330 protein-coding genes, 1 other RNA gene and 5 pseudogenes (2 of these 336 only partly in view) are annotated in these 461,373 nt (G+C 56.3%); 156 read left to right on the top strand and 180 right to left on the bottom strand.

The genetic code is table 11. The annotated features are described in order from the left end of the window. The 7 genes from AC5S27_RS19215 to AC5S27_RS19185 all read left to right on the top strand — a co-directional run. On the top strand, positions 1-1,436 hold the final stretch of the coding sequence (locus AC5S27_RS19215; RefSeq protein ID WP_493936175.1) for a chitobiase/beta-hexosaminidase C-terminal domain-containing protein. The gene continues 3,043 nt to the left of window position 1, outside the view; the window shows 1,436 of its 4,479 coding nt (coding positions 3,044-4,479); its start codon lies off the left edge, out of view; its stop codon occupies positions 1,434-1,436. Between the two features lie 110 nt (positions 1,437-1,546). Further along, on the top strand, positions 1,547-2,350 hold the full coding sequence (locus AC5S27_RS19210; RefSeq protein WP_493936174.1) for a 4'-phosphopantetheinyl transferase family protein: 804 nt from the start codon (positions 1,547-1,549) through the stop codon (positions 2,348-2,350). A 291-nt stretch (positions 2,351-2,641) separates the two neighbouring features. Next, the gene (locus AC5S27_RS19205) at positions 2,642-4,015 is read left to right on the top strand and encodes an O-antigen ligase family protein (RefSeq protein ID WP_493936173.1); all 1,374 of its coding nucleotides are present in this window, start codon (positions 2,642-2,644) and stop codon (positions 4,013-4,015) included. A gap of 148 nt (positions 4,016-4,163) precedes the next feature. Beyond that, entirely contained in the window at positions 4,164-4,403 is a 240-nt protein-coding gene (locus AC5S27_RS19200) for an acyl carrier protein (RefSeq protein ID WP_493936172.1), read from the top strand. A gap of 245 nt (positions 4,404-4,648) precedes the next feature. After that, the gene (locus AC5S27_RS19195) at positions 4,649-6,592 is read left to right on the top strand and encodes an HAD-IIIC family phosphatase (protein WP_493936171.1); all 1,944 of its coding nucleotides are present in this window, start codon (positions 4,649-4,651) and stop codon (positions 6,590-6,592) included. Continuing rightward, entirely contained in the window at positions 6,589-7,785 is a 1,197-nt protein-coding gene (locus AC5S27_RS19190; protein WP_493936170.1) for an SGNH/GDSL hydrolase family protein, read from the top strand. The genes AC5S27_RS19195 and AC5S27_RS19190 overlap by 4 nt, the downstream gene beginning before the upstream one ends. Then, complete coding sequence (locus AC5S27_RS19185) at positions 7,782-9,236, top strand: MBOAT family O-acyltransferase (protein ID WP_493936169.1); 1,455 nt, start codon at positions 7,782-7,784, stop codon at positions 9,234-9,236. The genes AC5S27_RS19190 and AC5S27_RS19185 overlap by 4 nt, the downstream gene beginning before the upstream one ends. 33 nt (positions 9,237-9,269) lie before the next feature. Here the strand turns inward: AC5S27_RS19185 and AC5S27_RS19180 are convergent, their stop codons facing one another. The 4 genes from AC5S27_RS19180 to AC5S27_RS19165 form a co-directional block, all read right to left on the bottom strand. Then, a complete protein-coding gene (locus tag AC5S27_RS19180; protein WP_493936168.1) occupies positions 9,270-11,759 on the bottom strand; it encodes a carbohydrate binding domain-containing protein in 2,490 nt (829 codons plus the stop codon). Further along, positions 11,710-12,966: a glycosyltransferase family 4 protein gene (locus AC5S27_RS19175; RefSeq protein WP_493936167.1), complete on the bottom strand. Its 1,257-nt coding sequence runs from the start codon at positions 12,964-12,966 to the stop codon at positions 11,710-11,712. Before AC5S27_RS19175 ends, AC5S27_RS19180 begins: the two co-directional genes overlap by 50 nt. An 8-nt stretch (positions 12,967-12,974) precedes the next feature. Further along, positions 12,975-14,267 carry a glycosyltransferase family 4 protein gene (locus AC5S27_RS19170; protein ID WP_493936166.1) on the bottom strand — a complete coding sequence of 431 codons (1,293 nt, stop codon included), beginning with the start codon at positions 14,265-14,267 and terminating at the stop codon, positions 12,975-12,977. A 292-nt stretch (positions 14,268-14,559) separates the two neighbouring features. Further along, a complete protein-coding gene (locus AC5S27_RS19165) occupies positions 14,560-16,869 on the bottom strand; it encodes a S9 family peptidase (protein WP_493936165.1) in 2,310 nt (769 codons plus the stop codon). A 752-nt stretch (positions 16,870-17,621) separates the two neighbouring features. Here AC5S27_RS19165 and AC5S27_RS19160 point away from each other — a divergent pair. Together AC5S27_RS19160 and AC5S27_RS19155 are read left to right on the top strand one after the other, a co-directional pair. Beyond that, positions 17,622-22,385 (top strand): chitobiase/beta-hexosaminidase C-terminal domain-containing protein, encoded by a 4,764-nt coding sequence (locus AC5S27_RS19160; protein WP_493936164.1) that lies wholly within the window; start codon positions 17,622-17,624, stop codon positions 22,383-22,385. A gap of 264 nt (positions 22,386-22,649) precedes the next feature. Beyond that, the gene (locus AC5S27_RS19155) at positions 22,650-23,468 is read left to right on the top strand and encodes a 2OG-Fe(II) oxygenase (RefSeq protein WP_493936163.1); all 819 of its coding nucleotides are present in this window, start codon (positions 22,650-22,652) and stop codon (positions 23,466-23,468) included. A gap of 233 nt (positions 23,469-23,701) precedes the next feature. Here AC5S27_RS19155 and AC5S27_RS19150 read toward each other — a convergent pair whose 3' ends face one another. From AC5S27_RS19150 to AC5S27_RS19110, 9 genes are all read right to left on the bottom strand, one after another. Next, a complete protein-coding gene (locus tag AC5S27_RS19150; protein ID WP_493936162.1) occupies positions 23,702-24,700 on the bottom strand; it encodes a hypothetical protein in 999 nt (332 codons plus the stop codon). Positions 24,701-24,751: 51 nt separating this feature from the next. Further along, entirely contained in the window at positions 24,752-25,966 is a 1,215-nt protein-coding gene (locus tag AC5S27_RS19145) for an acyltransferase family protein (RefSeq protein WP_493936161.1), read from the bottom strand. Positions 25,967-26,158: 192 nt separating this feature from the next. Further along, complete coding sequence (locus AC5S27_RS19140) at positions 26,159-30,223, bottom strand: condensation domain-containing protein (protein ID WP_493936160.1); 4,065 nt, start codon at positions 30,221-30,223, stop codon at positions 26,159-26,161. Between the two features lie 36 nt (positions 30,224-30,259). After that, entirely contained in the window at positions 30,260-38,746 is an 8,487-nt protein-coding gene (locus AC5S27_RS19135; RefSeq protein ID WP_493936159.1) for an amino acid adenylation domain-containing protein, read from the bottom strand. A gap of 122 nt (positions 38,747-38,868) precedes the next feature. Further along, positions 38,869-41,100 (bottom strand): GumC family protein, encoded by a 2,232-nt coding sequence (locus AC5S27_RS19130; RefSeq protein ID WP_493936158.1) that lies wholly within the window; start codon positions 41,098-41,100, stop codon positions 38,869-38,871. Between the two features lie 122 nt (positions 41,101-41,222). Beyond that, positions 41,223-42,284, bottom strand: coding sequence for a polysaccharide biosynthesis/export family protein (locus tag AC5S27_RS19125; protein ID WP_493936157.1), 1,062 nt, complete (start codon positions 42,282-42,284; stop codon positions 41,223-41,225). A 185-nt stretch (positions 42,285-42,469) separates the two neighbouring features. Then, the gene (locus AC5S27_RS19120; RefSeq protein WP_493936156.1) at positions 42,470-43,669 is read right to left on the bottom strand and encodes a glycosyltransferase family 2 protein; all 1,200 of its coding nucleotides are present in this window, start codon (positions 43,667-43,669) and stop codon (positions 42,470-42,472) included. Between the two features lie 60 nt (positions 43,670-43,729). Then, positions 43,730-45,031, bottom strand: coding sequence for a WecB/TagA/CpsF family glycosyltransferase (locus AC5S27_RS19115; protein WP_493936155.1), 1,302 nt, complete (start codon positions 45,029-45,031; stop codon positions 43,730-43,732). Positions 45,032-45,170: 139 nt separating this feature from the next. Then, the gene (locus tag AC5S27_RS19110) at positions 45,171-45,431 is read right to left on the bottom strand and encodes a helix-turn-helix domain-containing protein (protein WP_493936154.1); all 261 of its coding nucleotides are present in this window, start codon (positions 45,429-45,431) and stop codon (positions 45,171-45,173) included. Positions 45,432-46,228: 797 nt separating this feature from the next. On the opposite strand from AC5S27_RS19110, the gene AC5S27_RS19105 reads away from it, so the two are divergent. Genes AC5S27_RS19105 through AC5S27_RS19095 form a run of 3 tightly spaced genes read left to right on the top strand, consistent with a single transcriptional unit; the run spans position 46,229 to position 49,778 of the window. Next, positions 46,229-47,674, top strand: a complete 1,446-nt coding sequence (locus AC5S27_RS19105) for a sigma-54 interaction domain-containing protein (protein ID WP_493936153.1) — start codon at positions 46,229-46,231, stop codon at positions 47,672-47,674. Between the two features lie 50 nt (positions 47,675-47,724). Next, complete coding sequence (locus AC5S27_RS19100) at positions 47,725-48,276, top strand: serine O-acetyltransferase (protein WP_493936152.1); 552 nt, start codon at positions 47,725-47,727, stop codon at positions 48,274-48,276. A 47-nt stretch (positions 48,277-48,323) separates the two neighbouring features. Further along, a complete protein-coding gene (locus AC5S27_RS19095) occupies positions 48,324-49,778 on the top strand; it encodes an alpha/beta hydrolase family protein (RefSeq protein WP_493936151.1) in 1,455 nt (484 codons plus the stop codon). Positions 49,779-49,787: 9 nt separating this feature from the next. Here AC5S27_RS19095 and AC5S27_RS19090 read toward each other — a convergent pair whose 3' ends face one another. Together AC5S27_RS19090 and AC5S27_RS19085 are read right to left on the bottom strand one after the other, a co-directional pair. Beyond that, positions 49,788-53,045 carry a non-ribosomal peptide synthetase gene (locus tag AC5S27_RS19090; RefSeq protein ID WP_493936150.1) on the bottom strand — a complete coding sequence of 1,086 codons (3,258 nt, stop codon included), beginning with the start codon at positions 53,043-53,045 and terminating at the stop codon, positions 49,788-49,790. Positions 53,046-53,323: 278 nt separating this feature from the next. Continuing rightward, positions 53,324-54,739, bottom strand: a complete 1,416-nt coding sequence (locus tag AC5S27_RS19085; RefSeq protein WP_493936149.1) for an oligosaccharide flippase family protein — start codon at positions 54,737-54,739, stop codon at positions 53,324-53,326. A gap of 290 nt (positions 54,740-55,029) precedes the next feature. Between AC5S27_RS19085 and AC5S27_RS19080 the strand changes: the two genes are divergently transcribed. Both AC5S27_RS19080 and AC5S27_RS19075 read left to right on the top strand, forming a co-directional pair. Beyond that, positions 55,030-56,493 carry an alpha/beta hydrolase family protein gene (locus AC5S27_RS19080; protein ID WP_493936148.1) on the top strand — a complete coding sequence of 488 codons (1,464 nt, stop codon included), beginning with the start codon at positions 55,030-55,032 and terminating at the stop codon, positions 56,491-56,493. 371 nt (positions 56,494-56,864) lie between these two features. Further along, positions 56,865-57,806, top strand: a complete 942-nt coding sequence (locus AC5S27_RS19075; RefSeq protein ID WP_493936147.1) for a hypothetical protein — start codon at positions 56,865-56,867, stop codon at positions 57,804-57,806. Positions 57,807-57,999: 193 nt separating this feature from the next. On the opposite strand, the gene AC5S27_RS19070 is transcribed toward AC5S27_RS19075, so the two are convergent. The 4 genes from AC5S27_RS19070 to AC5S27_RS19055 all read right to left on the bottom strand — a co-directional run bounded on the left by AC5S27_RS19070 (position 58,000) and on the right by AC5S27_RS19055 (position 64,228). Further along, positions 58,000-59,229 (bottom strand): ATP-grasp domain-containing protein, encoded by a 1,230-nt coding sequence (locus tag AC5S27_RS19070; protein WP_493936146.1) that lies wholly within the window; start codon positions 59,227-59,229, stop codon positions 58,000-58,002. Between the two features lie 242 nt (positions 59,230-59,471). Continuing rightward, positions 59,472-61,412: an ABC transporter ATP-binding protein gene (locus AC5S27_RS19065; RefSeq protein WP_493936145.1), complete on the bottom strand. Its 1,941-nt coding sequence runs from the start codon at positions 61,410-61,412 to the stop codon at positions 59,472-59,474. Positions 61,413-61,726: 314 nt separating this feature from the next. Further along, positions 61,727-62,710, bottom strand: a complete 984-nt coding sequence (locus tag AC5S27_RS19060; protein WP_493936144.1) for a cupin-like domain-containing protein — start codon at positions 62,708-62,710, stop codon at positions 61,727-61,729. A 330-nt stretch (positions 62,711-63,040) separates the two neighbouring features. After that, positions 63,041-64,228: a WecB/TagA/CpsF family glycosyltransferase gene (locus AC5S27_RS19055; protein WP_493936143.1), complete on the bottom strand. Its 1,188-nt coding sequence runs from the start codon at positions 64,226-64,228 to the stop codon at positions 63,041-63,043. 564 nt (positions 64,229-64,792) lie between these two features. Between AC5S27_RS19055 and AC5S27_RS19050 the strand changes: the two genes are divergently transcribed. The 5 genes from AC5S27_RS19050 (at position 64,793) to AC5S27_RS19030 (ending at position 71,665) form a co-directional block, all read left to right on the top strand. After that, positions 64,793-66,043, top strand: coding sequence for a glycosyltransferase family 4 protein (locus AC5S27_RS19050; RefSeq protein ID WP_493936142.1), 1,251 nt, complete (start codon positions 64,793-64,795; stop codon positions 66,041-66,043). A gap of 205 nt (positions 66,044-66,248) precedes the next feature. Beyond that, positions 66,249-66,878 carry an acyltransferase gene (locus AC5S27_RS19045; protein WP_493936141.1) on the top strand — a complete coding sequence of 210 codons (630 nt, stop codon included), beginning with the start codon at positions 66,249-66,251 and terminating at the stop codon, positions 66,876-66,878. Further along, on the top strand, positions 66,875-67,924 hold the full coding sequence (locus AC5S27_RS19040) for a glycosyltransferase family 2 protein (protein WP_493936140.1): 1,050 nt from the start codon (positions 66,875-66,877) through the stop codon (positions 67,922-67,924). The genes AC5S27_RS19045 and AC5S27_RS19040 overlap by 4 nt, the downstream gene beginning before the upstream one ends. Before the next feature lie 297 nt (positions 67,925-68,221). Continuing rightward, positions 68,222-68,800 carry an NUDIX domain-containing protein gene (locus AC5S27_RS19035; protein WP_493936139.1) on the top strand — a complete coding sequence of 193 codons (579 nt, stop codon included), beginning with the start codon at positions 68,222-68,224 and terminating at the stop codon, positions 68,798-68,800. A gap of 333 nt (positions 68,801-69,133) precedes the next feature. Beyond that, a complete protein-coding gene (locus tag AC5S27_RS19030) occupies positions 69,134-71,665 on the top strand; it encodes a glycoside hydrolase family 31 protein (protein ID WP_493936138.1) in 2,532 nt (843 codons plus the stop codon). Between the two features lie 115 nt (positions 71,666-71,780). On the opposite strand, the gene AC5S27_RS19025 is transcribed toward AC5S27_RS19030, so the two are convergent. Continuing rightward, a complete protein-coding gene (locus AC5S27_RS19025; RefSeq protein ID WP_493936137.1) occupies positions 71,781-73,226 on the bottom strand; it encodes an outer membrane beta-barrel protein in 1,446 nt (481 codons plus the stop codon). A 167-nt stretch (positions 73,227-73,393) separates the two neighbouring features. Here AC5S27_RS19025 and zwf point away from each other — a divergent pair, with 167 nt between their 5' ends. Continuing rightward, positions 73,394-74,779, top strand: coding sequence for a glucose-6-phosphate dehydrogenase (gene zwf, locus AC5S27_RS19020; protein ID WP_493936136.1), 1,386 nt, complete (start codon positions 73,394-73,396; stop codon positions 74,777-74,779). Positions 74,780-74,871: 92 nt separating this feature from the next. On the opposite strand, the gene AC5S27_RS19015 is transcribed toward zwf, so the two are convergent. From AC5S27_RS19015 to AC5S27_RS18985, 7 genes are all read right to left on the bottom strand, one after another. Continuing rightward, on the bottom strand, positions 74,872-75,750 hold the full coding sequence (locus AC5S27_RS19015) for an HNH endonuclease (protein ID WP_493936135.1): 879 nt from the start codon (positions 75,748-75,750) through the stop codon (positions 74,872-74,874). A gap of 6 nt (positions 75,751-75,756) precedes the next feature. Then, the gene (locus tag AC5S27_RS19010) at positions 75,757-77,253 is read right to left on the bottom strand and encodes an AAA family ATPase (protein WP_493936134.1); all 1,497 of its coding nucleotides are present in this window, start codon (positions 77,251-77,253) and stop codon (positions 75,757-75,759) included. Between the two features lie 660 nt (positions 77,254-77,913). Beyond that, a complete protein-coding gene (locus AC5S27_RS19005) occupies positions 77,914-79,284 on the bottom strand; it encodes a DUF1501 domain-containing protein (protein WP_493936133.1) in 1,371 nt (456 codons plus the stop codon). A gap of 102 nt (positions 79,285-79,386) precedes the next feature. Next, complete coding sequence (locus AC5S27_RS19000; RefSeq protein ID WP_493936132.1) at positions 79,387-81,210, bottom strand: DUF1800 domain-containing protein; 1,824 nt, start codon at positions 81,208-81,210, stop codon at positions 79,387-79,389. A gap of 524 nt (positions 81,211-81,734) precedes the next feature. Continuing rightward, positions 81,735-82,160 (bottom strand): cupin domain-containing protein, encoded by a 426-nt coding sequence (locus AC5S27_RS18995; RefSeq protein ID WP_493936131.1) that lies wholly within the window; start codon positions 82,158-82,160, stop codon positions 81,735-81,737. A gap of 37 nt (positions 82,161-82,197) precedes the next feature. Then, the gene (locus AC5S27_RS18990) at positions 82,198-83,445 is read right to left on the bottom strand and encodes a serine hydrolase domain-containing protein (protein ID WP_493936130.1); all 1,248 of its coding nucleotides are present in this window, start codon (positions 83,443-83,445) and stop codon (positions 82,198-82,200) included. A 174-nt stretch (positions 83,446-83,619) separates the two neighbouring features. Continuing rightward, complete coding sequence (locus AC5S27_RS18985) at positions 83,620-84,672, bottom strand: glycoside hydrolase family 43 protein (RefSeq protein WP_493936129.1); 1,053 nt, start codon at positions 84,670-84,672, stop codon at positions 83,620-83,622. Between the two features lie 312 nt (positions 84,673-84,984). Between AC5S27_RS18985 and AC5S27_RS18980 the strand changes: the two genes are divergently transcribed. The 3 genes from AC5S27_RS18980 to AC5S27_RS18970 all read left to right on the top strand — a co-directional run bounded on the left by AC5S27_RS18980 (position 84,985) and on the right by AC5S27_RS18970 (position 95,737). After that, positions 84,985-89,247, top strand: coding sequence for a choice-of-anchor D domain-containing protein (locus AC5S27_RS18980; protein WP_493936128.1), 4,263 nt, complete (start codon positions 84,985-84,987; stop codon positions 89,245-89,247). 120 nt (positions 89,248-89,367) lie between these two features. Continuing rightward, positions 89,368-92,382: a DUF7948 domain-containing protein gene (locus AC5S27_RS18975; RefSeq protein WP_493936127.1), complete on the top strand. Its 3,015-nt coding sequence runs from the start codon at positions 89,368-89,370 to the stop codon at positions 92,380-92,382. A gap of 40 nt (positions 92,383-92,422) precedes the next feature. After that, positions 92,423-95,737 carry a DUF7948 domain-containing protein gene (locus tag AC5S27_RS18970; protein WP_493936126.1) on the top strand — a complete coding sequence of 1,105 codons (3,315 nt, stop codon included), beginning with the start codon at positions 92,423-92,425 and terminating at the stop codon, positions 95,735-95,737. On the opposite strand, the gene AC5S27_RS18965 is transcribed toward AC5S27_RS18970, so the two are convergent. The 4 genes from AC5S27_RS18965 to AC5S27_RS18950 form a co-directional block, all read right to left on the bottom strand. Next, entirely contained in the window at positions 95,734-97,596 is a 1,863-nt protein-coding gene (locus tag AC5S27_RS18965; RefSeq protein ID WP_493936125.1) for a glycoside hydrolase family 35 protein, read from the bottom strand. The genes AC5S27_RS18970 and AC5S27_RS18965 overlap by 4 nt on opposite strands. Beyond that, a complete protein-coding gene (locus AC5S27_RS18960) occupies positions 97,596-99,296 on the bottom strand; it encodes an MFS transporter (protein ID WP_493936124.1) in 1,701 nt (566 codons plus the stop codon). The genes AC5S27_RS18965 and AC5S27_RS18960 overlap by 1 nt, the downstream gene beginning before the upstream one ends. Positions 99,297-99,356: 60 nt before the next feature. Continuing rightward, entirely contained in the window at positions 99,357-100,898 is a 1,542-nt protein-coding gene (locus tag AC5S27_RS18955) for a GDSL-type esterase/lipase family protein (protein ID WP_493936123.1), read from the bottom strand. Between the two features lie 73 nt (positions 100,899-100,971). Continuing rightward, complete coding sequence (locus AC5S27_RS18950; RefSeq protein WP_493936122.1) at positions 100,972-102,087, bottom strand: SIS domain-containing protein; 1,116 nt, start codon at positions 102,085-102,087, stop codon at positions 100,972-100,974. A 177-nt stretch (positions 102,088-102,264) separates the two neighbouring features. Here AC5S27_RS18950 and AC5S27_RS18945 point away from each other — a divergent pair, with 177 nt between their 5' ends. After that, positions 102,265-103,050 (top strand): DeoR/GlpR family DNA-binding transcription regulator, encoded by a 786-nt coding sequence (locus tag AC5S27_RS18945; RefSeq protein WP_493936121.1) that lies wholly within the window; start codon positions 102,265-102,267, stop codon positions 103,048-103,050. 498 nt (positions 103,051-103,548) lie between these two features. On the opposite strand, the gene AC5S27_RS18940 is transcribed toward AC5S27_RS18945, so the two are convergent. Further along, positions 103,549-106,263 (bottom strand): glycoside hydrolase family 3 C-terminal domain-containing protein, encoded by a 2,715-nt coding sequence (locus AC5S27_RS18940; protein WP_493936120.1) that lies wholly within the window; start codon positions 106,261-106,263, stop codon positions 103,549-103,551. Positions 106,264-106,319: 56 nt separating this feature from the next. Beyond that, positions 106,320-107,084, bottom strand: a complete 765-nt coding sequence (locus tag AC5S27_RS18935) for a copper homeostasis protein CutC (RefSeq protein ID WP_493936119.1) — start codon at positions 107,082-107,084, stop codon at positions 106,320-106,322. A gap of 244 nt (positions 107,085-107,328) precedes the next feature. Between AC5S27_RS18935 and AC5S27_RS18930 the strand changes: the two genes are divergently transcribed. The 3 genes from AC5S27_RS18930 to AC5S27_RS18920 are packed head-to-tail and all read left to right on the top strand — an operon-like array spanning position 107,329 to position 112,407. After that, a complete protein-coding gene (locus AC5S27_RS18930; RefSeq protein ID WP_493936118.1) occupies positions 107,329-108,396 on the top strand; it encodes a glycosyl hydrolase family 18 protein in 1,068 nt (355 codons plus the stop codon). Between the two features lie 37 nt (positions 108,397-108,433). Beyond that, positions 108,434-109,804 carry an alpha-L-fucosidase gene (locus AC5S27_RS18925; RefSeq protein WP_493936117.1) on the top strand — a complete coding sequence of 457 codons (1,371 nt, stop codon included), beginning with the start codon at positions 108,434-108,436 and terminating at the stop codon, positions 109,802-109,804. A 32-nt stretch (positions 109,805-109,836) separates the two neighbouring features. After that, positions 109,837-112,407, top strand: a complete 2,571-nt coding sequence (locus tag AC5S27_RS18920) for a glycoside hydrolase family 95 protein (RefSeq protein ID WP_493936116.1) — start codon at positions 109,837-109,839, stop codon at positions 112,405-112,407. On the opposite strand, the gene AC5S27_RS18915 is transcribed toward AC5S27_RS18920, so the two are convergent. The 6 genes from AC5S27_RS18915 to AC5S27_RS18890 form a co-directional block, all read right to left on the bottom strand. After that, the gene (locus AC5S27_RS18915) at positions 112,408-114,615 is read right to left on the bottom strand and encodes a formylglycine-generating enzyme family protein (RefSeq protein ID WP_493936115.1); all 2,208 of its coding nucleotides are present in this window, start codon (positions 114,613-114,615) and stop codon (positions 112,408-112,410) included. A gap of 38 nt (positions 114,616-114,653) precedes the next feature. Next, complete coding sequence (gene rbsK, locus AC5S27_RS18910) at positions 114,654-115,580, bottom strand: ribokinase (RefSeq protein WP_493936114.1); 927 nt, start codon at positions 115,578-115,580, stop codon at positions 114,654-114,656. A gap of 17 nt (positions 115,581-115,597) precedes the next feature. Beyond that, positions 115,598-116,587, bottom strand: coding sequence for a GRP family sugar transporter (locus AC5S27_RS18905; protein ID WP_493936113.1), 990 nt, complete (start codon positions 116,585-116,587; stop codon positions 115,598-115,600). Between the two features lie 149 nt (positions 116,588-116,736). Next, the gene (locus AC5S27_RS18900; RefSeq protein ID WP_493936112.1) at positions 116,737-117,300 is read right to left on the bottom strand and encodes a YceI family protein; all 564 of its coding nucleotides are present in this window, start codon (positions 117,298-117,300) and stop codon (positions 116,737-116,739) included. Positions 117,301-117,618: 318 nt separating this feature from the next. After that, on the bottom strand, positions 117,619-118,347 hold the full coding sequence (locus AC5S27_RS18895) for a sensor histidine kinase (RefSeq protein ID WP_493936111.1): 729 nt from the start codon (positions 118,345-118,347) through the stop codon (positions 117,619-117,621). 418 nt (positions 118,348-118,765) lie between these two features. After that, the gene (locus AC5S27_RS18890; RefSeq protein WP_493936110.1) at positions 118,766-119,368 is read right to left on the bottom strand and encodes a response regulator; all 603 of its coding nucleotides are present in this window, start codon (positions 119,366-119,368) and stop codon (positions 118,766-118,768) included. A 974-nt stretch (positions 119,369-120,342) separates the two neighbouring features. Here AC5S27_RS18890 and AC5S27_RS18885 point away from each other — a divergent pair. Continuing rightward, entirely contained in the window at positions 120,343-122,829 is a 2,487-nt protein-coding gene (locus AC5S27_RS18885) for a ligand-binding sensor domain-containing protein (protein ID WP_493936109.1), read from the top strand. Between the two features lie 33 nt (positions 122,830-122,862). Here AC5S27_RS18885 and AC5S27_RS18880 read toward each other — a convergent pair whose 3' ends face one another. The 4 genes from AC5S27_RS18880 to AC5S27_RS18865 all read right to left on the bottom strand — a co-directional run bounded on the left by AC5S27_RS18880 (position 122,863) and on the right by AC5S27_RS18865 (position 125,497). Next, the gene (locus tag AC5S27_RS18880) at positions 122,863-123,921 is read right to left on the bottom strand and encodes an NAD(P)/FAD-dependent oxidoreductase (RefSeq protein ID WP_493936108.1); all 1,059 of its coding nucleotides are present in this window, start codon (positions 123,919-123,921) and stop codon (positions 122,863-122,865) included. A gap of 34 nt (positions 123,922-123,955) precedes the next feature. Beyond that, complete coding sequence (locus AC5S27_RS18875) at positions 123,956-124,540, bottom strand: Crp/Fnr family transcriptional regulator (RefSeq protein ID WP_493936107.1); 585 nt, start codon at positions 124,538-124,540, stop codon at positions 123,956-123,958. 110 nt (positions 124,541-124,650) lie between these two features. Continuing rightward, the gene (locus AC5S27_RS18870) at positions 124,651-125,112 is read right to left on the bottom strand and encodes a DUF6130 family protein (RefSeq protein WP_493936106.1); all 462 of its coding nucleotides are present in this window, start codon (positions 125,110-125,112) and stop codon (positions 124,651-124,653) included. Positions 125,113-125,191: 79 nt separating this feature from the next. Beyond that, entirely contained in the window at positions 125,192-125,497 is a 306-nt protein-coding gene (locus AC5S27_RS18865) for a XapX domain-containing protein (RefSeq protein ID WP_493936105.1), read from the bottom strand. A gap of 643 nt (positions 125,498-126,140) precedes the next feature. On the opposite strand from AC5S27_RS18865, the gene AC5S27_RS18860 reads away from it, so the two are divergent. Together AC5S27_RS18860 and AC5S27_RS18855 are read left to right on the top strand one after the other, a co-directional pair. Continuing rightward, on the top strand, positions 126,141-126,656 hold the full coding sequence (locus tag AC5S27_RS18860) for a pyridoxamine 5'-phosphate oxidase family protein (RefSeq protein WP_493936104.1): 516 nt from the start codon (positions 126,141-126,143) through the stop codon (positions 126,654-126,656). Positions 126,657-126,703: 47 nt separating this feature from the next. Beyond that, positions 126,704-127,171 (top strand): nuclear transport factor 2 family protein, encoded by a 468-nt coding sequence (locus AC5S27_RS18855; protein WP_493937336.1) that lies wholly within the window; start codon positions 126,704-126,706, stop codon positions 127,169-127,171. Between the two features lie 29 nt (positions 127,172-127,200). Here AC5S27_RS18855 and AC5S27_RS18850 read toward each other — a convergent pair whose 3' ends face one another. Next, on the bottom strand, positions 127,201-128,955 hold the full coding sequence (locus AC5S27_RS18850; RefSeq protein ID WP_493936103.1) for an MOSC domain-containing protein: 1,755 nt from the start codon (positions 128,953-128,955) through the stop codon (positions 127,201-127,203). Between the two features lie 314 nt (positions 128,956-129,269). Between AC5S27_RS18850 and AC5S27_RS18845 the strand changes: the two genes are divergently transcribed. The 3 genes from AC5S27_RS18845 (at position 129,270) to AC5S27_RS18835 (ending at position 131,216) form a co-directional block, all read left to right on the top strand. After that, the gene (locus tag AC5S27_RS18845; RefSeq protein WP_493936102.1) at positions 129,270-129,758 is read left to right on the top strand and encodes a twin-arginine translocation signal domain-containing protein; all 489 of its coding nucleotides are present in this window, start codon (positions 129,270-129,272) and stop codon (positions 129,756-129,758) included. Positions 129,759-129,779: 21 nt separating this feature from the next. Further along, a complete protein-coding gene (locus AC5S27_RS18840) occupies positions 129,780-130,082 on the top strand; it encodes a cysteine hydrolase family protein (protein ID WP_493936101.1) in 303 nt (100 codons plus the stop codon). Between the two features lie 480 nt (positions 130,083-130,562). Then, complete coding sequence (locus AC5S27_RS18835) at positions 130,563-131,216, top strand: alpha/beta hydrolase (protein ID WP_493936100.1); 654 nt, start codon at positions 130,563-130,565, stop codon at positions 131,214-131,216. A gap of 147 nt (positions 131,217-131,363) precedes the next feature. On the opposite strand, the gene AC5S27_RS18830 is transcribed toward AC5S27_RS18835, so the two are convergent. From AC5S27_RS18830 to AC5S27_RS18800, 7 genes are all read right to left on the bottom strand, one after another. Beyond that, positions 131,364-131,726, bottom strand: a complete 363-nt coding sequence (locus AC5S27_RS18830; protein ID WP_493937335.1) for a cytochrome P460 family protein — start codon at positions 131,724-131,726, stop codon at positions 131,364-131,366. Positions 131,727-131,863: 137 nt separating this feature from the next. After that, a complete protein-coding gene (locus AC5S27_RS18825) occupies positions 131,864-132,820 on the bottom strand; it encodes a heme-binding domain-containing protein (RefSeq protein WP_493936099.1) in 957 nt (318 codons plus the stop codon). 51 nt (positions 132,821-132,871) lie between these two features. Beyond that, positions 132,872-133,609 (bottom strand): HoxN/HupN/NixA family nickel/cobalt transporter, encoded by a 738-nt coding sequence (locus AC5S27_RS18820; RefSeq protein ID WP_493936098.1) that lies wholly within the window; start codon positions 133,607-133,609, stop codon positions 132,872-132,874. A gap of 447 nt (positions 133,610-134,056) precedes the next feature. After that, a complete protein-coding gene (locus AC5S27_RS18815) occupies positions 134,057-134,398 on the bottom strand; it encodes a hypothetical protein (protein WP_493936097.1) in 342 nt (113 codons plus the stop codon). Continuing rightward, complete coding sequence (locus AC5S27_RS18810) at positions 134,395-135,039, bottom strand: nitrile hydratase subunit alpha (RefSeq protein WP_493936096.1); 645 nt, start codon at positions 135,037-135,039, stop codon at positions 134,395-134,397. Before AC5S27_RS18810 ends, AC5S27_RS18815 begins: the two co-directional genes overlap by 4 nt. Further along, positions 135,020-135,382 carry an SH3-like domain-containing protein gene (locus tag AC5S27_RS18805; protein ID WP_493936095.1) on the bottom strand — a complete coding sequence of 121 codons (363 nt, stop codon included), beginning with the start codon at positions 135,380-135,382 and terminating at the stop codon, positions 135,020-135,022. The genes AC5S27_RS18810 and AC5S27_RS18805 overlap by 20 nt, the downstream gene beginning before the upstream one ends. A gap of 181 nt (positions 135,383-135,563) precedes the next feature. Continuing rightward, a complete protein-coding gene (locus tag AC5S27_RS18800; RefSeq protein WP_493936094.1) occupies positions 135,564-136,253 on the bottom strand; it encodes an RNA polymerase sigma factor in 690 nt (229 codons plus the stop codon). 763 nt (positions 136,254-137,016) lie between these two features. Between AC5S27_RS18800 and AC5S27_RS18795 the strand changes: the two genes are divergently transcribed. Beyond that, complete coding sequence (locus AC5S27_RS18795) at positions 137,017-137,790, top strand: MBL fold metallo-hydrolase (protein ID WP_493936093.1); 774 nt, start codon at positions 137,017-137,019, stop codon at positions 137,788-137,790. Between the two features lie 568 nt (positions 137,791-138,358). Here AC5S27_RS18795 and AC5S27_RS18790 read toward each other — a convergent pair. Beyond that, positions 138,359-139,789 (bottom strand): NapC/NirT family cytochrome c, encoded by a 1,431-nt coding sequence (locus AC5S27_RS18790; protein ID WP_493936092.1) that lies wholly within the window; start codon positions 139,787-139,789, stop codon positions 138,359-138,361. Positions 139,790-140,059: 270 nt separating this feature from the next. On the opposite strand from AC5S27_RS18790, the gene AC5S27_RS18785 reads away from it, so the two are divergent. From AC5S27_RS18785 to AC5S27_RS18730, 12 genes are all read left to right on the top strand, one after another. Then, a complete protein-coding gene (locus AC5S27_RS18785) occupies positions 140,060-141,244 on the top strand; it encodes a hydrogenase small subunit (protein ID WP_493936091.1) in 1,185 nt (394 codons plus the stop codon). Beyond that, on the top strand, positions 141,241-142,197 hold the full coding sequence (gene hybA, locus AC5S27_RS18780; RefSeq protein ID WP_493936090.1) for a hydrogenase 2 operon protein HybA: 957 nt from the start codon (positions 141,241-141,243) through the stop codon (positions 142,195-142,197). Before AC5S27_RS18785 ends, hybA begins: the two co-directional genes overlap by 4 nt. A gap of 77 nt (positions 142,198-142,274) precedes the next feature. Next, the gene (gene nrfD, locus AC5S27_RS18775; protein ID WP_493936089.1) at positions 142,275-143,531 is read left to right on the top strand and encodes an NrfD/PsrC family molybdoenzyme membrane anchor subunit; all 1,257 of its coding nucleotides are present in this window, start codon (positions 142,275-142,277) and stop codon (positions 143,529-143,531) included. After that, a complete protein-coding gene (locus tag AC5S27_RS18770) occupies positions 143,531-145,225 on the top strand; it encodes a nickel-dependent hydrogenase large subunit (RefSeq protein ID WP_493936088.1) in 1,695 nt (564 codons plus the stop codon). Before nrfD ends, AC5S27_RS18770 begins: the two co-directional genes overlap by 1 nt. Continuing rightward, a complete protein-coding gene (locus tag AC5S27_RS18765; protein WP_493936087.1) occupies positions 145,222-145,770 on the top strand; it encodes a hydrogenase maturation protease in 549 nt (182 codons plus the stop codon). The genes AC5S27_RS18770 and AC5S27_RS18765 overlap by 4 nt, the downstream gene beginning before the upstream one ends. Positions 145,771-145,784: 14 nt before the next feature. Then, positions 145,785-146,189, top strand: coding sequence for a hydrogenase maturation nickel metallochaperone HypA (gene hypA / locus AC5S27_RS18760; protein WP_493936086.1), 405 nt, complete (start codon positions 145,785-145,787; stop codon positions 146,187-146,189). Beyond that, the gene (gene hypB / locus AC5S27_RS18755) at positions 146,144-146,833 is read left to right on the top strand and encodes a hydrogenase nickel incorporation protein HypB (protein ID WP_493936085.1); all 690 of its coding nucleotides are present in this window, start codon (positions 146,144-146,146) and stop codon (positions 146,831-146,833) included. Before hypA ends, hypB begins: the two co-directional genes overlap by 46 nt. Further along, positions 146,834-149,080, top strand: a complete 2,247-nt coding sequence (gene hypF / locus AC5S27_RS18750; RefSeq protein WP_493936084.1) for a carbamoyltransferase HypF — start codon at positions 146,834-146,836, stop codon at positions 149,078-149,080. It begins immediately after the preceding gene. Between the two features lie 11 nt (positions 149,081-149,091). Further along, positions 149,092-149,361, top strand: a complete 270-nt coding sequence (locus AC5S27_RS18745; RefSeq protein WP_493936083.1) for a HypC/HybG/HupF family hydrogenase formation chaperone — start codon at positions 149,092-149,094, stop codon at positions 149,359-149,361. Next, positions 149,358-150,488: a hydrogenase formation protein HypD gene (gene hypD / locus AC5S27_RS18740; protein ID WP_493936082.1), complete on the top strand. Its 1,131-nt coding sequence runs from the start codon at positions 149,358-149,360 to the stop codon at positions 150,486-150,488. Before AC5S27_RS18745 ends, hypD begins: the two co-directional genes overlap by 4 nt. Then, positions 150,448-151,488 (top strand): hydrogenase expression/formation protein HypE, encoded by a 1,041-nt coding sequence (gene hypE, locus AC5S27_RS18735; protein WP_493936081.1) that lies wholly within the window; start codon positions 150,448-150,450, stop codon positions 151,486-151,488. The genes hypD and hypE overlap by 41 nt, the downstream gene beginning before the upstream one ends. Before the next feature lie 267 nt (positions 151,489-151,755). Beyond that, complete coding sequence (locus tag AC5S27_RS18730) at positions 151,756-152,838, top strand: HoxN/HupN/NixA family nickel/cobalt transporter (protein WP_493936080.1); 1,083 nt, start codon at positions 151,756-151,758, stop codon at positions 152,836-152,838. Between the two features lie 281 nt (positions 152,839-153,119). On the opposite strand, the gene AC5S27_RS18725 is transcribed toward AC5S27_RS18730, so the two are convergent. Further along, positions 153,120-153,359, bottom strand: coding sequence for a hypothetical protein (locus tag AC5S27_RS18725; RefSeq protein WP_493936079.1), 240 nt, complete (start codon positions 153,357-153,359; stop codon positions 153,120-153,122). 663 nt (positions 153,360-154,022) lie between these two features. Between AC5S27_RS18725 and AC5S27_RS18720 the strand changes: the two genes are divergently transcribed. Both AC5S27_RS18720 and AC5S27_RS18715 read left to right on the top strand, forming a co-directional pair. Further along, positions 154,023-155,033 carry a class I fructose-bisphosphate aldolase gene (locus AC5S27_RS18720; protein WP_493936078.1) on the top strand — a complete coding sequence of 337 codons (1,011 nt, stop codon included), beginning with the start codon at positions 154,023-154,025 and terminating at the stop codon, positions 155,031-155,033. Between the two features lie 491 nt (positions 155,034-155,524). After that, complete coding sequence (locus AC5S27_RS18715) at positions 155,525-156,274, top strand: HAD-IIB family hydrolase (protein WP_493936077.1); 750 nt, start codon at positions 155,525-155,527, stop codon at positions 156,272-156,274. 446 nt (positions 156,275-156,720) lie between these two features. Here AC5S27_RS18715 and AC5S27_RS18710 read toward each other — a convergent pair whose 3' ends face one another. From AC5S27_RS18710 to AC5S27_RS18700, 3 genes are all read right to left on the bottom strand, one after another. Next, positions 156,721-157,350 carry a DUF3417 domain-containing protein gene (locus AC5S27_RS18710; protein ID WP_493936076.1) on the bottom strand — a complete coding sequence of 210 codons (630 nt, stop codon included), beginning with the start codon at positions 157,348-157,350 and terminating at the stop codon, positions 156,721-156,723. Positions 157,351-157,458: 108 nt separating this feature from the next. Further along, positions 157,459-158,328 carry an ADP-polyphosphate phosphotransferase gene (locus AC5S27_RS18705; RefSeq protein WP_493936075.1) on the bottom strand — a complete coding sequence of 290 codons (870 nt, stop codon included), beginning with the start codon at positions 158,326-158,328 and terminating at the stop codon, positions 157,459-157,461. Further along, positions 158,318-158,662, bottom strand: a complete 345-nt coding sequence (locus AC5S27_RS18700; RefSeq protein WP_493936074.1) for a hypothetical protein — start codon at positions 158,660-158,662, stop codon at positions 158,318-158,320. The genes AC5S27_RS18705 and AC5S27_RS18700 overlap by 11 nt, the downstream gene beginning before the upstream one ends. A gap of 454 nt (positions 158,663-159,116) precedes the next feature. Here AC5S27_RS18700 and AC5S27_RS18695 point away from each other — a divergent pair, with 454 nt between their 5' ends. The 4 genes from AC5S27_RS18695 (at position 159,117) to AC5S27_RS18680 (ending at position 164,203) form a co-directional block, all read left to right on the top strand. Beyond that, positions 159,117-159,335 carry a general stress protein gene (locus AC5S27_RS18695; protein ID WP_493937334.1) on the top strand — a complete coding sequence of 73 codons (219 nt, stop codon included), beginning with the start codon at positions 159,117-159,119 and terminating at the stop codon, positions 159,333-159,335. A 156-nt stretch (positions 159,336-159,491) separates the two neighbouring features. After that, positions 159,492-160,250 carry a PRC-barrel domain-containing protein gene (locus tag AC5S27_RS18690; RefSeq protein ID WP_493936073.1) on the top strand — a complete coding sequence of 253 codons (759 nt, stop codon included), beginning with the start codon at positions 159,492-159,494 and terminating at the stop codon, positions 160,248-160,250. Between the two features lie 542 nt (positions 160,251-160,792). Then, complete coding sequence (locus AC5S27_RS18685; RefSeq protein ID WP_493936072.1) at positions 160,793-163,165, top strand: HAD-IC family P-type ATPase; 2,373 nt, start codon at positions 160,793-160,795, stop codon at positions 163,163-163,165. Between the two features lie 60 nt (positions 163,166-163,225). Beyond that, a complete protein-coding gene (locus AC5S27_RS18680) occupies positions 163,226-164,203 on the top strand; it encodes an NAD(P)-dependent oxidoreductase (RefSeq protein ID WP_493936071.1) in 978 nt (325 codons plus the stop codon). Positions 164,204-164,263: 60 nt separating this feature from the next. Here AC5S27_RS18680 and AC5S27_RS18675 read toward each other — a convergent pair whose 3' ends face one another. The 4 genes from AC5S27_RS18675 to AC5S27_RS18660 all read right to left on the bottom strand — a co-directional run bounded on the left by AC5S27_RS18675 (position 164,264) and on the right by AC5S27_RS18660 (position 167,486). Next, positions 164,264-164,866 (bottom strand): thiol-disulfide oxidoreductase DCC family protein, encoded by a 603-nt coding sequence (locus AC5S27_RS18675; RefSeq protein ID WP_493936070.1) that lies wholly within the window; start codon positions 164,864-164,866, stop codon positions 164,264-164,266. After that, positions 164,820-165,170: a thioredoxin family protein gene (locus tag AC5S27_RS18670; RefSeq protein WP_493936069.1), complete on the bottom strand. Its 351-nt coding sequence runs from the start codon at positions 165,168-165,170 to the stop codon at positions 164,820-164,822. Before AC5S27_RS18670 ends, AC5S27_RS18675 begins: the two co-directional genes overlap by 47 nt. A gap of 87 nt (positions 165,171-165,257) precedes the next feature. Continuing rightward, positions 165,258-165,992, bottom strand: coding sequence for a hypothetical protein (locus tag AC5S27_RS18665; RefSeq protein WP_493936068.1), 735 nt, complete (start codon positions 165,990-165,992; stop codon positions 165,258-165,260). Positions 165,993-166,103: 111 nt separating this feature from the next. Further along, a complete protein-coding gene (locus tag AC5S27_RS18660; RefSeq protein WP_493936067.1) occupies positions 166,104-167,486 on the bottom strand; it encodes an NAD-dependent succinate-semialdehyde dehydrogenase in 1,383 nt (460 codons plus the stop codon). A gap of 1,391 nt (positions 167,487-168,877) precedes the next feature. Between AC5S27_RS18660 and AC5S27_RS18655 the strand changes: the two genes are divergently transcribed. Continuing rightward, positions 168,878-169,870, top strand: a complete 993-nt coding sequence (locus AC5S27_RS18655) for a zinc-dependent alcohol dehydrogenase family protein (protein ID WP_493936066.1) — start codon at positions 168,878-168,880, stop codon at positions 169,868-169,870. 599 nt (positions 169,871-170,469) lie between these two features. Here AC5S27_RS18655 and AC5S27_RS18650 read toward each other — a convergent pair. The 3 genes from AC5S27_RS18650 to AC5S27_RS18640 are packed head-to-tail and all read right to left on the bottom strand — an operon-like array spanning position 170,470 to position 174,353. Next, complete coding sequence (locus tag AC5S27_RS18650; RefSeq protein WP_493937333.1) at positions 170,470-170,928, bottom strand: erythromycin esterase family protein; 459 nt, start codon at positions 170,926-170,928, stop codon at positions 170,470-170,472. Between the two features lie 24 nt (positions 170,929-170,952). Continuing rightward, positions 170,953-171,921, bottom strand: a complete 969-nt coding sequence (locus AC5S27_RS18645) for a glycoside hydrolase family 130 protein (RefSeq protein WP_493936065.1) — start codon at positions 171,919-171,921, stop codon at positions 170,953-170,955. 56 nt (positions 171,922-171,977) lie between these two features. Further along, the gene (locus AC5S27_RS18640) at positions 171,978-174,353 is read right to left on the bottom strand and encodes a glycosyltransferase family 4 protein (protein WP_493936064.1); all 2,376 of its coding nucleotides are present in this window, start codon (positions 174,351-174,353) and stop codon (positions 171,978-171,980) included. A 1,160-nt stretch (positions 174,354-175,513) separates the two neighbouring features. Here AC5S27_RS18640 and AC5S27_RS18635 point away from each other — a divergent pair. Genes AC5S27_RS18635 through AC5S27_RS18625 form a run of 3 tightly spaced genes read left to right on the top strand, consistent with a single transcriptional unit; the run spans position 175,514 to position 178,477 of the window. Then, entirely contained in the window at positions 175,514-176,500 is a 987-nt protein-coding gene (locus tag AC5S27_RS18635; RefSeq protein WP_493936063.1) for a type I phosphomannose isomerase catalytic subunit, read from the top strand. Between the two features lie 58 nt (positions 176,501-176,558). Further along, the gene (locus AC5S27_RS18630; protein WP_493936062.1) at positions 176,559-177,341 is read left to right on the top strand and encodes an HAD-IIB family hydrolase; all 783 of its coding nucleotides are present in this window, start codon (positions 176,559-176,561) and stop codon (positions 177,339-177,341) included. Continuing rightward, a complete protein-coding gene (locus tag AC5S27_RS18625) occupies positions 177,338-178,477 on the top strand; it encodes a glycoside hydrolase family 130 protein (protein ID WP_493936061.1) in 1,140 nt (379 codons plus the stop codon). Before AC5S27_RS18630 ends, AC5S27_RS18625 begins: the two co-directional genes overlap by 4 nt. A gap of 90 nt (positions 178,478-178,567) precedes the next feature. Here the strand turns inward: AC5S27_RS18625 and AC5S27_RS18620 are convergent, their stop codons facing one another. Next, positions 178,568-179,005, bottom strand: a complete 438-nt coding sequence (locus AC5S27_RS18620) for a universal stress protein (protein ID WP_493936060.1) — start codon at positions 179,003-179,005, stop codon at positions 178,568-178,570. 935 nt (positions 179,006-179,940) lie between these two features. On the opposite strand from AC5S27_RS18620, the gene AC5S27_RS18615 reads away from it, so the two are divergent. The 3 genes from AC5S27_RS18615 to tpiA all read left to right on the top strand — a co-directional run bounded on the left by AC5S27_RS18615 (position 179,941) and on the right by tpiA (position 184,030). Beyond that, positions 179,941-180,588 (top strand): HAD family hydrolase, encoded by a 648-nt coding sequence (locus tag AC5S27_RS18615; protein ID WP_493936059.1) that lies wholly within the window; start codon positions 179,941-179,943, stop codon positions 180,586-180,588. 82 nt (positions 180,589-180,670) lie between these two features. Beyond that, positions 180,671-183,118, top strand: coding sequence for a phosphoketolase family protein (locus AC5S27_RS18610; RefSeq protein WP_493936058.1), 2,448 nt, complete (start codon positions 180,671-180,673; stop codon positions 183,116-183,118). Positions 183,119-183,235: 117 nt separating this feature from the next. Continuing rightward, complete coding sequence (gene tpiA / locus AC5S27_RS18605; RefSeq protein WP_493936057.1) at positions 183,236-184,030, top strand: triose-phosphate isomerase; 795 nt, start codon at positions 183,236-183,238, stop codon at positions 184,028-184,030. Positions 184,031-184,240: 210 nt separating this feature from the next. On the opposite strand, the gene AC5S27_RS18600 is transcribed toward tpiA, so the two are convergent. From AC5S27_RS18600 to AC5S27_RS18580, 5 genes are all read right to left on the bottom strand, one after another. Next, positions 184,241-184,363 carry a hypothetical protein gene (locus tag AC5S27_RS18600; protein WP_493936056.1) on the bottom strand — a complete coding sequence of 41 codons (123 nt, stop codon included), beginning with the start codon at positions 184,361-184,363 and terminating at the stop codon, positions 184,241-184,243. A 28-nt stretch (positions 184,364-184,391) separates the two neighbouring features. Further along, positions 184,392-184,634 (bottom strand): hypothetical protein, encoded by a 243-nt coding sequence (locus AC5S27_RS18595; RefSeq protein WP_493936055.1) that lies wholly within the window; start codon positions 184,632-184,634, stop codon positions 184,392-184,394. An 855-nt stretch (positions 184,635-185,489) separates the two neighbouring features. After that, positions 185,490-188,156: a hypothetical protein gene (locus tag AC5S27_RS18590; RefSeq protein WP_493936054.1), complete on the bottom strand. Its 2,667-nt coding sequence runs from the start codon at positions 188,154-188,156 to the stop codon at positions 185,490-185,492. Between the two features lie 265 nt (positions 188,157-188,421). Then, positions 188,422-190,155, bottom strand: coding sequence for a hypothetical protein (locus AC5S27_RS18585; protein WP_493936053.1), 1,734 nt, complete (start codon positions 190,153-190,155; stop codon positions 188,422-188,424). Beyond that, positions 190,152-190,511 carry a hypothetical protein gene (locus tag AC5S27_RS18580; protein WP_493936052.1) on the bottom strand — a complete coding sequence of 120 codons (360 nt, stop codon included), beginning with the start codon at positions 190,509-190,511 and terminating at the stop codon, positions 190,152-190,154. Before AC5S27_RS18580 ends, AC5S27_RS18585 begins: the two co-directional genes overlap by 4 nt. 636 nt (positions 190,512-191,147) lie before the next feature. Between AC5S27_RS18580 and AC5S27_RS18575 the strand changes: the two genes are divergently transcribed. Next, on the top strand, positions 191,148-192,656 hold the full coding sequence (locus AC5S27_RS18575) for a clostripain-related cysteine peptidase (RefSeq protein ID WP_493936051.1): 1,509 nt from the start codon (positions 191,148-191,150) through the stop codon (positions 192,654-192,656). 25 nt (positions 192,657-192,681) lie between these two features. Here the strand turns inward: AC5S27_RS18575 and AC5S27_RS18570 are convergent, their stop codons facing one another. Next, positions 192,682-196,443, bottom strand: a complete 3,762-nt coding sequence (locus tag AC5S27_RS18570) for a CHAT domain-containing protein (RefSeq protein WP_493936050.1) — start codon at positions 196,441-196,443, stop codon at positions 192,682-192,684. Between the two features lie 11 nt (positions 196,444-196,454). Next, positions 196,455-197,123: an RNA polymerase sigma factor gene (locus AC5S27_RS18565; RefSeq protein ID WP_493936049.1), complete on the bottom strand. Its 669-nt coding sequence runs from the start codon at positions 197,121-197,123 to the stop codon at positions 196,455-196,457. A 331-nt stretch (positions 197,124-197,454) separates the two neighbouring features. Here AC5S27_RS18565 and AC5S27_RS18560 point away from each other — a divergent pair, with 331 nt between their 5' ends. Further along, complete coding sequence (locus AC5S27_RS18560; RefSeq protein WP_493936048.1) at positions 197,455-198,840, top strand: hypothetical protein; 1,386 nt, start codon at positions 197,455-197,457, stop codon at positions 198,838-198,840. A gap of 46 nt (positions 198,841-198,886) precedes the next feature. Further along, positions 198,887-200,512 carry a S53 family peptidase gene (locus AC5S27_RS18555; protein WP_493936047.1) on the top strand — a complete coding sequence of 542 codons (1,626 nt, stop codon included), beginning with the start codon at positions 198,887-198,889 and terminating at the stop codon, positions 200,510-200,512. Between the two features lie 43 nt (positions 200,513-200,555). Here AC5S27_RS18555 and AC5S27_RS18550 read toward each other — a convergent pair whose 3' ends face one another. After that, a complete protein-coding gene (locus AC5S27_RS18550) occupies positions 200,556-204,809 on the bottom strand; it encodes a hypothetical protein (protein WP_493936046.1) in 4,254 nt (1,417 codons plus the stop codon). An 822-nt stretch (positions 204,810-205,631) separates the two neighbouring features. Next, complete coding sequence (locus tag AC5S27_RS18545; RefSeq protein WP_493936045.1) at positions 205,632-206,003, bottom strand: HlyD family secretion protein; 372 nt, start codon at positions 206,001-206,003, stop codon at positions 205,632-205,634. Between the two features lie 599 nt (positions 206,004-206,602). On the opposite strand from AC5S27_RS18545, the gene tnpA reads away from it, so the two are divergent. The 3 genes from tnpA (at position 206,603) to tnpC (ending at position 208,957) form a co-directional block, all read left to right on the top strand. After that, positions 206,603-206,932 carry an IS66 family insertion sequence element accessory protein TnpA gene (gene tnpA / locus AC5S27_RS18540; RefSeq protein WP_493936044.1) on the top strand — a complete coding sequence of 110 codons (330 nt, stop codon included), beginning with the start codon at positions 206,603-206,605 and terminating at the stop codon, positions 206,930-206,932. Next, positions 206,929-207,333 carry an IS66 family insertion sequence element accessory protein TnpB gene (gene tnpB, locus AC5S27_RS18535; RefSeq protein ID WP_493936043.1) on the top strand — a complete coding sequence of 135 codons (405 nt, stop codon included), beginning with the start codon at positions 206,929-206,931 and terminating at the stop codon, positions 207,331-207,333. The genes tnpA and tnpB overlap by 4 nt, the downstream gene beginning before the upstream one ends. A 253-nt stretch (positions 207,334-207,586) precedes the next feature. Beyond that, positions 207,587-208,957 carry an IS66 family transposase gene (gene tnpC / locus AC5S27_RS18530; protein ID WP_493936042.1) on the top strand — a complete coding sequence of 457 codons (1,371 nt, stop codon included), beginning with the start codon at positions 207,587-207,589 and terminating at the stop codon, positions 208,955-208,957. Between the two features lie 855 nt (positions 208,958-209,812). Here the strand turns inward: tnpC and AC5S27_RS18525 are convergent. The 8 genes from AC5S27_RS18525 to AC5S27_RS18490 form a co-directional block, all read right to left on the bottom strand. Then, the gene (locus tag AC5S27_RS18525) at positions 209,813-212,596 is read right to left on the bottom strand and encodes a GH36-type glycosyl hydrolase domain-containing protein (RefSeq protein ID WP_493936041.1); all 2,784 of its coding nucleotides are present in this window, start codon (positions 212,594-212,596) and stop codon (positions 209,813-209,815) included. Positions 212,597-212,693: 97 nt separating this feature from the next. After that, positions 212,694-215,060 carry a GH92 family glycosyl hydrolase gene (locus tag AC5S27_RS18520; RefSeq protein WP_493936040.1) on the bottom strand — a complete coding sequence of 789 codons (2,367 nt, stop codon included), beginning with the start codon at positions 215,058-215,060 and terminating at the stop codon, positions 212,694-212,696. A gap of 8 nt (positions 215,061-215,068) precedes the next feature. Continuing rightward, positions 215,069-216,295: a Gfo/Idh/MocA family oxidoreductase gene (locus AC5S27_RS18515; RefSeq protein ID WP_493936039.1), complete on the bottom strand. Its 1,227-nt coding sequence runs from the start codon at positions 216,293-216,295 to the stop codon at positions 215,069-215,071. Next, a complete protein-coding gene (locus AC5S27_RS18510) occupies positions 216,292-217,254 on the bottom strand; it encodes a carbon-nitrogen hydrolase family protein (protein WP_493936038.1) in 963 nt (320 codons plus the stop codon). The genes AC5S27_RS18515 and AC5S27_RS18510 overlap by 4 nt, the downstream gene beginning before the upstream one ends. Before the next feature lie 87 nt (positions 217,255-217,341). Then, a complete protein-coding gene (locus AC5S27_RS18505; RefSeq protein WP_493936037.1) occupies positions 217,342-218,394 on the bottom strand; it encodes a dihydrodipicolinate synthase family protein in 1,053 nt (350 codons plus the stop codon). After that, a complete protein-coding gene (locus tag AC5S27_RS18500) occupies positions 218,394-219,419 on the bottom strand; it encodes an NAD-dependent epimerase/dehydratase family protein (RefSeq protein WP_493936036.1) in 1,026 nt (341 codons plus the stop codon). Before AC5S27_RS18500 ends, AC5S27_RS18505 begins: the two co-directional genes overlap by 1 nt. 192 nt (positions 219,420-219,611) lie before the next feature. Continuing rightward, positions 219,612-221,417, bottom strand: a complete 1,806-nt coding sequence (locus AC5S27_RS18495; protein ID WP_493936035.1) for a glycoside hydrolase family 9 protein — start codon at positions 221,415-221,417, stop codon at positions 219,612-219,614. 79 nt (positions 221,418-221,496) lie between these two features. Next, complete coding sequence (locus AC5S27_RS18490; RefSeq protein ID WP_493936034.1) at positions 221,497-222,291, bottom strand: IclR family transcriptional regulator; 795 nt, start codon at positions 222,289-222,291, stop codon at positions 221,497-221,499. Positions 222,292-222,555: 264 nt separating this feature from the next. Between AC5S27_RS18490 and AC5S27_RS18485 the strand changes: the two genes are divergently transcribed. The 24 genes from AC5S27_RS18485 (at position 222,556) to AC5S27_RS18370 (ending at position 253,311) form a co-directional block, all read left to right on the top strand. Beyond that, positions 222,556-225,792 carry a TonB-dependent receptor gene (locus AC5S27_RS18485; protein ID WP_493936033.1) on the top strand — a complete coding sequence of 1,079 codons (3,237 nt, stop codon included), beginning with the start codon at positions 222,556-222,558 and terminating at the stop codon, positions 225,790-225,792. Positions 225,793-225,988: 196 nt separating this feature from the next. Continuing rightward, positions 225,989-228,694, top strand: coding sequence for a hypothetical protein (locus AC5S27_RS18480; protein WP_493936032.1), 2,706 nt, complete (start codon positions 225,989-225,991; stop codon positions 228,692-228,694). Positions 228,695-228,698: 4 nt separating this feature from the next. Then, positions 228,699-229,793, top strand: a complete 1,095-nt coding sequence (locus AC5S27_RS18475; protein WP_493936031.1) for a Gfo/Idh/MocA family protein — start codon at positions 228,699-228,701, stop codon at positions 229,791-229,793. 41 nt (positions 229,794-229,834) lie between these two features. After that, entirely contained in the window at positions 229,835-231,241 is a 1,407-nt protein-coding gene (locus AC5S27_RS18470; RefSeq protein WP_493936030.1) for an MFS transporter, read from the top strand. A 29-nt stretch (positions 231,242-231,270) separates the two neighbouring features. Further along, a complete protein-coding gene (locus AC5S27_RS18465) occupies positions 231,271-232,032 on the top strand; it encodes a glucosamine-6-phosphate deaminase (RefSeq protein WP_493936029.1) in 762 nt (253 codons plus the stop codon). Continuing rightward, positions 232,004-233,173 (top strand): N-acetylglucosamine-6-phosphate deacetylase, encoded by a 1,170-nt coding sequence (locus tag AC5S27_RS18460; RefSeq protein WP_493936028.1) that lies wholly within the window; start codon positions 232,004-232,006, stop codon positions 233,171-233,173. The genes AC5S27_RS18465 and AC5S27_RS18460 overlap by 29 nt, the downstream gene beginning before the upstream one ends. Next, positions 233,170-234,081, top strand: coding sequence for an ROK family protein (locus tag AC5S27_RS18455; RefSeq protein ID WP_493936027.1), 912 nt, complete (start codon positions 233,170-233,172; stop codon positions 234,079-234,081). The genes AC5S27_RS18460 and AC5S27_RS18455 overlap by 4 nt, the downstream gene beginning before the upstream one ends. Before the next feature lie 53 nt (positions 234,082-234,134). Next, the gene (locus AC5S27_RS18450) at positions 234,135-235,196 is read left to right on the top strand and encodes an SIS domain-containing protein (protein ID WP_493936026.1); all 1,062 of its coding nucleotides are present in this window, start codon (positions 234,135-234,137) and stop codon (positions 235,194-235,196) included. Beyond that, a complete protein-coding gene (locus AC5S27_RS18445; RefSeq protein WP_493936025.1) occupies positions 235,193-235,657 on the top strand; it encodes an EamA family transporter in 465 nt (154 codons plus the stop codon). Before AC5S27_RS18450 ends, AC5S27_RS18445 begins: the two co-directional genes overlap by 4 nt. A 14-nt stretch (positions 235,658-235,671) precedes the next feature. Beyond that, complete coding sequence (locus tag AC5S27_RS18440; RefSeq protein WP_493936024.1) at positions 235,672-236,088, top strand: EamA family transporter; 417 nt, start codon at positions 235,672-235,674, stop codon at positions 236,086-236,088. A gap of 465 nt (positions 236,089-236,553) precedes the next feature. Further along, a complete protein-coding gene (locus AC5S27_RS18435; protein ID WP_493936023.1) occupies positions 236,554-237,168 on the top strand; it encodes a hypothetical protein in 615 nt (204 codons plus the stop codon). A gap of 2,171 nt (positions 237,169-239,339) precedes the next feature. Then, entirely contained in the window at positions 239,340-239,981 is a 642-nt protein-coding gene (locus AC5S27_RS18430) for a hypothetical protein (RefSeq protein ID WP_493936022.1), read from the top strand. Between the two features lie 239 nt (positions 239,982-240,220). After that, positions 240,221-241,570: a tyrosine-type recombinase/integrase gene (locus tag AC5S27_RS18425; protein WP_493936021.1), complete on the top strand. Its 1,350-nt coding sequence runs from the start codon at positions 240,221-240,223 to the stop codon at positions 241,568-241,570. A gap of 239 nt (positions 241,571-241,809) precedes the next feature. Beyond that, complete coding sequence (locus AC5S27_RS18420) at positions 241,810-242,538, top strand: tyrosine-type recombinase/integrase (RefSeq protein ID WP_493936020.1); 729 nt, start codon at positions 241,810-241,812, stop codon at positions 242,536-242,538. 853 nt (positions 242,539-243,391) lie between these two features. Next, positions 243,392-245,053 (top strand): outer membrane beta-barrel protein, encoded by a 1,662-nt coding sequence (locus AC5S27_RS18415; RefSeq protein WP_493936019.1) that lies wholly within the window; start codon positions 243,392-243,394, stop codon positions 245,051-245,053. 608 nt (positions 245,054-245,661) lie between these two features. Next, positions 245,662-245,874 carry a hypothetical protein gene (locus AC5S27_RS18410; RefSeq protein ID WP_493936018.1) on the top strand — a complete coding sequence of 71 codons (213 nt, stop codon included), beginning with the start codon at positions 245,662-245,664 and terminating at the stop codon, positions 245,872-245,874. A gap of 147 nt (positions 245,875-246,021) precedes the next feature. After that, complete coding sequence (locus tag AC5S27_RS18405; protein ID WP_493936017.1) at positions 246,022-246,426, top strand: helix-turn-helix domain-containing protein; 405 nt, start codon at positions 246,022-246,024, stop codon at positions 246,424-246,426. Positions 246,427-246,744: 318 nt separating this feature from the next. Further along, positions 246,745-246,999, top strand: a complete 255-nt coding sequence (locus tag AC5S27_RS18400) for a PqqD family protein (protein WP_493936016.1) — start codon at positions 246,745-246,747, stop codon at positions 246,997-246,999. A 14-nt stretch (positions 247,000-247,013) separates the two neighbouring features. Then, positions 247,014-248,357, top strand: a complete 1,344-nt coding sequence (locus tag AC5S27_RS18395; protein ID WP_493936015.1) for a phosphotransferase — start codon at positions 247,014-247,016, stop codon at positions 248,355-248,357. Further along, on the top strand, positions 248,354-250,390 hold the full coding sequence (locus AC5S27_RS18390) for a prolyl oligopeptidase family serine peptidase (RefSeq protein WP_493936014.1): 2,037 nt from the start codon (positions 248,354-248,356) through the stop codon (positions 250,388-250,390). Before AC5S27_RS18395 ends, AC5S27_RS18390 begins: the two co-directional genes overlap by 4 nt. Beyond that, a complete protein-coding gene (locus tag AC5S27_RS18385) occupies positions 250,371-250,748 on the top strand; it encodes a lasso peptide biosynthesis B2 protein (RefSeq protein ID WP_493936013.1) in 378 nt (125 codons plus the stop codon). Before AC5S27_RS18390 ends, AC5S27_RS18385 begins: the two co-directional genes overlap by 20 nt. Further along, positions 250,699-252,651 (top strand): asparagine synthetase B family protein, encoded by a 1,953-nt coding sequence (locus AC5S27_RS18380; protein WP_493936012.1) that lies wholly within the window; start codon positions 250,699-250,701, stop codon positions 252,649-252,651. Before AC5S27_RS18385 ends, AC5S27_RS18380 begins: the two co-directional genes overlap by 50 nt. A 77-nt stretch (positions 252,652-252,728) precedes the next feature. Continuing rightward, positions 252,729-252,887, top strand: a complete 159-nt coding sequence (locus AC5S27_RS18375) for a hypothetical protein (RefSeq protein WP_493936011.1) — start codon at positions 252,729-252,731, stop codon at positions 252,885-252,887. 265 nt (positions 252,888-253,152) lie between these two features. Next, a complete protein-coding gene (locus tag AC5S27_RS18370) occupies positions 253,153-253,311 on the top strand; it encodes a hypothetical protein (protein ID WP_493936010.1) in 159 nt (52 codons plus the stop codon). Positions 253,312-253,379: 68 nt separating this feature from the next. Here the strand turns inward: AC5S27_RS18370 and AC5S27_RS18365 are convergent, their stop codons facing one another. Continuing rightward, entirely contained in the window at positions 253,380-255,704 is a 2,325-nt protein-coding gene (locus AC5S27_RS18365; RefSeq protein WP_493936009.1) for a prolyl oligopeptidase family serine peptidase, read from the bottom strand. Between the two features lie 174 nt (positions 255,705-255,878). After that, positions 255,879-258,926: a TonB-dependent receptor gene (locus AC5S27_RS18360; RefSeq protein ID WP_493936008.1), complete on the bottom strand. Its 3,048-nt coding sequence runs from the start codon at positions 258,924-258,926 to the stop codon at positions 255,879-255,881. Positions 258,927-260,067: 1,141 nt separating this feature from the next. On the opposite strand from AC5S27_RS18360, the gene AC5S27_RS18355 reads away from it, so the two are divergent. Further along, positions 260,068-260,505 carry a hypothetical protein gene (locus AC5S27_RS18355; RefSeq protein WP_493936007.1) on the top strand — a complete coding sequence of 146 codons (438 nt, stop codon included), beginning with the start codon at positions 260,068-260,070 and terminating at the stop codon, positions 260,503-260,505. Further along, on the top strand, positions 260,505-261,437 hold the full coding sequence (locus AC5S27_RS18350; protein WP_493936006.1) for a hypothetical protein: 933 nt from the start codon (positions 260,505-260,507) through the stop codon (positions 261,435-261,437). The genes AC5S27_RS18355 and AC5S27_RS18350 overlap by 1 nt, the downstream gene beginning before the upstream one ends. 111 nt (positions 261,438-261,548) lie before the next feature. Here the strand turns inward: AC5S27_RS18350 and AC5S27_RS18345 are convergent, their stop codons facing one another. The 3 genes from AC5S27_RS18345 to AC5S27_RS18335 are packed head-to-tail and all read right to left on the bottom strand — an operon-like array spanning position 261,549 to position 264,015. Further along, complete coding sequence (locus AC5S27_RS18345; protein WP_493936005.1) at positions 261,549-261,932, bottom strand: response regulator transcription factor; 384 nt, start codon at positions 261,930-261,932, stop codon at positions 261,549-261,551. 38 nt (positions 261,933-261,970) lie between these two features. Next, positions 261,971-263,233, bottom strand: coding sequence for an anti-sigma factor (locus tag AC5S27_RS18340; RefSeq protein WP_493936004.1), 1,263 nt, complete (start codon positions 263,231-263,233; stop codon positions 261,971-261,973). Between the two features lie 41 nt (positions 263,234-263,274). Beyond that, positions 263,275-264,015, bottom strand: coding sequence for an RNA polymerase sigma factor (locus AC5S27_RS18335; RefSeq protein WP_493936003.1), 741 nt, complete (start codon positions 264,013-264,015; stop codon positions 263,275-263,277). A gap of 258 nt (positions 264,016-264,273) precedes the next feature. Between AC5S27_RS18335 and AC5S27_RS18330 the strand changes: the two genes are divergently transcribed. The 10 genes and pseudogenes from AC5S27_RS18330 (at position 264,274) to AC5S27_RS18285 (ending at position 282,296) form a co-directional block, all read left to right on the top strand. Then, the gene (locus AC5S27_RS18330; protein ID WP_493936002.1) at positions 264,274-264,489 is read left to right on the top strand and encodes a helix-turn-helix domain-containing protein; all 216 of its coding nucleotides are present in this window, start codon (positions 264,274-264,276) and stop codon (positions 264,487-264,489) included. Between the two features lie 113 nt (positions 264,490-264,602). After that, a complete protein-coding gene (locus AC5S27_RS18325; RefSeq protein WP_493936001.1) occupies positions 264,603-264,884 on the top strand; it encodes a helix-turn-helix domain-containing protein in 282 nt (93 codons plus the stop codon). A 1,483-nt stretch (positions 264,885-266,367) separates the two neighbouring features. Further along, positions 266,368-266,544 (top strand): AAA family ATPase, encoded by a 177-nt coding sequence (locus tag AC5S27_RS18320; RefSeq protein ID WP_493936000.1) that lies wholly within the window; start codon positions 266,368-266,370, stop codon positions 266,542-266,544. Then, entirely contained in the window at positions 266,541-268,715 is a 2,175-nt protein-coding gene (locus AC5S27_RS18315; RefSeq protein WP_493937332.1) for an ATP-dependent DNA helicase, read from the top strand. The genes AC5S27_RS18320 and AC5S27_RS18315 overlap by 4 nt, the downstream gene beginning before the upstream one ends. Positions 268,716-269,732: 1,017 nt before the next feature. Continuing rightward, positions 269,733-273,332 (top strand): RHS repeat domain-containing protein, encoded by a 3,600-nt coding sequence (locus tag AC5S27_RS18310; protein WP_493935999.1) that lies wholly within the window; start codon positions 269,733-269,735, stop codon positions 273,330-273,332. Beyond that, complete coding sequence (locus AC5S27_RS18305; protein ID WP_493935998.1) at positions 273,325-280,032, top strand: FG-GAP-like repeat-containing protein; 6,708 nt, start codon at positions 273,325-273,327, stop codon at positions 280,030-280,032. The genes AC5S27_RS18310 and AC5S27_RS18305 overlap by 8 nt, the downstream gene beginning before the upstream one ends. Positions 280,033-280,047: 15 nt before the next feature. Further along, a complete protein-coding gene (locus AC5S27_RS18300; RefSeq protein ID WP_493935997.1) occupies positions 280,048-280,503 on the top strand; it encodes a hypothetical protein in 456 nt (151 codons plus the stop codon). A gap of 272 nt (positions 280,504-280,775) precedes the next feature. After that, positions 280,776-281,147 (top strand): annotated as a pseudogene (locus AC5S27_RS18295) (RHS repeat-associated core domain-containing protein); the annotation flags it as partial. Positions 281,148-281,188: 41 nt separating this feature from the next. After that, positions 281,189-281,539 (top strand): hypothetical protein, encoded by a 351-nt coding sequence (locus tag AC5S27_RS18290; protein WP_493935996.1) that lies wholly within the window; start codon positions 281,189-281,191, stop codon positions 281,537-281,539. Next, on the top strand, positions 281,496-282,296 hold the full coding sequence (locus AC5S27_RS18285) for a hypothetical protein (protein WP_493935995.1): 801 nt from the start codon (positions 281,496-281,498) through the stop codon (positions 282,294-282,296). The genes AC5S27_RS18290 and AC5S27_RS18285 overlap by 44 nt, the downstream gene beginning before the upstream one ends. Positions 282,297-282,894: 598 nt before the next feature. Here the strand turns inward: AC5S27_RS18285 and AC5S27_RS18280 are convergent. Further along, positions 282,895-283,494: a hypothetical protein gene (locus AC5S27_RS18280; RefSeq protein WP_493935994.1), complete on the bottom strand. Its 600-nt coding sequence runs from the start codon at positions 283,492-283,494 to the stop codon at positions 282,895-282,897. A 211-nt stretch (positions 283,495-283,705) separates the two neighbouring features. Further along, a pseudogene (locus AC5S27_RS18275) lies at positions 283,706-284,910 on the bottom strand (IS3 family transposase). A gap of 931 nt (positions 284,911-285,841) precedes the next feature. On the opposite strand from AC5S27_RS18275, the gene AC5S27_RS18270 reads away from it, so the two are divergent. The 4 genes from AC5S27_RS18270 (at position 285,842) to AC5S27_RS18255 (ending at position 290,198) form a co-directional block, all read left to right on the top strand. Next, positions 285,842-286,783, top strand: a complete 942-nt coding sequence (locus AC5S27_RS18270) for a rhodanese-like domain-containing protein (RefSeq protein ID WP_493935993.1) — start codon at positions 285,842-285,844, stop codon at positions 286,781-286,783. A 25-nt stretch (positions 286,784-286,808) separates the two neighbouring features. Further along, complete coding sequence (locus AC5S27_RS18265) at positions 286,809-288,389, top strand: glycosyltransferase family 4 protein (RefSeq protein ID WP_493935992.1); 1,581 nt, start codon at positions 286,809-286,811, stop codon at positions 288,387-288,389. 139 nt (positions 288,390-288,528) lie between these two features. After that, positions 288,529-288,909, top strand: coding sequence for a thioredoxin family protein (locus AC5S27_RS18260; RefSeq protein ID WP_493935991.1), 381 nt, complete (start codon positions 288,529-288,531; stop codon positions 288,907-288,909). Between the two features lie 74 nt (positions 288,910-288,983). After that, complete coding sequence (locus tag AC5S27_RS18255) at positions 288,984-290,198, top strand: carboxypeptidase-like regulatory domain-containing protein (RefSeq protein WP_493935990.1); 1,215 nt, start codon at positions 288,984-288,986, stop codon at positions 290,196-290,198. Between the two features lie 289 nt (positions 290,199-290,487). On the opposite strand, the gene AC5S27_RS18250 is transcribed toward AC5S27_RS18255, so the two are convergent. Then, positions 290,488-292,050 carry a VWA domain-containing protein gene (locus AC5S27_RS18250; protein ID WP_493935989.1) on the bottom strand — a complete coding sequence of 521 codons (1,563 nt, stop codon included), beginning with the start codon at positions 292,048-292,050 and terminating at the stop codon, positions 290,488-290,490. A 363-nt stretch (positions 292,051-292,413) separates the two neighbouring features. Between AC5S27_RS18250 and AC5S27_RS18245 the strand changes: the two are divergent. Then, positions 292,414-292,767: pseudogene (locus tag AC5S27_RS18245) on the top strand (IS3 family transposase); the annotation flags it as partial. A gap of 434 nt (positions 292,768-293,201) precedes the next feature. Beyond that, a pseudogene (locus AC5S27_RS18240) lies at positions 293,202-293,408 on the top strand (DUF1738 domain-containing protein); the annotation flags it as partial. 14 nt (positions 293,409-293,422) lie between these two features. On the opposite strand, the gene AC5S27_RS18235 reads toward AC5S27_RS18240, so the two are convergent. After that, complete coding sequence (locus AC5S27_RS18235; RefSeq protein ID WP_493932671.1) at positions 293,423-295,531, bottom strand: recombinase family protein; 2,109 nt, start codon at positions 295,529-295,531, stop codon at positions 293,423-293,425. Beyond that, entirely contained in the window at positions 295,500-295,724 is a 225-nt protein-coding gene (locus AC5S27_RS18230; protein ID WP_493932670.1) for a hypothetical protein, read from the bottom strand. Before AC5S27_RS18230 ends, AC5S27_RS18235 begins: the two co-directional genes overlap by 32 nt. A gap of 279 nt (positions 295,725-296,003) precedes the next feature. Between AC5S27_RS18230 and AC5S27_RS18225 the strand changes: the two are divergent. The 7 genes and pseudogenes from AC5S27_RS18225 to AC5S27_RS18195 form a co-directional block, all read left to right on the top strand. After that, positions 296,004-296,759, top strand: a pseudogene (locus AC5S27_RS18225) (zincin-like metallopeptidase domain-containing protein); the annotation flags it as partial. After that, positions 296,759-297,175: a DUF6908 domain-containing protein gene (locus AC5S27_RS18220; protein WP_493935988.1), complete on the top strand. Its 417-nt coding sequence runs from the start codon at positions 296,759-296,761 to the stop codon at positions 297,173-297,175. The pseudogene AC5S27_RS18225 and the gene AC5S27_RS18220, both read left to right, overlap by 1 nt. A gap of 82 nt (positions 297,176-297,257) precedes the next feature. Continuing rightward, on the top strand, positions 297,258-298,031 hold the full coding sequence (locus AC5S27_RS18215) for a ParB/RepB/Spo0J family partition protein (protein ID WP_493935987.1): 774 nt from the start codon (positions 297,258-297,260) through the stop codon (positions 298,029-298,031). A 100-nt stretch (positions 298,032-298,131) separates the two neighbouring features. Further along, positions 298,132-299,127, top strand: coding sequence for a tyrosine-type recombinase/integrase (locus AC5S27_RS18210; RefSeq protein WP_493933133.1), 996 nt, complete (start codon positions 298,132-298,134; stop codon positions 299,125-299,127). Further along, a complete protein-coding gene (locus AC5S27_RS18205) occupies positions 299,124-301,541 on the top strand; it encodes a tyrosine-type recombinase/integrase (RefSeq protein WP_493933132.1) in 2,418 nt (805 codons plus the stop codon). Before AC5S27_RS18210 ends, AC5S27_RS18205 begins: the two co-directional genes overlap by 4 nt. A 252-nt stretch (positions 301,542-301,793) precedes the next feature. Further along, a complete protein-coding gene (locus tag AC5S27_RS18200) occupies positions 301,794-302,120 on the top strand; it encodes a PadR family transcriptional regulator (RefSeq protein ID WP_493933131.1) in 327 nt (108 codons plus the stop codon). 56 nt (positions 302,121-302,176) lie between these two features. Continuing rightward, a complete protein-coding gene (locus AC5S27_RS18195) occupies positions 302,177-304,795 on the top strand; it encodes an ABC transporter permease (protein ID WP_493933130.1) in 2,619 nt (872 codons plus the stop codon). Between the two features lie 345 nt (positions 304,796-305,140). Here AC5S27_RS18195 and AC5S27_RS18190 read toward each other — a convergent pair whose 3' ends face one another. Further along, positions 305,141-305,566, bottom strand: coding sequence for a hypothetical protein (locus tag AC5S27_RS18190; RefSeq protein ID WP_493935986.1), 426 nt, complete (start codon positions 305,564-305,566; stop codon positions 305,141-305,143). Between the two features lie 27 nt (positions 305,567-305,593). On the opposite strand from AC5S27_RS18190, the gene AC5S27_RS18185 reads away from it, so the two are divergent. Both AC5S27_RS18185 and AC5S27_RS18180 read left to right on the top strand, forming a co-directional pair. Then, a complete protein-coding gene (locus AC5S27_RS18185) occupies positions 305,594-306,100 on the top strand; it encodes a hypothetical protein (protein WP_493935985.1) in 507 nt (168 codons plus the stop codon). Positions 306,101-306,181: 81 nt separating this feature from the next. Further along, positions 306,182-307,300, top strand: coding sequence for an ATP-dependent DNA ligase (locus tag AC5S27_RS18180; protein WP_493935984.1), 1,119 nt, complete (start codon positions 306,182-306,184; stop codon positions 307,298-307,300). Positions 307,301-307,559: 259 nt separating this feature from the next. Here the strand turns inward: AC5S27_RS18180 and AC5S27_RS18175 are convergent, their stop codons facing one another. Further along, positions 307,560-310,226 carry an ABC transporter permease gene (locus tag AC5S27_RS18175; RefSeq protein WP_493935983.1) on the bottom strand — a complete coding sequence of 889 codons (2,667 nt, stop codon included), beginning with the start codon at positions 310,224-310,226 and terminating at the stop codon, positions 307,560-307,562. Next, a complete protein-coding gene (locus AC5S27_RS18170) occupies positions 310,223-310,570 on the bottom strand; it encodes a PadR family transcriptional regulator (RefSeq protein ID WP_493935982.1) in 348 nt (115 codons plus the stop codon). Before AC5S27_RS18170 ends, AC5S27_RS18175 begins: the two co-directional genes overlap by 4 nt. Positions 310,571-310,804: 234 nt before the next feature. On the opposite strand from AC5S27_RS18170, the gene AC5S27_RS18165 reads away from it, so the two are divergent. Continuing rightward, positions 310,805-312,133, top strand: coding sequence for an IS1182 family transposase (locus AC5S27_RS18165; RefSeq protein ID WP_493935981.1), 1,329 nt, complete (start codon positions 310,805-310,807; stop codon positions 312,131-312,133). A gap of 363 nt (positions 312,134-312,496) precedes the next feature. On the opposite strand, the gene AC5S27_RS18160 is transcribed toward AC5S27_RS18165, so the two are convergent. From AC5S27_RS18160 to AC5S27_RS18140, 5 genes are read right to left on the bottom strand one after another with little or no spacing between them, the layout of a single operon-like run. Beyond that, positions 312,497-313,021: a ubiquitination-like system serine protease family protein gene (locus AC5S27_RS18160; RefSeq protein ID WP_493935980.1), complete on the bottom strand. Its 525-nt coding sequence runs from the start codon at positions 313,019-313,021 to the stop codon at positions 312,497-312,499. Next, positions 312,996-314,522 carry a hypothetical protein gene (locus tag AC5S27_RS18155; RefSeq protein ID WP_493935979.1) on the bottom strand — a complete coding sequence of 509 codons (1,527 nt, stop codon included), beginning with the start codon at positions 314,520-314,522 and terminating at the stop codon, positions 312,996-312,998. The genes AC5S27_RS18160 and AC5S27_RS18155 overlap by 26 nt, the downstream gene beginning before the upstream one ends. Next, positions 314,519-315,844, bottom strand: coding sequence for a ThiF family adenylyltransferase (locus AC5S27_RS18150; protein ID WP_493935978.1), 1,326 nt, complete (start codon positions 315,842-315,844; stop codon positions 314,519-314,521). Before AC5S27_RS18150 ends, AC5S27_RS18155 begins: the two co-directional genes overlap by 4 nt. Further along, positions 315,841-316,224, bottom strand: coding sequence for an E2/UBC family protein (locus AC5S27_RS18145; RefSeq protein ID WP_493935977.1), 384 nt, complete (start codon positions 316,222-316,224; stop codon positions 315,841-315,843). Before AC5S27_RS18145 ends, AC5S27_RS18150 begins: the two co-directional genes overlap by 4 nt. Then, a complete protein-coding gene (locus tag AC5S27_RS18140; protein ID WP_493935976.1) occupies positions 316,221-316,901 on the bottom strand; it encodes a multiubiquitin domain-containing protein in 681 nt (226 codons plus the stop codon). Before AC5S27_RS18140 ends, AC5S27_RS18145 begins: the two co-directional genes overlap by 4 nt. Positions 316,902-317,240: 339 nt before the next feature. Between AC5S27_RS18140 and AC5S27_RS18135 the strand changes: the two genes are divergently transcribed. The 4 genes from AC5S27_RS18135 (at position 317,241) to AC5S27_RS18120 (ending at position 319,718) form a co-directional block, all read left to right on the top strand. Next, on the top strand, positions 317,241-317,456 hold the full coding sequence (locus tag AC5S27_RS18135; protein ID WP_493935975.1) for a hypothetical protein: 216 nt from the start codon (positions 317,241-317,243) through the stop codon (positions 317,454-317,456). Then, a complete protein-coding gene (locus AC5S27_RS18130) occupies positions 317,443-318,540 on the top strand; it encodes a HigA family addiction module antitoxin (protein WP_493935974.1) in 1,098 nt (365 codons plus the stop codon). Before AC5S27_RS18135 ends, AC5S27_RS18130 begins: the two co-directional genes overlap by 14 nt. Before the next feature lie 639 nt (positions 318,541-319,179). Beyond that, on the top strand, positions 319,180-319,506 hold the full coding sequence (locus tag AC5S27_RS18125; RefSeq protein ID WP_493935973.1) for a hypothetical protein: 327 nt from the start codon (positions 319,180-319,182) through the stop codon (positions 319,504-319,506). Then, positions 319,503-319,718 carry a HipA N-terminal domain-containing protein gene (locus AC5S27_RS18120; protein WP_493935972.1) on the top strand — a complete coding sequence of 72 codons (216 nt, stop codon included), beginning with the start codon at positions 319,503-319,505 and terminating at the stop codon, positions 319,716-319,718. The genes AC5S27_RS18125 and AC5S27_RS18120 overlap by 4 nt, the downstream gene beginning before the upstream one ends. Before the next feature lie 263 nt (positions 319,719-319,981). Here the strand turns inward: AC5S27_RS18120 and AC5S27_RS18115 are convergent, their stop codons facing one another. After that, positions 319,982-320,182, bottom strand: coding sequence for a hypothetical protein (locus tag AC5S27_RS18115; RefSeq protein WP_493935971.1), 201 nt, complete (start codon positions 320,180-320,182; stop codon positions 319,982-319,984). Positions 320,183-320,805: 623 nt separating this feature from the next. On the opposite strand from AC5S27_RS18115, the gene AC5S27_RS18110 reads away from it, so the two are divergent. The 4 genes from AC5S27_RS18110 to AC5S27_RS18095 all read left to right on the top strand — a co-directional run bounded on the left by AC5S27_RS18110 (position 320,806) and on the right by AC5S27_RS18095 (position 330,566). Beyond that, positions 320,806-326,460, top strand: coding sequence for an RHS repeat-associated core domain-containing protein (locus AC5S27_RS18110; RefSeq protein WP_493935970.1), 5,655 nt, complete (start codon positions 320,806-320,808; stop codon positions 326,458-326,460). Continuing rightward, positions 326,420-326,977 (top strand): hypothetical protein, encoded by a 558-nt coding sequence (locus AC5S27_RS18105; RefSeq protein ID WP_493935969.1) that lies wholly within the window; start codon positions 326,420-326,422, stop codon positions 326,975-326,977. Before AC5S27_RS18110 ends, AC5S27_RS18105 begins: the two co-directional genes overlap by 41 nt. A 172-nt stretch (positions 326,978-327,149) precedes the next feature. After that, positions 327,150-327,503 (top strand): WD40 repeat domain-containing protein, encoded by a 354-nt coding sequence (locus AC5S27_RS18100; protein ID WP_493935968.1) that lies wholly within the window; start codon positions 327,150-327,152, stop codon positions 327,501-327,503. Between the two features lie 516 nt (positions 327,504-328,019). Beyond that, entirely contained in the window at positions 328,020-330,566 is a 2,547-nt protein-coding gene (locus AC5S27_RS18095; protein WP_493935967.1) for a metallophosphoesterase family protein, read from the top strand. Between the two features lie 620 nt (positions 330,567-331,186). Here AC5S27_RS18095 and AC5S27_RS18090 read toward each other — a convergent pair. After that, complete coding sequence (locus AC5S27_RS18090; protein WP_493935966.1) at positions 331,187-331,822, bottom strand: site-specific integrase; 636 nt, start codon at positions 331,820-331,822, stop codon at positions 331,187-331,189. Between the two features lie 263 nt (positions 331,823-332,085). Here AC5S27_RS18090 and AC5S27_RS18085 point away from each other — a divergent pair, with 263 nt between their 5' ends. Continuing rightward, positions 332,086-332,598 (top strand): hypothetical protein, encoded by a 513-nt coding sequence (locus AC5S27_RS18085; RefSeq protein ID WP_493935965.1) that lies wholly within the window; start codon positions 332,086-332,088, stop codon positions 332,596-332,598. A 193-nt stretch (positions 332,599-332,791) separates the two neighbouring features. Here the strand turns inward: AC5S27_RS18085 and AC5S27_RS18080 are convergent, their stop codons facing one another. Beyond that, positions 332,792-333,184: a hypothetical protein gene (locus tag AC5S27_RS18080; protein WP_493935964.1), complete on the bottom strand. Its 393-nt coding sequence runs from the start codon at positions 333,182-333,184 to the stop codon at positions 332,792-332,794. A 22-nt stretch (positions 333,185-333,206) separates the two neighbouring features. Next, positions 333,207-334,130, bottom strand: a complete 924-nt coding sequence (locus tag AC5S27_RS18075) for a hypothetical protein (RefSeq protein ID WP_493935963.1) — start codon at positions 334,128-334,130, stop codon at positions 333,207-333,209. A gap of 103 nt (positions 334,131-334,233) precedes the next feature. Between AC5S27_RS18075 and AC5S27_RS18070 the strand changes: the two genes are divergently transcribed. Together AC5S27_RS18070 and AC5S27_RS18065 are read left to right on the top strand one after the other, a co-directional pair. Beyond that, complete coding sequence (locus AC5S27_RS18070; protein ID WP_493937331.1) at positions 334,234-334,845, top strand: ECF-type sigma factor; 612 nt, start codon at positions 334,234-334,236, stop codon at positions 334,843-334,845. A 4-nt stretch (positions 334,846-334,849) separates the two neighbouring features. Next, positions 334,850-337,462: a protein kinase domain-containing protein gene (locus tag AC5S27_RS18065; protein WP_493935962.1), complete on the top strand. Its 2,613-nt coding sequence runs from the start codon at positions 334,850-334,852 to the stop codon at positions 337,460-337,462. 794 nt (positions 337,463-338,256) lie between these two features. Here the strand turns inward: AC5S27_RS18065 and AC5S27_RS18060 are convergent. The 4 genes from AC5S27_RS18060 to AC5S27_RS18045 form a co-directional block, all read right to left on the bottom strand. Then, positions 338,257-339,090, bottom strand: coding sequence for a hypothetical protein (locus tag AC5S27_RS18060; protein WP_493935961.1), 834 nt, complete (start codon positions 339,088-339,090; stop codon positions 338,257-338,259). A 217-nt stretch (positions 339,091-339,307) separates the two neighbouring features. Further along, positions 339,308-340,258: a hypothetical protein gene (locus tag AC5S27_RS18055; protein WP_493935960.1), complete on the bottom strand. Its 951-nt coding sequence runs from the start codon at positions 340,256-340,258 to the stop codon at positions 339,308-339,310. Between the two features lie 24 nt (positions 340,259-340,282). Continuing rightward, complete coding sequence (locus AC5S27_RS18050; RefSeq protein WP_493935959.1) at positions 340,283-343,414, bottom strand: CHAT domain-containing protein; 3,132 nt, start codon at positions 343,412-343,414, stop codon at positions 340,283-340,285. A gap of 392 nt (positions 343,415-343,806) precedes the next feature. Further along, positions 343,807-344,472 carry an RNA polymerase sigma factor gene (locus AC5S27_RS18045; RefSeq protein WP_493935958.1) on the bottom strand — a complete coding sequence of 222 codons (666 nt, stop codon included), beginning with the start codon at positions 344,470-344,472 and terminating at the stop codon, positions 343,807-343,809. A 475-nt stretch (positions 344,473-344,947) separates the two neighbouring features. Here AC5S27_RS18045 and AC5S27_RS18040 point away from each other — a divergent pair, with 475 nt between their 5' ends. The 4 genes from AC5S27_RS18040 (at position 344,948) to AC5S27_RS18025 (ending at position 355,999) form a co-directional block, all read left to right on the top strand. Then, positions 344,948-346,753 (top strand): hypothetical protein, encoded by a 1,806-nt coding sequence (locus tag AC5S27_RS18040; RefSeq protein ID WP_493935957.1) that lies wholly within the window; start codon positions 344,948-344,950, stop codon positions 346,751-346,753. 120 nt (positions 346,754-346,873) lie between these two features. Further along, complete coding sequence (locus AC5S27_RS18035) at positions 346,874-348,883, top strand: M6 family metalloprotease domain-containing protein (protein WP_493935956.1); 2,010 nt, start codon at positions 346,874-346,876, stop codon at positions 348,881-348,883. Between the two features lie 799 nt (positions 348,884-349,682). Beyond that, positions 349,683-355,055: an RHS repeat-associated core domain-containing protein gene (locus tag AC5S27_RS18030; protein ID WP_493935955.1), complete on the top strand. Its 5,373-nt coding sequence runs from the start codon at positions 349,683-349,685 to the stop codon at positions 355,053-355,055. Positions 355,056-355,753: 698 nt separating this feature from the next. Beyond that, positions 355,754-355,999 carry a hypothetical protein gene (locus tag AC5S27_RS18025; RefSeq protein ID WP_493937330.1) on the top strand — a complete coding sequence of 82 codons (246 nt, stop codon included), beginning with the start codon at positions 355,754-355,756 and terminating at the stop codon, positions 355,997-355,999. Between the two features lie 1,076 nt (positions 356,000-357,075). On the opposite strand, the gene AC5S27_RS18020 is transcribed toward AC5S27_RS18025, so the two are convergent. After that, positions 357,076-357,210: a hypothetical protein gene (locus AC5S27_RS18020; protein ID WP_493935954.1), complete on the bottom strand. Its 135-nt coding sequence runs from the start codon at positions 357,208-357,210 to the stop codon at positions 357,076-357,078. 486 nt (positions 357,211-357,696) lie between these two features. Between AC5S27_RS18020 and AC5S27_RS18015 the strand changes: the two genes are divergently transcribed. The 3 genes from AC5S27_RS18015 (at position 357,697) to AC5S27_RS18005 (ending at position 362,349) form a co-directional block, all read left to right on the top strand. Next, entirely contained in the window at positions 357,697-359,067 is a 1,371-nt protein-coding gene (locus AC5S27_RS18015; protein ID WP_493935953.1) for a phosphotransferase family protein, read from the top strand. A gap of 1,256 nt (positions 359,068-360,323) precedes the next feature. Further along, on the top strand, positions 360,324-361,061 hold the full coding sequence (locus AC5S27_RS18010; protein ID WP_493935952.1) for a hypothetical protein: 738 nt from the start codon (positions 360,324-360,326) through the stop codon (positions 361,059-361,061). A gap of 718 nt (positions 361,062-361,779) precedes the next feature. After that, entirely contained in the window at positions 361,780-362,349 is a 570-nt protein-coding gene (locus tag AC5S27_RS18005) for a helix-turn-helix domain-containing protein (RefSeq protein WP_493935951.1), read from the top strand. 75 nt (positions 362,350-362,424) lie between these two features. Here the strand turns inward: AC5S27_RS18005 and AC5S27_RS18000 are convergent, their stop codons facing one another. The 8 genes from AC5S27_RS18000 to AC5S27_RS17965 form a co-directional block, all read right to left on the bottom strand. Continuing rightward, on the bottom strand, positions 362,425-362,985 hold the full coding sequence (locus AC5S27_RS18000; RefSeq protein ID WP_493935950.1) for a hypothetical protein: 561 nt from the start codon (positions 362,983-362,985) through the stop codon (positions 362,425-362,427). Next, positions 362,982-363,764, bottom strand: coding sequence for a hypothetical protein (locus AC5S27_RS17995; RefSeq protein ID WP_493935949.1), 783 nt, complete (start codon positions 363,762-363,764; stop codon positions 362,982-362,984). The genes AC5S27_RS18000 and AC5S27_RS17995 overlap by 4 nt, the downstream gene beginning before the upstream one ends. 596 nt (positions 363,765-364,360) lie before the next feature. Beyond that, complete coding sequence (locus tag AC5S27_RS17990) at positions 364,361-365,008, bottom strand: siphovirus Gp157 family protein (protein WP_493935948.1); 648 nt, start codon at positions 365,006-365,008, stop codon at positions 364,361-364,363. Further along, positions 365,008-365,466 carry a ribonuclease H family protein gene (locus tag AC5S27_RS17985; RefSeq protein ID WP_493935947.1) on the bottom strand — a complete coding sequence of 153 codons (459 nt, stop codon included), beginning with the start codon at positions 365,464-365,466 and terminating at the stop codon, positions 365,008-365,010. The genes AC5S27_RS17990 and AC5S27_RS17985 overlap by 1 nt, the downstream gene beginning before the upstream one ends. A gap of 109 nt (positions 365,467-365,575) precedes the next feature. Next, on the bottom strand, positions 365,576-366,790 hold the full coding sequence (locus AC5S27_RS17980) for a vWA domain-containing protein (RefSeq protein WP_493935946.1): 1,215 nt from the start codon (positions 366,788-366,790) through the stop codon (positions 365,576-365,578). Beyond that, positions 366,787-367,722 carry a hypothetical protein gene (locus AC5S27_RS17975; RefSeq protein WP_493935945.1) on the bottom strand — a complete coding sequence of 312 codons (936 nt, stop codon included), beginning with the start codon at positions 367,720-367,722 and terminating at the stop codon, positions 366,787-366,789. Before AC5S27_RS17975 ends, AC5S27_RS17980 begins: the two co-directional genes overlap by 4 nt. After that, positions 367,719-368,729 carry an AAA family ATPase gene (locus tag AC5S27_RS17970; RefSeq protein WP_493935944.1) on the bottom strand — a complete coding sequence of 337 codons (1,011 nt, stop codon included), beginning with the start codon at positions 368,727-368,729 and terminating at the stop codon, positions 367,719-367,721. Before AC5S27_RS17970 ends, AC5S27_RS17975 begins: the two co-directional genes overlap by 4 nt. A gap of 71 nt (positions 368,730-368,800) precedes the next feature. Then, on the bottom strand, positions 368,801-369,229 hold the full coding sequence (locus AC5S27_RS17965; protein ID WP_493935943.1) for a hypothetical protein: 429 nt from the start codon (positions 369,227-369,229) through the stop codon (positions 368,801-368,803). A 128-nt stretch (positions 369,230-369,357) separates the two neighbouring features. Between AC5S27_RS17965 and AC5S27_RS17960 the strand changes: the two genes are divergently transcribed. Then, positions 369,358-369,462: a Y-family DNA polymerase gene (locus AC5S27_RS17960; protein WP_493935942.1), complete on the top strand. Its 105-nt coding sequence runs from the start codon at positions 369,358-369,360 to the stop codon at positions 369,460-369,462. A 243-nt stretch (positions 369,463-369,705) separates the two neighbouring features. Next, entirely contained in the window at positions 369,706-369,822 is a 117-nt protein-coding gene (locus AC5S27_RS17955) for a hypothetical protein (RefSeq protein WP_493935941.1), read from the top strand. A 255-nt stretch (positions 369,823-370,077) separates the two neighbouring features. On the opposite strand, the gene darG is transcribed toward AC5S27_RS17955, so the two are convergent. The 7 genes from darG to AC5S27_RS17920 all read right to left on the bottom strand — a co-directional run bounded on the left by darG (position 370,078) and on the right by AC5S27_RS17920 (position 375,552). Further along, a complete protein-coding gene (gene darG / locus AC5S27_RS17950; RefSeq protein WP_493935940.1) occupies positions 370,078-371,151 on the bottom strand; it encodes a type II toxin-antitoxin system antitoxin DNA ADP-ribosyl glycohydrolase DarG in 1,074 nt (357 codons plus the stop codon). Next, on the bottom strand, positions 371,151-371,783 hold the full coding sequence (gene darT, locus AC5S27_RS17945; RefSeq protein ID WP_493935939.1) for a type II toxin-antitoxin system toxin DNA ADP-ribosyl transferase DarT: 633 nt from the start codon (positions 371,781-371,783) through the stop codon (positions 371,151-371,153). The genes darG and darT overlap by 1 nt, the downstream gene beginning before the upstream one ends. Before the next feature lie 250 nt (positions 371,784-372,033). Next, positions 372,034-372,564: a PRTRC system protein E gene (locus tag AC5S27_RS17940; protein WP_493935938.1), complete on the bottom strand. Its 531-nt coding sequence runs from the start codon at positions 372,562-372,564 to the stop codon at positions 372,034-372,036. Between the two features lie 41 nt (positions 372,565-372,605). After that, a complete protein-coding gene (locus AC5S27_RS17935) occupies positions 372,606-373,433 on the bottom strand; it encodes a PRTRC system ThiF family protein (protein ID WP_493935937.1) in 828 nt (275 codons plus the stop codon). Between the two features lies 1 nt (position 373,434). After that, the gene (locus AC5S27_RS17930) at positions 373,435-374,139 is read right to left on the bottom strand and encodes a PRTRC system protein B (protein WP_493935936.1); all 705 of its coding nucleotides are present in this window, start codon (positions 374,137-374,139) and stop codon (positions 373,435-373,437) included. Further along, positions 374,090-375,232 (bottom strand): hypothetical protein, encoded by a 1,143-nt coding sequence (locus AC5S27_RS17925; RefSeq protein WP_493935935.1) that lies wholly within the window; start codon positions 375,230-375,232, stop codon positions 374,090-374,092. Before AC5S27_RS17925 ends, AC5S27_RS17930 begins: the two co-directional genes overlap by 50 nt. A 107-nt stretch (positions 375,233-375,339) precedes the next feature. Further along, positions 375,340-375,552, bottom strand: coding sequence for a PRTRC system protein C (locus AC5S27_RS17920; RefSeq protein WP_493935934.1), 213 nt, complete (start codon positions 375,550-375,552; stop codon positions 375,340-375,342). 292 nt (positions 375,553-375,844) lie between these two features. Here AC5S27_RS17920 and AC5S27_RS17915 point away from each other — a divergent pair, with 292 nt between their 5' ends. Continuing rightward, positions 375,845-377,029 (top strand): hypothetical protein, encoded by a 1,185-nt coding sequence (locus AC5S27_RS17915; protein ID WP_493935933.1) that lies wholly within the window; start codon positions 375,845-375,847, stop codon positions 377,027-377,029. A 20-nt stretch (positions 377,030-377,049) separates the two neighbouring features. On the opposite strand, the gene AC5S27_RS17910 is transcribed toward AC5S27_RS17915, so the two are convergent. The 4 genes from AC5S27_RS17910 to AC5S27_RS17895 all read right to left on the bottom strand — a co-directional run bounded on the left by AC5S27_RS17910 (position 377,050) and on the right by AC5S27_RS17895 (position 381,658). Further along, positions 377,050-378,006: a hypothetical protein gene (locus AC5S27_RS17910; RefSeq protein WP_493935932.1), complete on the bottom strand. Its 957-nt coding sequence runs from the start codon at positions 378,004-378,006 to the stop codon at positions 377,050-377,052. Between the two features lie 211 nt (positions 378,007-378,217). Further along, positions 378,218-378,739 carry a hypothetical protein gene (locus tag AC5S27_RS17905; RefSeq protein ID WP_493935931.1) on the bottom strand — a complete coding sequence of 174 codons (522 nt, stop codon included), beginning with the start codon at positions 378,737-378,739 and terminating at the stop codon, positions 378,218-378,220. 150 nt (positions 378,740-378,889) lie between these two features. Further along, entirely contained in the window at positions 378,890-379,213 is a 324-nt protein-coding gene (locus tag AC5S27_RS17900; RefSeq protein ID WP_493935930.1) for a helix-turn-helix domain-containing protein, read from the bottom strand. 138 nt (positions 379,214-379,351) lie between these two features. Continuing rightward, the gene (locus tag AC5S27_RS17895; RefSeq protein WP_493935929.1) at positions 379,352-381,658 is read right to left on the bottom strand and encodes a helicase-related protein; all 2,307 of its coding nucleotides are present in this window, start codon (positions 381,656-381,658) and stop codon (positions 379,352-379,354) included. Positions 381,659-382,103: 445 nt separating this feature from the next. On the opposite strand from AC5S27_RS17895, the gene AC5S27_RS17890 reads away from it, so the two are divergent. Both AC5S27_RS17890 and AC5S27_RS17885 read left to right on the top strand, forming a co-directional pair. Continuing rightward, entirely contained in the window at positions 382,104-382,949 is an 846-nt protein-coding gene (locus tag AC5S27_RS17890) for a hypothetical protein (RefSeq protein WP_493935928.1), read from the top strand. A 2-nt stretch (positions 382,950-382,951) separates the two neighbouring features. Further along, entirely contained in the window at positions 382,952-383,875 is a 924-nt protein-coding gene (locus AC5S27_RS17885) for a DUF1848 domain-containing protein (RefSeq protein WP_493935927.1), read from the top strand. A gap of 208 nt (positions 383,876-384,083) precedes the next feature. Here AC5S27_RS17885 and AC5S27_RS17880 read toward each other — a convergent pair whose 3' ends face one another. From AC5S27_RS17880 to AC5S27_RS17870, 3 genes are all read right to left on the bottom strand, one after another. After that, positions 384,084-384,764, bottom strand: coding sequence for a hypothetical protein (locus AC5S27_RS17880; RefSeq protein ID WP_493935926.1), 681 nt, complete (start codon positions 384,762-384,764; stop codon positions 384,084-384,086). Continuing rightward, on the bottom strand, positions 384,730-385,803 hold the full coding sequence (locus tag AC5S27_RS17875) for a DUF6094 domain-containing protein (RefSeq protein WP_493935925.1): 1,074 nt from the start codon (positions 385,801-385,803) through the stop codon (positions 384,730-384,732). The genes AC5S27_RS17880 and AC5S27_RS17875 overlap by 35 nt, the downstream gene beginning before the upstream one ends. Positions 385,804-385,936: 133 nt before the next feature. Continuing rightward, a complete protein-coding gene (locus AC5S27_RS17870) occupies positions 385,937-386,869 on the bottom strand; it encodes an alpha/beta hydrolase (protein WP_493935924.1) in 933 nt (310 codons plus the stop codon). Positions 386,870-387,016: 147 nt separating this feature from the next. On the opposite strand from AC5S27_RS17870, the gene AC5S27_RS17865 reads away from it, so the two are divergent. Beyond that, the gene (locus AC5S27_RS17865; RefSeq protein ID WP_493935923.1) at positions 387,017-387,976 is read left to right on the top strand and encodes a tyrosine-type recombinase/integrase; all 960 of its coding nucleotides are present in this window, start codon (positions 387,017-387,019) and stop codon (positions 387,974-387,976) included. Positions 387,977-388,113: 137 nt separating this feature from the next. Here the strand turns inward: AC5S27_RS17865 and AC5S27_RS17860 are convergent, their stop codons facing one another. Further along, complete coding sequence (locus AC5S27_RS17860; RefSeq protein ID WP_493935922.1) at positions 388,114-388,902, bottom strand: hypothetical protein; 789 nt, start codon at positions 388,900-388,902, stop codon at positions 388,114-388,116. Positions 388,903-389,017: 115 nt separating this feature from the next. Next, positions 389,018-389,713: a DUF1349 domain-containing protein gene (locus AC5S27_RS17855; RefSeq protein WP_493935921.1), complete on the bottom strand. Its 696-nt coding sequence runs from the start codon at positions 389,711-389,713 to the stop codon at positions 389,018-389,020. Between the two features lie 341 nt (positions 389,714-390,054). On the opposite strand from AC5S27_RS17855, the gene AC5S27_RS17850 reads away from it, so the two are divergent. Beyond that, positions 390,055-390,384 (top strand): PadR family transcriptional regulator, encoded by a 330-nt coding sequence (locus AC5S27_RS17850; RefSeq protein ID WP_493935920.1) that lies wholly within the window; start codon positions 390,055-390,057, stop codon positions 390,382-390,384. A 1-nt stretch (position 390,385) separates the two neighbouring features. After that, the gene (locus AC5S27_RS17845; protein WP_493935919.1) at positions 390,386-393,052 is read left to right on the top strand and encodes an ABC transporter permease; all 2,667 of its coding nucleotides are present in this window, start codon (positions 390,386-390,388) and stop codon (positions 393,050-393,052) included. Between the two features lie 343 nt (positions 393,053-393,395). On the opposite strand, the gene AC5S27_RS17840 is transcribed toward AC5S27_RS17845, so the two are convergent. The 27 genes from AC5S27_RS17840 to AC5S27_RS17710 form a co-directional block, all read right to left on the bottom strand. Next, on the bottom strand, positions 393,396-394,301 hold the full coding sequence (locus tag AC5S27_RS17840; RefSeq protein ID WP_493935918.1) for a Rad52/Rad22 family DNA repair protein: 906 nt from the start codon (positions 394,299-394,301) through the stop codon (positions 393,396-393,398). A gap of 172 nt (positions 394,302-394,473) precedes the next feature. Then, entirely contained in the window at positions 394,474-395,811 is a 1,338-nt protein-coding gene (gene ltrA / locus AC5S27_RS17835) for a group II intron reverse transcriptase/maturase (protein ID WP_493935917.1), read from the bottom strand. Between the two features lie 558 nt (positions 395,812-396,369). Beyond that, positions 396,370-396,843 carry a single-stranded DNA-binding protein gene (locus AC5S27_RS17830; protein ID WP_493935916.1) on the bottom strand — a complete coding sequence of 158 codons (474 nt, stop codon included), beginning with the start codon at positions 396,841-396,843 and terminating at the stop codon, positions 396,370-396,372. A 23-nt stretch (positions 396,844-396,866) separates the two neighbouring features. Further along, positions 396,867-397,118 (bottom strand): hypothetical protein, encoded by a 252-nt coding sequence (locus tag AC5S27_RS17825; RefSeq protein ID WP_493935915.1) that lies wholly within the window; start codon positions 397,116-397,118, stop codon positions 396,867-396,869. Continuing rightward, the gene (locus AC5S27_RS17820; RefSeq protein WP_493935914.1) at positions 397,115-397,765 is read right to left on the bottom strand and encodes a hypothetical protein; all 651 of its coding nucleotides are present in this window, start codon (positions 397,763-397,765) and stop codon (positions 397,115-397,117) included. Before AC5S27_RS17820 ends, AC5S27_RS17825 begins: the two co-directional genes overlap by 4 nt. Positions 397,766-397,775: 10 nt before the next feature. Next, entirely contained in the window at positions 397,776-398,741 is a 966-nt protein-coding gene (locus tag AC5S27_RS17815) for a TOTE conflict system archaeo-eukaryotic primase domain-containing protein (protein WP_493935913.1), read from the bottom strand. Between the two features lie 362 nt (positions 398,742-399,103). Then, entirely contained in the window at positions 399,104-399,475 is a 372-nt protein-coding gene (locus AC5S27_RS17810) for a hypothetical protein (RefSeq protein ID WP_493935912.1), read from the bottom strand. A gap of 419 nt (positions 399,476-399,894) precedes the next feature. Beyond that, positions 399,895-400,980, bottom strand: coding sequence for an alpha/beta fold hydrolase (locus AC5S27_RS17805; RefSeq protein ID WP_493935911.1), 1,086 nt, complete (start codon positions 400,978-400,980; stop codon positions 399,895-399,897). A 248-nt stretch (positions 400,981-401,228) separates the two neighbouring features. Further along, the gene (locus AC5S27_RS17800) at positions 401,229-402,359 is read right to left on the bottom strand and encodes an FAD-dependent oxidoreductase (RefSeq protein WP_493935910.1); all 1,131 of its coding nucleotides are present in this window, start codon (positions 402,357-402,359) and stop codon (positions 401,229-401,231) included. A 573-nt stretch (positions 402,360-402,932) separates the two neighbouring features. Continuing rightward, positions 402,933-403,712, bottom strand: coding sequence for a replication-relaxation family protein (locus AC5S27_RS17795; protein ID WP_493935909.1), 780 nt, complete (start codon positions 403,710-403,712; stop codon positions 402,933-402,935). Continuing rightward, a complete protein-coding gene (locus AC5S27_RS17790) occupies positions 403,709-404,245 on the bottom strand; it encodes a hypothetical protein (RefSeq protein WP_493935908.1) in 537 nt (178 codons plus the stop codon). The genes AC5S27_RS17795 and AC5S27_RS17790 overlap by 4 nt, the downstream gene beginning before the upstream one ends. Further along, the gene (locus tag AC5S27_RS17785) at positions 404,230-404,901 is read right to left on the bottom strand and encodes a hypothetical protein (RefSeq protein ID WP_493935907.1); all 672 of its coding nucleotides are present in this window, start codon (positions 404,899-404,901) and stop codon (positions 404,230-404,232) included. Before AC5S27_RS17785 ends, AC5S27_RS17790 begins: the two co-directional genes overlap by 16 nt. A gap of 10 nt (positions 404,902-404,911) precedes the next feature. Then, entirely contained in the window at positions 404,912-405,649 is a 738-nt protein-coding gene (locus AC5S27_RS17780; protein ID WP_493935906.1) for a hypothetical protein, read from the bottom strand. 8 nt (positions 405,650-405,657) lie between these two features. Further along, positions 405,658-407,451, bottom strand: a complete 1,794-nt coding sequence (locus AC5S27_RS17775) for a type IV secretory system conjugative DNA transfer family protein (RefSeq protein ID WP_493935905.1) — start codon at positions 407,449-407,451, stop codon at positions 405,658-405,660. Next, positions 407,448-407,684 (bottom strand): hypothetical protein, encoded by a 237-nt coding sequence (locus AC5S27_RS17770; protein ID WP_493935904.1) that lies wholly within the window; start codon positions 407,682-407,684, stop codon positions 407,448-407,450. The genes AC5S27_RS17775 and AC5S27_RS17770 overlap by 4 nt, the downstream gene beginning before the upstream one ends. A gap of 2 nt (positions 407,685-407,686) precedes the next feature. Continuing rightward, positions 407,687-408,532 (bottom strand): TrbG/VirB9 family P-type conjugative transfer protein, encoded by an 846-nt coding sequence (locus AC5S27_RS17765; RefSeq protein ID WP_493935903.1) that lies wholly within the window; start codon positions 408,530-408,532, stop codon positions 407,687-407,689. 81 nt (positions 408,533-408,613) lie between these two features. After that, positions 408,614-411,205, bottom strand: coding sequence for a hypothetical protein (locus tag AC5S27_RS17760; RefSeq protein WP_493935902.1), 2,592 nt, complete (start codon positions 411,203-411,205; stop codon positions 408,614-408,616). A 249-nt stretch (positions 411,206-411,454) separates the two neighbouring features. Next, positions 411,455-411,754, bottom strand: a complete 300-nt coding sequence (locus tag AC5S27_RS17755) for a hypothetical protein (protein WP_493935901.1) — start codon at positions 411,752-411,754, stop codon at positions 411,455-411,457. Continuing rightward, positions 411,751-412,494 carry a VirB8 family type IV secretion system protein gene (locus AC5S27_RS17750; protein ID WP_493935900.1) on the bottom strand — a complete coding sequence of 248 codons (744 nt, stop codon included), beginning with the start codon at positions 412,492-412,494 and terminating at the stop codon, positions 411,751-411,753. Before AC5S27_RS17750 ends, AC5S27_RS17755 begins: the two co-directional genes overlap by 4 nt. A gap of 9 nt (positions 412,495-412,503) precedes the next feature. Then, a complete protein-coding gene (locus AC5S27_RS17745) occupies positions 412,504-413,925 on the bottom strand; it encodes a hypothetical protein (protein ID WP_493935899.1) in 1,422 nt (473 codons plus the stop codon). A 5-nt stretch (positions 413,926-413,930) separates the two neighbouring features. Further along, on the bottom strand, positions 413,931-414,836 hold the full coding sequence (locus tag AC5S27_RS17740; protein WP_493935898.1) for a hypothetical protein: 906 nt from the start codon (positions 414,834-414,836) through the stop codon (positions 413,931-413,933). 10 nt (positions 414,837-414,846) lie between these two features. After that, entirely contained in the window at positions 414,847-415,698 is an 852-nt protein-coding gene (locus tag AC5S27_RS17735) for a hypothetical protein (RefSeq protein WP_493935897.1), read from the bottom strand. Next, the gene (locus tag AC5S27_RS17730) at positions 415,695-418,343 is read right to left on the bottom strand and encodes a TraG/VirB4 family ATPase (protein ID WP_493935896.1); all 2,649 of its coding nucleotides are present in this window, start codon (positions 418,341-418,343) and stop codon (positions 415,695-415,697) included. Before AC5S27_RS17730 ends, AC5S27_RS17735 begins: the two co-directional genes overlap by 4 nt. Positions 418,344-418,535: 192 nt before the next feature. Then, complete coding sequence (locus tag AC5S27_RS17725) at positions 418,536-418,880, bottom strand: hypothetical protein (RefSeq protein WP_493935895.1); 345 nt, start codon at positions 418,878-418,880, stop codon at positions 418,536-418,538. A gap of 4 nt (positions 418,881-418,884) precedes the next feature. Further along, the gene (locus AC5S27_RS17720) at positions 418,885-419,340 is read right to left on the bottom strand and encodes a hypothetical protein (protein ID WP_493935894.1); all 456 of its coding nucleotides are present in this window, start codon (positions 419,338-419,340) and stop codon (positions 418,885-418,887) included. Between the two features lie 9 nt (positions 419,341-419,349). Next, complete coding sequence (locus AC5S27_RS17715; RefSeq protein ID WP_493935893.1) at positions 419,350-420,012, bottom strand: hypothetical protein; 663 nt, start codon at positions 420,010-420,012, stop codon at positions 419,350-419,352. A 15-nt stretch (positions 420,013-420,027) separates the two neighbouring features. After that, positions 420,028-420,462 (bottom strand): hypothetical protein, encoded by a 435-nt coding sequence (locus tag AC5S27_RS17710; RefSeq protein WP_493935892.1) that lies wholly within the window; start codon positions 420,460-420,462, stop codon positions 420,028-420,030. 182 nt (positions 420,463-420,644) lie between these two features. On the opposite strand from AC5S27_RS17710, the gene AC5S27_RS17705 reads away from it, so the two are divergent. Further along, a complete protein-coding gene (locus AC5S27_RS17705; protein WP_493935891.1) occupies positions 420,645-421,151 on the top strand; it encodes a hypothetical protein in 507 nt (168 codons plus the stop codon). Here AC5S27_RS17705 and AC5S27_RS17700 read toward each other — a convergent pair. The 16 genes from AC5S27_RS17700 to AC5S27_RS17625 all read right to left on the bottom strand — a co-directional run bounded on the left by AC5S27_RS17700 (position 421,113) and on the right by AC5S27_RS17625 (position 435,244). Further along, entirely contained in the window at positions 421,113-421,352 is a 240-nt protein-coding gene (locus tag AC5S27_RS17700; RefSeq protein WP_493935890.1) for a hypothetical protein, read from the bottom strand. The two genes, AC5S27_RS17705 and AC5S27_RS17700, sit on opposite strands and share 39 nt — an antisense overlap. A 259-nt stretch (positions 421,353-421,611) precedes the next feature. Continuing rightward, positions 421,612-422,082: a hypothetical protein gene (locus tag AC5S27_RS17695; protein ID WP_493935889.1), complete on the bottom strand. Its 471-nt coding sequence runs from the start codon at positions 422,080-422,082 to the stop codon at positions 421,612-421,614. Positions 422,083-422,120: 38 nt separating this feature from the next. Beyond that, complete coding sequence (locus AC5S27_RS17690) at positions 422,121-422,858, bottom strand: hypothetical protein (protein WP_493935888.1); 738 nt, start codon at positions 422,856-422,858, stop codon at positions 422,121-422,123. Between the two features lie 79 nt (positions 422,859-422,937). Next, on the bottom strand, positions 422,938-423,681 hold the full coding sequence (locus AC5S27_RS17685; protein ID WP_493935887.1) for a hypothetical protein: 744 nt from the start codon (positions 423,679-423,681) through the stop codon (positions 422,938-422,940). A 1,299-nt stretch (positions 423,682-424,980) separates the two neighbouring features. After that, entirely contained in the window at positions 424,981-426,234 is a 1,254-nt protein-coding gene (locus tag AC5S27_RS17680) for a TrbI/VirB10 family protein (protein ID WP_493935886.1), read from the bottom strand. Positions 426,235-426,251: 17 nt separating this feature from the next. Beyond that, positions 426,252-427,208, bottom strand: a complete 957-nt coding sequence (locus AC5S27_RS17675; RefSeq protein ID WP_493935885.1) for a hypothetical protein — start codon at positions 427,206-427,208, stop codon at positions 426,252-426,254. Then, the gene (locus AC5S27_RS17670) at positions 427,205-427,687 is read right to left on the bottom strand and encodes a lytic transglycosylase domain-containing protein (protein ID WP_493935884.1); all 483 of its coding nucleotides are present in this window, start codon (positions 427,685-427,687) and stop codon (positions 427,205-427,207) included. Before AC5S27_RS17670 ends, AC5S27_RS17675 begins: the two co-directional genes overlap by 4 nt. After that, a complete protein-coding gene (locus AC5S27_RS17665) occupies positions 427,684-428,604 on the bottom strand; it encodes an AAA family ATPase (RefSeq protein WP_493935883.1) in 921 nt (306 codons plus the stop codon). The genes AC5S27_RS17670 and AC5S27_RS17665 overlap by 4 nt, the downstream gene beginning before the upstream one ends. A gap of 322 nt (positions 428,605-428,926) precedes the next feature. Then, positions 428,927-429,202 (bottom strand): hypothetical protein, encoded by a 276-nt coding sequence (locus tag AC5S27_RS17660; protein WP_493935882.1) that lies wholly within the window; start codon positions 429,200-429,202, stop codon positions 428,927-428,929. 153 nt (positions 429,203-429,355) lie between these two features. After that, on the bottom strand, positions 429,356-430,711 hold the full coding sequence (locus tag AC5S27_RS17655; protein WP_493935881.1) for a tyrosine-type recombinase/integrase: 1,356 nt from the start codon (positions 430,709-430,711) through the stop codon (positions 429,356-429,358). Positions 430,712-430,854: 143 nt separating this feature from the next. Then, positions 430,855-431,203: a transfer-messenger RNA gene (gene ssrA / locus AC5S27_RS17650) on the bottom strand. 82 nt (positions 431,204-431,285) lie between these two features. Continuing rightward, complete coding sequence (locus tag AC5S27_RS17645; protein ID WP_493935880.1) at positions 431,286-431,741, bottom strand: cupin domain-containing protein; 456 nt, start codon at positions 431,739-431,741, stop codon at positions 431,286-431,288. A gap of 75 nt (positions 431,742-431,816) precedes the next feature. Further along, positions 431,817-432,269 carry a PCYCGC motif-containing (lipo)protein gene (locus tag AC5S27_RS17640; protein WP_493935879.1) on the bottom strand — a complete coding sequence of 151 codons (453 nt, stop codon included), beginning with the start codon at positions 432,267-432,269 and terminating at the stop codon, positions 431,817-431,819. A 602-nt stretch (positions 432,270-432,871) separates the two neighbouring features. After that, positions 432,872-433,150 (bottom strand): 4a-hydroxytetrahydrobiopterin dehydratase, encoded by a 279-nt coding sequence (locus tag AC5S27_RS17635; protein ID WP_493935878.1) that lies wholly within the window; start codon positions 433,148-433,150, stop codon positions 432,872-432,874. A gap of 69 nt (positions 433,151-433,219) precedes the next feature. Next, complete coding sequence (locus AC5S27_RS17630; RefSeq protein ID WP_493935877.1) at positions 433,220-434,326, bottom strand: HD domain-containing phosphohydrolase; 1,107 nt, start codon at positions 434,324-434,326, stop codon at positions 433,220-433,222. Between the two features lie 207 nt (positions 434,327-434,533). Beyond that, positions 434,534-435,244, bottom strand: coding sequence for a DapH/DapD/GlmU-related protein (locus AC5S27_RS17625; RefSeq protein WP_493935876.1), 711 nt, complete (start codon positions 435,242-435,244; stop codon positions 434,534-434,536). A 118-nt stretch (positions 435,245-435,362) separates the two neighbouring features. Here AC5S27_RS17625 and AC5S27_RS17620 point away from each other — a divergent pair, with 118 nt between their 5' ends. Further along, complete coding sequence (locus AC5S27_RS17620) at positions 435,363-436,643, top strand: amidohydrolase family protein (protein WP_493935875.1); 1,281 nt, start codon at positions 435,363-435,365, stop codon at positions 436,641-436,643. Between the two features lie 49 nt (positions 436,644-436,692). On the opposite strand, the gene AC5S27_RS17615 is transcribed toward AC5S27_RS17620, so the two are convergent. Both AC5S27_RS17615 and AC5S27_RS17610 read right to left on the bottom strand, forming a co-directional pair. Further along, positions 436,693-438,174, bottom strand: a complete 1,482-nt coding sequence (locus AC5S27_RS17615) for a M16 family metallopeptidase (RefSeq protein ID WP_493935874.1) — start codon at positions 438,172-438,174, stop codon at positions 436,693-436,695. Continuing rightward, entirely contained in the window at positions 438,171-439,718 is a 1,548-nt protein-coding gene (locus tag AC5S27_RS17610) for a M16 family metallopeptidase (RefSeq protein WP_493935873.1), read from the bottom strand. Before AC5S27_RS17610 ends, AC5S27_RS17615 begins: the two co-directional genes overlap by 4 nt. Positions 439,719-439,934: 216 nt before the next feature. Here AC5S27_RS17610 and AC5S27_RS17605 point away from each other — a divergent pair, with 216 nt between their 5' ends. The 3 genes from AC5S27_RS17605 to AC5S27_RS17595 all read left to right on the top strand — a co-directional run bounded on the left by AC5S27_RS17605 (position 439,935) and on the right by AC5S27_RS17595 (position 444,240). After that, positions 439,935-442,391 carry a 3-hydroxyacyl-CoA dehydrogenase/enoyl-CoA hydratase family protein gene (locus tag AC5S27_RS17605; protein WP_493935872.1) on the top strand — a complete coding sequence of 819 codons (2,457 nt, stop codon included), beginning with the start codon at positions 439,935-439,937 and terminating at the stop codon, positions 442,389-442,391. A gap of 134 nt (positions 442,392-442,525) precedes the next feature. Next, positions 442,526-443,005 (top strand): hypothetical protein, encoded by a 480-nt coding sequence (locus AC5S27_RS17600; protein ID WP_493935871.1) that lies wholly within the window; start codon positions 442,526-442,528, stop codon positions 443,003-443,005. A gap of 50 nt (positions 443,006-443,055) precedes the next feature. Next, positions 443,056-444,240, top strand: a complete 1,185-nt coding sequence (locus AC5S27_RS17595) for a thiolase family protein (RefSeq protein WP_493935870.1) — start codon at positions 443,056-443,058, stop codon at positions 444,238-444,240. Between the two features lie 230 nt (positions 444,241-444,470). Here the strand turns inward: AC5S27_RS17595 and rpsT are convergent, their stop codons facing one another. Continuing rightward, the gene (gene rpsT, locus AC5S27_RS17590) at positions 444,471-444,803 is read right to left on the bottom strand and encodes a 30S ribosomal protein S20 (RefSeq protein WP_493935869.1); all 333 of its coding nucleotides are present in this window, start codon (positions 444,801-444,803) and stop codon (positions 444,471-444,473) included. Positions 444,804-445,225: 422 nt separating this feature from the next. Further along, positions 445,226-449,191 (bottom strand): choice-of-anchor D domain-containing protein, encoded by a 3,966-nt coding sequence (locus AC5S27_RS17585; RefSeq protein ID WP_493935868.1) that lies wholly within the window; start codon positions 449,189-449,191, stop codon positions 445,226-445,228. Positions 449,192-449,754: 563 nt separating this feature from the next. Between AC5S27_RS17585 and AC5S27_RS17580 the strand changes: the two genes are divergently transcribed. From AC5S27_RS17580 to AC5S27_RS17570, 3 genes are all read left to right on the top strand, one after another. After that, a complete protein-coding gene (locus AC5S27_RS17580) occupies positions 449,755-450,729 on the top strand; it encodes a PhoH family protein (protein WP_493935867.1) in 975 nt (324 codons plus the stop codon). Between the two features lie 308 nt (positions 450,730-451,037). Next, on the top strand, positions 451,038-451,559 hold the full coding sequence (locus tag AC5S27_RS17575) for a hypothetical protein (RefSeq protein ID WP_493935866.1): 522 nt from the start codon (positions 451,038-451,040) through the stop codon (positions 451,557-451,559). A 245-nt stretch (positions 451,560-451,804) separates the two neighbouring features. After that, positions 451,805-452,875 carry a TlpA family protein disulfide reductase gene (locus tag AC5S27_RS17570; RefSeq protein WP_493935865.1) on the top strand — a complete coding sequence of 357 codons (1,071 nt, stop codon included), beginning with the start codon at positions 451,805-451,807 and terminating at the stop codon, positions 452,873-452,875. 378 nt (positions 452,876-453,253) lie between these two features. Here AC5S27_RS17570 and AC5S27_RS17565 read toward each other — a convergent pair whose 3' ends face one another. Continuing rightward, complete coding sequence (locus AC5S27_RS17565; protein WP_493935864.1) at positions 453,254-453,550, bottom strand: hypothetical protein; 297 nt, start codon at positions 453,548-453,550, stop codon at positions 453,254-453,256. Positions 453,551-453,714: 164 nt separating this feature from the next. On the opposite strand from AC5S27_RS17565, the gene AC5S27_RS17560 reads away from it, so the two are divergent. The 5 genes from AC5S27_RS17560 to AC5S27_RS17540 all read left to right on the top strand — a co-directional run. Beyond that, positions 453,715-456,348, top strand: coding sequence for a glycoside hydrolase family 9 protein (locus AC5S27_RS17560; RefSeq protein ID WP_493935863.1), 2,634 nt, complete (start codon positions 453,715-453,717; stop codon positions 456,346-456,348). A gap of 232 nt (positions 456,349-456,580) precedes the next feature. Beyond that, positions 456,581-458,299, top strand: a complete 1,719-nt coding sequence (locus AC5S27_RS17555; protein ID WP_493935862.1) for a HEAT repeat domain-containing protein — start codon at positions 456,581-456,583, stop codon at positions 458,297-458,299. A 196-nt stretch (positions 458,300-458,495) separates the two neighbouring features. Then, entirely contained in the window at positions 458,496-459,104 is a 609-nt protein-coding gene (gene ybeY, locus AC5S27_RS17550) for an rRNA maturation RNase YbeY (protein ID WP_493935861.1), read from the top strand. Next, positions 459,101-460,459 (top strand): hemolysin family protein, encoded by a 1,359-nt coding sequence (locus AC5S27_RS17545; RefSeq protein ID WP_493935860.1) that lies wholly within the window; start codon positions 459,101-459,103, stop codon positions 460,457-460,459. Before ybeY ends, AC5S27_RS17545 begins: the two co-directional genes overlap by 4 nt. 119 nt (positions 460,460-460,578) lie before the next feature. Then, positions 460,579-461,373 carry the 5' portion of a GTPase Era gene (locus AC5S27_RS17540; RefSeq protein WP_493935859.1) on the top strand. The gene runs 387 nt beyond the window's last position, so only the first 795 of its 1,182 coding nucleotides appear in the window; it begins with the start codon at positions 460,579-460,581; its stop codon lies off the right edge, out of view.

Genomic DNA, 461,373 nt, shown 5'->3' with positions numbered 1-461,373 from the left:
AGGCAATCGCGGTTGCTCCGACCTACTCATCCAGCCCGGTGGTCACGGCAACGTACACCATCGCACCCTACGTGGCTACGCCTGTCCTCAGCATTCCCGGCGGCACCTACAACATGCCTCAGACCGTTGCTGTCTCCACTGCAACGCCTGGCGCAACCATCTACTACACCACGGACACTTCGACGCCTAACACGTCTTCGCCGAAGTACACCGGGCCGGTGACCATCAGTGCGGTCAACTATCTCCAGACGATTGCAGTTGCCAATGGCTACACGCAGAGCTTTGCCGCTACGGGGAACTACGTGATGACCGTCGGTACGCCGACCATCACCATCTCCGGCAATACGGTGACGCTTTCTACCGTGACCCCGGGAGCAAGCATCTTCTACACCACCAATGGATCCACGCCAAGCACCTCTTCCACCACTTACACCGGACCGTTCACGATCAGCGGCACGGTAACCATCAAGACCATGGGCGCGCTGCGTAACTGGGTTAACAGCGCAGTCAGCTCCAGCACCGTAACAGCCTCGGCCTCCACCACCCCAACGGTGGCAACCCCTGTGCTCTCGGTCGCTGGCGGTTCGTACTCTTCGGCGCAGACGGTCTCGATCACCGATGCAACTGCGGGAGCGAAGATCTACTACACCACGGACGGAACTGTCCCGACCACTGCTTCCGCGGTCTACAGTGGCCCCGTCACGGTGAGCGCATCGGAAACCCTCGCGGCCATCGCGGTCGCGGCGGGATACAACAACAGCGCAGTCACTGGTGCTGTTTACACCATCACATCGTCACCTTCCTCGAGTTACGCCATTAACGCGGCAAGCGGATTCACCGCAGGCCAACTGGCTCTCAATGGATCAGCAAAGCTCTCCGGCAACGCCTTGCAGATCACCGACGGCGGTAAGGGAGAGGCCGGCACAGCCTGGTATCCGACGCCGGTTTCGATTAACGGCTTTACAACGGACTTCGACTTCCAGTTGCCGACGTCAGCCGCGGACGGATTCACCTTTACCATCCAGAATGCTCCCAAGGGGCAATATGCTCTGGGTGGCAACACATCCGGCCTGGGGTACCAGTTCGTCACCAAGAGTGTTGCGGTCGCTTTCAACCTGTACCAATCCGGAGTGTCCGATGCCCAGTCGATCGGTGTCTACACTGGGGGTGTAAGCCCTCAGGGCAGCGCGATTGATCTATCTGGCACGGGTATCAATCTGCACAGTGGAGATACCTTCCACGTTACTATCACGTATCAGGGTGCCTCCATGAGCGTGAAGATTACGGATAAGGTGACAGGTGCCACGGTGACGAAATCCTTCTCGGTCAATCTTCCGAGCAACGTTGGGGGCAGCACCGCTTACGTAGGCTTCACGGGCAGCACCGGCGGCTCGACGGCGATCCAGAACATCCTGGACTGGACGCTCAGCAACTAAACCATCAACGCACTGCAAGAGGGCGGGCGGCGATTCTTTAGATCGCCGCCCGCCTCTTTTTGTCTGGAAGAGGATACATCCGGCCCATTGCTGCTAGATTCCTTCTTAAGATGGTTGCAGCGTTCAAAGACATCGACTGGAATTGCATCCACATCTGGCGGGTAGCCCTTGGCGTCCCCGTAGGAGAAGCTCAACTGAGCGCGTGGACAGCGCTTCTTTCCACGGAGGAACGAGCAAGGGCCAACGCCTTCCATCGTGAAGAGCTTCGTGAGGATTACGTTGTCTGTCATGCGGCTTTGCGGTCGGTGCTGGGCCAATGCGTTGGAATTTTGCCCCAGGATATCCGATTCCGGTCTGTATTACCGCAAATGCATCGCGGTGCTGCGGGCGGTGCAGCGACGGGCAAACCAGCTCTCGATCTCGCTTCCGCCAAAGCGTCTGAAGCTCGAGACCTCCGTTTCAACCTCAGCCATACCAGAGGAGCGGCCTTGATTGCCGTCGCGCAGGGAAGAGAAGTGGGCATCGATATCGAGTGGCAGCGGCCGATGGAGGATATGGAAGGGATGGCGCGGACGGTCATGTCGGACGAGGAGTATCTCCAGTGGCTAGCGCTGCCCGGCAAAGATCAGGCAATCGCTTTTTACCGCCTCTGGACCCGCAAAGAGTCCTATTTGAAAGCCATTGGACTTGGCCTGTTTCGTGACCTGCATGACATCACCGTCCCGGTTTCTGCTGATTTTCTTAATCCTTCCGGGGACGGCATTCCGGTGCGGGACAGCGCAGGGGCTGGAGTCTGGAGGGTAGCGGATATCCCCGCCGAGAGTTCTCACGCAGCCTCGATCTGCTGCGAAGGAGGTCCGCTGCCGGCGCTGTCGGTGCAGGATTGGCAAGTGACTGAGGCGCCGGCCCAGTAAAACCAATCCGGCATGATCGGGTGTGATGACCAGTTTGAGGGATATGCAGGGGCCTGTCTGGGAGTGCCTAATGCAGATATGGGAACCGGCGTGTCCGGTCTGCTTCTGCCTGTCTAAACCTGCCGAAGATCGAACCACTTTATGCTAAGGTGAGGCAGAGAGCAGGCTGTGCTGCTGCAAGAATGGAAGCACTGCGGCGGTCTAGCCACGCACAAGTATCTGAACTATGCGAGCGCAGGCAATAATTTGTGAACAAACGGCGGGCGCGGCTCATTTTGGAGGTGACAGGCTTTGGCGTATTTATTCATCATTCCCGGTCTGATCTCCCTCTATTACGTAATGACAGGACAGCAGAGCAAGGCGTTCCTCAACGTCTACCTGCCGTGTACTTTCCTGCTGCCGTATTACTACCACTTTCGCATTCCGCATCTGCCGCCACTCTCCGCTGGCGATGCCGCGCTCCTGCCTCTGGGCCTTTCGCTGCTTATCAGGCCGGTCAACAAGTGGCGTTTCAAGCGCATGGATCTGTGGGTCGTCATATTCGTCCTCAGCTACGGCATCAGCGAAGTCACCAAGGACTACGTGCCCAAAGACGGCATGATTCAGTGGATGCAGGTCGGCTTCACGGAAATGTTCCTCGGCTACATCGTCGGGCGGCAGATTATCGAACCGAACCTGCGTGTGGAAACAATCAAACGAATCATCTTCCTGTTCATGGCCCAGACGCTCTTTGCTCTCTATGAGTTCCGCATGGGCCAGAACCTGTGGCTCAACTGGGGTAGAAGCATCTTCGGTCTGACCGACGTAGGCTGGTTTGTCCAGTTGCGTGGCGGCTGGGCGCGTATTGCAACCTGCTTCTCCGGCGCTATCGGAGCCGGCATTGCATTCATGGTCGCTTTTGCGCTGAACTACTACCTGATCCAGATATATAAGCGGGACAAGAAGGTGCTGGGACCAAAGATGTCCTGGCTGCAGAAGTATCGTTTGCCCATGTTTCTCTTGCTGGGATTCGTGTACATGACCGGGTCGCGCATGCCGATGGCGTGCACCGCCCTGGTGTTCATCATCCTGCAGATTCCGCGATTCAAGAACATCAGGACGGGAGCGACCATCGTCGTGTTGGTGGCCGGAATCCTGGTCGGCTCCGTCTATGCATACTTTCAAAAGTACACAGCGGCTCCCGAAAATGACCAGATGGATGAAGCCCAAACAAGCGCTATCTATCGCAAGGACCTGCTGATCAACTATGCCCCCATCCTCGAAGCCGGTGGCTTCCTCGGCTGGGGATCACTGAATCCGCCGCTCGTCATGGGCCAGAGCTCGATCGACAATGGATACATGCTGGTCCAGTTGGCACAAGGCAACCTCGGGCTTTGGGATTTCAAGCTGATCCTCTTCGATTCCGTTCTTAGCCTCGTCATATTTGCCTTCACCTTCAAGCACAAGGAGAGCCAGTTCCTGGCCTTCAGTCTGCTCGGAGCGATCATTGGGATATTCGTGTCTCTAACGACAGTCGGCATGGGCGAGCAGATGACGCAGGTGATCTTTCTGCTGCTTGGCTGGTCCGTGTCCCTGCAGGATACGAGTGTCCTGAATCTGGGCACAGCCGCGCCCGCAGTAGCGTACCCGGAGGCGAAGTTCCGCTTCAAGCGGGTGATCGCATAGTACTTAGCCGGCGAATGTTAACCCACGATGAAGCGGTGTTTACGAGCCTCCAAGGGCGCACAATAAAGGTGTCCTCGCGGAACGCATGAGCTACAATTTATTGCAGACAGCAGGACACAATCTTGTACCAAACGAGGAGAGTTCTTTCATGGATGATGCACAGATCTACGTCCGGCTGACCGAGATTTTCGAAGATGTTTTTGATGAAGACGACATCGAAATCACCCCCGAGCTAACCGCCAAGGACGTAGACGGCTGGGACAGCCTCACGCACATTCGGTTGATGCTCACCGTAGAGAAAGCGTTCAAGATCAAGTTCTCCACGTCGGAAGTTGGCAAGATGGAGAACGTCGGCGACCTGGTGAAGCTCATCAAGGCGCGCGTTTAGCATCTCTTCCTATCTGTTCTGATGCTCCAAGCTGAGTGCCTCACTGATGGCTGAGTTACAACTTCCGTGGGCCGCGAGGGCGGTCAATTTCAGGGTCAATGACACGGATTGGGCATTGCCGGTTTGACCCTCACGCGATGAACTAATCACAGAGGTAACTTCGCGTGTTTGTCGCAGCCCGGGTACCTCGCAAGCTCCAGCAATCGACATCACGATAGCTCACCAGCAGGGATGGACTCTCAACCATGAATGCACTGTACTCAGAATTGCAATGGCTTCCACGCACCCAGCCTGATTTTTCAGAACGCGTGAAGGCGTTGAACAGCGCCACCGGATCCATCGGCCGCGAAGTCCAGGCGCTCGCTTCCTACGGGCTCGATCTGAACCAGCTCACCAAGCTGGCTAAGGTCATCGGCAAAGCAAAGGCAGAAGGCAAAGGGCTTGAACCACTCGTTCCCTTTAAACTAGCCGTGCTCGCCAACTCCACCATCGACATGATGGTCCCCGCGCTCGTCGCCAGCGCCGCCCGCCGCGGCGTAGCTCTTGAAGTGATCCAGCCCTCCTACGATCAGGTCGCGCAGGAAGCCCTTACGCCAGACTCCAAGGTCAACAGCTCCAAGCCCGACGCGGTCCTTCTCGCAATCGACTTTCGCGCCCTGCCGCTGAAGCTTTCGCTCGGCGACCCCGAAGCCGCTTCAGCCTCCATCCAGGGAGCCTTCGGCTACCTGCAGGCGCTCCGCAACGGCATCAAGTCCAACTCAAGCGCCGTTTGTATCTTCCAGACCTTCGCACCACCCGTCGAACCGCTCTTCGGCAGCCTCGACCGCGCCTTGCCTGGCACCCTGCGCAGCCTCATCGACGGCGTCAATCGCGAACTTGCCGAGTTCGTCATCGGCTCCGGCGACGTACTGCTCGACGTAGCCGGCCTCGCCGAAACCGTCGGCCTCGCCAACTGGCATGACACCAAGCTCTGGAACATGGCCAAGTTCCCCTTTTCCGACGAACTCATCCCCCTTTACGCCGACCACGTCGCGCGCAAAGTCGCGGCGATTCGCGGCAAGGCAGGCAAGGCCCTCATCCTCGACCTCGACAACACAGTATGGGGCGGCGTCATCGGTGACGACGGCCTTGAAGGCATCAAGATCGCCCAAGGCGACGCCACCGGCGAAGCCCACCTCGCCGTCCAGCGCATGGCCCTCAACCTCCGCGACCGCGGCATCGTCCTCGCCGTTTCATCCAAGAACACCGACGAAGTCGCCCGTACCCCCTTTGAACAGCACCCGGAAATGTTGCTCAAGCTTGACCACATTGCTGTCTTCCAAGCCAACTGGAACGACAAAGCCACCAACATCCAGGCCATCGCCGAAGAGCTCAACCTTGGCCTCGACGCCATGGTCTTCCTCGACGACAACCCGGCAGAGCGCGGTCTTGTCCGCAAGCTGCTCCCGCAGGTCCAGGTTCCCGAGTTGCCCGAAGATCCCGCCTACTACGTCCGCACCCTGGCAGCCGGTGGATACTTCGAAGCAGTCACCTTCGCGACGGAAGATCTGAAGCGCGCCGGCTTCTACCAGGACAACGCCAAGCGCGCCAACCTGCAGAAGCAGGTCGGCGGTGTCGATGCCTATCTCGCGTCGCTGGACATGACCATCACCTTCCAGCCTTTCGACGCAACGGGCCGCGCGCGCATCGTGCAGCTGATCAACAAGTCCAACCAGTACAACCTCACCACGCGCCGCTACACTGATCCTGAAGTCCTTCAGGCCGAAAACGATCCGGAAGTCTTCACCCTCCAGGTCCGCCTCGCCGACATCTTCGGTGACAACGGCATGATCAGCGTCATCATCGTCCGCCCAGCGGAAGCCGGAGTCTGGGACATCGACACCTGGCTGATGAGCTGCCGCGTTCTCGGCCGCAAGGTCGAGCACATGGTCTTGCGCGAGATCCTCCAGCACGCCCGCGCCGCCGGTATTCATAAGATCACCGGCACCTATAAGCCATCCGAAAAAAACAAGCTCGTGATCGAGCATTACGCCAAACTAGGCTTCACCAAGACCTTTGACGATGGCTCTGGCCTTACCAAATGGGAACTCCTCGTCGAAGGCGCCAACCAGGATAGCGCCCCGATGAAGGTAGTCTCCCAGGGCTTCGATACCGTCGTAATCCCGGAAACGGAGAGCTCGCTCGTATGAGCTCACCGGCTGGCGATTCAGAACCAAAGAAGAAGCTGCCGGGCCGGGACTGGGTCCTGCTCCCGGCAGTCGGTCTGCTGACCATTGCGGTCATCGCCGGTGCAACGGAGCTGGCCGCGCGCTGGGCTTTCCCGGTTTCGTCGCAAGGGCTGCTTGATTGCTTCCCGAAAGACAACCCAACCGGCGACCTGCCGGTTCATCCCAACTGCACGTGCTCCGAGCGCATCGCCGAGAGCAAGTACACCGTTGAGTACAAGTTCAACAGTCTTGGCAACCGCGAGAATCACGAACTCGAACCCAAGAAGCCCGGCACCTACCGTATCGTACTCATCGGTTCCTCGATGACCATGGGCCTCTTTGTTCCGAAGGAGAGAACTTTCGCCGCGCTCCTTCCCGAGCAGCTTTCGCAGGCGACAGGCCGCAAGATTGAGGTCTACAACGAAGCGCCCGGCGGCAAGTTCCGCGGTGGCACCTATCCCACCCGCGACTCCGTAGCCCAGTTCGACAAGGTCCTCGCCGCACAGCCAGACATGATCCTCTGGGTCATCACTCCCTGGGACGCAGTGAACGCCGGCTTCAACGCCGCCGCAGCTCCAGCCGCGCCCACAGGCCCCGCTCCTCAGCGGACTCTGGCCGATCGCCTCAACTACCGATGGGAGCTCACCCGCAGTTCCATCGTTCTCAAACATCTGCTACTCGCCAACGACAGCCAGGACGAGTACGTCCGCTCTTACCTGCGCAACGAAGATTTCGCCGGCTTCCTCCGTGCCGCTCCCGGCCCCAAGTGGGATGCTGAGTTGAAGGCCTTCGACGACGACGTGACCCAGATCCAAGCCAAGGCTCAAGCCGCCGGCGTGCCCTTTGTCGCTGTCCTCGTCCCCAATCGGGCGCAGGCCGCCATGATCTCTGAAGGCAAGTGGCCCGAGGGCTACGACCCCTACAAGCTCGACCACGCCCTGCGTGATGTAGTCGTCCGCAACGGCGGCACTTACCTCGACATCCTGCCCGACTACAGCACCATCCCCAGCCCCGAGCAGAACTACTTCCCCGTCGACGGCCATCCAGACTCGGACGGCCACGCCGTCATTGCCAAGCTATTGACCCGCGAGCTGTCAGCCAAATTCAAGAGCGGCGCAATACCCTCCGCCAAGCCCGATCCAACAGCCGAAGAAAGCAAGGTGCAGAAGCCATGAATCTCGACTCCGCATCTTTTCAATTCGTCCTCTTCGGCTTGATCACCGCCATCGTTTCAAACTTCAGTCGTTCCCGCATCTGGCGTTCCATCGTGCTGATGGCTGCCACGCTGTTCTTTCTCGCGGCATTGTCCCAACAGCCGCTGGTCTTCGTCCCGCTGGCAATCTTTCTACTGCTAGGTTACGTCTGCCTCGCGCTCCTCGAACGCGGCATGCCCAAGCTCGCCGTGTGGAGCGTGCTCGCAGTCATCTTCGTCTACGTATGGCTGAAGAAGTACACCTTCCTGCCCGATGGCATCTTCCTCCATTTCCCCTACTTCACGCTCGGCCTCTCGTACATCTTCTTCCGCGTCCTTCACCTGCTCATCGAAGCCGGAGAACCCGCCGAAGAAGGCCAGTCCAAGCAACACATCGGCATCGGCGCCTACCTGCTCTACACGCTCAACTTCACTACGCTCGTCTCCGGCCCCATCCAGCGCTATGACGAATTCGCCCGCGACCAGTTCGCCGTCGATCCCATCCCGCTCGACCCCGGCGTCGTGGGCCTGCAGCTCGAACGCATCGTTCGCGGCTTCTTCAAGGTCAACGTTCTTGCCATGCTGCTGCACACCGCGCAGGAGAATGCTCTCGAACAACTAGCCCAGCCGCTGCCTCTGCCGCTGCGAATCTTTGCGGCCTTCCGCGTCATCGTCGCGTACCCATTCTTTCTCTACGCCAACTTCTCCGGCTATATCGACATTGTCATCGCCCTTGCCCGCCTCATGCGCGTGCGCCTGCCGGAAAACTTCGACCGCCCATTCTCTGCTTCGTCCTTCCTCGACTTCTGGAACCGCTGGCACATCACGCTTTCCATGTGGCTGAAGACCTACGTCTACAACCCGCTGCTCATGTTCCTGATGCGCCGCGTGGAGTCACCCGCACTACAGCCTTTTCTCGGCGTCATCTGCTTCTTCGTGACCTTCTTCCTGATCGGCATCTGGCACGGACGCACCTCGGAATATGCGGTCTTCGGCGTCCTGCAGGGCGGCGGCGTAGCCATCAACAAGCTCTGGCAGGTCTGGCTAGGCCAATACCTCGGCCGCAAGAAGTACAAAGAGCTGGCCAAGGACCCCATCTACATCGCCTTTGGCCGCGGCCTCACTTTCACCTGGTTTGCCTTCACCATGTTCTGGTTCTGGGCCAACTGGGTGCAGATTGACAGCTTCTTCGGTTCGCTCAACTTCGCCAGCTCTGTTGTAGTCTGGGCAGGCGTCTGGGTGGTAGCAACCGCAGTCCTCGCGGCATGGGAATCACTCCGAGCACGCCTCTTGTCCATCCAGACCGAAGACGGCCCAATCCTTACCAGCCGCTACGCCCGCGTCGTTTACGCCTCGGCACTGGGGCTGGTCGCTTTCATCATCGTAGTCATGCTCAGCGCACCCGCCCCGGGCATCGTCTACAAGGCGTTCTAGCATTCTTGAACCACTGAGTCGGTGCCGCGCCTGTTAAGGCTTCGCTGCATCCCAGGTCAGCACCGTCATTGAAAAAGGCGGCAGCGAATAAGGCGCCGCCGGATCAAAGCCGGAGAGCGTCTCGCGGGCGATCGAAACCTTCTGCGAGTCTTCGTTGCTGTCTGTAATTTTGTCCGAACTCAGCCTGCTCTGCTGAACCGTCCCATGCGGAGCAGAAGGACCTGCAAGCGAGATCGAAAGAGCCTTATCCCGGCTCAGGTTGAAGATCACAAAGCTATGATGTGCCCCGTCTTCAAATGCAAAGGTTTGCAACAGGTGCGCGCCCTTCAGCTTGATTTTCGTCTCGTTCAAAACGGCATTGTTGGTCTCCACCTGATCCCACGTAGGATTCGTCCCGGTTATCGTAGTCTCGACCATCTTCCCAAGAATGGCCTCATTCGCCATCTGCTCTGCAAGGAATGTAGGCCGCACACGGTTCGTCTGCCCACCCATGTCGACAACCGTCCCCCAAAGTTTCATCAGCCGCTTCGAGCCCGCGCCATCGAAGCCGTTCTCATACTCCGGTAGGCAAAACAACGCCTGCGCATTGACGCCGTTGTCACGCATCATCAGCAGCATGTGCTCAGCAACTGAAAGCCCCGCACCGACAGAAGGTAGCGTTGCATCGAGGTCAGCCTGTGTAGCCTTTCCGCCAAGCGCGCCAAGATTCACTTCGTACACCGCCAGCTTCATGCCATACTTCGCAGCCAGCTTTTCATTCTGAGTGACGAGCCCGTTCGGCAGACTGTCGCGATACTCGCCCTCAGCAAACATCGGCCCAAAAATCACTTCGTTCGAACTTCCGTCATTAAAGGAGTCAAAGGTATAAGGTGCAATGTCGATCGAGTCAGCCTTGGGCTTGAGCGTAAGCCCCTGTTCGGTCCACCACGGCACCGCGTACCAGCCATCCATGATCAGGTCGTACTTGCCCGCCTCATAAAGCGGCGAAGCCTTCGCAGCCGAAAAAATGTCGTTCACACGCGTTGCGTAAGCCTTCGCCTCTGGAATGCCCTCGCCTGGAAAAGACCCCCAGTTCCACGTCTCGTTGCCCAACTCCAGGTGGATCGTAGAGAAGACCTTGGTCCACGGCGTCGCTTGGCCGAGCGCCACACGTTTCGCGCCATAGGGAGTGGCCGCCGCGCCGCCCAGATACTGCATCAGGTTACGCATCTCCGCCGGAGTCATTCCCACCGGCAGATTGAACCACGGTTCGGCTCCCACCGTCTGGCAGAGTACCAGGAACTCATGCAGCCCAATGGGGATATCCATCTGCTCTTTGTTGCCTTCGCTGTATCCAGCGCGCTGCCGGGCAAACGGGGGAGCGAGCAGGTTGTCGATCGTGCTGCCAAAGGTCGTGCCGTTGTCCATGTAGCGCAGGATGCCCGGCTTCAGCTCGCGCAGCCGGCTCACAACAGCGTTGCGGAACGCCGTCGGATTATCCGGCGCGGCCGCCTCCGTCAGGGAAACATCGTCCAGCAGGATAGAAGCCGAGTTGACCGCGATGACCACATGCACCGGTCCGACATAGGTGCCATTCTCCTTCGCCGTGAAGGTGAACTGATAATCCTTCCAGTCGCGCGTTAACGCCACATGATGGGTCAGGTAAGTCATGTTCCCGTAGCGCTGCGCGAGCCGCGTGACCGAGGCCGTCAGCTCCCGCGTCCCGCCAATCCCTTTGGCCCGGAAACTCAGCGTGAACGACCCGTTCAGCTGCACAAAGGAACGTCCATCCCAGGTATCAAACGCGGTGCCGACCGATGCTGTCTGGTAAGGTCGCGCAGCGTCCAGCAACAGTGCCTGCTTCCCTGGAGAATTCGGCGAGATGTCGTGAAACTCGGTGTCAACGTGAGCGTCCTTCGACGTCTCAACATTCCAGCCCGAAGCGGCATTGCCCGGATGCTTCATCCGCACAATGTAGTAGTCGCCCACCGCCGGATGAACCCCAAGACGGCCAAAGTTCACCCAGATACCTTTGTGCTCAGGACCCGAAGCCACCGAACTGCCAGCAATGGTTCCGGATTGCCCCTTCGCCGCTCCCCAGAAAAACTCGAACGTCCCGCCCTTGGCAAAGTCCTGCGGCCACCAGCTCCACTCATCGGAGTCAGCGCAGGAGTCGCCTTTGACAAACTTGCACTCCAGCACCGTCTGCCAGATTTCGCCTTCGAACCCAGGGTTGCGAAACGTCAGATCGCGCAGCATCTGACCTGAGTCATAGTAAGACTGGCCGCTCATGTTCATGCCAAGCCGCCGTACATTGCTACGGATAATCTTGCTGCCGATATGGATGACGGTCGGACCTGTGCCAGCAGGCGACGCGATCTTTGGAGGCGGAGCCGACTGGCATCCCGCTGTTCCGGCAAGGAACGGAATCATCAGGAGGGCAGAGAACAGGCGCCGCAGGCGCGAGCTTCCGCCGACGGACAGGAACGGGAAATCAGACGCGGCGAGCATCCATCGCCTGCCGGTAGATATCGAGAATGGCATCGATCTTCTGGTTCCAGTCAAAGTATTGCTCCACCCTCACCCGCCCAGCCGAGCCTAGCTGCGCTCGCAGAGCCGGATCGGCAATCAACTTCTCCATCGCCGCAATAAAGCCATCGGTGATGACCTTGGGATTAGACGGATCGACCAGGATTCCGCAGGTTTCGTTCAGGTAATCCGCCGGACCACCCCACTCAGTGGCAACCACGGGGACGCCACAGGCCATGGCTTCGAGCACCACCGCACCGCCGCACTCGTAAATGCTGGGTAGAAGCAGCGCAGTCGCACCATGCAACAGAGCAGCACACTCCGGCTGCGGACGCCAGCCAAGCCAGTGAACGCGGTCAGCGATCCCCAGGCTCTCCGCCAGTCCAGCCCAGGCAGCCCGCATCGCGCCGTCTCCAATGACCTCAAGCTGCGCGTTCGGAGTCGCCGCCAGGGCATGCAGCACAAAATCTAGCCGCTTCCAATCCACCAGCCGTCCAATGAACAAGAAACGTGCCGGATAGCTGGGAGCAATGGGTGCATTGGGCAGCTTCCATATCCCGAGATCAACCCCGTTCTCCGGTATCTCAATCACCTTGCCCTCAGCACAATCCGGCAAAGCCTCGCGAGTGCGAGGATTAGCAACCAGTAGAATCGCCGCATTCTTCTTGCCGGCAACAATACGATTCACGAGATTGGCGCTGCTCCGGCCAAGTGCGACAGTGACGCGAGTAAACAGTGATTCAGCCCCGCGAAAAGCTGCCGGATAGTCCATACCGCCATTCATCGGCCCAATCACCACCGGCACGCTCAGCCCGGAGATAAACGACGGCGCCTTGGGCGAGACCGGAATCGGCTGGTGAACGATGTTGATCTGCTTCTCGCGGATAAGCTTCTTCACCATGCTCGTCTGGATAAGCTGGTTGATCAGCACCATCAGCGTGCCAAAGGTAGCTTCAGCAACGCGGCGCGGCAGCGGCTTGCTCATCTGCCAGATGAGCTTGTGATACCACTTGTCCGGGATGTACTGGATGCGGTCCTGATCGGCCGGGAAGAGCGCTTCGAGCTCCGGCCGGGTACGCCCGTGGATAATCAACCACGCTTCAACACCCCGGGCCCGCAGCCGCGAAAAGTAGTGTAGCGGAAGCGAAGCCTCTCCACCGAACCGGAAAGAAGCATTTTCAGCAACAATGCAAATGCGAAGCGGTGCTTGGGATTTAGACATGGGCGCGATCAGATATGGGAGACTTCGACGACCAGATTGTCCGCGCCTTCAATGGAATCGGCTTCAGGCTCGTCAGCTGCGGCCGCGGCAACGCTGGGCAGCCCAGGATCGATCTTGCGGCCCAATACTCGCTCCATCACAGCACGCATCGAGATAGCCCAGGCATCCCAGTTCAACCGCTGCTCATACTCATCACGGCTTGAGACGACCAGCGCCTTATACCGTTCAGGATCAGATATCACTTCAATCACCTGGTCAGCATAAGCGCTTCCCGGAGCATCGTACGGCAGCAGATAACCATTCACGCCTGGAGTAATGGATCCGCCCAAACCGCCTGTATCGGAAGCAAGAACCGGTAACCCAAAAGCGCTGGCCTCGCTGATCACAATCGGAGTTGCATCAGCGCGAGTCGGCAGCAGCATAAAATGTGCATCCAGAAAAAGCTGCTCGATCTGCCTGCGCTGCTCAGGGTCATGCTTGCTCAGGAAAGGGATCACGCGGAAGTTAGGATGCTCGAAACCCGCAGGCGGCGTGCAGCCGAGGATCGTCACCTGCGCATCAATGCCGCGCTTGAGCAGACTGATGAGGCACTCATAGGCGATCGCTCCGCCTTTGCGTATCCAGTCCACGCCCACCAAAATGAGCTTGATCTGACCGTTCAAATTGCGATTCAGCGCTGCGCTGCGAGTCGGCGGATCGTTCAGGTTCGCTCCAAAACTTACCTTGCATGTCGTAGCCGGCGATGCTCCGTAGTCTTTACATGCGCTTTCAACAGCCCACTCGGAGGGGTAAACTGCCGCTTGCGAACGCAGGATCGCCGCGGCTTCGATCAGTTCGCCTTCCCGCATGCCGTACTCGGAGACAGAGGTGAATTCAGGGTAGTAGTCGACAATCTGTGCCCAAGTGATGTCCGAGTAATAAACCAGCGGCAGATCGGTCTTCATCTGTGCGATCTCGACCGAAGCCACCGGTGCAAACAAAATATCGCATGGCTGCTCCTCGATCCGACGTTCAAAGAAACGAGCCAACCGGTGCGCAAGCACGCGATTCTTGTCCGTAGCCAGGATCTTACCCGTAATGCGCTGCCAGTAGCGGTTCACGCGAGCGGTATTGTCGACGACGAACTTCGTGCCCTTCGTGTCATCCGGACCGAGGTAGATCACCTCGCCTACATGCGCTTCAAGCGCACGAGACATGAAGTAAAAGATACCGGACCACGAGCGGATGTCTCGGGCGTCGAAGCGATGCACAAAGCCGATTCTCAGTCTTTGCGTAGCCTTCGGCGGCAATGAATCCGACATAGATTCCGTTCCTCGTTCCATGGGCGGGGTAGCTCTTCCCAGTTTCGATGCACTCCAGTGTTTCAGAGGCAGTATTGACGTCCAATCTTCAGCGACGGCTATGGGATACCTTACGTTGAAAGTATCACGCTTCAGCGTAACCTCCGCACTGAGAAAACAGCTGTACCGCGAAAGTTGCACAGGACTGTAAGCATGCAACTTCGCAACATGCACTTGGCCGAGCCAATTACCTCCAAATGCAGGTCTCTATGGGAAAGCATCACCCTGCAGACCACAAAGAGCTCCCCCAAACTTATAGATTCTTTATGAAAAATTCTGTCATGCGCGTAAACAGAACCTGCCGCGAACCGGGATCGTCTGGAACGTGGCCTCGATCCGGAAAGAGCAGCACATCCGCGGATTTACCCGCATCCAGCAGGTGATCCTGCAACGTGAACAGATTCTCCATTGGAACGAACTCATCTTCCGTTCCCTGCGCCACCAACAGTGAACCCTTGAAGAACTTAGGGGTATCGTTCTCCAGAGCCGTGGAAGCATCCCATCCATCCGCGTGGGCAACAGGGTCATCGAGATAGCGCTCGGCGAAGACAGCATCGTAAAAGTGCCAGTCGATGATCGGAGCTCCGGCAAAGGCGGCTTTATAAGCTACCGGCCGGTCGAGTATGGCATGTACCGCGAGAAATCCTCCGTATCCCCAGCCGCATACTCCAAGCCTGCTTTGATCTACGTAAGGCAATGTCGCCAGATAGAGCAGCCCGTCGCGTTGGTCAGCCATCTCCTGGCCGCCCAGCCGCAAGTGAATCGGCTCTTCAAAAGCATGCCCCCGGCCGGCCGTAGCTTGATTGTCCATGGCGAAGACGATGTATCCCTTCTGCGCCATTAACTGCATCCAAAGGCCGGTTGCGCCCCCCCATGCGTCGCGTACCAGCTGCTCTCCCGGTCCACCGGCCATGTAAACAATCACTGGATACTTCTTGCTCGCATCAAAGGCAGGAGGCTTGATCACGAAAGCATGCACGTCAGCGCCCAGATGCATCTTGAGCGTAAGGAACTCGACCGGCTGCAGAGGCGGCAAGGCCGCGGCGTCCGATGGTTTGTCGTTCCCCGGAGCCGTCTGCGCCAAACTCTGCAATGTCTGCCTCGGCGGAGCGGAGTGCGTGGAGTAGGTGTCCAGGAACGTCGCTGCATTCGGCGCCATGCTCACGTCATGCGTACCGGGCTGCTGGGTAATGCGGGTCATGCCGCTGCCATCCAGTCCAACCTTATACAGATGCCGCTCCAGCGGGCTTTTTTCTGTGCCAGTGAAGTAGACCAGTCCCTTTGCTTCATCGATCCCGTGGACGCGGCTTACTTCCCAATCCCCCTTGGTAAGCTGCGCAAGCTCTTTGCCCTCAGTCGAGTAGAGGTAGAGATGACGAAATCCGGACCTCTCGCTGGACCACAGAAACCGCTTCCCATCTGCCAGGAAAACGGGTCCATCGGAGAGATTGATCCAGTACTGATCGGTTTCGGACAGCACCAGAGAGAATTTGCCGGTAACCGTGTCAGCGAGAAAAAGATCAAGCTTCTGCTGCCGGCGGTTCAGGCGCTCGAGACTGAGGTGACGGCTATCCGGTGCCCACCCGAACCTCGGAACGTACAGGTCTTTGGTCGGTCCAAAGTGGACCTCAACCGGCAAACTTCCGGCTTTGACGCGTCGTGCGAAGACGCGGACAATCGGCAGCGCCCCTCCGGCCTTGGGATACACGATCTCCCGCGTTTCCCCGCTGCTTGAGTGAAATGCATGCTTCGCGACAGCGCGATCGTCAATCTCCAGATAGGCAATGCTGGCTGAATCCGGTGACCAGGCGTAGCCGCGATCCAGGTGCAGAGAATTGCGGTAGGGCCAATCCAGTTCGCCCTCCAATACATCCGGCCTACCGGAAGCAGCAAACGTGCGCACCGGGCCGCCCGTCACGCTGACCAGGCACAGTTTATGTCCGCGCACGAAGCTCACCGTCTTGCCATCGGGCGACAAAGCAGCATCCGTGATCAAGGCATCGCCCTTCACGAGAATGCGGGAATTGCCGGAGGCAAAGTCGATCCAGGCAATGGACTGTGCCCCGGCAAGCAACATTGCCGCGTTTCCAGGTGCCCATGCAAAGTCCCGTAAAAGATAGGGATTACCGTCCGCTGCATCGTCATCCGCAAGCTTGGGACCGGTCGGAGGAGCGGCCCCGCTCAGAGCCGACGTGATCCGTTCTGCCGAGAGCAGGAGCATCGCCTTCCCGGATTGGGCTGGATTCGCCAGCTTTTCCGATTCGGGAGGATAGGTCCAGATTTCCTGCTGCAGCGCCGGATTGAACGCCCGCGCTTCCGGACGGTGCAGCTTCATCCATGCCACTCGCTGGCCATCCGGGCTCCAGTGCATGGGATCGGCGAGGTGAACCACGTCCAGTGGAGTGTCCGGCTCCTGGCTGATGCGCTCGATGGTCAAGCCGGTCGCCGACTGAACGGGCCTTCTTGGGCCGCGGTTATCGGTAGCGCTTTGGGCGTCCAGAATCTGCACGACCAGGCATGCAGAGAGCCCGGTGGCAAGGAGTGTGAGGTTGAAACGGGTCATGCCACCAATCCTGATGTTTCCGGTTACTGATCTAGAACTTGCGGTAAAGGACAACCCTGTGCGCGGCAGTCGCGGCGCAAAGTCCGTCTCGATGCGGTTTCCAGTAATACTAACGAGGATAAATGGGTCCTTCGAGTCCACACAAACCGCTCACCCGCACGAGTTGCGTCCCTATGAGTTCGGAAGACTTTTCCATAGCCTCTTACTGGAGATGTTCGCGTGGACCACATACCCGATTTTGACGACTCAAATCCTCTCCCATTATTTCGTCGAAAGCGAGATCGAGCTAGCTGACCTTGCTTGAGCAGCCTGCCGATTTGGATATACAAGACATGAGAGTAACCAAAATAGTTACTAAATTTTGATTACTTGCTCCTCGTGTAATCAAATAATTCGCTTTTTGTTCTCCTAGAGGGAATGGCTCTTCCGGTATCCCGACAAGAAGCAAAGCACAGACGAAACTGTTCTGTAAAATGATCTAAATATATTAGATGCAACAGTTTAAGATCGCTCATGGCATCCTGACAGGCATTGTTCGCGGAATTTTATATGCAATGCAATCCCACGAATTGGTCAAAATAAAGCAAAAAAGTACCCAATATAGAAGAAACTACGGTAATCTATTTTTCCGTTACTCAAATTTGCCTTGGTTTCGGTTCCCGGCGCTAACAGCGACATGGGTGCAGGTGTGACCGGTGGCTGAGAAGTTCAATAGGACTCTCCGCCCGAATCTGATACAGGAGTTTGTTCTCATGAATTTTGTGTCCAATGGAACCGGAATGCGCGCTCTTCTGCTGACCATTCTCGTCCTTCTGACCGTCGGCGGTCCCTCCATATTGCAGGGCCAGACTGCAACCAATATCCAGGTTTCAAGTACCGTGCTTCAGCCGTCGGTACACCGCCTCGGCGTCAACCTTGGTGATAACGTCTATTGGGATTCGGGCCAGCTCATGAAGAACCTGGTCTTTGAGAATCCCGGCTTCGAGGGGCTGCGCTACCGCGTGATCTTCCGCTGCACAGCCGTAACCGCAAACACCTGCATGGACGACAACCAGTACAACGCGCAGCCTGCCGGGTACTGGAATGGCGCCAGCTATCTCGTGCTCTCCGGCAACGCCGCCGGTACCACTGGCACCATCCTCTCGAACACCGCCGCCAGCACCTGCAAGAGCTGCGGTCCGACGCTCACCTTTGACAAGAATGTGAACCTCGCAGTCGGTGACTATTTCTCCGCGGTAAATTATTTCCCCGGCACAGGCGATGCCGGCTGGGCCGACGACACCAGCGGCGGCGGTACCATCACCACCGAAACCACCGACATTTCGCCCAACAGCCCTGGCCAGCAGGCCATCCTGCTGAGCGCCAGCGCCACCGGGCAATACGCCAAGGTCACCCAGGGCTTCGACACCTGGTCCGGCCTCAGCTTCATCCAGCTGAACGGAACTTTCGCCATCACCTTCCGCGCCAAGGGCGTCGGCGGCAATAACAGCCTGAACATCTCCGCACTACGCCTGCAGCCCGGCGTACCCAACTGGTTCAATCAGACCATCACGCTCACCAACGCCTGGCAGGACTACACACTCACCTTCACCGCGAATGAAACCGGTGCCGGCGTCGGCCCCATCCAGCTCAACTTCCTGGCTCAGGGCTCAAGCGTGGAACTGGACGACGTAAGCCTCCAGCAGACCAATTCAGATCCGACGAACACCACCGCCTTCCGCGACGACGTCGTCAACGCGCTGAAGCAGTTGAATCCCGGCACCATCCGCATGATGGCCGCAGGCGCCGCGCTCGGCTCTGACCTGCCCAACCAGTTGCAGGTTCCGTTCGCTCGCTATCGCATGGGCTTCAATGCCGACGGCACCTCTTACCCGAACATTGCGTACGGCATTCACGAATTCCTGCAACTCTGCCAGGCAGTCGGTGCCGATCCCTGGATCACGATTCCCACGGCTACCACGCCAGCTGAAATGACCGAGTTCATCCAATATCTGACCGGCACCGGCTCTGACGCCTGGAGCACGTTGCGCATCAACCGCGGCCAGACTCAACCATGGACATCCGTCTTCAACAAGATTCATCTCGAACTCGGCAATGAAACATGGAACGGCTCCTTCAAAGGAGAATCCATGAACTATCCTGCCTATCCGCAATGGGCCAATCAGGTCTTCGGCGCTGCGCGTCAGACCCCAGGGTTTCAGGCCAGCAGCTTCGATCTCGTGCTGAGCGGACTCGCAGCCACCCCCGGCTACAACGCACCCATGCTTACCTACAGTACGCAGCATGATTCCTTCGATGTGGCGCCGTATCTACTCTTCAGCGCCAACGACGAATCGCAGGCGCTGCAGTTCGGTGCGATGTTTGCGGAACCCGAAATCTTCGACTCCGCCGGAGGTGAGATCTACAAGAACATGGCAGTCGGTGCCGCAGCCCCTTCGGCAACCTCGTCCAGTACCGCCGTCAGCGTCTACGAAACCAATCTCGGAACAATGATCGGCAACATCACGAAGCCGGAGCTCGACAACCTGACGCCTTCGATCGGCGCAGGTATCGCGCACACCGATCACATGCTGCAGATGATGCGCATCGGAATGCAGTACCAGAATGCTTTCTCGCTTCCGCAGTATGAGTACCGCCGCAGCGACGGCAGCCTCACGCGCCTTTGGGGACTTGTCGTTGACATGGGCACGACAAACCGCCGCCGTCCCCAGTTCTGGACGCAATCGATGGCCAACGGCGTCATCGGTGGCAGCATGCTGCAGACCGTGCATTCCGGCGCCAATCCAACCTGGAATCAGCCCCTCAGCAGCGACGGCGTCGTGCTGAACGGAGCGCACTCCCTGCAATCCTTTGCCTTCGTAAATAACGGCGTGGTATCCGTGATTGTCTTCAATCTCAGCCAGACCACGCCTCTGGCCGTTACCTTCTCCGGTCCTAATGCACCCAGCGGAAACGTACAGATGACGCAGATCACATCTGCCAACATCACCGACAACAACGAGTTCTCAAACGTTGTTCTGCCGACGACGCAGACACTGAGCGGTTTCAATCCCGCAACAGGTCTGTCGTTGCCGCCGTTCTCCATGACCGTGCTCACCATGACATCAAGCACTGTCCAGGCTCCCAGCTTCTCAGTGGTTGGTGGCACCTATGCGGCACCGCAGACCGTGACCATCTCGGACACGACGTCCGGCGCAACCATCTACTACACCACCGACGGCTCAACGCCAACCACATCTTCGCACGTCTACTCTGCGCCCCTGTTCGTCAGCAGCAATGAGACCATTCAGGCGATTGCAATTGCTTCAGGCCTCGCGCCCAGCCCGGTCAGCAGCGCCACCTACGTGATGTCGTTCCCAGCTGCGGCAACGCCCACCTTCTCCGTAGCTGCCGGTCAATATGCCACGTCCCAGACGGTCGCGATCGCCGATGCTACCCCAGGCGCAACCATCTACTACACCACCAACGGTTCCGCGCCAACCACCAGTTCCACAAAGTACACCGGCCCCATCACGGTCAGTGCAACCGAGACAGTCAACGCTATCGCGGCAGCGACCTACTACCTCAACAGCGCAGTCGGTTCCGCTGCCTACACGATCATGACCCCGGCAGCCACACCAACCTTCTCAGTGCCTGCAGGAACCTATACGACAGCACAAACGGTCGCACTGGCATCTGGCACTCCCGGAGCCACCATCTACTACACAACCAACGGCGCAACACCAACCGTCTATTCCAACAAGTACACGGCTGCGATCAAACTCTCCGTCTCGCAAACCGTGAAGGCCTTTGCAACCGCGGCCAACTACAACAACAGCGCTATGGCATCGGCCAACTACACGATTAACGCAGCAACGGGTACTCCGGGGTTCTCGGTCCCGTCCGGTACTTACTCCAGCGCACAGACCGTCACACTCACCGACCAGACCGGCGGAGCGATCTTCTACTACACGACGGACGGCAGCACGCCAACCACCAGTTCCACCAAGTACACCGCTCCAATCAAAGTGAGCACTTCCGAGACCATCAAAGCAATTGCCACGGCTACAGGGTATGCAACCAGCGCAGTCGGATCGGCGAGTTACACCATCACCGCATCCAAGGTCGCGGCCACGCCTGCCTTCTCAATCGCAGCGGGCACCTACTCCGTCGCGCAGACCGTATCCATCACGGATGCGACGAGCGGTGCAACGATCTATTACACAACGAACGGCACCACGCCCACGACCAACTCCACGAAGTACACGGCTCCAATCAAAGTGCTCGCAACCGAGACCATTAAGGCCATCGCTGTTGCTACCAACTACACCAACAGCGCAGTTGCGTCGGCAGCTTACACGATCAGCGCGTCCAAGGTTGCGGCCACGCCTGTATTCTCAATCGCAGCCGGCACTTACACATCCACTCAAACCGTGTCCATCACGGATGCCACGAGCGGTGCAACGATCTACTACACAACGAACGGCGCCACACCGACCACCAGCTCAACCAAGTACGCCGCAGCGATCAAGGTAAGCGCGACGGAGACCATCAAGGCCATCGCAGTTGCCACCAAGTACACCAACAGCACTGTCGCTTCGGCAACCTACACCATCAAACCTGTTACAGGCAGCACCGAGGTTGCAACCCCAACCTTCTCCGTACCTGCAGGGACGTATTCCGAGAAGCAGACCGTGGCTCTGGAAGATGCCACTTCAGGCGCAACCATCTACTACACAACCAATGGCACTACCCCAACCACCAGCTCCACGAAATACACGACAGCAATCACGGTCAGCGCGACAGAAACTCTCCACGCCATCGCAGCCTTATCCAGCAATGACGTCAGTGCTGTAGCAACGGCTGCTTATACAATCACTCCCCCTTCAACAAGCGGAACAGGCAACTTCTCCGCCGGCGAAATGGTCCTCTACGGCTCCGCTAAGTTGAAAGGCAAGACAATTCAACTCACCGACGGCGGAGCTGCGGAAATTGCCACTGCCTGGTACTCCAAGGAAGTAGGCGTAGCCAGCTTCACCGCTGACTTCACCTTCCAGGCTCCCTCGTCCACAGCTGACGGATTTACCTTTACCCTGCAGAACGATCCCAAGGGAACCTGGGCCAGCGGAGGCAACGGTGCCGCTTTGGGCTATGCCGGCATCAAGAAAAGCGTGGCGATCAAATTCGATCTGTACAACGGTTCGACATCAAAAGAGGTTTCGGCCACCGGAATGTTGCTAAACGGCGCAAGCCCGGCGACACAGTGGATCGATATGTCCAAATCGATCTCCCTGCACACCGGTCACATCATGCACGCTGTTCTGGTGTATGACGGCACAACCCTCAAGCAGACCGTAACCGACACAACAACCAAGGCGGTGTTTACCCAGAGCTACACGGTAAATATCCCGTCAATTCTGGGCAGCACTTCCGGGTACATCGGCTTCACGGCCAGCACGGGTGGCAAGACTGCGGTACAGAATCTTCTGACTCTGTCCTACTCCGGACTGACAGCAGCACAGAAGAAGAAAAAGTGAACCAGAGGCGGTTACTCTTGTTCGCTGGAAGGGCCATCATCGTGGGGATGATGGCCTTTCCGGCGTCTGGACTCAACAGGATCCGGGACGCCGATTGCATGTTTGGAACAAGTCGAATCGTCGCTTCAATCCCGGAAATCCAGTGCCGGTGATGCGAAAGTGGGATGTACCCATTTGTTCGACGGTACTATAAATTGACAGTAGAGCACCCACATCGCCAGCTCCTTCGGTGATCTGCCTGCTTACAGCAAAAGGAGAATTGCAATGGACGTTCTGTACAGCGAAGAGTTCACCAAAAAGCTTGAGACCCTGGCAAAGGACAACGCGGAGAAGTACGCGAACGCCAAGCCGTTCCCGTACATCTACTTCGATGATTTCCTTCCGGTTGAAGCTGCGGAAGCCGCGCTGCGCGAATTTCCTCAGCCTAAGCAGCTGACCTGGACGGAATTCGATCGTCCCAACGAGCGCAAGCTGGCCTTCGATGCAGTTGAAAAGCTCCCCGGCACCATTCGTGACGTGCTTCATTTCCTCAACAGCCGTCCGATCGTCCAGTTTCTTGAAGTTCTTACTGGCATCGAGGGTGTCATTCCCGACCCCTACTTCGTCGGCGGTGGTCTGCATCAGATCAAGCCCGGCGGCAATCTCGAAGTGCATGCAGATTTCAATCTGCACACCAAGCTCAACCTGGATCGCCGCATCAACATGCTCATCTACCTCAACAAGGATTGGGATGAGTCGTACGGCGGCCACTTCGAACTCTGGAATAAAGAAATGACCGGTGCCGAAGCGAAGATCCTTCCGCTGTTCAACCGCTGCGCCATCTTCAGCACGACCAGCACTTCGTACCACGGCCACCCAACCCCGCTCTCCTGCCCGCCCGATCGTACCCGCAAATCGATGGCCACCTACTACTACTCCAACGGCCGTCCCGAGGAAGAAAAGGGGGAAGTGCACTCGACCCTCTTCAAGCACCGCCCTGGCGCAGTCTACGAGAAGGAAAAGACCTCCATTTCCGCCAAGGACGTAGTTGTTGCCGTTACCCCGCCGATCATCATTAAGGCTCTCAAAGGCCTCCGCAAGTAGCGCAATCCCTCGAGACTGTCTTGAGGGGTACGCAAATCAGAAGTTCTTCTAAGTAGGCCGGGGTTTATCCCCGGCTCAAATCAGGCAAATCAAGGAGGCTTCAGCCTCTGCGGTTTGCCTTTTCTTGCGTCGTCACACAGCAAAAATATGCAGAACAGCAAATAGCCAAGAGCGCTTCAGCTCTTGGCTATTGGCTGTGCTGCCTAAGATTTTGATCGTCCCGTCCGAACGGCTTACGTGCGGAAGACCGAGTAATACCCCAGCCGCTTCAGCACATCCTTCACGCGCTGTTCGCGATAGTAGGTCGTAGGCATCAGCTCTTCAAAAGGCAGGATGGGCCCAGGCGACGTGCGGTCTTTGTCCATGTCCAGCATCCCTTTCTGCTTCGCTTCTGAAAGCCACCACTTTGCCTCACCACCCGCATGGAAGCACTTGATCGCCGAGAAGTCCTCAACGCGCAGAATGTGAATGCCCGGGAGACCCATCTTGCGCAGCATGCGCTTCGGCTGATTGCGATGCCAGCAGTGCCAAAGCGCCGGGTCCAGATAACCTCCGCCAATTCGCATAGCCAGTGCAGCCCACACGATGGCTTCGATATGCATGACGCGGGGAACGGTACGCACATTCAGCCTTCCCAGCAACCATTCCAGCCACTCCAGATCGACCGGCGCCCGCCATCCGCCAACACCTATATCCACATGGTGCGCAAAGCGAATGCCTTGCTCCATCGCCGATCGCACCGTTCCTGGTGGCACCAGGCAACTCGGCTTCTGCCACATCAGCAATACACCGGTCTCAGGAGTCGGCTCGAAGTTGAATCGGTTCGGAAAGTAGAGATCCGGGTCCAGCAGAACCATCTCTTCCTTGCCGTTGCCCTCACCCTCGGTCAGCAGCACAGGGTCGGTAATCTTGCGCCAGCATGGATGCCCATGACGGAAAAATCGCAGGTTCGGATACGGTCCAAAAATCGCCGCCTCGCGATCGGCTAGTTCGTCTTCAGAATAGACAGACCAGAGATGCTTACCCGGCGTCTGGCGCAAGGTCATCTCTTCGATCAGCTTGTCCTTGTCCGAGGCCGAATCCGTAATGAGATGCAGGTGAATCTGTTCAATGCTGTTGCGGAACAGGCTCTCCAGGGAAAAACGGGCGTAGCCCATCGACACAGGCGAGATCACCATGAATACCCGGCGCGGGGTCTTACTGGTTGTCGTGCTTGCTGCGGCGGTACTCATGGAAGTTGCGTCCTCGGCGTACGTGTGCATGCGGTTAAGAAAGGGAAGCGGCTACAATTTTGCTGCAGCATACGCTTCTCCCTCAGGTTGTTGTTTCGACTCATGCGACGAATGTTTCAGAGTGTCCAACGTCTCTGACGTGTCACTTGTCCTGGGAGCGGACTGCGCTTCCCGGCTCGTTGTCGCCAGTCCTTCATGTTTGAGCTGCGAACTGCGCAGCAGGAAATGCTTTTCAACCAGATGCCATGAAAGCGCGCCAGCGATTAGCGTCAGCGGCGCAGCCTCAGCAAACAGCACCCATGGCGAAATTCCCTGGTGCGCCCGCACAGCGCGTTGCACCAGCAGCTGCTGAATCGGAAACGCATAGAGATACGTTCCGTAGGAAAAATCGCCAAAGCGCCCAAGGTTCAACGGATGCAGAAATGGCAGGTAAGCCAGCCCCATCAGCAGATAAGCGCCGCAGGTCGGCATGGTGACAACCAGCCCGTTCGGAATGAAGTTGGAAACTACCAGGATCACTGCGGCCGCAGCCAGGTACGGGGCCTTCAGAAGCTTCTGCCCGCCATAAATCTGGAAGATCGTCCCCGCCAGATAGAAAGGAAGCACGGTAACCCAGAATGGCGGATATCCGAAGATCTGCCCCAGAATCGCTCCGCTCGGGTTCCATCCTTTGATGACCATGTACAGGTGCAAGCCGATCACAAGGGCGAAGAGCACAACGACCACCACGCGTCGCCGCAGCAAACCGACGAGGCCCAGCGAGAGCACGCCGAGATAGCACCAGAACTCATACGGCACCGACCACAGCGAACCATTCAACGCAAACGGCCCAGGATTGTGAACGAAAACGGGAGAACTCTCAAAGATCTGCAACCGCAGCGTATTGAACAGAAAACTCTGCAGCGAGACCGGAACATACGTCCCAGGTTCAGCGGCAATTGGCACTACTGCCAGAGCCATCACGACGGCCGCCACAGCGAAGCCCGGATAGATCCGGCCAATGCGCCGCTTGAGGAACTTGCCCACCTTGGGCGAGCGTTGCCAGCTTTGTGTAATCAGGAATCCGCTGATGACGAAGAAGGCCCAAACGCTGATATTGCCGAAAGTGATCTGCTGATGTGTCAGCACCGACAGCGGCTCAGTCATGTTCGAGCCGCGCGTAAGCGGAAAGCTGTGTGAGAAGATCACCAGGACAGCAAAGATCAGGCGCAGCGAATCAAAGTTATTCGCGTGGCTTGGCTGCTTTGTGACCTTTTCCAGAGACATCTGCATATACTCCATCTTGCGGGGACCGGTACCGATTAGCAACTACCCATTGGTTGCAAGCCCTGTACCTAAAGTACGCATCCGGCTAGCGATTGCGCACTTTTGTGCCAATTTCGGCCATCCCACACGCTCACGGAAATGCATCGAGCAACAGCGCTCGTCTTCAGAAATGAGTCAGCCATCATTACTTGGTTATTGCTCCCTGGAATAGGCCTCCGCAAGGCCTTCGCGCAGGAATCCACCCACAGTCTGAAGATGCGGGTCGAGGAACATCGATTCATGGTTGCCAGTCGCCCAAAGAACCTTCACTCCGCCCTTGACGATTGCATCCCATCCACAGTGTTCCTTGGCTCCAGGAATGTACGGAGCTTCCTTAGCGCGAATCAAAGTCATCGATCCGTTGTACGGCTCAATTCCGCGATATTCTTTCAGCGAGTTCAGCGTAGTCAGACTCACGTTATGCATGAAGTGCGGCAGGGAAAGACCAAACTTGCGGCAGAACCACTCAGCGATCGCCCAGTTCTTCAGATAAATGCGATTCCGCACTGAGGCGAACTTGTTGCTGAACACGGTGGCAACGTAGCGCGCCTTCTGCGGACCACTCAACTTCGCCCATTGCCTCTTATGAAAGCGCAGCTTGCGATCCAGCCGCGCGCTCAAACTCATCTCCGGAGTACCCGCCTGCTCACGCGCCAGCTCAGCCGCATAGCCCGGCCGCCATGAATCGAACAACACCAGGTATCCAACTTTTTCCCCCGAAGCGACAATCTGTCGCGCCGTCTCAACCGCCAGCGGACCCGCCGCGCACCAACCGCCGATGTAATAGGGTCCGGTCGGCTGCACCGAACGCATAGCATCCAGATACGTGGCTGCGCGCTGCTCCACCGTCATGTCGGTTGCGTCCGTATCCAACTCGCGCAACCCGTAGAAGGGATAGTCGTTGCCCATTACCGCGGGGATACCCTGATACAGCAGATACGAGTGAATCATGAAGAACGGGGGACGCGTCCCCTCCGTCTGCACCGGTACCAGAGACGAGTAATAAGCGCGTCCGCGAACGATATCTGCCAGTTGCTCGACCGTCGGCGCATTGAAGATAGTTGTGATCGGCAGCGATGTGCCCAGTACCTTGTTGATGCGTGCGAACAGCCGCACGATCATGAGCGAATACCCGCCAAGCTGAAAGAACCGGGTCCGGATGCCAATGGGGCGAATCCCAAGCACCTCTTCCCATATGGCAACCAGGCTCAATTCAAGCTCATCCCGCGGCGCCACGTATTCGTCCGAGGGGGACTCATCCGGCTTTGCCTGTCCCGGAGCAGGAAGCAGTGCCAGATCGGCTGAGCCGTCGGGCCGTCGCGGAATGCCATCCACTACGATCAGTTCCGCCGCCCCGATATGCCCCGGAGCAACTGACTGGAACTGGGTCCGGATAGCACGTAACGAATCGGCCTTCTTCGCTGCATTCGTGGCTCCAAACGCGGTCACGTAAGCAACCAGCGTGTTGACACCCTCGACAGGCAAAATTGCCGCAACCACATCGGCCACCGCAGGATTCTGCCAGAGAACTTCTTCCAACTCACCCAGCCGCAAGCGATACCCGTGCAGCCGAACCAGCCGGGTCATCAGGTCAAGAATCTGCAAACCGCTGTCTGTGCTTGTTTTGCCAGCAATGCTGGAGGACTGCGTCGAAGTAATGCGGCCCAGATATCCGGTCCTTGTCACATGCGAAGGGCTGGCACCCAGCACCGCAAGTTCTCCCGAAACACCCTCCGGCGCAGCCTGATTGTTGTCATCCAAGATCACAAGCCATTGCCCGGAGACAGAAACGAAACCTGCCAGACCTTCCGCCGTCACCTTCGCCAGAGCGACAGGTCCGCCAGTCTGCGCCGAGGAAACCAGCGACCAGAGTCGAAGAGGAATGGCTGCCATACGTCGCAAATGTGCAGGACCCAGCAAACCACAACGCACCACCACGTTCAACCGGCGGTCGCCGGCCCAGCGATTGTGAATCGCCTCAAGCACACCAGCCGCAGAAGTAAAGACAAACGAAACCTGGTGCTTTTCAAGCAGTGACTGAAGATTCTGCGGTTCCGACTTCTCAACATACAGCAGAGTGGCGCCAGCAACCATGGGAAGCATCAAGTCGACCCAGGCATCTGTCGCAGAGTCAGCTGTGGAGATGAGAACCGTGTCCCCCACGCGCAGATCGAGGGCGGAAGCTGTTCCCAAAAGCTGCTGCAGCGTCGCTGCATGCGTTGCCGGGACCAGCGCAGGTTGCCCATCGGGAGTATCACTGATGCCAAGCCACGCGATCGCGGAAGGCAGTGGCCCCGCTCCATCGGCTGGGATTACCGCTACGCCGTCCTCAAGCAGGCTGGCAAATGTGGCAATGTTCGGATTACCAGTCGCGAAAGTCGTCCCCGAGAAAGCCAGGAAAGGCTGATGCAGCGCCAGCAGACGATTCCACTCTGCAGCGCTCGTCGAGGCTGGAACCGGAATAGCAACTGCACCCAGCGAAAGCAACGCCCACGCCGCCGCAGCGCTGTCGCCGGCCGACTCCAGGCGTAGCATGACCGCATGCCCTGTCGAAACACCCAGGCCACGCAGTGCTGACGCCATCTTCCGGCTCCGCGTTTGCAACTCAGCCCAGGTGAAGCGCTGACCGCTCTCAACAATCGCAACCGCTGCGCCCAGTGTCTCAGCGTGATGATCGAGGCATTCCACCAGAGAAATCGCCGGCTCGGCACTCGCTTCAGAAAGTGCAGCAATCGAGTTCTCGGCACCCTGTGCCACCTTGTCCTGCTGCGAAACAAGCGGAAACTTCGACACCGTCAGCGTGTCGTTATCCATCACCGCTTCCAGCACACGGACGTACATCGCGATCAGTCCCTGGATTCGCTCCGGTCGGAACAGGACTGTGTTGTACTCCATCTGGAGCCGCGGACCTTCCGCCCGCTCCACGATGCTGACCAGCAAGTCAAAGTTCACCCCACCGGAAACAGATGGCCGCGGCGTTACCTTCAGCCCGCGAATCTCCTGCGGCTGCATGAACGCCTTCTGATAAACGAAATACACCTGCAGAAACTGCGAAGTCGCACCAGCTTGATCGAGCTGAAACTCTTCCATCAGCCGCGAAAAGGGCAGGTCTTGGTGTGTATACGACTCCGTGCTCCACTCGCTCACGCGCCGCACCAACTCGCGATAGCTCGGATCGCCGTTGACATCCGCCAGAATCACCTGCGGATTGGCAAACCGCCCAACAACGTTCTCCATGCCCGGCTGTGTGCGGTTCGCAATCGTAGAACCGAGCAGAAACTCACTTTGATTGGCGTAGCGGGAAATCAACCCTTCGAAAGCCGCCAGCAATACCTGGTGCATCGTCGCATTGTGAGCGCGGCAATAAGCCTTAAGACGCGCCGTCAGCGCATCCGGCAAAAGCGTCGACTCAATATGTCCCGGATAACTCTTCTTCTGCTGTCGCGGTGCGTCCGTAGGCAGATCGACCGCCGGCATCTCGCGCCGGATATGCGTCCGCCAGAAGCTCAGTGCAGCCTTGGCCGCATCGCTCTCTAGCCAGTTCTGCTGCCACACGGTGAAGTCCGCAAACTGAAACGGCAGCTCAGGAAGCTGAGGCTCGCGGTGCTGCGAAAATGCCGCATAGAAATCAGTGAAGTCACGAATCAGGATTCCGTTCGACCATCCATCGCAAACAATGTGATGCATCGTGAACGCAAGAAAATGTAGTTGATCCGTTACATGGATCAGCCGGACAAAGAAAGCGGGCCCTGTCGCGAGGCTGGCTCGCGCATGGCTGTGTTCTTCGATCGCTGCATCGGCACCAGCAGCACGCTCCGCTTCCGGCAAGCCGCGCAGATCGGTTACGGTAAAGCTGTAGCGTGCCTCTTCCGAAATCACCTGACACAGACGGTCATCCACCATGCGAAACGTAGTTCGCAGGGCCTCGTGCCGCTCGACAATAGCACGGATCGACCGCTCAACAATCACATCGTTGAGCGATCCTTCGAGACGAGCAGCGATGGCCATGTTCGAGGCCGTCGATGCGCCATCCAACTGGTCAAGGGTCCAGTAGCGGATCTGTTCCAGGCTCGCAGGAAAGACGTAAACGCCTTCCTCCTGCGTGATCTCCTGCTGAGACGGGTCTGTCAATATTCCACCACCGCTCGCAGCCTGATTCTTCGGATCCATAACTTCTACCGGCACATGCGTAACTTCACACGCAGAGGGTCGATTCATACTACTCCAAGGGCAACCACGACTTACGACTGAAAGTTACTTCAACGTTGTTTGCGGCCTGCGATGCAAGGAGCGTGGGATCGCCTGAATTGCCCCAACATTGTTCTGTGCCACCGGACCGGTGTTATCTAAGTCAAGTTGTTCACAGATCGCCGCAACGGTTCTGAATTGAAACACGTGGCGTGCAGTCAGCTTAAGTCCTGCTTGGTTCGCCAAGGTAATTATCCTAAAGATTAGCAGCGAATCGCCACCTAATTCGAAAATTGTGTCATCGATGCTTACCTCTTTCACCCCAAGGACCCTCGACCAGATTCCAGCCAAAGTCTCCTGCATCGGCGTTCGAGGATAGACGATCGAACGAGCCCGCATCAACTGCTCCGGAACTGGTGCAGGCAACGCGCGCCGGTCCACCTTTCCGTTGATTGTCCGGGGCAGGCTCTCCAGCAGCATAATCGCCGCCGGCTGCATGTAATCCGGCAACTGTTCCTGCAAATGCTTACGCAGCTGCGGCACCAGCTGCCCGGCCAGCGCCGCAACATCTCCCGGAACCGCCGGAATCACATAAGCCGCCAGCCGTTTATCGCCCGGCGCGTCGTAAGCCGAAACCCAATCCGTCCGCACCGCCACCACCGCGGCTCGCACTAGCGGCGACCGCTCCAGTGCATTCTCAATCTCCGCCAGTTCAATCCGGTAGCCGCGGATCTTTACCTGCGTATCAGCCCGGCCCAGGAACTCCACCGTTCCATCCGCATTCTCCGACCGGAACCGTGCCAGATCACCCGTACGATACAAACGCTCCGTCCGGCCCGTTTCAAACGTATGCTCAACAAACTTCTCCGCCGTAAGCTCCGGAGTGTTCAGGTAACCCAGCGCCACGCCATCGCCGGCAGCATACAACTCACCCGTCACTCCCGCCGGAACAGCCTTTCTGTTCGCATCGAGAATGTAAACCCGCGTGTTCGTAATCGGCTTGCCGATCGGCACTGTTCCACTCGCCAGGCTTTCCAGCGTGATGGGATGGCAGCAGGTGAACGTCGTGTTCTCCGTAGGCCCGTAGCCGTTGATCAGCTTGATGTGCGGCAACTCCTCGCAGACCTTCCGCGTATGCGCCACCGACAACACGTCGCCACCCGCCAGCAACTGGCGCAGCGGCCGAATCACGTCGATATGTTCAGTCACGATCAGATGGAACAATGCAGCAGTCAGCCACACCGTAGTGACGCCGTTCGCAGCGATCAACTTACCGATCTCTTCAGGGGTAATGCGGTCCGCAGGCCCAAGCACCAGCTTGGCGCCATTCAACAGCGCACCCCAGATTTCAAAGGTCGCGGCATCGAAGGAAATCGGAGCCAGCTGCAGGAACACCTCATCCGCCTTGAAGCTCGCGAACGTGCTGTTTCGCACCAGCCGCAGCACCGCGCGATGCGGCGCCAGCACACCCTTCGGGTTCCCCGTCGACCCCGACGTATACATCACGTACGCCAGCTGGTCAGGGTTGTGCGGCTCCGAATTTGTGTTATCGAGATTACGCGGAGACTCCAGAGCAATCACCGGCCAATCCTGATCCAGAATCACCAGGTTCGTATTCAGCGCCGGCAACTCAGCAGCAATCGCCCGCTGCGTCAGCAGTACCTTGGCCGCCGAGTCTTCAATCAGGAACGAAAGCCGCGAAGCAGGATAGCTCGGATCGACAGGTACATACGCCGCATCGACCTTCAGAATCGCCAGCAGACTCACAATCACTTCCAGCGATCTGCTCAGCGAAACCGCAACCCGATCCCCCTTGCCTACGCCGGACTTCCGCAGGAAACGCGCCAGCTGGTTCGCCTTCTCATTCAACTCGAAGTAGCTGAGTGCATCATTCCCGCCCACCAGCGCAATCGCATCCGGCGTAAGCTCCACCTGCCGCTCAAACACCGCCTGGATCGGCAGATCGCGCTCATACGCAGCGTCCGTCGCGTTCCACGTAACCAGAATCTCCTGCAACTGCGTCGCAGTCAGCAGCGAAACATCATTTGCAGGCTGTTCCGCATTGGCTACGAAAGCCTCGAGGATCGCGTTCAGATGCCCAAACCACCGCGTGATCGTTGCCTCTTCAAACAGGCCCGTGTTGTAGTCCACATCCAGCCACAGCTCAGTGCCGCGATCGATGAAGTTGAAGAAGAGATCCATGTTCACATGCGTCTTCGGGTTTGCACTCAGATCTACATTCAATCCTTCAAACTTGAGCCCCGCACCCACCTGCTCCACATTGAACTGAATCTCCACGAGCTGCAGCCGCGAAGGATCGCTCGGAATCTTCAACGCCCGCAGCAGCGTGCCATACGTATAGCTCTGATGATCCTGCGCATCCAGCAGCGTTTTGCGCGTCTGCTTCGAGAACTGCGCGAACGATTGCTTCGGATCAAGATGGCTGCGGATCGGCAGGAAGTTCACGCCATGTCCAACCAACGTGCCACCATTGTCCAACTGAGCCTGACCTGCAACAGGAATGCCAATCACCACATCTTCCTGCTGTGCCAGCTTGTGAATCAAGAGCGAGAAGCCAGAAAGCAGCGTTGCGAAAAGTGTTGAGCCTTGCTTTGCACCGGCCTTGCGTACAGCTTTTAGCACTTCAGCAGGGAACACAAATCGCTTCGTAGCTCCCGCGTTCTCACGCAACTGCGGCCGCGCATGATCGGTAGGAATCTGCAACGCCGTCGGCAGCGTCTTGAACTGATCCAGCCAGAACTTCTCCGTCTCCGCGCGGTCCGCCGAAGCAAGCTCCTTATGCTGCGCATCCGCATACTCGCTGAACGTCAGCACAGCAGGCAGCGTGGCGTTCACACCCTTGACCGCAGCGCTGTACAACTCGCTCAACTCGCTGAACAGCACATTCGTAGACCAGCCATCGAAGATAATGTGATGTGCCGTAAGCACCAGCACGTTCTCCTGATCCGAAAGCTTGATCAACCGCACACGAAACAGCGGTCCAGCAACCAGATCGAAGGGAGTAGACGCCTCGGTATGCAAAATCTCCGCATGCTGGGCCTTCTTGTCAGCATCAGCAAGCGCACTCAAATCATCCAGGCCAAGGTTGACTTCGCCCACAGCGGCAACATGCACCGTATCGCCATCGGCATCAATCGTGGATCGCAAAGCCTCATGCCGCACCACCAGCTTCTCCAGGCTCTTCGTCAACGCATCCACATTGAGCGAGCCCTTCATCACCAGCGAAGTCGATTCGTTGAAAGCGCAGTTCGCCTCATCGCCAAGCTGCGTACCAAGGAAAATCTCGCGCTGCTGCTCCGTGATAGGAAAGTCCTTCGCCACCGGCACTTCTTCAACAATCGGAGTATCCGCAACAGCAGCCGCGGCCGCAGTTGTAGACCCCTCAATCGTTGTCTTTCCCGATGGCAGCACCTGTCCATCGCGCATCCGCTCCAGCCCCTTGCGGAAGGCCGCGCGAACCTCATTCAAATCAGCATCCGTATGCGCCGTCGTGATGAAGCAAGGGAAGCCTTCCTGGATATGAATACCCTGCTCGCGCAGATGGAAATGCAGCATGCGCGCCAGCTTCGGATCGCCCGGAACAGGGAAGTAGAACCACGAAGAAAACGTCTCAAGCTGCGAAGGATACGAGAACTCCTCCAGCATCGCATTGATATCCGCCACCAGCGCAGAAGTCTTCGCAGCAACACTGGTCTGCAATTCCGGCCCGGAAGCCTTCAGATGCCGCAGACTCGCGCGCACAGCAGCCATCGACAGCGGATGCCGCATGAACGTGCCCGCATAGAACGTCACCCCCACCTGCGGGAACGAATCATCGCCATACTTCCATGCGCCACCATCCAAAGCATCCATGAATGCAGGGATACCAGCCAGGATCCCCATCGGCATACCGCCCGCGACCACCTTGCCATACGTAGCAAGATCGGCCTTGATGCCATACACAGCCTGCATCCCACCAATGTGGGTACGGAAGCCCGTCACAACTTCATCGAAGATCAGAGCCGAACCGGACTTCTCCGTAATCGCACGAACCTCGCGCAGAAACTCAACCGGTCGCAGCTCAGGATGACGGCTCTGCACCGGCTCAACCAGCACAGCAGCAATCTCATCCGCGCGGCTGCGAATAATCTCCAGCGTCTCCGGCGACCCATACTCAAGCACCAGCGTGTTGGCCACACTCTCACGCGGAATACCCGGCGCCACAGGCATCGAACGCTGATTGCCAACCGACTTTGCCAGCACTTCATCGAAGCTGCCGTGATAGTCGCCCGAGAAGTACACGACAAGATTACGGCCAGTCACGGTACGAGCCAGGCGCATCGCACCCATCACCGCTTCAGAACCCGTATTGCAGAAGGTCACGCGGTCCATGCCGGTGAACTCCTTCACCAACTCCGAGCACTCGCCGACCAGGTCTGTCTGCGGCCCAATCGGGAAGCCAAGCTCAAGCTGCTCGCGCAACGCATCCAGAATGAAGTCGGGCGAGTGACCATACAGAATAGCCCCGTATCCATTGAGGATATCGATGTATCGGTTGCCATCCTTGTCCCAAAGATAAGCACCCTTGGCACGCTCCACCACGATGGGATACACAAGCTCTTTCAACTGTGCATTGAAACCCGAGACCACGCGCCCATCGGCATAGACCGCGCGATGTTCCTGCGTAAAGCTCTTCGACTTTCCTGTCTTCTCGTTGTAAGTCTTGATGAAGCTTTGCAGGTACTTCTCCTGCACCGGATTCAACCCGCCAGTGTCACCGCGTTGCAGTGGCTTGAACGGCGTAAACGCAGCCTTGGCTGGTTTCGCTTCAACAGTCGCAGCAATCGCAGGCTGAGCCGCTTTCGGAGCAGCCTGCGGAGGCATAGCCACCGCCTGCACCGGCGCAGAGGCAGCGGCGGCTATGGGTGCAGGCGCTGCCACCCCAGCCTGTCCCTGCAGGATCGCAAACTGTTGCTGGAAAAGGCCATTCAAAGCCTGCATCTGCATCGCAAACAGGCCTTCATACGATCCCGCAGCTACCGGTGCGGAAGGCGCAAACGCTGCCATCGCGGCCGGCTGGGCAAATGCCACAGGAGCTGAGGCCGTAACAGGCAGAGCGGCTGCCGCAACGGGAGCAGCCGCCGAAGCAGACTGGAGATTCGGCGCAACCGTAGCCTTCAAGTGCGCAGCCAAAGTATCCAGCGTCGGATACTCTTCCATGATCTGCCGGAAGGTCAGCTTGACCTTGTACTTGCTCTGAATTCCCTGCGTCAACTGCGTAAGAAAGAGCGAGTCGAAACCAAGCTCCAGGAAAGAAGCATCCGCTTCAGCATCGGCCAGGTCAGTGCCGGAAAGATCGGTGATCAGCGCCTTCAAGTCATTCAACATCAAGTCTTCATTGGAAGCAGCGGGCATGGAAATATCCTCAACAAACACGGGGGAAGTAGCTGTCGGCAAAGGCGACAGCAGTTGCAAAGGAACCGAAGAAATCGTAGGAGCAGAAACAGAAGCAGTCGCGAGAGTTGGGGCAGGCTCAACCCAGTAGCGCTTGCGATCGAAAGCATACGTCGGTAGCAGCACACGCTTGCGCCGCGCACCAGCATGGAACTTCTGCCAGTCCGGCAGCGCTCCCGCCACCCACAACCGGCCTAGCGCGGAAAGAATAGCCTTATCAGCAGGCACATCGTCCTTGATCGCACCCTGAGATGCGATCACAACAGGCGCGCCAGCTCCTGCGGCAACATTCTGCCGCATCAGTTGCACCAGCGTCTCCGAAGGCCCAACCTCGAGCAGAACTGTTTGCGCAGCTTCCGCTACGGTGCGAACAGCATCGCCAAACCGCACAGTACGGCGAAGATGATTCACCCAGTACTCAGGCGTCGCAACCTCATCCGTCGAAACCCACTGCCCCGTAAGAGAAGAGGCATAGGGAACTGTGGGTGTGTTGAATGTGATCCTGGCCACCTGCGCAGCGAACTCGTCCAGCATCGGATCCAGCATGCGGCTATGAAACGCATGCGAAGTCACCAGCCTGCGATACGCAATCTTGCCCGCATCCAGCCGCGCGACAAAGCCATCAATCGCAGCATCCGTGCCGGAAACAACACACAGCTTAGGGCCATTCACCGCAGCAATATCAAGCTCAAATTCACTCGAAGCAATAAGCGCAGTAACAGCATCCTCACCCGTACGTACCGCCAGCATCGACCCGCGCGGCAGAGCCTGCATCAGCCGCGACCGCGCCGCCAACAGTGTCAGAGCATCCTCAAGCGAAAGCACACCAGACAAGCACGCAGCAACATACTCGCCCACACTGTGCCCAACCATCGCCGCAGGAGCAATCCCCCAGGAAATCCAAAGCTGTGCCAGCGCATACTCAAAAGCAAAGATCGCGGGCTGCGCATACAGCGTCTGATTCAATATCTCCGAGTGCTCCGGTGTCATCTCTACCGGATAAACAAGCTCACGTAGGCTCTTTCCCAGGAGCGGAAACAGCAAAGCATCACAGGCATCGAAATGCTGCCGGAATACAGCCTCAGTCTCATACAGCGCGCGCCCCATACCAACCGTCTGCACACCTTGCCCAGGAAAGCAGAACACCACACGCGCACTCTCAAACGGAGCATCGCTCTGCAACAACCCAGCACCAGTAAACTCAGTCAGCTTGGCCGCTTCATCAGCGCTGCCAACAACGACCGCGCGTCGCAGCTTATGAGCGCTGCGTCCGATTTGCAGCGTATACGCCGCATCGGCCAATACACCGTCACTCGCCTCAGCAAAATGTTGCTCAAGCGCGGAACCAATATTGCCAAGCGAAGTAGGAGTCTTCGCCGACCAAACCAATAATTGATGCGCACGTCCAGCATCAGACTCCGGCACGGCAGGCGCCTCTTCCACAATCACATGCGCATTCGTCCCGCCCACGCCAAAAGCGCTAACACCAGCACGCAGCGGCGAACCATGCCCATCCCACACGCGTGTCTCGCGGTCAACAAAGAACGGGCTGCCCTCAAGCTTCAAATGAGGATTCGGCTTCTCAAAATGTAGCAAGCCGGGAATCGTCCGATGTTCAAGCTGCAGCACCGCTTTGATCAGCCCCGTAGCTCCAGCAGCCACATCCAGATGCCCAACATTGCCCTTCGCCGTGCCCATCGAGCAGAAGTGCTCCGCCTTCGTCGTCGTGCGGAAAGCCTTTGTCAGCGCCGCCACTTCAATCGGATCGCCCAGCGGCGTACCGGTTCCATGCGCTTCCAGATAGCTGATCGAGTCCGCAGAAACCCCAGCCATCTTCTGCGCACGCGCAATCACCTGCGCCTGGCCTTCCACGCTCGGCGCAGTATAGCCCGCCTTCATCGAACCATCGTTATTCACCGCAACGCCGCGAATCACAGCCAGCACCTGGTCGCCATCCGCAATCGCATCGTCCAGCCGCTTCAGCAGCACAACGCCAGCGCCATGCCCGAACACCGTACCGCTAGCCTGCTCATCGAAAGGCCGGCAATGGCCATCCAGCGAAGCCAGCCCACCTTCCTGCGCAATGTATCCGCGATGTAGCGGAAAGGTAACGGAAACCGCCCCCGCCAGCGCCATATCGCAACCCTGCGTCAGCAGACTCTGGCAAGCCTGGGCCACAGCCACCAGCGCCGTCGAACACGCCGACTGCACCGACATGCTCGGTCCATGCAGATTCAATTTGTAGGAAATGCGCGTGGGCAGGAAGTCCTTGTCGTTACCCATCATCGCGGAGTAGTTACCGACCTGATAGTTGCCCGTGAACTGCTCGACAAAGCTGCGTTGGTCCGCCAGATTGCGCATGAAATACGTGTTCATGCTGCAGCCCGCAAACACTCCTACCGACTCGCGCGTATGCGCCGGATCGTATCCCGCCCGCTCCAGCACTTCCCACGCACACTCCAGCAGGATGCGATGTTGCGGGTCCATCTGCGCAGCTTCCTTGGGATACACCCCAAAGAACTCCGCGTCAAACAGGTCAGGATTGTTCAACAGCGGCCGCGCCGCTACATACCCTTCATTGCTGGCTGCGATCAGTTGCTCACTCGGCTCAAGCTGATCCCGATCGAAGAAAGTGATCGATTCAACACCGTCGCAAAGATTCTTCCAAAACGCCTCGATCGAATCGGCGCCAGGGAACCTTCCCGTCATGCCGATAATTGCCACCGCTGAGGAAGCCGGTTTTGTCTCGTTCTGCGTCTGGATCGGATGATCTGCAGTCTCAATCGCTGGCTCAGCATCCACCTCGCCACGCAGCAACCGTGCCTGCGCACGAATCGTGGTGTATTCAAAGACTGACGCAATCGCCAACTCGCGGCCGAAGATCGCATTCACCTTCTTCAGCAGCACCGTCGCCAGCAGGGAAGTCCCGCCAACCTCAAAAAAATTGTCGTCAATACTGATTTGCGGCAGGCCGAGAAGCTGTTTCCAGATTCCACCGATAGCCGACTCAAAATCCACGCGCTCGCCGCCGGCAGCATCGTTCGTGCCGGAGATCCGGGCTTCATTGCGATTCGGGTTGGAGTAGCCGTCGCGTTCCATCGAAATCCTGTTCTCTACTAAGCCGTACCCCCAACATAGAACACGAACGAGATGTTCGCTATTCTACGTTTGGGGGAGACGACTACATCGCATGCCAGGGAACGCGGGTGTTCCGACTCGGATCAGATATCTCGGGCGTACATCACATCTTCTTCATCGGCAGGCGTTTTGTCCTTCTCGAAAGGCACCGAGGCAGCCGCGCCCGGTCGCGCGTTCTTGCGTCCCGGCTTCCACCACTCCTGCAGATTCACCCGGTCGGTACGCAGTTCGAACTCGCGCAGATCATGCTTGAGCGCCTCTTCTGCGCGTGCCGGATGTACTTTGTTGACGATCGCGGCCGCACCAGCGACACCCAGTCGCTCCAGCAGACGCGCTGCGCGGGTCAGCCACGCCTTCTTGGTCTTGCCGGCTTCGGCAACCAGCACGGTTACGTCGGCCATGCGAGCCAGATATTCCGTCTCAGCCGATAGCAGTAGCGGTGCCGCATCGATCAGCACAATGTCATATCCAGCAGAAACCGTCTTGAAGCTGTCGAAGACAAAGCTGTTCAACGGCGCAATCCGCGCAGGCAGGTTGTTTCGTCCCGGCTTGACCGTCTGCAACTCCGTGGATGTAGGCGCCGGAGCAGGTACGCCCCCATCACCAAAGGTGACTGGACGCCGCTGCAGCCCCGTCCCTGTCGACACAAAGGCGACCGGATCGTTGTTGCCGGAGGGATCAATCACCAGCGTCTTGCGGCCCAGCTTGGCCAGCATGCTTCCCAGGTTCTCAATGATTGAAGTTGTTCCCGCGCCAGTATTCACGCCGGTAATCACAAACGTTCGCGCACCCGCCAGCCTCGCCGCATGATCCACGCCCGCCGCCAGCCGCAGCGCGCATTCATCAAAGACAATCTGCGTGACTTCGCGATCATCAAACAGCATGCCGATCGGTGCAAAGCCTAGCACTGCCTCGACATCCGTGCCGGTGTAAATGTGCGGATCCAGCAGATCCATAATGATCGCCGTAATCACGCCGGCAATCAGCGCCAGCGGGAAAATCGCAATCAGCAGCGCCACAATCTTGCTCTTCTCCGGCCCAAGCGGTGTCATCGCTGGAGAGAAGATATGCACCGATCCCGGCGAACTGCTTTCGAGTTCCAGATTGCTGATGCGGTCGTCAATCGCCGAATACCGTGCCTGCAACCGTTCCAGATCGGCCTGGATCGCTTCAGCCCGTTGGATCCGCGGAGCCGCATCGTTGGCCTTGGTCGTGCCGCGCATCATGTCAGCCTGTAGCCGCGATTCCACCATCGAAGCTGAGTTCAGAGCCGTCCGTGCCTTCTGCTCCAGCCGGTCAGCTGCAGTCTTGCGCAGCCGGTTCTGCATGTCCGTAAGCTCTTTTTCAATCTGTCCCAGCTGCTCTTCGGTCTGCTTGCGTGCCGGGTTCAGCGGCGTCATTCCGGCAAGCTGATCCAGGAGCGTTGCCCGCTTCTGGCTCAGGTTCGTCTTGAGAGCCATCAAGCCCGGATCACCGGCAACCACTTCGTCCGCTTCTGCATTGAGTGCAGAAGTCGGCGCATTCGGATCACTGGTCTTCAACGAGTTCAACCGGGCTTCAGCCTGAATCCGCTGTTCGCGCGCCGCCAGCAGGTCGCTCTGGAGCTTTGCATTCTCTGAATCGACCAGGTTGGAACCCTTCGCGTCAAACGCCGCAACCCCCAGCCCCTTCGAAATCTTGTTCTGCTCGGCAAGCAGCCCGTCCCGCTCCGTCTCGACCTTCGTCCGCTCATCGCGCAGCGTCTGCAGGCGTTCATCGCGCCCATAGAACTCTTCGCTCTTGGCCTTCTCGATGTAGACCGACGTCACCGTATTGACGATCTCCGCAAGGTGTTCCGGGCGGGGTCCGTCCAACGCAATGGCAACCTGATAAGTCGTACCGATGCGCGAAATGTCCAGCGACTGTTGCAGCCGCTGCACAGCCGACTGCTCCGTTTCACCCGGGTACGCCCACAGGCCCGGAGGCAGCTTCTTCAGCGCCGCCGCCATGATGTCGTACCGGTTGATCGCATGCACGGTCTGCGCCATATACGTGTCGTAAGGCCGCTGCAATTCCTGATCTTCCACCAGCGTCTTCGGCGTCGTCGGCGATACGTAGATCGTGCTCACTGCCACGTAGTTCGGCTTATGCTTGGCAATCACCGCCAGGCCCACGCCAAGCACCAGCAGACCCACCACCAGCGATGCAACAGGGTGCAGGCGGAGGCTCTTCTTCACGTTGATCCGGATAGGGCTCACCTTGGAAGCCGGACGCAGCGGATATTGCGCCGAATTCGGTGTCTGCGGTTCCGCGTTGCTGCTCGGTGTCATATGCATGCGTCGTGATCCTCGGGGGTGTCTGGAGATCGGTTCTTACGTTGGCCGGCATCCCACCGGTTCAGCAGCTTGCGGAGATCTCCAATTCCGCATCGCTTAAAAAGGAAAGCAGTGCGCCAGGATCAGCCAGCGCCCACCAAGGCCGCCAGGCTGACCATCGTAGCCACCGGGCTGATCCGCTGCAGAATCCACGTCGCCTTGTAAAGCCCTGATTTCGGCACAATGATCACATCGCCCGAGTGCAGCGGATACTCCGTCTGGCCCTTCAGCGTCATGATGTCCTTGTACTTGACCTTGTATGTCTTGTTGGTCGAAGGCTGCAGAATCTGGATCTCCGGATTGAAACCGCCACCCTCACCGCAGCACCCAGCCTCGGAAAGAATCGACGTCAGCGTCGAATCCCGCGTCAGAGCAATCGTGCCCGGCTTGCCTACTTCGCCCAGCACCGACACAAACGATTCCTTCGGCTGCGGGATATAAACCAGGTCATTACGCTTCAGCCGCAGATTGCTCAGCCGGTTGCCATTCATCAGCAACTTGCGCAGGTCCACATTGATCGCCTCGCTGTCGCCGCGATAGATGGTACAGGATTCAGGAATACTCGACCCGATATTGGCGCTCGAAACGCCTTCCTTCACAACTGGGACAATCAGCCCGGCGCGTCCAATCGCGTCCAGCAGCGTCGGCGTCTCATCGAACAGGATCTGTCCGGGATGCTGCACATAGCCCAGCACCTGCACCCGGTTCGAGCTGTATTTGTCCACCCGCACCGTCACGGTCAGATCGTTGTAATACGGAGCAAGCGCATCCACAATTGCCTTTTGCGCCGCGGAACGGCTCAGGTCAGCCACATGGATTCCGCCGGCAAGCGGCAGCGTGATACGTCCGTCCGGGCCGATAACTTGTTTACCGGCAGCCGTCAGTTCCGGCCGCCCGGGAAAATCAAGGCTGATCTCGTCGCCCGCCCCAAGCTCATATTCAGCATTCGCCGCAGGCTCAAAGTTTTTCAAAGCCTCTTCCGAGCGAATCGTCAGTTTCGGATCATCAGATGTATGCGGTGTCGCGGTCTCTGGCGCAGCCGGGTCAGGCGTCGCCTGCGCCGCCAGCGAAGCAGAGCCGAACACAACGAGGCTCAACGCCATCGCGCCACAAGCCAGAGATACGGGTGAGAATCGGTACTTCATTGCAACCCTCCGAAGGAGATACCCAGATAGATCCAGATCAACGCTGTTCAAAAGTGGTCCGATACAAGAGATTGTTACTTCTCAATCGGGCGTTGTCTTTACTGACGCGCTACGGGTAGAACAAGTAGCGCCGGGTCTGCCTTCTAACTCGTTAGTATCCGCGAAGACAGTGTTAGCCTCAATCCCTACAAGGTGTTATCTCGCTCCGTACGAACCCATTCCGCCTTCGAACTGGCCCCGCGAATCACCCCGGGAATCATCCATAGCTTCCGCAAAATATAGAGCGGAGACAACGCAAGCAGCTGCAATGACTTCAGGAAATCAGGTCCCACCCACGCCGCCGTGAGCACATGAGCGACCACCACCGCAAGCGCAACACCGGCGTACCAGCGCAGCCAGACCAACGGCAGACACACCGCGACCACAAGCGCGAAAACCCCATAGGCCAGCGGCAACCCGGTCAGATCGCAGAGTGGTTCACAAATCGCAAACCGGCCACCCAGCATCTTGCCCAGCATCGGTAGCGCCAGGTTCCGCGCCGTACCCATGCGGCCGCCTTCCCACCGCGAACGCTGCACCGACTCGCCCGCCCGAGACTCAGGGAAATAGGCCGAAATCACCGCATCATTCAGATACCGCACCCGCTCCCCGGCCATCACCAGGTGCAGGTGGTACTCCAGATCTTCCACCACAGAAAACGCGTCATACGGAACCGCCGTCAGCACCGGACCCCAGATCGCAAACCCGTTCCCCAGAATCCCCGCCGAAAGCCCCAGCCGGTCCCGGCCCCGCGGCCGGACAACATTGAACCCGCGAAAAGCCAGTGCCGCCAACTGCGTGCTGGAGCGTTCCGTGGTGCTCTCCATCTCATATCGGCACTGAACCACCCGGGCACCAGCAGAAAACGCAGCCTGAACCTCAGCCACCGTATTCGGCGTCACCGTCGAGTCCGCATCCACCACCATGACCGCGTCGGCACCCTCTGCCAGAGCCTTCTCGAACCCATACCGCAGTGCGAACCCTTTGCCCTTGGCAGCCAGATCGTTGTAAACAATCGCCTCGCCGCCAGCTTCAGCCGCCCGAGCCGCCGTCCCGTCAGAACAGTTGTGCGCGATCACCATGATCCTCGTGTCGCCACCAGCCCCACTGGCCGCCACCGCAGTCCGCAAACTCGCGACTGCCTTACCGACCAGCAGCTCCTCATTATGCGCCGGCATAACAATAGCCAGATTCAACCCCGCCGTAGCGGCAGTCCTGGCCTTCACACGTCCGCCGGGAAGCCAGTTCGCCAGCGTGACCATCGTCAGTTCCAGCACCAGGGGCAGAGTCGCGGCCAGCAGCACCGCGCCCAGCAATGTCAAGAGTAGGTGAGTCAGAGATGCCAAAGCCGGTCGTTACCTCATATGAGTGGTACCGGTTGCGTGCTCCACGACCCAGGAGACAACTTAACTGCCCGCGCTCGCCGCGAAGGCATCTGGTACCAGGGCCGGGTCTTCGGTTTCCTCCGCCGAGATGATCCGCCGGCAAACATCCTGCAGCAGCTCGATGCGGACGTCTACGTACGCCGTCTCTTGCCCGGTGGATTCCCAGGTCGGAGCAAAACTGGCCAGTTGGCGCTGTTCCGCCTTGGCCGTACGGTAGAGAGCGTCGCTTACCATCGTAGTCGTCATGAAATAGTTATGCAATTGCCCAGTTCGCAGAACCCGCCCTAAATGTCGAGGCAGCTCCGCCAGCCACAATTGCTCCCGCCGCATCCGCATCCGGCTCTCCAGGTAGATCAATGACCCCAGCGACTCCGGACCCATATACCCCGTCTGCGACATGTCCAGCACAATATTCATGCCTTCCCTGTGTGCATCCCGGCTGCAGGCATTGAACTCCGCCAGCGCCGCCCCGGTCAGGTCTCCAATCATCGAGATCAGCTTGGTGTTGCCCACCTGCTGCACCACGATGCTCGATTCGACTCTCTTCGATCGCTTCGGCTGCACGGCAGTCGCGGCAATGTAGCCCGGCAGATGCCGGATCAGGCACACTGCATCATGGAAATAACGCACCGCCAGCCGTTTCGGCTCCTGCACCATCCGGTGCATCCACTCCAATCCGCTGCTTTGCATCCACCGCGGCGCACGCGACAGCGAACCGGCAAGCATATCCAGCGACCCGCCCACACCAATACAGACCGGCACTTTCAGCCGCTCCCGGTGCATCGCAATCCACCGTTCCTGCTTGGGATTTCCAAACGCCACCAGTAGGATCTCCGGCCGGGCCTCTTCAATCCGGCGCAGAATTTCTTCATGGTTCATCCGTTCCAGCGGCTGCGGTGGGGGCGAATACCGGCCCACAATCCGCAGTTCCGGGTAGCGCTGGCGCAGCACCTTGGCCGCCCGCTGCGAGCAAACCTCGCTCGCTCCCAGCAGAAATACACCGTACCCGCGGCGCGCCGAAACATCCGCCAGCCGCTCCACCAGGTCAATCCCGCTTACCCGTTCTTTCAGCGGCGTACCGATCAGCCGGGACATCCAGACAATCGGCATCCCATCCGGAACAACCATTTCACAGGAGCACAAAATCTCCCGCAGCTCCTCGTCCTGCATAGCATTCTTCAGAAAGTCGACATTCGCCGTCGCCACCTGATGAAAGCCACCCTCGCGAATCTGTTCTTCGATGAGAGCAACCGTCTCATCCATCGTTACGTTGTGGAACGGTACACCAAGGACTGCAACAGTCGTACAAGTAGCATTCACCATGTCTTACTCCATCGCGCGGTAAGAACTTCACTTCACTAGCGACACCCCTTCGCTGCAGGAGAGCTATCAGCTCTCCCCTCAGTTCGAGTCGTCGAGATCCCTTGAGTTCCCGGCGATTTCTTCGCTCGGGACCCTGGACCTACTGGTGAAGCGCGAGATGACCGTCTGTGAAGGCGACTTCATCATTAATCTGCATCTTGTAGAACAACCAGTCCGGATCGCTCTGCAGGATCTCGGCAAGATGCACGCGTATATCGCCGGTGGGCTCGCGGAAGCCGTTCATGATGCGGCTCAACGAGGCTTCGTGGATGCCAAGCATGCGCGCCAGGCGGTTTTGACGGATGCCCGTCGTGTACATCCGCAGCTTCAGATTGGGGTAGATGTCTCGATTCAAGGTCACGGTCTCTCTCACTCGTAATAGGCTTTGCAGCATTCTGCGGGGGCAGAGAGGCTGTTACTGACCACGTTGGTATGCAATCCAAGCGCCAAACCCTGCACCAGCCCATTGACAACATATTGTTGATATCGGAACCGCGGAACTTTCCCAAAAAACTTCCATACTTCCCGAACTACGAAAAGATGTGCTGCGTGGCAAGGAAACTAGTTAAAACTTAGGTAAGTTCAATTAGAAAAGTTAAGTCACATTCGCCTAATTTTAGGTAACTTAATAAGTAGGAAAGATACGCATACAGGTAATCTATTTAGGCCGTTTAAAATAGTTACTTACGTAATTTCTGTGCGCGTCTCCCCGTGTCCTTCCTCCGATCGTGCCGGTCGCTCAAGAGTCCAGACCAAGTGCGCCGCTCCCCCGAGGACGGGAATGCACTGGCTCGCTCGCCGGAAAAAAACAACACCATGCACAGGAAACCTCGCAGCTTTCGAGGCTGTCCACTGTTGAGCGACCCGCAGATTCAAGACGCGATCCCGCCCCAAGCCCGCCGCGATTTGGATTGCCTAACCATTCTCAGTCCACGTATACTCCAAGCAATCTGCCGACCCACTTGCACTCGAACACCTGAGGGGAAGAGTGTCGGTGGCGGTTCTCGCTTCAGGGGCTTGAAACAATTTGTTTCCCGCGCGGACAAGGGATCCGCGAAACTGCCGGATAGTCCGGGCATCAGGGAATCGTCCGCCAGTCAGGCGAAGCCTCGCCTCAGTATCAGTGTTGTGTTGGGCATACGGAGAGGTCACGGATTCATGGGCGGGCACATCGTTCTGGTTGTACAGAACTCGCAAATGCACGAACAGCTGGTCCAGAGTCTGGCCGCTGATGGATATTGCGCCCTCTGTTTCCTCTCCGCCGAAGAGGCAATCGCCTACCTGCGTGAACCCTTTTGCCCTGCCGGCGTCGTCGTTTTCAATGTGTTGATGCGCCGCCAGAGCGACTATGCCGCCATCGCCGAACTCGGCGGTCTCCGTCCTGAACTGCAAATGCTGTTCGCAGCTCAGGAACGCAGTCCCTTGCCGGAAGCTCTCCAGCGGGCTGGCCGCACCGTTCGCGTCCTCGACAAGCCCCTCAACCACCCTGACTCCGTAGCCATCCTGCGCAAAGTCATCAAGTCATCCGCCTGGGCGGCCCTGCAATCCGCGGCCGAGACCACCGCCGAGCAGACCGGCACCGTCCTCCCTTACTCAGAGGAGTTTCTCCGCCGCGTCGGCATGGCCGAGGTTCCGGTCCTGCTCAGCGGCGAAACCGGCGTCGGCAAGGAAGTCATGGCCCGCCGCCTCCGCGCCTACTCCCGCCGTGCAGACAAGCCGTTCCTCAAGCTCAACTGCGCCGCCCTCCCGCCTGAACTCGCCGAAAGCGAACTCTTCGGTTCCACCAAAGGCGCATTCACAGGAGCCACAGCCGACCGTCAGGGCCGCTTCGAAACCGCCCAGGGCGGCACCATCCTGCTCGACGAAATCGGCGACATGGACCTCCGCCTCCAGACCAAGCTCCTCCAGGTCCTCCAGGACGGCGAAATCCAGCCCCTCGGCAGCAACCGCACCATCCGCGTCGATGTCCGTGTCATGGCCGCCACCCACCGCGACCTCACCCGCGCCATCCAGGAAGGAACCTTCCGCGAGGACCTCTACTACCGCCTCAACGTAGTCAAAATTGTCATCCCACCCCTGCGCGAACGTCGCGACGAGATCCTGCCCCTGGCCGAAACTCTCCTCGCGCGTCATCTTGCCCAGGGCCAGAAAGCCCCCGCCATTCGCGACGACCTCAAGCAGTTCCTGCTCGACTATCAGTGGCCCGGCAACGTCCGCGAGCTCGAAAACGTCATGCGCCGCTTCCTCGTCTACCAGGACGCAGCCCTGATCATGCAGGAACTCCGCGACTCCGCCAACGAAATGCGCCAGGGCCCCGCGCTGGCCAATCTCGCAAACTTCCCTGAGACCCCAGGTTTGGGCTCACCAGGCTCCCGCGAAGCAGAAAAGCCCGAGGATCTTCGGCTACCCGACAGACTCGACCGTCTCGCCGAAGCCTCCCGCATCGCTGAAACAGAGCTGCTCTTGAACGCCCTCGAAGCCAACCGCTGGAACCGCCGCCAGGCCGCTGCATCCCTGCAAATTGAGTACAAAGCCTTCCTGTACAAGTTGCAGAAGTACGGCATCGTCGAGTCTAAGGTCAAACGGCGCGATATGAGCGCCTGATTTCCGATAAAATCCGGTTGGCCGCATACAGCCACACCAAGGGAGCAAGCGTGTTCGACAACCTCCGCGAAGACTGGCGCACCTACGACCGCGAATGGCAGCGCCAGGGCCTCTGGGTCATGGTCGTCTACCGCTTCGGCAACTGGCGTTATGGCATCCGCAACCGCATCATCCGCCTGCCCTTTTCCATCCTCTACAAGTTCCTCAAGCTGCTCTCTGAAATCCTCACCGGCATTGATCTTCCATGCGAAGCCAAGCTCGGCCGCCGCTTTCGTATCGACCACTTCGGCGGCATCGTCATCAGCGGAGACGCCACCTTCGGCGACGACTGCGTCATCCGCAACGGTGTAACCGTAGGTCTGCGCCATACCGGCCAGCGCGGCGCACCCGTCATCGGCGACCGCGCCGACATTGGTGCCGGAGCCAAAGTCCTCGGCGCCATCCGCATCGGCGACGACGTCGCCATCGGAGCCAACGCCGTCGTCATTACAGATGTGCCTTCCAATTCCATCGCCGTCGGCGTCCCCGCCAAGGTCCGCCCCCGCAAGCCCCAAACCCCCGCTGCCAGTTCAGACTTGGAAAGTCCGCGCACTGCGGTGTAGTCTTAGAACTGAATTCCCCCAAATTCAAATCGTTCCAAGCAGGAGTCATGCGCCCGTTTGAAATCCTGAGCTGCCTTCTCGAGATCGCAGCAATGTCCGTCATGCTCTTCGCGCCCGCCCGTCTTCGCGCATTACGCATCGTCTGCTTTTTTCTGGCAATCGCCCTGCTCACACAGGTCTTCTACGAAGGCCCGCACTGGCAGCTCAATCCCCTTTATCTCGCTGGATTTCTGCTGATTGTCTATGCCATCGCTGGCGCCCACTGGCGCCGTTGGGCCTTCCTGACCATAGGAATCGGCTGCTACCTTCTCGTCGCAACGTCAATCGTCTTCTGCTGGCTCCTCCCCATGTTCCACCTGCCTCGGCCCACTGGCCAGTTTGCCGTAGGCACCCGCATCTTCCACCTCGTTGACACAGCCCGCAAGGAAGACAACGGCCCCTCGCCCAGCGGCAACAGGGAACTGATGGTTCAGGCCTGGTACCCGGCAAATCCCTCATACTTCGCCCGCAAAGCTGTCTATCAGCGCCGCAAGGAAGTCACCGATCGCGCAGCCTATCGCTCCGTCCTAAAGACCAACTCCTATGAAGACGCTCCCGTCCACCCCGCCGGCCCCTATCCGGTGCTTATCTACAATCCAGGCTGGAACGGCGAACGTTCCGAAGGTACCTACCAGACCGAAGAGATGGCCAGCCACGGCTTCATCGTTGTCGCCATCGACCACACCTTCTTCGGCGGCCTCGTTGAGTTCCCTGACGGCCGCGTCACCGACTCCCGCAATGCCCCCAACATAGGCAACTTCGAACACACCAGCGTGGAAGAGCAATGGGCTCTCGGCGGCAAGTACGTCCACATCGAAGCCGACGACGACACCTTCGTCCTCAACCAGCTCGAAGCCATGAACAAGGACCCCAACAGCCCGCTCTACCAGCAAATGGATATGTCCCGTGTCGGCGTGATGGGCTTCTCCATCGGAGGCGCAGCCTCAGCTCAGTTCGCGCTCCAGGACCCCCGCGTCAAAGCCATCCTCAACCTCGACGGCTGGGAGTTCGGCGACATGCGCGACCATACCCTCGCCAAGCCCATGATGGTCATCTACGAAGACAAGAAAGGCGTCCTTCCCGAACAGCCCAGGGACGCGGCTGACACCCCCGAGCGTAAGAACTGGCAGTTCTCCATCGAGGACTACGACCACGTCACCAGCAGCATGAAGCAGCACGGCGGCTACTTGCTCTTCATCGCCGGCACCCACCACATCGACTTCACCGACCGCTCGCTCTTCTCGCCCATCGAGGCCTGGACGCCACGCGGTACGGTAGCCCCCCGCCGCGTTCACAGCATCGTGAACGCCTACGCGCTCGCCTTCTTTTCACATGTATTGAAGGGAACTCACGAGCCGTTGCTCGAAGCCGCCCCCGGCAATCCAGGCACAGGCAACACCGGCTCATTCAAGGAGGTCGAGTACCAGCACTTTGACGGCGGCGTTCCTGTCACCCTGCCCTGAGGAAGACGCTTAATTCTGAAACATTGCGCTTTCAGACGTTTGCAACTCATTCTGCAAACGGCGCGCTAGGCTCGAAATGTGAGGCTTCTTGAACATCGACACGTGATCGCCCGGCACAAAGTCTACCTTAACCCCGCCCTCGGCAACCGTCTGCCACCCCAGCGTCTCGTCCGCTTCGGCAAAGTTCGGCACATCCTTCGCGCGATACAGGTTCAACCGGCCAGGATACGTGCGCCCATACGAATCATCGGTAGCGATCATATTCGCGTACACACTATTGAAGGCGGCTTCAGATAAGGAGAGCCCAAACCGCTTCTGCAGCCACATCATACTGCGATAGTTAGCCGTGTAATACGATTCCACCGCAAGATCCCAGTTCCGCTCTGCCGCTTCAAAAAGGTAAGTGAACTTCTCTGCCCACGGAAGGCTTCCGAGACGTCCAACGTGATACAGGAACTTCGTCCAACTCCGCTTCAGCCAGAACTTGAATCCTTGCGGAAGCTTGAACCCGGGCCGCTCCGCATCAAAAAGAGCCACCATCCCGACCTCACGGCCAGATTCGCGCAACTGCCGCGCAATCTCGACAGTCAAAGTTCCCGCCGCACACCAGCCAGCCAGGTATACCGGGCCATCCGGGCACACTTCCGTAATTTCCTTCGAGAACTGTCGCGCCCGCTCATCCACCGACATCGGCTCGCGCTCATTGGCCATCTCGCGGACACCGTAAATCGGCCGATCCTCTTCCACAATGTCCAGCATTGCGCCATACAGCAGATAAGACTGCACCACAAAGATCGGCGCAGAACGCCCCACCGGCCGGATCGGCACAATCACGGAGGGCTTGATCCCATGCTGAATCACCCTTGCCAGTTCTCGCACCGTCGGCGCGTCAAACAGCAGCGTAATCGGCAACCGGACTTTCAACTCCCGGTCAATCCGCGAGAAGAGCCGCACCGTGAGCAGCGAATAACCCCCATAGCGGAAGAAACTGTCCGTGACGCCGATCGCCGGGTTCCGCAACACCTCCCGGAAAATGCTCAGCAGTTTAGCCTCGAGCTCGTCCGAGGCTGCCGCCGACTGTGGCGTCTCTTGCGCCACCTGCCCCGGCACTGACTCAGGCACAGGCAGAGCCCGCCTGTCGACTTTGCCGCTCGCCGAAAGCGGAAATGCCTCCAGCGTCACCACCATCGAAGGCAGCATGTACTCCGGCAGCGTTTTCGCCGCATAATCCCGCAGCTCAGCCGCCCCCGGCAACTGCCCCGCCGCAATCACGTAAGCCACCAGCCGCGGCTCACCCGGAATATCTTCGCGCAGCACCGCCACCGCATCGTGAATCGCCGGATGCGACCGCAGCGTTGACTCAATCTCGCCCAGCTCGATCCGGAATCCGCGCAGCTTCACCTGGTGGTCCAGCCGGCCATAGAACTCAAACTGGTTTCCCCGTGTCAACCGCACAAGATCGCCGGTGCAAAAAAGCGTCGCGTCAGGATCAGGCCCCACCCGATCCCTCACAAACCGCTTCGAAGTCAGCTCCGGCCGTACCACGTATCCGGGGCTAACCCCTATTCCGCCAATGTACAACTCGCCCGGAACTCCCGGCGGCACAGGCTTTCCACCCTTGTCCATGACGTAGAAAGTGGTGCTCGGCATCGGCGGTCCGACCGGCACAATTCCGTCTTCCAACTCGATCTTCAGCACTGCCGAGTAAATCGTCGTCTCGGTCGGGCCATAGCAATTCCAAAGTTCGCCACCCAGTCGGATCAACTCATTGCACAACTCGCGCGGAATCGCCTCACCGCCCGATATCATCTTCAGCCCGCGCTTCCCCCGCCAGCCGGAAGTCACCAGCATCCGCCAGGTCGCAGGCGTCGCCTGCAGGCAGGTGATGTCGTGCTCCTGGAGCAGGTCTGCCAGCCGGAACGGGTCTACCGAGTCACTGCGGCTCGCCAGCACCAGGGTTCCGCCAGTACAGATCGGCAGGAACATATCCATCGTTGCAATGTCGAACGAAATGGGTGCCACAGCCAGCGTCCGGTCAGTCTCAGTCGCGCCTGGCTTCTTCGCCATGGAGCAGATCAGATTCCGTAACGACTTGTGCCGGATGCTCACGCCCTTCGGCTTGCCCGTCGTTCCCGAGGTGTAAATCGTATACGCCAGGTCATCCGGCTGGATCGCTTTCATCTGCGCAACAAGCCCGGCGTCTTTCGTCCGGCGGCTATCCAGTTGCAACTGATCCACCCGCAGAACCCGCAAAGTGGATGCTTCCGGTGTCTCGAGCAGCGAAGACTCCAGCAATCCGGCAATCTTGCTGTCCGAAAGCAGCGCCACCGGCGCACACTCTTCCAGAATTCCCAACAGCCTTTGGCTCGGATTGTGCGGATCCAGCGGAACGTAATACGCGCCAGCCTTCAGCACCGCCAGCAGGGACATCGGCAGATCAACCGACCGCTCCATACAGACCGCCACAGCCCGGTTCGGTCCCGCACCAGCCGCAATCAGTTGCAGTGCCAGTTCCGTGCTCCGCTCACACAGCTCGCGGTACGAATATTTCCGCCCACCGCACGCAACCGCCGTGATTTCCGACCGGCGGCCGGCCTGCACCGCAAACAGCCCCGGCACCGTGGCGGCCCCAGGAAACTCAGTCTCTGTCTGGTTGAGTGCCGCATAGAACGTGCGTGCTTCTTCCTCGCTCCACAGCGGCAAATGCGTCACCGGAATGTCAGGATTCGCCACCGCGCCATTTGCCAGCGAAACCAGATATGCCAGCCATTTCTTCAGGGTCAAAGCCTGCCAGAGCCCGATCGGGCTCGTCAGCTTCAAGTGAAGTCCGATCTCCGTTACTTCAAGATGCAGACCGCACGCCATGACAGGAGCCGCGTCCGCACCGTCAGCCCGGAATTCATACTGCACCGACTGGTCAGTAACCTGAGTACCTCTGGTTCGGCTCGCCGCCTGCTTCACAACTTCCCGAAACGAGCTGTCGCCTTCCAGATTGAACTGAACGAATTCTCCAGGGCCGACCCAGATTGCCACCACATCCTGCCGTGTCAACCGGCTCAGCAGGCACGCAAACGAGGTCAGCAGCAGATCCGCAACCGTGGTTCCAAGCCCCTCAGCCGCGGATGTCAAAACACGAATCTCTTCCAACGGAACGGAGCGGGCCGCGTCCTGGTTCGGCGCTGGTACAAGTGTCAGACCTGCTCCCTCATCCGGCAAAAACCGGATCAGCGGCACATCTGCACTTCGCTTCTGAAATTGGAGAGGCAACGAATCTAGTCCTTGAAGTCGTAGTAGTCAGAAAAACAAACTGTGACATAAGAATTCGGGAAGTCTCTATGCTTTGCAAGCACAAACTCGCGACTTACATCATTCTTACCAAATTCCAGGAGCGAATTACACTCCACGCTGCCTTTTCTTCTCGAACGGGATCGAGGAGCATTGTCTTGAGAGAATCGCATTCATTCCTCTGTTCGATGCGAATCCAGTGCTCTGAGTTTGCTGCCGTATCTTCTCCATGGCGAAATGAGCTACAAAATCGTCCGTGATCAAGGATGCAGACCGGGGAAGGGAAGCCCCAGTCCGAACAAGTGCCGAATACCCATGCCTGCCGCTAGTGTCACCACGAAGAAAGCTGTCATGTACGCATCTTGGCGCAGCATTCCCAAACCCTGGCGCTGCGAAGCATACACATTCACGAAGTACATCGGCAGATCGCTGATCGCCACCGCAGCCACCGCCCCCGCCAACCCAAACTGCATGTACCCGATCGGCAGCAGGGTAAACAGAGCAATGCAGTACAGCAGATAGCCAAATGCGTTGTAATGCGCCTTCTGCAAGGAAAAAATCGCCGGCGTAATCGTGTTGTAAAGCAGCGTGTGCCACAACCCCAGACCAAAGATTGCAATCATCCAGGCCGCATCGTGATAGATCGGCCGGTACACGTGAAGGATGAACAGATCACCCAAACAGATCGTGCCGGTAAGCAGCACAGCGCCCGCCGCCAGCACCATCATGCGGTACTTCAAAATCACCAGCCGAAACTCAGGCCGGGGATGATGCGCAAACTTCGCAATGAAGGGAAAACCCACCTTCGAAGAAAACATCTGGATGATCTGCCGCGGCAAATCGGAAAGCGAAAAGGCAATCCCATAGATACCCAGAATCGTCAGAGCTGTGGCTTGCGGCAGAAGTTTCGGCAGCATCAGCCGGTCAGACTGATTCGCAAGATAAGTCAGAATCGTCCCAATCAGGATCCAGCGTCCAAAGCTGATGAGCGACTGAATGGACTTCTTTTCCAGGACAAACCGCGGTTTGATCCCCTCTGGAATCAGCCAGTAGGTGCAGGCAGTCCGTACCAGCTCGGAAACGATTCGCCCTATAGCGAGAGCCCATACCGTTGGCGAGTAGCGCGCCCACAGGAACGTCACCCCGAACAGCACCACCTGCGAGATCAACTCCATCAGCGAAGACCGGCCTACGCCAAGATTGCGCGAAAGCACCAGCAGCTTCGGCGAACTGAATCCGCCAATGACGCATCCAAATCCCACGACCGGCAACAGCCAGATCAAAGATGGTTGCCCATAAAAATGCGCCACCGGCCACGCCAGCACCACCGTCACCAGCCAGACAGCTATCCCGCGCAACACCTGGATCGTCCACGCCGTGTTGATGAAGACCTCTTCATCCCCACGCGGATTCGCAATGACGCTGTCTTCGAGACCGATATGTGTAAACAAGGTAAGACCCACAATCACCGTCGTGATCAGGGTCATCAAGCCAAACATGCCCGGCGCGTAGTAGCGGGTCAGCACAATGCTGCTGCCCATGCGGATCGCCAGAGCTAGACCATAAAACGCAACGACGTAATACGTACCCTTGAGCGCGCGTGACTCCAGCGACTTGAACTGCGCTTCGTCGCGGCTCTCTTCAGTAAGTTCGTCGACTTCTAAATCAACACTCATAGGATGAATTCGCTATCATGGCCTTGCCGTGAGGGGACAAAGATATCCCCGGCTATGCTGTACAAAAGTGAACAAACATTGGCGAATGTATCGGCAAAAGCTTGCGGCGCGATACTCCGAACCGCCAGGGGGATAGCAGTTCAACCCAAGTATAGCCTGTGGTCTCTTCGCCAAAACCCTTCGCTGCCTCGGAAGTTGTACACCCTTCCCGCTTAGTCGTAAGCCCGTCCCATATAGATCTTTCCATGTGCTACGCTCAACTCAAATCAGACAAAGAAGCAGAGGCTCACATGCGCACCCTCGAAGGTCTCATCGTTGTACTTAGTATCCCGGCACTCGCGTGGACCCTCTTCGCACGCCGCGCCTGGCCTCTCTGGCTGCGCCTCATCACGCTCCTCGCCGTCCTGCTCGTTCCCATCCACCTCTGGCTGGAGCGGCCCCACTGGCAGATGGGCCCCATCTATCTCGCCCTCGCCATCATCACGCTCATCCTGGTCTTCCAAAGTGCAAATCGCCGCACCCCCCGGCGCGCCTCCATCCTCCTCGGCATCTTCGCCACGCTCTCCATCGCAGCCGGACTCGCCATCTGCTACACCCTCCCCATGTTCCACCTGCCCAAAACCACCGGCCCCTACCCCGTAGCCACCCGCACCCTCTACTTCATCGACCCCAGCCGCAAAGAGATGCATCCCCACACTCCCCCCGGCCAGCGCGAAGTGGTCGTCCAGATCTGGTACCCCGCCGCGTCAGCAGAAGGCCCACGCGCCTTCTACCGCCAGCTCAAAGAGTGCGAACCCCGCTCCCGCTACCAGTCGATCCTCAAAACCGCCAACATCCAGGACGGCCCCTTCGCCGCCGGTACATTCCCCGTCATCCTCTTCAACCCCGCCTGGCGCGGCTTTAAAAACCGAAGCACCTTCATCATGCAGGAGCTGGCCAGCCAGGGCTTCGTCGTCATCGGCATCGGCCATCCATGGAACGCCTCCATCCTCCAGCTCCATGACGGCTCAATCGCGGACGGCCGCAACCAGCCCGACCTCGGCGACTTCAAGTCCCAGCCGCTCCTGAGTTTCGAGGAACGCATGGCCCTTGCCAACAGCGAAATCCGCATCCAGACCGACGACGACAAGTTCCTTCTCGATCAACTGGAGCCGTTAAACCACTCCCCGAGCAGCCCGTTCTACCAGCACCTCGATCTCACCCACGTCGGCACCTTCGGCCACTCCATCGGCGGCTCGACCTCCGCCGAGCTCGCCAAGGAAGACCCCCGCGTCCTCTCCGCCGCCATTCTCGACGGCGTACTCGACGGCCCCGTCGGCGAATCCGGCCTGCCCAAACCCCTCTTCCGCCTCAAAGCCAACCTCCAGGGCCTGCCTCCCGGCAGCGAAAACTCCCCGGATCCAGGCATCCGCATCCGCTTCCAGATGGGCAAAGTCGGCGAAGCCAACCTCCTCCATTCCTGGGAAACCTACGGCGGCTACAATGTCATCATCGACGGCATCGGCCACGAAAACTTCGACGACAAGGGCTTCTTCACGCCCTTCAGCCGCCTCTCCGGCGTAGGCCCATTGGCCGTCCCACGCGCCGCCGAAATCATCAACGCCTACCTCGTCGCCTTCTTCAAGCAAACCCTGAAAAACGAGCCTCAGCCACTCCTCTCCAACCCCCAGCAACCCTACCCCGAAGCCATCAAGTTCCAAACCTGGCTCGCCCACCCAGTCACAACCCAGCCAGCCCAACCGCCAACCAAGTAGCCTTATGTCTGAAGCTGGCTGACAGGCCGTCTTTGAGGTAGGCCGGGGATTTATCCCCGGCATAAAGCGAGCAAAATCAGCTGGGCTTTAGCCCCTGAGGTACGCATTTCGCTCCGATCTGAGTCCTGTACTACTTTCGCTGGCGGCGAAGATGCCATGTTGTTAAGAACTACATGCGGGGTCACCACCAAGTAACCAAAGAACTACACACTTTTGGTGCAGATTTCCTCCCACCTTCGTCCCTCGAAACGGCAATTTTTTCATTCACATGCGTGCTAGCCTGATTAAGAAGCAAAGACAACAGAAACCATTTGTCCATCGTCTTAGCACTGCGATAGATTGCACTTATCCCCAATGCCTTGGGAGGATGTATGAACGCCACAGCCGTAGCCGAAGAAACTAAAAAATCCAGCACCGTCGCCGCGTCCACAGGGAAGAAGCCTGTGACCACTCCTATCTTCGACGCGACCAACCCCGGCTGGAAAAAAGACTTCGATGAACTGCCCTTCGAGTTCAAGCACTGCTTCACCGAAGATCACCCGATGTTCGAGTTCCCGCGCATCCGCCAGATTCTCGATCATCCGGAGCTCAAGCACCACGCCTACTACGATCACGGCGAAATCATCATCGGCCAGCGCTGGAAAGAACTCCCCGAGCGCAAGCTCACCTCCCACGAGGTCTACGACAACATCCTCGAGTCCCGCGGCTGGATGATGCTCCGCCACCTCGAAAAGGATCCCGAGTACAACGAGCTCCTCGAGCAGTGCCTCAAGGAAATCAAGCACCTCACCGGACGCGAAATCGACCAGGACAAAAAGAGCCAGGAAGCCATCATCTTCTTCACCTCGCCCAACCGCACCACCGCGTATCACATCGATCGCGAGTGCAACCTGCTCATGCAGGTCCGCGGTCAAAAAGAGATGAACATCTTCGATCGCAACGACCGCGACGTCACCCCGGAAACCGAGCTCGAACTTTTCTGGTCCAAAGACAACAACGCAGGCATGTACAAGCCTGAATTCCAAGACCGCGCCTTCGTTTACCAGATGCGCCCCGGCACCGGTGTCCACATCCCGGTCAACTCCCCACACTGGCTCCGCACGCCGAACAACATCTCCACCTCCTTCAGCGTCAGCTACCAGTACAAGGACACCCGCCGCAAGCACGTCTACCAGGCCAACTACTACCTGCGCAAAATGGGCATCAACCCCACGCCTCCAGGCAAGTCAGCCCTGCTCGACAACACCAAGCGCGCCGCAGTCTCAGCAGGCTTCGCCGGCAAGAACCTCATCAAGAAACTAAAAGGCAAGTAAGCCAAAGTAAGCTCCAAACAAAAGGGCATCGCGAACTTCGCGATGCCCTAAGCTTTTGCTCTTTTGTTTGTCATTCCCGAAGGGAATGCGCTTCTGCCGTTGCTCTTGCTTTTCTTTATGTCATTGCCAAAGGGAATCCGCTTCCAGACTTCTATTCCCTATTCCCTATTCCCTATTCCCTATTCCCTATCCCCTAGAACCTAACCTCATCCATCCGCTTCATCACCCGGAAGTGATGGTAGACCCGGCTAAGCCACTGCCGCTCCGGCCATGGCTTCCGCATCAACTCCAGCACCAAATCCGGCTCTTCCCACGGAACATCATGATACCCTCGCCGCAGATAAACGCTCGCCGGATTCCACGTAAAAGTCTGCGGAAAGAAAGCCACAGTATCGCCCTGGATACACGCATCCTCCGCCGGCAACACAACAGCCTCGCCCTTCAGCTGCGCACTGATAAGCCCAGCCAGATCTCCCTGCCCGGCAACCATCAGATGCCCCAGCTGCGTGCATCGCGGATTCAGCTCAATCAGGTAAGCCGCACCCGTCGCATCCTCAAGCATGAAGTCCAGTCCATGGAACCCGCTCAGCTTCAAATCTTTCGCCAGCAACCGCGCCGCCCGCTCAATCTCTGCATTGCGCACGATCCGCACCACCGTCGCCGCGCCCGTCGCACCCTGCGCCGAAAGCACCTCCACGGTCACACTGCCCAGCACTTCGCCTTCCCAGCACGCAAACATCGTATTCGCCGGCCGCCCAGCCACAAATTGTTGTGCCGTAACGCTAGGAGTCTCCCGCTTCCGCCACGACCACAGCGCCAGCGGATCGCGATTCACCAGGAACCGCTTCCACGCAACTCCCGCGGTCATCGGCTGCGATAGCTTGCGAAACGCAGCCGCCGCCTCCGCCTTCGACCGGGCAATCGCCACACCCGAACCGCCCCACGTCCCGTCGAGCTTCAGCACCGAAGGTTCGTTCTCGGCAAGGAAGTTCAGATCGGCCTCGGCACCAATCGTCCGTGTCATCGGCACACGGATCCCCAGCCTTGCCGCCTTCTGTAAGAAAGCCCCACGGCTGCGAATCGTCGCATAGGCTTCACTCCCACCCAGCGACTTCTCAATCAACGGCCGCAACTCCGGCACCCGCGCATGCAACTCGTGCAGTTGCCAAACCACCCCGTCATCTCCAGGCACAATCAGGTCCGGCCGCGCCTCGGCAATAGCCTTCCGTAGCGACCCAACCGAGTCCAGCCCTTGGTAGGAATAGGTCGCCGCCACACCATGCATAAAGCGCAGCGGATGCCCCGGCGGGCACAGCGCAGATACTCGGCAACCATGGCGAATCAGCGCCATCGACAAGCGCGCCGAAAGCGGCCACCACATCGTCGCACACACCAGCACCATCGGTTGTGATCGTTCGTTCAATGGACCCACATTTCCGTTGATGCGATTTTGGGTAGCCGGTAAATCATACTAAATCCTGACCATGGCTCTTCACATCGCATCCACGGTCCGGTTCCACCGCAACAGATCTCGAAAGAGGCAGGTCCCGTTATCTCAGGAAATTGGCATCACTCTTGAGTGTGGAGGCAACAAAGTACAGCAGGAGAAGATTGGCTCGCCAGCACGAAAAGCGAAGCCTCTCCAAATCGAGAGTCGTCGCGCGGCTACTGCAGCCCGCGCAACGCCTTCGAAAGGCTCAACCGGGGCCCAGCGCCGTTCGCTACCGCCGCCTCTTCTTCTATCTGTTCGCCTTCACCCGGCGCCAGGAAAAGATTGCTCTCAAACGCATGTTGCCGCGTGTACAGGTCGTAGTAACGGCCGCGCTCAGCCAGCAGCGCAGAGTGCGTGCCCCGCTCACGGATCAGCCCATCTTCAATTACGAGAATCTGATCCGCCCGGCGAATCGTCGACAGCCGATGTGCGATCACAAAAGTAGTGCGCCCCGCCATCAGGTAAGACAAGCCCTCTTGGATCAACGCCTCCGATTCCGAATCCAGACTCGAAGTCGCCTCATCCAGAATCAAAATCTTCGGATCAGCGAGAATGGCGCGAGCAATCGAAATCCTCTGCCGCTGCCCGCCAGAGAGCTTCACGCCGCGCTCGCCGACAATCGCGTCATATCCCTCAGGGAACCGCTGCGCGAACTCATCCACCCGCGCAATCCGGCTGGCTTCAATCACTTCCTCGCGCGTAGCATCCGGACGCGCAAAGGCCACGTTGTCATGAATCGTGCCATCGAACAGGAAAGACTCCTGAAGCACCAGCCCTAAGTGGCTGCGATAACTTCCCAGCGCCACCGTAGTTAGATCCACCCCATCCACCCGTATCATCCCCGAGTTAGGATTGTGGAACGCACTGACCAGGCTGATAATCGTCGACTTACCCGACCCCGAGGGCCCCACCAGAGCCGTCACTGTTCCCTGCGGCGCCGAGAACGAAATATTGCTCAATACCGGCTTGCCCGCCTCATATTCAAAACCAACATTATCGAAAACGATGTTGCCCCGCAGCGTATCCTGCTTGAGCTCTACCGTGCGCCGTGGATCGTCATCTTCCTCGGCCTCGATCAAAACCTCGCGCGTACGATCCACACCCGCAATCGCTTCTGATATCTGTGTTCCCAGCGATACTAACTGGAACGCCGGCGCCACAAGATACAGCAGGAAGATGTTATAGGTCACATAGTTGCCCAGGCTTAACCTGCCGCCCAGCATCTGTCGCGCGCCCAGATACATCACCATCGCCCCAACGACACCCGCCACCGCAGTCGTCGATAGGCTCATCACCGAAGTCGCTGTAATCGACTTCATATAGCTCTTAAGCAACCCGCGCACGCTCACCGCAAACTGCGAAGACTCGCGCTCTTCAGCGCGATACCCCTTCACCACCCGCGCCCCCGCCAGCGATTCCGTGAGCCGCCCCGTGATCTCCGCCACCCGCACCGACCTGTCGTGGTAGATCCCTCGCTGTAGCGCAAACACTCGCCGCAACCCCAGCGAAAACAGTGCAATAATGGCAAACGCGAGCAGAGTCATCTTGGGGCTGATCCGCATCAGGATAAAGAACGAGAACATCGCCGTCAGCACGCTGCCAACGAAGTCCATCAGCCCCGTCCCGATCAGGTTACGAACCCCCTCGACATCCGACATAATGCGCGAAACCAGCGTCCCCGTGCGGTTTGCATCGTAGTACTTGATCGGCAGCCGGGCTATCCGCGCCTGCACCTTGATGCGCAGCTCGGTAATCAGCACCCACGCCGACTTCGACATCAACTGCGTCAGAGCAAACGAAGATCCCGCCTGCATCAGCACCGCCACCAGCACCGCCCCTACCAGCGGAAGCAGCAGATACGCATGCCTCTTGCCGACAACATCGTCAATCAGAAACTTGGTCGAAACAGGAAGCGCCAGCGCCACCACGCGATTCACAATCAGCAGCAGCAGGCCAAGCAGAAGAATCCAGCGCCGCGGATAGACTAGCGTCCATACCTCGGGCCATACATTCGCAAACTGCTTGCGCTTGCTCTTCTTCGGAGGATCAACAACAGGAGTCTTCGCAGAAGCACCCAGCGGAGCATCCTTCGAACCTGCTACGTTGGTGGCCATCAGCTACTCTCTCCCCGTATCGAAAACTGGATCGCAGTTCAACGCGAGAAGACTTTCACGTCGACAAGGAAGTGAAAGGCCAGATGCCGTAAGCCGCACCCCGATTGACCGTGCCGCAAACTCAGCATTCACGTCGAGATTCTCCTCTGTTTCGCTAAACAAATTGTACAGGAGCCCATTTTCATTGCAGTCGAACGGAGAGGTAGGCAGCGGTGGCACTAAAGTTGGATTGCTCATCAGCACACTGCCACCACAATCCCGCTTCGATGCAGCCAGGTTATCTAACTAGACAGTCGATGTGCGAAAACCCGATGTTATGAGCGTCGAGCTGCCGGCGTGAACGGCGAAAGATATCCCAGCTTGCGCACCAGGCTTGCGTTCGGAAAGGTCTTCTGCAGGCCTTCAACCATGCTCATCACCATCCCGGCAGCCTTGAGATACAGCCGCTTCACAAGCATCGCAGGTCGCACCTTGCCATTCGGCGTATCGCACGAAAGATCCACAAAGCCATCCCAGTTCGTCGAGTGCATCATGTTCGTGCAAACCGAAACCGAAGTCGTCACCACCCGCGCCGAATGCCACCACCGCGAAGGCACAAACATTGACTCGCCTGGCTTGATGATCACGCGATACTGCGTAGCCTTCGGAAAGTCAGGGAAGCGATTCAAATCCACATGGTCCAGATCGTCAATCTGCGAAGTCCCCGCCGAGTGTGCATGCGGATACACATACGGAGTATCCTCCGGAGAAAACAAGACAAACTCCTTATCCCCGTAAATCTCCGTAATCATTGCATGCGCGTTGTCCGAGTCATAGTGCATCAGCGGAAACTTACCGCCCACCCCGCCGATCAATAACTTGAGATAGCCATCTGGCCGCCGGAATCGTTTCGGCATCAGCGGACTGCAATATCTCCGCGGAAAGGCATAGGTATTTTCAGGCGCAAGGTCAGAAAGCAGCGCAGGCATGTGCTGATGAATGATCACCTTATGCAGATACGGCCCTGGCTTCTCCGCAGTCGATGCAAGGACTCCGTCCATTACCTCAGCCATCTGGCTTTTCACGCCATAGGTCACTTCAACATTCTGATCGCCGTACTTGTTTTTGAAGTACTCAGGAGTCCAGCTCTGCAGCGCTCCCCAACCCGGCGCAGCGTCCACAATCACTACCGGCCTGTTCGTCTCCACATAATCGGTCAGGAACTTCTCATACGGTAGATCGCGCGCGTGGATCTTCGGTACGGGGACAATGGTCGAAGCTTTCGCTGTTGGTACGGGTGCTTCTTGAACTGCGCTCATCCCTGTTCTCCTTGCTTCTGCTCGGCGCCCGCTACCTCGTTCATGACGGACAGCAGTGGCCTTGAACCAGTCTTCAATTGATATTCGCCAGGACTGGAATAGGCTTAGACCCTCCGCAGACGCTACGGCGTGAACCGCCTTCGCGATCGCTCCCGGACGGTTTTTCACCGCCAGAATACACCAATCCTTGTTCCTCAGAGTCGCCTTTCACGGCTGGATTGCAAATCCCTCGAAAGGGGCATGGGTCTCCCGGTAGCTTTCCCTGGCACATAGCTTTCCTGTCTTCCTCCGCCGATAGGCAGTGGGATTCCGTCACGTATGCTGTCTTGCTTATCCCTTGATCTTTGTAGGGAAGCCGGTTTCCTTGCCCACCAGCGTCGCAAACGTCTGCGCTCGCTGCGCCTTCTTGTCCCGCGCAAAGCGTTCCCGCTCCAGCTTGAACTCGTCGAACAGCGGCTCCAGGCACCATGCCGAAAACAACAGCTTCATCCGCGCCGGCACACTCGCCAGTGTCAGCGAAAGCCCCATCGAAAGCATCCGTTGCCGCGCCATCAGCAGCGCGCCCAAACCCTCAGGGCTGGCATACTTCAGCTCATCCAGATGCAGCACCAGCAACTGTCCGCCGGCAATGCAGTTCTCGACCGTGCGGTTCAAAACACCCGCAAACTCAGCTTCCAGGTTCCCCTGAACATGCAGGTGAACCATGCCCGGGTCGCTCATCCGGCTCGTAGAAGATTCACCACTGGAAGGCCGCTGCAACTGCGTAGCCATCAGAGCGATCGGCAGCTTCACTGACAGGCCGGTGAAGTTCCGCCAGTACCGCGGCACCAGGCGCTTCGGCTCCTGCATGCAGCGTCCAAACCACTCCAGGCCACTCTTCTGCATCCACTTAGGAGCCCGCTTCACATCCCCGATCAACATATCCATGCTGCCGCCAATGCCGATCGAAACCGGCACGCCCAGCCGCTTGGCATGCATGCGAATCCACTTTTCCTGCTTCGGATTGCCAAACGCAACCATCAGAATGTCCGGCTTCGCGAGCTTGATCCGCTCCAGCGTATCGCCGTGATCCATGCGCTCCAGGTCCGCCAGCACCGGGGCGTGATGCCCGACAATGTTGACGCCCGGATACATCTTTTCCAACTTCGCCTTGGCCCGTTCCGCCACACCGGGCTTGCCGCCCAGCAGATAAATCCTGTAACCCTTGCGTGAAGAAAGCTCCGCAAGCTGCGGCACCAGGTCGGCGCCGGAAACCCGCTCCTTCAAAGGAGCACCCAGCATCTTCGAAATCCAAACCAGCGGCATACCGTCCGGCAACACGAGACTGCAACCGGCAATAATCCGGTGCAGATGGACGTCATGCAGAGAATTGAGCCAGAAATCCAGATTCGCCGTCGCCACCTGATGCGCGCCGCCCGAAAGAATCAAACTCTCGATCTGGTCGATCGCCTCACTCGCCGTCACATTCGCCAAGGGCAAACCCATTACCGCTACGGAGGTCTTCAATGTCATGCTCATGCTGTTCTGCCTCTTCCCAAAGAACTGGTTCGTAAACTCATACCCGGCCTATCGGCCTTTCTGAGTTTTTCTTAAGCCTCGCCGACCGTGTCCTGGCACCGTCTTATCAATCCTTAAGAATTTCACTGCCACTTCAGTCGACTTGCTGGCTGGTCCGGCCCTTCGCTGTCTGGTACAGCCCCGGAGTCCCATCGACTTTCTCAAGGTATCGGCCTTTCCCCGCTGGAACAATGGCGAATTAGTGGGCAAGACCCCCCCCTCCGGGTGGCCATTCAGTACTTCAAATCTGTGAAGAAAGTAACCATTCAGGGTTACTGAAACCGCCAAAATCGCGCGTTTGGGCACTCTCCGCATCGGATACCGGCCTCCCAGGCGCTTGTGATCTCGGACAGCGCCCCCACAAACCCACCCAATCAGTAGACTTACCGGCCAAATCGTGACAGCGGCACCATGTGGTTACCAGGTAACCGCATCTGCGCCCATCCCGCCTCCCTATGCGGTCTCTCCAAACCCCGGATCGGACCGGACGGTTCCCGTATACTTGGCCCGTATACTGAGTCCACCGTGCAAAACTCCTCCCCAACCCCAGTCCTGCGCGTCGGATACCTGCTGAGCCGGTACCCCGGCATCTCCCACACCTTCTTTCTGAAGGAAGTCCTGGGCATGCGTCAGCGCGGCCTCATCATCGAAACCGCATCCATCAATCCGCCCGACCGCCCCATCGCCGGTCTGCCCCAGGTCGAGGCCGCCGAAGCAGCAAAAACCTTCTACATCAAGTCCGGCGGCAAAGCGGCAATGGCCCTCAGGATCCTCGCCATCGCCCTCAAAAATCCAGCTGTCGCCGTCCGCGGCCTCAGCGCCGCCCTCCGACTCGGCAAGTCTGACCTCGCCGCCCGCGCCTTTGCCCTCTTCTACTTCGCCGAAGCCCTGCTCGTCGGCGATTGGCTCCGCCGCAACAACCTGCCCCACCTGCACGTCCACTTCGGCGGACCCGTCGCCACCGTAGGCATGCTCACCTCCCAGGCCTGGCGGATCCCCTGGTCCGTCACCCTCCATGGCCCCGACGAATTCTTCGACCAGGAAGCCTTCTACCTCCGCCAGAAGATCGAATCCGCCAGCTTCATCGTCTGCATCAGCGACTTCTGCCGCAGCCAGGTCCTCCGCATCGCCCCACATCTCCCCGCCAGCCGCCTTGAAGTCGTCCGCCTCGGCGTAGACTGCGAAGCCCTGCAACCCACCAACCCCAGCACCGCAGCCGGCCCATTGAAACTCGCCTGCACCGGCCGCATGGTCGCCGCCAAAGGCCACCGCATCCTACTCGAAGCCCTCGCCCCCATCGCCACCGCAGGCATCCCGTTCACCTGCACCCTCATCGGCGACGGCCCCGAGCGCCAAGCCCTCGAATCCCTCGCCGCCGAACTCGGAATCGCACAGAACCTCCGCTTCCTGGGCGCCATGGCCCACCAGCCCACCCTCGCCGAAGTCGCCAAAGCCGACGTCTTCATCCTCGCCAGCTTCGCCGAAGGCCTCCCCGTCGCCCTCATGGAAGCCATGGCCCTCGGCGTCCCCTGCATCAGCACCACCATCGCCGCCATCCCCGAACTCATCCGCGACCACCAGAACGGACTCCTCGTCCCGCCCGCCAACCCCCAGGCACTCCAGGCAGCCATCACCCTACTCGCCACGGACCAACCCTTGCGCCTTCGCCTCGGCAGGGAAGCCCGCATCACCGCCGCCGCCGAATACAACCTAGCCACCAACCTCGATACATTAGCCGCTCGCTTTCAAGCGCGACTCGCGCCGACACCCCGGTAATGAATTTCAACTCATGCATCTACCGCCAACGAGCCATAGACTCCCGCCGCAAAGTTTGTCATCTTGGAAAAGATGGCCGGTTCGCCCGACGAATCTCTCATGAGCGTCTGCGATTCCCGCCAATGCAACCCGCGCTCGTAATACGATGGCAGGGTACAACTTGCCCTCGCCGCAGCGGTCTTACATCGCATCAAAGAAAGCAAGCATGCCGTCTGGACTTCTCAAATCCGCGCTGGTCACCCCGCTTGCTCTCTTTCAGCGGACCTTCGCCCCAATCCTCCGCTCCTGGCGCCGCCTCAGTTCTTTCGCCGCGCTCAGCGCCCGCCTCAACCAGCCGCTTCCCATCAGCACCGTCGTCCTTGGCCGAGCCCAGGTCTACGGCACCGGTAACATCCGCTGCGGCCAGGGCCTGCTCATCTATCCCAACCAATACATGGAAACCGAGGGCAGCGGCGAAATCACTCTCGGTGACGGCGTAGTTCTGTCGACCGGTGTTCACCTCGTCGCCTACGCCGGTATCCACATCGGCCAGGGCACCATGATCGGCGAATACACCAGCATCCGTGACGCCAATCACACCCGCGAAGAAGGCACCACCCTCCGCAAATCCGGCCACATCGCCAAACCTATCGTCATCGGGAAAGAAGTCTGGATCGGCCGCGGCGTCACCGTCCTCAGCGGCGTCACCATCGGTGACAACGCCACCGTAGGCGCCAACGCCGTGGTCACCCGCGATGTCCCCGCCGGAGCCACAGTCGCCGGCGTCCCAGCCATCCCAATCCAGCGCAAAACCGTAGAAGCCGCAGAACCGGCAGTCCCGGAGTTGCAAGCATGAGCACCACCCCCACCGCCTCTCCCGCCCGCTGCAACCTCTCCGTAGTCATCATCGGCCGCAACGAGGGCGAACGCCTGGAGCGCTGCATCCTCTCCGCCCAGGCCATCAACCTCTGGCCAGCCTCCGAGATCCTCTACGTAGACTCCGGCTCCACAGACGGCAGCCTCGAACTAGCCGCAAGCCTCGGAGCCACAGTTCTCCCGCTCCCGCCCGGCCCCTTCACCGCCGCCCGCGCCCGCAACTTCGGCTGGCGCCACGCCACCGGCGAAATGATCCTCTTCCTCGACGGCGACACCATCCTCAACGCCGATTTCCCCTTCGCCGCCCTTGAGAAACTCCGCGAAGACCAGAGCTATGCCGCAGCCTGGGGCCATCGCCGCGAAATCTCCCCCTGCCGCTCCAACTACATCCGCATCCTCGACCTCGACTGGGTCTACCCACCCGGTGAAACCCCATTCTTCGGCGGAGACGTTCTCATCCGCCGCGCCGTCCTCGAGCAAGTCAACGGCTTCGACGAAACTCTTATCGCCGGCGAAGAGCCCGAGATGTGCCGCCGCATCCGCAGCCATGGCTGGCGCATCCAGCACATCGACGTGCCCATGACCCTCCACGACCTCGCCATCACCCGCTTCTCGCAATACTGGCGCCGCTCCCAGCGAGCCGGCTTCGCCTACGCCGCCGTCTCCACCCGCTTCCGCGGCACCGCCGAACCCTTCTGGGCAGACGAAGTCAGCCGCAACCAGCAGCGCGGCATCTTCTGGATCGCCTCACCCATCCTCTGCTTCATCCTGTCAGTACTTCTCGTCAGCCCCTGGCCTATCGTCCTCTGGATCTTGTTACTCGTCGCCATGGCCGCTCGCACCGCATACTCCTATCGCTGGAAACCCGCCAACTGGCAGACGCTGTTCCTCTACGGCCTCCACTCCCACCTCCAGCAAATCCCCATCTACCTCGGCCAACTCCAGTTCAAACGCAACAGCAACAAAGCCCTCATGGAATACAAGGACATAACCCCAGTCCAACCCACCACCCCAGAAAAGCCCTGACCTAATCTCAGGCCTGCATGCCATCGAGCCTGTCAGCCGTTGCCTTTGCCGTTGTAGTTGCCGTTGTCTTTTTGGTTTGTCATTCCCGAAGGGAATCTGCTTCTAGGTAGTTGCCGTTGTAGTTGCCGTTGCCTTTTTGGTTTGTCATTCCCGAAGGGAATCTGCTTCTAGGTAGTTGCCGTTGCAGTTACCTTTGCTTTTCTTTCTGTCATTCCCCTAGGGGAATCTGCTCCTAAGCCTTTGCTTTTCACACTCACACTCACACTCACACTCACACTCACACTCGCGACGGAATCCATGAGCCAGCCCGAATCCCCCGAACCCATCGACCCCAAAATCGACAGCATCACCACCCTCGCCACCCGCGAAGTCTACCGAAACCCCTGGCTCTCCATGCGCGAAGACCAGATCCTCCGCTCCAACGGCAAGCCCGGCATCTACAGCGTCATCGACAAAGACGACTGCGCCATCATCATCCCCATCGAAGGCGAAACCGTCTACTTAGTCGAGCAATTCCGCTACACAATCCAGCAGCGCGCCCTCGAGCTCCCGCAGGGCGGCTGGGAAATGAGCAACGTAGACCCCGAAGAACTGGCCCGCGGCGAGCTCAAAGAAGAACTAGGCCTCCACGCCGAACACATGACCTACCTCGGCACCCTCTGGATCGCCTACGGCTTCGCCAACCAGAAGCAGCACGTCTTTCTCGCCACCGGCCTCACCCCCACCGAAACCGAGCCCGACCCCGAAGAGCACGACCTGGTCATGCGCACCGCCACCATCCCCGAGTTCGAAGAAATGATGCTGACCGGCGTCATCCGCGACAACTGCACCCTCTCCGCCTGGGCCCTCTACCAACTCTGGAAATCCCGCCAATAACGCAAACTCTTCTCATCACCCCCAAAAGTGATATGCGCGAACACCCGCACTCACCTTAGTAGTCGTTGCGCTCGCCGTTGCAGTTGCCGGTGCTCTTGCCCTTGCCGTTGCCCTTGCCCTTGCCGTTGTCGTTGTCCTTGCCGTTGTCGTTGCCCTTGCCGTTGCTGTTGCCCTTGCCGTTGCCCTTCCCGTTGCCGTTGCCGTTGCCCTTGCCCTTTTGTTTGTCATTCCCGCAGGGAATCTGCTTCTAAGCCTTTGCCTTTGCTTTTCACACTCACACTCACACTCACACTCACACTCCGATGTATCATGGCCTGTCACCGTGAGGCCCGCATGAAACTCCTCCTCAGCACCCTCGCCGCAGCTCTGCTCGTCGTCACAGCCCAGGCCCAAACCGCCCAGCCACGCCTGTCCCTCGAATCCGTAACGGAAGCCAAACCCCTCCCCAACGGCATCCAGCTCCAATCCGGCCCAGCCACCATCCAGATCGTAGCCATGCGCCAGGACGTCGTCCGTATCCGCATCGCCCCCACCAGCACCCTCCCCGAAGACGCCTCCTGGGCCGTCCTCCCCGCCTCCCGCACCGCCACCGTCCCCGTGCAGGCTGCGCAGGACGGCACAAGCTTCAAGACCACCGCCCTCCAGGTCAAAGTCGAGCGCAACCCCCTCCGCATCCTCGTCCAGGACCTCGCCGGCAACCCTATCGTCAGTGACGCCCTCAGCAGCCCCACCGAGTTCGCCAACGGCGGCTTCACCGTCCACAAACAAATGCCCGGCGACGAGCAGTTCTACGGCCTCGGCGACAAGCTAGGCACCTTCAACCGCCGCAACCAGGCCTACACCGACTGGAACACCGACATCGGTCCCCAGGAAGCTTTCGACCCTCTCTACAAAAGCATCCCGTTCTTCCTCGGCACCACCGGCGGCCTCACCTACGGCCTCTTTCTCGATAACACCTGGCGCAGCTGGTTCGACTTCGGCAAGCAGTCCCGCGACAACTTCTCCTTCGGCTCCGACGGCGGCCCGCTCGACTACTACGTCATCTACGGCCCCACTCCGAAACAAGTCGTGGAAGGCTACGCCTACCTCACCGGCACCCCGCCGCTTCCGCCTATTTGGGCGCTAGGCTTCCAGCAATCCCGCTACAGCTACTACCCTGAGTCCGACCTGCGTCGCGTAGCCACCCGCCTCCGCACCGACAAGATCCCCTCCGACGTCGTCTACCTCGACATCGACTACCAGTACCGCAATCGCCCCTTCACCGTCGATCCCACAGCCTTCCCGGATTTCCCCAAACTCATCACCGACCTGAAAGCGCAGCATCTCCACCTGGTCACCATCACCGACCTGCACATAGCCCATCAACCAAAGAACTACGCTCCGTATGAAAGCGGCCACGCCGGTGACAACTTCGTCAAAGCCGCCGATGGCAAGGAATTCGTAGGCGTAGTCTGGCCCGGTCCCGCCGTCTTCCCCGACTACACCCGCGCCCAGACCCGCGACTGGTGGGGCACTCTCTACAAGGAATTCGCCACCGAAGGCGTCTCCGGCTTCTGGAACGACATGAACGAGCCCTCCGTCTTCGGCGGCCCCGGCTCCACCATGCCTCTCGACAACATCCACCGCATCGAGGGCGCGTCCGCCGAAGGCTTCGCCGACCGTACCGCCACCCACGCCGAAATCCACAACATCTTCGGCATGGAAAACGAGCGCGCCACCTACGAGGGCCTCCTCAAAATCCTGCCCAACGAGCGCCCCTTCGTCCTAACCCGCGCGACGTATGCAGGAGGCCAGCGCTACGGCTTCACCTGGACCGGCGACAACTCATCCACCTACAACCACCTGCGCCTCTCCACCCAGCAGCTCATCAACCTCGGCCTCAGCGGTATCTCCATGGTCGGAGACGACATCGGCGGATTCAACGGCTCAGCCAACGCCGACCTGCTCACCCGTTGGATCGAGGTCGGCGCCTTCAACCCCATGTATCGCGACCACTCCACCTACGGCTCGCTCCCCCAGGAAGTCTGGGTGCACGGCCCCGAGCAGGAAGCCATCCGCCGCCGCTACATCGAAACCCGCTATCGCCTCATGCCCTACATCTACACCCTCGCCGAAGAAGCCTCCCGCACCGGCCACCCGCTCATGCGCCCCATCTTCTTCGAATTCCCTGAGGTCCTTTCCCCTAACGGCCCCGGCTTCGGCGGCGAAGGCACGGAGTTCCTCCTCGGCCGCAGCATCCTCGTAGCCCCGCCACCCTTCGCGGAAATGCCCGAAGACTACGCTGTCAGCTATCCACCCGGCGACTGGTACGACTTCTGGACCGGCAAAAAGATGCCCCCGCAGGCCTCTCCTCCAGACATCGTCACCGTCTCCAACGCCATAGAAAAGGGCAAGACAGTAGCCCAGGCCAACGAGCCCCAGCCCTACAAAATTCACCCCGATATCCAGACCCTCGCCGTCTACATCCGCGGCGGCAGCATCATACCCATGCAGCCCCTGGTCCAGAGCACCAGCGAAACCCCCAGCGGCCCACTTACCCTCCGCGTTTACCCGGGAAAAGATTGCCAGGGGAATCTCTACCTGGACGACGGCCACACCTTCGCCTACAAGCAAGGCCAATACCTCCGCCAGTCCTTCACCTGCACCACGGAAGGGAAGTCGACCACCCTCCACTTCGCCCCGCGCGAAGGCTCCTACAAACCCTGGTGGACCCAGATCGAAGTAATCCTCTATAACTGGCCATCATCCAAAGCCACCGCCACACTAGGCAGCTCATCATTGAAAACCACCTACGACCCCCAATCCCAAACCCTCCACATAACCATCCCCGATCAGTCCACCGAGGCAGACCTCCGAATCAAATAAACGATGTCATCCCGAACAAAGCGACCAAAGGCAGCGCAGTCGAAGGACCTGCTGCTGCCTTTGCTTTTGTACTTGCTTTTCTCTCTGTCATTCCCTCGGGGGAATCTGCTGTCACCTAGAAGTGATAAGTAACATCCCCCGCTACCACAAACTGCGTCGACTTCGTCCCAAGGTCATAAGCCTTCACATCATACGAATGCTCCAGACGGACCTCCGGCCGGAACAGCACAGTTGACCCGATCCAATGACCATAGCTGATCAGGTGCTCCGAATACTTCGTCTGATACCCCGTCCTCTGCCCGCGAACGTCATTCACAAACTCATTCCGGAACGAAAAGTAGTTCTTCGTATTCCGCTCGTACTCGAGGTAATTCACCACCGCAAACTCCGGCGCAAAACACCGCTGCATCCCCGCATGACAATAAGCCCCATTCGCCCCCGTCTCCGTCGGCACAGGATTCGCCACATTCCCTGCAATATTCGGCACCTTCCGCTCGTACATGTACCAGGTCTCCGTATCCGTATGCCAACGCGCATTGATCTTGTGGTACCAGGTCTCGTAAAAGCTCTGCAGATTGTTGTAAGCGTAGTCGCCCTTGTTCAACGAATTCACACACGTATACAGCGCATCCCCGCCCTTCGACCACGTGTAGTCCAAACAGGCCGTACCCGTCGGCGTAGCATCCTTCGTCCAAAGCGCCACATCGTTGCCATCCGAAATCCCCAACTGCATCAGCCAGTGATCGGTCAGCTTCACCGAAGCCACAACCCCCGTCTGCGTATAAGGATCGATCGTGTAAAGAATCGAGTGCGAGTAAGTGTAGTTATTCGGCGCCAGCTGCGCCTCAATATCCGGCAGCGAGATATACCGCCCCACCCGCACATTCATCCCCTTCGCCACCTTGGGAAAGTAAAGGTCCAGGTAGTACATCACCGGGTCATACCCATACTCATGATTTCGCGCCAGCAACTGCTGCGAAAAAATGCCCTTCGAAGTCGTATACCGGTAGTCCTGCCCATACAACTGCGCAAACCGGAACCCCCAGTCAATATGCGAAGTCTGCACCGTATCCGGCAGCCGCTCAATATACAAAACCTCCTGGTCCGGAATCACCCGGTTCGGATTGTAGTAATAAGCCGCCGGCGAGTTAGCCCCATCCCCCTTGTTCGAACTCGAAACGTCAAACCCGCCATTCAGCCACCCATAAATCTTCACCCGCCCGCGATTCCCATTGATCGCCTGCATCAGCGGATACGTCTGCGTATCCGGAGCCCCAATCACCGGCGTCCCGCCCACACTATAGTCACTGCTCGGAAACGGCGGCGAGTCCAGCGGCCCCTCATACCCACGCCGCTTCGGAGCCTCTCCGGCAGCCTGCGTCGGCCGCCAGTCCTCCCGGTAAGCATCCGCAAGCCGCGCAAAGAAAGGCTTCGAAGCCTCCGCCCCGGAACCATCCCCCGCCACACCAGCCGCACCACTTGCTTCCTGCCCTGAAACAACCGATGAACCACCAAAAATGCCAATACCAGCAATGAGAGAAAGAAATAGGATTTTGAACATGCCTCAGCAAGCCACCTCCGTGTGCGGCTTCCTATAGATTTCAGCTTGGAGCATAAGGAATCGATAGGCATCGCATATGGAATTAGTAAAGACTCCCCCGCCACCCCAACAGGCGATAATGAATCAGAAGTCAAGCAAGCGCGGGCCACCGCCCCGGAGCACACTCAATGGCTGCAGTCCGTTCCGACGCATTCGTCTTCCTCGGCGCCACCGGCGACCTAGCCTTCAAGCAGATCTTCCCAGCCCTCCAGGGCCTCATTCGCGACGAAGGCTTCAATCTCCCCATCATCGGCGTCGCCAAAGCCGGATGGAACCTCGACCAGCTCAAAGACCGCGCCAAAGAAAGCCTCGAACAGCACGGCGGCATCGACCAGCCCGCATTCGAAAAGCTCCTCAGCCTCCTCCAATACGTCGACGGCGACTACAACGACCCCGGCACCTTCACCGAACTCAAGCGCGTCCTCGGCCCCGCCCAGCGCCCGCTCCACTACCTCGCCATCCCCCCCAGCCTCTTCGCCACCGTCGCCCAGAACCTCGCCACCTCCGGCTGCGCCCACAACGCCCGCGTCGTCGTCGAAAAACCCTTCGGCCGAGACCTCGCCTCCGCCAAAGCCCTCGGCGAAACACTCCACGAATTCTTCCCCGAAGAAAACATCTTCCGCATCGACCACTACCTCGGCAAAGAGCCCGTCCAGAACATCCTCTATACCCGCTTCGCCAACCCCATCTTCGAGCCCATCTGGAACCGCAACTACATCCGCAGCATCCAGATCACCATGGCCGAAAGCTTCGGCGTCGAAGACCGCGGCAAGTTCTACGACGAAGTCGGCGCGCTCCTCGACGTAGTCCAAAATCACATGATGCAGGTCGTCGCCAACCTCACCATGGACCCGCCCACAGGCGAAGACCACGACGCCCTCCGCGACCGCAAATCCGAGCTCCTCCGCGCCGTCAAACCCCTCACACCCGACAGCGTCGTCCGCGGCCAGTACGACGGCTACCGCAAAGTCCCCGGCGTCGCCCCCGGCTCACCCGTCGAAACCTTCGTTGCCATCAAGCTCGAAATCGACAGCTGGCGCTGGGCCGGCGTCCCCATCTACGTCCGCGCCGGCAAACTCCTCCCCGTTACCTGCACCGAGGCATTAGTCGAGTTCAAACGCCCACCCAAGGAAACCTTCGGCGAACGCGTCCCCTGCTCCTCCGCCCACATGCGCATCCGCGTCAGCCCAGACATGACCATCGGCCTCGGCGTCCGCGTCAAAACCCCCGGCGAACGCATGGTCGGCCGCGACATCGAACTCGAAATGCACCGCGAATCCTCCGCCGACATGCCCCCCTACGAACGCCTCCTCGGCGACGCCAGCCGCGGCAACAGCGAACAATTCGCCCGCCAGGACCTCATCGAAGCCCAGTGGCGCATCGTAGAACCCATCCTAGGCAACGTAACCCCCTTCTACACCTACACCCCCCACACCTGGGGACCACTGGAAGCAGACCGCCTAATAGGCAACGACGGCCCCTGGGTAAACCCCCAACTGCTGTCTGTGGAGTAGGTCGCCAAAAGCTCCCACGTCGCGCTCCATGCAAGCTAAAAGCCGGCGTGCGGTAGTCTTCTACCAACTGAGAGACAGCGAAGCAAAAAAGGTCAGTTAACTCTCGATATCCAATCTTCTAATTGAGGAGCTTTTGCGAGTTCACCCATTATGACCGCTTGCCAATGACTAGAACCATAAACGTCAGACCTCTCTGTAGCTCTGAGCGCCAGGAATGTTCTTACGTTCGTACCACCAGCACGAAGATAGGTCTTGCAGTCTGAAAGGATCTCTGCAATCTCATCGTTTGATAAAGCTGTATAACGAGGAATTAGTCTTAAATGATCAAAATGTGCTTCAATTAAGGTCCACGCTGCCTTGCTAAAGTATGGAGGCCTCAAAATCGAAAATACTGCTCCGACCCCTGTTGTGACGGCAGTTGTTTTGAGTCGGACCTTGAGGAATGCTTCGGCGGGTAGAGGGTCGGAATAGGCATGGATGAATAATCGTCTACCATTTTGGTCTAACCATCCGTCTCCCTTTGTTGAATTACACGTCGAGCAGCATGGCACCAAATTTAAGGGATGTACAGCGAATTCAGGAAACAAAGACGCAGGTAAGTAATGGTCATAAGTTGCAATCAGACTCGTCCCACAAAGCGGACAATATTTTAAGACGCGAATTCCTTGCGCCTCCACGATCGCGGCCTTTAGCTTGCGGACGCCCTTGGTGTTACTGTCGTAGCAAGTTCTCAGAGAATCTCCGATTGCTCTCATCGGAATTGACGCCTTTAAGCCTTCTAGACAATTTTCATCAATTGCTTTGTGAAAGCCTCGATATCTAGCTGCGATCTTGACCTCAGAGTCAACTAAGATAGCCTTGTGATCGATTGTTATGCCCTGCGTCGCAGACACGGCGCGCTTAGCATCGCGTATGGCGATGAAGTAAGTGATGTAATCTGGCGGAACACTAATAATCTGCAGATTTTTCATATATTGTTACCTGTCGGCACGTTCGTGCTGACCTATCAAGAAGGCTTGCGCGCTAAGACTCAACTCTCTCTCAAAACGCGACACGGTTTCCTCAATTGGCTCTACACTTGCGAGACGACTCAAGGTTCGTCGGTAAAGGGTCGCGACGTCATTTGTCTCGAAGACGTGGCGTGTCAATTCGGCTATGCTCTCGCCAAAGCTTTCTAGGGTCAGCGGTTCAGCAATTGTCAAATTGGCGGTCCGCTTGAACACAATTACGCGTTTCGCTGGAATTTCTTGGATGACAATAGGCGAGTGTGTAGCAATTATCGCAAAAGACTCGTATTCGGTAAGCACAGCAGTTAATACGTTGAATAAAGCCGCAACAGCGTTCGGATGCAGGTGAGTCTCAGGCTCGTCAAATAGTACCAATGAATTCGGTTCAAGCCACGCAAGTAGTGAAGTAACAAAATGCACGAGAATGGATTGACCTGAACTCAAGAGAGATAATGGATTATCCTCAGTATTCGGATCGTTGAGTTCTTCTTCCAAACCCGCAGCAATTACAGCGTCATCGTCCCCTAGGATTTCAGTCATGTAGCGCATCCACGAAGTGTTCCGATGAGCATCGCGGATGCGCTTCTGATTTTCCCGGTACTTTGCTACAAGCGACCTTCTGGATAGGCCGCCTCCGTCCGTCCTGATCCCACAGTAGACATAGCTGGCGGCTACAGATTTTGGACGTACGAATCTGTCGAAAGCGCTGTAGGACACTGCTAAAACCCTAGTAAAAAGGGGCTTAAGACCTTCAAATCGCTCATTTCTTTTTCGCTGGCTTTCGCTGGAAGTTCGGGCTACTTGGCAGAGGTCTGTTGCCAAGTTCGCAAGGTATTGCGTCTTGCCGACCGCGTTTCTTCCGATTATGCCAACCACCCTTCCGGGAAGTTCATCTTTCGGGTCAAACGGGATTGCGGTCTCAATGACTGAATCAGCACCTGCGATCTCAGCCGCATAGGTAAACTCAAAATCTTCATGAATTGGCTCCCCTAAAACAAGAGCCTGTCCAAAGCGCCTCGCTCTTTGAGCAGCGTTGAAGCGCATCATGGAATTTCTAAACGCGCTAGAGGGCTCGAATGGAGCTGCAATGCCAGGTTGCCACGCGATATCCCTCAACCCTTCAAGAAAGGCGGCGCATTTTTCTCTGGATAATGTCTTGTGTAGAAGTTGATAGTACGCTTCCTCCTGACCGAGCGAAATATAGCTGTCACCAAGGGAATGAAAAACGTTTGGGAGGACAGTCCGACCGAGAGGTTCAAACGAGGTGTTTTTTGTCTCCGGAGATTGCAGGATTTTGACCGTACCGATTTCTGTGCGTATCCCTAAGACGTCATAATAGCTGACATGGAAATAGCATTTTGTTCCAAAATCGTCCCACTCATCGGTGGTAAGAACAAAGATGTCTTCTTTGGCGTGGGTGACAGACTTTCCGTAAATTCTGACAGCAAACTGTATAAACGGTTCCATGTCTCTTTATTTGTCCCGTAGGTTCTATGCTGCATGCAAATGAATTAAGTCCGTGGAGGTTCTGTGAACTTAATATAACTCATAATCAGGCGGGTGGGCCACATCTGAAATGAACAACAGAGGGTGCCCTATGTCTCGCTCTTGAGACATGGGCTTCGCGCCCTCCGCAGATGTTCTAGCCCGGCAGCGCATACAAACCTAATCTTGATCCCACTAATCGATGGCGGATGGAGACCACAGACCGTCCCGCAAAAGCCATCTATATAGATATGGGCTTCAGCCCCTGCCAGGCCAGCCCACCCGCAAACCCTCCCTAAAGACCCGAACAGCCGTCCCGCTGTCAACCCCACCCGCCCGCAAATCCCGCGAAAACCCGCGCCAACAGCGGCGAAAATCGTTCTCTCCAACTTGCGTTGAATTAACCCCAAAAAGCGCATAATGAAATCACCATCAAAACCGCCAAACGCAATAATGCACACCTTAAGTGCACAAAACGCACCAAAACGCGCACATCAACCACCCCACAACCCCAACAAAAGAAACACGATGCAAGCCAAAATCGACGAAAATACCGCCCCCCCCCTCTAACCCCAAAAAGAAAAACCGCGCCCGGAAAATCCAGGCGCGGCAAGAGAGTAGCTAGACTTACAGCAAGACGCCCTACCCCAAAAATCCAAGATTAGAAGTACTGAACTTCGAGATATTCGAGAAGATTCCAGGCACCGCCGAAGCCGGCACCCCAAACCACTGCGCAAGCGTGGCTCCATACTGAGCAATAGCCGTAGTAGGAATAAACGTCCCACGATTATTCGCATCGATAGAAGTCCCCACCGCCAGATCCGGGAACTGCCCATAAATCTTCCCACCCTTGACGTCCCCGCCAAGAATAAAGTGATGGTTCCCCCAGGCATGGTCACTCCCATCCGTCCCACTGGCAGTAAGCGTCCGCCCAAATTCAGAGATAGTAAAAGTAGTAACCTCCTGGTTCAACCCCAGCTCCTGGATCGCCTCATAAAAAGCCGCCACCGCCTGATCCAGCTGCGTAAGCAAAGCAGCCTGAGTAGCCTTCTGCCCCCCATGCGTATCAAACCCAGCCAACTGGCAAAAGAAAATCTGCCGTGTCAAACCAAGCTCACTCCGCACAGACATCACATTCGCCACAGTCTTCAACTGCGCCGCAAGAGCATTGCTCGAAGGAAACGCAGTAGTGATGTTCGAGCTCTGCAGCAGCGAGCTAAGCGTATTCGCATACTGAGCACCACGAGTCAGAATCCCATTGCTGGCCTGCACCAGCTGCAAGCCATTATCAAAGCTGAGCAACTGCTGCATGCCAGTGGCAGTCGAAGGCGCATACATCACACCAGTCACCTCAGCAATGCCAGTAGCGGTAGTCCCGGTCGGCGGAGGCACAGTAGCCGGAGCAGTGTGCACACCATTGCAGAAGAGTCCGCAGTTCGTCATAGCGCTCACCGGGGGAAAAGTAGCCGAGCTGTTCTTCGACTGCATATAGTCCGCGATGCGTCCGCCCCAACCACTCGAAGCAATCGAGTTAGGAATAGCAGTCTGCCACTGCGTGGTCTGGTCGGTATGCGAGAAAAGTGCACTCGGCAATGCCGAAGGGTTGTTGCCCTGGTAGATGCTACGGTTGGTCGGAGCGACGAGATTGCCGACGTTGGCAAGCACAGCAGCTTTGCCAGAGTTGTAGAGGCCACGGATGTTCGGCAGGCTGGCATGGAAGCCATACGAGTCGCTGCCATTCATCACCTCCAGCAGGGAAGACTGCGACAGCGCCAGCCCCTGACGAACCTTGGAATACTGCGCAAAGTTCTGCTGCGCCGTTGCGATCGGAATGATCGTATTGTGACCATCGTTGCCGCCCTGCAGGTAAATGCAGACCAAAGCCTGATAGCCGGAAGTCGTGGCGGCGAGCGCGTTCATCTCGCCCAGTTTTGCGAACATGCTGCCCGCGCCAAGCACAGCGGCAGATTTTACGGAACTACGTAGAAAGTCACGTCGGGAACGGATATGCATGACAGAAATCTCCTCAGAAATCGTGGTGAGTCAAATTTGGGTTTCAGTCGAAACCAGGCAGCAAAACAGCGCAGGTATCAGCTCAGGATTCAGCGCCGGCAATCAATGCCAGACGTTGTAGTAACCCGAAGTCAGAATCAGGTAAGCGCCCTTCTGCACCTTGCGCAGATTGCCACCTTCATTCACGTTCTGGACCGCGGTGGTGATGATGCTTTTCATCTCCGCAGGCATCGTGCCGTGGGTCAGAGCCAGATCCAACGCATCCACCAGCTGACTCGGATAAGCGCCAAGGTAGACATACGGAGTCAGGTCGACCATTGTCCCGTTGCCCGCATGCTGGACGGGATTCGAATATGCGCCAAACAGACCCTGGACCAGGTTCGCTCTCAAAACTGCGGCGTTTGGTGTATTGATCTCGAACTCGCCACCGGTCAAATTCGTTCCCGGCACAGCACCATCCCAGTCGTAGTAGTTGAAGACGTCCTGTGAGGAGAAGATTGGCTCGCCGATCGTGCTCAGATACCACTGGTAGTTGTTGGTATCGTCGATCGTCCCCTGGAAGGCGCGGTACATTCCGGCGAGGAAGAGTGCGGGCTCCTGCAGATGGCCGTCCGTGGCCGACTGTGCGGTGTTTTCATCGTTGGCGCGTGCTTCCGTATCCAGCAGGATTGCCTTGATGACCGCCTTCATGTCGCCGCGAACGCCGCTGCCGTTGTTATTGAACTTTGCCGCCACGCGAGAGATGTAGGCGGGAGAGGGATTGCTCTTGACCAGGTGGGTGATCAGCATGCGTGACACAAACGGTCCAACATTGCTGTGCGAAAAAATGTTGTTGAGCGCTCCGGTCAGGTCCGCCTGCGGCGTCTGGCCGGCGGGCAGAACGAATCCATTCAACAGGGTCTTCGAACCGGTGTCATGCTGTGCAGGGTAGGGAACCATGGGCGCGACGTAAGACGCGGGCGTGTTGCCCGGCCATTTTACGGGGGCGTTTCCGGCTGGCTTGTATGTCCAGCCCGTGAAGGCTCGCGCAAACTCGGTTACGGTGAACTGAGAATAATTGGGAACAGGCTGGCCGCCGCTCAGAACAGTCGAACCATCCTGATTCAGCTTATTCACGCCGATGGTGAAGAGCTGCATCAACTCGCGAGCGTAGTTTTCGTTGGCAAGGCTTCCCGTTGCCGGGTCGGCCTTGGCATTGTTGGCCATGTTGAGGTATTGGCCCATCTGCGGACTCATCGTGACGTCGGTCATGATGGTCTTGTAGTTGCTGAACGAGTCCGCCAGCAGCATGTCCTGGTAGGGAATCATGTTGGCATTGACCAGCTGCACTAAGGACGTGACCCAGATCTGGCTCAGCGCAAAGCCCACACGCTGGCGAAGCTGGTCGGGCTGCATGACCGCGTCCGTCATGAAGTGCGTGGCCATTCCACCGTACGCTGTCTTAACGACCGTGTAGGTAGATGTCTGCGGCAGGGCAAACTGCTGGTCGATCCACGCCGACATGCCAAGCGTCTGGACTGCGAGTGCATCCGAGGGTGAAGGCCCAAAGGCTGCCTGCTCCAGGAACCGCCGCGCTGCTTCCGGTGTGCACTTCGGGTTGTCAATGCCAATCTTGACGGAGAAGGCCTTGGAGGGTGTGCTGCCGTTGAGCACGTAGAGCGAGGTGGCTCCAGCCTTCGAGCAGACGCCGGTGATTTTCAGTGAAGTTGCACTGACGTACGTGGTCGGGACATTGGCGCCACACAGGTTGACGACCGAAGTCGTCGTGAAGTTGGTGCCTGTCACCGTGGTTGAGAAGACGCCCAGAGGAATGTGAGCCGCAGTTCCAGCAGCGGTTATCGTCGGAACGAGAGTAGCTGCCTGGACCAGGCCAGCCGAAGACACAACAAGCCCTACAAGAAGGGAAGGAAGAAGACGGAAGCGCATAACGCAGTACTCCTATTGCGGGGGGGAATTGAAAACTCGCGCATAAAGAGAACCGAGGAGAAAATGCAGTCGTTCAAAAGAAGCGGTGACGGAGCTGCTACCTTTCACTGAGGGAACCGTGAAGGTAACTAAATTAGTGGGTACTTTGGAATACAGTAGTAACCATACTGCCGATCGACCGATGTTGCAACCGTTATTTCGTTTAGTTAAGGCGAACCAAGTCGACGAGCGAAGTACTACAGATGGGCTTAGATTAGCACAACGTTCCTTTGTCACAAGGGCCCGTACCTTCGCCATTTGTACGCAAATTCTTCGCTTTCAGGGGCCTTGAACGTTCTGATTTGATCTCTAAATCTCCTGAATTCAGTAGATATGTGTGATTTCGTAGATTGATTTAAATATTTGCATTTCGCCTTCATTCCAGAACAAATGTTTCAGGAATGATATTCCGGATGTCCTCAATCCCGTTTGCGAGCACCGGAATGAGCCCCCGCGTCATTGGGATGCGGACAGGAAACATCAAGCTATGGGTGAATCAGATCCAACTCCGGCAGCAGTACCACGCTTTCCTGCTCGTTCGGATCGGTCCGCGAGATCACGGCGACCACGGGATCGGTGGTGCTTGGGTTGTAGGGCAGATGCGGCATGTCTGCGGGGATGTAGAAGAAATCGCCAGGCTTCACGATGGTGTGATGTTCGAGCTGCTCGCCATGCCAGACGCCGGACTCGCCGCTGAGCGCGTAGATTGCCGTTTCATGCGTCGCGTGCTTATGGGCCTTCGCTCGTCCACCGGGAGGAATCGTTACGAGCTGCATATGAATGCCGTGTGCCCCGACCGTTTCGGCCGAGATGGCGACGTTGTACTGCAGGCCTTGTTTGCCGATGTAGCTTTCACCGGCCTGCAACAGCCTGCAGGATCCGACTGCGGTTCGATTTTCAAGAGCGCTCATGCAGCCGTCTCCTTACCGACCAGTTCCTTCGCGATGCCTATTGTGCATCTTCGACTGAGGCCTCGCCAATCTGCATCACCACGGATCGAACCGCCGCACCCGAGCCATCCGACATCTGCACCAGCTCAATCCGAATCAGGTCATGGGCAGGGTCGATCCAACCTTCGGTGCCAAAGGCTCCGCCGTGGCCGAATGTCCCCGGCGAATGCAGCAGCAGGGTACCCTCCGCCTGATTCACGATCTCAAACGTCAGCCCGTAGCCGGTCCCGCCCAGCCAGCCGGAAGGCTTGACATCCGGGGTGAACACGCGCGTCATCGTTTGAATCGCCTGCCGCGAAAGATAGCGGTGCCCGTCGAGTGTACCGCCGTTCAGCAGCATCTGATAGAAGCGAAAAAGGTCGTCCACGGTGGAGTAGAGACCGAACTCCGGCGCGGGATACACAGCGCCTTTGCGATAGAGGGTGGGATCACCAGCGAGGATTTCAGCACCGGAACGGACAAGCTTTCCGTCGACGTGCTTGTAGACGAGGGCGATGCGGCTGATCTTGTCAGCGGGGGGAAAGTAGAAGGAGTCTTTCATGCCCAGCGGCTTGAGCAGGCGGGAGGTGACAAAGTCCACGTAGCTCTCACCTGACACCACTTCGACGATGCGGCCAAGCGTGGCGATACCCAGATTGCTGTACCGCCAGCGCGAGCCTGGTTCGAAGCGCAGCCGCTCGTGGCCGTAGAACTCAACGGCCTTTGCCAACGGAACCCGAAGCGTATGCTCGTTCTCGGTCAACGCACCGTCTGGATCTCCCGGCAGGCCGGTGGTGTGATCCATCAACTGCCATACGGTGGGCGGGTTGTGCGGACTGTGTGTGATCACGGTGCCGTCGGCCAGCTTCTCTTCGACGAGGATGCCCTTAAACTCGGGCAGGTAGTCTTCGATGGGCTTCCTGAGGTCGAGGCGGCCTTCTTCGACCAGCATCATGGCGGCGACGCCGGTGAAGTTCTTGGTCATGGACATGATTTGAAAGATGCTGTCCTTGGCCATGGGGCGCTTGTCTTCGACATTCGCCCAGCCTGCGGCTCCCTCTGAAACGACCTTACCATGGCGTGCGACGAGCCATGTGGCTCCGGGGACTTTTTGCTGGTCGACCAATTCCTTGAGGCGGGGTCCGATCGTGGCGAGGCGTTCGGCGTCCATTCCGCCGGTTGGCTGTTGCGAGGTAGCGATGCAGGGAAACGTTATCAAAGCACAACTGAGGGCGGCCTTCAGCAAGGCCTCTTGCGAACGCATCATGTGGGTCGACTCTCCGGTGAAGTGCTGGGATGAAAGCGCGGACACACAACAGCATAATCTGGCGGAGCAGCCTGGGGCGATGGCGACGGAGAGATTCGTTGCGAGTCGAGGTCATTCGACGGGAACAACCGGCGGGTATTGCGCAGAATCTGCTGCAGATTCGGGCCTATTCATTCACTTCGACGGTTTGGGGATGGCTGCCTCGGTGGAGAGCGGCTTGCCGAAATTCGGGGTGCCGTCCGGGTTCCAGGTGAACTTCTGCATGCGCGGGGAGCGATGATCGCCGCAGCCTTGCCCGCTTTCCGGATTGGCGTGATAGATGATCCAGTCTTCCTTGCCATCCGGCGACTTGAAGAAGCCGTTGTGACCGGGGCCGAAGACCTTGGCTTCGCGATCCTGCTGGAAGAAGGGATGATCGTACTTGGACCATGCTGCCGGGTCGAGCAGTTTGGCGCCGGATTTGGTGCGGACCACGCCGAGTTCGTAGTAATCGGTCCAGCACGCTGAGCCGGAGTAGACGAGGAAGATGTCAGCGCCATGCTGCAGGATCTCCGGGCCTTCGTTGACGTTGACATGGGGCATGGCGGGGCGGTCGAGGAGGTCGCCGACGTGCTCCCACGGGTACTTCGGGTAGGAGAGCAGGACGCGCGGGGAATCGATGGTGTAGGGGTTCTTGAGGCGGGCGATGTAGATGCGCTGCTCGCCGTCGGAGTCGCCTTCCCATGCGGACCAGACGAGATATTTCTGGCCTTTGTCTTCAAAGGCTGTGGCGTCGATGGCCCACTTGTCGGTCGAGTCGGCGACCTTGCCGCGGAAAGTCCATGCGCCGGTGAGCGGATCGTCGGATGCGTTTTCGATGGCGTAGATGCGGTGATTTTCGTTCACGCCGTCGTCGGCGGCGAAGTAGATATACCACTTACCGTCAAAGCGGTGCAGCTCGGGGGCCCAGAGCTCCTTCGAGTAGGGGCCGGTTGCGGGCGGAGTCCAGACGATCTTCTTCTCGGCGTGGGCCAGGTCGGTGATGTCGGCGGTCTTCCACAGGGTGAGGTTGGCACCGGTTGAGTTCATGTAGTAGTAGAAGCCCTTGTACCCGATGACCCAGGGGTCCGGCCCGGATGCGAGCAGCGGGTTATGGAAGGTCTCGGTGCCCGTTGCTGTCGTCTGGCTGAGGGCGGGCCGGGGCGCGATGATAGCTGCAAAAAGCAGGGTGGCGGCGAGAATCTTCAAGCGAGTTTCCCCTTTACGGCGTCGCCGAGGCTGGCTCCAGGCGGCTTTCAACATCCTATCGCCCGCGTCTGGCGCGGTAATGGTTTTGCCTGCGACCAGGCACGTTACCAGGAATGTTTCTGGCGGTTGAGGCGAAATTCCGCTGGTTTGCGCAGTATAGGCAGGACATTCCGAAATACCGAACCGGCCGCGCACGATTTGCCAGGATGATGCCTGAGCGGAGACCGGCTACGAAGAAAGGTTTTTTCTGACGCCATGGGTTTACTGCGTACTGCTTCCGTCTCCGTTGTTGCCGGTGCAATTGCGATTTGCATGAGTCTTGGCTGTTCTTTCGTGAGTGCGCAGGGGGTGGAACAGGCTACTGTCTCCGGCTATCCGGCGCCAGCGATTCGTATTGTCGAGCGGATTGACGATGCGCGTCTGGTGACGCTTAAGGGGAATACGCATCCGATGGCGCGCGCGGCCAATGATGCTGGGCGGCTGAGCCCGGATGCGCCGATGGGGGATCTGGTGCTGGTGTTGCGCCGTTCACCGGAGCAGCAGGCGGCGTTCGACGCTCTTGTTGCAGGGCAGTACGATCCGAAGTCTTCGAACTACCATCGCTGGCTCACGCCGGATGAGGTTGGGGAGCAGTTTGGGCCGGCGCAGTCGGATGTGGAGGCGATCTCGAACTGGCTGCGCGACCGCGGGTTCGCTATTGATGAGGTGAGCAAAGACCGGCTGTCAATTCGCTTTAGCGGAGTCGCCGGGCAGGTGGAGAGTGCGTTTCATACGCAGATGCACAAACTTGCGGTTAAGACGAAGGGGCAGTTGATCGAACATCATATTGGCAACATGGCCGATCCGCAGATTCCGGCTGCGCTAGCTCCGGTGGTGGTGGGTGTGAAGGCGCTGCATGACTTCTTTCCCAAGCCGCTGCACCGGCTGGGCGGGCAGGTTACGCGCAATGGCGAGACGGGCGAGTGGCGGCGCACTTCGGCGTTGAATGCTCCTGGTTTGGCGGCGCTTGCCCCGCCGGTAACGCGGCCGAAGCCGCAGTTTGGGACGCAGGATGGCTACGGTAATCCGGTCGAGGATGTAGCTCCGTATGACTTTGCCACGATCTATAACGTGCTGCCGCTCTGGAATGCGAGTACGCCGATTGATGGTACGGGGCAGACCATCGCTATCGCGGGTACGAGCAACATCAACCTGGCGGATGTGGCTGCTTTTCGCAGTGCCTTCGGGTTGCCGGCGAAAGTGCCGTCGGTGGTAATCACGAACAACGATCCGGGGGCATGTCCGAGCTTTGCTGCGAGCTGCGCCGGCGACCTGGTTGAGAACACGCTGGATGTGGAGTGGGCGGGTGCGGTGGCCAAGGGCGCATCGATCGTGCTGGTGACGTCTAGCGCGCCGACGCCGACTACGGATGCGCTCTATCTTTCGGAAAGCTACATTGTGCAGAACAAAACCGCGCCGGTGATGAACGTCAGTTACGGCGAGTGCGAACTGGTGCTGGGAACGGGTGGAAACACTCTTTACAAGAATCTCTGGCAGACGGCGGCTTCTGAAGGGATTGCTGTGTTTGTGGCTTCTGGCGACTCTGGTTCGCCGAGCTGCGATCAGGGCTTCGATGCGGTGGATGGCGTGCCGTACCTGGCGCTCTTTGGTGTGTCGGTGAGCGGTATTACTTCGACGCCTTATAACACTTCGGTTGGCGGTACGGACTTCAACTGGGGATCAACGCCGGCGCCTTATTGGAGCAGCGCGAACAATGCGACGACCAAGGCGAGCGCTGCTGGATACATTCCTGAGGTGCCCTGGAACTCTTCGTGCGTAAATCCGCTGGTACTGCCGGTATTGCAGAGCGATGCGGCCTTTCTTGGTATTTCAGGAGTTGTGGATGCCGAGTCGGCGTGCAACTTTGTCGGCGCGAATGCGGCTTCGATCTACACGAACTACGGTGTGGACCTTTCTGGATTGGTGGACACGATCGGTGGTGGCGGCGGAGCTAGCAACTGCGCGACTAACGCAGGAGATGGCAATCCGGCTAACTGCCAGGGCGGCTATGCCAAGCCGAGTTGGCAGGCGAGCGTACTGGGCATTCCCAAGGACGGTGTGCGCGATGTGCCGGACGTGAGCTTCTTTGCTTCGAATGGATTCCTGGGCACGTCGTACCTGATCTGCGTTTCGGCGAGTGGCTCGCCTTGCACGTATTCCGCGACGACGGAGCCGGTGGCGCAGGAGGTTGGCGGTACTTCGGTTGGATCGCCTGCGATGGCTGGCGTGATGGCGCTGATCAATCAGAAGATTGGCACAGCACAAGGGAATCCCAATGCCAATCTCTATGCGCTGGCGGCGCGCGAGAGCTATTCCGCTTGCAGTGCGGAAACGGTGAAGACGGGCAATACCGGCTGCGTCTTCAACGACATTGATAAGGGCACGAATGCGATGGCGTGCCTCAACCCGGCGATCCAACAGACATTCAATTGCGTGGTGACGAATCCGCAGGATGAGGCTGGCATTCTCTCTGGACACAACGCGGGTGTGGGCTATGATCTTACGACCGGGCTGGGGTCGTTGAATGTTGCGAATCTCGCGAACAACTGGCCTACGTCAGCCAATGTCGCTGTTGCCACTTTCTCTCCGACCAGTCTGAGCTTCGCGGCGACTACCGTGAACGTGGCCAGCGCGTCGCAGGCCATCACGCTCAAGAACACGGGCAAGGCTGCACTGGCGGTGAGCGGCATCACCATCGCGGGTGCGAATGCGAGTTCGTTTACGCAGACCAACAACTGCGGAACGAGTTTAGCGGCGGCTGCTTCTTGCACGATCACTGTCACGTTCAAGCCGACGGCAGCTGGCTCACTCACGGCTAGCGTGAGTGTGGCCGACAACGCGTACGGCTCGCCGCAGACCGTCGCATTGAGCGGTACAGGCGTAGCCGCGGCACCGGTGGCAGTGCTCTCGGCGAATTCAATTTCGTTTGGCAGCACTGCAGTAGGAGCGACGAATACTGCGCCGGTCATTACCCTAAGCAATACGGGATCGGGTCCGCTGACGATCTCGAGCATCGGCCTTACGGGCGCCAACGCGTCGTCCTTTACGCAGACCAACACATGCGCAGCGAGTCTTGCAGCAGGAGCCAATTGCTCGATCACGATCGTCTTCAAGCCTATCGTGGCGGGGAGTCTTTCCGCTTCGCTCTCAGTGGCGGACAATGCCAGTGGTTCGCCTCAGGCGCTGGCGTTGACGGGCACGGCAACGGGCGGCAGTACGAAGCCTACAGTGGCGCTTTCGCCTACGAGCCTTACGTTTCCTGCAACGGCTGTGGGGACAACCTCCGCAGCCCAGGTGATTACATTTACCAACACCGGCACGGTTGCGGCCTCAGTGAACTCATTCACCTTTATGGGGACGAATGCAACTTCATTTGTCCTCACGACGAAGACCTGCACCACTTCCTTACCCGCGGGCGCGAACTGCACTCTATCAGTCGCATTCAAACCTGCTGTTGCAGGAGCGCAGACAGCGACTTTCCTTGCCACGGACAACGCCGTCGGTTCACCGCAAACGGTAACACTCAGCGGCAGCACGGCGACGACTGCGCCAACAGTGACCGTTTCTCCTGCGAGCCTGGCATTTGCCTCGACTGCTGTCGGTACAACTTCTTCTGCGCAGGTCGTGACGCTGAAGAATACCGGCACAGTAGCCGCCACAATCACAGGCTTCACGTATTCCGGCACGAACGCAAGTTCATTCGTGACATCGGCACAGACCTGCACCACAACACTTGCTGCTGGCGCCAGTTGCACGGTGTCCGTCGCCTTCAAACCGGCAGCTTCGGGTAATTTGACTGCTACGCTTTCGGCTGCGGATAATGCAGCGAATTCGCCGCAGACAGTGGCGCTGACGGGAACAGCAACCGCCAGCTCCGCCAAGCCGACCGTATCGCTATCCCCTGCGAGCCTGACCTTTCCGGCGACCGCAATCGGAGCCACCTCAGCGGCGCAGGTGATCACGTTCACGAACACGGGGACAGTCGCTGCCTCGGTCAATTCGTTCACCTTCTCCGGCACGAACGCGGCTGCTTTCTCCATTAGTTCGAAGACCTGCACTATCTCGTTGGCCGCAGGTGCAAGCTGCACACTTTCCGTCGTGTTCAAGCCGACTGTTGCAGGAGCCCAGACGGCGTCTTTTCTGGCCACTGACAATGCCGCAGGTTCACCACAAACGATACCTCTCAGTGGAACCACCACGTCAGGAGCCACCACACCGGGTGTGACTTTGTCTCCTTCAACGCTGACATTTCCAGCGACTGCCGTTGGAAGCACCTCAGCGGCACAGATCATAACCTTCAGCAACAAGGGAAGTACGAACGTAAGCGTGAGCTACTTCTCCTTCACGGGGGCCAATGCGAGCTCCTTCGTGATCACGACGAAGACATGCACAATCACGCTGGCCGCCAACACGAGCTGTACCTTGTCTCTTGCCTTGAAGCCAGCCGCGACAGGCGCGCTGACGGCGAATTTTCAAGCAACAGATAACGCCGCCGGATCGCCACAGGTCATGTCTGTGACCGGGACGGGGAAGTAGCCGATGCGCAGTGCAATGGGGAGCGGGATGATGGGAAGGTCAGTTGAATTCATTGGCAGCTGCGGGTTCGCAAATGCGCGATCGCTCGGTCCAGGCAAACGGATAGCTGCAGGTCTGCTGGTGGTCGCATTGACTGCACTAGGTGTGCATGCTCAGAGCACTTCGAGCGCCGCTCGAGCGTCCATTGCTCTTAACTACGGGAAGCTGCCCCTGCGCTTTGAAGCCAACCAGGGACAGACCGATGCGCAGGTGAAGTTCCTCTCGCGCGGCCGTGGCTACGGGCTTTACTTGACTTCGCAGGAAACCGTACTGGCTCTCCGCAAGCGGGCGGGGACGGATGTCATCCGGATGCAGTTGAAGGGCAGCAATCCCGTTACTGTCCCTGTCGGTCAGGAGATATTGCCGGGCACTTCGAATTATCTTCTGGGCAATGATCCGGCAGACTGGCACACGGGGGTCCAGAGCTATGCCAAAGTGCGTTACAAGAGCGTCTATCCCGGCGTGGATCTTGTCTATTACGGCAATCAGCAGCAGCTGGAGTATGACTTTGTAGTTGCTGCGGGTGCAGATCCGGCCCGTATCCAATGGCGATTTGACGGTGCGCGCAGCGTAGCGGTGGAGAGCAACGGCAACCTGGTGATCTCAGCTGCGGATGGCAGCATTGCCTTTCACAAGCCTGAGGTCTATCAACTGGACCACGGTCATCGACAGCATGTGCGTGGGCAGTTCAAGTTATTGGCCGATGGTACGACGGGTTTTGCGCTCGGCAAGTATGACCGTAACAGGGCTCTCATCATCGATCCCACACTTGTGTATTCAACGTATCTAGGCGGCAGCAACTCGGACACGATCTCGGGTATTGCGGTCGACTCCTCGGGCAATGCTTATTTGACAGGCTCGACAGTATCGACCGACTTTCCGGCAACGCCGGGTGTGGTGCAAGCGACAGACAAGGATCTGCGTTCGAGCGCTTTTATCACGAAGCTGAATGCTTCGGGCACAGCGCTGATTTACTCGACCTTCCTGGGCGGATCGGGTGGTCCATCGGGCGGCGAAACAGCCGCTGCAATCGCTGTTGATTCCGCGGGCAATGCCTATGTCACCGGAACAACGTACTCATCGGATTTTCCAACCACAGCGAGCGCCTACCAGAAGACGAATAAGGCGTTCGTCAAGAGTGGATCGACGGGGTTTGTTTCGAAACTGAATCCGGCGGGAACGGCTCTCGTCTACTCGACATTTCTGGGTGGCTCTACGAGCGATCTGGCAACATCTCTGGCGCTCGATTCAGCGGGGGATATTTATGTTGCCGGCAACACGATCTCAACTGACTTTCCAGTTACTTCAGGCGTTTTGCAGACGACCAACAAGTCTGCTCCACACGGCGATCTGACAGCCTTTGTCAGTAAGCTGAATCCGGCTGGATCTGCATTGCTGTATTCGACCTATCTTGGCGGATCACAAGACTTTGTTGCGGCTGGCACAGTGCTGGTGGCGGTCGACGCTGCGGGAGATGCCTATGTCGCAGGTTCATCCTCCGGGACGGATTTTCCAGTGACCGCTGGCGCTTATCAGACGACCAACAAAGGTGTGACTGGCGGAGGATCGAACCTCACCCTTTCGGAGCTTAACCCAACGGCAACGAAGCTGATTTACTCCACGTATCTGGGCGGAAGCGGAGCCGGATATCGCGGCGATGTGGCGAACGGGATGGTTGTCGATAGCGCCGGCAACGTTTATCTGACGGGGACAACATACGAATCCAACTTCCCGGTGACCACGGGCGCATTGATCACAACAAATCAGGAAGCACCCAGCGGGTATTCAACGGGCTTTGTCACCAAGATGAATCCGACCGGCACGGGGCTGGTGTATTCGACTTATCTCGGCGGCAGCGGTGGCCCCGGCGGCGATCGCGCCTACGGGCTTGCCGTTGATAGTACAGGCGATGCCTACGTCTCAGGCTCAACGGCAGCAGGCAATTTCCCGGTGACAAGCAATGCGTATCAGTCCACGAACCTTGCTTCCTTCAATAACGGCGCGGTCGTCTTTCTGTCGGAACTGAATGCAGCGGGCAAGGCGCTCATTTACTCGACCTACTTTGGAGGCGCGTATTCGTTCTCCGATACGGCTTACGGCATCGCACTGGGAAGTGGTGGTGCGGTGTATTTCGCTGGAACCACAAGCGCCAAGGATTTTCCCATAACGCCGGGTGCATACAAGACGGCATTCAACTCACAGAACTTTACGACGGGGTTTGTTGCAAAGCTGGGGACGACGCCAACCACGCTTGCGACTGGTACGACGCTCACCTCCAGCATCAATCCTGCAACGCCGGGAGTGAACTTAACTTTTTCCGCATCAGTCGTTCCCTCAACAGGGACTGGCGTGCCCACAGGGAATGTCGTTTTCAGCATCGATCAAAAGGCGGTAGCGACTGTGGCTTTGAACAGCAAAGGCTATGCCAACTACACGACGACGACCCCACTGGCGCTGGGGCAGCACGCAATCCTGGCGACTTATGCGGGAAGCACGACGTATTCGGCCAGTGGTGGCAATATCACGGAGAACATTGTCGCTGCCATTCCTGCGATTAGGCCGGCGAGCGGTATCTATCCAGCGGCGCAACTGGTGACGATTACCGATCCGACGCCGGGTGCGGTGCTGTACTACACGACGGACGGCACGGTGCCGACGACGAGTTCGACGAAGTACACGGCACCAATCGTAGTGAGCGTGTCGACGTCGATACGCGCTGTGGCGGTTGTCAATGGCGCGTCGAACAGTGTTCCGGCGACGGCGACATATCAGCTGTTGACGGCACCGTATGTGCTCGCTGTGCCGGCGTCTGCTGTCAGCACCCCCAAAGCTACGTTGAATGGTCTGGTGAACGGCTATGGGTATGCCGGGAGTTACTACTTTCAATACGGCACGAGCGCGACGGCGCTGACGAGCAGCACTGCGAAGACGGCACTTAGCTCCTCGGGGCTTGGCAGCAAGCTGGTTTTCGCGCCGGTCTACGTAAGCGCAACGCTGACCAATCTGGCAAGCAAGACGACTTACTACTACCAGGTGGTAGTGACTACGCCTGGCGGTACAAGCTCTGGCGCGGTGTTGAGCTTTACGACGAATTAGCAAACCGATGATGCGGCTGTTGGCAGCACAGGAGAGCAGGATGTTGACACGGGTTGAGTTATTGCAGGTGCGTTGGAATTTGCGAGTCTTGGTGGTTTCCGGAGCAATGGTGCTGGCATGCGTTGCGGGCAAGGCTTCCGCGCCCGTCGCTGAATCCAATGCTGCGGCTTCTAGTTCAGTTGGGCGGGCTAAGGTCGTGCAGGATTATCGCAACTTGCCTCTTAGTTTCGAGGCGAATCAGGGGCAGGCGGATGCGCGGGCGAAGTTCTTTGCGCGGGGAAGTGGCTATGGGCTCTATCTCACGGGGCATGAGGCTGTCCTGGCACTACGCAAGGCGATTCCGGTACGCGGCCCAGCAGCGCCGAAGCAACGATTGAGCCCATTGGGCATTGCTATGACACAATCGACAGCGACGACAGCGCACCATACTGAGGGTGCAGTGGAGGCCTCGATACATCCGACTTCGACACCGCAAGAGTATGCAGTTGATGTGATTCGCATGCAGTTGGCAGGTGCGAGTTTGACTGCTGTACCTGTGGGCGAAAACCAGTTGCCTGGGACAGTCAACTACTTCCTTGGAAAAGATCCGACGAAGTGGCACAGCGCAGTTCCAACGTATCGCAAGGTGCGCTACTCCGGCGTCTACCCCGGCGTGGATCTTGTGTATTACGGTAACCAACAGCAGCTTGAATATGACTTCGTTGTCGCGCCGGGGGCGAGCCCATCGCCAATCCGGCTGCACTTTGCGGGAGCGAAGAAGTTGACGGTTAGCCCGGAGGGTGATCTGGCGATCGAATCCGCGAATGGCACGATCGTCTTTCGCAGGCCGGTGGTGTATCAAGGGGTTGAAGACGAGCGAAAGCTGGTTGCGGGTTCGTTCCATCTGATGCCAGACAACTCCGTCGGATTTACATTGGGCCGGTACGATCACAGCAAGGCTCTCGTCATTGACCCCATACTGGCTTACTCAACGTTCTTTGGTGGAACCAACACTGACTTTGTTGTTGCGGTCACCGCCGATGCTGCAGGAAACGCATACGTCACGGGGCTTACAGCTTCCTCTGACTTTCCGCTCACAGCTGGGGCATTTCAGGCGATTGACTATGCGACGCCTACAAGTGGAGTGAGCACTGCATTCATCTCGAAGCTGAACGCATCGGGAACGGCGCTTCTCTACTCCACATTCATCGGAGGCGCGGGCGTTCCGGAGACACTTCACAACCAAGGCGACTATGGCAAGGCGATCGCCGTCGATGCTGCGGGCAATGCCTACATCACGGGATATACGTATTCGTCGAATTTTCCGGTGACAAGCGGCGCGTTTCAGGTTACAAACAAGGCCGCCGCAGGCAATCTGGCGACTGGCTTTGTAACCAAGCTGAACCCATCGGGGACAGCGCTCGTGTACTCAACGTATCTGGGTGGAAGTGTGCTTGACCAGCTCACCAGCATAGCTTTGGACGCCAGCGGCAATGCATATATCGCCGGAGTTACTGCTTCCACGGACTATCCGGTGACGAGCGGAGTTGTTCAGACTGCAAACAAGTCAGCTGTTACGAATGGATTCAACTACGTGGTCACGAAAGTGAATCCAAGCGGATCCGGACTGGTTTATTCGACCTATCTTGGTGGCTCTAATGACAACGCGAGCGGCGATGGATCGATCTACTGGACCAATCCAATCGTGGTGGATAAATCGGGAAATGCCTACGTGGCGGGCTTTACTACATCCGGAAATTTTCCGGTGACCGCGGGCGCGTATCAGACGACAAACAAGAGTGGTGGGTACTCAGCAACGGTTTCTAAACTCAATCCGACGGCGACTGCACTGCTCTACTCCACGTATCTTGGCGGTACGTCAGGGGGCGGTGGGACGACGATTCCGGAGGGGCTTGCCGTGGACAACGCGGGAAATGCCTACGTTGCCGGCTACACGTCCGAAACTGATTTTCCCGTTACTACAGGCGCATTCCAGACGAAGAACAAGGCTTATACAAATACGACTTACTCAGCGGACGTGAACCAGAACGGGTTTATCACGAAGCTCAATCCGACGGGAACAGCTTTGGTGTACTCGACATATCTGGGCGGCACGACCGGTCCCTGGGGCGGAGACCAGATTTATGATCTGGCATTGGATAGCGCTGGCGATGCCTATGTCACCGGGTCTGCCATGTCCGCAGATTTCCCTGTGACCGCGAACGCATATCAGTCGAAGAACAACGGCGCGACGCACTGCTGTGACTACACGACATACACCTCGAACGCCTTTCTGACGGAGATGAATCCGACGGGTACTGGCTTGATTTACTCAACTTACCTCGGCGGTGGGGGTACGCAGAATATCAATGGACCGGGTGGCTTTGGCGATACTGCTTACGGGCTGGGTCTGGGCGCAAATGGCAATGTGTATATCGTGGGATTTACGACGTCGCCTACTTTCCCAGTGACGGCCGGGGCATTCAACACGACCTACAAGACTCAGGAGAATCCTGGCTTCATCGCGAATTTCGATCTTGGCACTACGCCCGCAACCAAGGACACGCTGACAACGCTTGCGGCGAGCGCCAATAAGGTTGTGCCTGGAACATCGGTGACATTTACAGCCACTGTTGCACCTGCTTCCGGCACGGGAACTCCTACGGGTAACGTCGTCTTCAGCATCGATGAAGCTACCGTGGCGACGGTCGCGCTGAGCGCGGGGAAGGCAACTTATACCACCGCCAGTTTGGTTGCGGGAGCACACTATGTACTGGCGACGTACACCGGCAGTACGACGTATGACGCCAGCGGCGATGGCTTGAACGAGGAAGTGATTCCGATCACGCCGGTGATCAAGCCGGCGACGGGAACCTATACATCGCAGCAGACTGTTACGCTGACCGATGCAACGCCGGGAGCGGTTTTGTATTACACATTGGACGGCACGACGCCGAGTGTGTTTGCGACGCAATACACAGCGCCGATCATCGTGAATACGACGAAGACAGTGAAGGCGATTGCAGTCTCGCGGCATGATGCTGATAGCGCCGTCGTAACTGCGACCTATTCGTTGATTGGCGCGCCGTCAGTTCTCGCTGGTCCAGCGACGGCGATAGGCGCGGGTGGAGCGACTCTCAACGCGTTTGTAAATACGAGCGGAGTCGCCGGCACCTATTACTTCCAATACGGGATCAACAGCGCAGCTCTTACGTCGAGCACAACAAAGGCGAATCTCGCTGCTTCATCTACACGAGTGCAGCCAACGGTTGCGATCACTGGACTCGCTTCGAAGACAACCTACTATTTTCGAATTGTGGTGACCACTGTTGGCGGAACTGTGACTGGCGATGTGCTTAGCTTCACCACCAACTAGGGTTTCTGGACAGCAGGCCAGATCGGGTCTTTCATGCCGCTGAGTGATGGCCGTGCGAGGTCGGTATAGTCGAAGACTACGATCTCGTTGCGGCCTGGCTTCAGCCATGCTGCTGGCAGGTACAGCGAGTACTGCGGGCCGATATCCCAGACACGGCCGAGATTGTGTCCGTTGACCCAGACGAAGCCTTTGCTAAGCTTGCGAGTATCGAGAAAAGTATCGCCAACACTGGTCAAAGTGAACGAGCCGCGATGGAAGGCTGGGCCTTTCATGCTGCTCGGTTGCCAGTGCGCGATGAAGTCTGGCGAGGTCATGGGCAGATTGTAGACTTCCCAACCAGTGAGCTTCTTGTCGCCGAGGCTGACCGAGTCAGTAATTCCGGCGCGGCCGTCCTGCAGGTGCGGCCCAAAGTTCACTCGGCCGGTGTTCTCGACCAGGATGTCGAGTGTTGGGTTGCCAGCAGGGACGGTCAGTTGCAGCGGTGGCTCAGTGAGGCGATGGTCTCGCGTCGCGACAAGCTTCTGGTTGATGTAGACAGCTGCATAGTCGCGGAGTTCATCGATTTTCAACTCGCCGGATTGCGGGCCTGTGACTTCGGTGCGATAGAGGATGTAGCCGTAAGCCTGGCCGAATGCTTCCATCGGCTTTGGTACTTCAGACGCGATGGCTTCAGGCAGGTTGCCCCAGAGCGAGGCCGACTCGTCTAGCGAGAACTCGGGCACTGCAATGAACGGTGTGGGCTCGGGCAGCGGTGGCGGAGTGATGCCGGTGTGCTTCTGGATCACGTCGCGCAGCAAGTAGAACTTCTTCGTCGGGCGGCCTGATTCATCGAGGGCTGCGTCGTAATCGTAGCTGGTGGTCTGCGGAGCGTAGTGGCCTTTCGGGCCGTCCTGGAAATTCGCGCCATTCATGAAGCCGAAGCTGGTGCCGCCGTGAAACATGTAGAGGTTGAAGGAGTAGCCCTGCTCGAGCATCCAGTCGATCTCTTTGGCCTGTTGCTCAGCGTCAGTGTGCACGTGCTGCTTGTCGCCGTACGCGTCAAACCAGCCGTCCCAATACTCGCCGGTCATGCGTGGGCCGGCGAAGCCTGCGCCTGCGGGACGAAACTTCAGCAGCTTGGCGAACTCGCCTTTGGCCTCACCGGGACCGAAGTTGATGACGGCGAGGATGCCGGGAAGCACATCGTTCTTGAGTTGGTCTGCGCCGTCTGAGGTGTAAAAGAGCGCGCCGCCAGCTGGGCCAAAGCCTGCGCGAATGAGCGACTGGTGGATGTCTTCCATGTAAACGCGGTCACTGCCGAAGGAGCCGTATTCATTCTCGATCTGCACGGCGATGATGGGGCCGCCGTTCTTTACTTGCAATGGCGCGAGCTCTTGGCCGACGCGCGCGATGTAGCGGTCAGCCGCGGCTAGGAACTTAGGGTCTTGCGTACGCACCTTGACGCTTGTATCGGCGAAGAGCCACGCGGGATAGCCGCCTGCTTCCCACTCCGCGCAGACGTATGGGCCGGGGCGCACGATGACGTTCAAACCCTCCTTTTGCGCTTCACGGACGAACTCTGCGATATCGAGCTGGCCACTGAAGTCGAAGATACCGGGCTTTGGTTCATGCAGGTTCCAGAAGATGTAGGTTTCGACGGTGTTGAGGCCCATGGCGCGGGCCTTCTTCAGGCGATCACGCCAGTAAGCGCGAGGCACGCGCGCGTAGTGGATGGTGCCGGAGAGAATCTGGTAGGGCTTGCCATCGCGGATGAAGTGTTCGCCGTCAATCGTAATGGGATGTGACTCAGCAAGTGCAGCCATCACAAAGCCAGATATGAGTATTGCGGCAAAAATAGGTGCAAGGATGCGGGTCTTCATCAGGCTGCACCTTTCTCGAAGTAGATCTCGATCTCTTCAAGCGATTTGCCCTTTGTTTCCGGCACGAGGAACAAAGCGGTAAGGAAATAGAGAATGGTGCATCCAGCCCAGAAGAAGAACATTGCGAAGTATCCGTAGTGACCTACGACCGGAAGGAAGACTCCGGCGATGCCCGTCGAGATGCCCTGGTTCAACAGCAGCGCGATGCCCATGCCGAGAGCGCGGATGCGTGTGGGCATAAGTTCCGAAAGCATGAGCCAGACGACCACTCCAGGGCCGCATGCGTATGAAGAGATGAAGATAGCCAGACATGCGGTGATGAGCCATCCTGTGGTCTCAGTGGGGACAGGACCGTATTGCGCGCGTTTTAGAACGATAGTTCCGGTTGCAGTTGCAGAGGACGCCTTCGCGGGCTTCTCGAAGTTGATCTTCAGCGTCGGGTCGGTGTCATTACTCAGAATAGTAGCGACCTTATCGCCTTCGCCGGCGTCATAGAGCACGGTCAACACCATCGGGCGTCCGTTGACTGCCGGACCGAATGTTGCGGCGTTCACGGGTAGAGCAATGGCTTGATGACCGTCACCGGCGTGCTGCTGCACAATGCTTAGAACGTCATTGCGCTGCGCTTCAACGTTGTAGAAGATGATGCCCGCTGCCAAGCAGGCGAGGACGATGCCGCCTGTTCCGAGGTTAAGCAGGAACTTGCGCCCGCGACGGTCAACGAGAGCCACTCCCACGACCGTCATGATGCAATTCAGAAATTTCACGACAAGATCGCCCTGCGTAGCATGGCCGGGATTCATGCCCGCCTGTTTGAGGATGATGACCAGATAGCCGAGGACGGAGTTGATGCCGGTCGTCTGATTGAGCGAAAGGATCACACAGGCAAGAAGGAAGGGAATGACATACTTGCGCCGCAAGAGCGAACCAGATGCGGCATTGGTCTTGTTCTGCTGCGTGAGGACCTGCATCTCACGCATTTCGCTCTCTGCTTCATCTTCTGAGACAGCACGGCGCAACGCAGTCATGGCTCGGTCAGTCTTGCCTTTCCGTAGCAGCCAGCGTGGCGATTCACTGAGGAAGAAGGAGCCGAGGAAAAAGATGAGCCCTGGATAGATGACGGAGAGAAACATGCCGCGCCAGGCGTGATTCTGCGCGGCACGAATCAGGTCAGCATTGCCCATGGCTGCCGCGATCGATGCTTCTGCCTGGCGCGTGTAGAAAAAGCCAGTCAACGCGGCGATCACGATGCCGAAGGTGAGCATGAACTGGAAGATGGCAGTGCCCGCGCCACGGCGTTTGGAGCTGAGGCATTCAGCGAGATAGAGCGGCACGACGACCGCAATCACGCCTCCGCTCATGCCTTGCAACAGGCGTCCGATGAGGAGAGAGTAGAAGTCCTGCGACGCGACGATGAGGCCGACACTCGAAACGAACATCAGTCCGCTGACGATCATCATGGTCTTGCGGCCAAACCAGTCTGCAAAGACTCCGGCGACAAGTGATGAAGCCATGCCGCCGCCAAGGACTGCGGCAACCAGGATCGAGGTCTGTTCGATGGAGAGGCTGATGGTCTTGTCAAGATAGAGCAGGGCCGCGGTAATGATGCCAACGTCAATGCCGTAGAGGAGGCCGCCCATGCCTGCGATGAAGAGCAGATACCTGCCGTAGAGAATGGTGTTGCGCGGAGTGCTGGGCATTCGGGTGATCCTCCAAGGGAATAATGGCTGAAGCACAGAGTGTAGCTGACTTTACCGGAACTACTGGATTGACTGGCGAATCCCGGCTTCAATCAGGGCTTTGGCCCAGATCGCGTAGCCTTCGTCGGTGGGATGAGTGCCGTCGTTCATGAGTGCGGTGGGAAGCGTTCCGTCGGGAGTGAGGAACCTATTGCCGATGTCGAGGAAGGTTGTGTTGGCTGCGCCTTCGAGAGCTTTCGACAGAAGCATGTTGACGCGTGTGATGCGAGGGCGGAAGTAGTTGTCTGCGCCGAAGCCACGCGGGAAGATGCCCATGACGAGGATGCGGCTTTCGGGGCTTCTGCGGTGCACTTCGTGATGGATGGCGAGGATGGCCTGGACGATCTCTTCGGGGGTGTTGCTGCGGGCATTCTGCGTGGGTGTTAGGTTGTTGGTGCCGATGTTGATGACGACTGTTTTTGGATGAAGGCCTTCGAATTCGCCTTGATTCAAGCGCCATAGAACGTTCTGCGTGCGGTCCCAGCCATAGCCCATGTTCAGTACGCGCAGGCCGCCGAAGGCTGTCTGCCAGGACTTCGGGCCGTTGACGTGCGGGCCTTTGGGCTCGCCTCCCCAGAAGTGGGTGATGGAGTCGCCGATGAGGACGATTTGGGGATCGATCTTGTGCTGCACATCGAGGATTTCCTGGTGGCGTTTGTACCAGTCGTAGGAATCCATCTCGAGGCGCGGCACGGGGATGAGCGCTGAGTTGATGTCACGCATCGAGGCGAGATGAGCGCGCGAGGGATCGTTCATCAGCTTCACCAGCGTTGGCTCAATGGCTTCGGCCATGAGGCGCTGGCCTATGGTGTCCGGGTGCAGCGGCTTGGGGTGCCAGGAGAGGCGCGGGTCGTAGTAGATGGCTTCGTTGAGCTTGCCGGCATTTGGACCGTCGTGCTGGAAGAAGATGCTGCCGATGTCAAGATAGGTTACGCGCGAGTCTGCCGTGCCTGAGGATGGGCCGTATTTTGCTGCCAGGTAGACGTTGATCTCGTTGTTCTCTTCGACGACCTTGTCGAGAACTCCGCTGGGCAGGATGCCGAGCAGGAGGATCTTCGTGTCGGGCAGTTTGGCATTGAGCTTTTCGATGACGGCATCGATGCCGGCCTTGGTGTCGTCAGCGGACTCGATTTTGAAGCCAGTGTTGTTCGTGCCGATAAGGACTACGGCGGCGTAGGGATGGATCCCGTCGACTTCGCCATGGTCGAGCCGCCAGAGGACATTCTCTGTAGCGTCCCCGCTGTAGCCAAGGTTGAGGGCTTTGCGCGGTGCGTAGAACTGCTGCCAGATGGGCTGGAAGTTCTCGTCGGGCGGATCGGCTTTCTCGTAGTTCTGCGTGATGGAGTCGCCGACCATGATGAGGCCGATGTCGGGGTTGCTCTTGATCTCGGCGAGGATGGCCGCGTGGCGCTTCGCCCACCAGTCTTCCTTCAGGCGGTCGGTGGGAATGATGGCAGGATTGGCGTGCACTGGTGCCGGTGATTGACTGGCTGCGTGGTGCGGAAATATTGCGGCAAAGGCGAGGAATGCCGTTGCGGCCAGTAGCGGCTTGCAGAAATGCATGAGGGCGTCTCCCACAACAGCTTACTCAACTTGTGCGGCGAACTGGCAAACCAAACTTGCAAATCAGACTTGCTTACTGCTCGATGACGGCCTTGTTCAGGTTGCGCGGGCTGTCAACGTCGACGCCGTGTTCGAGGGCCATGAAGTAGGAGAAGAGCTGGAGCGGGACGACTTCGAGGATGGGGAAGAGGTGTTCGGAGATGGGATGCACGTAGACGCAGTCGGTGACGAGCGAGGCTACTTCGGTGTCGCCGGTGTTAGCGAGGGCGATGACGGTTGCTCCCTGGGCCTTGAGGTCGGCCAGGAGCTGCACGGTCTTTTCGTAGCGGATGCGGGAGGCTTCGACGGCGGAGTCGACAGTGGCAATGATGACGACGGGGACGCGATCGCTGACCAGGGCGTTGGGGCCGTGCTTCAGTTCGCCGGAGGGGTAGCCCTCGGCGTGGACGTAGGAGGCCTCCTTGAGCTTGAGCGCGCCTTCGCGGGCGATGGGGTAGTGGACGCCGCGGCCTAGGAAGAGGAAGGTTGAGGCGTTGCGGTGTTTCTTTGCGAGCGCGGCGATTTCGGTTTCCCACGTGGCGAGCTGGGCTTCGAGATAGCCGGGCAGAGCGGCGAGTTCGGCAAGATGCGTTGCTACGACTTCGGCGGTGAGGGAGCCGGTGCGGCGGCCTTCGTAGAGGGCGAGCAGGTAGAGAACGGTGAGCTGGCAGGTGAAGCTCTTGGTGGCGGGGATGGCGAACTCTTTGCCGGCGCCGATGGGCAGCGAGACGGTGGCTTCGCGGGCCATCGACGAGGCTGCGGCATTGGTGATGGCGAGGGTCTTCTGGCCGCGGGCATTGGCTTCGCGCAGGGCGGCGAGGGTGTCGGAGGTTTCGCCGGACTGGGAGATGACGATGACGGAAGGGTGGCGCGACTCTTCGCTGCCGCGGCAGCTGTATTCGCTGGCGTATTCGACGTCGACGGCTAGGCCGCTGAGGTCCTCGAAGGTGACTTCGGCGGCGAGTCCGGCGTGGCGGCTGGAGCCGCTGGCGGCGATCAGGACTTCTCCCGCGGGGCTGGACCAGGCTTCGAGCGGTGCCCAGGTTTCGGCCTTCAGGGTTGCGCCTTCGACGTACATGGCCAGCGTTCGGCGGACCGCCTCAGGCTGTTCGAATATCTCGCGCAACATTGCATGGGGAAAAGTACGCATCCCGGTTCCGTCCTCCGAAGGTCTGTCTGAAGCTGATCGTCTGTGTCGCAATGAATCAGCTTGTGATTATAGTAAGCCAAATCGATCAGGGTTTTGATTGTTATTGCTGTGGGAACGGTACGAGTTTCCTTGAAAATCATTCGCGATAATCGGGATGCGGCGGTTAGAATCCAGCGTATGTCGTCTCAATTGAACGATCGTGCTGAGAAGATTATGAAGTTTCTGCTCCGGACCGGGACGGCCTCGATTGAGGAGATCCTGGGGGAGGTGGGGTCCTCTGCGCCGAGTATCCGGCGGGATCTGGTGTACCTGGAGGGGCGCGGGCTGATCCGGCGGACGCATGGCGGGGCTACTTTGGTGGAGCCGCTGCTGTATGAGCCGTTCCGCTATGACCGGTCGTTCCAGGCGCGGGAGCAGCGGTTTGCGGACGAGAAGCGGCGGATTGGGCTGGCTGCCGCGGAGCTGGTGCTGGAGCACGAGACGATCGGGCTGACGGCTGGGACGACGACTACGCTGGTTGGCCGGAGCCTGCGGCATCGGCAGGATCTGCAGGTGGTGACGAATGCGATCAACATTGGCATGGAGCTTTGCAACCAGTCGGGGATTCGGACTTCGCTGACTGGCGGCGTGGTTTCGTGGGCCTGGTCGTTTTCGCTGACGGGGAACTCGGCGCTGGCGTTTTTGAATGACGTTTATATGGACAAGGTGTTTGTCAGCGTGATCGGGTTCGATGTGGAGCGCGGGGCGACTACGCTGGAGTCGGATGAGGCGCTGGTATTTCGCAAGATGCTGAAGCAGGCGAAGAAGGTGATTGTGGTGGCGGATTCGAGCAAGCTGGGGGTGGTTAGCCCGGCGTTCATCTGCCCGATCACGGATGTTCAGATGCTGATTACTGACTCTGGTGCTTCGGATGAGGTGGTTGCTTCGTTTGCTAGCCGCGGGGTTCAGGTGGTTCGGGTTTGACCGCTCGCTGACGAAATTCTGGCTAAATTCGCGTTGGGAGGGGGGTACCCCTCGTTTTCTTGTTAAATGTTTGATTGCAAATGCGTTATTGGTTGTTTTTGTGCGCTTAAGAGGCGCTTTTGTGCACTTAAGCGTCCGCGGTTGAGCGCCCAGAAGACTGATCGTGCGACGGAATACATCTGTTGGATTCGTTAGTTCCATTATGCCAGAAACCGCATTCATTATGTGCAATTGTCGGGGGCGAAAATTTTGCTGTTGGGTAGACAATCATCATCCAGTGATTTCCGGCGCTGCGTGGCCGCCGTGTCGATATGGAGCGGGCCTTCAGCCCTTCGCGGTCGAAGGGCTTATTGCACCTGGGGCGTTGCCCCAGGCTGGTATGACGCGGGCCTTTGGCCCTGAAAGCTTTGTGGCTGAGCAGGCTGGATTTTCAGTGCCTGAGCTGGCTGGCTGTTCAGTGCCTGACCTGGCTGTTCAGTGGCTGAGCAAAGTGGCTGTTCAGTGGCTGAGGTGGCTGTTCAGTGCCTGAGCTGGCTGGATATGAGGAACGGGAGTTCCCTTGCTGGCAACCGTACGGCTTAGGTCGGGTTGTGAACCACCGATCTTGCATCGGAAACCGCCTGTGAGGGGAATTCGATTGCCATTGCTGTCAATCATTTGGCGTTCATCGGAATTTATAGTGAACTCGATTTCTTTCGATTGTCCGGGTTCCAGTCTGATTCGCTGAATGCCATGAAGGGTCAATATTGGCGCTCCTGACTCGCTCAATACTGTAGACGGGGACGGCACGACATAAAGCTGGGCGACTTCCTCTGCTGCGATCTTGCCGGTGTTTGCGACGGTGGCCCGAACTAAGAACTTCCGGCCATCCTTGTGGATGATCTCCATCCTGGTTTCCGAGTATTTGAACTGGGTGTAGCTTAGGCCGAAGCCGAAGGGGTACTCTACCGGGCCGGTGAAGTAGCGGTAGGTGCGGTGGGCCATGGAGTAGTCGGTGAAGGCGGGCAGGTCTTTGGCTGACTTGTAGATGGTGACGGGGAGCCGGCCTGAGGGGACTGCCTGGCCGGTGAGCAGGTTGGCGAGGGCGTGGCCGCCTTCTTCGCCGGGGTACCAGAGCTGCAGGAGGGCGATGGGCGATTGGATGGTCGAGGTGACGTCGCTGGTGGCTACAGGGCTGCCGGAGGTGAGGCCGAGGATGATGGGCTTACCGAGTTTGCCGAGGGCGGTGAGCAGGTTGCGCTGTGGCTCGGGCAGGTTGAGGTCAACGCGGTCGCCGCCGTCGAAGCCGGGGACTTTAATCTGGAGGGCTTCGCCTTCTAAATCTGGAGACAGGCCGACGAGGGCGAGTATGACATCGGCGTTGCGGGCGGCTTCGAGGCTTTCGGCGAGCTGGGCTTCTGCGGGTGCTTCCCAGTTGAGGTGGATCCCTTGATCTTCGCCGGTGTGGCGGAGTTCGAGGCGGATGGCGTGGGGCGCGGTGTCGGGCCAGTTGAGGGTAACGTTGTCGGGATGGTGGCCTTTGCCGCCGTCGTCTTCGAGGGCGATCTTGTCGTCGAGCCAGAGGCGGTAGGCGTCGTGGCCTTTGCAGTCAAAGCAGCGGTCGATGGAGATTTGCAGCTTGTAGGCGCCGGATGCTGGCGGGGTTAGCGTGCCGGTCCAGCGGACGGAGTAGGTCGCTACGGAGGCCGAGGTTACGGAGTCTTCCAGGGGCGAGATGTGGTCGAAGTCGAAGTCGATCTGCGCGTCGGGGCGGGTGAGGGCCGGGGTGCCGGAAAGATCGGCGTTGGGGAAGTATTCGCCCTTCAGGCTGCCGTTTGCAAACGCGGTTGAGGGGATGGGGACGGTTACTCCCTGGGCGAGTGTTGCTCCCTGGGCATAGGTGATCTCGGTTCCTTTGGGCAATGCATCGCGGAGGCCGTCGAGCAGGGTTTGCGGATGGCGGGCGGTGCCATGATAGTTGGCCTCGATGACCGATAGCAGGGCGGCGGTGGGGCCGATGACGGCGATGCGTTTGGTGCCGGGGTCGAGCGGGAGGACCGGTTTGCCGTTGGGCAGACTGTCATTGCGGAGGAGGACGGCGGATTCTTCGGCGGCGCGGAGAGCCAGCTTGCGGTGGGCTTCGGTATCGACTTCGGTGGGGGCGATGCTGTTGTAGGGGGAGCAGCTTGCGGGTTGCAGCATGCCCAGGCGCAGGCGGGCGAGCAGCAGGCGGTGCAGGGAACGGTCGATGTCGGCGGTGGTGACGAGGCCCTGGGCGAGGGCTTCGTTCAGATGTTTGTAGGTATCGCCGCAGCTGAGATCGGTTCCGGCTTTGAGTGAGACGGCGGCTCCGTGGGCCTGATCTGCGGTGTAGTGCAGGTAGTCTGTCACCTCTCCGATGGCTCCGCAGTCGGAGACGATGTAGCCGCTGAATCCCCATTGATCGCGGACGCGACCATTCAGGAATGCTGTGTTGGCACAGGACGGGATGCCGTTGATGGCGTTGTAGGAACACATCATGGAGGCGGCGTGGGCTTCGGTTGGGCCGTTGCCGGTGAGCTGGTGGAAGGCTGCTAGGTAGGTGTCGGCGAGGTCGTGCTCGTTGACGATGGAGTTGAAGCCGTCTCGGAGGGACTCTGGGCCGCTGTGGACGGCGAAGTGCTTGGGGGTTCCGTCGGCTTTGCGGTAAAAGCTGTCCTTACCTTGAATGCCATTTACGAAGGCGGTCCCGAGCTGGCCGGTGAGGTAGGGGTCTTCCCCGTAGGTTTCCTGGCCTCGTCCCCAGCGCGGGTCGCGGAAGATGTTGATGTTGGGGGACCAGAGGGTGAGGCCGGCGTAGCGGGCGGAGTCGGTGGATTGATGAGGGTTGAACTTGGCGCGGGCTTCGGTGGAGACGACATCGCCGACTTGCTGGAGGAGTGCCGGGTCGAAGGTGGCGGCGAGGCCAATGGCCTGCGGAAAGACGGTGGCGTAGCCGTTGCGGGCGATGCCGTGGAGGCCTTCGTTCCACCAGTTGTAGGCGGGGATGTTGAGGCGGGGGATGGCTGCGGCTACGTCCTGGAGCTGGGAGATACGCTCGGCCGGGGTCATCTGCTGGATGAGGGCGTCGATCTTTTGACTCAGCTGCTCGGGGGTGAGGTCGGCGGCGCAGCGTTCCTGCGCTTGCACAGCAGAGCTTTGAAGGAATGCGCCGGCCAAGAGGCTTGCAGTGAGAAGGAAAGCGGCGCGTTTCATGGCAGGGCCTCCAGTTGATTTCAGGATGGGTACACTTCAGAGCCGGGGCACGCTGGCTATGAGAGTTGGGCGACCGCGTCTTCATGCAGGATTCGCATGGCTTGTTGCACGTCTTCGAGGAGGACTTCGCCGACGGGTGCGGCTATTTCGCGATGCTCGAGGTGTGAGGGCAGAATGATCGCTGGGTCTGTTGCCTGATCCTTGCGGATGAGCGAGCCGTGGAAGTACGAAAGGCCGGTGTTATGGACGAGTTGCCGCAGGTTGCCGATGGTGACGCCGCCGCCGGCCATGAGGGTGATGCGCCCGGCGGCCTGTTTTTGGAGGGCTGAAAGCTGTTCCGCGCCCTCGGTGACGCTTGGTTTGCCGCCGGAGGTGAGGATGCAGTCGGCGCCGGTGCGGATGATGTCTTCGAGGGCTTCAGGGAGGCTGGCGGATTCATCGAACGCGCGGTGGAAGGTGAACTTGAGGGGGCGAGCGAGTTCGACGATTTCGCGGGTTCTAGGGACATCGACGCGGTGGTCGGGAAGGAGCGCACCAAAGACAATTCCGCTGGCTCCGGCGGCTTTGGCTTGGAGGGTCTGCGTGCGGATGAGGGCAAATTCTTCGTCGGTGTAGACGAAGTCGCCCGCGCGGGGGCGGATGAGGACATGCACCGGGATGGTGAGGGCCTGCGCGGCTGCCGCGGTGATTGCGGGGTCGGGGGTGGTGCCGCCGACGGCGAGTTCGGTGCAGAGCTCGATGCGATCGGCTCCGCCGACTTGGGCGATTTTGGCGGATTCGAGGCTTTCAGCGCATAACTCGAAATGTAACGGCATTTGCATGAGGGGGAGAGCCTTGGGATTCTGGGGTTTCGGGAGTGGTCTGCGGCCGATCTGGTGATTTGGGTCGCGGGGAATGTTCCGAGCGAGGAATTTTTGTCCGTGAGAAAACTATTTCATACCTGATATGTTCGTGGAAACGCTGAACTTCGAAAGCTCTGCTGATCATATGCAATGCAAACGATCATGCCAATGGTTTAGCTTTAATTTTCAACTGCTTTTGTCATGTGCGATTTCCGGGGGAGAGATGAAGAGACTTGTCTGGCTGGGTGGGGCGCTGTTGGTTCTTTTGGCTGGGGTGGGCAGGAGCCTGGCGGAGACGCCGGTTGCGCTGTTCTACCTGGGGGAGAATCCGGATTCGATCCGGTCGTACCAGGCGCATTCGGCGAAGATCGGGCTGCTGGTGCCTACGTGGTACGAGGTGAATGAGGATGGGCTGGTTTCGGGCGGGCCGAATCCGATGGTACTGGAGTCGGCGCACAAGCAGAAGCTGCCAGTGATGCCGCTGATTGCTCTCTTTAACAAGAAGAGCTTTCATGAGCTGGCGGGCAACCAGCATGCTCAGGATGAGATGAATGAGGCGCTGGTGCGCGAGTGCAGGCTGCATGGATATACGGGGTTTCAGTTTGACTTCGAGAATATTGTCTGGACGGATCGCGACGCGTTGACGGCGCTGGTGAAGAAGTCGGCGGAGGCGATGCATAAGGCGGGACTGCAGCTGACGATTGCGACGGTGCCGAATGCGCCGGGGTATGTCGAGGGCAAGGGCGGGTTTGGCAGGTGGATCTTTACGGATTGGCGCGGGGCTTACGACATTGCCGAGATTGCCAAGTATGTCGATCTTGTTTGCCTGATGACGTATGACCAGAACACGCGTTGGACGTTGCCGGGGCCGGTGGCTGGGTGGGGTTGGACTATGGAGAACCTTGACTATGCGCTGAAGGTGGTGCCGAAGGAGAAGCTGTCGCTGGGAATTCCGCTGTACGGGTATCACTGGTATACGCGGGCGCCGATTGTGGACAAGGCTACGGGTGAGGAGAAGCCTAATCCTTCAGCGGACTACATCAATGCGCTGGATGCTGTGCAGTTGGCAGATGCGTATCGCGGTGGGAAGGTGGAGTGGGATGCTGAGGATCATACTGCTTACTTTTTCTTCTATCGGGAGCAGATGCGGGAGTGGATTTTCTTTACGGATCAGCGGACGTTTCGCGATCGGTACGAGCTCGTGGAGAAGCGTGGGCTGCAGGGGTTCTGTTCGTGGGTGCTGGGGGCGGAGGATCCGGAGATATGGAAGCTGTTGCCGGATCGTAAGTAGCGTTTAGCTGGATTGAAGTTACAGGAGAGATGAGCTTATGATGCGTGATTTCAAGCGGCGGCTGAAGGTGGTTGGGACTTTGTTTTTCATGCTGAGCTTTGCGTGCTTTGCGAGTGCGCAGAGCTTTCCGGATGTGAAGCCGGCTGCGTATCAGACGGCGTGGCAGGATCTTGAGTTTGGCGTGATTATTCACTTCTCTACGAATACTTTTCTGGATCGTGAGTGGGGCGATGGAACTGCTGATCCGAAGGTGTTCAATCCTACTGCGTTCGATCCGGAGCAGTGGATGAAGGCTGTTCGTGATTCCGGAGCAAAGTATGTGGTGCTGGTGGCTAAGCATCATGATGGGTTCTGCCTATGGCCTACGGAGCAGACGGACTACAGCATCAAGAAGAGTCCCTGGAAGGATGGCAAGGGCGATGTTGTGGGCGAGGTGGCGAAGGCTGCTCGCAAGTATGGGCTGAAGTTTGGCGTGTATCTGTCGCCGTGGGACCGGCATGAGCCTAAGTATGCGGATTCGGCTGCTTATGACAAGTATTATCTTGCCGAGTTAGAGGAGTTAGTTACACGGTACGGGGATCTTACGGAGTTTTGGCTGGATGGGGCGGGCAGTGCGGGGCACGTGTATGACTTTCCCAAGATCATGGAGACGCTGCGGACGTACCAGCCGAACACCGTTGTGTTTGCCGATACGGGGCTGTTTGAGTATGGGGATGCGCGGTGGGTGGGGACTGAGTCGGGGCGTGTGGGGTATGAGAACTGGAATGTGATTGACCGGCATGGATATCTGCGATGGCGGCCGGTGGAGGCAGATACTCCGCTGCGGGATCTGCATTGGTTCTGGCATCCGAACGATGAGAAGTCGCTGAAGAGTATGGATGAGTTGATGACGATGTATGAGCAGACGGTGGGGAGGGGTGCGCAGTTGATGCTGGGGCTGGCCCCGGATAATCGCGGGCTGCTGCCGGACTCCGATGTGGCGCGGTTGAAGGAGTTTGGGGATGCTGTGCGCAAGCGCTATGGGACGAACCTGGTGCGGACGCATACGTTCGAGCCTGCGGAGCTGGAGGCTGCGATGGATGACAATCCGGATACCTTCTGGACTGCTCCAGTGGGTTCGCATCATGCGATTCTTGAGGCTACATTTGTGAAGCCGATCACGTTCGATCATGCGGTGACGATGGAGTGGTTGAATGATGGGCAGAAGGTGCAGAAGTATGCGATTGAGGCTTTGACTGGTGGCAAGTGGACAACAATTGCCAAGGGTGAGGCGATCGGTCATAAGAAGATCGATGCTTTCGCGCCGGTGACGGCCAGCCGGGTGCGGCTGAATATCTTATCGAGCACTTCCGAGGCGTCGATCAAGGAGTTTCAGTTGTATTCGACGGGTGTGGGCAAGGCTGAGTAATACGGTTAAGACACTGAGGAGCAGCAATGTTGATGGGTAGCAGTCGCCGTGGTTTTCTTCGTACTTTGAGCGCGCTGATCAGTGGCGCGCCGCTGTTTTCTCGCTTTGGCTTTGCTGCTTGGGCGCCGGATTCGAAGAGGCCGGGGCAGGGAACAGAAGGACAGACTCCCGATACTACGCTCTGGTACAAGGAGCCTTCGGAGCAGTGGACGGATGCTTTGCCGGTGGGCAATGGGCGGCTGGGCGGGATGGTGTTTGGCGGGGTGGCTTCGGAGCGCATTGCTTTGAATTACGACACGCTTTGGTCGGGGGCTCCGCAGGACTGGAATAACCCTGCCGCCAAAGATCATCTTGCTGTGGTGCGATCGCTGGTGATCGGCAAGCAGGATTATCACGGTGGGGACGCAGAGTGCCGCAAGATGCAGGGACCATTCAACCAGGCGTATGAGCCGCTGGGCGATCTGCTGCTGGACTTCGATCATGGGGATGCTTTTGCGGAGTACTCGCGTTCGCTGGATCTGGATCGCGCGACCAGTGTGACTGCGTTCAACGCTGGTGGCACACATGTGACGCGTGAGGTGTTTGTTTCCGCGCCGGCGCAGGTGTTGGTGGTGCATGTGACGGCAAGCAAGCGCGGTGCATTGCATGGCAGGCTGCGCTTGAAGAGTCTCATGCATTCCAGTGCAAAGGCAGAGGGAGCGAGCATTGTGCTTTCGGGCAAGGCTCCGTCTCACTCCACGCCGAATTATATCGAGGATAAGAATCCGATCCTCTACAGTGATGTGCCGGGTGAGGGGATGCACTTTGCTGCGGTGCTGAAGGCATCATCGCGCGACGGAAAGATCACGGCGCAAGTGGATGGTTCGCTCAAGGTCGATGGTGCGTCGGAGATTGTTCTGCTGCTGGGTGCGGCGACTGGGTATAAGCAGTTTGACCAGATGCCGGATACTCCGCTTGCGGAGGTGATTGCAGCTGCGAAGAAACCGGTGTCTGCTGCTTCCGCACGGCCCTATCGACAGCTGGTGAGTGAACATCTGGAGGACCATCGCAAGTTGTTTCGGCGCGTCACGCTTGACCTTGGTGGCCATGAGGCTGCTGTGGCGCCCACCGATGAGCGGCTGGATGGCTTTGATGAAAAGCCGGATATGTCACTGCTGGCGCTTTACTTCAACTACGGCCGCTACCTGCTGATCACGAGTTCGAGGCCGGGCTGCCAGCCTGCGAATCTGCAGGGCATCTGGAGTGCGGAGATGCGGCCGCCGTGGAGTTCGAATTGGACTGCGAATATCAATGTGCAGATGAACTACTGGCCGGTGGAGAGTTGCAATCTTACCGAGTGCAGTGAGCCGCTGATGACGATGGTGCGCGATGTGAGCGTGAATGGGCGCAAGACGGCGAAGGTCAACTATGGGATCGATGGCTGGTGTTCCCACCACAATATCGATCTATGGCGGCAGTCTGCGCCGGTGGGACAGGGGTGGGGCGATCCGACGTGGGCGAACTTTGCGATGAGTGGGCCATGGCTCTGTCAGCATCTTTGGGAGCACTATCTCTTTACCGGCGACAAAGCGTTCCTCAAGAACGAAGCATACCCAGTGATCAAGGGGTCGGCCGAGTTCTGCTTGAACTGGCTTACCGACGATGGCAAGGGTGGGCTTACGACATGTCCATCGGTGTCGACGGAGAACTTGTTTCTTGCGCCGGATGGAAAGAGCGCACAGGTGAGTCCGGGATGCACGATGGATGTCGCTCTGATTCATGAGGTCTTCACCAATTGCGCGGAAGGCGCCAAGATTCTCGGGGTGGATGAGGACTTTACGGCGAAGCTGGCTGCTGCTCTACCAAAGTTGCCCAAGTACCAGGTGGGCAAGTGGGGGCAGTTACAGGAATGGTTTGTGGACTTCGATGAAGACCAGCCTGGGCAGCGGCATATGTCGCATCTTTATCCGATCTATCCGGGTGGTGAGATCACGCCTCTTTCGATGCCGGACTTTGCTGCTGCGGCGCGTAAGTCACTGGAACGCAGGCTGGCCAATGGCGGCGCTTACACGGGTTGGAGCCGCGCGTGGGCAATTGGGCTTTGGGCGCGGCTTGCGGATGGTGCGCAGGCCTATGATTCGCTGCGCTTATTGATGCTGCATAGCACAGGGCCGAATCTGTTTAACACGCATCCTTCGGGAGAATCGATGGATGAGGCTTTGGCGGGGAGCAAAGGCGCGAAGCCGGGAAAGACACAGAAGAAGCGGCCCTCCTCTATCTTTCAGATTGATGGCAACTTCGGAGCGACTGCCGCGATTGCGGAGATGCTGTTGCAGAGTCATGATGGTGCGATCGCTCTGATGCCGGCGTGGCCGGAGCAGTGGAAGACCGGGTCCGTGCGCGGGCTGCGTGCGCGCGGTGGTGTTGAGGTGGATGTCACGTGGTCTGAGGGGAAGCGCGTTGCGGCTCGGCTCACTGGCGTGAGTCCGGGTGAGCACCTTGTTCGACCGCCGAAGGGCTTTCGCTTTGTTGCTTCAGACGCGGTGAAGACGCAGGCAGATGGCTCGGTGCAGATCGTGTTGCAGCAGGGAAGCAGCGTAACGTTGGAAGCGGTGTCAGCCTAGCTATTCAGCGTCTTTGACGCAGCGGAAGCCGAGTGTTGCTGAGCGGTCATACGATGGAGCCATCAGCAACAGCTTGCTGTGAACATCGTTCCGGATGGCTTGTGGGAAGTACCAGATGGAGCCTTGCGGGTGGTAGTAGCTTCCACCGCGCAGGATGGCTCCGCGCGTATGTTCATCGACGTATTCGTCTGTCCATTGCCATACGTTGCCGGCCATGTCCATGATGCCGTACGGGCTTGCGCCGGTTGGATGTGCATCGACATCATCGGGTCCGCGCAGAGTGCGGCCCGTTTCGAGTGCGGGCATGGTGGTGGAGTCGAGTACGTTTCCCCAGGGGTAGAGGCGGTTTTCTGTTCCCTGGGCGGCGAACTGCCATTCCCACTCGTGAGGAAGTCGCTTACCGGCCCAGGCTGCGTAGGCAATTGCGTCTTCGCGTGAGACCCAGGTGACTGGCTTCTTGTCCCAGCCCTTTGGATAGGTGCCGTTGGTCCAGTCCTTGAGGAAGTTCAGATCGTCTTTGGGATGATAGTGCGTTGCATCGAGGAACTGCTTGAACTGGGCGTTAGTGACGGGATACTTATCCATGTAGAAGGGTTTGATCTGCATGCTGTGTTCATGGAAGCGGCGGGGAGTTGCCTCCCATGGATACTGCACGTCGGTACCGGTGTCATCGGAGCCTTCCACTTCCGAGCCGCTTAGCCGGAAGACATAGTTTCCGCCGGGTATCTTGACCATGCCTTCGACATCGCCTTTTGCCGGAGTGGTAGCGGGGATTTCGACGATCTGCTGAGTGAGAACGTGCCATTCGGCGGAGTAGCTGTCGAGCGGATTGGCAGTCATGGTCTTCATGGTTGCCATGAGCTTACGCATCTCTGCGCTGGGCTCGCCTTGCGTGGCGAGGACCATGCCGAAGCCGTGTGCTTCAGTGGTGAACGAGAGCACGGCGAAGTCGCCTTCGTGCTGGGGTGTGAGCTCTTCGCCGTGATAGAGATCGAAGTAGCGCATGCCGGGCTTGTAGGGGGCACTCAGGGTGCGTCCGGTGATGGGATACTCGTTGCGGTTGACGATGGTCCAGATATTCTGTTCACCGAGCGGCCAGCGGCTGGAGTAGATGCCATAGACGTGCATCGGATAGAGCGGCTCCCATTGCGGGCTGGCGAAGAAGGGTGCGACGGCGCGCTCCATGGTGGCCACGCGGCGGGTGGCTTCGGCATCGCGCTCGGTGATGCCGTTCCAGATGCCCCAGACGTTCTCCCAGCTCTCCCAGCCTTCGCCGTTGAAAAAGGCGTATTGCAGATCGTCGGTCTTGCTGCGGTTCCAGCGGCCCTGGATATTGACCTGATGACGCGGCTCAAGCCAGCGGTAGCGATCGACGGTAGGTGTGAATTGAAACTTGTACTGGCCCCAGGTGAGGACGTTCCAGGCGAGGGCTTCATCCGACGGGCTACTCTCGGGCTCGAAGGCGAGTGGATGCCCGATCTTGTCGGCGGCGAGTGAGAAGGCCAGTGGCACTCCGTCCTGTGTGTCGCCGTTCACGCCGTCCGCGCCTAGTTCCTTCATCAGATCCGCTGTGGCTTGCGGCCAGTCTTTGCCGGGTGAGTGCGTGCCCTGATCCCACATCATGATGGGGAAGAGTACGCGCACTCCGCGGCGATGGAAGTCGGCGATCATGCGCTTCACGCCTTCTTTACCGCCGGGCATGGAAAGAACCATCTCCTGCTGGTTGCGATTGTCGATGCCCATGTTGGGGTAAGTTGCCCAGATGAGCACGGCATCGATGCCGCCGTAGCGCTTTTCGAGATCGTCGAGGTAGCGATCGACGGTGTACTTGTTGGCAACGGGATCGTAGAAGTAGCGGTCATGCACCATCATCTGCGGCTGGATGAATGCGGACTGCGCCCACTTCAGCGCGGGCATGTCATACCGCGAGCCATCGTAGCCGACGCGGATGCGGCGCTCGGTTCGCCAGTCTTCAATCGCTTTGAGCCATTCTGCATGCGTCTGCAGTGTGCAGTGAGGATAGATGTCGGGAGGAAAGTGCAGGGTGAGGCACGAGGGCGGAGGGATCTGCTGTTCGGCGGACTCAAAATAAAAATCCTGCGGCAGTGCGTGGAAGTCCTGCGCGGACAGCGTTGCGGTGAGAGCTGCTGTGAGCGTTACCGCGCCTATCAGGCACGCCGATAGCTTCCGAAGTTTGTGAGCATTCATCGTATCCGCATCCTCGCTGAATGTATGCGCTGTTGATTCTATTGTGCCAGCAGATCCTCGACTTCTGCCATGGTTGCAAGGGATGGCTGGGCGCCGCTGCGTGTAACGGAGACCGCTGCGGCTGCGGAGGCGAAGCGGGCGCTTTCCTGCTCGCTCTTGCCCATCATGAGCGCAGTTGCGAAGGCGCCGTTGAAGGCATCGCCTGCGGCTGTGCTATCAACTGCCTTGACCGGGAAGGGAGCGATGATTTGGCCTGCCTGGTTAGGTTTTGCCAGATAAGACCCGCGCGCGCCGAGCTTGAGCACTACGCCCTGGATGCCCTGGTCGAAAAGCTGTTGCGCGATGATGGCGGGTTCGCGATTTTTAGACGATGCAGAGGCTCCGCAGTAGAAGGCTGCTTCGGTTTCGTTGGGAGTGAACCATGTGACTTTGCGCAGGAGGTCCGGGGGAAGTTCGCGTGCGGGGGCTGGATCGAGGATGAGCGGGACATTTTCGCGTTTGCAGATGTTGGCGAGATGCTCGATGGTGTCGAGAGGTGTTTCTAATTGTGTGAGGACTACTCCTGCGGCGCGAATGCGTTCGATGTTGGCATCGAGGTCCTGAGGGGTGAGAAGGGCGTTTGCGCCTGGGGTGATGACGATGCAGTTTTCACCTTTCGCATTGACCAGGATCACGGCGACGCCGGAGCTGCTTTCGCTGGTGATCACGCTGGCAATGTCCACACCGCTTTGTTCAAGATTGGTGCGGAGTTGCTGGCCGAACACATCGTTGCCTACGCGGCCGATCATCTGCACGGGGTAGCCTAGTTTCCCGACGGCCACGGCCTGGTTTGCGCCTTTGCCGCCGGGGTGAATCTGGAAGTCCTTGCCGGTGATGGTTTCGCCTTCGACGGGGATGCGTTCGGTGTTCATGACGAGGTCGATGTTGATGCTGCCTACGACGACGATTGGCTTGTGGTCAGCCATGGATTCTCCTTGCCTGGTTAGAAGACGGGCGCGAGTGCGATGGTGGTGAGTCCGAGAAGGAAAAGGATGAACATCCAAACGAGGAAGTTCTTCGATAGCCGGGGCGCTGCTGCGAACTCACGCCAGATGAAGACGCCCCAGGCTGCGGAGATCATGGTGGCTCCCTGACCGATGGAGTAGGAGACTGCAGGTCCGACGACGTGTGCGCGGGAGGCGACGAAGTTGAAGACTGCTCCGGTGCACCAGATGGCTCCGCCGAGTATGCCCCAGATGTGCCACGAGGGTTTAGCTCGCCAATAGCCGGTCATGGCTACTGGTCCGCCGCCGACCAGCGGGCGTCGCATCAGGACGAAGTTGAAGGGGATGGCGCAGGCTGCTACGCCGAGTGCGAAGAAGAACGTGATGGCGTATGGGCCGGGTGCGTCGGGGCTCGACATGGCTCGCGAGACGAATGGGTAGAAGCTGCCCATCAACAGACCGGCGATGAGGCTGATGATGACGCCGCGCGTGCTAAGTGATGTCTGCTGCTTTTCGCGAAGCCGGTAGGCAAGTGCGTCGAAGACGATGGCGGCTACGACGAGTGCGATGCCGCCGAAGAGCATGATCGGGTTGCCGCTGGGCGAGAGGATGTAGCTGCTGATGGCTCCGACGACGAGCGCGAGTCCGATGCCTACGGGGAAGGCTACGGCGAGTCCGGCGATGTCGATGGCGGCGACGAGCAGCAGGTTGGCTGCGTTGAAGATGATGCCGCCGAGGATTGCGAAGGTGATCTGCGTTGCGTTGGCGTGGGCGATGTCTGCGAGGAACGGACGGCCGGTTGCGCCGAGGCTACCGAGCGTCAGGCCCCAGAGCAGAGAGCCTGCGACGAGGCCGATGACGTAGTCCCAGTAGAAGAGCTGGAACTTGAAGCCGGGGCACATCTTGATGGTGTTGGCCCATGATCCCCAGCAGAGCATGCTGGTGAACATGAAAGCGAGAGCAACCGCGTAAGTATCTGGCTGAAACATGACGTTTCGCACCTCTCGATGGCTGTTGACCGAGAGATGAATTTATCACACCCGATGTGCGGCGCGCGGCGGCTGCGGGGACGTGGTCCCGGGATGCATTGAAACAGGTGGGCAGTCCGGGGACTCATTCCGTTGGGCCATTCGCCAACTCAAGCCGGGGTACGAATGAACTGCACGTCGAGAGTGATGGTCACTTCATCTCCTACGAGAATGCCGCCGCTCTCCAGCACTGCGTTCCAGACCAGACCGAAGTCTTTACGACTGATCTTTGTGATGGCGGACACAGCCACGCGGGTATTGCCCCATGGGTCTTTCTCGGGTGGGGTTGGCCCTTCGACATCGAACTGGACGCTGCGCGTGACGTCGCGAATGGTGAGGTTGCCCTCAACAGCGAGCTCGCCTGCGCGAATGATTTTGATGCTCGTGGACTGAAACTTCAGGGAAGGAAACTTCTCGACATCAAAGAAGTCTGGGCTTTTCAAATGGGTATCTCGCCCTGCATCGCGTGTTTCGATGGAACTCGCGTCGATAGTCGCCTCAATGTGGGCCTTTGCGAGATCGCTGTCATCCAGGGTCAGTGAGCCGGTCACCTTGGCAAACTGCCCCTTCACGTTTGAAATCGCCATGTGTCTCACCTTGAATTCGGCGACTGTGTGCGATGGGTCAATCGTCCATGTTGAGATGCCGGGCTGCGAGATTGCGGGTGTGCTCATGATGACTTCCTCTCTCGGGTGGTGTTTGTGCTTAATCTTTGTTTGCATTGCCGAATGCGGGCTCTCTGTCGCTATCGATGACGCAGTGCACCTGACTACCAATCTTTGTGTGTGGCGCACGCTGCCGCACGGACCAGAGACGTGATGGAAGCGTGACCGTGCATCACTGGTTCGAGCTTCACCTTATGCGGGTGAGGATTGTGCCGCAATCATGTTCTTCCATGAGTCGTTGCGCGATGGCAACAGGTTGTCCCCGTGTCAACAGTCAGGTACTCAACAGCCTTTAAATGACCGGCGTCGTGCGGGACGAAGAGCGCGTTACTCAGTGCCGCCCTTTCGCGACCGGAGGCGCTGCCAGAGGAAGATCAGCCATTGAGGGAAAAGGGGCGCGAACCTGGTGAAGATGATACTGCCGGGGACAGTGAGCGTTAGCTCAACAGAAGAGCTTGAAGGTGTGCCAACGCTCAGCGTTGCGCCGAAGCGTTGCACTCGTCTCTGCATTCTGTGCAAATCAAAGGGGCTAGTCATCTCCGCGCCACCGCTGATTGACCGGGGCATCTGCCCGCTTGATTTGACCCGCATGCAGAAGTCCGCGCCGTAGATCAAGCTGATTTCGAGGCGATTCGCGTCTGTGCGCCTGTAGAAGCTGCTGATGATTTCATAGCCGAGGAGATAGACTTCGTCGCGCACCATGGGTTGCATATCTTTACTCGTTCCAGTGGTGGTCACGACAAAATCGAGGGAGCGATGGGTTAGACACTCCTCGGCGGCGCGCTGAAATCCCGAGGCGAGATCGTTTCCATCGTAGGCAGCTTTGCGCAATGAATTGAGCGCAGCCTGGCCTTCGACGGCGGCGTTGCCCAGCCAATACGACAGCCGCCCCATCGCCGAACGGATGCGGGTCAGATCGGAGGGGGGCTCGAGTGCGTCATCCGCGATGAGTTTGCTGGCTTCAACGGTTTGCAGGAGGGAATCGTTCAGGTCGATGGCAAGGTTTGCACGTTCTGAGAGCCGCTTATGAAAGAGAGCCGTCAGCTCTTCTTCCATGCGTCTGACCCGGTACCGGTAGGCCAGGTAGGCAATGAGGAAGGCGCTACCAACAGAAAGGGCACAGACCCAAACCGAACTACTCCATGGAAAGGGTACGCCATCAAGACAGGCAGCCTCGAGTTCGCTTCCGGGCGGGTATCGAGAGAGGAGAGAGGTTGGAGGGTCAGGCTGAGCTGTATGTGTGATGATGATGCAAATTGCTTCTGATACACCTGCCCCTGGTCCCGTCATTTCACTCCGTTCTCGGGCCAAGTTCTATATATCGTCCGGCGATGACTACGGTCCCAGGCCGGGTGGCATTGAAGCACAGGTGAGCTACCCCCGCGGCATCTCTACTTTAGCGCGGCCTGTTCCTTGCAGAAACGTAGAAAACTACAGTCTGCGAGCTATAGTTTTCTATAGGTAGACGGTGAATTCAGATATGAAGAATTCCGCGGCGCAATGCGATTGTGACTGCGTGGGTGCGATCGTTGGCCTGTAATTTTTCGACGAGATTCTTGATGTGGAAATTTACAGTTGTTTCTGAAATTGTAAGTTCGTCGGCGATCTGTTTGTTACGGTGGCCATCGCGGATGAGTCGAAGGACTTCGAGTTCTCTATTGGTAAGAGTATTGTCTCCTAGGTGTTCGGCTAAACGCTGGGCTACCTCGGGTGGGATGTGCCGGCCGCCCTCGTGTACTGATCGAATCACTTCGATTAAGTCGTCCTTTGGCATGCTTTTCAGGACGTAGGCCGCGGCACCAGCTTTAAGCGACGACTGGATTTCACCATCACCATCGGAGGTCGTAAGCATGATCACACGGGCCTGGGGAAAATCCCCTCGTATGGCAATCAACGCGTCAATGCCATTTCGTCCGGGCAGGCGGAGATCCATGAGCGTAATGTCTGGCAGATGGGTGTTAAACTGCTCGATAGCTTCCTGGGCATTGGTAGCCTGCGCAACCAGAAGCATATCTTTCCTGGAGCCAATAATCGTCGCCAATCCCTCGCGAAACACGGGGTGGTCTTCGACAATCATGATGCGAATTTTGTGGCCAGATGCCAAAGAAACCCCGCACTGTTTGTGGATTATTGTAGTCAGGCGGCGTGCTTCCGCGCACTCAAAAACTTCGACTCTACATTTCTAGAATTGGAGCGCCCCTGGAACCCTGCGACCGAGTCTGAGGTCTGATTTTGATGAGAGTTGCAAGAAGGCCCGAAGGAGCGAGAGGGATACATCTGTTCCGCCGCGCTGTGCCAACCTGGGTTCTGGTTTCAATCATGGTGCTGCTCGGATCTGGAATGCCGGCGAGAGGCCAGTCCGATGACAGTCATGGCTCCTCGAGCATTTCTGCGCGAACGAATCGGGTTGGGGTGCCGTTCAAGACTGAGGAAGTCCCTATGCAGATGACCGACGGTTCGGACATCCGGTTCCGCCAGATTCAAGCTGTGAATGGCTTGTCTCAGGTCCGGGCGGGCGCAACCGTGCAAGACCGATCGGGATTTCTTTGGTTCGGGACGCAGTATGGATTGAACCGGTTCGATGGATACCGGTTCAAGATCTTTCGACATGAGCCGGGGCAGCCCAACAGTCTGGGAGGCGTTTATGTCCGAAGTCTCTTCGTGGACCATACTGGAGCACTCTGGGTTGGCTGCGATCAGTCCATCGACCGATTTGACCCCGTTACGGAGACATTCAAGCACTTCCGTATCGGTCTGCAAGGAACGAACGAGAATGATGGTCCAGCCCTCCACATCAGTGAAGACCAGTACGGAAAGTTGTGGCTGTCGACCGCCAAGGGACTTTTCAAACTGGATCCACTCGACGGGCGTACGGCTCGATATACACATGATCCAAACGACCCTACGAGCCTTAGTGGCAATGACACTACCTTCTCGGACGAAGACCGCCACGGAACCTTCTGGGTTGCGACTGACGGCGGACTGGATGCGTTCGATAGAAAAACGGGGAAGGTGACACTTCACATTTCTCTGGGCGGAAACATTGTTTCCATGTTTCATGAAGACGGATCTGGCTTGTTCTGGTTCATTAATACTTCACCAAAATGCCAATTGGGTGTACTTGATCGCAAAGATAGAAGGCTCGTTTGCTATTTCATCTATGAAGGAGCGCATCGGGTAACAACGATTGCGGGAATCTACACGATCCTCGAATCACGGGACGGTACCGTTTGGCTGGGAACGGAGGGCGGTGGTCTGCTCAAGTATGACCGTGAGCATAAAAGCCTCGTACGCTATAAGCATGACCGCGAAGATAACGAGAGCCTGGGTGCTGACAGCATTACCCACTTATTTGAAGATAGTGAAGGCAATATATGGGTAGATTTGCATGAGACTACCCCCTACTTCTTTTCTGAAAGACCGCTGCCGTTCGAAAATTTCAGTAGCAAGCGGGGGAGCTTGAAGGGTTCTCTCGTGACCTCGATTTATGAAGATAGAAACAAAATACTTTGGATTGGGTCGACTGGGGGACTGAACCGTATAGATCGCATGCGACACACGAACATCGTTGCCCCCGGTGTGGGCGTTAAGGGTGAAGTGCTCTCGTTTCTCGAGGATCGGTCGGGGAACCTTGTGGCCGGAACCTTTCGTCAAGGATTACAGCGATTGAATCCCTTAACCGGAGAAGCAGAGCCCTATGTTTCGGGCCGTGGCAATGCATCCATGCAAGGTGGAAATCCAATTATGCGAATCGCGTTCGATCACCTTGGCACTCTCTGGGCGGCAACGTGGGGAGGCCTTGGGCGTTTCGATTCGACGAGCGGAACTTTCACCTTCTACAAGCCTGATCCGCACGATACGGTTGCCTATTCTGATATCAAAGAAGCCTCTGACGGCAAGCTATGGCTGGGAGGGGAATCGGGGCTTCAACGTTTCGACCCAAAGACAGGCCAGTTTTCGATTTACTCGTATAATCCGGACGACCCTCATTCTGTGAGTGACCATCGTGTCACGTCGGTGTTCTTCGATCATGTGGGCCGCATGTGGCTTGGGACGCAGAATGGCTTCGACAGATTTGATCCCAACACGGGGACCGCCAAGGTTTACTACGAAAAAGATGGACTGGCTGGTAATGTGGTGAGTTGTATCCTCGAGGATGAGCGCGGCACCCTTTGGATGGGAACCAATAACGGGTTATCCAACTTCGATCCTCAAACTGAGAAATTCAAGAATTACTCTGTTGCGGACGGACTTCCCGGGCCTGATTTAACAGGCTGGTCTACGTGCTTCAAGAGTCCGCAGGGTGAGATGTTCTTTGGTGGCTTCAGCGGAGCTACTGCGTTCTATCCCAGTAAACTCACTGGTAGTTCCTTCGTGCCAAAGACAGTGCTGACCGACTTTCGATTGGCAGGGAACCCGGTGCCGATCGGGCATGGGTCGCCACTTCATCAATCCATTACCTATACGAACTCAATTACTCTCACGCACCAGCAAAATATCTTCGCAATAGAATTTTCTGCGCTCAGCAATTTCAATGCAATGACGAATCGCTATCGCTACCGCCTAGAGGGATTGGAGACTGACTGGCACGAGGTTGGAAGCGATCAGCGAGTTGCTACTTACACGACGCTACCGAAAGGCAAGTACACCTTTCGTGTCGAGGGTGCGACGAGTGCGGGCGCCTGGGACGAACCTGGTGCATCACTGGAGATAGAGATCCTGCCGCCGTGGTGGGGTACATGGTGGTTTACAGTGAGCTACATTGTGTTGATCCTGCTGCTGATTGTCTCTGTGTACCTGTACCGGTTACGCCAGACTTCGCTCGAATTCAATGTGCGTCTGCGGGAACGGGTGAATGAGCGCACGCGACTGGCTCGCGAACTCCACGACACTCTTCTACAAACGATTCAATCCAGCAAAATGGTCGCCGACGATGCCTTGAGTGAGGAGATAAGCCCCACCGCCATGCGGGTGACGCTGAAGAATTTGTCGAAATGGCTTGGACAGGCAACTGAAGAAGGGCGGGCGGCGCTGGATTCTCTTCGACATGGCGCGAGTGAAGACCATGATCTCCTGGATGTGCTTCGCAGAGCTGCTCAGGAGTTTGAGAAGCGCAGTTCAACTCAGGTTGAAGTCGTGGTGGTGGGAACGATCCAGGCAATGAAGTCGCCTTTGTTTGAAGAGGTATGCCGCATAGCCTGTGAGGCAATTCGCAATGCGTGCTTCCATTCGGAGGGCAGCCGGGTGAGCGTCGAAATACGATATGGAAAAGACCTTACTTTACGTGTGAGCGATGACGGTAAAGGTATACCTCAGGAGATTGTCGAGAAGGGCAGGCAGGGACACTTCGGGCTACAAGGGATGCGAGAAAGGGCCACGAGGATTGGCGGTCAATTCAAGTTGACCACATCCGCGTCGGGGACTCAGATCACGCTTCAGGTTCCCGGCGCACTCATCTTTGAGGGAGCAAGGTCCGGTTCTCATGACGTCCTGGCGAGACTTCGTGCATTCTGGAATCGAGTGCTACGTTCCAGCTGAGGAAACCCTATCCGCGTTGAGTCGATTCATCGTTCAGATATCAGCGAGCGCCTTATGAACGAAGCTCACGGAGATTGCTCCTTCGCCCACTGCGGATGCAACGCGCTTTACGCTCCCAGCCCTGACGTCGCCCACTGCAAAGACGCCGGGCAAGCTGGTTTCGAGTAGCTGAGGTGCGCGCATCAGTGGCCAGCGTGGACATCGACTGTCCGGCTTGGCGAGCTCCAGGTCGTGCCCAGTGATGATAAATCCTTTTTCATCAAGCGCGATGCGGCCCTGGAGCCATTCGGTGTTCGGTGAGGCTCCGGTCATGATAAACACATGCCTGATTGGCGCTGAAGTTATGAGCTGAGTCTTTTTGTTGATCCAACGCACGTTTTCGAGATGATTCCCGCCCTCCAGGCTCACCAATTCCGTGTCACAGAGAAGTTCAATTGCGGGGTTTGCTGCGATGCGCTGAATCAGATAGCGAGACATGGTGCCGGACAGGTCGCTCGATCGCACCAGCATGTACACTTTGCTTGCGCTCTCGCAGAGGAACACCGCAGCCTGACCAGCAGAGTTGCCGCCGCCTACGACAACAACTTCTTCGCCTTCGCAAAGCTGCGACTCGATGTACGTTGCCCCGTAGAAGATTCCGTGGCCATCGAACTGTTCTCGAAGATTGACGGAGGGCTTGTTGTATCGCACTCCGGTTGCAATCACAATGGTCCTGGCGTACAGGACGCTGTCATCTTCCATGACGAGTTCGTAGGGACGGCGTTGGCAGCGCAACTGAACGATGGCTCTGGCAACGGCGATCTTTGCGCCAAATTTTTGTGCCTGCGCGACGGCGCTTGAGGCTAGCTCCTGTCCTGAGATGCCGGTGGGAAAGCCGAGGTAGTTTTCAATGCGGGAACTTGCGCCTGCCTGGCCCCCTGGCACATGGCTCTCGATCACGAGAGGCTCCAGCCCTTCGGATGCAGCGTAGACGGCTGTAGCGAGGCCGGCTGGGCCCGCACCCACGATGACGATATCCCGAAGAAGACTGGGGTCGATGTTGTCGTTCAGGCCGAGGCAATTCGCCAACTCGAGAACCGTTGGGTTACGCATTACGGCCTGGTCATTGCAGATGACGATCGGGATCTCATCGAGATTGATCGCGAAACGATCCAGGAGGGCTTGAGAGATCGTATCGATGTCCAGATCGACAAACGTGTGTGGATGGCCCTGCCTTCCCAGGAACTCGCAATCGCACCGTATCTGTGGAGTGTCGCGATCCGATGATGATGACGTTGCCAAGTTGTTTCATGACCAGCATGAGTCTGCGGAGCAGGAAGGCCCGCATGAGGATTTCGCCGAGTTGTGCGTCGCGGGCAGCGAGGGCGCGCAGATTCTCGGGCGAGATCTCAAGCACATCGCCGGCGTGCTTCACGCGCGCGAGCACGACAGCTCTCTGTCCGCCAATCATGCCGGCCTCGCCTGTAAACATCCGAGGAGATAGGACCGTAACCAGTCGATCGCCGTCCGGCTCGGTCTGCAGTATTTCGACGCTGGCTGACAGCAGGATGAAAAGAGGGATCGCGAGATCGCCGGGGCGATACAGGGCGTCCCCGGCTTCCACGGTTCGGAGCTGCGCGAATTGTTTCGCACGATTCAACTCCGCCTCGGTCAGGAGCGGATATGTCTCAGTTTCCGGGTTCAGACGGCTAAGGTTTGGCGAAGATAACATGTCGGTCTACCCGGAGAGGATTGTGTGTGGGCTGCAGAGCTATGAGTTCAACACCGATGCCTCCGGGGCCTCCAGTTAGCGGTAAGTGGCAATCCTGGAATGAACGATGTTCATTTTGTGGGTGCCGCTGGATGATCGACATCCGGCACGATGAACTTGACCGTTTGACTGGTGATGACTTTGTGAGTAGGGTCGGCGAGTTCAATGAGCACGCTGTGTGGACCAGCCACGAGGCCAACGAGAATGATGGTTTCGCCACTGGCATCAACAAAATGCCATGGTGCGTCATCAACAGTGATATGGATGTGACCGATCCGAGGGGATACGGTCAGGGCGCCTTTGCCGAAGACAGGAACCACCCGCAAGTTCTCAGTCCTGTACTGGATGAAGACGCGGCCTTGAGCGAGCGGCTCAGGGAGGGGCGGATCGACGATGAGGCGAGCTGGAGGCTCGTTCTCGATGGCGAGCAGCGGTGAAGGGCCGCGAATGTCCTTTGCGCTCTGGGCTGATGCAACGATGGCGAGCATGGAGGCAAAGCTGATCGTGGCCAGGATCATGGGTGGTGCGTGCATGGTGACTCCTTTCTTCTCGTTGCACAGAACTTCCCTTGAGCGTCGATGTTATTTTGACTCCCCGCCGGTTTCCGCCGGTTCATCTTACTCGGTGGGCAGGCTCAGAGTGCTCTTGCATTGCTTGTGTTCGCGAAGGGCTGTCCACCTTGGCCGCTACCAGACCCGATTGTTCTGCGCAGGCGCCTGACGGTCCCCCGCATAAGTGGGCTGTGGTTGCAGGTTTGCCCCGGCTATTGAGAATTGAGTTAGTTGCCGAATATCCGATCGTCATGGCGAGAACCAGAAGCGCACCCGGAATAACGGGCGGGCTCGGAACGGGAATGTCAAAGTAGCGACAGCCCACTCCGACGACCAGACTGACGATGATGCCGATGAAGAGCTTCATAGATTCACTCCCAGAAAGTCCAGCCACCGAACGAGAGGTACAGTTGCGCTCGCATGGGTGTGTTCTTGGCTGCTGCAGATTCGCTGATTTTGACTGCTCACATCTGGCGCCACTCTAGCGGTGGTGAAGGCGGAGAGCAATCATGTGATTCCATTAGTTGTGACTGAACCTGCTGAGAAACTGAGGGACGCTTCCTGTATGCTGCGCAAATCGATGCAAGATCTGGGATGCAGGAAGCTGATACAACTCAAAGAAAGGTGTGATGGGCATATCGAGCAATAGCGGCTATTGTGGTTGGTTAGGGAAAGTCTGTCATGTGCCGCAGAGTTTCTCGATAAGCCCATCCTTACAAACGGGATCTTTCGGACGCAGAAATGCATCAGTTGGATATGGGCCGTTCGTCCCGGAGACTCGCGGTGAGGAGATTGCTTCACGCACTGAAGAGTGATTCGGGCGCGGAGTCTGGCCGGTCCCGGCGGCGAAGCAGTGATCCTGACTGGCCCGTCAGCAACATTGGCAAGAATGAGGCGTTATGAGCTTTGGGTCTCTTGTATTCACACCGCTGGTGAAAAAGTTGCAGGAACGGTACGGAAGCCGGCAGCAGTATGAACGCATGAGCCGGTCCAGCGCTTCGCGTGACCGGTTGACGGAATTCGAGATCGACTTCCTGGGCGAGCGCGACAGCTTCTACTGGGCGACGATCGGTTCTACGGGGTGGCCTTATGTTCAGCACCGCGGCGGTCCTAGGGGCTTTCTGAAGGTCATTGACGATCACACCCTTGCACTCGCGGATTTTCGCGGGAACAAGCAATTTATCAGTACCGGGAATCTGCTCAGTGACAACCGCATTGCCATGATTCTTATTGATTATCCTCGCCAGGCACGGTTGAAAATACTTGGGCGAGTTGACGTGCTGGAGGGTGACAAAGCCGAGCCCTGGCTGCCCCGTGTTCGAATGCCGGGATACAAGGCCGTCATTGAGAGAGTTTTCTTGATCCATGTTGAGGCCTATGACTGGAACTGCCCGCAACACATTACGCCTCGCTATACGGCAGAGGAAATTCGTGAAGCCATGCAGGCAACGGAAGACCACGTACGTGCTTTGGAACTTGAAAATGCGGAGCTCCGCAAGGAGATCCAACAACTACGCGGAAAGTAACGATGCCGGGCAACGCATCAAGCCTATCGAAGAAGGGGATTACAGCGATGACACCACGACCACCAGTACCTCCATTCACTCTAGAATCGGCAATCCAAAAGGTTCGTCTGGCTGAAGACGCTTGGAACACTCGCGACCCTGCGAAGATTTGCCTCGCCTACACACTGGAATCACGCTGGCGCAATCGTGCTGAGTTTGTGAATGGCCGGGAGCAGATTATCGCTTTCCTCACTCGCAAATGGATCCGAGAGCTGGACTATCGACTGATTAAGGAACTATGGGCTTTCCATGAGAATCGGATCGCGGTGCGATTCGCCTATGAGTATCACGATGATTCCGGGAATTGGTTTCGGGCGTATGGAAACGAGAATTGGGAGTTTGATGAAGAGGGGTACATGTATGCCAGGTACGCAAGCATCAATGAACTACCTATCGTTGAAGCTGATCGTAAGTTTCATTGGCCGTTAGGCAGGCGGCCTGACGGTCATCCGGAATTGAGTGCGCTCGGCCTTTAGCTCTGGATTGCTTCTGATGATGGACGTAGTCAGAGATCTAATTGGATGTCTGACAAAGGGGCGGAACAACAGATCAGGATGTTGTCCGCGGAGGGACGGTCGAGAGGTTCCGGCGCGTAGCTTATTCTTCCGTCGATCAGGCCAGACTCGCATGTGTGACAGACGCCCACTCTGCACGACCATCGCACGGGGACATCACAGGCCTCCGCCAGTTCGAGCAGGCTGCTCCATCGAGAATCCCACGGCACAGTCAGACCGCTGCGGGTGAAGGAGACACTTGGTCCTTTGCCCAAGGGTGCAGCGGGGAGGTGCGGTGCCTTTTGCGGTGAGGCGGCAATTCCCGGCGTGATCGAAGTTTCAGAGCCGAAGGCTTCTGAGCGAATACGTGAGTTCGGGATGCCCCATGCTGTTAGGCCCTGGACCATTTCCTTGAGGAATGCCGGAGGTCCACAAACGTAGAAAGTGGCGTTCTGCGGAACGCTGAGCTGCCGCAAAACGTCGACATTCAGACGACCGGAAATATCGAAGTTCTCCCCCTGTCGATCCTGCATTCCGGGCTTGCTGTACGCAATGTGCGAACGACTTTGGGGAAGACGGTTGAGCAGGCCTTCTACTTCAGCGGCGAAGGGATGTTCAAGGCTATTGCGCGTTCCGTAGAACCACCAGACCTCCCGAGTTTGTTTTGCAGCATCATCTGCGAGGGAGTGAAGCATAGAGAGTACGGGCGTCACTCCGATGCCCGCGCTTAGCAGCACTACCGGATCGCTACCAGCGCCAAGGGTGAAGCTGCCCCGTGGTGCGCTGACCTGCAACACATCGCCAATTTGAACATCATCGTGGAAGTAGCGGCTGCCTGGGCCCAAGGCTCTCTTCACGCTAACGCGATAGGTTCCCTCGGACTGGGGACCGGAGATCGAATAACTTCGCACCAGTGGGCTTGAGGTTCCTTGTGGTCTAGTCTTTAAGACAAGGAATTGGCCGGGCAAGGGGGCGGGCAGTGCAGAGTGATCGATCGCCTCCAGGACGAGTGAACGCACATCCACGCTCTCATCGGCCACTGCTTTCACAAGCGCTGGCCGAAAGCCGCTCCAAGCGGGTGGTGGCGCTGGAGACGGAGTGAGCCCGGCATTGCCATCATTTCCGTCGGCGGCTAATAGTGCTTGAAGGGAGCCTTGCCAGCCTGGACTTAGCGCAGGAATTTGCAGGGCACGTTTGAGTTGGTCTCGAGGATGGCCGGGAAGATACAGCAGCGCGTCCACCTCGGCAACTGAGATGCGCTCCGGCCCTTCCGCTTCCTTTGTAATTTCATCTCCCGCACCGATCTCGCCCTCCTCGATCACCCGAAAGTAGAAGCCCGGCCTCCGGTGCGAAACGAGCAGAGAAGGCATCTGCGGATGATTCATCCGTATGCCCACCCGATAGCATGTGACTCTTGGCTGCGTAACCTCGAAGAGGGCGCTGCCAATGCGATAGCGGTCTCCAATGCAGACTTCATTGTCCGCCAGGCCGTCCACTGTCAAATTTTCGCCGAAGCAGCCGTATTCCAAATCATTTCGCTTGAGAAGATTCTCCCAATATCGATAGGAGTCGAGTTGGTACACCATGACCGCTCGATACACGCCTCCGTGCCCTGCGAGATCCCCTTGACCATCCCCATCGATATTGAGTTTGCGCACGCGCAGCCGGCCGGTGACAGGAGACTTCCAGATAGCGGTGCGGACGATTCTGCCTTCCCACTCCACGTCTCTTGGCAGGCCTACGTTGACGGAGACAAGTGAACTCATATGAGCAACCCTCCTCATATTCGATTAGATTCAGCAGCGTAGAAATGATTGCGGATCGTATCGCCGGCCAGTCTACATCATCCTGGCTATGACCGGTCTTCGTGGGCATTCATCTTGCATGCTTTCTGCCCACGTACTGCGTCTTCGATACGACACTACATCCAGTTATAGGTATCTTGGCGGATATATGGAGCTAATGGAAGTACATGATAGGCGAGTCACTCAGGCCGGGATAGGATCACGTTGTTGATGTGATACATGGATCGATAAACCGCGCCTTGTGTGACATGGGCGCGAGGATCGGATGGAGTGATATGGAAAGCCACGACTTAGTTCGTACTTCTCGCAGACGATTTCTCACGGCTGCAAGCGCGTCTGCGGCAACCGCTTTATTCGCTGCTGATATGACTGCGAAGGCATCGGAGAAAGTGAAGATGGAAACCGAGCCGCAAGAGGCAACTTCCTCTTTCAAGGTCGATAAAGCAGATACCGCTGTGGTGGTCATTGACCCACAGAATGACGTGTTGAGTGAAAAAGGCCTTGCGTGGCCGCTGCTGCATGAAAGCCTCAAGGAGATCAACACCATTGAAAATATTGAGCACATCTTCAAGGCTGCGAAGGGATTTGGATTTGAAGTCTTCATCTCTCCGCATTATTTCTTTCCCGAAGACAAGGGCTGGAAATTCAACGGACCGCTCGAAGCAGACGAAGCTAACTCAGGGCTGTTCGGTCGCAAGGGAAGGCTGAGTCTGGACGGACTCAAGGGCTCTGGCGCGGACTGGCTGGAACGTTTCAAGCCCTAAATCGAGGATGGAAAAACGATCGTGGCTTCACCGCATCGCGTGTGGGGTCCTGAGACAAATGACCTTGTGTTGCAATTGCGTAAGCGAAGGATTAGCAAGGTAATTCTTGGCGGTATGCTGGCAAACATGTGCGTTGAATCTCATCTGCGTGAGCTGCTGGAGCAGGGTTTCGAAGTAGCCGTGGTGAAAGATGCGACCGCAGCACCAAAGCATCCAGTGTGGGGATACGGCTATACTGCGGCACTTATCAACTACGCCTATCTTGCCCATGCAGTAGCGACGACCGCTGACACAGTCAAGGCGATGGATCGGGGCTACCTCTAGAAGAACGCGAGATGCCTGTCTGGTGGTTTCGAATCGTCGACGGAGTCTCCGGACGCTTGGGTAGACGTATGGATCGCCATCGGTGCCACCTGCATTCCGCGAATGACCGGAAGTCCTGTGTGACAACTTCGGGAGGAGATACGCCAATATGACACTGCTCCGTTATCTTACGACTGCGTTTGTCGACTTTTTCGGCATTACGAAGCCTTCTGCGAGAGATCGGGATCAGGCTACACGCTATATTGCTTTTTTACTCATCTCTGTATTGGTTTTGGCCGCGGCAATTATGCTTATCATTCTCCGTTTCAACCACGGCTGAGATATCTTCCGTGACTCGCAAGCAAATGAACGTAAAACGAGCCTGGGGATCGTAACAGAAGTCTCTCGTGTACATGTGACCCATGGCAGGATAAGTTCACCCTCGCGGCTCGAGTGACATAACTCGAAATGTGAACTGCAGGTTGTCGAAGGAGGTACCACGTGATTGTCGACCCACACCGCAATCAACTGGTCTCAAGGCTTGGTGTGCCGTTATCTAAAGCTGAAGGTGTGATCATCCTCCTGCACGGACGCCATGGCTCGACGGAAGATCTATTCTCAGTTGGTGAGGCACTGGGAGGCCCGAACTTTTCTTATCTGGCTCCCAATGCGGCTGATCATTCCTGGTATCCGTACTCTTTTCTCGCTCCGTTGGAGCAGAACGAACCCTATCTTTCTTCAGCGATCAGGAAGATTGAGGCAACAACCCAACTTGCCCTGGCTGCAGGAATTCCATCCTCACAGATTGCGATCGTCGGCTTCTCCCAGGGTGCATGCCTGGCTACTGAATTCGTTGCTAGAAATCCACGCAGGTACGCAGGACTCGTTGCATTTTCTGGTGGTCTTATTGGGCCTCCCAACGCCGCGTTGATTCATCCTGGCTGCTTATCAGGGACGCCAGCATTCTTTGGTTGGGGTGAGCCAGATCCACATGTCCCATGGCAGAGAGTGCAGCGTTCAGCAGACGTTCTGGCGCTTATGGGAGCCGATGTGGATGTGCGCCGCTATCCGGGGATAGGTCACACCATAAGCGCCGCCGAGATTGAAGCAGCGCGTGAACATACTGGGTTTCTTCTTGCGCAACGTCAGAGATAATGTCTTGTCTCATGTCAGGTTGAACTTGCTGACGAAGCTGCCAGTTGGGATGCTCCTCGCTCCACCTCATTATTCACGATAGAGCGATCTATCGAACTGCTGAAGTTGTCAGGGATTCAAGTGATGGCTATGCGTTTGCTCGCACCATCAAGGCATGGGAGACATCCTTTGCGATAAGAGAAACGCGCTCCGGTCATTCGGTGCTGGAAGTTCGGATGAGGCTGTTGGCGTTGCTGATTGTCCTTCAAAGCGTTCATAGCTATACGACGTACTGGCGGCTACGCCTCGGACCTCGACAAATTCGACTGATATCACTGATCCGGGTATCTTCGCACCAAACCATCGCGGATCCTCTTTTTGTCTCCACGTGACGAAAGAAATGACGGACCCTGGAGGATATATGGGTGGAGCATCCCTTCTTGCGTTCGCAATCGCTACTTCGTTTCCGTAGAGTGTCGACATGCTGCCCGCCCGCGGATCGACCCATGAGGTGATTACGTGTTCATTCATGGGCTGCCATGGAAAGTGCCCTTTGGGCGCCGCCTCGGTATCGGTCCTAGCAATCGTTCGAGGATTCTGATGTGTACAACCGAAGACGGTCATCGCGATCAGAATGGAGGCTGCGTGGATCGCTCTCATGATGAACCTCATTCGGGCCGGGCAATTGGGATCGTGTACACATAGTCGGTGTTGCGAAGCGGCGTATGGCAGTCGACGCACTCATGTGTGAACCCGGCGTCCTTCCCATAAGGCTTGAGCTCTTCGCCGACCCATTCAGCAAAGCCCCAATTCTTTGTCGACGCGTATTTGTGGCTGTCGCGGATCATAAACGCTATGTGATCAAGTCTGCCGGCGTGGGCAATTCCGTTGGCGTCAAATTGTTTGTTCCATGCGAGCTTGACCAGGATGGTCCCGTCCGGCCATGGTTTGATGTGATTGGTTGCAATAGCTTCGATCGCCACAGGGTTCCCAAGCACCTGCCGGATGGTGTTGTTGTCTGGCCTGTCGGTACTGCTGATTGCTTTCCAATCTCTGTACTCAGGTCGAAAGTGAATGCCATTCAAAGCAGGAAGCACTGGTCCCGTCCGGATGATTCGCTTTGCTCCCAAGGGATGGCCGCCGTCCTCCGTAACCTCCACCGTTGGGTTCACAGTTGTGCGCAGGGCAGTTGACTGCAGGAAGTCGCGAAGGATAGTCAGTTGGGCGTCCGTGATAGCTGCTTGTGGGTGGAGAGCCTTGTATGTGCTTCGCGGCATTGCTCCCAACTGAATCTGATTGAGAGCGTGGATAAGGATGCCCTGCTGAGCAGCGATTGGCAGGGAACCCACCTCTGAAAAGTTGAGATGTTTCCTTGCTCGCTTCACATCCTCTGCCACCAGCCATTGTGCTGGGACAATTTTGTCAAACCAGGCAAGCCTGGTTTCGTTGGAATGACAGTCATAACAGCCTTGGCGGAGGATTTGCCGGATCTCTGGAGGAGCCTGGATCTCCGAGCGAACGCCTGGACTGGTCAAGGGCGTCCGAATGAATTGAATTGCAGTAGTCAACAGGAGTCCAACGACTGCCGCTCGAATTACCACGTTTCGAATATTCAATGGTCGCATCGTTGGATTCCCCGCACTGAAACTTAACTTCATCTAAACGCGCGGTCTCTACTAGGCTTCTTCGCGTGACGCAGTGCCGACATTTGATTCCATTGATGGGCTAAGACGCACAGGACCCTCTTTACCGGTAGTTAGATCGAAACGAGACCAGATGCGGATGGCCAGCACGGTCGCGAATAATGCGAGGCCCACCGGCAGTGCAACTTTGCCTAAATCCACTCCAGATAATTCCGCACCACCTAGGCCGAAGGCGAAAATCACCACGAGAAATCCGAGGAGGCGCGAAGCTGCTGCAGCACGTTTTCGCCCCAGTGTGGCGAGGTGCTGCATTCGTGCAGCCATGAGTCCATCGATACCGTCGACCAACACCATGCCGGCGGAGAACACTGCCCCGAGCACCCAAGCATTGGTCTGCCCAGCAAGAATCAAAGCGGAGAGTTGTGAGGACGTTTCGAATCCCGCGGCAAGCAACATGCCGAGGAGTAGGGGCTGGGCAACAATCGGTCTTGATGGTTGCGCCGCTGCTGTTTGCGGCTGTACCAGGCGAAAGAGATTGATGGCTCCAATCAGGATCAGCACCCAGGGGCCGGCGAATGCAAAGCGTGCAGCAATGAGGTGACCGACCCCTACCGCCAGCAGTACTACGACCAAGCCATGCCCGAGTGCAAAGAAGACTCCGTTGGTTGCGCGCGGACGGATTCGGGTCAGCCCGTCGATGGCAGCAAGGTGATCGGGGTCGGTTCCATGTCTCATGCCTAAGGCAAGGCCGACAATCAAGAGTGCGCTCAAAGCATGGCTCCTGCAGAGAGTTCGACCGCGAGGGCACAATGGGACGTGCGAAAGGGATAGAACTCATGTTTGGTGAACTCCGAAGGGAGCGGGAGGAGCGAACCTGCATCCAGGCTTTGAGAAGCCCACTCGAGAATGGCTTCGTACTGAGAAGTATCTCGAATATTTCCCAACCAGATGGTTCGATCGCCGCTCGAAATATTCATTACATTCGATAAATCGCACGGCCCGAGGCATCCGCTGATCGTCAGCTGGATATTCTTGAGTAACCCCCGCCGTCGCCACTCTGACTTTAGCCAGTCGACAGGTACATCGGGCTTGCCCTTGTTCACGTCACCGCAGCAACAGCCTCGGCACATGACCACGTGCCCCAGCACCATCCTCTTTGTGGTAAGCCCATGGTCGATGTTCATTTGTAGATGCCTTTCGCGGTCTGTGAGGCTGTTCTCATTTGCATTCTGTAGTGTCGGCGTATCGAGCTGCTACTTCGTCCATCTTCAGGGCCAATTCTTCGGGCGTCAGGATGCCCTTTTGGAAGAGGATGTTTGCAAATGTGACGGCCCATCGCTCGTAGTACGTGAGCTTATTGATGATCTCGCTCCCGAGCGCTTCAATGCCGCGACGCTTCTCCTCAGTGTTGATGATCTTGTGGAAGTCAAGCACGTCTGCGAGAGCGTGGCAGCGTTTCTCCCAAGGCTCGAGCACATGTTCCACGCGAACGATGGGACCTGCATCAAGTCCGCCCAATTCCGTAGGTAGCTGTTGGATCAGATCAGCGGTCTGTGTCATTGTGTCTTCTCCGTTTCTGCCGGGCCTCCAACTTTAATGACGCCGATCATCGCGTCCCGGGTAACAAGAGCAGCGAGTTGCTCTTCTGTAAAATCCTCAGTGTTGGCAGGGCGCTGAGGAAGCACAAGATACCGGAGGAATGCAGTCGAGTCGCTTACCCGGATCTCTACATCTTCCGGGATGAAGGTGCCAAACTCGGCGAGAACCGATCGCGGCTCCTTTACGGCGCGTGCTCGATAGGGTTTCAGCTTGTACCAGTCCGGAGGCAAGCCTAAGACTGGTCTCGGGTAGCACGAACATAAAGTGCAGACGACCAAATTGTGCACGTGATCTGTGTTCTCAAGCACAATGAGACCTGTGTCGTCATAGAACGAAATGCCTAACTCCTCGCACGCCTTTCGTCCGTCCGCGAGCAACCGAGACCGGAAATCCTCATCTACCCATGCGCGTGCTACCAGCTTGGCGCCGAGGGCCGGTGTACGTGAATCTAAAACTTCGATCTGCCGTCGAATTTCGCCTGGACCGATCAGCTTCTTCTCAATCAGTAATTCCCGGAGCGCTATTTCCATCTGTTCGTAATAGCCAGGAACTACTTCACCGAGATCCGGCGCAGGCGTGTGGTCATGCGTATGAAGGCTCATCTTCATTTCTCCTTTCCAGCCAGGTCTCGAAAACTTCAATGCGCAACCCATCTTTCGGCGAACCTTCGTAGTTCGGCCACAGTTCTTTCATTCCGATGGAAAGGCGGTAGTAGTGGCGCTTGTTGCCTGCATTTCTGCCGAAGCCCTCTTCTTCGTTGTTCAGCGCTTTGGGCTCGATCACGCTCTCAACAGTCCCATTCATGCCGCGGATGTAGTTCGGTACGCGAAAATGGCCAATGGGAGAGCGACGCAGGATTCTCACTTTGTCGCCTGCAGCAAATAGGGGATATTCTCCGCCTGCCTGCACCACGCCCATCAAAATTGTTGACTCTTTTTCAGTCATCGACTCATCTCCTGGTTGATATCAAGCGAATGCGACGTTGTGTTCGGTCCATCTCAAGCTTTCATCCTGTTAAGCCATGGATTTAAGCGGTTGAACGCTGACTGCCATGGAACATTGGGCGAGGAAACTTAACAACCCGAATCTAGTGACAGAAGTGAGTCTGGTCTATCACGTGTTTCCATTAAGCACTCTCAACTCTTCCGATTCTTTGAACACGCAGATTGGAAGGAGCCGCAGTATGGTTGTTGGAATGTATCCGCATTGTCTTGATCAGGGACCCTCGGACTTTGTCTCTAGCCCTCAACAGTCGCGACTTGGCTGCAGGTACGGAAATGCCCAGTTGTGTTGCAAGCTCCCTTAACGATAAGTCGCGTGCCAGCTGGAGTTCGAGTGGTAGACGCAAAGTTGCCGATAACCGCTTCACTGCGCGATGCAGTTGAAGATCTCTTTCAGCACGATGCATACAGTGCTCAGGATCGGGAGCGTGATCTGGTACTTGTAAGTTCGCATAGGAGTCTGATTCGCAATCCTGGTCAATCGACACTTCGAGTCGATTGCTGGACTTGCGTCGCATCATCAGAGCAGAGTTGATAGCAATCCGGGTAAGCCAGGTCGAGAACTTTGATCTGCCGTCAAATCCGCTGAGATGGATGAGTGCCTTCATCGCGGCGTCCTGAAGCACATCCTCCGCGTCCTCCCGGTTACCGGTGATTCGCATTATTGTGCGAAAGACATTCCGTGCGTGGAGGCTATAGAGCTCTGCATACGCTGCGCTGTCTCCGTTCTTTGCCAGCAAGATCAGCACCTGCTCTGCTTGAAGAGCAGCCGGCATACTGTCTCCATCCACTTCATGACTGTTCGCAATGATCATAGCCTTTACTCCTGCCAGTGATTTCGACCGCACTACTCGGTATTGCCTGTCTGTTGACTACGCTGTATGCTCGCTCGTCCGTACTTGCCGCTGGAGTTATGAGCCGCAGCGAGCCGTCGCCCGCCATTCGCACACCCACGCAACAGGTAGGCTTGCAGCAGAAAAAGCATTATGCTCAGGAGGTCCACCATCGCGCATCCTTCCATTTCCAGAGTGCTTATGGGTGCGATCACCCAGTAAGAGTGTGGCCTGTCTGTCTGATACCAGACAGAGCTCGGTGATTAGAGCTACGCAAGACCGGTAGCTCTTTAACGCGGTCCGAAAGAAGAGAACTTCATCCTGACTCTGTCTGCCTGGGTTCGCAGCCAAGCTTTGAACGTCACAGTATCCAGCCTCTGGTGTGATTGCAATCACGTGTTTCTTTTACGAGTGCCGGAGCAAGAAGCTGAAAGATGTCAGTTATAGGAGCTATTTGTTCTGTGAGGTACTTATCGTGCGGTAGACCGCCGCAACTTGATGTTGCTCACGGCGCGTATGCCCGCGAGGCCGGCGGACGGGAGATCTCTTTGCAGATCGAAAGCGGCAGAGCAACTGTGAAAACGCTTGTGCTCTGTTCATGTGCTAATGGAAGAGTGTGATAGTAAACAGCCCGTGATGTTCTTAGTGTAGGGAAGAGTCAGCGCTCGAGGGTGCTCTACGGTTTCGCCAGTGGAACCGTTTGGCATCTTGTGCTGATCTCTATCTTCTTAAGGTGGTTTCAAACATGACGCTAGACCAAGTCACACTAACGCTGATTGATGGGCCGACTCTCCTGATCGAGATAGGTGGTTTGCGTCTTCTAACTGATCCCACTTTCGATCCACCACAGGTGTATACCACTGGGGGGCCCAAGCGACAAAAGTTCAATGCTCCCGCGATCGGTGCGGATGCTCTTCTGCCGATTCACGCGGTCCTCTTGAGCCATGATCACCATGGCGACAATCTTGACGTGGCAGGTCGGGCTTTCCTTCCCAGGGTCGCAACTGTGATCTCAACCAAGGGAGCGGAGGAACGGCTCGCAGCTAACACGCTGGGACTTGAGCCGTGGTCGAGCACGACGCTACCCCTTGCCGATGGTCGGATCCTGACGATCACCGCAACGCCGGCGAGGCACGGTCCGGCTGGCTTTGAGCGAGTCAATGGCGAAGTGATTGGGTTCATCCTTTCCATCGATGGCGGAGGATGCGTCTACTTATCCGGTGACACTGTGTGGTATTCCGGCGTTGCAGAGATCGCGCGCAGATTCCAAGTGAAACTGGCGGTGCTATTTGCTGGCGCCGCTCAGCCCAGGGGGCCGTTCAACGTTTCGATGAACACCAATGATGCCATCGAAGCAGCGGTAGCGATGCCAGACGCCAGGATCACGGCGGTGCACAATCTGGGTTGGAGTCATTACAAGCAAAGTCAGGCGGATCTCGTCACAGCGTTTGGCGCAGTCGGGTTGGAGGAGAGATTCCAGCAACTCGCACCCGGTATCCCTGTCACTTTTGAGATTTAGCGATTGAGGCGATGCATCGATTGCTGGGGGAAGATGCTAAACAACTCGTTGATCCGATTTGTGCAGCTTTGCTGAACAGTGTCGAGGTCTTCGTGTGCCGCCACTGTCAAATCTCCGCTTGTCGAGAAGTCACGGATCCGAGTTGGAAAGTCCAGAGGGACCGGGCGTGATTCTGCGGGATTTGTTTGCCGAACAAAAGGATCGCGCAGGGAGCTAAGCGGAGATGAGTCGCTTGAGCAACTTCAGCAAGAAGTTGCTCCAGCTGGTCATCGACGCACAGACCCGTTGCCATGACGAACCTTTTTCAATAAGTTCCTAGGAGGTTCATTGACGCAAGGGAAGCCTGCGTCTGTACTCTCACGTACGGCTAATGATCCAGGTTGGGCTGGCGCGGAATAAAAGTCGTGTTGCTGCCGTAGGCTACACCCCACAGGTTCGACTCGATCTTTTGACATGTTGTAAGACGTCACTTCCTGAACCGCCGCCAGAAGGCTTTGCGGGAAGTGTTCAGGTATCCAATCTCAAGCTGAGTCTGGAGCGGCACCCTCATGGGTTGTCCCGAATTCACCTAGTGCATCCCCAGATCGGTCAACAATTTGGGATGTGTTTCGTTCGACACGATCAGGTTGTGGCATATCGAACAGTCGTTCGTGATCGTCACGCCCGACTTGCTGGTGTGATTTCCATCGTGGCAACGGAAGCACCCTGCGGAGTCGGTGTGGCCGATGTTGTTCTGATGCGTTCCCCAGCGAATGTGCATCGACGGGAAGACATTGTGCGCGTAGATTTCCGCGAGAGTATTGGCAGAAGTTTCGACCTGTGAACGCTGAGTATCCCAAACCGCCGGATACTGTGATCGATAGAACGTGATCAGACCGGAGGAAATGTGGGCCTTTGCTTCATCCTCTGAGTCGTACTTCGCGTTCAGCAGGGCAAGACCTTCTTTGTGCAGGAAGGGCAAAGACGCATTGGGACTGCCATGGGCCATGCTTTTGTCCAACGCACCTTCCGCCGTATTGAAGGAGTGGGCAGCGCGGTTGTGACAGCCAATACAATCCATGACGCGAGTCTGCCCGTCAGTGGGAACGGATGATCCGTTTGCTATGAAGTCCGTTGTGGAGCCATCGGTGTTGGTCTTCCTAACCCACGGAATATTCTGGTCGGTAGCGTCGGTGGCGATGTATTCGATCTTGCCCAAATGTGCGCCATGGATGCCGCTCAGATGGCCCAGGCCGTCCTCACCGCCGATGTGCAGCACCGTCACGCTGGAGCTTTGCGTATTGGCGGAGTCGTTGGCAAAAGACCGTGTAACAAGGAGCTTATCCCCCATCTCCACCCGCGGATTATGGCAGTTCATGCAGGTGACGCGCGCGACCGGTACCTTGTGGTCTGCCATGATCGGCTTGGGATAGTGGTTGGTCAGAACCATAACAAGTTGTGTGACTCCATTGACTTTGGCATGGACGTAGCCAGCCGCTCCCGGCGCAACATGACACTCTGTGCAGGCTACACCTGAGTGCGATGAAACATGGTAGGCCGCGTTCTCAGGAGCCATCACATGGCATGTAGCACCGCAGAAGGAGACCGTGTCCATGTATGCGACGCCGCGATAACAGCCGATACCGACGATGACGAAGTTGATGAAGGTTGCAACGATGACATAATCAAGCCCGTGCCGGAAGACAGGATCACGAATGCTGACTTCCGGGAAGAAGGACGGCACCTGATCGGTTGAGAGGAGATAGGTTCGGCGGACGAGAATGCCGATCAGGATGAGCACAAGGCCGAGAACGAAGACGCCCGGCAGAAGCAGATCGAAGAGGATGCCGAGATAGGGATTCGACGAGCCGCCGTGACCAAAGACGCTGATGACCCAGAAGCCGACCAGCACCATCCCCGACGCCGTTGTAATTGCACCGCCAAGCAGACTCAGCCAGTTGTTGCCGTAAAAGAAGAATGGACGAAGCCAATTCTCGCGGAACGAATTCGCATTCGGCATGGGAGCCTCGCTTATTTCTACAGTGTCCGTAATTAAGCGATCGGATCCTGTCGCACTGAGGACGCCCCACCGGTACAAATTCCTCGGCTAACGCGCTGCGCTTCAACCCTCGAATCATGGCTTAGGCCGAAGTTCAAGACTGTGCAGTATCGCTCATAAGATTCGCTCTCGCCCTGAAGATATCGCTAAGGAGTAATGAGCTATAGTGCACAGTCGCGCAGGGGATTGTTCGGATTAACCTAAGGCACTGGCTACGGACAAGGCGGCAGTATGCTCGGAACACCCATCCCGTCCGCGACACAACTTGAGTCGATTGACGAACGGCTGCGGCAGTGTGGCATCAGCCGCCGGTCGTTTCTGGTGTTCTGCACCAGCCTGATGGTTGCTGCGCCCTACGGCCTGGCGTTGACCGATAGACCGAGTCCTGAGGCAGTTGCCGCGGTGTTGGGGAAGGTGGTTCGCCCACCAATTATCTGGCTTCACTTTCAAGACTGCACAGGCTGCACCGAATCGCTCCTACAGAGTTCGCACCCTGGGTTTGCCGATCTTATCCTCAACGTGATCTCTCTTGAATACCATGAGACGCTGATGGCTGGCTCTGGTTTGCAGGCACGGCAGGCGCTGGATGAGGCCGTACAGCGATACTCAGGGAAATACATTCTGGTTGTCGAAGGGTCAATCCCGACAAAGGGCCAAGGTATCTACATGAAGCTCGCTGGTCGGCCTGCGCTGGATGTTCTTGCGGACATCGGTGGCAAAGCTGCTGCGATCATCGCGATCGGCTCCTGTGCCTCGTGGGGCGGCATACCTTCCGCAGACCCGGATCCTACCGGAGCGGTAGGTGTAGCCGATCTGCTGCCAGACCACTCGATCATCAACATTCCGGGATGTCCTCCGAACCCCTACACGATGCTGGGCGTGGTGCTCCAGTATGCAGCGGATGGGACCTTTCCCGAAACCGATGAACAACGCCGGCCCAAGTTCGCGTTTGATCGCGAAATTCACGAGCATTGCCCTCGCCGAGCGCACTTCGACGCGGGCAACTTCGTGAAGGTCTATGGCGACGCGGGACATCGCGAAGGCTGGTGCCTCTACGAAATGGGCTGCAAGGGCCCAGACACTCATGCGGGTTGTTCGACTCGCCACTTCAATGAGATTCCCGATGTGTGGCCGATTGGCATCGGCGCACCGTGTATCGGCTGCACGGAGAAAGCGGTGGCGTTCAAGGTTCCTATGTTCCAGGTGGTGCAGATCCACACCACCGCAGCTCCCCCGACGAGTTATGCGCCCATCACGACTACACGAGGAACGATCAGTCCATTGGCCACAGGCTTGGTCGGCCTGGGAGTCGGCGTGCTGGCAACTGGCGGCTACGTCGCCTCCCGGCAGTTCTCAAAGAAACAAGACGATGAGAGCGCACCGGGCTCCAACTCAGATAGAGGGACAGGCGAATGAACATCCTAACGGCCCCACTCACTCGACGGCAGGCGTTCAAGGCTATGCTTGGCCTGAGCGGCACCGTGGCTAGCGCTGTCTTACCGATGCCTGCAGATGCCTCGACTGAAGAGCATCCAGCGCATCCCGTCGCGCCTTCCGATGCCGTCGCAATGCTCTACGACAGCACCATCTGCACCGGGTGCAAAGCCTGTATGCCCGCGTGTAATGAGGCCAACGGCCTGCCTGCCGATACACTTCTTTCGGGCGGCATCTGGGACATGCCGACTGGCCTCAACGCGAAGACCAAGAACATCATTGAGCTCTATCGGGATCCGAAGTCGGACGAGTTCGCGTTCGTCAAGAAACAGTGCATGCACTGCCTCGACCCGGCCTGCGTCAGCGGGTGCCCGTTTGGTTCACTGAAGAAGGTAGGTCTTGGCGCAGTGACATGGAACAGCTCGTTGTGCATCGGCTGCCGCTACTGTGAGGTCGCGTGCCCGTTTGAAGTTCCGCAGTTTCAGTGGGAAGCGTGGAATCCAAAGATCGTGAAATGCGAGTTCTGCTACGACCAGCGGCTGAAAGAAAATCTCGAGCCGGCCTGCACGGCGGCCTGCCCGACAGGTGCGGTGATCTTCGGCAAGCGGGACGCGCTACTGGATCAGGCGAAGGGACGCATCGCCGCGGCGCCGGATAAGTATTACGAGAATCGCGTCTACGGCGAGCATGAGGCCGGCGGAACGCAGGTGCTCTATCTTTCGAGCGTCTCGTTTCAAAAGATAGGCCTTCCTAAGCTTGGCTCAACCTCACTCGGACATTACGCCACGAAGGTGACCTCGATCATCTACAAATGGCTCGGCGGCCCGATCCTGATGGCAGGAGTTCTGGGCTTCGCGATTCGACGCAATTGGAATCGGCATGAGTTGGAGAGGCTGCAACACGAAAAGGAGACGGGGTTTCCCGACCAGCTATGACCAGCCCACCTTTGACAGTCAATTCTGTAACCTCGGACAATCGAGGCACAACCCTCATCAATCATTGGCAGGCTGGCGTGCCAGTTACAACAGGGCCAGTGCTGACACCGCTGCTGGCGTTCCTGATTGGGTTGGCAGCATTCGGCTTCGTGCTGGCCGGCATTCGATTGGTCTCGCCGCTGGGGCCATTCTCCGCGATGAACTCGGTGTATGCATGGGGGATATGGAAGACGTTCAATGTGATGACCCTGACTGCGCTTGGTTCCGGTCCACTTGCGCTTGGGATGGCGGCTTGGGTGTTCAACCGGCAGAAGTTGCATGTCGTGATGCGCACCGCTCTGGTCTCAGGGTTCCTTTTCTATGCGACCGGCCTCATTGCGCTGGGTTTCGATGTTGGGCGGCCGTGGAACTTCTATAGCGCTGCAATGCCGTGGCGCTGGAACAGCGAATCAGCGATGCTTGAAATTTCCATCTGTATGCCGCTCTACTGCGCTGTCTTTCTAACCTTCGAAATCTTGCCCCTCTTCCTTGAGCGCCTCTACTACACGGGCAATGAGAAGGCCCGTGCGTTTCTGCGTCACGTCTCGCCAAGCATCCGCAAGGTGTATCCCTTTGTAATCGTCGGCGCGTACGTAATCCCGCTCATGCATCAGTCTTCGTTGGGGGGCTTACTGCTGCTAGCGGGAGATAAGATCGATCCGCTGTGGCAGTCACCTGCAATGCCATGGCTGTATCTAGTAGCCGCTGCCCTATGCGGCTTTTCCTTCACCATCTTGCTACTGCTGATCGCCTGCCTGCGCTACGCGCGCAAGCTTGACCGTGGCGTGCTATCGGAGCTTGCGAATTTGCTCTCCGGCGTATGTATTCTCTTCCTGGCGATCCGGGCCACTGACCTGATATGGCGAGGTCAACTGCATTCCGCGTTTGCCTTTAACAAGATGAGCCTGCTCTTCCTGCTGGAGACCTCGCTGATACTCACTCCGGCCATTACTCTGCGATTCCGGCGAGTTCGTGAAACGCCGCGCGCTTTGCTGAATATGTCCGCGCTGGCCTGCCTGGGAGGCATGTTGTACCGCTTCATCCCCACTTCGATCGCTTATGCGCCGATGCGCAGCACAAGCTATTTTCCGTCGGTGCCCGAGTTGGTGATGGCTGTTGGTTATATCTCTCTGGGTATCGTGGCATTCGTGCTCGCGATCAACTACTTCGCCGTATTGCCCGGCGAGGCCAGCACCTGGGATCATGCCTTTCGCCCATTTGGCTGGAAGCGCCGTGCGACCTCGCCGGCAGCGATGTTGCGGACAGTAACAACAGTGCTAGAAAAAGGAGTTTGATGGCTCGTATCTCAATTGATCCCGTTACCCGCATCGAAGGCCATTTGCGCATCGATGTCGAGGTTAACAGCGGCGTCGTGAACAAGGCCTGGGCCAGCTGCACGATGTGGCGAGGCCTCGAAACCATCCTGAGGGGGCGCGACGCCCGTGAGGGCTGGGTCTTTGCCCAACGCTTCTGCGGTGTCTGCACCACAGTGCACGCGGTAGCTTCGGTGAGGGCGGTCGAGGATGCTCTCTCACTTGAAATTCCGCCGAACGCTCAGTACATTCGAAATCTCATCCTTATCGGCCATGCGCTGCACGACAACATCGTGCACTTCTATCACTTGTCCGCGCTGGACTTCGTGGACATCCTGCAGATTCCGAAGGCCGATCCCGCCAAGGCGGCGTCGATCGCCGAAGGGTACAGCTCATGGACAGGCAACTCGCGGCAGGAGCTTGCCGCGGTCCAGACGAAGGTCAAGGGACTCGTCGCAAGCGGACAGTTGGGCATCTTTTCGCATGGGTACTGGGGCCATCCCGCGATGAAGCTCAGTCCAGAGGTGAACCTCATTCTGTTTTCGCACTATCTGCAGGCGTTGGATTTCCAACGCAAGTCCTGCCAGATCGTTGCGATTCTCGGCGGCAAGACACCGCACATCCAGAACCTTGCTGTAGGCGGGGTGATGAACGCGATCAACCTGAACAGCTTGGCAACCATGAACATGGACCGGCTCGGCATGTTGAAGGAGATCCTCGAAGACCTGATCCCCTTCGTGCAACAGGTCTTTCTAGCCGATACATGCCTTCTGGCAGCCTACTATCCGGAGTACCTGCACCTTGGACGAGGAGTCGCCAACTATCTCGCCGTGCCCGATCTTCCGCTCGATGCGAAGGCTAGTAAGTTCGATCTTCCCGGGGGCGTAATCATGAACGGCAATCTGGCCTCTGTCCGGCAGATCGTCAACTGGCAGGACCCAGAGTTCCGCAAAGCCGTGACGGAGGACAACACCCACGCCTGGTATCAGGGAAGTCAATTCACTCCGTACAAAGGTCAGCAGATCCCCGACTACACCGACTTCAACGCAGATGCCAAGTACACGTGGGTCAAGGCGCCGCGCTACAACGGCAGCCCCATGCAAACGGGCCCGCTTGCGACCGTCCTGGTGGGCTATGCCTCGGGCCACGCAAAGACGCGCAAGTGGACGGACACCGCCTTTAACCGCATCGCCGCAGTCAACGGACTGAAGGTGACGCCCGACGATCTGCAGTCGACGATGGGCCGTTATCTTGGGCGCGCCATACGGTCGTCTATTCTGTCCGACCTAGCACTGGACCATCTCCAGCTGCTGACGACCAACATACTGAACGGCGACGACACCACGTACAATGCGCCCCAGTTCCCTAACGGCGAGATCATGGGCATGGGCATGCATGAAGCTCCGCGCGGTTCGCTCTCGCACTGGGTGGTCATCGAGAAAGGGTCTTTCACCAACTACCAGGCGGTCGTACCGACGACCTGGAACGCCAGCCCGCGTGATGAAAAGGGTGTGCCCGGACCCTATGAGAGTTCGCTGATTGGAACACCCGTCGTCGAAGCGGAGAAGCCGCTGGAGGTGCTTCGTACCGTTCATTCCTTCGATCCGTGCATGGCATGTTCCTGCCATACGCTGGACGCCAATGGAAAGCAGATTGCTCAAGTGAAGGTCCAATGAACCTCACATCCATAATCGGACTGGGCAACGTCTTCCTCGGCGACGATGGGTTTGGCCCCCTTGCGATCGAGACCTTCCGTTGCGCGTATGAATGCCCGGCGAGCGTTGAAGTCCTCGATCTGGGCACACCGGGGCTGGATCTCGCACCCTACCTTTACGACAAGCAACTCGTCATCGTCGTCGATACGGTCCATTCCGATACAGACAGGGGAACGCTCTCGATCTTCCATGAGGAAAACTTTCTTTCGCAAAGAGCGAAGCTGCGCATTACCGGCCACGATCCAGGCCTGTGGGACTCGCTTGCGCACCTCCGATTAGCTGGTCATGCTCCGTCGGAACTTATCATCCTTGGCGTGAATCCCGAGTCCTGCGAATTCGCCGCGCCAATCAGCAAAGAAGTGTGGAGCACCGCTTCACGCGCTGCCGCAATGATTGCGCAGTCGTTGATGGGACGTGGCATCGGTTGCGTCCTTCGGGAGTTTCCCGTGGAACCCAACTTTTGGTGGCTGCACGCGGGACAGTCTGAATATTCCGCCGTGGTATGAGGTGTTCCAACCAAATGCATGAAATCTCCATCGCCGAGAACATTGTCCAAATCGCTGAAGTGAAGGCTCGTGAACAAAACGCGCGATCTATCCAGGTCATCAAGCTGCGCCTCGGCACGTTTACGACGATCGTTCCCGAGGCACTGCAGTTCGCGTTTGAAATCTGCCGTCAAGGAACGCTGGCTCGAGACGCCCAACTCGATATTGAGATGGTGCGAATGGTCGTGCGTTGCGCGGTCTGCGAAGCATCGACCCAACCCATGCGTGGAGTATGCCTTATCTGCGAGCAGTGCGGCTTCCCGCTCGAGATCGTTTCGGGCGAAGAGCTTCAGATCGAGTACATCGAAGTGGATTCAAACAAGGAGGAATCAGTATGGAGTCAGTGCCAGAACGAATTTCAGTTCAGACCGGTGTGCTGAACGCAAATCAACAAACTGCAGCCGCAAACCGCGAAGTATTCGCCGCTCAAGGACTGTTGGTAATGAACCTGATGTCCGCGCCCGGTGCGGGTAAGACGACACTGCTCGAGGCAACCATCAAATCGCTTCGCGGGCAGTTTCGAGTCGCGGTAATCGAGGGCGATCTACAGACCGACCTTGATGCCCAACGGATACAGGCCCTTGGAGTGCGTGCGCACCAGATCACCACGGGAACGGTATGCCATCTGGATGCACGCATGGTCGCACGCGCGCTCGATGCATTCCCCGTCAACGACCTTGATCTGCTGGTCATTGAGAATGTTGGCAACCTCATATGCCCTGCCTCGTTCGACCTGGGCGAGGGTCTGCGCGTTGTAGTTTGCAGCGTCGCGGAGGGATCGGAAAAGCCCAAGAAATATCCGGTCATGTTCAACAAAGCGCAAGTGGTCCTGATCAACAAAATCGATCTCGCGGAAGCCTCCGGCGCGGACTTGAGAGAGCTCACAAAGAATGTACGAGAGGTGAACCCACAGGCAATGATCTTTGCACTTTCTTCGAAGACGGGCGAGGGGATGGAAGCCTGGACGAACTGGCTTAAGCAAGCGGTTGAAGTTCGCGCCCTCGCGGCGATGGCGAGTGCATAAGTGACTTCAGTCATATCACCCCAAACCGAACGCCTTCGCATCGCCCTTCAAGGCGCTGTTCAAGGTGTTGGATTTCGTCCGACGGTCTATCGCCTTGCGGAAAGACTGAGGCTTAGCGGATGGGTAAGAAACACCAACGCTGGCATGGAGATTGAGATCGAGGGTGAGCCGGAGCGACTGAGTGAGTTTCTGCTCCAACTCCGGGCGGCAACGCCTTCGGCCGCTGTGGTCGCTTCGGAAGAGACACTTCGAGTCGCTCCCAACGGAAGCTCCGGCTTTGAGATTCTTCCAAGCGTTGAGGAGGATTCCGCGGGCAGCCCAAAACTCGCCGCAATTCTCCCGGACATCGCAACCTGCTCTCAGTGTTGGGCCGAAGTACTTGATCCAGAGAATCGCAGATTCGGTTATGCCTTCACGAACTGCACACAATGCGGACCACGCTACACGATAGTGATGGACATACCGTACGACAGGCCCAACACCACGATGCGGACGTTCCTGCAGTGTCTGTCGTGTCGCCGCGAATACGGTTCTGTGCACGACCGCCGATTCCATGCGCAACCGAATGCGTGTGCTACCTGCGGTCCGCGACTTTGGTTATCTCCGGCCGGGTCCGGGTCCTCGAATTTCTTTGCGGATATCGCAGACGCACTCGCGCAAGGCAAGATTATCGCGATGAAAGGCATCGGCGGATTTCAGTTGCTGGTCGATGCGCGTAATTCGGCTGCGGTGGTTCGCCTCCGCGAGCGCAAACAGCGTGATCACAAACCGTTTGCCATGCTGATGCCGTCCATGGAAAGTATTCGCCTCTACTCTGAGGTCACTGCAGAAGAAGAGAGCCTACTCCGTTCTGTAGCAGCCCCGATTGTCCTGCTTCAACCCAAGGGACCTACCGATCTCGCGCCTGAGGTGGCACAGCATTCTTCCCGTATTGGCGTCATGCTACCGTGTTCGCCCATGCACCATTTGCTGATGGCGCATCATCCATTTCCCCTTGTCGCTACGAGCGGAAATTTCGCCGGAGAGCCGATTGCAATCGACAACGACGAAGCCCTCGCTCGTTTGCAGGACGTGGCCGATATCTTCGTTCTGCACGACCGGCCCATCGCTCGCGCCTGTGACGACTCCGTCGTAAGACTGGTTGATCGCCCTCATCTATTGCGCCGAGCTCGCGGGTACGCGCCGCTCCCAGTGGTGGTTCCCCACGAACTGCGTCCCGTGCTGGCCGTAGGAGGGCATCTCAAGAGCACCGTGGCAATCGGATTCGGTAGGCAGGTCTGGCTCAGTCAACACATCGGCGACCTCGATTCGCCTGAGGCGCGCGAAGCCTTCGAGCGAACCATCGACGATCTCTGCAAGCTCTATCGTTTTCGGCCTGAAGTGATTGTCAGCGACGCTCACCCGGATTACGCTTCGACCCAGTGGGCTAAGCGGTACGCAAGCATGGCCGGCGTGCCGCTCGTGCAGGTTCAGCATCATCACGCCCATGTCGCCTCTTGCGCTGCCGAAAATGGTCTGAGCGTACCTTATCTCGGCGTAGCATGGGACGGCGCGGGCGCTGGGCTGGATGGAACGATATGGGGAGGCGAGTTCTTCGTCTCGGATCAGAATGGATTCGAGCGCGTGGCCTCACTTCGGCCATTCGCGCTACCTGGAGGGGAAGCCGCTATGCTCGATTGCTCGCGGCCAGCAGTGGGACTTCTGTGGAAGGCACTTGGTTCCACCATGGCTCGCCAATCAATCCTGCCCCAATTTGCGGCAATGCTGGAGCACGAGATCAATGCCCCGGAGTCTTCAAGCGTTGGAAGACTCTTCGATGCGGTGGCATTTCTCACCGGTGCCGCCGAGCGAAATCTTTTCGAAGGACACGCCGCCATGTGTCTTGAGAATGCGATTGGACAGATCCAAACGGACGAGGCCTATGGGATCTGTGTTGCGAATGGAGTGGGCGATTGGTCCTCACTCGTGCAGGACATCCAGTCGGATCGAGTGAACGGTGTCGCTCTTGGACTCATATCCGCGAAGTTCCACAATGCTCTCGCCGACTGGATTGTTGCCGTTGCACGCATCACGAAGATTCGTAATGTCGTGCTAAGCGGAGGCGTCTTCCAGAACGCCTATCTCACACGCCGCTCTCGGCGGCTACTTGAGGCGGATGGGTTCGACGTATTTACGCACCGTCTCGTCCCGGCCAATGACGGCGGCCTGGCCCTGGGGCAGGCTGTGCTTGCAGGAACGATCCACTAAGGAGAAGCACCATGTGTCTGGCTGTGCCTGGAAAGATCGTTACGATACTCGTCGAAGAGCATCTGGGCCTGCGTCGAGGTAAGGTCGACTTCGGAGGCATCCGCAAAGAAGTTTGCCTCGATTACACCCCTGACGCGCGAGTGGGCGATTACGTAATGGTCCATGTCGGATTTGCACTGTCCATCGTGAACGAAGAGGAGGCGCAGCGGGTCTTCGATGCGCTCCGAGAACTCGATCTGCTTGAGGATTTGCAGATGCAGGAGGCCGGGCAAAGCCGATGAAATTCCTCGATGAATATCGCGACTACGATAGCGTTCAGCGCATGGTGCATGAGATTCGCCGCGCCACGACCCGGCCATGGACCATCATGGAGGTCTGCGGCGGTCAGACACACACCATCGTGAAGAGCGGCTTACAAGAGCTGCTTCCGCCACTCCTCAGTCTCGTACATGGCCCCGGCTGTCCTGTCTGCGTGACCCCTGTTGCGATGATCGACCGGGCCGTTGCTACCGCGCTCCTGCCACGTGTAATTCTCTGCTCGTTTGGTGATATGCTGCGCGTACCAGGTTCGACGCAAAGCCTGCTCGACGCCAAGTCCCTCGGCGCCGATGTGCGCATCGTGTATTCGCCTCTCGACGCGCTGCAACTCGCTCGCTCCAATCCGGCTCGCGAAGTCGTGTTCTTTGCCGTTGGCTTCGAAACCACTGCGCCGGCGAATGCCATGGCCGTTTGGCAGGCCGCGCGCGAGGGGGTTTCCAACTTCTCGATGCTGGTCTCGCATGTGTTGGTGCCACCGGCAATGGAGGCTGTGCTTGCGGCGCCTCAATGCCGGGTCCAGGCTTTCCTCGCGGCGGGGCACGCCTGCATGGTCACCGGATACCAAGAATATTTTTCGATCAGCCAAAAATATCGAGTTCCGATTGTTGTAACAGGCTTTGAGCCGCTGGATCTTCTCGAAGGCGTGCTGATGCTCGTTTCACAGCTGGAAGCCGGAAGCGCAGACGTAGGGAACCAGTACACGCGCGCAGTGCAAAAGGAAGGCAACCGATGGGCGCAGGCACGCGTCGCCGAAGTGTTCGAGGTCACGCATCGCGCGTGGCGAGGTATAGGTGAAATTCCCGCAAGCGGACTGCGTCTGCGCGATCCCTATCGCGGCATGGATGCCGAAGCGAGATTTGGAATCCATCTTGAGGATGCGTCCGAGCCCTCTGAGTGCATCGCCGGGCTTGTCCTGCAGGGTCTGCGACGACCTTACGATTGTCCCGCCTTTGCCATTCGCTGTACGCCAGAAGCTCCGCTCGGTGCGCCCATGGTCTCGTCCGAAGGCGCGTGCGCCGCCTACTTTCACTTCGGAAGGAGAAAGCACGATGTCGATTCTCTCGTGTCCCTTGCCCCGACCGGCCACTGAGCGGATTCTGCTCGCTCACGGCGGTGGCGGGCGGCTTACCCATCAACTCATTGAGGAAGTATTCCTTCCGGCTTTCTCAAACCCCGCTCTCAATGGCCGCCACGATGGTGCTCTGCTTGCAATCAGCGGAGCCAGGCTTGCGATGACCACCGACAGCTATGTCGTGCAGCCACTCTGCTTTCCTGGTGGAACGATCGGCGACCTCGCCGTCAATGGCACCGTGAATGATCTCGCGATGTGTGGTGCCCGGGCCATCGCACTCAGTGCCGGATTCATCCTCGAAGAGGGTCTTGCTATGCAAACCCTTCGCCTCGTCGTCAACTCCATGCGCGATGCGGCACTGGCTGCCAACGTGCCTATCGTAACCGGCGACACGAAAGTGGTGGACAGAGGCAAAGGCGACGGGATCTTCATCAACACGACCGGCATCGGCGTGGTCGTCACACCCAACTCAATCGGTCCGGAACTTGTTCGCACAGGCGATGCTGTACTGGTGAGTGGAGATCTTGGCGCTCATGGAATCGCGATCCTGTCCGTGCGCGAGGGTCTCGAGTTTGAAGGCCCAGTCAGCAGCGACACAGCTTCTTTATGGCCCGCCGTTGAGGCGCTTCTCGAAGCCGGTATAGAGATCCATTGCCTGCGCGATTTGACCCGAGGAGGCTTGTCGTCCGCCCTCAATGAGATCGCCTCGGTTACAGGCCTTCGCATCACCATAGAGGAAGCGCGCATCCCAGTCTCGGATACTGTTCGCGGTGCTTGCGAACTGCTCGGTCTCGATCCACTGTATGTAGCCAACGAAGGCCGATTTGCAGTCTTTGTGGCTGATGAAGATGCGGCTCGGGCGCTGACGATTTTGCAAGCGCAAGCTGTCTCGGCGGGTGCGTCGCGCGTCGGAACTGTTTACGATCATCGCTCCGGTATCGTCACCCTGCGCAGTCGGATCGGTGGTAACCGCGTGCTCGACATGATGTCCGGGGAACAGCTTCCGAGAATCTGCTGACAGCGGCTCTTTAGAACTCGTAATGCATCCACGGACTAACGATGTTCACATACGTATTGGCCCGCACCGAGCCAAGATAAGCCAAGTTGATTGAAAGGAAAGTCATGCTCCGTTCGATGTAAGAAGAAAAGATCAACTGCTCAATGGAAACGCCTCAAGACCTGACATGCTTGATCCCACCCCGAGTCCAGCGCGCCATGCCAGAAATGGGACGGCGGCTCAAGCGATGACGACCATGGACCCAAGGAAGCCCAATGGAATCGATCGTTGCGGACTCTGCTCAACGATGAGCCGGGCAGTATCAAAGCACAGGTGATTGTCATTGATGGTACCTTGGCGGTGTTCAACGTGGCGGCCTGGTGCTGGGCGCTCACCGTCTCTCACCGTTTTCCCGTCCTTTTGGGCACCGCCCTTCCTGCCTACATCTTTGGACTTCGCCATGCAGTGGATGCCGATCATATTGCGGCGATCGACAATGTCACACGGAAACTGATGCACGAGGGTAAGCGCCCTGTGGCCGTGGGATTCATGTTCCCGCTCGGGCATCCCACAGTCGTCGCGGTCGGCTCCAGCGTAATTGCCGCAACGGCACTTGCATTGCACTTTCGCATAAATGCAGCCGAGGAAATCGGAGGAATAATCGGCACACTGGTGTCCACTTTTTTCCTCATCGTAATTGCGATCGTGAATTTCATTGTCCTTCGTTCGATTTATCAGGCCTTTGTGCGTGTTCGACGCGGAGAACCGTACGTCGAAGAGGACTTCGATCTGCTGATGAGCAGCCGCGGCTTTCTTTCCCGCCTCTTTAGGCCTATTTTCAGCATGATCCGGCGCAGCTGGCACACGTATCCGCTCGGTATTTTGTTCAGTCCTCGCTTTGATACAGCCACAGAAATTGGTCTGCTTGGCATCTTCGCGGTAGAAGCGTCTAAGAGACTATCGTTGTTGACGATCACGGTCTTTCCTGCGCTCTTTGCCGCTGGAATATCCCTGATCGATACGACCGATAGTCTACTCATGTTGGGTGCTTACAGATGGGCATTTGTGAAACCTATTCGCAAGCTTTACTACAACATGACTATCAGATTCGTCTCGATTATAGTCGCATTGATTGTGGGTGGAATCGAGGCACTTGGCTTGTTCGCGAATCAGTTCCATCTAACGGGAACTTTTTGGATTATGGTGGGCAAACTCAACAACGATTTCGGTTTGTTGGGCTACGACGTCATCGGTCTTTTCGCATTTACTTGGCTCGTCTTGGCTGGTGTTTACAGATGCCGTGGTTTTGACCGTCTTGAACTCAGTTCCGAGGTACCTGGTCCGGCAAAGTGGCTGCCTTGTATTAGCTAAGGGGATAAAGTGCAAGCGGTGGTTGCCCCGTGAATTCAAACCTGATCGAGGACTGCACGAGTCACAGTCGCTTCTTTTATCCATAATCGTGTGGGTTACGGGCATTTGTAAAAAAGACCTCATGCAGTGCTGAGGTCGAGTGGTTGCGATGTATCAAACGGAAACATTCTGTCCCCATTCCGCATACCACGCTGTTCTACCCGGTAAGGCTCACGCAGGTGAGAGTTTGCAGAGGACAACTTGCGCAAGACTTCTTCATCGTCTCCTTTGACTCAAAGAGGCTAATGCCGGTTTGCTTGTGCGGCCCGGACTACCTCATCTTCCTCTTCTGCCTTATCGTCTTCCTCTTCTTCGGCAGCCTCATTTTCTTCGGCTTCATCGAGAGCATCCTCCGCACCTCTATCCCGGTAGATTTGCTTGATCTGGTCTTCTTTCAGAATATGAGGGATGGAAATGTTCTCTCCACTCTCGCGATGGGTAATCAACATGGTCCCAACGTTTCGCATCGTTTCATCGATCATGTTACCTCCAAAATGTCATGCTTTTAGGTGGTGCAGCACGCATTGCAGCAACGGCAAGGCTTAAGGTGTGTCTTGTAGCGAAGAAAAGCAAGGCTAAGTGTGGGCATTGAAGAGTGATATTGCTGTACCGGATTGCACATCCAGCCAGTTGGCTTCTTGCGATCCGCTCCAGTTCAATTGAATTTGCGGGAGTCCTATTGACCAGTATTCAGCACGCCCGCGTGGAACACTCAACTCGTAATAGATTCGAGAGAAGCTACCTTAGGTAGGGACGGGATGCAATGTTACTCAGTTTCGCTTGGGGGAAGCGTCTCGGCGCCAATCCTTGCTGTTGGACCGAAGCGGAAATTCGGTGAATTGAGATTCAGAAGCTAATACAGAGTCGGAGAGTCACACCCTGCCGTTCACTCCGTCCCGCTCTTATTGCTCACAACGGTCTGTAGTAGTTAGCTTCGTCTGACTACGTCCATGTAGGACTAGGCAGATCTGGGCACAGCCCAATTTTCAGAGGCCCATATCACAATCCACGTGGTCTGGCAGTCGCTGGCTAATCCAGATGAATAGTGGTCATACCGAGGGTGCCGTCGCGACGACGGCGCCCTAGATATCCAGAACCGAACAAGCACACGACCAGGAAAAGAGTTGGCTTGAATGAATTTGCAAATGCTGAAAGATACCGCGAGGCTGCTCTTCGTCGATGGTAAAGGGCTGCTTGCGATGGATGAGAGCAACGTTACCTGTAACAAGCGATTTGCAGCACTCAGCATTGCGCAAACTGTCGAAGCTCGGAGAGCCTACCGTGAATTGATTGTGACCACTCCAGGACTCGGTGAGTCAATAGGCGGTGCAATTCTCTATGACGAAACGATTCGGCAGAAGAAGAGCGACGGAACCCCGTTTATCAAAGTCCTCATCGAGGCAGGCATTACGCCTGGTATCAAAGTAGACACAGGAGCCAAGGATCTTGCGGGCCATCCGTGTGAAAAGGTCACGGAAGGCCTGGACGGACTGCGCGACCGCCTTGAGGAATATTTTCAAATGGGTGCACGCTTTGCCAAGTGGCGCGCGGTGATTGCCATCGGTGATGGGGTTCCGAGTTGGGGATGCGTTGAAGCCAATGCACACGCTCTGGCTCGCTTCGCGGCTCTATGTCAGGACGCGGGCCTTGTTCCTGTCGTTGAGCCTGAGGTCATCATGGATGGCGACCATACGTTGGAGCAGTGCGGGGAAATCACAGACGAAGTGTTGCGCACCGTCTTCAGCGAACTCTTCGCGCAAAGGGTAGTTCTTGAAGGGATGATATTGAAGCCTAATATGGTGCTTCCCGGACTAGCCTGCACGACTGAGCCATCGTTAGAGGAGGTGGCCGACGCAACGGTGAATTGCTTTCTGCGAGCGGTCCCTGCGGCGGTGCCGGCAATTGCATTCCTTTCTGGCGGTCAGCCTGCGGAATTGGCCTCAGCCCGTCTGAACACGATGAACGTGACGTTCAAGTCGCGAATGCCGTGGGCACTGGCATTTTCGTTTGCGCGCGCCATACAGCAGCCCGCCTTGGAGATTTGGAAAGGTTGCGAGAGCAACGTCGTGGCGGCCCAGCAAGTCTTGGTCGATCGAGCCCGCTGCAATCAGGCTGCGCGTCGTGGCGAATACTCCCAGCAGATGGAGGCGAAATGACTGGAAGTAAGCACAACCATGAAGGAAATCAGAGCGCCAAGGGTGAGCCAGATCCGGGTCCATACTGGAGACGGATGCATCGTGACTGGCGTTTCTGGGCTGGCGCTGCCCTTATGGCTGTCGCGCTCACAATCTATGTCTTGAGTGATGATCTCGCGATGGTACCGGGCGGTCATCGGCAGCCGGCGATGCCTGCTAGCGCTCCGAATTGAGTTCAGCCGCAGGTGCCGTACAGTTGTCCTGATAACCAGGTAGTACAACCGGTGCTATGAGGTGGCAATCTGCCAAACTATTTCCGCAATGGTGAGATGGCTCACGAAGCTATGGACAAAACACCGCAGGGCCCCTTCCGCCTCGACCCAAGCAAACACTATCGATTATGGCGGAGGCTGCCGTCGTATCGGATAGTGTCCGAGACAAATCTGACAGGAATCGCGATCCCTCGACCACGCGGCCAACGTTAGTGCGGGGGATCTCAGATTGGGAGATAAATGAAGAAGCTTATCGTGTTTGATCTGGACGGCACACTTGCGCCAAGCAAATCGTCTCTGGCTCCGACGACCGCCTGTCTGCTGCGCGACCTCCTGGAGATTATCCAAGTTGCAGTAATCTCTGGGGGTGCATGGACGCAGTTTGAAAAGCAGCTACTCACCGATCTACCGTACGACAGCCGTCTCGCGAATTTGTGCCTGCTTCCAACCTGCGGAACGAAATTCTTTCAATACAAAGACAAGTGGGTGGAGCTCTATTCTGAGGACCTCACGCTGGAGCAAAAGAAGAAGATCATCGACGCTCTGAAGAATGCGGCGGCCGAAGCCGGCTATCACGCCGACAATGTTTGGGGAAGCGTGATTGAGGACCGCGGAAGCCAGGTGACGTTCTCCGCGCTGGGCCAGCAGGCGCCTTTGGCGGAAAAGGTAAAGTGGGATCCGGATTTTACCAAGCGTAAGAGAATTACAGCGATCCTGGCGACTCTGATCCCGGAGTTTTCCGTTCGCATGGGTGGAGCAACATCAATTGATGTAACCAAGCCTGGAATTGACAAAGCGTATGGGATAGGCAAACTGCGGGACATTCTTCACGTCTCGTTGAAAGAGATGGTCTATATCGGCGACGCGTTATTCCCTGGCGGAAACGACTACCCGGCGGAACAAGTCGGAGTGGTGTCGATCCCGGTGAAAGGGCCTGACGACACAAACGTTGTCATTACAACGATGCTTGCTCTTCTTGGCAGCAAATGAGCCGTCGAGAAATCGGTTTGGAAGTCGTAGAGGTAGGCCATGCAATTGTGCAGACTTACCTTGCGACACCAATAAGTTGAACTCAAGGAACCCAAGCAGTGCTCTGAAACGAAGCCAGGATTAGGATGGATCGGGCTTCGACGTGGTCATACAACGAAATCTTGGAACTACTGCTAGCCTGACAATACCGCGAGAAAGAGGATTGTTAACTTCATTAATCCGAAAAGGGCATCCTCTGACAGCGTGCACCTGATCCAACTCTCTGGGGCGAGAATGTGTTCTGTTGCGGATTTAGGGCGTTGTAATAGACAGGGAAGGTATCGCCCTGCACCCTGGTTTGATGCGATATGAAGATGTCATAGTAGGTTCTTGCATGGGCATAGTAGGTAAACGAGATGATCGAAGTCTTACAAGAAGTTGTGCTTCGCAAGCTCCATAGTTTCCTTCTAGCGGGCGCGTAGTTGCAGGCTACAATTCTGGCCGGGGAGTTGAATCTGCAACCGTAACCACTCGCTATTCGGTTGTCGCAGTGGCCGGATCGGCAACTGCCCCGGATCATTCACTGGATAAAGTGCCTGCTGCCGGCCCTCAGAATCGAAGTCCTGACGAAAATATCCCTGTCCGTAAAGCAAGCCGACTCCAACGACCGGAACACCTAGTTCGCTCGCTGCCTTCCACTGATCGCCGGCTACGTTACCAAGTCCACCAGAATAGATGGGCAAGGCTTCACTCAGCATGGACTCCATACTGAAGTAGGCGACGGTGGTAAGCGCGTTGACCGGATGCTTGTGGTGGAACCACGCGTCTGCCCGATACGAGTCTCGATTCTGCTGAAGTAGACTGTCGAGCGTCTGGCGGAACTCCGGCGTACCCAAGGCATCCTTGATTCTTTCGCGAGAGACGGTGCGCAGGATAACCCAAGGATTCTCCGTGGTTGCCCAAAGGTCTTTGTCGAGCGCCTCCCATAGCTGGTCCGCAGCATGGTTCCAGGACCAGTGAAGGTTGAGCGCCAGTTCAACCAGTTCGTCGATTCCATCAACCTTCGACCAATCGGAAGGCGCCGTTGGATTGTCCACAACTTGTTCCTCTGTCTGCGTAAACAAGAGCTGGAAATCACTATGCTCCGCATCATCCCGGCTACCCTCAGACCTTCGGTTGTTAATGTCGACCCAGCATTCGCTGCGTCACTTGGCAAGCATCCGGCGGACGGATTCCAATTCCGCCTGGTGCTGTTCGGTATTTGCGGGATAGTGCATGCTGAGTCCACGCAGCGCGTCAAGAACAATTTGAGAGACGATCAACCGGGCGTCTTCCTTTTCGTCGGCTGGGACAACATACCACGGGGCGTGATGCGTGCTGGTTGCGCCAATGCACTCCTCGTAAGCCTTCGTGTAGTCTTTCCAAAACGCCCGCTTGTGAATGTCTGCAACACTTAGCTTCCAATTCTTTTTTGGATCGTCAATGCGCGCCAGAAACCGCTGGCGCTGCTCATCCTTCGACATGTGAAGGAACACCTTGACGATGCGAGTGCTGTTTCTATCGAGGTGCCTCTCAAAGTCCACAATGGACCGATATCGATCCACCCATCTCGCCTTGCCGTCCTGCAACTGCTTCGAGAGCCCCTCTTTGCGAAGTTCGTCCGGATGCACGCGGAGGACGAGTACTTCTTCGTAATAAGAGCGATTGAAGATGCCGATGCGGCCGCGCTCGGGAAGACGGCATGTGGTACGCCAGAGGAAATCGTGCTCCAACTCTTCTGCGCTTGGCTGCTTGAAGCTGAAGACTTCGCATCCCTGTGGATTGATCCCCGACATGACGTGCCTGATCGAGCCATCCTTACCGGCGCCGTCCATGCCCTGAAAGATGATAAGAAGTGCGTGACGATTGGATGCATAATGGAGGGTCTGCAGAGCGCTTAGATCCTTTGTGTGTTCTGCGAGCACCTTTTGGTACTGCGCCTTGGATTTGGTCAGCGCCGGTCCAGAGGTTGGCCACTCGCTTAAATCGAGTTTCTTTCCCGATGGCGCGCGGTAGATTTTCGAGTCAATCTTCATGAGTCAACACGCCAGGACTGGTAAGTCTTTGCATCGGCATCGGTGCGGCTGGAGTGAAAGTACGAGTCGCGGTGCCCAGGACAAACTGCCCAATGTACTCGGCGACCCACACATCTGAGCTGACGCCTTGCGGAGAGAGATTCCTGAGCACGAGACGATCGATCGTCAACTCGCCGATGGTCAGTTTGCCGATTCGACCCTTTCGCACGGAAAGTCTGCCGATCGCCAGAGCACCGATCGCCAAAGCTCCGAGGGCTGTAACGCCAATCGCCAATGCACCTACGGCCAGAGATCTCATTACGGAACCTTTCGATTTTTCCGGCAGGGTAGCCATGCGGACGTTCTCCTTTTCCGATGAGGCGTGCATTGCATTTAGCTTTGAACCGGCTCGCTTCCAGAGCGTTTGTTATGCAGACAATGCAGACTCTCCACGACTCAGGCGCTCGGATGCCGAAACATCCAAAAGCCTGGATCCACGCGGATTTCTTCAAGAGCCAGTGTGAAGCAATTGGGCGTTGAGTAATGGCCTGAATTGACCGCTGCGGCCCAAAGCCGGCTCAGCCAGGCTAGGGCTTGCAACGCGCCCGACTGTCTTCATCCAGAGAGGGAGAGAGGGCGCCTCCACCCAATACGTGAATGGTCATTCGGGACCATACGCCTCCCGGTGCCTCTGCGTACGCTCGTCCGAGTACAGTCAGACTGGCGTCGGAAGTCTCAGTCTGCCCTAACTGGCATTGAAACGCACTTTTCGGGATGCGCAGAGATGGCACACGTGAGTTCCCCAGTGGATAACGGCTCTATGTGGTCTTTTCACTTGCTCGATCATCCCAAGGAAGGTAGCCGCAATTTATGACACTCATGAGAAGGCAGAGCAAGCTGTCAAGGAACTGCAGGAGACGGGCGTCGATATGAAGAGTTTGTTGATTCTCGGAACGGATACACATACCGAAGAACATGTAGTCGTCTACAACACTGCCGGTGACCGCATGTTGTCATGGGACAGCTGAAGCGGTAGAGAAGGCCAAGGACATCATCGCAAGCACGAAACATAGTCATTACGCGGTGTATGGACAAGCGGTACTCGTCTAAATCTCGGCCCACAGTGCTTTTAGCGCAGGATTTCACCGATAGCTCAACAAGGTAGTGAACAAAAGGGAGACGCGATGTTAATCAAAGTAAAGACACTCAAAGGTTACTCACTCAGGAGTCTCGATGGCGACATAGGGTCGGCCCGCGAGTTCTTCTTCGACGATCGGTATTGGACAATTCGATATCTTGTCGCAAATACGTCGAGCTGGCTTACTGGTAGGTCCGTCCTGATCTCGCCCTACTCACTGACCGAGGTAAACCAGGACGTCCAGGAAGTGTCTGTTTTATTAACCAAGAAGCAGATCGAAGACAGTCCGTCCATCGACTCAGACGAGCCAGTCTCGCGTCAGTATGAGGGTACATATAACGGTTACTATGGCTATCCCAACTACTGGGGAGGGCCATATGCGTGGGGAAGTTATCCATATCTTGAGCGGGATCGGAGCAGGTGGGGTTCGTCCATCCTCGACGATATAGGAGGGGATCCTGATCTTCGCAGCACCAATGAAGTAACCGGCTACAATCTTCTTGCAACCGACGGCGAGATCGGCCATATCGATGACTTCATCCTCGATGACGAAACCTGGACGATTCGTTACCTGATCGTGGCGACAAGGAACTGGTGGCCTGGAAGGAAAGTTCTGATTTCACCAAAGTGGATCCAGAACGTGAGTTGGGAGGAGCGGGAAGTTGCGATCGACCTGTCTCGCGAGGCCATCAAGGCTGCTCCTGAATACACAGACGAGTCTCTCATCACGCGAGACTACGAGAGGTCACTTTACGGATACTACGATCGTGAAGGGTACTGGGTGGACGAATACGCTGCTGTGTGATCGAAACTAAGCAGTCTGCAAGAGTTGCTCGGTGTTCAATTTGCGCTTAGAAATGCAAAGTCCTGCTGAGTGCGAAGTTTAGGCTTCTGCACTCAGCGAGGACCATCAAGGCATTCTCAAGGCTTCGGCAACGAGGCATACGTTTGTGTTGAAAGACCGCAGCTATCTTGATCGATAGATTGTCAACCCGAGGGCAAATTGGGCACTAGCGCTAGACCCTGATATAGGACTATCCCATCGGAAGGCGAAGAAGTGAATCTGCACCAACAATTGAACCGGCAATGCCTCCAGCCTTCCACCCTGCATCCCGGGTTGGACCACAAATCATCTCTTCGGAGTTTGGATCTCACCGTCGAAACGTTCGATGTCTGGTGGCAAAGGGTCTTTGCACAGCATGCGGTCCTTGCAGCGCAAGCTTCTGCTCTAATACGGGCACATCGGCGTGTCAGCGAATCCAATCGATCTCATGCTGACGAGCTGAATTGATCAGAAGCGCGCCGAAGTGGTTATATCAGCCAGGTTAGCGGCTCAGGAGGCAGGCTTTGAGCTCGAGTAGTGGTGCCTCACCTGTATCGGGATCGCCGAAAGAACAAACGACTCACGACGTTCCCTCGCAAGGACTATCAAGCGATGAGGCACGATCTCGTCTTGAAAAAGATGGCCCCAACGCCATGCCGGATACGTCGGCACATCCATTGCGTGACGTTTTCGAGAAATTCTGGGCACCCGTGCCATGGTTGCTTGAAGGATCCATTGTTCTTGAGATTGTCCTGCATAAGTATTACGAAGCTGGCGTCATAGCAGCGCTTCTCCTATTCAACGCCGCTCTCGCTCACTTTCAGGAAAGCCGAGCCCAGGCCACATTGGGTGCTCTCAAATCCCGTCTTGCGCTCACCTCTTCAGTGCAGAGAGATGGGAAATGGATGACCGTGCCGGCAGCGGAGCTGGTATGCGGCGACCTGGTGAAACTGACCCTTGGCGGCGTGGTAGCGGCGGACGTGCGTCTGATCAGTGGATCGGTCGAACTCGACCAGTCTATGCTCACGGGCGAATCCCTCCCGATCGAGGCTGGACCAGAGGTGAACACGTACGCGGGAGCTCTGGTCAGGCGTGGCGAGGCAACGGCTGTCGTGACGGCAACGGGCATCCGTACTAAATTTGGCCGCACAGCGGAACTTGTCCGGACCGCATATGTAGTGAGCACACAACAGAAGGCCGTGCTTAAGATTGTTCGTAACCTCGCCATTTTCAACAGTGCAGTGATTCCCGCGATGGGCGCTTATGCATACACCCATAGTCTGACCTGGAGCGAGATCGTGCCACTCTTGCTGACGTCGGTTCTTGCAGCGATCCCGGTAGCGTTGCCGGCAACATTCACGCTTGCAGCTGCAATTGGCGTTCGTGCCCTCGCCAAGCAAGGAGTGCTGCCGACACGACTCTCTGCCGTCGACGAGGCGGCATCGATCGACGTGTTGTGCGCCGATAAGACTGGAACACTAACCCTGAATCAGCTCTCGATAACAAGCGTTGATCCCTTGCCTGGATTCGACGAAACGCATGTTCTGGGAATGGCAGCGCTGGCGAGCTCCGTAGGTGGTGACGACCCGGTTGATGGAGCCATTCAACTTGCCGCCTCAACGAAGATAGCCACAGGATTGCCTAAACTGACCGGTTTTGTTCCGTTCGATCCGGTTAAGAAAACATCGGAAGCAACCGCGACGGATCCGCAGGGCAATTCCGAGCGGATTATCAAGGGTGCATTCACAGCCGTCGTCGCTCTCACTGCTCCTTCTCCCGCTGCGGCAGTCATTGTAGACGAACTGGAAAAGAAAGGCTTTCGCGTTCTGGCAGTTGCCGCGGGGCTGGCTGCTTCCCCGCGGATTGTCGGATTGATTGCCCTAAGCGATCCGCCGCGGACAGATTCAATCTCTCTTGTCTCCGAGTTGAATGGTCTAGGCGTACGCACCGTCATGGTGACTGGCGATGCGGCGGCCACTGCCGCGATCGTGGCTCGTACAATCGGATTGAAGGGCAAGATTTGGCCTGGTGGTAACTTGCCAGAAGGCATAAGACCGGAGGATTACTCGGTCTTTGCAGGGGTGCTTCCAGAAGGGAAATATAACCTCGTCAAGGCCTTCCAGAAGAGCGGGCATACAGTCGGAATGTGTGGCGATGGCGCCAACGATGCACCAGCCCTTCGACAGGCTCAGATTGGCATTGCGGTATCGACAGCAACTGATGTTGCTAAATCGGCTGCCGGTGTCGTGTTGACTGAAGCTGGACTGAGCGGTATTGTGTCGGCTGTCAAAGAGGGTAGGATCACATTTCAGCGCATCCTTACTTACACACTTAACTCTGTGATGAAAAAGATTCTGCAGGTTCTTCTCTTAGCGGTCGGCCTCGTCATGACCGGGAATGCAGTCCTTACCCCGATGCTGATGGTCATCGTGATGATCACTGGGGACTTCCTTGCCATGTCGCTGGCCACAGATAGAGTGAGACCATCCAAGACACCGAACTCCTGGCAAATCGGCAGAATTTCGGCCGCAGGAGTTGTACTTGGAGTCTGCTTCCTTGCGTTCTCCACTGCCATTCTGGCTGTTGGCAAATTTCAGGTGCATCTCGACATCGCTACGCTGCAAACTCTTTCGGTGGTCGGAATCGTCTTTGGCAGTCAGGCGACAACATACGTCATTCGTGGGCGCCAACATCTCTGGGGATTGCGGCCGAGCGTCTGGCTCGTTTTATCTTCCATCGCTGACGTTCTCATCATCTCGATTCTTGCTACGTTTGGAATCGCCATGGCTCCGTTGCCCATCGCGGTTATCGCTGCCGAGTTTGGCGTCGCTTTTGTTTTCGGTGCAATCCTGGACATAGTGAAGATTCCAGTGTTTGCTCGCCTTCGTATTTCCTGAACGACCACTTTGCATAATGCATCTACCGGCACCCTGTATGTAAGGCTGAAGGGACAACAAGTGAAGATTGCATTTGTTCATACCGGGAATTTCTTTGCCTCACAGCTTCTTCAAAGATTCCGCACTGAGTTGGCGCACCATGAGGTGGTCGATTGGATCGCCAGCCGGAGCGCTCAGGATTTCGATTTCGAAGTACTTCTCGCTGCGGGCGCAATCGATCGTGAGTTGCTTATCGTGCAGCCAAATCTGAAGCTCATTCAAACTGTCAGCGACGGATATGAGGAGGTTGACGTCGATGCCGCCAGCAAACTCGGCATCTGGGTCTCGTATGCCCCAGCGGACCTCACGGGAAATGCTACTTCAGTTGCGGAGTTCGCGGTCTTACTGCTGCTCGGCGCCGCGAGGCATCTCAAGGAAACCCTGATATCTCTGCAAAGGGGCACGAATATGCGGCCACCTACACTCAATCTTGCACTGAGCGGAAAAACGGTATGCATAGTTGGCCTAGGGACCATCGGACGACAGCTCGTAGATCGCCTGCGTCCTTTTGGCGTGAAGATGGTGGCTACAGATGAATACCCGGAGGCCGCGCCCGCGGATGTCACTGCCTATCCTGCCAATCAGCTCAACAGAGCAGTCGCCGATGCTGATTTTGTTGTCATTTGCGTTCGAGCAAGTAAGGAGAACGAGAACCTGGTCAATGCAGCGGTACTTGGTGCGATGAAGCGCGGCAGCATACTGGTGAACATTGCCCGCGGCATGCTGATCGATGAGGCCGCACTTGTCGATGCAGTCGCGTTTGGAAAGATTTCAGCGGCTGGGCTTGACGTTTTGAAGAATGAACCTCCAGATCGCAAGGATCCTTTGCTCCAGCTTCCCCAGGTGCTGGTCACTCCTCATATTGCGGGGCTAACGGATCTGATGCTGGACGGAACGGTGAACTACGTCGGTCGCGTCATCGAAGAGTTCGCCGCTGGCAAGAAACCCAAGTCGATCCTCAACTCGCCTGAAAGGCTTCGGTATCTGTTGCGCGATTGAAGGCCATGAAATTAGACGTGCACTGCAAGAGCCTGTCGACTTGACGCGGCATCGATCGATTCAAATTTGCTTTGCTGGTTGGACACGCACTCGGGCTGGCAGAGAAGTGAAATGGCGAATCGGGTTGTGATTCTTGCTAGATGGTGGCGCGATCAATCTGACTAACCACCTGAACGGACGTAACCATAGACTCGGCGTGCCGCAACTCTCGCAGCCAAGCACGGGACGCACGTCAGCGAGGATCGTGTAAGCCAGGTTAAGCATGGCCTGAAACGGACGAACACCGCAGACGCTGATTGCGAAGGACCAAGCGAACCATCTGGTCCCAGGTAGACTGCGCAGGACCTCAGCAACTGCTTCCCCTCCGAGTTTCATTGACCCATCCGGCATCAGCAGATGAATTGTCTCGTAGGCATCCCAAATATTCAGGTCTGGATTGAGAGACCGCAGCTTTTCGGGATCTTGGCCGATAGGCCGTACGATTATGCTGGCGATGACGGAAGTGGCTTGCGCCTGGTTCTTCACCCAATCCGCGATACTTCGACAAACCCCGCATTCGTCGTTAAATAGCAGGATGGGGCGTTGTGCTCTTTTATTGGCATAATTCGGACTAATTTTATGAATCAAATGGGTTCCTGACCAAAGCCAATAGGTTCGAGACATTCGGACTAGGACCTTCATCCCTGCCGACAATTTCGCCGTTCAAAAACATAATCAGGGTAGGCGTTCCCTGGATTTCGTACAGATTGGCGAGTTCGAGGTCTACCGCTACGTTGACCCTGAATATCTTTTCCGAGGGCGCTACGATCTGCGCTACCTGCTGAAGATCCGCCTCGATCACGGCGCAGTGCGCGCACCCGTAGGACATAAACTCAACTACGATTGGTCCTGCACCTTTCAGAACCAGGCTGTCAAATGCACTGGCGGTGACGGTTTGTATCCTGTCGATGGACCTCTGACTTGGCATCCCATCCTCGTCGTTCTTAGAGCACATTCTCTGCCCTGGTTCGCGAAAGCCCAGCCGACCACTGGCATATGCTGATAGCTCATTCAGTTAGTCGACATTTTCCCTGCGCAGACCGCCCCAATCGGTCCTCAGAGGGATCTTGGCAGGGGCACCGAGGTGTCTCTTGGCAATCTCCTCGATTTGCGGTTCCGTAAGAGCGGAGAGATCAGCAGTCTCGACAGCGACTATCCGCTGAAATGTCTCATGATGATGCGTCTTCAGATACTCGCTCAGAAAGTTCACTGCGCTACTCTTCCCCGTGGCGTGGCCAATCAGGATGATCGCTTCGGCATGAATAATATCCTTAGCTATCTCCTCGTAGTAAGAGTCCTCCTCAGGAACATGATCGCCCTTGTAATGGGCTTCTTTGCGGTGGATCAAGTGGTGCTGGAATCCAAATGGATCATACGGCTTGACAGTTAGTTCATCTTCTGGCCGGCTTCCGCCAAAGTCGTGATAGATGTGCGCTGCATGATGATCGATGACGACGACCATCCGCCCGACCAGATGTGCTTTTGCAGGTTTGCCAAGTGCCTCAGCCTCTTTGAGGAACTTCCGCAGATGGGAGACCTCTTCTACGTCGAGACCGTGGGTGCTGGGTTTCTTAAAGAAACCGCTTTGCGAATTAACGATGAAGACAAACCCGTCGTTTCCGTGGGGCTGGACTTCGCCAATCTGTCCAATGAGGTCAACTACAGCACTCCAGCTTAGATTGCGCGGTAGTTTACCCCCAACGAGACTTTCAAGAAGTTCTTGGTGGTCGTGTCGAATAGGATCGTTCATCTTTTGAGCCTTCCACATGCGGATTGAATACTCTGTGCCAGTTTGCTCATGGAGTCCGAAGACTGATCACACAAACACCCGAGCTGACTGAAGTGGAACGAAGCGCGCTCATTACGCCGGTGCGTTGATCGGTACGACGCAAACCAGCTTCTTGTTCACGAACTCCTGTATGCCGAGACTGGAAAGTTCACGTCCGTAACCGGAGTTCTTGATCCCTCCGAACGGCAGTTCCGGCGCGGTCCAGGTCGGGTGGTTGACGAAGACCATTCCAGTGTCCAGCCGGCTGGCCACGCTTTTGCCTCGCTCTATGTCAGCGGTGAATACGGAGCCTCCCAGACCATACTTTGAATCGTTGGCAAGAGCGATCGCTTCCTCCTCATTGGCAACGCGGAAGAAAAGCGCCACTGGGCCAAAGAATTCCTCGATATAGGCTGGTGTTCCCTTCTGAATGTCCGTGAGGATGGACGGTTGCATAAATGCTCCAGGTCGGTCGACTCTGCGTCCACCCATGATGAGCCGTGCTCCCGCCGAGACTGAGCGGCTTACCTGATCGAGAAGGTTAACGAGCGCAGACTCCGAGCAGAGGGGACCAAGCGTGGTTAAGGCGTCCATGGGATCGCCCGGGGTGAGGGTTTCCAATGCAGCCCGAAACTTGGCGATGAACTCGTCGGCTACCTCATCCACTACGATGAATCGTTTCGCCGCCACGCAGCATTGGCCGGTGTTGTTCATCCGGCCCCACACCGCCCATTCCACAGTTTTATCAAGTGCGGCGTCTTCCAAAACGATGAAAGCATCACTGCCGCCAAGCTCCATAGTAGACTTCTTCAGGTTCTTGCCAGCCTGAGCCGCGACTATCGAACCAGCGCGCTCACTTCCGGTAAGCGCCACTCCTTTAATTCTCGGATCGTCGATTAGACTCTCCGCCTGATCGTTCGATAGGAAGAGATTTGTGTAGGCCCCATCGGGAGCGCCGGCTTCTTTGAAGAGGGCTACAAACTCAAGTGCGCACTGCGGAACAGAGGGCGCATGCTTCACAATTACTACGTTACCGGCCATCAGATTCGGAGCAACAAAGCGCGCCAATTGATAGTACGGAAAATTCCACGGCTCAATACCAAAGAGTACTCCGATGGGGCTGCTCTCGATGGCTGCTTCCCCTGAGAGTGGAGCGAGTTGTTGCGGTGCAAGAAAACCTTCAGCATTCTGAGCATAGTAGTCGATAATATCCGCGCTGAGGGTGACTTCGCCCCGGCTCTCCGCGATGAGCTTGCCCATTTCCTCGGTGATAAGTTTTGCGAACCTCTCAGTCTGGGAGCGCAAGATCAGAGCCGCCTTCGATAGAACAGCAGCTCGTTCGACGAATGTTGTTGTTTGCCAATCCGTAAAGCAGACTTGCGCTTGAGTGACCGCCGCCTCTACTTCTTCGCTTGTGTGTTCTGCAAACTGCTTGGTTCTCTGTCCGCTATAGGGGTTAACGCTTTCATACGCCATAGGTGATCTCCACTGAAATATCTGTTGGACTAACTTGGCACCTCGGATCAAAGAGGCGTCTCTGCCAGGTAAAGCTCTGCGGTCTCACAGCTTCATGCGTCCGATCCTGATCGGGACCGGGATCCTCTGATCTCTGATTGGATTTAATTTCAATCGCCCGCTGTCTGTTGAAATGGCTCGATGTGTCGCCAATTCCTGCGTTCTTCCGCGGGGAGATCCTGCGGCTCAGCTTCGTGTTCCGAATCACTACCCGGACTCTTGGTAGGATCGCTCTCCTCCGGGATGGACGTGCGGTTATCTTTGAATGTGTCGTTGTGAACTACACCTCCAAGATTCAAGCCCCAAACCTCGACCCGGTGGCTGTAGGGGTAGGCTGACATTCTGGCTAGCACGAGAAGTAGATCGCTGGAGGAAACCCGACGATCGACAGCCTCGTCATACAAGGGATCCTCCGGGACGATATGAGCTGGCCCGATGTTCAGAACTCGCGCAAGCGGCCATTGCCTAAGCACATCTTCGTCAGCGCCGCGAAGTATCAATACTCCGAGGTTTTCACTAAGCACTGCGAGGTGCATGGGAGGGAATCGCAAGTCAAAGATTTCGGAACGAGTGCTCACCCTTTCAACACAAAATCCGGAAGTGGACAGTAGGAGATTCCGGCTGGAATCTGTGTCCGCACATTCCTCAACTAGAAGTAGTCTGGTTCTCAATACTGGGTTCGGAGCAACCGTCATTGGCCGCCTGTGAGTTATCAGCGTATGGTCACCATTTAATTCTTTGACTTGCTGTGGCATCTGAGTGAACCTCTCGAAATTACCCGACACTGGCCTATATTGATCCTCAAGGACTAGGGAGGGATGTGTCCTTTAGACCGGTCACAACTTGCACATCGAAGTTGTCCAACAGTTTGCTGAAAGGGTCGCTGGCCCCCATCCCATGCGTTTCGACTATCCGTACGCCTGATAGAAGCCACGCAATCGGTCTTCCTGACTCTCTTTGTTGTGCCCTTTTGCGCACCTGATTGAGACCGTCGTCGCTTGGTACGCCGTAAGCCTGATGGATTGTGGTTTCCTTTGACAGACGAGCCCACAAGGTCGAAGCCAACCCGCCGAATGACGCTATGACAAACTCGCTCAGCACAAGTTGAAGAAGAAGTGGTGCTAAATCCCAGGACGTACAAGAAACCGTTCGTGCCCGATTGCTCAGCGGTGGGCGGGAACAGATGTAAGACTTTCAGTTGAGGTGGACACCTTGACCGCGTGTTAAAGGCCAAACCATTCAGTCGCCCACTGCACGATGCCAACAATCGCAGAGTTCCGTGGAATGTCGGCGCGGCCTTTCACACTTCAAGGGCACGGCGTCCATCAAATCGAAGGAACAGATAAGCACTTATGAGAGCTGCGATTTTCAATCCCGCAACAAGAAGCGCAGGTTCCCATTTAAGAATTGAGGATGTGCCTCGCCCGCAAGTGGCTTCGGGCTACGTTCTTTTGCGTGTGCTCGCATGCGGCGTTTGCCGTACAGACTTGCACATCGTCGAGGGCGATCTTCCAGTGCTCCACCAACCCCTGATCCCCGGTCATCAGATCGTCGGAGAGGTGATTGAGGGAGCCAGCGCGAGTTTGCCGTTGGGGACTCGAGTGGGTGTTTCGTGGATGGGTGGCACAGACGGCGACTGCTTTTTCTGTCTACATGGCATGGAAAACCTCTGTGACCATCCGACGTTCACTGGATATTCCGTCGACGGAGGGTATGCTGAATTTGCGCTCACACGAGAAGACTTCACCTATCCACTTCCGCCCGAGCTCGATGCAACCCATGTAGCGCCACTGCTCTGCGCGGGCATTATCGGGTTTCGCAGCTTGCGGGTTGCCGGGGTCGCGCCTGGAGACCGCGTAGGCCTCTTCGGCTTTGGAAGCTCCGCCACGCTGTCGATTCCGGTGCTTCAATCCTGGGGCTGCGAGGTATATGTCGTGACCCGGGGCGAAGCTCACCGTGCCAGCGCTGTAAGACTCGGCGCAACCTGGGTCGGCGACGAAGACGCCAGACCGCCGGTGGCGCTTGATCGCGCAATCACATTCGCCCCAAGCGGCAAGGTGGTAGTCGATGCTCTGTCGAGCCTTCGCAAAGGCGGTGTAGTCGCGATCAATGCCATCCATCTGGACCAAATGCCGGCCTTCAACTATGACAAGTTGCTTTGGGGCGAACGGCAGATACGAAGCGTCGCGAACATGACGCGAGACGACGCACGCGATTTCCTTGCGCTTGCGCACAAGCTGAACATTCAACCGCGCGTCTCGGTATTCCGTCTGGATCAGGCCAACGAGGCACTCGTGGCCGTGAAGGATGAGACCGAGAATGGATCGGCTGTTATTGTTCCTTGAGTTAGTTGGAATCGGAGATGTTCGAAGCTTGATTGCCGACAGCTGCATAGAAGAAGACGGAAGCAAAGTGACGATGGGTAATATTCTTCCGGTCCAGGAGCTGAGCATTCAGTTCCCAACGGCATCCTGACCTAGCGTTGCTGTTTCATAGACAGATTCGAAGGCAGCTTCCGCCCGTCCAGATTGCAAAGCAAGTTCCGCTACCTGTCTTCTATCGACGATTGCTTGATCACGATATTGAGTGTCGCTGGAAGAATTAGCGGGCTGTATCTATGCGATTGCGGAAAGATAGTATTGGACAGCACCGTTCAGATGAGGCAGCTCGTCACGCCTTCTCGATGGAAGATCGAGGTCTACCGGCACCTTCTTGAACAGAACGGGTGAGGCGAGAGGTTTGCCGAGCGCGGCTTTTGGATTAGTCTTGGCGATAGAAGCGGGAAATCCCTAGCTGGGATGCTGGCCCGATGCCTGCAGACTGCAAAACACTCCGAAACATATGGACAACAACCTTGTCCTCGCTCTTTCAGGCTGGATACGGCTGTTATTTCCTTTCGGCTTTAGAGTCATATGCCAGATGGGAACGTTTCAGCAGGCTCCCCCTAGGCATTTTCGGCGATACCATCCATTGGTTTCACAGCGTAGCTTTCATCAGAGTGAACGACCGCATCGAACTGATCCGAGAGAGATGCCTGAAAGTAGTGGCCCGCGAGCTCCGATTCCGGACGGTAGATCACTCCTATCGCCCGTTCGCGCATTGGGACGTGCAATGCATTTGAAACCGGCGAACCTTTCTCCAGATTGAGTGTGAAGGCTGGAATACCGGTGTCGTGCAGTAGGTGCTCGTAGCTATCCTTACGCGCCGGCTGTACGCAAATCCGTTCTGTTCGGCCGTCCCATTCGAATGCGGCCGTCACTGTTCCAGAGTAGGTTGTAAAGCCTATACTTCGACGATCATCTCCATATTTCTGCCGAACGAGCTGTCCAATATTCCATTCGCCTGCCTGCCCCATGGCTGTGGCCCGGGCATCTCCAACGTGCGAAGTATGAGCCCAGACAATGAGTTTTGCGGATGGCTGCCTCGATTAAGTGCCGGTTTCATTTGCCAAACTGGAGTCTGCCTCCAGCCATTCCAGCAAGGCGCTAATACTGCCGGTTGCCAGAGCCATACAGGAGTCTGCGGCCCCGTAATAGAGATGAATGGTATCGCCATCCGCTGCGATCGTCTGTCCGCAAGGGAAGACGACATCGCTTACATCTCCGCCTCGTTCGTACGGCGCTTCCGGGCCGAACATCCAACAGTTTCCGCGCTGCAGGCAAAGTTCGGGCTTGTTCAGATCAAAGAGCGCCAGACCTAATCGATAGATGCTCCCGGATGCGGTATTGCGTACCCCGTGGTAGATGGTCAGCCAGCCCTTGGCCGTCTCGATCGGTGGGGAGCAAAGGCCAATCTTGTTCGCATCCCACCACCCACCGCGTCTTGCCTCAAGCATGATTTTGTGATTGCCCCAATGATGCAGATCGGGCGAATAAGAGACCCACATGTGAGCGCCCAGAGTTGTGACCGGCCGATGAATGAGAGCCCAGCGATTGCCGATCCTTTTTGGGAGAAGAGCTGCGTCCTTATCTTCCGGTTGCATGATGACGCCGAAACGTTCAAAGTTCTTAAAATCGGCGGTCATGGCGAGAGAGACTCCTGGCCCGCCTCGCGAAAAGGAAGTATAGGCCACCGCGTATTTTTCGAGTTCAGGAACATACGTGATGCGGGGATCTTCAATTCCCCAGATCTCCTCTGGAAACTCGCTTGGACTGGCCATCAGTGTTGGCTTCGAATCGATGATCCAACCGTCGATTCCGTTAGCCGAGCGGGCAGCGCACAGGTGAGACATGCCAGTGCAGTCCTCCACCCGACACAGCAAGAGTGTCTCTCCATTCTGGAGCAAAGTCGCGCCTGCATTGAAGACGCTGTTTATTGGATAAGGCCAATCCTCTCGCGTCAGAATGGGATTGCCATCATGACGTCTGAAAAGCGGCGTTTTTGAACATCCATCCAAACCGCATGGAGAGGTTGACTGATGACCAGACGTGGTAACGTTTGATTGGGCTGAAGTCAATGTGCGGCGCTCATTTCATGTTTGCAGTTGAATTCGTTTGCTGATGGGGCCGCCTGCAATTCAAGCAACGCCATCAGGAATGAGAGCGTTGATTCCGCCCCCTGATTTTCATTCACGCGATCGGGGTGAAGTCCGTCTCTGCAGCCGCCTGTCGTCGCATCGTAAAGCGGGGTGTGCAGATCATTTTTTCCAAGAAACCACCCGAAAACGCGATGGGCTTCTCTGAACCACTGTTCGTCTCCTGTGAGGCGTTGTGCCTCAAGGCATGCAGAGATTGTTGCGCACGCTTCTACCGGCTGTTGATCGAAACGTGCTTTGTCTTCTCCCTGCACATAGAAACCTCTTGAGCCAATGGGGACAAAGACATTGCAATCTTCGCGTATCTGCTCGGATACGAGCCAACGCAATGACTGTATGCCGGCCTGCATCATGCTTCGATTGTCACTGTGCCATCCGGCAAGGATCAGAGCTTGAGGCAATCTGGCATTGGAATACGAGAGGCTCTTCTCAAACCAATGCCACTCTTCGGAACGACTGCGCGCGTAGATATCGAGGAGGCGGTTTGCAAGCGTGTTTCGCGCCCCTTGAACAACTCTGTCCCCTGGAAACCAGTCCAGGTAGGCTTGCATGCCCAAGACGCTGAAAGCCCATGCTCTCGGACTAGTGAAGCCGAGCGTTGAAGGAAGCGCAGCCTCGAAGAGACGTCCGGCGGCTCCGCGCAATCCCGCATTTTGCGATTTGCCGAGGACTGTTCCCAGCGACCAGAGCGCCCGCCCGTGGCTGTCTTCCGATCCGACATCTTCCAGCCATTGGCGATCATATCCCAAGAAGTTTCGGAATCTTCCCGACTCCGTGTGGAACGCAAGCCATAGAAACGAGAGATAACGTTGAGACAGACTCGTATACTTCCTGGTATCTCCGTTTGTCAGGCTATCCTCGAGAAGCGTGGACACAATCAGTGCACGCGCATTGTCATCGGTTGTGTAGCCCTCACGGCAGTTGGGTATCGTAAAAATCGCGTGCTGGAAGATTCCAGTGTCGTCTGTCATGGCGAATAGATGTGCCGGGCTTAGTACGGGCAAGCCCGTCGTCAAGGTCTGCTCCGGATCTCCTTGTCTGGCAGGCTTTGGCTGCAACATACGTTCCTGCCGTGCGCGTTGAAAGCTTGCCATATACGCCCGTGCTGTATTGGGCCAAGTTGTTCCCCGGGAGTACTGGTAAGCACGCTTCCGCATTGCGTGACGCTCGACTTCACTATCGAGTAAGCGAAGGACGGCGTCCGAGATTGCACCGGGATCTTCAAATGGGACGAGTACGCCTCGGCCATCCGCGAGCAACTCCTTGGCATGCCAATAGGGAGTGGATACTATAGCTTTGCCGGCACCCAAGGCAATGGCAAGCGTGCCAGAAACGACCTGAGCCTCGTGCCGATAGGGCGTGATGTAGATGTCCGCAGCACCGACGTGCTGGAGAAGTTCCTCTGCGGGAACAAAACGATTAGAGAGAATGAGATTGGATGCGACCCCTAATTCTTCTGCGAGTGCGCACAACGCTTCTCGATAGCGCTCGCCTTCCCGCTTGCGGAGATGAGGATGAGTGGCTCCGGAGACGATATAAACGACTTCCGGATGAACTGCAAGAATGGATGGTAGTGCGCGTATTACATTCTCAATGCCTTTGTTCGGAGATAACAGGCCGAACGTCAGAAGAACCGATTTGCCCTCTACGCCGAAAGTGTCTTTGAAGAAGTTCGGGTCCGTGAATGACAGATCCGGGACACCGTGCGGAATCACATCGATCTTCGAGGCAGGAACAGCATACACATCTCGCAGCATCTCTGCTGCTTGCTCACTCATGACGATCATGCGATCTGACAAAGTTGCGATCTCTTTGAGGACGGTGCGTTGATCGACGTCCGGTTCGCTTAGTACCGTATGCAGCGTAGTGACCAAGGGCATCTTCAGCTTGCGCAGAAGAGAAAGTATGTGGCCGCCTGCCACCCCACCGTAAATGCCGTACTCATGCTGCAGACATACCAGGTCGTTGCTATTGAAATTGAGAAAGTCGGCAGCCCGCTGATAGGATGTGAGGTCATCCTGAGCAAGTTCAAGCCGAACTTGCTCGGGATAATCGTAAGAGGCATCGGGATCGTTTACGGGAATTGCAAAGAGTCGTTCGGAGCCATATTCGGCGCCGATTGCGGTGCATAAGTCCGTTGTGAATGTTGCTATACCGCACTGCCGCGGCAGGTAATTACCCACGAACGCAATGCGCGTCGGCAGAGGCAGAGAAGCAGGTTTTGAGGGAACAGTCTGACGACAAGCGGGAATCGAACTGCTCAATGCTGTCTCGACTTCGTTGACTTTGTTCAATGACATTATTTCCCGCTTTCTCACGTGGTAAATGAACCGTATTACCCTTGCCAAGTCTGCTTGGAACTCGAGTGACAAAAGAGGCCAGACCTACATCCGATTTGTTGGATCGCTCTGGCTAGCCTCGGTACAATGCTCATTTCGCTAACAGTTCCTGTTTAATACGGCCTTGGATGATTGATTCTCAGGCGCAATACAGGCCAGCAGATGGTTCCGGGCTTAAGACTGCAACATGTCGACATTGGTACGCTTTCGCATCAGTACTTTCGTACGGGTCGCAACTGCTGCGGATCCCTTACTTTTATTTACCCGGCGTTGGTGGCGTTCGGCGCAGCTAAATCGGGGTTTAAGAAAGTCTCGATCAACTTCAGGCCAGTGACGGAAAAACGACTTACTATCCTAGCGATGTCACCTTCCTATCGACGTCCTCAACACCCCGTCGGAGACTACATTTTGAGCCCGACCAAATCGCATTCCGGATGATGGCACTGGCAAATCGTCCCTGCGTTCTTCTTTGGGTCGGAACATGCTTCACTGCAATACTTTCTGCCACTTGCTGCTTTGCAATTGCAGCCCGAATGTTCACACTTGTGAGTCTGTGTCATAAGAGATCCTCTGGTTCCGACGTACCGTCTGAGAGATATCGATTCATCAAGTGGCTCTTCAGTTTGAAAAGCCAGGTTCCTGTTGCCCCGGACATGTCGGTGATAGCCGAGTTCCCGCGTAGAGTCATCCAGCGAACTGCCTGCAAGAAGCAGGAGCCGTCCGCTTGAATCGATTTCCTACCAAAAGCGCAGAAGAAAGCCTTCGCGCATCGCATCGAGTGTTGATTTGGGCACATGCTTGAGGCCAGACTAGAACCAGTCTCTTACATCGACAAATTTGTATTGGCGCTGCTGTGATTGGCATTCAACGCAATTCGTCTGAACTATCACTAAACCGTATGTCCGTTCAACTACTGGTCTCAATTGACCGTACCGCCCGGCATCATGTCTTCGATAGTCCAGGTAGTAGCCATCTTTGCGAATGACCACGGACGCTGGATGACGTGCGGTCGAGGGATTCATCTGTGCTACGACCGTTGAGAGCACATTACTTGTCGTTGCAAGCCTTGATCCGCGTAGCATTTGCCGCCAGCAATGAGAGCCAGGTGTCGAATCTTGTCCGAATTAGCTTTGTACCCCATGCGCTTCGAGCCAATCTTCCAGTATCGGCTGTGGGGTGGGAGGCGGCTGTCCAATCTGCTCTCCGGGCCGATGCCTGAAGGCCCTGTCGGTGAGGCCTGGATTCTTAGCGACCGCGACGAACATCAAAGCCGCGTTGCCAATGGACCTCTGAAAGGTCGAACTCTCAGTGAACTGATGGAACACTCTTACGAAGGACTGATGGGGAAGCGGCCCACACGGTCCCAGCGCTTCCCCGTTCTACTCAAATTTCTTGATGCAAGCATGATGCTTTCCGTACAAGTGCACCCTGGCGATAACCATCCAGAACTCATTCCGGCTGGCGAAACCTCAAAGACCGAGGCGTGGGTCGTGATTGAGGCCCAGAAGGGTAGCCGAATCTACGCAGGTCTGCAACCCGGAACAACTGAAACCAACCTCCGTCATGCAATCACTACAGGGGCTATTGTGGACCGGCTCGTGGGTTTAGATGCAAAGCCCGGTGAGGCCATCTTCATTCCTGCGGGAAAGGTTCACACACTCGGTGGAGGAGTAGTCGTGTTTGAAGTTCAACAAAACAGCGACGTAACATACCGCCTATACGATTGGGGTCACGTTGACGCGAAGACAGGTCAGTTGCGGCCACTCCAGGTCGATCAGGCATTGGCGTGCATAGACTTCAAGGGAAGCACTGGCTGCGAAGTGGCGCCAATCTTAGAAACCAATACGCCAGTGGAACGTGAAAGACTCTTTGATTGCGACCAGTTTCGGCTATGGCGTTTACGCGGAACCGTGCCGTTTCTGGTCGGCGCCCCGGGAGAACCCCGAGTAATTGTTTGTCTAAGTGGCTCCGGTCAACTTGATAACAACGCCCTTCATCTTGTTGGAAAAGGCGACGTCTGGATATTGCCTGCAGAGATCGGGGTATGCACATTCCGGCCCGCAGTGGAAGTGACATTACTGGAAATCGCCATCCCAGAATAACGACTGTTTGTCGACAGCCACATACCCTGGTACATCTAAGAAACACAAAATTGGACGGATGATGAAGAAACTCATTGTTTTCGATTTGGACGGGACATTGGCGGCAAGGAAATCGCCCCTCGATGCTGAGATGGCTCCACTTCCGCGCGATCTGCGCGAAGTCACCGAAGTAGCCATCATTTCAGGAGGGAACTGGCTTCAGTTCGAACGACAGGTTCTCTCGCGTCTTCCAGGATCTCCACTCTTGCCGAGTCTGTCCATTCTTCCTACGTGCGGAACCCAATTCTTTCAGTACAAAGAAAAGTGGATAAAGCTCTATGCTGAGGACTTCACTCCAGATGAAAAGCAGAGGATCATCAACTCTCTCACCAAAGCGGTCGCAACAGCGGCTTTCAAAGTCGAAAAGACCTGGGGAGAAACCATTGAAGATCGCGCAAGCCAGATAACCGATTCCGCCTTGGGCCAACAGGCTCCTTTGGATAAGAAAGTGAAGTGGGATGCGGACTTTACGAAACGGAAGAAAATCAAGACGGTCCTTGACGCCCTTATCCCACAGTTTTCGGTTCGTCTCGGTGGGGCCACATCGATCGACGTATGCGGGCACGGGACAGACAAGGCGTACGGCATTAAGAAGCTGCGCGATCTCCTTGGCTTTTCGTTGCAGGCAATGATCTATGTCGGCGGCGCCCTCTTTGTGGGAGGAGGCGACTACCCTGCGAAACAAGTTGGCATGATCTCAACCCCAGCTCGCAATCCTGATGAGACCAAAAGAGTCATCGAAACAGTCATCGCTTGTCTGGGCCCAGAGCAGCAAGTGCGATCCTTTCAGGTGGACCGATGAGCGTCGGCTTCGCGAGCAACCTGAAATTACACCGCCTGGCGATGTTGATGGAGCCGGAGCCGGGTAATCCATATGAAGTTGAAGGCATTCTGAATCCGGCCGCAGTTCGCGGACCGGACGGGAAGCTGTACCTCTTTCCGCGGCTGGTCGCAAAGAATAACTATTCGCGCATCGGCATAGCCCGCGTGATTTTCAATCATGACGGGGACCCCGAAGGCGCCGAACGGCTGGGCATCGCACTAGAGCCGCAGGCCGATTATGAGCTTCGGCCAAATGGTGGCGGAGGATGCGAAGATCCGCGCGTTACCTATGTAGAACCTCTTCAGCGTTACATCATGACCTATACCGCATTCTCTACAAATGGTCCGAGAATCGCAATGGCAGAGTCCGAAGATCTCTTTCATTGGAAGCGCCTGGGTCTCGCAACCTACACACATTGGCATGGCATCGAACTAGACAATATCGATGACAAGGATGCGAGCTTCTTCCCCGTCGCCATACCCAACAGTTCTGGCAGGCTGGAGTTGGGTTTGCTGCATCGCCCGTTGTTTCCCGGCACTCGACCGGAGGAAACCTGTCTCCATACTGCGGTTCGTAAATTGGACCTTGACCAGGAGAGCATTTGGATCTCCTATTGCCCGAAGACCTTTGAAAGCCGCGATCCGGACCACCTTGGCCGGTTCACTTCTCAACACCGATTGGCGACGCCTGTCTCCCCATGGGAGCGTCTGAAAATCGGCGCGGGAACACCGCCCGTACTAACCAGGCACGGCTGGCTTATCGTTTATCACGGAGTGAGCGAGGCAAGCGTGGGCGGGAAGTCAGGCACGGGCGGTGCCAAGCACCCCCTACGCTACTCCGCCGGAGTGATGGTCCTTTCAGAGCATGATCCACGTATCATCCGATATCGATCGAAAGAGCCTGTACTTACTCCAACGCTGCCACAGGAAAAGGAAGGAACTGTCGCTAATGTTGTCTTTCCAACCGGCATCGACAGACGCGATGACATAGGAAGACCGGATCGCTTCGATATCTACTACGGCATGGCCGATAACCGAATCGGCGTCGCGCGACTTGACTTGCTCGATCTGCTGCCGGTAGGAGTGGCTGCCGATCCACCCGAAGCCAGAGTGTGAACCGTGTCTCTGCTTAGCAATAAGCAGGTTAAATCAGCAATACCGGAGCTTACTCTTGGAAGACATCTGGATTACCCACGCGGCCATCTGTCACTCATGCGTTGGCAAACGAACAATTTCTACAGAGCATGTCGCCTGTCGAGCGACGGATTGAGCCACGCTTCCCAACAACAGATTCTTGATGCCCTTGCTTGCCTGTGAACCAACTGCAATCAAGTCGGCCTCCCAACTCTCTGCGGCAGCGAGTATGCCGTCCAGGACGTCACCAACCTTGACCGCTGTGTGGACCTTGAATCCGGCGGCACGCAACTCGTCTGCCGCACTTTCAACCAATGCGCAAGCGGGTACCTTCTGATCTTCCAACTCCGGAGCGTAGCCCTGCGCCATCTCTGGAGGAGCCACGGGCTCAACCGGTTGCAGCACATGGAGCACCAGCACTTCTGCATTCTCTGTCCGAAACTGGGAGATCATAGATCCAATCAAGTGCTTTGAGAACTTCGACTCGTCAATTCCTATCAGAATTTTCATCTTCCATTCTTTCTTGACCCACAAACCTAGGGCCGTTAGATTTTCGACGTTTTGGCACATAGTTCGCGCCCCCATGAGCACTATCTCTGGGTCGCAACGCTTTTTGCATAAGAGACATTTGCAAGAGCAAAGAAAGCACCCCGCAGTGATGCTATAGACAGTCTCCTCTCACCATCAAAACGATGCGGCCCTATTTTAGAAATATCCGTCGAATTCAAACGATCGAACGTCTAAGCTACTACTTCCCAAGTTCAGGCAGTTTGGGCTTGGACAATTCCTCCCCGGGATACGATAGTGGGTTTCGCCCGTCCGGAATGGATATAAAAAACGGAGTCGGCTGGACTACCTTGAGTGAAAAGGAAATGCTTCGCTTTAAATCTGATTAGCTTTCGCCCGATTCCCTGGCTCGCCAAATACTCTTTAGCATCAAACGTTACATACTTCATTCCATCCATAGGGACGGCCTTTATGGAAAGGCAGCCTTATCGCTCGGGGAACGGCGAGACTGTCGCGTGCTGTTGACCTTCGCTATCATCGTCTGAATGCGCTAATTCGCATACACTAGACTACGTTTGCAGCACTTGGCCTCCTGGGTCTGAGCAATTCTGCACCTTCCGTCATCACCGATCTCTCCTCAACAGAGAGCCAAATCGGTGTAATAAGAATCGCACTGATCACGAATGACATGCATGATTCTTGGTCCGGCAGAGCTTTTGTAGACGTTGTCTGTTAACGCATCCGACGCTGCTAAAAGGGTAATGACCAGGACCCCTCTCAATGTGCTCTGAGCACAACTGCTCAGACCACCGATTCAATCCAAGTCGACACTGAGTCGAAGCGTCCCACCAACGGCGTGAGACTCTTCTTCACGCTCAAGACATTGGTCCAAGTCAGCATTTGTGGCCAATGGTGAGTCCAGTTGTGTCGGAGCTTCAATGAAACGAGCACTACCGATTTCCGCGCTGTTTATCGATATCGGCGGGGTCCTGCTCACCAATGGGTGGGACCACCTGGCCCGTAAACGCGCGGCCCGACACTTCAATCTCATCTGGGCAGAGATGGATCAGCGTCATCGCCTGGTTTTCGAGACTCACGAGGAAGGAAAACTAACGATTGAGGAATATCTCGGGTGGGTAGTCTTTTACGAAAAGCGACCATTCACGAGAAGCCAGTTCCGCAACTTCATGTTTGATCAATCAAGGCCATACCCAAAGATGGTCCAACTTATCACGCAACTCAAGCGGCAGCTTGGATTGAAGGTCGTTGTAATCAGCAATGGATCACGCGCTGTCAATGCCTATCGTGTACGCAAGTTCAAGCTCGATCAGTTGGCCGATATTTTTATCTCCTCATGCTTCGTTGGGATGCGCAAGCCGGACGTGGAGATCTTTCGCCTGGCACTGGATCTCGCCCAGACGCCAACAAAGCAAGTTGCCTATATCGACAACACACCCATGTTCGTCCAAATTGCGGAAAGCTTGGGCATGCGAGGCGTTCTACACACAGACTATAACTCCACTTATGCGAAGCTCCTTTCACTCAGCTTAACAACTGATTCGTCTGGCCAGCTTGAGAGCCTCTAAACAGCCTTTTTCGTTTACCCGACGATGAACGATCGCCGCGTCAAATCGCTTGAACTTTAGCCGAAGTTAGGAGAATGCAACTATGTCATCCGAACTGCTCATTCCGGAGATACTCCACGAAACGCCCGCATTGTTGAGCAAAGAAGAGTCCATCAAGACAACGGACACGCTCAATCCTGAACTGCTTCGCAAGATGAATGCTTACTGGCGCGCGGCAAATTATGTGTCAGTTGGCCAAATCTACCTTTACGAAAATCCGCTGCTGAGAGAACCGCTGACCCTCGTGCATGTGAAGCCGCTAGTGGTGTCGCACTGGGGTACGACTCCTGGACAGAACTTCATCTATGTTCATCTGAATCGGGCCATCAAGAAGTACGACCTAAACATGTTTTATGTCGCCGGCCCTGGCCACGGTGGTCCGGCGATTGTGGGGAATGTCTATCTTGAAGGGACTTGGAGCGAAGTGTATCCAAATGTGACCCAGGATGAGGCCGGCCTCAAGTTGCTGTTTAAGCAGTTTTCCTTCCCCGGCGGCATATCGAGCCACGTCGCGCCAACGACACCTGGTTCGATTCATGAGGGCGGCGAACTGGGTTATTCCCTAAGCCACGCCTTTGGAGCAGCTTTCGACAACCCCGATTTAATCGTCGCTTGCGTCATCGGCGACGGAGAGGCGGAGACCGGATCGCTCGCCACGGCGTGGCAGTCGAACAAGTTTCTCAATCCCGTCACGGATGGAGCTGTATTGCCGATCCTGCACTTGAACGGCTATAAGATCAGCAATCCAACCGTACTTTCCCGGATCGAACATGAGGAACTGGAACAGTTCTTCCGCGGCTGCGGCTGGACTCCCTACTTCGTCGAAGGCGACGACCCAGAGACTATGCATCAACTCATGGCCGCCACGATCGACCAGGCTGTTGAGGACATCCAACGCTTCCAGAAAAATGCGCGGAGTAATAACGACACCACTCGGCCCCGATGGCCGATGATCGTCCTCAAATCGCCCAAGGGATGGACAGGTCCAAAGTTTGTCGATGGACTACAAATCGAGGGAACATTTCGCGCACATCAGGTTCCGCTGCTGGTGGATGGAGATCATCCCGACCACGTCAAATTACTTGAGAACTGGATGAAGAGCTACAAGGCCGAGGAGTTATTTGATGAGAACGGTCGGCTCAATGCGGAACTTGCCGAGTTGGCACCGAAAGGTGATCGGCGCATGAGCGCGAATCCGCATGCCAATGGCGGACTTCTGCTCCATGATTTGCGTATGCCAGACTTCCACCAGCACGCTGTCACGGTGACTTCGCCAGGAGCGATTCAGATCGAAGACACCCTGGTGTTGGGGAATTTCCTGCGCGACGTGGCGAAACTCAATGAGGACAAGCGAAATTTTCGTCTCTTTGGACCCGACGAGACCATTTCGAATCTATTGCAAGCGGTCTTCGAAGTCACCAACCGCCAGTGGGATGGGCGTGAGTTCAGCAACGACGAGTTCCTCGCGCCACAGGGTCAGGTGCTTGACTCGATGCTGAGTGAGAACCAGTGCGAAGGATGGTTGGAGGGGTATCTGCTGACGGGACGCCACGGTCTCTTCAACAGCTACGAAGCCTTCATTCGCATCGTCGATTCGATGTTCAGCCAGCATGCCAAATGGCTCAAGGTCTGCAGAGAGTTGCCGTGGCGTCGAGATATCTCCTCGCTGAATTATCTGCTCGCCTCACACGTTTGGCAGCAGGACCACAACGGCTTCACCCACCAGGATCCCGGCTTCCTCGACCATGTCATCAATAAGAAGGCCGATATCGTGCGGTGTTATCTTCCGGCTGACGCAAATTGCCTTCTCTCCGTCGTCGACCACTGCCTGCGCAGCCGCAACTACGTCAATGTCGTCGTCGCTGGAAAGCATGCTATGCCTCAATGGCTGACCATGGATGAGGCTGTCATTCACTGCACCGAGGGGATCGGCATCTGGCAATGGGCCAGCAACGACCAGCAGACCGAGCCGGACGTTGTGATGGCCTGCTGCGGCGACACACCCACCCTGGAGATTCTCGCCGCCGTTTCCATCCTGCGTGAGCATTTGCCCGATTTGAAGATCCGCGTCATCAACGTCGTCGATCTAATGAAGCTGCAACCCTGCACCGAACACCCCCACGGCCTCACCGATCTGGACTACGAGTCACTCTTCACCAAGGACAAGCACATCATCTTTGGTTTTCATGGCTATCCCTGGCTCATCCACCGGTTGACATATGCCCGACAGAACCGAAACCTCCATGTCCGCGGCTACAAGGAGGAAGGCACGATCACCACGCCTTTCGACATGCGCGTCCAGAACGACCTCGACCGCTTCCATCTGGTACAGGACGTGGTCGATCGCGTTCCTAATCTAGGTTCTAAGGGTGATTACCTGAAACAAAACATGCGAGACAAGCTGATCGAGCACAAGCACTACATCGACGCTCACGGCCAGGACATGCCGGAGATTCGCAACTGGAAGTGGAGCGGCACAAAGCGACCGTAATTGATATCGCCCAAACCGCTCCATCCAGCTCGGTCCATGCGTCCCTGTTCTACCGGGCGACTACTTTCCGAGTACGTGAAACGAACGCACAACTAAGGTCCACACTGAGGACACGCAATGATTGACGAAATCAAGAAGATAACCATCGTTGGTAACTGGAAGATGCACACCACCGCCACAGCTGCACGAGACTTGGCCGAGGGAATCGTCGATGGATTGATCGATGAAAAAGGCGTCTCCATCATTCTCTGCCCGCCTTTTCCGTATCTTGCCGTCGTGGGAGAGGTACTCAAGGAAACCCGCATCGCACTCGGTGCGCAAAACATGTATCCCCAAATGGACGGCGCCTTCACAGGCGAGGTCAGCCCAACGATGCTCCTCGATGTCGGCTGCAAATACGTGATTCTGGGTCACAGCGAAAGGCGCCACAAACTGGGTGAATCCAATGAGTTCATCAATGACAAAGTGAAGGTCGCCCTGGCTGCTGGACTCGACGTTATCCTTTGCGTCGGTGAGACACAGGAGCAGCGAAAGGCCAACCAGACTGAAGCGCTGCTCGACCGGCAACTCAGCTTGGGATTGGCCAATGTCGAGCCTGATACCTTGAGCCGTATCAGCATAGCCTATGAACCCGTATGGGCGATCGGCAATCCAAGTCATCACGCCACTCCACAGCAAGCCGAGGAGGCGCATGCCGTTCTCAGGGCACGATTCGGACGGATATTCGGCAAGGATGCCGCGAAACAAGTCTCGATCCAATACGGAGGTAGCGTGGTGCCGGGCGATGCCGCTGCACTGCTCAGCCGGCCGGGTATCGACGGTGCCCTTATCGGCGGTGCCAGCCTTGTCGTCAATGACTTCCTGGAAATCGTACGCTCTGCGATTGCTGAAACGGAAGCGCAACCTGCCTGAAAGTGGCTGTTCCTGCTGTGGGCCAAATTCGCTATTCGGCTGTCGGTTGTTTCGTGCAGGGGCGGGTCAGCTTTGTAGCTGGCCGGCCGGCAGGTTTCGTATTCTGCTTCACAACGGTCTAATTGACCGTTCCATCAAAGTGTTGAGAACTCGCCTAACGCAGGGTGCCAGCGTACTGGCGGGCCAGGGAGATGCCGACGGATGCCCGAATCAGACAATGTGTTCCGCGGGTAGGGCGATGCGCCGAAGCTCAACATTACCGTCCTTCTCGACGCCTACTTCCAGCAACTGGTTGGTAAGTTCGCCGTTCTTCGCAAGCTCGTCAAGAATCATCGCAAAAGCTGACGTTGGAGATTGAGATTCAGACTGAAGCGAACTGTTTCATCGCTTCGGCAACATCCGGCAATTCGATTTTGCCGTTGCCGGATTCCCGTTCGCGAACGATTTTCTGTGCAGCTTCCCAATCTCGTACGTCGAGCGCACGGCGGATCATTTTGCCGTCGAGAGTGCCTTCGACGGAGAGCGGACAGCCGCAAGTGCGGTAGCTCCGGCCCTTCTTGGAGTGTTTGCAGTTCTTCAGGTGGCGACGAAAAATAGTGAGCATGACTCACCGTAAAATGAGTCACACACGCAGTGCACAAGCTGCTTTCTCTCGGGCTTCAAATATATGATTCTAAAGGATATAAAGTGGTGGAGGCGGCGGGAGTCGAACCCGCGTTAGCGCCTTTATTTTCTGCAACCTGCACATTCTAAATAGGTAATAGAAAGGCCACAATTGCCTCAAATGCCGTTTCTTTGGCGCAATCCTGGCGCAGACTGTGCCAGATAGTTTTGTCGAAATCTCCAATGGGAGATTTCGATGTCGATAGCTGGGGGATAGGATTACAAGAATGTAAACCCATCTGTAGACCTCAATGAAGCATCCGCTGCACGGGCACCTAACAATCTGACAAATTGATCTACCAAACAGGGGTGTAGGCGACGTACAGTAGGCAGCAGCGTAATCTTTTTCTCTGTCGTTTCTGAGTATGGGCCGATGCTCGACACCGTCAAGTTGCCGCCTCAGCCTTTGGGGGGCGGGATTGGTATTACAAATGGACCTAAACTGTTGACGCAAAGCAATGCCGAATTTCCTTCTTTCCAACCAGAACATACGACTTGGCCTGAGGCCACCATTTCTTGAACCTATCACTGCCAAAGTCTTGATTGGAACTGGAGAGTTGCTTCTAAACCGGCAGAACTAACGGCGGATCTTCCCGGTCAGCCCACTTAATACAATGGAATTTCGAAGACTGCAATTTCTCTGATTTAAGAACGAATATGAATATGACCGTAACCTTGAATCTCAATGAATATCGTACGATTTATTGTCTAGCCTCCAAAGCTCGGTCCTTGCTCAGTCTCTGTTTGCAATTCACTTGGAGTGGAGATGTTCTCAGAGTCCATTGCAGCTGATGTGTCATGCCACGTTATTGCTGACGGTTTTTTCTTCGATTTTCAATAGCTTCCGCAATTCTCTGAATTCTTCCTCACTTACGATCCCTGTAAAGCGCTGAGCATATTGCTTAGCCAGTTCAGGCTTGCCATCCATATAAAAGCTCTCGGTTGCGAGGTAGAACGCCCGCTCATAGAGAATACCGTCAAGATTAATTGCAGCATCGGCAAGGGCACCCCCTTTGAGAGTGGCGTGCCGGGCGTAGCCCTGCGCTTCGCGAAACTTGGTGAGTAGGAGGAACGACTCCGAAAGATCACAGAAGAGTCCGCAGCGTGGAAGGAAGTCTTCACATATCTGCATCCATCTGATGGCCTCGTGGAGGCGTCGGATCGCTAGCTCCTCACGCGGGTTTCCAGGGTCGAGAGGTTTCTTCGCGAGCTTAGTGGGCCGATTGTGCTCATCATAGATTCGGTCTGAGCCTAGATCTTGGATAACCCTTCGTACCTCTACGTGTCCGATGGAGCGGAGCGTTTCTCCCAGCAAGTACTTGGCCATGCGCGAATCATGCACTGAGTTGGTCTTCTGCCAAAGGTTTTCCAGCTCTTTAACGAGCTTTTCTGCGTCGTCGACGAGCAGACGGGCTCGATTGGGAGGCAAGGTTCCCCAATCTTCGCTGGTGTACTGCGCAAAAGCACCGAGCCGCGCGACGCGGGCTGCCAACTCAATGGGCTTGACCAGCTTCACCTCGTTTGGGGTGCCGATAACCCTCAAACGCGCACGAGAACCAAGATCGGGGACTAGGTCACCGAGGAACTCTGTCAACATCAAAACGCTTTGCGAGTAGAAGCCCATCTGACGGTAAACCACTGCTTCGTTGAAAGCGGCTTGCTGCCAGAGGTGAGATCGTTTGTCTGCTCCGGGCCACTCTTGGAGCTGTCGAAAGCAGCTGACTGCGGCATCCAGGTCGTCCGGCCTCCCAGCCAATGCGTGAGCCAAACCTTCGGAGAGAAGGGCTCCTTGTCGTATTTCGTCCGTGATTCCGAAGGTTTCTGCTGCGGAGGCTTGGTAGGGTGCTACGTTCTTAGCTCGTGGAGATGTCGGTTGGGGGGGGGGCGGGCCTAGCTTCGCCTCTACCTTATGACTAGCAGTTTTCTGCTGGGAATGGCCTGATGACACGTCTTTGGTGGTGAGAGGCTTGTAGGAGGCCAACGCGCCACTACCTCCGACCGAGATTCCAGGTGCTTTGGGACCAGATCGATATGCAGGTGGGATGGACGACCTGAAGAACTCCAGATTACGAGCTGCGCTGCTAAGCGCCGAGATTCGGGTGACGGCCGCGCCTCCACCGCCTGGGCAGGCGCAAGCAAACTCGGCGAATAGTTGAGAACCTTGACGAAGCGCTGCGATCCCGTTCACTTCGTCATTGGTCATTTCGGGATATCGCATCCTGACCAGAAACTTAAAAGCTGCACGTTCGGCCGCAAGCTGTACACAATCGATCCCTGCCTGGATGTTGCTGGAGGTGGTAATCGAGACAGTTCGAACATCCGTTCCGCGAGCGGCAATATGCACTGAGATGGTCTGTCCCAGACTGTCCTCCGTTTCGCTGCCCGAAGGCGTGACGTTCCCATCCGTTCCTAATTGCGAATTGGATGTAATCGCGCCGGTCTCGACGGAGCCTGAAATCGTAGGTGAACCAGCCGTGATCCAACGCCCGATGGCCATTAAGAAACGCAGCAGAGCGCCGGCATCGATTCCGCCCGCTGCTTTCAACTGAAGGTCCTTAAGGGCATCGTCCAGTCGTACCTCGTGATAATCTAGCTCCGCGCGCAGATTCTTCATCGCCGGACAGAGCTTCATGTCGTACAGCACGCTCTCACCCGGAGACTGGCCCTCATCAGTCTGGATCATGAAGTCGGTGATCACAGCAGGCTCGAAGTTGGCTGGGGGTGTAGGTCGCAGCAAGAGCAGCTTCGGTTGCCACACATCCCGATCCAGTTCGTCTCCTAGACGAGCGATAGCGTCTAATAGCCCGTCTGTTGCCCTATCCCCATCAGTTGAGCCGTTCACCTGCGTCAATGGTTGCAGATGCCACACCGTCTTTCCGAGGAAGCGGATCCGTCGGGTCTTACGCCAAAGCCAGCGCATGAATCTCACGCCTACGATTGCTGCGAAAAGGAAAACGAGTGTCAAGATTATCTGACGAAGCCAGTCTGGCGTGCTTAGCCAGACTTCTAAGATAAGCGCGGCGACCTTTCGGACCCAATCCGGGAAGTGCTCCCAAGGCTCGTTGGGCCAGGGGGTCTTCGCTCGCTCAATGATTTGCGTGGCTCTACTCCGCTGTCGATCCGAGGCATTGGAGTGAACCCAGGCAGAAGCTGCTTTGACGGCGCCTGTGGCATCGCCGTCCAGCAATTCGTTGTCGGCAGTATTGAGCTTGTTGTCGACAGAGGTTGCGGCCCAGTTCTTCAGGCACTTTCTGGATGTCTGGTTTTCGGGATCGGTTTTTAGAGCAGACTCACATTCAGCCTTAGCTGCATCGAGTTCGCCTAACCCGAGGAGATAAGCCCCATATTTTGCCTGCTTCTCCGACTGAGCTCTTGCGTCAGCCGCTGTCTTTTCGGCTGGGCTGCGCGCCGATGGGTGTGAACCTGAAGTGGGCGCAGGTGCAGGCGATTGGCGTGGTTGCATAATATGTGGTGTGTCGGCTGTTTGGTGAGCAACTACTCCGACGAGGATGGCTGCCAAGAGCGGGAAAGAACGTAGAGAAGGCATTGTGCTTACACCCCGAAAGTTAGTCTGACCTATGTTACCGGTAACTGGCGCAAAGTAATTGATTCTGAAATCGCGTTCCTATCACACCGACATTATGATTGTGTGGCTCAACGCCACCAGGAAAAGGAGGGTTACCTGGTGGCGCGGATTACAGCTAAATCGGACAGGTTGAGCCTTCTGTTCATTTACCGAATAAATCGTAGCTAACCCCAAACTGCACACCAACAAAGGGGTGCACAATGAGGTCGCTGCGATTTGAATAACTCACCGCGATTGGAAACCTGACATTTGTGCCTGTGCCGAAGCCAAGGCGAATTTGCCCGACATTGATCGGTCCGCGTGTGGCATAGACCTGCGACGCTGCTGTTGGTAGTCCGTTGAAGGTGATGGTGGAAGGCGGACCGTTGAGGATCGATGGGCTGGTCTGGTCTTGGTAGTAATAGGCTCCCACAAGACTCAGGTCGCCCACCTTGGAGAGCATTTCTGTCAGTGCTGCGTTCTGAGTTTTGTAAGTTGATATGTGCCAAACTCGCGTGATCTCTGCTCCAACCTGAACATCGCGTAGCCGGCTGGCCGATGGGATGGTGATCGACGGATCGTCGCTGTTAATATCAGCACCGCCGCTGGCGCTGATCGTCCAGGAAGGCGTCGCTGAGGTCGATGCGGCAGACACATCTTTGGAATCGGTACCAGCCGACGCATCGCTACACGATGCTGATACGGCTTCATCTAGGCTGGCTTTCGGACTTACAGCTTTTAAAGCTTTCGCCGCCGCAGTCTTCACCTGCGTATTGCAGCTTGTGGAGGACTGCCAGGAAAAGTTAAACTTTGCACTGTGATAACTAGGCTTGCTCGTTGGAGTGGTGAAGTCATACTCCACACCGAGTAATGGCGTGGAGGATTTTGCTATCACGCTCTCGACAGCGATCGCTGTTTGGTAAGCGCTCACAGTATTCAGTGAGGCTTGAACACTAGTCCCCAAGTTGCAAGATGGGTCCTTCTCCATTTCAACGCTTAGCTCGCCATAGCTTTGGCGTATGAAGGCCTCAAGGTTGCTTTGATCTCCACTTCTGGCTGTCTGTTGGAAGATTTCGATCGCTTTCGGGCGGACCTTGTCTGGCCAATTCTTGTATGCATCACATTGAGCCAATCTGCCCATCAATTTGCCGAGTGAATCCGCAAGAGTTTTTGCAGCATTCCGGAGATCTTTGTTTACAGCGTCCTGGTCTTTCTTGGGATACAGGAATGCATATTTGGCCGTGATACCTCCGAAGCTCAACGTATTGGAAGCACTATTTAGTGTTATCGGCACTGCAGTTCCCGTGCTCATCGCCACTCCAGAAACGGTCGAGCTAGGAGTGGTTGTATTTGTCGTCACCGAAAAAGTTGCCGGAATGAAAACCTTCAACCATGTGGGCGACCAGCATCCTTGCGTCTTGATCGTCGATGTACAGAAGTCGAAGACACCATCATTACTTAATAGTTCCACTAGGTCACCAGGGGCAAATTGCAATGTGAGTGCGGAACCGTTACTAGTGGCAGACACTCCTCCCACATCCTGAATGATGGAAGTGCTTCCGGCCGGCTTCGAAACGGAACTTGTCGAGCCAGAGCTGCCAGACGGAGTGCTTTGCTGCTTTGAGCTGGCGAGGTTTTCAATCAATGCTTTCAGTACACTCGTACGAGAAATAGACGGCAGCGTGCTTGCAAAACACGTTAGATGTTTTGCGGGTTTGAGGAAAGAATCGGCGGCTTGCTCCGGCGTCTCACCGGACATGAGATCCCCAAACATCTGTTTGGCGAGAGGCGCGCAGTCGGCATAGGGTACCTCCGAAGTGTCCTGTGCTTGCGTTGAGTGTGCGCACACGCTCGCGAGAGTGCACAGGAGAAATGGGATGAAAGTAAGATTCTTCATGCCGTCACCTCCAGAGTGAAGACGACCGCCAGGGTCGCAGGATCGTCGAAGGCATCGATGTAGGTTCCAGCAGGTAGGGCTGTGCCATCCGACAAAGTTTCGTCATTCCCCGTTAGTAATCTCGGCGATGGAGGCGCGGGAATCATGTTTGCAACGGCGACGACTGCCCAGTCGCCAACCGTGTCGAGAGGAACGGTGAAACTCTGGCCATGAGCTGCGATGGTTGTGGTCAGGTCATTCGCAGTCGGCGGCTGCGCCGAGGCAGATACTGCGAGGATGCGTACGACTCCTGCCGTGTTCCCGGCCAGGACGCATTTCAATGGGTTGGGGCTTTGTTTTAGTGATAATTGTGCCATTTTGTGATTTCCTCCTTTTTGAAAGTGAGCCCTTCGGGAAGGCTCAAATGCCAGTTGAGATGGAACGTGCAGACCCGATTCATCCGGAGCAACACTCGCACACCGTAGTTATGCGCAAAAAGCGCCGCTAAAAGCGCGCTGCTACTAAACCGGTAGGCACCCGTCCTAGTGGGTAGACGCTACGCTCATGTGCGCAAAGATCAAGGCAAGTGTTTGTTGCGAACCTATTCATGTCGTTCCTTCGCGATCGTTTGTGGATAAGACGTGTGTGATCGTGCATTTTTCGCGCTCAATTACCCACACGAGAACTAGCAAGAATTCCCTTCGCGGGCGAGAATCTTGCTACGCGGGAAGGTGCGACCAATTCGAATAGAGCGAAGCCCAGGATTGATACGATGCGGGCCGGCTGTGCTCATTGCTGTTTAATAAAGATTGTGTCTTGACACTGGCCTGAGGCCCAGTGCTATCTTAAGGCTCCCCCGAGATTCATACCCTTTTGCAGCATCGATTCACCTCTTCTGAACCCTACCCATCTGTGTGTCTGCAAGGCGCATATCTGTACGGTGAAGAACTCAGAAGGGATTGCCGTCAGTATGTCGTCATCAACAGCAACAAGTTTAATTTTGTGAGGAAACTATGGCTTTTCCCTGGAAACTGCTGGTGTACATCGCCGCCGATGCCTCGCTCTATGACGACGCTCAGGTAAGTCTTCGCGAGATAACGGCTGCGAGTCTGTTTAGCGACGTGAAAACGATCGTTCAGGTGGACGGTCCGGACGACAACATCTCTTCTCGCTACGAGTGTGCGCAGGGAGTGAAGAAACTTATCTGGGAAGCTCCGGATGATTACACTCCGGATCGGAGTCAGCGTCTTGCCGATTTCTTAAAGGATGTCGCACCGCCGATGGATCAACATCGGCTCTTTCTCGTGTTGTGGGGGCATGGGGCTGGCCTCGATCATGTGTATTACTACGAGCATCCGACGCAGGCCGAGAAGGAGTTAGTTCAGTCTGCTGCAGCAGTGGCGCCGGCTCAGCCAGAAGATAATTCCGACTACGAGGCAGCCGATGTCCTGAACGTGGGCAATGCGGATCGTTACGTGAATGACACCTCGCTGGCAGGGGTACTGGACGAGTTTAGTAAGTCGATTGGAAAAAAGATTGACCTGCTCGGTTTTGACGCTTGCCTAATGGCGATGGTGGAGGTGTGGCATCAGATACGAAACTCTACGGCACTTGTGGTGGGGTCGGATGAAGAGCTTCCCAAGGGAAGCTGGCCTTATGCGACGATTCTTAGCGACCTGGCAAAATTTCCGGGGATGGATCACCACACGCTGGCCACAGTGGTGGTGAGCCGATTTATCGAAAAGTACTCGGAGACGCATCATCGGACGCGCGTTTCTCTGGCAGCCTTTGACCTATCTGCCACGAAGGCCCTCGCGGACGCGGTTAAATCGCTGGTGACAGTCCTCAAACCTTTAGTTGCAGACGGGCCGCTACGGCGGAAGATTCTACGCGCGCGCGATAGCTCGCGAACGCCGGATGAGTATACGTACATCGACCTCGGCAGCTTCTCTTATGAACTTGTCAATTCGTTTGACGACAACCCCGACGTTGCCCCCGCGGCTCAAAAAGTCTTAGATGTGCTGGTGAGCGATCCTTACGTGATTTATCACCGGGACTCTGGTGAGAGCGAAGCGCTGAACTCGTATGGCGTGGCAATCTATTTCCCTCAGGTGCTTTCGCCGACAAGCAAGCAGGCGAATGCTCACATAAGAAGTTTGGCGAAGAAGGTAGCTCAAGAGAAGCGGGCGCCGGGACAGAGGGTCAGTCTTCGCGTCCAGCATTTCCCGCAGCCGGGCGAGGTGCAAGCGAGGACCATGGATCCTCTGGGAGATGGCAAGAAATTTTACCCCGTCTCGAGGAAGTTTTATCCGAGCGGAAGTAAGTTCTATCCAAGCGGTGCCAAATTCTATCCGAGCGGGAGGAAGGTGGTGGAGGTGCGAGATCAAAATTTTTTGGTGGATGGAGATGATAATCCGATCGTTGGGTATGAGATTCTCTGGGATCACTACGCGGAGATGCAGTTCAGCCAGGTAACTGGGTGGTCCGCTCTAATCTCTGAGATCATCAAGCTGGGCTACTGACCCGTGCAATAGAGCGCTGGGCAGCTTACGCGCCGAAATGCGCGAAGGCTGCCCAGAAATAGGGGTGAGAGGTTGCAGGATTGAGGCGGATTGTTTCTTGAGCCGAACGTAGCGCCGAGGCTACGGACTGGCCTCTTTGGATGCCGGCGTACATGGCCTGCATCATCTCGGAGGTGGCGCGGGAGTCGACCTGCCACTTGCTGGCAACCACGTGGGGAACGCCGGCGCGGAGGAAGATGCGAACGAGATTCGCAGGGTCGGCGATGCCGTCTTCGGCGAGCGCTGTATCGCAGCCGGAGAGGACGACGAGGCGGAGCTTTCGAAGATCCTGATTGGCGAGTTGGGTCGCGTCGAGGAGCGCGGGTTTGTCGCGGGAACCGCCGGCGAGGAGGAGGCCAGTCTGAGGACCCTTCCAAGAAGCGTGACCGGCGAAGTGCAGCACGTGGGCGCCGGGCAGCAGTCTCTGGACTTCCGGAAGGGTGGCGTCAAGACCGGTGAGGATGTAGTGGTGATCGAAGCCGCCGGCGATTCTGCGAGCTTCGTTTTCGGCGTCGGGAAGGGGCGACAGTGATGCGTCGCCTTCGAAGCCCTGGAGGGGGTTGCCGACAGCGAGAACGGTGGTGTCGGTCTGGAGGTCGCCGAGGCGAAGGCGAGTGCTGTAGGCGATACCCGGCGAGTCGACAATGGTGAAGCTTTCATTGAGGTACTGGCCGTTCGGGGCCTTGAAGACCTGGAAAGGGATGGGGCCGAGCGATTCGTCGGACTCCACAATCAGGGTCTTAACGGCAATAAGGCGGGGCTGGAAGGGAGCTATCGTCCATTGGTAGAGCTGTCGCGCTTCGTGGTCGAGCAATGCCTGGTCTGAGCGGGGGTCGGAGCAGAGGCGGGCGAAGCGATCAACAGTGGAGCGGAAGGTCTCGGCGGGAATGTCGACCCATTCCAGGCGTACTCCCTGGTTGTCGAGGAGCCAGACGGCGAGCCCCCCGGGAAAGCAAATCCAGCTCAGAATGGCGCTACCGGGCGGGGGCTTGTATGCACTGGAGGCGAGAGATGCCGGCTGGATCGGGGGCTTCAAACCGCTGAAGGGAAAGGGGTGAGCGGTAGACCGGGTGGTGGGCCGGGCGATAGAGCAGGCAATGCTCGATTCGGCCAGGTCTTGCGCCTGCTTTGCTTTGGGGGTGCGCAAGGGGGCGGCGCGATACCACTCCTGGAACGCGAAGGACTTGGCGCTGTCGTTCTGAATGCGAGCGTAGATCTCCAACAGACCGCGATAGGGACTGCTGTTTTCGCGGTGCCAGAGGAGACGATCGGGATCGGAGGAGAGCGATCCGCTATTATCCTCGATGATCTCGACGGCCCGAAGCAATTCGGCTTCAGCAAGAGCGGGTTGATTTGTACGAAGATGGAGCTCTCCTACGGCGCGGTAGTAGGGAAGACTGGAGTATTGGCTGTGCAGGCCGCATAGGCCGCTAGCAGCATTGGCGAGGCGTTCGGCGGCAGCGGTGAATTTTTGTTCGCGGACCTCGAGAGATGCACGCTCGACTTCAAGCATGGCTACGGCGGTGGGAGAGGACTCAGGGGAATGCCGCTGGATTTCGCCCGCCTGCTGATATTGATCGTAGGCCAGCTGCTCGTCACCGGCCATCTCTGCGGCTTGGGCGAGATAGTGATGGGCTGCGAATGCTGCGGTCAAATCGGAAGCCTGGTCGTGGAGAATGACGGATTCCTTGCCCGCCGCTTCGGCAAGATACCAGAAGCCGCCGGTTTCGGCATCGAGGACCATGTCGGCGTAGAAATTAGCTCCGTAGATGGCGGGGCTAGCGCCTTTCCAGTAGAGGTCGAGGTCGGATCGGAAGAGGTTCCAGGAGTCACTAGAGGCGACCCAAGGAGCGGTGACGCCGTCGAGAAAGTAGAGGGTCTCCAAGTGTAGGGTGTCGTAATTGGCCTCATTTGCGATGGTGGCAGCACGACGTGCGGAGGAGGATGCTTGTCCCGGATCGCGGAGCGACCCGAGGCAAGTAGATTGCTCGAGCATCAGATTGGCTTCGATCCATCGATAGCCGCCATGGTGAGCTTGCTGGAGGGTCTCCTGTGATGCGGTGAGGCAATTATCGGCATGCTCGGTGCGGTTGAGGCCTACGATGTATTGAAATCTGGCCATGGATTCGCCTGCCTGATTGCCATCGCGCTCAAAGCTCTCGCGGGCGAGGATACTGTGTTGCTGAAGAGTATCGACTTCGCCGAGTGCGTTTGCTGTGGAGGCGGCGGCGAGCTCCTGAACGGCCCGTCTCCAGTGAGGGCCGGCGGAGTAGGTCATCATGTCCGAGAGCCAGTTGTCGCCGTGGTACTTGGAGAGGACCTTTCCAAGTGTTTCGAGGGCGAGTCTGGCGTCGAGTTCTTTCGGGCTATGAGCAGGCGAGGAGCGGGATGGATCAAATGCTTTCAACCACTGTTGCAGGGCCAGTTCGAGATAGGCTTCATCCAGGGAATCGTTCCAGGGTTGCACGGCTCCGCGCATGCGCGTCTCAAGTATGGGAAGAGCACGAGCCGGATCGCTCTCGGGACGAACCGCAGAGCGATCATGCTGCTGGAGCTGCCTAGCTACGGCGTCGCGGCGTGCGCGACCGTCAGCGAGCCAGACTTTGCTGGTCTCGACACTGAGAAACTTGTCCCAGTCGGCGAGAGATTCATGATAGAGGTACAGGCGCTCCTCGGCGACGGCGCGGTTATAGAGCGCCGTAGGGTCGTTCGGCGAGACTGAGAGGGCTTGGCCTAGCAGGTCGATGGTATGGGCGAAGTCGCGGCCGCTACCAAGAGCCTCGGCGCGCATAAAGTATGCGGTTGCCAGATCAGTGAGCAGATCGGGGGATTTGGGGTCGCTTTCACGGGCGCGGTTCAACGCTTCGAGGGCTGACTCGTACTTGCCGTCGAGCATGTCGGCTTGTGCGGAAAGCTGGAGCCAGTGGGGATCACTTCCTTGCTCCTTAAGTTTTCGGGCTATCTGCTCTTCGGCTTCCAGAAGGGCTATGGGTTTGTCGAGGTTCGATGCCGATTGACCTCGTGCGACGCGGATGGGGCCGTATTCAGCGCCGTGCAGGCGGAGATCGAAGATGCGGTGCTCGGAATAGGCTTCGGCTAAGAGAGCTGAGGGCGAGGGCGGCTTGAAGAGGTGCAGAGCGAGCCAGCCAGCGGCCAGGAGGATGACGGCGGCGGCAGAATAAAATGCCAGCGGTTGGCGGAAGAAAAGTTTGCGCAGCGGCTTTGGAGCCGCTTCTGTAACGGGTATTATTTTGTCCTGGGAAGCAAGGGAAGCCTGAAGTTTGGCCACCGTCTGTCTCTGCCACGGAACGCTGTGAATTGGGAGCGACTGGAGCAGTGCTTCTTCTTCTTCAGTGGCTTCTATGGCGAGGATTTCTGAGTACTGCTTCAGGATGGCGCCGCAATGGGCGCAGCGGCCTGCGTGTGCAAGCAGGCGCGTGTGTGTGGCCGTATCCTCGGAGAGCCCGCAAACGACGGAGGCCAGCTCGGCTCTTTCCGGGCAGTCCGGGGAGGGTTGAGCCGTGTGATGTTGTTGGTCAGACTGCATGCGGAGTCCTTCAAGGACGTCTTGCATATCACTATGCCTTCGCACCTTCTGTTTGCACTCCTGACATGTTTTCGCGTGAAGTGCGGCTTCGCCGCTGTCGTTGCCGGAAATTCCGTTGAGGCCAGTGGAGACGACAGAAGATTGCTCAAGGAGCATGTCGATCTCGGTGGGGTTGAGATGTCGATCCAATGGGCGTGCCAAGGTACTGCTCCTTATGAAAACGACTTTATGGGGCTGAATCCCTTTTCATCGCGGCTGGAAATCTGCGCCTGCCCGGCATCTGGGCTTTTGAGCCGATCGCGGACGAGATGGCTAAGACGCAGGATCGCACTTTCCACGCCTTTGACAGCCATATTGATCTGAGGCAGCTCCGAAATCTCGCGGGCACTGAGACCTTGCTGATAGTAGAGCCAGAAGAGGATGCGATCTCGTTCCTTCGTGGGGCCATCCGTGCAGGTATTGAGGCATTCTTCGAGCTCACCTAGCAGAACCGCGCGCTCGATCGCTTCCACGCCACCCTCGTGACTGCTTTCGGACTCTGCCTCGAGGGTCTCATGGGCCTGGAGGACTGCACCGGAGCCGTGTTTGGCCGCCTGCCTGGATTTGAAGTAGTCATGGGTAACGTTGGCCGCGATGGTCTTGATATAGGCTTCCACCGCTTCGGGATTGTTGAGCGCGAATTGATAGAGTAGGCGGCACTTGCCATCGCATAGCTTCAGATAAGTGTCCTGGATGAGATCGGCTGCGATCTCATGCGGGACATGGCCCCAGTTGCGGGCGGCGCGCATGACAGAGAGGCTGATGGGGCGTTGAAAACGGGCAACAAACTGCTGCCAGGCGTCGGCGCGATTGGACTCGACGCACGCCCTGATCAGTGCCAATAACTCTGCTGTAGCCTCAGAACTCAACTGGACCTCGGAACAGATGTCAGCATTCTATCGGAAAGTTTTGCGAATGGCTTTATCGATTCGAAATGCAGAGATCGCTGATTGCATTGCTAGGCGCGGGCTGCCGGGCTGACTCTGACTAATGGAGCGTGTGGAGTTCTGAAGGCAGCGGAGAACTGCCAGTTACGATGCTATTTCTTGGCGTCATGGCGCAGATACTTTCGAACGAGGTATTTGTTTCCGGATCTCGTGTTATAGAAGAGCTGGTTTTCTAAGGGCGCTCAGGCTGAGAGCCCGGGCCAGTGATTTCGAGGTGCGAGAGCATATGGGCCTGTTGATTCGTTGTGCTTATGACTTGCGCATGTTGGTTGTGGCCGCCGGCGTGGCATTGTGGCTGGCCGAGATGCCCGCGTTGATCGCCAACGCGCAGGTTGTTCCGCCGGTTACTCACCCTTCAAGAGTTCTGGCTGGGTCTTCGTCGGGATCGGCGACTGTGCCGGCTGTCGGGGGGCCTCCTAAGCCCGCTGTCCCTTTGGCGCCTTCTCTACAGTTGGTCTATCCGCCCTCGGATATCGTGGTGAACGGCAGACCAGATAGCGCGCAGACGACGCTGACTCTCCGATTATCCGATGCGAACACAACCATTTCAGGCGTGCAAATCGTCGGAGGATTATTGAAGGGCAGGGGTTCAGATATACTGCCGGCGCAGGCCTTTGAGATTTGTATCGTCTCGCCGGGATCCGGTTCGCCAAAGAGTTCGCAGGCGACGGCGATCATCCGGTGGAAAGATGGCGAGCGGCAGGCGGGAACGTATTCGGGAACCTTCCTGATTGGCACCAATGACGTATCCGCCGCAGTGCCGGTGACAATGAATGTCTCGTATAGGCCCCGGTGCGCATGGTGGATTGGAACGATCGCGATTGCGATTGGCGCGGGGATTTCCTGGTTTTGCGTGGTGTGGGTTGTCCGCATGCGGACGAAAGCGGAGAACGAGGTCTTGGTTGCAAGGCTGGCCGAGACCCTTCAGAATCTCAGAGCGATGGTGGAGAAAAACGTGCTGGTGACGGGCGTTGCTTGTCCGGAGACGCTCGATCACATTGATCGGCTTCTTCGAGAGGGGCTGCGGCGATTGCTGACCGATGCAGAGTTATCGGCACAGGCGGGCATTACGGTTCCAGCCAGTGGAGTTACGGTTTTGGATGAGATTGCAGGTTTGAGCGGAGTGATCCAGATAGGCTTCCAGGAGCTGATGACAGACTGGAACATAACCGCGCCGGCTAATTGGGCCCCGCTGCTGCCCTTGTTCGAAAAGATGGATGGTTTGGGAGGTAGAAGCGCGACCATGTCCGACCTTACGGCAGAGGTTCAGGCGATTCTGGCGGCGGTGCCGCAAGCGACCGCGAGCCCTGAAATGGCAATGACAGAAAACGTGTCGCCGCGGCAAAGGGTTTTACGGTTGCCCTCGGAGCGGGCCGTCGTGCATCGCGTGGCTGCTTCGACATACGTCCTGGATATTCTCTCGCTGTTGACCGTCGTTGTGGTCGGAATGTATAGCCTGATCTGGAGTAACCCTGGATTCGGGTCGGCTGGAGACTATATTCTTGCTTTCCTATGGGGCATTGGTTTGAAGCTCGGTTCCGATGTGGCTAAGCTCAACCCCTCCGATGTGCGTACTGCATTTGCCACGAAAATTCCCACGGCTGTTCCTTGATAGATAACCTGCGCGGCTCTGGCGATGGGCCGCCTGTGAGGCATTTATGAGTTCTTTTGTATTGCTTGCTGGCAGTGGCCGTGCGCCGCTTCCGGGTTCGCGTCCAGCCGGACAGCCTGATCCTTCTTTACCTGCGAGCGTGACAGTGCGTGTACGTTCGGCAGGAGATCTGGCGAAGCTTGAGCACGACGCTTATCTGGAAAGTTGCAAGCCTCTGGCGGAGCGCCAGTATTTGACACACGAGGAGCTTGGCGCAAAGTATGGGGCGCTCGCGGACGACCTCGACATGATCGAAGAGCTGGCGCAGAAAAATAACCTGCTTGTCTATGGTCGGCATGCTGCTTCCAGGACGATGATGCTTCGGGGAGCGCTGGGTGATATTCTCCGCACGTTCCCGGCGTATCTGCAGATGTACCACCATGAATCGGGAACATATCGAGGCCGCTCCGGCGAGATTGCCGTACCAGCGGCGCTCAGTCAGATTGTGACGGGCGTATTCGGGTTGGACACCCGACCGAAAGATCGTGCCCCATTCCATCAGAAGAACTTTGCGGCTATTGGGGACGGGCCGCAGGCTGGTGTGATGCCCTCCGCATATGCGCTGAGGTATAACTTTCCGACTACTCACAACGGAACTCCGCTGGACGGCACGGGGCAAACGATTGGGATTATCGAGTTGGGCGGCGGTTTTCGCACAAACGACCTGGATATCTACTTCCGAGAGGCTGGGGTTGCCACGCCGAGCGTCGTTTCTGTATTGGTTGGAGACGCAGTGAACAATCAGACGGTCTCAAGCAGCGATAGCGAAGTGATGCTGGATATCGAGGTAGCGGGGTCGATCGCTCCCAAGGCTCGAATTGCCGTGTATTTTGCGCATGGTAATGATAAAGGATTTATTGACGCGTTCAATGCCGCGATCTATGACACGGAGCGGAAACCCAGCGTGATTTCGGTAAGTTGGATGACGGCGGAAGATTACGTCGATGGCACTGCACTCGACGCCTACCATGAGCTATTTGCAGCGGCAGCGAGACTGGGTATCACGGTATGCGCCGCTACGGGAGACCGCGGGGTTGGGTGCAGTGCATCGGGCCTGAGGTCCAAGATGATCCATGTCGGACATCCCGCGTCGGATAGCTTGGTTCTGGCCTGTGGCGGGACTCAGATAGGCGCCGATGGGACAGACGTTACATGGAATGATGGGAAGCCTTACGACCCAGAGTTGAGTGGGGGGCCTGGAGTGGCATCAAATGGGGGGATCAGCGCCTACTTCGGGACTCCAGGTTATCAGCAGGGCCTAGTGATGCCGGCCTCTCTTGCGACGAATTGGCCCCGCCCGGGCGACATGAGCGGGCGGGGAATTCCTGACCTGGCGATGAGCGCGGTCAACTACAAGGTTCGATGGGATGGCACCGAGAAACCAGTGGGCGGGACGAGTGCGGTGGCTCCAATGATGTCGGGGCTGGTGGCTTTGCTGAATCAGGCAAAACAGAAGAATGTGGGACTATTGCAGCCATTTCTCTATGCCAATAGCGTTCAGCTATTCACAGACGTGACCGTGGGTGATAACGGGATCAAAGATTGTTTGATCGGCTATCAGGCCGGTGCTGGGTGGGATGCTTGCACGGGGCTTGGTGTGCCCGATGGGCAGAAGATTCTGGACGCTCTTTGAGCGGTTTGTGTTTTCAGACTAGTCGGCTTGGTCATTGCAGCTGCTATTTGAAGAGATCGAGGCCAGGCTCGAGGATGCGAAAGAGGCTGCCGCCGACTTCCGGGAATTGATAGGCGAGCCAAGTGAGTACAGGGACGCTTCCAAAAGTAATGATGCGCAAGTAGAAATCGAATCCCAGCTCATTGGCGTTGGTATCGGTGATACGGCTGAGAATGGGGTTACGGTGCATCTGTGCGAATACCCAGAGGACGCCTCCGCCAATGAGAATCAGGAGCGCGGTGAATGCTTCGTCTATCCATTGCCGAGGCTGGAATGGATAGGAGTTCCAGGCAATAATGGTGAGGACAAAGACGGCGCTGACGAAGATCAGCAGCCTACGCAAGTTGACCAGCACTGCCCTGATCAAGGAGACGTAGCGTATGGCGAGGAACTCTTCGGCGACGCGGATGTAAGCCGGTTCTTCGGCGACGGTGGAGGTGTGGAGCTGGAGGGGCGTACGTGGGTGTTTGGATTCAGTTTCTTCCGGAGCGACGGCGCTAGCTCTTATAGGGAGCTCGTTCAGCTCATTGCCTTCGACCACCCCGATGCGTTTTTCCTCCCAGTAGGGAATGAGGACACCGCTGAGGAGGATTTCGCAGGCCTTGGCGTAGCACTCTTCGATATTGTGCATGAGGTACAGGGCGCACTGAGGATCGTTGATATCCACGCGTCGGCCTTCGTAGGCAGGCAAGATCATTCTGACGGCTTGAGCGGTTGTGTCAGGCAGAGCTTCGGATGCAGAAGCCGGCGCGGAGACGGGCGCAAGGGCGGGGCCAGCGCCGATCGAGGGAATCTGACCAGAGTAGATGAGCAGTACCTGACGGATGATTTCATTGAGGCTGACGAAGGTTGCGAGCAGATCGCTGAAAGCGAAGCCAGGTCGCGGTTGGAAGTTCGTCTGAAGCTCGGTGTCGTGGATCATCTGGCGGAGGGACTCGGTGGAGCGGGCCATGTCCTGCCATTGTTCGACGAGGCCGCCTTGGCGCATCATGTTCATCCAGCCGACGCCTTTGAGACGGGTAAACGCGTAGCGCAGTGGAAGCTGTTCGAGCAACTCAAGGACACCGCGGCGAAGCGAGCTCCAGATGAGGATGATTCGTAGCCAGCCTGAGAGGCCGATCATCATGAGCGGGAAGGCGAGGAGACAAACCAGGAATTCAAAAGGCGTGGGCCACCCGCCGGTTTGCCAAAGGAAGCGGTCGACGCCGGAGAATTTGAGGCCAAAGATGAGCACCAGAAATATGGCACTGTAGAGACTGGCGAGTAGAAGGAATGGCGACCATTTGCGATTGGGCCAGAGACGCGCAAGGACCTGATGAGTGATGAGAAGAGAGGTGATATTGGATTGGAGACAGCTATCCGCGGGTCCTTGGCAGCTGGTGATCTGATTGTCGCTGACGTAGAGCCGCCAGGAGAACTGGCCGGTAAGTTCGCCGGGGAGAACCGGGCGGTTCAGTGTTGAGAATCTGAGCCGCAGACATTGGCAGATAGCCCAGACGTACCAGCTGAAGAGGATGAGGAGGACTGGCAAGAGCGGGGAGACACCGCTTCCGGGATAGAGGCAGCGATAACTGAAAAATGGTCCTACGAAACTGTGCTGTTGGTTGATGGTTTCTGCGCTGCAGGTGTAGATCCAGATGGCCGGAATGACTAGGAGAGCAAGCGCACTCACGGTATTGAAGAGGAGAGCAGCGTTCTTTACCAGCCAAAGACGCGGGAGCTCAACCCCTTTTGCTGCGCATTGCTTTTCCTTCGTCACGTTCTGGATACCGAGATAGGTATGGATCTTGCATACGGTAACGATGAGCGAGGCGAGGGCGGCTAAGACTGTGCACAGGCAGCAAGTGAGCGTTGGCCAGTTGGGATGAATGACTCGGAAGCTGGGGATAGCCGGGTAAGCGGTGACGAACGCCATGCAGAAGAGCATGACGGTTCCGATGAAGATGTACATTGCGCGGCGATGACGTTTGTCTCCTTCAGCGATGGCCAAGTCGCGTGTCCACGGCGACCAGTACCTGGGGAAGTAGATGGCACAGGCATGGGTGCAGGAGAGGAGGGTGATGAGAATGCAGAGGACCCACCAGCTGAGTGCGGGAGCACGGTATGGACGCTTGGAGTAGTGTTGATCGTCGAAATCAACGAGCCATCCCAGGCGGATTCCGAGGCCTTGCCTCGGCTCGGAGGCGGCCGATTGCCCGGTGCAAGGCAAGAACGATTGCGACATTTTAGATGAGGCGTCGATCCATGGAAGGATTCCGCTGGAATCGCTGGCGCAATTCGAAAGCAGACCCAGTGGGTAATAGCCGTCAGTACCGACCACGGTGGCCCAGAGCGGTGTATGCAGAGTCTGATCTTGAAGGAAGAGGCTGCGATAGTTCGCGAGGGCAATTGCACCGCTCTTCTGCGGATCCCAGAACGTGTAGCTGGCTGCGTTGTAGTAGGCCTCGGCTGGGGAGTCGGTGAATGCCCTGAAGACGCGAGAGTCGTTGTTTGAAGGTGTGGGGTTGAGAAGACTATACGCGCTCACCGTAAGTGTGCCGATGTAGGGCTGGTTTTCGGTTTCTCGATCGAAGAGCCAGTCTCCGCCGACTGTGACGAGGCGTGCCTCGGGAACAGCTCGATGCAGGAATTGAGCGAGGTAGATACGATCGAGAACGTTTGTTGCATTTATGAAGATGAACTGTGTGCGACGGCGGATCAGGTAGCGGCTAATAGACATCAGTTGCGCCTCCTGGGAGAGAGGCGTATGTTCCGGGGAGAACTGAGGAATGCTGTCGCTTGCGCCGGGATCGCGGAGATTGAGGTGCAGGAACGGAGTTGGCGCGGGCTTGTCTTTTTCCGATGTGCCGCCGGATTCAGAGGAACGGTCATGAGCATTGCGGAGCAGCGATATTTCGCGCGGGAAGCGGATGACGAAGGGTTTGAGGTTTGAATGTGCCTGCGGCAGAGGGCAATTCAAGGCTTGTTTAACTTGGCCTGAATCCTTCGGGGTGGGGGTACTCTGATCCCCGAAGACGGTCGAGTCCTCGTTAAGAATCGCGACGCGATCCAGCCGATATCCAGAGCAAGCCAGTGCCGCGAGCAGAGTGTCGGATTGAAAAGCGGCGTTGTCCCCAAAAGAGTGATAGGAGACGTAGGGTGGGGGAGGAGTGTTGGCCAAAGGGCTTGAGGGAGTGTGATAGGTCAGGATGTTGGCTGCCAGTTCAGTCTGAGTGCTGCCTGCGATATCGACTGACCTCCCGTGGAGTACGCTCTTCGAATTGTCGCGGTCTGCTTGGATACTCCTCCAGAGGGATTCGGCGGAGCCGGAGTTATTGGGACCGATGATCGACACGGTCTGACTCTTGAATGAAAATAATAATTTCGCTTGGAATTCATTTTCGAGATCTTTCTCATACTGCAGGGCATTCTGCAGCTGAGCTCCGTTGACTCCCAGAGTCGGAGTTTCTGCCACTAGAAACAGGTAGATCGTGGAGGGGATCGCGCTGTGGAGCTCGGTGTCAGCGTCAAGATCCGGTACGCGTTTGAATAGGATCAAGCCCGGTTGGCGGTTGACGGACGGCTCCTCCTTCGCTTCGTCCTGATCCTCAGATTCTTTGCGATGGAGGCCGGTTGCCGGAATTTTCCAAGGGAGCCAGTAGTAGCTGGGAACATACCTATTGTCGCCAGCGGCGTGGGTGAGAGCGTCGATCTCGCGATCGAAATCGAGAGCGAGATGGGTGTGTACGGGGTCGGAGACGATGGCGATTATCGCGTGGATGGGTGCCTCGGAAGCGCCAAGATGTCCGGCCTGGCCAGGTTTCTCAGGGTTCGTCGAGCCTGGCGGAGGAGGGTTCGTTGAGGTAGTATCGGCAGCGCCAGGTGTTGCATTCAAGAGGACGGCTGGAATTCCCCAGCGAGCCATGGCTTTCTGGGTTGTCGTTCTAGCTTCGGCAGAGGGGCACTTTGCGGTCTCTTGCTTTGCCTGGGCCTGCGTTGTCCAGTTGATATTGCCATCTATGGATTGCATGGAGAACGAAAGGTTGTCGGCGCTTTCATTCGTGCTGCTTTCCGGGGCTGGAAGGCCCCGCATCGGTTCCCAGTACTTGCACGAGGCCAGCCACGGGCCCTCTCCGGAGTCGCCAACGGAGTTTGCTGGGAGGATACTCTTCGCCATGGCGAGATCAGGGCTGGAACGTGGAGTGAAAGTTGCAAGCGGTCGGGAGAGCAGGCCTGCGGCGACAATGGCTCCGGCAGTAAACCCCTTAGTCCGGTTCATGTTGGCTTCCTTTCTGTCAATAATGCTGGAACGCAGCTTCCCCGATCGATTGAAATGGTGACCTTGATATCAATGAGGAAAGCTGGTAAACGGGAAACAATGGACCTGTCCTGCCAAAGGCACTTGCTTTCTATAACGAGAATTGGCGAGCGGACCCTTCAGCCAAACCAAAAACCTGAGGGATCTAGTAATTCAGGCCTAAATTTCACTGCGCCAACAAGCCAGGAATTAATTTCCAAGCGGACGTGAGAGATGATCAACTACGCGGTCTTCTCTTGACAGATCAGATCTTATGATTGGCTCAATTGTGGAGGCGGCGGAATTATACGGTAAACCTAAATAGACTAAATGCTCTATTTTCAACTATTTACTGGTGGAGGCGGCGGGAGTCGAACCCGACATCAATGTTGAAAACAATCAACTTGCTGATTCTGATAATGTCAGCATTGCAAGGAATGCCGCAATTTTCAAATCTTCCGTACAAATCGCGTACAAAGATTTCCCAGAACTCCAGAACTTCCAAGGCTCTCTCCTGCGCTCGCCAACACGCCGAAGTACTATTTTACAGTTATACATCGATCAGATGAAGATCGGGATCAGCCCCAATTACTTCCAACGAGAGAACACGCAGACACTGTCCACGGATGAGTGCGGCATAGGATTATCGAGTAAGCGAGATCTGATCGAGACTTGAACTCACAAATAACGATAATTTCTTACGGATGCGCTTCGCCGTACGGCACGGAAATGGTGGCATATCGCGGCGGTTGGCAAGGCAGGGTTTTCTCCTGGTGCAATCGTCTGTCGTCAATCCAGGTGAACTTAAGGCTCGACGGACTCGCCAGGTCGCAGTTTATCGAGGTCCCGTTGATTGGGGTTGAACCGTATCCGCACTGGGAGCCGCTGCACGATTTTGACGTAGTTGCCGGTTGCATTTTCGGGCGGAAATAGGCTCGATCTATCTCCGGTCGCGGCCGGCATATTTTCGATCTGGCCTTCAAAAGAGTCGCCGAGCGAATCCACGTCGATTGTCACACGTTGGCCGACGTGCATTTTTTTCAATTGTGTCTCCTTGAAGTTCGCGGTAGTCCAGACATTGTCGATCTGAACCACGACGATAAGCTGTTGCCCTTGCGAGATTCTGGCCCCTACTTCCCCACTGCGCTGATTCACGATCCCGTCGACCGGGGCCACGATGTGGCAGTAGCTCAGGTTGAGCAGGGCCGTATCGAGCTGGGCTTTCGCCGAATCAACGTTCGGTGCTGAGAACGAGAAAGCATCAGCAGGTGGGAAAGCATCTCAGCTTTCCTTTTGGATGACTCGGGCTCGTAGACTCGCATGGCCTTCTCCACAAGTCGCGACCTCTGCCAACGAGCACACGAGTCCCAACGCAGTCCAAGGACCAGACCACCGAGGCAGAGAGTTTTTCGATGTTGGGTTTGGATATGAGCTTCTTGGGATATTTCCGTCCAAGGGTAAAGATCCACGTGCCGTCTTACGACTCGTTCTAGCTGAGTGAGCCAAATGTCGTCGGAACGACTTTGTCTATCGAGAACAGCGCGCAGCTTCGCTTAGTCATCCAAACTGGGATCACAAGAGAAGAGATTTGATGAGAGCCGTTCTGTCCACGACCAGGTTTTCAGAAGCGGCTGGGGGTCAGATCATCAATGAATCACTGACCGGATCTATGAGGTTTCGGCGAAGTTCGGCGAAGAACGGGCGAGTTGCCTATTTCGTGAGCGGTATGTAAACCGCATCTTGCTTTGCATTCAGGATTGCATCATGGTTATGGCATGCGAGCTGGACAGGATGAAGCAGGAGCGAAGTGGCGGGAGTTGGTATCGGAGCAGAGCAGCAGTGGCAAGAGCGTGGCAGCGTTCTGTGGTGAACGCGGTCTGCGTGCTTGGCAGTTCTATGAGTGGAAGAAGCGATTGCGTGATTCTGATGCGCCGGCGTTTGTAGAGGTCGCAGTGTCGCCGGTCCCAGAGGCTGCGCCGCAACTGCCACAACCAGGGAGTGCGATTGAGGTCAGGCTGCGGGGTGGCCACAGCGTTGTTGTTGAGCGCGGCTTCGATGCGAACCATTTGCGTGCCTTGCTGTTGGTATTGGAGAGCGAGCCATGATCGGGCTGCCGAGTCTGCGGTCGCTTGATGGATCGCAGGCAACGCGGATCTGGCTGGCCGCTGAAGCGACCGATATGCGATGTGGGTTTGATCGGCTTGCGGAGCGTGTGAAGGCAGTCATCAGTCAGGATCCGCTCAGCGGTCATCTGTTCGTATTTCGCTCGCGTCGTGGCGAGAGGCTGAAGATTCTCATGTGGGATCGCGATGGCTACGTGCTCTGGTACAAGCGGCTCGAGGCCGGCCTGTTCAAACTGCCGCGCATGAAGGAAGGAGCCTGCTCGGTAGAGTTGCGTGCCAGCGAGTTGGCGATGATCCTCGATGGAATCGACATGACGAAGCTGAAGCGCGTGCCGCGCTATGAGCGAACCAGAGAAAACAACAGAGAGACGATCGCGTCCTGAGTTATCCGCAGAAAATTATGGCATAACTTAATCGTGCTCTCTGTGGCGCTATCGAACTTACCTGAAGATAACGATGCGCTGAAGGCCCTGGTGGCCGCGCTGCTGCGTGAACGGGACGCGGAAAAGCAGCGCGCCAACGATCTGCACATCGAGAACCTTCGCCTGCAGGTGGAGCTGGATCGCTACAAGAAGCAGTACTACGGGCCCGCGCGCGGATCAACTCCAGAGCGCCGACGGTCTTGCGCAGTTGCTGTTGAACTTCGCCGGGGAAGTGGATCGCAAGCCGGTCAACCCCGAAGATGTTCCAGCACATTCCGAACCGCAGGAGCAACTGCGGCGAGTGAAGCGGCGCAAGGGCCGGCGGCACCTTGCCAACTTCGAAAATCTTCCTGTCACCAAACACGTGTACGAGTTGAGCGCGGAGCAGCGCGCCTGCCCTTGCTGCGGAGTTGAACGCAAGGAGATCGGCGCCGAAGAGAGCTGGCAGGTGGAGTATCTTCCCGGCCACTTCGAGCGCCTCCATCATGTGCGCAAGAAGTATGCCTGCCCATCGTGCGAGATCAACGGCGACAGCCCGCAGATGGAGACCGCAGTCAAGCCGGATGCGGCCATCGAGAAGGGCATGGCCGCCCCCGATCTGCTGGCCTTCATCGTCACCAGCAAGTTCTCTGATTACCTTCCGCTGTACAGGTTGGAAGACATCTTCGCGCGCCAGGGCTTCGAGATCTCGCGCGCTACGCAATCGGTCTGGTGCGGCGATGTAGCCGATCTGGTCGAGCCGTTGTATGAGTTGATGGCTGAGCGGGTTCGCGCTTCGCACGTGGTCGCTACCGACGATACCATCATGCCGATGCTCGGCAGCGGCAAGACATCCAATGCGCGCATCTGGGTGTATGTGGGTGACGATGCTCATCCCTACAACCTCTTCCACTTCACGTTGAGCCGCGGCCGCGACGGACCGAAGTATTTCCTCAAGGATTACAGACAGGTGCTTCTGGCAGATGCCTATGGCGGATACAACGGCGTAGTGGCCGGCAATCAGATCACCCGCGCAGGATGTTGGGCGCACTGGCGGCGCAAAGTGATCGAAGCGGAGAAGGCTGCGCCTGAGATCGCGCGTCAGGCCATCGAGATGGTGCGCGCGCTATACGCTGTCGAGAAGCAGGCTGCGGATCTGTCTGCTGAAAACAGGCTCGAGGTGCGCCAGAAGCAGTCGAAGCCGCTGTTAGCCGAGATTCGCGAGAAGATGCTCGCATGGAAAGAGCAGTTGTTGCCCAAGCATCCCATGGCCGAAGCGATCAACTACGCCCTCAGCCTATGGCAGGAACTCTCCGTGTTCTCGTCCGATGGCGCCGTGCCCATCGACAACAACATCAGCGAGCGCGAAATCAAACGCGTCGTACTCAACCGCAAGAACTCCCTCTTCGTGGGCAACGCGCGCGGCGGAAGAACAGCTGCCATCCTGGCCAGCCTGACAAGCACCTGCCGCCGCCATAATATCGACCCGCAGCTTTACCTCACCCAATTGCTCGTCAACTTACCTGCCATGCCCATTAGCCAACTCACCACGTGGCTCCCTGATCAATGGAAAATGCATCGGGCAACCCTGCACTCTGACCAGTAAACAGCGGCACTTCACAAACCTGTGCTTCAGCCAGCGCTCACCCTATTTCTTGCCGAATGCTCTGCTACTTCGCCGAGTTTTTCGACGAATTGCGCGCCATAGAGGCTCCAAATCGTCCCTTCGGCTCCCCTCTACTCCGTTGAAAACATGTGCTTTCCACGCCTGATGAGTGCTCTGTTAACCGAAGGGTTGTAGGTTCGAGTCCTACCTGAGGAGACAATAAATCAATACGTTACAGCCACCTCCTCCCTGTCAAGGGCGGAGTAAAACCAGGCCAGTAGGGCAGGATGATACTTCTCTGCGAGTTAATGGGCTTGTTGGATCACATACTCTCCATAGGCCTCGCTTTGCGGCTTCACCGTTTGATAGTCAAACGCCTTTCGGATGGGGCCGAACTGAGCGCAGTGTGGGTCCAGTTGAGACCGTCACAAAAGGGCAGGCCCTTGCAGGTCTCTTCGATGACTTCTGAACCGTTGGTCTGCACACGCCGAGTTCCGAGAATGTCGCTGAATTGGAATGCCCTCGATAGCGCCAATGAGTGCCAGGATTTGCACTTGCTTCGTCACCAATTTCTCAGATGTTCTCGTCTGTGGCATTTCCAGGTCTTGTCCGGGGTCTTCGGCCAGAAAGGTTTACTTCTTGACAATGCGAGTGGTTGCCCGCACATTCGTGAGGCAGTATCGGACTATCGACTCCCATTATTCCTTCTCAGCCATACCGTTCAGCCGAACCTGAATCCCGCAGACCTAGGTTGATTATTTAGGCCTGAACCAAGCGGCAAGTCTATTCTGGCTGTTGCCGTGCACAAGTCGACAAGTAGCCCATTGCGCCTATTGACTTGGCAGCTTTTCAAAGTTAGGTCATACTCCACTCCAATTCTCGAAATGCTGTACTCTCACCACTGAAGCGGATTCGCCCCCCGTTGGAGGTCTGGTTTGCTCGCACACCGTTGACGGTGATGAGTTTAAGCCGAGCGAGCTCTTGATCTGGAAGTTCAATTTCAATCTCCCAACGCCCTGGCGTGGTCGGTGCGTACCAGCCGGAATATCCGTTCGAGTCCTTCTTGAATCCCAGGAGTGGCGAGTTGAACTCGTATGTATTAAGAGGAATAGCAGGCTTGAAACGTATGCCCTGGCGGAGAAACTCGGTGCCCAGCAGTTTTGCTGCTGTATAGAGCGGCCACGCATGCGCGTGCATGTTCAACACCGGGAAATCCGGACCGGTGCCGCCAGGATACTTCGAGAAGACGGAGTGATACGCATCCGGGCCGCTCCAGATCCCAAACCACATATCGGGGTACGTTTCGGCATGGTGCGCGAGTGTGTTCTTCAACCATTCATCCCACGCCATTTCTCCATTGATTTGTGAGAGTGCCCAGATCAGCGTGCCGTTAATAGCGGCGAAGATACCGGCATTGGTCCCCGTGCCTGGCTCATCTTTCATGGTGGGGTCGGGCTGGCTCTGCAGGATCGCTCCAATGGGAGAGGGCTTCCGCGTTAGCTCGTCGATGGTTGTGACGAATGAGGTGATCTTCTCCGGTGATACGCAGCCGCCGATCAGAGCCCAAGGTTGTGGCTCCAGCCACATCTGCTTTTCTCCCATCCACCCGGACTCTTCGCTCAGCCACGCACGCCGGTACCATCGCTCGTACCACTGCTGCTGGACTGCATGACGTTGCGCCGCAGCCTGTACGCGGACCTTAGTAGCGAATTCAGCGCGCTCGCTGCCGTCGAGCATGGTTGCAAAGTAATCGAAGACATAGGCTGCCATGGCAGCGTTCAAAACGCTTTCCCCCTCACTAAGCACTTTCTGTTGTTGCTCCGGAGTGAGGTGCGTGTACACGATGCTGTCGTTCCAGTCGCCATTGAACAGTCTCAGTAGACCGTGCTTTCCAACGCCGATCTTGGTTATGAGATGAACGAAAGAGCGTTGGAGAAGATCGAGAACTGTGGGGTAGCCGGGTTGCAAATTCTGTCGCGGATAAGGCGGTATACGTTCGTGAAGGAAATCGCGGTCCCGCGTCGCAAGAACATACTCGCTGGCCACCCAGAGGAGCCAGAGGTGCAGGTCGCTCGGCTTGTAGACGCACGGAGCGGGCACGCCAGCGCCCACGATGCCATAGGGTACGGTGCCGTCTGGCTGGATTTCCTTGAGCGTGTAGCGCAGGACGCCGCGAACAAGGTGGGGATCGGTGAAGATCAGTGGCAGAACATGTTGCAGCGGATCGCGTGCCGCGCATTGCAGTCCAGCCAGATACTGGTATCCCGCGCCTTGGGAAAGAATGTGCTCGCGAAAGAAGCTGTCGTAGGTAAAGCCGCTGCGGAGGTAGTAGCTGCTCCATTGAGCCTCGCGCTCAATCCATGGATGCGCTTCGGCACGAAACATTGGTGCTGTGCTCGCCTTCCATTGAGCACTGCTTCGCGACCAGAGCGTTGCGGGCTCGGCAGCGTACTCGGCAACAAGAGCATCAACGGAGAAGCCATCGGGCAGATAGCCATAGAGAAAATAGAGAGTGTGGCTCTCGCCCGGCTGGAGAATAAGCCGGCGCTCCAGCAAGAAGGCACTCTCCGGCCCGTGCGCACTGAGGTCGTTATCGAGTGGCGCAGCAATGCCTTGAGGGTACGCAACGCTGCCGCGAAAGAACTGTGGGCCATCAGTCGCGTACGCGTCGGCCGGGGCATCAAGCGAAACCAGGAATGTTGCTGGAGGACAAAGGTCCTCCATGCTGGTGCCTTGTGGCAGAGGAGGAGTAGGTCCGCTGAAAAATCCAGTCGGCTTGTCCTTGAGCGAAGCCTGTGTCTGCTGCCATGCCTGCTCTTCCTCTGGTGCGCGTCCGAGGAATGTTTGTTTCTCCAGCAGCCCTCTGCCGTGGCTGATTTTTTCAAAACGATGCGAGAATTGGCCGGAGAGATCGCGGCGTCGTTCAACCGCGTTAGGTGAGCCAGCGAGCGCGGCGGATTCCATGAGTGCGCGGTAGGAGAACTGATGGTTGTTGCATCCCCAATACTCCACCCAGCGTGGTCTTACAGTATTCTTCGACCGGTTCGTGATGGTAACTTGCGAAACTAGTACGGGGTCATCTCCATATGGAGCAAAGATGACCTGATCCACTGAATACGAGCCGACGGTAACTTGCTTCCGAAGATAACCCATGCCGAAGACCCGCTCGAATTCTTTGGTCGCGCCGCTGTATTGCGTGCTCAGCACAAGGCCCTCGTCAGCAAGAAAGCCGATGCCCCCGCCATAACAGTCCTTCTCCGGGTGATAGTCGTTGAGAAACTTGGGGCTGCCCTCGTCCTGGCGAACCTGCACATGACCATAGTTGGAGGCGATGGCAACAAGCCGGTCATTTCCAATCTGGTGCATATGGTCGGTGGGGTACCGCCATGTCTTATCGACAGGCTGCACGGCACGCGGATCCGTAAGCTGATCGCAGGTGTAGCGATAGGAAGGCAGCCCATGTGGATCACGCTCCCAAAAGCCAAAATTTCCTGAGCCGTAGGTGTCAATTGGAGTCTGCACCGGAGAGGGATTCTTGCTGTCAGTGCCCGAAGAGGACAGCGCTTCTGCAATCGCTCCTGGAGTCAGGCTGCTTGCCATCCCCAGTGCCGCTAACTCAAGGAAGGTGCGTCGTCTCATCGTGGTCAGTACTCTTTCAATTTTGTGTAGCGCTTTCTTCGCATCGCAGGCGGAGTGCAGGAGTGACGAGTTGAGTGGTCAATGCGGGTTGCCACGCTTACTTCGGGCCGGTTAGTGAAGGCGGCGAATCTTCCGGCGCCGATCCCCATTGTTTGTTGGGCGCGGAGCCGAGCTCTAAATGCAACGTGCCGCCAGAGGTGATATCGCTGAAGCCAATCCAATTGCGAGTAAGCTGGCGTTCGTTGAGAAGCGTGCGTTGAATGTATGGATTGGCATCCGGGGCATCGGTAGTGGTGATAGTGAAGTTTGCGCTCGGATATGGCTTACTTAGGTGAATCACAATCTTCTTGAAAGACGGGCTTACAAGTTCGTATGCCAGGCTCGCCGGATCAACGCTGTAGATGCCCATCATCGTCATGACTGCCCACGATGACATGGCGCCTCCATCATCGTTTCCGGGTATGCCGTCGGGAGCATCGAAGTAATTTTCGCGGAGCACTCTGCGGACCACGTGCTGCGTTTGCCAGGGCTGCCCGGAGAAGTGAAAGACGAAGGGAGCGTGCATATCGTTTTCGTTGTAGGGGTTGTAGTATTGCGCGTACCAGCCGGGCTCCGGATATTGAAAGAACTCTGTCATGCGTGCGTTGAACTGGTCCTTACCAACGGCGTTCACCAGCCAATGCAGGTCGGCAGGCGCGAAGGACTGGTAGTGCCAGCCTGTGCCCTCGACAAAGCCGTGGCCATCGAGAGCTGGATTGAAGTCAGGTGCCCAGGAGCCATCGGCATTGCGCGGCCTGAAGAATCGGTCGTCAGGGTTGAACAGGTTCCGATGGTAGAGAGCGCGGTCGTACATCTGCTTCGCTTCCGCGGCCTTGCCGAGCGATTGCGCGAGACGATAGAGTGCGGCGCAGGCGAGGGAATGCTCCTGTGTCCTTGCGACCGAACCGTAGGTAACCTTGTCGGCGGGAAGATAGTGCAGCTTGTTCAACCAATCGATGCCCTCTTCACCGAGATACGGTTTTCCAGGGGGAGGCGCTTCCGTGACGTCTTTCAACATGCCTTCCCAGGCCTTGTCGATGTCGAAGCCATGGAGTCCGTCGAGCCATGCTGTCGCGATGACAATGGAGAGCGGGCTGCCCACCATGTCATTGGTGTAGAGATTGATTTGCGGCCAACGGTCGATCCAGCCGCCGTGCTCGTACATCAACACAATCGACTGCGCCATGTCCTGCATACGTTGCGGCTCAATCATGGCAAGCAGCGGCATCTCACTGCGGTAGATATCCCAGCCGGAGAAGTTGGTATAGATGTGATGGCCATTGGGCTGTGTGTGAGTCGCGCCGTCGAAGCCACGATAGCGTCCGTCGGCGTCGTCGAAGAGCGATGGCATGAGCATGCTGTGGTAGAGCGCGGTGTAAAACACGCGTTGATTTTGAGCTGAGCCGCCGGATACTTCGATGAGCCCCAACTCCTTGTTCCACGCATCTTCTGCTTCCTGGTGAATGGCATCGAAATCCTGACCCGCTGCTTCGGCTTCTAGGTTGTGGGCTGCGCCTTTGACATCCACATAGGAAATTCCGATCGATGCTGTGATCACTTGCTCGTGCGGCTCAGAGGCCCAACTTGCGTACGCTCCGGTTGTTCCCTCGTGGCTGCTCTGTGCTGCGGCGCGCTCACCAGACGCGACCTTTCCTTCGCCTCCATACTGATCTCCCGTCCACACTCCGAAGGAGTTGAACGGACGGCTGAACTTCATCACAAAATAGACCTTGTAGGTCTGCTTCTTGCTGCAGAAGCCGTGGTCTTCGACGATGCCTTCGATGCGACGATCTCCAACCACTCGAATTTCAGCCGAGGCGGTTTCATTGAGCGTGTGGCTGATAGGAACGAGGATATTTGCGCTCTTGCCGGCGGGGAAAGTGAAGCGTGCAGAGCCAGTGCGCTCGGTGGAGGTCAGTTCGGCGTTGATTCCCCATTGCAGCAATTGCACCTGGTAGTAGCCGGGAGAGGCTTGCTCTCTCTTATGCGAATACGGGGACTGATAATCGGCGGCCTGCGTAACGACAAGCCCAGTCGTCGCGGTAAAGAAGACGTCTCCTTCATTGGCGCATCCCGCACCGCTCATGTGGGTCATGCTGAAACCTTTGATCCACTTGTGAATGTATTCATAGCCAAAGCCGTGATCTTCGGTATCGGGGCTGAGCTGCACCATGCCGAAGGGTCTTGCGGCACCGGGGAAGAGATCGATGCCATCGTCGGGATCGCCACCTGTGCCGACGAATGGATTGACCTTGGCGGCGTAGTTCACTGCCTGTGTTTTCTGTGCGCTTCCCTGGATAGCGAAGAACGCACAGATCAGCGTGAAGAGAAGTGAGATTAGCGCAAGCGAAATGGTTCGCCTTCGCGCCTTCTCATATGAGGGGCGGTCGTGATGCGTTGCCATCGTTCCAATACATCCGTACATGGCGCTCCTCAGGGTTGAATGAACAACGCTTCTTTCATCGGCGGCTCATCGCCGATTTCGTCGAGCCGGACCGGGCGCTTTTCGCGAGCTGACTGGATGGCCGCGAATGCAACCTGTGTGGCGAGAACAGCGGCATTCACACCGCAGACTTCGGGACCGTTGTCGAGGATCTGGGTGACAAAGCGTTCCAGCGCATGGGCGTGGCCTTTATCCGGCTCAGCGGTGAATTGCAGAAGCGGATCATTGGCTCTTGCAGCTTCTTCGCAGGCGGCGCGCTTCTTGGCCAGCCAGCCTGAGATGCCGCCCTCCATGCCGATGTGGGGGTGACGATCCTGAATCATGGGGTAAGTGATCGAAGCAGGCGCCCCGGTGATTCCGGCTGTGCGCACTTCCAGCATGTGATCGACTGCGAGATAGCCGCCGTTACCCATGAATTCATAGAGTTCTTTGCAGTAGCCCATGGTTCCGTTGCTGCCGATCACGATGGTGGCCAATGCGCCGCTGCGATAGCGCACGATGACTGCGAGGTTTAACATGCCGGTTTCTACTGCCGTCACTTCCACCGGATCGTCGGCAAGAAACCAGTTGCAGACATCGGTGAAGTGAGTCATCTCGAAGAGCATCGGGCCGTGCGGCGCCTGGGTTTTGTCGAAGACCCAGCCTTTCCAGCTGTGCCAGTCATCGTTGATCCGCACTGAGACGGAAGGCACACCTTCATCGGGTAGAGAAGGCAACATTTCGCCCTCCCGCCGCCAACGCCAGGGGCTGGGTTGGGGATGGGTAATGTGTTCGCGAAAGATTCGCTGGGCATCCACCATGGCGGGACTGGCGCGACGATTATGACCAACACAGAAGGGAATGCCGGACGCATTAACGACTGCCTGGATCTCCCGCATCTCTTTCAGCGTTGTGGCGAGTGGCTTTTCTACGTACACAGGCTTGCCGGCGCTGGCTGCGAGTGCGATCACCGAAAGACGCAGCTTTTCCGTGGTGGCGAGGCAGATCATGTCGACTTCTGGATCTGCGATGGCGCCCTCGAAATCCTTGCGTGTGTGCAGGGCGCCAAACACGTCGCGGCACTCGGCCAACACGGCTTGACTCGTGTCGACACAGGTGTGCAGAGTCATGCGTGCGGATCGAACAATGTTGGGGATATGCTGCGCGCGCGCTACGGAGCCGCAGCCGATGACGGCTACACGCAGAGGTTTGTTGCGATCCGGGGGTGCAGCGTTCACGATCTGCACCCCTTCAGCGATGCCTGGGGAGTTCCTGTTGCTTCATTAGAGGAAGCAACCAGACCGGCGAGGTAGTCGCGCCTGGAAACCAGTTCGAACTCGCTCATGATCTCGGCAACGGAGAGATCTGCCGATCGCGATTCCAGCAGGAAGACGCAGTTGGATTGGTCAAAGCGCAGCCGCACTTTTTTCCCGTAGTGTTGCTGCACATCGCGCAGCTTGTCCTGGTTGAAGTCAGGGAACAGGGTTACGGCGTTGAAGTTGATGGTGGCCTGCTGCAGCGGCGTGTCAAAGCCGGCGCGCAGCGTCTCCGACCGGTAGCCCCCGGCGGCGAGTTGCTTTCCATCGCGATCGAGGATGCGGCTCCACGGCGAGTATGCGAAGACACATGGAACACCGTAGGTGAGCGCGCTGGCGTCGAGCAGGCTTCCCCCTGGCGTCATGCTGGGAAGGATGAAGAGATCCACGCCCGCTTCCGCCTGCGGAGTAAACACCTGATGCGGGAAATAGACGTCGATGCAGATGCCTCCTCCGATGCGAAGGCCCTCCCAGAGTATGGGTGACGTGGCTCCAGGTGCGACGCCCGCGAGTTGTTCGCCGCAGGCCGGGACACGCTTCTGATAGAAGCCGAGTTCCGCGCCATCTCTGCCCAACACGTAGAAGCGGTTTGCGAGAGCGCCTGCTTCGTGCACCAGCAGCGGCAGCACGAGCGAGATGCCGGCCTCGATGGCTGCATCGCGCAACAACTTCGTCTCCGCGGGCCAATCCTCGAGTGCGTAATGTTCCAGTGGAGCGCCGGCTTCTGCGTGGTGAAGCAGGTTGATCGTCTCTGGCAGCACCGCCAGGTCGGCGCCTTGATCTGCCGCTGCCTTGACCCAGTGGGCCGCATCGAGCAGCACCGCTTGCAGGTCCGGATATCGATCCTTGAGAGCGATGGTCGCGATGTTTTTCTCGTTCATATCACCTGCGAGCCTGGACCAGGTCAATCCAACATGGAATAGCTTGAATTTGGCACTACCCTGCAGCCTTGTATTCGAAACGATCCGCTACGACAGCCAGCGGTCGAGATGTTCGGCCACGAACTGATCGTCGTTGAGCAAAGGATACGCCGCATAGACGCGATTGATCTCTTCCAGTTGCCCGGGGGACAGCACCTCATCGGGGTCGAGACACCAGCGGCCGGCCAGCAGTCCCTGCCTCCGCAACACTTCGTGAATGCCCGGGATGCAGCCGTGAAATTCGTGAATGGCGTCGAAGATCGCGGCATTGGCATCTGTCACTTCGGCACCGCGGGCTAGTACGGTGGCTGTGCCGGCGCCACTCTGCTTGGCTTCCTGAACGGACTGAAGCAGCTCGATGGCGCGCCTGGTCCATACCGCCCATTGACCAAGCAGGCCTCCGACGAAGTGCGCGGTTCTGTCGCCGAAACGAAACTCGGTCAGAAGATCGGCGACGATGTTGTCGTCGTTGCCGGTATAGAGAGCGATCTCCGAGCCGCGGCCGCTGTGCGCGACGGCGCGCAGCACTTCCATGGTCTGGTACCGGTCAAACGAGGCTACCTTAATGGCTACTACGGATTCGATCTCGACAAACTTTTTCCAGAATTCGGCGTTCAATGGCCTGCCGCCCACAGCCGGTTGCAGGTAGAAGCCGATCACTGGGAGAATTTCGCCGACTTCGCGGCAATGCTCGATCAGAACTTCGTTTGATGCGTCGGAGAGTGCCGCCAGGCTGAGGAGTCCTCCGTCATAGCCCAGCCGCCGCAGCGTGGCCGCCTCGGCGCAGGCAACCGCAGTCTCTCCGCAGACGCCACCGATTTTAGCTAAGGTCTTGCCCGATCGTTTTTCGAAAGCACGAACTTCTTCCAGCGCCAGCTCCAGCACGGGCTCGAAGAGGCCCACCTGGGGATCGCGAATCGAGAACTGGGTGGTGTGCACACCGACGGCGACGCCTCCGCTGCCGGCGTCGCAATAGTAGCGTGTCAAAGCCCGTTGACGGCGTTCATCCAGCTTGCGGTCTTCGGTCAGGGCCAATGGATGCGCGGGGATGACGAGACCTTGCTGAAGCAATGCGCGGAATTGCTGAGTGGCGTCACCCATCAGAACCTTCCATCGGTGATCTGGAATTTTGTAGCTTTGTCGAGGCTTGCCCCGCCTGCTTCGATCCAGTGCGCGACTAATTCCATCAACTCCGCGGCGGAGAAGGATGGATAGCCCAGTGCAGCATGGCAGGCACTGGCGTTATTGAGGAGTGCAATTCCCTTCGATTCACCCTTAATCTGTAACTCGCTCCCGAAACGCGTGGCAAAGAACTGTGCCGCACGCAGTACCTGAATCGTCTCCGGACCGGTGACATTGAGAATCCGTGCCGGTGAGGAGCAAAGCTCCAGCGCCCGCAGCGCATAAGAGTTGGCATCGCCCTGCCACAGCACATTCACCGCGGGAACTGAGATATCGACCGGCTTGCCTTCGTAAACCTGCCGGGCTATGTCGACCAGCACACCGTAGCGAAGGTCGATTGCATAGTTGAGCCGGTAGAGCAGACAGGGCGTGTTGAATTTCTTGGAGTAAAACTCGAAGACTCTTTCGCGACCCAGGCAGGACTGCGCATATTCGCCGATTGGGCTGGTCGCATCCGACTCAACGCAACCGCCTTGCTCTGGCGAAACGAACGGGTACACGTTGCCGGTGGAGAAGGCGACAATGCGAGACTCGCGGTAATGCCGTGCCACATTTGCGGGCACCAGGGTGTTCATCGCCCAGGTCAGATCCGGGTCGCCAGCGGAACCGAACTTGCGGCCAGCGAGAAAGTAGACGTTTTCGACCTGAGGAAGAGCGCTGACTGCATCGGGTTCGAGGAGGTCGCAGGAGAGTGTCTCTACGCCCGCCTCCTCCAGTTCGCGCCGCGCTTCAGGCGAGCTGAACCGGGAGACGGCTAGAACGCGCGATTTGCGCCCGGCCCCCTCCAGCGCCAGCCGAAGCCGCTGCGCCAAGGTCGGCCCCATCTTGCCTCCGGCACCGAGAATGACGGTGTCACCCTGAAGCTGGCGCGCAAAGGCGATGTCGGCTTCGCTTGGTTGAACTAAGAGTCGATTAAGTTGCTGCTCGGAGTCGATTCGGATCATGGCTTGAGAAGAAACTGTGTTGACCGGGGTTGAAATCGGTGGATACATCTGCTGACGGAGGCAAATTCGGTCTTAAGTTTCGGAATGCGAACACGTGGTTTGAATGACGGACCAAGCATATGCCGCCAGCCTGTCGCTGTCAAGCTGCGATCGAGCTGCGAACGAGCTGCGAACGAGATCCGCCCTCGGGGCTCAGGTTCTTAGCCAGCAAGCTGCCTGCGCGGCGTGCAGGTAGGGCACGCTCCAATACTCGAGCGTGTTCCATTCGATCGCAGTGGACTCTTCTAGATATGGAGAGTCATCGGGGCGCCCGATGAAGCCGACGAACATCGCCTCGGGGAGCTGCGGAATGCGATAGGAGTATCCCACCGGCTGCCGGTAGCCGATGCCGGAAAAAAGCGAGCGGTTGAGCGTATTGTGGCCCAGGCACCAGTGTAGGAGGCGTTCCGCGGCTGCGCGCCACGTTGGCTGGTTGAAGAGCGATGCAGCCTGGGCCAGCAGATGAGCATGGCTCATGAGCACGGAACTGGTGCCGTGCGCGATTCCCTGGGAGTTGAATGGATGGATAAAGGTTCGCACGCCGCAAGCGTTCCCGGCATCGCGAAATACCTGCCGGTCCTGATGAGGCGGATCGAAGTAGACCCCGTAGGGCGTGAGGCCAAACGGATTACCGGCGCTGTCAGCGAGGATGTACTTGTCGATATACGCGAATACCGCCCGCTGAGCCAGGGCTGCCACAGACGCATCGGCGAACAACGAACGCAGCTCCCAGAAACGGAGAAGGGCCAGCGCTGGGTCCGCGGCAAACGCGATTGAACGATACGCATCGCTGTTGTCGGCCTCAGTGAAGTAGCCTGAGAGGCCCTCTGGCACGTTAGCCTGTCGACGCAGCAATTCTTGTGCGTTCGCTATGATCCTATTCTGGTCGATGGTTTCATCTCCCGCGGCCAGCAACTCCAGGTTGCCGCGCAGTTCCGCTGCCACGAAAAGAGTTCGTCGGGGATACTGCTGACGCTGTGCGAAAGAAGCAGCTAGGCGGGCCAGCCGCAGACACGTATCGGATTGCGGGGCCGGCAGATGTTTCGAAGCCCGGGCCTGCACGTGAACAAACGCCCATTGGACGAGTGGATTGAATGTCGTCCGAACCTTGCGCTCATCGCCCGAATTGGGAACGTTGTCCGTCCAGCGATTGTCGCTGGCATCGCCATAGCAGCCAGGATGATTTTCGAACCACCAGTCGTTTTCATACGCGAGATTACTGCCGGCGGGCGCCGAGCCGCCTGCCACATCCTCATAGACCTGGCCATCGGATGTGATCATGCGATGGAAGAAGCGGTTGCCCCACGCAACTTCCTCAAGCAGGGAATCAGCTAGAACACCTCCACGGTCCAGGTCCTCCCCCACCGACTCGCGCACCGTCAGCAGTGCTTCTACGTGATAGAGCGTAAACGCTAGCCATTTGCGAAAGTCTCCAGCGTCATGCCAGCCTCCGGTGGCTGGCCATGTTGACCCGTCGCGATCAAGAACCCCATCGTCGAGGTGGCAGGCATCATGCACGCCAAAGATGGCACAGCCGCATCGCTGGGCGCGCAGAAAGGTTAGATAGCCGGAGATAATGCGGTCGTATACCCGCTCGTGGATGGCGAACGGAACTGAAACCTGCCCGTCGGTTTCGATCTGATAACTTCCCGGGCAGTCGAATTCGCTGAAATCTGCCTGCCACATTGGCCCCCAGCATGTAGGGGCCTTTTTCAACTCGCCCCGATACAGGACGGGCGTTCCGCTGTCTGCTGTGAGCTTGCCGCGCAGAAGGTCGTAAGGCGCAGGGAACCGCTCTGAGAACCCGTTTTCGGCAGCCACGTCGCGCTTCATGCGCAGGCAGTTCTGACGGATAAAAAAAGGAATCGCGTCAGGAAGGCCTTCATCCACTCCAGCCAGCAGGGTGAGAAGCTTGGGGCTGGATGGCAGGTATCCAAGGTGGCTTATGCTCAATTGCATCACGATCTACTATGCACCACTGTTTACCCAGCCCGTCAATGTGCCTGTCGATTTGCCGGTCAGCCCGGACAGCGTACGTTCAGGGCCACGACACCATGCCACGTGCCATCCCGGTATGGCCCAATTGCAACGAAGCCTTGCGGGCTGCGTCCTTGACTTGAGCGGCTATCGCCGTCTCCTGCTCCGGCGTGATCTCCGAAAGTGGAAGCGTAATGCTGATCGCGGCTGACGGAGACTCGTCCTGGCCATAGACGCCTGCTGCCACTACCCAGTAGCCGGGAAGAAGCTCCTCAACATTACGTGCGTAGCGCACTTTCTTGACCTGCGCAATCTCCTGCTTCATGCGGGTAGCCGAAGTGATGGTGCTGCTTGTGTACTTCTCCGTGCACTTGGACATGATGCGGTCCACTTCATCCGAGGGCATGTCTGCGAGGAAGATCTTGCCCGAAGCGGTGGCGTTCAGCGGCCGCCTCAGCCCGACGTCGGCAAATGAATCGGGAGCGCCGGCATAGCCGACCGAGTGAATGAACAGCACGTAGTCCTCATCCAAAACGCCAAGCTGCACTGTGCCTGGAAACTGACGCGCGAGTTCGCGCATGGGAAAGAACGCTGCACGGTAGAGGCTTGAGTGACGAAGGTAGCCGGACCCTATCCAAAGGGCATGGCTGCTAAGCATATAACGGCGCGTCACCGGTTCCTGAGTGATCAGGTTGGCCTCGATCAAAGTGGTGCAGAGACGATGAGCGGAAGCTTTAGGCACATCAAGGCGCGCTGCGAGTTCAGTAAAGGACAGCTCAAACGGTTCATCCGCAAGAAGCTCCAGCACCTTGAGGCAACGCAGCGTAGAACTCATCGCAGTGGATGCCTTTTTCATATTGAAACCCTCTCATGTGGGGGCTTGACAGTGCAATGCGGTTTCAGGTAGCTTTGTCCGCAATGCAAAAAAGAATTCCGCAATGCAGAACTGAGATACCACGGAAACGCTAAAAAGGCCAAACCAGTCACACAAAATTTGAGGAGGATAAGAGACATGCGGACAGAGACACCCCCCCTGAAATTCAAATTTTCCGCCGTTCTGACGCTGAGCATTTTCATACTGGCAATCTGTTCGCAGTCAGTTCGACTGATAGCGCAAACAGTGACCGCCACGATCAATGGCACAATCACCGATCCAGCAGGCAACGTGGTTGCAAACGCTGACGTGAAGGCCACCGACCTGGATCGAGGGACGGTCTGGCCGGTAAAAACGAACGCTCAGGGTTATTACAACCTGAGTCATCTGCCCGTCGGGCGATATGAGGTGCGCGTAAGCGCAGCCGGCTTCAGTACTGCGGTTGAAACACCGATTGAGCTTCAGCTCAACCAGGTTTCGGCGGTCAATATCAAGCTGGCAGTTGGCCAGAATACTGAAACCGTCGAGGTGTCCAGCGAAGGGCCGCTGCTGCAGACGGATACGACCGATGTCGGGACGGTGATCGACGCGCGCACCAATGTGGGCCTTCCGTTGGCCAGCCGTAACTACGTGCAGCTGACACTGTTAACGCCGGGCGCGGTGACGGTACAACCCGCGGGATTTCAGAACGGTAAAAACTCCGGCGAAACCGCGCGCCCCGAAATCAACGGAAACCGGTTCACCGCCAACAACTACCTTCTCGATGGCATGGACAACAACCAGGCCTCTAGCAATTTTCTTGGGTTCTCGCCACAGCCGGACGCCATTCAGGAGTTCCGGGTCATCACCCAGAATGCACCAGCCGATTTTGGCAACTACATGGGCGGTATTATCAGCGCTGCCATCAAGGGCGGCACGAATGGTTATCATGGCACTGCCTTCGAATTCTTCCGGAATGATATTCTTAACGCGAACCAGTGGCAGAACAAGCTGAATCCGAATAACGTAACTCCTCGTCAAAAGCTGCGCTGGAACGAGTTTGGCGGCACCATTGGCGGTCCAATCATTCGCGACAAGCTCTTCTTCTTTGCTGACTACGAGGCCGAGCGCTTCGACTTCCCGAAGACAACGAACACTGTTTCGGTATTTACCGCAAAGGAGCGTCAAGGCGATGTCTCCGAGCTGGTCGCGGCGGGTAAGGCAATCGTCGACCCACTGACCGGCCAGCCCTTCCCGGACAACATCATTCCGCAGGACCGCCTGAGTCCAGCGGCTCTTGCGATCCTCAACTCGAAGTACTACCCTACCCCAATCAATAACCTGCTCCAGTCGAACGCGAATTACACGACTGCAACCAAGACGGACGACGACCAAGGCGACGGTCGTCTGGATTATGCTCCCAGCGAGAAAGACCATTTCATGGGCCGCTTCTCGTATGCAAATATCACCAACCCAACCATCAACTCCCTCGACCTGCTCTATAACCCGTACAACCTCTTTCTGGGATGGAACTTTGTCACCGGCTACACGCGCAATTTGTCGTCCAATACGTTGAACGAGGCGCGCCTCGGTGTGAATTATGACAAAATTGGTCAGAACCAGATTTCGTCAAACTTCGCCGGGAATGCGGGCGATTTGTTCCACATCGGCGGTCTGACGTCGAGCATCCTGCCTGCGCTCGGTTTCAGTGGCGGCTTCGTGTCGAATTTCGGCAACAAGGACAGCGTCACTAACTATTACGACACCTCCATTCAGTACGCAGATGTACTGAGCTGGATTCATGGAAGGCACAGCACCCGGTTCGGCTTCCAGGGCTGGCGCATCCGCACCAATGGATTGTTCAACAGCAACAACGGCGAGGCAGGTAGCTTTGGCTTCAGTTCGATTTATTCGGGTAGCCCCGAGTCGAACTTCCTGCTCGGTCTGCCCACTTCGGTCGGGGTCGGTAGCAATGGCTCGGACTGGGGGCAAAGGAACAACATCTTCGCCGGCTTCGTCCAGGATGACTGGAAGCTGACGAGGATATTGACCGTCAACCTTGGACTACGCTACGAAACGCACACACCCTTCGTCGAAGCGCACGACAGGCAGACCAACTGGGATCCGCAGACCGGCATCCTGGAGTTACCAGGGCAGGACGGCAACAGCCGCGCGCTCTACGACTCCTATAACGGCTACGGCAACTACCAGCCGCGCGTCGGCCTGGCCTGGCAGGTAATGCCGAAGACGGTGGTTCGTGCTTCTTACGGATTATCGTCGTTCATGGAGGGCACTGGATTGGGACTGCGCCTGCCCGGCAACCCTCCGCGAGCGGTCTCCGCCAACGCGACGTATCAAACCCTTTCGTATCCGACCACGACGTTTGATCAGGGCTTTACGCCTATCGCCGTGCCAGCCGGTTGCACGATCGACGGATTGAAGACCGCCGACCCCCTTTGCTACAAAGGTGCCATTCTGTACTCGTGGGATAAGAATGTACAGCCGGCGCACTCCAACCAGTGGAGTTTATTCGTACAACAGGAACTCTCGCCCTCGGCCACCTTCCAGGTCGGTTATGTAGGACAGTCAACCACGCACTTGACCAACGCACAGCTGCTGACGCAAAAAGTCTGGCAATCGCCGGGTGTGGTCAGTCCGACGCCGTACTTCTCGCAGAATCCTGCGGTTCTGAACCAGCTGGCATACATCTTCGGCACCTTCGCGGAGGCACATCAGAACTACAACGCATTGCAGACTCAATTGCAGGGCCGCCTAAATCACGGGATGTCGTACCAACTCAGCTACACGTGGTCGCGCTGCATGACCAACTCCCAGGGATTCTTTGGCGAGGGAGGCCAGTCTTCCGGTCCCAGCGCCTGGTGGCAGAACTCCTACAACCCGGCAGGCGAGAACGGAGCCTGCTACTACAACGTCAAGGGCGTATTCACCGGCTACATGATCTATGATCTGCCCTTTGGCCGTGGCCGGCAGTTTGGCGGCAACATCAACAAAGTTGCCGATGCAGTAGTGGGCGGTTGGAAGTTGAGCGTGATCCCGACCTTCCGCGGTGGCTTCCCGTTGACGCTTAGCTCCAACGACGACCACTCGGGCACCAACTCCTTCCAGAACCGGCCGGATTGTGTAGCTCCACCGCGTGTACTGCACAAACAAACTATTGGGAGCGGTCTCTATGGCTACCGGTGGTTTGATCCGAAATCGTACGCTGAACCCAAAGCCGGCTACTTCGGAAGCTGCAGTGTGAGCTCGGTCTACGGGCCCGGAGAGCAGAACATCGATGCCAGTGTTACCAAAATCTTCAAGGTAACTGAGCGGCAGAACGTCGAGTTCCGCACCGAGTTCATCAATGCGTTTAACCATACGATCCTGGATGCACCGAGCAATGGTGGTATCAACACGCTGAACCCGGATGCAGGCACGATTGGTCAGATTAACCACTCGGAAGGCGCGCGCAACATCCAGTTCGCTCTGAAATACAACTTCTAACTCTCACTAATGCTAACTAACGGGAACAACCTGTTGTATGTGAGCCATTACGGCGCCGGATTTCAGATGGCAGTATTCGCTGAAGTCCGGCGCTGTATCTCTTCCAGAAGTACCTTACTGTAACTTTCGGACAGGCATAGACTCTTCTCAGCCTGCCTACTCCGCATCGGCAAGCCCGCAGAACTTCGGACAGACCATGAAGAACAGCGATCTCATCGCTTACCTCAAGCCGATTGCCTCGCAGTTGAGTCCATCGGACTCCGTTGAGCTGATTGACGTGATCGGACGGGTAAGTGGCATCCAGTGCAGCGCGGATTGCCTTACGCTACACGTTGAACTGGAAGCAGGACTATATCGGGGCAGCTTCGCCACGTTGCCCGGATCGTTTGACATGTCCTCCGCGATGATCGAGATGGTACAGGTTCCGGATGGAAAGCGGGTGTCGGTGGGCCCGTGGGATCTCGATCATATCCGCAATGTCATGGCGGTCCCCATGATGTGCGTGTACGTGAATGGACGCCTCAAAGGTGGCCTCTGGTTCTCCATGCCCGGCCCGAACGAAATCGCAGCGCAGCTTCTCACCGCCGATTTTGGTTTCGAGGCACAAAGCGGCAGGAACGAGTTGGTGCTGGAGTTCATCGAGCGCGACCGCCAGCGCATGGACTTGGGCAGGCTCGCTTACTTCGAGCTTCGCCACGATGATCGAAAGGCCATTATGCTTGAGCCGGCCTCGAGCTCACGGCCTCGTATATTCCTCAATTCGCAGGATGCAACGCAGGTTCGCGAACGCTGGCAGGGAACTGAGGAGTTTGAATTGCTGCGGCGTCAGCTCGCGACAGAGGATTTGGTCTTTCTGACCGACAATAGCCAGGGTACTCTCGAGCTGGCCAGCCTGTTCTTCCTGCTTACGGGTGACCGGGAGATCGGCGCTCGTGCCCGGGACAGGATTGTCGAGCTTGCCCATGCGCCTAGCTGGAGCGGCCGCCCCGATCCCCTGCTCATGGGCGGAGACAATGACCGCGTAATTGGGTTGCGTCTCTATCAGACTGCACTAGGGTGGGAGTACCTCCAGCCATTGCTGAGTGATGAAGATCGACGTGCCATCCTGGCAAAGGCCGAAGAATACATCGGAAAAATTTATGACTTCACGCTGCTGCAGCGTGGCTATATGGGCTGCCCCGCGGTTGATCCGCATTCACTCGGAGCATGGAACGGAGCCGCAATCGCATGCATGGCCTTCTATGACGAATTGCAGATCGCGCGCCGAGCTCTCCCGTTTTTTCACGGCCTGTTCTGTGAAAGCCTGACCCTGTTTCCCGATAGCGGCAAGGCCGCATGGGCTACCTACTTTCCCTTCCACCTGGTTCTTTACCTTGCAGCCGCACACACGTTTGGCGGCCAGCGTCCGGAACTGGATACAAGCGTCTTCCTCGATCACCTCGGAGAAGCGCTGCTGGCTTGTTTCGACGCTCCAAACAGTCAGGAGCTGCAACGAGGCCTGCGCACCCGCGAGCATCGCTTTCTTACTGCGTTCCTTAGCCACTTCCATCCCACGCCGGGCATTGAAGACATCTACAGGTCTTTCGCGGAGAGAGAAAGGCGCGCAACCGGTCACGTGGCCCTCGGCATCTTCGATCTGCTGTACGCACCGCAGGTCGCTGGCTCGATCGCGCAAGGCACGGACCGTCCGCTCTTCGCGCGGGATGTGGGCGACATCATCGCTACGGTTCACGGCGAACATACGCTTGCCGTGTCCATCAGCGGAGGTCCTAAGGCGGGAAGGCGCGCCGTCTTTCACCTAATGCCGCACAACCGCGAGTTCGCGCCATCCATGGGTGCACTTGCTGTGGCCATGGATGGCATACCGGTGCTGTGCAATATCGACATGGGCACTTACGGTCTCAACAGCGCATTGACCAACACGATGTGCTTTGAGGACGGCGGTGCACTCACCAACGGCCAGTACCTGAATGGTGCGGTTGCTCCTGAAAACTGCGGCATTATTCGACGGTGTTTGATTGACGAACGCTTCTTATTCGTCCACGTTATTATCACGCATGCGCTCGATCCTCGGCTCAAGGTGCAGAAGGCAGACAGGGTTTTCATCCTCGATCGAAAGACCGGCGTTATGCTGCTCTCCGACGCATTCTCGGGTTCGCGAGCTATACGATTTGCCACCCATCTGCATTGTTCCGGTTCGATTACGGATCTTGGAGATGGAGCGTACCGGTTGACGGGCGGCCAGGCAAATCTGATCGCCGGTATCAAGGGTGGCGGCAAGGGACTGGATGATGCGGAGCGCGGAGAGATATTCGTGCAGGTGATGGGTCAGTCTTCTTCCGCTCGCGTCGTAGTTGAGGAGCCCACATGGGTTCCTGGATATATCTACGGACTGAACAACACTGGAGCGGAAGAGATAAGCGAAGGCCGGTTTCCACGCTACCGGCGTTGGCGTCTGGAAGAAAACGAGCCAGTAGAACGTGGGGCATTCCTTGTTGCACTGACCATGAAGCGCGGCGAGGTCAGCCTCTCGGACAGTGCGGTTCGACTCCCTGCGGGAGGCGCTGTTCGCTTCGGTTATGGGACATTAGCGGCGCTCGGTGTGCAATGTGAATGCGAATGCCTCATGTGGGACGACCACGACCAGCGCATCACTGCGATGGGGCTCCGAAGGTTGCGGCACGGCGAAGACGAGATAAGCTTCAGTGGGCCGGTCGACGTGACCTACATCGTCGACACTGGAGCAGGACAGCTCTATACGCAGCTCGACATCACGCCTTCCGCGGCATCTGGCTTCAGGCTTGATCCTTGGTCAGCCGTCGGCGACGAGAGCTGGAAGACACATAACGCATACCAGGCACGATTCTCAAGATTGACAACAACTACAAAAATCAAAGGGTGAAAGTATGAGTTCAGACAAGGCCATTGAGGTGGCGATCCTTGGCAGCGGACGAATGGGACAGCACGTGCTTCAGCATCTCACTGCCAGCCCTCTGGTCCGCGGCATTACGGCCTACGACCCGGTCGCTGAGAAGTTGCAGGAGCTTCAACATATCTATCCAGTGAAGGCAGCCGCTGCGCTTGATGATGTGCTTGGCGATCCTGCGATCAAGCTGGTGTTTATCACGGCTTCCAACGATGTACATCGGGAGTTGACGATTGCAGCTCTAGAAGCCGGCAAAGCAGTGATGTGTGAGAAGCCCATGGCCACCTCGCTCGAAGACGCAACGGCGATGGTGGAAGCAGCCGAACGTACCCACGGCTTTCTGCAGGTGGGTTTTGAACTGCGTTATTCGCACCTGTACACCACAGTGAAAGACTGGATTGACCGTGGCCTGCTAGGGCGCGTGCTGAATACACAATGCACGTATATTTCAAGTGCCTGGGGACGCAACGATCTCTGGCGAGTTGCCAGCAAAACAAGCGGTGGGATGTTCGGTGAGAAGCTTAGCCATTATGTCGACCTGGTGCGGTGGTGGATCGGCGACTCGGTCGAAGAGGTATACGCAAACTCCGCGCCCAACATCATTCCCTATTACGAAGTGCATGATAACTACCATTGCTCGTACCGCTTCAAGGGTGGGGCTGTCAGCCAACTCACCTTCATGATGGGTCCGGCCGCCAGCTTTAAGGGCGACCCATTGCAGAATGCGGTGTCGCAGCAATCCGGCGATGGACACGCGCTACGCTACATGATCTACGGCGAGAAGGGTGCGGCTGAGACAGATGTGTTTCCGCGCACCGTCAAGCGATGGGAGTTCGGCGAAGACGACTATGGCCAGACGAGTGCATGGGTAGAGAATGGCACCTGGAAACCCGATCGCGATTTTGCGTACTTTCACAACACGCACGAGCAGGCTCTGGATATTGTTCGGCGGGTTGCAGAAGGCGAGCCGCCCAGCATCGATCCACGCGACGCTCTCGAAACAACCCGGCTCTGCTTTGCAGCCGAACTCTCAGCGACAGAACGGCGGCCGGTACGTCTGGATGAGTTGCGATAGCGATGCCATGATTTCGTTTGCAGAAAACGGAGAAGAAGACGATGCCAACCTCTGACAGCATGGACCACACAGCGCCGCCTGAGACCGCTCTGGGTGCCCCAGACGAGCTGGCAGCGCTGGGCCGGTTCTATGCCGACCGTAAGCTGATGTGGGGCAACGTGGGATGGATCACGTTTGGCCATTTTGGTACGGCGCTTGCGATGACCATCGTGGAGCCGCTGATGAATCTGCGTCTCAAATCGGTCGGGGTCAGCGAGTCAACCATCGGCCTGATTACCTCTGCCAACCTATGGGCAGTCAGTTTTCTCGTCATGTATTTTTCCTGGAAGAGCGACCATTGCACCAGCCGCCTGGGCCGTCGCACTCCGTTTGTTCTCATCTCACTGCCGTTCATCGCAATTGCGCTTGTGCTCTTTCCGATGTTCAGTGAAAAGTGGCTGCTCGTCGGGTTGATGCTGCTCTATTTCTTCTTCAACGACATGAAGGCCTCCACCTACCCTCTGCTGGCCATCGACTGCGTGTCAAAAGAGGTGCTGGCGCGCGTCTCCGGCATCATTGCCATCATGATCAGTGTGGCAGGCTTTCTCTCTTCCCGCCTGGGCTCCAAAATGGCAGATGCGAGTCCTACAGGGGTATTCTTCGCTGCTGCTATTGTGATGACAGCCATGACGCTGATCGCCCTCTGGCGCATCAAAGAGCCTCCGATTCATCATCCAGCGGTAGGTCGCTTCAACCTGCTGGCGCCCATCAAAGTTGCCTGCCGAGACCGGCGCATTCTGATATTGATTGTTGCCGTTGCTCTGCTCAATGCCTTTCCCATCATCTTCAAGACGTGGGTCTGGTTTTATGCGCGTTCCAAGCTTGGCCTCAGCATCGGTGATACGGGCATTGCCATCTCCTGGGGTATGCTGCTGCAGGTCGCCGTGTCCTACCCCGCGGGCTGGCTCATCGATCGCTTTGGCAGCTACATCGCTCTGTCGATCGAGTGGGCGTTGATGCTTGTTCTGGCCATCTGGTCCGCGCATGTCACCAACCTTCACGGCCTGATCGTTCTCACCTCGCTCTACTTTGTCTTCATGCCGCTGCAGGTGGCTGGGGACGCCATCCTATGGAAGACGATGGACAAAGCCGATACCGGTTCTTACACCTCTACAGTCTCGCTGGTGCGTAATTTCTGCACCGGTACCGTGGTGGCTATCTCCGGTTTTCTGATCCGGTGGTCGGGTAGCTACATCGTGGCCTTCTGGTTCGGGTTTGGCTTAAGTTCCATCGCGCTTATCGTGTTCTTCATTTATCGCCACATCATGCGTAAGGGGCACACCACATTTATTCCAGCCGCAGAAGTTGCGGAGTCCACAAACAGCGAAGGCCACGCGTCTCTCGTTGAACCTTCCGGCTACAAACCCCAGGCAGACGGCATGCACAAACCCCTAATCGCAGCAACATAAAGAGCTGATCTCTATCGATGGGAGAAATCATGAAAGTCCATGTCGCTGAGTCTCGCATGGAACTCGGCCACACTGCCGCAAGCCACATCGCTGGCGCACTCCGCGCTCGGCTGGGCGAGCAAGAGGGTGTTCGCATGATCCTGGCTGCCGCGCCCAGCCAGTCCGAAATGCTTGCTGCCCTCATTCAGGAGCCGGAGATCGACTGGACCCGCGTTACGGCCTTCCACATGGATGAGTACATCGGTCTTCCGGAAGATGCACCGCAGCGATTTGCCAACTGGCTGCGTCAGGCATTCGCAGATCATGTCCCCCTTGCCCGTTTCGAACCGATCAATCCGGGCGACTCCCCGCAGGAGACTTGTGACGAATATGCGAAGCTTCTCGCAGAAGCGCCCATCGACTTCGTGCTGCTGGGCATAGGCACCAATGGACATCTCGCCTTCAATGATCCGCCGGCGAACCTCGAAGATCCTGACGCAGTAAAAATTGTCACGCTCGACCGCATGTGCCGCGAGCAGCAGGTGCTCGACGGTTGCTTTGCCACATTGGAGCATGTCCCTCGCCAGGCAATTACCCTTACCGTGCCAACGCTGCTTGCCGGTTATGCGCTGTTTTGCAGTGTGCCGGGCCAACTCAAAAGCACTGCCGTGCAAGCCATGTTCGAGTCGCCAGTAAGTGGCGAATGCCCCGCAACAGCACTCCGAACTCACCCGCGCTGCAATCTCTACCTCGACCGTGATTCCAGCTCAGAGAGCCGACACCATGTCCACCTCGACCATCACAGGCCGTGATCCGCAAACAGGACGCTCCTCCTCTGTACTGGTGGAGGATGGCGCAATCGTGCGCGTCGATGCGTCCCATGAGGACACGGATCTTTTTCTCTCGGCAGGGTTGATTGACCTGCAGGTGAACGGCTGTTGCGGCTTCGATATCAACGCAGAGCACCTCACTCGGGACACCATTGTTGGCCTCGTCAATGCCATGCTGGCACGTGGCGTGACATGTTTCGCACCCACCATCATCACCGCGTCCGAGGAAAGAATCTGCAGCGCTCTTCAGATCATTGCTGAGGCTCGCAGAAGCGACACCAGGATAGGCTCCTGCATTCCCTTCGTGCATGTGGAAGGGCCGCATATCTCTCCACTCGATGGCTATCGCGGCGCGCACCCGATGGAGTGGGTCCGTCCCCCATCGATCGAGGAGTTTGATCGCTGGCAACACGCTTCCGGTGGCATCGTCGGGCTCGTTACTCTTTCTCCGCACTGGAATGAATCGCCTGCATACATCGCAGCGCTGTGCGAACGCGGTGTGCATGTGTCCATCGGCCATACCCACGCTACGCCAGAACAGATTTGCCTGGCAGTGGAAGCAGGCGCACGATTGTCGACTCACCTGGGTAATGCAATCGCAACGGAGATCGCCCGCCATCGCAACCCCATCTGGGCTCAGTTGGGAGAAGATCGCCTCACCGCCACATTCATCGCGGACGGCCATCATCTTCCTGCCGATATGTTGCGGTCGATGGTGCGCGCAAAAGGTGCGGAGCGATCTGTGCTGGTTTCCGATTCAGTCGCGCTCGCCGGAATGCCGCCGGGTATTTACACCACTCCGGTGGGTGGCTGCGTCGAAATGCACGCGAGTGGCAAACTTTGTGTCTTCGGCTCCGAACTCCTCGCGGGTTCCACGGCTTCGCTTCCGCAGTGCGTCAGTCATCTGGTCAACGCAGCTGGTGTCCCGTTACATCAGGCGCTTGCCATGGCAACATCGAATCCCGGTCGATTTGCCAGTGGCCGAGGCCAACTCGTCCCAGGATCGCGCGCAGACCTCATACGGTTTCGTTGGGAGAAGGAAATGTTGATTGAAGACGTGTGGCAGGCGGGCGAAAGGATCGACCTACAAAAACGCGCACTGGCAAAGGACCTGTTTTCATGAGGCAGATCGGCGCGGTCGACATCGGCGGAACCAAAATTGCCGCGGGCATTGTGCGCGAAGACGGAGTTACGCTTCATCGCATCGAATGTCCAACAGAAGCTGAACTGGGCTTCCCGAACGCAATCGCTCGCATCGAAAGTATGCTCCGTCAGCTAGTTGCCCGATGCGGAAAGATCGACGGCATCGGAGTTGCTTGCCCTGGGCCGCTCGATCCCATAGCAGGTATTATCGGCAACGTCGGCACACTGCCGGGTTGGGAGAACGGCCATCTCGCCGAAGAGATCGTCGCGCGATTCGGTCTCTCCGTCGCGGTTGAAAATGATGCGGATGCCGCTGCCTTGGCCGAATATTCATGGGGAGGGATGCGGCCCACTGGCACGCTCATCTACGTCACCGTGAGCACTGGCATCGGCGGCGGCATCGTGCAATCGGGTCAGTTATATCGCGGTGTGCACGGAGCCCATCCAGAACTGGGCCATCAGCTCATCGATCCCTCCGGCCCCCTTTGCTACTGCGGTCTTTCGGGTTGCTGGGAGAGCCTTGCCAGCGGCACTGCCATGAGCGCGCGGTTTCAAACAGTTGCTGCAGAATGCGGACTTCTAAGTGCCGAGGAAATCTGCGAAAGAGCACGGCAGGGCGATCTTGTTGCGAGGCAGACGGTCAGGCGAACTGCTCACTACCTTGCATCGGGGTTAGCCAACCTCGTCACCCTCTTTGCTCCGGAATCCATTCGTCTGGGCGGAGGGGTGATGCGGAGCAGCGATCTCTTCCTCGAAGAGGTTCGATCTCAGGTGCTGCGCATGTGCACGCAAGTGCCCGCTGAACTTACTGCAATCACTACGTCGTGCCTCGGGTCCGACACAGGCCTGCTTGGAGCAGCGCAGTCCTGGCTGCTTCGAAATCCATGAGAGGATGTTTTCTCGCAATCGCAGACCAGCCATCGCAGAACAAGGAGGCAAAAGTGACTGAGTTAGAAAAGAACATACAGGCCCAACCCGAGTCGCTCGCTCATGCATTGCGTTATCAGTGCGAGGACGGAGCTGCGGCTATGCAGCAGGCTGCGGCCCTGCTCGGGTCCGCGAAGAAAGTCGTCATTGCGGCAATGGGTGCCTCGCTGTTTGCTTCGATTCCATTGCAGTATTTCCTGTCCTCTCTCGGAGTAGATGCCGTTGCCATTGAAGCCGGAGAGTTGCTGCATTACCTCCAAGGCTCATGGAAAAATGCGGTCGTACTGATGGTCTCCCGCTCCGGCGAGTCCATTGAAATTACCAGGCTCCTAGCGATCATGAAGGGCAAAGTCCCCATCATTGGCGTGACGAACGAGCCTCTGAGTCAACTGTCCCGCTCTGCGGACGTGAGCCTAATCTTATCGAGTCTCCCCGATCAGATCGTCGCAATCCAGACCTATACGGGGACTGTTCTCGCTCTCCATTTATTAGGGAGTGCCGTTGCCGGCACACTTGATACGTCCAGAGACGAGGTGCGGCAGATTCTACCCGCCTTCACCTCTCATGTGGAGGGAAATGTCGCCGCGATTGAGCAATGGGACACGTTCCTACATCTCGATTCCAATATTTATCTCCTAGGTCGCGGACCATCCGTCGCATCCACGCTGGAAGGCGCGCTGCTCTTCCACGAGGTAGCCAAAGCGCCTGCCGTCGCGATGCCGATCGCGTCGTTCCGGCATGGTCCCGTCGAAGTCGTCGACCGTCACTTCAGCGGATTCGTCTTCGCACCGGCGGACAACACGAGAGAACTTAACCTTGCTATGGCTGAAGACCTGGTGCGCTTCGGCGGACAGGTCCGGCTGATCGGTCCATCCCCATCCGCATCGCAAAGCCTCACCGTCTGCGAGACACCCGCCCTTCCGGCAACCCTCGCTCCCTTGTTTGAAATCGTTCCCCTGCAAGTGGCAGCACTGCGCCTGGCGATCCTGCGCGGAATCGAACCAGGCAGCTTTCGTTACGCTCCGCAGGTTGCAGTCGATGAAGCCAACTTCACCCGAAAGGAGAAGTCGCAATGAACGAAAACCCACAACAGGAAACTCCAGGGCCGTTGCAGCGGATGCGCAGCGCACGCTGGTTCTGGTACGCGATGATCTGCGTCATCTGCTGGGGTGGATGGGCGCTGCTCTCCAAACTCGGCTCGCGGGAAATTCCGCCAGACACCATGCAATTCCTTTTCACGGTGGGGACTTTGCCAATCGGTGTAGCTCTCCTCATTGCGCGCCGCGGCCGGCTTGAGAAGAGTGCCCGTGGCATCACATACGGCGTTCTGAACGGGGTGCTTTCAGGAGTGGGCGGACTGGCTCTCTTTGCCGCGTACCACACCAACGGCAATACAACTCTGATCACCGCCACGTCGGCACTTTATCCCATGATCACGGTCGTGCTCGCCGTCGCCATCCTGCGTGAGAACTTTCGCCCCATTCAAGCCCTGGGCCTCGTTTTCGCCGCCGCTGCCATCGTCATCTTCTCGCTTTAGGAGATCTAGCTCAGATGCATATTCCTCCGTGGCTCTTGTACTCCATCCTGACCCTTATTGCCTGGGGAGTCGTCGGTCTCCTGCAAAAGCTCTCCACCAACTACATCTCCGCGGAATCCTCCCTGATCTGGCTCGTCGTCGGATTTCTGATCCTTGAGCCATTCTTCTATCGCGGACCCGCGATCTTTCACTACTCGACGATCAACCTGATCTACGCCTTGCTCAGCGGACTCCTCAATGCCGTAGGCGCTTGGGCTCTCTTTGCATCGCTCAAGAGTGGAGGCAAGGCCTCCATCGTTGCGCCTCTCACAGCGCTCTATCCCGTGGTGGTCATTGCGCTGGTACCGGTGCTTCTCCATGAATCCGTGCCTCCTCTGCAGTGGGCTGGGGTCGGTTGTGCCTTGATCGCCGTCATATTGCTCTCCGCGTAAAGTAATAGGGCCTTGTCCTATCCACGGAACTCCGCCCATGTCGAAGGGAAGTTCATGTCGCGCTGTCGCAATTCTGATCGAGAAAATCATCTTCCGTTTCAGTTAGTCACCTGCTATTGCAAAGTTTGGTGTGCATTGAAAGACGGATGTGAGTAATGCCATACCCGGACTTCCACATCGCAGCCCGGGCGAAGGGCCGTATCGCACCATGTCTAGAAGCTGCGCTATGTAGACAACGGCACGAAAGAGGTCGATTCGCTGCATCATCGCAGCCGCAACTAATAGACCGCAGTTCGACTATCCAAGTATGGCTAGTTGTTTCGAAGTAGTAGTACCTGATCCACTGAGCGAATCTGCAGCAGCGATGAAATCGTCAATTGCCGTCTGACGGTTCGCATACGGCTGGCATCATACCAAGCTTCGCAGAGGGAAGCACATTTTCATGCAACGCATGATGCATTGACGATGCAGCCTAATCGTCAGAACTGGCTGCTGCAGCTTAAGAAGCACTCCCGCTTCTTCCGCCTAATCACCGCCGTCTTCGGCACCGTAAGCGGCGTGGGTAGCCACATCGACGATGAGAAACAACTCAAGCTCAAGACCAGCTATCTTTGCTTGACTGCAATGTGGCTTGTTCGTTCCTTTGTCCTGATGCCGTTGACGCTGGTGTGGTATCTCCATCAAGTGCCCACCGCACAGCCGGCGCTGCTTTCGCTGGGCATATCGACCATTGGCTCTGGCACCTTTTCGCAGATCACGCGTATTCTGCTGGTGATGGTCGTCACTTCAGCGACCATCACCTTCGTCACGTACTATCTCGCTTACAAAAACCCGAAGGACTTCAGCCTTTCCCATGCTTACGCACTTCTGTTGCTGGCTCTAATGGTGATAGGGTCGGGTGAGGAGGCACGTGAGATGCGGCGCGAGCCACTCGTCATCGGGCGGCACATATATTCAAACGGAATGCGCGTAAGCGAGGTCACGACCGCGAAAGGAAATGTATATCTTGACCGAACCGTGTGGATCGACCAGGAAATCTGCAATCATTGGGCCAAAGGCGAAGCAATGTATCGCGGGTAGCGTGGATCATGCCATACGCTCACCGGCTATTGCTCGTTGAACAAGTTACTGGCTGGCAGGGATAGCGCATCGGTGGGGAGCTTCCTCGACATGCTTGATTTCTACGGGCCGGATATTTCCTATCGGAAGTACGTGCCGCCGCTGACGGGGACTCCGGAGGGAATCAATGCGCTCGGAGACTACCTTTATGAATAGGCTAATCCGCCGCGGGATTCCGCTAAAGACACGCAACTGATCGTTTGCAAATGAATGCGCGGTCTCATCAAAACAGATTGAGTGCGTTATTCAAACACTGATCGTCCTACCCAAAATCTGATCAAAGATCGACGGGATTGAGGGGTGAAGCAACTGCGACGGCTTGACCGAGTAGTTGCGCCCGATTGCGATGAAAGAGTAAACGTGGCATACCCAAATATGGGTGAGGTTGAAGGGCCAAACGTGTTTCACCCGATTGCAAGTAGCCACAAAGTATTTCCCCATCATGTCGAACTGCGAAAACGGGCCGGCTCCATCCCTCTTTCGCCACAGCGCCATTTTTCGGTGGACTGACACTCTGGTCATCCAGTGCGATCATTGAGCCACCGCCGATCAGAGGGTCCAATCCATGAAAGCGCGAATTCGCCGTGAGCGTATGAGATTTGATTGCTGAACTGACAGCATGGAAGCTTTGTGGATAGCAGGGTCGGCCATTCTCCCCTGTCTTCAAGCCATTTGTTCCATTGATTCGCAGGTTCCGGTGCGGGCATAGGATCCAATGAAAGGAGAAGCTCTTTTGCCATTCGGACGCTCATCACGGTTGTGAGCGAAAAACGATCTCGGGTCGGAGTCCAACAATCGAGCAACCGCAGGACATCTGAAAAGTGCAATGATAGAACTGCAGCGGTTGCCAGAAGCACGGCGGTTCGCGGCACTCCACTCCCATCTTGCTGGTAGCGACGCAGCATTATTGCACTTAAACTAACACCCAAATGCTCTCTAAGAATTGGTGCAAGTTCGGTTAGCCGAGCGTCTGTTATTGCGAAACGCTCTTTCTTGCTTGTGAGAAGGGAAGCGAACGAATTGTGTTCCCACGGAAGCAGCAACGGGGCGTTAGATCTCGGTATCCGATGTCCGATTTGTCTACGTACCGGTACAGGTAGACCGCTGACAAACCACGCGACGCGACCGATTATTCGAGCTTCGCTGGTATATAGGAACTTTAGCGGGACGTCGACTCTTTGTGCACCGGTGATCAACATCAGTCTCCCTTTGTCCAAGACACCGCGACAGCATGAGTACCCGGTCCGGTGCTGGAATAAGTAGTGTCGGTCAGGATCAGGCTTAGCCCGTTCATCTCTACCGATTGAGGAAACGGCAATGATGGCGCCGGGCGGAATCCTCGGAAGTGCCAATTCATCGCTGGTCTCGACCTGCGCATATACTAGCCGTTGATGTCTCCAATTGGGGCCTCGAATTGCGCGTATCGGAACTCCTCGCCGCCAAGAGTTGACAAGGTCATACGCGAAAGAATTTCTTTCAAAAGCTCTTGTGTATCCTAAAATTGCGGGAAGGTCTACAAGCCGATCGTGGTAATAGGGGTAAGTTTCAATCAGCCCGGTCTGTTTCCATTAAGCAGAAAATCCAGAGCCCTCATTCCCTCGAGACTGTACCTAACACCTTAAATGCGCTGCTGATCGTGAGGTCCAGGGAGCGCGAAATCGCGTGAAGTTGTCGAGGAGAAGGGGTATACCCGAACTGGCTAATGTTGGATATGAGGTCATGACTGAGCCCGTGCGGCACTGATTTGTGATCTTGCGTTTTCCACTACCCGAACGGGACAACATCAGCAAGTGCGACAGCACCTCTGCTTTCCGTTCGGCAGATACGGGTTCGTAAACTGTCATGGCTGCCTCGCAAAAGTTTTAATGATGTAAACCTACAATTGAATTCTGCTCGAGGTGGCGGTCGGCCATTTACGTTGATTCGGCGACCAAGTTCCCGTTCGATGAAGCCAAATTGCACGACTATGGCGGGTTGTACCGTCGCGACACCGCTGCCCAGAGAGGCGCCGACACTCGACTCGGTGAGCCCGGCAGCGCTCATCAATCCTTGAATCTCTTAAAGAGCCGTTTTGTCCACGACCAGGTTTTCAGAAGCGGTTGGGGTCAGATCATCAATGAATAACTGACCGGATGTATGAGGTCTCGGCGAACTTCGGCGAAGAACAGACCGGGAACCTATTTCTTGCCGAATGCTTTGCTACTTCGCCGAATATTTCGCCGAATTGCACGCCACTGAGGCTCCAAATCGTCCCTTCGGCTCCACTCTTCTCCGTTGAAAACATAAGCTTTCCACGCCTGGTGAGTGCTCTGTTAACCGAAGGGTCCTGCATTATCTCGGAGCTTGAGTTCTCATTCGTCACACTCCTTTCCAAATCGCAAGGTTTGCCCTTCGGGCTTGCCCCCTGGTACCTGATCGGCTTTCCACTGTCGGTCAGGAACCAGATTGCAGCAATAACACTCGGGCGTCCAATACTTCATAATGATCAGGTGATAAATAAGTTTGATCGCGTTCATGTCGAAGACCCATATCTACTCAGTTGGGGAGAATATGTTGCGGTCAATTTATTCTGTACGGATGGCCTAGGCTCTATTGTTCCCGCGATGCACAACCAATCTCCAAACTTGCTGGCGTTCTCTTCGGAACTGTGTGTGCGAGCAATACCGGTCGTGGCTGACCCGATTTACGAAAGAAAACCCGGCTACAGTGCCCGTCGAACTTCTGTGAACCCGAAGCTCAGAAACGATGAAGGCGTGGCGTATGAACCCGATTAGCAGGGGCGAGAATGGACCGACATTGCTTCAAGCGGCGCAGCCCCCACCTATCTCGCTGCCGCAATAATTCCTTTCCATCTCAAAGGGATTTCTCATTTCATTTCCGTTCTACTAAATAGAGAGTGATGTGCTTCCAGAAGACTTCTTTATCTCCGCGTTTACAGCCGTCACTTTCCATCGGCGATTACGAGGAAGCGCATATTACATCGAATGCGGCGTGCCCTGGCTAAGGAGAATACATGCCCAACCCCGTCCGAGGCACCTACGCCCGAAGAGCTGTTCGCACGATTTCGGTTCCAGCTCTCCCAACACCTCTCGATCAGGCATCCATGGCCGAGGCCGCACTGGAGCCCATATGCAGTGCTCGTCGGATGTTCGTTGGCCAGAAAGCAATCGCCCGGCATAGTTCCACGGCAATGGTGAAGGAGCGTGAAGCATTCCTTTCGTACATGAAGGCTCGCATTTCACATACGGTTCTCAAGTATTATGCGTCGGTCCTGTGCTACATCGTTTGCCATGTGCAGCCCGCCGATCCAGACTTTGTGGGCAATGACGATATCGCCCAAGGCGCAATTGAATGGACGAACGAATATCCGTCAGCATCGGAACAGCAAGCCGAGCGAAGACGAAAAGTCTTCCGTGGTCGAGCAAGATGCTTTTATAGATTTTTGGGAGTGTACGCTCCTTCGCGCATTCCTCGTGCCTACGAGCGACCTCTTGCTGACTTCGCTCGTGCATCGACAGCAGCAGGCTATCGCCTGACGACAAGAAGTTTCAATGAAACCCACACACGGAAATTCCTCACGTGGGTCGCTGTCCGCCGCGAAAATCTTTCGGAGGTTGTCTTGGCTGACGTTGACGACTTCCTCTTCGAGATCAGAGAACAAAGAAAATCCCATCGAACGATAGTGTCTTACTGCCAAGCGTTAAGAGCGTTCTTCCGTTTCGCCGAGAGAAACGGTTTGAGTCAGCAGGCATTGAGCGAGACGATCAAGTCGCCAGTCGAATATAGCCGTCAGAAAGTGTTGAACTGCCCTCCCTGGAATCAGGTCCGCAAGCTCGTCAAATCGCTTGACGGCATTACGCCAGAATTCTGCCGCGCAAAAGCAATTGTTCTGCTTGCCTCAGTGTACGGATTGCGATGTTCAGAGATCGCAAATTTAACGCTGGATGATTTCGATTGGTTTAACGAAGTGCTCACAGTTCGACGAGCGAAACGGGGCCGCGTGCAACAGTTCCCACTTCAGTATGAAGTTGGCGAAGCGATCATTCGCTATCTGCGGGAGGTGCGGGGTCACTCGCCGTACCGAACTGTGTTCTTGTCGCTCAATCGCTCACGTCGGCCTATAAGGAACTTCAGTCAGACCCTTGCCGCAACCATCAGGGAAAGAGGCGTACTCGATACGCCTTGCGGACTTCATGGACTCCGTCACGCGTGCGCCACCGAACTACTAAGAACTGGGACTTCTCTTCAAGGTATTGCTGACCTGTTGGGTCATCGAAACCTGCGGTCAGTAAGCATTTATGCGCATTGTGATATTCATGCACTGCGACGAGTGGCTGATTTTCCGCTAACGGATATTCTATGAGACTATCTGACGCCGTTGCACATTACGTGGTTCGCCGACGCTCGGAGGGTTTGCTATTTGTCCACAACGCATCGGTCCTGAAACTCCTTTGTAACCATTGTGGAGACATCAACCTGACAGAAGTTTCCGCAGATCAAATCACGAGCTACATTCATTCACAAAAGATTTCCCCTGTAACGCGTTCTACCAGATATTGCGTGGTGAACGGGTTCTTGACCTTTTGTCGAGTACGCGGATTAATGAATCTCATCCAGGTTCAAGAGCCGATGCGGAGGAGAGGTTATCGAGTGCCAATTGTCTATAGCCAAGGGCAGATTCGCTATCTGCTAACCGGCGCTATGAACATCACGACGAAAGCAAATTGTCTGGGCGACGAGATGGACGGTTCAACGTTCAGGATGATCCTGCTGGTACTTTACGCCACTGGCGCGACGGTAGAAGAAGTCGTCCGTCTCCGTCGATTAAATGTCGATCTGAAGCAAAAATCTATAGAGTTCAAAGGGGCACCCCGACAGGAATATCGAAGATTACCAATCGGACGGGATTTTTCACGCGAGCTTGGCCAATACATACGTACTCAATGCAAGGACTCCGACGATACGCTACTGTTCCGCTTCAAGAGTGGGCGCGAGATCACACGAAAGAACCTTTGGAACAGGTTCGGTCGCTTGTGCCGGATGGTCGGGATTCCTGTATCAAATGATGGCCACGTCCCCCGACTGCATGACCTCCGCGCCACGTTCGCCGTGCATCGTCTCACCCGCGCAATCCGCTCAAGAGAGAATCTGAACAGACTCATTCCGGCGCTCTCGACCTATTTGGGATCATCCGTGCTCACGAGAGCCGAGCACTTTTTGTCGTTTGTTCCGGAGCGATTCAGCACCGATCTTGAGAAGTTGAGTTCGACGAAGTCTCATACGCACTGGCGGGATAAGCCCGAACTACTGAACTATCTTGGTTCGCTGTAAGCGGCAGGTAGTCGTGTCCTCTTTATCTCTCTTTTGTGGAGCGATTGACAACTCTAGCTCCATTGAGTAGCCTACGCTCACCTTCCAGGAGAAACCTATGCGTCGTCTCATGCAAGTTCTAATACTGGCATTCGTAGTGGCTCTGATGTCGAGTATTTCGGCTGATGCCTACTTCGCTACCTGTACCGGCAGCACACCTTGCAATGCCTGCAAGAACTGCAAATACTGCAAACACTGTGCCAAAGACGGCGGGACTTGTGGCATCTGTAAGCGGCAACGGTAAAGGCCGCACCGGGAAGCCGAGTAGCTACCAGCCATTGGTCGGCGATTTCTCCCACTTGTTACGGACCACATTATGACCGAAAAAGACTCAATTGCTTTAGTACCGCTCACGTCCACCGAGATCAGGATGCTGCGGAGTCTGTTACTCACAACGCCGAGTGAAGTCGGGAACATCACTGAGGAAGAAAAGGAGCGAATCGTTCTAAAACTCCACGCCGCTCTTGAGGAAGTGACGCCGTTAATGATCGGCACCAACCGAGTTCAATAGATTCTGATGAACTTACGGCCTCGATGCGAATGTATCCGACTAACAAATGAAGCCCTGGCGGGTGAAGCCGTTGAATGGTAGTGGCGAGAATTGTTCGAGCCTCTCGCAGACTAGAAGGCCGACAATCAACCCGATCTGTTGTTTTGGCAAGCTGGAACACTCGGCAACTAAGACCCAGGGACTCAATACCAACCGACCTAGGCGTATTTCTATCCGGCTATCAGCCGCGCTGCTCTGCGGTTTGTTCTAGGGGCTACGCAGGTCCTTAACCCGAAACTTATCCATCAGGCTCATATTCAATTCATGCGCAACAACGGCGGTCAGACCGTGGCAAGTTCATCGCCAACGATTGCTGTCTCGGGAGCATTTACTGGCGGAGGTAATTCTGCCGGAAATGGCGGACAGAGCCGAAACTTGATTCAGCTTCAGGACAATCTCTCGTCTGTGACTACCAAGGCATCCATTCAGTTGGGAGGCCAGCTTCGAGTCCTTCACGAATCGTCGCTCTCTGAGCCGGACTTCAATGGCGTATTCCAATTTTCCTCACTGGATGCGTATCGCATTACCCAAACCGAGCTTTCGCAAGGGATGAGTCCAGATCAAGTTCGTGCTCATGGTGGGGGTGCCAGCCAGTTTAGTCTGGGATCGGGGAATGCGGGGGCAAGCGTTACCTTGCTGGACTACGCGCTCTATGGTCAAGCCGATTGGAGTGCCAGGCAGAATCTGACTCTAGGCTTCGGAGTCCGTTTCGAGTCTGAAGACCACATCCACGATGACGCGAACGTTGCTCCACGGCTGTCGATTGCCTGGTCTCCCGGTCGCGCGGCAACGACGAAGACTGTCATTCGCGCCGGCTACGGCTGGTTCTACTCGCGATTTGCGGCCAATTACGTTCTGCAAACGATCCGCCAGAATGGGACCAATCAGCAGCAGTATGTCGTCCCGTTACCAGACTTCTACCCCACGGTCCCTTCACCACAAATGCTCGGGGCGGAGCTCCCCCCAACCGTGTATCGGATCGGCCCGAGTCTTCGAGCGCCCTCTTTGCAGCAGACTACCGTGAGCATTGATCGCCAGTTCGGACGATCGTCCACTCTATCCCTCAGCTACGTGAACACTCGCGGCATTCACCAGCTCCTTAGCCGCAATATCAATGCACCGCTCCCTGGAACTTACAATCCGAATGATCCCAGTAGCGGAATACGTCCGTTGGGCAACGCCGTCAGTATTTACGAATATGATTCGGAAGGAGTCTTTCGGCAGAATCAACTCATCTTGAACTTTAGAAGCAGGCTTGGCTCGAAGATCAACTTCTTCGGGTACTACTCTCTGAATGACGCCAGAGCGGATACCGCCGGTGCAGGGAGTTTTCCGTCAAACCAGTACGATGTTGCACTCGACTTCGGCCGAGCCTCTTATGATATCCGGCATCGTATTGTGGTGGGCGGAGTTGTGAACCTGCCTATGGGCATTCAACTGAGTCCTCTCGTAACCGCGTCCTCTGGAGCGCCTTTCAACATAGTGGTGGGCGAGGATCTGAATGGAGACGGTCAGTTCAATGACCGACCTGCGTTTGCGACATACCTGAGCCGTCCAAGCGTGATCAGAACGCCCCTTGGCGTATTCGACCAACTACCGATGGCCGGCCAAACGATTATTCCAATCAATTATGGACACGGTCCGAGCCAATTCATGGCCAACCTCCGCCTCACAAAGTCGTTCGGTTTCGACTTAGGATGGATTGGTAAGGCTAGCCAACGCAGCGAATCAATGCAAGAAGGTAAGAAATCGAATCTGCCGTACCATCTCTACCTTGATTTCTCAGCGCGCAACATCTTTAACCATGTCAACCTTGCTAACCCCGTCAGCATACTTGGATCGTCGCTGTTCGGTAAGTCCAACGCTACTTCGGGGCCACAATCGGCGAACCGACTTGTCAACTTGCAGGTGCGTGTCACCTTTTGAGGTCGCCCCACCTTTTCGGCAAATGATTTGTTGTGATCGACCGCCCGTGAGGCTTACAGCTATTCCTTAGTATTCCGCAAGTGCGTTGCCCTGCGATTAGAAAGTTAGGCAAACCACGGGTTGCGTGACACACCTATTTGCGGTCGTGACCTGGTCACAGAATCCCTACCGGTGAAAGCTAGAATTTTGTCGTAATCACCAGCCCCGGCGCCCGGAGCAAAACCTTGTCTGGAGAGTCGTGCCTGTGTCGTTCGCGTTGTAATCGTCTAGCGGCCATGATTGTTGCCTTCTTTCGGAAAATGAAGGCGAAGCGGATTGCAAAGTGGACTTTCAGGATTAGCGGGGAGAACCCGGTCAGTCTTTGCGTTTCCTTTACGCAACAGGCTGAACAGTTGATGATCACCATCAGAGCGGCACAGACACATCAAATTTCGGCTTCAATAGAACCCTCCGTTTTTAATAGGCAATAATCCTCCCCGGTTTAGTGACCCTACAGTCCGGCATTGATCCCATAGGTATAGGAGGAACGTTTGTCCGATAGTTTGCTAGCTCCATTGGGTCTATTGAGTTGTTGCCGGGACCGCGCTCGAGCCTGAGAAGCTTTCTGTTTGGTTGCCCTGAATTCGTCGAGCGTCCATTCGGTGGCCAGCGATACGCATAATCCGGCCCCCCGTCGCCTAGCGGTTGTACATCTCTGGGGAATGGGTGTAGCTTCTCCGCCTTCCGCCGTAGCCATTATCGAAGAGATTGACGCGATCAACGTCTTCACGAAGATCAAGCCTTCGCACATCCACGAGTTAGAGAAGCTACTCACTCGATGAGTAAAGGACTACCCCTCAATAGACTTTATCGGCAGGCTCTCAACTACTTCCTCATTGAACATCCTTTGGGAGGAAAGACTCGTGAGGAGCCGACCTGTTGGCAGCCTGACGGCGATCGAAAGGGAAGTCATCGCGGAGATTCGGACCATGAGATCGTCGTCTGGCAGCGACCTCATCACAACTCTCCTCAAGAATCCAGCTACGCTTGTCCATCACTTCATCCTTGCTTCACACGGCAATGTAGGTCTTCGGTTGAGCACAATTGCAGCTGAAGTTGCGGTCGAGATGCGGACGCTGGAGCGAGCATTCTTCACTCAATACAAGATGACGATGACGCAATTTCAAGTGCAGACTCGCCTTGAGTTTGCAAAGTGGCTGCTGGACGTATTTCCTCCGACGAAGATCAGCGCCATTGCCGCGACTCTGGGCTACGAACGTGTCCAGGATTTCAACCGATTTTTCAAGAAGCACATACATCGCTCGCCCGTGGAGTGGGCTCGAAGCGAACGCACGAGTATTGCTGGAACCGGCGGGGCTGACCCTGGCAAGTGAAGGCTACTGTCTTGGCGCCTAGATTTGGCAGGTTTCAGTCCGTATATTCACAAATCGCTTTGTCGCTTCATGCGAATCAGTTTCGATTGCAACTCGAATTGTCCGGTGTAAGACTCCTCACACAGTTGGATTTGCAGTGCCTGCTTTGAAATGGAATGTTCGCTCCGATGCTCTTTTTCAGCGGTCCATTCAGCAATCCTGCAATCCCCCATTTCGCTCATGTCTTCGGCCTGTTGTTCACATCACGATTTGAGCTCATGGCCCAGAGTGGCGTCTCCATGGGAGGAGCCCTTGCACATCGCGTTGGAGGTGAATCGAATGGTTACACTTCGTTCAAGTTTGAGGTCTCTTGTAGATCACGATGGTGCAGTAATTCTAGATATCGAACGGGACTCAATGCTGACGCTCAATTCCACTGGCAGCTACGTTCTTGAGCGACTGCAGCACGGCAAGCAACTGGATGAAATCATTCGCGACCTTGCGACTGAAACTGGCACCGATCTTGTGACAGTCGATCGGGATGTACACGTCTTTTTCGAGGAACTACAAGCAAGACGCCTCTTTACCGCATGAACAAGGATGTTCCCATGTCAATTCACGACTCTCCCGCGGAATATAGCGAATATCGACTGGTTCTGGTGCGGGCGAACTCGCGCAGGACATGGGCTGAACTCTGTGGTACCGTCGTAGCTCTGCCAAGGGTCGCAATCCAACGCTCGACCCGAGTGGCGGAACAGGCCCAACGCGTTATTGAAGGCAACTGGTGTACCAGCGCGATTATTTTGGACATCTTGCCAGGGGGCAAGGATCAGGCGTCATGTGCTATTGCTGAAGTCCCAAACGATCAATTTCCACAAGGTCTGATCTCAGTCGGAATTGACGAGCTTCCTGCAACGGAGATAACAGCCGAAGAGCGCGGAATCATCGAAGAGATTCTCGCGGGGAACCGAGGTAGCCGCGGGCCATTCTCGCGCGCAGGTTGGATAGAAGAAGCCAAAGCGTGGCTTCGTGCGGAGGTGGGCCCGAGCCTCGTTCTGTCTGGGGAAGTCCGCCAGTACAACGCGACGGGCACATTTGCGTTGGTTCGATTTGGGACTCGGTCCGGCCAAGCCTATTGGTTGAAGGGCACAGGAGTACCCAATGCCCATGAGTTTCAAGTCACCAGAAAGCTCGCTGAGTTGTGCCCGGATTTCCTCCCCATCCAGATAGCGGAGCGAGTGGACTGGAATGCATGGCTCATGGAAGATGCCGGACAGCCTGCGAAAACATTAAAAGCACCCCAACTCAGGCGGGCTGTTGTTTCAATGGCATCACTCCAGAAATCGACCGTCGGAAGTTGCCATGAATTTCTTGCTGCGGGAGCAGCAGATCAGAGCGTTGGTATCCTTCGCGGCAGCCTGGTCGAGGTCATCGAGTATCTCGACCAGGTCATGGTAAAGCAGACGTCGACTAGAGTTCCAAGGCTCGAGCGCCGGCGTCTGTTGGAGATTTCAGCCATTCTTGAGGATGCCTGCTTTCGGATGGAAGATCTTCGCATCCCGGATGCGTTAATTCACAACGACCTCAACTCTGGGAATATTCTCTTCAGCGAAAGCGGCTGTGTCTTCACGGATTGGTGCGAGAGTTGCGTCGGCAATCCATTTTTTGCCTTTCAGCAACTGTGTCTGCTTCAAACGTCTGGGGCCGCCAACTGGAGTCCGGAGTTGCGGACACTCTACACGAAGAGTTGGCTGAAACTACTTGATTTGTCCCAAATCGATGCGGCATTTCGATTGTCTCCACTCTTGGCTATCTTTTCTCATCTTTATGGCCGTGGCACATGGATGCACTCTCCCGGGCGAAGTAATGCTCAGTTCGAGGCCTATGCACGCAGCCTTGCCCGCCACATGGATCGCGCCGCACAGGATCCCTTGCTAATGGAGGCATTATGAACCAGAGAATGCCCCTTCATCCTCCCATTGAAGACACGATTCATGGCGTAACCGTAAGCGATCCATATCGCTGGCTCGAAGACCGAGATTTGCCGGAGACGCGAACTTGGATTGAAGACCAAAGAAAACGCTGCGATGACTATTTCTCAAAATGTGTCAGTCTTGACTCACTGCGAAACCGCGTCGAAGTGTTCTTAAACGTCGAGGTCATCGATCAACCTGCGCGGGCCGGAGGCCGTTACTTCTATCGTCGTCGGGGCAAGGATCAAGAGCAGGCCTGCATCTATGTGGAAGAAATCGAGACGAACCAGAAACAGTCGCTGGTTGATCCATCTTGTGAAGGACCATTCGCATCGGTTGGAATTCACCGAGTCTCCGATGACGGGTCTCTGGTCGCGTTCGAGTTCAAGCGAGGCGGAGGCGATGCGAAAGAGATTCGTATTGTCGACGTGTCCACTGGGCGCATTCTGCCGGATCGAATTGATCATGGCTACGCACGGGGATTCGCTTTCGCATCACGCAACGAAGGTTTCTATTTTTGTCACGAATCGACTTCGGGTGCCGAGGATCATCGCATCCAATTCCAAAGCTTCGATGGACGCATAGAAAGCCGGACCATCTTCAGAAGGACTCGCACCCAAAGAAGCCGGCTTGTTCTGACGGCCGACACGATCCGCCTCGGCGCGATGTGGACCTATGAACGGGAGCAGGAATTTGTCTGCGACTTCTATGTCGCGCCGCGTGACCGCGACGAAGATTGGCAGCAGGTGTTCGCCGCCAAGACTCTGCCGCATACCCCAATGCTCTATGACGGCCGCATCTTCGTACTCTCCTTCGAGGGGGCAGCGAACGGCAAGATTGTCGAGCTAACTCCGGACGGGCGTGAAGCAAACCTCGTAATTCCGGAATGCGATTTGATGATTCAGCAACTTGCGTTCGCGTCGCTAAGGCTCTTTGTTGTTTATTTGAGGAAAGGGAGTTCGTCGATCGAAAGCTGCGCCCTTGATGGCGGCGATTCTTGCAGTCTCGGTACATCGGGAGGGGGAACAATTCAGCTGCTACCCCAACTTGGATCGTCGGAGAGTAGCGTCTTTTACACCCATCAGACCTATACGCAGCGACCCTCAATTTACGAATACACGCCCGGAATCAGGACGGCTCACCTTTTGAGCCAGGCGGGCCCCTCGGTCGATTCCAGCGTCTTCCAAATTCAATCGCACTCGTTTATCGCCGAAGACGGAACAAAGATCCCCATGACGCTCATCATCAACAGCACAGCAGCAAACTTGCGACCGCAGCAGGCCATCATGACCAGCTATGGGGGATTCGGCATTGCTATGACACCTCAGTTTTCTGTTCTGGTGACGATCCTCTTGGAGCTTGGCGCGGTCTTTGCTGTTCCTCATGTTCGGGGAGGCGGAGACTTCGGTTGCGCGTGGCATGATGCTGGCCGCGGCCGGAGGCGTCAAACAGCCATTGACGATTTCGTTCGAGCGGCAGAGTGGCTATGCGCGGAGGGAGTCACCTCTACAAAACAACTTGGTATATTTGGCGGATCGAACTCCGGCCTACTGGTTGGAGCGGCAATGATACAGAGACCGGATCTCTTCGGCGCTGTGCTCTCTATCGCACCGCTGTTGGACATGGTGCGCTATGAGCACTTCGACCAGGCGGACAGATGGAGAACGGAGTTTGGCACTGTGGAAGACGTCCAGGATTTCCATGCGCTTCATGCCTACTCTCCCTACCACCATGTGCAGTGCGCCGTGGATTATCCAGCAACGCTCTTTGTCTCAGGCGACCAAGACGATCGTTGCAATCCCGCCCATGTAAGAAAGATGGCCGCACGGCTTCAAGAACGGGAGGCACAGCGTAATGCGATCGTAGTCGACTATAGCGCAGAGCGGGGGCACTCGCCGGTTCTTCCCCTAACAGTGCGCATCGATGCCCTTGCACGAAGGCTTGCATTTCTCTGCCAAGAGCTTGGCATTGAGGTTCCTCTGGAGGCACGCGATGAGCCGACTGATTTGTAAGAGCTACCTGCTGTTGCTCTGGACTGAGTGCTTCATGGTGTTCCGAAGCCTGCGCGCTTTGCATGCGCAAGTTCGAAGACGGAGAGTGGAAGCGCCAAAGCCGGGCCTGCTTCACAAGACGGACGAACTCTGCCTCGCGATGGATCTGGCCTGTGTGTTCTACCCAAAGCAAGTACTTTGCCTGCAACGTACTGCCGCTACAACGCTGTTGTTACGAGGGCATGGCATTCGAGCCGAAATGGTGATTGGCGCTCAGTTGCTTCCATTCCAGTCTCACGCATGGGTCGAGGTTGATGGGATTATCGTGAATGACAAACCCTACATTCGGGATATCTACCAGGAGCTTGAACGCTGCTAATCCAGGAGCCCTTAGAATGAGCATCCTTTTTGGAATATGCCAGCCCGAAGGTCACCTTGTCGAAGAACGCGATTTGATGGAACTCTCGCAGGGAACGGCCAGGTTCGCCCCAGATGGAACCTTCGTTCGCGCGGAGGGGAGGATCGGAATGGGCATTCAGCCATACCATACCCACCTGCGATCCAGACTAGAATCGCAGCCGACTGTCGATGCACACAGCAACATGCTCACTTTCGATGGAAGGATCGACAACTACTCTGAACTCTGCGCACTCCTGGAGCTTCCCAAAGACGTGATTGCGGACTCAGAGATCGTGCTCGCTGCATTCGAGCGCTGGGGGGAGGAATGCTTTTCGCGGATTGTTGGCGATTGGGCTCTGGCGCTCTGGTCAAGACTGGATCGAACCCTCTATCTCGCGCGCGACCACGCAGGCACACGAACTCTCTATTTTGATCTCCGCGGAGACTCGATCCTTTGGTCTACCTACCTCGAAACGCATTTCGTAAAAGACAAATCGCGCGACTTGAATAGGGACTTCGTGTCCTGTTTTCTTGCCTCGCAACCAATCGGTGACCTCACTCCACACCAGGGAATCAGCGCCGTCACGCCCGCGCACTACCTCGCCTGGCGTGACGGGAGGTTTGTTCGAAATGCACATTGGCAATGGGTCGCAAAAGACAAGATACGATACCGGTCCAACGTCGAGTATCAGGAACACTTTCTAACTCTGTTCCGGCAGTCCGTGAACCGACGCACGGGAAAGGGCGCTCCCATTCTCGCAGAACTAAGCGGCGGCATGGACTCGTCTTCCATCGTCTGCATTTCCGATCATATGCGCAAAGAACAAGGAGCGGGGCCAAGCGAGCTTCTCGATACTGTCTCTTACTATGATGAGAGCGACCCAGCTTGGGATGAAGCTCCTTATTTCACTTGCGTAGAACGAGTGCGTCAAAAGCCCGGAATCCATCTTCCTCTCCCTCTGTTGAGTAATGAACTCCTCCCAGCTCCAGTCCCAGATCTGCTCCCCGGCGCAGAACTCGCGGCTTGGGAAAACGAGCAACGCTTTCACCAGAAAACCCAATCGGATGGCTTTCGAGTCACACTCTCGGGGCTTGGAGGAGACGAATTACTCGGCGGCGTTCCAACCGCACTTCCGGAGCTTGCGGATTATTTCGTCCAAGGTCACTTGCGACTCTTTGCGAAGAGAGCAGTTCCTTGGTGCATGCACCTCCGCAGGCCGCTACTCCATGTGAGTGTCGCGACGATCAAATTCCTCTTAGACCAGTATTCGAAACCCCGCATCCCGCAGAGGGGATTGCCGCCGTGGGCCACCGACAATATGCGTCGACTTATTCAGAAATCAGTTGATCGTTCGATCGATGGACACCAATCCTTAGGTCTGGCGCCGAGCGCGATCTCGAATGGACGGACATGGTGGGCAACAATCGAAACTCTGCCACATCTCCATCCCGGAAATATCAAAAGACTCGAATATCGCTATCCATACCTTGACCGGGATCTGGTCGATTTTCTTTTGCGTGTACCGCGCGAACAACTCATTCAACCGGGACGGCGACGATCACTGATGCGAAGTGCATTGCGGGGAATCACGCCTCCAGAAATACTCGAACGCCGGCGCAAGGGAGCACGCCACAGAGCAGTGTTCGTCCCGCTGAGAAGCGGCGCCGCAAGAATCGGGAGACTGTTGAAACATTCGAGAGCCGTGGCTCTCGGGCTCATTGAGCCCACCAACCTTGAGGACATCGTACTTCAAGCCATCCATACCAACGATCCGATATGGATCCATGCAGTGACGAGGCTGGTGCTCTTTGAACTTTGGTGCGAAGGCACGTCTTCAAACGGCACTGCGCAAAGGCTCAGTTCTTCAGAATTTGTCGCTTGATTGCGACGGTCGAGATCCGTTCCTACGAGATCAGCGCTGGCTCAGAAGAGCGGAAATTTGAAACGAGGTGAACCCAAATGAAAACAACTGCAAAGCACACGATGCCGTACGTCAAGCCGGAAGTACTCAGTGCTTCCAACGCCAAGTCGATCATCCGAAACCCCGAGGCCATCAAGCGAGGTCACAGTTTCGATGGGACCTTGGCAACCAGTCCCGCCTATGGGGCCGACGAGTAGAAATCACCAGTCGGACTGAAACCGGGGGGCGTGAGGTGCACCTCACGCCCCCCGAAACCAAACTGGATTCAAAATCAGGTGACCGGCCGAGGAAACCTCTGCCGACATTGTAGTCCTGATTGCATTTTGATCTTCCACCGCTGAATCGCTGAATACTAGGCCAATCTGACCAGGATCTGTTGCGTGACTCGCAACGAACGCAATCCGCTGACACGAGATTCCTTACCACTCGGATTAGCGGAAATTTGAACCGAGGTGAACCAAAATGAAGACAACCGCAAGAAATACCATGCCGTACACCAAACCGGAGGTACTAAGCACCTTGAGCGCCAAGTCTGCCATCCAGCATGTGGAAGCGACGAAGATGGGTCACAGCAACGACGGCACTCAGGCCACCAGCCCAGCCTACCAAGCGGACGAGTAGCACTGGTCCTGTTCTGTAAGGGGTGAACCCGTGGGCCAGATGTGCACGTCATGCCCACGGGTTACAAACTACTTGTCGTTGGACATTTCACTGCGCATATTCTGCCATCGAACATATTGGGCACGCTTATCCCCAGCGGTGTCCTCCATGCCCTGTAACCAAAAGCGAAACCAGTCGACCGCAGTCTGCTGAGATGCCAGGCGATCGAAAGGTTTCTGAAGAACATGCTGGCCTGCGGGAATGTAGATCATGTCAACCGGCTTGTGCTGCTGCCTCAGCGAGGCATAGATCTCCCATTCTGCAAGCACCGAGCTCGGGCCGATGGCCTGGATCTGGAGTGGCGTAATGACCTTGTCCAGGTGAAAGCTTGGCGCTCGTTCGAGCCAGGTAGACAGGCCATCCCCGATAGGTTGGGCACCGAGAATCTTCTCATACTCCTTTGCGAGCGAAGGGCGTCCCTCACTGAACAGTCGATAGGTGAGGTAGCTCGTATCCATGCCGTCCGCGATAGCGGCCGCCCTGAAGAGCCTGGGATCTGAAATCAATGCCTGTTCGACGTGCCAGCATGTGCGACTGAAACCAACGACTCCAACTCGATTGGGATCGACAAGGCCATTTGCGCTAAGTTTGGCGATTGCAGCCTGCCATCCGGCAAGCTCGTCATAGGGCTCCTGCCGTGTGCTGAAGTGATCCGAGCGGCCGGTAGTTTGCAGCACCATGATGCCCGAAGAGGACAGGGACCTCGCCGCCATAGCTGTCGGGTAGAGGCCGTCCGAGATGAAAGCGAAATCGAGATAGCCATGAGTCTGTATGACCAATGGATAGGATTTGCCTTCCCGATAGTCGGGAGGCGTGATGAGGATACCCGTCCACGTATAGCCGTTCTTATCCTGCCAGTGATAAAGGGCCGCTTCCCCAAGCTTGACGTTCTTAAGTTGAAAGTTGGGATTCCAGAGCTGTTTCTCTCTGCCAGAGTCTCCATCGATTGCCCAAAGCGTCGGCGGAGTATTCAAATCCTGTTTGACTACGAGATCGATCTTCTCGTCAAGCCTTCCAATTCTCCCCTCGACGCCGATTGGCTTCCCCGTATATGGATCTCCGGGCTCCACCTCTACGAGCTTCCAGCGGCCATTTTCATAACGATATCGCTCCGTCTGTCCCCACTTCCCGTGCCACGCAAAGGAAAGGAGGACTTCGCTGTCATCCACACCGAAGCGAGCATCCTTCAGTCGTAGCGGTTTCGGATTGTCGGCAGGGATAACGGCGCTCGCGTCACGCGTGAACGCAATGCACCGCGCTTTGAGGGAGGGAATGTCCACTGACGCCAGCGCGCAGGTGTGTTTGCGCCTCGTTTGCTCCTCCGAATCCACTCCATCGAGAGGAAGAGCCACGTTCCCAAGCAGAACCCGGTTACCGTCTTTGGACCAAATGGCGGTCGTCAGGTCCTCTTCGGCCAGTGAGTCGGCGTTGGGTCCGTCGATCAGAGTCCGTATGGCGCCCGTCCGCGTGTCGACCAATTGATACTCTCGAAGCCGAAACCAATAGGTTGGAGAGGTCAGCGAGGCGTCTCGGGGGTTGATCCTCCAGGACTCAAAGCCGGGCATCGGATCATAGGCCGACCAGGAACTCTTCGCACTCGTGACTGGCAGTAAGCGGACGACCCATCGGCCATCGGGGGAGAGTGAGAGCACATCAATCGAGTGCTCGACATCGGCAACGGGTTCACTGCCGCTTGGGTCTGCCAGCTTGTGAAATTGGCCACCACTGCCAACCCAGATGTCTGGCAAAAAACGTGCACTTCCCATTCCGTGCCCCTCTTCGGGAAAGGAGAGAATATCCTCAAGCCCCATACCTGTCACTGCACCGGCATCGGCATTCACTGCGTCTCGACGGTCCCAGGGAACCCTAGGTACGGCATCGCTGGTTCTGTTCGCGCTATAGGCGATTTGATTTCCAACAAAGTCGAACTGCCGAACACCGTAACCTTCGGGCGTCAGTGCCTTGACCTCCCGATGCTCAATGTCCACTTTGAAGAGTCGCTTCTCCGCAAGAGAATCCTGGCCGAGGAAGTAGAGGCTCTTGGAGTCTGGGGTCCAGCGGATATCGGTGATCATGGGAGCGTTGGGCACTGCCGCCTGGATGCCTGGAACAGCGGAAATCCTGGCAATTGCTTGTGGAGCCGGTACCGAAGTCCTGTCCGAAGGATCGCGAACGAAGTGCCGGACTCCTTCTCGGTCGATCAGCCAAAGCGTTGACTCAATCTGATTCGATTCGACAATTCCTCGGGAGGTAACCAGATAAAAATATCTTCCATTCGGCGAGCGTTCCGCTTTGCTGTTGGGTACGAGGCCGGATGGCTCGCTAAAGCTGACCATCGAAATCGAGTCACTCACTGTGAATGCGCGTTGCTCAGCGATACTTGAAGGGCCGATCAAGAATGCTGTGAGCACCAAGGGAGTGCACAGCAATGCCGTCTGGGGCCAAGACCTCAGCATCATGAATACACCTCTAACGAAGATCGAGTGATAAGGGATTGTGGAGGATACGTTCCATCGCAGACGCGCCGACTAGAACAACACCTTCAGAGCAAGCTGAAGAGAACGCGGACCGCCTTGTTCGTAGAGCGCATTTTGATTCTTCAAACCTATGTTGAGGGTGTTGTAGGCCTGCCCGAAACGCGTAGACCCGAAATTCAGGGTGTTGTAGATGGCTCCAAAATCCGGGCGGTTCAGGACGTTGAATGCCTCGGCGCGGAATTGAATCTTCACTCGATCCGAAGGGTCAAACTGCCGCCGTACCGCTAAGTCAATTTCGTTTGCGCCGAATCCTCTGAGGAAGTTCCGGGGAGCGTCACCTATTGCCCCAGTTACGTTCTGAAAGGCATTGAAGTTGATCTTCCTTCCACCCGGAATTTCATCTCGCGAACCGTAGACATATAAAGGCTGTCCTGCGACGAGATTTGGACGGGCATACTGCTGCGTTCCGTTCGAAGCGACGTAAGCACCCCCGTAGACGTCTACCGGCGCAGCGCTTCGCGCGAATGCCCGCAAATCCGCTGCCCAACCCTCTGTGACTTCCCGCGCTAATCGCCCGCCGGCGCGAGGGGGAAGGCTGTATGTGACCGCCGCTTGAAAGTTGCGTCGTACGTCGAAATCGGAATCGCCTTTCAGAAGCGGCTGATAGCTGATGAAGCTTGATGAAAGGTTGTCAATGCTGTGAGACCAGGTCATCGACACCAGCACCTGAAGTCCATGGATCACTCGTTGTTGAAACTGCGCCTGCAGGGAGTTGTAGTTCGACCATGATCCATTCTGAATCACGTAGAGACCATTGCCGAGCGAGAAGGCTGCGTTAATGGACGCTGGATTCTGATAGGTGCCTTCCATCAGTCTGCGGCCCGCGGACGCGACATAGCCAACAGTGAAAGACCGCGCTGTACCTAGAGCCTGTTCCAAAGATAGATTCCATTGGATGGTGTAGGGCAGCTTCAGGTTTGGTTCGTAGCCTACCGCCGTCTGATTGAAGGGCGCCTCCGTCGAGGCAGCAGGGAGTTGATAGACTGCAGGCGCCAATGGAATACTGAGGCCGGAATAGTATTCGGTCGAAGCGAACCCCAGTTGCGTAAAGCCAATTGCTCCGAGGGTGTTGCCAGTATCGAAGAACTGACCGACCCCGGCCCTTAGGACAGTCTCTCGACCATCCCGGGCATTTAGTTGGGAAGCGATCCCAAGGCGCGGAGCGAAGCCGGCATAGTAGGTATTCCATTCCGGCGTTCCTTCTGGTGCAAGCTGTGCCGTCGCGATATTTGTTATCTGGTCGAGTACTGGCGGGATACGGCCATTCCCGTTGGCAGGGGGCGGATTTACATCCCAGCGCAAACCGAGCGACAGAGTATTCCGCCGATTCAGCTTCAAGTCATCCTGTACAAACGTTGAGAAGTTTGTGAAGATCGGCTCGTCTGGAACGGCTCCGCTGGTGGATACGGCGGAGAAGTCCGCACTGTTCGACTGCAGTCCCTGTTCTTCAAAATAGAGGAGAGTTGCCGAGAGCCTGTTGAATTTTTCAATCAGTTCGGATCGTCTGTAATCGACACCAATCTTGATGGAATGTCGTCCAAGTGAGAACTGCTGGGTATCGATGATGTTGGTTTGAGTTTGCCCTATCTCCTGCGCCACCAAATCAATCCCAGGGTCCGACCCAAAGAATAGAAATCCGGCAAATTGTGAGTCCTTTGGGGCACCCGGAAGAAAGGTGGCTTGCGTAGACGCCTTAGCGCCACCGAACGAATCGATCGTATCCCGCTCACTGAGCGAGTACCACGTGTAATTGAATCTGAGATCGTTGACCAGTTGAGGACTGAAAGTTCGAGTGAGACCGGAAGTGACACTGCGCGTGACAAACGATTGCGGAATAACCTGAGCGAGATCGTCGGCTGAACGGCTGTCATTGGACGAACTTGAGTCGCTGTAACGGCCAAAGACGTGAGTCTTGTTATTGAACGTGTGATCGAACCGGATACTACTAGTATTGAGTCCCGAGGGCACAGAATAAGCAGCGGTAAAATATGCGAGCCCAGGCGCTCCAGACACCTCCGCGCCGTTCGCAATTGGGAAGGCACTAACTACCGATTCCAATCCCGATGCTGTCGATTGCCGGAGAGCGGAATCCGGAACCTCGCTTGTCGTCGCGGGTGTGGGTATGCTCAGGCGGAGACCTTCATAGGAGTAGAAGAAGAAGGTTCGCTTTCTCCCATAGTAAAGATGGGGAAGGTAGAGTGGGCCTCCCAGAGTTCCACCGAAGTCGTTCTGTCTTTCTGCAGTCTTAGCTGTCGTTGGCGTCGTGTGGTCGTTGAACCAGTTGTTCGCATCGAGTACATCGTTGCGGAAGTAATTGAAGAGGCTTCCGTGCAGCATATCGGTCCCAGAACGGGTCTCAAGTGAAATTTGTCCCCCTGGAGTTCTTCCGTACTCGGCAGAATAAGTAGAAGTGTTGATTCTGAATTCCTGGAGCGCATCGACGCTGGCCATGCTTTGCGTTGTACCAAGCGCAGTTTGCGCTGGAAGCAGGCCAGCCGCACCGGCCGTATAGGAACCGTTGCTTCCAGTACCAACATTGGCGCTCACGCCATCAACGGTGTAGTAGTTCCCCTCTGTCCGCTGGCCGTTCACGCTGAACTCACCGCTGTTACCGGAGGAAGATCCGTAGGGAATCGGAGTCTGGACTACTCCGGGCGCTAGCGAGATGAGACTTTGCAGGCTGCGACCGTTCAGGGGCATATTCTCGACAAACTGGCGATCGATTACAGTACTGACGGAGGCATCGGTCGTATTGATGGAGGATGCACCGGCATCCACAGTTACCGATTCCGATGCTGCCCCAAGCGGCAGCGTAAAGTTCAGAGCCAGGGCGCTCTGAACATTCAGGACGATGTCCGGTTTGATCAGCGTTTTGAAGCCGATCTTCGACACCTGGACGGTGTATTGACCGGGGGGTAGAATCGCAACCGAGTAGATTCCAGTTCCATTTGTTTTGCTCGCGTAGTGTACTCCGGTCGCCTCGTTCAGTATCTCGATATCAGCGTCTATGATGACCTTGCCTGAAGGGTCAAGGACCACTCCGCTTATCGTGGCATTTGTAGATTGCGCGCTGATCGATGTCAGACCGCAGAATATTAGCAACAGCAGGGAAAGCGTGTGAAGATTTTTCAATGGGAGACTCCTCAAGCGAGCTGAAGGAATGTTTGTTCATTCTGCTAACGGAAGTCGGCGCATCATATGTGTCACCGATTCGCGAGAAATCGCAGATGTTGGTCTGGTGAGATGTAATGCGACCTAAGGGGCTACTTCAGCGGCCATGGTTGGAGGCCGTTTTCCGTCCAGCCTGGGGAGCAACACCGTACCTTCGCTAGACTCAGATCTACCAAGACGAGATATACGGACTCAGAAGGAAACGCGCTCATCACTGAGCCCGGAACTTATCATCTTTCTACCTTGTGGTCGCCCCCAAAGTTAAAAGCGAAGACCAGCGGAGCAGAAGCCTTGGCTGTTGGTTCGGTACACATTTGGAGAACGCTACTGTCGCCGTTGCACTCGCATGCCGCTCAGGTGTCCTTTTTGCGCAGATGATCTATGCGCTCGCCATGGCGGGCACGCGTTGCAGCATAGGTGATGAGTCGTTCCTGTTTACGATGGGCTACGTATCCTGGTGGGACGTGTCTCCCGGGCCATATTCCTGCACCTGTCCGTATTGGCTCGTACTGGGAGACAGTTGTACGTCAACGGGCAGTCGAAATACTCGCTTTCACAAAGAGGATCTGGATTTCCATCGAATGGGACGATATCTGGTTACCTTATCATTCGCGAAAAATTCGGCCTCCTCATGGCTGAACCGCCAGATTAGCAATTCCCAAATCCTTCCTACCACTTCTACATGTGAAAGCACGCGTGGGTCTTGGGAGCCTACGATAAGCCAAGATGGAATCTGCCTCAGGAACCAATTCTTTGCCGAAACAATAATCTGTCATGGTCAAGCGCCACCCCACATAATCTTAAGTAGGTAAATCTGCATGCCTAGATGTGCGGCAGGACGGTAAGAATGGTCATTCAGTGGTGCCTGAAGGGGATATCGGAGCGGCCCTCGTTTCGTGAGAGTGACGCCGTTGATCTGCTCAATACCGGAATCAAGAGCAACTGGCTCTTTAACAACCCTACGGTGCAGGTATCTCAAGCGTTTTCGATAGTTCAGAGCTTGCTCAGCATGAAGGCGCTGATCACGCATGTGAACAACTATGCTGCCGTTCGGAAGACTAGTCCCTACATTTCTCTGTCGGCAGGAGTGGTTATGCCGGACACCGCCTTGGGAACGAGAAAATACCCGGCGTGGCGTAGTGCGGTCGATTTCGCAACCGATTTCGGCAAGGTGCCTGGATATGTGTTCCGCGTCTGGACAGTAGTTGCTCCAAAGCCTTGTCCGGAAGTGATGAACCTTTCCGATGAGATTCGCAGCCTCAATCTCTTCGGTTCAGCGTGGAAGTATCAGCATCAAGGCGAGATCGCGGCCAAGCTTGTCATTCCGCCAGGGCAGATTGAATATGTCGTAAAGGTTGGAGCAAACGGAAAGCCCACGGGATTTCGTCAAAACAACACCGCCTTCGTAAGACCTGAAACCATTTCAAATCTTCTGGTGGAGATCTGATGCCTAGGCTGCTCGGTACCGAAGAATGGAATAGCGAAAACTTACGCGGCAAGATTGCTTATCTGCTTGATTCGATGAGCGGAGTGGACGAGCTTGCACAGACGTTCGCTCCCGCTGACTTCAGACAGACCTCCGATCAGCCGACAGTCCAAATGCGTCAGGCAGAACTTCGTGACGTCCGGCTGGAGCAGTTCACCGAAGCATTGGGTCTGTTGTTGGCTTCCGACAGGGTGAAAGAAGCACGGATGCTGCTGGCCGACCCAGGTTGGGTTTTGAGCGGTTATGCGATAGGGAACAGACACTCTGGTTTTGGGTATGTCGAGACAAACGTCACCCAATTCGTACGCTTATCCCTCTTTGCCGCTTTGGCGCGTGAAGGGACGATGCACGGCGAAGGAAAAAGCCTCTCCTATTCAACCAGCGGTGGCGACCTCAGGCTATATTGGGGCGAGCAGCCCGAGCGTGAATTCATCGCAGTCCTACCGACGCTGTTTTCAATAGCTTTGGCAAGCAAGAGCGATAGGTATACGCTTGATTTTCTTGCAGACTTGGTTTTCAGATCCCTGGAGAACAATCAAGCCGCCGATCTGTTGGAAAGACCGGAATTTCGGCTGTTCGGGATTTATGAGAGAAGACCATTCGATAGTGTTTCTGTCAGGGAGCGGGCGGATGCATCCCGCGTATTTTCTACGTTCGACGGATACCTGGCCTTTCACGAATTGGAACGAAAGTACTTGCAGCGGGTATATCAGATGCGCAATGACACTTACCACTGGACCCGGCTGAGTGCGGCCGGCGACCTCGTGGATTGGGTTCTGCTCGTAACAGAAGTTGGCTCTCTCAGAAACGGATTCAATATCCCGTTCTCCGAGGAATCGCAAGTTCAACCTGAAATCCGCTTCTGCCGGGACCTGGCCGCGGAGTTGGCCTGAACTACTGTATTCTGCCCTGATGCGACCGATCTTGGTCGGCTCTATTTCAATCGAAATCGCATCTGCGTCCGGCGCGTCGACAATTCATCAGCTACGATTCTGTGTTTCTGCTTAACCCTTAAAGTGAACATCAAGACGCGCAATAAATTTGGAAAACGGATCTTCCCTTACCATGAAATCGTTCGCACCCGCAGCCAATGATGCCGCCTGATACAACGGCCCTTGCATTGTTGTGTACATCAATATAAGAGACTTGATTCCCTCCGAGCGGAGTCGCCGGACCAGATCAGCTCCTTTACCTGTCCGGAGATGGGCATTGGTCTCGGATCGGAGATTGAATTCGACAACAATTGCATCGAAGTAAAAGCTTCTAAGCATCAATAGCGCCGATTCGAAGGTATGAGCCGATTCGGCATGGTAGCCAAAACTATCGAGAGTCTTCTGCATCTCTATGCAAATTGTCACTTCGTCGTCAACGAGGAGTATGGATTTCATGTTCACACCGGATCTGAGATTGTGGGTGAACCACCGTCTCAAGGATGGTTGGGGTCGATTCGGAGAGAGGTGAAAAGCAACGGCTTACCGCTCGGCTTGGTGCTGCCGCCCTCGGGCTCGACGGTGACGAATACGGCATCGATTTGCGATATTGTTTTCGCATTATTGAATTTCAGAACCCAGCGCTTCTGGTTGGCGTCATCCAGGTAGAGAAGGCCAAGACTGACGGCATGCTGCTGATCGACGCCTCGGCCCCACGCCTGAAAGCTACTGGTTTGCTTCGCGCCGCGCTGCTGGTCGAGATCATACCCGTAGAAGACCAGCGACTTGTCCTTGGTGTAAAACACGCGCCCGAAGGGCTTCTGCGTGTCTCCGGACTTGGCGACGTCATAGATCTCGGCCATATATACGTTGCGCGCGCCGATGAGGTTTCGAATATCCCGATCATGCTCCAGCAAATCCTGATCGCGGGCGATTTCCTTGTCCTTTTCGGCAAGAGATGCCCGAAGACCTTCGACCTGCCTGTTGGCGGCAAGGGCCTGTTCGGTATCGAGCGAAGTTCTGCCGCCGGTCTGGTTCAGTTTCGCTTTTAAGCTTTGCGCGTTCGCCTGCGCTGCGACCAGTTGCTGGCTTAAGTCCGCTCGGTCTAGCTGAGTCTGTTTGAGAGCCTCAGTGGTCTTCGCTAATTCGTCTTCCAGTTGCGACTGCTGCGCTTTCAGGCTGGCAAGCTCCGACTGATCCAGCCGGGATTCCGCTCGCAGACGAGCAAACTCCTCTTCGTCCGGATGCGTCTCCTTTTTCGGCGCTGGAAGAGATGACGAAACTGGCGGCTCAAGACGAGTTGGAGCTTTTGGAACTGGTGAGACCGCAGTCACATCTGACACTTCCCCTTTGCGGCTTTGGAGGATACCGATCTGGTAGGCGGCTGTACTACACGTGGCGAGAATCAGGGCGGCGATTGCGAGAAGTCGGGGCTGCCTCCAGGGAATGGACTTCGGTTCCGGTTTCGGCTTTTCCTCGGCAGGCGACGGCTCATGGCGGAGCGCGTCCATCAGCTTTGCCTCCGCCTGCTCGATGGACCAGAGCCCTCGCGGGCCACCGACTCCCTTTGCGGATCCCGTTTCCGCCGCCAATTCTGGAATCGTTTCGGAAATTACTCGTTCATATTCGCGCTTTGCTTCCCGGCACGGCTGGCACTGAATCAGGTGAGCATTGAGTCGCGCCCATTCCTCCGGCGAAAGTTCTCCGGTTGTTGAGAGGGCGCAGAGTTCCAGGAACTCTTCGTGGGAATCGGGTGGCAATATCCAAGCTCCGTAGCTTGAGCCATTGTGAACTATCTCACTCACTTTGATCGCAGATTTTCAGGGAGCACGAACTTGCGCAGCCGATCGAGACCCCGATAGTAGTGGTTCCTGACGTTGACGAGGGATCGTCCGGTGCGCTGGGCGATCTCGTTGAGAGCGTATCCCTCGAAGAAGTACAGCTGTATCGTTTCTCTTTGCTCCGCCGAGAGACGGGCGTTGAATTTCTCCGTCAAAGCTTTTCCCAGAATGCCTTCGATCGATTGCTCATGGAATGACAGCTCGTTGCCGGGATCAGCCAGACGGTGCGCAGCTTCCTCCAACTCCTGGTTACTGTAGAAGTTTCGCGAATTGAGGTACCGCCGCCGGTCGAAGGCGCAATGGTAGGCCACATGAAAAATCCAGGAGCGTGCGGCTCCGGGCACGACCTCGTACGTGCCAGCTTTGTGGAAGATGTGAAGAAAGACCTCCTGGACCAGGTCATCTGCTTCCGATTCGTTTCGTAGGATCCTATATGCGATGTTGCGCACAGCTCTGGCATGGCGCCGGAACAGGGAGGCTAGGGCCTCTTTATCTCCTTCGCGGACCTGTTCTAAGAGCGTTCCGTCGGAACTGGCGGAAAGGGGGCTGACATCACGGAAAGCGCCTTCGCGTTGATCGACTTGGAGCGGAGACTCCTTGAGGAAATCCGACATGACTTCCTGCGCAGAAATGCCCACTCCGCGCACCTCCGATGTGCCAGTCAACGCGTCCGGGAAATAGGTGGCAGCTTCGGAACTCATGATTCAATCTCGGAAGATTCCACAAAACGGGTCTGAGGTTTGTCTGTTGCAGTCTTCATCTCGACCGTCAGGCAATTCTTGCGAGCGACCAATCGAATTCTCGAGGGCATCGATGTGCCAACTATAGTTGCCTATTTAGAATATACACAACTATAGTTGCTATTTCAAGGCCGTCAGCGTTGGCACGATTGCTGTGTGGCCAAGCCAGTTGGTGTCAACGCTACGAGAAGATCAGAAACGCCAAGAGAAATCTTCGGAATGGCGACTACGGAGTTGCGGCTGCAGAAAAGAGAGTCTCAAGCAACAGTGGCGTCCAATGTTGGTTGCGACGAGTACTATCTGCGCAATATCGAGCAAGGCAAGGAAAACCTCTCGTTCGACATTATGTATGCGATTGTTGACTACTTCCAAATGCTCCCTTTGAGCAGATTCTGGCTTTTTGCCGAGGCCCTAGCTCGGGGAGAGCGTCAATGACGCCATTTCGAATTTGATAGTGGGGATCTATCGAATTTTGGAACTGTCCTCTTGCTCCAACTGACAACTATAGTTGCTAGTACGATTTGCATATCGTGAATCACGATGGCTGAGTGGCTAAGCCTATCGGTGCAGACTTAAAACGAAAGTCGAGGACGCCGAATGATGTCTTTGGTCGTGCTGTCACCGAAATGCGAACGTCAAACGGCCTTTCGCAGACAGCTTTTGCTGCTTCTCTTGGATACAGCACTTACTATTTGGGCAGAATAGAGCGCGGTCAAGCAAACATTACATGCGATGTAATGGCGGCGATCAGCGGATATTTCAGAATGACAATAGGCCAGTTCTGGACGTACGCAGAAGGACTCCCTAAAAGCCAAATTTCTAAGAAGTGAAAGTCCGAGGAAACTTTTCAAGCCGATCACTTGAAACTCCCAAAGCTCGATACAGCAAAAGTGAGCAAACCCAAAATCGCGTCGGGCAGTAAGGCCACGGTTTCACCCTGGGATGATAGGACGAATGGCGCCCATTCAGGCCTTATTGACTGACTAGAAGATCGGGTGATTTGATGATGCAGCTATAATTTGGCCTTCTGTCTCCCACTTGCCTTTTGGGCGGCCCAGCGCCGCTTAACAGCCTCCGCAATTCTTGCCCGACCTTCGGGTGAAAGATTCCTCTTCTTGGTCGGCTTCGACGGCGACGGAGCCGATAGGTCCTTCTTTGGTCTGCCTGGGCCGACCTTGGGCTGAATCGCGGAAATCTCGGAAGCTGCGAGCAGAGAACGCGCCTGCTGCAACCGGGCAATCTCCGCATCAATTTGGGAAAGAATACTGTTAAGGCGCATAGACTGCCATTATAAATCGAATACTATCAAGGCGTCCTTCCTGGTCTGGATCGGCCAATGGCGAACGGACTCCAGACTCTCGTCGAGCCATTCTCCGCATTGCACCACCATTGAACGGCCTGGTTATTGTCCGGATGATCGTCTCTCCAGGCTCCTCCCATCCCCTGCGGATTGATGTGGTCTGGGACAACGTCGCTATAGTCTGTGAACTCTGCACCGCAGAGAGCGCAATTCCAGTTCTGCGATGCGATCTTGCGGTTGAGTAGTTTCCGCATCTCCCCATTGGATCGGAGTTCCCTGTACCCTCGCGGGCAATGTGGAATCTCGATCCAGCGTACACCCAGTTGCCGGAGCGTTGAGATTTTCTGGACGACCTCTCTTCCGCAGCAGGAACGAGAGCGATGAACTCGGCGTACCTAATTCCGACGAAGCCTCATGGGCTTTCCCCTGATGATTCTTAAAGCACTTAGAGTTAACAAAGGCATTCGGAGAATTGCTGCGGAGCGCTCATTCCGATGCTCGAAATCAGACTTTGCAATTGAGCTTGAATGTGGCGCTAGAGGTAACACTTAGGGAGAGCTTAAAGATAGGATATTGAAGAACAGATCACAGCGGGGCCGAGGCTGCTCAAATCGCGACGGCCAAGAGATTGCGGAATCCTTCGGGAATGAGGCCGCTACGGTTGTTGTGCAGGCGAGAGAACGCGCTCAAAGCCAAGTCCAAAACCGCGAATCCCAGGCCGAAGAGGCCAGCAGGGCGAGAGAAGCCGTCGCGCACGCTAGGAGCAGCAACTTTGAGCGCGAGGCTGTTGTCGACGAGCGGGCGCTCATGCGCGATGCGTTACGGCGCGGCATGGGAGAGACGGCCTATGCCCATATTCGCGTGGAGTTCGGCTCCCGCCAAGAGCGCGGCGACCTCCTCAGAATTGAAGCCAGAAGCACAAAACAGGGCGCAGCTTCAGCACCCCCGAAACCATCGCGAATGAACGGGCGAACATCGCGCATGTCATGCGTGGTCAACAGATTCATGACCCAATGATGACGGAAGTTCACGCGGCGGCCCAGGCCTCGCGCAAGTCCTTCCTCAACTCCGCGCAACGGACGGTCATTCAGGAGGTGCTTACATCTACCGATCGTATCCACTGCCTGCAGGGTCTTGCCGGGACCGGCAAGACCACCGCGCTTTCGAGCATCCGTGAAGGAGCCGAATAGAGCGGCTATGCTGTCGAAGGATTCGCCCCACATCGCGGGCAGCGGCCGAGCTCCGCGAAGCCGGAATCGGCGCATCCACCCTCCAGAGCTTCCTAGACCGAGGTAGCCAGGGCCAGGGCAAGGATCAGACTTCGGGCGATCCTGCCAGCCGACATCTCTATCTGCTCGATGAATCGAGCCTCGCCAGCACGAAGCAGATGCGGGCTTTCCTCGACAAGATCCAGCCGCAGGATCGTGTGCTCGTAATCGGAGATACACGGCAGCATCAAGGCGTCGATGCCGGCCGGCCGTTTGAGCAGATGCAGGACGCGAGGATGCGGACCTCGCAGCTCGACCAGATTATGCGCCAGAAAGACCCAGATTTACTGAATGCCGTGCAGCAACTCGCGGCGGGAAAGACAGTCGAAGGCGTCAGAATGCTAGGTGAGCGAGGGCGGATCACCGAGGTTAAGGATTGCAACGAACGCATCGCGGCTATCGCGAGAGATTACGTCGCGAGACCCGAGAACACTATCATCGTCTCGCCCGACAACCGCAGCCGGCAGGCAATCAACCAAGCCGTCCGCAAGGAGCTGCACGCTACCGGCGCACTGGCAGACGACGACCCCGAGTTCCGCACCCTGACCCACCGCTCCGATATGACCGGCGCGGATCGGGAATGGGCTGGCCGTTACCAACCCGGCTACATCCTGAAGTACACGACCGGAAGCAAGCTCCACGGCATCGAGCGGGAGAGTTTGGCGAGAGTGGTCTCCACAAATGGGCGCGACAACACCCTCACGGTGGAACGGGAGGACGGTCAAACCGTAACCTATGACCCCAAGCGGCTCAAAGGCGCGAACGTCTACCAGGAGGTCACGCGAGAGTTTGCCACTGGCGACCGCATCCAGTTCACCGCACCGGACAAGCAACTTGAAGTCAGCAACCGGGATCTCGCCACCATCGTAAAGCTGGAAGATGGACAGATCACCGTACAGATGGATACGAAGGGCGGGAGGTTCGTCACCTTCGACCCTGCGAAGATGAGGAGCTTCGATCACGGCTATGCCGTGACTTCGCACAGCTCACAAGGGCTCACCGAGGGTCGCGTGATCGCAAATATTGATACCGATTCATCCCCCTCGCTCATCAACACGCGGCTCGCGTATGTGGCGATCTCTCGTGCTTCCGACGATGCAAGGATTTATACAAACGATGCCGAGGCGCTTGGGACGCGCCTTGCCACCGAGATCAGCAAGACCGCCGCGGTTGACTTTCGCCAGCCGAAGGCGGAGGGTCAACGTGCCAACCCAGAGCCCACCGTCTACCAATACGTCAATCCCGACCATCGCCTCGCCGCCGTCGCTCTGGCTTACGCCGAGCGTCCCGACAGCACAATCGTGGTCGCTCCGGCCCCGGCTGAACGTCACGAGCTGAACCGGCTCATCCGCTCCGACCTCCAGGCGCGAGGGCGAATTGCCCCTGACGGCAAATCCTTCGTTGTCCATGTCGAACAACCCTTGAGCAATTCCAAGATCGCGGCTCAATACCCGCCAGGCGACCTCATTCAGTACCGGCATGGAAGCCCGACCATCGACGGAATCCCGCACAACAGCATCGGGACAGTGGTTTCGGTCGACGCCAGGACCAACAGCTTGACCGTACAGACCCCAAGCGGAGACGAGGCCACATACAACCCACAACTTACGAAGACCATGACTGCAGAGAGCACCGTCTACCGCCAGGAGCAACGTGAGATCGCGCCATGCGATCGAATCCAGTTCACTGAGGCAGACTCGACGCGAGGTATTCGCAAGGGCGAACTGGGTACTGTGATGGCGATTGGCGACGCGAACGACATCGACGTGACGCTTGATAAAGGAACAATTGTTCAGCTCAACGCGGAGCAAGCTCGTCACATCGAACATCGCTACGCGGTCGAGAGCATTAGGCCGGGGGCACCGGAGCGAGTTCTATTCACTCAGGAGGCAGCTGTCAACGAGCGCGAGGCGGCCTCACTTTCGCGCCAGGGGAGGGAACTGAATCTGTATATGTCTGATGGTTCAGTCTCCAACATCCAAGGACAACAGAACCAAGTCGCACTTCCTCAACAGCAGCAAATCGAAATCCCAGCGAACGTGATCGCACCCGAGCTGGTCCAAACCGAGATTCGCCGAAGCCTCGGACGGTAACAGAAGGCCGTGATTCCAGTGATTTAACGAACGTGCAGTTTGCGTGCCGGCTGAAGTTAGGGACAACAGCGATCACCGGTCAAAGCGACCGAGTTCTGGCCGACTTGATGATGGTCATGGGGATGCCGGAGCTTGTGCGCTCGATCAATAGGCCTGAGTTCGTGGCTTAGGGTCACGTGCAAGCGGATCGCCGGAGTTATGGCAAGGGTAGTTTACATCGAAGCAGGAAGTCCCTAGGAGAAGGACTACTGTGAAAACTTCAACTCGAATCTGCGCGACGAGATCCTTAATGGAGAAATCTTTTCGTCGATTGAGGAGATCAAGGTGCTGGCAATAGCTTCGCGTTCACTCCAACACCGCGAGACTACACGTCTCGCCAGGACACAGTCCGCCCGCGCCCTCCGTCTCACTTCGCCACCGATGCCGACCATTTGAGCCTAGAGATAGACGCGCCACATCAACAATCTCGCCGATATAAACGATCAGACAGAGCGCCTTTCGTACATGTCTTAGTTAAGCTTTCACAATAGTTTATTACTTAATAAATACGACTATATTTGTTTGCGAAATGGTGACCTGCATGATACTTTCGTCCTATTCCTTCGCTGGAAAACTTGTGACATCGTTCAAACGAGTCAATGTAAATAGACCTTACCAATCACTCGGCCGGTTCGATTTTATAGCGCTGCAATGATCAAAGGTTTCGACATTAGAATCAGAAATCGCCTATGGCGACTTCTAACGCCGCTCCGAGGAATCTGATCGATGATTGTTTTTAAAACGCCGTTCCGACGGAGGACTTGTCGGAAAACGCTCCATATTGTACTTGCAATCTTGCTCTTCTTGGCAACTGTCAACTCCTGGGGACAAATCACGAATGTCACTAACGATCAGGCAACCCCTACGCCGGGAGCAGGGCACGACTACATTGGAACGTTGAGTGACATTGTGAATCCGAGCAATGGATCTCTAAGCCTCAGGATTCAGGTACCGACCCCTCCGGGAAGAGGGTTGAACTTGCCCTTCCACTTCTCCTATAACTCAGGTGGCATCTTCCAAATGGTTCCGCAGCTGGGTTTCAACACCAACGCCCCAGGCGGAGGCGGGACCACGGTGACCGAGTATTACGGACTCGTTTCGCTTATATCAAATATGGATTTGCGTTTCCTAGAGCAAGGCGGTTGGGCTTACGGGCTCCCTCAATTAAGCGGCGAGCAGACTCAGGTGCCGGGCAATAGCCCTACCCACCCCTCTGCCACTTGCCCAATTACGACTGGTTTTATCTTTACGGATTCATCCGGGTCGAGGCATTCGATGGGGCTAGCACTCCCCAATTTTTCTACCTGCACGACAACGGGTGTAGCTCCCGGTTATTCTATGTCCCCTTCATTCACGGGGCAGGACGGTAGCTATTCTGCGTCGGTTTCTGGTGCGTCAACTACTGGACTCAATGATGTTCAGAGCCTTCCGTTTACAGTCAATGACCATGACGGAACTTTATTTCACTTCCCATTTCTTGTCGGTTTACCGGGATGCCGAGATTATTGCAACATCCCTGATTACATTGAAGACCGGAATGGCAACAAAATAACAATAGCGCAGGGCACAACTGCCAATCCGACCGCAACGTTTCCTGTAAATGTCAACGATACGGCGGGTCGTGCTTTACTTACTATTCCCAGCTTTGGCGCTGCAAGTGGCGACTCAATTACGATTTCGGGCGCAAGTGCGCCATATATCGTGACTTGGGAAACGGTTCCTTATAGCCTTAACGTTCCGTTGACCGCCATGACAGTGAATTCAAGCTCCTGCAGTGGTGAATCCCTAACAGGGAGCGCTTCTGGATCTTTGCAAGTCGTAAAAAGCATAAAGTTGCCGAACGGTGAGTTTTATCAATTTGAATACGATTCCACCTATGGGTTGTTGAATAAGATCATTTATCCCACAGGCGCGTATGTCCAATACGACTGGGCACCGAGTACTCAACCTTCAGATACGGTATCTTATGCGCAGGGCGGTGTATGGCCTGCGAGCCTTCTTAGTCTCAGTGACTGTGCCGCCACATATGAGGCACCAGCTATCAGCCACAGGTACGTTAGCTTTGATGGCGAAAATGTTGCGCAGCAACAGGACTTTGTGTATTCAACCACTTTTCCAACGGGTTCTACAGGCTGGAGCGCCAAGCAGACCACAGTAACAACGACAGACAAACTTCGATCTGGGAGTCCGAGTTTCCAAACTGTTTATAACTACAGCCCAATTTCCGTGCCCCCTCCGCCGGACATCATCACTGATGCTGCAAGTCAGGTTCCACTTGAGCAAACTACGCTCAACTACGACTTCAATGGCAACTTGTTGACGACTGTAACAAAATCCTGGACTGGATACCCTACTAATCCCATCGTATCCGAACAGGATATAACTCTTGCGGGAGGGCAAACGTCACGTAATGTCTTCAGCTATGACAATGCCTATAACGTTGTCGAATTGGACGAATACGACTATGGCCAGTCGATACCCACGCGGAGAACAGTTTCTAGCTATCAAACATTTCCTGCCAGTCCCCTGGGGTCCTGGATAACTGACCGTCCTTGTAAGACGGTTATTTATGCCGGGAACACTACGGCGACCCGGATAGCGGAGACAGATTCCATTTATGATGGCGGAACAGCGGTGTGCGGCACGGCTGGGACTGGTGCTACAGCGAGTGTGCCTAGTCTTCCGAGCAACACTCATGATGAGAACAATTTCGGTCCGAGCGCAACGACATCCCGTGGAAACGTAACGAAAATTACCAAGTGGGCGAATGTTGGTACGTCGCCAGCGACCACTTATACCTATGACGAGACTGGCCAAGTCTTATCGATTACAGACCCCTGCGGTAATACGACATGTCCAGATATTGCAGGTGCAAATCACACAACAACTTTTTGCTACCTGGACAGCTGCGCACTAGTTGCGCAGACTGGCAACGCGAATGTGTTTGCTACCAAGATCACGAAACCTACTGTTAACGGCATCACGGCGGTGACCTACGCTTCTCACAACCTTGCGGACGGTCAACTGGCCTCTTCAACAGATGAGAACTCGCAGACAACCTACTACTCCTACGACGAGCCTCTCAAGCGACTGAATAAGATACTGGGACCGCCCGATCCTAGCAATGGTAATCACAGCCTAACTACATCAATGCTGTATAACGATTCGTCTGCCCAGGCAACCCCCTATGACCCAACAGTCACCACTACTACCGTCTTTAACGCCAGCGGGACCAGCGAAGTCCATGTTTCTGTGCATGATCCAATAGGCCATTTGATTCAGACTCAACTGGCGTCTGACCCATATGGAACGGATTGTGTAGACACTGTTTACGATGGAATGGGGATGGTACGTACAGTCTCAAACCCAAGCAGAACCTGCTCTTCATCGACAGACGTTGTCACAACCTATGGCTACGATGCTCTTAACCGTAAAACGAGCCAAATCAACTCAGACAATACGAGCACCCAAAAGTGGATTTACAACGGCAACACGGTCACCTTCACCGACGAGAATGGAAATCAGTGGCGGAGGACCACAGATGCGCTAGGACGGCTGACGAATGTTCTGGAGCCTAGCAGCACATCACAGAGCCCCACAATGTCGAGCGTCTATGCATATGATGCATTGGGTAATTTGCTCTCGGTAAACCAGTGCGGTGGCACCTGCCCATCCACTAAGACAGTCACAAGGAGTTTCACGTACGACAGCCTATCCAGACTGACTCAATCCTACAATCCCGAGACAGGATGGATATGCTTCGGAAGTACTGGGGGCGCTACGCCGAACGGCAGCAACTGTGCCAGTGGATACGATGCGAATGGAAATCTGGCATACAAAACCGACGCTCGGAAGGTCGTGGTGAATTACTCCTATGATGCCTTGAATCGTCTATTGCGTAAATCCTATGCCAACGATGCGAGCAGTACGCCATCCTCGTGTTACCAATACGATGCCTCTACTCTCGCAGGTTCCAATGCGAATTTGATCGGACGACTCACAAATCATTGGACTCAAAGTGCTTCTGCTGGAACTTGTACTGTCGCGCCGCCCGCCACGGGGCTTTGGACGCGTCGTTCAATCCTCGCCTATGACGTAGGAGGGCGTGTCTTGAAAGAGCAGCAGTGCACGCCGTCAAACTGCACAAACGGTACACCCTATGCGCCGGCATATACATACGATTTAGCAGGCGCTCTGCTTAGCTCAACGGACGGCGTAACTCAAACGCAGACCGCGGGCACAGTACTCACATTTGCAAACTGCTTTGATGCGGCGGGCCATCTACAGACATTGACAAGCAATTGGGTAGACGGTACCCATCCTCAGTCGTTGTTTTCGGCGCAAGGTACACAAGCCACTCCTTGCCCAGGCACATCTTCGCCAACCGTATCGTCTGCCCCGTATACATCCTTTGGCGGACTAGCAAATGCCGTACTCGGCAACGGGCTTACCTTGAACCGAACCTTTGACAATAGATTGAGGATCATTGGAGAGACGGATACCGGAAGCACGGTCACCTCCCCCACTAACGGTTCCGCTACAGTGTCGATCACAGGAATCGAGCAGAGCCATGAATAGAGATTCGGGCTTTGTGTCAATTTGCTGTGTTTCCCCTGAAGCGCGGAACATTTGTTCGAACCAAGGCAGAGGAAATGTAATACGTTCTTTGGAGTATCAGAGCAACAAGCTCCGCAGCGAAACCGATTATGGACGTGGGCTAGGGAACGAGATGATCTGCTCTAGAAGGACACCCGGAAAAACTTCACGATTCGCGACTCGAGCGAGCGTTTTGTCTGTAATGCTTTTTATCTTGTTAGCAGGAGCAAGTTCCGTCGTATATGCTCTTCCGGTGCCGACGCTCACCTTGGCTACATCAGCAACGCCCTCTACTTTTGGCGGATTCGTAACCCTCACAGCAACCATCTCGAGCGGGCCTACGGGTGTAGTGACATTCTACGACCGAGGAGTATCGATTGGTGCGGGGACAATTAGTGGAACAACGGCGAATCTGACGACAAGCACGCTGGCAGTAGGAATCCACACCATCACGGCCCGTTGGCCCGGTAACGCGAATTACAATGCCGTCACCTCCAGAGCCATAGCTCAGTCGGTGAACAATACGGGCCAGACTACGACGCTATCGATTTCGCAGAGCACTGTTACAGTGGGGAGCGCCGTAACCTTGACTGCAACGGCGAAGAATGGAAGTACAGCGATTCCTTCCGGACTGATCAAGTTCTGTGACGCATCGGCTCCTATTTGCGAAGATATGGCTGTGCTGGGCACAGCCCAGTTGACCAGTGCGGGAACGGCGGCGATGGGATTGCGCCTTGGGGTAGGCACACATAAGGTCTATGCAGTGTTTACCGGTAGTACGGCGTTTCCGACCAGCACATCAAGCGCACAGACACTCGTCGTGAGCAGTAGCGGTGGGATCTATGCCAGCAGTTCTGCACTCGCGGCGAGTGGGAACGCAAGCGGCTATACCCTGAGTGGCACGGTGGGTGGACTAGGACCTACCGCCCCGTCCGGCACGGTGACGATTCTTGATTTAAGCAACGGCAATGTTCAGCTTGGATCGGCAACACTTGGGACACGAGGCTATGGCTTACAAGGTCCCGTCCTCTATGGAGACGACAACTCACTTTGCTATGACACCAATTGTATTGCGATCGCTTCCGACGTCGATGGCGATGGCATTCCTGATGTAGTGTACACAAACTATGGCAGTAATATCGTGTCGGTTTCGGTAGGCAATGGGGACGGAACATTCGAAGCCCCTGTAAGTTATGCAACGGGCACTTCTCCGGGATTCATCACAGTTGGGGATTTCAACGGGGACGGCGTTCCCGACCTGGCAGTCAGCAACAGTGGCAGCAATACTATCGGAGTGTTCCTTGGCGAAGGTGATGGAACCTTTCAGCCACAGGTAAGTTATTCGACTGGGAGCGCTCCAGAGGGCGTTGCAATCGGAGACTTCAATGGAGATGGCATAGCTGACATATTGGCTGTCACTGGGAATAGCAACACGATCTCAGTGTTCATAGGCAATGGGGACGGAACCTTTCAGTCGCAACTGACGACTTCTACAGTCGTACACTCCCCTTCGGCAGTTGCGGTTGCAGACTTCAATGGCGACGGCAAACTCGATGCGGCGCTAACCATCGACACGGGAAGCTCATCCACAAGCTTGATAGAGGTGTTTTTTGGTAATGGCAACGGCACATTTCAGACGCCGACAACGTACTCTCAGGCAGGATCACAGTCAATTGCAGTTGCGGATTTCAATATGGACGGTATCCCAGATCTCGTGTACTCCCAGCACGGAGGCAACACTGTCTCGGTGATGCTGGGTAATGGAGATGGCACGTTTGGAGCGGCCGCCCCTTATGCGGTCGCTTCAAACGTCGGTTCAGTGGCGATTGGAGACTTCAACCTGGATGGTGTCCCGGATATCGTAGCTTCGAGCCCAGTAGCTACCGCGCTGCTGCTAGGTAACGGGGATGGCACATTCCAGTCTCAAGTTACCTACGCTCCTACGGGGGGTGGAGTCGCCGTTGCTGATCTAAATGGAGATGGCCTCCCGGATGTGGTGTCGGTTAACGATCATTTATCCGTGCTGCTCGATGCACATATCGCCCAGTTTAGTGCTAGTAGCATCTCTTTTACTGGGGCTGCTGGAGTGCATAATGTGATTGCTAGCTATTCCGGAAGCAGTCTTTACACTGCCAGCGCTTCGAGCGCAGTGGGACTGACTTCGAGTAATACCACACCAACGCTAAGCGTGGTCAGTTCAAGCTCACCATCAGTCTACGGCGGATCAGTAACCTTCACGGCCACTATTTCGAGCGGACCCACAGGTGCTGTAACCTTCTACGACACGGGAATCTTGATAGGCTCTGGCACGATCAGTGGTACCACGGCTACGTTCACCACGAGCACATTAGCCGCAGGCACCCATAACATCACCTCAACCTGGGCGGGGAATTCTACCTACAGCCCGGTCACCTCCAACGCTATCAGTCAGGTTGTCAACCTGGCTACACCGACCTTGATTTTTACGCCAATCGCAACCCAAAATCTTGGGGTCGCGCCCTTCAACGTCAGTGCCAGTTCGGCCTCAACAGGGGCGATCACATACAGCGTAATCTCTGGACCCGCATCGGTCTCCGGTTCGACAGTCACCATTAGCAGCGTCGGAACGGTAGTATTGGGCGCGTCTCAGGCGGCAACTGCAAATTACAATGCTGCTACTACTTCAATTAGCTTTACCGTGATCAACCCAACACCGTCTTTGAGCTTTGCCTCCATTGCAACCCAAACGTTCGGTGTCGCTCCATTCAGCGTCAGTGCTAGTTCGACCTCAACAGGAGCGATCACTTACAGCGTAACCTCAGGCCCTGCGACAATATCCGGCTCCGTTGTTACTATCAACGGCGCCGGAACGGTAGTTTTGGGCGCATCCCAGGCGGCGGATTCACATTACGGTGCGGCTACCGCTTCAACCACTTTCACCGTTAGCCCGGCCACTCCTACCATAAGCTTGGCAACATCCGGTGCGCAGACTACTTACGGCGGATCAGTAACCTTCACTGCAACGATCTCCAATGGGCTCACGGGTACCATAGCGTTCTACGACGCAGGCATATCGATTGGGTCCGGCACGATCAGTGGTACGACTGCAACCTATACAACAAGCTCGTTGGCAAAAGGTACACATAGCATCACAGCGGGCTGGGCTGGAAACGCAAACTACAACTCCGCCACCTCCAGCGTGGTCGCCGAATCAATCAATGCAACAAGTGTTATTGGCATCATCAATACCGTTGCTGGCAATGGTACCAGTGGTTATTCCGGCGACGCTGGGTCAGCAGTCAGCGCAGAGATAACATCCCTGGGTGTGGCTGTCGATACAACTGGCAATATCTATATGGCGGATGCGAACACAAATCGTATACGAATGGTGACGGCCTCGACAGGTAACATCTCCACAGTGGCTGGCGATGGCACTCAGGGTTACTCTGGCGACGGTGGGTTTGCCACTGCCGCACAATTGAATTACCCCACCAATGTGGCTGTCGACAGTGCGGGCAATCTATATATCGCGGACTACGGTAATAGCCGCATTCGTAAGGTTACGGTTGCCACAGGCATCATTACGACGGTGGCGGGTAATGGTACATTCGGCTATTCCGGTGATAATGGCTTGGCAACAAGTGCTGGGTTGTGGAGTCCTGTCGGTGTAACAGTAGACGCTGCCAATAACCTCTTCATCGCTGATCAGGGCAATAGCCGCGTTCGTAAGGTGACGGCCTCCACGGGCAATATAAGCACTGTCGCCGGTAATGGTAACAGTGGCTTTTCTAGCGATGGCGGATTGGCAACCAACGCTACAATCACTACCCCCTCCGGCGTGGCAGTGGATGCCGCTGGAAACTTGTACATTGCGGACTATACCACTTTTCGCATTCGCAAGGTAGCGGCTTTGACGGGCGATATAAGCACAGTGGCTGGTAATGGCACTCAAGGATATTCCGGAGACGGCGGTCTGGCCACCAATGCGGAGATAAAAAACCCGTGGGGGGTGGCTGTCGATAGCGCCGGGAACCTATTTATCGCGGATGAATACAATTTCAGTGTCCGCAAGGTGACAGCCTTAACAAGCAAAATCTCTACAGTGGCCGGTAACGGTACCTGTGGCTATACCGGCGACGGTGGACCTGCTACCAGTGCAGAATTGTGTGGCGCCACCGGTGTCGCCGTAGACGCATCTGGTAATTTCTATGTTGCGGATGAGGCACGAATTCGCGAAGTGTCCACGTTTGCGACGCCTACAGTCGCCTGGCAAACTCCATTGGCCATTACCTATGGCTCTGCGCTAAGTGCAACCCAGCTAAATGCCGTATCCAATGTGCCCGGCACGTTTGCTTACTCTCCTGCATTGGGCACAGTTCTAGCAGCGGGACAATACACTCTGTGGGCAACTTTTACCCCTACGGACACAAGTGATTACAACTCTGTTGAAGCCATGGTCACACTCACCGTTAACCAAGCTACGCCAGTTATCAACTGGCCGGCTCCAGCGAATATCGCCAAAGGTACAGCGCTGAGTGCAACACAGCTTGACGCAACCTCCTCTGTGGCAGGCACCTTCGCGTATACGCCTCCCCTTGGCACAGTACTGACTGAAGGGCCACAGACACTTTCGGTTACTTTCACGCCTTCTACCGCGATCGCAACGAACTACACCAGCGCAACCGCGACTACGTATCTCACGGTAACCCAAGACACAGGCACTTGGGATACGGGTACCGTTGCGTTGACGGTAAATGGCGTTCTTACAGCCACCGCTAACTATGGGCAAAACTCCACCCCGAGTTCCATTGCTGAGGGGCTCGCGGCGAATGTGCAAACCGGTTCGCCAGTCAAGGTTACTGCTGTCGATGATTCTGTATATCTTGAAGCAATCCAGGCCGGTGGAGCGACCAACTACGTTTACAATCTCCAGACGTCGACATACGACTCAGCGCACTTTAGTCAGCCATCCTTCATGTACCCGGCGGTAAGCGGCACATTGGATGGTGGCGCGAGCGACACTACCACAGGGAGTACCGTCTACAAGTACACGGCTGGCTATGACGGTGTTGGAAACCTGACGAGTTACGGCGATGGGACGGCGGGAGCTGTGGTTATGGGTACATGGGGCTATAGCTACGATTACCTCAACCGTCTGACCAGCGCGACTGATAATCAGCCCAACAATCCTAGTAAAAACTACTGCTGGGGCTACGACGCTTTTGGCAATCGGACCATTCAAGCAGGTTCGTCAGCTCCATTTACGTCAGGCTCACCAAACTGCACGCCTGCCTCGGGGGCCACATTCACCAGCAACTGGGCCAGCTACAGCACTGCCAACAACAATCGGATTGCGAGTACCAGTCAGGCGGTCGGAGGAGTCACTTATGATCCGGCGGGCAACGTGGTTGACGATGGCGTGAATCAGTATCTCTTTGATGGGGATGGGCGTATCTGTGCAGTTGCCAGCGCTCCTATTGCCGGCATCACAACAATGACCGGTTACATCTACGACGCCGACGGTACTCGTGTTGCCAAAGGTAGCATCAGTACGTGGAGTTGTGATCCTACAATCAGTGGATTCAAGGTAGCCAACGACTACATTCTCGGACCCTCTGGGGAACAGGTCACAGAGATGGGTACGAACGCCAACAACACCATGGCCTGGAAGCACACCAATGTCTTTGCTGCCGGCAAACTCATTGCTACCTATGATAGCGATGGGCTGCACTTCTATCTCAACGACCCTCTAGGGACACGCCGTGCTCAGACTGACTTCGCCGGAGTGCTAGAGCAAACCTGCTCCAGTTTGCCGTACGGAGATGGCCTCGCCTGCACAGGATCAACTGAATATCCAACCGAACACCACTTCACCGGCAAAGAAAGAGACACTGAATCAGGCAACGACTACTTCGGGGCCAGATACTACGGCTCTTCGATGGGACGATTCATGTCGCCAGATTGGGCGGCGATTCCGTGGGCCGTTCCATATGCAGATCTCACTAATCCTCAAAGCTTAAATCTGTATGTGTACGGAGCTGATAATCCTCTGAGGTTCAGAGACTTGGACGGCCACATGCATCAGGAGTGTGCCCCGGATACTCCGTATCATGGCCCTGACGGGTATGGAGTAACGGCCGGAGCATGCTCTAGTGTTCCAGATTTCTGGGATGGTCAATGGTGGGGAAACCATGCCAAGCATGCATGGCACAACACCCAGCAGGCTTGGAATAACACAGTCAAGTTCGCCCATAGCCCGAGAGGCCAACTCCTCCAAAAATCGCTTAAGCATTTGTCAATAGGCGGATTTAAAGCTGGGGCTGCGGTTGGAAGTCTAACGCTCGCCCCTGAGACAGGTGGAGCATCTTTAGCATTAACGGCATATGCCACTGTTGGCGCAACCGGCGATCTTACAGCCGGTATATCAGAGCTTCTTGGTTCGATATCCAGTAGCGATGAGGATCTAGAGAATATTTCCAACGCAGGCGATGCGGTTACAGCCGTGACAACACTGTCAGGCGCAACAACTTTGGTTGTGACCGGAGGGAATGTTGATATGGCCTCCCATGCTGCTTCAATCGAAGATATAGTAGTCACTGCGGGTACAGCCGGGTTCACTGGAGAAGCGCCGCACGTTGGTGATTGGCTAGGTCTCGGCGATGACACAAACGATTTGAGCAGCCCCAGCGAGACTCCGCATTAGAGAGTCGCCTGCCCAATGCATGATTGGCAGAAAGGTGGAGAAGTGAAGTCGAAGCACGTGCCTTTGATTATTGCGATTGCAACGCTAGCCGTCCTTGATCTAGCTGGGTTCATTACGATGGTTGCGAATCCCGATCTGACCGCGAGGGTTATCCCTGCACTCGTTGGTGTGCAGATTCTCGGATTCATTGCGATTGCGGCCATCGTCGTGACAAGCAGTAGGGAAAACGTCTCGGCGGGAGCGGGCAGAGAATCTGGAGGAGCAGGGAGGCAATGGGTACCATGGTTATTCGGTTTTTTGGCACTAATGAGCTTTCTGAGGGTCGGTCTTTCTATCCTCTACATAGCAGGCGAGGCGTGGCATAGGTATTCGTGGGTCGCCCCGACTGCCGGGGCTGCAATGGGATGTTTTTTCCTCTGGCTGGCTGTTGTAGCAAGCCGTTCGCCCTCGAAGCGCGGATCGAAAGAATGAACTGGCGGCCCGAATCCTGGGTTGTGACGCTGCACCATCCGGCAGTGGGCTTCGTTCCGTGCCCCGGCCAGCATCTCAAAGTACGCGCTGCTTGCGGCATAGGGAGGAGATAACACGGTAGCTCTCGATTGCGCTTGGATATGCCGTTGAGTGGCATAGTCAATAGTTGATGGAAGTGTGTATCCGCAGGCGAAAATCTCTCCGCATCGAGCGCGGTTTTTGACCGGCAAAGAAAGAGATGCCGAATCAGCAAATGACTACTTCGGGCTAGATATTATGCGAGTAGAGTAGGGCGGTTCTTATCACCGGATTGGTCACCAGTACCTCATTCAATTCCTTTTGCAATACTGACTAACCCCCAGAGCCTAAACCAATATAGCTACGATAGAAACAATCCAATGAGCTTAGTAGATCCGGACGGGCATTCTCCACATTGGTGGCAGCGGACGCGAAATTGGATCGACGGTAAGGGTTTTAAAACCGATGCAGAGCTATCGCCAGCAACGGTGACTGTCGAAGTAGTGCCCGTGCCGAAATCTCAGGTTCTTCAGCAGCAGATAGGTACTCTCACTGCCTTGATTTCTGTTCAAGAGGTGGAAGAAATGATGGCGGGGGGGGGGAAGACCTTTCAACCCAGGAGTTAATCGTAGAAGAGCAAGCACAAGTTCGAGCGGCGACAGCTCTGATGATAGAAGCCGAAGAAGAAGAGGCTGCTGCACTCGCGGCGCATAATAGGGGCGTAGATGATGCTGCAGGTGTTTATCTCAACAAAGTAGGAAAGCTTGAAGCTCATCACATAGATCCTAAGTATCTAGGAGGAAATCCCAAGGGACAGACAGTAGATATCGACGCCGCGTATCACAGCAGATTACGAATGAATTCCGAAATCAACATCCCTACGGCACTGGGCCTGTCTCTCCGGAAAAATTGGAACAGATCAAGCAAAATGTTTATACCAAGTACCCACTTCCACCAGAGAAGAAGTGACAACTATGCAAGCTCCTATTCAAACAAAAGTTATGTCCGATCTCAGTAAGACATTGGGATCTCGAATAAGGCGGATAAACCATCGAGATGTTAATGTAACTTTGCGCGGCGGGACAGGTTACGACGGAACATTCACTGAAGAGATACGCTGTACGCTTGGCGCGCTTCAAACTGAGATTAAGTTCAATGGTGAGATTGTCGCTTCAAAGATTAAGATTGATGTAGAAGCAGGAGTGTGGTCGATCAATCGGAGCGACAAAATTATGTCCACCCGAATGATGCAGTCTGGAATTACTGCCGTGAGAGATTTGCCTTTATTCGTTCTAGAGCCGATTCGGGAGAAAGCTATCTCGATTTGGAACTCTGTAAACTTTCATAAATTGCTCAGTTCACTAAGCTTGGCTCAAGAGGAGAGCTTGCATTTTTATCGAAACGCGGTAGTTCTATATGCTAAAGCGGATGATGTCGATCGAGTTATTGTCCGGCTCAAAGCCCTTGCTGGGTTTTTGAGTCAAATGACTACCGATCATAGGCGACCTACAAATATGGTTAAATTGCCTAAGGCTTTTGAATATTTGGCTGATTTGGCCCAGGCTTGGGCAATAAGCGACGATGAAGATAGAAGCGCGAAAATGGATGGCTCAACCTTGAAGGATCTAAGAGCGCTCGTCGACAGAGTAATGCCTAGGATATCCGAGATAAACTTATATCTCTCTCATTACGCTGGCAGCGGAGCAGAGGCGCTTGAAGCGTTAGCTGAGGCGGCTTGCGAGGCCAAACTATATCTGGATAGGGACAAGCAATAAAGTCGTATTGCGAGATATATTCCTGATGAGATGAAGGTAGGAAAGTACGCGGTAGATCCTTGAGCAGAATTCGGAGATCAGGCGGTGAAGTCGGCCAGAAAAGACAGCTTGTCACGGACCAAGATGTAAGTCTTTATGGAGCGCGGCGGTCAGATGCCTCTTGCCAACTTCGGCCACTTACTTATGTAAGCAAGTCTGATAACAGAACTTCTGTAATGTGGATTTGGAAGAGCAGATAAGAGCGACTCGGTCCCTGCCCTCGAGATCCGAAGGCAGAAACACCCCTAGCTGGTTTAGAGAGCTACTCGGCCAGCCACAGTTCTCTTCTTTGCGGAGCCATGACCAGGCTTTTTCGATCGCTTTGGCGAAACGACCACGATTGATCCGTCGGCATTTTTCCTGAGTAAATGCAATGACACGGCTTTCGCCACAACATCCCTCGGACCGATCTCAGATGGTAGCCGACCAGCATGCGTCTCCCAAAACGAGGCAACGTTCGACAATAGGCTTTTGTACGAATCAAAACGCTTCGTGCCCAGTGTTTCGAAGATGGAAGTCGTTGTAAGCATGTTCACTTCTCCATTATGACGCAAATCTCTCATGAACGCGCACCTCTCTTTTTCGACGCTGACACCTTTTTGGCTTTCGATGTAGACACCCTCTTCGCCTTCGATTTGGGACCCTTCTTGGCTGCCACCAGAGCTTTTTTCATAGCCGAGATCACATCGGCCGCGGTCATTTTATTCTTTTCGGATGTAAATGCATGCATATGAACGTCATCCACCCACGCGGCATCTAGTGACCGGAGAAGTGAGGACATTTCGGACGCCGGGCGGAGCCCTTTTCGTGTGCGAACAATCAGAACACTGGATCCATCGGCGGCTTTCGTAAAGGGCTTGAAACGATGGATCGCGATCAGGATGTTCTGCTGCTCTCGAAGTTTCCGTGTTGCGCGCTCAAATGCTTCCAGATCATCGGTTTCTCGTGCGGCCAGGGCGTTGATTTCTTTCCGCTCTTCGTCTGTCAGATCGCCCTTCCGCTTCCAAACACTCAACAAGTTCGGCTGACGCTCCAATATGACAGCGCGTGAGGCAGCCAGCAGGTCTTGACCTTCGGTTGGCTTTGCTTCCCGCATAACCTCGAGCCACCAAGGATCGTCATGACGCGAAAACGCCTCGAGGAGCGAGCGGGCTTTCACGCCGTCAGACGATTCATTAAGGATCGACTCCAGTTCTGTCAGAAACGATCGAGATGCGGACGTTCCTAGTGCGTTCACAGATGCAAATCGAAATGCGGCTCCAATTTGAGCCGACTTATGGTGCCGTGTCAGCACCTGGTTGCTTCGAGCGCGAGAGAGGCAAAAACTCTCAAGCGCGTGCCATGCCCGATGCTTTGCACCAGTGAGATTGTTAGTGTAGCGCAGCGTTTGAGTTAGTTATCTCGCCGCAGTCGGGGGTGTGGAAAAGTGGGAAGAGTTCTTTGCTTTCCACTTTTCCATACCCCTGGGATGTTTCTGTCAGCCAGGCTTCCGGCGCGGGCGGTCTGTAACCCAACGAGGAGTGTGGCCTGACGGTGTTGTAGTGGACGCGCCATCGTTCGGCCAGCACGCGTATTTACTTCATAGAGTAGAAGATCTCGCCGTTCAGGAATTCGTCTCTGAGTTTCGAGTTGAAGCTCTCGCAGTAGCCGTTCTCCCACGGTGAGCCTGGTTCGATGTATAGTGTTTTAGCTCCAGTGGCAGCCAGCCATTTGCGCAGATCTCTGGCCACGAACTCAGGGCCATTGTCTGAACGAAGGTGCTCGGGAACTCCCTTCAAGACCATCACATCGGCCAGAGCCGCGATCACCCGGGCGCTCGACCAGCTCCGTTCGCATCGGATCATCAGGCACTCCCGACTGTGTTCATCGATTAGATTTAGCATCCGCACGGTGCGTCCATCGTGTGTTTTGGCGCTGACGAAATCGTAACTCCATACATGGCGCGCACGCTCCGGCGGGAGGCGTACGCACGACCCATCGTTAAGCCACAACCGCCCTTTTGGCTTCTGCTTCTTCGGTACCTTCAGCCCTTCGCGACGCCAGATCCTCTCCACCCTATCCTTGCCTACTCGCCATCCGTCTCGCTGAAGCAGCGCCGTGATGCGGCGGTACCCATAGCGGCCATACTGGCTGGCCAGCACGATGATGGCCTGGGTGAGTCGATCTTCGTCTCCCCGCTGTGTCGGCCGATAACGCTTTGTGCCGCGTGGTTGCTTCACCAGTTGGCACGCCCGCCGCTCGCTCATGCCTTGTTCCTGCGCATGATTAACTGCACAACGTCGTCGCTCAGGGCTTAGAACTTTCCCGAGGCGATGTCCTTCAACACCAGCTTGTCCAGGCTTAGCTTGGCGACCAGCCGCTTCAGCTTCGCGTTTTCCTGCTCCAGCTCCTTCAGACGCCGAGCCTGATCCACCTGCAGACCGCCGAACTCCTTGCGCCAGCGATAGTAGGTCTGCTCGGTGATCAACGCCTCTTTGCTGGCCTGCGCCGTCGTCTTCCCATTCGCCACCGCCACTTCAATCTGCCGCAGCAAACTCACAACCTGATCAGCCGTATGCTTCTTTCCTCGTGCCATGAATGGCTCCTCTCATACCAGTTTGTCTCATTGACTCTGGTACAAAAGCAGCCGGGCATTCCACCTTCGTCACCCTTGACCCATACGCGTATACCGATGTCCTCGGCATCTTGCTTGACGCCACTTGATCCTATTACTTCTTCAGCGCGATATCGGAAGAATCAATGACCGGCTGGATGCTTTACAGATCCCGGCTGCGCAGGCAGCTAGTACCCCTACTTCCGACGCTCCCAGGGACAGATCACCCTAACGCTTCACAGAAGTGACTTGGAAGCGAAAGACCACAATCGAGTGAGTTTTCACGTGCCATCCTTCTTGAGAGAAGTAGAAAGCACACGGGATCATTTTTTGGTAGATGGTAGAGTCATATGAGCTTAGAGACGAGGAACGCCGCCAACTACAGTAAGCGCGAGAGACGTTAAGAGCTATTTAATAGTTAATAAATACTACAGGATTCAACAGTAATATTCCTTAGAAAGGTCTTGACAATGACCTCAAACAGAGAATATGAATACGAGGCAGCTAACTCTCGGAGGTTGCAATGCCAATAGACAAGCGATTACTAGCCATGCGTGCGTTGAATATTGCTTTGGTGGGTTATGGCCTTAGCTTAGCGTTTCCTTCTAATGTCGATGGCCAATGCTACAAGTGCTCAAATGCGGGAACTTGCGTGACATACACCGGCGGTTCAGGATCGACGGGCACATCATGCCAAAACCTAAGCGGCCCTACTGGCCCTTATTGCCACATCACCGGCGATAGCTGCTAGGCTGTAGCCCAATAGGCACGAAGAGTGGCACTTGCAAATGCTTGATTACGCTCCAAAGAGCGTAATCAAGCATATCCACAGACCTGTCCACACACAACACCCCCATAGGATTCGATCCGAATGACATTCCGCGTACACCGATTCCTGCGGGAGGTAGCGTTTGTGGGCATTCCCGCTTTGATGCTGTTTTCATTTCAACGCTTTAGTTATGACATGCTCCATCCTTCGAAGCACCATATGCAGATTGGAACAAACGCGAAAACGTTCCGACTCCCACCTTTTACTGCGCAGCACACTTATGTCCTATTTGTTGATCCTCAAGAAGAGTATTCGCAAAAGAATCTTGCTTTTCACCAACGATTAGCAGCCCTGGCAACTCAAAAAGGTATTCCACTCTGGGTAGTTGTGCCAAACAAAGCGGCAGTAGTTTGGTACAAGTCGCGGCTCGCACTTCCTAGTTCACACTTTGTTGTACAAAATTTAAATAGATTGGATATTGTAGGAACTCCCGTTCTGATCTTGGTAGACAGTCACGGCATTGTCGAAGGATTTTGGGAGGGATTGCTCACAGACATCTATCAGAGTGCCATGCTTGTTCGGGCCGAGTCCGCGAATCATATCATCTCAACTCCTACATTGAAATCTGGAATGTCTATTCCCGCCGCCAACGTGCCAGAGCTTCACATCAAGCTAGGTTCTAAATTGATTGAAACAGTATCGAAAGGTAGTGCCGTGCTAAGTGCGGTAGACGGATCGGAGGATCTTAAGGAAGAATTTGAAAAGAAAGAAGGATCAACTCGAGTTGTGACTGATGACGAGCTTTCCAAAAAGGTTCGCGAAGGTCAACTGGTAGATGTGAGGGATACTGCTGAGTTCAGGCAGATATCGCGAGAGGGTGCTGTCGGTATCCCCCTAAATCAACTCCAAGTGCGTGGGCCAGTTGAGCTCGACAACAAGAAGCCAATACTCGTGGACTGCTCCAAAATAACGATACCCGTCTGTGACATGGCTGGGTACACGTTGATGGTCCAGGGCTTTGACTCCGTCGGTCTCGTAGATCGAGGTGCAAGCGCTGCTAGCTGCAAAATCAAACCCACTGATTGACCGTTGTACACCCGACCCGAGGACTATGTATTTACTAAGTTTGTTTGAAAGTCAAATCTCAGGCTCATCTTTTTCCTCTGCCGATCGCAATGGTGCAACAATTGCAGAGGGCGCTCTAATCAACTCTGCGCTCAGATATGGTGTGGCTAAGGGCCTATATGTATTGAGTGCATCCTCCTTGAGCAAACCGACTATGGGTTCGGAGGCGCCTGCGCCCTTCCCAACGCCACATAATCACACGAAATATGTTTCCTATGCATCATTGGCTAACGACTCTTCAGAGGCAAAGTCAGAGAAAGTAGCATTTGTCGGGATTCGTGATTTTCCATATCTAGCACATGCTCGCAGACGCTTTCATGTTCCCCTCCCAATATGCACGCTCATTCACGCCGTGCCGTTTGAGGACATGTTGAGTATCTATTTGGCCCTAGTAACATTCGCGGAGCCGTACGACTCAATCGTGGTTTCGAGCAAGGCAGGCGAATTTGCCGTTCGAGAGGCACTTAGCCAAGTTCACGCTGTTATGCAGGATCGAACAGGACGCGAACTGCCGAATACAGTGGACAATCTGATTCATACCCTGCCCCTTGCTGTCCAGGAAGAAGCCTGTAATCCGTTTTCCGTTGAAGCAGCGCGACAACTGATAGGTTTGGATGAGCAACAACAGGTCGTTCTATATCTTGGTAGACTTTCATCTACCTACAAGGCAGATTTGGAACCACTAATACTGAGCTTTGCGGAGGTGTGTCACACACATCCTCGCGCAACGATAGTTATTGCTGGAAATGAAGTAGAGCCGGGGTATGCTGGCAGGCTCGAGTTTCTCGCTATGAACTATGGGATCCGGGACAAGGTAAAAGTCATAACAAACTTTTCGCCTCTCTTGAAGACGGCTCTCTATGCTGCGGCTGATGTCTTTGTTTCACCTGTGGATAATATTCAAGAGACATTTGGCTTGTCGCTAATAGAAGCCATGGCTGCAGGACTTCCGGTCGTTGCCTCAAACTGGAGTGGATACCGGGATATTGTTCTTGAGGGAGTGACTGGCTTCTTGGTTGATACCTGGATGGACACGCAGGATCTGGAAGATGCATATGGAGCGGATGTAACAAGCAGACTATTGCTGATGGAAAAGGAGTTCGCGTCACGGACTATACCAGATGTAGCTCAAATGACTCGCTGTCTGAACACACTGCTAGCTTCTGAAGACTTGAGGCGCACGCTTGGCCAGGCGGGCCGCCAACGCGTGAGAGATCATTTCACGTGGTCTTCGGTGATGGAAAAGTATCGCGTGCTGTGGGACCACCAACTGGCTATATCCAGACAGACAGCAGGCACTCCTAAGAGACCAACATTGGATTTTAAGGCTGTTTTTCAGCAGTATCCGAAAGCTAGAGCACCACTCTCCAGTCTTTACGCAAGGTATTCTGCAGCGACGTTAACGGCACTAAAAACAAATACTTTCAATGAGAGCTTAGCCCCAGAGATCGAAAATGCTGAAATGGAAGTGCCGCAGAACATAGGAGAGCTTCTCAGGTGTGCTCCTGATGATCGTGCTCTGGTGCTTCGACTTCTTAAAAAAGGAGCCCTGCAGATCATAGGGTGACGGGCGCATCTAATTGCCAGATCTTGTTAAATCGACGACCAATGCTAAAACGCATGCGCAAGTGGGTATTTTCATACTACTCATCGCTCTCTGTGGGGGCTTGTACGTGTATAGACAGAGAAGTTTGCTAAGGGTAGACATGAGCCATTATTCCCTAGCAAGGCTTACTCCCGCATACGACTGGTCACAGCATCGAGCGACAGTACTTATCCTCGTGCGGGAAGGTTGCCACTATTGCGAGGCAAGCAAACCTTTTTATACTCGACTTCTACAACTGGAAGCCGAAGGAAACACTCAAGCGCATGTAGTATTTGTAGCTACCAACATCTCGCGTGCTGTTGTGCCCGATATAGCAACAAATGATCGAATGTACGAAGGCGACTTATCAGCGTTTGGGGTGGACGGCACGCCGACAATATTAATAGTCAACAATGATAGCGAGATCAGTTCAGCACTTGTTGGAATGCTGTCGGATCACCGTCAGGACGCGGTAATTGATTTTCTTCGCAGGATCAAATAAAGCCGCTGTGTGAAGGCGGCAGGAGAGCACATTTGAGCCGCCTTATAGACGAGGTTCAAAGGAGGACAACAAGATTGAGAAATAGTGACAAGCGGATTCTACCTGAATTCACAAGGGTAAGCATACTTCTGGTCTGCCTATTGGCCTATCCGATCTGCTGTCGGAAACTGGTCGCCCAGACAACTTCGGCAATCACCGGTAGGGTATTTGGTCATGTTTTTTGTACAGATACCAACACGCCTGCCAAATTTGCAACAGTCACGCTGCAGCCAATTCCAAATGTATCTCACGGAAACGCAGCTTCTCAAGGCAATGAATCGTCAAGGGAGGTGTCGAGAGCAGTTACTACTGGGATCGATGGAGCCTTTACTGTGGATGGTGTCAAACCAGGTATTTATTATGTACTCGCTGAGTTACCAGGATACACTTACCCGACATCCCAGTTCACCGAAGAGGAGCTTGCCCATCCAACGGAAGATATCCTTGACAAACTGAATAAGGAACTTCCTAGAGTAAAAATCGACGGGGCACAGCCGGTTCGGGCGGAAGTACAACTTCAGCGGGGTGCTGCTGTCAGCGGGGTTGTGCGATATGACGACGGAAGTCCGGGGGTCGGCATTTCCATCATGCTGCTCCACAGGCAAAAAGACGAGAGTTGGGGGGCTGATACTCGAGGCATGACGCAACGACTTTTATATGAGGCGAAGACAGACGATGAGGGACGCTTCAGAATTTCGGGTCTGCCAGCAGGTGAAGTAGTGGTCGGCGTAACCATGCGACTAGTGGACATGGATATCGAGCCCAGGAGTTTTCTGGGTCCTCCGCTCTCTGTGAGGACTTCACATGAGCAGACTGTAAATGTATTCTCGGGTGACGTGTTTCGCGCAAAAGACGCTAAACCAATCAAAATGACGACCGGTACTGAGATGACTGACAGAGACATCGTAATCCCGCTGGCTAAACTGCACAGTCTGTCTGGAACGGTAGTTTCAGTTGGTGATGGACATGCGCTTAATGGAGGTAACATAGATCTTCTCTATTCTGACGATCAGACTAGGTCGCATACGGCGAAGATAGAACGTGACGGTTCTTTTCATTTTGCGTTAGTTCCAGAAGGAGATTATTCGTTATCTGTGCGAGATGCTGGCGATGGAGAATATGGTTCAAGAGGGCAATGGAATTTGCTTCAAGCGTACTCCACGGAATCGCAACCTATCAGTATTCGCGGTGATACCAGCGATGTAGTTGTGTTGGCAAAGGCCAAAACTCGTACAGCAGTGTCACACTGACAAGCCTAGGAGCTTGTTGAAAACGTCGGACGTCACACGCATTGAGTAAGCGTGCAAAGGGGAGCTTCGAACGCTTACGTTCGGCGGCGCTGTTTCGATCCCAACGTGCCATCATCGGTGTAGCCGTATGATAAGTGGAATCGCCTCACAAGGCTGAGGCCCCATTGATGGGTTCTTTGCTTTTGAGCAAGCCTTTCGGTTATGGTTTATCGTTTTCTGTCTGTCGAGGAATGACAGGGGGGACGAAGGAGGGCAAGGGCGCTTGTAAGCCAGGGTGGAAGTCGCGGGTTCATCCTCCGGGAGAAATTTTCGGGGTAGGGATAGGGGGCGCGATCACCGAGAGAGCGTCTATGGCTTGGCGGTTCAGATCCGTGGCGCCTATGCTGCCGCCGTCTTCAGCCTGGGCGGCGATGCGGATGGACCGGGCGTTGTAGGGAAGGCGGAGGGTAATGGAGGTTCTCAGGTTCAGGTGGGCTAATGCTACCTGCTCCTGCGTGGTAACCGAAAAAGCGATGCCCTGAAGTTTGGAGGTGAGGATCTGGTGGGTTGAGGAAAAGCTGGCCGCGATGAAGATAAGATTGGCGTTGCTTTTACCGTCTTCGGTGGATTCCCAGTGAATGTTTTTGGATTGGACGATGAGGGTGACGTTGACGGTGCGTGACTCGGTATGGCGGACGATGCTGTCGACTTTAATGGCCAGCCCGGTGTAGGGAATGGAGGACTGGACCGCTTGAGAGACGTTTAGAATGGTTTGTTTTTCCGCGTCAATCGGGTGGCTCTTGTCCGGGGCGTAGTAGCCCGCTTTGGTGATCACCTGCAGGTTCGGGTTGCGGAGGGTGACGCGGATGCGACGGAACTTACCGTCCGCGTCGGTGGGTGAGCCGGACTCACTTGGCTGATAGGTGAGGGTGTAGTATTGGCCGCCCATGCGCTGCGATTGACGGATCAGTTCGTCGACATCGTTCTCGTTGTAAAAGAGCTTGCCGCCGGTTTCATTGACGAAGTCCCCGAAGTTGATATCGCCCCCGAAGGGATCAAGGCCTGTGGTGGTGTCCGAGCTTTTGGATCCTGGTAAGGCGTTTAACTCCTGGACCCTCAGGCCAGGGAAGATGAGAAAGAGGCTGATGCGGGCATCGACGAGCATGTTGGTGGTCTCGTGCGCGAACCGCTCAAGTTTGTCGACGGAGTAGATGTTCCGCCACGCTAAAACGGTGCCGGGGCCTCCGCGGCCGATCCAGATGATGTTTTTGCGGCCGGTGATGCCGTTGTTTTGGAGTGCGATCTGCTGGAGGGCCTGGATGGACTGGAAGAAGCGCTCATCTTTGAAAGCTGCGACGTTTTTGTAGGGAATGGCGGTGGGGACATGCTTCAAAGCGAAAAGGAGATCGTTGCGGCTGCGCGTGTATCCCTGGATGAGTTCCAAAGAGTGATTGCCGAGAAGCATTAACTCCGCAGGGGCGGACAGGTGCGAGGGTTGGTTTTCCAAGTACTTTTGCACCTGGTCGCATAGGAACGCGAAGTCTTCCAGGCTAGAGTTGAGCTGGTCGAGGATGAAGATGGTGGTGGCGCTGCCATCCGGAGTGTCATCCGAGGAGCGCTTATCGGCAGCGTGGGATTCTGGCGCTTCAAAGGAGAAAATGCGCTGCGGGCGCTTGTCTTCGGTGATGGAGAAATCATCTTTGGTGAGGCCGGAAGTAACTACATGCCCCTTCTTGTCGACTACTGTGACATCGAGAAAGACGAGAGTGGTCGTGGATTGAAGGGTGAGTATGGCTGTGTTCTGCTGAGGCTGACTTGGGGAAACACAAAGAAGAACTACAAGGAATAAGAGTGTGGCGTCGCGTAAAGGCATAGCTAGCCTCGGAATTACCTTAAGCTTCAATCCGAATTGCACCACATCCTGACTTAATCGGCGCAATATCAACCGTCCAGTTGCATTGGAAAGAAGCCCTGATACCAGCAACCCTGGTTTGCAAGCTGTGTTAGGCATACCGACCTCGGACATTAGACTACATGGGGAAACTTCGATAAAGGGAATTATACGTACCTTTGTTAGAATTTAACCATTCACTGCAGAACCGCCAAATCACTTTTTGAGCTTTGGGACAAACTCACCACTTCCGCGTTGCTCCCGAGTTGATCGGTCCCGGTATTTCTGAGCCAGTTGAAGTGTTAGTCTTTCGGCAAAACCCAACTTGATAAGGGGGAGTTGCTGATGAAAAAGAAGCGATTCAGTGTGGAGCAGATGATCGGGGTATTGAAGCAAGCGCAGGTAGGCGTTCCAGTCGCCGAGGTGATCCGGAAGGCGGGGATCGCGACATGGGCCGTCGGTAGAGCACCTGGTGCGTTGCTACCGGGTAAGCGAGCGGCGAGCGTGCCGGGTTCTTTGCATGACTCGCGGCACGTACCGCTACCGCAGCTACTGCGATCCACGGACTGAGTTGCGGATGCGATCCGCGAAATTGCTCAGGCGAGGGTGCGCTATGGATGTCGCAAGATCCGCGTACTTTTGAACCGCGAAGGCTGGGAAGTGGGCAAGCATCTGGTATACCGGTTGTACAAGGAAGAAGATGAAGCCTGCGGCGAGGCGCAAGGCCGTGCGACAGAACTGGCTGGGGTAAGGGAAAACCCCTTGCCCCAGCTCCAGCCAACGCCGGCAAAGAACCACCGGCTTCGTCTTCCGACTCCCCAATCCTGCGGGGACACCCCGCAACGCCCCCAAACATAAGTGCGCTAACGCGCATAAGCACGGTAGACAAGCCTGCTAAGGGGCCAGCCCCGTCGCGCGCCACAAGGGGATCCCCAATCTTCCGCGCTGCGCTTGTGCAGACCTCCGCTTCGCTTCGCCCTTTCCGTTCCGGCTGCGCCTCCTCTCCAAGGGTGGGGAGACCCCTCCCCTTGCACCTTGCTACCCCCGCCTTCGCCAGGTGGCGTTCGGCATATGGATGCCGCGATTCCATTGCGGCAAAGACAAAAGCCAGAACCAAGGAGAGCAAAACCACCATGAAGAACACTCTTAACGCTAACGTCGCCACCCTTCCCACCGAACCCAAGCCGCAGACCAGCAAAGAAGTCATCGCCGCCAACGTAAAGCTACTCATCGAGCAGCTTGAGGCAGGACACTCGGAAGGACTCACCGCCTACCTCACCGCAATGGGTAAATTCCATAACTATTCGTTCGGGAACATTCTCGAAATCGCCCGACAGAAAGCAGTGACATAGTGCTACACCTCGCTGGAGTCAATAAACATAGGGGTTTGGGCGTTGCTGGTTACGCGCGATGGAGATCGGCGGCCCGTGTGGATGAGACGGACGGCTCTATGGACGGCTGGCAGCGTGAGGTGAGCGCGTTCGATCGTCCACGGGGCGAACTTGACGATTTGTTTTGCCGGTAAGATCTTTCGTTCGATCAATTGGCGAACCGACGCCTGACTGATACCCAGTGCGACGGCGGCTTGCTGCATCGTGATCCAGAGGCGCTGTTCCGGCGGCGGACATGCCGGAAATCCCTTGGTATGTCGAACGTGCTGCACACGCTTCTCCGTCCAAGTGTTAGCGTGACCCGTTCGATAACCCAACCGATTCAGGATAGACACGATGGCGCGGTCGTCGCAGACAAGAGCGAGTTCACGAATCAACTCCGTTACTTCTTCCGAGTTGACGTTGTTATGGTCGCCAGTCCTGTTCTTGCGCACCGTCAGTTGCGTGTGGGTACCGCCAGCCCAGTGCAGCTTGAGATGGACGGCGGGAGGCTCATCGGTGGTATCGGCGACGACTTCCTCAAGCACCGTTCTGAGGACGCGCTTCTTCAACGCCATCGGCGAGCTGGGATGGTCCCACAAGCGTTCGAGATCGTCGCCGAGCGTGAGCAACTGTTCCCGCTGTTCCGGGGTGAGTTGAAGTGCCGATGCGGTCGCGTCTTCCAGGCGGCGCTCCAGATCGTCGGCATGAGTCAGTGCGTTGTTCCATCGCTTCTCCAACTCTGCTGCGACGAGACGGTTCTCCGGCTCTGTTGCCTGGTACTGCCGTTCGATACGGCTAGCTTCATAGCGTGCCTTCTGGAGTGCGAGTTCGAGCGAGCGCCGCTTCTCATCGGTTCGGTTCTGGGTCTGTTCGAGCGCATCGAGCGCGGCCTGCACGCCGAGAGGGCGCAGGGCTTCGAGCACCTCGGCTGCGATCTCCCGGTCGACTCGCCAACCAGCGAAGGTGATGCAACTGCGCTTCAACTTATGGGCGCGGTCTCCGCTGCACTCGTAGCGCGGCAGCGGCCCGTCCCGCTTGCTGGAGGTATAGAAGACCTGAAGCGCGCGGCCACAGCGTGCGCATCGCAGCAGTCCCGCCAGCAGTGCGGGCCCGTTGCGCGCCGCGCCGCTCAGTCCTCCCATGCGGGCGTTCCATCCTGCGTTGGAGCGAATCTGTTGCTGGTTGCGCATAAACTCTTCCCACGTTATATACCCTTCATGGTGGTCCGGGATGACGACCTCCCACTGGTCCTGCGGTCGAGCGTGACCGCGTGTCTTGCGGGCGCGGCCCTCGACGATGGAGGTGCGCGTATGCTTCCTGCCCCAGACGAAGACGCCTGCATAGGCCGGGTTCTTGAGGATGCCGCAGAGGCTGGAGTAGATGGGTTCGATCCAGACCGTCTTGCGGTTGCCGGACTCACGCGAGAGAACGGGAAGGGGAAGCTTTTCATCGCGGTACCAGAGCAGCACCTGACGCACGCTGCCCAGCTCATGGAACTTGCGAAAGATACCGGCGATGGCCTCCTGCACCTGGCGGTCGGGCGTCTTCTCTATCCCTTCCTCTTCGGTGCGGACGTAGCCCAAAGGCACTTGCGTCATCACCATGCCGCGCCGCACCTTCTGACGATGCGCCTCCATCGCCCTCTGGCGCAGCAGACTGATCTCGAACTCGCTCATGGTGCCCTTGAGACCGAGCAGAAGCCGGTCGTTGAGCAGACTGGGATCGTAGACGCCGTCGTGGTCGATGACGAGTGTCCCGGCCATCGCGCAGAGATCGATCAGGTGATGCCAGTCGCGGTTGTTCCTTGCCAGACGCGAGGCCTCCAAAGCGAAGACGGCGCCGACCCTGCCGGAGCAAACGGACTCAAGCAATCTGCCGAAGCCGGGACGTTCGACCGAACCCGTTCCAGTGCGGCCCTGGTCTTCGTCGATCACGACGACACGCTGAAAGCCCAGTGTCTGCGCACGTTCGCGAAGGTCGTACTGGCGACGCTGCCCTTCAAGACGTGTCCGGACTTGTTGCATGGAGGACTGCCGTACATAGACGCAGGCCTCCCGATCAATGTGAATGGCTTGAATCTTCTCGCTCATCGCTCTCCTGTTCTGCGGGGGTTACGCCGCTCATGGTTCGGAGCAGCATCTGGCTGAGCAACTCGCGACAGCGCACCTGCGCTGTCTGCGGGAGCTGCTGGGGCTTGGTCTTGTCCCAGGGAAGAGATCCCTGGCGTGGTGGGCTCACCGAATGCACCTCCTGGCGAAGATGCTTCTGAAGGTAGCGAGTCATCGGGGCAGCCGTCTTCTGGCTGGGTGTCGATCAGAGAGCGCAGGGCAAGAAGCGCGGAGAGCGCTATCACTGGTCGTTCGACCACCGCCATGCCGCGGCAATGCTCTTCATCGAGCATCCATGCGGGAACGACAAGCTGATCGCCGCTGGGAAGAAGCAACTGAAGCTGGTTCCGAGGCTGCCCGGAAAACGAAACGCGCCGAACTAGCGTTACCGTCCGCCCAAACTGAGGATGATGCGCATAGTGAATCGTCAGAGAAACATGGGCAGTGTGTGAGTGCTTCGCAAATGCCAGCCGCATCGAGAGTAGCCGGGATGTATGCGTGGAACCAGCTTGGCCGCAGGGTGAAGAAGGGACAGAAGGGCATCCGCATTCTAGCCCCCTTGATGGGCACCAAACGCAAGAAGGATTCGGAAACCGAGAAGGACACACCCTACCAGTATCAGCCCGTGTTAGTCGGATTCCGCGCCGTATACGTGTTCGACGTGAGCCAGACCGAAGGGGCAGAGCTTCCCGACCTGAAAGAGCGCGTCAAGGGCGACGTTGGCGAGTACCGCGAACGCATGATCGACTTCATCCTCGCCCAGGGGATCGAGCTTGAATTCAAGGAGAGCATCGCCCCCGCTTTAGGCGTGAGCTACGGAGGAAAGATCGCTATCCTTCCCGGCCAGTCCGCAGCAGAAGAATTTTCAACTTTGGTCCATGAGGCGAGCCACGAACTTTTGCACAAATGCTCTCGCCGCACCGCTACCACCAAGACGGTACGGGAGACAGAAGCCGAGGCAATCGCCTTCGTTGTCTCGCAGACCATCGGACTAGACGCAGGACACGCCAGCGTCGACTATATCCATCTTTACCACGGAAACGCGGCACTTCTAGCCGAGAGCTTGGAAGTCATTCAACGCACATCGGCCCTAATTCTCTCGGCAATCGAGACCCCGGCAGTCGAGCAGGAATCGACCAACGAGACGCGAGCCGAGCAGCCCACCACCTCAGAGGACGCCAACGATGCAGCACTTGCGGAGGTGGCGTAATGCAGACCCTCCTCGAAATCCTCAAGAAAGCTGGAGGCTGGAATCCCAGCCTCTATCTCAAGATCGAGAACGCGCCGTATATGGCGCTCGTGATCGAAGCGACCAGCGAATCAGGCCCCAGCGGACTTCCTGCAATTTCCGTAGCCCACTACGGCGAACAAAACGGCGACCTGATGCGCGACCCGGAGATGTGTTTCGAGCTTGGCACTGCGGACGGGCCGCACCTTGACCCGTTCTATTTTCGAAACGATTACATAGGCGTAGAGCAGTGGAGCCGCACCATCGAGCGCGGCCACAACATTCGCCTATCCCGTTTACACGAGCAACACAAGCAATTCGCCAAGGAGTGGGACAACAACCTGCGTTTGCAGGGCTTCGGCGGAGCCTTCGAGCGGCAGCAGACCCCACGCGCCTAAACCCTTGTCCGCAGCGGAGCGGACACAGGGCATCGTGTCCGCTCCCTACCCAAAGTTCTCAACCCGCCCAAGGAGGGCAATCATGCAAAACAGCAGCGCATTCCAATTTCTCGCTCTCGACACCATCCACGAGTCCGCCACCAACCCCCGCAGGACGTTTGAAGAATCGAAGCTTCATGAGCTTGCCGAAAGCATCCGGCAGCACGGCCTCATCCAGCCCATCACCGTGCGCCCGAACTCGGAAGGCTTCGAAATCGTAGCCGGAGCCAGACGTTTCCGCGCCGCGCAACTGGCAGAGCTTTTTGCCATCCCCGCCCGCATCGTCGAACTTACCGATGCACAATCCCTTGAATGGGCGCTGGTTGAAAATTCTCAACGCGTCGACGTTCATCCTTATGAAGAGGCGCAGGGATTCCAGCAGTTGCTAAACATTCCCGGCTATGACGTAGCAGCCTTGGTTGAAAAATCTGGCAAGAGCGCAAGCCACATCTATGCCCGTCTCTCACTCTTGCAACTCATCCCCGAAGTAGCCGAGGCGTTCACCCAGGAGCGCATCACCGCCAGCCACGCTAACCTAATCGCCCGTATCCCGCAGGAGTCGCAAGCCGAAGCCTTCGAGCAGTGCTGGCGCAAGGATTGGAAGGACGACGAAGCCCACTTGCTACCCGCCAAGTTCCTCTCCGCTTGGATACAGAGCAACCTTTATCTCTCGCTGGCCGATGCGCCGTTCGACCGCGAAGACCCTACCCTCAACCCCGCCGCCGGAGCTTGCAGCACCTGCCCCCGCCGCAGCGGATACAACACCGCACTTTTTGCAGACGTGATTTCTGACCAGTGTAAGTTATGTGGAATCTGAGCAACCGCAAGTATTTTCTGCCGGATCGTTGCCGCCGCGCATCCTGACACCCTTCGCACCGCCGTATCTGTTCTTATTTGATCTCCAGAAGGAGGTCTACTTGCCATTTGAGTTCGTTGTCCATCCTATCCGTTGGGACCGTTGCCCGCTGGTTGCGGCGGACCCTCATGCCAGCTCGTGGCTCACGTTGCAGTCGCATCGAGGCCTGGCTCTCAACACACTGGACGCCTACTCACGGGCTTTGGAGCGGTATCTAGCTTTTCTGAAGGTACGTTGCGTCGCATCCATCTCTGCAACCCGTGGCGATTTGGGTCTTTATCTCGCTGCGTTGCACGGTGGCGAGAGCAAGTTGTCCAACGCTACGGTTCAGCAGTTATTAACAGTAGTTCGCCTGTTCCATGCCTATCTGATGGAGGAAGGAGTACGTCCGAACAACCCCGCGGCGCAGACGGGCAGTGGACGTGGCATGGTTGCTCGGCATCATAAGCTTCCCTGGATACCGAACGAAGAGGACTGGCATTCGATTCTTGCTTCAGCACGTCAGGAGTCGATTCGTAACAGGACCATGTTGGCGTTTGCCTATGATGCAGGGCTGCGTCGCGAAGAACTCTGCAGCCTTGAGAGCAGCGACATTGACCCGGCTCGGCGCATGCTCAGGATTCGCGCGGAGAGCACCAAGGGACATCGCGAGCGCGTTCTTCCGTACTCCGCTTCAAGTGGCGAGCTGCTTTTGCGGTATCTCGAACACCGCCGAGCGTTGGGCAAGAAGCGTGGTCCGCTCTTTCTGTCTGAGTCTCGCCGTAACTACGCCAGGCCGATTTCGATATGGAGCTGGTCGAAGATCGTCCTGCAGCTTGCACGCAGGGCTGGCATTGAGCGATTCTCGACGCACACTCTTCGCCACCTCTGTTTGACCGACCTTGCCCGCGCCGGTTGGGACATTCATGAGATCGCCAGTTTCGCCGGCCATCGCAGCGTGCAGACCACATTGCTCTATATCCATCTCAGTGGCCGCGACCTATCTCTGAAGCTCGCGGCAAGCATGGCGCAGATCCATGCCCGTCGCGCACAGATGCTGTCGGAGGTGGGCCAGTGAAGCAGAAGAGAGTACGAAGAGATGGCAAGCCATGGCATAACAACATCGGCCTATGGTACGAGACATTGACGACTGCAGAACGGAAGCAACTCGTCCAGAAGTGCGCGCGAGCGCAGTGGGGACCGGAAAAGGAGAAGCCGAAGAAGGCCGACGACGGCCCGTGGGTTTGGCCGCTTGATCTGGACCGATACGATCGCTCCAGCACGCTAACCGCCGACGAAGAGGACGTGCTGACTCGCTACGCAGAAGCCTATCGCTTCTATCGGTATGGGCGAACGATGGATTTCGGACCGTCGCTCAAGAGACTGGTGCAGCCATTGAACGATGCTCTGGACTACACCGGCATCATCCCCAACCAGCGTAAGTACGTATTGCTGTTTTTTCTTCGAGAGATGGCGGAGCGCAAGCTGTCCTTTTGGGGATGGAGCTCCGAGGAATGGATCGACTCCATAGACCGACGGCAAGCGGGACGTCAGCACATCCTGGCGATTGCCTACCTGATCTGTGGATTCTCCGACCTGCACCGCCTCAAGAGCGACCACCTCGTCTATTCGTGTCTCGCCCGCAAGGTGTTTGGCCGCGAGTACATGAAGACCGTGGCGGAACGTGTGCAGGCGTTGCTCCTGGAGTGGGGATATGCGAAGGCTGGCACACGCAACAACGTCATGCGAACTGCTTTTGAGGCTTTGCTGTTCATCCGCTCGCCCCACCTCGGCCAACTGACGGTCGAACATCTTGAGGCTACCATTGCGCGTCGACCGCGCCGGATCGGAAGCTGGTGTATTGTTGCCTTTTCGCGCGTGTTGGCCAGCATGGGTACGATACCCGAGGCGATGGAGATTAAGCGCCCGGTCTTGGACAAGAAGTCTTCCCCCGCACTTACCACTGGTGTGCCCGCGGAGTGGGTCCGGCTTTGTCGCATCTGGTTTGACCGCTCCGTGGATGCGAAGCGTTCCAGAACAAAGAGCTATTACTTTCTGCTCAACGTCGGGCGGTGGCTCGGTCAGACGCATCCAACAGTCCTGTCACCCGCCGACTGGACCCGCGATCTTGCCGCCGAGTTCATCTCCGTTGTCTGCCAGTGGCATGGCGGCGATTGGTGCAGCGTCGATCCGGTGCATGTCAAGAGCCGCGGTAAGATGCTGGCGCCAGGCACCCGGGCGGATCGCATCTGCTCGCTTCGCATTCTCTTTCGCGATCTACAGGAGTGGGAACTTATTCCGCGTAGGTTCGATCCCATGCGGCATCTGACCGCCCCGAAGAGTCTGACCGCACTGATCGGCCCCAACCCCCGCGTGATCGCCGACGATGTCTGGGCCAAGCTCGTATGGGCCGGTCTAAATCTCGTAGCAGAAGATCTTCCGTATAAAGGTCCCTCGCGGCGTAGTCGGCCGCGTCCGACCAGCTATCCAATTCAGATGTGCGGAGCGCTCGCAGTCATCTGGCTCTTCGCTGGCCTTCGCAACAACGAGATCCTCCGTCTGCGGGTAGGCTGCATACGCTGGCAGCGGGACGATGCCACGGTGCCAGGCACAGGCGAACTCCTTCCCGCCGATGCCGTCTGTTTGCTTGATGTCCCGGTCAACAAAACCGGAAAGTCGTTCACCAAGCCGGTTGACCACCTTGTTGGTGAGGCCATTTCCGCATGGGAGAAGGTGCGTCCCCAAGGCACAAAACTACCGGATTGGAAGACTGGCGAGGTCGTCGCCTTCCTCTTCTTGATTCGGAACACGGCCATAGGCAAGACATACATAAACAGGACCCTCATCCCGCTGCTCTGCAAAAAGGCTGGCGTTCCGCTCGCCGACGTTCGCGGCAACATCACCACGCATCGTGCGCGCTCGACCATCGCTTCACAACTCTTCAACGCGAAAGAGCCCATGACGCTCTTCGAGTTGCAGGAATGGCTTGGCCATGCCAGCCCATCCGCAACCCAGCACTATGCTAAGATCACTCCGCTCAAGTTGGCCAAGTCGTATGCCGACGCCGGCTACTTTGCCCGCAACCTTCGCGCCATCGAAGTCCTGATCGACCAGGACGCGGTTCGCGCTGGCGTGACCTTAAGTGAGCCGTGGAAGTTCTATGATCTCGGACACGGCTACTGCACCTACGATTTCTTTGAACAGTGTCCACATCGCATGGCCTGTGCGAAGTGCGATTTCTACATGCCGAAGGACTCTACCGCCGCTTTGTTGCTGGAAGGCAAAGAACACTTGCTGCGTTTGCTGCAGGAAATCCCGCTCGGTGAGGCAGAACAGGCCGCCGTCGAGGACGGCATTTCCGCCTACGAAAAGCTGCTGCTCAAACTAGCGGATGTACCAACACCTGCTGGCCCGACACGGCGGATCTCTACGGGCCTCGTGCAAATTACAACCGTAAGGCCGACGTTAAATGTCGCGGTCCTACAAGATTGAGAACGTCTCGATAGTAAAGATCTGAAGTAGTATGACGACTCTCCGTGGGACGATTCGGGAAGGGTAGGCGTATCACGTCGAAGAACTGGTCATGGAAATCCACCCTGCATACTCAGAATACGCAAATTACCCTTCATTGAGCTGGCCTCATCAAGATGAGAAGCAGGCTTCCGAGTAAAGTTACGGCGCGTATTGACACCCCTATACAACTAGGCGTATCGTTCATCAGATTGAGCGGTGCAGGTGTATCGAATGGCTAAGAACGATCTGCAGGGCACGATGGATCTACTGGTATTGAAGACTCTTGCGCAGATGAGAGAACTGCATGGGTATGGGATTGTGTTGCATATTCAGCGGGCTTCTGCGGAGCTGCTGCAGGTTGAAGAGGGTTCTCTTTACCCGGCGCTGCATCGAATGGAGCAGAGTGGGTGGATCAGCTCCGAGTGGGCAATGACGGAGACGAATCGCAAGGCGAAGTTCTACAAGCTTACGGCTCAGGGGCGTAAGCAGTTGCTTGCGGCGGAGGAGAGCTTTGAGTACCTAGTGAAGGGAATTCGCGCGATTCAGTCTTATGCATGAGTCGTTTGTGCGTTTTTATTTAAGAGCATGTTGGTTTGAGGTGCTGAATGTCTCTGATGCGCCGTATTCAAAATCTCTTCCGTCGTGACGCCGTCGAGAGTGAGATCAATGCCGAAATCCTCGCGCATCTTGAGCTGCGCATTGAGGATAACGTGACGCGTGGGATGACGCTTGCGGAAGCGCGCCGCGATGCGATGCTGCGGTTTGGCAACACGACTCTTATCAAGGAACGGACGCATCGTTCGGACGCTGCGGTCACGATTGAAAGCGTCTGGGCGGACGCGCGATACGCCGTGCGAAAGTTGCGCAACTCGCCTACTTACAGCATTACGGCGGTATTGACGATTGGACTTGCAATTGGAGCGAACACGGCGGTGTTTACCTTAGTGCATGCGACTCTTCTGCGACAGTTGCCCTTCGATGAGCCGGCCCGCGTATTCGACCTGGATAACTTCTATAGAGATGGGCTAGCGCCCGACATGAGTTCCAAGAATTATGAGAGTGCTTTCAACGCGCAGGCTGCGAGCTTTAAGACGATTGAGGCGGCTTCGATGTACTCCTCAGGCGGTGTCAACTTCAGCTATGAATCTAATGGTTCACAACGGCTGCAAGCCTCGGAGACGAGCGCGCGTTTCTTCGATGTGCTTGGGGTTAAATCTTGGCTTGGCCGTGCGTTTCAGGCGAGCGACGACGTTCCGGGAAACGACGCGGTAGCGGTGATCAGCGACCGACTCTGGCACAGCAAATTCCACGGTGAGACTTCTGCGTTAGGTAAGACGATCACGCTGAATGGGCAGACGTTCAAAGTGATTGGCGTGATGCCGAAGACGATGGATTTTCCCTCTAATACTGATGTCTGGACGCCAACGATATTTGACGAGAATACCTTTTTGCGCGAGGGCGGGGCATACATGACGTGGGTGATTGTACGGATGCGCGATGGCGTGACGCCAGAACAGATGCGCGCAGAATTCACGGCTCGTGCTCAGAATCGCAATGGTAATCAGAAAATGGCGGAAGATCAGATACCAGTGCTTAGTCCTATTGCAGGCAAGCTAACCAAATCTATCCGGAGTTCACTTCTTTTGCTAAGCGGGGCCGTGACGTTGGTGCTGCTGATCGCGTGCGCAAACATCGCTGGACTTACTCTGGTACGCACTGCTCAGCGCAGGGCGGAGTTTGCTTTGAGGGCTGCGTTAGGTGCTGCGCGAGGGCGGTTGGTGCGACAACAGTTGATCGAGTCGGTGACCCTTGCGTTGGCGGGGGCTGCGATTGGAATTCTATTTGCGAAGTTGGCGTTACAGTTGCTTTACGTGTTCAAGCCTGCAGCATTGGAGAACTTTCCGCGGCCAGCGATTGATACCGGAGTACTGATCTTTACAGGCTTGATCGCGGCACTGACGGGCCTTGCGTTCGGCATGATTCCCGCCTGGCAGGCGAGTCATGAAGACCCGGCAACGGCGTTGAAGGCCGGGGTCTGGCGAGTGTCTAAGTCGGGCGCGCGGCTGAGGAAGATTTTGGTTGCCGGGGAAATCGCGACGGCCTTTGTACTGCTCATTGGAGCGGGGCTGATGATGAGAACGATAGTGAATCTGAATCGGGTTCCGCTGGGTTATGAGACGCGCAGTGTTTTGAGCTTTTCGATATCCTTGCATGGCGCGCCATACGCGGTGGAGAAGACAACGCCCGCGTTGGCACAGTTCTATACGAATGCTCTTGGACGCTTAGGTCAATTACCTGGAGTGAAGTCCGCTGCCGCGGTCAGTACGCTTCCGCTGGATACACGGGCTGATATGGAGTTCCCTGTTCAACCGGACGGTACCAAAACTGGGCGGCAAACAGCAGCCCCGCGTATTATCAGCAGCGGATACTTCAGAACGATCGGGACGCCATTGATTGAGGGCCGCGACTTCAATGAGCGTGACACGAAGACGAGTAATGCGGTTGTGATTGTCACCCGTGATCTGGCGGAGAAATTATGGCCGAATCAGAATCCGCTGGGACATACGATTCACTGCGCATTCTTTTGTGAACAGAACCCGACAGTGATCGGGGTGGTTGGCGAGAGTCGACGGTTTGGTCCGCGAAGTGAAGCGTTAGCGCAGTTTTACGTTCCCTACACTCAACGCGATTGGACTTATATGACCTTTGTGCTGAGTAGTGAGGAAAGGGCGAGTATCCTGGCTCCGTTGGTGCGAAGTGTTGTGGCGGCTATTGATCCTTCGCAACCGATCTATGACATGAAGACGATGAAGGAACGGCTGGATGATAACCAGTCGCTGGTGCGGTTTGAGATGTTTGCGCTAGGGTTCTTTGCAATGCTTGCAGGGTGCCTGGCATTCGTTGGACTGTATGGGGTCATTGCTTACACGGTGACTCAGCGAACGCATGAGATCGGATTGCGGATTGCGCTGGGGGCGCAACGTAGGCGCATCCTATTGGCAGTCCTTCGCGAGGGCGAGGTGATGGCTGTGAGTGGAGCTGCAATTGGCTTGATCGCTTCTCAGGTGCTTACGAAGCTGATAACGGCGACTCTTTATGGGGTTACGGCGCATGACCGGGGGACTCTGGCGTTAGCCGTGTTGCTGTTCCTTGGGATTGCGTTCCTGGCGAGTTTCATTCCGGCGCGACGTGCGGCGTCGGTTGATCCTATGGTGGCTTTGCGGGCGGAGTGAACGGCAGTGGCAGAGTAAGGGCGATAGTAGGGTGCTCGTCTCAGGTAGCGATCTTGTCTTGATACGTAAGTGCTGATACCTCCCTATTGGTGGTGGTGTTTGAAATGTCGTGACGGGCGATACGACTATTAGGGTGATTTATGGGGACCTCACGACAACATTCGTGAATGAACTCCGCAATATGATGTTCCGGGCAGATTGTAGTCGGCTCGGAAGTCATTCCGCCAACAGATGATCTCTGGGTGGCGACGAAGGTCATGCGAAACGGGAGTTCCATTAAGTTCCATTTCGTCTCCCCCAGGATGCGCGGCGGCAACGATCCGGCGGAAAATACTTGCCAGTTGCTCAGATTCCACATAATGCCTTGACGGAAAATGCTTTCAAACCAAGATCGCGGAGCATATCGACCGTCAGATCGCAGCCCGTCCCGACCTCATCCAGATCGAGAACGGATGGAGAAACGCCAAAGAGCAGCGGCCCGGAGCCGTCCAGCGCAATCAGTTCCGCGAGATAGAAACGATCATCGAAAACCCCGATGCCGAGCCAGTCTCGCCATGCGCCGCCGCGAGGACTGCAATCATCGTCTACGGCAAACGCATCGGCACCACGACCACGGTATGCACGGACGACAACTGCCCGGTACACGACCCACAAGCGGCGGCAGCACAGGCCGCCAATCCCGCCCCCACCATCGCACCCGCCCCCGAAGCTGAATCGGAAGAAGAGGCCGAGGAGCGTCAACGCAACTACGAACAGCAGCGGAAGGAGCACGAGGAAGAGCAGGAGCGCAGAGCCGAGGTGCGCAGGCAGGAAGAAGAGCAGAGACAGCAGGAGTATGAGGCCGAACGCGCCCGCAAAGAGGAACTCAAAAAGACGCGTATCGCCACTTTTGAGCGCATTGTCGAGAACGCCCCGGCCACTTTCACCGCCGCTCAACTTCGGGTACTTCTACGCGGCATCGTCAACCTTGACCCGTACACGTTCACCGACGACCTGGCCGAGCAAATCACGGGGGAAAACGAGAACGAGCAGCGCACCGCCGAGGAGGTTCTGCTTTCCGCTATCGATGGCCTCGAAGACTCGAAGCTTACCGGCTTCGCCCTGCGTCTCGCGCTTATTGGACACATAGATACCCCGCGCGAAGGCGAGTTCGACTTTCTTGCAGAGGCCGAGGCTGTCTTTGCACCCCTACAACCAAAGAACGCGGCCAGCAAAATGCCCAAGGTGAAGACGCCGACGCCGATCAAAACGACCTCCAAACCCGCTCCTAAGAAGACCGCAGCAAAGAAGAAAACCGCAGCCTAACCCGCAGCGGGAGCCAGGCCAGCGGCTCCCGCTCTCTTTCCGACAATAGCGATAAGCACCAACCAAAAGGAGAACACTGTTATGAGCACTCTCGCCGTATCCCCATCGACCGCCGCCATCTCTCTCTATTTCCGCGAAGGAAGTTCCGATAAGGTCTACCACGCGCAGATCGCCCCCGAAAGCAATGACCTCTACTCCGTCAACTTTCAGTATGGCCGCCGAGGTTCCACTTTGCAGACAGGAACCAAGACCGCCGCTCCGGTCGCTCTCGCTCAGGCCCGGAAGATCTTCGACAAACTCTTGGCCGAGAAAAGGGCCAAAGGGTACACCGAAGGGGAGAGTGGAGTTCCATACTCAGGCGGCGAGATGGCAAATCGCCGCTTCGAGTACACTCCGCAACTGCTCAACTCCATCGACGAAGCCGTCACGCTCGAATACATCCGCGACCCGGATTGGGTTATGCAGGAGAAGATGGACGGCATTCGCCTGATCGTCGTACGTCGCGGCAATAGCATCACGGCGGGAAACCGCAACGGCCTTACTGTGGCGGTCTCCGCATCCATTGTCGAAGCCGTCCTTGCTCTCGACCACGATTGCGTCCTTGATGGCGAAGCTATCGGCGATGTTTACTGGCCCTTCGATCTACTCAGTTTCGATGGGAACGACATCACCGACCGTTCCCTCACCTACCGCCTCGACGTCCTCACCGCCATGCTCAGGGCCAAGCCAAGTCGTCAAAGTCGCCGCGTTCGCACCGCCTTTTCTGAACTCGACAAACATGCCTTGTTGAACACAATTCGAGCCGAAGGCGGCGAGGGTGTCGTCTTCAAGAATGCCCACGCCCGTTATACACCGGGACGGCCCGCCTCAGGTGGCTATGCTCTGAAGCACAAATTCAAGGCAAGCGCGAGTTGCGCCGTCCTCTCCCATAACTCCGGAAAACGCAGCGTCCAGATCGCTGTATCGAACGACGCCGTGAACGCCTTGCCCCTTCAACGTTTCATCGAGATCGGGAATGTCGCCATCCCGGGGAGCGCTCCGATGCCCTCTATCGATACCATGATCGAGATTGAATATTTGTACGCCTATCGTGGCGGAGCGCTTTTCCAACCCGTCTACAAAGGCGCTCGCCCGGACAAGCACCATCCCGATGCCTACGCCTCGCTGAAGTTCAAACCGGAGAATGCAGAAGGGGAATGACTCAACTGCCGATTGAACAACCCTTGCCATCACAGGGCACCGGCGACAAACCGGTGCCGCTATCTGCCGCCTTCGCGTAGGCGGGAAATCTCTCGAAGGGCGGCGGGGCCAGTTCCGAGACTGTTACGAAACTCTATGTGCGGACCCGCTTCGCCGCCGTCGTGACTTCCGGAGTTTCGACAGTCCACCCGGAACACGAACAAATAGATTCTCGACGAGCGATTCGGCATGATATCGTCAGCTGGCCATCGGTCCTGCTTCACTCTTCGCGCATGAGTTTGGACGGATCGACGGAGAGCGCGCGCCGGGCCGGGATGGCTGAGGCTGCAATGCCGAGCAATGCCATGGTCAGCACAGTACCGCCTACCACCAAGGGATCGCGAGGATTTGCCTGATACATAATCTGTCCCAGCAAGTGGTTCGCGAAGAGTGCTGCCAAAAGACCGACGGCAGATCCTGCGCAGAGCACAAACATGGGCCGCCCAACGGCAGCACTCATCACATCCATCTTGCGCGCGCCCAGGGCCACGCGGATGCCGAGTTCTTTCATGCGCTTGCTTACGCTGTAGGCAGCCATGCCGAAGATGCCTGTCACTGCCAGCATCGCCGCCAGAAGCCCCATTGCGCCCAGGGCCGTAGTGGCTGCACGCGCCGGCAACAGCTCGCTGTCGAGCGAATCGACCCAGCTTTGTGCATTGATAGGCACATTGGGAGCAATGCTGCTCAATGTGCGCTGAAGCGCCGCCGTCATTTCGTTGGGAGCGCGTTGCGACCGCACGACGAAGACCGCATCGCCCGAGCCGGATTGAGAATACGGCTGGTAGACGACTGGCTGCGGTGACTCTTCCAGGTCGTGGTACTTACCGTCTTCCACCACTCCGACAACCTCAGTGAGGTGGGCAGACACAATGAAATGTTGTCCAACGGCGGGGATGCTGCCCCACATCTTCTGTGCGAAGGTCCGATTCACGACAGCGACAAAGGGCGTGTTCAGGGTATCGGACCAGGAGACATCGCGGCCGCTCAGCAGGCGGGTATTGGCACTCTCAAAGTAGCCGGGCGACATTTGAAACACGTACGGCGCTAGCGCGGCGTTGTTGAGTTTGAAATCGGTCACTCCTGGGCGGAAAGCTGGAATTCCATGCATACCGCCGGTGAAGGGCGTGCGGCTTACGATCCCGACGGAGACCACGCCGGGAACGCTCCGTGCGGCGTCGACAATTGCTTTCTGTTTCTCGAGCACCAGATCGTCTGTCAATTCCATCTGACTAAGGTCAATATCAACGAGCAGCGCACCTTGCGGCTTGAAACCGAGCGGAACGTGCAGTGCCCGTACCATGCCGCGGACCGCCACAAGCGACGATGTTACAAGCAGCGTGCAGATGGCGATCTGCACACCCAATAGGAGATCGCGTAAGGCGAATCGGCCGAGACGCATTGTGTCCGACGGGCCGTTCTTCAAGCTTTGTAATGGACTGCTTTGCCATGCCTGCCGCGCGGGAAGCAGCCCGAACAGAAGCGCACTGACAAGTGTGAAGGCAAACCCGGCGAGGTACACACGGGGGTCCATACTTGCGACCAGACGGCTCTCGACCAGCGGATGCCAGTGGTTCAATGCGCCCAGCAGCAGACAGGCGCTACCGAGCCCGGCTGCTCCGCCCATGAGCGAAACCAGGACTGCTTCAGTGAGCAGTTGCCGAGTCAGACGCCCGCGGCTCGAACCCAGCGCTACACGGAGAGCCAGTTCGCGACTGCGATCCGCAGTGCGTGAGGCAAACAAACTCGACAGATTGGCGCAGGCAGCTGCCAGCACGAGCAAAGCAAGCGCTGTAACGCTCCAGAGAAATCCGCGAATGACGTCGCCTTCATCGCCAATGAGTCCGGGATGGATCAATCGCAGTGGTTGTCCGTCGTCGGTATCGGGATACTCCTTTGCTAGTTGAGCAACAATGGTGTTGAGATTATCCGTGGCTTCCCGCGGCGTTACTCCGGGCTTCAGCCGGCCAATGACGGTCAAGCTAACGGATGATCGGTTTTGCAGGGAGTCCCCACCCTCCACCTGCTGCTCGTTGATCATCGGCATCCAATAATCGGGCCACACAAAGCGCTCAGTGCCGTGGAACTGCGGGGGAGCCACACCGATAACCGTAAATGGATGCTTGTTCAAATCCACGGTTACGCCGACGATGCCAGGATCCGCATGAAATGCGTTTCTCCACAGCGTATCGCTCAACACCAAATACGGTATTGAATCCGGGCCGCGCTCTTCAGCGACGTGGAAGAATCGTCCTCTCTCAGGCTGCACGCCCAAGAGATCGAAATAGTTGCCGGTGACCAGATCGCCGGAGATACTCATCGCTGTGTTTTGCCAATTCAGCTTCACGTGAGAATAGGCGTTGACTCCAACCATGGCGCTAAAGGTGGTATTGCGCCTCTGGAAGTCTTCAAACGCAGGATAGGATGTCGTCAGCAGCCTACCGGTCATCCACTCTCTATGGCGAATTTGATACAGGCTTTTCGGGTCGTCGACTTCAAGCGGGTGCAGCAGGATCGCATTGAGCACCGCGAATACAACGACATTTGCGCCGATTCCCAGCATCAGGGTCAGGACAGCGACGACAGTGAACGCGGGCGACTTACGCAGCACGCGGAATGCATAACGAACGTCCAGCAACAGGGTCTCCACCAAGGGCAAGCCTTTTTCGGCGTGATAGCTTTCGCGGACTGTTTCGACTGCTCCGAACTTCAGGCGGGCGAGGCGGCGGGCTTCTTTTGGAGTCATACCGATGCGGATGTTGTCGTCCGTCTGGGCCGCAATGTGTGACTCGATTTCCTCCCTCAACCGGTCGTCTCCGGACTGTTCATTGTTGCCGAACATGGTCATGACGCCCAGCAGACGCGCGCAGAACCGACGCAAGGCTGTCATACCAAATCCTCCGCTTTCACTTCAAAGAAGTGCGCAATGATTGCCGTCGTTTGTTCCCACTCGCGTTTTTCAGCTTCCAGCAGTTTGCGTCCCGCACGGGTCAGCCGGTAAAAGCGAGCGCGGCGATTGTTTTCCGAGGCACCCCAGTCCGACGCGATCGCGCCCTCCTGCTCCAGCCTCAGCACGAGAGGGTAGAGCGTACCCTGATTGACCGAAAGCAAGGTCCCGCTGATTTGCTCGATGCGCCGGGCGATGCCATACCCGTGCAGCGGTCCCAACACATCGAGCGTCTTTAGCACCATAAGCGCCAATGTCCCCTGCTGGACATCTTTCTTTTGCTTCATACGTATTTCTCCCGTTTCATGTTCACTGGGATACCAACAGGAGGATTACATATTTCCATTGGGAAAGCAACAGGTGAGTGTTGGCGGACTCGCTGGCCGGTGATCTCGATGAACGCACTATCGCCAATACGCGATTCTAGGTTGTTAGAAAAAGTATTCGTGGCTGTGCGATCAGTGATTCTTGTACCGGGATCGATGAGAAGATTGTCTTGCCAAGCGGAGGTATCTCTTCTTATGGGTTACATCGAGGGCGAGGGACGAAATCAGGGAACGCTGTTTCCCGTGGTACTGGATGACTTAGTTCCAGCCGATCATGTGTGCCGCGTGATTGACGCGTTCGTCGAAAAACTTGTGATGTCGGAGCTTGGCTTCGAGCGCGCCCAGGCCGCTGAAACGGGACGGCCTGGCTACGATCCGCGCGATTTGTTGAAGCTGTATCTGTATGGCTATCTGAGCCAGATCCGCTCGTCGCGCCGCTTGGAAGCTGAATGCCGCCGAAATGTCGAGTTGATGTGGCTTCTAGAACGCTTGTATCCAGACCATAAGAGTATCGCTGAGTTCCGTCGGATGCACCGCGATGCAGTTACGGCAGCGGGCGCCGAACTTGTCCGCTTTGCACGCAGCTGCGGACTTATCCGTGGTGAGTGGATTGCCATTGATGGCTCAAAATTTCGCGCTGTGGCCAGCATCGACAGCGCGCGCGAACGGCTCGCTTTACAACGCTATCTAGACAGCATAGATAAGGCAGACGACGAGCAACAGACAAAAATCGATCCATCTGCTGTGCAGGCTGCGCTAGAAAAGCTGAAGCAACATCCGGAACCTGAAGCTGGCTTCATGTTGATGCGTCAGAACACCCTACCGGCGTACAACGTGCAAACTGCCGTCGACACGGAACATGCGTTGATCGTGGCGCACGCTGTGGTACTTGATGCAGCTGATAGCCGTTGCCTGCAACCAATGGCCGAAGCTGCAAAGAGGGCACTCGGAGTTGATAACTTTCAAATCGTGGCAGACGCCGGTTACTCCAACGGTGAACAAGCCGCACAGTGTGAAGCAGCCGGCATGCTGCCGCATGTTCCCGTTATGCGCACTGTGAACAACCAGGGCGACGGCACTCTGTTCGGGCGCGAGGATTTTCGCTACGAACCCGATACCAATACCTATATTTGCCCTGGAGACAAGACGCTCCGACGAAAGAAGATCCATCGAAAAGAGCGCTACATAGTCTATGAGGCTGCGGCCAGTGACTGCGGTACATGTTCTTTGAAACCGCGCTGCACGCAGGCTCAGAAGCGCAGCGTATCTCGACACCTGTACGAAGACGCGCTAAATAGAATGCAAGAGCGAGTCACGCCTGCAGTAATGAGGCTACGTCGATGTACTGTCGAGCATCCCTTCGCAACCATCAAGTACCGCATCTTTGGCCATCCGCGTCTGCTGATGCGCGGGTTGTCAGGCGCACGGGTCGAAATCGGCCTGGCAACGATGGCATACAACATCAAGCGCATGACGAACGTGCTCGGCGCAATCAAATTAACGGAAGCACTTCATCAAGCCTGATGAAGCGCGTAGACGGAACGCACAATCTGAAATCATGAACGAGTCAACAAGAGGAGTCGCGTCCTTCTACGATCTGCGGAACGGAGTTTCGTAACGACCTCGTTCCGAGGCTGTTACGAAACTCCTGATCGGGCGAAATTCTCGCTGGCGCAGCATTCCAATTGATCGGGGGCCGAAGCCAAGAGAGGAAATTGAACGACCCCGGGTAAATCGACGTTGCGATGGCAACTTTTTGGTTGCGAACCACGAACGTCAAACTGGATGTGTGACTTGGCCTGTTATCGCCAATCCACAGGGGAGAATAAGCCGCTCACACGACATGTGAGTGACCGTAACCGATTCCGCGCTGTGTTCATTTGCGGACTATTTCGCCAGTTTGAACTGACCCTCGAGCTCATCAGACCCTTCGAGCAACAAGTGGCTCTTTAACGCAAGATGCCGGCACGCTCGATTGACGTTCCACGGGATCTCGTCTAGCTGTTCCGCAAGGTCGGTGAAGTGTTGCCACTTCTGAGTGCAGCGCGAAAGGACTCGTTCACGAAGCTGAGCTTCTTCTTCGACAATGACGTTGCGATCGTCATCCTCCCAATCGCACCAGACGATCGAATGATTCCAGATGATGAAGTGGCTGAAACACCCTGTATCTCTCCACACCGAAGGAAACACTGAGATTTGATTGCGCCGTTTGTAATGCCGCCATGCTTTGTCGGTGCGAGGATCAAGATTGATCGTAAGAATATCGCCACAGCCGTCGGGGCATGCCATGACAATGGACCGAGGAACTCCTCTGTCTACGAGGACAACATCACCAGGATGCTCAAGGAGAGCATCTGCGGCGTGTCGATGGGTTACAGAACCTCTGTCACGAACTCGCTTTGCTCTTCTCAATTTCCCTCTTGGCAATTTGCTGGATGATTTTGGCGCCCAATTCCAAGGCGACGACGCGACGCCCTTTGTCAGCCCCACCTTTGGACAACGGTGGAAACTTACACCAACGCCATAGTGCGATAACCAGTGCTATTGGATATTCATACTCATGACTCTGCTCGTAGATGCCGAACGCCCGAATCCGTTGCAGGCAGCCGAACATCCATGAATCGGGATCGGGAGCTGAGTCGATACTGGGACTTCGTAAGATCGCATCCAGGTCATAGAACGGTTTTATTTCAGCTTCCCATTCGTTCTGTTCGAACTCATCCTTACCATCGTTTCCACGATATGCGAATATCAGGGCAACTTCCAGAATAGCAACGTCGAAGCAGAGCGGCGCACCCTGGCCCGGGGTGGTATCACCTTTCACGGCTCCCAAGTCAATGAGAATGGCGTCGTCTCCTCGGACTCGCACATTCTCTCCATGTAAGTCGCCGTGGATGGTTGCAGCACGATATTCAAACTTGTGATTCGAAAGTTCCTTCCACAATGCCTTGAAATCAAGACCTAGTTGTTGGATTCGCTCCGTCTCGAAGTACTCGTCCTGAATTGAAGAGAGCGCTAGGACACCAAGACGCTCCGCTGCCTCCACCAAAGACCCATTCACCATCGGGCATTGGCGGGCTCGATCCCGCCATCGGTGAAGTGTGCGGTTGAAGAGGTTAGAAATTGCTGCTTCTGCCCGTCCAGCTCGGGCCGCATTGAGCATAGACTCCGATTTATCTACAAAGTCAGCTACATATATTGCTCTCTTGAACCCTTCTACATACACCTCGAGGTTTGGTCGCAGCTCAAAAGGTACGAAGGGGGACACCGCCCTCATCGCCCCAACTTCTTTAGACATATCGGATCTACTACCGGCTTTCAGAAGGCGAGGTTGGGTCCAGTGAGCAATTGAAGTTTCCGTTTCCAAGCGCTTCTCGTGAGCCATGAAAACGCGCGAACCAGACAATCCGTCAGGAACCTTACGAAGCTTGAGTTCTTCTGCCTTAGGGAAGGCGCGTCTAACCAGACGCAAGTCTTCGGACGTGAGTTTTTCGAAATTTCCATCCTGATCGATAGGAAACCCCTTCCAGCGCTCTTTGGAGGGAGCTTCAAGAATGTTGTCGAAATTCGTATCCCTCAAGTCCGGCAGAAACAGAACGTCGTTGTCCCATGGATACTTCGTATCGATCTTGTGCAAATGCTCTTCGAGAATGCTCGTTCTGTCTCCACCGAGTACAAGCACGCGAATCGCGTGATCGATAAACTTCGGGATAAGGTCGTAGCTCAATGAATCTCCGTCAGCCACACCACCTGTGTGGTCAATAACTACGATGTGCGTGATGCCCAGCAAGCGATCCTCGATCTTCTCTCGCTCGGGATTCTCTTCGATTGAAAAACCACGCCGTTCCAATCGATACCGAATGCCGGTCTGTGGAGAGCGGCCATACCAGAGGATTGTCTTGACCGGGGTCATTTAGGACTCCGCTGAACAAGGGTGAGCTCACGAGAATCACCAGTTCCCACGACGCCGGCTGGTCCACAGACAGTGCAATCCACTTCGGATCTGGCGGAGAGAAGTCGAACTGTTCCGCTCAGCGCGTCATAGGATTGCCATCTGGCTCGCACGGGAATGTCCGTGAATGCACCAAGGAACATCGTGACCGCCATAGACACCATCGCACTGTTGATGGAAATGACTGCAGGCTGAGAAACTCCCCCTTCGTTGAAGTAGGGGTCAGCGGCCCGCTGCTCCGGAGTCATCAGTTCCTCACGGATTCTTTTCGGGTCAAGCGCGTTACTACAGGTCAGGCAGGGAAGCCCCGGTCCAAGCATCTGGGTGCGTCCAGTTATCGCTCCCACAACGCCGTCCCGCGCATTGATCGAGACCCCAATATCGAATGCGGGGATCAGGTACTGATAGGAAAACTCCGACAGATGAGCGCGGCTGACGTGAGAATCCGTACAAATAAATATCGCGTTCACACTCTGCAATAGCTCGATGCCCGCAGGATCCATGGCAGATCCTTTGTAGGGAGTTACCTCGGCATCCGGGTTGATCTGCCGGATCAACGCCTTGGCTATTTCTACCTTGTCTTGTTCAACCGACGCATCGCTCGTTCCCACTACGCGATTGAGGTTCGTTTCTTCTAGCAAATCCGGATCCAGCAGAATGAATTGGCCCACACCTAGATGACCCAGCTGTTGGGCGGCAACCGATCCTGTTCCTCCAAGTCCCACGATAGCGATCGATAGTTTTCGCAGTACCGCCTGTCCCTCTTCTCCGAAGGCGCGAATTTGGCGATCATAGCGATTGGAAGTTCCCAACGAATCGGGTGAATCTTGAACCTTCGAGACCTTCGCTCCCACCGACCGGATGCCTACCCGTTCCCCTGTTCCAAAGCGACGGGCGACGGGAACGCCGTCGCACAACACGATGGAGAAACTGTGTCCTTCCGGGTTGCGCTCCTTTAGGAAGTCCGACAGCCCACGTTCTGTCTGATCATCGACCTTGGAGAAGTCGGGAAAGCCCGAAGGGTGGGTATGAACAAAGGCCAGCGAACGACCGGTTGCCCGGGCACGACGTGTCACGGCGACAAGGAACTGCGGAGCGAACGTGATCTCAGTGGCGCTCGAGTCAAGGATGTCCTGCGGTCCCGCGATCTCTACCTCATGGACGAGGTAGCTCTCGGCCAGGACGTTCCGGTTCAAATAGAGGATGGCCCCCCGTTCGACATCTGCACGGAGTGCGTCAACGAGCAGGCGCAACGCTGATTCAGCGATAACGACTTCCTTCATTGCAAGGCCTCAAACCGTGTCCGAATCACCTTTACATAGGTCGAGAGAGTGCAGGACGGATTCCAAGCGGTGTTGACATGCCAGGAAAACCAAAGAGTCTGTGCGTCGGTTTGCCCGGGCATCGTCTGACCTATGGTCGCGTTCTTTGGCATAGCTCCGCCGCGTAGACGCAGAGCCATATCTGCCCAAAAGCAGTCCGGCGCTGCATATGGATAACCGTTCGGCACCACGAAACGGATTTCGGTCGAAGATTGAGACCAGCCCTCGGGCAGCGGAAAATTGGGAACGCGTACCAAGTGCATACCGCCGCCCACCGGCGTGAGCGTCGCTCCGCTGAAAGTAGCGCTGATCTCCGCGAATTGTTCTTCGACAGTCTTCATGCGCGTCCGAAGGTGGCAGGAGGGACGATTGCGAAGTGTGCGGGCATCTTACGACCCTTCAACTTAACAACAGTTGTAGGGCGAATGACCTCGTCGGGTGCAGCCCCGTCGCCCTCAAGGACCAAAGAATCTGCCGCATTCCAGTTCGGGACCTTCGCGGTGATTTGCGCTCCGGTGATCTCCGCAAGCTCAGTGAAATAAGGTTTCCCGCTTACAAAGTATTCGTAGACCGTGGGCTCGATGTGGCGTTCATGTGAACGCAAATGTTCCACGCCCCGGCCTTTCAATTCAAACAAGTCTCCGACTGAGAGCTTCTCGTTGGACCCCTCATCACGAATCCATACTAAGTCGTCATCCGCGGGGACGTTCGCAAGACGCCGTATTTCGCTAACCCCGATCGCGGGCGCTGCCCAAAAGAGGGAGTGCTCGTTGACGGTGAGTTCGAAAATCTCGCCGCCAGGACCGGCAAAAAACTCCGCCTTGCCGCCAGTGAGGTCGAGGACGGCGTCCGATCCAACAACGACCGTTCCATGCGTCGATCGTTGAATCAAAACGAAGTCGTCGGCGGGTTCAAATCCCGCATCAGCGAGTATTTTGTCAGCGCTTGGGGACGAATCATTCGTCTCTTCCTGCTTCCCGTTGATCAGATAAGAAAACTTCTTTTCGGCCTCACTCATGGGTCACCTCCGGATGACTATGCTTCGTAACTGCCGTCTTAAGATCGAGCAGGGCACCCTCCGGTGATCCGCTGCGCGCCCCTACATCATCTTGACCGCCGGGGTCCTATCCAGCCAAGCCATGTTTCTATTAACCCCAAGGGTGCATGAAAAGTACTCCTATTGTCAATAGCTTTGATTTACCCTTGGGGTTAATCTTTTTCGGGGGCGAGGAGAATGCTGATCCGGTTCAGCTCTGACGCATTAGCGAAGGTGTGCAACAGCAGTGAGCTTCTTCGCCGCCGTTGGGGGGTTGCAAAAGGGCTCCTGCTGGAGAAGCGACTCTCACAGATCGGAGCAATGCCCAATTTGCATTTGGTTACGGCGATCCCGGGGATTCTAGAGACTCCAGTTCGACTCACCAAGAAAGGCGAGCTCGTCGCAGCCGTAGTTTTGCCCTTACGACTCCTCTTCCGGGTCGATCATGATCCACTACCCCTGCACGAGAACGGAGACGCACGATGTACGGATATTCACGACCTCACCCTGATGGAGGTTCTAGATGGAAGCGATTAATGTGAGCACCACCTTTTCTCCGAATTACGCCGTTCATCCCGGACAGACCCTGACTGACGTTCTGACCGATCGGGGTATCACACAGGCTGAACTCGCAACTCGCATCGGCAGACCCCTGAAAACGATCAATGAAATTGTCAAAGGGAAGGCGTCCATCACTCCTGAAACCGCTCTTCAGCTGGACCGGGCGTTGAATGTGGATGCAAGAGTTTGGAACGCGTTAGAAGCCCAATATCAATTACTCCTTGCCGAGAAGCGAGAGGCATCCCGCCTACTTTCGTATACCGACTGGATCAAACGCCTTCCGCTCGCCGAGATGCGAAAACGTGGCATTCTTCCGCACGGGCAGGAGAATATAGATTCGGTCAAATCCGCTCTTCGCTTCTTTGGTGTTGATTCGCCTGAAAGCCTGGCCCATTCATCGACCGTTGCCGCATTCAGGAAGTCTCCAACCTTCGACGCCGATGATTTTGCCCTTCACGCCTGGCTAAGACTTGGAGAACTCGCTGGTCAAGCCTTGAAATGTGATTCCTTCGATAAGATTCGATTCCGAAACTCACTCTCTGAAATGAGAAAGCTTTCGACGGAGGACGATCTAAAGCTAGTAAAAAATCGTCTTGTCGATATGTGTAGCTCTGTAGGAGTAGCAGTTGTATTTGTGACTCCCTTTCAACAAACTCCAGTCAGTGGAGCTGCGCGTTGGCTAAATCCCGAAAAGGCATTGATCCAGCTCACTTGCCGTCACAAAACCGATGACCACGTGTGGTTTACGTTTTTTCACGAAGCCGCCCACATCCTACTGCACGGCAAGAAGGAAGGGTTTCTGGATGATACCGTCGTAGACCACGAATTGCCCGAGCGTGAGGCGAATAGTTTCGCTGCAAACACCTTGATCCCAATCGCCTCGATGAACGAGTTTGTGCGCCAAAAACCAATCACAAAGACTTTAATACTTGGGTTCGCTTCCGAGATGGGAGTCTCGCCTGGAATTGTCGTTGGTCAATTGCAGGCGAGAAAAAGGCTGCCAATGGTCACGACTCTCAACACACTAAAGCGAAGAGGGTATGATCTCACCGATATCTGAGCCACATCTTTGGAATTGGAACCTGGCCTGTGTCTGTTTAACGAATGCATTATCGCCAATGTGCTTTTCGAGTTCATGTCGGGGCTGGAAACACGCTTTGATCTATTCGCCTCAATTGACAGTTCAACAAGATCTATAGGAAACACTAGCCGAATTCTCGGTATCGATATCCGGCAAAGTGAACGTCGGTATTGGTGATGCTCTTGAGTTTCTATCTATGATCCGTCCTGAAATATCGGCAATGGGTCGATGAATGCCCGTGCCCGGAAAAAACGTTCGTCGGGCATTAGCCCTCCGTCGCGCCCACAAGTGGCAGATCCGAAAAGCGACCTCTCCACAGCGCCAACTCGTACTCGGGCAGAGTTTGGCCCAAGGCAAACTATAGGGGCGGCTCATCGCGCAGCGTGCAAAGAAAGTCTCCCATCTTGAGCGATAACTTCCTCTCTTGCCGAAAAAAGCCTTGTCGACGCAGACCAAGTATGCAGGCAGGCTGCGTCAACCTGGGCTTCCAAAGTAGGTTCTGAGAGCACCAAACATCAAGCCGGTGCCGGCGTTTCGTGCCTCTCGAAGCTTGCGAACTTGACTAAAAGGCAATAGATTACCCCTAGTCTAGTAACAGGGCCGTTAAAGGGTATCTTAATGTCCATTGTCCTGAAAACGCCGCTGGAGGTGTTGCAAGGCATCGCGGAGCGCTTCAAGGCCACGCGTCTTGCCATGAACCTGATACGGGAAGAACTTGCGTCCCGGTCGGGTGTGGCCGGGAGTTCCCTAAAGCGGTTTGAGCGCGAAGGGTTCATCGCGCTGGACTCGCTTCTCAAGATAGCTCTTGTGCTTGATTACCTTGACGATTTCGAGAAGATTCCGGCGGGCAATTCACGGGTTCTTGGGGCTCAATCGCTCGATGACATTCTCACCAGGCCCACGCCGCGCCGCAGGGCGACGAGTAGGAAGAACCGCGGCCGATGACGTATGACCCCACAGAATTGCTGACCGTTTCTCTCGACGCGTTGAACAATCGCCGCAAAGTCGGTCGCCTTGCGAATCGAGACCGGCAAATCCTTTTCGAATATGATCCCGACTTTCTCGCATCCGGCATCCAGATTTCACCGATCAAGCTACCCCGTCGCCCTGGCGTCCAGATAGCCGACACCGCGATCTTTGACGGACTGTTCTCTTAGCGGCCAATCAGCTCGGCGTAACCCCGGAATGCAGAGACACTTGTCACCGCTCCGCAGTTCAAAACTTCGAGCTGGCGATTGCATTAGCCGTAGTTATTTTCGGTCTCACGGATCGGCAACGCCCAATCCTCCACGTCATCGCCCGCGGCTAGCAGCGGGCCGGTGGGCTAATCCGTGTGCGTCAATCTCAAATTCTTTCTACTTCACCTTGCTGAACATTCCTTGACCCAACAGATCGAGATTGAACGGAAGACGACTAATTGTCAGTAGCTAATTTCAGCCGATCCCTGCAGGATAGTCTGATACCCCGAAGGCGTCACCGGCATCAGAGATGAGCGCGGCATAGCCGTAGGATGGATCACCACGAGCGTGCTGTCGGTCGCGCCAGAGGCCCGAGCAAGATGGCCTTCGGAGTCAAGGGCTTCGTCGGGACCGGCCGGCTGTCCGCCGACAGGGGTTCCCAAAGTCGGATGGAATAAGCTTCGATTGTAGACCTGACCCCGAAAGTCAGTAAGGTGACGCGTCCGCCGCACCTCAATTCAAACGGGCGGCGTTCGCCTTTCACTGTAGGCAACCCATCCCGTCGGGCGCGCGATCGCCGGCGTGGAGTTGGGCAGTATCGCTCTGTCGTCATGCGCCAAGGTAGACCTGCGATAACTTATCCTGAATCGTACCGTGGTTATATCACTGTTGGTAGGCATGCTCTTTTGCTCGATCGCCTAGTTGAAAGTCGGGTCCGTTTGGTCCTATTCGGGATGATACTTAGCCGATGATCGAGATTGAACCGAAGCATCCAGTCAAGGACCGAGTCGAAGGTGGATTGATTGAAAGAGGAAAAGAAGACCATAGTGCCCTGGTGCTTATATATCAACGTAACCGGCGCATTCTAGGGCGAATATTCTTCCTGACTGTTCATAGTTAATAGTTTATAAACACGTCATTTGTTCTTTGAGAACGACAAGCCGCAATGATATTTTGAAGGAGCTTTCAACGATATTGAATCTGCCGAGACCTGAACGCTAACCGCGGATGACCACATTTGCTGTTTGGCGCAACGCGTCAATCGGAATGGAGACCCCGAACACAAATGCGCTTGCGCCATTTAGTCTTTCTTGCACTCTTTACATTGTCCTCCCTTTCAGTTTCACTTTTCGCCCAAGACAGCGTCCCGGCAGTCGTCACGCTTAACAATCTCAGCGGCGAACTGCCCTACTCTTCACAGATCGGCACAGATGTTGAGCACGTAGATCTCGCTCACGGGAATCTCATTGTCAACATCCCCTTTGTGAATGTGCCCGGAAGGGGAATGCCGTTCAGGTATGGAATAAGGTACGACGCTGCGTATTGGGTTATCGAGAATCAGAACGGTGGTGCGCCAGCTTACTGGAATCCGGAGATGAGGAACTGGCTCACGACGTCTACCCTAGGGTGGACGTCAACCCAGCCATATCTAACGTACTCGATGGGCAAGATGAAGTGCTACAGCGGGGCTTCTTTCCCGCATCAGGGAGGTGGAGGAACCAACCCCGTTGTGTATGTCCAAGGTTCGCGTACCGACAGTGTAATGTTCGTGGACGAGCAAGGAACTAAACACACATTGCTGGTCAACGGCCAATCGAATGGGGAATGTACAAACGGGTCTTACTCGTTCAACAATGTTGAAGGTCCTTCGCTAGGCAACGACGGATATTGGGGTTATCCCGGCACGGTTATCGCCCCTGACGGGCGCACATACCAGTCAGGGGGAACATCTGGGGGTATATCCTATCCTGCTGCGGGCTCGCTGACGGGTGCGTACTTTATAGATATGGCGAAGGTTACAGACACTCGTGGGAATTCCGAAATTGTTGCACCTGGGAATGTCGACACCGTTGGCCGCACTCCAATAACCCAAACAACGACTAGCAACCAAATTGTCTATACGGTCAATGATTCAAACGGGAATGCTCAGACCTACACTGTCAATCTTGGATCTTCCGCGATTAGCACAAATTTTGCGGTCACAACTCAATCCGTAGCCGAATACAGCAAAACCCGAACTACCGTCTCGTCTGTCGACCTGCCGAATGGGCAGAACTATAGTTTTACATATGATTCCTATGGAGACATCACCAAGATCAATCTACCAACAGGTGGATACGTATCATATGTCTGGAATAACATCAATGGGACTGGCATTCCATTTCGAGCTGTAACTAGTCGTACGGTCAACGACGGCGTAACCTCTAGTACTTGGGGTATCAGCTATACCTGGTCAGCTGATCAGACAATCGAGACGGTCACATTGACTAGTCCATCTGATGCGCAAGGTGTGATACATAAGACTGCATATACATACACTTTCCAAAGCAGCGCAACGCCCGTTCTAACGGCTGTGACATACGACCAGAAATCAGACGGTTCGTACATTCGTGGCTATCAGATGACGTACGATACCGCAGCCACGTTTTCTGAGTTTGGATCAGTTCACCAACTGTACTCACAAAATCAACTCAAGAGTATTGTGACAACAATGGATGCGGGAGCGAACGGCTCTGGGGGAACCGTCAGCAAAAAGGAATTTGATTACGACACCTTCAGCTTCGAGCGCTACGACATGGATTGTACTGATGACACTGCGGAGCAGAATTGCGAGTTAAATGCGACGAACGGCAACCTCCCGCCTCCTGAATACGATTCGTTGTCTCGTGGAAATGTCACCGCTGTCCGAGAGTACGCGGCTGGCTCTGGAGCACCTGGGACTTTGGTCCGGCAGACAATACGCAAGTACTTGCAAGATTACACTTCCGGCTACGGTAAGAGCGCGACGGGCGTAACTCTCACTCACCACGTTCAATACACCGGAAACAATCTTGTTAACCGCGCAATAGACGAGACCATATATGACGGCTCCGCAATCTGTTCAGGCACGGGAGGAATCAACGCCACCACTGGCGCTTATACGCCACCACCCGCTTGTACTGCGGTCAAACTAGCGGAGAAAACGATTCAGTATGATAATCAAAGTCCGTCGTCTTACGGGTATCACGGAGAAGAGACCCGGTATTCACGTTGGCTGAACTCGACAAGCTCCTTTTTGTCGACCAACTATACCCATGATTCGTTCGGCAATCTCACTTCCATCACGGACCCGCTCTCGCATACGACAACGATTGGGTACGCTGATAATTTCGCTGGCGTCGGCACTTGCTCAATCTCTGCAAGCAGTAGTGTTTATCCCACATCAGTCCAGGATGCAGCAGGTTTCACGAGATCACTAACGTATTATGGCTGCACTGGTAAGATTTCGGCAGATCAAGACCCTAACGACATAGCAGCGTCTCGCGCGGGAACGACATACACTTACGATGAAATGGGCCGAACTCTTGTCAAGGTTGAAAAAGATGGTGGGAGAACTTCTTCTTCATACGGCGATTCGTATCCAACAACCATATCTACTTCAAAGCAGATTAACTCATCCTTGAACGAGACCACTCTGATCCAGAATGATGGTCTTGGGCGTAAGGTAAGTTCCTCGATCACATCGGACACCGAAGGAACGATCACAACGCAGACAGCCTACGACGCTTTGGGCCGCGTTTATCAGACATCAAACCCATATCGTTCGACTTCTGACTCTACTTATGGCGTTACTACAAATTACTACGACGCACTGAACCGTCCAACGTCAACAAAGAATCCTCTCGGAGTTTCAAAGACCTGGAGCTACACTGGAAATTCTGTGACGCTCACAGACGAATCAGGAAATCAATGGAATAAGGTTTCTGACGCCTTGGGACGACTCGTATATGTGTACGAGCCGAACGGTACATCGACGACTCCCACGATGGAGACGGACTATACTTACGATCCATTGGATAACCTTACTGGGGTTACTCAATGGGGCGGCCCCTATGGAACTTCGAGATCAGTCTCCCGGTCATTCGCGTATGACAGCCTGTCGCGTCTGCTAACCTCTACGAATCCCGAGGCAGGTACGATCTCCTATGGGTATGATTCTGACAGCAATTTAATTAGCCGAACTGAGCCTGCAATCAATGCTACATCTGGAACTCAAAAAATCCAATATTGCTACGATACTCTACATCGACTCACATTGCGCTATGTTTATTCCGGTGCGGCTGGGTGCTCGAACCCATCTTCTATCGAGAAGAGCGAATTCGCATACGACGGCAGCCTCCTCTCCGGCTCAGTAGTTTCTGGTATCACATTTGCGAATCCTATCAAGCAACGGAGTGACGCTCAGCACTATGTGAACAATGTTTTGATATCGGAGGACGTTCCATACAACTACGATGCAATGGGCCGGCTCCAAGCGACGCAAGAAGTCCCCTATGTTCCGTCAGGCTCGCAGTACACCGTCAACCATACCTTCAATTATGTTGACGACCCGGTGACGGAAAGCAATAGCGCCACAGGCATTGTGCTCACATATAACTACGACAGCGTCGCCCGTTTACGAGGGGTTTCGAGCAGCCTCGCGTCTTGGAACTTGAGTACAAATCCCCCAGCTGTCTTGCTCTACCCGACCTCTCTTTACAACGTAAGCAGTTACGGTCCTGCGGGCGTGGTACAAGCGACGTATGCCGGGGACCCCAACAATACTGGGTTCTTCAACCTCTATCGCTATTACGACAGCATGATGCGCGTCGTAGACAATGAACTTTATCCGAACAACGACGGATTTGGGACTGGTACAGTTGTCATCGCGGGCGGAAGTGCAACCGATACTGGTTCAGTGAAGATCGCCGCAGGGGGTGTAACCGCCTCAGCTAGCTACTCAGTTGGCACCTCAGCGCCCACTGTCGCAAATTCCCTAGCATCTTATTTCAATCATGCTTCCGGTTCGGCTGTTACTGCCTCTGTTGCAAGCGGGGTCTACAGTGCGACGAACGCTTCCGGTCAGGTTGTATGTCAGAATGGAACAGTTCCGAGCACTACGACGCCGTGCTCAGTGGTGATCTTGCGAGCGATCGTTGTGGGCCAATATGGCAATGTAGCTCTAAGCCTACCGGCGGGCAGTGGCTCTTCGTTCACAGCCACGCCATCGAACTCTACCCTGATAGGTGGGGTAGGCACGCCGCAAGGTAATTCTCAAGCGTACGTCTACACGTTGGCATACGCCCACAATGGCAATATCACGACTGCCTACGATGCCTATAACGGATCGTGGACCTACGGATACGACACACTCAACAGGCTGACCTCAGCCAACCACAACAGCTACGAAGGCATCGGTACGGTCACGCCTAACGGCACATTTAACTATCAGTGTTGGGGATATGACCCTTTCGGTAACCGGACCAATGAACTGGAAAGCAATAGCGCGTGCCCGAGTTCGCTGACGAACCCAACATCGACACATTGGATGACCTACAACACCAATAATCAGATTTCTGGTTCCGATACGGGTGGCCTGACTTATGACGTTGGAGGAAACGTCGTGCAGGATGCGACCAATCGATATGTCTATGACCTTGAAGGTCGGCTATGCGCTGTGCAGAACCTCCTCACGACCTCCGCGACGCAATACGTGTACGGCGCGGATGGGCAGAGAGTTGCTAAAGGAACCATTGCCACTTGGCCAACAAGCGGCAGTCGTTGTGCACTACCTACTTCTGCGAACGGTTTTACCCTCACCTCCACTTATCTGCGCACTTCAGATGGAGCCGAGGACACAGAACTCTTGGCAGCTACAAGCGGCGCCCCATCAGGAAGCTGGCACCAGAACGTCTATTCGGGCGGAAGTCTGCTGGCTACCTATGGTGGACAAAACGGCCAAGCGCCGGCTCTATACTTCAACATCAATGATTGGCTCGGAACCAAACGTGTTGAACTCAATACAGCTGGCCAAGCAACCGCGTACTGGAAAAGCGATCCTTTCGGTGCGTATCTGAATCAGACAGGGTCGGGAATAGACGCCACTGAGAACCACTTTATTGGAAAAGAGCGTGATGCGGAATCAGGTAACGATTACTTCGGCGCTCGCTATTACTCATCCACAATGGGAAGGTGGATGTCGCCAGACTGGAGTGTGAAGGAAGACCCTATTCCATATGCGCAAATGGATAATCCACAAAGCTTGAATCTTTACGGTTATGTGGGTAACAACCCTTTGGCCAAGGGAGACCAAGACGGGCATTGCTGGCCAGTTTGTGACTTAGTCAATCTTGTGACTACGCTCACGACGAATTATTTAGCGTCACATCCGCAGGTGGTCGCTAAACTTCAAGCGATTATCGACAAGCCAAGTCCAAGTCTACATATATCTAAAGAAGATATATTGATGAACGCTCCTGCCGTAATTCGCGCAGAAGGAACGCAGATTGCAGTTGAAGCAGCAGACGAAGAAGAAGATGATGAAGATGGGCTGATGGCCGGTGATGCTGCGCAATATGGCGCCATGAGTGTAAGCGCACCGACCGCAGAAAATAGTGAGCCAAGTAATGAAACAGATAGTACCACTAGTAGCACCGGGTACATCGGTAATAACATAGTTCAAGGGTCAGGTAGGGTGAATAGCGACCTCCCCGGCGGTAAGGCCGAAGCGCTAAAGACCTTCAATCAGCAAACGGCTGGACAAGCGACTCATGTTGACCCAAAAACAGGGCAAACAGTAGCTGCGGACGGAACACGGCTTCGCACCGCCGCTGATGGAAGCGGTCGGATAGAAAGGCCAGCAAGTGTCACAGGAGACCAACATGAAACAGTGCATTTTAAGACGCCCAACCAACCTGAGTGAAGTGGATCTTAATCGCCTCCAAAGCGATGCAATAGTGGCAGCATACACAGGAGGTTTGCCTCCTAGGGGTAGGCACTTACATGGGGGAGGAGTGGATTTATTCTTCGACCATTCAGAACTCTCTATCGATGTAAAGATCGTTCAAGAAGGCGCGAAGGAGGAGGCATTCTATGTCGACTTCGGTAGGACATTGGGCCAGGAATACTGGCGCAAGGAGATTGTTGAACGAAACGGTATGCCAGTTATCGATAACATCGACCTATATTCTTCTTGGGCAGCAATTGGCCTTACTGATCTAGTGAATGGGCCTCGATGGGTCAATTTGTATGTAGGCCGGGATGTCTCGGACGACATCACTGAGAACGATTTCTTTGTTAAGGGCATTGAACTTATTTCTCGGAGTGACGAAAAACAGCGAGTGGCATTCATCGTATCAGAGGATTTTCCTAGTGACATCACTGTGCTTACTCCTGGTGATGAATATGCGTCTGAATTAGGAAGGTTACGTCCGATCTAAACAATTTACTGGCAAGTCCAGGTGCTGCTCTATGATGGATCAGGGAAGGTAAGTTAGGATGCGACTAACAGCTATGTATGCGACCGACCGGCTACCCTGGAATTTCACCATGAATCAGACCTAGACTTCCATGGTCGCCTAACCGCACGATAGGGGAGTCCTCCGCGCAGTATTGTCAGTAGCTTGGAGCCCTGATGGAAGGCGGGTGCTATCGGGTTCCGAAGACCGAACAATACGGATTTGCAATGTCGGAGAGAGCGGTGCGCTGATGACACTAATAGGACACGACAGCGTATTAAGAACCGTAGCGTGGGGTACAGACGGCGAATACATATTAGCCGGTTCCGACGATGGAACAGTGAAAGTCTGGCGGTCGGACAATGGGGAGATCGTATCTTCAGTTTGCTGTGAATATCCCGTTCTGAGCTGTAGCTGTAATATGCGGAAGATCGCTGTTGGGGACTATGGTAGTAAGGTGCGAATACTACAATGGATTGACAGAGCAGCGATTTCAGAATCGCGGTAGGCGACTGAAAGCGACACCAGCGAAGTAGGGCGAGGATAGTTGATAGCTCAGATTATGTAGCTTATATAGTTGGCTTTTATACATACGGCTAGAAAGGGAGGAGGATGCCGGGGGCTGACTAAGTTGCGTGAGAAGCCAAAGAGTAACGAAGACTGGACACAAATGTTCGGCGAAAGGTTTTTGTAGAGTCGAACATCGAATGCTCCTGCTTTGTCCATTCCATCTTGGGGATGGAACGCCTATCTAGACGGACCGTATTTCGAGGACATTTTCCTTTAGAAATCAAACAAAACCTTTCAAAGGTGATGGATCCTTGAGCCAGCAAGAGATTCGTTGCCCGAGGGGCGCGTCCCGATAGTATGTAGGATCATTTGACAATTGGCGAACCAACAGGTCAAGGCTCCGTCACAGCGCATAGTGACAGATAAAACCGAAATTACTTGTATGAAAAGCCTTGACCGGAGTGATATGCTCGACCTTTAAAATAAGTGCATGCCAAGAAGGTGGTTTTCGCGGATGGCGAAGCGTGTTTTTCTCTGTCTAACTGATTTGCACTACTCAGATGATCAAGTGAATTTCACCGATGACCCCAAAGAGCTTGGCAAGCCCTTCGGGGGTGCCTTTCGTGCAGACACTCTCCAAAGGCTCAACGCTATTCTCGAACATGGCTTCGAGCCTAATGAACTAGACTTTATTGCTGTCGTCGGGGATATTACAACTCACGGCCAGGAGGTCGGTCTTTCCCAATTTTGCAAGGAAGCGGTTCCGTTGCTGGAGCCTCTCGTTCCCGAGAATGCCATTTGTATTGTCCCTGGAAATCACGACGTCATGTGGGCTCTTGATCCCAGTCAGCCTGGCTATTTCCAGCTGAAATTTCAGCACTTCGTAGAAATGGTGAATGAGGCAAACGCCACTACTTGTCTCTTTCCGAAAGGGGAAGTAAAGCCCGATTCACATTCAAAGGTTGTGTTCCAGCGTCCGAAGCATGGACCTCTGTACATTAACGATGACGAGTCCAAGCAGATCCTGGTCCTGAATATTAACTCTGCGTCTAGATGTGGTGAATTACATAAGGAAATGCATGAAGCTTTTGTTCAGTGGAGTGGTAAAGCAATCGACCTGGGGCCAAAAGCTACCACGACCGCGGCAGACAAATCCAAGGCGATCTCCAAATACTTCCTGAGAGATATTGCACAATTCACGCAAGACCAGTTGGAGCCACTGCAAGACATTCTCAAGCGACAGAAGAAACATCTTGGAGACAAATGGAATTCATATTTGAAGGTCGCGCTTGTACACCATCACGTTGTTCATTTCCCAGGTCAAGAAACTGAGCACAAAGGCTATGAGTTCATGCTTGATTCATCACTATTGCTCGAATTCCTCACCGGCTTTGACTTTGACCTTATTCTTACGGGACATAAACATCATGCTTATGAAATGGTCCACCATTTTAGAGACAAAGAAATATTCATTGTCGGCGGTTCGACGATGGGTGGTCATCAAAGCGCAGGTTCATTTCGCGGAATTCGCCTGATTGAATTTGACAATACTCAATCTTCGAAGCGACTAAAGATCAAGAACGTGACGCATGACCTTAGTACGGCTGATGTTCGAGAGGCCATCAAGAGGATAACGCCAATACCACTTGAAATTAACCTAAGTCCGGCAGATGCCCTCAAGCGGTCTGTGCAGCGTGAAGGATTTAGTTATCGGAATATTGTGGCGACCACCAAGATTACTGATGAGGGTGACGCGATTCGCACCGTGCAGTGCGACGCATTACTAATCAGCAGACAATGTGAACGGGCTGTCGGCCACGTCGTTGTTCTTCCACTGACATCCGGCTATATCGATCACTTTAGAGCTTCCTCACCGGACTTAGACATTGATGTTGAGGACGAAGGTGCGACCTCGGTACGAGCCAAATCCGCGACAAAGCGATTGAGCTTTCGACCGAAGTTAAGCTTAGGCTGTCCAATCAACTATCAGTTTGAGTGGACAGCAGTAAATGCTTTTGCTTTGGATAAGACACAGTTTAAGCGGATGTATCCAAAGGACACAGCACTGCAAAACACGGAATTTACTCACTTTCAACCGAAGGATCCTGCAGAAACCATGATCTTAATGGTTCAGTTTCCTTCCGGCTTTGCATACCGAGAAATTCCTCACATCCGCGTCGCCAAACCTGATCCTACAGTTGAGGATAGTAGGCTATGGCAACTCGATGAAGATACTACGGAGGCTTTGAAAGCGGCTCATGCGATGACCGTAATCCCGTCGATCAATACCATTGAACTTAGGGTCGCGACGCCTGATCCGAATCTTAGTTATGGAATCGAATGGAAATTGCCGGAAGGCCCCGTGAGAAGAGACTCGGGGAGAATTCCCAGATTGATTAGATCCCTTGAGCCTAAGAGCCCACTGTCTCCGACGATCTTATATAGGACACTTTCTGGCGTTCGTCGCATATTGCTCAAAGGTTGGGCGGGGGAATTTGATATGAATTTGATGGTGTTTGGTTTCTCTCAATACCCTGGAATGCTCAAAAGTATTTCGGCCGGCCGGTTTACTCAGCTGGTCGATGGAGCCGAACCTAAGTCAATGGATGAAATTCCTACTGATGTAACCATTCCGTACGGTCTGGGAATTGCGGGAAGGGCTTTCAAGGCTAATAGGCCACAGTTTCATGTCTCTCCTGAAATCGCCTTGGATGGATCTGGTTTAGATAGCCCCAGTTTTTATCTCAGATTTCCCGGTTCACTTGACCACAAGAAACTCATTTGCATTCCTCTCCACTTGCCTGTACAACAGCGAGAATTCCAAAAAGAATCGAACGTATATGCCACTTCTGAGCCATATGGCATTCTGAATATTGGGAGCGAAAATGAGGAGTTTCCACTGTCTCCAGAGTTGGTGTCGGAAGATAGAACAGAAGCTGAATTGAAGATGCTGCAGCACAGTTTGAATGTAGCGATGGCCGAGGTACTTTTTGACATTCGCAGCACTGTGCAAAAGATGAGGAAAAGCGGTGCAAAAACAGGACTTAAACCCGGTGATTGACCTTCAAGAAGGTTCTCGGCAATCTAAAAGCGGGATGTGAAGGTGATCTAATGATGATGTGCGGCCGATAAGGTCGGGAAAAGGATTTTGCACATGGGTATCGTACGAAAGCTTGGTAACGGATACTACGAAATTGAGTTCACAAGTAGAACCGTTGATCCTGAGGTTGTTGATCGCGTTGAACAAGCGTTCGATGAGACGGCAGAAGTTCCAGAGGCCCAGATTAGAGTCAACCAACTGCGCCCCGACGCAGCCGCCGTCCACAAGGCTGGCAGATTCGCCTCCCTCAGGACCGCAGCACCCATTTAATTATTGGTCGTGCCGGTGAACCCGCCCTCATTCCTGACAATCTAGATCAGTTATGCCTTCCGCGCTTAATGCGTACCAGGATATGACTATGCGGCGTTGCCTCAGTCCTACTTGCATGGTCTACTGATGTCGGACGTGCAAATAACGTACATAGAAGGTCGAAAATGAGCCCGAACGGCCAAAGTCTTACTTAAATCAAAATCCTGTGAGGCGCTTTTTTGCAATCAATTCCGCTGATCTTCGGCAGGTGGCCCTGAAAAGGCAGGCGTCGGCGGTTCGATCCCGTCTCTGGCCACCACATTACAAAGTACTTAGCGGTAAACCAAAGTCTTACAATTCAGCCGCGCGAACCATTTGCGAACATACTCACGAAGCATTCGCAAAAACGGTTTCGCTTGGTTACAACAGCTTCCACATTTCACGCGCCGTGTTGCCGGTACGGGCGATATGTTGCGGTCCAGCTTCGCGTAGCGTTCCGTCATTTTGATGTTTGAGTGGCCGAGGAGCTTGGCAAGTTCGTACAGATCGCCGCCGTTCATCATGTACCAGGATGCGAAGGTATGACGCAGATCATGAAAGCGAAAGTTCCGGATCTTCGCTCTTTCAAGCAAATCCTCGAAACTCGCTTCCAGCCTTCGCCGGACACCTGATGCTCCCTGCCGAGGCGGGAACACCTGATCATCGGACGAGCCTTCCGCATAAGAACGCAGCTCGTCAGCAAGCTCGGGGAGCATCGGGACGTAACGCATCTTGCCGCCCTTCAGCTTTGCCCGCACCGCTATCAGGCCTTCCCCATACATCACATCCGACCAATGCAGCCCAAAAACCTCTGAGGCCCGCATGCCCGTTGTGAGAGCGATCAAAACGATCAATCGCATACGCTGTATGGTCCGGTTCAAATCCGTGGTGCCCTTCCTGTACCTCTTGTCATCGAGAGCCAGCTTCAATCGCCGGAGCTCACGGTCGGAGAGATAGCGATCGCGGGCATCGTCTGGCCGTCGAACCTCAATCTGATCGGCGGGATTACGTTCAATACCGTCGCCCCAAAATCCCCAAAACGGCCCACGGGCTTAGGGGGCATCGTCACCGGCGTAACACTACTTAACACAGACTCTAACTTCTCTGACACTCACGAGGTCGGCAAATCCTGAGCAAAAGGAGAGGGCAGTAGGGAAAAGAGGACAGGGCGGGTAGTAGAATCCGGTCATCGGTGGCGACGATGGACCCCTTCATTCAGGAATGTATCGAACAGCAAGCCTTGGAACAGGACTATTGGCTGATTGGGGCCGAGGACGACCGGCTGTGGTTTTCGATCGACGACACAGACGATGTCGCAAGCCGCGAATATCTGGAGTGGTGTGATACCGAGGCGATGACGCCTGACTTCACCGCCGGATCCATGGACCCTCGCTACATCGGCGATATCGCAAAAGGATGGAAGTCGGGTTCCATGATGCTGATCCGGCTCACAACCCTCGGACGGAACTACCGGCCCCTGACAGGTGACGAATATCGGGAGCGCGAGAGAATGGTGTTTGATCCAAAGACACCGGAAGAGCTCGAAGATGCTGATGCGATCATCAGCGAACTGATGACAGGAACAGAGACGCCAAGGTCAAAGGAAGCCAAGGAACGCCACAGGCAACAGATCGAGCGAGAGATGAGCGACCTCAGCCATCTTCGACGGGTGGAATTATGGGACCCCTACAAAAGCCCGCAGTAAGTTCTTGGCGCGAACTATGTGCGAACAACGAGGACGCAAAACCAGCCGCAATCATCCCAATGAAGCCGTACCTTCAACGGCATAACCCCTTATTTGCAATCTCACGGGAGATTCACTTGCGGATCGCATTCAATGATTGTTTGCCGCTTTCGAGATTTCATCGACACTGCAATTGAGGCTTTGCTGTCTGATCTTATTCATCCTTCGCAATCGGACCGACCGGAGCGATGGTAGCCGCTGCTTTTTCGAATCCTTTCCGCTCAACGGGATTCGCGCAGAAGTTCACCTTACCTTTGGCAGAGATCGCCGTTCTCACCCGTGACACTACCAAGTTGTACTGTGTTCGTTCATTGAAGGAACCATTGGCCGCCTTATCGAGGAACTTCTTAATGTGCTCTTTCTGAGCATCGCTCAAAGGCCAATCGCTGCACGCATTGGAGGCGATCGAAACATAAGCAACTTGCCTTATAGCGAACATTCGGTCTTCGTACGCCCAAGAGTCTTCCTTCTGGGCCTGCTCTGTTTTTTGTCCTTGCAGCAGGGTAGAAGCCAGCAAAATGACGGAATACAGAATTGCCGATCTCATCGTGCTCTCCTCTCTTTTTCGATTACTGTTTATGGAACAGGTCCTTCAGGCGGATGGATTTTCCTGACTGGGGGTTCTTGCCTGCTGCAATGGATTGGGCATCGAGCACTGCCAGCTGGAGAGTATCCGGACCGCTGACAGCTCTATTCGTGAGACTGATATGGCCTCCCCCTACGAGTGCGATGACTGTTGCCTTCGTGGCCAAGGCGCGAGCGGAGATGCTGATGCGGGTCGATTTCAGATCGACATCTACATTCTGGATGTCCAACTCCAGTTGGAAGATGGTATCCCTGCGATCAGCCTTTACCTTGTTCACATAAATTTCGGCCTGGTCCGCTGGGACGGGAAGAGTAACGAGCTCAAGATCTTGGAAACGAATAGTGGCTCCGAGCAGCGCCTGAGAACCGCACCCGAGCCTGATAAGGGAATCTGAAACTCCGTTGTGCTGGATGAAATCCAGTTGAAATGCACCGCTTGGGTTGCTCATGGTCTTTGGAATGGACATTCCGAAGTCATGGTTGACCATGTCATACTCTGCCAATACTGGACCTTTCACCCGTTCTGTTAATGGCAAGCGCGGCAGGCCACCGAGTATTTCCGCTGCGTGAGACCGGTAGAACTCACTGATCTTTGGATACTCAAATTCGTTCTGCATCGATTGCTTCAGCGCTACGATCGCTCTGCCGTTTGTATTTGGATCATCGGATACGCAGTTATTCAGTATGGCGAAGGAGGTCATAAAAGACCTATTCTCAAGGACTTCCGGATGCTCTCGGACAGCCTCCAACAACAGTTGAGCGTTCGGATCCTGGAGCCTCTGAAATGACGCCGCGTCAAGTGTTTTGAAAGGGGGCCCACTTTGCGCTTCGCAGCGAATGGTCAAACCTGTCCAGAAAGCGATAACCCCAAGTGCAAGCCCCAGGTGTTGACGAAGAATCAGTCGCATAGACGCCTTTCTTTGCTTTCCTCTATTGATTTCGTTCCGTACCCAAGTTGTGAACTTGATAGAATTGGGCCATCCCAATGCTGCCTTGAGCCGACACTTGTTAATGCGTGAAAGCGAGAAAAAGTCCGTCACAGCTTTTGCAATCGAACAGTCCGTCGTTCGATCGCGACGTCACGAGGGATCGGCAACAGCCGACACGCGGGCTGTCGATGACCTTTTCAGCCTGGTTTACGAGGAGCTGCTTCGTCTTGCCTCTGCGTTGCGGCGTAGGGACGCCGATGCCACGGTAGGCACAGGAACTTTGGCACACGAAGCATTTCTCAAGCTCAGAAAATCTCCACATTTAGCGTCTCTTCCACCAAACGAGTTTGTGGCTGTTGCGTCCAGAGCCATGCGTCAAGTGCTGGTAGATGCTGCACGGAAGCGGCAGGCCGAAATTCGTGGGGGTCCTGACAAGATAGCGGTTCCGTTGGAGGAATTCATAGGAGCCAGAATGCCACGCTATGTTGAGGTGCTGGCTATTCACAAGACCCTTACCGAACTTGAGCGACTGAATGCTCGTCAGGCGAAGATCGTCCAGCACAAGTTTTTTCTCGGAATGAGCATTTCTGAGGTTGCCGAAAGCCTGAATCTTTCGGAGGCGTCAGTTGAGCGCGACTGGAGAGTTGCTAAGGCGTGGCTTACCGTCGCACTCGGTCGAGATGCAGGAGCCTAGCCCGATGGATGCCGCAAGATGGGAGCGACTTCAGGCACTATTTGACGCGGCTCTTAATTTGCCCGCGTCCGAGCAAGTGATCTTTCTTCAGCAAGCCTGCGGGGAGGATGTAGCCCTCTTCGATGACGCTATAGCGATGCTTGCCGCTGCATCGTGTGGCGAGTCCCTTCTCGATATGGATATTCGACAGATTGCCAGTGAAATTGTGGTGCCGATCAATGGCTTGCTCTCCGCCGTAGAGATTGGTCCCTACCGCTTGAAGGAGTTGCTCGGCGAAGGCGGGATGGGGGTGGTCTGGCTGGCTGAGCGCATCGATGCAGGCAATGAAGTCGCCATCAAATTTCTGCTTCATGCGCAGCTATCACCAGCCCGCCGCGAACGCTTTGCATCCGAGGTGCGGACTCTCGCCAGGCTGAATCACCCTTTTATTGCTCGGATGTACGACGCAGGCAGCCTCCCGGATGGTACGCCATGGCTCGTCATGGAGTATGTGAAGGGCAGTTCGCTCACTTCATACTGTCGCAAACCCGGTCGCTCGCTTGATCAAATACTTCAGCTCTTTCATGGTATCTGCGAAGCCGTGCAGCATGCCCACAGCCAACTGGTCGTGCATCGTGATCTCAAACCTTCGAACATCCTCATTAGAGAGGACGGCACACCTAAGTTGCTCGACTTCGGCATCGCCCGCGAACTGCAACAATTGGGCGACAGCGCATTTCTGGAACCTACAGCCCCGGGCTTGAGATTCATGTCTCCCGGCTATGCTGCGCCAGAGTGGAAAAATGATGGCATCGTAGCGGCTTCAAACGACGTTTACTCTCTCGGCGTAATCCTTTACGAAATGCTGACGGGTACAGCGTTAGCGGACGAGAACAGCAACTCACAACAGAAGAGCCCACAGCGGCCCTCTTCAGCCTTTCGGCGTGCTGCACTCAAAGGCAAAGTCGGCTTTGGGCTCCGCCGTTCCGTAGGCAAAGATGTATGTGACGATCTGGATGTGCTTGCCCTCAAGGCCATGCATCATGATCCGGGGCAGAGATATCCATCGGTCGAAGCATTGATTCGGGACCTCGATCACTTTGCTGACGGAGAGCCCATCGAAGCCCGTCCCGAAAAGACTCTCTACGTTTTTAATAAATTCATTCACCGTAACCAAGTGGCTGTGCTCGCGGCGTTGTTCACCTTTGCACTGATCTTGTTTCTATCTATGTTTTTTACCTGGCGGCTAGTACAGGCTCGAAACGCCGCGCTCGTCCAAGCCGCTCGCACACAACGTATCCAACGGTTTATGTTGAACCTGTTTGAGGGTGACGATAAGGAGGCTGGCCCAGGTCAGGACTTGCGTGTCGTTACCCTGCTCGACCGGGGCGTACCAGCAGCCCAAAGCTTAAGTAGTGAACCTCAAGTACAGGCGGAGCTGTATCAGACGCTCGGCTTGATGTACATGCAGCTCGGAAAACTAGAACAAGCCGACTCCATGATTCAGTCTGCGATGAAATTGCGAAGCACGGACTCGGCAGCGGACAAAACAGCATTAGTGGAGACGATGATTGCCCAAGGGCTGCTGCGTTCGGAGCAAGGCAAGTCCGATGATGCTGAACACCTGATCCAAGACGCTATCACCTTGCTAGGTACGAGTTCGGCACGAGATACGGCAGTGCAGGCAAAGGCACTAACGGCACTCGGCAAGGTCCTAACGGGTCAGGGCAAGTATGCGGCTGCCATCAATGCCCTCGATCAGGCTGTCGCGCTTGAATCGCCGCAGGACTCCACGTCCGGGCTTTCGGATACACTGAGCCAACTCGCTGATGCTCATCTGTATCTTGGCCACTACACTCTATCAGCGAGCCTCGACGACCGTACGCTAACATACGACCGAAGTATCTATTCGGGCAATCATCCACGAATTGCCGAAGATTTACACAATCTCAGTCAAGCTGAGGAGCTATGGGGCAAATATGCCGAAGCAGAAAAGCATGAGCGACAGGCCCTGCAGATCAACGAAGCCTGGTACGGAAGTGACAATCCTAAGACTGCAGTTACCGAAGTCGCCCTTGCAAGCACGCTGATCTATCGAAATAACTATGTAGATGCGGAAGATTTGCTAAGAAGAGCGTTGAAAACTCAGGAAAATGTCTATGGCAGCATGAGTCCCCATGTAGCTTACGTCCTGAATTCGTTGGCGGGAATCGAGAACCACAAGAAACACTTCAGGATTGCTGAGGACGATTTTCGCAGGATGGCCGGTATCTACCGTAATGCCTACGGAGATGCAGATTACCGTGTCGCGATCGCGCTATCAAATCTTTCCGGCGTCTACGTAAACGAGAACCGCCTTCTAGAGGCTGAACACCTCTACGAAGACGTGATTCAGCGCCTAAGCAAAGCGCTCTCGGCTGACAACATCAATACAGCCATTGCTGAGGTCAAGCTTGGCCGGGTCCTTATGGCTGAACATCGTTACCATGAGGCCGAGTCGCATACCGAAGCTGGATACCAGATCCTTCTCAAACAGCAAGCTCCCTCATCCGGTTTTGTAAAGGGCGCACGTCATGACTTGGCAACGATCTATTCTGTGTTGGGGCAATCGCAAAAAGCGCAGGCATTTCAGCAGTAGCTCTGCCACGCGTTAGGTTTCGGGTAAGAAACGGATGTGTTTGCCTTAATCGGATCAGGGACGGCACGAACCATACGCGAACATCAAAGGCCAGAAAACACCCGAAATGATCCTAGACGATCTTAAACAGCTACCCAGATAACCGCTTTTGTTGCAGTGACTTTCGATGATTCCAAACCGCTTATGCAATCCGGTAGGTGGCCCTGAAAAGGCTGGCGTCGCGCTCAAACCTGGTTCTGTCGTGAGGGTGTTGGCGAGGGTGCTGAATACGGAATCGGGGTCTTTATGGGTGCTTTTGAGTGCTTTCCGTAGCCATCGGCGCACATGGTTTCAACAACTTACGAGTGTTGGGAATTTTGACACGGTATAGGCTTGAAATGTTTCATGCGGATAAGTTAATACTTTTCAATAATTTAGAGAATGAAGGGGATAGCGAGGGGTGCTGACGGGGGTGTCGACTGCTGAATTTGGAATGGTCAGATTCGAGCGTGCCGTCGATAGAAAGCAGCCCTTATTTCCGGTTTTGTCGCTTATGAGTCGTCGAAAGTAACGACTGCAAGCAACTCACCCTCTGTGGATGATGCACATGAATGTGTGATCTCTGTGGCAATTTGGGGCAAGTTGCCCAAGGTAGCTCTCATGGTTTGCTGTTATTGAGGAAGTCTTCCTTTGGTGATGAACCGGGGAAACTCCACAAGGGCGTTCTCTACTACTAGTCGCCTATCAAACGCGAAGCTCCTGTACCTTGGGCCGAGAAGTGCCGGTGCCTGCATCCGATCAGGTTATTTACCAGGCTAGGCTCCGATGATCATGGTGCCTGCTGCACAGTTATGGAGATTGGCGAAAACACAAGTGGTCCCTGGGATGCCGATCTCGGATTTGTCGATATTCGGATCATCCCCTGGATCGATCCCGACTGGCCAGCGTCCGCCGACTCCACTTGGGTCTGCGACACAGGCTGGGAAGTCAATCGTGGGAATGGTCTTGCCCTGGAAATCAAACATGTCCATCATGCTTGCATAGACAGCTCTTACATGTTTAATTTCGTGTTCAATTTCAGCGCAACTGATCGTGCAGTCAGGCGGCATATCGCAGGAAGCAGTCAAGCAGGTGCGGAAAGATAGGTGGGGGTGAGGGAGAGAACCGGAAACGATAGTGACCGGCGTCTGGGAGTCGTCTTTAACTGAAACGGTTGCAAATTCCCAAGAGCCGGAGTAGACGAGCGCGAGGGCGGCAGGCCACTCCTTGATGGAAGGAATTTGTGTCTGGGTCGGGTCTATTGTGATGTAAGCGCCAGTGACGAGAGCGGCTGGGCTGATGGATGATGGCAGCGGCAGAGAAATGGTGCGAAGTCCTGCAGGCGGTGTTTGTTTCCGCTGTATATTTTTAAATATCATTCCCTGCTTGGCGGCTACCATGGGGCTTACTAGGTCCTGGATCGATTTAGCGGGGGTGTATTTACCGATATCAACGCTGTAAGTCTGGTCCTTTTTTAGGGGCAGGCGTGGCAGTCCGGTGGGCAGCGAGAGGCCGAGGTCGTAGGTGTGTTCCTTAAAGTCAGTCGTGACCGCTAGAAGCTTGCCATTCTCGTAACAGAAGGCCCATGCTCCGGGGAAGATCAGGTACAAGCTCTTTGGATCCGGGACGGTAATATGTTTCCTGGTTTGTTTTCCGTATGCGGGCATGGCGAGTGAAGCCAACGCAACGGTTGAAGCGGTTCCAAGGCTCTGAAGGACTTGGCGACGAGAAAGATCCGGCATGTTGTTCTCCGTGACAGCAAGGTGAGTTGACAGCGTTTAAGTCAGAGGGAAAAGGGATGCCGATCCGGTACGGATCAGGGAGACGCTAAAGTCTAACGATCATGGTGCCAGATGCGCAGTTATGGAGGTTTGCGAGCTTCTTGCAATGTCTCTCCATACCGATCTCTGACTCGTGAATGTTTGTATCATTACCACGATCGATCGTGACTGGCCAATCTGTTCCGACGGTACAGGGTGGGAAGTCGATTGTCGGAATCATCTTGCCATTGAAATCAAACATGTCCATCATTTGGCCATGGACATGTTTAACGTGAGCGATGTCATTGTTGGCCTTTGCGCAATCGATAGTGCATTCGAGAGGCAAATTGCATTGGGCGGTTACGCAGGTACGAAAGGTGTAATGGGAAACGGGGAGAGAACCGGAAATCACACTGACGATCGGCTGAGTGCTGTCAGAACTCTTGATCGAAGCGGATCGCCATGGACCAGAGTAGACGAGGGCGAGCGCGGCTGGCCACTGCTGGGGATTAGGAATCTCTGTTTGAGTGGGGTCGATGTTGACAATCGCGCCATGAATGAGCGCGGCTGGGCTAATGGACGAGGGCAACGGAAGGGAGACGATACGGAGGCCAACTGGCGGCTTTGCTTTACGCTGGATGCTTTTGAATATCATTCCCTGCTTAGCGATCACCATGGGGTTGATAAGATCCGGAAATGAAGTGGCGGCCGAGTAGCCGGCAACGTCGACGGTGTAGGTCTGACCCTTTTCGATGGGCATGCGCGGTTGGCCAGAGGGTAGTGAGAGGCCGAGGTCATAGGTGTGTTCTTGAAAGTCAGGCGTGACTGCAAAAAGCCTGCCATTCTCATAGAAGAAGGCCCAGGCTCCCGGGAAAATGAGGTATAGACTCTTTGGATCGGGAACGGCGAGTCGTTTCTTGGCTTGTTTTCCGTTGGCGGGCATGGCGAGTGAGGCTGCGACAGCAACTGAGGCGGTGCCAAGGGTCTGAAGTACTTGGCGGCGAGAGATTGAGGGCATGGCGTTCTCCTGATCGAGTTGCTGTCAGGACTGCATGACGGTGAATCCTGACCAGTAATACGGATGTTGGAAGGCAGCGTTAGTGCTGAGTTTCGTCTCTGCATTCAATAACGCAATGTCAACTGAATTTCCTTTGAGCAGTTCATCGTAAAATTCGAGCATCAGGATTCGCGTTGCCTGGGAGTCAACCTGCCAATGACTGGCAACGACATTTTCTACTCCGGCTCTGAGGAAAACCTCAGGCATTTCGGAGATGAGTGAGCCAGAGTGTGATTCTGAGCCGAGAGTGGAGCAGGCGGCCAGTACGACGAGCTTACAAGCGCGCAGGCTTGACGGCGTGAAAGCTGTCGAAGAGAGTTCATCGGAGGAGGAAGAGCCCAAAACGAGATGAATCGAATCTTGCTGGCGAATTGCATGACCGCTGAAGTGGAATATCTCGGCAGAACCGAGGGCACGCAGGATTCGACCCAGGCTGGGGTGCATCTCGTTAATTAATTCCGCGTGCGTAAACCTGGCCGTAACTTCACGAGACTCGTCATAGGCTCCGGGAATTGAATCCACGCCACCAGCGGAAGCGCCAACGACAAGTATGGGGCTTGATGCAGTGAGAGCGACCGGTTGATTCTGGCGCCTCATGGTCCAGAACCCAGGCAATAGTGTGATGGCGGCTTGTTTCCCGAGATAGGTTCCGTCGGGGAGAATCAACGCGTTGAAGGGGAGTGTTTCGAGACGGCCATCCGCTTCAATCCTCAACTCTTTCGTCGGCCTGATATCGGAAAACAAGATCGAATAGAGTGCCCTGCCCGCCACGTTAATATCGGTGATTTGCGAACGAGGATCCGCGCAGAGTTGAGCAAAGGTGTGCACCAATTGGTCAACGGCGTCTGCAGTCGCAGGGGGCGAATATACCCGCAGCATGCTTCCGTTTGCATCCAGCACGAAGACAGCGTAGTGATCGATGAGACGGGCAAAGACGAAGGTCAATGTGTTTTTAGGATATTGGCGGGCTATAGGGTAATTCACGAGGATAGACTTGGAAGATTCTGCTGCAACGGGTTGCTCTGCTGCGGCGCGATAGACCTCCCAGGCCGAGAAGGCATCCTTTTCGCGATGGTTGTGCAGCAGGGAATCGACCAGCAGATCGTACGCGAGTGCCGCTCGCGTCTGCCATGCTTGGCGATCCTTGAGATTGGTAAGGCCGCCCAGCACCTGATTGGCGCAGTCCACGGCTTTGCGAGCGCTGGTCATCGCTCTTGCGTTGTGGCCGGCAGTACGTTCCAGCAGAGCTCGCTGGCTCCAATAGTTCAACTGAAGAACGATACTCTGCGCCGAACCAATGACTGGTGACGCATGATCGAGCGCTGATAGTGCGAGGTTGTCGTGGCCTTCGCGTGCGAGCAACTTTGCTCGATCAGCAGTCCAATCGGCGCGATATTGGCGGGAGGCTTCGGTATCGCCGAGGCTTGTGAGGATGGTATCGGCTGCGGAAAATGAGTGTTTCGCATCCTCGATGCGAGAGCCTTCCAGTTGGCGCTGACCGAGCAATTCCAATGCGTAGGCGTCGATTTGAAGGTTACCCGTGGCATGGGCCATGGAGGAGCCGGATGCGGCCAGATCTATCGAGATACTGTTGAGTCCTAGCGCAATGGCGCCGTCGGTTAGATCGGAGACAAACTGGTACTGACGCATGGAGGAGCATCCAAAGTCGAGACAGAACTGGAGTCCGGCTACATCGACATTCCAGCCTTGTTCCGGCAGGCCCTGCTGCGTGAAGTAGGCTGCAAGGAAGCCCTGAGCGCGTGCGTGAAGACTTGGAAAGGCGGAGGCCGAGGAGTTGGCAAGCGCACCTTCGAGAGCCATTTGGACTGGCAATACGGAGCCCGCCATCTCGTGGCATGATGCTTCTTCCATCAGCATCATGATTCTTAAATAGGAATAGCGTGCCGAGGATTGAGATGAGATCGCTGGGGGAATCGCTATCAGGCAATCCTGTGCGCGCCCTGCGCGTTGCAGGGCATAGACACGTTCAAAGCTGGCACGCGTCAGGCCGGCGTGGTTGCTTGTCTCGGAGTAAAGCCGCATTGCGTCGACAGCGAAGGCAAGTGCCCGATCGGATTGTCCGGACTGGTTGGCGCGCACTGAGGAGGCAAGTAGAGAGTCGGCCTTTGCCATGGCTGGTGTTCGAACTGTACACATCCAATCAGATACCCAGGAATCGTGATGTGCTTCACCATCTAGAGCGAGTTGTTTGTAGCGGGAACAGTTGGCAGGATCTGATGGGTTGAATCCCTCATCGAAGAGTCGATTGAGAGCGTTTTCATAAGAGCCAGCGGTTGCGGCGGGACCGTTCCAGACGAACGCCGAGGAGGCAGCGGGCAAAAATTCGGTGTGGCTGGCAGCCGGAAAGCGGTTTAGGCCATTGTGCCGTTGCAGGGCCGCAATCTCTGCGCGGATAGCCTGTTGCCAGTCTGCCTGCTTTTCACTCTCGAGGGCTTGTTGCAGATCACGGATCGCCTGGTCGTGCAGCCCCATGCGCTTCCAGCAAAGGGCACGATTGAATAGCGCTACTGAGTCCGGGTGGTGCAGTTCATCAAGATAGCGGCTGAAGGCTTCTGCCGCGTAGCCGTAGTTAGTGGTGTCGTGGGTTTGATCGCCAAGTTCGAAGTAGGCAGAGCCAAGGTCAAACTGGATGCCGGGTAACACGGGATTGCGCGCATAGGCCACTTGAAAGTTGGCGAGAGCGCCGGTGGGGTCTGCTTGCAAAATCAGACCGCGACCAGCGATCTGATGCCAGAAAGGGCTGTCGGGTGTTTTTTGCAGACCTCTGTCGGCAGCCAGTTTCAGTTCGAGCAACTCGGGCCATTCGGAGGACGTCGCGCGGCCGCGGACCGGCGAATACATCGCGACCGACGCGCCACCTGGGATGCGCAGTTCAGTCAGGCGACGTGCGTCATAGGCGCGAGCGACGAGTGTGTCCACCGAGGGCCCGGTACGAATCCAGATGCCGAGAGCAAGTGCTGCAACCAGCAATGCGGCTACGGAGTAGGCGGGCCACGAGAACCACCAACCAATTGGCCATAGGCGTCGCGGAGTGTCGAGTGATCTGGTGGTCGCTGCTGAGGCTGCAACCTGGCTCGCAGCAAGACGGTGAGCCATCTCCATCTGCCAAGCTGGTGTAGCGCTGGATAAACTGGTAGCTTCGGCAACGATCTCGTTATCAGATACCGTGTCCACGGCCAGCTTCATAAAGGCTGCGCAACGTTCGCAGTGGGAGGCATGCGTCATGAGTCCGTCAAGTTGCTGCTCAGAACACAGGCCAGTCGCGAATTCAATCCAGAGATCTTCTCCTGGACAAGCCTCTGGGTGATGGATTGATTGTGATTGAGCAAACATCAATGTGTGAGCCTCAGCCATTTTTGAACATTCGGTGCATTGTTCAAGGTGGATGGCAATTTTGTCGCGCGCTTCAAGCTGTTCGCGGGTCAAGATGGTCGCGTCGCTCCGCCAAAGCTCCAAGCCCTCTAAATCGACGTGGCCGTTGTTCTGGCTCATCTTACTTCTCCTACCGGGAAGGGCGGCGAAAGTCCTTCGTCTCGTCCCTCATTTGTGGCGCTACGAGAGTTTATCTGACGGCGAACAGCTTGAGTCAGCCGGAGCAGGGAACTCTCAACGCCTTTGGCAGATAGTTGAATTCCTGGAATTTGAGAGATGTCCTTTGCAGTGAATCCCTGCTGGTAGTACAGCCAGAATATGGCTCGGTCGCGCTCGTTATTGGAGATTTTTTCGAGGTGGGAAGATATCTCGCTCATCAATACCGAACTGAGCAAATCTGCTTTAGGGGCAGGAACCCCGGAGAGGTCGTCGTCAATGCGGCTGGGAACTTCTCGCGACCGCTTTTCTGCTGTTCTTCCGCGATAGTAGTCCATGGCGACCGACGCTGCCACCACCTTCACAAATCCGAAGATCGAGTCTTCGTGACGATACTCAAAGCTCCGTAGCGCCTTACAGTTTTCTTTGCAAAGCCGTAGATAGGTGTCCTGCACGAGATCATCGGCCAACGGCCGGTCTAACTCGCCGTATCGCCGTATGATCCGCACGATGACCGAGGCAATCAGGGGCTGGAACATCTGTACGAAGTCGGTCCAAGCCTCTTCCGTGCCTGAGTCCAGACAGGCACTGATTACCGCTGCCGCACTTGCTTTGGCTGGGGTCAAGGAAGGCCTCAAGGTGGTCAGGTTACGCAATTATAGTGCAGCGCCTAAGACTCCCCACTCGAAGTTGTCTCATAAAAAAGATCTCTAGCGCAATGCCCCGGATGAGCCTGCAATCAAAGCGGGTCTCGGATCCCTTTTTGAAGCCGCAAGTGCATAAATGAGGCAGCTTCTTAAGTCTGCCGCATTGCAATATAGCTGCTTTTGTCTCGTTCTACGGCTGCAGAAGCGGCCCAAACTCGACTTTGCCGTAGAGTTGCGCAAATTCATTTTGAGAGCGGTGAAGGAAAAGTCCAAGCCCTGACGTTCTCGTGAGTAGCCGCCGGGATAGCTTCCTGAAACAAGCGAGAAGATCGGCGGTCTGGCTGCCACATCGGCCCGAATCGGTCTGCGGGGCTTCCAAGCCGTCATCGCAGGCGAATTTGGTTTGAGGGAGGCGGCCAAGATATTCAGAAAACTTGCTCAGGGGGAAATCACGATGACACAGGCGCAAAACTTGAAGCATTCTTTTCTACCCACTTCCTTTCCGCGCCGGGCTGTAAGGCGGATAGTCGGCTTCAAGCAGCCATCAGGGAAGCATTTTGTGAAACAGGGGCAACTCCGATTCGCTGCCGCTGTATGCATTTTCAACGTGGCCTTCAGTCTGGCTGGACAGGTGGTCAAGAAGCCCAAGGCGGTTGGTCTCACGGGGAATGCCATCCCAACCACCGACGTGAAGGTTGCCGTTGACCAGCCGTACACGACCACTTTCGCCAGCCAAGCAAAGCTCGATGCCAAATCGCCCCAGTTCTCTGAGGACGGTTTTCTATCCGACGCAGGAAAGGATGCAAGTCACGCCGCACAGGCGTCCGCGGAATGTGTGCTTGCACAGACTCTCATCACAAAATATGCCGCAGCTCCCGGCTTCTCTGCGGATCAGGTACAAAAACTTTGCGACTATGAGGCGGACGGCAAACCAACTCGATATGAAGATCTAGAGAGTCAGGCTGCGCCTTCTTCCACGCCTAAGTCTTTGCCTACAGTGGACTATGCGATCATCCACATGGTGCGCTGGGATCCACCCGTCACTGGAAGCACCACCCCGAAGTCGTCCGACGCATGGCTGCTCTTCAATCGGCAGAAAGGGAAGACACCTGGAGCAATTGTCCCTTGGAAAAGTAAAGGTGTTACTTCCATTTCTTCAGCGACCCATCTTCTTGGAAGCAACAACGTCGCGTTCCTCGCAATTCATCTTGGTATCGATAACTCATGCGGTATCTCGTACGACATCAAGGCGACACATACCACTCCGCTCAACCACCAAGACTTTACCAATTTGATTCAGACGGCAATAACCATTCTGCAGCCGAAAGGTTCTGGAGCAGCAGCTGCTGCCAGCAAGGAGGCGGGGCAGGTAGCGATTCAACCGGTCCCACCGGTTGAATCGCTACCTCCTGCGTTGGGTGTCTGGGGTGGAACAGTGCTCCTCAAACAGCCCAATCTGCCGGCCTCTATTACATTTACTCCCAACCTGAACGGGACCGTCCGGGTTTTTACCTCGAATGATTTGAGCGCCTCCAAGAATATGGACGCTTCAATTGCTGCAACATGCGCGGCGGTTCCCAAGCAGGCGAATGCATCACTCGATATAGAAAACCCGAGTCCTGGCCATGCAGTTCGCAATGCTCACGCAACGTATTTGGACTCATCTGCCCCTCCTGCATTGGCCCTGGCTTCTTATTCTCCAATTGCCGAGCCTATGCAGGCCCCGCAGGCTGCTGCCAATCCTGCAAAAGAAGCTGCGGTCGCTCCAACTGGCACTGGGGGAGCCGCCAATTCGTTGTCAGGATCTTCGCTTACCATCGCTAACGAAGGCGTGCATTATTGGGACTTCAGCATAGCCATGCCTGTTACAAGCTACAAAGGCCTCAAATATGATTCCACGAACAATCTGATCGTGCCCAAGAGTACAACCTCGGTTGTCCCCTACGCTCTGTTCGATGTTTACCCGTGGGGTGTTGATCTGGCAGGTTATAGCGGTTCGAATTTCGCTATCTCGTTGCCTAAGGTGGCCATGGGGGTGCCGATTGGCAATCAGCCTCTACAAAAACCGTTCTTTGGAACAGGGTTTATGGGAACGGTCAAATCATTTCGGTTTCAACCCATGGTGGGCCTGCATGTGCAGCGAGAACAGCGCCTCAACTCGCCTCACTCTAGCGCGACACATCCGGAGTGGCACGCCAAACTTCAAGTCATGATCGGCTTCAGCATTAGCGACGCTAAGAAGGTGCTGGGATTGAAGTAGTCGCACAACGGTTCGTGTCGTCTTGCACCATCTCATCCGCGCTTTTTGCGCAATCGGCGCACAAAGCATTTGGCTACTGACATTTGGATGCGCGAGTGCCGCGCCTCCGGGAGAAATCGAATGAAGAATCAAACGGCTTTCACTTGCCTGTTCTCCAAGCTTCCAGCCAGTGCAATCCAGGGCCATGCATGTCAGAGAGCCACGCGGTTGCGTGTGTTTTGCGGGTTGATGGTCATCGCGCTCTTGATTAACCAAAGAGCGAGCAAGGCGCAGATTCCTCCTCCATCTCAAAGCGGCCGCACGCTTCCGGACGCCTACTATGAGCGGCTTAAGAGTGAGCCCAATGCATTTTCATTTGGGCAGTCCTATCTTGGCTTGGTCCAGAAGATTCAGTCAAACCGATCAAGGCTGCTCAACTCACCCTCCGGTGGGTTTGCGCTCGCGGCCGCGAATATGCAGGGAGGTATTCTCGTGGCTGGCGTCAAGATGATTCCTGTGGCCCTAGCGCTCTTCCCCGATAAAGGCGGCCCACCTTATGACAAGAGTGTTCTAGAAAAGGAGTTCTTTGATGGACCGTCTGCCACACCTACTCTCAGCGAATTCTATAGCGCCATGTCATACCAGAACCTCACAGTGAAAGGAATGGTGTTGGATTGGGAAGGGCTTCCACAGAGTTCTGACTACTACGCTGGCAAACCATTCAAAGACGCATTTGGACAGGATCAGCCGTGTCTTGGGTTGTGCTCCAATGCGAAGGTTGGGGAACTGATTCGCGATCTTCTTGACAGAAACTCGGCCGTCGATTGGCGTCCGTTCGACAATGATGGTCCCGACAAGCGGCCGGATTCCGGCGATGACGATGGGTATGTGGATTTCATTGCGATCGTGCACGCAGGAATCGGCGGAGAGTGTACGAATGTTCCCGGCAATACGGCTATATGGTCGCATCGAGGCAGGCTTGACAGCCTGGGCGGCGCATATACAACGCGCACGCCTTCGGCAAAGGCCGGATTTGGCAATCTGAAGATTGATGACTACGTTATTGTCCCCGCTCTTGCATGTGATGGCGTTACGCCAAACTCCATCGGTGTGGTGGCTCATGAATTTGGCCACGCATTCGGGCTCCCCGACCTTTACGATGTGGACGGAAAGACTGTCGGAGGTGTAGGCGATTGGGATCTGATGGCAACGGGGGCGTGGGGAGGAGACGATATTAGCCCCGAACTGCCAACGTATATGTCTGCGTGGTCGAAGAGCTTTCTCGGCTGGGTTGCTCCGCTACCAGTGTCCTCGGATATTCCGGACATCAGTCTCGATCCTATCGAGACAACCCCTATGGCCTATCAGCTACCTGGAGTTGGCAATCAGTACTTTTTGCTCTCAAACATCCAGAAGACTGGGAATGATGCCAAGCTCCCGGCGAGCGGTCTTTTGATAGAAGCGATCAACCCCGGAGTACTTTCCCTTGGGTTGGCAAACAATCGTGTCAATGTGATTCCCGGCAGTCTTGGAGTGAGAGTGGTCGAGGGGGATGGGGGGGCAGGGCTTGAATCGGCCTCACCACAAGATCGTCAGGATGCCGGTGACGTCTTCCTTGGAAACTCTGGGCATGTCAATTTGGATTCGGCTTCCAGCCCTCCCAGTCCAGGAAACTTTGCGCTTTGCGGAATACACCAAGAGGGTAACCGCATTCATGCTCAACTGCTTCTATCGTCGAAAACTTGTTCGGGAGCGGTTAGTGCGACTCCAACTCCACCCAGTCTCCTTCCGCCAGGTACGGCGCCCTCGCCACTCGCATCGAATGTCTCGGCCTTGAAGACCAAGCCGGACGACTACACACACCAAAAAGTCAAACTTGCCGGTGTGCTTGAAAATTTCGGCGACAATTACTTCACGGACACGAAGTTGATGCTAACGGACCAGACGGGCCGATCAATTCCAGTTCGGCTCCCGCTGGCATTGGAACTACCACCTGGCCAAGCCGGCCAGAAACCAGTGAAACAACCGCCGGTGGCATCGTCCTATCTCGGCAAATCCGTCGTTCTAACCGGATCGCTGGACACAATTGAAGAAATGGGAACGGGGCATACGCTTATTTTCCGAGCTACGGAGATTCAGCCACAAAAGTAGACTCCTGACCAGCCTTGAATTGCCAAAGTTTGGAGTTCAGAAAGGGAGTACACCGGTTACTCCCTTCATTCAAAGTAGTTCGACGAATGTTCCCAATCATTCACCGTCAGGATTGTCTTAACACAAGCACAGTGTCAGAATCCATTTCAGTCCGTAATTAGGTTGCGATTTCGTTGAGTCCTCTGGGAGCATCGCCACCGCCCTAACCATTGCAAGGTGGACGTTGCATTCAGGGGGCCGAGGGTGCTGGCGAGGGTGCTAAAGGCGAAATCCCAGTCTTTTTGGGTGCTTTTGAGTGCTTTCCGTAGCCATCGGCGCACATGGTTTCAACAACTTACGACTGTTGGAAATTTTGACACGATTAGTGTCAATTATTTGCGCCTTTTAAGCTATTCATTAGAAGGCATTTAAAAGAGCAGGGGAGGGGCTAACCCGCAACTCAACCCACAAATTTTACTGCCTAAACGGCGTTCTCAGGCTTACACGCCCTGGGCGACCTGTGACCTCGATCTATCAAAGGTAGAGCGGTGAAGCTGGAATTCGCCCATTTCCAGAAACACGGCGAGTCGCTAGGGTCTAGCGATCCGATCCCTTGTCGCTGATCTCTCAACCGAGCTCCGCTCTAGCGAATCCGCTGAGGGTGTTTCATAAATCGACTATTAGCCTCTAGATACGTCCAACGGCCATCGGGATTCGGGAGCGGCAAATGGGCATCAGCTTTGTTAAATTTGTGACCGCAAACATTGTCAAAAAGGATTTTGGGCCCGGGGTGCGATATAAAGAGCAGGGAGCCCACTAAATGTTTGAATTTGGTTTTAAAACCCTGTTCCTCCATACCGAAAAACACAGCGTTAGTATTGAATCAGCTTTAAATATCCGCGTCATAGGATGCGGGCTCAACCGGAACATGAGTCGCGCAGTAGGCTACCCTTCAATTAATCGTCAAGGCCCCAAAACTGCCTCTCCTCAATATGGAGATGTCAACCGCATTAAAGCCTCAGGGCCAAGCAAATCTGCATCAGCACAGATCACCATGTCAACCATTGTGTTGACCATTGTTCTGTCTATGGTTTTAGGCCAAAAATCAATTGCACAAACAATCAACCCCGAATATGCGATCGGCACGTCCCCTTACCAGACTTATCACGGCGGCGATATTGATTCTGTCAGCACTTACAACGGCGGCCTAAGCCTCAAGATCCCATTGATGTCTTATCCACAACGCGGCACTCACTTGAAGTTGGACTTTGCGGCCCAATACAATGGGAAACCTTTTACTTTCCAGATACTATGTATACCAGGATTCACGCCTTGTCATTACCTGATGATGCCTCAAGTATTACCTAACGTATCAGGATTTAGCATTGTTGATACGCAACATCTTTATGCTTATCCCAAGACATACCAAGAATGTCCCGCCGGAGATACAAGCCCCACTGACGGCAGTTGCCTCAATCAATATCTCTACTATCCGGAACAAGTAGTTTCGGCAGACGGTTCTGTACATTACGGAGCAGTTCTCGGTACAGACACCTCATTGCCAGCAGGCACCTCTCAGGAAACGCTTGATGGGACCGCGATTCGCTATAATGGCGGACCTACTTCCAGTTCAAGCGGGACTTCAACATGCCCTTCTTTCGGCGGATGTACTCTTACTGACTCGCAAGGAACTACGTATTTTAGCTCAGGGACGGTCCTGCGCGAAGACGTGGACGGAAATACTATCAGCGCAACGGGCCGTAGTTCGTATTTGGCATCAGGAACGATTACCGACACCATGGGCCGATCGGTTCAAGCGCCTCCCGGGATAACTACAACCGACACAAGCGGATGTACGGGGCCTTTACCCATTAGTTCTGTAAAGACGTGGACTGTTCCTGGCGCCGAAGGAACCGACGTAACGTATACCTTTTGCTATGCCACCATACCGATAAGATTTCCCACCGTCGGAACTTGCGCGACTGCCTCACCTGCCGACTCAGGCGCACCCTACGGCTCACCAGCGAACACGCCAATGTTGCAAAGCATCATCCTTCCGAATGGTTCAACATGGACATTCGAATACGATGCTCGTGCTTCAGGTGACCCTTCGACAATCAACTTCGGCGAGCTAACCAAAGTCACATTCCCGACTGGTGGCTCGATATCGTACCAGTATGCTCTGAGACAGCGTGTTAGCAGCAACGACTTTTGTTCTGCTTGGGTGACATCCAGAAGTGTTGACGCTAACGATGGTACAGGGCCACACACATGGACCTATAACTACGCCGGAGTCATCAGCGGAGTTTCAGGAACCGTCGTAACGGACCCGGCTCAAAATGTTGAACAGTATATCTATGGTATCGCTGCGCCATCGGTGACAGAACAAAAATCATTTCAATACACTTCTACGGGCCTTGTTTTGAAGAAAGATGTCAAAACATCGTATATGACACAGGCAGGCATAAGTGATGGTCAGCCGCCCTTTATTGGAATATTCCCCACGACTGTAATTACTACTCTAGATGGAAGTAAGACAACACAACAGACCATGGCCTATTGCTGTAGCGTGACGGTATCCAGTATCGGCTATGGAGGAATTACGCAGCCCAACTCATTCAATTACAATTATGGAATTCAATACGATCTTAAGGACTATGATTATGGGTCGGGAGCGCCAGGGTCTCTGTTGAGAGAACAGAAGACAGCGTATCTGTGGCAAACAAACAGTAATTATCTCACCGCGAATATCCTCTCTACGCCATCTTCTACCAAAACGCTTAACGCGGCAGGAACTACGGTTGCTGAGACAGACTACACTTACGATCAAGCTAGCTATCTAACGGCGTCGGGCGTCAGCACGCAACACGTCACACCCCCAAACCTAATATTTGGTCACGCAACAACGACAACGAATATGCTTCTCGGTGGAACCAGTCCCCAATGGCACACTAATTGGTATGATACTGGCGTAACCTATCAGCAGATCGATCCTAAAGGATACACGACAACGTATACATATGGATCGACCTATGCAGGTGCTTTGCCGACCTCCGTTACGAATGCTAGTGGCCAGACAACTACGATTGTCTATGATTTTAATACCGGTCAAAAATCTAGCATCACAGACGCCAATAGCCAAACGACCTCATATGACTATAGCGATCCGCTAGGGCGGCTAAAAAAGATCACCTATCCAGACCTGTATCCAGGCACCACCATTCATGGAGAGACAGATATCCAGTACAACGATACAGGGAGTATCGGTACCACTGTAACGCAAAAGATATCGCCGACGCTTAATAAACAAATTCAGTCGTTTGTGGATGGCTTGGGTAGACTATCTGGCACGACGTTGTTGACAGATACGAGTGGCGTAACAAAAACAAATATTAGCTATGACGCGCTCGGACGAAAGTATCAACAATGGAACCCCTACCGTACGACATCAGATAGCACTTATGGAGTAACGACGTACGGTTACGATAATCTAGGCAGAATGGTGAGCAGGGTTGATCCAGACGGTACCAGCACTCAAACGTGGACATTCAGCGGTAATATGACCACTGTCAGTGATGAAAGTGGCAATCAGTGGTCAAAGACTGTTGATGGCTTAGGCCGCACCCAGACTGTGCTAGAGCCGAACGGTACTTCAACCACGCCGTCGCTGCAAACCGACTACCTATACGACACCCTAGGCAATTTAACTAAAGTCACTCAGTGGGGAGGCGCGAGCGGGTCAGCCGGGGCACGAATTCGGTCCTTCACCTATGACAGCCTATCAAGACTCATTACCGCAAGTAGCCCAGAGGCAGGGGCAACCTGTTACGGGACGTGGAGTGGTGCCAATTGCATAAACGGATATGATCTTAATAGTAATCTGACAGCTAGGACAGATGCGAGGGGAATTACTACAAGCTACACATACGACGCATTGAATCGGTTGACGCAGAAATCATATAGCGATGGAGTAACGCCGCCCGCACTTTTCGGTTATGACGCTGAGAGTATTACCATGGGGACAACAGGGTTCAGTACCAGCAATGTGATTGGGCGCCCTAGCTGGACTTGTATCTTGAATTTGGCGGGTAACGCTTGCCTGAGCATGACGGCATTTAGTTATGATGCGCTGGGCCGCACAACCCAGTTGTGGCAGATGGTAGATCCATCGGTCTCACCAAGTGGAGTTGCGCGCAAAGTCGCATATTCTTACGATCTCGCAGGAAATATCACGAGCAGCACGAACGGATTGACGGCTGCTGCCAATGCTCTGAGTTTTAATTATTCGTATTCGGGGGCGGGCCGGTTACAGCAGGCAGCCGTTACTACTCAGCCCCCGACATGGAGCGCACTTACTTATCCGCCAATTCTGATGCAAGCATCGTCTACTAGCCCAGCTTCTTATGATCCTGCAGGGAGGCTGGTGAATGCAAAATTCGGTTTACCGGCATCTTTGGCCACAGCCGCCGTCACCGTAGCAAGCCAGTACGACAATCGTGGCCGAATAGTTTCAGAGAGTGCAGGTTCTCTCTATAGCTATACAGTTCCGGTTGGCGGTTATTCATTGAATGGAAATTTGCTTCTATATTCGGACACAGTTACTGGGTCATGGAACTTTCAATATGACACTTTGAATCGTTTGATATCGGCGCGAGCATCGAGCGGCGCTTTCTCGGGCGAGACCGGTTGTTGGACTTACGATGCCTTTGGGAATCGGACGCTCGAAGCTTTTTCAACAACCACCACTACACCATGCACTGCCGGCGCGAACGATAATGCACAACGAACTAGCGCGACATATACAACCCATAACAACAACAGAATTGATGCGTTTACATACGATGCGTCCGGAAACGTTACATACGATGGCCAGAATGGATATGCTTACGACCCGGAAGGGCGTTTATGTGCGGTAAGCTACAATCTCACTGGTACTACTGCATTTGTCCAATATTTTTACAATGCTTCTGGAGAACGTGTCGCCAAAGGATCAGTAAGCGGGCTTACCTGTTCGCAGCCGCTTATTTCAAACGGGTTCGCGCTTAATCGGCAATATCTGCTGGGTAAGCAGAGTGAAGTAATCACTGAATTAGACGGCTCTGGCGCTCCTGTGCATACGAATATAAGGCTCGGCGGAACCATCGCTACATATGATTTTACGAACGGGGGTTTACATTTTGCACTGGCAGATCCACTCGGCACGAAACGCGTACAGGTATCTGGGACCGGGGTGGCAGAGATCGGCTGTGCGAGTCTACCCTTTGGCAACAATCTAGGCAACACACGCATAACGGACTGCTCTCCTATAGGATCAAGCGCTGCCTTGGATGCGACTGAGCATCATTTTACCGGCAAAGAACGTGACCAGGAATCAGGGAATGATTATTTTGGAGCGAGATACTATGCTTCGAGCATGGGACGCTTCATGTCACCTGACCCACTTTTGGCTAGTGGACATCCAGGTAATCCTCAAACGTGGAACAGGTATGCTTACGCCGGAAATAACCCATTGAGAAACATTGATCCAACGGGACTTTATTTCTTAAAAAATACCTGCACTCCCTCGGACGCGGCTTGCAATGCTGCATTTGCAGACACTCAGAAGAACGTTCGCGCCATGTTTGCGGCCACAAAGACCGCTTACGATAAAGCGATCGCCAGCGGCGATAGCAAGGCAGCTGGCGCGCTTAAGCGGACATTGGACGGCCTAGGAGCGGAGGGTGAGAAAAACGCACGAGGTCAGACTGTCAATATCAGCGCAGATACCAAATTGAGTACTCCGGGTGACACTAATTTTGAGAAAGGTTCAACTACGACGATTAACATCAGACTCAATCCAACAGGTGAGAATGAGTCCGGTCAGGCAGATGCGGCGCATGAGGGTGTTCACGCTGGCGAGATTACCCCAGGGAGGTTTACCTTACAGCAGGCTTACGCGCAGGAGCACGATGCTTATGAAACAGAGTCTTTTTTTGCCCAGTCAATTGGTTACAGCGACAATAAAACGCCAGCTGACTACACGCCAGGGCCGGATGGGGTCTATGATTTGAGCAAGTTTAATTGGCTATGGAGATCGAATTGGGCGGATCTTGATGCCGCAACGATCGATTCATTAAGAACTAAAGGAGTAAATGCTGCAGCTAAAGACGGAGCGAAAGCAGATTGTGCCGGACAGGAAGGGGGATGCAAATAGTGAAAAGGATGCGGTTAATGATATTGGTAGTCTTGATTGTTGCTCTGCCAGGATTCGTTCAAGCTAAACGCGGACCGAAACAGGTATCGTTATGCACTGTCCAAACGGACCCTAATCGCCTGCTAGGTCAAAGAATTGAATTCCACGGTGAGATTGTCTTCGGTCTCGAAAGAGGCTTCATCACAAGCGGCGATTGTCGTTTTAATTTTGCGTTTGGTGATGATTATCAAGCATTGGGACATCGATACCATCCCACTTTAGACGATCAGTGGGCTCTTATGAGAAGGTCTCTCAAAACTGTCAATAAGTGTGCCGTCAGTTCTAGATTTGTAAAGGCTACAATCCAGGGAACTGTAGATAGGGTCCCGGCTACAGGACTAACTCCACAAAATGAAATGCCCACCCAAATAGTCATTCAGTCTGTTTCAAACGTCGAACCGATTGAGATTAAGTGCGACCCGACTAATCCGTAGCATTCGAAACTTACGAAGCATGAGGGGAATCATGTGCGACAGGAGACGGAAACCTGTTTATTGAATCCGGTCTTCTTACGTCCGAGAAGGTTTTAATCCTCCCCTCTTCAGGGTCGTGGCTCTAAGAATTGTCCTATCCCTCCGGCCGCCCAGCATTTCATGCTCCTTGAGGCCCTGAGGAACGGTGTGCCGGAGGAGCGAGTCACCGCTGCGTAAAAATTGGATGTGGCAGCCATTCGTAGCAAGACAAGAATGCTGGACGGCATTTGCCCCGAGGTCGTTGAACTCCTCCGCGATCGGAACCTCAGCGCGGTCTTATTTTCGGTCTTTCGTCGAATGAAATCCATCATTCAGATAGCGACAGTGGAACTGATGGTGCTCCGAAATGACTACTCTGTTCCCTTCGCCAAAATCCGCCTGGCCCTGACCCCGCTGGATCTTTTGATTGCCAGCACAAGTGGACGCAGGTGATGGCCGATTCCGAGGCTGCACAAGCAATATTGCAACTGGACACGCAGACGTTAGTTAAAAACCTGAAGTCGGTCGAAGAATCATACGAAACAGACATCCTTGTCCTCACGGGCGCGTGCCGTACCTAGGAAGATTTGTGAATAACGACGGAGCTTCACGCTATCGTAGCCATCATCATCGCGGCACCTTAGACACGGTTGAATCGCTACTCGCAGAGATAAGCCCTCCCAAGATTCAGCAGGCAAGCTCGCAGACGGGCCTAAGTATGTGAATATCGAACCCACAGCCCAGCCCACAAATGCTGCGTTCTTGCGCGTTTTCCGTGTGTTTAGGCAGTCCCCACGGTGTTGTAAGTCGTTGAAAAACCTAACGTGAGCCGATTGACACGGTGGAGGTCAGGAGTTCGAGTCTCCTCGTGCCCACCATATTTCTCAATAACTTACAGCAGTTGATTCGGACGATTTGGTAGCATTTGGTAGCAAATCTCCAAAACCTTGTTCGCAAATTCCTCCCTTCTTGATCATCGCGTAGACCGATCCGGCCATCGTCTTCACGCTTTCCGGTAACTCCTGCATGTACTCGTTGGCGGTGGTATCAGCCTTCGCATGCCGGAGGTGCGCTTGGATGTCCTTCACTGACCCCATGCTCTGAGCTTGTGTTGCCATGGTGCGGCGACAGGTGGGGTCGGGTCTCCTTGGGTCCGGTTCTTCAGAGTGTGCACCGAGCCCGACCCTTTCATGTCCTAATACCAGTCTCTTTAAATCGTTGGCGCTAAAACAGCCTGTCCTCCCGCCGAGTATGGCCGTCGCTGAAAGCCTGCACTGCACAGGAAGGAATGGCCGCTAATCCAGCCTTTTTGGAGGTCTTGGGTGCGTTTGCGATCTCATTCATCTTAGCAGGCTCGACACCCTAATGCCGGTAAACGGAACCGCTGCGTCTTGTGGCCTACTCCCGTATCCGAATATCCGGTTTGCCCTCTTATAATACCGATATATCTATGAAAATAATAAACTTAGAAGCTTATGCACTGATCGAGAATTCACCCTTCGCTGCCAGCGTTGCCTGCCCCTCCTTCGCTACGCCACGGCCGTTGCAGCCTCTTGGGCGATCGGCTGCGCAACGCGCAACCCGTTCTCTTGCGCCTTGAAGCGGACCTCCTTCAACTTAGCCATGGTTTCTGTGGCATCAAATCCCCAGTCGAGCGACTTCATCTCAGGCTAAAGTCCGCTCGCGGGTTTCTGGGGAACTATTGCCGCGTTAGGGAAGAGCACTTTGAAGCCAGCGCGAATGCACGGTCATGACGCCGCATGTGATCTTGACGCGGACTAAGAGCTGAAGGTAGAAGCGACACAATTGTCGCATCCTGCGAACAGCTTTTTCTTGTCATACGATCTGCCGGATGACAGACTGCCATCAAGCCGTCCTGGACGGCACTACCCAAAGCTTTGGGCTTCACTGGCACTCTCCAATCGGGCCCCAGTCAGTATAGCGAGGGTGCGAAGACTGATGAGCTGAGTTGCGGTCCCCGTTATCAGAGCCTTGACTAGCTTCTCGGCACTTGAGAACCGCGACTGTTGCATTGCCTTGGTCAACGACACAAGCCTGGGTCCATCTCGCCTGAAAGCGGACGCCGAAGTCTCTAGAGCGGCCGCGCGTCGATGCTGGGGAACTCGCATATTCAGATGTGGAGGTGCCAGTTGGACACGATTAAAAGTCCGCTTTGTGACAGATATCGCTTGGTTCTTCTCTCTTCCTCTACAAAGCACGTCTTTACCGAGAAGATCCGGTGCTCATTTTGCCTGCCACGTCTCTCGATTCCTCGTTGGACGAGGGCTGCTGAGCAGGTCCAGAAGGCAATCGAGAGCACATGGGGCATCAAGGGGCTTATTCTCGACTTTGTTGGAGAAGAACCCGGAAGCGATGGGGTTGTCATCGTGGCACTCCGTGAGGGAGTCCACGAGAATCGGCCGCCCACATCCCGCTCGTGGGTCGACCTTTGCGATATTCCCACAGATGAACTGAACAGATCCGAACGCGACGCAATCGAGACTCTATTAGTGGACGGGCAAACCGGTCGAGGGCCCTTCTCGCGATTCGGGTGGATTGAGGAAGTGTACAGCTGGATCGGCAATGACCTCCGTAGGAACCGGGCACCGCTGACGTCGGAAATACTTCAGTTGAACGCAGGTCCAAACCATGCGCTGATCCGCTTCGGCAAGAAGGAGGCACCCCTTACTTGGCTTAAGGCTGTTGCCGAACCGTCTGATCACGAGTACCACATCACGACAGTCCTGGCATCCATTGCGCCAGAGTATTTGCCGAAAGTCGTAGCTTCTCGTGAGGATTGGAAAGCTTGGTGCATGGAAGATGCCGGGGGGCCGTTAGAGGAAACGTTGGACGTTGACTTGTGCATTCAAGTAGTTCGTCGTTTGGCCGAACTCCAGATCGGCTGCATCCACCATGCGAACGCGCTCCTGGCCTCGGGCTGCCGCGATTTGCGGCCTACGCTTATTCGTGGCCAAATCCCGCAGATGATGAAGTCCGCTCAGGAGGCGATGGAGAGTCAGAGTTCAAGATTCGCGCCGCAGCTTGGGCCGGGCCAACTCGGACGATTGAGCATGCGGCTCGAAGAGGCCTGCATAGAACTGGTGGAGCTGAACATCCCAACTACGCTGATGCATGGCGATTTCCGCCTGGACAACATTCTTGTCGGCAGGCAGGCATGCGTCTTCACCGATTGGGCCCAAGCGTCGATTGGCAACCCGTTCGTAACATTTGAGTGCTTGCGCGAACAAATCGCGCAAGACCCGAAGACTTATCCTTGGCTATCAAGGTTGGTAGAAGCATATCGGGCAAGTTGGCTGCCGATCCTGTCGCGAGCTCAAATCAATCGCGCTCTCACTCTGGCACCTACTGTTGCAGCAGCAATTGATCTCTTTCTTCAGTACGAAAGGTTTCATCAAGATCGCGCTCACGAATTCCAGATGTACAGCAACCTTCGAGCTATGGCCAGAAAATTGGACCGGGCCATCGCGGTGCTTGACCTGAATCAAAGCCGTTGCGCGTAGGCGAACCGGTTGAAGTGGAATCAGCGGTGGTTGTGTCTTCGCACAAATCGGGAGCCGATAACAGATGCCGTCGTCCTTGCAGGACCAAGCCACGGGATTGATTTCACGGCCGGCGAAAAATCTCTCTCAATCTTCTGAAGAATCGCCAACGCTCTGCTCGCATCTCTTGGAGTTTCGGTGCTCTCCAACCTTGCCGCTCGTCTCTACTGCGGCGAAGACAAATCAAATCACGTGTACACTCCGCGCAACGGAAAATGTGAAGATATTTTGGGTCGGCAAGATCAAGTGTGCCCGGGTCTTCGACAAAGATACGGAGCGTTTCCCGATCCAGGCATCCAGTCCGTTCAGGATTCGGAAAGTGCTCTAGGACATACTCCTGTAAGTTATCGAACAGGTCGTCATCGTTCTCGTCATCGTTCTTACGACGTGATTCTTTACTCACTGCAATCCTCTTGATAGTTATGGGAGCGCGATCGATTTTAATACGGCTTGAATTAAAGTCCAAGGGCCTTGCGAATGCGTTCCATCTCCCGCTCGCACGCCTTGCGCGTAGCTTCTGTAGACTTCGCGAGCTCTTGAGCTACATCCTTCCATCGGCTGCGAGAGCCATAGCGCAAGAGCATCGCAATTCGCGTTTCCCGCTGCGTTTCACGTAGGAGCCTTTCGAGATCGATCTCGGCCTCGACGGCTGAGGAAGTGGTCTCTTCCGTTGGGTTCAAGCACTCAAGTTGAGCGGTGGATCCACGATAGCTAAGTCTGGAGCTCCTGCGGAGCCGGCGTCTCACCTCGTTTCGATAGAGGCGCGCAAGGATCGCTTGAGTCTCTTCGATCCCGATAGGGCTCATATCCGCAAGCGACTCCACAGTCTGCTGGATCGCAAGCTCCATGATCTCTGAAGCCAACCTTTCATCCCCAAGTCGAGCCCGCGCAATTCCTCGAGCCCTTTCGAGTTCAAGCCCTACAGCGGCGCGCACGACCGGCAGTATCCACCGCCCATTCGGCGTGAGTCCGATGACCCAGCACAGGTCTGAGGGGGAAGGTGACATCATAAGTCAACTCACTCAAGAGTTATGAAGCAGACCGCTGCATTTCACGGCCGCCTCCTTATAACTAGAAGTTATCGGAGCGCGTCTTCAATTTCCACATTTTTCTATGTCTTTTCCACTTGAAGTGTCCGCTTTTCCACAATTCCAAGGCTATATATGTGAGGACGTCAAAAACCTGTCTGCGATTGACTATTGCTAATCGAGGCTCGTATGGCCACTACCTGCCAGTCTTTGGGAATCGTTCAGCGGTGGGGCAAGGAGGCGTTGGCACTTGCCGCCCAGGCCAAGGTTCTCTCAGGCAACAAATTAGAACAACTCGTAGTCCGCCTTCAGCGCCACACGGGGCGCCCTCGCGAACAATGCTGGCGCTTCGTGATTCAGCATGGGCTCAAAGGTCGAGTAGACCATCGCCGTTGGACGGATGAGGAAGTTGAGTTTGTTCGGGAAGAGCTCGTGAAGAGATCCGTAGACGAGATTGCGAAGAAGCTCGATCGAACGCCAAAATCTATCCGCAGCATGCTCCAACGAAACGGACTCTGCCTGCGGGACATCCGCTGCGACGCTTTCTCGATTGACAGCCTGGCAAACGCGCTGCGTGTGCGCAAATCGGAGATCCACTACTGGATTGACCAAGGATGGCTGCAGGCGACGGTAATTACGAAAGGCAAGCGTCCCACGTACATAATCACGCCAGAATCGCTGAAGCAAGCCTACAGCCAGCATCTACCTGATCTGCTGAGGCGTGGGCTTCCAAATCAGTCGCTATTTGAGGCGTATGTCATGTATGCATACTCGCCGAAACACACCGTAGGGGAACAACTCCTAGATGTCCGGCGGGACAAAAAGGAGAGAGCAGCGTTTGCATCGTCACGGAACGGCGATACGCCAATTGAGGGAGAGGATGTTGATGATGAAACTGAAGAAGGGTATCGCGTCAGTCTGGGCTGACGTATTGGTTTCCAATAGGGATGGTAGTCCGTGTCCTCATTGTGGACTGAAGTCCAGATCCGATTTGTTTTCTTTCATAGAACTAGTGGGGAGAGTTCTATGCGGATGTGTGCTTCTGTTTGCTCTCGTTACAGGCTACCTCCTCGCGGCCCAGTGGATCGAAAACGCCGAGCACGGCTTCTTCCATCACTTTCCTTGGCATGAGCCCTTCGATTACTGGACGTTGTAGCCCCGTAAGGAGCGGAATGTATTCATCGTCGGTGGAATGGCGCACATCGCCCGCATTCGGTTGATAGCTGCCAGCATGAGAGGCCAATGGCGTTTGGCCGCATGTAGATATTCGGTGTCAGCTTTGGAGAATTGGGTGTCATTGCGAAGTTTGAACATTTGCGCGGTCAGGCGCCCTTATCCTCGGACTTTTGATACATGACTTGGGTAACTCGGTGTGACTTTCATGGCCTCAAACTGAAACATGAACATTTGCATCCAATAACTCGTCTGTGACTCAATCTGTTGTCATGTCTTGTCCGGAGGATTACAGGTGAAAGGAATCGGCGCCAAACTTCGATCGATCCGGCAGAGATGGGATCTCACTCTCCGGGAAGTGGAGGAGAGGAGTGCGCGGTTAGCTAAGGATTGGGATAACCCCTCATATCGGATATCCGCAAGCTGGTTGGACCGGGTCGAACGTGAGGACCGGCACCTTTCGGCAGCGAAAATGATCGTACTGGCTGTCGTCTACAGCATCTCCCCAAGCGAATTGCTTGGGCTTTGCTCTGCAGAGAGCCGCCATCCTGCCAGATTCGACGGTCTTTCAGGCCCAAATGCAACACTCCTCCTGACGGGCGGTCCGTTTGAAAGACAGGCGAGGACCTGGCTGCCTGACAGTGTGGCAGATGGACCGATTCCCGACGAGACGACTCTGCTCTCTCCAGAGGAGCATGTTCCCAGCCACTACCGCCGGGGCGTTATTGGCCGGCTCGATAAGACGATGGAGCCGATGATTCCGGGAGGCTCGATTGTTCTCATCAACATTCAGCGGCGCGCCATTGCTCACCGCCGAGAATGGACCAATGAATTTGATCGTCCGATCTATTTCCTGATGACGCGCGCCGGCTACGTCTGCGGATGGTGCGAGCTAGACAAAGACGGAGAGTGGCTGACGCTAGCTCCTCATCCACTTTCGTACGTCACGGCAACTCGCTGGAGATACAAGAAGGAAGTGGATGTGATCGGCCGAGTGGCAGTTGTCCTCCTCAGATTGGAGAAGTCGAACCCGACACAGTAAGGCGGCAATAAAGATATTTCTGGCGGCTGTCACATATTCTCGGGTCGGTAAGGATGTCATTTCTGCTCAAGGCGACTAAAGAGCACTTTGCAATCTGGCCAGCATGGGGAGACCGTCATGCTCGTATAGCGCCAGAACCTGCCGCGTCATCAGATAGTAGGCGGCTGTTGCTCGCTGTGCGTACATGGCGAAGACGCTGTCGAGTTTGCCAGTTTCAGCCGCAGCTTTCAGTCTTTCCACATGCCACGCAATCTCCCGAGCGCTTAGCCGCAACTGCTCTGTGGTGACAACCGCTTCTGGATACCTTTGTTGGACATAAAATGCGAGGTCGATTAGTACCATGCAATTGGCCTCGATAGCCTTAAGACCCTCCATACCGCCGACTAGCTTCCAGATTTCTGAAGGCTCAAGAACTGCGCTCGATTCATCTCTCCTCTGTTGCCCGGATTCATCGATGATGTCGAGTGCTACTTCCGCTACACGGCTTCGATCAACAGGCACCAATCGTTTCAAAATGCTCTCCCAATCATCTTGAGAAGACGTCGGGGCGCGTCGAAAGTAATACAGTGCAATTGCCGGAAGGCACACCAAAAAGACTCCGACCGCGACAAGAAACCAGGTAGCGCGGTCGATCACGAGCTTCTCCTGGCTCGAACCTTGGCGAGGTCTAGACTCAATCGGGATTGCAGATCCGTCAACCGCAGTCGCAGGCTATCTGGAAGCGGTCTTGGGTCGGGTGCCTTAAGTGAAAGCATCACAATCCAATAGACGACACACACTAGATATAAGGACATCCGAAAGTGCGAAAGATTTGTGTACAAATGCGTATCGCGCCCCACACCGAAATAACTATGCCCCGCTTCGATCAAAACGTCAAGAATTGAATACACGCCGAACCCTTGGGAAATTCTCGCTACGTGGCTTTTCCATGGGAGTCCGGATCTCACAGAAATGACGATCATCCCAACGAACAGTTCACTCATGCAAGTGGAGAAAAAGAAACTTCCCTTGATCACCACAACTTGCATCCATAAGCGTGCATGTGGAGTCGCAAGCCAAGTCAACCCCACTGCGACAGCGATACTGGCTCCCACCAGCCAGACGAACGATCTGCACAAATCGGGTGCCCACTTTCCGAGTGGGCGAAAGGTGAGCGAGTACATCTCGTAAACCACTGCTAGCTGCATGCAGACGTCGAATACTGCGAGAGACCAATAGGAATAGAAGTAGTCCCCTTTCGTGCCATCACTTTCAACCAAATAGAGGATTGCGGTCCTGCCGACATTGGCAAGAATGAACGCTGTGAAGAAGGGGACAGTCCTGTATCGACCGCGAATCAACAGCACGCCGAGAAGTATCAGGTGTACTCCAAGGCCGGCCGCCCAGAACAGAAGATCCAGACCAGTCAAATGCATCCACATCCCTCCGTGAGAGCGGCCGATTGGCGCCGTCATGCTCTGGATTCTACGCCAGATGCAGAATGGTCAAAATCAAACCAACAACGTCAGGTTCGATAGGTTCGGGGTCGGTCCCGGTCACTCCACTAGGCGCGGGGGGTGCGGGTGTAGTCGGGGTTGGGGGAGGGGGCGAGGTGAGGCCAGTGCCAGAGGCGAATGCGCGCCCAACTGGAGCGAACGGTAAGACCAAGAGCAGGGCTAACGTCAGTTTACGGACAGAGTGCTTGTTCATGGAGTAGTCCCCTTTTCCAGCGCAGATTTGCGCTGGGCGGAGACTAGGGATTGTGAAGAGCTATTCCGACGTATTCCTGGTCGCGATTGCTTATGCGAAATTGCGGGTCATAGTGGAGTCGCTGTAGGCCCGCAAGTAGCCTCCTGGGTTCTTCGTGCTACGCTTTCATGCCGTCAAGTACGCTTATAGGGAGTATTCCGATGAGCAACAAAAACCGCCGTTTTGCGGTCAATTGGTGCGAAGACCGGAGAATGTTACCCTTGGCACGCATGCGGGGCGTGGAGGTCGGAGTGTTGGCGGAGCCCGCCTTCATAAGCGGCGTTCAGGCTACTCTGAGATGGGAGCCGCGGCGAACTTCCGCCCCTGGGATATGTTCGTTCCGCATCGCAGCCGCTTTGATTGCGTCCGCGTTTGGTCGCAGTTCTTGAACAGATGACTCCAAAGCTTTCGCGAGCTCGTCTGGCAAGATCGAGACCACCGTCTCCCAAACAACTCCGTCAATCCGCGCATCGATCCGGCAGTAGCACTTCGGCAACGCGGCCTCGTCCGTGATGCGCACGGAATCCTGACCGTTCTTTTGCGCACGTAGCGTGAATTGGTATCCTTCGATCTTCTTGAGGTCCCGGCTCAGCAGGTAGTAGAGCACCATGTTTTTGGTTCGCTCCACCTTGCCGGCTGCGGCCCGCGCTCGGTCAGCGAGGCGTGCGGCCTCGCTCCGGCAATACTGCTCTCTTGCTTCCATGATGCGCACGAAGCGGCCGATCCGATCGACCTTGTCGCGGTGTGCCTCACAGAATTGCTGGAACCGGGCGACCAGATCTTCCGCAGCTTGACCTTCTGACTCAACCTGTCCTTCGATCTCTTCGAGGAGTCCGTCGAGTTCCACGTCGATTTCAAACAGCGAGCTTGTTTCCGCAATAGATGCCATCAGTGTTTCTCCTTCTGAATGTTCTGAATTCTTCGCCGGCATTATGCAGCTGCCTTCTGTTGAACGCAGAGAGAGCGGGCGGCTTCATACGCAAGTCTGTCGGCACGGCTCTGGTAGCGATGCCCACTATGCCCTCTGATCCAAATCCATCGGATAGGAAGATTCGCGTTCAGCTCGATCAGTTCCGTCCACAACTCGCGGTTCTGCAGCTGAGTTCCGCGCCGATTTCGCCAGCCCTGGCGCTGCCAGTGAGAGACAAATGTGCGCATTCCATAGATCAGGTATTCGGAGTCTGAGTGAAGCTCTATCCGCTCTCGACCTTCCACCGACCGAAGCGCCTGAACCGCCGCGACAAGTTCCATCTCGGAGATAGTCGTCCAGGGATGTGCGCCCGACAGTTCCCAACGTTTCTTTCCCTGGATTACGACGACGCCCCATCCACCAGGGCCCGGATTGCCGATCGCGGAACCGTCCGTGAAAATGCGATAAGTCTGATCCACAGAGAGCCTCCTTCCCTAGAACTATTTGGGGCGTTCATCGAATGAGTGGAGTTAGATCGAGATTTGCGTTTGCCCATGCGGAAGCACCGCAAGTTCGCGGTCCTTCGGATTAGGCAGCCTTCATAGGAATGACCGCGCCGAAGGGGGCCTTCTGGCTTCCGGTCGAAGCCCACAGGACGGGATAGGCGGGAGCGGAATCCGGAAACGATCCATACAAGTCCGTCAGAAAAACGAGGGTTTGGGGCTGAATCCCATGCTCGTCGAGCCAATCAAAGCATGGGGCAAATTCCGTGCCGCCGCCTCCCACTGGGTTAATGTGGACAGGTTGGCCGGCCTCGTATGTCTCAACCTTCTGCACCTCTGAATCGAAGTAGAGAACATGGACACGCTCCGGCCGCTGACCGGCGAGAATCGAACGCACCTCCGCCTCGAAGAGACTCAGTTGCCGCGCGTTCACCGAACCCGAACAGTCGACGGCGATCGCGATCTCCCCAACGCCCTCGCGTATCACTCCTGGCAGGTAGACCCCCGCCCAGACATGGCGGCGGTTGGGACGCATCCAGCTATAGTCAGCCGGTGTTGTTTCCGACCAGAGCCGGCGCAACAACTCCCGCCAGTCGACCGATGCCTCGGCCGCTCCTTCCAGGGTCCGGCTGAGACCCGCAGGAACCTTGCCCGCCTGCCGGGCAACCGTCGTGGCCTGGTTGACCGCGACGTCCCACTCCCTTGCCTGTTCTTCGATGGTTGGGGTTTCCTCGCCCGACGCCGGTGCATCGAGGACTTGGCCAATTCCGCCTTCGGTAGTCGGAGCGGAAGGCCCGTTTGACTCGCCGCCTGGGAAGTTCTCGTTCTTAGATTCCTCGCCTCGGGGTTCGTCCTCTCCATCCTCTTTGCCGGAGTCCTGCGCTGTTTCTGATTCCGATTCGAGGAGGTTGTAGATCTGCTCCGCGCTCATCCCGCGGAAACGTTCGTCGATGAGCACGCCGTCGGGCAGCGAGAGTCCGGCGTCAACGAGCAAGGGATTGATAGCAAAGTCGCAGGCTACATTCCATCGTTTCGGGTCGCGGCCGGAGCGGCGCACATGATGGTGCAGGGCCGGGTGCATGACCTCATGAGCCAGAGTTCCGGCCAGAGTCGCGGCGTTGAGGGTTTCAACAAATTCAGGGTTATAGAAGAGCGACACTCCATCGGTGGCCATCGTCCCAATCGACAGGCACTCGCGCCCCTTAAGGCGAAAAAGGAGTGAGCCGAAAAATGGATGATCCAGGATCAGAGAGGTGCGCGCCTTCTGAATACGCAGCGAAGTTGGCGTCTCGTGTCTCATGCCGCAGCAGGCGCCTCCATGTAAGCAGACATATGGGCGAAGATGTCGTTGGCGCTCGGGGACTCAGCGGGTTCTGCCGCCTCGCGGCTGCGCAATAGGCCATCCATTTCGGCCACGATGTTGGCAGCGTCGGCGGCCGTGGTGACGCGCAGCAGGTTATGCTTCTTGAGATCCTGAGCGGAGAAGTTGCAAAGCCGCTCTTTGACCTGATCCGCAAAGCGGTTAAGGTCGGTGTCGCCATTGACGTTAAGCCTCGGCAGGATCTCCACTAGGTCCAGAACATTCGTGACCAAGGAACCGTGGAAGCGAGACTCCGGCTCGTTCAGCCGGTCGACCATGTGGGCGACTACTTCGCGTAGCCGCTTCCATAGGTCTTCCGTTCCGCGCATCAGCGATTCCCGGACATTGGCATCGATCTCGCGCGAGACCCTTGCCTGCTCTTCGGCCGACATCTGGACGCGAAAGTCTGCGCCAGACGGGATGGGCAACACTTCGAGCTTGACGCCGAACTTCGTCCTCAGCTTGTCCGGGGCTGGGTAATCTTCCTCCCGGAAGAGTCCATTCAACTCCGGCCTGACCTGTTCGATGTACTGCGGATAGACTCGGAGAAAGCTCTCGACCCCCTGCTCGAAGCTAGCTTCGAAATCACGCATGCGCGCCATGAGATCGAAGTAGAAGTTTGCCGGCAGGAGACGAAACCCTTCGTCGGACCACGGTAAGGTGATCTTGTAGAAGTGCTGCCGGATCTGGCCGGCGAGCGTGCGCAGTTCATCCAGCTTGTCGGCACCGCGCAGCAGTTGCTTGTTGTAGCGGCCCGCGCCCTGGTGGGCGCCGTGTTGATAAGCGACATCGCGGCTGACCTTGCGGTCGTGTTTGATGGCTGTCCAGATGCTGATGTGGACGGCGGCGAGCATTGCCTTTTCTGTAATCATTGAATGACCTCCCGGTACTCCACTCCGAAGCGCACAAACTCCGGCGTATGGGTTATGGCGGTGTCCCGTGCCGCCGCGTCGCGCATGGCCATCACCCGCATCTCCGTTGGCATCCGGTCGAGGTAAGCGATTCCTCTCCCTACCGAGGTGTCGCTCAAGGCCCTCCCCAGGGCGGTAGCAATGGCGATTTGCGCGGAAGGCTCCGTGGGAAGCGGCGCCGTCGTGGGGTTCAAAAGGATTTCGTCGATCGAAGGCAATTGGCGAAACAGGCGGATGAAAGCGACAAGTTCCGATGCCGCTGCCGGCCCCACCGTTCCATCCAGGAGCTGCGCTTCAAACTCGCTGGCCCCCGAGAGAAACTGCGTCTTCTGACGACGGGCGATACCGCAAAGCACCTGTGACGCCATCTCCCAGGAACGCGGAGTGGGCCAGGCGTTGGCGTCCGAGGTCGTGTCGGCCGTGTGCAGAAGGTCCGGCTTGAAGCGGAGGAAAGCAATGATCTCAGGACGGACCTGAGCCTTCACCGCCCACCGGCACCAGTCGTCAAGATCCGGTTCAAGGTCCAGATGCACGAACCGGTTGCGAAGCGGTCGTGGCATCGCGAAGTGGACTCCACGCTCCGATGCCGGATTGCCGGCTGCGATGACAACCCAGCCATCGGGCAGCACATACTCACCGAGCTTGCGATCAAGCACCAGCTGATAGCACCCCGCCTGGGTCATCTGCGGCGCAGAGGTAAGTTCATCGAGAAAGAGAATGCCTTTGCCTGTGGTGGGAAGGAACTTGGGCGGCACCCATTCCGTTTGACCTTCGCAAATCCGGGGCAGCCCCCGGAGATCAACCGGGTCAAGCTGTACGGCTCGCACGTCGAGAAAGTCGTAGTCGAGGTCGTTAGCGACCTGGGAGACGATCTGGGACTTACCGACACCGCATGCACCCCAGATGTGCAGGGGCACACGTTCACCAATGAGCGCATGAAGCGCCTCATAGAGTTTCGATGGTTTCATGGGATTTCCTTTGCATATCGAGGTAGGAGAATGATCCTGGAAGCTTCTCTGATGCGGGTGCCGGAGCTGGGTTACGGTCGCGAAAAGTAGCCATATACGCAGCGCGCTCCGCCACGCGAGCAGTCGTGGGTGTCATAGAGGACGCCGTCGATCACCGCGGTGAGGTGCCGCGATACCTTGACGATGAGCGGGCCTGGCGGAAGTTCTGACCCACGTAAATGAACCCGGCATCCGGAGCCAATTGACATCGTTGAGGTCCACCGCCATCCGAGCGATTCGAGATAGAGTTGGTAGGACTGGCGAAACACGCCAGTCCTACTGCTAGACAGCTTCGTTTTGCGTTTGCCTGCGCGTTCCGCTTGGGCCAGCTGGTTAAGGGCGTCATAGACTTCCTGGTACATCTTTCCCGACGCAATCGCAATCGAGCGGGTCACACAATCTCGGGTCATACCTATGTAGCCCGCAGCCGCACGGCCGCCATCATGGAAAATGAATTCCATAGCCCAGTGCCTCCGTGTTTCAGTTTTGGAGTCGAAGGTCTGGCAGAACGTCATGAAGCCGAACTCATAAGGCTTGACGGCAAGAACATCGGCAACGGACCGTGACGACGGCCTTCCATGGATGCAGGATGAGCGGGTGGAAGATAATCCATACGGATATGGAGGCGTTCTATGCCCCAGTTAAGCAGCGGAATAACCCGCAGCTCCACGGCAAGCCAATTGTCGTGGCATAGCAAGGAAACCGGTCGGTTGCCTGTTGGCCGGATTCCAGGAGTTGGCGAGGATACGGAGGGCAAGCTTGGACCACGTTCGATCCGAGATATCCGCGCTCTCAGTCTCGAAGAGCTGAGCACACACTTCAGACGCTGAAGACAACGCCTCTACGAGTTGGCGCGGGGAATTGACGAGAACCCACTGTACCCAACCGGTCGACGCAGTCCGTTTCCGCCGAGGATACACTCGAGCAGGATGTATTCTTGACCGAGACCGAACTGATGATCCGGCGACTTGCCGAAAAGGCCTGGATGGCATCCCGCGAGGAATCGAGAGTCACCCGCACAGTGGTTTTGATGCTGAAGACAGCCCAGTTTTAAGTCCTCACGCGAAGTCAAATACCGCGCTCGCCGCCCACCTCCTGCGAAGAGCTTACTCAGATCGCTTTCTCTTCACGGGAAAAAATAACCATGGACCCCAAGCAGAAGTTTCGCCTCGTGGGAGCCGGCCTGGGCAACTTCCACGATTCGATTGAAGACACGGAATGGTCGCTCTTTTGGTGATTCCATTTGCGGCGTAACTGACTCTGGCGAACCGATAGGCCACTGTTATACGCGATGCCCCGCGCCTCGTCTTTAGCTGCTCATGGGCAGGGCCAATTGGTCGATGGCCAGACCGATGAATCGATCATTGAACAAACGAATCTTTCGTTCAGCTGCAGCTTGTCCCGCCGGCCACTCACGCAAACCAGCGCGAATCCCAGCTATAGTCGGTTCCCGGTTCTCTTTCTCGATCAACCAGTCAACCGTTGCAAGTAGTTCCATACCCAACGGCGATTCGAATCCGTCAATGCGCTTCGCAGTGAGGTCCAGAACCTTCCGGAGAGATTGAGATGATTCTTGCTGGAGATAGAGATCCACATGGCGACGATGACCTTCGTCGAACCAGATTGTATCCGAGGGGCCCGCGTCACCGATCCGCTTGTCGCAGTGCAGATAGGTTCCGTCAAGCGCATCGAGCATGTGCCGTAGGCGATCTGAGAAGGGACCATACTTGTCAGCTTTGAATTGGAAATTGAGCGGGTCGTCGATCCCGAGCGAATGGATCGTCCGCTCAAGAAACCATCCCAGTTTCTGCACCTCAAGATTGGTGCACTCAATTCCGAGGACCCAATAACGTCGGATCATCTCCGCCATGAGCGCTCTCGCCGGAGTCAGCTGTTCCACACCGGTCCGCTTCGCGACATTCTGATATTTCGCGGTCGGTTCGAAGACAAGGATGTCCACCCCTTCGAGGGCGCCAAGGATGCGTTCCACCTCAGGTCGCACCTCGCTCCAATCGAGCCCCCCATTTCCCGCTCCGAGCGGCGGTAGGGCAATGGAACGGATCTGATGTTCCTGGACGAACTTGCGAAGATCTCCCAGCCCTTCGATGATCCACTCCAGCTTGGACGGTTGCCGCCAGTGCTTCTTCGTGGGGAAGTTGATAATCCAGCGCGGTCCGGAAAAGGTCCGGTTCTCCGTCACGAACATCTTGCCGACCTTGACTTCCTTCTGTTTGCAGGCATCCTCATAGGCACGGAAGTTTGCGGGGAATGCCTCTTTGAACATCAGAGCGATTCCTTTGCCCATCACGCCAACCGTATTCACGGTGTTTACCAGCGCCTCGGCAGGAGCGTCGAGAAGATTCCCTTGGGTGAATTTCATCATCAGAAATACCAATTCCTCTGCACACTCGATTGTACGTCGAGGTTCCGTTTTGCAAGCTCGGCCTTTACGTCCGCATCGACAGCTGCATTACAGCTACAGATCCCGAGAAGGGCTTCAAGCGGAACGTGCTTCCAGATGAGAGCCTCCGCCTGGTATCGCTCCTTCTTGGCTGGATCGTCCGGATTGTGCTGGAAATCCCTTCGGTTCAAAAGGGCCCAATCTATTTCGCCCAAGTCACCCAGGTCGGTGTAGTAATTTGCCATCGCGGGATACGCGTGTTGGTCAGTAAACACGAACGGAGTTTGAAGTTCCGCTATCCTGACCAGCGAAGAGACTAGGATCAGGATCTCCTCATTCGGTAAATGCGGGACACTATACCCCGTGTGAATGTTGTACATCATGATCGAAAACGGAGTGAAATAAAATGGGACATAGTCGCTCAGTGTACCTCCGGGGCCAACGCGCACCTTCCGGTGATTTCGCTTCCCAATGAGATCGACATTTCCAATGTTGCGATAATCTGGGTCGAATATCTCGCCATTGCTTGCATGCAGACCATGATCTAGAATCCACGGAAGATTGTCCCGGTGAACGATCCGGAAAATGAGCGCTTTTTCGGGATTGAGTGTCATCGACATTGCATTGAGGGTTCACGAATCCCCGGGCACTCGCCAATTGAATTGTGAACTCAGAAAGCTATTCAGATGCCAGAAAACGCTTGGCTAAGTATCCGGTCACGGTTACGACGATGAGTCCTTTTCATTCTATCGGATCGTCTTGGCGGCGTTGTTCTGTTTCGGCCCTGCCAGACCGAGGCTTCTCTGGCTAGAAGGCAACTGGTGTGATTTCGCTGCCGAAGAGCACTATGGCTTCTGATCGATCCTAAGCCGCCTCGTCCAATTCGGTGTCCTCTCCATTCGCATCGTATTCTTCAAGCGCTCCAAGAAAATGCTCCTCGTCATCCGTTTCGGCTGGAGCCAAAGAAGGGGCAGGGGCGATCGTATCAAAGAGGCTGGCAGTCTTCGGAGGTTCGGCCTTCACCGGCTGTGCGGGTTTCGAGGTCTCGACGACACCAACTTCCGGCTTGGAAGATTCTTTCTTTCCAAGAACCTTGGACTTCGAACGAGCCTCAGCCTGCGCGGTCTTCGCAGCCGCATCCATCTCTGCCTTCGCCCTGTCGAGGGTGTTCTTCAATTGCAGGTGAGCGGAGACGAAACCGACGATGGTCCCCGGCAGATCCCGGTCCAGTTGTTCGGCTGTTCCTGTCACGGTCAACGGCGTGGTGAGTGCGGCGTTTTCGCCATCCTTGAGCTTCTGCGGGATAACGTTCACGCGAATCTCGTCTTCTTCGATATGGGTGACTGTCAGCAGAACTGCACGCTGACGGAGGTACGGAGCAAGCTCTTTGAACATTGGTATTTCTCCTGGTGGGATGGAATCGAATCTAAGTTGGGTCAGGCGCGGCTGGCCTGCGGGCGAACACTCCCATTCCGTGAACGCCTTCTTGTCTTCGACCAAAGCTGTGGATCGACGGGCAGCGCGCACATATGCCCTGTCTTCGCATTGAAAAAGGCGCCGTGATGGGCTAACTTGCCGTAGCGAAAAAGCTGGGCCAGCATGGCAAGAGCGCTCGAAGCGAGAGTCTGATTGATGAACGGCTCCTGACGATCCAGAGCCTCGACAGCAGAACAACTGGGCAAAGGATCTTCGCCCGCGTCAGCGTCAACGATCTCCGGGTAGAGTTCGCTAACCGTGCGGAGACGGTTCGCCTTCCTGCGATTGCGAGCATTGAGCGGCTGGCCAAGAACATACTGTCCGCTGGCTGCATTGTTCCCTAGATCGAGCCAATAGAAGGTCTGGCTCAAACTTCGCGAGAAGGAATCTTCAATGGCTCTTCGCGCGCTGCGTGAATCGACGCAACCAATGACCAGATCGGGGCACCTGTCATGACCTCGCTCCAGAGAGCCCGAGTGAAAGTGATTTGGGATCGCCAACCAACTGGTGCCCCAGAACAAGTTGATGCGGTTGATTAGGACGGTGGCCTTATTCTGGCCGATGTCGGAGGATGAGAAGGGTTGCCGAACACAGTTTGTTTCGGAAACGGTGTCGGCGTCCATCATGGCAAGCTCGATGCCGTACCGATGGCCCCAGACACGCATCGCCTGGTCCAGGTATGGAAGCCCCATGACGATGGCGCTGCCCGTGCCACCCGCGCCGATGACCAGGACACGGACAGCGCGTCGGCTGAGCAGGTCTGGTGGGAGTGTGTGTTCGATCCGCATACTACCCCCTTTCCCCACGCACGAATTGCCCCAGCGTCTGGGGCAACTGGATCAGAGTCTGCACCGGGAATTTTGCGCGTTTATCAAGGCCGCTCCAAAGCCCCTCAAACCCTCCTTCATGGCGGGTCAAGCGACCGACATTGGCGTGTGTGAAAGCGCTCTCGTAAAAGCCGCGCTCCCAATCGGGGATGCTTTTCACGGATGCAGCATCGGGATGACGCATCGTGCCAAGGCAAACACGCCCATCGTCCGAAAGATTCCAGAACGGAGCTACAGCTAGTTTCGTCGCTTCGCACGGTCGCTTGTTTTCGATGAGTGCCCGAATCTTGAGTTCGCTGCCATCGACGCGCCACACCAGAGGCGGTTGGGGGAAGATCCGTCCGTTCAGCTCCGCGGCCTTCCCCTCAGAGTTCTGGTAGAACATCTGCCGGCAGCAGGAAGGCGTCCACCACACAATCATGCGTTCGCTCTTGGCGAGAACATGCTCCGGCAATACTTCGGCCGTAGAGCCGCCATAAAGCGAATGCACCAAAGACTCGACAAAGGCGACGGTGAGAGGCTGGGCCGGTTCGAGCGTGGGTGGGGCATTCTCGTGGAGCCCCACCCGGTGCCGGGTCACGAAGCTACGCTGACGATCGCTGTAGACCAGTAGCGCATCACGCAGCTCGAAGCGCCGATTCTCTCCGATTGAGACCTGTATCTCCATCGCATTTCTCCCACTCTTGAATCGCCTCCACCAGTTGGAAGAGCTCATGGTTCAGGGCGACGAACCGCCCGACCGCGCGGACCGCAAACCTGACCTCTTCCGGATTCTGCGGGGTGAAGATCACACCCAAGGTCGGCTCCGAGCTTCCCTCCAGCATGTACTGGCTCTCCTCATCGAAGCAGGCGACGATGGCATCATGTTCCTTGAAGGCCACCACCAGACACGGCAGCGGAATGCTGTCGTAGCCACCGTCTTCGCGAAAGACTGGGTCCGTGCTTATCGGAATCCGCGAGAGCATCTGAATCTTCCTCACGCGCTCAATCCAGCATCCGTACCGTCCATCCCTATGCTTGGAAAGGAGGCCGCGCGCTTCCGTAATAGAGGTTCGATAATCCCGCTTGAGTGTCTTTTGAAGGCACTTAGGCAACGCCTTCTCGACCTCGGGAAACTCGTATTGGTTGAGATTCTCTCCGTCGTCCTGGGCGTATTCCCTCATGCGTTCTTCATACTGCAAAGCGTCGTCGTGGTTATAGATCCGCATGACGCGATAGAGCGCGTAGGTCAAGGTCCAGTAGAAGGCCGCACCCAGTCCCTCAGCTTCCTCCTCCAGCGCATCGAGCGCAGGTCCGATCTTCAGGTATCCGGCGCCGTTACACTCAACAGTCAAGGCCAGCCGGCCATCACCAAGGAAGGCGTCGTTGCCATCCCCATCGGCGACGTCGCTCACCGTGAGATGGTACTCGACGTTGCGCTTGAGAAGGTTCCATCGCTCTTTCCCGATGCTGTCCATGATTGCGCGTTGAGCGAAGACTTGAGCGTTCTCCCCGCACTTATGCCATGCCTCAGGCTCTACCAACCCTTCCCGCACCAGCGTGGCACAGAGTTCGTAGGCGAGTTCCGCGTGGAATTCGTGACTGTAGGCCGTGGCAACACTGTCAAGTGCCGGCAGCGCCTGATGGAAAGGTGGCGCGAGCGTCCTTATCCCAGCGGAGGCAACAACTCTGTCGGCGCCGGCAGGGGATAGCTGTCGGCTGCGGCGGATCGATCCATTGCCGCGGCCACACATTGGGAGAGTTGGAGCGATTCTTTGCATTGGAGGTGCCTCGCGAGCATCTGACTGGTCTCCGCGGGTGGTGTCGCCGCCTTCGCCGCAAGCAGTGCCAAGAGCTCGGCTGTAGTCATCTCAGTCCGATACATCGGTCAACCCTTCGAGCCGATCGCCCGGCTGAAGGTATAGCGCAGCACCGAGCCTGTCGCTTCCGGACCGGATATGGACGCGGTGGCGATCTCCGGGTAATTGGGCGTAAGCAAGTCGCGGACCTGTTCGACAGTCAAATCCGGACCGGGATCGGGAATGCGCACTCCGTTGTAATGGAATTCGCGCAGGAGTGGTTCAGCCTTGAGATTGCTCATATTCATGCTCCCTGTGTTGGTTAAGTGATTTGACTTGAATTGCAGGGGTTTGCTGGGCTGCGATCCTATCGTCGTTGCAGATTCGCTATGTGGCATTATCCCGGAAATGCTCCCAGGCACTGGCCGTTTCAAGATGCCTATCGGGTCGTACTTGCCAACGGGATTGACGCCCAAAGCCGGACAAAATTGAAGCCTGCCAGACCTGGAAAAAGCCCAAAGGTAATTAGATCACCGTATTAACGATCTATCATTTTCACTATCCTCCGAGTTGTGCAGTTGAGAGGAGAATGTGATGAAAATACAGGAAGAACTTGGGGAGTGGGCGGTCGCAGATGTTCTGTACGAATCGTCCTTGAAACACTATGGCGTTCCGGTCGAGCTGCGTCTGTTCGACCCGCAGTTCTCGGAGAATCTGAACGAGGAGTGGCTGGCGCAGGTCGCCGAGAGATACGGCATCACGCTAGTCGAGATCAAGGCTTGGGTCGCGAACGGGCTCCTAAAGAAGTGGTCCGGGCCGCACGGGGCGACCAACTTCACACTCTATAGCGAAAAGCAGGCACAGGTCATCAAGGGCCTGTTCTCCAATTCGCGCTATAGCAAAGAAGAAGTCGCCCATATTGCGGATGAGTGGAACTCATATCTCGAAATGGTTCATGAAGAACCGGCCTACGATGAAATGGAAACCAGCGATTACCTGCACTTCCAGCGCCGTGCAAATGAAATGGTCGAAGTGTTTCGAAGGAAAGCCGAGTACAGTGATCCCGAAGGTAGCCCTCTCGGCGAGGAGAGATTGGCAAAAGTAGTCGATGATCAGCGCGAGAAGCTCGCGCAGTGGGAACGGATTAGGGATTTCATTCACGGTCGTGCCGAGGCGGAGTTGCCGGATGGTTTGCAGAAGACGTGGAAAAAGATTCTGTTCCGCTTGCGCTTCGTTGATGAGTTCATCCGTATGCAGAGCGCGCAGCGCATGGTGGTGCAGCTGGAGCAGGGATACAGCCCAGAGGTTGAGTTCGATGGCTGGAGTCAACGTGGCAGCGAGGTTACGCTGACTCACCTTGACTGGCGCTCGACCTTGGTGCAGTGGCGCCGCAGCCGCATCGAGGGTAACCGGTTCCCTCTCCGAACTCCGGATTTCAACCTGAGCGAGCGCGGGCTAGAGCTGCTCGGCAAGCTCTCGCCCGCGGAATACGAAGCGCTATTCGCCCGGTACCGCCTGAGCGATCTGTTTGGCGAACTGGAGCGGATGGGAGACGATCTCTGGGAACCGGGACTTCCTACCGGCAGCGTGGGATGCCCGCAGTGCGGCACGAGCTTTGTGCGGAAAGTCCCCTCTAAGGTCTACTGCACCGATGCCTGCCGTGCTCGCGCCAAGAGCCAGAGGTACCGGGACCGGGATCCCGAGCGCGCCCGTCTGAATCAGGCCCGCTACTGGAGCGCCCATAAAGACGACTTGTCGGGTGCTGGCCTCGAACAATGAACCGTGGTCGGTTTTGAGATTTAAAACAGGTAAAAGTGCTCGCTCTGCTGCGCAGATCCGTAGCGGACTGTCTGGAGAAGAAAATCAAGGATCGCGTCGCGTTTCGATTGGCTCCACGTTTCGAAAAGCGCGGGGGCCACAACGAAGTTCTCGGCGTGAAGCACGAGCAGGCGAGAGATCAAATATTTCTGGTATTCGCCAGTCGAGCGAAGGATATCGGCGATGTATTCGCGCACGGGCTCTGCATCCGCATCGGTAAAGCTGAAGATCGCGACGGTCTCTTCACGTGAGATAGGGAGGATGTTGAGCGCAATCCGGGGCGGTTCGTCCTGGTAGCGGCGCGTATCGAGATCGAAGAAGACGCTGGACGCGATGGCCGGCACCTGGGGAGCAAGCCGGACAGTCTCGTGGGTCAGGATCTTGAAATCGCGATCCAGAAGCGCTTCATCGAGCCAAGCTTTATACACGAAGGTGGAGTGAGCGGTCATCATGTGTTCGACGGCCATCATTCCGGCGAGCTCCGGCTCGTTCCCTTTGTCGATGCCGGCTTCGATGCGCTGTTGGTACACGGACTGGGTACGGACTGAGGCTTCCATTAACTGATGCAGTTCCCTCGCTACGGCCCGGTAGGCATAGAGAAAGAGCTGTTCGCTATCGGCGGGGTCGAAGGGCCGGGTATCAATCGGCAGAAAGAGAGCTGAGTCGTGCTCCGAACAGAACCCCTCGAAGGTGGTTGCAAGGTTTCGGCCGATATCGCTCCAGATCAAATCAAATCGATCCGCGTTGCGCCAATTAGGACTGAGCGACTTAACGTGGCCGTTTCGATGGAGCAAATCCATCACCGTCGCGTTCTGCACTGAGTGTGCGCGGATAGCGATTTTCGTGCAGGTATAAGATGGCTCCAGGCATCGGTTTACGCGCACTCCGAACGACGAGAACAGCATCTTCTTTCCGAAATTCGGATCAATCGGAGCCATGATTCATTGTAGGTCTATGACGCATAAATGCGATTTCTCCGGCGGCGTTGGCGAACGCCAATGCATTCACACAAGCTGGATATGTAACCCTGGGTCGCCTTTGCAATTCGAATCCTGTGGCCTGTCGGAGGTGGGGGAGCGAAACTGCGCTATGAGACCTAGCCGTATACGGGAGCATTTCGGAAGTGGTCGGCTGGATATCGAGGATGCTTCAGAACAACGAGCCCTGAATAGGCGTCACAAGATCCTGATCTGCTGGTTGAACAACAATTTGAGGCTCCACATTAAGCTCATCCACCGAGCTGTATTTACTTTCCAATTGCCTGAGCAGCGCAAGATCGGTTGCCTGTTGGACTTCCGCCAGGCGCAGTTCATACCGCGCAAGGTAGTTGCGGTTGACGATTTCTCGCTGGATTGCCCGCTCGACATCGGAAAACGTGTATTCCGGATCTCCGTAACAGGGGAATCGCAGTGTGTGTTTCAGGAACCGCACCTGAGCGTCAAGAGATGAAAACCACTCTTCGTAGAATTGCGAGCGACAGTAATGAGCAATGTGCCCGAAGCACATGGAGAGGCGGTTGCAGAAGCTCTTGGTGAAGAGTGCCGACGCCCACTCCGATTCGATAAAGCGCAGCAAGGCATTTCCGAACTCCGCCTTGTCCGCCGCGGTTGAAAACTTCGTCGCGGTGAAGTCCGATGGGAGAAATGTCCCTTTGGGCATGGTGATCTCCACGCAAAGAAAAAGGGCCAGCCGCAGCCGACCCTCTTCCTTGCCTTGGTTGAGGCCGTAACGGCCTCGCTGAAACATTCTCCCAGCGAATACGCTATCACTCGTATATGTTGCTGACCAGCGATTCCAGGGGAATTAGAGGGGCTGTCGCAGTCATGCTGCCACTTCGCCCATCTCTTTGAGCTTGCGATAGACCGTGGTTCTGCCGATTCCCAGCAGCCTGGCCGCTTCGAGAGGCTTGCGATTTGACCTCTCGTAGGCGGCCGCGATAATCGCCCGCTCCATCACAGCCATCGTCGGGAATGCTCCTGCCTCCGAGATCCTGCTGAAAAGAATAGGAGCCTTCTCTTCTGCGCTCGGTCGTTGCAGTCGTTCTGTCGCTGCAGAAATCAGCCTGTGAGCCTCTTCGAGCTTCTGAAGGCATTGCGGATCCTGCCGAATCACCACCTTCTCCACTACACGCTCAACAATCCTCACGATCGGCTCAGGCAGAACTGTCCCGCAACGCCGGCAACTGACTCGATCGCTCCATTGGACGAGTTCGCAACTTTGGCAGCGAACCTTATCCCGTTCCTCGCTCATGATGTCACCTCTCAAGTTGAATGCATGGCCGCCTCAATCGAAGAGGCTGAGTTGCACGTTGATTTCTGTGGCGGTCGGCCAAAGCGCGTTCTTCTTCCGCTTCTTTGGTGGCGTGTTCGTGTCCAATAGGTGGATGCCGAATGGTGCCGGAGCGGGTTCTGTTTCGATCAGACCTGGCAGGTCGTGCGCAGGGGAAGATACCTCTGTAGGCACAGGCTCCTCAGCGGACGGGCGCGGCAGCACCTTGTCGCGTTCGTGGCCGAGATCGCGCCACACGGCATCGGCGGATTCTCCGACCCCGGCCTTCTCCACCAGTTCGCGCGCCATCGCGCTCATCAGGTCTTCGTCGGTGTCAAGAGCTTGCAGCCCCTCGCCCGAGAACTTGCCTTCCATCATCAACGCGACCAGCATTTTCTTGCCCATCAGACGGAGGCACGTTTCCTGCATGGTGCCGGAGTAAGTGACGAACTTCACCCGCACCGGGAACCTCTGCCCGATGCGCCACGACCTTCGACTCGCCTGACGCAAGGTATGCAGCGAGTACCCGGTTTCGTAGAAGTAGAGCGTTGGAAAGGCCAGCAGGTCCAACCCCGTCTCGACAAGCTTGGGATGGCAGATCACCACCTCAACGCCGGCCTTCAACTGCCGGTCGTACCAATCCTCTCGTTTATCGGTGGCAACAGAAGAACGGAGGACGGCGACGCGAATGCCCTCCTGTCTCAGCACAGCCTCCAATCGCGATGTGACGTCCTTCTCGCCTGTATAAGTGGCATAGACCTGGCAGCGCCGCCCCTGCCTCAGTTCCTCTTTGACGTCGGCGATCAGCGCGCGCTCCTTTGCGTAGAGAGCCTCCCGCGTGAGGTTCTCCGGTTCAGTCACCAGGAACTTCACATACTCCTTCGTTTGCGGATCGAAGGCTCGCGCCCAAATCTCATCGAAGTCATAGGGATGATCCGGATAGAGCAGGAGCGTGTTGAGCAGGATGCTCATCAGGCTCTTGTTGCCGCGATGAGCTTTCATCGCGGAGCGAATATCCTCCTCAAGCTGTTCGTAAGCCTGCTGGAGGGCGTCGTCCATATCGACCGAAATGACACTCTCGTCGTATCGCGGCAGATTGTCCGAGATGTCCTCAAGCGATAGAAACGCCGTGGTGGTCATCAGAAACTTGCCGAAGAGCATCGGCGAGGCTCCGGGCTTGCGGAGGACCCGGACCGTCTTCTTGGTCGTCCTCGAACAGGCGTTGTCTGCCTCCTCCACCTTCTCGATGGTTTCGAGGACGCCGTACTGCTCCTGGAAGTCCCGCCGGCCTTGCCCTCCGTATGCGAAGCCCTCGCGCACCATCGCGTGCGGCTCCATGCGGTAGAAGATGTTGAATAGATCGTCGGCGTAACCGCCCATCAGGGTTCCGGTGAGCGCGATCAGTCTCTTGGCTGCGCGTCCAAGCACGCCCAGCCCATTGCCTTGCGCCGTGTCGCCGGCCAGTTGGTGCAACTCATCGGCAATGGCGAAATCAAACCACCCGCGCATGTAGCGGCCGATGTACTCGATTGGCGCCATCCGTTGAATGCGCGTGCGGTCAGCCTGCCACAGTGCGGAGAAGCGAGTCGTGCCGCCGCGGGGTCCGGCCAGCGCCTCCGAGAGCTTCAGCTTGTCGGTGAAGTCGAGCGCGGTCAGCTTCTGCATCTCCGAATCGAGAATGGCAACGCCGGAGTCGGGATTCACGACGCCACCCAGATTCGGCCCTGACTTTGCCTTGAGATAGACGTGCTCCCAGAAGTAACCGAGCTTGCCTTTGTCCTTGCCCGTGATAAAGAACGTCGGACCGGGAAAGCGCTTCCGCCATTCCTCGGGGCCCATTAGTCGCAAATCCGGCAGACTCATACGCTTGCCCTCGTACACCGTCTTGCCTTTGCTCAGCTTCACCTCGCAAATGCCGTGAGGCTTGCCGGGGTCGCCGCCATTTCGCATGTCCTCGATGAGGAACGCGCGGGCGCGCGGGATCGTCAGCAAGACTTCTCTGGCCCACTTGTGCGTGATATGCGATGGACACATGACCAGGGTCGTACTGGGTCGTCCCTCCGCCAGCACATGGATTGTGCCCAGCGCCATATAGGTCTTGCCCGCGCCGCATTCGGCGACGATGCGCGCTGCCTTTGCCCTGCGCAGATACTTGACAGTCCCAGTAATGGCAAGCCCCTGAGCGGGGAGCGCCTTGCGCAGAAGGGACGCTACTGCCGGAGCAATGGGGTCTTTGGTGCTCTGCAGGGGAGGATAGGTTTCGAGAATGCGCGAGCCCAGTTCAGCTGCGTGGGCGCGCAGGTAATCGAACGAGGATTCCATGCGGACACCTCACAAGGGAACACTTTGGGAGAACTCAGTCGATACTTTGGAAAGGAGATGGGAGGTGCAGGTGAAAATCCATGAACAGGAAGCAAATTGCCATCGGTTCGACAACACAGCAGGAACTCAGACACACAGAGCGACAGAACTCTTCAATGAACGTCGCGGTCTGCCGGCATTCTTCTGATCAGGATTTCTTGTGCAGTGCAAAATTGTGCGGACTGAACCACGGTCGAACGCTGAAATTGAGCTTGTGCCCACAACCGAAGAGCTGGTCTTGCCTTCTTTTTCCGCTGCCAACTGCCGAATAGGCGGGTTGCGATCACAGATTGCATGCCAATCATCAGGGGGCTACAATGAAGGTTTCCACCGAGGCAATTACGGTGAGCTGTATACACGCGCTACCGCGCACGTGTGTCTTCGGCTTGGCGAGGAAAGGTGCAACATGCAGGTATTTGAATTGGTAAAGAGCGTGCTTGACGAGAATTATTCCAAGATTCAAGGGACGCCGCAAGAGCGAGATGCCCGAATCTGCAAGCGGATTAACGAGCTGATGAAAGGGTATTCAGCACTTGCTAGCGAGAACGAAGTGACCTACGACAAACCATCAGTACGATTTGCATATATCTACAAATACGTAACTTCCCATTCCAACCTTGTGTACCAAAGGATCCGGGGCAATAAAGCGCTCAGAAGCTCATTTCAGGGTTCCCAAGTTGTTATTAGCTGTATCGGAGGAGGCCCCGGAAGCGACCTCGTGGGGATTCTTAAGTTCATGTCAGTTTTCTCAACCGAAGACGACGAGACGCCGAAACTCCGCTGCTTCATCCTCGATGGGGAAAACGCGTGGGCCGACGCTTGGAGTGACGTCGATGATAAACTGGACGCCGACTTCAAGATCTCGACGTACTTTATCCCTATGGATGTGACAAAGGAATCGGATTGGTCCCAGCAGTCGAAGTATCTGAATGCGGACCTATTTACCATGATCTACTTCGCATCCGAGATCTATACAAGGCGAAATGAATGTGTCCCATTCTTCAAGAACCTCTTCGCACAGATGAAGCCTGGGGCCCTCCTCTTATACATAGATAACAATGCTACCTGCTTTACAGATTGGTTTGACTCGCTGGTTAATGCAGGCGGTTTGGAGGTATTGCAGTCCGAGGAGGAAATTGTGAAGATGACGACAGACGAGGAGAAGACAGCGCTCGGAGAATACTTGAACAAATTCCCACCTGTGAAGCTTGAAGCCAACATCGCATTTCGAGTCTGCAGAAAGCCGTATTAGTTGTGATCATCTCCGCCAGCTACAAAACGGATATCCCAGCGTTCTATGGCAAATGGTTTATGAACCGGTTGCGCGCGGGGTATTGCTTGATGAGGAACCCCTATAACCGCAACTCGGTGGGCCGAATCTCGCTGCTCAGAGATGACGTCGACGGGTTCGTTTTCTGGACGAAGAATGCAGGCCCTTTCCTGGAGGCATTAGAAGAGGTGCATCGGCGGAGCTTCCCATTTGTCGTTCAATACACGATTAACGCCTACCCAAGAACGCTGGAATTCTCTGTGACGGACGCAACTAGGGCATTGAAGCACGCCGCCTTGATTGCCTCAAGATACGGGACGAAGAGCCTAGTCTGGCGCTACGACCCAATCGTCTTCTCCTCCGAAACTCCGCCGGAGAGGCATGTTGAAGCGTTTGACTGGCTGGCCAGCCGCCCTGAGGGAGTTACGGATGAGGTGGTGATTTCCTTCGCTCAGGTGTATGAGAAGACCAAAAGGAACATGGATTGGGCGAGCCGGGAATTCAACTTTACCTGGACCGATCCTGACGACCAAACGAAGCGAGGTCTCATGGGGGAACTGCTTAAGATCGCGCGTATCCGCAAGCTGAAGATGACGTTGTGCTCCCAGCCCTACCTAATTTTGCCTGGCGTGGAGGAATCCCATTGCGTAGACGCAAGGCGCCTGTCTGCCCTTGCCGGCCACGATATTCTCGCAAATTTGAAGGGGCCCAGGAAGGAATGCGGCTGTTTTGAGTCGAAGGACATCGGCGATTACGACACCTGCCCCCATGGGTGCGTTTATTGCTACGCGGTGCAAAATCGGAACGTGGCACAGAGGCGGTACCAGCAACATGACCCGAATGGCGAACTCTTGTTCGGCTCCGACTTACCCGCCAAAATGGATAGCGGTCAGCAATCTCTTTTCTGACGGGGCGGGTGGCCCGTATCTCAGGGATCTCGCTCAGCCGCGATTTGAGGGTTGGGATGAACCCCTCCAAGCCACGGATCACTTCCGGCAAACGTCGTTGTCGCCGGGAGGAATTCTCGACTGACGCGTGATCGAAGCATCGCTCAAGGAGCGGCTCTGAGTCTGTCTTCGGCGAAATTCAAATCTCTTGAAATTAAGGAACGGTCTATCAGGAAACTGGCAGACCAGAGCTGATCATTTCGTTTGTCGAAGGGACCGGAAACAGGGACGCAGACAGGGCGAATCGAGGCCAAACGATCGGTCCATTCCTCTCCGGGAAACTCAGAACGCTGGCGCGCAGGCCTTCCCCGATCCATTCAAGCACTTCCTCGGTCGCTGCGGAGATCAGAACAGGCTGGCAGCCGATGCCGTCGATATCCTCGATCCTCTTCTTTTCCTCGAAGATCCCAAGGATGTGGTCTGCCCATCCTGGATCGGCAGGCAGCCCAAGGAAGCTCACCAGCGTGGCCCACGCTTGCTCGCGCCGGTATCGCAACATGATCGTCTGTCCCGCGCTCCCATTGGTGTGGAGGTACTGGGACACCGCCAGCAGATGGCGCACAGGATGCTTCCGGCCCGGCAAAGTCACTGCGCCTTTATAGCAGGAGGCATGTTCGCCGAGGGTCACGTCCTTTGTTGTGCCGTCGGGGAAGGTCAGACTGAAGGCGGCCTTCTCGTGAACTGCCGCCGTGATCGCGCCCACATCCGAGTCGTTCCCGAAGACGCTCAAAAGATGCGCCTGCCGATCTTCCCCGATATAGCGATCGACCCGCAAGCGAATTCGGGTAGATGCCTTTTCCGTGAAGCGCACGTACTCAAGCAGCCCGAACCGCAGGTGTGCATTCTCCATCGGCTTCGTCCTCCTTCTTCGCCGGTGTCTCTGTGAGCTTCAGCGTCCTCCCATCGGCGTAGACCAGGTACAACTCATTGGCCCACCGCTCTCGATGGTGGATGATCTCGGCGTCCCCATCCTGTTCTACAAACGTCGTCACATGCTTAACCGAGCGCCAGCGGGCAATGTGCCGGTCGTCTCCCTGGCCGAAGACGCCATTAAGTAGCCCCGCAGTACAGAGAAGCCCGACATGGCCGCCATGCAGGGGCGTGATGGGCCGACCAGTCGCAACGTCCTGATGCGGCATCAGCAGCGGCGCGACCTGTTTCCATGCCGCCGATTGCGGCAACAGGTCTTCCAGCAGGTCGTAGGGAAGGCCGCGATAGCTCAACTCCGCCGCGCCAGACGGAGGGACGGGATACAAAGGACACGCGCCCGGCTGCAACTCGGGAAGCCCCAGGAAGCTGCCATACAAGCCAAGGCTCAAAAGCTGCCGCTTGTTGTTTTCAACGGCCGCTCCTCTGACATCGCGCCGTACGCCAAGCACAGCGATCTGCCGGTACTGGACCGAATCTGGATCGGTCATGCGAAAGACGGCTAGCCTTGCGAAATGGGAACTCAGCAAGGCGGAACAGTCGTGCAATCGTTCGAACGGAATCACCAGGACCAGAACGCCTTCCATCGCCAGCCAGCGGTAGGTATGTTCCAGGAACACGGCCTCCATGCGGCGATTGGCGATCGAACCAATCTCGGAGTCATACGGCGGATTCAGATACAGCAGCGAAAAGGATTCGGGCCGCGCAATAGCGTCAAAGGCATTGCCTTGGATGGTCTCAATGCCGTTGGCGCCGGCAACCCGCGCCCGTTCGGCATCGAGTTCGACGCCATAGCGTCGAACCTGCGCGTCGCTCGTAACGAGATGGAGCGCAGTTCCTTTTCCAACGCAAGGGTCGATCACTGAAGCTGGCCCAGCGAAGGAGAGAAGAGAGCGAAGCTTCACTCCCTCGGCATCCGGTAACGGGTAGTACCCCATTTTCAGGCGCGCGACATTCCTCATTGTTTCACCTCACCTCTTGGAATGGAACTCTCACAAATGACCTCATGACCGAGCTTCAGGTTTCCGATTTGGATGAGCGCGTTGGCCTGATATCGCCAGTCCAACATCTCACAAGTACTATCCGGCCTGCGCGTTAGCGCGGTCGGGCCGGGAAGAGGAACTCTATCGCTGCTGGAAACCGCTGTTGCCACGCAGCCTCTTCGTGTTTCGCCCCGGGAGCTTCGACGAACTTGATCGCGGTACTGCTGTCGGAGCTTCTGAAGTTCTCGGCGAGCAACTCGGCGTTGTGGGCGAAGGTTCGGTTGAAGGCCTCGGGGTCATACCCGGCTCTGCGCAACATGTCGGGAAAGTTGCCGGTTTCGTTGGTGCCAACGCCGATGTAGAGGCGGAGTGGGGTAAAGGAGAGGTGCTCGGTCTCCCGCACGAAGGCGCCGTTGCCGACGTGCAGCGATGGGCTCTCGATGAGGCCGATGCCGAAGATGTTGGGCAACTTGAGCAGAGCGTTGAGGGCCGCGATGCCGCCATAGGAGGAGCCGCCGATGCCGGTGTTGGCGCGCCCCGTCTTTACGCGAAATTCCGCGGCGATGTGCGGCATCACCTCGCGCAGCAGGAAGCCTGGGAACTTCGTCCCCTGGGGCTCGAAGAGGGTGGGGGAGCTCGGGTCGGCCATGGGCAGCAGCTCATTGGCGCGGCGGCCGTCGTCTCCGGGTGAGTCGATACCTACGACGATGAGCGGCTGGACCTTGCCCTCGCCGATGAGTGTTGTGAGCGCTTCGTCGATCTGCCACTCGGAATGGTACGGATTGGTGCAGACGTCGAAGAGTTTTTCGCCGTCGAGCATGTAGAGGACAGGGTAGGTTAGCTGCGCGCTGGCGGGTTCCGCGTAGCCCGGGGGTAGCCATACGCGCAAGGTATGCGGACCGGGGAAAATGGCGCTGTCGATCTTTTCTACACGAAGGTCGCCGAGCACGGTCGGCTTGCAGGCGGGCTGCTGGGCTTCAAGACTACCACTCATCAGCAGCACGAAGGCGAACAACAACGACCGAAACGTATGGTAACTTGGCATTCCCCATTATGCCTGTGCCTTATGGGGCGGACAACAGAACCTTGGTTTAGCTCAAATCGCCTGTGCGCTCGTCCAGCCTAGTTGTGTGGACTCCTGGAGCAGGCGCATAAATTGTTGGGCATGTCTGCGGCATAGGAGGCCGCGTGTATGCCCACAAGGACCAAGAAGCACGTTGTGCGGAAGATCGTCCTGCGCCTGCCGGATCTCGACCATGCGAAAACCTCTGTATTGAACAGCTTGAGTTCCCCGCGTTCGAGGCGAAACTACAAATTCGCAATGGAGCAGTTCATCACTTGGTACTGTTCCGAGCCAAGGCTTGCCCTTAATCGAACGGTCGTTCTCCGCTTCCGTCTCCACCTTGAATCGCTCGGACTAGCCGCAGGTACGATCAACCAAAGGCTCGCGGCGGTCAGGAGGCTCGCCTACGAGGCTGCAGACTCGGGTTTGCTGAGTCCGGAACTTGCTGCTGGCATCAGGCGAGTTAAAGGCGTAAAGCAACTGGGCTGCCGGGCGGGCAACTGGCTGAACCGCGAGCAAGCTCGGTTACTACTTGAGAAATCAAACGGAGAAGGCTTACGCAGTATCCGAGACGTCGCTATGATATCGATCCTGCTCGGTTGCGGTCTGCGCCGAGCCGAGCTGTCGGCCTTGCGAAGGGAAGATATTCAGATCCGACAAGGCCACTGGGCTATCGTTGACCTTATCGGCAAGGGCAATCACGTCAGGACCGTACCCATGCCAATCTGGGTGAAGGAAGCCGTGGACAGGTGGCTGATCGCTGCATCAGTCGCGACGGGTCGCGTGTTCAGGGCAGTCAGTCGTCAAGGAACCGCCTGGGGAACCGGCATTTCCGAGAACGTCGTCTGGTATGTGGTCCGGAACTGTGCCCGGCGCCTGGAGCTCGACCACCTCGCACCTCATGATCTTCGGCGCACCTGTGCAAAGCTGTGCCATGTGAATGGCGGCGAACTGGAGCAAATACAGTTCCTTCTGGGCCACGCCTCCGTCCTGACAACCGAGCGTTACCTCGGTTGTAAGCAAAACTTGGAAGAGCCCGTAAACGACCGCTTTGGCTGCCTGTTCTCCGGAGATGTCGATTCGCGATAAGGCCTGTCTTCGCTATTCATGAACGCCTAGGTGGATTGCTTCCGATAGCCGACTTTCAACGACGAACCTGGGGCAAGACACCTTAGCCAGTTCTAAAATCGTAGCATCGTTGTGGCGTAGTCTTCTGGTATTTGCCTCTACTTGAGAGAGAAGTTTCTGAGTGTAGTTCGGCCCTCTCCCGTTGCGACCTCGGTCCCTAGCTCAGCTGTTGCGAGGAAGTCTGTCGACTTTGCGAGGCCGTGATCGACCAGCGCGTGCATCAATGCAGCCAGGTCGAGGCTTCCTTTGGTGCGCGGCTCCAGGTCTATAAGGCAGAGCGTGTTCCAATGTTTCTCCGGTCGTTCCTTGGGTGTTTCAAAAATCGCGTCGTACATGCGACCACCGATTTTCAAGCGCATATGGCGCCCTTTATACACTTCCGAGGGCGTGACACCATGATTTACCGTCCAGAGGCAGAGATTGCTCACGATGTCCTTCTCTGTCGGATGGTCGGAGCTCGTGATCCAAAAATCAAAGCTCGCTAGCCAGAGGCCATCTGCGGCAGTGTTGAAGTCGAATCTGATGGTTTGTCGAGCTGCGGCAAGTCTTTCCGGTAGCTGGCTACCCGCGGCCAACCCGGCCGTACCTGCCAGGCCCGGTGCATCGCTCCAAGGCGAACGCCCGATAAGGATTTCAGGGTACACCTTCAGGTCTGTTCCACCGTTTGCCGGCCAGGTCCACTCCCATCCGGTCCCGTCCGGGCCGGAAAACACAGACTGTCGATAGTCCGTGATCGTGCCCTTCCCGTAAACGTTGTTGTAAAGCAAAGCTCCGCTCACGGGAAGTACGGCGTTGTCTCTACTGCGCACTTCGGACCTTCTAGCAGGTGTGCCGGTTTGTAGGACAAGGAACGACAGCGACATGCAAGACAACAGCAGCTTTAACATCGAGACCCTCCAGACACCCACGCACGATAACCGTCGACCAGGAAGGGAAATGACAAAGCCCACCGCCTGACGCACGCGTGCGACAACAGGAATGCTCTACGTAGAGCGGGAAAATCTACTTGCCCATGCGGAAGTCAGAGATGCTCTTCTGTTCCAGTGACACATTTTGAAAAAGAGCGGAGGTTCCGTTTCCAAGAGGCGACTGTGCGCTGACTCCCACCCAGAGGGACGCCGGGTAGTCATCCTTGAAGAGCCGAATCAGTTGCCAGCTCTTCTCATCAAGCGAGTAGTAGAAGCCTACGGTCTTCGTGTCCGAAGAGATTTTCATGGTAACGCTCTTCGCCGTCACGACATCATGGTTATTGTCATCCGAAGTGCCAGTTGTACGAACGCTGACCATCCTGTGCCGACCACGTTCGTCCATTTCCATGGCCATCTTCAACCACAGGTCATCCTTCACCCAGATATAGAGAGTGCCCGCGTCGTACGTTTTGAGAAACGTCGGTGTAATCCGCGCTGTCAGGGTAAACGGCTTCCGGTTGTCCACCTGTGTGAGGAGGACCGGGGCTGTGTTATTTGACAACTTCGCATCGGGATCACGGAAGTTGTCTCGCTTCGCTTCGCTGCCGAGCGTCAGGCTTCCATTGCTCACCTTGGCGTGATCAGCCGCACCGTTAAGGCAGCGCGTGAACGTGATACCGGGCAGCACAATGTTGCAGGCTTTGTCCCCCAGCTGTTGCGCGGATGCGTTGACAGCGCCGAGGGAGAAAACCAGGAAGGCAAAAGAGGCGAAGCGGCTCGGCAGGATCATCTATTTCCTTTGCGTGTACGAATCAGCTAGCGTACGCAAGGATACCTTGCCCAAGGAGAATCGGACAAGCAACAGCGAGAATTAGACTTTGCAAATAGAAATCCCTGTAAACGCTCTTTTCCACACGGATTATGGTTCTCAGTGAGTGTGACATCGCCAATGCGCTCGACGAGCAACGCGCGGACTGGAAACGTGCATTGGCCTGTTGGCAATAGTTGAGAATGCACCCTGCGGAAACACCGAATAACAGGCGCCCCGTTCGAAAAATCAATCCGATCGCCGACCTGGAAATCTTTAGAACTTGACGTCATATAAAGATGTCTATATATAGTTGTCTATATATGAGAAAGCCTGACGCTCTCCAAGGCTCGCTTGATCTGCTGGTGCTGAAGATATTATCCCGGCGTCCCCGCACCCACGGTTACGGAATCATGGCCGCCGTGCGTGAGGCCTCCGATGACCTGCTCAGCATTGAGGAAGGCTCTCTCTATCCGGCCCTCTACCGAATGGAAGAGGCTGGATGGGTCTGCGCCGAGTGGATCAAGAAAGATTCAGGCCGCCGCGCGCGTCTTTACCAGCTCACACCAGCAGGCAAGAAACAACTAGAGGCTGAGGAGTCGAGATGGCAGGCGACAACCTCCGCGATCAATCATGTTTTGAGGACGGTCTGATATGTCATTCCTCTCGCGCCTGGTCAATGTCTTTCGCAGCGATCGTCTAAACCGCGAAATCGCCGAAGAGCTTGAATCCCACCTCCACGAAGCAGTTGAAGCAGGACGCGACCCGCAGGAAGCCCGTCGCGCGCTCGGGAATATCTACCAGCAACGGCAGTACCAGGAGACCGGGCACGACGCTCGCGTCCTGGTATGGCTTGACCTGTTACGCGCCGACATCCTCTTTGCCTGGCACAATCTGCTGAAGCACAAGGTCGTCACCTCTGCTGCCATCCTCTCACTGGCTCTCGCCATGGGCGCCTGCGGAGCTGCATTTCGCCTCGTCAACGCACTCTTTATCCGACCCCTGCCGATCGCGAATCCATCGCAGCTATTCACCGTACGCTTTGACGGCGTCACCTTTCAGGGAGAGCCGGCACATTGGGACAGCACATCTTATGTGCATATGATCAATATGCGTGCCGCGGTAAAAGGGCAGGCTGAGGTGATGGGAGTCGAATACGCTCAACGTTACGACCTGACCTATAGCTCAGACCAGGCGATGGAAAGAGCAACCCTGCAACATGTCTCCGGCTGGCTCTTTCCTTCCTTCGGCGTAAAGCCAGCGCTCGGCCGCCTCTTCACAGAAGACGACGACAGGTACAAGAGTTCCAAACCCTACGCCGTCATTTCCTACCAGTACTGGAAAAACCGCTTCGGGCTCGATCCTAATGTGCTCGGCCGCGCCTTCCGGATCAACAATGATTCGTTCCAGATCATCGGTGTCAGTGAAGAGAAGTTTACGGGAACCGAGCCCGGGATGATTCCCGACGTTTACCTGCCCGTGACAGCGCAAGGAAATTTAGATGACATCGGCAACGGCTGGCTGCGAATACTCGTCCAGCTCAATCCCGGCGCAAACATTGATGCAGTCCGTGACCGGATGTACGCCGTGTATCGAACGGTAGAGCAGGAGCGCGCCAAACATTGGACGAATCTTCCAAAGGAGTTTTTGGCCGGATACCCAAGAGAGAAAATCGTAATGCAGCGTGCCGGCTCGGGTGTATCCGAGCTTCAAAGCGAATATCGCACCGCGCTCCTCGCTCTATCCGCGTTGATAGTCTTGGTATTGCTCATTGCCTGCGCGAACGTAGGCAATCTAATGAACGCGCAAGCCGCATCGCGCACAAAAGAGCTCGCACTGCGCATCTCGCTCGGTGCTGGAAGATGGCGGCTGGCGAGAATGGTGGCCGTCGAGAGCGCAATGCTGGCTATCGCATCCGCTATGCTAGGCGCAGCCTTCGCCGCCTGGGCAGCGCCGTTCGTTGTACGCGAGATCGGCATCCGGGACCAGCCCGTACAGCTGATCATGACAGCAGACTGGCGAACCATCGGGTTCGGCTTGGTGCTTACGCTCTTTGTTACGCTGATCTTCGGCTTATCGCCGGCCTTGTCAGTCTCTTCCTTAAAACCGTTAAGCGCTTTGAAAGGAAGCGAAAGCGCGCACACCGGGCGCTTGCGGATGCATCTCTCCATCGCCGCACAGACCGCGCTCTGCTTTGTTGTGCTCTTCCTGGCAGGGTTGTTCACCTCGACGCTCGAGCGGCTGACCAGCAAGTCCCTGGGATACGATCCGGGCCGTCTTCTGCTACTTACAGGTACCACACAACACCCACAGCCTCCTTCGGTCTGGAATCAGATCGTCGAACGGCTGCAGTCGGAGCCCGACGTAGAGTCGGCCTCGTTGTCATCGTGGCCGCTTCTCAGCGGACGTACAGAGAACAACCTGGTCTCAACCAATGGCAATCCTCTCGATAAGGTTCCAGCTCGATTTGTCTGGGTTGGTCCTGGCTGGCTCAACACCATGAAAGTCAGCCTCCAGAGAGGAAGAGACTTCCGCGTGCAGGATGCCTCGCCGAAGGTGGCTATCGTGAGCCGGCAGTTCGCCAAACAATATTTCAATGGAGCCAATCCCGTAGGAAAGTTTTTCGAGCTCGCAGCCGTCGTCAACCAGAAGAGAGAAAGGATCGAAATCATCGGACTAGCCGACGATATCACGTATAAAGACGTCCATGACTCGATGCTACCCGTTGTCTTCATGCCCATGCGTCGCGTGGATGAAAGGAACCAGACTCAGCCCGCCGGAGAAGGGATCTTCTCTGTGCGTATGAAGAGCACGAACCCTCTGGCTCAGGCTTCAGCTCTGCAGCGCGTGATCCAGAGCGAAGAGCCTTCCATTCGTATCAGCAACGTCACAACCCAGGAAGATCTGGTGCGCGATCAACTCATACGCGAGCGAATGCTGACCGTGCTGGGCGGCTTCTTTGCCGCTATTGCGCTCTTACTAGCCATGATCGGACTCTACGGCGTTCTTAACTATTCGGTTCAGCAGCGCGAGCGGGAGATTGGCATCCGCATCGCACTGGGCGCGACCGCTGTAAACATCACCCGCGTCGTCACCGCGCAAATATTCGCAATCGTCGTTGCAGGAACTCTAATCGGGCTTGGCCTCGGCGAAGCATCGGGAAAGTACGTGCAGACACTGCTCTACGGCGTGCGTGCCGGCGCTCCTTCCATGCTGTTACTGCCGGCGATTGCGCTTGTTTCCGCGACTGCGCTTGCGGCCCTGCCTGCAGTGCTGCGCGCCATTCGAATCGATCCGGTCACCATGCTGCGAGCTAATTAAAAATATCGTTCCGGCAGCTCTGTCAACGGAAAGCTCTTCGTGATCTATTAGCGACAAATCGCCGAGTATCAAATCGAGGCTCGCAGCAGTTTGACCGTTATGCGGCCAATGCGAGCGCCGGGACCGGACCTGGGTCCCAGGGCTCTGGGATCAAGGGAGCCAATCGAACAATCCTCTGCGATCCGCAGAGACCACACCGCGGCCGGGCCGAAGACGAGACCATCGTACAGTTCTCACAATAGACGGCCTTCTCGAGAGGAATCGATACCAGACCAGGCTCCGTTCGAATCATTCGTACATTGCACATAGGACCTCCAAGCGCCCGCCTTTGCTTCGCTTGCGATCAGGCGGCAGGCTGCCCAGCCAACTCTTCGAGTTCCGAGACCAGATGCTTGAGTGCGTTGAGATTCTGGATGGTCGTCATTGACCCGATGTGCAGCCGATCAAGCACCGAGACGAATTGTGTATCTCCAATCGATTCGGCGAGGGAGTGCACCTTCCGGATTCCTCGCGCGGCGCGTTCCATCGCCTCCGCGACATTCGTCTGTAGCTGTGCGTTGGGAATGGCGTTGGCCTTCTGCGTCCGCGCGACACGCCACAAAATCTCTCCGTAGATTGGATCGCCGAGGATGCGCCGCAAGCCTTCAATCTTGCTCGTAATTCTCTGATCGATGGGCCCCCGTTGGACCGTCGAAGGGTGGGGGCCGGATGCTGGATGGTTCTTGACCGGCGCACCCGCTTTCGGTAGCGCCCATTGCGGGAGAGTTGGGAACTCGAACGGCTGCTTTTGCTCATTGAGCGGGACCCACATCTCGGCGAGGTTATAAAGGTATCTCCCCAGGCCATAACAACTCGCTGCCCGTTTGAACGCTTGCGCCTCCGCCGTTGTCATGGCGTTTGGTTCATCGGCCCAGTCCTCACCGCTGCCGGCATGGCAACCCAATCCAGTAATCGTGAGCGTGCATGTCACCAGAACTTTGCCCGTCTGGATGAGTTTGTCTTTCTTCATGCGCGTGACGGCCGATACCGTAGAAACCTCGTAGGTCCGCGTCCAGCCAGTCGGAGTGAACAGTTGGTTGAGACGGTCCGTGTACGCTCGCGGATCAGCGTAGGCAACGACCGCGCCACGGCTGCCATCCCGAGTTGTGTGTGTAACGCGCCACTTGATCTCGTTCGGGTCAAAAGGCTCCGCCAGCCGTGTGAACAGAGCGTCATGATCCGTGTTCGTCTTGGCTTCTTTGATCGCCATCGTCGTAGCTCCTCAACAAGAATGGCGCCCCGAAGAGCGCCGATGTCGCCTTCATCGTGAAAGCGTCGTAGAGTAGGCCACTGATTTGAGGCGATCTCCTCAGCGGCCCCTCGTCAAACCGTGCGTGCGGTTTTCCCGCACACGGCTTTCCGACTGTCTTCGTCCCGCAGCTTTACGGCGGCACAAGGCGGCCATACCGTTTCTGGTCGTCGTTGACCACCGAGAGGCTGTACAGCTTGAACAGCCCCTGGTAGTCGTAGAACCAGGACGGCGGATGGTCCCTCCATCCCTTCGACCGCTTCTTGTGCTTCTTCCGCAGCATGATGCAGAGGATGTATGTCGTGTAGTTGGCGATGCTCATGAAGTGCTTCCGTGAGTTACCCATCTTGAAGTAATTGCCCCAGCCGCGTAGGAGAGGATTGATCTTTTCCTTCACAAGCTCTGGCAGGTTCCGGTGCTGCCCAGTTTGAACAACCTCCCGAACCTTCTTCTTGATGGACTTCATCGCCTTGGGAGACGGATAGTAGAACGTGTTCTGCTTTCCCGTTCGTTTCGATGGCCTCACCGCAAAGCGGTGGCCCAGGAAATCGAACGGTTCTTCAGTTGCGTTCAGTATCCGCGTCTTCTTGGCATTGAGAGTGAGACCCAGCCGGTCAAGAACCTGCTTGGCCTGTTCCAGATAGAACTCCGGTTTCTCTCTGCACATGATGACGAAGTCGTCGGCATAGCGCACGATGTGAGCATCGTGCGGACGTTTGCCGAACTCCTTCCTTTCCCAAGTCTGATCCAGCCAGTGCAGGTAGAGATTCGCGAGCAGGGGCGAGATTACTCCTCCCTGCGGGGTGCCGGTCGTTTCCGTCCGAACGCCCGTCTCTTCCATCACACCGGCTTTGAGCCACATCGAGATCAGTTTCACAACCGACCGATCAGTGACTTTGGATCGAACCGACAGGAGCAGCTTGTCGCGCGGAATCGTGTCGAAGTACGACTTGAGATCCGCATCGACGATCCAGTGGCATTTGAAGTTCAGCCACTTGTAGACCTCTCGCAACGCCTGATGAGCGTTCTTCCGAGGCCGGAAGCCATACGAGAAGTCCTTGAAAATCGCCTCGAACAAAGGCTCGATAACGATTTTTACTGCTGCCTGCACTACACGATCGGCAATGACAGGGATGCCCAGCGGCCTTTGCGTTCCATCCGCCTTCGGGATAAACACCCGCCGGACAGGCAGTGGCTTGTACCGCTTTGCAACGAGCTTCGCGCGGATTTCGTCCAGGAAAGTTCCAACACCAACTTCCTCTTCGATCATCTCGAAGGTTTGCTGGTCGATGCCCGGAGCACCTTTGTTGGCCTTCACCTGAGAGTATGCCGTGCGCAACACGTCCTCCCTGCACACCTTTTCGTACAGCACTCCGAATTTACGCTTCGGATTCGCCTTGGCTGCCAGGTATAGCTTTCGTTGGAGTACTCGCACCTTGTCTAACGGCGTGTTTTCAGCTTTCGCAATCACGCAATGCCTCCTCCATCGAAAACGTGACAGAAGCAGAGGCCCTTCCCTCCGGCGAGGTTTTGTTGTCCCCGCCATCGCCGGTACTATGGCCTCCTCCGAATCCTTATCCCGCATCGTTCCGGCTTTCGGCGCATACCTTATGCCCTCACTTACGCGGCTGGTTATTCCGCGACGGAGTAAGGTTTCCATAGTTCCGCTCAGTCCTGTGCATACATCCCATCCTCTATACCCCGGGTTCCTACTCTGGCTTCGAATGGTTCGTTCATCCACCAGAGATCGCGGCCTTCGTCCCCGTTCTAAGGACTCGGCGGAACCACCCTACACCGTGCTCTCCCAGCATGACCGCACGGCTGACATTTACGAGGCTTAACAGAGGTTCACTTGCGTTACGGGCTGTATGCTTGCGCGCACCCACTGGCTAGGTCGGGGGCCACGTTTGTCCGACATTGCTCCCGCGCTTCAGTCGCCATCCACGCGTATGCCATAGCTACACAGGCAACGAACCAACTCCTGTGGCAGGACTCTCACCTGCAAGAGACTGAGCAGCTTCCTATGCGCTCAAAAAGGGATGTCGTCGTCCGATATGCCCTCGTCGGAGTATTCCCCGCCGTTCGCGGTTTGACCTTGACCATACCCCGCCACCGCCGCGCGGCCATTGCCTCTGCTGTGGCCGGAGTCCCGGCCAGGCTCGTCGGAACGACCGCCGAACAACGTGAGGTCATACACGAAGATCTCGGTGCGGTACTTCTTCTGCCCGCTTTCCCGGTCATCCCAGGTGCGGGTCTGAATCTTGCCTTCAATCAAGAGTTGCGAACCTTTGCGAACATAGTCGCGAACGATTTCGGCGGTGCGGTTGAAGGCGACGAGGTTGTGCCACTCGGTCTTGTCCTGCCAGTTGCCCTGGCCGTCCTTCTGGCGATCGGCGGTCGCAAGCGAGAAGGACGCAACGATGCTTCCGCCGTTGGTTGAACGGATCTCGGGGTCCTTGCCGACATGGCCCAGCAAGAATGCTTTGTTGATTCCCTTTGACATGGTGAGGCTCCTTGGTTGATGTTTCAGCCGCGCACGTGGTCAAGTGCCGCTGCTCTCGTGATCTCGACGTACTTCCCGTCGAGGTATCGATAAAACTTGTGTGAGTTCCGCTCGATGTTGAGATACCGGCGCGTCAGCTGGTGCTTATACAATTCGATCTCTCCAGCGCGGCCCATGTACATGAAGTTCTCCAACTCGCAGGCCGGGACGGCAAGTTCAAGCGGCGTCCAGTTGGGCTCGCCGACTGTGATAGCAGCTTCGATGGGATGATTCATGGTCTCAATCCTTTGGCGACTGGCGGCACTCCGACATGCACATGCTTGCAGCCGACGCAGCAAACCGCCGCTGTCACTTTCCTGATCGCGTCTTCAAACCGCTGCGGCATGCGCAGCACCTCGCCGGCGCGGTCGTAGAAGATGGGAGTCAACTTTCCCCGGAGCGCGCGGTGTTCGTCTTTCCAGAGATCGATGGGGAGAACACCATCCCGCCCACGAAAGAGCAGCGTTGAAGCAACTTCAGGTCGAATGCGGTCCGGCGCGTGAGACAAAGTGTGGAGAGTAATCGCAAGCTCGCATGTCCGCACGGTGCGCAGCATCTCCACGCGCACCAGGCTCCCCGCAAGGAAGATCGCATGGCGGCCATTCACGGCAATCGAGTCGAGCGACTGCAACCATGTCAGTGGCTCGCCATCAGGAGAAACGAAAGCGCACGCCCTGCCCATGTCGGATACCGCGCCTCCGGATTCCACGCCCCGCAGCACATACCGTTTCGCCAGGTGCTGGTGTTCCAGTGAGACTCCGGGCGTGCAATAGATGCCTCGCTTCTGGAGCGCCTTGAGTACGCTGGCCGGAAGCGCAAGCCCGTGGAGAGCATGACTCAATGACGCGGATTCAGACTTCCGTTTTGCGGCGACGGCCTTCATACTCACTCCCCTAAACCAGAGCTCGCTTGCGGATGGGTTGACCGAGGGCGGCTCGAATCTCCTCTTTCGTGCAGCCGGCCCAGCATTTGTAGAAGCGCGGGTTTTTGATCTGGATTGCAAGGTTGTCGCCTGAGCGGTCGTGCCCGACTCCCGCGCAGGAAGGGCACTTTGCCCACCAGTTCCGGCTGTCCTTGCGTATGGTGCGGACGTAGTCCAGGATTCGGAACTCCTGTTGTGGCGAGGACGAGGCTGGCGGAATATACGGTGGCGCGACGACTGGCCGGTAGGCTTCGGGCAGACTCATCCCTTCGATAAATGTCCTGAGTTCGGATTCGGTGAGCTTCTTCAGCCCATCGAGATAGGCAAGCTGCGCTTCGGGAGTGGGCTCAGCTTCGTAAAACCAGTAGCGCCGATTCGTCTTCCGATGCACGCCGATTGGAGCACGGATGGCATTGCCAAGCTCTCCGTCTTCGAGCCGGTCTTGACGCGGGAAAACTTCGATGCCTTCCTTGAGACCGCCACCTTTGACCGGGATGCCGAGCCGGAGAGCGAGATTGTAGACGTAGATTCGGCATTCAGACGCCAGCAGCGGTTCGGCACCGAAGATCCAAAGATGGCCGCCGCGGCGCGATTGTTCCAAGGCCGCGTCCACTCCATCCTGCTTCAACTCCCATTGCAACTGAAACAGCGACTCCAGAGAGCCATCGAAGTCGGCGTCAATCGCCACCCACTTCGAGCGCTGGTTCTCGGGATTGATCGCATACAGGCTGATGGTGATGTCGCCGTTCAGGTGCATCCGAACCACACTTTCGTCCAGCGGCTTCGGCTCCTTGGTCTTCCAATCCCTTGCCGGGTAATAAGGTACGGAGCCGTTTGGTAGCGACCGTTCAGCCTGGATGGCGTAGGCGCGCCGGTTCACAAACAGCCGCATGAAGTTGTTCGCAGTTTCCCGGTTTACACAGAACTTGGCATACATGGCGTGCTGCCTCCTTCGTCAGTTGTGTGGTTGTATCCCGGGTCGAAAACTCGGTCAAATCTACGGAAAGCGGCGAGCAAAGCGCGCTCAGCCTGTGCATTTGCTCGCCAATTCCGGTTGCCGGTGTTACAGCTTGGCGGCCCTTGGGACCACAACGACTTTCACAAAGTCGGCCGCGCTCGCGGAGGCGGCCAGTGGTGGGTTTGCCGAAGCGCGGTGAGGGTTTCTGACTGGCGCGGACCAGGCGGACGATTGGACCCTGGAGATCGCACGGTTGATCGAGCGGATACGGCCTGCGGATAGACGCATGACAGCTCCTTATGAGTTGAGGTTGAATTGTTTGTGAGTGTGTTGCGGGTGGGCTAAGCGGTGGCCGGTTGGAACCCCTGAAACTCGGAGAGCAGCAGGCCGGGCTGCTCTACCAGTCGAAACAGGTCGTACTCGGAGAACGCGCGGTCAAACTTCTCCGAGGTGAATTGGTCTTCGCAACCTTCGAACGACAGCATGTACCACTGTTCGCGCTGTCGATCGAAGACGTAGATCGCTCCCGATGCGCCGTTGTCCGGCACCATCTGAAGCAGCAGCACACCTTTGGCCGTCTGGATCCAGCGGGTGGCGACGGCCTCGCCGACTTCAAGAAATGCGGCGACGGTTTGCTCGACGGAACTGGTAGCACGGTCCCGCCAATTGAACATCTTGTAGGCGGACATCTTTCCCAAGCTGGGTTGCTGCATGGCGGTTCTCCTCTCTTGTGGGATTGGGTTGTGGTGGCATTGTTGTTGGTGGGCGACTCATGAGCGCAACGAGCCAAGTTCTGGCAAGCGCTCCGCTCCGGGCTGAGGTGTGAATGGAGACTCGTCCGCTTCGGTAGGTCGGTTTGCGGGCAGCAACGAATAGCACGAGTGGCCCCAGCGCGCCGACAAAATCGGAGTCATGAGACGCCGGGAGAGTAAAGGTGATGGCGCGCCAACGCCTTCAGAAGAGAGGCAGTCTATGTATCTGCCCAAGTGAGGCTCGCTTGCGAAACGCTCAGAATGGCGGCACTTCCTGTCGGGACCCATTCAAAGGGTCCGCGAGCGCATTGGCGATTTGGCGGCAATTCAGCCGCTCCTTTATCACCGGCTACAGGTGGTTCTGGATGAGTTGATTGTCCTCAGAGCAAAGCGTGTTGGGCCATTGCCTCGATCTGCTGAATCGCCTCAACGACCTGGTCTGGAACAGCGTTCTGGACCAGATGTTTTGAGGTTGGGATTAGGTAAGACTTGCAGAAGGATGAGAAATCGCAGATTCGCGTTTGAAGCGCTTCCCATCGTTTTCTTCCTTCTCTTGCCTCCGCTATCCCCTTATGATCCGAGGCTGGAAGTCCGTAGAGCGGAGCAGATGTGTTGTCGTCCAGCGATGCCACGCTCGCCGTAAACACTCGGATTGGAATGTTCGTCCACCGATGCGGAAGCAACGACTCCTCCCATTTGTCGTTTTGCACGATGTAGTGCTGCTCAGCCTCGGACAGATAAGCCTTCCAAGACTCCGGGCGCGCGGACATTACAGCCAGGGCCTCAGCCATGGGAGCCGGTAGATGCGAGGTCTCCTTGCTGTCTAGGCAGTAGTCGTCCTCCTTTGGTATCAACTTTCCAGAAGACGACTGGGCCCTATGCAGACAGGCACGAATTTCATCCAGTTGATGCTGTTCGTAAGAGGGGAGGCTTGGAGATGGATCGTTTGGAGTGGCTTCTGAAGGCTTGTCCAGGAGCACGGCGGCATCCAGGAAAACGAGGCCTGCGACCTCATGCGGGAACCGGTCTGCAAACGCTCCAATGGTGTGTCCTCCATCGGAGTGTCCAACCAGAACATAGGGGCCACGCTCGCCGGATGCATGGAGCAATGCGTGAAGATCGGAAACATCGTGCTTAGTGTCTCGCGGAAGATCGGTGCCGAGCTCGCTGAATCCATACCCAGCCCTGTCGTAGGAGCACGTGCGATACATAGTTGCCAAACGTGGCTGGAGTATGTGCCAGGTAGCGTATGTCCCACCGCCAAAGCCGCTTTCAAGAACTATGGTCTGCCTCCCTTTGCCTGCACAATAAAGGCTCAGCCGGTTTCCGGTGGGAAGACGAACCATACGCCCCGGATGTTCAAAAAGCGCATACCCTTCGTCACCCGAAGGAGACTGAGCATATAGGTGGAGAGTTCCAAGGCAGATGAGAAATGCGAAGGCCGCAAAACTCAGATACGGTCTCATGATCTAACTCCGAAATAAATGGACACCGCCGTATGGTGTTAGACGAAGCACAATCATGGGTGGAAGCATATCCTTTGCGGAGATGAACGTAGTTCAAACCCGCAGAACACAGGATAGCCTCGATACGTTGGCGTGGGTTCACCGATCCACATCTCAACTCGCGACTCCAGGCCGAAACACGTTTCCAGGCCCGAGCACTCTCAAAACGTGCATCTGCGATTTCGCGTCAAGTCAGGGCCGCTTCCTGTTCACGCAAGGTGCTTCCTGAAGAGTTCCACCACGCTCTTGGGCGCGGTATTGTCGAAGAACCGTTCGAGGTTCTGTGCAGTTTCGCGAGCGAATTTCTCACTTCGGGGGAAGAGTTCGTCTTCATAGGCAGCAAGTGCGGCTTCGCTGTCCCGAAAATGGGCGATTAGAGCTCGGGCCAGTTCCGCGCCATCGTACATGGCGAGGTTCGCACCTTCACCTGCAAACGGAGACATGAGGTGCGCCGCATCACCGAGCAGGGTTACGCCTGGCACCCGTTTCCACCGGTGATCGACCGGCAGCGCATAAATCGGTCGAAGCAGCGGATCGATTTCGCTGTCTGTAATCAGGGCGGTAAGCTGCGGAGCCCAGCCTTGAAACTGTTCCGCGATACCGGCCAAGCTGGCGTTTGCGTCGCGGGAGTCGAAGGAAGCGATCCAACTCTCCGGCTTGTTCAAGGCAACATACGTCTTCAGTGTTCCATCCGCATTGCGATGCGCCAGGATGCCCTTGCCCGGAGCAACCGCCATACACGTACCGCTGCCGATGGCATCTGCACTTGCTTTGTGGCGCGTGTCGCCGTCAGAGAGGAATGTTTCGATGAAGCAAGTGCCGGTGTAAAGCGGCTTCGAACGGGATACAAGTGGACGTACCTTGGACCACGCGCCATCGGCACCCACAAGCACGTCGCTGATAGCCGTGGAGCCATTGGAGAAGGTGATGCCATGTCTTCCGTCACCGATCGCGGTCACGGATGCCACCTTGTGACCCCATTGGAGCGTTTCACGCGGGATGGAGTCGATGAGCATTCTCCGCAGGTCGCCCCGATCCACCTCGGGCCGCTTGTCGGAATGTCCACCGGGTTTGTCTAAGAGAACGTTGCCATCCTTATCGACGACGCGTTTTGCGTCTTCGCCAGGACGAATGAGCGGAAGAAACGCTTCAAATAAACCCGCATCTTTAAGAGCAATCTGTCCGTTGTATTCGTGAATGTCGAGCAGTCCGCCCTGCGCTCTCGTATGAACCGACGCTTCCGCTTCATAGACAGTGGCTGCAACGCCATGGAGGTGGAGAATGCGGGCAAGGGTGAGACCACCAAGTCCGGCACCAATAATTGTGATCGGGTTTCGCATATGTGCGCTCCTTTTGTCGTAGTCAGCTTTGTGGGCTAACCGTCGCAACTAGCACTGGCAGTTGCGTTCGGAGACGCTGGCCGAATCACACAGAGAGCGTGATTGACTTGTATTCGACTCGCCTGCCAGCGCATCGCTGAGTCAGGCGGTCGTTTTTCGCGACTGTTGTAAGCCTAACGCATCTTTGCGGTCTGGCAAAGCGATTGCCTTTGTGGCAGCTAGAAGTTCTCCACTGTTGCGAGATTCTACTGTTAAGCACATGCCGACACGTTCATTAACTCTGACTGTTCCGTTTGTTGGCAGACCTCTGACCGCTGGATTCACTCGGTTCATTCTTCCAGTCTGGCAATCACGCTCATCACCTCCATTTAACACTTTCGCATACCTCCAAAAAGGCCTATGTACAAGGGGATAGTCAGAACGGAAGCTTCTGAGCGGACACGACTTAGGAGGGATCGATTTCGGTCAAAAGCGAGGCAAAGAAGGTCAAAGCAACTTAGATCGCACGGCAATGCGACGGAAATACGACGGCAACGAAGAGCCAAAGGGATTCGTGCCATTGCCGGATGGCGACTATGGATGTTTCGGATTGAGGAGTTCGCGGAAGGGCACGATTTCCGAACTCGCCGTATTGGTGAGCGTCCGCGTTTCTAGCAGCGAGCGGCGGAATGCATCGCTCAGCGCGAAGGCGATCCGCTTGCGAGCCGAGCGCAATTCCATGGCAAGCAGGTACAGAAGATCTTCGCTCGCGACAAGATAGAGAACCAAATCCGTGGTCTTGTCGCTGTCGAGGGCTTCGCGAATGGCATCATATCGCGTCACGGATTTAGCGCTTCGCTCGTACTCAATCCCGATACTTCTGATGCATCCGTCGACCTCGATCTCAGCGATGGCGTCATAGTCTTTGATCGCCCCGCCAACGGCAACTAGGTTTCTGGACGCGATCTCGACATCGGTCTTCCAGGAACGCAACAGGCCGGTCCGTGCGAACGCGACATGGATGTTGACCAGCTCAAGGGCGTGGGCGATCTTCGACGGGTGAAGAATCTGCTCCGTATCGCTGGGCAGTGAAACCAGACAATGCCCACGCGACTCAAGACATTCAAGTCCCAGCTGTGTGATGCGGTAGACAGGCTTACCGAGAAACCGTTGGTCGTTGAACCTTGCGACCAACCCAACTCTCTCGAGGCGTGCCACTCGCCAGCGTAGCGAGCGGACGATCACGGCGAGCATCTCGTGCGACAGCAACTCGCAGAGTTGATCGAAACAAAGTGCACGCGCATTCCGGATGTGGAGTAGCACCGGAACATCGCATGTTTCGGAGAGCGCAATATAGCCCTTGTAATACCTCACTGGAGTGCTCCTTCGCGAACAACGCTCAACCTGACTCGGCTTTGGCTCGGATCGACCTGCCATCGCCCGAGGTCGCTCTCAACCCAATCCTGGTCTCCGAAAAGCAACATTGCTTCGTACCTATTGCCGCGCAGACTGATCGAAATTGGTCGGACGCCGGCAGATTTCCAACCTGGTTTGGCGAACTGGATTGCGCCGTGCTCCACAGATTTGAGCGTGACCAGATAGGCGTCGGGCTCCGCCTGAGAGGTGCGACGCTCGAACAAGAGGTGCATTTTTCCGGCAAACTGCTGTGGCCCCGAGCACTGAAAAGTCCTGCCAACCGCACGCAATGGGAACTCTGGATCGAATCCGCTATGTGAATTGAAGCGCACCTGGCCGGGGAAGATCGCGCTGTGATGAAGCCGCCTTCCCGACATCAAGGCCGCGGCGTTGAACCAGGCCGCCCTCCGCCGGAAGCAAAACGGATCGCTCGTGTCGCGTGAGTTCATAGTCCACCAGTTCGTCCCGAAGCTGACTACGCGGACGTACATGCCGCCAACTCCGTTGTTAGCATTCCCAGGACGGCGCGCGTTTGGAGCATTCGCTCCGGGCCACGGAGAGAATGCAGGAACCAGATGCGCTCGAAGGCGAGGCCGGGGAGCACTCGATTCCCGTCATGGAAGAGAGCAAGTAGCTTGTCCAACTCGACCATTGCGTGCGCGAACGCGATCTCTTCAGCGCCCTCAGCCCCAAGTTCGTGAAGGACATACTCGCCCCACTTGTCGGGGACCATGTGGTCTGTCACATCCCTCCTGTAGGCAACCCAGATCATGAAATACGGATTTCGCTCCGCAATATGATCGCGCAGCACCTGAATCTGTTCTCGTGGAGAGGAGCTGTGCTCGATATCTTCAGAAGGTGTCGGGCGTACCCGATCGCAGAGCTGCTTCGTAAGGGTTTCAAGGATTGTGTCGCTTAGAGCCTCTAATGTCGCTGTCCGTATGGGATCGTGCAGCGTCTCGATACGTTCCAACTCCTCCGCGAACTGAGCTGGGAACGGAATTTCCCGCATCCGGTAGAAGCTCCGAAAGAGATCGACACGGCCAAGAGCAAGCGCGTAGGGCTGCTCCGGAACAGGCATTTCGCGACGGACATGGATGAGCCAGTCGTCATGACTTCCAAAATCGGATGGAATTGCTCTGGTCATTCTGGCCCTTTCATGCGCCCTTGAGAGTCGCGTTGCGACGCCGTTCTTGATCGAGCAAAACGGTCGTTTGGTTCAGGCGCTGCTTGAGATTGTGCTCGCTGTTCTGCAATGCCTCCATGCGCCGCTGCAACAGGAGAATGTTTTGCTGCACGCTCGCCGTGGTTGCATCTGGCGCCGCGGCTTCGATCTTCTCCACCTCCACCGGCGAGATTCCTTTGCTGTCTGCGAGGTTGCGAACGCCCCGCGTCAAGCTTCCGGCCGCCTCGGCATCCTGTTGCGAAGGGCGTGGCTTCTGTGACAGATTCTTTTCCACATCGGCGTTATGCGCTTCAACCAGCCGATTGAACTGCTGGGTTCTGCGCTCGATCTCGATCCTGTCGCTCACGCGGCCGTTCCATAATTGCGCGATCAGAGACGCCGCGATGACTTCGCGCTTGTCGGCGGCGTGCCACTGGAGAAGGGCAATAGCTACCAGCCCGCTGAGCAAAAGCAGCGTCACGACATTCGACCAGAAGTAGAGATCGTCGATGCTGTCTTCAACAACAGCCGCCCGGGCGGATTCCAACGACGCACCGTAGTCGATGCCATGCGGATTGATTTTGCCCAGCGCGTAGTCGAAGAAGCCCTGGCGTCTGGGGGCAGACTGCGCACTTCGAGTGCTCGGCCGATCCAGAGTCTGACCAAGAGACAGACCATGCACGCAGCAAAGCATGATGGCAATTACGGCCCATCGGATTGTGACTGACATCCGCATCGTCACTCTCCACCTCCCGCGCCGAGGAACAAACCCGCCGTTCTTCTGCGCCGCTGTTTCCGGTTCTCGGCTTCCTTGAAACGAAGATTCACGCCGACCTTCGGGTCAAGATAGCTGTGCATCTTGGGATAGAGGGAAGGCTCCAGGCCCTCGACTTGAAACCGCGGAGCTCGCCGGACGTGCAGATGGGAGTAGCGAGTGCCCTCACGGTTATCCACCATCAGAATCTCCATCTGGCCTACAGGCAGATTCTTGATGTGATCCTCCCGGGCTCGCGTCTCCTTGATATCGCTTTCGCTCCCCGTGCCAGTCTCGGTGTATTTGGTCGAGAAGATCCCGGTGCGGCGCACCGACAAGCTGCGACGCTTCGTGGCAATCCTGGCGGAGGCCTTTAGAAACCATTGCGCTGTGTTTTCTTCCGAGACGTTCATAATCATCTTCGTTCCAGGCGCCGACGAGACCTCGTCGGCGAACGCCTGGCTCACGCGTTGCAACTGGGGCATGCTCTGGAAGGAGAACAGGAACGAGACTCGCGCGCCGCGCGCCGTTTGCAGCACCTGCGTAAAGCCCGGATAAGCGAAGGGGGCGAACTCGTCCAGGATCACCGAGAGCATGGGTTCATTTGCATCCCGGTTGCTGGCTGGCTGCGCGTAGCGTTTGCCCACCATCAACTGAATGTTCTGGAGCAGTATCTTTCCTAAAGCTTCGACAGCGCGCTGATTGCGGTTTGCATTGAGGGAGACAAACAGAATGAGATCGTTATTGACAACGTCGTCGAGCGTGAGGAGGTCCTGATACGATCCGGTCACGATCGACAGTTCGTCCTCCAGGAAGCTTAACAGTTCATTCAAGAGTCCCTGAATCTTCTCGACACGCTCGCGGTCGGACAGCGAACGTTGGAGCATTTTGACAGACATTTCGAAGTTCAAACGCTTCTGCATGGAGATTCCTGGCACAACCGCCAGCCGCGCCTTCGCAATTCCGATTTGCTCCTCCAACACCTTCTCATCGAGCGCCATCACCAGCACGTCGTAGACGTTGAAGAGCTTGCCTGTGTACTGAAGGATGCGAACGAGGTCAGAGAGATACGCCTCCTGGTGCCCCTTGAAGAAGTCCTCGCGCAGTCCGAAGGAGCGGAAGATGAAGTTCACATGCTCCTGGTAAGCGTCGTCAAGCGCATAGAACGGGTTGTATCGCGCAGACTCTAACGGGTGCGTTGGATCGATCACTCGCAAATCCTGCAGGCGGCCGGCGGCTTCGATGTGCGGCAGCAGGCGGTCGAGGAAGTCGCGCTCACCTTTGCCGTCGAAGATAATCATCGGCATCCTGCGCGCGCCAAAGCGCCGCGTCAGGTCCTGAGCAACGATGTTCTCAAGGAATGTGGACTTGCCCGCGCCTGTGCCGCCCACGATGACGCCGTGCTTCATCCGCACCGTATCCTGCCAGAACCATGGCTCCTTGTGGACGTTGTATCCCAGCAGCGTGGCTCCAGACTCACCGGCATCGCGCACCATCCTGGCGTCCTTCGATGCCGGAATCACGATAGCGGGGTGAGGCCAGTTTTCCTCCCTCTTCTTCCTGCGGCCAATCAGCTGCGCCAAGATGAGGCCGCCGCCAAAGAACAGGATGGCGCTGTAGAGGAAGATTTCAAGACACTGATCATTGCGCAGATGGAGGCGGGACACGGCGACGTACCAGCAGAATCCAACGGCAGCGCACGCGAATAGCACGAGGACGCCGCCGACATCCTCCGGTCCTCTCTGGCGCGATCCCGGCTGATCGTAGTACGGGCTCATCCGCGGCCTCCGATGGTGAAGTAGATAAAGACGCCGGCCAGAGCGCAGAGGAGAACAACGGTGAGAACGATCAACGGGCTGGGTTTCCAGCGGCCCTTCTCATCGACAGGTCTGAGTTCATCGGAAAGCGATTCACGAAGAGCGTTTTGCAGATTGGACTCGGCATCGCTCAAGTAAATGTGTCTAAGCGCCTGGCGCACTTCCTCCGCCGAAATGTAGCCATCTGCGTCCATGACTAGAGAACCACCTCGACCTTCAGAGGGCCGCTCTGGTCAGCGCCGAAATTCAATTGATAGATCTGCGGTGGATTGCCCGCGGAACTTTCAATGCTGATGACGCCGGTTGTCTTCTCTCCGGGCGCAAGATCGCGCGCGCCGGATTCGGCCTGGATCACTGGAATGCCAGAGACTTTCCGCGCTTTGAAGGCCGCGAAGGTCTGGGAGTTGATCTGGTGATTCTTGAGACTCACGAGCGAAATCGGCCGCTCGGACGGGAGCGGAGCGCATACATCCGGGTCCGTGACCCGGAACGGAGTGCGACTCTGGTTGGCAATCGAATAGCGAATGTAGAGTCGGTCCTTGGCTCGGTAAACCTGTTCTACTTCGACCTCGACGCGGTCGGCGGTGCGCTTTTCCGGGTCGCGCGCGATACCCTCTACGCCCATCATTGCCTGCGTAAGAACCAGCGATGCGATCTTGCGAATTTCCGCATCCGAAGGTTCGGCCGACGCCTGCGCGTTGACATGCTGTTTGGGTGCAGGCTCCGTGCGGACCAGGACATCCATTGCCGCAAGCTGGCCTGCAGGGTCGAGTTCATAGCTCAGCTCGCGCGAAGCGGTCCAAACGAAAAGATTGGTCGATACACCTTCGCGGAGCGGCTTCACAAAAACCTTGTCGTCATGGCGCTCAATCTCGAAGCTGTCAGGATCGGCGATGGCGAGGGTCGTCACGGACTCGCCAAACTCAAGAACGGTGAGATGGTTCAACGAGGTTTCAATATGGCGGATCTGGCTTTGGGTGGTAGTCTGCGCGCCCGCCGTGGCAACCGCAAGAGCAAGGGAAATCGTCGTGAGCGTTTTCATAGCTGCCTCCAGGGGTGCAACATCTGTCTGAAAAACGGAAAGGAGAAGCCGAGCCGGAAGCTCAGTCTTCTCCTTCGCCGGCTAGGAGTGCCCCAGGGGAATGGGAGCACTCGTGTTTTCGAACAGCAGATTGCGCTTCCCCTTGTACTGAAAGAGAAAGACCCTCTTCTCGCATTCCGGGCCTTCAGGATTGGCGATTCGTTCGACGAGGAATGCTCGCCGCTCATCGTCAAACCAGGCATAGCCGTTGACGGTCTTCGGCATTCGAACCCGAACCCGCTCACCGCCTGTCACCTCCGCGAAGGCATCGACCACCTCCTGCGGAAACGACTGGAAGAGCACCGCTCCGGAACCTGTGCCGCCAGTAACGACCGCATTCATCGCCTGCGCCCACGCCCGCCGGTTCTCCTGCTTGCCTTGCGCCCAGTAGTGAAGGAACAGATGCAGGGAACTGAATTGATCCCGTGCATCCTGCTCGTGCTCCCAGAGAGCCGCCTGCGCCTTGTTTCGCGCAAGCACCGCAGACCTTCTCTGTTCCTTGTCTTCACTCTTGCGCACGGCTTCCCATTGCGCCTGAGCGTTCTTCAGTTGCTGCTTGACTTCATCCTCGCGCTGGACGATCCGGCTTGCGATATCGCCGTAGATCGAATTGACCAACTGGCATTCCTCGAACATCTCCCGGGTTACGTGCTCGCCCGAGAAGAGTCCACGGAAGTCTTCGATCCCCATCTTCTCTTCGAAAGCGTTGCCGGTTTCGTCGGGAAGAAAGCCGAGTTCCTTGCGCAGGAGGTTGTAGAGCCTTCCAACCTTGTCCGTGTCCGCAACTTCAAGATGGGCGGGCAGGTCCGACACTGTGCGCTCCCGCTTGTAGCGGAGCCAGGGCGCCGGCGCTACCTCCTTCCTGATCTCACTGACAACGGACTCATCAATCTCGACCCTGTGTTTGAGGGAATCGAGTGCGTTCTGCAGTTGCTCGACAAGCTTGTAGGCCAAGTCAGGTCTACCCGCGGCAAGGCATGAGGTCTTCAGGTCGGTGATTGAACCGATCCGGTTTCCCCGCGCCTTCATGGCAACCGGGCACGCATTCCACCAAGGAGACTTGGCTTTCTGATGTTTCGTCTTTTCCTGCCGGAACTTTTGCCCATATGCGATCCTTCCCGCAACGAACTTTGGGAACTGATCGGACGGCATCACGCAGATGGTGTCGAAGTCGAAGTCGCCTCCGTTCTTGCTTGCGGTCTTCGAATGGAGGATATAAGTGCCCTCCATCCGCAGTTGCCGTTCAAGAATGGTTGCGACCAGCGTTTCATCGAGGTCGGCTGTTCCCAGCGCCTGTTTGAGCGCCGGAACAAGCTCTTCGTTGGTGATATGACGGATGGGCAGAAGATCCTCCTGCATCCGAATTGGGTACCGGACGCAAAGGCCTTGCTCAGCCGTCAGGGATGTGATCGAGCTATCTTCGGGTATCCAATCGGACGCAGAGAGAATACTCCCTCGATGTTCGATCAGGACACCGTCGTCAGCGAGAGCGAACGATGGCAGCTTAAGGTCCGCGCTCGTACAGGCACGGAATGCCCAGCGAGCGAGCTTCCGGTTCAATTGATTGAAGACGTAGGGAATCTTGATTGCATTTCCGCTACGGTCTGCCAACAGAACAGCCTCGGCCGGGTCACACCCTTCTGAAGCCTGATCGTCCTCTCGCTCCCCCTCTCGCTCCATTGACTCGGGATCGAAGTTGACGCCATCGTCGATCGTCGTAACCTCTGACTTGCCGATTACTTCGAACAGCGCCTGGTAGTCGCCCTCGTCCCACGCCTTCCGCATCGTCTTGATTCGTTGGAGCGCCCACAGTTTCAATTCGAACTGCAGCGACTCTTCCGAAGCATGTTCGATCAAGGTGTAGCTTGATCCAAACTCCGATTGCCGGGAGATCTGTTTGATCCCGAGAATCGCCGGACCGGTGAACATACGGCCCGATGTGCCCAGAGAGGGAAGAAACCGTACACTCCCCTTCAAGGCCGGTTTGCAGGCGCTTTCTGGCAGAATGACGTCGACCCCGAGCCTGTCGGCTACGCGATCGCTCATCGCCTTCAATGCGCCCTTTGCCTGCTTCGGTTCGCGCGCGTCGAATGCCAGCCTGAACTGGCAAAAACGGTTCGTGCCGATCTTCAGCTTCCGGTAAAGGGATTCACGCACCCAGCCTCGGCAATCGTTGGTGCCAAGGACATGATCCTTGACCACAGCGATGCGCAGATCGGGCTCCTCGACCATCAGCTTGCAGTCGGAGACGAGAATCGCAAAGTACACGATCGCCGCCTCGGGCCAATGCTGAAAGCGCTCAGCAATCTGGCCGGCGTGTGCTTTATCGACGAAGTAGAACTTTCCATCCTTCGCTGAACCGCTGGCGCCGACCAGTTTGTACTCGACCCCACCGTAATGAAGGCTCGCCATGCGGTTTTCGACCACAGACTGCTCATACGGCGTCAACTCATACGGCACGCTGACTCGCGCTACTCGGATGCCGGGATAGAGTTGCCCGAGGAGCTTTCCCTCAAGCGTGTCTTTCCGGCCGAGCTTGGTTGGCTTGCGGGTCACTTCACCGGAGGCATCGATGCGCAACTCAAGAATGAGCTGTTGATCGAGTGCCGCGTTTTGTGTCCTGTTCGCTGTCATGTTCTCCTCACTTGTCTGGCGCTTCAGACGCAAGTGACAAGATTGGCTGACGCCGGTTTCTTGTCTCTCGCCTGGCCGCCCGGGTTAGGGGTGGGGTGTCAAGCCGAACCAGGTCTTGAGAGTGCAAACCGGGTCAGCGGAATTCCTCATCGCGCTTGCGATAAGGCGTCAAAGGAGGCGACATGAGCCGTGTTTCAGGTTTGTCCCCTCTTTGAATCCGTGCTGACCTCTGCTACTGATGCCATGGCCCTACTTGCGAATGGGCCGCCTTACCAATGTCGGAGATCCTCCCTGCATCTCCGCCTCCGCCTTGTAAGCAAAGAGGGTGTAGATGACTCCGTTCTTCGATTGAAATGCTTTGATCAGAGCCTCGCCTTCGCTGGCCACTTCCGCACCGAGCTCAGGCTTCTCCACAGACGATCCTTCTTTGGCGAGAAAGTATCGAGCCACCTCTTCGGTCTGCTGGCGGGGCCGGCGCACACGCCTTGGTCCGGATGCCAGGGCTGGTTGTTGTATCTCTGCGACCTTCGCAAGTGCGGCATCCATCATTGACCTCCCTTGTTTGGAACGGCATCGGTGTCCAGAGTGGCGTCCGGCGCATTCAGGATGCGGTCGCGGCGCTCGCCGTCGATCGGACGCTCACTGTAATCGGCGATCCAGAGCCCATCCGGGTTTACATCGGAACGTTTGTCGGCGATCAGGCGCACGCGATACTCGTTCACGAAGTGATCGGTCGTCTCGTTTCCGTTCGACAAATGGTGAACGTCCTTAACTCCGTAGACCAGGTACGTGAGGGGCTCGCCCGAAACCGCATCGATCTCCCGCAGATGAAAGACAGACTGCACCTGTCCCTCGTCGATCTTGCCTCGGGTGTCATCGTCCCCCATGGCCTTCAGCGTGTAAGCGCGGAGGTTGCGCGTCATCATATTCAGGCTGGCTGCCCAGTGGTCGTCCACGTTGGCCGGCGAGTAGTTGAGGTAACTGGTCAGAAAGCGCTTCACGAACGCCTCGTCCAGGAACTCATCGGTCCCTCCGGTGGCGAGGTCCGATACAGAACCCTTTGCAGGCTTGCCCAGTACAGAGGCGTCGCCGTTGGGGCCGATACGAATCACGGTTGGTGGCTGCATGCGCACAAAGATGGCGAACCCTATGGCCACGAGCGCCACCGGAATGGTCAGAAAGGCAAGAAGCCAGGCGCGGTTCGCGTTTGCCCGGAGCGCTCCATCCATTTCGTAATACTTCGGCCTCGCGATGGCCGTTTCGTCTGCTGGAACGGTGCTGGTATTCATGTGTCCCTCCTAATCCTCATTTCTTGCTGCGCCTGCCACACTGCGAGCAGCAATCCGGGCGGCGTGATAAGCGCTCCATGTGCCCAGGTTGTAGCGGTGTACGCTCGGACCTCTTCTCGATTGAGCCGACGATCTCGACCCTGCGCTGGGTCTGGCAGCCGCGACAGAAGGTTGGCCCTGCGGAGAGCCTGAGCCCTCAGCTGGAACGCTGATAGCTCCGCTACCTTCTTCACTGGAACTGTCGGTGCCCATCCCGTCGCTGCCCATGACATCACTCATAGAGCTGCGAATCTGATCCGCATGGCCCTCCAGGGTCGGGGAGCCATCCCTGAACCCACCATCTTGGAATCCAGTCCCGCTGCTTCCTGAATAGGCGGCGATGGGAGTTTGTTGCGGCGGCGCCGGTTGGTTTCCGCCTGCCGATGCGGTGAGCGCTCGTGCGGAGCCCGCAGTGGCTGCACCGGAAGAGGATCCTGCTGCCGCTCCACCCGATGAGCCCGCTCCTGCCGACGCGACGCCTGCCATGGCGCCCTCAATGCCGGCCGCGCCAACCGTCAGCGCTGTAACCGCCGTGCCGATCATTGCCGCCGCAGTGCTACCAACATCTCCGCTGACGATCCGCTTGGCGATGAAAGGAATGACCGCGATGGCGAGCGAGTAGACGATGCTGACAATCCCGATCAGGAACGAGCCTTCGAGGTTTCCCAACCCGCCAAGGAAATCATTCTGGTTGAGCATCTGCCCAACCTGGCCCATTTGCACGGCTGTGATCAACGCGCCAAAGCCGCCATATAGGATCGGCCAAGCATTCCAGACGAAGATGTTTTCGATGTAGGACTTGGCAAGGCGGTTCGCGCCGCCGAGAGGCATGAGCGCAATCACAATCGGCCCGAAGATATACAGGACGCTTCCGTAGAAGATGTAGAAGAACCCGAAGATGACGACGACAATCGGGTAGAGGAGGTAGGCCACGAGGATAAGAAGCCCGTCAATTAGGCCCGCCATTGATCCAGTAATCAGCCCCCATAGCTGTTGCGTGCCGTCCTGCGTGAACTGCGCCTGCAGATCGGTTCCCCAGTTCTGGAGGACGTTCCCTCCCGATGCGTTACTTACCCAGTTGCCGCCGTTTACGAATCCCTGGTTGATCGCGGTAAACACCGTCCCATAGTTCATCACGATGATCGCGGTGACCACATATTTGATGAGTCCCGTGCCCAGTCCTCGGACATCTCCACCGTGGAGTAACGATTGATAGACCTGCCACAGGAAGCCCACCAGCAGCACGACATAAGCCACGTTCTGCATCCCGGCAGTAATACCGGTCGAGTCGATACCGGATACGGCTTGCGTCAAGAAGCGCTCGAACAGGTTCAGCTGCGTCCCTTGAAAGAACGCGAGCATCGCCACGGGATGTAAGCTCAAGTGCAGCATGCCGGTCACCTGTTGGTCAGCGAGCCGTTGATAAGGCCGTTGTTGCTTGTGCTATCAGCGGTCGCGAGTTTTGCGACCTTGCTCTGGTTGGCAAGATCGATCCCTCGGGTCCGCATCAGTTCTGCCAGGGCCGCCTGAGTGTAGGCGTTGGCGCGAACGACCCACACGTCGGCCTCCGCTTCGAGAATCGGAGCGCTGCCTGGAGCGGCCTGCGAGATCTGCTGGCCCATCTGGTTGGCTTCGTTCAGCTCCGCGTCCGCGAGTGCGTCGATCTCAATAGCTCGCTTCATTGCATCCTGAGCCTGCGCATCGGTCATATCGGTCATCGTCCTCATCTGCGGAGACGCGGCATTCTGAGGCATGACAACGCCATACACGTTCTGAAACTGGCCGGAGACGTTCGGCACGTTCGAGGCGTTGCGCGAGAGCAGAAGGGATTCGAGATTCCGAGACTGCGGTAGAGTAGCGCTCGATACGTTGCCCCGAAACAGGCTGCTGATCTGATTGAATTGCCCTTCGAACCGCGTCACCGAACTCTTCGCCTGGTTGATTGCAGCGAGCGGGTACATCACCTCCTGCTCATACTTTGCCGCGCTCTGCTCGTATTGGTTGATGGTCTTGAGCGGCGTGGCGATGTAGGTGTTCATCAGCGACTGCATCTTGGACAAGGCCGCAAGAATCGCGGCCGTGTCGATGCCGAATTGCCCGTTCGCACGAGGCGGGAGAATGGCCAGTACGCCAAGTCCAACGACCGCCGCCTTCAGCAGCGTCGGGCGATACCACCGACGTGCCTCTCGCTGAGACTCTTCATACCCGTTCTGGGGTTTTGCAGGCTCGTTCATTTGGAGAGGCTTCCGCCGCCAGAAGAAAGACCTGCGCTGTTTGTTGAGGTTCTTCTTCGGATCCGTCATGAGAGTCTCCTTATCGCGCCGTCAGCGCTCCGGTGATGAGGCTGTTGATACCGCCGGTCGCGGCTGTCCGGCGCTTTACGAGAACGTTGTCGTGAGCAATGCGCCCCGCCTCCTGGCGCAACTCTGCTGCAAGCATCTTTTGCATGAATGCCTGGCAGCGCAGGTTGGCGACCTGGGCCTGGGCAGTGAGGAAGGGGTTGGAGCCGGGTGTGCTGACCGCTACCTGGTTCTCCATCTGCTCGGCGGTCTGGAGAATGGCGTCGCCGCCCTCGTCTGCGATGAGGGTTGTCTTGAGGTTCTCCTGGCCCAAAGCATCGTCGACATCCATCATGACCCGATCCTGCGATGAAGCTGCGTTGACCTGTGGGATAGCCCCATAGTTCGTCGTGAAGCTGGTCTGCAATGCCGGAATTTGTGTTGATAGACGGCTGTGCAGAATGCTTTCGAATTGCTTCGGGCCGGGCGTGACTGCGCTCGAAAACCGGGTATTGAAGATCTGATTCATCTGGCCGCGAAAGTTCGAAATCGAGTTCGCAACAAAGCCGCGAGCCTGATTGATCGCCGCAAGTGGAGCGACTGTCGTTTGATAGAGCTTCTGAATTTGCTGCGATATCTCGTTGATGGTCTTGAGTGAACTCCCGATGTCGCTCTGGATCGAAGTGAAGATCTTGTCAAAGACGCTGAGGAAGTCTGCTTGGGCGTACTTTGGCAGAGCGATGCAGGCCTCAATTAAGAGGACTCCGATCAGCAGTCTCCGTTTCCAGCGAGCATGAGCCGGTGGTTTCGGACGGCATACTCCGTCAGCGTCGTAGGCAACTCCGTTCAAGAGAAACTCCGTCGTGGGCTGGGTATTGTCGCTCATTTGCTCATCGCCTCCTGCATCTCGCCTGAGAGTTCGACCGGCAGTGGCGCTAGTTCCGCCAAGCCCCGCGGATACTGCACGGCAAGCTGCTCGTAAGCCTCGATCAACGGCAGTTGCCGATGCTGCCGCAGCCACCACTTTCGGAAAGTTCGCTCCCGGGCATAGGTGGTCGTGATCCAGTAGTCCACGGCACTAGGAACAATTCGAATCGCGTGCGTCGATTCCGCCTTTTCCCCGATCGCGATGAGGAACTCAGCGCTGTGACCCTTTTTGGGGTGGGCAAAGGTCTTGATCTGGTTGAGCGCTGTCTCATTCAGGTGGACGTGCTCCCGGAGCGCCGTCATATCGCCGGGTTGCTTGCCGATGATCTTCGTGGTTGCATTCTTGACGATGCCGGCGCCATGCTCATTGGGCCGGTCCGGAGTCCCGACGAAATCCTCCGGCGTCTGACTGATTCCCCAGACGCTGGCGTTTCGTTTGCGCGCGGTGCGGAACAATTGCACGACAACACTTGCAAGAATTGGCGACTCAAGAAGCGCCCAGCATTCGTCGAGCAAGACAATGCTCGGCTGACCCGTGAACCCCGATGCGCGATAAGTGGCCGTATGGGCGATCAGCAGGCTCATGGCCCGCTCCAGCCTGGGATCGTCCTTCAACTTCTCGACATTGAAGTAGAGCCAGGGATTGTTCAGCTGGACTGTCGTGGGCCGATCGAAGAGGCGCGCATAAGGGCCCTCATCAACCCAGGCCCGGAGCTTGGTCGATGCCATCTGCGCCATCGCATTGATCTTCTGATTGCGGTCGCGGTCCTGCCAGTGCGCCAATTCCGCGGCCAGATCTCCAAAGAGTGGAACCGGATTCGATGTCTTCGCGCTGCAACGCTTGTAGGTTGAGGCAATGGCTTCGAGCAGCACGCTGTCGAGCAAATCGATATCGAGATCGGGCGGCGTGTTCTCTCCCAACATGTGCCGGGTCAGGTTCTTGAGAAACGAAATCTGATCGTTCGAGGGCCTGGTCTCTCCACGGGGAAGGTCCCAGGGGTTGATCGTTTGCTCCGAGTCGAGCGACATCTCGATCATCTCCCCACCCATCAACTCGACCAACGGTTGATAGGAGTCACCCCGTTCGAGAATAGAAATAAGCGGATTCGCGCGGGCCGCCATTAGCAGCATCTGCTGCGCGGCAAGCGTCTTTCCTCCGCCGCTCTTGGCCATCAGCAACCCGTTCGCATCCGAAAGATCGGGATCGAACATGGAGAACGGGATCAACTGACGGAAGGGCGTCTCAAACAGGATGAGCGGGCTCCTCCGTGTCCCGGTCCACGGCATCTCGACCGGCACGAGGTCGGCAACATTCGACGTGAGCATATCCTGGTCCCGCTTGTCCGCCTCTGCCATGCCAGGCAAAGTACCGAGAAAGATCCGCCGTTTGGCGATGGTCTCGGCCACCGCCTTCGCGCCATTCATGTGGGTGAAGGCATTCAGAACCTCTTGCGTGCGATTCGCGAGCTCGCGCTCGGACCGTTCGAGATCGCGAAGTGTAACCGCCGGCTGAGATGTGCGGACAACGACGCAGAGGCTGAGCTTCGCAGTCTTGAGTGACGAAGAGATGATGTCGCGCTGGACCTGGATCAGCTGCGCCTGCGCAACCTCCGCCTCGGGGTTGGACTTGAAGTTGCCGTTCGCGTCCTTCCGTGCGGCCGTCATCTTCTGGAGGCGTTTCTTGTAGCTCTTGAGCACCTTCACCTGGTCGGGGATCAACACTTGCCCGCTGATGACGATGGGGAAACCCAGCGTCGAGAAGTTCTGCAACATCCCGGGGAAGGTGGCATCGGGGAGTTCCTTGAGACTCACAACTCCGTAAAGATAGCCATCGATATTGAGGTATGTTTCGGTCTCATTGAGGATGCTCGCCTCGATTGCCTGTTCCCGCGCACTGCGGTACTCGATCATCTCCTCGCCGGGGACATAAGCCCGCCGATCGCGCCGGATCGGATGTTGCGCGTGCTTTAGCTCCTCGAAGAGTTCCTGGGTCGAAAGTCTCCGGGGTCCTAGGTTGGCCGCTTCCATCGACCCCTCGATGCCGCGGAGGATGGATTCAAACTCAGCAAGATAGGTCTCATGCTCCTTGCGCGTCCGCTGGATGGCCTTTGTCTGGCTGACAGTGAATCCACCCAGGCTTCGATTCTGCTGCGCTGAGTGGTAGAGCTTCGCGTGAACACGAGGATCCCAGACCAGATACACATGAAGCCGGTTCTCGAAGAAGACACCGCTGTTTTCTTTCTGCCGCCACATTCTCAGACGGTGGGTATCGAGCGCCATCACCTCCGACTGCTCAGTGCGCTGTTCGCGAATGTAGCTGTCGAGCAGGTCGCCTAGGTGCTCGGAGATTTCATAGCGGAACTGGATGCGCATGCTCACGTCAGGAACGCTGCGGAACAGTGCTTCGAGCATCGCTTTGGTCTGATTGCGGTCGTCGTCTGTGGCAAAGTAAGCAAGGATGCCTCTTAACTCATAGCCCGCAACAAAGGCTCCGCTTGTGCGAACCATGATGTTGTCGCCCATTGGCAGATCCCTGAGGGGCAGCAGCTCGCACACTGCGGGCGCCTTCAGCTTCCGTTCATTTTCCGCATTCGTCATCGGCATAGCTCTCGCCTCCGCGCTGACTCTTGACCCTCAAGTTGCAATCCCGCTTTCGCAATCTCGACCAGGGGAGCGATGCGCTCATGGAATCGAGCCGCGAATATCACACTCGCAGACACTGCTCGTGCCGCTTCGACATCCAGCTGCATGGCAACTGACCCGTTTGATTCCATCTTGATCGAGGCCTGCATCGGACTACTCCTCCTCATCGACCACGTAAGCATGTGTCAGTTCCGAATCTCGCTCAAGCGCGCACCAGGCCTTCGGATCGAAGAACGATCGGACCAGATCCGTAAGATAGCCGCGTGGCCTGCCGTACTTGAACAGGATTAGGAACGGCACGGCCAGCGCCGGCACGACGAACTCCATGAAGACGTTGAGGGGCATCCCGAGCACATGCGCGTTTCCGCTAACAAAGTGAGCTGCCAGATTCATCAGCGCGGCGAGCGCGAGCACAAGGATCAGGTCCTCAAACTCCAGGCCAAGGAAAGTCACCTTGGTATGGAGATTGCGATGAACCGGCGTGAGATCGAGACTCATGGCGCTACCCTCCGATTCCGTGAGCTTGTGTCACCATCGACTCGGCCAGGCGCATGATGCCTGAAACCGACAGCGCGGCAATCGCCGCGATGAACTTCCGTATCCAGGCCGAGCCTGGATAAATCTCAGAAACAACTCCGCCCATGTGGAGCGCCATGGCCACGAGTTGAGTCAAAGCGAAAATGGGCAGGATGACGTTGGCCGTCCAGTTTGTCAGGCTCATCGTTGCCATCCAGAAGACATCGGCGTTTGTCGCTCCGGTGTGCTGAACGAAGCCTTCGAGCGCCCGCAAGATCCCCGAACACATCAACGAGGCAAAGCCTCCGTAGAGCAGTTGCTCGAATGGGCCACCCTTGCTGTACCGATACACGGCTCCCGCAAAGAACACGCCAGCCATGGTCGGCATCATGGTGTTGCCGGCCCAGGAAGCGAGGTTCGTGATGGCGCCGTCGAGACTCATACCTACTCCTTATGCAGCCATTGCTTTGAAGAGCGCGAGAAGACCGCTCACACTCAGAAAAGAGATCGCGGCGAAGACCAGCCTGGTCCAGGGTCTGTGCCGGACAAAATTGATGACGGCTCCGACACATGCCAGTCCCGCCGCGGCCGGCATGATCTGCCCGGCAATGTAGTTCCAGAGAGAGGTCAGCATGTCGGTCATTGCGTACTCTCCTCCGGAGTTCCAACCCTGCATCAGTTGCATCGTGGCCGACAGAGACATCAGAAAAAGCGCTGCAACAATGGAGCCCAGCGGATTCTCGCCTGCCGCGCAATCGAGCGTGGCCTTCAGAACGAAATAGGCCGCAATCACCGGAACCAACTTCGCAACAACGATCTGATTGACGAAGCTCTTGAAGACGGTTTCCATGCTCGCCAGCCAACTCGTACCCACCGACCCGCTCGCGGACGGAATGTTGATCCCTTGCGCCGCGATCCACGACAACAACTGCGGAAGCGTTAGGAGGACGATTGTCCACAGAACCCACTTGCCCGTGCGGCCATTCACATGGAAGTTGATCCCTCCTTCATGCCGCAGGCTCACTCCCGCGGCGGCCAGCGTGCAGAACGCCGCCGGCACCGCGAGATCGAGCAGAAGTTGCAGTAGGTCGAGGAGGAATTGTGGCGGTTGCATCGCTCGGCGCTCCCTTTACTGAATGCCCTGCGCTTGGGTGATGAAGCCCTCGGCCATGCGTCCGAGACCGGAGATCACCATGAGAGATACGCCGGTGACACCCCAGCCCAGGTAACCGCGGCCACTCTTGAAGTGCCATCCTGCGATTCCCAGGCAGGCAACCGCGATCACCGGAGCGATGACGTTGCAGCTCCAGTTCACAATGTTGAGGACAGTACCCTCGACGGTTGTCGCCTGCTGGCCTTGAACGGCCTGGCCGAACTGTGGCGACGTTCCAAGGTTCTGGGCTCTCGCTGCAAACGGCGCAAGAAGATTGCCCAGCAGGATGAGACCCAATGCGAACTGGAGAGCGATACGAACCCAGTTGATTTGGTCGGGACGGTGGATGACGAGCGTGGATGTTTGAGCGGACGCTTGGGAGCGCCCCCAGTCGGTCGATGCGTTTCTCATAAGGTTGCTCTCCTGGACCCGGTTGCTCGGGGCATCCGTGTCAGGAGAAACCTTGAGGCAGAATCGAAATTCGGTCAAATTCGGGCCGTGGGGAGGTTTCCGCCACTGGGAAACTTGACGACACGACAACTTCGGGCCCATTTGGCTTAGCGTGACCTGCCCAAGTCTGGGAAAATAACGGCATGCCCGCGAAGCGTGGAAGGGACGAACAGGTTTTCATCAGGCGATTCGTGTCCGCCTATGAGAACTTTGCATGGGCTGGCTCTAAGATTGACCCTCTCGATGAGGAAATAGATGGTGCTATTGAGGCGCTGATCACGCGAGAGGATGGCCAAACGATGGCTATCGAGCACACGCTCATCGAGCCATTCGTCGGCGACAAACGCGACTACGCGATGTTCGAGCGGGCGTTTCTGAGAATCGAGGATGATAAGTCTCTCGCGGTTCCGGACACTGGAGTCACTGTCTACGTACCTGTTGGCATTCTTGACGGCCAACAACTAGTAAAGAGGAACAGGATCGTTGAGTCGATACACTTATGGATCGCGAGCAACCGGCTAAGTCTGCGTGACGGCGAGCATAGGTATCAGTGTGAAGTACCGGGGATGCCATCGGTTACACTTACGGTAGAGCGAAAGAAGTTCGGACTCTCACGGCCAAATCCGGGAAGCGTGTTGGTTCGGCGGTAGCAAGTGGCGAACGATCTTGACAGGGTGATCGAAAAAGCGCTCCGGACGAAGCTTCCAAAGCTTGTAAATACGGAGGCTGATCGGCATTTGCTGTTCCTTGAACGCGATCAATTCACCTTCCATCCTGACCTGATCTTCACCGAGATCGAAAGGCAGCGACCTCATTTTCCGGATTTGGATCGGGTCGACGAGATTTGGCACGTCGAGACAGTCTCCTACGCACTTAGTGGCTATTTGAATTTTGAACTACGGAAGCGTGGCCATTTGCTCGCAAGAATTTGGTTCCTGGGCGACGAGTTCAGGGGAAGTTCTAAGGACGGAATACCATACCCGAGTTAATCTCGCGTCCCGGATTTTAAGGAGTTCAATTGAGCAACAGTTGCGGGACCAAGATGGCGCCACGAGCGGACCGCAGTCGAGGCCGTTATTAGATTGGCTTACTTATAGTTTTATATTTTGTTCATGGCGCGATCGACCACGCACACTCGTCGGAAGTTGAATTCACCCAGTGGCGACCGCTCGAGAAAGTCACTTCCGTGACCCTCAGTCTCGTTCGTCCCGGCTCACTCAACCCAACATCGATTTCGGCCTTCTTCCATTTGCCCGGTGGGGCTACCGATGCAATCGGAGATTTGTTCGAGTTGTCCACCATGCTTTGACCCATGGCGCCATGTTCCCGATAGGAGGTGGCGGCATCGAAAACCACTTCCTTGATCTGCTCATTGGTGACATTCATGTACTGGAGATAGAGGGCTACGCCTTTAATTTTGTAATGAGAAAATCCGGAACTTGCCGCCTTCCAATTGGTGTGACGAATCTGCACCGGGCAGCCGGTGCTGCCAGTGATTGCTTGAGCGCCGCACGGATGCGGGGAAAGCATCAGTGCGGCGGCCAGAATAGGCATCGAAAGTAGTATGCGTGAGGTACTCATACCGGTTCGTTTCTCCAACTGCTTGGACGAATTGCTCCTCACTTCGTTTGCGACGTAATCACGCGCGACTGCGGAGCCGGGACAGTTCTGTATCCCGCCGGGACCGTGAAGAGGCTACTGTCCGGTGGGGTCGCAGTTGAGATATTTTCGTACTGAGAAGTGGTGGTTCCGCCGAGTGGATCGGTGATGACCGTGAGCAGCGGTAGCCGGAGATCGGCGGATCTCCAAACCTCGATCATTTTGGTAATGGGAGCGGTGTTTCCAAGTGCGGAATTGGCCGCTATGGTTGTCGATTGCTGAATGCCGTGAACACTGTAGCCGGCAATCACCTTGACTCCGAGATCGGTCTTCCCAGAACCGGACTTCCCAGCGCCGGTCTTCCCAATATTGACGGATCCGCTCAGGCTGATTCCGGAAGGCTCAGTCTTGGACAGTGCCGCCGCAGGCTTCGTCCCGCTCGCCGCTGACAGCGGAGCGTGCTGCACCTGGGCAACCTTCCCGGCCGTATCGAGCACGGTCACCGTATGGGAACTGTTGTCGACGATGACCACTCGGTTGGGTTCCTCGACCCTTGTACTTCCATCCGCGCGACGATAGAACTTCATCTTTCTTTCCTGGCGCAGTGTGTTTCCATCAGGGAGAGTGCGCACGCTGGCAACATAGATATCGGCGCTCAACGGAACTGTCTGAAGCGAAGGGGTTTGTGCTACCAACTTTGCGATTCCCAGGCTGGTCATCGCGGCGAAAGTGATTGTGAAGCGGTTTATCACACGCATAGTACTCTCCTTTTTCAATGGGTTGTGTTGCTTGAAAGTGGTGAAAAGTCAGGTGGGGAGTGGATGGATCGCGACTACCTCAGTAAGCCACGTCGGCAACGATGAGAAGCTCGACGGTCCCGTTTCCTTCGAATAAATCCCCATTTGATGCATCGACTCCCGTGACAACATACGCGCCCAGGGAAAGCCACGGATATTGGTAGAAATCGATATTGCCGTCGGGATCGACGACGTCGATGAATGACCGGTCGCCATCGTCGTAAAACACTTGCGGCCATGCGTAGAACTGGGTGTCGAGACCCTGGTAGGTGAAAGTTCCTATGGTGAGCGAACCCTCGTATTCCTCAAGAGGATCTTCGAGAACAAACGATCCACTTGTTTGAATGCAACTCGGAGGCAGGGTAAGCGTCGCCTCCTCGACAGGACCTGTTGTCGAGAACCCGTCGTACCAAGCATCACCAGCGTCGTCGAGCGTCCAGTAATCCGTGGATTCAATGAGGACATCCGGGACGTTGCCGCCCGCAAAGTCCGCGTCGTTGCCAAGAGCATATCCAACGACACAGTTTGAGCCGCCGGAGGATGGCGGGGTGCAATCCAGGCATGGCCGCGCACACCGATACTCCGCGCATGGTTTGCCGGGTTTGCAAACAGGGTTCGTGCATTCCGAGACGACAGACTGGGCCTGCGCCTCATGCTGAACGGCGGAAAGCGAGAGAACGACTGCACCCATCAGAAAGCATCTTGTGAGCAGCCAGCGTAACGTGTTTGATCGAGGCTCGGCTGGTTTGGTCGAGCCCTCCCAGAAATTCAATCCGATTCTCATGTTTCACTCTCCTGGACTCGGCGGCTCAAGGCCTCCGTGTCGAAGCGGAGAATCGGCTGGAACCGAAACTCGGTCAATTGACCGGCAGTGGTTCAGAATGGAATTTCACGGTATCTCCAGTCGAATGTTTCACTTTTGCGGCAAGCCAGGAACCGATCGCCATTTCGCCATCTTGGGGTTCTAGCCCAAATTGAACCAACGGGCTAGAATTTCAATCGAAGGGGCTGGTGTCGCAAGCTGTCGCCAGGTCAGGGACAACGGAATGGCATCCGTAGCGCAGTTGAATTCTTACCAATGCGACCAGTGCGGAACCACGAACATCGTGGCTGCGCCCGTTCTCTACCAACAGGGGACACGCGCATACTCCGGTACGTTCAATTCGGGGACCAGTCAGTCCTACTCTGCCCAAGCTGCCGCGCCGCCCATCCCGCGGGGTTATCTCCGCCCCCTTGTTCTCTGGGGACCAGCAACCCTTATTCTTTTTGTGTGGACAATTGCCGGTTTCAGCTCGCTTATGGAACATCCAACGACAACTGCATTGTCCTCAAATACCGTTGCCGTCATCTTGTTCCTCTCTTTGGTCTCGCTTGCAGGGATGGCCTCCAGTTTTCGCAAGATAGCCCGCTACAATCGCGAGATATATCCTCGCCTCTACTGGAACTGGGAGCATACCTATATCTGCAAGCGTTGCGGGAAGCTCGGTTTGATCCCCTGATAGGCGCTATCAGGCACAGGTTCCTGAAGGCGGAATGAAACTCATGCGTGCGTCTGCACGAGGGCTAGGTTTATTGCCCACATCTCACGATTTTGCCTCAACTCCACACTGAGGCATCGGAGTCGATGTTTGCTCATTTCCAAATCGAGCAATCGGGATCGAGGATGCCTCAATCACACACTGGGTTACACGGACCGATCTTTCCTCAAACGCGAATCGGGCCAACGGGAGCCAACTTTGCCCAATCGCACAGTGGGTGAACGGGAGCGGTTTTGACTCGACTCCAGAATTGAGCAATTTTCGGGAGTTTGCCTCAACCGCACACTGGGTTAATCGGACCGATCTTTGCCCAAGCGCGGCCTCTGCAAGAACGAACGTCACTTGTCGTCCGGGGAGCTAGCGCGCGAAGCTAGAAAAGCTCGACAGGCTCAGAAAGAATGGACACGACGGTCTTGCGGTCGATGGTGCCGTGCTCGCTGCCATCAATCCCTCATACGGTGTCCGCGAAGAGGATTCGTTCCTGCATACAGAACGCCCTGGCACGGGGCCAGGGCGCAGAGAGGGAGTATCTGATACGCGGCAATCTACTTGGCCGCAGCGACTACTTTGTGAAGCTCGGAGGGCCTTTGCTCGTGCTTGGTGAAAACCACGTAGATCTTCGTATCGGCGGGAACGGAGACGACAACGCGGCTGTTGGCATTGAGGCTCATGACTTCGGAATCGCCAGCTGTGCCGATATTCTCGGCCAGCCGTTCCCGGAGCATATCGTCCTCGGAGAATGCACCGCTCGAATTGTTGCCTGCCACCTCGGCAAGAACAGAACCAATCCCTGAAACGGCGCGCACCAGGAAGTTCTTGCCTGTGTTCTTCCCGTAGACATTCCCTTTGATCGGCCCCAGATCGAGCCCGGTGCCAATCGCGTCGATCTTCTCCCGCGCGCCATCGAGCAGTTCGATTTCGTCGAACTTCACGCTGACAAGGCCGCTCCGATCGGCCTGCTGGAGTTGGCCATACACGCGCGCGCCGGCGGGAACGATGATTCTGTCCCCGACCGCATACGTGTACTCGACCACTGCTACCACCGGGGCCTGCACAGCACTCGATATCTGCGTCTCAAGCTTGGCTTGAATACGCGTTCCCGGCGTCAGCTCCAATGTTGCTGCTCCGTCACCATCGGAATTGACCTTCGACACGGAACCGGCAGGGTTCTGTGTCACGCTCCTCACGAAGATGATAGAAGGCTCCTTCAGGCTGTTTTGCTGTGCCTGCGAAGTCTCCGCCGCGGGAGATCCGCCGTAGGGCGCTGGATCCTCCCATTTCTGTTGCGTATCTGCGAACAACGGTACGCTGCCGAGCGAAGCGGCGGCTGACGGCTTCGCCGCAACCGGCTTGAAATGACCGTTGTCGTTCAGAGATCGTGTACGCCGAATATCACTCGGCCCAAGCTGCCCACTGCTGTTGTCTGGAGCGGGAGCGCGTACCGTATCCATCAGAGGCGTCACGCTTCCTTTGGGCGGCTTCGTCACCTCCTGCTTCGCCAGCTGAGACGACTGCTTAATCGACGCCGGCTTCTTCGGAGATCTTCCGACCACGGCCGTGAACACAAAGAACAAAACCGCAACGGCCAGCCCGCTGCCGAGAAGGATAAGTTTTTGCCTGTCGATCCCTTCCGGGCCCTTTGCATCACTTCGTGTCGCAAAGGTTGTCGCAGGCTCACGTCTTCCATTCACGACGGTTGATTCCCGCGCCTGGATCGGCTCCTGCGCGGATACGGGCTCAGCGGATTCCTCGATGACGCTGTGCATGCTTCCGTTTTTGTTGGTGTCGTTGACGCTCATGGCCTCTGTGCTCCTCTCTACTTCCCGTTGCCGGAGATGGGTGGGGTGAAGGGCAGACGAATCAAGATGGGACGGTCCACCTGGTCCGCCTGTGCGATCTGCAGAAACAGCTTTTCCGTGGACTCCTTGAAGTTGGGCCTGTCGAAGACAACGACACCGTCGGCTCGTTCTCCCGCCTCAAGCCTGGTTGCGCTCAACCGGTAGTCGCGGATCTCCAGCTGATCCGAGATGATGCCCTTGCCTTCTTTCTTTTTCTTCTTCGTGGCCTTGCGTCCGGTGATCTGGATCTGTGGCGGAACGATCTCGACAGGCTGATCCGAGCTGTTCATGACGGAGTAAGCGACCACCGTCTGGTTGCTCCATTGGCGAATGTCGCAGATAGATGTCTCGATCTGCTTGTCCTCCCATTTCGTCCATTTGGGAGCATTCACTTTCTGCTGCTGCCTGAACTCGTCATCGAGATTGGAAAGCGGCGCTGACCGCGAGCCGACGTCTCCACTCATCGTTTCGCGCGCTGGGACCTTGCTAGGCGCGGCTGGCGTGGCCGCTGCCCCGGAGTCTGAGGAGATCAGAAAGCTCCGACCCGATCGGTACTCGATCAGGAAGTCTACTGGCTGCGATTGATTCGAAGCGTTGGCACCATCGCTGACCAACTCCAGCGTCACGTGCTGACCCGATTTCGTCGCGATCAGGAGATTCGACTGAGCCGCCTGTTTCGTGATGGGCTTGACGAAGACATACTCGGGCTCTCCCTCGTTGTGTTCGGCTTTGAACTCGCCCGGACCGCCGAGAATGACGGATGTCACTTCTTCCGGCATGCGGATCGTCGACTCGAACTCCGGCCGCAAGTGCAGAACGGTGATCTCCTTCGGGTTGATCGTGATCGTGGCAACGCGCGCTCCAACTTGTGTGTCGGTGGCGCTGAGACTCAGTGGAAGCAAGAGAGCGATGGGCATGAACCAGCTAGGCTTCATGGTGTTGACCTCCGCGGCGACCTCATCGCCGCATGTTTGCGAATCATGAACTGCCGCCGGACTGCCTGCACATAAGACACAACATCCGGGTTGTGATAGCTCAATAGCTCCCGGGCGATACCACGGTCGCCCGCGTAGTAGGCCGCGACGACCAGGCGCAGATCCCCGTGGAATTCCCACATTAGCGCCGTCACGTAGCGAGTGCCCGCAGCAATGTTCTGCTCCTCGTCGAAGGGTCTGAAAGCGCCGAAGCGCCGCGCGGTAGCAGGCATAAGCTGCATCAACCCCATCGCTCCCTTGCTTGATACCGCTCGCGGATTCCACCGTGATTCGACGTCGATTAGCGCCGCGACTAATTCGGGCGAGACACGGTAGTGAGCCGCGTATTGCCGCACAAATTGCCCCGCTGGCGCAGGATCGACTTGGGCCGGTGCGACTCGGCCAAAAAACAACAATAGTAGGAGTAGGCGTCGCATCATGAGGCGGACCCTCCAGGGAGCGCCAGACTCCGCGCAAATCGTGCGCCGTCGTCGAGCAGACTCTTGAATCCTTCGCGCAACAGGAGATGCCTGCGATCTTTCTCGGTTTTCGCCAGGAACGGCAGCAGAACGTCGCGGTGCTCCTCGGTTACGTGATCGGTTCCGAGCAGTTGAAGTGCGTTCGCAAAATCGATCATCTCCGAGACCGAAGGGGGCTTCTCAAGGGAATAGTTGCGGAACGAAAGTGCGATCCCCGCCATCTCCCGGTGGAACTTCTCATCGGCCTTCGGTGTGCGACTGGCGATGATCTCCGCTTCGCGCTCCGGGGTCGGATGCTCGACGCGAACGTAAAGGCTCCGCCTTCGAATGGGGTCGCCGAGTCTGCGCTCCTCGTTGCTGGTCAGCACAACGAAAGGGATGCTCTTCGCTGCGACGGTACCGAACTCAGGAATCGAGAGCTGCCAGGCGGAGAGGATTTCCAAAAGCATCGCCTCAAATCCGTCGTCCACCTTGTCCAACTCGTCAATCAGCAGGACGCATGGCCGTTCGCATTCGAGCGCCCGCATCAGCGGACCGGGGCGAAAGAAGTCGCGCCCTTTGAGGTTCGCCTGCACGCTCTGCCAGTTCTCATGCTGGCCTTTCGAGAACTCCATGTAGAGCCGTTGCAGGCCCTCGTCGAACCGGCCGATGGCCTTGTCCTCGCTGACGCCGCGATAGCACTGGAGGCGCTCGACGTGAGTCTTGCCCGCAGCGGCTACCGATAGGGCCAATTGGGTCTTTCCGGAGCCTGCCGGCCCTTCGAGCAGCAAAGGCTTCTGAAGCTTCGCGGCCAGAAAGACTACCTGGGTCATCACGGGATCGATGAAGTAGCCCGTCTCGCAAAGCTTGACTGAGAGTTCATCGAGCGAATCAAACATCGTATCTATCCTCCAAACAGTCTTTCCCCCAATGGGTTCCTCGAAATGGCCCGCACTTCTCAAGCAACCGCGCCCCGCGTCTGGCCGGAAGCCGTTCTTTCAGTGAAAGAAGCGTCCAAGTCGCCGTAACTTGCAATACGACGTCAACTGGGTTTCTCCACTTGACACTGAGACCAAGCGTGGAGCCAGCGAAATCCGAGCATGAAATGGTGGACCATTTCGGTCAAGTTCGTCGACTATGGTCATGCCGAGAGGCATGAAAACTGGCCACTCTTGCTATAGACCAAGAATGGCTCTGGTTCAGTCTCCTCAGATGACCCTTTCAGGAAATCCCCTGCATTCGTCTGTGGACGCGTAAAGCGATTCGCTCTGGAATTCTCAGTGAGGTGTAGCCCCTCTTGAATCTGTTCCTTTGGCGAGCGATCTTGATGACGCCTGGCTCCGTGTTGAACAGCCTTCTTATCGTGTTTTCGCTGAAGAACCAAAGCTTCGATAGCTCAGCGACCGTGTAGTGTCTCTCCAGCGCCGGCACACCTGTCACTGCCGACTGGCTTCTCGGAAGGCTTGAATCGAACTGCGATTCGTAGTGGAGTTCCATTCGATTTTCCCCTCATTTGGATTTGGCTTCTCAAGCGATGAACTGGAGTCTGATGCTTTCGATCAACAGAGATTGCACACAGCTCTTCTAAGTCAGCTCAAATACTCGGTCAAATCAGCCATTCTTCGCGGCAAGCGACACTGGAGGCGCCGGTCACGCTGTCGCTTGCGAACCCTTCGGATTGCGGATCAATTGCAACCCTGCCCGAGTTTTCGTCGAAGGTGCGGGATTCGGCGGATTTGTATCCGGCCCCGGCGTGGCGGGCAATCCGATCTGCCATGCACTCCGGACGCTATCCTGCAACTGAATCTGTCTCGCCTTTACGAACGGGGAGTAGCTCTTTTCCGTGATTTTGACCGAAGCATGGCCGAGCAGGAGGGAGACCTGATCGATCGGAACGCCCGCCAACAGCATCTCGACTGCAAATGTGTCACGGAACATGTGGGGATGACAGCGTTTCGGAGATCCGTCGGCCTTCGTCAGATTGACCAGTTTGAAGAGGCGGCGGTAGCTGCGCTGCCAATCGGCGACCGCACTCTTCGGCTTCCCATTGCCGCTCCAGAAGAAGTAACGCGGATTTGGCTTTGGACCGGGCGGGAGGTTATCTAGGGCCGCAATGACGAAGGATGGGAGCGGGACGTAGACTGGCGTCCCGGTTTTCGCCTGATAGAGCATGAGGCTATCGCCTTGAAGCCGATGTCGCTCCAGTGTGACCGCGTCCCGGATGCGCAGCCCGCTCCAACGCATCAGGAGGGTCATGGCGCGGAGCCTGGTCCGATTATCGTCAACCGACACGTTCCCGCCGCGTTTGTCGCCGCACCGGGAGGTCGCATCCAAAATCTTCTCGAACTCTTCTCGGGGGAAGTAGTCAGTTGGAACGTGGATCACCTTGATCTTGCCAAGTCCTAGGACGGGATTCTCTTGGATATAGCGGCGTCTCATACAGGCCCAGAAGAAACCGATGACCCGGTTCTGCTTTTTCTGGCCAGCCAGAGGGGCATCCTTCCAAGTGCTGCGGAAGCGGAGCAATGCATCAAGGTCGATCTCATCGAGGAAGATGAGGCCTTCGACCGTGCACCAGGAAAGGAACTGTTTGCGAAAGATAGTTTCGAGCTTACGGATCGTGTCTTCGCTGAGACCCCTCGAGTGCGCGTCGGTGAGATAGGCGTCGACGGCTGAGTCGACGGTTACCCGCGGCTTCTTTGGTGTGGGAGGCAGTACCTCGACGGGAGTAGCTTCCAGCGCTGGAGATTCAACCTTTGGAAACGCCACCAACCCCAACGTATCCGGTCGTGACGGTCCAAATGGAGGTAGCCCTTTGAGAAGAGCGTCCTCGAGTTTAAGCCTTAGCTCCTCGGCCTCTCCCCATTGCCGGGTGCCGGCGCTCTTGCGGAAGTAATCGCGGTTGACCTGGCCGCCGATCCACTTAGGGCAGTTGCAGCGGCGGTAGGTCCGGTCGCCTACGTATTTGCAATCGTTCGAATGACGGGTGAAAACAGAAAGCAACAATGGGGCCTCCCACTTCGGCTCCGATTGTGCTGGGATGGCGGAAGTGGGTCAAAACCAAAATCGGCTCCGTACAAATTACGTACAAAAATCCGCTCGAATTTTGCCCATCTTAGCTAACTTATTCGTAGGAAAGGACTTGGATGTGGTGGAGGCGGCGGGAGTCGAACCCGCGTCCGAAATTGTAGTCAGCCGAGAGACTCCATGCGTAGTCTATTCAGTAAATTCGCTCCACCCGCTCAGAATAGACAAGAAACGAAAGAAGCTAGTCCGATGATCTTATGGCCACCACACGGACCGAGCGGTGACAACCAGCCTGCTGTGCGACGCCCGCTCTCAGCCCACAGGCGAAGATGAGGAGGACGGCAGCCTATTTAATTAAGCTGCAAGTGCCAGATTGTTGTTGGCAATTGTGTTTTTGTAAGCGATTACGGGTGCCCACCCCCCGGCATGCCTCTCTGCCGCTTGCAATCCCGTCGAAACCGTGACGCCCCCATCTTTTGGTGACATCAGCCGGACCCTAAGGTGCCTGCTGCATTCAGCTATTGTACGCTGTTTTCGTTCATCGCATGCGCTGCTACTTGCCGGCGTCGTTGCCGATGGCGATGACGGCGTAGCGGGCGACGGTCGGACCGATGTTTTTCAGGCCGTGCAGTTCCATGGAGCGGGCGTAGAGGATGTCGCCGGGGCCGGCGGTGAAGGACTCTTCGCCGAGGATCCAGGAGAGCTGGCCTTCGCGGATCATCATGAATTCGGTATGGGCGTGGCGATGCGCCGGGTGGGGCATCGCGCCCGGGTTGAGCGTGGTGTTGTGGATTTCGATCTGCTCGCCGGTGGGGAGTTTACCGGTGGCGACGTGCTGGAAGGCGCCGTATGGGCTATCGCTGGTCGCAAGGCCGCGGATGCCGAAAACCTTCGAATGGGCAAGTTCGTCTTTGGGCGAAGTTGCGGAGGTTTGGGAGAGTGAGGCGACTGCTTCGCCGATCATGGCGAGCGCTGGCAGAGATAGAACGAGTTCGCGGCGAGTTGGCATGCGGGAAAGCATAATCTAAATGGAACAGCCAAGGCGATGGGCCTTGGCTGTTCTGGGATCGGGCTGATTTCGCGCTTACTGGCTTTCCAGCGGGATCGACTCGTAATCCTTGTGGATGATGCCGGAGCGGATCTGTGCTGGCGTTTTGCCGAGCTTGGTCTGCTGGTAGGCGTAGACGCCTTCCTTGGCGCAGGTGGAGCATTCGGTGCCGTGCAGGCCTTCGAAGCAGCTGCGCAGGCTGGTATGGCCAAGGGCGCGGTCGCAGCGGCAGTTGCACGGCAGCTGATAGAGGACGTTCGACACCTTTGCTGCCTGCTGGTAGACGTGCGCCTGCCACGGGTAGCGGAAGTTGTCGCCGGTCAGCTTGGAGCCGCTTAGAATGGGGGGCAGGGAAGCGACTTTCAGCGGCGCGGATGGGTGATAGGCGGGAATGTCGTCGGCAGGGTTAGACCACTGCGCGTAGCTTATGGCGGTTGCTGCGGCCATGACAAGTGCTACTGCCCAGCGGCGCGTGCTGCGAATCTGCATTGCTTTACCTCGTCTACTTCTGTGTCTTCATTCTAAGACAAGCGGCGGAGGGAATCGGGAGCGTTACCGGCGCAAAAAAAAAGGCGCCACGAACGGTAATCTGTTCGTGGCGGGAGGCCAGTGACGCAACTTACTTGCTAGAGAGAAATGGGAGACTCACTGCCATCTCCACCAGCAATATCTACACCTTACTATAGATTCGCTTGAATGCAAATACCAAAATCAAAATATTCCCACGATAGAGTGTCACATAGTGAACACGTTCTTGAAGCTCCCGACTCGATAAAATGAGGTTGTAAACGGTTGTCAAGCGGTCGCATCCGCCCGGAGTATGGAATTGGTAAGCAATGGTAGAAATGAGGGTTACGTACCCGAACCGGAGAGCCAAGTGGAACCCAGGGGACTCCTGGGATTGGGGCTGCTCGCGGCTGCTTCCGCTCTGGCGGGAGGATTAGCGGTGACATGGTGGCATCGCAAAACGCTTGCGAAACTCCAGAATCCCATAAGTCCTTCCGAAATCCAAGGACCGGAATCTTCCAATCTCGACGTGCAAGACACGGAATTCGACGAATTCTAGCCGAAGCGCGGCTAGCAGGGCTGTTCTAGAGAATCTTTCCGATCGCAGTGGCGAGGGAAAAATCCTTTTCCGTGATTCCGCCTGCATCGTGGCTGGAGAGTGCTAAATGCACCTTGTTGTAGCGGACATCGATATCAGGGTGGTGTCCGGCGCGTTCCGCCAGCCCTGCTACTGAATTTACGAAGCTCATCGCCTCGCGGAAGTCTCCGAAGGTAAACGTGCGATCCAGTTCACCATTCTTTAGTTGCCAATCTGGGATAGTCGCTAAATGCTGATCGATCTCGGTGGATGACAGTACGGACATGGAAGTCTCCCGGCACGTGGCCTGATTGCGCTGCGAATCAGCAGCAGATGTATTGATTTGGATGCGGCTTTACCTTCCCGGAGTGGCGAATGGAGCGGATTCCAGGCTTGCAAAGGGAGGGGTGGCCCCGGTGATCTCGGTGCGCAATTCTATCCAGAGCTCGTTGGGGATCTTAAGGAAGACTTCAACCACGGCGGGGTCGAACTGGGTCCCTGAGCAGCGCAGGATCTCTTGCCGGGCGACGTCGAAGCTTTTAGCGCCGCGGTAAGGGCGGTCGCTGGTAATTGCGTCCAAAGTGTCTGCGATGGCGAAGATGCGGGCACCGATGGGGATAGCGTTGCCGCGCAGCTTGCGGGGGTAGCCGCTGCCGTCGTAGTGCTCCTGGTGCGCGTAGACGATCTCGGAGGCCTCGTGCAGGAAGGGAATTTTCCGCAGGATGTTGTAGCCGCGTTCGCAGTGTTCGCGCATCAACTCCTGTTCGGCGGGTGTCAGCTTGCCGGGCTTGCGCAGGATGGCGTCGGGGATGGCCATTTTGCCGATGTCGTGCAGAAAAGCTCCGCGGGCGATGACCTTGATGCCGTCCGATCCGACGCCCATGGCCCGTGCCAGCGCGATGGTGTAGGCAGTGACGCGCTTGGAGTGGCCTTCGGTTTCTGAGTCTTTCAGGTCGAGCGCGTCGCCTAGGGCTTCGAGTGTGATGTCATAGGAGCGTTCGAGGTCCACGATGGCCTGGTGCAGCAGCTCGGTGCGGGCCTGGACGATCTGTTCGAGATTCTGCTGGTAGTTCTGGTTTTCGCGGAGGGTCTTGCGATGGTCCAGTGCGCGGCGAACGGTGGCCAGAAGCTGGTCCCGCTCAAAGGGCTTGAGCAGGTAATCGTAGGCGCCTTTGCGCATGGCGCTGATAGCTACGCTGATGTCTTGAATAGCGGTGACCATAACCAGCGGAGTATGCGGCTGGTCAATGTGCAGGCGGTCCAACAGGGCGATGCCGTTACCGTCGCGCATGACCATGTCGGTGAGGACGAGGTCAAAGTGCTGACGGTCGATCAGGTCAAAGGCTTCCACGCAGCCGGCGGCGAGGACGGTGTGGTAATTCATGCGATCGAGCGTAGCGCCTAGCATCGAGCGTACGTGGGGCTCGTCATCTACGATCAGAATCCGCGCCGGTGCCCCCATCGCTCCTCCGTATCCGCCCATGCCTAACAGAACATCATTATTACGCACATTTGAACAGTAAAGTTTTCGTGTTCCAGTATTTGGCCCTGGAATCTGAACACGCTTCCATCCGGGAGCTATCAAACGACAGTTACATAACCCCTGTTACTTGATATACCACCGCAAGGGCTTTCTGTAGAGTACCGACGTACCAATGGAGTGCTTGAGTCAGCACCCTTCTTTCTGCTTCGCTCGCCGGGCAATGGCCCAACCCTCTTTGGTGAACTGACGGCTCCGGCCTACTGCGAGGGCATTGGCCGGCACCTCGCGCGTGATGCAGGAACCGGCTCCGATGTATGCGCCGTCGCCGATCGTGATCGGGGCGACCAGGGTGGAGTCACTGCCGATGAAAGCACCCTCGCCGATGCTGGTCCTGTGCTTGTTCACACCGTCGTAGTTGCAGGTGATCACACCCGCACCGATGTTCGTGCCCGCGCCTACTTCGGCATCGCCCAGGTAGGCGAGGTGGCCAGCTTTGGCGCCCTTGCCCAGCTTGGCTTTCTTGGTCTCGACGAAGTTGCCGATGTGGGCGTCTTCACCGATTTCGCTGCCGGGGCGGAGATGTGCGAAGGGGCCGATCTTGGCCTCGTTGGCTACAGTGGAATCGGTGATGATGCAGTATTGGCGGATGAGGACGCGGTCGGCGAGGATGGAGTTTTCGATCACGCTGCCGGAGCGGATAAAGCAGTCGGAACCGATGCGTGAGCCGCCGAGAATCTGCACGTTCGGTTCGATGACGGTGTTCGGGCCGATCTCTACATCGGCATCAATCCGGCAGCTCTCGGGGCTATAGATGGTGACGCCCTGTTCCATCAGTTTTTCTGCTGTTTCTGCTCTCGCTGCTGCGTCTGCTGCCACCAGTTCCGATATCCGGCTCACTTGTATTTCCTCCGACCACTCTTACGAAACTAAGCCGGGCAACTCGATGCGTCAATGGAACTGGACCGGAGGCCCTCCACCACACCGTTGTTTGTAGAATGCACGCAAGGAAGAAACTATGCCCGGTTGGCTCCGAAAGCTGTTACGCATCCTCATCATTGTCGTCGTACTCTTTGGTGGTTTCTTCTACCTGTTCGCTGTTTATCCGCTCCGGGTAAAGCATCCGCCTCTGGTGCTGGCGAAGGGAACCCTGGCGATTCAGCATGCCCGCATCTACACTTCGCCGACCGCCCAGGTGATTCCGGACGGGACGATCCTCATTCAGGATGGGCGAATTGCCTCTGTCGGAGCAGATGTCCCCGTTCCGGCGGGAACTCAGCTGATCTCGTGCAACGGTTGCACAGTGGCGGCGGGATTCTGGAATGCGCACGTGCATTTCACCGAAGGGAAGTGGTCGCTGGCGGAATTCAAGTCGACGGCCGATCTGAATCCGCAGCTGGAAGACATGCTGACCAGCCGAGGGTTTACGACGGTGGTCGATACGGGATCGAACATGGTCGACACGATTCCGCTGCGACGCCGGATTGAGAGCGGGGATCTGGACGGGCCGTATATCTACACGGCAGAGGCTGCGCTGTATCCGCCTCACGGAATTCCGTTTTACATCAGGGAGAGCGCGCCGAAGTGGATCCAGATGCTCATGCCGGAGCCGGAGACTCCGGACCAGGCGGCGAAGATCGTCAAACGGAATATCGAGAATGGCGCGGACATCACCAAGCTTTTCACCGGCTCCTACGTCGAACGGGGCACGGTGTTGCCGATGCCGCTCGGGATCGCCCGCGCCGCGGTGGAGGAGTCGCATAAGGAGGGAAAGTTGGTCTTCAGCCATCCGTCTGATTTCGCCGGGACCAAGGTCGCACGCGATAGCGGCGTGGATGTGCTGGCGCATGCGCCGGACACGCCGGAGGGCATTGATCGCGCATTTCTGCAGAGCATCGTCGAGCACAAGATGGCGATGATTCCTACGCTCAAGATGTTCGGGACAACGGTGACGAAGAAGCGCAGCTACCTTGATCCGATTGACGCCGAGGTGCGCCAGTTTCACGAGTTGGGCGGGCAGCTGATCTTCGGGACCGACGTTGGGTACATGCACGACTACTCGACCGATGATGAGTTTGCAGAACTGGTCAAGAGCGGACTTTCTCCGATGGACATTCTGGCCATGCTGACCGTCAACCCGGCGAGCCGCTTCGCCGTTTCGGATCAGAAGGGAACCATTGCTGCGGGAAAGCTGGCTGATCTGACCATCCTAGATGGCGACCCCGCTCAGGATGCTTCTCTGTTTGCGAAGGTGCGGACTACGATCCGTTCGGGCCGGGTGATTTACCAGCGCAAATAAAAGAGCCGCACCCGAAGGCGCGGCTCTCATGCTCAGTGACTGAAAGGGCTTATTGTTGCCCGCCTGGCCCTTGCTGCCCCGCCATACCCGGAGGCATGGGGATGCTGATGTCGATGGCCTTGGGTTTGCCGAGGCCGATTGTATCCAGCGCCGGTTCGATCTCCTTGACGTTGCCTACGACGAGCACATCGAGCTTGGACGGATCGATGTACTGCTTGGCCGCCCGTTCGAGATCGGCCACGGTGACCTTCTCGATGCCTGCCTTGTAGGTTTCCAGATAGTTTTCCGGATAGCCGTAGTACTCAAGCTGGACGCGAGCATTGAGCACCTTATCCTTGGTGTCGTAGCGGAAGAGGAAGGAGTTCAGGATCTGCTCCTTGGCGCTCTTCAGCTCTTCTTCGGTGAATGGCGCGGTCTTGAGCTTGTTGACCTCGTCCAGCACGGCCTTGGTTGCGGCTACTGTGGACTCGCTCTTGGTGCTGACGACGATGCGGAAGAGGCCGGGATGGTCCCAGGTCAGCCCGTAGGATCCGCCTACAGAATAGGCCAGGCCGAGCTCGGTGCGGATCTTCTGGAAGAGCCGCGAGCCGAAGCCGCCGCCGAAAATCTGGTTCATCACGACCAGCGTGGCGAGGTCGGGGTTGTGACGGTCAGTGCCCAGGCCGACGATCTCGATGTTCGACTGGTTCACGTCCTGCTTGTCGATGAAATAGAGAGCCTGCTGCGGACTGTTGAACTTGTCCTGCCGCGGCGTGGTGGGCTTGACCGCAGGGAGCGGTTCGAGGGCCGCGCGCAGTTTGGCTTCCATCGCGACAGGGTCGAAGTCGCCCCCGACGGCGAAGATCAGCTTGCCGCCGATGGTCTTGGCATGCCAGGCTTCGAGGTCCTGCACGGAGACTTTGCTGATGGTGTCCATCTCGGGCTGACGGCCATACACGCTGTCCTTGCCGTAGACGAGCCGCCCGCCTTCGCGGCCTGCAATTTCACCGGCGTCGTCGTTACGCCGGGCAATGCCGGTGGCTTCCTGCTGCTGCGCAAGTTGGAGCTTTTCCTTTCGGAATTTCGGATGCAGCAGGAGGTCGATTGCCAGGCCAAAGACCTGGTCCGAATCGCCCTTGAGCGAATCCCAGCTTACGAAGGTTGAGTCGTCGCTGCCGCCGGTTGCGATGCTGGCGGCCTTGGCTTCGAGCAGGTCGTCCATCGCATCGCCATCAAGCCTTTCGGTGCCGCTGTTGCGCCATGCCTGGCCGTAGAGATCGACGAGGCCGACCTTGGACGCGTCTTCATCGCGGCTGCCGCCTGGGATGAGTACGTAGCCGGAGACGAAGGGAAGCTCGTGGTCTTCCTGCAGAAAGATCACGATGCCATTCTTGAGGACGATCTTCTTGGGATTTTGTGGTTTGAAGTCATGCAGCTTGGGAGTCGGGATTTTCTCCCACGGCTTTTCCTGCTTCTGCGCATGGAGCGAAACGCTGCCGCATACGAATACAGCGAGGAGGGCAGAGGCGATGCTGAGATTGAGATTCTTCATTGGGCACCGCCGTTGGGGGCTGCTGCTGGTTTAGGCGCTTCAAACTCGATGGTGGCCGAGGTTCGGTTGCTGGGGATAAAGGTTTTGTTGGCGACGCGGCGAATGTCCGCTGCGGTGACCTTGTCGATCTTGTCGAGTTCGAGGAAGAGCTCGCGCCAGTCGCCGTACTGCGACTGGTATTCGGCTAGCTGATTGGCGAGGCCTTGGTTGTCGGCGAGACCGCGCAGCAGCCCGGCGCGTGCGCGCGTCTTGAACATGGCCAGCTCGGCCGGCGTTACATCCTGCGTCTTCAACTTCTCAATCTCCTTGTGAATTCCGTCTCGCATCTCTGCCGGCGTGTGGCCCGGCAGCGGTACGGCGTATACGGCGAAGAGGCCTGGGTACTTCGAGCCGGGAAAGCCGCTGAAACCCTGCGCCTGAGCGGCAATCTGCTGATCGCGGACGAGGCTGCGATAGAGCCGCGAGACTTGCCCGTTCGAGAGAATGTCGGTGATGGCTGAGTAGACCGAGTCGTCCGGGTCGCGAAAATCACCGCGATGATAGCCCTCGATATAGAAGGGCTGTGTTGCTTCACGGATGGTCACTGACTTCTCGGCGAACTGCTTCGGCTCGACGGTGGTCATGTCTTCAGGCTTGGGGCCGCCGGGGACTTTGCTGAAATACTTCTCCAGCATCGGCATGGCTTCGGAGGCTTTCACATCACCTACGACGGCAACGACGATGTTCGCGCCAACGTAATACTTCTTGTGGAATTCCATCGCCTCGGTTGCGGTGATCTGGCTGAGTTCGCTGGGCCAGCCTACGCCGGATCGGCCGTAGTTGTGCGCGACAAAGGCTGTGGCCTGGAACTGCTCGATCATGCGGCCGACGGGGCTGGAGTCGGTGCGCATGCGGCGCTCTTCCATGACAACGTCGCGCTCTTTGTAGAACTCGCGCGGGACGACGTCCGAGAGGCGGCCACTTTCGAGATAGGCCCATAGCTCAAGCCGGTTCTCAGGCATCGACCAGAAATAGACAGTTTCATCGAGACCGGTGGAGGCGTTGAGGCCGGTGGCTCCGTTGCGCTCCGCGATCTCGGTGAACTGGTTCGGAACCACGTACTTCTGTGCCGCTGCGATGGCTTCGTCGCGTGTCTTCTTGAGCGATGCCAGCTTGGCCGGGTCCTGGCCTACACGCTTGCGGAACTCAGCTTCATACGCATCGTTGGCAACTTCGATCTTGGCTAGCGCTACCTTTTCGGCAGGGTAGTCGGTGGTGCCGACCTGACTGGTGCCCTTGAAGGCGAGATGTTCGAACATGTGCGCGAGGCCGCTGTCGCCCGAAGGATCGTTCACGTCGCCCGCATCAATATAGGTGGAGTAGCTGAAGACCGGCGCGTCGGGCCGTTCGCAGATGATGATGGTCAGGCCGTTGGGCAGTACCTTGGTGGTGGTCTTCTGCTCGAAGCTCTTCAGGTCCTGCGCTTCAAGGGGTGGCGTAAGGAGAGCCGGCCCCACGCTCAGCAGGACAAAGGCTCCCAGCCATAATTTGATTCCAGTTCGCATTCGTTTCTCCCCGGCCATTTCTTCTCGCGTCAGTTCGATACTGAGACGCATCAGAGAATTTCCGTACACTTGACGCTAACGGGCGCGCCTCGCTGCGTCAAACGCCACACTCCGCGCCTTGACCCCGTGCCGCGTTCAGCCGTATGCTCGGGAGCGTTCCGGCGCTGCGGTAAGCGTCCTCAATCAGACGAGTTCGAAGACACTGCGGGGAAGCTTATGAGCACGCCGGCCAGCACTCAAGTGAATCCAATGCTCATCCGCTCGGCGGCTGTTCTCGGCGCTGGAACGATGGGTAGCCGCATTGCTGCGTTGCTCGCCAACTGCGGCATTCCGGTGCTGCTGCTGGATATCGTTCCCGAAGGGGAGACGAAGGCCAGAAACAAGCTCGCCGGGGCTGCGGTAGATTCGCTTCTAAGAACGAAACCAGCGGCCTTTGATGAGCCTCCTGCTGCGCGGCTCGTTACTCCGGGCAACTTCGACGACGATCTCGCTGGCCTGGCGAAGTGCGACTGGGTGCTCGAGGCTGTCACGGAAAACCTGGCGGTCAAGCAGGCGCTGCTTTCTCGCGTTCTGCCGCATCTGAGCGCCGCTGCCATCCTGACAACCAACACTTCGGGATTGCCGATCGCACAGATTGCGGAGAGTCTCGGTATGACGCTGACGCCGGAGTTGCGCAAGCGCTTCTTTGGGACGCACTTTTTCAATCCGCCGCGCTACATGAAACTGCTGGAGGTAATTCCCACCACTGACACCGATCCGAATGTGCTGGCGGGGTTTACAGCCTTCGCCGACCGCATTCTCGGCAAGCAGGTTGTGCGGGCGCATGACACCCCGAATTTCATCGCCAACCGCATCGGTGTCGCCAACATGTTCGCCGCTCTTACGCTCATGCAGCCGCAGGGACTCACGGTCGAAGAAGTGGACGCGCTGACCGGGACTGCGATTGGCTGGCCGCGCACCGGGACGTTTCGGCTGGCCGATATGGTCGGGATTGACATCCTGGCTCACGTCGCTTCCAACTTTAGTGAAGGCGACGGCAACGCGAGCGCTGAGGCTCTCATTCGAACGATGGTCGAGCGCCGCTGGCTGGGCGACAAGACGGGGCAGGGCTTTTACAAGAAGGCTCGCGGTGCGGACGGCAAGGATGAGCGGCTCGCTCTCGATCTGACCACGATGGAGTATCGCCCCCTGGCGAAGGCCAAACTGCCTGCGCTGGAGATGGCCAAGAACGCCGCCAGCCTGCCGGAGCGAATTCGCCTTCTGCTGTCCAATGATCCTAAGAAGGACAAGACGGCAGCCTATCTCTGGCCGCTACTCGCCAACCTGTGGAACTATGCCGCCGACCGGATAGGGGAGGTCGCCGACGATGCTCCGGCGATCGACCGGGCGATCTGCGCCGGGTTCAACTGGCAGCTTGGGCCGTTTGCGATGTGGGATGCTGCCGGGGTTCAAACGACAGTCGCCCGCTTCCGTGAACTCGGCCTGCCGGTCAGTCCAAGCGTCGAGGCTCTGCTGACTGCCGGTCACACGAGCTGGTATTCGGAAGATGGCTCGACGTGCTTCTCGCCGTTGACCGGGCAGATGGAGCCTGTTGGTTCAACTCCAGGGCACGCTTCGGCGGCTGATTTTCGCGTTGCCGGGGTGGATTCCAAAGGCGTGATCCGGAAGAATGCGGGTGCGTCGCTGGTCGACCTCGGGGACGGGATCGCCTGCATTGAGCTGCACTCGCCCAAGTCGGCCATTGGCGGGGACGTGGTTTCCTTGATCAATTTGGTGCTGGCGCCGGGGAGCGACGCGGTTCGGGACTTTCAGGGTTTTGTCATTGCCAGCGACCACGAGAATTTCTCGGTCGGGGCAAACCTCATGCAGCTGCTGCTGTCGGCGCAGGAGGGTGAGTGGGACGAGATCAACCATGCCATCCGCGGTTTCCAGCAGATGACGGCTTCGATCAAATTCTGCCCGCGACCGGTGGTGGCTGCGCCGTTCGGTCTATGCCTGGGCGGCGGGGCGGAGATCAGTCTTCACGCCACCGTCCGTCAGCCGCACGCGGAGCTTTATATTGGACTGGTGGAGGCTGGCGTCGGACTGATTCCTGGCGGCGGCGGGACCAAGGAGATGGCCTTGCGCGCACATGATGCAGCGCTGGCGTTTGCCCCGCCTGAGCCGCGCGATCCGGTTTCGAAATTCGCGCAATCCGCCGAGTATGCGAATGCGCTGAAGCGAGTCTTTGAGCTCATCGCACTGGCTAAGGTTTCGACCTCCGCCGCTGAGGCGCGCTCGCTTGGGCTGCTTTTTTCTTCCGACCACATCACCCGCAATCGCGAGCGGCTGCTGCTCGATGCCAAGGCGCAGACGATGCTGATCGCAGAGCAGGGGTATGTCGCCCCCGTACCCCGGACGCAGTTTCCCGCTGCCGGAGTGGGAGTCTTGCCGTTGCTGGAGACGGCGGTTCATCTGATGGGCGAGGCTGGATTCGCTTCGGATCACGATCAGCTGGTGGCGCGTAAGGCAGCATATATTCTCTGCGGCGGGCGGGTCACGCCGGGTACACTCGTTTCCGAGCAGTACTTCCTCGACCTTGAGCGGGAGGCTTTTCTTTCTCTCTGCGGGCAGCGGAAGACGCTGGAGCGAATTGCGCATACCCTCAAAACCGGAAAGCCTTTGAGGAACTAACGATGCTCCATCGACTTCCCAGATTACTTCAAGCATGCGCAGCTATCTCGCTGTTTTCATTGGGCTTGAATGCGCAGAGTATAGCTCCAGGGCCGCTTGTGGAAATCGGTCAAGTCTCTGTGGAAGGCCACCAGGTGAACTACCGCATTCGCAATCTGCCGGTGAGCTCGTTTCCGGATCTGCCGGGTCCGATTGCCGATGCCCTGAACGCCCGCGGATGCCTGATCCCGCAGACATACGAGGCGCGGCGGCCTGAGAACGTCATTCACGGGAGCCTCGAGAAGCCGGGATCGAGCGACTGGGCAGTGCTCTGTTCCGCGCAGGGTGAGGTGTCGCTACTGGTCTTCTTTGGCAGCGTATCTCCTTCTGATCCAATCGTTTTGCTCAAGGTTGCTGCGAAAGAACGTGTTCAGGCTCATCCCGGAACGACGGAGCTTGGCTTCGATTGGGGCATCGATCCGGCGTCGCCGAAGCGGATTCACGAGGCGCAGGCGACGATGAGCCGACGACCGTTGCCGCCCGATCACGACTGCTTAGCTGACAGCATCATCGATCAGAAGACTGTTTATCGTTTCTACAAGGACGGCGAATGGACCAGGGTGGATGTGGATTAACGCTTTCAGGTTCCTTTAGCAAACAGCTGATTTAGAGAGGTTTAAGCACAATGGCCGAGGCAGTGATCGTAAGCGCTGTTCGAACCGCCGTTACCCGCGCAGGGAAAGGCGCATTCGCAACGACACGCCCCGACGATTTGGCAGCCGTTGCGGTTCGAGGGGCGCTGGACCGTGTGCCGAATCTACAGGTTAGCGAGATCGGCGACCTGGTAATTGGATGCGCCATGCCGGAGGGAGAGCAAGGATGGAACCTGGCGCGGAACGTGGTTCTCCGCTGTGGATTGCCTGTGGAAATCGGGGGCGTCACTGTAAATCGTCTCTGCGCTTCCGGATTGGAAGCTTTAGCTCAGACTTCCTATCAGATTGATTCGGGGAGAGTTACTGCGGTGGTGGCGGGTGGTGCTGAGTCGATGAGCATGATCCCCATGAGCGGGCTCAAGCCGTCCCCGAATCCCTGGCTGGTCGAGCATTATCCACAGGCGCTGCTCACCATGGGCCTTACGGCGGAGCGAGTGGCGCGGCACTATGGGATTTCGCGTGAGGATCAGGATGCCTTTGCGCTGGCCAGCCATGAAAAAGCTCTGGCGGCGCAGGCGGCTGGACGGTTTAATTCGGAAATTGTCTCTCTCCTTGTGGAAAGCGCCAGCTCGGGAGTTAAAGCAGGAACTCCCAATGTCTCGCAAACCATTGTTTATAAAGATGAAGGGCCGCGGGCGGATACTTCTCTGGAGGCGCTGGCGAAGCTTAAACCGGCGTTTCATGCGACAGGGTCGGTGACTGCCGGGAACTCTTCGCAGACTTCAGACGGGGCGGCCGCGGTAGTGATGATGTCGGCGCAACGTGCTCAGGAGATTGGAGTTAAGCCGCTGGCCCGGCTGGTGACATATGCCACGGTGGGATGTCTGCCGGAAGAGATGGGAGCGGGGCCGATTTTCGCGATTCCGAAGGCGCTGAAGCAGGCTGGGCTGACCCTGGAGGACATCGGCTTAATTGAGTTGAATGAGGCATTTGCGTCGCAAGCCTTAGCGGTGATTCGAACTCTTGGGATCGATCCGGAGCGGGTGAATGTGAACGGGGGTGCGATCGCGCTGGGGCATCCACTGGGGTGTACTGGAGCAAAACTGACGGCTTCGATCCTGGCGGAGATGGAGCGGCGGAAGGTGCGGTACGGGATGGTGACGATGTGCGTGGGAGGCGGGATGGGGGCTGCGGGGATTTTCGAGCGGATGGGCTAGTTTCACATACGCAGCCCCGTGGTGACGTGCGCAGTATCTGTTGGACGATGCGCAATCCGCGTCGCACATTGCGCAATCCCCGTTCAGACGCTGCGCAATCGGCGTGGAACGATGTGCAATCCGAATGCGGTTATTGAGGGTCCACTGACGATTCGTAGCGGACGCAACGAAAAAGGCAGGATGCGTGGGCACCCTGCCTTTTCTTCTTGCCAATCTCTGTTGCGGAAGAGCTAGGCCTTGGCGGTTGTCTTGGCTTTGGACTTGGTGACCTTGGCGGGGGCAGCTTCCTTGGCTGGAGCGGTGACGAGGGCCTTGAGGCGCGCGTTGAGGCGGCTCTTGTAACGGGAGACGGTGTTCTTGTGCAGGACGCCCTTCTGGACGCTCTTGTCGAGAGCGGAGACGGTGGCCTTGAACTGGGTCTGTGCTGCCGAGACGTCGCCCGCAACGAGTGCTTCGCGCATCAGGCGCAGGCTGCCGCGGACGCGGGTACGGTTTGCGCGGTTGACTTCCGTCTTGACGACGGTCTGACGGGCGCGCTTAAGCGACGATACGTGATTTGCCATGTGCTATCGAATCCTTTGGGTTCCCGGTGGCCGGGTAGTGTTGATCTCCCGTTGCCGGGCGGAATGCTGATGGGAAGACGGGCTTGACAACTACACCCTGACAACTACATTGCTCCGTCCTGGCCGCATCCCTCGCAGTCTCCTAGTCTACGCGAAGGCGGGGTTGGGGTCAATTCCGTTTGGCCGCGGCCAGCTCTGTGAGGCCGCGGCTGACCTGGAGACGGGTATGGTGTAACAAATTGTGATCGCTGACGCGGGTTCTACCGATAGCACGATTGCGTGGCCACTGAGTTCGGCCCCGTGATCTCTCCACTTATTCTCGCGGTTGCCATCGATTGATCCAGCGTCTATCGCAATTGCAAGGCCCGGCGACCGGATGATTGCTGGGCCTTTGTTATTGGCGTGATTTGTGGTGCTGCTGATTAGTTGCCGGTGCCGGTTAAGGCTACGGATTGTGGGGAGGCGGCTCCGTTGTCGGTGATGGTGAGTTTGGCTGAGACTGCGCCCACGGCGGCGGGTTTGAAGGCTACGTAGACGGTGCAATTGGCGGCTGGGGCCAGGGTTGCTCCGCAGGTGTCGAGAGCTTGAAACGAGGTCGGGTTGGTGCCGGTAAGGGCGATGGAGGTGAGGTTCAGCGTCGCTGTGCCGCTGTTGGTCAGGGTGACGGCTTTTGCCGCAGAGGTGGTGCCGCTCTTCTGCGTTCCGAAGGCGATGCTGGAGACGCTGAGGGTGACGGAGGGTGCTGCGGCGCCGGTTCCGGTGAGCGTGACCTTCTGGGGGGAGCCTGTGCCGGTGTCGGTGACGCTGACGGTTCCGGTGAGAGCTCCGGCTGCTGTTGGCTTGAATGCTACGTAGAGGGAGCAGGAGGTATTGGCTGCGAGTGTTGCGCCGCAGTTGCTGAGCTCGATGAATGACGTTGCATTGGTGCCGCCGACGGCGATCGAGCTGATGGTGATGGCGGTGGTGCCGCCGTTCTTCAGGGTGACAACCTGGGCGTCGCTGGTGGTTCCGGTGACGGTTACGGGGAAGGCGATGGAGGTTGGGCTGAGGGTGACGGCTACTGTTGCTGCGGTTGCTGTGCCCTTCAGTGCTACGAGCTGGGGAGAGCCTGTGGCGTTGTCGGCGATGGAAAGCGAGGCTGTGAGAGCTCCGGCGACGGTTGGTTTGAATTCGACGGAGACGCTGCAGCTTGCTGCTGCGGCCAGGGATGTGGTGCAGGTCGTGGCTGACTTCAGGAAGGACGTTGCGTTGGTACCGGTGAAGGTTTCGGAGGTGAGGGTTACGGCGCTGGTGCTGGTGTTTTTGATGGTGACGAGCTGCGCGGCGGTGGTGGCTCCGACTGCTGTTGAGGCGAAGGTGAGGCTGGTGGGCGCGACGGTGACAGTCAGGGGTGGAGCTGTCGCTGTGCCTTTGAGTGCTACGAGCTGCGGAGAGCCTGTGGCGTTGTCGGCGATGGACAGGGATGCGGTGAGTGCTCCGGCGACGGTTGGTTTGAATTCGACGGAGACGGTGCAGCTTGCGGAGGCAGCCAGGGAGGTGGTGCAGGTCGTGGCTGCCTTCAGGAAGGACGTTGCGTTGGTACCGGTGAGGGTTTCGGAGGTGAGCGTTACTGCGCTGGTGCTGGTGTTCTTGATGGTGACGACCTGCGCGGCGGTGGTGGCTCCGACTGTCGTTGAGGCGAAGGTGAGGCTGGTGGGTGAGACCGTGACTGTGAGCGCAGGACTGTTCGCGGTTCCGCTGAGGGATACGAGCTGAGGGGAGCCGGTTGCGTTGTCGGCGATGGAGAGGGATGCAGTGAGAGCTCCGGCGGCGGCTGGCTTGAATTGGACCGAGACGGTGCAACTGGCTGCGGCGGCGAGTGAGGTAGTGCAGGTGGTGGCTGACTTCACGAACGAAGTTGCGTTGGTTCCGGTGAGGGTTTCGGAGGTCAGCGTTACGGCGCTGGTGCTGGTGTTTTTGATGGTGACAACCTGCGCTGCTGAGGTGACTCCGATGGCTGTCGCCGGAAAGGTGAGGCTGGTGGGCGAGACAGTAACGGTGAGTGCGGGGGCGGTGGTTGGCCACGCGTTGACCAGGTTGGCGACGTTGAAGGTACCGAGGCCGGTGGTGAGGTCATAGCCACTGGTTGCGGAATACCCGCTCAGGATGCCGGCCGAGTCGCCGGAGGTCTTGGTTACGCAGTTTGGGTCGCCGGTGTAGCAGACGGCGGCGTTTGATCCGGAGGTGGTGTCGTAAAAGATGCAGGAGTTGCCGGCTTTTACGGTGTTTGAGTTGCAGGAAGCGTAGCTTTCCTTGGCTGCGAGACTGTAGAAGACGGGGTTGGCGAGTCCCTGGGCGCTGCCAGCCTTTTGCACGATGAGAGCCATGACGCCGGCGGTCATGGGTGACGCGGCGGAAGTGCCGCCGTTTTCCTGGTAGGTGATGTAGTTCGGGTTGCTGTAATCGCAGGATTTCTCGGGCGATAAGGAGGCCTGGCAGACCAGCAGGGCGCTGCCGGGAATGCCGGTGCTTTGCTGAAAGCCGTAGGCGGCGAACATAGACACGTCCGGGATGTCGCGTTTGCCGTCGGAAGGAATGCCGGTGACGCCCTTTTGCCATGAGGGCTTGGCGTATCCACCGGAGCAGCTGGCAGGGTTGAAGGTGGTGCTGGAGTTCGTTGTCGAGTTGGTGGTGCAGTTGCTGACGCCGCCGCTGCCGGAGGCCATTTCTACGAGACCTGGGAGCCCGCTGATGGCGGCGTTGCAGAGACCTTCGACGCTGGTATAGCTGGTGTAGACATTGAGAAGCAGGGGGTTGGAGCAGGTGTCGTTCCAGGACATTTCCGGCATGTAGCCTTTGGCGCTGGCACCGTGGGCATCGTTGGTGGCGTTCCAGTAGGTGGAGGCTGGAGTGGTGCCCTCGGTGAAGGGCCACTGGAGGTCGGTTCCGCCGACTGCGGTGACGTAGGGGGTGGAAGCCATGCCGCTTACTGCGAGACCAAAGGAGTCGCCGTAAGGCGGGGTTCCGTTCTGGGAGGTGCAGACGGCGGATCCGGAGTCGCCGGAGGCGACAAAGGAGCTGATACCGGCGGTTGCAGCCTGCTGGAAGGTTTGGTTATAGACGCTGTTGCCGGCGGTGCCGAGCTTGAGTTCGCAGGCTCCGTAGCTCATGGTGAGAATGGGTGCGACCTCGTTGTCGACGATATAGGTGATGGCAGTGAGGAGACCGTCGGTGGTGGCGTTGCTGACGTCAGCCACGAGAACGACGGTGGCGCCGGGGGCGGTGGCTGAGACCATTTCGGTGTCTTCGGTGTTCTCGCCCTGGCTGTCGGTGATTCCCGGGTCGGCGCCGCTATGCAGCGTGACGAGTGTGCCTGCGGGGAGGCCGAAAGAGCTGCGATAGGTGTTGAAGTCGCTGGTGACCACGTCGCTGAGGGCAACGATGGCGACTTTGACACCCTTACCGTTGATGGGGGTGCTGGCGTTCCAGAGGGGGAGGATGTTGTAGATCGTTGCAACGTCGTAGGGACTGAGCTCTTCGCGCTGGTAGCCGGTGGAGGCATCGGTGTAGCCGAATTCGGGCTGAACTCCGCCTTTGTTGGCTGCGGATTGGAATGAGCGGCCGTTGGTGGTGGTAGCGGAGCCGGCCTCGTGGCTACCGGAGCGAGGTTGACCGGGCAGGGTGGGTTCGAGGTCTACCGGGGTGTACTTGCCGGTCTTCAGGTCGCGCCTGACGTATGCGCCGGGGTGGGAGAAGTGCGTTGGGAAGAAGTCATGCAGGGAGGCGATACCGGTGATGACCGGGGAGAGCGCCTGGGGAATCTGCGGATCGCGGTCGTTGGCGATGTGCATCTTGCCGTCGACGAGGTAGTTGTGCATTTCGAGGTGGAAGGCGTCCTCGACCTGTCGGGTGGTTCCGCTGAACTGGATGGTGACACGGCCCTTGCTGACGTTGAAAATCTGGAAGCCGCGATTCTGCAGCCAGCTGGTGATTTCGGCAATGTCGGCGTCGGAGGGGCCGTAGAGCTTGCCGAACTCTTCGGCATGCAGCCAGTGATGGAAATCGGGTGACTTGGGGTCGTACTGGCGCTCGTTGAAGGCGGCGAGGGCGGCTTCCTGTTCGGGGCTGCGCTTGAGGACCAGGACGATGCGCTCGAGGAGCTTGTCGGGATCGACGCGGCCTTTGTCGAAGGCGGCCCGGGCCAGGGGATTGGTGTTGCCTGTCAGCCGGGTGAGACGGGTGTCATCGACGTGCTCGACGACGCGGGAGGGTACCGCGGATTGTGGAGATGCTGCGGGAGACTCGATATTGGCGCCGATGGCGGTGCGGCCTTGCGCGGTTGCGTACATCAGGCAGGAGGTTCCCAGGATCAGGCTGGCAACGAGGTTGGCGGCGCGTTTCTTATGCATTTGAGTCTTCCTTCAGGTCGGGTGGGTAGAGGCCATGAGATCCGTAGAGATCCATCTGTTCTAAGCTGCGTAGATTTGGGGCGCAATGCCTCATCGAAGATCATTCTTGACCTGGTATGGGGAGAAATGGATACGGGGGCGATCTCCGAGACACGGAAAAAGCAGTTTCCCGGCGAGAATGACGACGAGAAAAGCAAAGGCCTTGGCAATGCAAGGGTTCTTGGGGATGTTGCCGGTGTCAATTTATGCGATCGGTTATGCAACAGGGGTTGACTGGGTTGTGGGATCGCGCTAATCTTTGCGCAGATACTGGATTTGGTCACTCACGCCATCCCGTTCTGCAGACTGGCCGTTCGCGGCTATGGCTGTCTTGTCGGTTCGGCCTTTTCGGTCTGGGTCGGCGAAGTACCTACTCCTCATCCATTTCCTGAACACAATCGAATCACCCAACATCACCCGCTGCCGGGAAGCCGTGCGGCTATGGAGGCTGTCTGAAAATAGCGCTGGAGATTACGCCCAATCTTGAGCCCCTGTTCGGGACCCGCGACGAAAACCTGAGACTGATGGAAGATGCGTTGGGGGTGCGGATCGATCTCCGCTCTGACGCGATTCAAGTGCAAGGGCCGGAGGAGAGCGTGGGGAGGGTGAAGCGCATCTTTTCTGACTTTGAGGCGCTTAGGAAGGCTGGGGTGCATCCTCATAACGGCGAATTGCACTCGATGCTGAAGCTGGTGGTGGCGGATGCGGCGGTGACGCTGAAGGGCTTGGCGGACGCGACGAAGCAGCGGTCGGCTTCGGGGTCGGCGGGCGTGAAGCGGTCGGTGACGGCGCGTTCGGTCAACCAGGGGCGGTATCTCGAGGCGATCGAGAAGAACGACATGACTTTTGGCGTGGGTCCGGCGGGTACGGGTAAGACGTACCTTGCTGTGGCCATGGCTGTGGCGGCGATGAATGCGAAGAAGGTGAGCCGCATCATTCTTGTCCGTCCGGCGGTGGAGGCTGGGGAGCGGCTTGGATTCCTGCCGGGGTCACTTCAGGAGAAGGTGGATCCTTACCTGCGGCCTTTGTATGACGCGCTCTACGATCTGTGCGAGCCTGAGAAGGTGGACAAGATGCTGGAGAAGAACGTGATCGAGGTGGCTCCGCTGGCGTTTATGCGTGGGCGGACTTTGAGCGATGCGTTCATCATCATGGACGAGGCGCAGAACACGACGACCGAGCAGATGAAGATGTTCCTGACGCGGTTGGGGCAGGGGTCAAAGGCTGTGATTACGGGCGATATTACGCAGATCGATTTGCCGAATCCGAAGAAGTCAGGGTTGGTGGAGGCGATCAATCTGCTAAAGGGCGTCGAGGGGATTCAGTTCTGCCACTTTGAAGATGTGGATGTGGTGCGGCATTCGCTGGTGCAGAGGATCATCCGGGCTTACGAGGGCAAGAGCCAGCAGCAGGAGTTGCCGCTGGGGATTGTGGATTCGCCGGATGGCACTGCGTCGCGCGGGCCGATTCATGCGAAGCCTACTTCTAAGCCTCAGTAACGTTTCAGTGAAATGATCGCATGGCCTCTTCTTATGAAGAAGCCATGCGATTTTTCGTTGCGGTACTTTCGAAAACACTGTTTATTGTGAACGGCGAAATCACTCCCGAGAAGCCGACATATCGCGACTGATAATAGTTTCCGAAAGCACCGTTTCGCGGGATTTGGTTCTGTGAGCGTGGACTGCGTGAGGCCAGGCTGGCTATCTTGAATTCATATGATTTTGGTCGATGTAATGGCTTGATTACTTCCGGCTGGGACTGACCATCTTAGTGCATCGCGTGCTGTAAGTTGTAGAATCGTTCCGATATGAAGCCTTTCTTAATGCGTTTGTTGTCTCTGGCACTCATTTCCACAGTCGTGCCATGTACTGCTCAAACGGGTACCGTGACCTTCTATGCAGTCAAACAATCAGCGAAACAGGCGGTGAGGGATGCTGTTGTTCCTGTCGGCGAGATAGGCTTTAGCGGTTGGCTTTTTGACGGCGACCAGAGACTGGCGCATGCACAGGTTGGGCGTTTCATGAGCTTTCATCTTGCGGCAGGAGAACACCAGTTTACGGTTCCGTACCATTCCGATCATCCCGGAAAGAAAACGGTACTGAATCTTAAGGTGGAACCGAACGGTCACTACTGCGTCCGTCTATTTGCAAAATATGTGGGCGGGTCACTGCTTTTGCCCATTATGCACGTTGACAGCCAGATTGAGCAGGTTTCGTGCCAGCAAGCTCTGCAGGAAACGGGAAACATTAAGCCGATCGACGCTAAGCGGGTAGATCCAGTCGTGCAGACGAAACTAGATAACTCATCAAACTTCCCAAGCGACAATTGACACCTCGGAGCTAACAAATGCTTCTGGTGTAAGATGCGCATTCCCGAGGAGGTTCCGTCATGGGCTGAAAGGCCATTTTCGGACGTTTCGAGCCTCAGTTTCCGAAACTCCATCTTTTTGAAAAACCACGCAGCGAGAGCACGTGTAGCTAGCCTTATGATAGCCTTGTCGGGGAAAACACCCTTTCTGAGAAACACTTGTGAAGCTAACAGTGGATCTCAAAGATAAGGTCGGGAGCCGCAAAGATGCGTATGCTCGCTGGAATGCTGATGACTCTCCTAATTCTCGCCGGACAGAGCTCTAGCCAAAGGGCGCGGCAATTACTTCAGGAAACGGCTCAGTATTATGCGTCTCTGGACGCATATGAGTTTGATGGTGTGCTTAACGCTCAAATTGCAGGAACCGGTTGGGAGCTTGATTCAGACGTTGCATTTGTCTCCCCTCGCAGGGGAGCGCTACCTGCAGGAAGTCCTCTTAATGGAGAAGGTCAGGATTTCCATGCGTTCAGAACCGTCAAAACAGGAACGCTTCCGTTGCCTCAATTTTCGATGCCAAGTGTAGGGCACTTCGCCAAGATTACGCGAGCCATGCTAGACGCAGATGACTTAGGTATGGAAACCTTCGAGGTCAATCACAATCGGGTCGCCTGCGAGAATTTGAGGGTGAGATATCAATCTAGTGATGAACACCCACATCCAGAAATCGTCACATACTGTATCGGTCGAGAGACTCATCTAGTTTACAAAGAGACCTTTACTGCATCAATCGGGCATCATATTGATAATGTGGTATTTACATTATCAATCAAGGAGTTTAAGTTTGGTGTTCCAACACCACAATACATGATTGATGAAGCGATCAAGTTGGCGTCCAAAGGTGACGTTTCAGAACGCCCAGAATGGATTGGAAAAGTCGCACCGGACTTCGTTCTGCCATCGCTCACCGGCGACCCTCTAAAGCTCTCTTCCCTGCGAGGTCACACCGTATTACTAGATTTTTGGGCGATTGCTTGTACACCTTGCAGAATAGAGTTGCCGATTGTAGAGGGTCTTAGCAAAGCTTATCAAGGCCGTGGAGTGAAGGTTCTCGGGATTTCTTCTGATGAAGCCGATAGGGCTCGGGAATGGCTTCAGAAAAACAACTATTCAAGCCAAACACTCAATGACTCGGACGGAGTAGTTTCGGCAAAGTACACAGTTCAAGGTATTCCCGCATTGGTTCTGATCGGACGGGATGGTAAAGTCGCGCAGTACTGGGAAGGGCCACCGTCAAAAGCTACGGTCGAGTCTGCAATAGAGAAGACCCTAAGGCAGTAACCTGCTGCATGACCAAAACGCAGGAACTGTTCGTACTGCTTGCAAAGTCGCATTATCGGCAACTTTGATTAACTCAAGACACCAGTGGTTCTGATAAGCGCTCTTCTTCTTATTCCACGTTTGACAGTGATTTGTTTCGCTGGCCCTGCTGGTAGGTGCTGTCTTCGGGGCTATTGTGCGTAGCGCACTATGGCCGTTGCCTCTTCTTCTATCGTCTGGGTGCCGGTGCTGCTGTTCAGGTCAGTTGCGGTGAAGTCGGGCAGATGGGATTGAGGCTGATCACGGTGTCGCGCAACTCCCACGAGAGGGGCACGGCGAAGATGTTTAGCGCAGCCTTACGCGCAATAACCCTTAAGTCAGGTGACAAGGTGGCTGGGCCTATTTCGAGAGTTTTATTTTGGAATTTTCTGGCTTCCAGCCTATGGCAACGGCCAGCAGGGCTGCTCCCAGGATGAAGGCGAATGCGGACCAGAGGAAGTCTTCGGTCGAATCGCTTTTGCCGACCATGATTACGCCCGGTTTGTGAGGGCGTTTCTCGTCCATTCCGATCAGGAACGCCCCTGCGCTCACGGCAAACATCAGCAGGGCCAGGAGCAATGCTTGAGTTCGCCGGGACATCCGGGAGAACCACCCGGCCTTTGAGCTGGGCGGGTTGCTGTTATTCAGGTCCGGCATGCCAAGGATTATACCGCGGCCTCTTTTCCGCGGAACCGGCGATGCGCACTCCGTGTTATGTTGTTGGGCGGAGACAGTGACCCCTATCTATGCTCACCAAAATGAGAGTGTTTCTTCTTCTGGCCCTAACTGGCGGTTCTAGCTTGTTTGCCTCTGACTTTTCAATGAAGGTGAACGACAAGAATTACCTCGATACTCAGGGGTTTAGCGTATTTCTCTACGACAGTACGTATCATCCGGTTTTTGTCGATCAGAAGAACACGGCTATGGAGATGATTCTCCATGGCCAGCGTATTGCCACCAACGGCGATGTGCGCCTGATGCCGACGCCTGAGCAGTGGGATCTGGTGGCGACGCTGAAAGGCCGCCATGCCGATAAGGCGAACAACCGGCTTACTGCGGACCTCGCTTTCCCGACCTTTGATGTGGGCTACACGCTGGAGGTGGCGGCGGAACCGGGCGGCGTAAGGGTGAGCATCAATCTCGATAAGCCGCTGCCGGAGAAGCTGGCTGGGCGGGCTGGTTTCAATCTGGAGTTTCTGCCTTCGATCTATATGGGCAAGGCTTACCTGGTGGATGGAACCAAGGCCGGCATCTTTCCACGAACGCCGAACGATGCGATGGTGAAGGCTTTGCCGCTGGCGGATGAGCCGAAGAAGGCTTACTACCTGGAGGATTGGGATAAGGCCAAGGGATACACGCAGCCGCTGCCGTTTGCCGAGGGTAGGAGCATTACTCTGGGCATCGACGATGCGCTGGCACGGGTCAACGTGATATCGGAGACGGGCGACCTGATGCTGTTCGATGGACGCAACCGCGCGCAGAATGGCTGGTTCGTGCTGCGTTCGCTGATTCCGGCCGGCAAGACGACTGGTGCGATTGTGTGGCACATCCGGCCGGATGTGATTCCGAACTGGACGCGCCCGCCGATGATTGCGCATAGCCAGGTAGGGTATGCGCCGGGTTTCTCCAAGGAGGCGGTGATTGAGCTTGACCCGAAGTACAGTGGTCCGAAGACTGCCAAGGTGCTGCGCCTGACCGAGGACGGATCGTATAAGCAGGTGTTCGAGGGCCCGATTACGACTGCGACGCCGTGGCTGCGCTATGTATATTCGAAGTTCGACTTCACGCAGGTGAAGGATCCTGGGCTGTATGTGATTGAGTACGCGGATCAGCGGACTGCGCCTTTTCCGATCTCGAAGGACGCTTACGCGAACATCTGGCAGGACAGCCTGGATCATCACATTGCCGAGCAGATGGATCATGTTGCGGTTCGCGAGGCTTACCGGGTGTGGCATGGGGCTTCGCACTTGGATGATGGGCGGCTGGCGCCGGTGGTCGGGGAGCAGTTTGACGGCTGGAATCAGGCTACGGCGACGGATGGGAAGTGGAAGGGCGGCGATCATATTCCGGGGATGAACGTGGGCGGCTGGTATGACGCGGGCGACTTTGACCTGGAGGAGCCGGCGCAACTGAGCGTGATTCAGAGCCTGGCGCTGGCGTATCGTGAGTTCGATCTCAAGTACGACGAGCTCTCTGTGGATGAAGTCGCGCGCGAGGTTGAGATGCATCGGCCGGATGGCGTGCCGGATACGGTGGAGCAGGTGAAACATGGGGCGCTGCTGATCCTGGCGCAGTTTCACAACATCGGGCACTCGATCCGTGGCACGCATGAGCCGGACCTGCGGCAGTACACGCATCTCGGCGATGGTGCGTCGAAGACCGATGGCCGCATCTATGACCCGAAGCTTGGTCTGAATGAGGTGAAGGGCGACTATTCCGGAAAGCCGGACGACCGTTGGATCTTCTCGACGACCAACCCGTTCTTCCAGTGGAATGCGATTGCGGCGCTGGCTGCGGCGGCCGATACGCTGAAGGGCTATGACGATGTGCTGGCGAAGGACTGCCTGGACACTGCGATAAAAGCGTGGAACGACGAGAAGGCTCACCCCACACGTTTCGCGGGCAGGGGGTTTGGCGCGGAGGCTCCGGATGGCGCGCTTGAGGGCGGTGTGCTGGCTGCGTCTCAGGGTGGGGCGACTGGTGGTCAGAGCGGTACTCAAGGCGGGACGGGCCATCCGGTCAAGCCGGCGGCTGCTGCGGTGAGTGCTCCGCCGGCACCACCTGCGCCGCCAGCGGGCTTTGGGCGCTTTAACGTTGGGCTGGACTGGGCTGCGGCGCTGGAGTTGACCATTGCGACGCATGGCGCCGAGCCGTACAAGTCGCGCCTGAAGGAGCTTTTTCCTCAGGTCATTACTGCGGAGCAGATGGGCTTCCGTGGCTGGACTGCGGTACGGGCGTTGCCTTACCTGGACGCTGGCGCGAAAGATCAGATGCGGGCAGCGGTGAAGACCTACATGGCTGCGCAGGAGAAGGAATTGGGCGCCACACCGTTTGGCGTGCCTCCGAGCGTGGGGACCTGGGGCGGATCGGGAGCTGTCGTCGACATGGCGATCCGGATGTACTTTCTGCACAAGACGTTTCCGGATCTGGTGGGACCGGAGTACACGCTCCGTGCCGTCAACTACATTCTTGGCACGCATCCGGTTTCGAGCACTTCGTATGTGGCCGGGGTGGGTACCGTGTCGAAGACGAAGACTTACAGCAACAATCGCGCGGACAATGCGTATATTCCGGGCGCGGTGATTCCGGGATACATCGTGATCAAGCCGGACTTTCCCGAGTGCATCGACGATTTCGGGTTCCTGTGGTTCGAGGATGAGGCAGTTGTGGCGGGGTCGGCGAGCTGGGGGGTGGCGGGCAACGCTGCGGATGCGCTTGTGAAGGAGTCGCAATAGAGCGATTCGGACTGTGGCCTACAGTGCATGGTGGGCGTCAAGGCTGGCTGTCATGGTCAGCGGCGCGGAAACGTGGTGTCCACGGTCGGCTGCGGTTTTCTGACTCGAGCCGCTGCCGGCGGATCCGGTACGCAGGCAAACAGTGTGCTCTGAGCTGCAAAATCCACTTTCTGTCCGGGCGGTGTCTAATCGAATAACGACTCAGAAGATTGATCGCTGAGGAGACATTTCCATGTGCAAGGCGTTCCTTGCAATTGCTCTGTTTCTCGTTGCCAAAGCAGCAGGGGCCATTCCGGTTCCCAAAGGTTTGGAAACCTGTACTCCGCTAGCGGCTTGCCTGACGCTCTTAGACAAAGTGGTGCCGGCGCGAGACGATGGGGAAGGTAGCAACGGCGACATTTTAGCCCGCGATCTTCGCCGTTTCGGGGAACCTGCCAAGCAGGAGTTGTTAAGGCGAACCGTTGGAAGTCATGCCGGTTGGCGGAATGTCGCTGGCGCGATATTGGCAGACTGGGGAAGCTGGACGGTTGACGACGTTGCAGCCTTACGTGCCGCTCTTTTGTTGGATCATGGCGGTTGGGTAGCAAGGCCTCTCGGCCAGATAGGTTCACCGGCAGCCATCCATGCTCTTGTTGAGGATCTAACGCAAGGAACCGATGTTGAAAATCAGACCGGCTTTGTCCTCTCGAAACTTGGTGCGAGGGCGCTGCCAGAACTGATGCCGCTTCTCGAGAGCGACGAGAAGGCTCACCTCGCAGCCGAAGTAGTCGCCAAAATGAAACCTATTCCGATTGCGTATGCAGCTCCTTGGACCGCGCTGGCTCTTGATCGAGAGGAATCGGTACCGAAACGTGTCGCGGCGCTGAGAGGCATTGCTGCACTGGGTTCCGCAGCGGAGCAGGCCAGCATCGGACTTCATGAACTGCTGGTAAGCAACGAGCCGGCGATCAAGAAGCAGGTAGACATTACGCTGACCGCGGTTCGCAATCCCATTGTGGTTGAGTGGTTGGCTAAAGCATGCCAGCCTCATGCGCCCAGATTTGATTTCCTTGCTCTGGAATCAGTTCAATGTCTAAGTGAGATTGGTGAGTTTGGACCTGCGGTAAGTGCGGCAGGAGAAGCACTGATGCCGTTTCTGGATTCTGAGAATCAAGCGGAGCGCGCCTATGGCATTTTAGTGCTGGGATATATCAACTACGGGCCAGCAGTTGAAAAAATCAACGAGGCGCTCGACTCGAAAGATTGGCGAGTCGTGTATGCAGCAATTTGGGGAGCTGGCTGGCTCGGAGATAAGAATGCAATCGTGAAGTTGGATAAGTTGGCTACCAGCTACTGGCTCGTTGAACTGAGGGACGGTGCCGCACATGCGGCGTCTGCTTTGCGCTCGCCGGAGGGTCGATTGGAAAGGTTCCCGTGGAAAACAATGCACAGCGGGATGCAGATTGACCCAACCTCGTTGATCACCGATGGAATTCGTGGCAAACGAGAGGTATGCCCGGGCAAAGTCTGGCAGTGGCAGCGGGAGAAGTTCAGAATCCAGCAGACCAGAGATGTGAATGCACACGCTCTAAGGATCTCGAACGGCGATGTCAGGGGGGAAGTCGTAGGGACAGACCACGGCGAATGGGGAGGCGACCTGACATGGATTCCAGGCAATGGAGTGCCAGTGATGTTAGATCGCGATAATGTGCGCGGACTGGACTATGACGATGGAGGCGCAATTGTGGTGTTTGGCTTGGCGCATATGGGTTTCAATTATGGGTATGTGCTGAAAGTGAACCCCAACGGCGACGGGAGTTGGACTCAAACGGAGATTGTTCACTTGCCTGGCGAACCTGGGAACTGGACGAAATTGCAGTCGGACCAGTTTGCAGTAGACACCGCAGGCCGGGTGGTGGTGTTCTCGTCAAAGGATGGGATACTTGGAGTCGCATCCTGTGTGAATCCATAGCGGTTTAATTGATTTCTTGGGTGAAGCGTCGCATAAGGCCAGTTTTACCGGCTATCCGGGTTAGCTGAGTGAAGTAGAAGGTCTGTTTTGGAAACGTCACTCCAGACAGGCTAAGGATGCTTTGGCTCAGGCTCGTATTACGCTTTCACGTATCATCAAAGTTGACGGGTGGATTTGTTTCGCTTGTCTTAAGACGATGATCCTCTTTGATGACAACCAATTGGAGGCGGTTCAGGGGTTTCCTGGGCTTAAGGCTGCGGGGGATTCCCGGGCTGTGCTTCCTACTCGACCGACGCTGATGCGCTATTTGCGCGAGGCACAGGGGGCTGTGCGATTGAAGGGTGAGGTTTCCGTGTTGCTTACGACTGACGCTGGGATTCGCGGGTTGAACCGGCGGTTTCGCGGGAAGAACAAGGCTACGGATGTACTTTCGTTTCCGGCAGATGCCGAGTTTGCCAAGGTGACTGGCGTGGCCGGGGATCTGGCTATTTCGGTGGAGACGGCGGCCCGGCAGGCGGCGGAGCAGGGGCATCGGCTTTCTGTGGAGTTGCGGGTGTTGATGCTGCATGGGATGCTGCATTTGTCAGGGATGGATCATGAGGCCGATGCGGGGCAGATGGCGCGGCGGGAGAGCCGGTTGCGGGCTCAGTTGAAGCTGCCGCTGGGATTGATTGAGCGGGTTGAGGGCGGGCGTACCGCAGGGGCTAAAGCCCCACGTCTTCGTTCCGGCTTAATGCCGGGACTGAAGCCCCGGCCTACCTTAGAGACAAAAACTGGTAGGCGTGGCGGGAAGGTGGCGCGATGAATGTTTATTCGTTGTGCCTGATTGCTGTGCTGACTGTGCTGGTGACGCTGGCGGCTTATATGGCGCGGGTGTATTCGGAGTTTGGGAAGATCCTTTCGCGCGAGGTGCAGGACAATCTGGATGCGTGGGAGCAGCATGTAGAGCCGCGGCTTTGGATGAGCCGGGAGCGGGCTTCGCTGGCCGCTGCGGTGCTGATGCATTTGGGTGTGGGGCTGCTGGCGCTGGGGGTTGGAGAGCTGCTGTACGACCGGGGTGCGGTTTTCGCCGGGCAGCTTGGGCGTCCGACTCTGGATGAGGTGGCGCAGGCGGTTCTGGCGGTGATCCTGGTGGCGGTGTTCTGCACGCAGGTGATTCCGTTTTTGCTGTTTCAGCGGACGCGCGGGCTGTGGGTGGTGCGGCTGATCTGGCTGGTGCGGGCGATGCTGTTCCTGGTGTTTCCGGTGACGCTGCTGGTGAGTTTTCTGCTTTCGGTTGCGAATCTGGCTGAGGAGCCAGTTACCGCCGAGGAGGAAGCTGCCGGGGATGTTGAGGCGCTGCTGGAGGCAGGTGAAGAAGAGGGGATTCTGGAGGAGAGCGACCGGGAATTGGTGCGGTCGGCGGTGGAATTTGGCGACAAGCTGGTCAAGGATGTGATGACGCCGCGGCCGCAGATATTCGCGGTGCCGGAGTCGATGTCGCTGGAGAAGTTTCTAGAAGCGTTGCGGGAGAACAACTTCTCGCGCGTGCCGGTGTATTCGGGGACGCTGGATAACATCACCGGGATCGCGTTTACGCATGATTTGCTGCAGATTTGGGACGTTGAGGCGCGGACTCGGACGGTGGGCAGTATTCAGCGGCCGGCGGCTGAGGTGCCGGATACGAAGAAGGGTCCGGAGCTACTGCGGGAAATGCAACGCGAGAAGCAGCATATGCGGATCGTGATTGATGAGTACGGGCAGGTGGCGGGGCTGGTGACGATTGAGGATCTGCTGGAGCAGATTGTGGGCAACATTGGCGACGAGCATGAGGATGAGGATGATGCTCGCGTAGAGGATGCCCGGGCTGAGGGCGATGGGGTCTGGCTGGTGCCGGGCGGGTTTCCGGTTGACCGGATTGAGGAGTTTGCTGGGCCGGACTGGGCGCCTGAGGATGAGGAATTTGAGGCGCAGACGGTTGGCGGGCTGGTGAGTGAGGCCGAGGGGCGGATTCCTCATGCAGGCGAGGTGGTTGAGGTGGGGTCGCTGCGGATTGAGGTGGTGGCTTCTACGGACCGGCGGGTGGATCTGGTGCGGATTCGGGTTGCGGATGCGGCGGGAGCGTTGTCAGACGCTGAAGAGAATGGGTCGCGTCTCCCGAACGAGGCTTCAGTTGAGTAGGTTGTAAAGGACTATAAAGGGCTGTAGATATCTGTATCCCACCCTAGCCACAAAAACAGAAACGTGGCGAGGGTGGGGCACCCGGATCTGTTGTTTTGTAAGAGAAGTGGAGTTCATCTTTGAAGTCTGGATTTGTATCGATTTTGGGCCGGCCGAATGCTGGTAAGAGCACGCTGCTGAATGCGCTGGTGGGCGAGAAGGTGGCGATTGTCACCAGCAAGCCGCAGACGACGCGGAACCGGATTACGGGTGTGCTCGAGGTTCCGGCGAAGGCGAAGAAGGCTGGATATGACGGCGCGGCGCAGATTGTGTTTGTGGATACGCCTGGGGTGCATAAGCCGGGGACACAGCTTGACCGGCGGATGATGCAGGAGGTCTACGACGCGCTTGAAACTCGCGATGTTGTCGTGCTGCTGGTGGATGCTTCGCGGGCTGCCGGGCTGGTGACAGAGTCTGAGGGTGCGGCTCCTGTTCAGTTTGGGGATGGGATTGAGGGGGAGAAGCCTGCTGAGGGTTCTGCGCCGGTCGATGGAGAGGGTGCGGGCTCGCAGGGGAATGTTCCCAAGGCTGCGGTTCGGGATGATTGGCGGAGTGAAGATGCTTTTGTTCTTGGGCTGGTCAAGAAGCTGGATTGCCCTGTGTTCCTGGTGATCAACAAGATTGATCTGATCCGGCGGGAGCAGCTTTTGCCGCTGATCGATTCGTTGATGAAGCAGTACAAATTTGCCGAGGTGATTCCGGTTTCGGCGAAGAAGCGGGATGGGCTGGAGACGCTGGTTGAGAAGCTGGTGCAGTATCTGCCCACTGGAGAGCGGTATTTTCCGCCGGAGCAGTTTACGGATCAGCCGGAGCGATTCTTGGTGGCGGAGCTGATTCGCGAGCGGATCTTGATGGAGACGGGCGAGGAAGTTCCG

The organism is Acidicapsa borealis (genome assembly GCF_059115245.1).
The sequence above is the reverse complement of the archived record's forward strand: the minus strand, read 5'-3'. Positions and strand labels throughout refer to the sequence as shown.

What these genes read in the sequence shown, in the direction of transcription:
- AC5S27_RS18785 (WP_493936091.1), top strand. Translation starts at nt 140,060, where the DNA reads ATGCTCGGAACACCCATCCCGTCCGCGACACAACTTGAGTCGATTGAC.
- AC5S27_RS18260 (WP_493935991.1), top strand. Translation starts at nt 288,529, where the DNA reads ATGAGCCATTATTCCCTAGCAAGGCTTACTCCCGCATACGACTGGTCA.
- AC5S27_RS18380 (WP_493936012.1), top strand. Translation starts at nt 250,699, where the DNA reads ATGACAAACCCTACATTCGGGATATCTACCAGGAGCTTGAACGCTGCT.
- AC5S27_RS19035 (WP_493936139.1), top strand. Translation starts at nt 68,222, where the DNA reads ATGAGCCAGCCCGAATCCCCCGAACCCATCGACCCCAAAATCGACAGC.
- AC5S27_RS18050 (WP_493935959.1), bottom strand. Translation starts at nt 343,414, where the DNA reads ATGGCTCACCGTCTTGCTGCGAGCCAGGTTGCAGCCTCAGCAGCGACC.
- AC5S27_RS17895 (WP_493935929.1), bottom strand. Translation starts at nt 381,658, where the DNA reads ATGGAATCCTCGTTCGATTACCTGCGCGCCCACGCAGCTGAACTGGGC.
- AC5S27_RS18505 (WP_493936037.1), bottom strand. Translation starts at nt 218,394, where the DNA reads ATGGGTGACGCCACTCAGCAATTCCGCGCATTGCTTCAGCAAGGTCTC.
- AC5S27_RS18950 (WP_493936122.1), bottom strand. Translation starts at nt 102,087, where the DNA reads ATGCGTACTTTTCCCCATGCAATGTTGCGCGAGATATTCGAACAGCCT.
- AC5S27_RS18980 (WP_493936128.1), top strand. Translation starts at nt 84,985, where the DNA reads ATGAGTCTTGGCTGTTCTTTCGTGAGTGCGCAGGGGGTGGAACAGGCT.
- AC5S27_RS17660 (WP_493935882.1), bottom strand. Translation starts at nt 429,202, where the DNA reads ATGGAACTCCACTACGAATCGCAGTTCGATTCAAGCCTTCCGAGAAGC.
- AC5S27_RS17765 (WP_493935903.1), bottom strand. Translation starts at nt 408,532, where the DNA reads ATGAAAACGCTCACGACGATTTCCCTTGCTCTTGCGGTTGCCACGGCG.
- AC5S27_RS19195 (WP_493936171.1), top strand. Translation starts at nt 4,649, where the DNA reads ATGAATGCACTGTACTCAGAATTGCAATGGCTTCCACGCACCCAGCCT.
- AC5S27_RS17680 (WP_493935886.1), bottom strand. Translation starts at nt 426,234, where the DNA reads ATGAGCGTCAACGACACCAACAAAAACGGAAGCATGCACAGCGTCATC.
- AC5S27_RS17790 (WP_493935908.1), bottom strand. Translation starts at nt 404,245, where the DNA reads ATGTACGTCCGCGTAGTCAGCTTCGGGACGAACTGGTGGACTATGAAC.
- AC5S27_RS18020 (WP_493935954.1), bottom strand. Translation starts at nt 357,210, where the DNA reads ATGAAGTCGCTCGACTGGGGATTTGATGCCACAGAAACCATGGCTAAG.
- AC5S27_RS18895 (WP_493936111.1), bottom strand. Translation starts at nt 118,347, where the DNA reads ATGGAAGAAGAGCTGACGGCTCTCTTTCATAAGCGGCTCTCAGAACGT.
- AC5S27_RS18960 (WP_493936124.1), bottom strand. Translation starts at nt 99,296, where the DNA reads ATGCCCAGCACTCCGCGCAACACCATTCTCTACGGCAGGTATCTGCTC.
- AC5S27_RS19170 (WP_493936166.1), bottom strand. Translation starts at nt 14,267, where the DNA reads ATGTCGGATTCATTGCCGCCGAAGGCTACGCAAAGACTGAGAATCGGC.
- AC5S27_RS18405 (WP_493936017.1), top strand. Translation starts at nt 246,022, where the DNA reads ATGAGATCGTCGTCTGGCAGCGACCTCATCACAACTCTCCTCAAGAAT.
- AC5S27_RS18765 (WP_493936087.1), top strand. Translation starts at nt 145,222, where the DNA reads ATGAACCTCACATCCATAATCGGACTGGGCAACGTCTTCCTCGGCGAC.
- AC5S27_RS18455 (WP_493936027.1), top strand. Translation starts at nt 233,170, where the DNA reads ATGAGGCAGATCGGCGCGGTCGACATCGGCGGAACCAAAATTGCCGCG.
- AC5S27_RS17995 (WP_493935949.1), bottom strand. Translation starts at nt 363,764, where the DNA reads ATGCATTTGACTGGTCTGGATCTTCTGTTCTGGGCGGCCGGCCTTGGA.
- AC5S27_RS18130 (WP_493935974.1), top strand. Translation starts at nt 317,443, where the DNA reads ATGGAAGCGATTAATGTGAGCACCACCTTTTCTCCGAATTACGCCGTT.
- AC5S27_RS18415 (WP_493936019.1), top strand. Translation starts at nt 243,392, where the DNA reads ATGCGCAACAACGGCGGTCAGACCGTGGCAAGTTCATCGCCAACGATT.
- AC5S27_RS17630 (WP_493935877.1), bottom strand. Translation starts at nt 434,326, where the DNA reads ATGGGGGCACCGGCGCGGATTCTGATCGTAGATGACGAGCCCCACGTA.
- tpiA (WP_493936057.1), top strand. Translation starts at nt 183,236, where the DNA reads ATGATTGACGAAATCAAGAAGATAACCATCGTTGGTAACTGGAAGATG.
- AC5S27_RS19015 (WP_493936135.1), bottom strand. Translation starts at nt 75,750, where the DNA reads ATGAAAAATCTGCAGATTATTAGTGTTCCGCCAGATTACATCACTTAC.
- AC5S27_RS18580 (WP_493936052.1), bottom strand. Translation starts at nt 190,511, where the DNA reads ATGGCACAATTATCACTAAAACAAAGCCCCAACCCATTGAAATGCGTC.
- AC5S27_RS18390 (WP_493936014.1), top strand. Translation starts at nt 248,354, where the DNA reads ATGAACCAGAGAATGCCCCTTCATCCTCCCATTGAAGACACGATTCAT.
- AC5S27_RS18145 (WP_493935977.1), bottom strand. Translation starts at nt 316,224, where the DNA reads ATGAAGACTGTCGAAGAACAATTCGCGGAGATCAGCGCTACTTTCAGC.
- hypD (WP_493936082.1), top strand. Translation starts at nt 149,358, where the DNA reads ATGAAATTCCTCGATGAATATCGCGACTACGATAGCGTTCAGCGCATG.
- AC5S27_RS17615 (WP_493935874.1), bottom strand. Translation starts at nt 438,174, where the DNA reads ATGAAGAATCTCAATCTCAGCATCGCCTCTGCCCTCCTCGCTGTATTC.
- AC5S27_RS19150 (WP_493936162.1), bottom strand. Translation starts at nt 24,700, where the DNA reads ATGAGTACCGCCGCAGCAAGCACGACAACCAGTAAGACCCCGCGCCGG.
- AC5S27_RS18285 (WP_493935995.1), top strand. Translation starts at nt 281,496, where the DNA reads ATGCAAGCTCCTATTCAAACAAAAGTTATGTCCGATCTCAGTAAGACA.
- AC5S27_RS18385 (WP_493936013.1), top strand. Translation starts at nt 250,371, where the DNA reads ATGAGCCGACTGATTTGTAAGAGCTACCTGCTGTTGCTCTGGACTGAG.
- AC5S27_RS18520 (WP_493936040.1), bottom strand. Translation starts at nt 215,060, where the DNA reads ATGTACGGATGTATTGGAACGATGGCAACGCATCACGACCGCCCCTCA.
- AC5S27_RS18425 (WP_493936021.1), top strand. Translation starts at nt 240,221, where the DNA reads ATGCCCAACCCCGTCCGAGGCACCTACGCCCGAAGAGCTGTTCGCACG.
- AC5S27_RS18430 (WP_493936022.1), top strand. Translation starts at nt 239,340, where the DNA reads ATGTATGAGGTCTCGGCGAACTTCGGCGAAGAACAGACCGGGAACCTA.
- AC5S27_RS17855 (WP_493935921.1), bottom strand. Translation starts at nt 389,713, where the DNA reads ATGATCCTGCCGAGCCGCTTCGCCTCTTTTGCCTTCCTGGTTTTCTCC.
- AC5S27_RS18125 (WP_493935973.1), top strand. Translation starts at nt 319,180, where the DNA reads ATGTCCATTGTCCTGAAAACGCCGCTGGAGGTGTTGCAAGGCATCGCG.
- AC5S27_RS17735 (WP_493935897.1), bottom strand. Translation starts at nt 415,698, where the DNA reads ATGAGCGACAATACCCAGCCCACGACGGAGTTTCTCTTGAACGGAGTT.
- AC5S27_RS18500 (WP_493936036.1), bottom strand. Translation starts at nt 219,419, where the DNA reads ATGATCCGAATCGACTCCGAGCAGCAACTTAATCGACTCTTAGTTCAA.
- AC5S27_RS17820 (WP_493935914.1), bottom strand. Translation starts at nt 397,765, where the DNA reads ATGAAGGCCGTCGCCGCAAAACGGAAGTCTGAATCCGCGTCATTGAGT.
- AC5S27_RS19005 (WP_493936133.1), bottom strand. Translation starts at nt 79,284, where the DNA reads ATGCATATCCGTTCCCGACGTGACTTTCTACGTAGTTCCGTAAAATCT.
- AC5S27_RS17755 (WP_493935901.1), bottom strand. Translation starts at nt 411,754, where the DNA reads ATGATGGATGCCGCACTTGCGAAGGTCGCAGAGATACAACAACCAGCC.
- AC5S27_RS17640 (WP_493935879.1), bottom strand. Translation starts at nt 432,269, where the DNA reads ATGCAGATTCGCAGCACGCGCCGCTGGGCAGTAGCACTTGTCATGGCC.
- AC5S27_RS18195 (WP_493933130.1), top strand. Translation starts at nt 302,177, where the DNA reads ATGCGCCGTATTCAAAATCTCTTCCGTCGTGACGCCGTCGAGAGTGAG.
- AC5S27_RS17690 (WP_493935888.1), bottom strand. Translation starts at nt 422,858, where the DNA reads ATGCGTGTGATAAACCGCTTCACAATCACTTTCGCCGCGATGACCAGC.
- AC5S27_RS18745 (WP_493936083.1), top strand. Translation starts at nt 149,092, where the DNA reads ATGTGTCTGGCTGTGCCTGGAAAGATCGTTACGATACTCGTCGAAGAG.
- AC5S27_RS18175 (WP_493935983.1), bottom strand. Translation starts at nt 310,226, where the DNA reads ATGACAGCCTTGCGTCGGTTCTGCGCGCGTCTGCTGGGCGTCATGACC.
- AC5S27_RS18880 (WP_493936108.1), bottom strand. Translation starts at nt 123,921, where the DNA reads ATGCGTAACCCAACGGTTCTCGAGTTGGCGAATTGCCTCGGCCTGAAC.
- AC5S27_RS18600 (WP_493936056.1), bottom strand. Translation starts at nt 184,363, where the DNA reads ATGATTCTTGACGAGCTTGCGAAGAACGGCGAACTTACCAACCAGTTG.
- AC5S27_RS19075 (WP_493936147.1), top strand. Translation starts at nt 56,865, where the DNA reads ATGAACGCCACAGCCGTAGCCGAAGAAACTAAAAAATCCAGCACCGTC.
- AC5S27_RS17560 (WP_493935863.1), top strand. Translation starts at nt 453,715, where the DNA reads ATGAAGGTGAACGACAAGAATTACCTCGATACTCAGGGGTTTAGCGTA.
- AC5S27_RS17715 (WP_493935893.1), bottom strand. Translation starts at nt 420,012, where the DNA reads ATGCAACCGCCACAATTCCTCCTCGACCTACTGCAACTTCTGCTCGAT.
- AC5S27_RS17695 (WP_493935889.1), bottom strand. Translation starts at nt 422,082, where the DNA reads ATGAGTACCTCACGCATACTACTTTCGATGCCTATTCTGGCCGCCGCA.
- AC5S27_RS18355 (WP_493936007.1), top strand. Translation starts at nt 260,068, where the DNA reads ATGAAGGCGCTGATCACGCATGTGAACAACTATGCTGCCGTTCGGAAG.
- AC5S27_RS18920 (WP_493936116.1), top strand. Translation starts at nt 109,837, where the DNA reads ATGGGTAGCAGTCGCCGTGGTTTTCTTCGTACTTTGAGCGCGCTGATC.
- AC5S27_RS19160 (WP_493936164.1), top strand. Translation starts at nt 17,622, where the DNA reads ATGAATTTTGTGTCCAATGGAACCGGAATGCGCGCTCTTCTGCTGACC.
- AC5S27_RS18135 (WP_493935975.1), top strand. Translation starts at nt 317,241, where the DNA reads ATGCCCAATTTGCATTTGGTTACGGCGATCCCGGGGATTCTAGAGACT.
- AC5S27_RS19045 (WP_493936141.1), top strand. Translation starts at nt 66,249, where the DNA reads ATGCCGTCTGGACTTCTCAAATCCGCGCTGGTCACCCCGCTTGCTCTC.
- AC5S27_RS19140 (WP_493936160.1), bottom strand. Translation starts at nt 30,223, where the DNA reads ATGAATCGACCCTCTGCGTGTGAAGTTACGCATGTGCCGGTAGAAGTT.
- AC5S27_RS18480 (WP_493936032.1), top strand. Translation starts at nt 225,989, where the DNA reads ATGAAGAACAGCGATCTCATCGCTTACCTCAAGCCGATTGCCTCGCAG.
- AC5S27_RS18665 (WP_493936068.1), bottom strand. Translation starts at nt 165,992, where the DNA reads ATGAACGATCCTATTCGACACGACCACCAAGAACTTCTTGAAAGTCTC.
- AC5S27_RS18625 (WP_493936061.1), top strand. Translation starts at nt 177,338, where the DNA reads ATGAGCGTCGGCTTCGCGAGCAACCTGAAATTACACCGCCTGGCGATG.
- AC5S27_RS17595 (WP_493935870.1), top strand. Translation starts at nt 443,056, where the DNA reads ATGGCCGAGGCAGTGATCGTAAGCGCTGTTCGAACCGCCGTTACCCGC.
- AC5S27_RS17545 (WP_493935860.1), top strand. Translation starts at nt 459,101, where the DNA reads ATGAATGTTTATTCGTTGTGCCTGATTGCTGTGCTGACTGTGCTGGTG.
- AC5S27_RS17750 (WP_493935900.1), bottom strand. Translation starts at nt 412,494, where the DNA reads ATGAATACCAGCACCGTTCCAGCAGACGAAACGGCCATCGCGAGGCCG.
- AC5S27_RS18575 (WP_493936051.1), top strand. Translation starts at nt 191,148, where the DNA reads ATGGCTTTTCCCTGGAAACTGCTGGTGTACATCGCCGCCGATGCCTCG.
- AC5S27_RS18995 (WP_493936131.1), bottom strand. Translation starts at nt 82,160, where the DNA reads ATGAGCGCTCTTGAAAATCGAACCGCAGTCGGATCCTGCAGGCTGTTG.
- AC5S27_RS18805 (WP_493936095.1), bottom strand. Translation starts at nt 135,382, where the DNA reads ATGACTGAAAAAGAGTCAACAATTTTGATGGGCGTGGTGCAGGCAGGC.
- AC5S27_RS18235 (WP_493932671.1), bottom strand. Translation starts at nt 295,531, where the DNA reads ATGAGCGAGAAGATTCAAGCCATTCACATTGATCGGGAGGCCTGCGTC.
- hybA (WP_493936090.1), top strand. Translation starts at nt 141,241, where the DNA reads ATGAACATCCTAACGGCCCCACTCACTCGACGGCAGGCGTTCAAGGCT.
- AC5S27_RS19115 (WP_493936155.1), bottom strand. Translation starts at nt 45,031, where the DNA reads ATGGTGAATGCTACTTGTACGACTGTTGCAGTCCTTGGTGTACCGTTC.
- AC5S27_RS18905 (WP_493936113.1), bottom strand. Translation starts at nt 116,587, where the DNA reads ATGTTTCAGCCAGATACTTACGCGGTTGCTCTCGCTTTCATGTTCACC.
- AC5S27_RS19130 (WP_493936158.1), bottom strand. Translation starts at nt 41,100, where the DNA reads ATGCATATGACACCGAGCAGCAACGCGGAACCGCAGACACCGAATTCG.
- AC5S27_RS17930 (WP_493935936.1), bottom strand. Translation starts at nt 374,139, where the DNA reads ATGGAGATACAGGTCTCAATCGGAGAGAATCGGCGCTTCGAGCTGCGT.
- AC5S27_RS17825 (WP_493935915.1), bottom strand. Translation starts at nt 397,118, where the DNA reads ATGAATCATCCCATCGAAGCTGCTATCACAGTCGGCGAGCCCAACTGG.
- AC5S27_RS18165 (WP_493935981.1), top strand. Translation starts at nt 310,805, where the DNA reads ATGGGTTACATCGAGGGCGAGGGACGAAATCAGGGAACGCTGTTTCCC.
- AC5S27_RS18420 (WP_493936020.1), top strand. Translation starts at nt 241,810, where the DNA reads ATGAATCTCATCCAGGTTCAAGAGCCGATGCGGAGGAGAGGTTATCGA.
- AC5S27_RS18335 (WP_493936003.1), bottom strand. Translation starts at nt 264,015, where the DNA reads ATGAGTTCCGAAGCTGCCACCTATTTCCCGGACGCGTTGACTGGCACA.
- AC5S27_RS19135 (WP_493936159.1), bottom strand. Translation starts at nt 38,746, where the DNA reads ATGGAACGCGACGGCTACTCCAACCCGAATCGCAATGAAGCCCGGATC.
- AC5S27_RS18400 (WP_493936016.1), top strand. Translation starts at nt 246,745, where the DNA reads ATGGTTACACTTCGTTCAAGTTTGAGGTCTCTTGTAGATCACGATGGT.
- AC5S27_RS18075 (WP_493935963.1), bottom strand. Translation starts at nt 334,130, where the DNA reads ATGCGACTGATTCTTCGTCAACACCTGGGGCTTGCACTTGGGGTTATC.
- AC5S27_RS18525 (WP_493936041.1), bottom strand. Translation starts at nt 212,596, where the DNA reads ATGAGACGACGCACCTTCCTTGAGTTAGCGGCACTGGGGATGGCAAGC.
- hypA (WP_493936086.1), top strand. Translation starts at nt 145,785, where the DNA reads ATGCATGAAATCTCCATCGCCGAGAACATTGTCCAAATCGCTGAAGTG.
- AC5S27_RS18035 (WP_493935956.1), top strand. Translation starts at nt 346,874, where the DNA reads ATGAAGAATCAAACGGCTTTCACTTGCCTGTTCTCCAAGCTTCCAGCC.
- AC5S27_RS17840 (WP_493935918.1), bottom strand. Translation starts at nt 394,301, where the DNA reads ATGGCGATCAAAGAAGCCAAGACGAACACGGATCATGACGCTCTGTTC.
- AC5S27_RS18700 (WP_493936074.1), bottom strand. Translation starts at nt 158,662, where the DNA reads ATGGCTACCCTGCCGGAAAAATCGAAAGGTTCCGTAATGAGATCTCTG.
- AC5S27_RS19210 (WP_493936174.1), top strand. Translation starts at nt 1,547, where the DNA reads ATGGTTGCAGCGTTCAAAGACATCGACTGGAATTGCATCCACATCTGG.
- AC5S27_RS18065 (WP_493935962.1), top strand. Translation starts at nt 334,850, where the DNA reads ATGGATGCCGCAAGATGGGAGCGACTTCAGGCACTATTTGACGCGGCT.
- AC5S27_RS17685 (WP_493935887.1), bottom strand. Translation starts at nt 423,681, where the DNA reads ATGAGAATCGGATTGAATTTCTGGGAGGGCTCGACCAAACCAGCCGAG.
- AC5S27_RS18080 (WP_493935964.1), bottom strand. Translation starts at nt 333,184, where the DNA reads ATGAGATCGGCAATTCTGTATTCCGTCATTTTGCTGGCTTCTACCCTG.
- AC5S27_RS18215 (WP_493935987.1), top strand. Translation starts at nt 297,258, where the DNA reads ATGCAAAACAGCAGCGCATTCCAATTTCTCGCTCTCGACACCATCCAC.
- tnpB (WP_493936043.1), top strand. Translation starts at nt 206,929, where the DNA reads ATGATCGGGCTGCCGAGTCTGCGGTCGCTTGATGGATCGCAGGCAACG.
- AC5S27_RS18715 (WP_493936077.1), top strand. Translation starts at nt 155,525, where the DNA reads ATGAAGAAGCTTATCGTGTTTGATCTGGACGGCACACTTGCGCCAAGC.
- AC5S27_RS19025 (WP_493936137.1), bottom strand. Translation starts at nt 73,226, where the DNA reads ATGTTCAAAATCCTATTTCTTTCTCTCATTGCTGGTATTGGCATTTTT.
- tnpA (WP_493936044.1), top strand. Translation starts at nt 206,603, where the DNA reads ATGCGAGCTGGACAGGATGAAGCAGGAGCGAAGTGGCGGGAGTTGGTA.
- AC5S27_RS19180 (WP_493936168.1), bottom strand. Translation starts at nt 11,759, where the DNA reads ATGCCATTCTCGATATCTACCGGCAGGCGATGGATGCTCGCCGCGTCT.
- AC5S27_RS18350 (WP_493936006.1), top strand. Translation starts at nt 260,505, where the DNA reads ATGCCTAGGCTGCTCGGTACCGAAGAATGGAATAGCGAAAACTTACGC.
- AC5S27_RS17770 (WP_493935904.1), bottom strand. Translation starts at nt 407,684, where the DNA reads ATGGACGCAGATGGCTACATTTCGGCGGAGGAAGTGCGCCAGGCGCTT.
- AC5S27_RS19145 (WP_493936161.1), bottom strand. Translation starts at nt 25,966, where the DNA reads ATGTCTCTGGAAAAGGTCACAAAGCAGCCAAGCCACGCGAATAACTTT.
- AC5S27_RS19080 (WP_493936148.1), top strand. Translation starts at nt 55,030, where the DNA reads ATGCGCACCCTCGAAGGTCTCATCGTTGTACTTAGTATCCCGGCACTC.
- AC5S27_RS17745 (WP_493935899.1), bottom strand. Translation starts at nt 413,925, where the DNA reads ATGCTGCACTTGAGCTTACATCCCGTGGCGATGCTCGCGTTCTTTCAA.
- AC5S27_RS17570 (WP_493935865.1), top strand. Translation starts at nt 451,805, where the DNA reads ATGCGTATGCTCGCTGGAATGCTGATGACTCTCCTAATTCTCGCCGGA.
- AC5S27_RS18915 (WP_493936115.1), bottom strand. Translation starts at nt 114,615, where the DNA reads ATGAATGCTCACAAACTTCGGAAGCTATCGGCGTGCCTGATAGGCGCG.
- AC5S27_RS18630 (WP_493936062.1), top strand. Translation starts at nt 176,559, where the DNA reads ATGATGAAGAAACTCATTGTTTTCGATTTGGACGGGACATTGGCGGCA.
- AC5S27_RS17585 (WP_493935868.1), bottom strand. Translation starts at nt 449,191, where the DNA reads ATGCATAAGAAACGCGCCGCCAACCTCGTTGCCAGCCTGATCCTGGGA.
- AC5S27_RS18180 (WP_493935984.1), top strand. Translation starts at nt 306,182, where the DNA reads ATGAGCACTCTCGCCGTATCCCCATCGACCGCCGCCATCTCTCTCTAT.
- AC5S27_RS17940 (WP_493935938.1), bottom strand. Translation starts at nt 372,564, where the DNA reads ATGTTCAAAGAGCTTGCTCCGTACCTCCGTCAGCGTGCAGTTCTGCTG.
- AC5S27_RS18970 (WP_493936126.1), top strand. Translation starts at nt 92,423, where the DNA reads ATGTTGACACGGGTTGAGTTATTGCAGGTGCGTTGGAATTTGCGAGTC.
- AC5S27_RS18445 (WP_493936025.1), top strand. Translation starts at nt 235,193, where the DNA reads ATGAACGAAAACCCACAACAGGAAACTCCAGGGCCGTTGCAGCGGATG.
- AC5S27_RS17730 (WP_493935896.1), bottom strand. Translation starts at nt 418,343, where the DNA reads ATGCCGATGACGAATGCGGAAAATGAACGGAAGCTGAAGGCGCCCGCA.
- AC5S27_RS18370 (WP_493936010.1), top strand. Translation starts at nt 253,153, where the DNA reads ATGAAGACAACCGCAAGAAATACCATGCCGTACACCAAACCGGAGGTA.
- AC5S27_RS17780 (WP_493935906.1), bottom strand. Translation starts at nt 405,649, where the DNA reads ATGTCAGTCACAATCCGATGGGCCGTAATTGCCATCATGCTTTGCTGC.
- AC5S27_RS17645 (WP_493935880.1), bottom strand. Translation starts at nt 431,741, where the DNA reads ATGCCAACTCGCCGCGAACTCGTTCTATCTCTGCCAGCGCTCGCCATG.
- AC5S27_RS18810 (WP_493936096.1), bottom strand. Translation starts at nt 135,039, where the DNA reads ATGAGCCTTCATACGCATGACCACACGCCTGCGCCGGATCTCGGTGAA.
- AC5S27_RS19055 (WP_493936143.1), bottom strand. Translation starts at nt 64,228, where the DNA reads ATGAGCATGACATTGAAGACCTCCGTAGCGGTAATGGGTTTGCCCTTG.
- AC5S27_RS17975 (WP_493935945.1), bottom strand. Translation starts at nt 367,722, where the DNA reads ATGATTACAGAAAAGGCAATGCTCGCCGCCGTCCACATCAGCATCTGG.
- AC5S27_RS19065 (WP_493936145.1), bottom strand. Translation starts at nt 61,412, where the DNA reads ATGGCCACCAACGTAGCAGGTTCGAAGGATGCTCCGCTGGGTGCTTCT.
- AC5S27_RS18790 (WP_493936092.1), bottom strand. Translation starts at nt 139,789, where the DNA reads ATGCCGAATGCGAATTCGTTCCGCGAGAATTGGCTTCGTCCATTCTTC.
- AC5S27_RS18795 (WP_493936093.1), top strand. Translation starts at nt 137,017, where the DNA reads ATGACGCTAGACCAAGTCACACTAACGCTGATTGATGGGCCGACTCTC.
- AC5S27_RS18300 (WP_493935997.1), top strand. Translation starts at nt 280,048, where the DNA reads ATGCATGATTGGCAGAAAGGTGGAGAAGTGAAGTCGAAGCACGTGCCT.
- AC5S27_RS18495 (WP_493936035.1), bottom strand. Translation starts at nt 221,417, where the DNA reads ATGCAATTGAGCATAAGCCACCTTGGATACCTGCCATCCAGCCCCAAG.
- AC5S27_RS18055 (WP_493935960.1), bottom strand. Translation starts at nt 340,258, where the DNA reads ATGCCCTCAATCTCTCGCCGCCAAGTACTTCAGACCCTTGGCACCGCC.
- AC5S27_RS18290 (WP_493935996.1), top strand. Translation starts at nt 281,189, where the DNA reads ATGATAGAAGCCGAAGAAGAAGAGGCTGCTGCACTCGCGGCGCATAAT.
- AC5S27_RS18095 (WP_493935967.1), top strand. Translation starts at nt 328,020, where the DNA reads ATGGCGAAGCGTGTTTTTCTCTGTCTAACTGATTTGCACTACTCAGAT.
- AC5S27_RS17845 (WP_493935919.1), top strand. Translation starts at nt 390,386, where the DNA reads ATGTCATTCCTCTCGCGCCTGGTCAATGTCTTTCGCAGCGATCGTCTA.
- AC5S27_RS17675 (WP_493935885.1), bottom strand. Translation starts at nt 427,208, where the DNA reads ATGAAGCCTAGCTGGTTCATGCCCATCGCTCTCTTGCTTCCACTGAGT.
- darT (WP_493935939.1), bottom strand. Translation starts at nt 371,783, where the DNA reads ATGACACTCAATCCCGAAAAAGCGCTCATTTTCCGGATCGTTCACCGG.
- AC5S27_RS19155 (WP_493936163.1), top strand. Translation starts at nt 22,650, where the DNA reads ATGGACGTTCTGTACAGCGAAGAGTTCACCAAAAAGCTTGAGACCCTG.
- AC5S27_RS17850 (WP_493935920.1), top strand. Translation starts at nt 390,055, where the DNA reads ATGAGAAAGCCTGACGCTCTCCAAGGCTCGCTTGATCTGCTGGTGCTG.
- AC5S27_RS18955 (WP_493936123.1), bottom strand. Translation starts at nt 100,898, where the DNA reads ATGCATTTCTGCAAGCCGCTACTGGCCGCAACGGCATTCCTCGCCTTT.
- AC5S27_RS18720 (WP_493936078.1), top strand. Translation starts at nt 154,023, where the DNA reads ATGCTGAAAGATACCGCGAGGCTGCTCTTCGTCGATGGTAAAGGGCTG.
- AC5S27_RS17870 (WP_493935924.1), bottom strand. Translation starts at nt 386,869, where the DNA reads ATGCCAAGTTACCATACGTTTCGGTCGTTGTTGTTCGCCTTCGTGCTG.
- AC5S27_RS18200 (WP_493933131.1), top strand. Translation starts at nt 301,794, where the DNA reads ATGGCTAAGAACGATCTGCAGGGCACGATGGATCTACTGGTATTGAAG.
- AC5S27_RS17705 (WP_493935891.1), top strand. Translation starts at nt 420,645, where the DNA reads ATGCCCGCGAAGCGTGGAAGGGACGAACAGGTTTTCATCAGGCGATTC.
- AC5S27_RS18900 (WP_493936112.1), bottom strand. Translation starts at nt 117,300, where the DNA reads ATGAGCACACCCGCAATCTCGCAGCCCGGCATCTCAACATGGACGATT.
- AC5S27_RS17910 (WP_493935932.1), bottom strand. Translation starts at nt 378,006, where the DNA reads ATGGCTCCGATTGATCCGAATTTCGGAAAGAAGATGCTGTTCTCGTCG.
- AC5S27_RS19030 (WP_493936138.1), top strand. Translation starts at nt 69,134, where the DNA reads ATGAAACTCCTCCTCAGCACCCTCGCCGCAGCTCTGCTCGTCGTCACA.
- AC5S27_RS17925 (WP_493935935.1), bottom strand. Translation starts at nt 375,232, where the DNA reads ATGCAAAGAATCGCTCCAACTCTCCCAATGTGTGGCCGCGGCAATGGA.
- AC5S27_RS17725 (WP_493935895.1), bottom strand. Translation starts at nt 418,880, where the DNA reads ATGAGTCTCGATCTCACGCCGGTTCATCGCAATCTCCATACCAAGGTG.
- AC5S27_RS18105 (WP_493935969.1), top strand. Translation starts at nt 326,420, where the DNA reads ATGAAACAGTGCATTTTAAGACGCCCAACCAACCTGAGTGAAGTGGAT.
- AC5S27_RS18250 (WP_493935989.1), bottom strand. Translation starts at nt 292,050, where the DNA reads ATGCCTTTACGCGACGCCACACTCTTATTCCTTGTAGTTCTTCTTTGT.
- AC5S27_RS17970 (WP_493935944.1), bottom strand. Translation starts at nt 368,729, where the DNA reads ATGAAACCATCGAAACTCTATGAGGCGCTTCATGCGCTCATTGGTGAA.
- AC5S27_RS17635 (WP_493935878.1), bottom strand. Translation starts at nt 433,150, where the DNA reads ATGTCCGTACTGTCATCCACCGAGATCGATCAGCATTTAGCGACTATC.
- AC5S27_RS18670 (WP_493936069.1), bottom strand. Translation starts at nt 165,170, where the DNA reads ATGCCAAGTCAGAGGTCCATCGACAGGATACAAACCGTCACCGCCAGT.
- AC5S27_RS18005 (WP_493935951.1), top strand. Translation starts at nt 361,780, where the DNA reads ATGATCGTACTGGCTGTCGTCTACAGCATCTCCCCAAGCGAATTGCTT.
- AC5S27_RS17815 (WP_493935913.1), bottom strand. Translation starts at nt 398,741, where the DNA reads ATGTATGCCAAGTTCTGTGTAAACCGGGAAACTGCGAACAACTTCATG.
- AC5S27_RS18230 (WP_493932670.1), bottom strand. Translation starts at nt 295,724, where the DNA reads ATGACTCGCTACCTTCAGAAGCATCTTCGCCAGGAGGTGCATTCGGTG.
- AC5S27_RS18010 (WP_493935952.1), top strand. Translation starts at nt 360,324, where the DNA reads ATGGCCACTACCTGCCAGTCTTTGGGAATCGTTCAGCGGTGGGGCAAG.
- AC5S27_RS18705 (WP_493936075.1), bottom strand. Translation starts at nt 158,328, where the DNA reads ATGAAGATTGACTCGAAAATCTACCGCGCGCCATCGGGAAAGAAACTC.
- AC5S27_RS18170 (WP_493935982.1), bottom strand. Translation starts at nt 310,570, where the DNA reads ATGAAGCAAAAGAAAGATGTCCAGCAGGGGACATTGGCGCTTATGGTG.
- AC5S27_RS18935 (WP_493936119.1), bottom strand. Translation starts at nt 107,084, where the DNA reads ATGCAAATGCCGTTACATTTCGAGTTATGCGCTGAAAGCCTCGAATCC.
- AC5S27_RS18890 (WP_493936110.1), bottom strand. Translation starts at nt 119,368, where the DNA reads ATGATTGTCGAAGACCACCCCGTGTTTCGCGAGGGATTGGCGACGATT.
- AC5S27_RS19200 (WP_493936172.1), top strand. Translation starts at nt 4,164, where the DNA reads ATGGATGATGCACAGATCTACGTCCGGCTGACCGAGATTTTCGAAGAT.
- AC5S27_RS19040 (WP_493936140.1), top strand. Translation starts at nt 66,875, where the DNA reads ATGAGCACCACCCCCACCGCCTCTCCCGCCCGCTGCAACCTCTCCGTA.
- AC5S27_RS17740 (WP_493935898.1), bottom strand. Translation starts at nt 414,836, where the DNA reads ATGACGGATCCGAAGAAGAACCTCAACAAACAGCGCAGGTCTTTCTTC.
- AC5S27_RS18925 (WP_493936117.1), top strand. Translation starts at nt 108,434, where the DNA reads ATGATGCGTGATTTCAAGCGGCGGCTGAAGGTGGTTGGGACTTTGTTT.
- AC5S27_RS18690 (WP_493936073.1), top strand. Translation starts at nt 159,492, where the DNA reads ATGTTAATCAAAGTAAAGACACTCAAAGGTTACTCACTCAGGAGTCTC.
- AC5S27_RS18470 (WP_493936030.1), top strand. Translation starts at nt 229,835, where the DNA reads ATGCCAACCTCTGACAGCATGGACCACACAGCGCCGCCTGAGACCGCT.
- AC5S27_RS18655 (WP_493936066.1), top strand. Translation starts at nt 168,878, where the DNA reads ATGAGAGCTGCGATTTTCAATCCCGCAACAAGAAGCGCAGGTTCCCAT.
- AC5S27_RS19165 (WP_493936165.1), bottom strand. Translation starts at nt 16,869, where the DNA reads ATGACCCGTTTCAACCTCACACTCCTTGCCACCGGGCTCTCTGCATGC.
- AC5S27_RS17830 (WP_493935916.1), bottom strand. Translation starts at nt 396,843, where the DNA reads ATGTCAAAGGGAATCAACAAAGCATTCTTGCTGGGCCATGTCGGCAAG.
- AC5S27_RS18825 (WP_493936099.1), bottom strand. Translation starts at nt 132,820, where the DNA reads ATGCGACCATTGAATATTCGAAACGTGGTAATTCGAGCGGCAGTCGTT.
- AC5S27_RS18435 (WP_493936023.1), top strand. Translation starts at nt 236,554, where the DNA reads ATGCAGCCTAATCGTCAGAACTGGCTGCTGCAGCTTAAGAAGCACTCC.
- AC5S27_RS18155 (WP_493935979.1), bottom strand. Translation starts at nt 314,522, where the DNA reads ATGACCCCGGTCAAGACAATCCTCTGGTATGGCCGCTCTCCACAGACC.
- AC5S27_RS18465 (WP_493936029.1), top strand. Translation starts at nt 231,271, where the DNA reads ATGAAAGTCCATGTCGCTGAGTCTCGCATGGAACTCGGCCACACTGCC.
- zwf (WP_493936136.1), top strand. Translation starts at nt 73,394, where the DNA reads ATGGCTGCAGTCCGTTCCGACGCATTCGTCTTCCTCGGCGCCACCGGC.
- AC5S27_RS17980 (WP_493935946.1), bottom strand. Translation starts at nt 366,790, where the DNA reads ATGAGACACGAGACGCCAACTTCGCTGCGTATTCAGAAGGCGCGCACC.
- AC5S27_RS18660 (WP_493936067.1), bottom strand. Translation starts at nt 167,486, where the DNA reads ATGGCGTATGAAAGCGTTAACCCCTATAGCGGACAGAGAACCAAGCAG.
- AC5S27_RS18490 (WP_493936034.1), bottom strand. Translation starts at nt 222,291, where the DNA reads ATGAAAAAGGCATCCACTGCGATGAGTTCTACGCTGCGTTGCCTCAAG.
- AC5S27_RS18965 (WP_493936125.1), bottom strand. Translation starts at nt 97,596, where the DNA reads ATGAAGACCCGCATCCTTGCACCTATTTTTGCCGCAATACTCATATCT.
- AC5S27_RS18070 (WP_493937331.1), top strand. Translation starts at nt 334,234, where the DNA reads ATGCGTGAAAGCGAGAAAAAGTCCGTCACAGCTTTTGCAATCGAACAG.
- AC5S27_RS18770 (WP_493936088.1), top strand. Translation starts at nt 143,531, where the DNA reads ATGGCTCGTATCTCAATTGATCCCGTTACCCGCATCGAAGGCCATTTG.
- AC5S27_RS17800 (WP_493935910.1), bottom strand. Translation starts at nt 402,359, where the DNA reads ATGCGAAACCCGATCACAATTATTGGTGCCGGACTTGGTGGTCTCACC.
- AC5S27_RS18865 (WP_493936105.1), bottom strand. Translation starts at nt 125,497, where the DNA reads ATGAAGCTCTTCATCGGCATCATCGTCAGTCTGGTCGTCGGAGTGGGC.
- AC5S27_RS17875 (WP_493935925.1), bottom strand. Translation starts at nt 385,803, where the DNA reads ATGAGGAATGTCGCGCGCCTGAAAATGGGGTACTACCCGTTACCGGAT.
- AC5S27_RS17670 (WP_493935884.1), bottom strand. Translation starts at nt 427,687, where the DNA reads ATGATGCGACGCCTACTCCTACTATTGTTGTTTTTTGGCCGAGTCGCA.
- AC5S27_RS19085 (WP_493936149.1), bottom strand. Translation starts at nt 54,739, where the DNA reads ATGAGTGTTGATTTAGAAGTCGACGAACTTACTGAAGAGAGCCGCGAC.
- AC5S27_RS18330 (WP_493936002.1), top strand. Translation starts at nt 264,274, where the DNA reads ATGGCGACTACGGAGTTGCGGCTGCAGAAAAGAGAGTCTCAAGCAACA.
- AC5S27_RS17605 (WP_493935872.1), top strand. Translation starts at nt 439,935, where the DNA reads ATGAGCACGCCGGCCAGCACTCAAGTGAATCCAATGCTCATCCGCTCG.
- AC5S27_RS18395 (WP_493936015.1), top strand. Translation starts at nt 247,014, where the DNA reads ATGTCAATTCACGACTCTCCCGCGGAATATAGCGAATATCGACTGGTT.
- AC5S27_RS17860 (WP_493935922.1), bottom strand. Translation starts at nt 388,902, where the DNA reads ATGTTAAAGCTGCTGTTGTCTTGCATGTCGCTGTCGTTCCTTGTCCTA.
- AC5S27_RS19190 (WP_493936170.1), top strand. Translation starts at nt 6,589, where the DNA reads ATGAGCTCACCGGCTGGCGATTCAGAACCAAAGAAGAAGCTGCCGGGC.
- AC5S27_RS18870 (WP_493936106.1), bottom strand. Translation starts at nt 125,112, where the DNA reads ATGCACGCACCACCCATGATCCTGGCCACGATCAGCTTTGCCTCCATG.
- AC5S27_RS18610 (WP_493936058.1), top strand. Translation starts at nt 180,671, where the DNA reads ATGTCATCCGAACTGCTCATTCCGGAGATACTCCACGAAACGCCCGCA.
- AC5S27_RS19095 (WP_493936151.1), top strand. Translation starts at nt 48,324, where the DNA reads ATGCGCCCGTTTGAAATCCTGAGCTGCCTTCTCGAGATCGCAGCAATG.
- AC5S27_RS18875 (WP_493936107.1), bottom strand. Translation starts at nt 124,540, where the DNA reads ATGTTATCTTCGCCAAACCTTAGCCGTCTGAACCCGGAAACTGAGACA.
- rbsK (WP_493936114.1), bottom strand. Translation starts at nt 115,580, where the DNA reads ATGGCTGACCACAAGCCAATCGTCGTCGTAGGCAGCATCAACATCGAC.
- AC5S27_RS18440 (WP_493936024.1), top strand. Translation starts at nt 235,672, where the DNA reads ATGCATATTCCTCCGTGGCTCTTGTACTCCATCCTGACCCTTATTGCC.
- AC5S27_RS18830 (WP_493937335.1), bottom strand. Translation starts at nt 131,726, where the DNA reads ATGAATGAACACGTAATCACCTCATGGGTCGATCCGCGGGCGGGCAGC.
- AC5S27_RS19185 (WP_493936169.1), top strand. Translation starts at nt 7,782, where the DNA reads ATGAATCTCGACTCCGCATCTTTTCAATTCGTCCTCTTCGGCTTGATC.
- AC5S27_RS17920 (WP_493935934.1), bottom strand. Translation starts at nt 375,552, where the DNA reads ATGAGCAATCTCAAGGCTGAACCACTCCTGCGCGAATTCCATTACAAC.
- AC5S27_RS18815 (WP_493936097.1), bottom strand. Translation starts at nt 134,398, where the DNA reads ATGACACAGACCGCTGATCTGATCCAACAGCTACCTACGGAATTGGGC.
- AC5S27_RS17665 (WP_493935883.1), bottom strand. Translation starts at nt 428,604, where the DNA reads ATGTTTGATTCGCTCGATGAACTCTCAGTCAAGCTTTGCGAGACGGGC.
- AC5S27_RS18375 (WP_493936011.1), top strand. Translation starts at nt 252,729, where the DNA reads ATGAAAACAACTGCAAAGCACACGATGCCGTACGTCAAGCCGGAAGTA.
- AC5S27_RS18510 (WP_493936038.1), bottom strand. Translation starts at nt 217,254, where the DNA reads ATGAACGAGAAAAACATCGCGACCATCGCTCTCAAGGATCGATATCCG.
- AC5S27_RS18945 (WP_493936121.1), top strand. Translation starts at nt 102,265, where the DNA reads ATGTCGTCTCAATTGAACGATCGTGCTGAGAAGATTATGAAGTTTCTG.
- AC5S27_RS17760 (WP_493935902.1), bottom strand. Translation starts at nt 411,205, where the DNA reads ATGACAGCGAACAGGACACAAAACGCGGCACTCGATCAACAGCTCATT.
- AC5S27_RS18855 (WP_493937336.1), top strand. Translation starts at nt 126,704, where the DNA reads ATGACACCACGACCACCAGTACCTCCATTCACTCTAGAATCGGCAATC.
- AC5S27_RS17880 (WP_493935926.1), bottom strand. Translation starts at nt 384,764, where the DNA reads ATGGAGAATGCACACCTGCGGTTCGGGCTGCTTGAGTACGTGCGCTTC.
- AC5S27_RS18305 (WP_493935998.1), top strand. Translation starts at nt 273,325, where the DNA reads ATGAATAGAGATTCGGGCTTTGTGTCAATTTGCTGTGTTTCCCCTGAA.
- AC5S27_RS18585 (WP_493936053.1), bottom strand. Translation starts at nt 190,155, where the DNA reads ATGAAGAATCTTACTTTCATCCCATTTCTCCTGTGCACTCTCGCGAGC.
- AC5S27_RS17555 (WP_493935862.1), top strand. Translation starts at nt 456,581, where the DNA reads ATGTGCAAGGCGTTCCTTGCAATTGCTCTGTTTCTCGTTGCCAAAGCA.
- AC5S27_RS17890 (WP_493935928.1), top strand. Translation starts at nt 382,104, where the DNA reads ATGCAGGTATTTGAATTGGTAAAGAGCGTGCTTGACGAGAATTATTCC.
- AC5S27_RS17990 (WP_493935948.1), bottom strand. Translation starts at nt 365,008, where the DNA reads ATGCCGGCGAAGAATTCAGAACATTCAGAAGGAGAAACACTGATGGCA.
- AC5S27_RS18220 (WP_493935988.1), top strand. Translation starts at nt 296,759, where the DNA reads ATGCAGACCCTCCTCGAAATCCTCAAGAAAGCTGGAGGCTGGAATCCC.
- AC5S27_RS18150 (WP_493935978.1), bottom strand. Translation starts at nt 315,844, where the DNA reads ATGAAGGAAGTCGTTATCGCTGAATCAGCGTTGCGCCTGCTCGTTGAC.
- AC5S27_RS19010 (WP_493936134.1), bottom strand. Translation starts at nt 77,253, where the DNA reads ATGGAACCGTTTATACAGTTTGCTGTCAGAATTTACGGAAAGTCTGTC.
- AC5S27_RS17580 (WP_493935867.1), top strand. Translation starts at nt 449,755, where the DNA reads ATGGAAGATGCGTTGGGGGTGCGGATCGATCTCCGCTCTGACGCGATT.
- AC5S27_RS18725 (WP_493936079.1), bottom strand. Translation starts at nt 153,359, where the DNA reads ATGATCGATGAAACGATGCGAAACGTTGGGACCATGTTGATTACCCAT.
- AC5S27_RS18845 (WP_493936102.1), top strand. Translation starts at nt 129,270, where the DNA reads ATGGAAAGCCACGACTTAGTTCGTACTTCTCGCAGACGATTTCTCACG.
- AC5S27_RS18120 (WP_493935972.1), top strand. Translation starts at nt 319,503, where the DNA reads ATGACGTATGACCCCACAGAATTGCTGACCGTTTCTCTCGACGCGTTG.
- darG (WP_493935940.1), bottom strand. Translation starts at nt 371,151, where the DNA reads ATGATGAAATTCACCCAAGGGAATCTTCTCGACGCTCCTGCCGAGGCG.
- AC5S27_RS17865 (WP_493935923.1), top strand. Translation starts at nt 387,017, where the DNA reads ATGCCCACAAGGACCAAGAAGCACGTTGTGCGGAAGATCGTCCTGCGC.
- AC5S27_RS18800 (WP_493936094.1), bottom strand. Translation starts at nt 136,253, where the DNA reads ATGATCATTGCGAACAGTCATGAAGTGGATGGAGACAGTATGCCGGCT.
- AC5S27_RS18620 (WP_493936060.1), bottom strand. Translation starts at nt 179,005, where the DNA reads ATGAAAATTCTGATAGGAATTGACGAGTCGAAGTTCTCAAAGCACTTG.
- AC5S27_RS18550 (WP_493936046.1), bottom strand. Translation starts at nt 204,809, where the DNA reads ATGAACCGGACTAAGGGGTTTACTGCCGGAGCCATTGTCGCCGCAGGC.
- AC5S27_RS17610 (WP_493935873.1), bottom strand. Translation starts at nt 439,718, where the DNA reads ATGCGAACTGGAATCAAATTATGGCTGGGAGCCTTTGTCCTGCTGAGC.
- AC5S27_RS19175 (WP_493936167.1), bottom strand. Translation starts at nt 12,966, where the DNA reads ATGTCTAAATCCCAAGCACCGCTTCGCATTTGCATTGTTGCTGAAAAT.
- AC5S27_RS17810 (WP_493935912.1), bottom strand. Translation starts at nt 399,475, where the DNA reads ATGCAGCAACCCAGCTTGGGAAAGATGTCCGCCTACAAGATGTTCAAT.
- AC5S27_RS18345 (WP_493936005.1), bottom strand. Translation starts at nt 261,932, where the DNA reads ATGAAATCCATACTCCTCGTTGACGACGAAGTGACAATTTGCATAGAG.
- AC5S27_RS18460 (WP_493936028.1), top strand. Translation starts at nt 232,004, where the DNA reads ATGTCCACCTCGACCATCACAGGCCGTGATCCGCAAACAGGACGCTCC.
- AC5S27_RS19125 (WP_493936157.1), bottom strand. Translation starts at nt 42,284, where the DNA reads ATGAAGTACCGATTCTCACCCGTATCTCTGGCTTGTGGCGCGATGGCG.
- AC5S27_RS18590 (WP_493936054.1), bottom strand. Translation starts at nt 188,156, where the DNA reads ATGCAACCACGCCAATCGCCTGCACCTGCGCCCACTTCAGGTTCACAC.
- AC5S27_RS18885 (WP_493936109.1), top strand. Translation starts at nt 120,343, where the DNA reads ATGTTTCATGAAGACGGATCTGGCTTGTTCTGGTTCATTAATACTTCA.
- hypB (WP_493936085.1), top strand. Translation starts at nt 146,144, where the DNA reads ATGGAGTCAGTGCCAGAACGAATTTCAGTTCAGACCGGTGTGCTGAAC.
- AC5S27_RS17710 (WP_493935892.1), bottom strand. Translation starts at nt 420,462, where the DNA reads ATGAGAAACGCATCGACCGACTGGGGGCGCTCCCAAGCGTCCGCTCAA.
- AC5S27_RS18555 (WP_493936047.1), top strand. Translation starts at nt 198,887, where the DNA reads ATGAGTTCTTTTGTATTGCTTGCTGGCAGTGGCCGTGCGCCGCTTCCG.
- AC5S27_RS19060 (WP_493936144.1), bottom strand. Translation starts at nt 62,710, where the DNA reads ATGAGCGCAGTTCAAGAAGCACCCGTACCAACAGCGAAAGCTTCGACC.
- hypE (WP_493936081.1), top strand. Translation starts at nt 150,448, where the DNA reads ATGTCGATTCTCTCGTGTCCCTTGCCCCGACCGGCCACTGAGCGGATT.
- AC5S27_RS18140 (WP_493935976.1), bottom strand. Translation starts at nt 316,901, where the DNA reads ATGAGTGAGGCCGAAAAGAAGTTTTCTTATCTGATCAACGGGAAGCAG.
- AC5S27_RS18990 (WP_493936130.1), bottom strand. Translation starts at nt 83,445, where the DNA reads ATGATGCGTTCGCAAGAGGCCTTGCTGAAGGCCGCCCTCAGTTGTGCT.
- AC5S27_RS18265 (WP_493935992.1), top strand. Translation starts at nt 286,809, where the DNA reads ATGTATTTACTAAGTTTGTTTGAAAGTCAAATCTCAGGCTCATCTTTT.
- AC5S27_RS18675 (WP_493936070.1), bottom strand. Translation starts at nt 164,866, where the DNA reads ATGTCTCGAACCTATTGGCTTTGGTCAGGAACCCATTTGATTCATAAA.
- AC5S27_RS17960 (WP_493935942.1), top strand. Translation starts at nt 369,358, where the DNA reads ATGAGCGGGTGGAAGATAATCCATACGGATATGGAGGCGTTCTATGCC.
- AC5S27_RS19105 (WP_493936153.1), top strand. Translation starts at nt 46,229, where the DNA reads ATGGGCGGGCACATCGTTCTGGTTGTACAGAACTCGCAAATGCACGAA.
- AC5S27_RS18615 (WP_493936059.1), top strand. Translation starts at nt 179,941, where the DNA reads ATGAAACGAGCACTACCGATTTCCGCGCTGTTTATCGATATCGGCGGG.
- AC5S27_RS17720 (WP_493935894.1), bottom strand. Translation starts at nt 419,340, where the DNA reads ATGAGTCTCGACGGCGCCATCACGAACCTCGCTTCCTGGGCCGGCAAC.
- AC5S27_RS18850 (WP_493936103.1), bottom strand. Translation starts at nt 128,955, where the DNA reads ATGAGTTCACTTGTCTCCGTCAACGTAGGCCTGCCAAGAGACGTGGAG.
- AC5S27_RS17785 (WP_493935907.1), bottom strand. Translation starts at nt 404,901, where the DNA reads ATGACCAGAGCAATTCCATCCGATTTTGGAAGTCATGACGACTGGCTC.
- AC5S27_RS18040 (WP_493935957.1), top strand. Translation starts at nt 344,948, where the DNA reads ATGACACAGGCGCAAAACTTGAAGCATTCTTTTCTACCCACTTCCTTT.
- rpsT (WP_493935869.1), bottom strand. Translation starts at nt 444,803, where the DNA reads ATGGCAAATCACGTATCGTCGCTTAAGCGCGCCCGTCAGACCGTCGTC.
- AC5S27_RS18030 (WP_493935955.1), top strand. Translation starts at nt 349,683, where the DNA reads ATGTTTGAATTTGGTTTTAAAACCCTGTTCCTCCATACCGAAAAACAC.
- AC5S27_RS17775 (WP_493935905.1), bottom strand. Translation starts at nt 407,451, where the DNA reads ATGAGCCCGTACTACGATCAGCCGGGATCGCGCCAGAGAGGACCGGAG.
- AC5S27_RS17575 (WP_493935866.1), top strand. Translation starts at nt 451,038, where the DNA reads ATGAAGCCTTTCTTAATGCGTTTGTTGTCTCTGGCACTCATTTCCACA.
- AC5S27_RS17620 (WP_493935875.1), top strand. Translation starts at nt 435,363, where the DNA reads ATGCCCGGTTGGCTCCGAAAGCTGTTACGCATCCTCATCATTGTCGTC.
- AC5S27_RS17965 (WP_493935943.1), bottom strand. Translation starts at nt 369,229, where the DNA reads ATGGAATTCATTTTCCATGATGGCGGCCGTGCGGCTGCGGGCTACATA.
- AC5S27_RS18320 (WP_493936000.1), top strand. Translation starts at nt 266,368, where the DNA reads ATGATGACGGAAGTTCACGCGGCGGCCCAGGCCTCGCGCAAGTCCTTC.
- AC5S27_RS18930 (WP_493936118.1), top strand. Translation starts at nt 107,329, where the DNA reads ATGAAGAGACTTGTCTGGCTGGGTGGGGCGCTGTTGGTTCTTTTGGCT.
- AC5S27_RS17935 (WP_493935937.1), bottom strand. Translation starts at nt 373,433, where the DNA reads ATGCGGATCGAACACACACTCCCACCAGACCTGCTCAGCCGACGCGCT.
- AC5S27_RS18110 (WP_493935970.1), top strand. Translation starts at nt 320,806, where the DNA reads ATGCGCTTGCGCCATTTAGTCTTTCTTGCACTCTTTACATTGTCCTCC.
- AC5S27_RS17565 (WP_493935864.1), bottom strand. Translation starts at nt 453,550, where the DNA reads ATGCCGGACCTGAATAACAGCAACCCGCCCAGCTCAAAGGCCGGGTGG.
- AC5S27_RS18560 (WP_493936048.1), top strand. Translation starts at nt 197,455, where the DNA reads ATGGGCCTGTTGATTCGTTGTGCTTATGACTTGCGCATGTTGGTTGTG.
- AC5S27_RS19000 (WP_493936132.1), bottom strand. Translation starts at nt 81,210, where the DNA reads ATGCGCTTCCGTCTTCTTCCTTCCCTTCTTGTAGGGCTTGTTGTGTCT.
- AC5S27_RS17805 (WP_493935911.1), bottom strand. Translation starts at nt 400,980, where the DNA reads ATGAGACCGTATCTGAGTTTTGCGGCCTTCGCATTTCTCATCTGCCTT.
- AC5S27_RS18475 (WP_493936031.1), top strand. Translation starts at nt 228,699, where the DNA reads ATGAGTTCAGACAAGGCCATTGAGGTGGCGATCCTTGGCAGCGGACGA.
- ybeY (WP_493935861.1), top strand. Translation starts at nt 458,496, where the DNA reads ATGATCCTCTTTGATGACAACCAATTGGAGGCGGTTCAGGGGTTTCCT.
- AC5S27_RS18595 (WP_493936055.1), bottom strand. Translation starts at nt 184,634, where the DNA reads ATGCTCACTATTTTTCGTCGCCACCTGAAGAACTGCAAACACTCCAAG.
- AC5S27_RS17915 (WP_493935933.1), top strand. Translation starts at nt 375,845, where the DNA reads ATGAAAATACAGGAAGAACTTGGGGAGTGGGCGGTCGCAGATGTTCTG.
- AC5S27_RS18940 (WP_493936120.1), bottom strand. Translation starts at nt 106,263, where the DNA reads ATGAAACGCGCCGCTTTCCTTCTCACTGCAAGCCTCTTGGCCGGCGCA.